At 55.6% G+C, this 334,396-nt stretch carries 290 protein-coding genes, 3 tRNA genes, 1 rRNA gene, 1 pseudogene and 1 riboswitch; of the genes and pseudogenes, 129 read left to right on the top strand and 166 right to left on the bottom strand.

All coding sequences use genetic code 11. The features are described 5' to 3' along the window. Nucleotides 1-195 precede the first annotated feature (195 nt). On the top strand, nt 196-873 hold the full coding sequence (locus PanJK_RS15570; protein WP_265300919.1) for a MarC family NAAT transporter: 678 nt from the start codon (nt 196-198) through the stop codon (nt 871-873). A 46-nt stretch (nt 874-919) separates the two neighbouring features. Here the strand turns inward: PanJK_RS15570 and PanJK_RS15565 are convergent, their stop codons facing one another. The 3 genes from PanJK_RS15565 to PanJK_RS15555 are packed head-to-tail and all read right to left on the bottom strand — an operon-like array spanning nt 920 to nt 4,713. Then, nucleotides 920-2,170 (bottom strand): c-type cytochrome, encoded by a 1,251-nt coding sequence (locus tag PanJK_RS15565; RefSeq protein ID WP_008104225.1) that lies wholly within the window; start codon nt 2,168-2,170, stop codon nt 920-922. Between the two features lie 4 nt (nt 2,171-2,174). Further along, nucleotides 2,175-3,944 (bottom strand): GMC family oxidoreductase, encoded by a 1,770-nt coding sequence (locus PanJK_RS15560; protein ID WP_008104227.1) that lies wholly within the window; start codon nt 3,942-3,944, stop codon nt 2,175-2,177. A 37-nt stretch (nt 3,945-3,981) separates the two neighbouring features. Further along, nucleotides 3,982-4,713, bottom strand: coding sequence for a gluconate 2-dehydrogenase subunit 3 family protein (locus PanJK_RS15555; protein ID WP_256698309.1), 732 nt, complete (start codon nt 4,711-4,713; stop codon nt 3,982-3,984). A gap of 532 nt (nt 4,714-5,245) precedes the next feature. Here PanJK_RS15555 and PanJK_RS15550 point away from each other — a divergent pair. The 3 genes from PanJK_RS15550 to PanJK_RS15540 all read left to right on the top strand — a co-directional run bounded on the left by PanJK_RS15550 (nt 5,246) and on the right by PanJK_RS15540 (nt 9,916). Beyond that, on the top strand, nt 5,246-6,814 hold the full coding sequence (locus tag PanJK_RS15550) for an ABC transporter substrate-binding protein (protein ID WP_265300913.1): 1,569 nt from the start codon (nt 5,246-5,248) through the stop codon (nt 6,812-6,814). Nucleotides 6,815-7,055: 241 nt separating this feature from the next. Further along, nucleotides 7,056-8,558, top strand: a complete 1,503-nt coding sequence (locus tag PanJK_RS15545; RefSeq protein WP_265300911.1) for a helicase HerA-like C-terminal domain-containing protein — start codon at nt 7,056-7,058, stop codon at nt 8,556-8,558. A gap of 80 nt (nt 8,559-8,638) precedes the next feature. Continuing rightward, on the top strand, nt 8,639-9,916 hold the full coding sequence (locus tag PanJK_RS15540) for a DUF445 domain-containing protein (RefSeq protein ID WP_265300909.1): 1,278 nt from the start codon (nt 8,639-8,641) through the stop codon (nt 9,914-9,916). 32 nt (nt 9,917-9,948) lie between these two features. On the opposite strand, the gene lptG is transcribed toward PanJK_RS15540, so the two are convergent. Together lptG and lptF are read right to left on the bottom strand one after the other, a co-directional pair. Beyond that, nucleotides 9,949-11,025 (bottom strand): LPS export ABC transporter permease LptG, encoded by a 1,077-nt coding sequence (gene lptG / locus PanJK_RS15535; RefSeq protein WP_008104239.1) that lies wholly within the window; start codon nt 11,023-11,025, stop codon nt 9,949-9,951. After that, on the bottom strand, nt 11,025-12,125 hold the full coding sequence (gene lptF, locus PanJK_RS15530) for an LPS export ABC transporter permease LptF (RefSeq protein WP_256698305.1): 1,101 nt from the start codon (nt 12,123-12,125) through the stop codon (nt 11,025-11,027). Before lptF ends, lptG begins: the two co-directional genes overlap by 1 nt. A gap of 269 nt (nt 12,126-12,394) precedes the next feature. On the opposite strand from lptF, the gene pepA reads away from it, so the two are divergent. From pepA to PanJK_RS15510, 4 genes are all read left to right on the top strand, one after another. Then, nucleotides 12,395-13,906 carry a leucyl aminopeptidase gene (gene pepA, locus PanJK_RS15525; RefSeq protein WP_256698304.1) on the top strand — a complete coding sequence of 504 codons (1,512 nt, stop codon included), beginning with the start codon at nt 12,395-12,397 and terminating at the stop codon, nt 13,904-13,906. Between the two features lie 172 nt (nt 13,907-14,078). Continuing rightward, on the top strand, nt 14,079-14,540 hold the full coding sequence (locus tag PanJK_RS15520) for a DNA polymerase III subunit chi (protein WP_265300906.1): 462 nt from the start codon (nt 14,079-14,081) through the stop codon (nt 14,538-14,540). Nucleotides 14,541-14,542: 2 nt separating this feature from the next. After that, nucleotides 14,543-17,398 (top strand): valine--tRNA ligase, encoded by a 2,856-nt coding sequence (locus PanJK_RS15515; RefSeq protein ID WP_265300903.1) that lies wholly within the window; start codon nt 14,543-14,545, stop codon nt 17,396-17,398. 66 nt (nt 17,399-17,464) lie between these two features. Continuing rightward, nucleotides 17,465-17,968: a GNAT family N-acetyltransferase gene (locus PanJK_RS15510; RefSeq protein ID WP_265300927.1), complete on the top strand. Its 504-nt coding sequence runs from the start codon at nt 17,465-17,467 to the stop codon at nt 17,966-17,968. A gap of 162 nt (nt 17,969-18,130) precedes the next feature. Here PanJK_RS15510 and miaE read toward each other — a convergent pair whose 3' ends face one another. Then, nucleotides 18,131-18,892, bottom strand: coding sequence for a tRNA isopentenyl-2-thiomethyl-A-37 hydroxylase MiaE (gene miaE, locus PanJK_RS15505; protein WP_256698303.1), 762 nt, complete (start codon nt 18,890-18,892; stop codon nt 18,131-18,133). A 59-nt stretch (nt 18,893-18,951) separates the two neighbouring features. Continuing rightward, nucleotides 18,952-19,374 (bottom strand): ribonuclease E inhibitor RraB, encoded by a 423-nt coding sequence (rraB, locus tag PanJK_RS15500; protein ID WP_008104254.1) that lies wholly within the window; start codon nt 19,372-19,374, stop codon nt 18,952-18,954. Between the two features lie 162 nt (nt 19,375-19,536). On the opposite strand from rraB, the gene argF reads away from it, so the two are divergent. The 4 genes from argF (at nt 19,537) to ridA (ending at nt 22,664) form a co-directional block, all read left to right on the top strand. Further along, nucleotides 19,537-20,544, top strand: coding sequence for an ornithine carbamoyltransferase (argF, locus tag PanJK_RS15495; RefSeq protein ID WP_265300899.1), 1,008 nt, complete (start codon nt 19,537-19,539; stop codon nt 20,542-20,544). A 243-nt stretch (nt 20,545-20,787) separates the two neighbouring features. Beyond that, on the top strand, nt 20,788-21,723 hold the full coding sequence (gene pyrB, locus PanJK_RS15490) for an aspartate carbamoyltransferase (RefSeq protein ID WP_265300897.1): 936 nt from the start codon (nt 20,788-20,790) through the stop codon (nt 21,721-21,723). 11 nt (nt 21,724-21,734) lie between these two features. Continuing rightward, nucleotides 21,735-22,199, top strand: a complete 465-nt coding sequence (pyrI, locus tag PanJK_RS15485; protein WP_007886734.1) for an aspartate carbamoyltransferase regulatory subunit — start codon at nt 21,735-21,737, stop codon at nt 22,197-22,199. A 78-nt stretch (nt 22,200-22,277) separates the two neighbouring features. After that, nucleotides 22,278-22,664 carry a 2-iminobutanoate/2-iminopropanoate deaminase gene (gene ridA / locus PanJK_RS15480; RefSeq protein ID WP_061718232.1) on the top strand — a complete coding sequence of 129 codons (387 nt, stop codon included), beginning with the start codon at nt 22,278-22,280 and terminating at the stop codon, nt 22,662-22,664. A 160-nt stretch (nt 22,665-22,824) separates the two neighbouring features. On the opposite strand, the gene PanJK_RS15475 is transcribed toward ridA, so the two are convergent. Continuing rightward, the gene (locus PanJK_RS15475; protein WP_265300893.1) at nt 22,825-25,209 is read right to left on the bottom strand and encodes a beta-N-acetylhexosaminidase; all 2,385 of its coding nucleotides are present in this window, start codon (nt 25,207-25,209) and stop codon (nt 22,825-22,827) included. Between the two features lie 268 nt (nt 25,210-25,477). On the opposite strand from PanJK_RS15475, the gene nrdD reads away from it, so the two are divergent. After that, nucleotides 25,478-27,616, top strand: coding sequence for an anaerobic ribonucleoside-triphosphate reductase (gene nrdD, locus PanJK_RS15470; protein ID WP_265300891.1), 2,139 nt, complete (start codon nt 25,478-25,480; stop codon nt 27,614-27,616). Then, nucleotides 27,613-28,179, top strand: coding sequence for an anaerobic ribonucleoside-triphosphate reductase-activating protein (gene nrdG, locus PanJK_RS15465; protein WP_256698299.1), 567 nt, complete (start codon nt 27,613-27,615; stop codon nt 28,177-28,179). Before nrdD ends, nrdG begins: the two co-directional genes overlap by 4 nt. Here nrdG and PanJK_RS15460 read toward each other — a convergent pair. Further along, a complete protein-coding gene (locus tag PanJK_RS15460; protein WP_256698298.1) occupies nt 28,072-29,106 on the bottom strand; it encodes a permease in 1,035 nt (344 codons plus the stop codon). The genes nrdG and PanJK_RS15460 overlap by 108 nt on opposite strands. A gap of 239 nt (nt 29,107-29,345) precedes the next feature. Here PanJK_RS15460 and PanJK_RS15455 point away from each other — a divergent pair, with 239 nt between their 5' ends. Further along, a complete protein-coding gene (locus PanJK_RS15455; RefSeq protein WP_256698297.1) occupies nt 29,346-29,864 on the top strand; it encodes a type 1 glutamine amidotransferase domain-containing protein in 519 nt (172 codons plus the stop codon). Nucleotides 29,865-29,900: 36 nt separating this feature from the next. Here PanJK_RS15455 and PanJK_RS15450 read toward each other — a convergent pair whose 3' ends face one another. Then, the gene (locus PanJK_RS15450; RefSeq protein WP_265300887.1) at nt 29,901-30,326 is read right to left on the bottom strand and encodes a YhbP family protein; all 426 of its coding nucleotides are present in this window, start codon (nt 30,324-30,326) and stop codon (nt 29,901-29,903) included. A gap of 80 nt (nt 30,327-30,406) precedes the next feature. Between PanJK_RS15450 and PanJK_RS15445 the strand changes: the two genes are divergently transcribed. Further along, nucleotides 30,407-30,694 (top strand): GIY-YIG nuclease family protein, encoded by a 288-nt coding sequence (locus tag PanJK_RS15445; protein WP_061718453.1) that lies wholly within the window; start codon nt 30,407-30,409, stop codon nt 30,692-30,694. Here the strand turns inward: PanJK_RS15445 and PanJK_RS15440 are convergent. Both PanJK_RS15440 and ubiT read right to left on the bottom strand, forming a co-directional pair. Next, entirely contained in the window at nt 30,678-31,184 is a 507-nt protein-coding gene (locus PanJK_RS15440) for a GNAT family N-acetyltransferase (RefSeq protein ID WP_061718238.1), read from the bottom strand. The two genes, PanJK_RS15445 and PanJK_RS15440, sit on opposite strands and share 17 nt — an antisense overlap. Continuing rightward, nucleotides 31,178-31,702 (bottom strand): ubiquinone anaerobic biosynthesis accessory factor UbiT, encoded by a 525-nt coding sequence (ubiT, locus tag PanJK_RS15435; RefSeq protein ID WP_036648365.1) that lies wholly within the window; start codon nt 31,700-31,702, stop codon nt 31,178-31,180. The genes PanJK_RS15440 and ubiT overlap by 7 nt, the downstream gene beginning before the upstream one ends. Nucleotides 31,703-31,905: 203 nt before the next feature. Here ubiT and ubiU point away from each other — a divergent pair, with 203 nt between their 5' ends. The 3 genes from ubiU to PanJK_RS15420 all read left to right on the top strand — a co-directional run bounded on the left by ubiU (nt 31,906) and on the right by PanJK_RS15420 (nt 34,923). Next, on the top strand, nt 31,906-32,901 hold the full coding sequence (gene ubiU / locus PanJK_RS15430; RefSeq protein WP_265300883.1) for a ubiquinone anaerobic biosynthesis protein UbiU: 996 nt from the start codon (nt 31,906-31,908) through the stop codon (nt 32,899-32,901). Between the two features lie 9 nt (nt 32,902-32,910). Continuing rightward, a complete protein-coding gene (locus PanJK_RS15425) occupies nt 32,911-33,795 on the top strand; it encodes a U32 family peptidase (protein WP_265300881.1) in 885 nt (294 codons plus the stop codon). 117 nt (nt 33,796-33,912) lie between these two features. Beyond that, entirely contained in the window at nt 33,913-34,923 is a 1,011-nt protein-coding gene (locus PanJK_RS15420; protein ID WP_265300879.1) for a luciferase-like monooxygenase, read from the top strand. Between the two features lie 3 nt (nt 34,924-34,926). Here PanJK_RS15420 and PanJK_RS15415 read toward each other — a convergent pair whose 3' ends face one another. Beyond that, nucleotides 34,927-35,844, bottom strand: coding sequence for an AraC family transcriptional regulator (locus tag PanJK_RS15415; protein ID WP_265300877.1), 918 nt, complete (start codon nt 35,842-35,844; stop codon nt 34,927-34,929). Nucleotides 35,845-36,027: 183 nt separating this feature from the next. On the opposite strand from PanJK_RS15415, the gene PanJK_RS15410 reads away from it, so the two are divergent. Continuing rightward, nucleotides 36,028-36,774 carry an SDR family NAD(P)-dependent oxidoreductase gene (locus PanJK_RS15410; protein ID WP_265300875.1) on the top strand — a complete coding sequence of 249 codons (747 nt, stop codon included), beginning with the start codon at nt 36,028-36,030 and terminating at the stop codon, nt 36,772-36,774. Between the two features lie 68 nt (nt 36,775-36,842). Here PanJK_RS15410 and PanJK_RS15405 read toward each other — a convergent pair whose 3' ends face one another. The 17 genes from PanJK_RS15405 to rlmE form a co-directional block, all read right to left on the bottom strand. Then, complete coding sequence (locus PanJK_RS15405) at nt 36,843-38,753, bottom strand: DEAD/DEAH family ATP-dependent RNA helicase (RefSeq protein ID WP_008104286.1); 1,911 nt, start codon at nt 38,751-38,753, stop codon at nt 36,843-36,845. 16 nt (nt 38,754-38,769) lie between these two features. After that, the gene (yrbN, locus tag PanJK_RS24005; RefSeq protein ID WP_098053093.1) at nt 38,770-38,826 is read right to left on the bottom strand and encodes a protein YrbN; all 57 of its coding nucleotides are present in this window, start codon (nt 38,824-38,826) and stop codon (nt 38,770-38,772) included. Between the two features lie 104 nt (nt 38,827-38,930). Beyond that, nucleotides 38,931-39,815 carry a lipoprotein NlpI gene (nlpI, locus tag PanJK_RS15400; RefSeq protein ID WP_008104288.1) on the bottom strand — a complete coding sequence of 295 codons (885 nt, stop codon included), beginning with the start codon at nt 39,813-39,815 and terminating at the stop codon, nt 38,931-38,933. Between the two features lie 129 nt (nt 39,816-39,944). Next, on the bottom strand, nt 39,945-42,083 hold the full coding sequence (gene pnp / locus PanJK_RS15395) for a polyribonucleotide nucleotidyltransferase (RefSeq protein ID WP_008104291.1): 2,139 nt from the start codon (nt 42,081-42,083) through the stop codon (nt 39,945-39,947). Between the two features lie 309 nt (nt 42,084-42,392). Next, nucleotides 42,393-42,662 carry a 30S ribosomal protein S15 gene (rpsO, locus tag PanJK_RS15390; protein WP_036620269.1) on the bottom strand — a complete coding sequence of 90 codons (270 nt, stop codon included), beginning with the start codon at nt 42,660-42,662 and terminating at the stop codon, nt 42,393-42,395. Between the two features lie 133 nt (nt 42,663-42,795). Continuing rightward, entirely contained in the window at nt 42,796-43,740 is a 945-nt protein-coding gene (gene truB / locus PanJK_RS15385; protein ID WP_265300869.1) for a tRNA pseudouridine(55) synthase TruB, read from the bottom strand. Continuing rightward, nucleotides 43,740-44,147 (bottom strand): 30S ribosome-binding factor RbfA, encoded by a 408-nt coding sequence (rbfA, locus tag PanJK_RS15380; RefSeq protein ID WP_007886693.1) that lies wholly within the window; start codon nt 44,145-44,147, stop codon nt 43,740-43,742. Before rbfA ends, truB begins: the two co-directional genes overlap by 1 nt. Before the next feature lie 66 nt (nt 44,148-44,213). Next, on the bottom strand, nt 44,214-46,904 hold the full coding sequence (gene infB, locus PanJK_RS15375) for a translation initiation factor IF-2 (protein ID WP_256698284.1): 2,691 nt from the start codon (nt 46,902-46,904) through the stop codon (nt 44,214-44,216). Nucleotides 46,905-46,921: 17 nt separating this feature from the next. Continuing rightward, on the bottom strand, nt 46,922-48,409 hold the full coding sequence (nusA, locus tag PanJK_RS15370; RefSeq protein WP_008104302.1) for a transcription termination factor NusA: 1,488 nt from the start codon (nt 48,407-48,409) through the stop codon (nt 46,922-46,924). Between the two features lie 24 nt (nt 48,410-48,433). Beyond that, nucleotides 48,434-48,886, bottom strand: coding sequence for a ribosome maturation factor RimP (gene rimP / locus PanJK_RS15365; RefSeq protein ID WP_036620302.1), 453 nt, complete (start codon nt 48,884-48,886; stop codon nt 48,434-48,436). Between the two features lie 212 nt (nt 48,887-49,098). Next, nucleotides 49,099-49,175: transfer RNA gene (locus PanJK_RS15360), tRNA-Met, on the bottom strand. Nucleotides 49,176-49,234: 59 nt separating this feature from the next. Continuing rightward, nucleotides 49,235-49,321: transfer RNA gene (locus PanJK_RS15355), tRNA-Leu, on the bottom strand. Nucleotides 49,322-49,370: 49 nt separating this feature from the next. Then, on the bottom strand, nt 49,371-49,706 hold the full coding sequence (gene secG, locus PanJK_RS15350) for a preprotein translocase subunit SecG (protein WP_007886689.1): 336 nt from the start codon (nt 49,704-49,706) through the stop codon (nt 49,371-49,373). A gap of 217 nt (nt 49,707-49,923) precedes the next feature. Further along, nucleotides 49,924-51,258, bottom strand: coding sequence for a phosphoglucosamine mutase (glmM, locus tag PanJK_RS15345; protein ID WP_008104307.1), 1,335 nt, complete (start codon nt 51,256-51,258; stop codon nt 49,924-49,926). A gap of 4 nt (nt 51,259-51,262) precedes the next feature. Next, the gene (gene folP, locus PanJK_RS15340; protein ID WP_265300863.1) at nt 51,263-52,096 is read right to left on the bottom strand and encodes a dihydropteroate synthase; all 834 of its coding nucleotides are present in this window, start codon (nt 52,094-52,096) and stop codon (nt 51,263-51,265) included. 129 nt (nt 52,097-52,225) lie between these two features. Next, nucleotides 52,226-54,133 carry an ATP-dependent zinc metalloprotease FtsH gene (gene ftsH / locus PanJK_RS15335; RefSeq protein ID WP_036620266.1) on the bottom strand — a complete coding sequence of 636 codons (1,908 nt, stop codon included), beginning with the start codon at nt 54,131-54,133 and terminating at the stop codon, nt 52,226-52,228. Nucleotides 54,134-54,308: 175 nt separating this feature from the next. Then, nucleotides 54,309-54,938: a 23S rRNA (uridine(2552)-2'-O)-methyltransferase RlmE gene (rlmE, locus tag PanJK_RS15330; RefSeq protein ID WP_007886684.1), complete on the bottom strand. Its 630-nt coding sequence runs from the start codon at nt 54,936-54,938 to the stop codon at nt 54,309-54,311. A 125-nt stretch (nt 54,939-55,063) separates the two neighbouring features. Here rlmE and yhbY point away from each other — a divergent pair, with 125 nt between their 5' ends. Then, nucleotides 55,064-55,357 (top strand): ribosome assembly RNA-binding protein YhbY, encoded by a 294-nt coding sequence (gene yhbY / locus PanJK_RS15325; protein ID WP_007886683.1) that lies wholly within the window; start codon nt 55,064-55,066, stop codon nt 55,355-55,357. Nucleotides 55,358-55,483: 126 nt separating this feature from the next. Here yhbY and greA read toward each other — a convergent pair whose 3' ends face one another. Continuing rightward, nucleotides 55,484-55,960, bottom strand: coding sequence for a transcription elongation factor GreA (gene greA / locus PanJK_RS15320; protein WP_265300858.1), 477 nt, complete (start codon nt 55,958-55,960; stop codon nt 55,484-55,486). Between the two features lie 246 nt (nt 55,961-56,206). On the opposite strand from greA, the gene dacB reads away from it, so the two are divergent. Genes dacB through pmrB form a run of 3 tightly spaced genes read left to right on the top strand, consistent with a single transcriptional unit; the run spans nt 56,207 to nt 59,360 of the window. After that, nucleotides 56,207-57,640 carry a serine-type D-Ala-D-Ala carboxypeptidase gene (gene dacB / locus PanJK_RS15315; protein WP_154154463.1) on the top strand — a complete coding sequence of 478 codons (1,434 nt, stop codon included), beginning with the start codon at nt 56,207-56,209 and terminating at the stop codon, nt 57,638-57,640. After that, complete coding sequence (gene pmrA, locus PanJK_RS15310) at nt 57,640-58,302, top strand: two-component system response regulator PmrA (protein WP_061718248.1); 663 nt, start codon at nt 57,640-57,642, stop codon at nt 58,300-58,302. The genes dacB and pmrA overlap by 1 nt, the downstream gene beginning before the upstream one ends. Continuing rightward, on the top strand, nt 58,299-59,360 hold the full coding sequence (gene pmrB / locus PanJK_RS15305) for a two-component system sensor histidine kinase PmrB (protein ID WP_265300854.1): 1,062 nt from the start codon (nt 58,299-58,301) through the stop codon (nt 59,358-59,360). Before pmrA ends, pmrB begins: the two co-directional genes overlap by 4 nt. Before the next feature lie 6 nt (nt 59,361-59,366). On the opposite strand, the gene PanJK_RS15300 is transcribed toward pmrB, so the two are convergent. Further along, on the bottom strand, nt 59,367-61,637 hold the full coding sequence (locus tag PanJK_RS15300) for a TonB-dependent siderophore receptor (protein WP_265300852.1): 2,271 nt from the start codon (nt 61,635-61,637) through the stop codon (nt 59,367-59,369). 259 nt (nt 61,638-61,896) lie between these two features. Here PanJK_RS15300 and fes point away from each other — a divergent pair, with 259 nt between their 5' ends. Together fes and PanJK_RS15290 are read left to right on the top strand one after the other, a co-directional pair. After that, nucleotides 61,897-63,126: an enterochelin esterase gene (gene fes, locus PanJK_RS15295; RefSeq protein WP_265300850.1), complete on the top strand. Its 1,230-nt coding sequence runs from the start codon at nt 61,897-61,899 to the stop codon at nt 63,124-63,126. Continuing rightward, on the top strand, nt 63,111-67,019 hold the full coding sequence (locus tag PanJK_RS15290; RefSeq protein WP_265300848.1) for an enterobactin synthase subunit F: 3,909 nt from the start codon (nt 63,111-63,113) through the stop codon (nt 67,017-67,019). Before fes ends, PanJK_RS15290 begins: the two co-directional genes overlap by 16 nt. A gap of 144 nt (nt 67,020-67,163) precedes the next feature. Here the strand turns inward: PanJK_RS15290 and PanJK_RS15285 are convergent, their stop codons facing one another. Genes PanJK_RS15285 through fepD form a run of 3 tightly spaced genes read right to left on the bottom strand, consistent with a single transcriptional unit; the run spans nt 67,164 to nt 69,930 of the window. Then, on the bottom strand, nt 67,164-67,964 hold the full coding sequence (locus PanJK_RS15285; protein WP_265300846.1) for an ATP-binding cassette domain-containing protein: 801 nt from the start codon (nt 67,962-67,964) through the stop codon (nt 67,164-67,166). Next, entirely contained in the window at nt 67,961-68,944 is a 984-nt protein-coding gene (gene fepG / locus PanJK_RS15280; RefSeq protein ID WP_265300844.1) for an iron-enterobactin ABC transporter permease, read from the bottom strand. The genes PanJK_RS15285 and fepG overlap by 4 nt, the downstream gene beginning before the upstream one ends. Next, entirely contained in the window at nt 68,941-69,930 is a 990-nt protein-coding gene (gene fepD / locus PanJK_RS15275) for a Fe(3+)-siderophore ABC transporter permease (RefSeq protein WP_265300842.1), read from the bottom strand. The genes fepG and fepD overlap by 4 nt, the downstream gene beginning before the upstream one ends. A gap of 141 nt (nt 69,931-70,071) precedes the next feature. Between fepD and entS the strand changes: the two genes are divergently transcribed. Next, a complete protein-coding gene (gene entS / locus PanJK_RS15270) occupies nt 70,072-71,322 on the top strand; it encodes an enterobactin transporter EntS (protein ID WP_265300840.1) in 1,251 nt (416 codons plus the stop codon). Here entS and fepB read toward each other — a convergent pair. Continuing rightward, entirely contained in the window at nt 71,317-72,282 is a 966-nt protein-coding gene (gene fepB / locus PanJK_RS15265) for a Fe2+-enterobactin ABC transporter substrate-binding protein (protein WP_265300837.1), read from the bottom strand. The two genes, entS and fepB, sit on opposite strands and share 6 nt — an antisense overlap. A gap of 176 nt (nt 72,283-72,458) precedes the next feature. Between fepB and PanJK_RS15260 the strand changes: the two genes are divergently transcribed. The 5 genes from PanJK_RS15260 to PanJK_RS15240 are packed head-to-tail and all read left to right on the top strand — an operon-like array spanning nt 72,459 to nt 77,315. Then, the gene (locus tag PanJK_RS15260; protein WP_265300835.1) at nt 72,459-73,640 is read left to right on the top strand and encodes an isochorismate synthase; all 1,182 of its coding nucleotides are present in this window, start codon (nt 72,459-72,461) and stop codon (nt 73,638-73,640) included. A gap of 10 nt (nt 73,641-73,650) precedes the next feature. Then, complete coding sequence (locus PanJK_RS15255; RefSeq protein ID WP_256698269.1) at nt 73,651-75,267, top strand: (2,3-dihydroxybenzoyl)adenylate synthase; 1,617 nt, start codon at nt 73,651-73,653, stop codon at nt 75,265-75,267. 18 nt (nt 75,268-75,285) lie between these two features. After that, nucleotides 75,286-76,140: an isochorismatase family protein gene (locus PanJK_RS15250; RefSeq protein WP_265300834.1), complete on the top strand. Its 855-nt coding sequence runs from the start codon at nt 75,286-75,288 to the stop codon at nt 76,138-76,140. Further along, the gene (dhbA, locus tag PanJK_RS15245) at nt 76,137-76,895 is read left to right on the top strand and encodes a 2,3-dihydro-2,3-dihydroxybenzoate dehydrogenase (RefSeq protein ID WP_265300833.1); all 759 of its coding nucleotides are present in this window, start codon (nt 76,137-76,139) and stop codon (nt 76,893-76,895) included. Before PanJK_RS15250 ends, dhbA begins: the two co-directional genes overlap by 4 nt. A 3-nt stretch (nt 76,896-76,898) precedes the next feature. After that, complete coding sequence (locus PanJK_RS15240; protein ID WP_265300832.1) at nt 76,899-77,315, top strand: hotdog fold thioesterase; 417 nt, start codon at nt 76,899-76,901, stop codon at nt 77,313-77,315. Nucleotides 77,316-77,355: 40 nt separating this feature from the next. Here the strand turns inward: PanJK_RS15240 and cgtA are convergent, their stop codons facing one another. The 3 genes from cgtA to rplU all read right to left on the bottom strand — a co-directional run bounded on the left by cgtA (nt 77,356) and on the right by rplU (nt 79,365). After that, nucleotides 77,356-78,531 (bottom strand): Obg family GTPase CgtA, encoded by a 1,176-nt coding sequence (gene cgtA, locus PanJK_RS15235; RefSeq protein WP_008104343.1) that lies wholly within the window; start codon nt 78,529-78,531, stop codon nt 77,356-77,358. Nucleotides 78,532-78,780: 249 nt separating this feature from the next. Further along, nucleotides 78,781-79,038: a 50S ribosomal protein L27 gene (gene rpmA, locus PanJK_RS15230; RefSeq protein WP_007886647.1), complete on the bottom strand. Its 258-nt coding sequence runs from the start codon at nt 79,036-79,038 to the stop codon at nt 78,781-78,783. Between the two features lie 15 nt (nt 79,039-79,053). Further along, on the bottom strand, nt 79,054-79,365 hold the full coding sequence (rplU, locus tag PanJK_RS15225; protein ID WP_007886644.1) for a 50S ribosomal protein L21: 312 nt from the start codon (nt 79,363-79,365) through the stop codon (nt 79,054-79,056). Nucleotides 79,366-79,618: 253 nt separating this feature from the next. Between rplU and ispB the strand changes: the two genes are divergently transcribed. Next, nucleotides 79,619-80,590 (top strand): octaprenyl diphosphate synthase, encoded by a 972-nt coding sequence (gene ispB / locus PanJK_RS15220; protein ID WP_008104346.1) that lies wholly within the window; start codon nt 79,619-79,621, stop codon nt 80,588-80,590. A gap of 233 nt (nt 80,591-80,823) precedes the next feature. After that, nucleotides 80,824-81,105, top strand: coding sequence for a helix-turn-helix domain-containing protein (locus PanJK_RS15215; protein ID WP_008104347.1), 282 nt, complete (start codon nt 80,824-80,826; stop codon nt 81,103-81,105). 68 nt (nt 81,106-81,173) lie between these two features. Here the strand turns inward: PanJK_RS15215 and murA are convergent, their stop codons facing one another. The 7 genes from murA to mlaF form a co-directional block, all read right to left on the bottom strand. Continuing rightward, nucleotides 81,174-82,433: a UDP-N-acetylglucosamine 1-carboxyvinyltransferase gene (gene murA, locus PanJK_RS15210; RefSeq protein WP_008104349.1), complete on the bottom strand. Its 1,260-nt coding sequence runs from the start codon at nt 82,431-82,433 to the stop codon at nt 81,174-81,176. Nucleotides 82,434-82,479: 46 nt separating this feature from the next. Beyond that, nucleotides 82,480-82,737 (bottom strand): BolA family iron metabolism protein IbaG, encoded by a 258-nt coding sequence (ibaG, locus tag PanJK_RS15205; RefSeq protein WP_265300831.1) that lies wholly within the window; start codon nt 82,735-82,737, stop codon nt 82,480-82,482. A 114-nt stretch (nt 82,738-82,851) separates the two neighbouring features. Beyond that, the gene (gene mlaB, locus PanJK_RS15200; RefSeq protein ID WP_265300830.1) at nt 82,852-83,157 is read right to left on the bottom strand and encodes a lipid asymmetry maintenance protein MlaB; all 306 of its coding nucleotides are present in this window, start codon (nt 83,155-83,157) and stop codon (nt 82,852-82,854) included. Beyond that, nucleotides 83,157-83,792 (bottom strand): phospholipid-binding protein MlaC, encoded by a 636-nt coding sequence (mlaC, locus tag PanJK_RS15195; RefSeq protein ID WP_256698472.1) that lies wholly within the window; start codon nt 83,790-83,792, stop codon nt 83,157-83,159. The genes mlaB and mlaC overlap by 1 nt, the downstream gene beginning before the upstream one ends. An 18-nt stretch (nt 83,793-83,810) precedes the next feature. Continuing rightward, nucleotides 83,811-84,347 carry an outer membrane lipid asymmetry maintenance protein MlaD gene (gene mlaD, locus PanJK_RS15190; RefSeq protein WP_256698261.1) on the bottom strand — a complete coding sequence of 179 codons (537 nt, stop codon included), beginning with the start codon at nt 84,345-84,347 and terminating at the stop codon, nt 83,811-83,813. 4 nt (nt 84,348-84,351) lie between these two features. Continuing rightward, complete coding sequence (gene mlaE / locus PanJK_RS15185) at nt 84,352-85,134, bottom strand: lipid asymmetry maintenance ABC transporter permease subunit MlaE (protein WP_007886633.1); 783 nt, start codon at nt 85,132-85,134, stop codon at nt 84,352-84,354. A gap of 4 nt (nt 85,135-85,138) precedes the next feature. Then, entirely contained in the window at nt 85,139-85,954 is an 816-nt protein-coding gene (gene mlaF / locus PanJK_RS15180; protein WP_008104360.1) for a phospholipid ABC transporter ATP-binding protein MlaF, read from the bottom strand. Between the two features lie 227 nt (nt 85,955-86,181). Here mlaF and PanJK_RS15175 point away from each other — a divergent pair, with 227 nt between their 5' ends. The 11 genes from PanJK_RS15175 (at nt 86,182) to npr (ending at nt 94,183) form a co-directional block, all read left to right on the top strand. Then, nucleotides 86,182-87,165 carry a calcium/sodium antiporter gene (locus PanJK_RS15175; protein ID WP_008104362.1) on the top strand — a complete coding sequence of 328 codons (984 nt, stop codon included), beginning with the start codon at nt 86,182-86,184 and terminating at the stop codon, nt 87,163-87,165. A 13-nt stretch (nt 87,166-87,178) separates the two neighbouring features. Further along, nucleotides 87,179-88,159, top strand: coding sequence for an arabinose-5-phosphate isomerase KdsD (gene kdsD, locus PanJK_RS15170; RefSeq protein WP_101762279.1), 981 nt, complete (start codon nt 87,179-87,181; stop codon nt 88,157-88,159). Between the two features lie 13 nt (nt 88,160-88,172). Then, nucleotides 88,173-88,739, top strand: coding sequence for a 3-deoxy-manno-octulosonate-8-phosphatase KdsC (kdsC, locus tag PanJK_RS15165; protein ID WP_265300829.1), 567 nt, complete (start codon nt 88,173-88,175; stop codon nt 88,737-88,739). After that, nucleotides 88,736-89,308, top strand: a complete 573-nt coding sequence (gene lptC, locus PanJK_RS15160; protein ID WP_265300828.1) for an LPS export ABC transporter periplasmic protein LptC — start codon at nt 88,736-88,738, stop codon at nt 89,306-89,308. The genes kdsC and lptC overlap by 4 nt, the downstream gene beginning before the upstream one ends. Next, complete coding sequence (gene lptA / locus PanJK_RS15155) at nt 89,283-89,837, top strand: lipopolysaccharide ABC transporter substrate-binding protein LptA (protein WP_256698258.1); 555 nt, start codon at nt 89,283-89,285, stop codon at nt 89,835-89,837. The genes lptC and lptA overlap by 26 nt, the downstream gene beginning before the upstream one ends. A 5-nt stretch (nt 89,838-89,842) precedes the next feature. Next, complete coding sequence (gene lptB / locus PanJK_RS15150) at nt 89,843-90,568, top strand: LPS export ABC transporter ATP-binding protein (protein WP_008104371.1); 726 nt, start codon at nt 89,843-89,845, stop codon at nt 90,566-90,568. Nucleotides 90,569-90,616: 48 nt separating this feature from the next. Continuing rightward, the gene (gene rpoN, locus PanJK_RS15145) at nt 90,617-92,056 is read left to right on the top strand and encodes an RNA polymerase factor sigma-54 (RefSeq protein WP_265300827.1); all 1,440 of its coding nucleotides are present in this window, start codon (nt 90,617-90,619) and stop codon (nt 92,054-92,056) included. Nucleotides 92,057-92,077: 21 nt separating this feature from the next. Next, nucleotides 92,078-92,365 (top strand): ribosome hibernation promoting factor, encoded by a 288-nt coding sequence (gene hpf, locus PanJK_RS15140; protein WP_008104375.1) that lies wholly within the window; start codon nt 92,078-92,080, stop codon nt 92,363-92,365. A 159-nt stretch (nt 92,366-92,524) separates the two neighbouring features. Beyond that, a complete protein-coding gene (gene ptsN / locus PanJK_RS15135; RefSeq protein WP_175501705.1) occupies nt 92,525-93,007 on the top strand; it encodes a PTS IIA-like nitrogen regulatory protein PtsN in 483 nt (160 codons plus the stop codon). Between the two features lie 52 nt (nt 93,008-93,059). Further along, nucleotides 93,060-93,914 carry an RNase adapter RapZ gene (gene rapZ, locus PanJK_RS15130; protein ID WP_008104378.1) on the top strand — a complete coding sequence of 285 codons (855 nt, stop codon included), beginning with the start codon at nt 93,060-93,062 and terminating at the stop codon, nt 93,912-93,914. Beyond that, the gene (npr, locus tag PanJK_RS15125) at nt 93,911-94,183 is read left to right on the top strand and encodes a PTS phosphocarrier protein NPr (RefSeq protein ID WP_008104379.1); all 273 of its coding nucleotides are present in this window, start codon (nt 93,911-93,913) and stop codon (nt 94,181-94,183) included. Before rapZ ends, npr begins: the two co-directional genes overlap by 4 nt. Before the next feature lie 5 nt (nt 94,184-94,188). On the opposite strand, the gene mtgA is transcribed toward npr, so the two are convergent. Together mtgA and arcB are read right to left on the bottom strand one after the other, a co-directional pair. After that, nucleotides 94,189-94,911, bottom strand: a complete 723-nt coding sequence (gene mtgA / locus PanJK_RS15120) for a monofunctional biosynthetic peptidoglycan transglycosylase (protein ID WP_256698254.1) — start codon at nt 94,909-94,911, stop codon at nt 94,189-94,191. 876 nt (nt 94,912-95,787) lie between these two features. Continuing rightward, nucleotides 95,788-98,142 (bottom strand): aerobic respiration two-component sensor histidine kinase ArcB, encoded by a 2,355-nt coding sequence (gene arcB, locus PanJK_RS15115; protein WP_265300826.1) that lies wholly within the window; start codon nt 98,140-98,142, stop codon nt 95,788-95,790. 902 nt (nt 98,143-99,044) lie between these two features. Between arcB and PanJK_RS15110 the strand changes: the two genes are divergently transcribed. Then, entirely contained in the window at nt 99,045-104,576 is a 5,532-nt protein-coding gene (locus PanJK_RS15110; RefSeq protein WP_256698251.1) for a glutamate synthase-related protein, read from the top strand. Between the two features lie 69 nt (nt 104,577-104,645). After that, nucleotides 104,646-106,400, top strand: coding sequence for a sulfite reductase subunit alpha (locus tag PanJK_RS15105; protein ID WP_265300825.1), 1,755 nt, complete (start codon nt 104,646-104,648; stop codon nt 106,398-106,400). Between the two features lie 52 nt (nt 106,401-106,452). On the opposite strand, the gene sspB is transcribed toward PanJK_RS15105, so the two are convergent. The 5 genes from sspB to zapE form a co-directional block, all read right to left on the bottom strand. Next, complete coding sequence (gene sspB / locus PanJK_RS15100; protein WP_256698250.1) at nt 106,453-106,941, bottom strand: ClpXP protease specificity-enhancing factor; 489 nt, start codon at nt 106,939-106,941, stop codon at nt 106,453-106,455. A gap of 3 nt (nt 106,942-106,944) precedes the next feature. Continuing rightward, nucleotides 106,945-107,586 carry a stringent starvation protein SspA gene (gene sspA / locus PanJK_RS15095; RefSeq protein WP_008104394.1) on the bottom strand — a complete coding sequence of 214 codons (642 nt, stop codon included), beginning with the start codon at nt 107,584-107,586 and terminating at the stop codon, nt 106,945-106,947. Nucleotides 107,587-107,915: 329 nt separating this feature from the next. Continuing rightward, nucleotides 107,916-108,308 (bottom strand): 30S ribosomal protein S9, encoded by a 393-nt coding sequence (gene rpsI, locus PanJK_RS15090; RefSeq protein ID WP_007886600.1) that lies wholly within the window; start codon nt 108,306-108,308, stop codon nt 107,916-107,918. Nucleotides 108,309-108,323: 15 nt separating this feature from the next. Then, nucleotides 108,324-108,752 carry a 50S ribosomal protein L13 gene (gene rplM / locus PanJK_RS15085; protein WP_007886599.1) on the bottom strand — a complete coding sequence of 143 codons (429 nt, stop codon included), beginning with the start codon at nt 108,750-108,752 and terminating at the stop codon, nt 108,324-108,326. Nucleotides 108,753-108,990: 238 nt separating this feature from the next. Next, nucleotides 108,991-110,118: a cell division protein ZapE gene (gene zapE / locus PanJK_RS15080; RefSeq protein WP_265300821.1), complete on the bottom strand. Its 1,128-nt coding sequence runs from the start codon at nt 110,116-110,118 to the stop codon at nt 108,991-108,993. A gap of 190 nt (nt 110,119-110,308) precedes the next feature. Here zapE and zapG point away from each other — a divergent pair, with 190 nt between their 5' ends. From zapG to degS, 3 genes are all read left to right on the top strand, one after another. Then, nucleotides 110,309-110,713 carry a Z-ring associated protein ZapG gene (zapG, locus tag PanJK_RS15075; RefSeq protein ID WP_064737767.1) on the top strand — a complete coding sequence of 135 codons (405 nt, stop codon included), beginning with the start codon at nt 110,309-110,311 and terminating at the stop codon, nt 110,711-110,713. 104 nt (nt 110,714-110,817) lie between these two features. Next, on the top strand, nt 110,818-112,188 hold the full coding sequence (degQ, locus tag PanJK_RS15070; RefSeq protein ID WP_256698248.1) for a serine endoprotease DegQ: 1,371 nt from the start codon (nt 110,818-110,820) through the stop codon (nt 112,186-112,188). 86 nt (nt 112,189-112,274) lie between these two features. Continuing rightward, complete coding sequence (gene degS, locus PanJK_RS15065) at nt 112,275-113,354, top strand: outer membrane-stress sensor serine endopeptidase DegS (RefSeq protein WP_265300818.1); 1,080 nt, start codon at nt 112,275-112,277, stop codon at nt 113,352-113,354. Nucleotides 113,355-113,377: 23 nt separating this feature from the next. On the opposite strand, the gene epmA is transcribed toward degS, so the two are convergent. Then, nucleotides 113,378-114,355 (bottom strand): elongation factor P--(R)-beta-lysine ligase, encoded by a 978-nt coding sequence (gene epmA, locus PanJK_RS15060; RefSeq protein WP_256698245.1) that lies wholly within the window; start codon nt 114,353-114,355, stop codon nt 113,378-113,380. 135 nt (nt 114,356-114,490) lie between these two features. On the opposite strand from epmA, the gene PanJK_RS15055 reads away from it, so the two are divergent. Then, nucleotides 114,491-115,015, top strand: a complete 525-nt coding sequence (locus PanJK_RS15055; RefSeq protein WP_265300816.1) for a lipocalin family protein — start codon at nt 114,491-114,493, stop codon at nt 115,013-115,015. 39 nt (nt 115,016-115,054) lie between these two features. On the opposite strand, the gene PanJK_RS15050 is transcribed toward PanJK_RS15055, so the two are convergent. Together PanJK_RS15050 and efp are read right to left on the bottom strand one after the other, a co-directional pair. Next, on the bottom strand, nt 115,055-115,189 hold the full coding sequence (locus tag PanJK_RS15050; RefSeq protein WP_008104408.1) for an entericidin A/B family lipoprotein: 135 nt from the start codon (nt 115,187-115,189) through the stop codon (nt 115,055-115,057). A gap of 145 nt (nt 115,190-115,334) precedes the next feature. Then, a complete protein-coding gene (efp, locus tag PanJK_RS15045) occupies nt 115,335-115,901 on the bottom strand; it encodes an elongation factor P (RefSeq protein WP_034826669.1) in 567 nt (188 codons plus the stop codon). Between the two features lie 42 nt (nt 115,902-115,943). Between efp and epmB the strand changes: the two genes are divergently transcribed. Then, nucleotides 115,944-116,972 (top strand): EF-P beta-lysylation protein EpmB, encoded by a 1,029-nt coding sequence (epmB, locus tag PanJK_RS15040; protein WP_256698243.1) that lies wholly within the window; start codon nt 115,944-115,946, stop codon nt 116,970-116,972. A gap of 37 nt (nt 116,973-117,009) precedes the next feature. Here epmB and PanJK_RS15035 read toward each other — a convergent pair whose 3' ends face one another. From PanJK_RS15035 to PanJK_RS15020, 4 genes are all read right to left on the bottom strand, one after another. Next, nucleotides 117,010-117,357 (bottom strand): DUF4156 domain-containing protein, encoded by a 348-nt coding sequence (locus PanJK_RS15035; protein WP_061718298.1) that lies wholly within the window; start codon nt 117,355-117,357, stop codon nt 117,010-117,012. A 197-nt stretch (nt 117,358-117,554) separates the two neighbouring features. Further along, nucleotides 117,555-119,207: a chaperonin GroEL gene (groL, locus tag PanJK_RS15030; RefSeq protein ID WP_265300807.1), complete on the bottom strand. Its 1,653-nt coding sequence runs from the start codon at nt 119,205-119,207 to the stop codon at nt 117,555-117,557. A gap of 46 nt (nt 119,208-119,253) precedes the next feature. Next, nucleotides 119,254-119,547 (bottom strand): co-chaperone GroES, encoded by a 294-nt coding sequence (locus PanJK_RS15025; protein ID WP_008104420.1) that lies wholly within the window; start codon nt 119,545-119,547, stop codon nt 119,254-119,256. A 192-nt stretch (nt 119,548-119,739) separates the two neighbouring features. Further along, on the bottom strand, nt 119,740-120,192 hold the full coding sequence (locus PanJK_RS15020) for an FxsA family protein (RefSeq protein ID WP_265300804.1): 453 nt from the start codon (nt 120,190-120,192) through the stop codon (nt 119,740-119,742). 375 nt (nt 120,193-120,567) lie between these two features. On the opposite strand from PanJK_RS15020, the gene aspA reads away from it, so the two are divergent. From aspA to PanJK_RS14990, 6 genes are all read left to right on the top strand, one after another. Continuing rightward, nucleotides 120,568-122,004, top strand: a complete 1,437-nt coding sequence (aspA, locus tag PanJK_RS15015) for an aspartate ammonia-lyase (protein ID WP_008104424.1) — start codon at nt 120,568-120,570, stop codon at nt 122,002-122,004. Nucleotides 122,005-122,121: 117 nt separating this feature from the next. Continuing rightward, nucleotides 122,122-123,423, top strand: a complete 1,302-nt coding sequence (locus PanJK_RS15010) for an anaerobic C4-dicarboxylate transporter (protein ID WP_256698239.1) — start codon at nt 122,122-122,124, stop codon at nt 123,421-123,423. A gap of 83 nt (nt 123,424-123,506) precedes the next feature. Further along, nucleotides 123,507-125,207 (top strand): protein-disulfide reductase DsbD, encoded by a 1,701-nt coding sequence (locus tag PanJK_RS15005; RefSeq protein WP_265300800.1) that lies wholly within the window; start codon nt 123,507-123,509, stop codon nt 125,205-125,207. Nucleotides 125,208-125,273: 66 nt separating this feature from the next. Then, nucleotides 125,274-125,852: a division control transcriptional repressor DicD gene (gene dicD, locus PanJK_RS15000; RefSeq protein WP_008104431.1), complete on the top strand. Its 579-nt coding sequence runs from the start codon at nt 125,274-125,276 to the stop codon at nt 125,850-125,852. Nucleotides 125,853-125,960: 108 nt separating this feature from the next. Then, nucleotides 125,961-126,036, top strand: a tRNA-Phe gene (locus PanJK_RS14995). 441 nt (nt 126,037-126,477) lie between these two features. Then, nucleotides 126,478-127,173 (top strand): RraA family protein, encoded by a 696-nt coding sequence (locus PanJK_RS14990; protein WP_256698235.1) that lies wholly within the window; start codon nt 126,478-126,480, stop codon nt 127,171-127,173. Nucleotides 127,174-127,230: 57 nt separating this feature from the next. On the opposite strand, the gene PanJK_RS14985 is transcribed toward PanJK_RS14990, so the two are convergent. Next, nucleotides 127,231-128,151 carry a DMT family transporter gene (locus tag PanJK_RS14985; protein WP_256698233.1) on the bottom strand — a complete coding sequence of 307 codons (921 nt, stop codon included), beginning with the start codon at nt 128,149-128,151 and terminating at the stop codon, nt 127,231-127,233. Nucleotides 128,152-128,421: 270 nt separating this feature from the next. On the opposite strand from PanJK_RS14985, the gene PanJK_RS14980 reads away from it, so the two are divergent. Genes PanJK_RS14980 through PanJK_RS14965 form a run of 4 tightly spaced genes read left to right on the top strand, consistent with a single transcriptional unit; the run spans nt 128,422 to nt 131,747 of the window. Further along, nucleotides 128,422-129,261 carry a transporter substrate-binding domain-containing protein gene (locus PanJK_RS14980; protein ID WP_265300792.1) on the top strand — a complete coding sequence of 280 codons (840 nt, stop codon included), beginning with the start codon at nt 128,422-128,424 and terminating at the stop codon, nt 129,259-129,261. A gap of 2 nt (nt 129,262-129,263) precedes the next feature. After that, nucleotides 129,264-129,974: a 5-oxoprolinase subunit PxpB gene (gene pxpB, locus PanJK_RS14975; RefSeq protein WP_256698231.1), complete on the top strand. Its 711-nt coding sequence runs from the start codon at nt 129,264-129,266 to the stop codon at nt 129,972-129,974. Next, the gene (locus PanJK_RS14970; protein ID WP_265300789.1) at nt 129,971-130,957 is read left to right on the top strand and encodes a biotin-dependent carboxyltransferase family protein; all 987 of its coding nucleotides are present in this window, start codon (nt 129,971-129,973) and stop codon (nt 130,955-130,957) included. Before pxpB ends, PanJK_RS14970 begins: the two co-directional genes overlap by 4 nt. Nucleotides 130,958-130,976: 19 nt before the next feature. Next, nucleotides 130,977-131,747, top strand: a complete 771-nt coding sequence (locus tag PanJK_RS14965; protein WP_265300786.1) for a 5-oxoprolinase subunit PxpA — start codon at nt 130,977-130,979, stop codon at nt 131,745-131,747. Between the two features lie 38 nt (nt 131,748-131,785). On the opposite strand, the gene PanJK_RS14960 is transcribed toward PanJK_RS14965, so the two are convergent. Beyond that, on the bottom strand, nt 131,786-132,988 hold the full coding sequence (locus tag PanJK_RS14960) for a pyridoxal phosphate-dependent aminotransferase (RefSeq protein WP_265300784.1): 1,203 nt from the start codon (nt 132,986-132,988) through the stop codon (nt 131,786-131,788). Between the two features lie 486 nt (nt 132,989-133,474). Here PanJK_RS14960 and nac point away from each other — a divergent pair, with 486 nt between their 5' ends. The 6 genes from nac (at nt 133,475) to PanJK_RS14930 (ending at nt 138,015) form a co-directional block, all read left to right on the top strand. Then, nucleotides 133,475-134,398, top strand: a complete 924-nt coding sequence (gene nac / locus PanJK_RS14955) for a nitrogen assimilation transcriptional regulator NAC (protein WP_049851333.1) — start codon at nt 133,475-133,477, stop codon at nt 134,396-134,398. 109 nt (nt 134,399-134,507) lie between these two features. After that, on the top strand, nt 134,508-134,924 hold the full coding sequence (locus PanJK_RS14950) for a biotin/lipoyl-containing protein (RefSeq protein WP_256698226.1): 417 nt from the start codon (nt 134,508-134,510) through the stop codon (nt 134,922-134,924). 112 nt (nt 134,925-135,036) lie between these two features. Further along, nucleotides 135,037-135,789: an SDR family oxidoreductase gene (locus PanJK_RS14945; RefSeq protein ID WP_008106954.1), complete on the top strand. Its 753-nt coding sequence runs from the start codon at nt 135,037-135,039 to the stop codon at nt 135,787-135,789. 22 nt (nt 135,790-135,811) lie between these two features. Continuing rightward, nucleotides 135,812-136,507, top strand: a complete 696-nt coding sequence (locus tag PanJK_RS14940; RefSeq protein WP_154154570.1) for an amino acid ABC transporter permease — start codon at nt 135,812-135,814, stop codon at nt 136,505-136,507. A 5-nt stretch (nt 136,508-136,512) separates the two neighbouring features. Next, entirely contained in the window at nt 136,513-137,268 is a 756-nt protein-coding gene (locus tag PanJK_RS14935) for an amino acid ABC transporter permease (RefSeq protein WP_154193197.1), read from the top strand. 9 nt (nt 137,269-137,277) lie between these two features. Then, a complete protein-coding gene (locus PanJK_RS14930) occupies nt 137,278-138,015 on the top strand; it encodes an amino acid ABC transporter ATP-binding protein (protein ID WP_008106948.1) in 738 nt (245 codons plus the stop codon). Nucleotides 138,016-138,062: 47 nt separating this feature from the next. Here the strand turns inward: PanJK_RS14930 and PanJK_RS14925 are convergent, their stop codons facing one another. The 3 genes from PanJK_RS14925 to PanJK_RS14915 all read right to left on the bottom strand — a co-directional run bounded on the left by PanJK_RS14925 (nt 138,063) and on the right by PanJK_RS14915 (nt 141,342). After that, the gene (locus PanJK_RS14925) at nt 138,063-139,232 is read right to left on the bottom strand and encodes a Gfo/Idh/MocA family protein (protein ID WP_265300776.1); all 1,170 of its coding nucleotides are present in this window, start codon (nt 139,230-139,232) and stop codon (nt 138,063-138,065) included. Between the two features lie 10 nt (nt 139,233-139,242). Beyond that, complete coding sequence (locus PanJK_RS14920; RefSeq protein ID WP_265300774.1) at nt 139,243-140,166, bottom strand: sugar phosphate isomerase/epimerase; 924 nt, start codon at nt 140,164-140,166, stop codon at nt 139,243-139,245. A gap of 147 nt (nt 140,167-140,313) precedes the next feature. After that, nucleotides 140,314-141,342 carry a LacI family DNA-binding transcriptional regulator gene (locus tag PanJK_RS14915; protein ID WP_265300772.1) on the bottom strand — a complete coding sequence of 343 codons (1,029 nt, stop codon included), beginning with the start codon at nt 141,340-141,342 and terminating at the stop codon, nt 140,314-140,316. A 318-nt stretch (nt 141,343-141,660) separates the two neighbouring features. On the opposite strand from PanJK_RS14915, the gene PanJK_RS14910 reads away from it, so the two are divergent. The 4 genes from PanJK_RS14910 (at nt 141,661) to PanJK_RS14895 (ending at nt 144,958) form a co-directional block, all read left to right on the top strand. Further along, nucleotides 141,661-142,542 carry a sugar phosphate isomerase/epimerase family protein gene (locus PanJK_RS14910; RefSeq protein ID WP_256698220.1) on the top strand — a complete coding sequence of 294 codons (882 nt, stop codon included), beginning with the start codon at nt 141,661-141,663 and terminating at the stop codon, nt 142,540-142,542. 123 nt (nt 142,543-142,665) lie between these two features. Continuing rightward, nucleotides 142,666-143,685 carry a LacI family DNA-binding transcriptional regulator gene (locus PanJK_RS14905; RefSeq protein ID WP_008106937.1) on the top strand — a complete coding sequence of 340 codons (1,020 nt, stop codon included), beginning with the start codon at nt 142,666-142,668 and terminating at the stop codon, nt 143,683-143,685. Between the two features lie 101 nt (nt 143,686-143,786). Next, the gene (gene yghU / locus PanJK_RS14900; protein ID WP_256698219.1) at nt 143,787-144,668 is read left to right on the top strand and encodes a glutathione-dependent disulfide-bond oxidoreductase; all 882 of its coding nucleotides are present in this window, start codon (nt 143,787-143,789) and stop codon (nt 144,666-144,668) included. Continuing rightward, nucleotides 144,668-144,958, top strand: a complete 291-nt coding sequence (locus PanJK_RS14895; protein WP_265300767.1) for a DUF1330 domain-containing protein — start codon at nt 144,668-144,670, stop codon at nt 144,956-144,958. Before yghU ends, PanJK_RS14895 begins: the two co-directional genes overlap by 1 nt. 45 nt (nt 144,959-145,003) lie before the next feature. Here PanJK_RS14895 and PanJK_RS14890 read toward each other — a convergent pair whose 3' ends face one another. After that, the gene (locus PanJK_RS14890) at nt 145,004-146,455 is read right to left on the bottom strand and encodes a methyl-accepting chemotaxis protein (RefSeq protein ID WP_265300765.1); all 1,452 of its coding nucleotides are present in this window, start codon (nt 146,453-146,455) and stop codon (nt 145,004-145,006) included. Nucleotides 146,456-146,686: 231 nt separating this feature from the next. On the opposite strand from PanJK_RS14890, the gene PanJK_RS14885 reads away from it, so the two are divergent. Then, a complete protein-coding gene (locus PanJK_RS14885) occupies nt 146,687-147,616 on the top strand; it encodes a glycosyltransferase family 2 protein (RefSeq protein WP_265300763.1) in 930 nt (309 codons plus the stop codon). A 44-nt stretch (nt 147,617-147,660) separates the two neighbouring features. On the opposite strand, the gene PanJK_RS14880 is transcribed toward PanJK_RS14885, so the two are convergent. The 5 genes from PanJK_RS14880 to PanJK_RS14860 all read right to left on the bottom strand — a co-directional run bounded on the left by PanJK_RS14880 (nt 147,661) and on the right by PanJK_RS14860 (nt 152,873). After that, complete coding sequence (locus PanJK_RS14880) at nt 147,661-148,908, bottom strand: O-antigen ligase family protein (protein ID WP_265300761.1); 1,248 nt, start codon at nt 148,906-148,908, stop codon at nt 147,661-147,663. Then, the gene (locus PanJK_RS14875) at nt 148,909-149,877 is read right to left on the bottom strand and encodes a glycosyltransferase family 8 protein (RefSeq protein WP_265300759.1); all 969 of its coding nucleotides are present in this window, start codon (nt 149,875-149,877) and stop codon (nt 148,909-148,911) included. Between the two features lie 197 nt (nt 149,878-150,074). Then, nucleotides 150,075-150,989 (bottom strand): substrate-binding domain-containing protein, encoded by a 915-nt coding sequence (locus PanJK_RS14870; protein WP_265300757.1) that lies wholly within the window; start codon nt 150,987-150,989, stop codon nt 150,075-150,077. A gap of 85 nt (nt 150,990-151,074) precedes the next feature. After that, nucleotides 151,075-151,854 (bottom strand): TIM barrel protein, encoded by a 780-nt coding sequence (locus PanJK_RS14865; protein WP_256698209.1) that lies wholly within the window; start codon nt 151,852-151,854, stop codon nt 151,075-151,077. Continuing rightward, entirely contained in the window at nt 151,854-152,873 is a 1,020-nt protein-coding gene (locus tag PanJK_RS14860) for a Gfo/Idh/MocA family oxidoreductase (RefSeq protein WP_265300755.1), read from the bottom strand. The genes PanJK_RS14865 and PanJK_RS14860 overlap by 1 nt, the downstream gene beginning before the upstream one ends. 197 nt (nt 152,874-153,070) lie before the next feature. On the opposite strand from PanJK_RS14860, the gene PanJK_RS14855 reads away from it, so the two are divergent. After that, complete coding sequence (locus tag PanJK_RS14855; RefSeq protein WP_256698207.1) at nt 153,071-155,026, top strand: sigma-54-dependent Fis family transcriptional regulator; 1,956 nt, start codon at nt 153,071-153,073, stop codon at nt 155,024-155,026. A gap of 110 nt (nt 155,027-155,136) precedes the next feature. Here the strand turns inward: PanJK_RS14855 and PanJK_RS14850 are convergent, their stop codons facing one another. The 4 genes from PanJK_RS14850 to PanJK_RS14835 form a co-directional block, all read right to left on the bottom strand. Continuing rightward, nucleotides 155,137-155,820, bottom strand: coding sequence for an SDR family NAD(P)-dependent oxidoreductase (locus PanJK_RS14850; protein ID WP_256698205.1), 684 nt, complete (start codon nt 155,818-155,820; stop codon nt 155,137-155,139). Beyond that, nucleotides 155,817-157,004, bottom strand: coding sequence for a sialidase family protein (locus tag PanJK_RS14845; protein ID WP_265300751.1), 1,188 nt, complete (start codon nt 157,002-157,004; stop codon nt 155,817-155,819). Before PanJK_RS14845 ends, PanJK_RS14850 begins: the two co-directional genes overlap by 4 nt. A gap of 1 nt (nt 157,005) precedes the next feature. After that, a complete protein-coding gene (locus PanJK_RS14840) occupies nt 157,006-158,427 on the bottom strand; it encodes a sodium:solute symporter family protein (protein ID WP_154154614.1) in 1,422 nt (473 codons plus the stop codon). 254 nt (nt 158,428-158,681) lie between these two features. Then, a complete protein-coding gene (locus tag PanJK_RS14835) occupies nt 158,682-159,587 on the bottom strand; it encodes a LysR family transcriptional regulator (RefSeq protein ID WP_179452016.1) in 906 nt (301 codons plus the stop codon). Between the two features lie 85 nt (nt 159,588-159,672). On the opposite strand from PanJK_RS14835, the gene PanJK_RS14830 reads away from it, so the two are divergent. Further along, the gene (locus PanJK_RS14830; protein WP_256698203.1) at nt 159,673-160,743 is read left to right on the top strand and encodes a tartrate dehydrogenase; all 1,071 of its coding nucleotides are present in this window, start codon (nt 159,673-159,675) and stop codon (nt 160,741-160,743) included. Nucleotides 160,744-160,769: 26 nt separating this feature from the next. Here the strand turns inward: PanJK_RS14830 and PanJK_RS14825 are convergent, their stop codons facing one another. The 4 genes from PanJK_RS14825 to PanJK_RS14810 all read right to left on the bottom strand — a co-directional run bounded on the left by PanJK_RS14825 (nt 160,770) and on the right by PanJK_RS14810 (nt 165,267). Next, on the bottom strand, nt 160,770-162,098 hold the full coding sequence (locus PanJK_RS14825; RefSeq protein WP_256698202.1) for a glycoside hydrolase family 28 protein: 1,329 nt from the start codon (nt 162,096-162,098) through the stop codon (nt 160,770-160,772). Nucleotides 162,099-162,177: 79 nt separating this feature from the next. Further along, nucleotides 162,178-162,993: a carbohydrate ABC transporter permease gene (locus PanJK_RS14820; protein ID WP_256698201.1), complete on the bottom strand. Its 816-nt coding sequence runs from the start codon at nt 162,991-162,993 to the stop codon at nt 162,178-162,180. Next, nucleotides 162,993-163,865, bottom strand: a complete 873-nt coding sequence (locus PanJK_RS14815) for a carbohydrate ABC transporter permease (RefSeq protein ID WP_061718332.1) — start codon at nt 163,863-163,865, stop codon at nt 162,993-162,995. Before PanJK_RS14815 ends, PanJK_RS14820 begins: the two co-directional genes overlap by 1 nt. A 58-nt stretch (nt 163,866-163,923) precedes the next feature. Next, a complete protein-coding gene (locus PanJK_RS14810; RefSeq protein WP_008105576.1) occupies nt 163,924-165,267 on the bottom strand; it encodes an ABC transporter substrate-binding protein in 1,344 nt (447 codons plus the stop codon). A 527-nt stretch (nt 165,268-165,794) separates the two neighbouring features. On the opposite strand from PanJK_RS14810, the gene PanJK_RS14805 reads away from it, so the two are divergent. Together PanJK_RS14805 and PanJK_RS14800 are read left to right on the top strand one after the other, a co-directional pair. Next, on the top strand, nt 165,795-166,394 hold the full coding sequence (locus PanJK_RS14805) for a GNAT family N-acetyltransferase (RefSeq protein ID WP_061723467.1): 600 nt from the start codon (nt 165,795-165,797) through the stop codon (nt 166,392-166,394). A 13-nt stretch (nt 166,395-166,407) separates the two neighbouring features. Beyond that, a complete protein-coding gene (locus PanJK_RS14800) occupies nt 166,408-167,499 on the top strand; it encodes an ABC transporter ATP-binding protein (RefSeq protein WP_265300743.1) in 1,092 nt (363 codons plus the stop codon). 64 nt (nt 167,500-167,563) lie between these two features. On the opposite strand, the gene PanJK_RS14795 is transcribed toward PanJK_RS14800, so the two are convergent. Beyond that, nucleotides 167,564-168,685: an ROK family transcriptional regulator gene (locus tag PanJK_RS14795; RefSeq protein WP_256698198.1), complete on the bottom strand. Its 1,122-nt coding sequence runs from the start codon at nt 168,683-168,685 to the stop codon at nt 167,564-167,566. An 18-nt stretch (nt 168,686-168,703) separates the two neighbouring features. Then, a complete protein-coding gene (locus PanJK_RS14790; RefSeq protein ID WP_265300741.1) occupies nt 168,704-169,582 on the bottom strand; it encodes a BadF/BadG/BcrA/BcrD ATPase family protein in 879 nt (292 codons plus the stop codon). A gap of 267 nt (nt 169,583-169,849) precedes the next feature. Here PanJK_RS14790 and PanJK_RS14785 point away from each other — a divergent pair, with 267 nt between their 5' ends. Beyond that, complete coding sequence (locus tag PanJK_RS14785; protein ID WP_265300739.1) at nt 169,850-171,010, top strand: Gfo/Idh/MocA family protein; 1,161 nt, start codon at nt 169,850-169,852, stop codon at nt 171,008-171,010. Between the two features lie 116 nt (nt 171,011-171,126). Here PanJK_RS14785 and PanJK_RS14780 read toward each other — a convergent pair whose 3' ends face one another. Further along, the gene (locus tag PanJK_RS14780; protein WP_265300737.1) at nt 171,127-172,365 is read right to left on the bottom strand and encodes an MFS transporter; all 1,239 of its coding nucleotides are present in this window, start codon (nt 172,363-172,365) and stop codon (nt 171,127-171,129) included. Nucleotides 172,366-172,774: 409 nt separating this feature from the next. Between PanJK_RS14780 and PanJK_RS14775 the strand changes: the two genes are divergently transcribed. Continuing rightward, nucleotides 172,775-173,374 carry a hypothetical protein gene (locus PanJK_RS14775; RefSeq protein ID WP_265300735.1) on the top strand — a complete coding sequence of 200 codons (600 nt, stop codon included), beginning with the start codon at nt 172,775-172,777 and terminating at the stop codon, nt 173,372-173,374. A gap of 284 nt (nt 173,375-173,658) precedes the next feature. Continuing rightward, nucleotides 173,659-176,049 (top strand): glucose/quinate/shikimate family membrane-bound PQQ-dependent dehydrogenase, encoded by a 2,391-nt coding sequence (locus tag PanJK_RS14770; protein ID WP_256698192.1) that lies wholly within the window; start codon nt 173,659-173,661, stop codon nt 176,047-176,049. Nucleotides 176,050-176,190: 141 nt separating this feature from the next. On the opposite strand, the gene PanJK_RS14765 is transcribed toward PanJK_RS14770, so the two are convergent. The 3 genes from PanJK_RS14765 to PanJK_RS14755 all read right to left on the bottom strand — a co-directional run bounded on the left by PanJK_RS14765 (nt 176,191) and on the right by PanJK_RS14755 (nt 178,847). Further along, nucleotides 176,191-177,402 carry an MFS transporter gene (locus tag PanJK_RS14765; protein ID WP_265300733.1) on the bottom strand — a complete coding sequence of 404 codons (1,212 nt, stop codon included), beginning with the start codon at nt 177,400-177,402 and terminating at the stop codon, nt 176,191-176,193. A 112-nt stretch (nt 177,403-177,514) separates the two neighbouring features. Then, nucleotides 177,515-178,405: a LysR family transcriptional regulator gene (locus PanJK_RS14760; protein WP_265300731.1), complete on the bottom strand. Its 891-nt coding sequence runs from the start codon at nt 178,403-178,405 to the stop codon at nt 177,515-177,517. Between the two features lie 76 nt (nt 178,406-178,481). After that, nucleotides 178,482-178,847, bottom strand: coding sequence for a helix-turn-helix domain-containing protein (locus PanJK_RS14755; protein ID WP_008105596.1), 366 nt, complete (start codon nt 178,845-178,847; stop codon nt 178,482-178,484). A 165-nt stretch (nt 178,848-179,012) separates the two neighbouring features. Between PanJK_RS14755 and PanJK_RS14750 the strand changes: the two genes are divergently transcribed. The 3 genes from PanJK_RS14750 (at nt 179,013) to PanJK_RS14740 (ending at nt 182,229) form a co-directional block, all read left to right on the top strand. Continuing rightward, entirely contained in the window at nt 179,013-179,672 is a 660-nt protein-coding gene (locus tag PanJK_RS14750; RefSeq protein ID WP_008105599.1) for a response regulator transcription factor, read from the top strand. Further along, the gene (locus PanJK_RS14745) at nt 179,669-181,027 is read left to right on the top strand and encodes a sensor histidine kinase (protein WP_265300728.1); all 1,359 of its coding nucleotides are present in this window, start codon (nt 179,669-179,671) and stop codon (nt 181,025-181,027) included. Before PanJK_RS14750 ends, PanJK_RS14745 begins: the two co-directional genes overlap by 4 nt. A 335-nt stretch (nt 181,028-181,362) precedes the next feature. Next, complete coding sequence (locus PanJK_RS14740; protein WP_008105602.1) at nt 181,363-182,229, top strand: nucleoside-specific channel-forming protein Tsx; 867 nt, start codon at nt 181,363-181,365, stop codon at nt 182,227-182,229. Nucleotides 182,230-182,352: 123 nt separating this feature from the next. Here the strand turns inward: PanJK_RS14740 and yjdN are convergent, their stop codons facing one another. Together yjdN and PanJK_RS14730 are read right to left on the bottom strand one after the other, a co-directional pair. Then, nucleotides 182,353-182,784, bottom strand: a complete 432-nt coding sequence (yjdN, locus tag PanJK_RS14735; RefSeq protein ID WP_265300725.1) for a VOC family metalloprotein YjdN — start codon at nt 182,782-182,784, stop codon at nt 182,353-182,355. 78 nt (nt 182,785-182,862) lie between these two features. Next, on the bottom strand, nt 182,863-183,765 hold the full coding sequence (locus PanJK_RS14730; RefSeq protein WP_256698471.1) for a LysR family transcriptional regulator: 903 nt from the start codon (nt 183,763-183,765) through the stop codon (nt 182,863-182,865). A gap of 113 nt (nt 183,766-183,878) precedes the next feature. On the opposite strand from PanJK_RS14730, the gene PanJK_RS14725 reads away from it, so the two are divergent. The 4 genes from PanJK_RS14725 to PanJK_RS14710 all read left to right on the top strand — a co-directional run bounded on the left by PanJK_RS14725 (nt 183,879) and on the right by PanJK_RS14710 (nt 189,983). Continuing rightward, nucleotides 183,879-185,192, top strand: a complete 1,314-nt coding sequence (locus PanJK_RS14725; protein ID WP_265300721.1) for an amidohydrolase — start codon at nt 183,879-183,881, stop codon at nt 185,190-185,192. Next, a complete protein-coding gene (locus tag PanJK_RS14720) occupies nt 185,189-186,634 on the top strand; it encodes a M20 family metallopeptidase (protein ID WP_265300719.1) in 1,446 nt (481 codons plus the stop codon). The genes PanJK_RS14725 and PanJK_RS14720 overlap by 4 nt, the downstream gene beginning before the upstream one ends. Before the next feature lie 210 nt (nt 186,635-186,844). Beyond that, nucleotides 186,845-188,365: a p-aminobenzoyl-glutamate transporter gene (gene abgT / locus PanJK_RS14715; RefSeq protein WP_265300717.1), complete on the top strand. Its 1,521-nt coding sequence runs from the start codon at nt 186,845-186,847 to the stop codon at nt 188,363-188,365. A 190-nt stretch (nt 188,366-188,555) separates the two neighbouring features. Then, complete coding sequence (locus PanJK_RS14710; RefSeq protein WP_265300715.1) at nt 188,556-189,983, top strand: MFS transporter; 1,428 nt, start codon at nt 188,556-188,558, stop codon at nt 189,981-189,983. 50 nt (nt 189,984-190,033) lie between these two features. On the opposite strand, the gene PanJK_RS14705 is transcribed toward PanJK_RS14710, so the two are convergent. From PanJK_RS14705 to PanJK_RS14690, 4 genes are all read right to left on the bottom strand, one after another. Then, nucleotides 190,034-192,889, bottom strand: coding sequence for an Ig-like domain-containing protein (locus PanJK_RS14705; protein ID WP_265300713.1), 2,856 nt, complete (start codon nt 192,887-192,889; stop codon nt 190,034-190,036). Nucleotides 192,890-193,218: 329 nt separating this feature from the next. Beyond that, the gene (locus tag PanJK_RS14700; protein WP_265300711.1) at nt 193,219-194,538 is read right to left on the bottom strand and encodes a c-type cytochrome; all 1,320 of its coding nucleotides are present in this window, start codon (nt 194,536-194,538) and stop codon (nt 193,219-193,221) included. Nucleotides 194,539-194,549: 11 nt separating this feature from the next. Beyond that, on the bottom strand, nt 194,550-196,334 hold the full coding sequence (locus tag PanJK_RS14695; RefSeq protein WP_256698180.1) for a GMC family oxidoreductase: 1,785 nt from the start codon (nt 196,332-196,334) through the stop codon (nt 194,550-194,552). 2 nt (nt 196,335-196,336) lie between these two features. Continuing rightward, a complete protein-coding gene (locus PanJK_RS14690; RefSeq protein ID WP_101762365.1) occupies nt 196,337-197,071 on the bottom strand; it encodes a gluconate 2-dehydrogenase subunit 3 family protein in 735 nt (244 codons plus the stop codon). A 297-nt stretch (nt 197,072-197,368) separates the two neighbouring features. On the opposite strand from PanJK_RS14690, the gene sbmA reads away from it, so the two are divergent. Then, entirely contained in the window at nt 197,369-198,604 is a 1,236-nt protein-coding gene (sbmA, locus tag PanJK_RS14685) for a peptide antibiotic transporter SbmA (RefSeq protein WP_008105623.1), read from the top strand. A gap of 124 nt (nt 198,605-198,728) precedes the next feature. Here sbmA and PanJK_RS14680 read toward each other — a convergent pair whose 3' ends face one another. The 4 genes from PanJK_RS14680 to PanJK_RS14665 form a co-directional block, all read right to left on the bottom strand. Then, a complete protein-coding gene (locus tag PanJK_RS14680; RefSeq protein ID WP_265300705.1) occupies nt 198,729-200,369 on the bottom strand; it encodes a dihydroxyacetone kinase subunit DhaK in 1,641 nt (546 codons plus the stop codon). A 122-nt stretch (nt 200,370-200,491) separates the two neighbouring features. After that, nucleotides 200,492-201,544 (bottom strand): YncE family protein, encoded by a 1,053-nt coding sequence (locus PanJK_RS14675; protein ID WP_265300703.1) that lies wholly within the window; start codon nt 201,542-201,544, stop codon nt 200,492-200,494. Between the two features lie 215 nt (nt 201,545-201,759). Further along, nucleotides 201,760-201,969 (bottom strand): DUF1471 domain-containing protein, encoded by a 210-nt coding sequence (locus tag PanJK_RS14670; protein ID WP_008105630.1) that lies wholly within the window; start codon nt 201,967-201,969, stop codon nt 201,760-201,762. Nucleotides 201,970-202,263: 294 nt separating this feature from the next. Then, nucleotides 202,264-203,451 carry an MFS transporter gene (locus PanJK_RS14665; protein WP_265300700.1) on the bottom strand — a complete coding sequence of 396 codons (1,188 nt, stop codon included), beginning with the start codon at nt 203,449-203,451 and terminating at the stop codon, nt 202,264-202,266. 104 nt (nt 203,452-203,555) lie between these two features. On the opposite strand from PanJK_RS14665, the gene PanJK_RS14660 reads away from it, so the two are divergent. Then, a complete protein-coding gene (locus PanJK_RS14660; RefSeq protein ID WP_008105638.1) occupies nt 203,556-204,506 on the top strand; it encodes an AraC family transcriptional regulator in 951 nt (316 codons plus the stop codon). Here PanJK_RS14660 and PanJK_RS14655 read toward each other — a convergent pair. The 5 genes from PanJK_RS14655 to gltP form a co-directional block, all read right to left on the bottom strand. After that, complete coding sequence (locus tag PanJK_RS14655) at nt 204,503-206,047, bottom strand: PAS domain-containing methyl-accepting chemotaxis protein (protein WP_265300697.1); 1,545 nt, start codon at nt 206,045-206,047, stop codon at nt 204,503-204,505. The genes PanJK_RS14660 and PanJK_RS14655 overlap by 4 nt on opposite strands. Nucleotides 206,048-206,281: 234 nt before the next feature. Beyond that, nucleotides 206,282-212,350, bottom strand: coding sequence for an autotransporter outer membrane beta-barrel domain-containing protein (locus PanJK_RS14650; RefSeq protein WP_265300695.1), 6,069 nt, complete (start codon nt 212,348-212,350; stop codon nt 206,282-206,284). A 490-nt stretch (nt 212,351-212,840) separates the two neighbouring features. Continuing rightward, nucleotides 212,841-214,271 carry a PTS N-acetylmuramic acid transporter subunit IIBC gene (gene murP / locus PanJK_RS14645; RefSeq protein WP_265300921.1) on the bottom strand — a complete coding sequence of 477 codons (1,431 nt, stop codon included), beginning with the start codon at nt 214,269-214,271 and terminating at the stop codon, nt 212,841-212,843. Next, nucleotides 214,271-215,182 (bottom strand): N-acetylmuramic acid 6-phosphate etherase, encoded by a 912-nt coding sequence (gene murQ / locus PanJK_RS14640; RefSeq protein WP_265300693.1) that lies wholly within the window; start codon nt 215,180-215,182, stop codon nt 214,271-214,273. The genes murP and murQ overlap by 1 nt, the downstream gene beginning before the upstream one ends. 171 nt (nt 215,183-215,353) lie before the next feature. After that, a complete protein-coding gene (gltP, locus tag PanJK_RS14635; protein WP_007888562.1) occupies nt 215,354-216,655 on the bottom strand; it encodes a glutamate/aspartate:proton symporter GltP in 1,302 nt (433 codons plus the stop codon). A gap of 581 nt (nt 216,656-217,236) precedes the next feature. Here gltP and acs point away from each other — a divergent pair. The 3 genes from acs (at nt 217,237) to actP (ending at nt 221,341) form a co-directional block, all read left to right on the top strand. Next, nucleotides 217,237-219,192: an acetate--CoA ligase gene (gene acs / locus PanJK_RS14630; protein WP_265300689.1), complete on the top strand. Its 1,956-nt coding sequence runs from the start codon at nt 217,237-217,239 to the stop codon at nt 219,190-219,192. 173 nt (nt 219,193-219,365) lie between these two features. Beyond that, nucleotides 219,366-219,692 carry a DUF485 domain-containing protein gene (locus PanJK_RS14625; RefSeq protein WP_256698171.1) on the top strand — a complete coding sequence of 109 codons (327 nt, stop codon included), beginning with the start codon at nt 219,366-219,368 and terminating at the stop codon, nt 219,690-219,692. Next, nucleotides 219,689-221,341 (top strand): cation/acetate symporter ActP, encoded by a 1,653-nt coding sequence (gene actP / locus PanJK_RS14620; RefSeq protein WP_265300686.1) that lies wholly within the window; start codon nt 219,689-219,691, stop codon nt 221,339-221,341. The genes PanJK_RS14625 and actP overlap by 4 nt, the downstream gene beginning before the upstream one ends. 167 nt (nt 221,342-221,508) lie before the next feature. On the opposite strand, the gene PanJK_RS14615 is transcribed toward actP, so the two are convergent. The 4 genes from PanJK_RS14615 to PanJK_RS14600 all read right to left on the bottom strand — a co-directional run bounded on the left by PanJK_RS14615 (nt 221,509) and on the right by PanJK_RS14600 (nt 223,932). Continuing rightward, nucleotides 221,509-222,054, bottom strand: a complete 546-nt coding sequence (locus PanJK_RS14615; RefSeq protein WP_008109987.1) for a YfaZ family outer membrane protein — start codon at nt 222,052-222,054, stop codon at nt 221,509-221,511. A gap of 139 nt (nt 222,055-222,193) precedes the next feature. Then, complete coding sequence (locus PanJK_RS14610) at nt 222,194-222,736, bottom strand: YfaZ family protein (RefSeq protein ID WP_265300683.1); 543 nt, start codon at nt 222,734-222,736, stop codon at nt 222,194-222,196. 85 nt (nt 222,737-222,821) lie between these two features. Continuing rightward, on the bottom strand, nt 222,822-223,517 hold the full coding sequence (locus tag PanJK_RS14605) for an LrgB family protein (RefSeq protein ID WP_256698168.1): 696 nt from the start codon (nt 223,515-223,517) through the stop codon (nt 222,822-222,824). Beyond that, complete coding sequence (locus PanJK_RS14600) at nt 223,510-223,932, bottom strand: CidA/LrgA family protein (protein ID WP_256698167.1); 423 nt, start codon at nt 223,930-223,932, stop codon at nt 223,510-223,512. Before PanJK_RS14600 ends, PanJK_RS14605 begins: the two co-directional genes overlap by 8 nt. A 104-nt stretch (nt 223,933-224,036) precedes the next feature. Between PanJK_RS14600 and PanJK_RS14595 the strand changes: the two genes are divergently transcribed. Then, entirely contained in the window at nt 224,037-224,939 is a 903-nt protein-coding gene (locus PanJK_RS14595; protein ID WP_265300680.1) for a LysR family transcriptional regulator, read from the top strand. Between the two features lie 65 nt (nt 224,940-225,004). Here the strand turns inward: PanJK_RS14595 and PanJK_RS14590 are convergent, their stop codons facing one another. The 4 genes from PanJK_RS14590 to soxR form a co-directional block, all read right to left on the bottom strand. Next, on the bottom strand, nt 225,005-226,654 hold the full coding sequence (locus tag PanJK_RS14590) for a Na+/H+ antiporter (protein WP_256698164.1): 1,650 nt from the start codon (nt 226,652-226,654) through the stop codon (nt 225,005-225,007). 139 nt (nt 226,655-226,793) lie between these two features. Next, nucleotides 226,794-228,143 (bottom strand): NCS2 family permease, encoded by a 1,350-nt coding sequence (locus tag PanJK_RS14585; RefSeq protein WP_265300677.1) that lies wholly within the window; start codon nt 228,141-228,143, stop codon nt 226,794-226,796. A gap of 258 nt (nt 228,144-228,401) precedes the next feature. Then, nucleotides 228,402-229,067, bottom strand: coding sequence for a glutathione S-transferase family protein (locus PanJK_RS14580; RefSeq protein WP_265300675.1), 666 nt, complete (start codon nt 229,065-229,067; stop codon nt 228,402-228,404). A 43-nt stretch (nt 229,068-229,110) separates the two neighbouring features. Further along, a complete protein-coding gene (gene soxR, locus PanJK_RS14575; RefSeq protein WP_008109977.1) occupies nt 229,111-229,587 on the bottom strand; it encodes a redox-sensitive transcriptional activator SoxR in 477 nt (158 codons plus the stop codon). Between the two features lie 98 nt (nt 229,588-229,685). On the opposite strand from soxR, the gene soxS reads away from it, so the two are divergent. Beyond that, the gene (gene soxS, locus PanJK_RS14570; protein ID WP_036649992.1) at nt 229,686-230,117 is read left to right on the top strand and encodes a superoxide response transcriptional regulator SoxS; all 432 of its coding nucleotides are present in this window, start codon (nt 229,686-229,688) and stop codon (nt 230,115-230,117) included. Between the two features lie 254 nt (nt 230,118-230,371). Next, nucleotides 230,372-230,653, top strand: coding sequence for a YjcB family protein (locus PanJK_RS14565; protein ID WP_008109973.1), 282 nt, complete (start codon nt 230,372-230,374; stop codon nt 230,651-230,653). Nucleotides 230,654-230,709: 56 nt separating this feature from the next. Here PanJK_RS14565 and PanJK_RS14560 read toward each other — a convergent pair whose 3' ends face one another. Both PanJK_RS14560 and PanJK_RS14555 read right to left on the bottom strand, forming a co-directional pair. Further along, on the bottom strand, nt 230,710-231,660 hold the full coding sequence (locus tag PanJK_RS14560; RefSeq protein ID WP_008109972.1) for an ATP-grasp fold amidoligase family protein: 951 nt from the start codon (nt 231,658-231,660) through the stop codon (nt 230,710-230,712). An 8-nt stretch (nt 231,661-231,668) separates the two neighbouring features. Next, nucleotides 231,669-232,925: a polysaccharide biosynthesis C-terminal domain-containing protein gene (locus PanJK_RS14555; protein ID WP_008109971.1), complete on the bottom strand. Its 1,257-nt coding sequence runs from the start codon at nt 232,923-232,925 to the stop codon at nt 231,669-231,671. Nucleotides 232,926-233,451: 526 nt separating this feature from the next. On the opposite strand from PanJK_RS14555, the gene PanJK_RS14550 reads away from it, so the two are divergent. Then, nucleotides 233,452-233,847, top strand: coding sequence for an IS3 family transposase (locus PanJK_RS14550; protein ID WP_008109970.1), 396 nt, complete (start codon nt 233,452-233,454; stop codon nt 233,845-233,847). 931 nt (nt 233,848-234,778) lie between these two features. On the opposite strand, the gene PanJK_RS14545 is transcribed toward PanJK_RS14550, so the two are convergent. Next, the gene (locus PanJK_RS14545) at nt 234,779-235,732 is read right to left on the bottom strand and encodes a DMT family transporter (RefSeq protein ID WP_265300669.1); all 954 of its coding nucleotides are present in this window, start codon (nt 235,730-235,732) and stop codon (nt 234,779-234,781) included. Between the two features lie 72 nt (nt 235,733-235,804). Further along, nucleotides 235,805-236,635, bottom strand: a complete 831-nt coding sequence (locus PanJK_RS14540; RefSeq protein WP_256698160.1) for an AraC family transcriptional regulator — start codon at nt 236,633-236,635, stop codon at nt 235,805-235,807. A 123-nt stretch (nt 236,636-236,758) separates the two neighbouring features. Between PanJK_RS14540 and PanJK_RS14535 the strand changes: the two genes are divergently transcribed. The 3 genes from PanJK_RS14535 (at nt 236,759) to PanJK_RS14525 (ending at nt 238,260) form a co-directional block, all read left to right on the top strand. After that, nucleotides 236,759-237,286: an isochorismatase family protein gene (locus PanJK_RS14535; protein ID WP_265300666.1), complete on the top strand. Its 528-nt coding sequence runs from the start codon at nt 236,759-236,761 to the stop codon at nt 237,284-237,286. A gap of 72 nt (nt 237,287-237,358) precedes the next feature. Then, the gene (locus PanJK_RS14530; RefSeq protein ID WP_101763056.1) at nt 237,359-237,802 is read left to right on the top strand and encodes an antitoxin Xre-like helix-turn-helix domain-containing protein; all 444 of its coding nucleotides are present in this window, start codon (nt 237,359-237,361) and stop codon (nt 237,800-237,802) included. Continuing rightward, nucleotides 237,799-238,260, top strand: coding sequence for an RES family NAD+ phosphorylase (locus PanJK_RS14525; protein ID WP_256698156.1), 462 nt, complete (start codon nt 237,799-237,801; stop codon nt 238,258-238,260). Before PanJK_RS14530 ends, PanJK_RS14525 begins: the two co-directional genes overlap by 4 nt. 71 nt (nt 238,261-238,331) lie before the next feature. Here PanJK_RS14525 and ssb1 read toward each other — a convergent pair whose 3' ends face one another. Continuing rightward, a complete protein-coding gene (gene ssb1 / locus PanJK_RS14520) occupies nt 238,332-238,886 on the bottom strand; it encodes a single-stranded DNA-binding protein SSB1 (RefSeq protein WP_008109965.1) in 555 nt (184 codons plus the stop codon). A 222-nt stretch (nt 238,887-239,108) separates the two neighbouring features. On the opposite strand from ssb1, the gene uvrA reads away from it, so the two are divergent. Together uvrA and PanJK_RS14510 are read left to right on the top strand one after the other, a co-directional pair. Further along, a complete protein-coding gene (uvrA, locus tag PanJK_RS14515) occupies nt 239,109-241,937 on the top strand; it encodes an excinuclease ABC subunit UvrA (protein ID WP_265300662.1) in 2,829 nt (942 codons plus the stop codon). 211 nt (nt 241,938-242,148) lie between these two features. Next, entirely contained in the window at nt 242,149-243,213 is a 1,065-nt protein-coding gene (locus PanJK_RS14510) for an NAD(P)-dependent alcohol dehydrogenase (RefSeq protein ID WP_265300660.1), read from the top strand. A 6-nt stretch (nt 243,214-243,219) separates the two neighbouring features. Here PanJK_RS14510 and PanJK_RS14505 read toward each other — a convergent pair whose 3' ends face one another. The 6 genes from PanJK_RS14505 to dnaB all read right to left on the bottom strand — a co-directional run bounded on the left by PanJK_RS14505 (nt 243,220) and on the right by dnaB (nt 248,289). Beyond that, nucleotides 243,220-243,570 carry an MmcQ/YjbR family DNA-binding protein gene (locus PanJK_RS14505; protein ID WP_265300658.1) on the bottom strand — a complete coding sequence of 117 codons (351 nt, stop codon included), beginning with the start codon at nt 243,568-243,570 and terminating at the stop codon, nt 243,220-243,222. Nucleotides 243,571-243,573: 3 nt separating this feature from the next. Beyond that, entirely contained in the window at nt 243,574-243,990 is a 417-nt protein-coding gene (locus PanJK_RS14500; protein ID WP_061718371.1) for a secondary thiamine-phosphate synthase enzyme YjbQ, read from the bottom strand. A gap of 187 nt (nt 243,991-244,177) precedes the next feature. Further along, nucleotides 244,178-245,371, bottom strand: a complete 1,194-nt coding sequence (locus tag PanJK_RS14495) for an amino acid aminotransferase (RefSeq protein ID WP_256698154.1) — start codon at nt 245,369-245,371, stop codon at nt 244,178-244,180. Between the two features lie 48 nt (nt 245,372-245,419). Further along, nucleotides 245,420-246,034 carry a YitT family protein gene (locus PanJK_RS14490; protein WP_008109953.1) on the bottom strand — a complete coding sequence of 205 codons (615 nt, stop codon included), beginning with the start codon at nt 246,032-246,034 and terminating at the stop codon, nt 245,420-245,422. Between the two features lie 228 nt (nt 246,035-246,262). Next, nucleotides 246,263-246,754 carry an Lrp/AsnC family transcriptional regulator gene (locus PanJK_RS14485; protein ID WP_097095220.1) on the bottom strand — a complete coding sequence of 164 codons (492 nt, stop codon included), beginning with the start codon at nt 246,752-246,754 and terminating at the stop codon, nt 246,263-246,265. Nucleotides 246,755-246,882: 128 nt separating this feature from the next. After that, entirely contained in the window at nt 246,883-248,289 is a 1,407-nt protein-coding gene (dnaB, locus tag PanJK_RS14480; RefSeq protein WP_176970070.1) for a replicative DNA helicase, read from the bottom strand. Between the two features lie 73 nt (nt 248,290-248,362). Between dnaB and PanJK_RS14475 the strand changes: the two genes are divergently transcribed. Next, entirely contained in the window at nt 248,363-249,346 is a 984-nt protein-coding gene (locus PanJK_RS14475) for a quinone oxidoreductase (RefSeq protein WP_265300649.1), read from the top strand. Between the two features lie 194 nt (nt 249,347-249,540). Here the strand turns inward: PanJK_RS14475 and pspG are convergent, their stop codons facing one another. From pspG to traF, 3 genes are all read right to left on the bottom strand, one after another. Then, nucleotides 249,541-249,807 carry an envelope stress response protein PspG gene (gene pspG, locus PanJK_RS14470; protein WP_008109948.1) on the bottom strand — a complete coding sequence of 89 codons (267 nt, stop codon included), beginning with the start codon at nt 249,805-249,807 and terminating at the stop codon, nt 249,541-249,543. A gap of 223 nt (nt 249,808-250,030) precedes the next feature. After that, complete coding sequence (gene dusA / locus PanJK_RS14465; protein ID WP_008109947.1) at nt 250,031-251,029, bottom strand: tRNA dihydrouridine(20/20a) synthase DusA; 999 nt, start codon at nt 251,027-251,029, stop codon at nt 250,031-250,033. A 97-nt stretch (nt 251,030-251,126) separates the two neighbouring features. Then, nucleotides 251,127-252,377, bottom strand: a complete 1,251-nt coding sequence (gene traF / locus PanJK_RS14460; protein WP_265300646.1) for a conjugal transfer protein TraF — start codon at nt 252,375-252,377, stop codon at nt 251,127-251,129. Nucleotides 252,378-252,828: 451 nt separating this feature from the next. Here traF and zur point away from each other — a divergent pair, with 451 nt between their 5' ends. Further along, on the top strand, nt 252,829-253,347 hold the full coding sequence (gene zur, locus PanJK_RS14455) for a zinc uptake transcriptional repressor Zur (protein WP_265300643.1): 519 nt from the start codon (nt 252,829-252,831) through the stop codon (nt 253,345-253,347). A 74-nt stretch (nt 253,348-253,421) separates the two neighbouring features. Here the strand turns inward: zur and PanJK_RS14450 are convergent, their stop codons facing one another. The 4 genes from PanJK_RS14450 to PanJK_RS14435 form a co-directional block, all read right to left on the bottom strand. After that, nucleotides 253,422-253,634, bottom strand: a complete 213-nt coding sequence (locus PanJK_RS14450; RefSeq protein ID WP_008109944.1) for a CsbD family protein — start codon at nt 253,632-253,634, stop codon at nt 253,422-253,424. Between the two features lie 164 nt (nt 253,635-253,798). Further along, nucleotides 253,799-255,121, bottom strand: coding sequence for an MATE family efflux transporter DinF (gene dinF / locus PanJK_RS14445; RefSeq protein ID WP_265300640.1), 1,323 nt, complete (start codon nt 255,119-255,121; stop codon nt 253,799-253,801). A 136-nt stretch (nt 255,122-255,257) separates the two neighbouring features. Next, nucleotides 255,258-255,872, bottom strand: a complete 615-nt coding sequence (gene lexA / locus PanJK_RS14440) for a transcriptional repressor LexA (protein ID WP_256698146.1) — start codon at nt 255,870-255,872, stop codon at nt 255,258-255,260. 105 nt (nt 255,873-255,977) lie between these two features. Continuing rightward, a complete protein-coding gene (locus tag PanJK_RS14435; protein ID WP_154182481.1) occupies nt 255,978-256,346 on the bottom strand; it encodes a diacylglycerol kinase in 369 nt (122 codons plus the stop codon). 127 nt (nt 256,347-256,473) lie between these two features. On the opposite strand from PanJK_RS14435, the gene plsB reads away from it, so the two are divergent. Then, nucleotides 256,474-258,897 (top strand): glycerol-3-phosphate 1-O-acyltransferase PlsB, encoded by a 2,424-nt coding sequence (gene plsB, locus PanJK_RS14430; RefSeq protein WP_256698469.1) that lies wholly within the window; start codon nt 256,474-256,476, stop codon nt 258,895-258,897. A gap of 469 nt (nt 258,898-259,366) precedes the next feature. Here the strand turns inward: plsB and ubiA are convergent, their stop codons facing one another. The 4 genes from ubiA to PanJK_RS14410 all read right to left on the bottom strand — a co-directional run bounded on the left by ubiA (nt 259,367) and on the right by PanJK_RS14410 (nt 262,046). Beyond that, nucleotides 259,367-260,251, bottom strand: a complete 885-nt coding sequence (gene ubiA, locus PanJK_RS14425; RefSeq protein WP_008109936.1) for a 4-hydroxybenzoate octaprenyltransferase — start codon at nt 260,249-260,251, stop codon at nt 259,367-259,369. Between the two features lie 6 nt (nt 260,252-260,257). Further along, entirely contained in the window at nt 260,258-260,776 is a 519-nt protein-coding gene (gene ubiC / locus PanJK_RS14420) for a chorismate lyase (protein ID WP_256698144.1), read from the bottom strand. Between the two features lie 92 nt (nt 260,777-260,868). Next, nucleotides 260,869-261,279 (bottom strand): phosphate-starvation-inducible protein PsiE, encoded by a 411-nt coding sequence (gene psiE / locus PanJK_RS14415; protein WP_008109934.1) that lies wholly within the window; start codon nt 261,277-261,279, stop codon nt 260,869-260,871. Between the two features lie 68 nt (nt 261,280-261,347). Next, entirely contained in the window at nt 261,348-262,046 is a 699-nt protein-coding gene (locus tag PanJK_RS14410; RefSeq protein ID WP_265300633.1) for a UTRA domain-containing protein, read from the bottom strand. A gap of 224 nt (nt 262,047-262,270) precedes the next feature. On the opposite strand from PanJK_RS14410, the gene PanJK_RS14405 reads away from it, so the two are divergent. The 8 genes from PanJK_RS14405 to PanJK_RS14370 all read left to right on the top strand — a co-directional run bounded on the left by PanJK_RS14405 (nt 262,271) and on the right by PanJK_RS14370 (nt 271,342). Further along, the gene (locus tag PanJK_RS14405) at nt 262,271-263,332 is read left to right on the top strand and encodes an ABC transporter substrate-binding protein (protein WP_265300631.1); all 1,062 of its coding nucleotides are present in this window, start codon (nt 262,271-262,273) and stop codon (nt 263,330-263,332) included. 10 nt (nt 263,333-263,342) lie between these two features. After that, nucleotides 263,343-264,152 carry an alkaline phosphatase family protein gene (locus PanJK_RS14400; protein ID WP_192412697.1) on the top strand — a complete coding sequence of 270 codons (810 nt, stop codon included), beginning with the start codon at nt 263,343-263,345 and terminating at the stop codon, nt 264,150-264,152. Further along, nucleotides 264,152-264,997, top strand: a complete 846-nt coding sequence (locus tag PanJK_RS14395) for an ABC transporter permease (RefSeq protein WP_008109927.1) — start codon at nt 264,152-264,154, stop codon at nt 264,995-264,997. The genes PanJK_RS14400 and PanJK_RS14395 overlap by 1 nt, the downstream gene beginning before the upstream one ends. A gap of 10 nt (nt 264,998-265,007) precedes the next feature. Then, a complete protein-coding gene (locus tag PanJK_RS14390) occupies nt 265,008-265,793 on the top strand; it encodes an ABC transporter permease (RefSeq protein ID WP_101763078.1) in 786 nt (261 codons plus the stop codon). A gap of 2 nt (nt 265,794-265,795) precedes the next feature. Continuing rightward, the gene (locus PanJK_RS14385) at nt 265,796-266,788 is read left to right on the top strand and encodes an ABC transporter ATP-binding protein (RefSeq protein ID WP_256698142.1); all 993 of its coding nucleotides are present in this window, start codon (nt 265,796-265,798) and stop codon (nt 266,786-266,788) included. Between the two features lie 108 nt (nt 266,789-266,896). Further along, nucleotides 266,897-268,522, top strand: coding sequence for a Na/Pi cotransporter family protein (locus tag PanJK_RS14380; protein WP_008109921.1), 1,626 nt, complete (start codon nt 266,897-266,899; stop codon nt 268,520-268,522). A gap of 187 nt (nt 268,523-268,709) precedes the next feature. Next, complete coding sequence (locus PanJK_RS14375) at nt 268,710-270,239, top strand: esterase/lipase family protein (RefSeq protein ID WP_265300623.1); 1,530 nt, start codon at nt 268,710-268,712, stop codon at nt 270,237-270,239. After that, a complete protein-coding gene (locus tag PanJK_RS14370; RefSeq protein WP_256698140.1) occupies nt 270,236-271,342 on the top strand; it encodes a T6SS immunity protein Tli4 family protein in 1,107 nt (368 codons plus the stop codon). Before PanJK_RS14375 ends, PanJK_RS14370 begins: the two co-directional genes overlap by 4 nt. 106 nt (nt 271,343-271,448) lie before the next feature. Here the strand turns inward: PanJK_RS14370 and gntU are convergent, their stop codons facing one another. The 3 genes from gntU to gntR form a co-directional block, all read right to left on the bottom strand. Beyond that, complete coding sequence (gene gntU / locus PanJK_RS14365) at nt 271,449-272,789, bottom strand: gluconate transporter (RefSeq protein ID WP_256698138.1); 1,341 nt, start codon at nt 272,787-272,789, stop codon at nt 271,449-271,451. 2 nt (nt 272,790-272,791) lie between these two features. Continuing rightward, nucleotides 272,792-273,328 carry a gluconokinase gene (gene gntK, locus PanJK_RS14360; protein ID WP_008109916.1) on the bottom strand — a complete coding sequence of 179 codons (537 nt, stop codon included), beginning with the start codon at nt 273,326-273,328 and terminating at the stop codon, nt 272,792-272,794. 142 nt (nt 273,329-273,470) lie between these two features. Next, the gene (gene gntR, locus PanJK_RS14355; RefSeq protein WP_154194851.1) at nt 273,471-274,466 is read right to left on the bottom strand and encodes a gluconate operon transcriptional repressor GntR; all 996 of its coding nucleotides are present in this window, start codon (nt 274,464-274,466) and stop codon (nt 273,471-273,473) included. A 175-nt stretch (nt 274,467-274,641) separates the two neighbouring features. Here gntR and PanJK_RS14350 point away from each other — a divergent pair, with 175 nt between their 5' ends. After that, the gene (locus PanJK_RS14350; protein WP_265300619.1) at nt 274,642-276,213 is read left to right on the top strand and encodes an AbgT family transporter; all 1,572 of its coding nucleotides are present in this window, start codon (nt 274,642-274,644) and stop codon (nt 276,211-276,213) included. A 227-nt stretch (nt 276,214-276,440) separates the two neighbouring features. Next, a complete protein-coding gene (locus tag PanJK_RS14345; RefSeq protein ID WP_265300617.1) occupies nt 276,441-276,935 on the top strand; it encodes a GNAT family N-acetyltransferase in 495 nt (164 codons plus the stop codon). Nucleotides 276,936-277,018: 83 nt separating this feature from the next. Here the strand turns inward: PanJK_RS14345 and ggt are convergent, their stop codons facing one another. Beyond that, the gene (gene ggt, locus PanJK_RS14340; RefSeq protein ID WP_061718397.1) at nt 277,019-278,770 is read right to left on the bottom strand and encodes a gamma-glutamyltransferase; all 1,752 of its coding nucleotides are present in this window, start codon (nt 278,768-278,770) and stop codon (nt 277,019-277,021) included. A gap of 328 nt (nt 278,771-279,098) precedes the next feature. Between ggt and PanJK_RS14335 the strand changes: the two genes are divergently transcribed. Further along, entirely contained in the window at nt 279,099-279,377 is a 279-nt protein-coding gene (locus PanJK_RS14335) for a DUF2756 domain-containing protein (protein ID WP_265300615.1), read from the top strand. Here the strand turns inward: PanJK_RS14335 and ugpQ are convergent. The 10 genes from ugpQ to PanJK_RS14285 form a co-directional block, all read right to left on the bottom strand. Continuing rightward, nucleotides 279,374-280,117, bottom strand: a complete 744-nt coding sequence (gene ugpQ / locus PanJK_RS14330; protein ID WP_265300614.1) for a glycerophosphodiester phosphodiesterase — start codon at nt 280,115-280,117, stop codon at nt 279,374-279,376. The genes PanJK_RS14335 and ugpQ overlap by 4 nt on opposite strands. Beyond that, nucleotides 280,114-281,187, bottom strand: coding sequence for a sn-glycerol-3-phosphate import ATP-binding protein UgpC (locus PanJK_RS14325; protein WP_008109908.1), 1,074 nt, complete (start codon nt 281,185-281,187; stop codon nt 280,114-280,116). Before PanJK_RS14325 ends, ugpQ begins: the two co-directional genes overlap by 4 nt. Beyond that, nucleotides 281,188-282,033, bottom strand: coding sequence for a sn-glycerol-3-phosphate ABC transporter permease UgpE (gene ugpE, locus PanJK_RS14320; RefSeq protein ID WP_008109907.1), 846 nt, complete (start codon nt 282,031-282,033; stop codon nt 281,188-281,190). It abuts the gene before it with no gap. Continuing rightward, on the bottom strand, nt 282,030-282,917 hold the full coding sequence (gene ugpA, locus PanJK_RS14315) for a sn-glycerol-3-phosphate ABC transporter permease UgpA (RefSeq protein ID WP_265300611.1): 888 nt from the start codon (nt 282,915-282,917) through the stop codon (nt 282,030-282,032). The genes ugpE and ugpA overlap by 4 nt, the downstream gene beginning before the upstream one ends. 63 nt (nt 282,918-282,980) lie before the next feature. Further along, nucleotides 282,981-284,297: a sn-glycerol-3-phosphate ABC transporter substrate-binding protein UgpB gene (ugpB, locus tag PanJK_RS14310; protein ID WP_256698130.1), complete on the bottom strand. Its 1,317-nt coding sequence runs from the start codon at nt 284,295-284,297 to the stop codon at nt 282,981-282,983. 304 nt (nt 284,298-284,601) lie between these two features. Further along, nucleotides 284,602-285,315, bottom strand: coding sequence for a high-affinity branched-chain amino acid ABC transporter ATP-binding protein LivF (gene livF, locus PanJK_RS14305; RefSeq protein ID WP_256698129.1), 714 nt, complete (start codon nt 285,313-285,315; stop codon nt 284,602-284,604). A 1-nt stretch (nt 285,316) separates the two neighbouring features. Continuing rightward, nucleotides 285,317-286,084, bottom strand: coding sequence for a high-affinity branched-chain amino acid ABC transporter ATP-binding protein LivG (gene livG / locus PanJK_RS14300; RefSeq protein WP_008109900.1), 768 nt, complete (start codon nt 286,082-286,084; stop codon nt 285,317-285,319). Beyond that, the gene (locus tag PanJK_RS14295; protein WP_008109899.1) at nt 286,081-287,352 is read right to left on the bottom strand and encodes a high-affinity branched-chain amino acid ABC transporter permease LivM; all 1,272 of its coding nucleotides are present in this window, start codon (nt 287,350-287,352) and stop codon (nt 286,081-286,083) included. Before PanJK_RS14295 ends, livG begins: the two co-directional genes overlap by 4 nt. Further along, the gene (livH, locus tag PanJK_RS14290; RefSeq protein WP_008109897.1) at nt 287,349-288,275 is read right to left on the bottom strand and encodes a high-affinity branched-chain amino acid ABC transporter permease LivH; all 927 of its coding nucleotides are present in this window, start codon (nt 288,273-288,275) and stop codon (nt 287,349-287,351) included. The genes PanJK_RS14295 and livH overlap by 4 nt, the downstream gene beginning before the upstream one ends. A 66-nt stretch (nt 288,276-288,341) precedes the next feature. Continuing rightward, nucleotides 288,342-289,469, bottom strand: coding sequence for a branched-chain amino acid ABC transporter substrate-binding protein (locus PanJK_RS14285; protein ID WP_008109896.1), 1,128 nt, complete (start codon nt 289,467-289,469; stop codon nt 288,342-288,344). A 402-nt stretch (nt 289,470-289,871) separates the two neighbouring features. On the opposite strand from PanJK_RS14285, the gene panM reads away from it, so the two are divergent. Then, nucleotides 289,872-290,258, top strand: coding sequence for an aspartate 1-decarboxylase autocleavage activator PanM (gene panM / locus PanJK_RS14280; protein ID WP_256698128.1), 387 nt, complete (start codon nt 289,872-289,874; stop codon nt 290,256-290,258). A gap of 149 nt (nt 290,259-290,407) precedes the next feature. On the opposite strand, the gene rpoH is transcribed toward panM, so the two are convergent. From rpoH to ftsY, 4 genes are all read right to left on the bottom strand, one after another. Next, nucleotides 290,408-291,265, bottom strand: coding sequence for an RNA polymerase sigma factor RpoH (gene rpoH / locus PanJK_RS14275; RefSeq protein WP_008109892.1), 858 nt, complete (start codon nt 291,263-291,265; stop codon nt 290,408-290,410). Between the two features lie 239 nt (nt 291,266-291,504). Next, entirely contained in the window at nt 291,505-292,488 is a 984-nt protein-coding gene (ftsX, locus tag PanJK_RS14270) for a permease-like cell division protein FtsX (protein ID WP_008109891.1), read from the bottom strand. Beyond that, nucleotides 292,478-293,146 carry a cell division ATP-binding protein FtsE gene (gene ftsE, locus PanJK_RS14265; protein WP_008109888.1) on the bottom strand — a complete coding sequence of 223 codons (669 nt, stop codon included), beginning with the start codon at nt 293,144-293,146 and terminating at the stop codon, nt 292,478-292,480. The genes ftsX and ftsE overlap by 11 nt, the downstream gene beginning before the upstream one ends. Nucleotides 293,147-293,151: 5 nt before the next feature. Beyond that, nucleotides 293,152-294,597 carry a signal recognition particle-docking protein FtsY gene (gene ftsY / locus PanJK_RS14260; protein WP_256698127.1) on the bottom strand — a complete coding sequence of 482 codons (1,446 nt, stop codon included), beginning with the start codon at nt 294,595-294,597 and terminating at the stop codon, nt 293,152-293,154. 232 nt (nt 294,598-294,829) lie between these two features. Here ftsY and rsmD point away from each other — a divergent pair, with 232 nt between their 5' ends. Next, a complete protein-coding gene (rsmD, locus tag PanJK_RS14255) occupies nt 294,830-295,426 on the top strand; it encodes a 16S rRNA (guanine(966)-N(2))-methyltransferase (protein WP_256698126.1) in 597 nt (198 codons plus the stop codon). Continuing rightward, complete coding sequence (locus PanJK_RS14250; protein WP_265300602.1) at nt 295,416-295,685, top strand: DUF1145 family protein; 270 nt, start codon at nt 295,416-295,418, stop codon at nt 295,683-295,685. Before rsmD ends, PanJK_RS14250 begins: the two co-directional genes overlap by 11 nt. A 69-nt stretch (nt 295,686-295,754) precedes the next feature. On the opposite strand, the gene PanJK_RS14245 is transcribed toward PanJK_RS14250, so the two are convergent. Further along, the gene (locus PanJK_RS14245) at nt 295,755-296,111 is read right to left on the bottom strand and encodes a DUF2500 domain-containing protein (RefSeq protein ID WP_265300600.1); all 357 of its coding nucleotides are present in this window, start codon (nt 296,109-296,111) and stop codon (nt 295,755-295,757) included. 164 nt (nt 296,112-296,275) lie between these two features. Here PanJK_RS14245 and PanJK_RS14240 point away from each other — a divergent pair, with 164 nt between their 5' ends. Together PanJK_RS14240 and PanJK_RS14235 are read left to right on the top strand one after the other, a co-directional pair. Continuing rightward, complete coding sequence (locus tag PanJK_RS14240) at nt 296,276-296,905, top strand: lysoplasmalogenase (protein ID WP_256698123.1); 630 nt, start codon at nt 296,276-296,278, stop codon at nt 296,903-296,905. Between the two features lie 92 nt (nt 296,906-296,997). After that, nucleotides 296,998-299,274: a zinc/cadmium/mercury/lead-transporting ATPase gene (locus PanJK_RS14235; protein WP_265300597.1), complete on the top strand. Its 2,277-nt coding sequence runs from the start codon at nt 296,998-297,000 to the stop codon at nt 299,272-299,274. On the opposite strand, the gene tusA is transcribed toward PanJK_RS14235, so the two are convergent. Continuing rightward, nucleotides 299,271-299,516: a sulfurtransferase TusA gene (gene tusA, locus PanJK_RS14230; protein WP_265300594.1), complete on the bottom strand. Its 246-nt coding sequence runs from the start codon at nt 299,514-299,516 to the stop codon at nt 299,271-299,273. The two genes, PanJK_RS14235 and tusA, sit on opposite strands and share 4 nt — an antisense overlap. A gap of 193 nt (nt 299,517-299,709) precedes the next feature. Between tusA and PanJK_RS14225 the strand changes: the two genes are divergently transcribed. Next, nucleotides 299,710-300,375 carry a 7-cyano-7-deazaguanine/7-aminomethyl-7-deazaguanine transporter gene (locus tag PanJK_RS14225; RefSeq protein WP_256698121.1) on the top strand — a complete coding sequence of 222 codons (666 nt, stop codon included), beginning with the start codon at nt 299,710-299,712 and terminating at the stop codon, nt 300,373-300,375. A 239-nt stretch (nt 300,376-300,614) separates the two neighbouring features. Next, complete coding sequence (locus tag PanJK_RS14220; RefSeq protein WP_256698120.1) at nt 300,615-301,172, top strand: DcrB family lipoprotein; 558 nt, start codon at nt 300,615-300,617, stop codon at nt 301,170-301,172. Nucleotides 301,173-301,269: 97 nt separating this feature from the next. On the opposite strand, the gene glgP is transcribed toward PanJK_RS14220, so the two are convergent. The 6 genes from glgP to asd form a co-directional block, all read right to left on the bottom strand. After that, a complete protein-coding gene (glgP, locus tag PanJK_RS14215) occupies nt 301,270-303,717 on the bottom strand; it encodes a glycogen phosphorylase (RefSeq protein WP_265300592.1) in 2,448 nt (815 codons plus the stop codon). Between the two features lie 21 nt (nt 303,718-303,738). After that, on the bottom strand, nt 303,739-305,172 hold the full coding sequence (glgA, locus tag PanJK_RS14210) for a glycogen synthase GlgA (protein ID WP_256698118.1): 1,434 nt from the start codon (nt 305,170-305,172) through the stop codon (nt 303,739-303,741). A 63-nt stretch (nt 305,173-305,235) separates the two neighbouring features. Continuing rightward, complete coding sequence (gene glgC, locus PanJK_RS14205; RefSeq protein WP_256698117.1) at nt 305,236-306,528, bottom strand: glucose-1-phosphate adenylyltransferase; 1,293 nt, start codon at nt 306,526-306,528, stop codon at nt 305,236-305,238. A 10-nt stretch (nt 306,529-306,538) separates the two neighbouring features. After that, a complete protein-coding gene (gene glgX / locus PanJK_RS14200; RefSeq protein ID WP_265300589.1) occupies nt 306,539-308,518 on the bottom strand; it encodes a glycogen debranching protein GlgX in 1,980 nt (659 codons plus the stop codon). Beyond that, nucleotides 308,518-310,704 (bottom strand): 1,4-alpha-glucan branching enzyme, encoded by a 2,187-nt coding sequence (gene glgB / locus PanJK_RS14195; protein WP_256698115.1) that lies wholly within the window; start codon nt 310,702-310,704, stop codon nt 308,518-308,520. The genes glgX and glgB overlap by 1 nt, the downstream gene beginning before the upstream one ends. A gap of 357 nt (nt 310,705-311,061) precedes the next feature. After that, on the bottom strand, nt 311,062-312,171 hold the full coding sequence (asd, locus tag PanJK_RS14190) for an aspartate-semialdehyde dehydrogenase (protein WP_008109860.1): 1,110 nt from the start codon (nt 312,169-312,171) through the stop codon (nt 311,062-311,064). Between the two features lie 196 nt (nt 312,172-312,367). Between asd and PanJK_RS14185 the strand changes: the two genes are divergently transcribed. Next, nucleotides 312,368-312,961, top strand: a complete 594-nt coding sequence (locus PanJK_RS14185) for a YhgN family NAAT transporter (protein ID WP_008109858.1) — start codon at nt 312,368-312,370, stop codon at nt 312,959-312,961. Nucleotides 312,962-313,024: 63 nt separating this feature from the next. Here the strand turns inward: PanJK_RS14185 and panS are convergent, their stop codons facing one another. From panS to PanJK_RS14165, 4 genes and pseudogenes are all read right to left on the bottom strand, one after another. Then, nucleotides 313,025-313,948, bottom strand: coding sequence for a ketopantoate/pantoate/pantothenate transporter PanS (gene panS, locus PanJK_RS14180; RefSeq protein ID WP_008109856.1), 924 nt, complete (start codon nt 313,946-313,948; stop codon nt 313,025-313,027). A gap of 305 nt (nt 313,949-314,253) precedes the next feature. Next, nucleotides 314,254-314,406 (bottom strand): annotated as a pseudogene (locus PanJK_RS24000) (aquaporin); the annotation flags it as partial. Nucleotides 314,407-314,709: 303 nt separating this feature from the next. Then, complete coding sequence (gene lysC, locus PanJK_RS14170) at nt 314,710-316,065, bottom strand: lysine-sensitive aspartokinase 3 (protein ID WP_176973482.1); 1,356 nt, start codon at nt 316,063-316,065, stop codon at nt 314,710-314,712. Between the two features lie 112 nt (nt 316,066-316,177). Beyond that, nucleotides 316,178-316,372, bottom strand: a riboswitch (Lysine riboswitch). A gap of 149 nt (nt 316,373-316,521) precedes the next feature. Next, nucleotides 316,522-316,656, bottom strand: coding sequence for a hypothetical protein (locus PanJK_RS14165; RefSeq protein ID WP_265300584.1), 135 nt, complete (start codon nt 316,654-316,656; stop codon nt 316,522-316,524). Between the two features lie 89 nt (nt 316,657-316,745). Between PanJK_RS14165 and pgi the strand changes: the two genes are divergently transcribed. The 5 genes from pgi (at nt 316,746) to PanJK_RS14140 (ending at nt 322,709) form a co-directional block, all read left to right on the top strand. Next, on the top strand, nt 316,746-318,392 hold the full coding sequence (pgi, locus tag PanJK_RS14160; RefSeq protein ID WP_008109851.1) for a glucose-6-phosphate isomerase: 1,647 nt from the start codon (nt 316,746-316,748) through the stop codon (nt 318,390-318,392). Nucleotides 318,393-318,915: 523 nt separating this feature from the next. Further along, a complete protein-coding gene (yjbE, locus tag PanJK_RS14155; RefSeq protein ID WP_008109848.1) occupies nt 318,916-319,164 on the top strand; it encodes an exopolysaccharide production protein YjbE in 249 nt (82 codons plus the stop codon). 73 nt (nt 319,165-319,237) lie between these two features. Beyond that, nucleotides 319,238-319,885: a YjbF family lipoprotein gene (locus PanJK_RS14150; protein WP_265300578.1), complete on the top strand. Its 648-nt coding sequence runs from the start codon at nt 319,238-319,240 to the stop codon at nt 319,883-319,885. After that, nucleotides 319,882-320,619 (top strand): capsule biosynthesis GfcC family protein, encoded by a 738-nt coding sequence (locus PanJK_RS14145; protein WP_265300576.1) that lies wholly within the window; start codon nt 319,882-319,884, stop codon nt 320,617-320,619. Before PanJK_RS14150 ends, PanJK_RS14145 begins: the two co-directional genes overlap by 4 nt. Then, nucleotides 320,619-322,709 (top strand): YjbH domain-containing protein, encoded by a 2,091-nt coding sequence (locus PanJK_RS14140; protein WP_154194817.1) that lies wholly within the window; start codon nt 320,619-320,621, stop codon nt 322,707-322,709. The genes PanJK_RS14145 and PanJK_RS14140 overlap by 1 nt, the downstream gene beginning before the upstream one ends. A 696-nt stretch (nt 322,710-323,405) precedes the next feature. Here the strand turns inward: PanJK_RS14140 and metH are convergent. Then, nucleotides 323,406-327,089, bottom strand: a complete 3,684-nt coding sequence (metH, locus tag PanJK_RS14135) for a methionine synthase (RefSeq protein WP_265300570.1) — start codon at nt 327,087-327,089, stop codon at nt 323,406-323,408. Nucleotides 327,090-327,286: 197 nt separating this feature from the next. On the opposite strand from metH, the gene iclR reads away from it, so the two are divergent. Then, nucleotides 327,287-328,120, top strand: a complete 834-nt coding sequence (gene iclR, locus PanJK_RS14130; protein WP_256698106.1) for a glyoxylate bypass operon transcriptional repressor IclR — start codon at nt 327,287-327,289, stop codon at nt 328,118-328,120. Here the strand turns inward: iclR and aceK are convergent. The 5 genes from aceK to rrf all read right to left on the bottom strand — a co-directional run bounded on the left by aceK (nt 328,117) and on the right by rrf (nt 334,394). Beyond that, nucleotides 328,117-329,850, bottom strand: a complete 1,734-nt coding sequence (aceK, locus tag PanJK_RS14125; RefSeq protein WP_265300565.1) for a bifunctional isocitrate dehydrogenase kinase/phosphatase — start codon at nt 329,848-329,850, stop codon at nt 328,117-328,119. The two genes, iclR and aceK, sit on opposite strands and share 4 nt — an antisense overlap. 51 nt (nt 329,851-329,901) lie before the next feature. Next, entirely contained in the window at nt 329,902-331,203 is a 1,302-nt protein-coding gene (gene aceA / locus PanJK_RS14120; protein ID WP_265300563.1) for an isocitrate lyase, read from the bottom strand. 16 nt (nt 331,204-331,219) lie between these two features. Next, nucleotides 331,220-332,818, bottom strand: a complete 1,599-nt coding sequence (gene aceB / locus PanJK_RS14115; RefSeq protein WP_265300561.1) for a malate synthase A — start codon at nt 332,816-332,818, stop codon at nt 331,220-331,222. 265 nt (nt 332,819-333,083) lie between these two features. Next, complete coding sequence (metA, locus tag PanJK_RS14110; protein ID WP_101763126.1) at nt 333,084-334,013, bottom strand: homoserine O-acetyltransferase MetA; 930 nt, start codon at nt 334,011-334,013, stop codon at nt 333,084-333,086. A 265-nt stretch (nt 334,014-334,278) separates the two neighbouring features. Beyond that, nucleotides 334,279-334,394: ribosomal RNA gene (gene rrf, locus PanJK_RS14105) — 5S ribosomal RNA — on the bottom strand. Between the last annotated feature and the right edge of the window lie 2 nt (nt 334,395-334,396).

Here is a 334,396-nt window from a genome sequence, read left to right as displayed (position 1 = left end):
AGCCTGACTGAGTAACATAAAAAAATCCGTAATCCCTGTGAGATTACGGATTTTTGCAGAACTGGAGGATCGTTCAACCGATCATTTCGGGCTTAACTGATCGGCATTACGCCATAAATGGCGCCCCTACGTTTGGGGGTTGCCGTTTTTTGTAGGGTCGCCATTTATGGCGACCAGGAATTCTGAGGACATTTCATGCTGGAGTTGTTTAAAGCCATCGGGCTGGGTTTGGTGGTGATTTTGCCGCTCGCCAATCCGCTGACCACCGTGGCGCTGTTTCTCGGCCTGGCCGGAGAGATGAATTTCCAGGAGCGTAATCGCCAGGCGATGCAGGCCTCGATCTACGTGTTCCTGATTATGATGGTGGCGTGGTACGCCGGCAGCGCAGTGCTGCACACCTTTGGTATCTCAATTCCCGGCCTGCGCATGGCGGGCGGGCTGATTGTGGCGTTTATCGGTTTTCGCATGCTGTTTCCGGCCAAACCGGTGGGGCATTCGGTCGAAGCCGAGCATAAGCAGGATGAGCTGGACGCGACCGATAGCAATCGCGAAAGCGTCAACATCGCGTTTGTGCCGCTGGCGATGCCGAGCACCGCGGGTCCTGGCACCATTGCGATGATCATCAGTTCCGCGTCGACGGTCAAATCGGGCGTGGATTTCCCGGCGTGGGTGGTTGCCGTTGCGCCGGTGCTGATATTTCTGACCGTGTCGGTGATTCTGTGGATTTCACTGCGTTGTTCGGGTGCCATCATGAAGCTGGTTGGTAAAGGTGGGATCGAAGCGATTTCACGTTTGATGGGCTTTTTGCTGGTGTGTATGGGCGTGCAGTTCGTGATTAACGGCGTGTTAGAAGTGATTCATAATTATCATTGATATTAAGACCTTAAAAAAGGTCGCCATGAATGGCGACCTTACGGTTTTATTTCAATGTTTTACGTACTTCTGCTACCTGATCTTTCGTCACCGCTGGCGCATTGTTGCTCCAGCCCTGACGAATGAAGGTCGCCAGTTTGGCCACTTGATCATCATCCAGACGCTTAGCAAAACCTGGCATCGCCAGCGTTGATGGCGCCTTCTCAGTCGATGGCTGCTGCGCACCGGCCAGAATGGTGTGGATCAAACCGCTTGGATCCTTGGCATTGACGATCGTCGCCTGATCCAGCTCCGGGAAGATCCCCGGCGCGCCTTTACCAGTGACAAAGTGGCAAGCGCCGCAGTTGTCGATATACAGACGCTCACCTTCCGACAAGCCTTTCGCGGCAGTCAGTTTCGCTTCCGTCGCCTGCTGTTTCTTCACGTCGTATGCCTGCAACGCCGGGTTGCCGCCAATGAACTTCAGATAGGAGGCAATCGCTTTCAGGTCAGCATCGGTCATGTGCGAGCTCGAATGCTCAATTACCGACTTCATCTCTCCGCCCACCGCTGCTTTGTCGTTACGACCGGTTTGCAGATAATCAACGATCTCCTGCTCGCTCCAGCGCGGCAAACCACGCAGTGACGGCACATCCCAGTTATTCAGGCTGCCACCAGCAAGGAACTGATCGTCGCCGCTATCCAGCGCTTTCTCGTTCATACCGAGGCCGCGTGGCGTATGGCAGCTGCCGCAGTGACCGAGGCTTTCCACGATGTACGCACCGCGATTAACCTCTTCTGACGCGCCACCAATCGGCTGGAATGGCTTGTCAGAGGTGAACGCCCAGTTCCAGAAGCGCATGCCCCAACGCTGGCTGAACGGGAAGCTGAGATCGGTTTCCGGCGGCTGCTCGCTGCTCGGCTTCACGCCTTTCATGAAGTAGACGTAGAGCGCGTGCATATCGGCATCGGAGATTTTGGCGTAATCCGGATACGGCATCGCCGGATAGAGGCGCGACCCGTTCGGCAACACGCCTTTGCGCACCGCGTCCGAGAACTGCTGCTCGCTGTAGTTGCCAATGCCGTGCTCTTTGTCCGGCGTGATGTTGGTGGAGTAAATGGTGCCGAGATTCGACTCAATCGCCAAACCACCGGCGTAATCCCCTTTACCAGAAACGGTATGGCACGCCATACAGTCACCGAGACGCGACAGGTATTCACCCTGCTTGATCAATTGAGCTTCATCTTCCGCGTGTGCCTGCACTGCAAAGCTGCCCAGCAGCACGGCGTTGGCGATTAACAATGATTTTAATTTCATGCGCTTATGCCTGTACCAGTGGACCGGGATTTTTCAGATAATGTTCTTTGATCGCTTGTGCCGCCATCAAGGTGATCGCGCCGATGGTATCGGTCGGGTTCGCCTGGAAGTTTTGCGGGAAGGCGTTGCCGCCCGGCACAAACACGTTATGAACATCCCAGCTCTGCAGGTACTTGTTCAATGCAGAGGTTTTCGGGTTATCGCCCATCACCGCGCCGCCCACGTTGTGGGTCGAAACGTATTTGGTGAGGTCAAAATCCGCGCCCATCGGCAGGAAGCTCATGCTCATGCTGTCTGGGTTCAGCTCTTTAGCGATGTTGCCGACGATGCCTTTCAGATGCTGTTGCAGCTTCAGTTCGTTCTCTTTCCAGTTGAACGTCATACGCAGCAACGGCTGACCGCGATGGTCGGTGTAGTTTGGATCCAGATCCAGATAGATATCACGGTACGACTGGCACGTGGTGGTGATGCTGATCTTCATGGAATGGTTGTACCACTCCTCCAGACCTTCCTTGTAACCCATGCCCCAGCTCGGTGTGCCTTTCGGCAACGCAGCGGCCATTGGCGTACCGGTGGCCTGTGAACTGTGGATCTTGGCGCCGCCCAGGAAGCCGAGGCCCGGACCGTCGAAGTTGCCTGGCGAGATGTCGTTGAACATCTGGCCGGTGGCGCCGGCGGTGGCGTAAGAGTTGAAGTTTTTGTCTTTGAAGAACAGGGTTGCGCCGCCGTTCGACAGGAACGCGTAGTTACGCCCTACCACACCTTCTTCGGTGATTGGGTTATAAGGCTTGCCGATACCGGAAAGCAGCATCAGGCGCACATTGTAGAGCTGGAAGCTGGAGAGCACCACGATCTTCGCTGGCTGGAACACTTCGTTGCCGTCCACATCGTAGTAAATCACGCCCTTGGCGGTTTTCTGGTCGTCGTGCAGCACCACTTTCACCACTTCGGCGTGCACTTCGTAAGAGAAGTTTGGCATGCGCTTCAGCGCATCCATCACCGCAGTTTGGGGTGAGGCTTTTGAGTAATTTAGGCACGGATATTTGGAGCAGTAGCCGCAGTAGTTGCACGGCGCGATCTGGTTGCCATACGGGTTTTTCCACGCGCGCGATACGCAGGCAGAAGGGTTAGGGAACGGATGATAGCCGAGTTTGGTGGCCGCCTCTTTGAACATCACGTTGTTCAGCGTGTCTTCCAGCGCAGGCAGCGGATAAGGTTCAGAGCGTGGGCCTTCAAACGGATCGCCGCCCGGCAGAATCTGGCCGCGCAGGTTGCCGGTATTACCCGATTGACCGCAGATCAGCTCAAACTTGTAGTAATACGGCTCGATCTCTTCCCAGGTGAACGGGAAGTCCATCACGCGCATATCTTCCTGCAGGATGCCTGGCTTGTAGGCCTCATCGACGTAGGTTTTCAGCTTGATATCGGTTGGGGTAGGACGAATCAGTACCGCCGTCCAGTGCATACCCGCGCCGCCGACGCCGGTACCCGGCGCAAACGCGCCCCATTTACGGGTGGGCAACGCCGTCTGGCTGCTGTTGTAACGCACGGTGACTGCCACTTCTTTCGGCGTGGCGAACACTTTGTTACGCACGTTGTAGGCGTATTCATCAGCCGGTTTCGGGTAAGCGAAATCCGGGTAATCACGCTCGCCGCCGCGCTCTAATGCGCGTACTTCGAGTCCCGCCATCGCCAGTTCGATACTCATCAACGAGCCGGCCCAACCGAGGCCGCAAACGACGACGTCGACTTCTTTCTTTGTAATCTGTGCCATGTTAATCCTGTCTCACATACCAAAAACGGGGGTGTGCTTACGCGCTTTCACCCAAGAGGCTGACCGGTCCCAGCGGGTACGGCACGTTGTGCTGCTTCACCCATTCGGTAAAGCTGGCGCGTGCGCCCGGGAAGCCGATGGCAATCCAGGCTTTCATGCCTTTGTTGCCGCCGTACATCGGGTCAGCGAGGTAGCCGTGTTTGGTATCTGAGAGCAGCTGGCTGAAGAACTGCGAGGCTTTCAGGTTCTCTTCGCCCAGCGCGGCGAAGTCGATACCGTCGTTTTTGTTCACTTTGGTGAGGACCGCATCTTTCTCTTCCAGTGACAGCGCATGGAACGGTTTCTGGAAGTTGCTTTGCGTCCATTGATTCACCAGCTTGATACCGGTTTGGTACATCTGCTGTGGCGTGAACGGGATTTGATAACCCATGGTGGCAGGCGCATGCACGTTGAAAGGACCTTGCATGTAGATCTCTGCCCCAAACTCCGGGCTGTGCAACTGCTGATCGATAAAGATCGGCACGTTGGTTTCCAGTGCACCTGGCGCTTTACCTTTGCCGCCGGCGGGAATCAGACGATCGGCTGCGGCCAGAATAAATTGCCACTCATCGGCACTGAAAAAGATCGGTTTATAGTCGGCGAGCTCAGGTGCTGCCATTTCCGCAGCTTGCGCCGCAGTCAATCCCTTAAATACCAGGTCACTTAATGGCAAAGCCAGAAGCGACCCAAGTAAAAACTTACGTCTGGTGGTCGGTTTATTTAGAAGCATGGCGCGACGACTCTCACTTGCTAAGAAAGATAATTATTTTTGTTAATGGCTTTATAAATCGGTAAATAACCTGGCAATCTTAGGGATATAGGTATTTCTGAATGTAAAAATTCAATAAAGGATGTGTTTTGATGAAATTCAATCATCATGTTGAATTTAGGTTAAGGCTTGGTAAAAGGCTTTCGAGGGGAAAAATACGGTTTTAACCGTACATTTGATGGGATATTGGCACTAATCAGTGGGCATTTGACCAGGTATTATCGCGCGAAGAAATAATCGCACAAATGAATCAATGAAAAAAAATCATACTTCCATACCAGAGAATTATTCTCATTTATAACATCCTATTTACTTTATTGACCAGCAGATGAACGATCTATTTCGCGAAAATGACAAGTCGCGCACAAAACAAACGCAATAATACCTCAAGGTAATCAATTGTTATTTTCCGGCACAGCTCAGAACAAACCGGCATTTTGCCAACGCGACGGCAGAGATAGAGTGAATTTATCTATCACTCAGGACAATAATAATGCGCTCACTGATTTTACTCGTCGCTTTATGGGGCAGCAGCTTTGCACTGCACGCCGCCACACCGAAAGATACCCTTGTCGTCGCCGTCCCGCTCGACGGCATTATTAGCTTCGACCCCGCTGAAAGCTTCGAAACCGTCAGTAACAGCGTGCAGCACAACATCTACCAAACGTTAGTGGAGGCGGATCGTAATGATCCACAGAAACTGGCTCCGCTGCTGGCCACCCACTGGCAACAAGGCAGCACGCCGCACAGCTTAGTGTTCAACATCCAACCCGACGCACACTTCTCCAGCGGCAATCCGGTGACGGCGCAGGATGTGATCTTCTCACTGACGCGCGCGGTACAGCTCAACAAAGCGCCCTCTTTCATTCTCGCCGAATTTGGCTGGACCAATGAAAACATCGCCAGCCAGTTTAAAGTGCTGAATGACCATCAGCTGGAGATTCATTGGCCAGCGCAGATTGGTCAGAACCTGGCGCTGCGCCTGCTGACCGCGCCGGTGGCCTCGGTGGTGGATAGCAAAACCGTGCAGCAACACGTCGCTAATAACGATCTCGGCAACGGCTGGCTGCACACCAACTCCGCCGGCAGCGGCGCATTTATCCTTCAGCAATATGTGCCGCAGCAGGCGCTGGTGCTGAGCGCCAACCAACAAGCTAATCCGCAGCCGAAGCTGAAACGCATTCTGCTTAAAGGCGTGGCGGATGCCGGTGCGCGTCGTCTGCTGATTCAGCAAGGCGATGTCGATGTGGCGTATCAGCTTGGCCCGGATCAGATTGATGCGCTGAAGAGCGACAAGAACCTGCGCATTGAAGCCTTCCCATCGAGCCTGGTTTACTACCTCAGTTTCAATACCCAAGACAAAGCGCAACCGGCATTAGGCAATCCGGCGCTGTGGCAAGCCGCGCGCTGGCTGGTGGATTACCATTCCATCTCGAAGGATTTGCTGAAAGGTCAGTACCGCATTCATCAGAGCTTCCTGCCTCAGGGCTTTGACGGCGCGCTGGACGATCAGCCGTTCCACTACGATGTGGCGAAAGCCAAAGCGATTTTAGCCAAAGGCGGCATCAAGCCAGGGACGAAGTTTGCGCTGACGGTGATCAATCAGCCGCCCTACATTGACGTGGCGCAGGCGCTGCAGGCCAGCTTCGCCAAAGCCGATGTGCAGATTGAGTTGCAGCCGGTGGCGGAATCCGAGCTGTGGAGCAAAATGCGCGGTCGCGATTTCCAGTCGATCTTCATCTATTGGGGCGCGGACTATGTCGATCCGAACACCAACGCCAGCGCCTTTGCGTATAACGTGCCGGGCGGTTCCAAAACCCTGGCGTGGCGCGTCGGCTGGGATATTCCGGATCTGAGCGCGAAAACCCGCGCTGCCGCCGGTGAAAGCGATGCCGCTAAGCGCCGCGCGCTCTATACCGAGTTGCAGAAAACCGTGCAACAGAACTCACCGTTCGTAGTGACGCTGCAGGGCGCACAGCAGGTGGCGGTGCGGAATAACGTGAATCATGTGCAGCAAGGGATTGGCGTGAGTTTGCTGTTTTTTGATTCGGTGCAGAAGTAGTTTAGAGCGTGCTCGCATTCCCCCTCCTCGGTCCTCCCCCATGAATGGGGGAGGAAGATGCTGCCACATGTCAGTACTGAAGCTGCATGTGGCAGCGTCTCCTTCCCCCACTCGTGGGGGAAGGCCGGGATGGGGGACAGCAGGCACATAATTACGCCTTTTTTGGCACAATCCTCCTCTCTCCTCTCACGCCGCTTGCTATCCTTTCAGGCATAACCTATTGCCTGAGAGCGAAAAAATCATGACCACTCCGTTACTGATTGCCCAAACGCCTGACGTTCAACTGCATCTTCTCTCCAACATGGCCAACCGCCACGGTTTGATCACCGGCGCCACCGGTACCGGCAAAACCGTCACGCTGCAAAAGCTGGCGGAATCCTTCTCCGATATCGGTGTGCCGGTGTTTATGGCCGATGTGAAAGGCGATCTCACCGGCATTTCCGCTGCGGGTGAAGGTGCGGAGAAGCTGCTGGCGCGTCTGGCGAAGATTGGCGTTACCGACTGGCAGGCGCAGAAAAATCCGGTGATGGTGTGGGATATTTTTGGTCAGCAAGGCCATCCAGTGCGCGCCACGGTATCCGATCTCGGCCCGCTGCTGCTGGCGCGTCTGCTCAACCTCAACGAGGTGCAATCGGGCGTACTGCAAATCATCTTCCGTATCGCCGACGATCAGGGCTTGTTGCTGCTGGATTTCAAAGATCTGCGCGCCATGACGCAGTACATCGGCGACAACGCCAAGGCCTTCCAGACGCAATATGGCAACATCAACAGCGCGTCCGTTGGGGCGATTCAGCGCGGATTGCTGGCGCTGGAGCAGCAAGGTGCCGAGCACTTCTTTGGCGAGCCGATGCTGGATATCCGCGACTGGATGCGCTGCGACAACAACGGCAAAGGCTTTATCAACATCCTCTCAGCGGAAAAGCTCTATCAAATGCCGAAACTCTACGCCACCAGCCTGCTGTGGCTGCTGGCCGAGCTGTATGAGCACTTGCCCGAAGCCGGCGATCTCGATAAGCCGAAAATGGTGTTCTTCTTCGACGAAGCGCATCTGCTGTTTACCGATGCGCCGCCGGTGCTGCTGGAGAAAGTGGAACAGGTGATTCGCCTGATCCGCTCGAAAGGCGTTGGCGTCTATTTCGTTACGCAGAATCCCGCCGATATTCCCGACAACGTGCTGGGCCAGCTCGGCAACCGCGTGCAGCACGCTCTGCGCGCCTTTACGCCGAAAGATCAGAAAGCGGTAAAAAGCGCCGCTGAAACCATGCGCGCCAATCCGGCGTTTGATACCGTCGAGGCGATTCAGGCGCTCGGCACTGGCGAAGCACTGATCTCCTTCCTCGATGAAAAAGGCAGTCCATCGATGGTGCAGCGGGCGATGGTGATTGCGCCCGGCTCGCGCATGGGGCCGGTAAGCCAGGATGAACGTAACGGCCTGATTAACAACTCGCCGCTGTATGGTAAATACGACACGGAAGTGGATCGTGAATCGGCATTCGAAATGCTGCAAAAAGGCGTGCAGGCCACCACGCAGCAAGCCAATGCACCGGAAGCCAAAGGCAACAATGTTGCCGTCGATGATGGCATTCTCGGCGGCCTAAAGGAGATCTTGTTCGGCAGCACCGGCCCGCGCGGCGGCAAGCGTGACGGCGTGGTGCAGAGCGTGGCAAAAAGTGCCGCGCGCCAGGTCACCAATCAGATCATTCGTGGTGTACTTGGCAGCCTTCTTGGCGGACGTCGTCGCTAATACCCGTCATACTTCAAGCCGCAGGTGCGTTGGCTGCATGTCTTCCTGCAACTCGAATTATTTAGGGTATTTAAGGAGCTATGGATAAATTTCAACAACTCAAGCGCAGCAAACGTCTGGCGCTGTCGCTGCTGCTGATAGCGGCAGCGACTTTTGTGGTAACGCTGTTTTTGCCCCCCAACTTTTGGGTACTCGGGCTGAAGGCGATTGCCGAAGCGGCGATGGTCGGTGCATTAGCCGACTGGTTCGCGGTGGTGGCGCTGTTCCGCCGCGTGCCGGTGCCCTTTATCTCGCGTCATACGGCGATTATTCCGCGCAATAAAGATCGCATTGGCGAGAATCTGGGTCGCTTCGTGCAGGAGAAATTCCTTGATACCGATTCGCTGCTGGCGCTGATTCGCCGCCACGATCCCTCGCAGATGCTGGCGCAGTGGCTGAACACGCCGGGCAACGCCGATCGCATTGGCCGCCATCTGTTGCAGGTGATGCGCGGTTTTCTCGATCTCACCGATGATCAACGCATTCAGCGTTTTCTGCGCCGTGCAGTGCATCGCGCACTGGATAAGGTTGATCTCACCCAATCCAGCGCGCTGCTGCTGGATAGCCTGACGAAAAATAATCGCCATCAGGAGCTGCTGGATGCGGCGGTACAACAGCTGCTGCGCCTACTGCACAAGCCTGGTACGCGCGAGTTTATCGCCGCTCAGATTGTGCGCTGGCTGAAGCGCGAGCATCCGATCAAAGCCAAAATGCTGCCGACCGAATGGCTGGGCGAGCACAGCGCCGATTTGGTGGCGAATGCGGTGGATTCGATACTCGATCAGGTGGCGCTCGACCAGGGACATGAGTTACGTCTCGGCTTTGACCGCGCGGTGCAGCGCTTGATTGAACGGCTGAAAAGCGATCCTGAGATGGCGGAACGCGCCGAAACCATCAAGAGCTGGCTGAAGGAAGATGAGTCGTTCAATCGCTATATTGGCGAGCTGTGGCAGGATTTACGTGGCTGGCTGAAAGACGATCTGAACAGCGAGGATTCGCGGGTGCAGGAGCGCGTCCGGCTGGCGGCACTGTGGCTGGGCGAAACCCTTGCGGCCGATGAAGCGCTGCGCGCTTCTATGAATCAGCATCTCGAAGACGCTGCACGTAGCGTGGCGCCGGAGTTTGCTGCCTTCCTGACGCGCCATATTAGCGATACGGTGAAAAGCTGGGATGCGCGCGATATGTCGCAGCAAATTGAGCTGAATATTGGCCGCGACCTGCAGTTTATCCGCATTAACGGCACGCTGGTTGGCGGGACAATTGGGCTGATTTTGTATTTGTTGTCGCAGGTGCCGGGGTGGGTTGAGCGTATTCAGTAAAAAGGTCGCCATAAATGGCGACCCTACAAGGCTTATCGGCGTTTCATCAGCAGGAACAAGCTGATGGCGAAGAACGCGCCGCTTGGCAAAATCGCACCCAGAATCGGCGGCAAACCGTAGACCAGACTCAGCGGACCAAAGATCTGGTCCAGCACGTAGAACAGGAAGCCAAAACTGATCCCCGTCACCACGCGCACGCCCATTGATACGCTACGCAGCGGACCAAAGATAAACGACAGCGCCATCAACATCATCACCGCCACTGACAGCGGCTGGAAGATTTTGCTCCACATATTCAGCTGGTAGCGCCCTGAAACCTGGCCGCTCTGCTTGAGATATTTACTGTAGTTATACAGGCCGGTGATCGACAGCGCGTCCGGATCCAGCGCCACCACGCCGAGCTTATCGGGCGTCAGGTTGGTTTTCCATTCGCCGCTCAGCGTTTGCGAGCCGGTAATCTGTTTCGCGTCTTGCAGATCCGATTCATCGACCTGCGACAGCGCCCACAGCTTTTTATCCGCATTCCAGGTGGCACTCGCCGCATAGCGAACACTCAGTAATCGACGCTGATCGCTGAACTTGTAGATGCTGACGCCATCAATTTCGTTATCACCTTTGATACGCTCGATGTAAATGAAATCGTTGCCGTCCTTCGCCCACAGGCCGTTTTGCGTCGAGACCAGCGAGCCGCCGTACAGCTGCTGCGCACGGTAGTTACGCGCCATCTGTTCGCCCTGCGGCGCAACGAATTCGCCCACCGCCATGGTTAACAGCACCAGCGGAATCGCCGTTTTCATCACCGCCAGCGCCACCTGCATGCGGGTAAAGCCCGATGCCTGCATCACCACCAGTTCGCTACGCTGCGCCAGCGTGCCCAAACCGAGCAATGCGCCCAGCAGCGCCGCCATCGGGAAGAATATTTCAATATCCTTCGGTACGCTGAGCAGCGTGTAGTAACCGGCGTCCAGCGCGGTATAGGCGCCCTGCCCGGTTTTACGCAGCTGATCGACGAACTTGATAATGCCCGACAGCGACACCAGCATGAACAGCGTCAGCATGATGGTGTTGAAGATGGTTTTGCCGATATAGCGGTCAAGAACCTTAAACATCAGACCGATCCTCCACGGCTAAAGCGCGCACGGATGCGACGCATCGGCACGGTATCCCACAGGTTCAGCAGCACCGCCAGCGCCAGATAGGAGAAGTTCACCACCCACATCCAGATGGCCGGATCGAAGCGGCCTTTCGCGGCGTTGGAGCGCAGAGAACTCTGCAGCAAGAAGAAGATCAGGTACAGCAGCATGGCCGGCAGCATCGACAGCACACGGCCCTGACGCGGGTTAACCACACTGAGCGGCACCACCATCAGCGCCATAATCAGCACCGCGAACACCAGCGTTAAGCGCCAATGTAACTCCGCCTGGAACTGCGGGGTTTTGGTCTGGAACAGCGTGCTGATATCCGCCTGATCGGCATCGTTCGGATCGAGCGTGGCCTCTTTGTAGCCTATAACCGCCTGATAGTTGACGAAGTCGGTAATGCGGAAGTCACGCAGCAAGGCGGTGCCTTCAAAACGCGTGCCTTTGTCCAGCGTTACCACTTGCGAGCCATCTCTTTTCTGCTCCATGTGGCCGCTATCAGCCAGCACCACCGATGGACGTGCATTGCCTTTCGGACGCAACTGCGCCAGGAATACGTTACCGAAATGGTTGCCCTTCACATTTTCAACAAACAGCACCGCATTGCCGTCGCTGGAGGTCTGGAACTGTCCAGCCGCCAGCGCCGCCGCGCCTGGGTTGGCTTTGGCGTTTTGCGTCACTTCCTGCTGATAACGTGAGGACCATGGCCCTAACCAAATGACGTTGACCGCCGCCACAATTGATGTGAACAGCATCAGGATCATCGCGGCTTTGATCAGCACACTTTTCCCCAAGCCGCAGGCATGCATCACCGTGATTTCACTTTCGGTGTACAGCCGCCCAAGGGTCATTAAAATCGCCAGAAACAGGCTTAGGGGCAGGATAAGTTGTGCCATTTCAGGCACGCCAAGTCCTAACAATGTCAGAACTAAGTTTGTTGGAATTTCGCCATCCACCGCAGCTCCCAAAATCCGCACTAACTTCTGGCAAAAGAAGATAAGTAGCAGGATGAAGAGGATAGCCAGCTGGCTTTTGAGCGTTTCCCGAACCAGATATCTAATGATGATCACGCTTAGTACGCCTGTGATAACTTGTCTTTTTGCAGGAAAATCGCTAGTTTCAACGCTTATCAGCCATTTTTCTTCATCAATGGCCGTCATCGTAGCTAAAATAGTATGACGAACGCGTTAGCGTGGTGAAAAAACAACATACTTGTCACCACCACTCATTATGACTACCGGCGTTGAATTGTCATGGCGTCGTAACGAATTAATGAGTTACGAGCGCGCTACATTCTAACGACAGCTTAGGCCGTTGTCTTTAAGATTCAGGAGAGTGCATGGAGTTCAGTGTAAAAAGCGGTAGCCCGGAAAAACAGCGTAGCGCCTGCATTGTTGTTGGCGTTTTCGAACCGCGCCGTTTGTCACCCATTGCTGAGCAGCTGGATAAAATCAGCGATGGCTACATCAGCGCCCTGCTGCGCCGCGGTGAACTGGAAGGAAAAGTGGGCCAAACGCTGCTGCTGCACCATGTGCCAAATATCCTCTCCGAACGCATCCTGCTGATCGGCTGCGGTAAAGAGCGCGAGCTGGATGAGCGCCAGTACAAGCAGGTGATTCAAAAGACAATCAATACCTTGAATGATACCGGCTCGATGGAAGCCGTGTGCTTCCTGACTGAACTGCACGTGAAAGGCCGCAATACCTACTGGAAAGTGCGTCAGGCGGTCGAAACCTCGAAAGAAGCGCTCTATAACTTTGATCAGCTGAAAAGCAACAAAGTCGAGCCGCGCCGTCCGCTGCGTAAGCTGGTGTTCAACGTGCCGACCCGCCGTGAACTCACCAGCGGTGAACGTGCTATTCAACACGGTTTAGCTGTGGCTGCCGGTGTGAAAGCCGCAAAAGACCTCAGCAATATGCCGCCAAATATTTGTAACGCCGCGTATCTGGCGTCGCAGGCACGTCAGCTGGCGGATGCGTACAGCAAAAATGTAACAACCCGCGTCATCGGCGAACAGCAGATGAAAGAGTTGGGGATGAACGCCTATCTGGCGGTCGGTGCCGGTTCCCACAATGAATCGCTAATGTCGGTGATTGAGTACAAAGGCAACAACGATCCGGAAGCACGTCCAATTGTGCTGGTCGGCAAAGGGTTAACCTTCGATTCCGGCGGTATCTCGATCAAACCCGCCGACGCGATGGATGAGATGAAGTACGACATGTGCGGCGCGGCGTCGGTGTACGGCGTAATGCGCATGGTGGCAGAACTGAATCTGCCGCTGAACGTGGTGGGCGTGCTGGTGGGCTGTGAAAACATGCCAGATGGCAAATCAATGCGTCCGGGTGACGTGTTAACCACTATGTCAGGCCAAACCGTTGAAGTGCTAAATACCGATGCCGAAGGCCGTCTGGTGCTGTGCGATGCGCTGACCTACGTTGAACGCTTCGAGCCAGAAGTGGTGATTGACGTCGCCACGCTGACCGGCGCCTGCGTGATTGCGCTGGGTCATCATGTCAGCGGTTTGATGTCGAACCACAATCCGCTGGCGCATGAGCTGATCAGCGCATCTGAGCAGTCTGGCGACCGCGCCTGGCGTCTGCCGATGGCGGATGAGTATCAGGAGCAGCTAGAATCCAATTTTGCGGATATGGCGAACATTGGCGGCCGTCCTGGCGGTGCGATTACGGCGGCCTGCTTCCTCGCGCGCTTTGCACGTAAGTTTAACTGGGCGCACCTGGATATCGCCGGTACCGCATGGCGTTCCGGTAAAGCCAAAGGCGCAACCGGTCGTCCAGTACCGCTGCTGTCGCAGTTCCTGCTGAATCGCGCAGGGTTGAACGGCGACGATTGATTTGGTGATGGCTGTCCCCCATCCCGGCCTTCCCCCACAAGTGGGGGAAGGAGACGCTGCTACATGCGAATTCACAACTAACATAGGGCAGCATCTTCCTCCCCCACTTGTGGGGGAGGACCGAGGTGGGGGACAGCAAGCACCCAGCCCCCCTTCTCATCCAAAGGATCCCATGAAAAACGCCACTTTCTATGTGATGGAGTCTGAGAGCGCCAGCGACGGCTTAACCGCCATCGAGGCTCTAGTTTGCTCTCTTGCCGAAACACGCTGGCGTGACGGCAAACGCATCCTGATTGCCTGCGAAAACGAAGAACAAGCCAATCGGCTGGATGAAGCGCTCTGGCTGCTCCCGGCCAACGCCTTTGTGCCGCACAACCTGGCCGGTGAAGGCCCGCGCTACGGCGCACCGGTTGAGCTGGCCTGGCCGCAGCGTCGCGGCAGTTCACCGCGCGATCTGCTGATCAGCCTTCTGCCACAGTTCGCAGATTTTGCTACTGGTTTCCATGAAGTGATAGACTTCGTTCCTTATGAAGAATCCCTAAAACAACTGGCGCGCGATCGCTATAAAGCCTATCGCAGCGTTGGTTTCCAATTGAATACGGCGACGCCACCCTCGCCGCAAACGACAGTGTAGAAATGGAAAAGACATATAACCCGCAAGATATCGAGCAGCCGCTCTACGAGCACTGGGAACAGCAGGGCTACTTTAAACCGAATGGCGATACCAGCCAGGAAAGCTTTTGCATCATGATCCCGCCGCCGAACGTCACCGGCAGCTTGCATATGGGTCACGCTTTCCAGCAGACCATCATGGATACCATGATTCGCTACCAGCGCATGCAGGGTAAAAATACCTTGTGGCAGGCCGGTACCGATCACGCCGGTATCGCCACGCAGATGGTGGTTGAACGCAAAATCGCCGCTGAAGAGGGCAAAACGCGCCAGGATTACGGCCGCGATGCGTTCATCGACAAAATCTGGCAATGGAAAGCGGAATCTGGCGGCACCATTACGCGCCAGATGCGTCGTCTCGGCAACTCGGTTGACTGGGAGCGCGAGCGCTTCACCATGGACGAAGGTCTGTCCAACGCAGTGCGCGAAGTGTTTGTCCGCCTGTACAAAGAGAACCTGATTTACCGTGGCAAGCGCCTGGTGAACTGGGATCCAAAACTGCGTACCGCCATCTCCGATTTGGAAGTGGAAAACCGCGAGAGCAAAGGCTCGATGTGGCACATCCGCTATCCGCTGGCTGACGGCGTGAAAACCGCAGAAGGCAAAGATTATCTGGTGGTGGCGACCACGCGTCCGGAAACCCTGCTGGGCGATACTGGCGTGGCAGTTAACCCGGAAGATCCGCGCTATAAAGATCTGATCGGCAAAGAGCTGATCCTGCCGCTGGTGAACCGTCGCATTCCGATCGTTGGCGATGAACACGCTGACATGGAAAAAGGCACCGGCTGCGTGAAGATCACCCCAGCGCATGACTTCAACGACTACGAAGTGGGTCGTCGTCATAAGCTGCCGATGATCAACATTCTGACCTTTGATGGCGATATCCGCGAGCGCGCGGAAGTGTTCGACACCAATGGCGGAGTCAGCGACGAGTGCGCCGACGACATCCCGGCACAGTTCCAGAAGATGGAGCGTTTCGCCGCGCGTAAAGCGATTGTGGCTGCCGTTGATGAGATCGGCCTGCTGGAAGAGATCAAACCGCATGACCTTACCGTGCCTTACGGCGATCGCGGCGGCGTGGTGATCGAGCCAATGCTGACCGACCAATGGTATGTGCGCACCGCACCGCTGGCGAAAGTTGCAGTTGAAGCGGTAGAAAACGGCGACATCCAGTTTGTGCCGAAGCAGTACGAAAACATGTACTTCTCATGGATGCGCGACATTCAGGATTGGTGTATTTCACGCCAGCTGTGGTGGGGACATCGCATCCCAGCATGGTACGACAACGACGGCAACGTCTACGTTGGCCGCACCGAAGACGAAGTGCGTCAGGAAAACAATCTGGCCGCCGACGTGGCGCTGCGCCAGGACGACGACGTGCTGGACACCTGGTTCTCGTCCGGTCTGTGGACCTTCTCGACGCTGGGCTGGCCAGAGAACACCGAAGCGCTGCGTACCTTCCATCCAACCAGCGTGTTGGTGAGCGGCTTCGACATCATCTTCTTCTGGATTGCGCGCATGATCATGCTGACCATGCACTTCATTAAAGATGAAAACGGCAAGCCACAAGTGCCGTTCAAAACCGTCTACATGACCGGTTTGATCCGTGATGAAGAAGGCCAGAAGATGTCCAAGTCGAAAGGCAACGTCATCGATCCGCTGGATATGATTGACGGCATTTCGCTGGAAGATCTGTTGGAGAAACGTACCGGCAACATGATGCAGCCGCAGCTGGCTGAGAAGATCCGCAAACGTACCGAGAAGCAATTCCCGGACGGCATCGTGCCTTCAGGTACCGATGCGCTGCGCTTTACCCTCGCCGCGCTGGCGTCTACCGGTCGTGATATCAACTGGGATATGAAGCGCCTCGAAGGTTACCGCAACTTCTGTAACAAGCTGTGGAACGCCAGCCGCTTCGTGCTGATGAATACCGAAGAGCAGGATTGCGGCCAAAACGGCGGCGAAATGAAGCTGTCGCTGGCGGATCGCTGGATCCTGAGCGAATTCAACCGCAGCGTGAAAGCTTATTGCGAAGCGCTGGATAGCTATCGCTTTGATATCGCGGCCAACATTCTGTACGACTTCACCTGGAACCAGTTCTGTGACTGGTATCTGGAGCTGACCAAGCCGGTGATGACCAGCGGTAGCGAAGCGGAACTGCGCGGTACGCGTAATACGCTGGTCACCGTGCTGGAAGCGCTGCTGCGTCTGGCGCATCCAATCATTCCTTACATCACCGAAACCATCTGGCAGCGTGTGAAAGGCCTGAAAAACATCGACCACGATACCATCATGCTGCAGCCGTTCCCGCAGTATGAAGCGGCGAAAGAGGATGCCGAGGCGCAGGCCGATATCGAGTGGATGAAGCAGGCGATCGTTGCGGTGCGTAATATCCGTGCTGAGATGAACATTGCACCAAGCAAGCCGCTCGACGTGCTGCTGCGTGACTGCTCTGCCGCCGCTCAGCGTCGCGTAGAAGAGAACCGCACCTTCCTGTCGCGTCTGGCGCGTCTGGAAAGCCTGACCATTCTGCCTGCGGGCGAGAAAGGCCCGGTTTCGGTCACCAAGATTGTTGAAGGCGCTGAGTTGCTAATCCCGATGGCGGATCTGGTCAACAAAGAAGCCGAGCTGGAGCGTCTGGCGAAAGAGCTGGTGAAACTTGATGTCGAAATCGAGAAAATCCAGACCAAGCTGGCGAACGAAGGCTTCGTGTCACGTGCGCCGGAAGCGGTTGTCGCGAAAGAGCGCGAGCGCGTGGCTGAGCTTGAGCAATCAAAAGCAAAACTGTTTGAACAGCAGGGCGTGATTGCGGCATTGTAAGCGCTTCAGTCCAACTGCTTAATCGAAGCCGGGCACTGCCCGGTTTTTTTATACCGGAAGATAATGATGACCACCGACGCCTCCATCAATTTAAAGGTGCGCCCCATTACCGCTGCCGATAACGCGCTGATCGCACAGGTGATCCGTGATGTGTCAGCTGAATTTGGCCTGACGGCGGACAAAGGCTACACCGTGTCCGATCCCCATCTCGATCGCCTGTTCGAACTCTACAGCGAAGCCAACAGCGCCTACTGGATTGTGGAACATGATGGTGTGGTGGTGGGCGGCGGCGGCGTTGCTCCGCTGGCCTGCAGCGCGCCGGATATTTGCGAGCTGCAGAAGATGTATTTCCTGCCGCAGGTGCGCGGCTTAGGGTTGGCGCGCGATTTGGCGCTGCGCGCCATGGAATTTGCCCGTCAGCAGGGTTTTCAGCGCTGCTATCTGGAAACCACCGGCAGTTTGACGCGTGCGATTAAGTTGTATGAGTCATTGGGGTTTGAGCTGATTGATAGCGCGATGGGTTGTACCGGGCATGTGGATTGTGAAGTGCGGATGCTGAAGGTGTTGTGATTTGATTGCTGGCTGTGATGTGCTCGCTGCCCCCCATCCCGGCCTTCCCCCGCAAGCGGGGGAAGGAGATGCTGCCACATGCAGCTTCATCACTGGCATGTGGCAGCATCTTCCTCCCCCATTTATGGGGGAGGACCGAGGAGGGGGACAGCGCGCACAAACCTAAACCGCCGGCACCCCACTATGAAAGCGTAACTCGCCATCCGGCTCACTGATTAAGCGCGCTTCTGTTTCACCAAAAACCTGCACCCGCGGCGCAATGTCCTTCGGCGAAATCTGCTGCGCCAGCTTCAGGTAATCCTGATAGTGACGCGCTTCTGAGCGCAGCAGCGAAATATAGAACTTCTCCAGTTGCTCATCCAGATACGGCGCCAGGCTGGCGAAACGCTCGCAGGAACGTGCTTCGATGTACGCCCCGCAAATCAGCTTATCCACCAGCGCTTCCGGCTCGTAAGTGCGAATTTCGCGAATCAACCCTTTGGCATAGCGGCTGGCGGTGATTTTGCGATACGGCAAACCGCGCGACTGCATGATTTCCCACACCTGATAGAAGTGATGCAGCTCCTCTTTCACCAGCAGCACCATCATCTCCACCAGATCGTCGGCCCACGGCAGTTCGTTGCGCACGATAATACTTTTGGTCAGATTCTTGTGGGCATTGATGAAGTTACCGTCCTGCTCGTCGCGGTAGATAAAATCTTCATACGGCTTGAGCCACGCCAGAATGGCATCACCACTCGGCTTATCCGCCACGTATTTACGGATGATAAACACCGCCGTTTGCGCGGCCTTTAATTCACAAACCATGTGATCGGTGAGCAACAACGTCAGATTTTCCGGCTTGCGCGCTTCATCAATCCACGCTTGTGGCGTGCGGCAATGCAGGAATTGATAGATCGGTTCTAATAGCGGAGCGTAATTCATGGGCAGTCTTTTGTGTTACGGGGAAACGTTTCAGGGCGGCGAGCGCCGCCCATTAATGCTTAGTGACGCACACCGTTGTCTTCTTCGTCGTCGATGAACTCGCCATCGTCGTCTTCATCTTCGGCATCAGGATCTTCAAAGTAGGTGCCCCAACCGTCGTAATCGACGTTGTAGCTGCCTGCCAGATTAACCAGTTGCTCAACCTGCGCATCAATCAACTCAGGCTTCAACGCGCCTTCGCTCAGGATATCCACACACATCACGGTGGTACCGTCTTCCAGCTCCAGCTCTTCTGGCTCGCTCACTTCGTAGCCCAGTTTGAAGGCATCAACCGCGACCTTCTCCAGCGAGTCGAAGTTGTTGCAGGAGAGATGATGCTCAATAGTGTAAAGCGCATCTGGATCGCTGCCGTCTTCCAGCAGCTCTTCAATGATCAGTCGCGTCTCTTCGCGCTGTTCTTCCAGCAATGCTTCATATGCCATGGGTGTGTCCTCAAATATTCGGCTGAATACCATTATTTTCCCACACTGCCTCGCGCGCCACTACACAAAACAACAAGTTTCTTAACGCTGGGGTTGAAAATGCATATTCATACGGTTAGATTGAATTTTAATTCATTTTAATGTGGGCACCCGGAGCGCTGTATGAGTCAGCTACATCAAAGACATTTCCTGAGATTGCTGGATTTCACCCCAGCCGAAATCGATTCTCTGCTGAGCCTGGCAGGTGAATTAAAACACGCAAAGAAAAATGCCAGCGAAACGCAATACCTGAAAGGCAAAAACATCGCGCTCATCTTCGAAAAAGACTCGACTCGTACCCGATGCTCTTTCGAAGTTGCCGCTTATGATCAGGGCGCTAACGTTACCTATCTCGGTCCAAGCGGCAGCCAAATCGGCCATAAAGAGTCGATGAAGGACACCGCGCGCGTGTTGGGACGCATGTATGACGGTATTCAATATCGCGGCTACGGCCAGGAACTGGTGGAAACCTTAGCGGAATTCGCTGGCGTGCCGGTGTGGAACGGCCTGACGACTGAATTCCATCCCACGCAGCTGCTGGCCGATCTGCTGACAATGCAGGAACATCTGCCAGGCAAATCGCTGAATGCAATGACGCTGGTTTACGTCGGCGATGCGCGCAACAACATGGGCAACAGCATGCTGGAAGCCGCTGCGCTGGTCGGCCTGGATCTGCGTTTGGTGGCACCAAAAGGCTGCTGGCCAGAAGCGGAACTGGTGGATCAATGCCGCGTGGTCGCGCAGCAAACCGGTGGCAAAATCACCCTGACCGAAGAGATCGCCGAAGGCGTGCAAGGTGCCGACTTCATTTACACGGATGTGTGGGTGTCGATGGGCGAAGCCAAATCGGTGTGGGAAGATCGCATCGCCCTGCTGCGTCCTTATCAGGTGAACAGCGCGATGCTGGCACTGACCGGCAACCCGCAGGTGAAGTTCCTGCACTGCTTGCCGGCCTTCCATGACGACAAAACCACGCTGGGCCGGCAAATGGCCGAGCAGTACGGTTTGCAGGATGGCATGGAAGTGAGTAATGAGGTGTTTGAATCGGCGCACAGCATCGTGTTCGATCAGGCTGAAAACCGCATGCACACCATTAAAGCGGTGATGGTGGCGACACTCGGCAAGCTATGATTGGTCGCGCCGCAAACGTTTACCTCGCGCGCGATATTTGCTTGATGCAAATCAGTGAATGCGTATAATGCGGCCCAATTTGCCGGAGGAAACATGCAACAGCGCAGCGCAAAATTTGACGCTCAACGACGCCTGACAGCGGGCGGCGCATCTGTTTCTTTCCGTCATCAATCGATCGTAAAAAAAGCCCCTTAAGCAGGGGCTTTTTTTTGTCCGCAATCCGGCAGCGCAGAGGAGAACGCTATGGCCAACCCGCTATATCGCAAGCACATTATTTCCATCAACGATCTCAACCGCGACGAGCTGGAGCTGGTGCTGCACACCGCCGCCCAGTTGAAAGCCAATCCCCAGCCGGAGTTGCTGAAACACAACGTGATCGCCAGCTGCTTCTTTGAGGCTTCAACGCGCACGCGCTTGTCGTTTGAAACCGCGATGCATCGTCTCGGCGCATCGGTGGTGGGCTTCGCCGATGGCAGCAATACCTCGCTCGGCAAGAAAGGCGAAACCCTCGCCGATACCATTTCGGTGATTGGTACTTACGTCGATGCCATCGTGATGCGTCATCCGCAGGAAGGCGCGGCGCGTCTGGCGACGGAATTCTCCGGCGGCATTCCGATTCTCAACGCCGGTGACGGTGCCAACCAGCATCCGACGCAAACGCTGCTCGATCTCTTCACCATCCGCGAAACGCAAAATCGCCTCGATAACCTGAATGTGGCGATGGTCGGCGATCTGAAATATGGCCGCACCGTGCATTCACTGACGCAGGCGCTGGCGAAGTTTGATGGCAACCGCTTCTTCTTTATCGCGCCGGATGCGCTGGCGATGCCGTCGTATATCACCGATATGCTGGATGAGCAGAACATTGCCTGGTCGCGCCACGACACCATCGAAGAAGTGATGCCCGAACTCGACATTCTGTATATGACGCGCGTACAGAAAGAGCGCCTTGATCCGTCGGAATACGCCAACGTCAAAGCACAGTTCATCCTGCGCGCCGCCGATTTAGCCGGTGCGCGCGACAACATGAAAGTGCTGCATCCACTACCGCGTATCGACGAGATCACCACCGACGTGGATAACACGCCGCACGCCTGGTATTTCCAGCAGGCTGGAAATGGCATCTTCGCTCGCCAGGCACTGCTGGCGCTGGTACTGAATCGCGAACTGGCACTGTAAGGAGCAAAGCGATGACACACGATAATAAATTGCAGGTTGAAGCCATCAAACGCGGCACGGTGATTGACCATATCCCGGCGCAGGTCGGCTTTAAGTTACTGTCGCTGTTTCGTTTGACCGAAACCGATCAGCGCATCACCATCGGCCTCAACTTGCCGTCGGGCGAGATGGGCCGCAAAGATCTGATCAAAATCGAAAACACTTTTCTGACCGACGATCAGATCAATCAGCTGGCGGTGTATGCGCCGCTCGCGACTGTGAACCGCATTGACGAATACGAAGTGGTCGCGAAGATCGCCCCCACCTTGCCAGATCGTATTGACCGCGTGCTGACCTGTCCGAACAGCAACTGCATCAGCCGCAACGAGCCGGTGTTCACCAGCTTTGCGGTGAAAAAGCGCGAAGATGATGTTCATCTGAAATGCAAATATTGCGAGAAAGAGTTCGCGCGCCACGTGGTGCTCGGTCACTGGTAATCGCCTGCGTCGTCCCTATAATGGGACGATTCATTTCGCGGCGGACATCGGTCGGCCGCGCACTTTCAAGGAGAAACAATGTCTCGCGAAATCAGTACTTCAAACGCACCCGCAGCGATTGGCCCTTACGTGCAGGGCGTGGATCTCGGCAGTATGATCATCACGTCAGGCCAGATCCCGGTTGATCCCGCCACTGGCGCCGTTGCCGACGATGTTTCTGCGCAGGCACGTCAGTCACTGGAAAATGTGAAGGCGATTGTCGAAGCCGCAGGCCTGAAAGTGGGCGATATCGTGAAAACTACCGTGTTTGTGAAGGATCTGAATGACTTCGCCACGGTGAACGCAACTTACGAAGCGTTCTTCACCGAGCATAACGCCAGCTTCCCTGCGCGTTCTTGCGTGGAAGTGGCGCGTCTGCCGAAAGATGTGAAGATTGAGATCGAGGCGATTGCGGTTCGTCGTTGATTTGGTTGGTTGGTTGGTGCTGGCTGTCCCCCTCCTCGGTCCTCCCCCATTAATGGGGGAGGAAGATGCTGCAAAATGTCAGTGTTGAAGCTGCATGTGGCAGCATCTCCCTCCCCCGCAAGCGGGGGAAGGCGGGGATGGGGGACAGCCAGCACAATACCTATTTAAACGATCGCAACAACTTCTCCAGCGGTCGCACCAGCGCCAGCACCGTTTCATCTTGCACCTGCGCTGCCGCATCCAATTGCGTATGCATCTGCGCCACTTCGCCTGCGCCATACGCCTGATTACGCTCCAGCGCGTTGACCAAATCCAGCCCCATCCGACTCAGTTCCGCCACTTGCTGCACCTGCTGCTGTAGCGGCTTGAGCTGATAGCTACCCAGAATCAGTGGCATCACCGCATCGCTGTTGTTCTGCCAGCGCTGCAGTTGCTGACGAATAGCATGCGCCGCCGCATGATCGGCGCGATTGGCGATCACGCGATCAACCTGCTTATCCAGCAAACGCACCGCGTTGCTCTCGGCAGGTAGCACATCCGCCAAACGATTGAGCGGTTCAAAATAGTCGTAATGCCCTGCCTGGAATTTCAGATGCTGGCGCGTGTAGTACTGCGCCGGTTCCAGCACTTCGGCCAATATGCGCAGCGGCGTGATGTCGCTGCTGTTCGCCAGTCGCATCATCTGCACTTCAGCCTGCTGATGCTGCTGCAGACCGACAGAAATGGTGCCCCAGCGATCCACCGCGCTCAGGCGTTGATACATGTTATCGCTGTCGGTGACATCCTTCGCCGACCATAACCGCTCAGCCACCACAAAGGCGCGCGGCCACAGGCGTGTATCAATCACCCGGCTATTTACGTTCTCCGCCCACAGCGCCGCTTCACCGCCAATCAGGTTGTTTTGCAGCTGTTGCGGCGTCGGCAGCGATGGCGCAATACCAGCTGGCACTTGTGCCAGTTTGCTGCCTTCCGTGGGATAACGCACGTTGCCCACCAGCATATAACCGGTCAGCTTGTCTTGCGTCAGCGTCACCATCGGCTGGAACGGCCCCATCCACGTATCGACGCTGAAGGTCAGCTGCGTTGGCGACAGCCAGCGGATATCGCTGACCATGCGACGTGCTTTGCCGCTGAAATCGATAAAGCCGCGCCAGCCGTTTTTCCCTTCAACCAGCGTAAAGCTGCCTTTCAGCGCGCTGCCTTTCAGACGCGGCATGGTGAATTGCCAGCTCTGCGTCTGCTCACCGGCTTGCACCTGATCCGCACCGTTAAGCCCTTGCGGCCAGGGTTCATTGCGATAGTGATAGGCGGCGGTTTGCGGCTGATCGAGATAGAAACCGGTGGAGAGAATGCCACGGAAGTCGTTTTTCGCCACGGTACCCAACGCATCCTGTCCTTGCCACGATTGAATCAGAATGCTTTTTGGCAGATCAGGATGGTAAACCTCATCCCAACCGATCATGCGGCGCTGATGCGCTTCGAGGATTTTCTCAACGCGCTGGTTAAACCAGGCTTGCAGCGCATGCGAATCTTTCAGGCCGTGGTCGCGCATAAATTGCTGAATACGCGTGGAATCATTCCACTGAGTTGGATCGACCTCATCGCCGCCGATGTGAATGTAGGGATCGGGGAAGATCGCCGTGACTTCGCCCATTAAGGTGTCGATAAAGCGGAACACCGCGTCGTTGCTGGGATCGAGCAGCGGCTTAAATACACCCCAGCCGCGCTCCATCTGATACGGGCCCGGCGCGCTCATTAATTCCGGCATCGCCACCGCGATCGCCGAGGCATGGCCTGGCAGATCGATTTCCGGTACCACGCGCACGCCGCGCTGCGTGGCATAGCGCACCACATCGCGCATCTGCTGCTGCGTGTAGTACAGACCGTCGCTGGCTTTCTCTTGCAGCTGCGGATAGTGGCTGGAGGCAAAACGCCAACCTTGATCGTCAGTTAAGTGCCAGTGAAACACGTTCATGCGCGCGGCCGCGATGCCGTCGATTTGCCGCTTCACGGTTTCAATCGGCAGGAAATGGCGCGCCGAATCAATCAGCACACCGCGCCACGGAAAGCGCGGTTTATCGTCAATGGTGACGTAGGGAATTTCGGTGCCTTTTTCCGTGTTTTCAATCAGCTGTAGCACGGTTTCCATGCCGCGCATCGCACCAAAGCGCGTGTTGGCTTTCAGTAATACGCCGTCGCTGTTAACCAGCAGATGATAACTTTCGTCGCTGTCCGGCTGCGGGATCGGATCAACCGCCTGCGCGATTTGCACCTGAATGCTGGGATGATCGCTGGATGCGCTAGCTGGCAGCAGCGGCCAGCCGGTTTGCCGCGCAATGCGTGCACGCCAGCGCGATTCAGCACCTTCCAGATGATCGCCCGAGATATGCAAGGTGAGCTGCGGCGTTAACGCATACGCCCCGCCGCCGCTTGGTTGCACCACGCTTTGTGGCCACGGCATCAGCGGTAAATCCCCGGCGGGCGCGGCGAAGGTGGAAAAAGTCATGGATAAACAACAGGCAAGCAAGGTTCTCTGCAATAGCATCTGGGCATCCTTGTAAATGAAACAGCGGACCAAAATGGGCAAAAGGCCCATTAAACCTGTTTCGCTTTGCAAAGCAAGTGGCCGTAAACTGAAATCAAGGCAGGTTAAAACTTTTGTAGTTTAGCCAGATTAACCATTGCGCGGCTTTCAATCTTGGTTGTGGCTTCCTTGCTGTAGGTCAAACCGCCTGCGATTAATTTGCGCGTAAACACCATATATAGCGATTACACTCCTTAAAATTATCTACATATAGTTTCATGGAGAAGAAATGGCGACGGTGGTGATTAAGCGTGACGGCTGCAGAGTGCCGTTTGATGCGCAGCGGATCGAGGCAGCAGTAAGCGCGGCTGCGCGTGCGGCACAAATCGATGATACGGCATGGTGCGCGCAAGTGGCGGCGCAGGTTAGCCAGCAGCTGGCTGAACAGGCCGAAGTGGATATTCGTGATATTCAGTGCGCGGTGGAAGAGACGCTGATGAGCGGACGCTGGCCGCAGCTGGCACGCGCCTATATCGAATATCGCCATGACCGCGATTTAGCACGCGAGCAACGCGGTAAACTGCATCACGCCATTCGCGGTTTAGTGGAGCAAACCAACGCGGCGCTGCTCAATGAAAACGCCAATAAAGACAGCAAAGTGATCCCAACCCAACGTGACCTGCTGGCCGGCATCGTCGCCAAACATTACGCTCAGCAGCAACTGTTGCCACGCGATGTGGTGCTGGCGCATGAGCGCGGCGACATCCACTATCACGATCTCGACTATTCCCCGTTCTTCCCGATGTTTAACTGCATGCTGATCGATCTACACGGCATGCTGACCAACGGTTTCAAGATGGGCAATGCCGAGATTGAGCCGCCCAAATCGATCGCCACCGCTACAGCGGTCACCGCGCAGATCATCGCGCAGGTCGCCAGCCACATTTATGGCGGCACCACCATCAACCGCATTGATGAAGTGCTGGCACCGTTCGTCACGCTCAGCCTGGAGAAACACCGCGCGGTGGCGCAACAGTGGCAAATTCCCGATGCCGAAGCCTATGCGCGCGTGCGCACCGAGAAAGAGTGCTACGACGCGTTTCAGTCGCTGGAGTATGAAGTGAACACGCTGCACACCGCCAATGGCCAGACGCCGTTTGTCACCTTTGGCTTTGGCCTCGGCACCGACTGGGCGGCGCGCCTGATCCAGCAATCCATTCTGCGTAACCGCATTGCCGGACTGGGTAAAAATCATAAAACGGCGGTGTTCCCGAAACTGGTGTTTGCTATCCGTGAAGGCGTGAATCGTCGGCCTGGAGAAATTAACTACGATATCAAACAGCTGGCGCTAGAGTGTGCCAGCAAGCGCATGTATCCGGATATCCTCAACTACGAAAAAGTGGTGGAAGTGACCGGTTCGTTTAAAACGCCGATGGGCTGCCGCAGTTTCCTTGGCGTCTACGAGGAGAACGGCGAGCAGATTCACGAAGGCCGCAACAACATTGGCGTCATCAGCCTCAATCTGCCGCGTATCGCGCTGCAAGCCAAAGGCGACGAAGCGCAGTTCTGGCGCTTGCTGGATGAACGTCTGGCGCTGGCGAAACGCGCCTTAATGACGCGTATCGCCCGGCTGGAAAAAACCAAAGCGCGCGTGGCGCCGATTCTGTATATGGAAGGTGCCTGCGGCGTGCGCTTGAAGGCTGATGACGAAGTGGGCGCCATTTTCCGCAACGGGCGCGCCTCGATTTCCCTTGGCTACATCGGCCTGCATGAGACGCTGAATGCGCTGAGCGGCAACGAAGTGCATCCATACGACGCCGAATACCTGCGGGCAAAAGGCATGGCGATTGTCACCCATCTGCGTAACGCGGTGGATGCCTGGAAAGAGGAAACCGGCTACGGCTTCAGCTTGTACAGCACGCCGAGCGAGAATCTGTGCGACCGTTTCTGTCGCCTCGATGCCGCCGAATTTGGCGTGGTGGCGGGCGTGACCGATAAAGGGTATTACACCAACAGCTTCCATCTCGACGTTGAGAAGAAGGTCAATCCCTACGACAAGATCGACTTTGAAGCGCCCTATCCCGCCATCGCTAACGGCGGATTCATCTGTTACGGCGAATACCCCAACATCCAGCACAACCTCAAAGCGCTCGAAGACGTCTGGGATTACAGCTATCACCGCGTGCCCTATTACGGCACCAACACGCCGATTGATGAGTGCTACGAATGCGGCTTTAGCGGCGAGTTCAGTTGCACCAGCAAAGGGTTCACCTGCCCATGCTGCGGTAATCACGATCCAGCGCGCGTGTCGGTGACGCGCCGCGTGTGCGGCTATCTCGGCAGCCCGGATGCGCGTCCGTTTAACGCCGGTAAACAGCAAGAAGTGCAGCGGCGCGTTAAACATCTGGAGACAGGAAAGCTGGGATGATGCGCATCCACGGCTATTATCCGGTTGATATCGTTAACGGGCCCGGCACGCGCTGCACACTGTTTGTCGCGGGCTGCGAACATCAGTGTCGCGGCTGCTATAACCAAAGCACGTGGCGCCTGGATTCCGGCGTACCTTTTACGCTGGAGATGGAAGAGCAGCTGATCGCCGATCTTAACGATCGGCGCATTCCGCGTCAGGGCTTGTCGCTGAGCGGCGGCGATCCGCTGCATCCGCATAACGTGCCGCATGTGCGTCGCCTGGTGAAACGCGTGCGACGTGAATGTCCGGATAAGGATATCTGGCTGTGGACCGGCTACGAAATGGCGGAACTCAGTGCGGCGCAGCGCGAAGTGGTGGATGAAATTGATGTGCTGATTGACGGGCGTTTTATCGAAGCGGAAAAAGATGCGCGGCTGCTGTGGCGCGGCAGCCGCAATCAGAAGATTTGGTGGCTACGCCAGCCACAAGGCGAGCACGCCGAGCAGCATGCCGCTGCCTGCCACGCCGATCAGCGCGATCCACAGCGCCCGTGCGGGAAAGGCGCGATGCAACATCAATAACGACGGCACACTCACGGCGGGCAGCGTGACTAACAACGCCAGCGCGGGTGCAACGCCCATGCCCGCCAGCATCATGGTCTGCACAATCGGGATTTCCGCCGCGGTGGGAATCACAAACAGGCAGCCAGCAATCGCCATCAACATCACCCAAAACAGCGTGTTGCCCACCGCGCCATCCGCGTGCGGGAACAGCCAAACGCGGGCGGCACCGAGCAACAATACCGCGATGATATACAACGGAATGGTGTTGCAGAACAGCCGCCACATTACCCACAGCCAGCGCGTCAGAAACGGTTGCTCATCGCGTGCCGGGATAATGGGCGCGGCAACGGTCTGATCCGGCACACTACGCTGCACCAGCCACGCGATGCCCAATACCATCATTAAACCCGCCACCAGCCGAATCGCCGCAAAATTCCAGCTGAGCACAAAACCCATAAAAATCAGCGTGGCAGGATTGAGCAGCGGATTCGCCAGCCAAAACGCCATTGCCGCGCCGCTGGAAACCTGCGACTGACGCAAGCCAGCGGTCACCGGCGCGGCACAGCAGCTGCACATCATGCCTGGCAAACCTAATCCAGTGCCCATTAGCGTCGAGCCAAAGCGCGAGCTGCCCATCAGACGCAGCAGCCAGGCGCGTGGAATCAGCACCTGCACCAGCGATCCGAGGATCACGCCGAGCACCGCCGCTTTCCACACGGCGAGGAAATAGACCATGGCGTAATCGAGCGCTGCGCGCCACGGTGAGTCCGCCGCATTGGCCAAAATTGATTTACCTATTGAGTGCGTTTCGGCGGCAGTAAAGGCTTTGCCGTAATAAGGCTGCCATTTGACATACCACAGACCGATTACCACCACGGCGAGGAACAGCAGCGGTTTCCACCAGGCGAAGCGTGTCGCTGGGAAGTGAGAAGAGAGTTGGGTCATCACAAAATTCCGTATTCAACTGAATAACGATGCCGCGTTGAGATACGCGGCGGATAGGCCTTAGTGTTATTCAGGTCATTTCATTCCGCCATGTGGAAATCGCCTAAACTTGATCCGGGACGGAAATTTACCTCCCGTGAGAATTGCCGACTGGCTTGCGTTTTGCGACATGGCTACCAGGCTTGTTGGGTTAGAAGTGCAACGAACATAAGGTTCGTGATCAACAAGGAGGAAAAAAGATGAGCAAGAAAATAGCGGTACTGATTACCGATGAATTTGAAGACTCAGAGTTTACCTCACCGGCGGAGGCTTACACTCAGGCAGGCCACGAAGTGGTTACCATCGAGTTTAAGGCCGGAAACATCGTCAAAGGTAAACAGGGTAAAGCTGAAGTCAACATCGACAAGTCTATTGATGATGTGAATGCAGCCGAGTTCGATGCGCTGCTGCTGCCCGGCGGACACTCTCCCGATGCTCTGCGCGGTGACGATCGCTTCATCAACTTCACTAAAGAGTTTGTCGCCAGCGGCAAGCCGGTGTTTGCCATTTGCCACGGCCCACAGTTGCTGATCAGCGCGAATGGCGTGCGCGACCGCAAAATGACCAGCGTAAAAGCCATCGCTATCGATCTGCGTAATGCGGGTGCGGATTTTTACGATAAAGAAGTGGTGGTTGATGACAAGTTAGTCACCAGCCGCACGCCTGAAGACCTGCCCGCGTTTAATCGCGAATCGCTGCGGATTTTGAACGCGGCCTGATCTTTTCCCGCATTGAGGTCGCCATAAATGGCGACCCTACGGCCGGCTCCAGACAATCTTCTTGCCAAAGCCCAGCGCATTGTCGGTCATCTTCACTTCGTCGAGCACGATTTCCCACAGCGGCGCAGTGACTTTCTTCGCCACCGGAAAACGCTTCTGATAGGCGTGACGCGCCAGCGTTTCCCGCTCTCCATTTAACAGCTGGATTACGCCGCGATACTGCACGCCTTTGATCAACAACACGCTTTTCGGCTGGCCATTTACCGTGCCCGCCACGTGAGGATTTGCCTGGATTAATGCGCCATGGCGCGTATCCGGCTCGGTCATCAGCCAGAACGCCATGTTTGCGGCATCAAACACATAGAAGCAGTTGGCGCACCACAGATCGTCGCCGTGGCTGGCAGATAACGACAGCACATGCTGTTTTTTTAAATAACGAATCAGATGAGCATGGTCGGACAAAATCGGACTCCGTGCGGCGAATAGCGATGCGGCCTGAAGCGCGCTACACTGCCTGCCAGCTAATTTTCGAGATGAGTATGATGGAACAAGGCTGGCAGCTCTATCTGCTACAAACCGCCGCAGGCATGCTGTATACCGGCATCACCACCGATGTTAATCGTCGCCTGCAACAGCATCAGCTAGGACGCGGCGCGCGTTCGCTGCGTGGCAAAGGCCCCTTAACGCTGGTGTTTCATTGCGATGCCGGCGATCGCGCTGCCGCGTCACGCCTTGAGTATCAGGTGAAGCAGCTTAGCCGCGCGCAAAAGCTGCTGCTGGTTGCGCAGCAGCCGCCCTGCTTAGTAGCCTGGTTTAGTCGAAACGATTAAACGGTTCGGCGAATTCGATCAGCCCTTCTGCACCGACGAACGCATCGTCTGCCAGTTTGTACACCTGAAAGGCCGCTTCGCTGCCTAACCAACGACAGTGCAAACCATGACGTGCCGCCGGTTCAAAGCCGAGTGGATTGTAGAACTCAGGATCGCCCAACACCACCACGGCGCTGTAGCTGAACTCATTAAGTGAATCCAATCCTTCATACACCAGCTGTTTAGCAAGGCCCTGTTTGCGCACCGATTCATCCACGGCGAGCGGCGCCAACGCTACCCAGTTGCGGTCTTCTCCTTGCAGGGTCACCGGACTGAAAGCGGCATAACCCAGCACCTGACCTTCATCATCCGTGGCAACGACACCAAGAGTCAGCAAGCCATCTTCGCGCAGTTGCTGTATCAGTTCCGCTTCGGCAGCGGTAGCAAAACTGCGCTTTAACAGGCTATCGATGCCTGCTGCATCAACGCCAATTTCAGTACGAATCAACATGAGATCCCCGCGCGCGCCTCAGCGGCCTTCGCGTCCTGTTTCATTCCTGCCTCAATAAAAGCAGCGAGCTGCTGCAATCCCGTGCGTAATGGCGTGGGCATGGCATCCAGTTCAATGGCATCCATTAGGTTTTTCACCTCAAGTCCCAGCTCCGTGTCACCTTCAATCACCAAACGGCGTTGAAAGAACAACATATCGGGATCCGCTTTGCGTGCTGCCACCAGCAACAGATCGTTGGCTTCACCACGAAACCAGACATCAGCCTCGGTGTCGCGCGAAACGGTCAGGCGCCCTGCTTGCAGGGTGGTGATCCAGCGCAGATTCACATCGGCAACCTCGATCCCCAGATAACGCCCTTCCAGAAAGTCTAACTCACCTTCGGACAAAGCATGACGAAATTGCCAGTTTAGGAGTTGTTGCAGAATAGCTTTTTTTAGCGGGAAAGGGGTAATGGAAACGGGTAAAGCAAGGAATTCTGGGCCTTTTTCCACAATCAGACCGCGTAAGCGCGCAAACATTATCGATATTCCCTTCAGAAAATTTCATCTATTTTGCCACATCTGACCGACGTCGCCTCCACTGAGATCAAGGAAATCGCCACCTGTCTGGACGAAAAAGCTCCACTCCCGATCATCAATGCCGCTTTCACTGCCTTAAATCAACATTGCTGTCCGGTCAGTTATTTACACTCTTCGGCTTCAGAATCCGGGGAGGAAAATCTATGGAACTGCTGTGTCCGGCGGGGAATTTGCCTGCGCTGAAATCGGCGGTGGAGCATGGTGCTGACGCGGTGTATGTCGGCCTGAAAGACGATACCAATGCCCGCCACTTTGCTGGCCTCAATTTTACCGATAAAAAACTGGCTGAAGCCGCGCGCTATCTGCATCAGCATCGCCGCAAACTGCATGTGGCCATCAACACCTTCGCCCATCCTGATGGGATGAATCGCTGGCAAAGCGCGATTGATGTTGCCGCGCAGAACGGCGCGGATGCGCTGATTCTGGCGGATATTGCCACGCTGGAGTACGCGGCAAAACGCTATCCGCAGGTTGAGCGTCATCTTTCGGTACAAGCCTCCGCCACCAATCTGCAGGCCATTCATTTTTATCATCGTCACTTTCAACTTAGCCGCGTTGTGCTGCCGCGCGTGCTATCGATGCATCAGGTCAAACAGCTGGCGCGTGAGACGCCGGTGCCGCTGGAAGTGTTCGCCTTCGGTAGCCTGTGCATTATGGCCGAAGGCCGCTGCTATCTCTCATCCTGGCTGACCGGCGAGTCGCCTAACAGCGCAGGTGCCTGCTCGCCAGCGAAATTTGTCCGCTGGCAACAGACGCTAAAGGGCATGGAATCACGCCTGAATGAAGTGCTGATTGACCGCTACGCGCCCGACGAGAGTGCGGGCTATCCCACATTGTGCAAGGGCCGTTATGAAGTGGATAACCAGCTCTATCACGTGCTGGAAGAACCCACCAGCCTGAACACCTTGTCGCTGCTGCCAGAACTGCTGCGCGCCAACATTGCCTCGGTGAAAATTGAAGGGCGTCAGCGCAGCCCGGCGTATGTGGCGCAGGTGGCGAAAGTATGGCGTCAGGCCATCGATCGCTGCATGGCATCGCCGGAACAGTATGTCGTGCAGGACCCCTGGATGCAGGCGCTGGGCGAGTTATCAGAAGGCAGCCAAACCACGCTCGGTGCTTATCACCGCGACTGGCAATAAGGAGATCCCATGAAATACGCCATCGGGCCGGTGCTGTGGTACTGGCCAACAGCAACGCTGGAAACCTTTTATCAACGCGCCGCCGAGAGCAGTGCCGAAATCATCTATCTCGGCGAAGCGGTGTGCAGCAAGAGACGCGCGACGTCATTTAATCAATGGATGGACATCGCGCGCATGCTGGCGCTGCAAGGTAAGCAAGTGGTGCTGAGTACGCTGGCACTGCTGCAGTCACCCTCGGAAGTGAAGGAGCTGCGACGCTATGTCGAGAACGGTGAGTTCCTGCTGGAAGCCAATGACATCGGCACCGTGAACATGGCAGCAGAGCGCAAATTGCCGTTTGTCGCCGGACCAACCCTCAACGTGTATAACGCGCAAACGCTGCAACTGTTGCTGCAAGAAGGCATGACGCGCTGGTGCATTCCGGTGGAGATGTCCCGCGACTGGCTGATTAAGCTGCTGCAGCAGTGCGATGAGGCGGGTGTGCGCCAGCAATTTGAGGTGGAAGTGCTTGGTTATGGCCATCTGCCGCTGGCGTTGTCAGCGCGCTGCTTTACCGCACGCGCCGAGAATCGTGGCAAAGATGATTGCCAAACCTGCTGCATCAATTATCCCACTGGCCGCCGCGTGCTTTCACAGGAAGGCCAGCAGGTGTTTGTCCTCAACGGTATTCAGACCATGAGCGGCTATTGCTACAACCTCGGCAATGATTTGAGCGGCATGCATAACTGGATCGACATTGTGCGTCTGTCGCCACAGGGCGAAAGCACGCTCGCCGAAGTGGATCGCTTCCGCGCCAACGAAGCCGGTCAGGCCCCGCTGATGATGGCGCGCGGCAGCGACTGCAACGGATATTGGCGTCGCCTGGCCGGGATGGCGCTTGAAGGCGAGCGGTAAAGGCACATTCCGGCTATATTCCTGCGGTTATTAGCAGTTTTAATATGGGTAACGATGAGTAATACTCACAAGCGCAGGTCCGACTAAACACCTGCGCCATCCCTATTTGGAGTGCCCATGTCTGAGAAAAAAACTGTTCGCCTGTCCGTGTTGGATCTGGCGCCTATTCCACAAGGTTCCGCTGCACGCGATGCGTTCCATAATTCGCTGGCGCTGGCCCGTCAATCTGAAGCGCTGGGTTTCCACCGCTACTGGCTGGCTGAACACCATAATATGACGGGGATTGCCAGCGCCGCGACCGCAGTACTGATCGGCTATTTAGCCGCCAATACCGAAACGCTGCGCCTCGGCTCAGGCGGTATCATGCTGCCCAACCATGCGCCGCTGGTGATCGCCGAACAGTTTGGTACCCTCGAATCACTCTATCCTGGCCGTATCGATTTGGGACTGGGCCGCGCGCCCGGTTCGGACCAACGCACCATGCTGGCGTTGCGCCGTCATCTTTCCAGCGCCCAGGCAGATAGCTTCCCGGAAGATGTTTCTGAACTGATTCGCTGGTTTGACGCCGAAGAGGGTGAACATCCGCCAGTTCAACCGGTACCGGGTTTAGGATTGAAAATTCCGGTGTGGCTGCTCGGTTCCAGTTTGTATAGCGCGCAATTGGCCGCTCAGCTTGGTTTGCCGTTTGCGTTTGCCTCGCATTTCGCGCCCGATCTGCTGTTCCAGGCGCTGCATATTTATCGTGAGAAATTTAAACCTTCGGCGCGTCTGGCGAAGCCGTATGCGATGGTGTGCGTCAACGTGGTGGCGGCCGACAGCGAGCGTGATGCGCGCTTCCTGTTCACCTCGATGCAGCAGCAGTTTATTAATCTGCGTCGCGGCAAACCGGGTCCGCTGCCCGCGCCGGTGGAGAACATGGATAATCTGTGGTCACCGTCCGAGCAATATGGCGTGCAGCAGGCGCTGAGCATGTCGATTGTCGGCGATAGCGATAAAGTGCGCAGCGGCCTCGCCGCGTTGATGCGTGAAACCCAGGCGGATGAAATTATGGTTAACGGCCAGATTTACGATTCGCAGGCGCGTCTGCGCTCCTTCGCGCTGGCAATGGAAGCGGCACGCACGCTGTAAACCTCATTGCGGTGGGTTCACCCACTCTGCACCCACCGCAATGGTTCGCGCGTCACGCGCCGGTGACTGGCCGTGAAAGCGGCTGTATTCGCGACTAAACTGCGAAGCACTTTGATAACCCACCCGATAACCCGCCGTTCCAGCATCCAGCTTCTCAATCAACATCAAACGCCGCGCTTCGTTGAGCCGCAGCTGCTTTTGATACTGCATCGGCGTCATCGCCGTTACCGCTTTAAAGTGATGATGCAGCGACGAAATACTCATTCCCACGCTGCTCGCCAGATGATCCATTTTCAATGGATGGTGAAAGTTTTCCCGTAGCCAGCGTGCGGCACGCGCCACTTTGTTGCCTGGCCGCTCCGTCAACGCCATGTTGAGAATGCGCGGTCCTTCTGGCCCGGTCAGCAGACGATAGAAAATCTCCTGCTCAATTAACGGTGCCAGCGCGGCAATGTCCTGCGGATGATCCAGCAACGCCACCAAACGCATCACTGCATCCACCAACGGCGGCGCAACTTTATGCACGGCGATACCGCGCTCGCTAACCGCCGTGCTGCCGAGATGATGGTGTGGAAAGTGTTCCAGATAACGCATCAGACGCGTTTCGTTGATGGTGATGCCCACGCCGAGATTCGGCTTCTCTGGCGTCGCCATGACCACGCAGGATTGCACCGGCATATCGAGCGTCACCAGCAGTAAATCGCCCGGCCCGTAATGCATCACTTCATCGCCCATGCGCAGCGCTTTTTGCCCCTGCGCGATCAGGGCAAAACTGGCCCAGGTCGCCACATGCGCCAAACTAGTGGGCTGAGAGCTGCGGCCGAAAGAGAGAAAATCGATTGGGCAATAGTGACGACCATCCTGCGGCGCGTGGCGGGCAATGATTGCCACCAACTGCTGCCATTGTTCCTGATGAATCATGCGTTCTGCGCTCCGCGATAAGAAATCACTGAGTTGATATTCTCGCTTGTCGCTGGCGTTGCGCCTAGTCCTTGAGCAGCAGATTTGCAGGATCGTGCAAGAAGCTTGCAGGATTGCGCTACCGCCCGATTGTATGGACAGCGCATGCTTTATCTTCCCCGAAATCTCAGGTGGAGAGACACGATGAAAACACTTGAAGGCAAAATTGCGCTGGTGACGGGCGCTTCGAAAGGCATTGGTGCCGCTATCGCCATGACTTTCGCGGCGGCCGGTGCTCGGGTGGTGGTGAATTATCTTCAGGACGAAGTGGGTGCGGCGGATGTGGTGACCGACATCCAGGCGCTGGGTAGCGACGCCATTGCCGTCCAGGCTGATATCTCACGCGAGGCCGATGTGCAGCGCCTGTTCGCTAGCAGCATTGAGCAGTTTGGCGTACCCGATATTGTAGTGAATAACGCCGGCATTTTTCACCACGGTGACTTTGCCGACCTTAGCATCAGCGAAATGCAGCAGCAGCTGAATGTGAATCTGCTGGGCACCTTGCTGGTGTGTCAGCAGGCGGCAAAACATTTCCCCGCACGCGGCGGTTCCATCATCAATCTAAGCGCCTTAAATAGCCAACGCAGCACGCCCGGTTCGGTGCTGTGGGCGGCAACTAAAGGCGCGATCGATACCTTAACGCAAGGCCTCGCACGCGAGCTTGGGCCACGCAATATTCGCGTCAATGCGTTAGCACCCGGCATTATTTTGACCGAAGGTTTGCTGGCGGCGAAGAAGATGCATCCGGAGTTGAAAGCACAGCTGATTGCCGCTACCCCACTTGGACGCTTTGGCTTGCCGGAAGATGTGGCGCAAGTCGCGCTGTTTCTGGCATCGGAAGAGGCGGCATATGTTAGTGGTGAACGCGTGCTGATTGCCGGCGGCGTGTAAACTTTACTTTCCACAGGCATAAAAAAAGGGACGCATCAGCGTCCCTTTTTACTTTCAGCGTTTAACGCTTATGCGTCACGACGACGTGGTGCAGCTGCGCCTTCTGGACGTGGGCCACGGCCACCTTCACGGCTGAAGCGTCCGCCTTCGCGGCCACCTTCACGACGCTCGGAGAAGCGACGTGGAGCGCCTTCGCCACGTGGAGCACCCTCACCGCGCGGTGCGCCATTGCCACGACGTTCGCCGCCAGCAGATGGACGACGTTCGCTACGCTCGTGCACCGGTGCATCACCCATCAGCTGCATATTCATCGGCTTGTTCAGAATACGCGTACGCGTGAAGTGCTGCAGTACTTCGCCCGGCATGCCTTTCGGCAGCTCGATAGTTGAGTGAGTGCCGAACAGCTTGATGTTACCGATGTAACGGCTGCTGATGTCGCCTTCGTTAGCGATCGCGCCCACGATGTGACGAACTTCAACACCATCATCGCGGCCTACTTCGATGCGGTACAGCTGCATTTCGCCAACGTCACGACGTTCACGACGTGGACGATCGCCATCGCGGCTGTCACGGCTTTCGCGTGGACCACGAGAATCACGTGAATCGCGACGCTCACCACGGTCAGGACGATCGCTGAACTCACGACGCGCTGGACGCGGTGCTTCTGGTGGCAGAATCAGTGGACGTTCGCCCTGAGCCATTTTCAGCAGTGCTGCGGCCAGCGTTTCGATATCCAGATCTTCGCCCGGCTGCATTTTGCTCAGCAGTGCGCGGTACTGGTCCAGATCGCTGCTTTCCAGCTGCTGCTGTACTTTAGCCGCGAACTTAGCCAGACGACGCTCACCCAGCAGTTCTGCGTTTGGCAGTTCAACTTCTGGAATGGTCAGCTTCATGGTGCGTTCGATGTTGCGCAGCAGACGACGCTCGCGGTTCTCAACGAACAGCAGCGCACGACCTGCACGACCTGCACGGCCAGTACGACCGATACGGTGAACGTAAGACTCTGCATCCATTGGGATATCAAAGTTTACGACCAGGCTGATACGCTCAACGTCCAGACCACGTGCGGCAACGTCGGTCGCGATCAGGATGTCGAGACGACCATCTTTCAAACGCTCCAGCGTCTGCTCACGCAGTGCCTGGTTCATGTCACCGTTCAGTGCTGCGCTGTTGTAACCGCTGCGCTCCAGCGCTTCGGCCACTTCCAGCGTGGCATTTTTGGTACGCACGAAGATGATGGCTGCATCGAAATCTTCTGCTTCCAGGAAACGAACCAGCGCGTCAGTTTTACGGCCGTAAGCGGTCCAGTAAGACTGAGAAATGTCTGGGCGCGTAGTCAGGCTTGACTGAATGCGCACTTCCTGTGGATCTTTCATGAAGCGCTTAGTAATACGACGAATCGCTTCTGGCATGGTGGCTGAGAACAGCGCGGTCTGATGACCGTCTGGAATCTGCGCCATGATGGTTTCAACGTCTTCGATGAAGCCCATACGCAGCATTTCATCAGCTTCGTCCAGCACCAGACCGCGCAGGTTAGACAGATCTAACGTGCCGCGCTTCAGGTGATCCAGCAGACGACCAGGCGTACCCACAACAACTTGTGGTCCCTGACGCAGTGCGCGCAGCTGTACGTCATAACGTTGGCCACCGTACAGGGCTACAACGTTAATGCCACGCATGTGTTTAGAGAATTCTGTGACGGCTTCAGCAACCTGTACCGCCAATTCGCGGGTCGGTGCCAGCACCAAAATTTGCGGTGCTTTAACAGTAGGATCAATGTTGTTTAGCAGCGGCAGTGAGAAAGCCGCGGTTTTACCACTACCGGTCTGCGCCATACCCAACACGTCACGGCCAGCCAGCAGGTGAGGAATACACTCAGCCTGGATTGGAGAAGGCTTTACGTAGCCCATACCGTTCAGTGATTCGAGAATGTCGGCGTTCAGGCCAAGGTCAGCAAAAGTGGTTTGAATATCAGTCATGTAGTACACGTGCCTCTTAGATTGCGGCGGCCAGTCTACATAACTCGTCGTGAAAACTTTCAGTCATTTTCATCAAAAAGTGTGAACCGGCTCAAATTAGAAGTTTTGACGAACAGAAAAGCCCTCATCTCTGAAGATGATGACTTTACAGGAATTCAGGCAATAAAAGTTCGTCAGCTATTGCTGGTCAGATTCTGATAAATCGTCTTGTGTCTGGCCGAGTTGCGCCAGTTCCAACAATGCGTATCGGTGCTCAACAAAGTTATTTACGTTGTTGGCCACCGCCAGTTTGAACAACGCTTTCGCGTCGTCCTTCTCCCCCAGACTTAGGTAGTACTTACCTAAATAGAAGTTGGTTTCACTGAGATGTTCAGCGAGCGAGGTGTTATCCGTTGCGTCCGCCTTGAGACGTTCCATCAGCGTTTTTTCACTGATGTCGCCAAGGTAGAACTCGACAATATTCCATCCCCATTGATCGCGAACCGCTTTGTCATGACGCTGTCTCAGCGTAACTTTTGCCTTGTCGGCATCCATATCGCTTTCAACGAGATAGAGCCAAAGGCTGCGGAATGGATCGTTAGGATCGTCTTGATAAAACGCCAGCAGATCATCTTGCGCTAACTTGTATCGACCGCCGTAATAGAGGGCGATACCACGGTTTAAATGCGCATAGTTGTAAGTTGGATCAAGCTCAAGTACAGAATCAAACGCTTCATAGGCAGCATCAAAATTGCCTGCCTGCGTTAAGTATATACCGAGATAATTAAATACCTCAGGCATATCTGGTCTTATAGACAGCGCTTGCGAAAAATCGTTCCGCGCTAGTGCCCTCAGACCCAAACTATCATACAACACTCCGCGCTCATATAATAGCTGTGCGCGTTCATCATCGGTCAGGGCACGACTGGCAAGAATTTGTTCCATGCGCGCCAGGATCACCTCTTGCTGCAGTGTGGGCTGCAAAGGTACTGCCAGAACTTCGTTCTTACGCCAATTGGAGTTGCTGCATCCTGCCAGCGTGATAGCTGTCGCAACAAAACACCAGCGCAAAAAAGGCTTCATTTCCCACTCCCGAATACAAACATTGGGACAACCATCCTGTCATCCTCCTGCTGTGCACAAGGATTCCCGCCCTCGCGATGATCTAAACACCTCTCCCCGCAAAGCAGGGAGAGGTAAATCGGTAAACGCTTACTCGGCGTCAGATGCATCAGATGCAGCGGTAGCAACTTCTTCCGCTGGTTTCTGCTCTGTCGCTTCTTTGATGCTCAGGCGTACACGGCCCTGACGGTCCACTTCCATGACTTTCACTGGAACTTCCTGGCCCATCTGCAGATAGTCGGTTACTTTCTCTACGCGCTTATCGGCGATCTGAGAGATGTGAACCAAACCTTCTTTACCGCCGCCGATTGCCACGAAGGCACCGAAATCAACGATACGTGTCACTTTACCTGAGTAAATGCGGCCAACTTCGATCTCAGCAGTAATCTCTTCGATACGACGAATGGCTTCTTTGGCTTTCAGGCTATCAGTTGCAGCGATCTTCACGGTGCCGTCATCTTCGATTTCGATGGTGGTGCCGGTTTCTTCGGTCAGCGCACGGATAACCGAGCCGCCTTTACCGATGACATCTTTGATCTTGTCTGAACTGATTTTGATGGTGTAAATGCGCGGCGCGAATTCAGAGATTTCCTGACGCGGCGTGCTGATTGCCTGTTCCATCACGCTCAGGATGTGCAGACGCGCACCTTTAGCTTGGTTCAGAGCAACCTGCATGATTTCGCGGGTGATGCCTTCGATTTTGATATCCATCTGCAGCGCAGTAATACCATCGCGGCTACCTGCTACTTTGAAGTCCATGTCGCCGAGGTGATCTTCGTCACCCAGGATGTCAGACAGAACCACAAAGTTATCGGCTTCTTTCACCAGACCCATCGCAATACCGGCTACGGCTGCTTTGATCGGTACGCCTGCGTCCATCAGTGCCAGAGAAGCACCGCACACGGAAGCCATCGAAGAAGAACCGTTAGATTCGGTGATTTCTGAAACCACACGCACGGTGTATGGGAAGTCAGCTTGCTTAGGCATGACTGCCAGCACGCCACGCTTTGCCAGACGACCATGACCAATCTCACGACGCTTCGGTGAGCCAACCATACCGGTTTCGCCCACGCAGTATGGAGGGAAGTTGTAGTGGAACAGGAAGCTATCAGTACGCTCGCCCATCAACTCATCCAGATTCTGCGCATCACGTGCGGTACCCAGCGTTGCGGTAACCAGCGCCTGCGTTTCACCACGGGTAAACAGTGAAGAACCGTGCGTGCGTGGCAGTACGCCAGTGCGCACGTCCAGACCACGAATCATGTCTTTCTCACGGCCATCAATACGCGGTTCGCCACGGATGATGCGGCTACGAACAACGCTCTTCTCGAGATCGTGTACGATGTCAGCGATATCGCCAGCATCCAGCGTTTCATCTTCAGCCTGCAGTGCCGCGATGGTCGCGTCTTTCACTGCGCCAACCTGAGTGTAACGCTCTTGCTTATCAGTGATGCGATAGGCATCGCTGATGCCCGCTTCTGCCAGTGCAGTAACGCGTGCGATCAGTGCATCGTTCGTTGGCAGTGGCTGCCAATCCCAACGTGGTTTACCGGCTTCGGCAACCAGCGCATTGATGTTTTCAATAACGATTTGCTGCTGGTCGTGACCATATACCACAGCGCCCAGCATCTGCTCTTCAGTCAGGATGTCAGCTTCTGATTCCACCATCAGCACCGCGTTCTGGGTACCTGCAACAACCAGGTTCAGACGTGATTCGTTGATTTCATCAGCAGTTGGGTTCAGTACGTACTGGTCATTGATATAACCGACGCGCGCTGCGCCGATTGGACCATTGAACGGCAGGCCAGACAGAGCCAATGCAGCAGATGCACCGATCATCGCAACGATGTCTGGGTTAACCTGCGGGTTAACAGAAACCACGGTCGCAATAACCTGAACTTCGTTAATGAAGCCTTCCGGGAACAGCGGACGAACTGGACGGTCAATCAGGCGTGAGATCAGGGTTTCGCCTTCGCTTGGACGGCCTTCACGACGGAAGAAGCTACCCGGGATACGACCAGCAGCGTAAGTACGCTCCTGATAGTTAACCGTCAGCGGGAAGAAATCCTGACCTGGTTTCGTTTTTTTCTGGCCAACAACGGTAACGAATACAGCAGTGTCATCCATGCTCACCATTACTGCAGCGGTAGCCTGGCGCGCCATCATGCCGGTTTCCAGCGTGACGGTATGCTGACCATATTGGAATTTGCGTACGATCGGGTTCAGCAAAATTTAAGTCCTTAAATTCAGGGGCGCAGCCCATTCTGGCGCGCCGGGGATTACCGATCTTCAGTTGCATCCTCGCGACTAATGACAACCTTAACCGCCCATGCGGTAAAGCCTCTCATTAGCCGCGCGAACCTCTGCAAGCAAAGATCACTCTCTGCAACAATACATGAGTTTGGTCCGGATTGCTGCGGATTGCTCGAAAAAAGGGGCCATAAAGGCCCCCTTTTCGCGAAACTCGCACAAATCTGATCGTCAGATGCGTTTTTTTGCATAGTGCATGCGCTACACCCTTGATCAGATTCTTCAGACTTAGCGACGCAGACCCAGGCTTTCGATCAGACCGGTGTAGCGAGCAACGTCTTTACGCTTCAGGTAGTCCAGCAGCTTACGACGCTGAGATACCATGCGCAGCAGACCGCGACGGCTGTGGTGATCTTTCTTGTGCTCAGAGAAGTGACCCTGCAGGTGGTTAATCTGAGCAGTCAGCAGAGCAACCTGAACTTCAGTTGAACCGCTGTCGTTGGTACCACGACCGTATTTAGCAACGATCTCTGCTTTAGCTTCTACGCTTAGAGACATAATAAACTCCAGTAAATAATGAATGTATGGGTGCCGATCTCTAATTCAGCAGCCCGCTTTTAAAGCCGCGCCATTCTACTCTTCGCCTGATAGCAACGCAAATGCGCCGTTAGGTCAAATGCGAGAGGATTGATTACGCAGGAAATTCTACCACCAGACGACGCGGCGCCACGCGCCCATCCTCGGCAATTTCGGCCATACCAATGAATTTGTGCTCATCACCTTCAGTCACGCGCACCAATCCTTGTTCCGGCGCATCCGCCACCTGAACCGGCATACCCTGTTTGAAATACGCCGCCACCGCGGGCAGCAAATTCACAATCGGGAACTCTTCTGCCGGGCTGTCCATCGGCAGCAATAGCGCATCAAGCGCGCTGTAATCTGGCGTTTCCGCCATGTTGACGGTAGCCGCCACGTCCTGCAGCTGCTCGAGCGTCACCATTCTTTCGATCGGATAACGCGCCACTTGCAGACGACGCAGCATGATAACGTGCGCACCGCAGCCAAGCCGCTCACCGAGATCATCGATGATAGTGCGGATGTAAGTGCCTTTAGAGACGTGAATCTCCAACTCCAGCTCATCCCCTTCCCAGCGAATAAACTGCAGCTCAAACACTTTGATCGGGCGCGCTTCACGCGGCACGGTAATGCCTTCACGAGCGTACTCGTACAGTTTGCGTCCCTGATACTTCAGCGCGGAGAACATGGTCGGCACCTGCATGGTGTCGCCACGAAAATAGTCCAGCGCCGCATCCAGTGCTGCCTGATCAAAAGTAACCGCACGGGTTTCAACAATATTGCCGTCGGCATCAGACGTATCGGTGCGTTCACCCAGGCGAGCAATGACGCGATAGCGCTTGTCAGAATCGAGCAAATACTGCGAAAACTTGGTGGCTTCGCCGAGGCAAACCGGCAGCATGCCGGTCGCCAGCGGATCGAGGGCGCCGGTGTGGCCCGCTTTGTTCGCATTGAACAGACGTTTTACTTTCTGCAGCACATCATTGGAAGATGCGCCTTGATGCTTATCCAACAGAAACACACCGTGGACGTCGCGACCGCGACGACGAGGACGACTCATTAGTCCTCCTTGTCATCTTCCGCCGGGCTATCGCCACGGCGCTCAACATCGCTCTTAATGACGTTGCTGACCAGGTTCGACATGCGCATACCTTCGATCAGCGAGTTGTCGTAGAAGAAGGTCAGCTCCGGCACGATACGCAAGCGCATCGCTTTGCCTACCAGCGTACGGATATAGCCAGAAGCTTCTTTCAGCGCCTTCAGGCCGTTTTGTACCGCTTCTTCATCTTTGTCATTCAAAAAGGTCACAAACACCTTGGCATAGGCGAGATCGCGCGACACTTCGACGCCCGACACTGTCACCATCATACCGAGACGTGGATCTTTAATTTCGCGCTGCAGGATGATTGCAATTTCTTTCTGCAACTCCTGAGAAACGCGCTGTGGGCGGCCAAATTCTTTTGCCATTATTTCTTTCTCCCAAATAATTCGGGAGGCCAGAGGCCTCCCAAATTGCAACACATCAAATGATGATCAATCGATGGTGCGTTTAATTTCAATCACTTCGAACACTTCGATCATATCGCCAACGCGAACGTCGTTGTAGTTCTTCACGCCGATACCACATTCCATGCCGTTACGAACTTCGTTAACGTCATCTTTGAAGCGGCGCAGAGATTCCAGCTCGCCTTCATAGATAACCACGTTGTCACGCAATACGCGGATTGGGTTGTGACGTTTGATGTTACCTTCGGTGACCATACAGCCCGCGATGGCACCAAACTTCGGTGATTTGAACACGTCACGTACCGCAGCCAGACCGATAATCTGCTGTTTGAACTCTGGAGCCAGCATACCGCTCATCGCTGCTTTCACTTCGTCGATCAGATTATAGATGACGGAGTAGTAACGCAGGTCAACGTTTTCAGCGTCAATTACGCGGCGAGCAGATGCATCAGCACGCACGTTGAAGCCGAGGATGATAGCGTTGGATGCTGCAGCCAGCGTTGCGTCGGTTTCGGTGATACCACCTACGCCTGAACCGATGATGCGCACTTTCACTTCGTCGGTAGAGAGTTTCAGCAGCGAATCAGAGATGGCTTCGACAGAACCCTGTACGTCAGATTTCAGTACGATGTTCAGCTCAGACACTTCGCCTTCAGTCATGTTGGCGAACATGTTCTCCAACTTAGACTTCTGCTGACGCGCCAGCTTAACTTCACGGAATTTGCCCTGACGATACAGTGCAACTTCACGCGCTTTCTTTTCATCACGTACGACAGTCGCTTCATCACCTGCGGCCGGCACACCGGACAGACCCAGGATTTCCACCGGAATGGATGGACCCGCTTCCAGCACTTCACGACCCAGTTCGTCACGCATCGCACGTACACGACCGTATTCGAAGCCGCACAGCACGATATCGCCTTTGTTCAGCGTACCTTCACGTACCAGCACGGTAGCAACCGGACCACGACCTTTGTCGAGGAACGATTCAATTACCACGCCGCTCGCCATACCTTCACGGATAGCTGAGAGTTCCAGTACTTCTGCTTGCAGCAGAATCGCATTCAACAGGTCGTCAATACCGGTACCGGCTTTAGCAGAGACGTTAACGAACATGTTCTCACCGCCCCACTCTTCCGGAAGAATGCCGTATTGGGTCAGTTCGTTCTTAACGCGGTCTGGATCAGCATCTGGCTTATCGATTTTGTTGACCGCAACAACCACTGGCACACCGGCTGCTTTCGCATGCTGGATAGCTTCAACGGTCTGAGGCATCACGCCATCGTCTGCAGCCACAACCAGGATAACGATATCCGTGGCCTGTGCACCACGAGCACGCATTGCGGTAAACGCGGCGTGTCCCGGGGTATCGAGGAAGGTGATCATACCGTTGTCAGTTTCAACGTGGTAAGCACCGATATGCTGGGTAATACCGCCCGCTTCGCCTGATGCCACTTTCGTTGAACGAATGTAGTCAAGCAGAGAGGTTTTACCGTGGTCAACGTGACCCATGATGGTAACGACCGGAGCACGAGACTCTTGCGCAGCATCGGTATCACGATCGTCCATTACCGCTTCTTCCAGCTCATTCTCGCGGCGCAGGATCACTTTGTGACCCATCTCTTCCGCGACCATCTGAGCGGTTTCTTGATCGATAACCTGGTTGATGGTCGCCATGGCGCCCATCTTCATCATCGCTTTAACGACCAGAGAACCTTTAATCGCCATTTTGTTGGCCAGTTCAGCAACGGTGATGGTTTCACCGATGACAACATCGCGGTTAACAGCCTGAGCTGGCTTGTTGAAGCCCTGCTGCAGGGTGCTTGGCTTACGATGTTTGCCACCTTTGCCGCCACGAACCTGCGCACGCGCTTCTTCGCGATCGGTTTTGGCTTCAGAATGCTTGTTGCCTTTCTTCACCGGGCGAGCAGCTTTGGTAGTGCGAGCACGTGCACGGCCAGCTTCTACCTGGCGATCGTTCTCGTCTTCTGCCTGACGGGCGTGAGTTGAGGTAGTGACGTGATAGTCGCCTTTATCCTCTTCTTCAGGTTTGGCCCATTCAGCGGCTTTTTCTTCAGCCAGGCGGCGGGCTTCTTCAGCCACGCGGCGCGCATCTTCTTCCAGCTTACGGCGTGCTTCTTCTTCTGCTTTACGTTTCAGTTCGGCAGCTTCTGCTTCACGACGGGCTTTATCAGACTGCGCAGCCTTGGCTACTACGTCGGTAGGTTGATTAGTCAATTTCTCTTTTTCCGCTGCTTCACGTTTGGCCTTGTCAGCGGCTTCGCGCTTGGCTTTATCTTCGGCTTCACGTTGCGCTTTCTGTTCAGCTTCGCGACGGGCTTGTTCTTCCGCCTCGCGACGCGCCTGCTCTTCCGCTTCACGCTGCGCCTCGGCTTCCGCTTCTGCCTGAGCTTGCTCAGACTCTGCATCGCCTTTCACGTATGTGCGCTTTTTGCGGACTTCAATTTGTACCGACTTACTTTTACCCCCGGTGACGGGAATATTCAAGGTGCTGCGCGTCTTGCGCTGCAAAGTCAGCTTGCTTGAACCGGTCTGACCGTGCTCACGATTTAGGTGAGACAGTAAGGTTTCTTTCTCTTGCTGGGACACCGCATCGTTCTCAGACTTACGGATCCCTGCATCAGCAAATTGCTGTACCAGGCGATCGACCGGGGTCTGAATTTCGGCGGCCAGCGATTTTACGGTTACATCTGTCATGCTGTTCCTTCCTGTTATTACGCGTCATCGCCGAACCAGCAGATATTACGTGCAGCCATAATCAGCGCACCGGCTTTCTCGTCATCCAGCCCTTCAATATCTGTCAGATCGTCAACACCTTGCTCAGCGAGATCTTCCAGCGTGCAAACGCCTTTCGCCGCCAGGCGATACGCCAGCGCACGATCCAAGCCCTCAAGATTCAGAAGATCCTCAGCGGGCTCCTGATTACCAAGGCTCTCTTCTTTCGCTAATGCCAGGGTAGTTAACGCATTTTTTGCTCGTTCACGCAGGGCTTCAATGGTCTCTTCATCGAGGCCGTCGATTTCCAGCAGCTCGTTGATTGGCACATAAGCCAATTCTTCCAGCGAAGAGAAGCCCTCTTCCACCAGAATGGTGGCGAACTCTTCGTCGATGTCGAGATGTTTGGTGAACATATCGATCGCTGCATGGGCTTCAGCTTGGTGCTTGGCCTGCAGATCATCGACGGTCATCACGTTCAGTTCCCAACCGCTCAGTTGGGAAGCCAGACGCACGTTTTGGCCATTACGGCCGATCGCCTGAGCCAGATTGCCGGCTTCAACAGCGATATCCATGGTGTGATTGTCTTCATCCACCACAATTGACGCCACATCGGCTGGCGCCATGGCGTTGATAACGAACTGCGCCGGGTTGTCGTCCCACAGCACAATGTCGATACGCTCGCCACCCAGCTCGCTCGAAACCGCCTGGACACGCGCACCGCGCATACCGACGCAAGCGCCCACTGGATCAATACGTTTATCGTTGGTTTTCACCGCGATTTTGGCGCGTGAACCCGGATCGCGCGCTGCCGCTTTGATCTCGATAACTTCTTCGCCAATTTCTGGCACCTCAATGCGGAACAATTCGATCAGCATCTCTGGCTTCGAGCGGGTGACAAACAGCTGCGCGCCACGCGCTTCAGGGCGAACGGCGTACAGCACACCGCGGATACGGTCACCTGGACGGAAGTTTTCACGCGGCAGCATGTCTTCACGCACAATCACGGCTTCGGCATTGCTGCCGAGGTCCAGTGAAATGTTGTCACGGTTCACTTTCTTCACCACGCCGGTGATGATTTCGCCTTCGTGTTGACGGAACTGATCAACCACCATCGCGCGCTCAGCTTCACGTACTTTTTGTACGATAACCTGCTTAGCAGTTTGGGTGGTGATACGGTCGAAGGTGACAGATTCAATCTGATCTTCGACAAATTCGCCCAGATTGAACGCTTCGTCTTCATAACGAGCTGCATCCAGCGTGATCTCGCGAGTCGGCTGCGTGACTTCTTCCACAATCTGCCAGCGACGGAAGGTGTCGAAATCGCCGCTGCGGCGATCGATGCTGACACGCACTTCGATCTCTTGCTCATACTTCTTTTTGGTCGCAGTCGCCAAAGCGCTCTCCAGCGCTTCGAAGATTTTCTCACGCGGCAGGGCTTTTTCGTTAGAAACGGCTTCTACTACAGCTAAGATCTCTTTGTTCATCCTGGTTAGCCTCAATCCGGACTTTTAAAAGTGGGGGACCAGGTTCGCTTTCTGAATGTTGCTCAGCGCGAACACTTCATCGTTACCCTCAACGGTCACCGTGATCATCTCGCCTTCAACAGACTTAATGATACCCTGCCATTTACGGCGGTTTTGTACGGCCATGCGTAGTACCAGGCTCACCTCGTCACCGGCAAAACGTGCATAGTGTTCAGCAGTGAAAAGAGGACGTTCGAGACCCGGCGAGGAAACTTCAAGGTTGTAAGCCACGGTAATTGGATCTTCCACATCCATTACTGCGCTAACCTGGTGGCTAACATCGGCGCAATCATCAACATTGATACCCTCTTCACTATCAATATAGATGCGCAGGGTTGATGTGCGACCACGAATAAACTCAATACCGACTAATTCGTAGCCAAGCGCTTCTACTGGAGCAGAGATCAACTCTGTCAATTTTTGCTCTAATGTGGACAAGCCCACCCCCAAGACATAAAAAAAGGGCCTATAGCCCAGTGTTTCGATTTCCTGATAACAAAAAACCCCGAATATTCGGGGCTTTTTGTGACTGGACCCTGTACGCCGCATAGCGGCTTCGGAGCACAATCCAAAAGAATTTTTTTCAAAAATCACTGAGATTGCGTCCGTCGATGCATACAGTATATTTGAAAAAGAACTCTAAGGGAAAGTGGTTGCGGGGGCCGGATTTGAACCGACGACCTTCGGGTTATGAGCCCGACGAGCTACCAGGCTGCTCCACCCCGCGTCCGAAAACGTGGCGAATAATACGCCGACCTTGCAAAAAATGCAAGTTAAACTGAGATTTGGTACCGAGGACGGGACTTGAACCCGTAAGCCCTTTCGAGCACTACCACCTCAAGGTAGCGTGTCTACCAATTTCACCACCTCGGTACATCACTAGACTGCGACGTTGTTTTATCGCACTACAGCGTTGACGATCTTACTGCGGGATATCATTGCCCGGCGTTGCCGGTTTAGCTGGCTGAGTCTGCTGTTCAGACTGCGCCGGCGCAGTGAGGTTATCCCACTCGCTACCTTTGGCTGTTTTATTACTGTTCAGGTTACCCAGAACCAAGCTGATGATGAAGAACAGCGTAGCCAGTACTGCGGTCATGCGAGTCATAAAGTTGCCAGACCCATTTGAACCGAACAGCGTACCAGAAGCGCCCGCACCGAATGAGGCTCCCATATCAGCGCCTTTGCCTTGCTGCAGCATGATCAAACCGACGAGGCCAATCGCTACAATAAGGAAAACAACTAACAGAGCTTCGTACATAATCAACCTGTTTCCTTGCGCGTTATCTGCACAGTTAAAGCTTCAACCAATATCGATGGGGAGTCTCGTCATCACCCATCAGAAGCGGGTGTGAATACTAACCAAAGGCACATACCTCTGCAAGTGCAATTTTCACCATCGCTTTCGATTGCGGAAAAAAGCACCATCCCGGTGATTTTGCAGGCGGAAAGTACAAAACCTCTCCGCCTGAAACAACTTAAACCGCTTTTACTGCATCCGCGATTTTGTGCGCCAGCGCGCTGACCTGCGCCTCATCTTCGCCTTCTACCATCACACGAATCAGTGGCTCTGTGCCGGATTTGCGCAGCAGCACACGACCGCGCCCCGCCAGCGTTTTTTCTGCTTCTGCGGTCACCGCTTTCACGCTCTCGCTTTCCAACGGATCGTGCTCGCCAGCGAAACGCACATTGACCAAAATCTGCGGCAGCATTTTCATGCCGCTGCACAGATCGTGAAGCGTCATATGGTTGCGCACGATTGCAGTGAGCACTTGCAAACTTGCCACAATGCCGTCGCCGGTGGTGGTTTTATCCAGCAGAATGACGTGACCGGAGTTTTCCGCGCCTAAACGCCAGCCCTTCTCCTGCATTTTTTCCAGCACATAGCGGTCGCCCACTTTCGCACGAGTAAATGGAATGCCCAGCTGTTTCAGCGCCAGCTCCAGACCCATGTTACTCATCAGCGTGCCGACCACGCCGCCGCGCAGTTGGCCCTGACGCAGCCCTTCGCGTGCAATGATGTAGAGAATCTGATCGCCATCGACTTTATGACCTAAATGGTCAACCATCATGATGCGGTCGCCATCGCCGTCGTAAGCCAGTCCGAGATCGGCCTTCTCTTCCAACACGCGATGCTGCAGCAGACGCAGATCGGTCGCACCGCAATCTTTGTTAATGTTCATGCCATCCGGCTGCACGCCGATAGCAATCACAGTCGCACCCAGCTCACGCAGCACATTCGGCGCAATGTGGTAAGTCGCACCGTTAGCGCAATCGACCACAATCTTCAGCCCATTCAGGCTCAGCTCGCTGGGAAAAGTCCCTTTGCAGAATTCGATGTAACGACCTGCGGCATCGACAATGCGACTGGCGCGGCCCAGTTCAGCTGACTCCACACAGGTGATCGGCTTTTCCATCTCCAGCTCAATGGCTTCTTCGACTTCATCCGGCAGCTTGGTGCCTTCAGCAGAGAAGAATTTGATGCCATTGTCGTCGAAGGGATTATGCGAAGCCGAAATCACGATGCCGGCTTCAGCGCGAAAAGTGCGTGTCAGATAAGCAATAGCAGGCGTCGGCATCGGGCCGGTGAAGGCCGCCGACAATCCCGCCGCCGCTAGCCCCGCTTCCAATGCCGATTCCAGCATATAGCCTGAAATTCGCGTATCTTTACCAATCAATACTTTGCGTGAACCCTGACGCGCCAGCACCTTACCGGCCGCCCAACCCAACTTGAGAACAAAATCAGGGGTAATCGGTGCTTCACCGACTTTGCCGCGAATACCATCTGTACCGAAATATTTACGATTACTCATGCCTTTATCCTTTTGCTCTCCGTGTCGCTTCGACGACGCGCATCGCTTCGACAGTCTCTTTCACATCATGCACGCGAATAATTTGTGCCCCTTGCATGGCGGCAATCACCGCACAGCTGAGGCTTCCAGTCAGGCGCTGCGCCGGACCGACATTTAGCAACTGACCAACCATCGACTTCCGTGACATCCCAACCAGCAGCGGTAAGCCGTAATGGTGGAAATGGCTCAGATTGGCCAGCAGTTCATAGTTGTGGCTAAGATTCTTACCGAAACCGAAGCCAGGATCGAGCAGCAGATTATCTTTTTTGATACCGGCTGCTTCACATCGCGCAATCTGCGCAGCGAAGTAAGCATCCACTTCGCTCACGATGTGGTTGTATTCCGGTGCTTGCTGCATAGTGCGCGGTTCACCTTGCATGTGCATCAAGCACACCGGCAAACCGGTTTCTGCTGCTGCCGCCAGCGCGCCCGGTTCGGACAGTGAGCGAATGTCATTGATCATGTGAGCACCCACTCGCGCCGCTTCACGGATCACTTCTGGTTTGGAAGTATCGACGGAAATCCACACCTCAAAACGCTGTGCTATCGCTTCCACCACCGGAATGACGCGTGCCAGCTCTTCCTCCACACTGACTTCATCAGCGCCCGGACGCGTTGATTCACCGCCCACATCAATGATGGTGGCACCGGCATTCACCATTTCATTGGAGTGCGTCAGCGCATCGACCAGCGTGTTGTGGCTTCCACCATCAGAGAAAGAGTCCGGCGTGACATTCAAAATACCCATCACATGGGGAAAAGAGAGATCGAGATGGGAATCACGGGCGAACAACTTCATGGCGAGAATCTCCTTGAGGAATCACTGAATCGCAGAATGTAAAAAACCCCGGACTTGCCGGGGTTTGCATTGTAACAAGTATTGCGGCTGCAAATCTGGCGGTGAGCAACGCATCCCGCCAGAACGCTATCACATGATCTTGTCTGAACCCGGAGTTTTCGGGTCATCAACAGGACGTGGAGCCTGCGTTGAGTCGCCGTTACCCACAGCAACTTTCGCCTCTTCCCAGCCTGCTGGTGGACGCACTTCGCGGCGTGCCATCAGATCGCTGATTTGCGGAGCATCGATGGTCTCATACTTCATCAGCGCGTCTTTCATCGCGTGAAGGATGTCCATGTTTTCATTCAGAATACGGCGTGCACGCTGATAGTTCGTATCGATAAGATGTTTAACTTCCTGATCGATAATGCGCGCCGTTTCATCTGACATGTGTTTTGCTTTTGCCACTGAACGACCGAGGAACACTTCACCCTCTTCTTCAGCGTAAAGCAATGGACCCAGCTTCTCAGAGAAGCCCCACTGCGTAACCATGTTGCGTGCTACGCTAGTTGCCATTTTGATGTCAGATGAAGCACCGGTAGAAACATAGTCCGGACCATAAATGATCTCTTCCGCCAGACGTCCACCATAAGCCACTGAAATACGGCTTTCCAGCTTCTGACGGTTGGCGCTGATCTCATCGCCTACTGGCAAGAAGAACGCCACACCCAGAGCACGACCACGCGGGATGATGGTGACCTTGTGCACCGGATCGTAACCCGGAACCAGCGTACCGACGATCGCGTGGCCCGCTTCGTGATAGGCCGTCGATTCTTTCTGCTCTTCGGTCATCACCATGGAGCGACGTTCTGCACCCATCATGATTTTGTCTTTGGCTTTTTCAAACTCAACCATTGAAACCACACGCTTGTTGCCGCGAGCAGCAAACAGCGCAGCTTCGTTAACCAGGTTAGCCAAATCCGCACCGGAGAAGCCAGGCGTACCACGTGCGATAACTGAAGGATCCATGTCGGTGGCCAGCGGCACACGACGCATATGGACTTTCAGAATCTGCTCACGACCACGCACATCTGGCAGACCGACAACAACCTGACGGTCAAAGCGACCTGGACGCAGCAGCGCTGGGTCAAGTACGTCAGGACGGTTAGTTGCCGCGATTACGATGATGCCTTCATTACCTTCAAAGCCATCCATCTCAACCAGCATCTGGTTCAGCGTTTGTTCACGTTCATCGTGACCACCGCCTAAACCGGCGCCACGCTGACGGCCAACTGCATCGATTTCATCGATAAAGATGATGCATGGCGCAGCTTTCTTGGCTTGTTCGAACATGTCACGCACACGAGATGCACCAACGCCGACAAACATTTCAACGAAGTCAGAACCGGAAATAGTAAAGAAAGGCACTTTCGCTTCGCCAGCAATCGCTTTCGCCAGCAGCGTTTTACCGGTACCCGGAGGGCCGACCATCAGGACGCCTTTCGGGATTTTACCGCCCAGTTTCTGGAAACGGCTCGGCTCACGCAGATACTCAACCAGCTCACCCACTTCTTCTTTGGCCTCATCACAACCGGCCACGTCAGCAAAAGTGGTTTTGATCTGATCTTCGGTCAGCATGCGGGCTTTGCTCTTGCCGAAGGACATCGCGCCCTTGCCGCCGCCGCCCTGCATCTGCCGCATAAAGAAGATCCACACGCCAATCAGCAGCAGCATTGGGAACCATGAGATGAAGATGGAAGCCAGCAGGCTTGGTTCTTCAGGCGGTTCGCCAACTACTTTGACGTTTTTGGTCAACAGGTTATCGAGTAACTTAGGATCGTTGACGGGGATATAGGTGGTGTATTTATTGCTGTCTTTTTTGACAACGTTAATCTCACGCCCGTTAATTCGTGCCTCGCGGACCTGATCTTGGTTCACTTCCGATAGGAAAGTTGAATAATCAACCCTACGGCCATTCGACTCGCTGGGCCCAAAGCTCTGGAATACAGACATCAGCACGACCGCGATGACTAACCAGAGAATCAGGTTTTTCGCCATGTCACTCAAGGGATTAACCTCATATTACAACGATGTTAACAGACAGCGTAGGGTACTATAGATCCTTCATACCTGGAATCGCAGTGCGGATGATTTTGCTTGTTTACCCTGAAACTCAGAATTACACATCAGAGTAAACGCATTGGTCGTCTTGCTTTGATTCCGGCAATTCGGGCTAAAGTTTGCGCCCCGTCGCCACAATGTACACTTCGCGCGAACGTAATCGCGAAGCGTCCGGCTTACGAATTTTCACTTTCGTAAACAGGGAGCGAATTTCCCGCAGGTATTCATCGAAGCCATCTCCCTGAAACACTTTCACGACAAAACTGCCGCCTGGGGCCAGGATATCCCGACACATTTCCAGCGCCAATTCTACCAAATACATCGAACGTGGAATATCAACCGCAGGTGTACCGCTCATGTTGGGTGCCATATCAGACATCACCACCTGCACCTTTTGGTCGCCTACGCGCTCGAGTAAGGCGTTAAGTACCGCCTCATCTCGAAAATCGCCCTGCAAAAAATCAACGCCGACAATCGGATCCATTGGTAACAGATCGCAGGCGATGATACGACCACTTGATCCGATAAGCTGAACCACATATTGCGACCAACCGCCGGGTGCCGCACCGAGATCAACAACTGTCATCCCGGGTTTGAAAATCTTGTCACCCTGCTGAATTTCTTCAAGTTTAAACCAGGCACGCGAACGTAACCCTTTTTTCTGTGCCTGCAGCACATATTTATCGCTAAAGTGTTCCTGTAGCCAGCGACTGGAACTGGCCGAACGCTTTTTACCCGTCATAATTTTTCCAATTAAATCGTCATCGTAGCGATAAATCAGCACGCAATGGTCGCGTTGATTTGGCGATATACCCGAGATGGCGGTAGAATGAACCGTTTTCAATCCCTGAGTAAGCAAAAAATACGATGAATCTGAGTACCAAACAAAAACAGCACCTGAAAGGCCTTGCCCATCCGCTTAAGCCGGTTGTCATGCTGGGCGGTAATGGCCTGACCGAAGGCGTGCTCGCCGAAATCGAACTGGCGCTCGAGCATCACGAATTGATCAAGGTAAAAATTGCCTCGGAAGATCGTGAAACTAAGCAGCTGATCGTGGACGCTATCGTGCGTGAGACTAAAGCAGGCAACGTACAGGTAATCGGCAACACGCTGGTGCTGTATCGCCCTGCCAAAGAGCGTAAAATTACTCTTCCGCGTTAATCATGCCTTTAAAGGCGGCGACGGGCAAAGAAAGTGCCACGCTCCTGCATGTGATAAAAGGCCGCAATGCGGCCTTTTTCCTTTCTTTACAAAATGCAGCGACATATTGCAAAGCGTAGCAATATCTTAAAGGTATTCCACCTTCAGGACTTCATATTCCACATCCCCGCCCGGGGTTTTCACAATCGCGACATCGTCTGCTGATTTTCCAACCAATCCACGCGCCATCGGCGAATTCACTGAAATCAGGTTCAGTTTGAAGTCAGCTTCATCGTCACCCACGATGCGATAGGTGAACTCTTCATCCGTATCCACATTGAGGATGGTCACGGTAGCGCCAAAAATCACGCGACCGGTTTTTGGCATTGCAGTTACATCAATGACTTGCGCATTGGAAAGCTTGGCTTCGATCTCCTGAATACGACCCTCGCAGAAACCCTGTTCTTCGCGAGCCGCATGATATTCGGCATTCTCTTTCAAATCGCCGTGCTCACGGGCTGTGGCGATGGAGGCGATAATGCGCGGACGCTTCACGGATTTCAGTTCGTTCAGCTCTTCGCGTAGCTTCTCAGCGCCTTTCAACGTCATCGGAATCTGATTCATTTTGGCTCCTCGTCATCTATCCTGGTTAACGGCGTCATCCTGACCGGTGACAGCAGAAAACAGCTTCTGCGGCGCGTTACCTCTTTTCACAAGCAAAAGAAGCCTGACCGGGAAAGCTTTCCGGGTCAGGATCGGTTTTGCATTTTGATACGTATTTTACCCTAGAGTTCCCTGTGGGTCATCGTTTACTTTGCACCGTCCGGGGACGTAGTATTGACGCCCTCACCCGTCAGTTACCGCGAGATTATGCGATTTTCACGACTTGTTACCGGATTAACCTGTGCGTTTATGCTGCAGGCACAAGCAGCCCCCGTTGATGAATACATGCAGTATTTGCCAGACGGCGCAAACCTGGCGCTGATGGTACAAAAAGTGGGCGCATCCACCCCGATAATCGATTATCACGGCAAACAGATGGCGTTACCGGCCAGCACCATGAAAGTGGTGACAGCGCTGGCGGCTTTGTTAGAACTCGGGCCCGATTTCCGTTTCCAGACCACCATGGAGACCAAAGGTGCGGTTAACGATGGCACCTTGAATGGCGATTTGGTGGCGCGTTTTGGCGGCGATCCCACGCTGGGTCGCCAGGATCTGCGCAACATGGTTGCCGCGCTGAAAAAGCAGGGCATCACCCATATCAAGGGCAACCTGGTGATCGACACCTCGGTGTTTGCCAGCCACGATATGGCGCCAGGCTGGCCGTGGAACGATCTGACGCAGTGCTTCAGTGCGCCGCCGGGCGCAGCAATCGTCGATAAAAACTGTTTCTCGGTTTCGCTGTATAGCGCCAACACGCCGGGCGAAAACGCCTTTGTGCGTATCGCTTCCTATTATCCGGCGCACATGTTTAGTCAGGTGCGCACCATTGGCCGCAACAGCGGTGACGGACAATATTGCGAGCTGGATGTGGTGCCAGGCGAGCTCAATCGCTACACCTTAACCGGCTGCATGCGCCAACGTTCAGAGCCGCTGCCGCTGGCCTTTGCCGTGCAGGACGGGGCTGCGTGGGCCGGTGAGATTCTTAAAGCCGAGCTGCGCGCCGCCGATATTGATTACAGTGGTCATCTGGTTCGCCAGGCACAAGTGACATCGCCGGGCACCGTGTTGGCTTCGACGCAATCTGCACCGCTGCACACGCTGCTGCACACCATGCTGAAGAAGTCAGACAACATGATCGCCGATACCGTGTTCCGCACCATCGGCCATCACTACTTCAACGTGCCAGGCACCTTCCGCGCGGGTTCGGATGCGGTACGTCGCATTCTGCGCGAAAAAGCCGGTGTCGATCTCGGTAACAGCATTCAGGTTGATGGTTCCGGGCTGTCGCGCCATGACCTGATCGCGCCAGATACCATGATGCAAGTGCTGCAATACATTGCGAAAAATGATTCGACGCTGAATTACATTTCGATGCTGCCGCTGGCCGGTTACGACGGCACGCTGCAATATCGCGGCGGTCTGCACGAAGCAGGACTGGATGGCAAAGTATCGGCGAAAACCGGTTCGCTGCAGGGCGTCTATAATCTGGCAGGATTCATCACCACCTCCAGCGGCGCGCGCGTCGCCTTTGTCCAGTTCCTGTCCGGCTATGCTGTGCCGCCGGAAGATCAGAAAACGCGCCGCATCCCGCTGGTACGTTTTGAGAGCCGCCTCTATACGGATATCAACAAGAACAACTGATGAAACTGCTAATTGTTGAAGATGATGCACTATTGCAATCGGGCCTCGCGCAGGCACTAACCTCGCAGGGCTACGCCATCGACTGCGCGAGCACGGCTGCAGAGAGCAATGCGCTGCTGCGTAGCGGGCAATATAGCCTGATTGTGCTCGATCTCGGCTTGCCGGATCGCGATGGTGCTTCACTGCTGCGTCAGTGGCGACGCGACGGCATTGCGGTGCCGGTATTGATCCTTACAGCGCGCGATGCGCTGGAGGATCGCGTTGATGGTCTGGATGCCGGCGCTGATGATTATCTGGTGAAGCCGTTTGCGCTGGTTGAGTTACAGGCACGCGTGCGAGCGCTGATTCGCCGTTATCAGGGCCACAGCGATAACCTGCTGCAACAGGGCGATTTGACGCTCAATCTCAGTTCACAGCAGGTTTTGCTAGAAGCGATTCCGCTGGAGATCACGCCAAAAGAGTTCGCGTTGCTCACCCGCTTACTGATGCGCGTGGGGCAAAATGTGCATCGCGAAACGCTCCAGCAGGATCTCTACAGCTGGAATGACGATCCCGGCTCCAACACCCTCGAAGTTCACATCCACAATTTACGTCGCAAGCTCGGGAAAGATCGCATCAAAACCGTGCGCGGCGTCGGTTACCGTCTGGAAATCCGCGAATGAACAGCATGCGTCAGCGATTACTGATCATGCTGGCGCTGATTCTCCTCACCTGTCAGGTGATGAGCGCCATCTGGCTGTGGCATGAAAGCCGCGAGCAGATCAGTTTTTTGGTCAACGAAACGCTCTCGGCGCAGGCGCGTAACGATCGCGTGGAAAACGAGATCCGTGAGGCGATTGCCTCGTTGCTGCTGCCTTCATTAGTGATGGTCGCCCTCACCTTGCTGCTGTCATTTTGGGCGATTAACTGGATTATTCGTCCGCTGAAATCGCTGCAGGACAGCCTGGCGCATCGTTCAGCGGATAATCTGACGCCGTTACCGATCTACTCCGAAATGGATGAGATCGTGGCGGTAACCACCTCGATCAACCAACTGTTTTCACGCCTCGATCACACCTTGCAGCAGGAACGCCTGTTCACCGCCGACGCCGCGCACGAGTTGCGTACGCCGCTGGCCGGGTTGCGCCTGCACCTCGAGCTGCTCCACCAGCAGAACGTGCCGCAGAGCGAGATGCTCATTGAACGCATCGATCAGCTGATGCACACCGTGGAACAGCTTTTAATGTTATCGCGCGCCGGACAAGCGCTGGCGGGCGGTCACTATCAGCAGTTGCAGTGGCAACAAGACATCATGCAGCCGCTGAAGCCAGAAATGGCCGAGTTGTACCAACAGCGTCAGCAAATCCTGCACTGGCCGCAGAATAACGATGTGCCGCAGCAAGGCGAAGCGGTGCTGCTGCGACTGATGCTGCGCAATCTGCTGGAAAACGCCTCGCGTTACAGCCCGGAAGGCAGCGAAGTCGCGGTGAAGATGCAGCAGGATCAGCAGCAGGTGATTATCGAAGTGTGGGATCAAGGTCCGGGCATTGACGCCGCCGCGGCGGAAGAGCTCACGCAGGCGTTTCGTCGTCGCGATCAGCGTTATGGCGGCAGCGGTTTGGGTTTGAATATCGTGCTGCGCATCGTGCAGATGCATCGCGGCAGACTGGAATTGGTCAATCGTGAAGATCGCAGCGGGCTGATTGCCCGCTGCTATTTACCGCATCAACTAATTGGCTAAACGCCGTTAGAAGTGGGTATTCAGGCTCATAAAGTAAGTACGACCGGATTCGTTGTAGGTATTGGCGCCGGCACCATACAGATAAGAGTTGGTGTTGGCGTTACCGGTGGTTTGCGCATTACCTTCGCGATAGTGGCGTTTATCGAACAGGTTATCGATTCCCACCGTGACGCTGGCGTACTTGTTGATATCGTAGGTACCGCTCATGCCGATAATTGAGTAAGGACTCACTTTATCCGTTGCGCTGCCGGTAGAAAGATTCCCTTTATAATCATAATTCTTCGGCGTCTGCGTGCCGTACCAGGTCAGCGTGGTTTGCAGTGAAAGATCCTGCGTCGCCTGCCAGCTCAGCGTCGAGTTCAGCGTGTACTCCGGAATCACCGATAAACGATCGCCGGTCTCTTTGTTCTTACTCTGCAGCATATAAGTGAAGTTGTTGTTCCACGTCACGCTGTCGGAGAACGGCACGTTGACGGTACCTTCCAGCCCTTCCACCACCGCTTTCGGTACGTTTTCCCACTTATAAATATCGGTGGTGCCATTGGACGCTTTGCTGACTGGCGAGTAACCGGCTTCGATCTTGTTACGATAATCGTTGCGGAACCAGGTCAAACCGGCCTGATAACCTTCGTGTTTCCACTCCAGACCAATCTCTTTGTTGATGCTGTTTTCTGCTTTCAGGTCGCTGTTACCTTGCAGGTAACAAGCGCCGGTGCTGGCCGCACAACCCTGGCCATTGCTGTACAACAAGTAGTTTGGATTGGTTTGATACAGGCTCGGCGCTTTGTAAGCGCGTCCAATCCCCATCTTCAGCGTGAAGTCATCGCCCAAACCTTGCGACAGGTTGAGCGACGGGCTCCAGTTATTGCCAACAATCGAGTGGTGATCGAAACGCAGGCTTGGCGTCAGCATGGTGCTGTCGGTCAGCTCCATGTTGTCTTCCGCAAACAGCGAGAAAATCTCTGCCTGGGAATACGGGCTGCGGCCGGTGTTATCGATGCCCGGCACCGAACCGTAGTTCGCCGCCTGCGTGTTGGAAGAACCGTCTTTCATGCGCTGCTGGTTCCATTCGGTACCCAGCGTCGCGGTTTGGTTAAACAGCAGTTCAAACGGAATGCTGACTTCGCTATGCAGCAGCACATCATCCAGTTGGATGGTGTTGAAATCACTGTTGGAGAAGATGCCTTCGGTGCCGCCCGCCAAACCTTCGTTAATGCGCGAGTTGCGGGTTTTCTCGTAGCGCGCGTAGGTGTTGGTGCTGACGCCGTTATCCCATGCGCCGGTCCATTTCAATGAAATGTTCTGGCGATACAGGCGGTTAGTTTCGTCACCGTACAGGCTTTTCACCAGCGCGCTGGTGTTGGTGTTCTGCGTGTCACCCGCATACAGATTGCCCTGACGGCTGAAACCGCCCTGCAGCTCCAGCGTCTGCATCGGCGCAAACGCCCAGCTCAGCAAGGCATTGATATCTTTATTAACCGAGCCTTCACGACCCGCCGGATAGCTGCCCGCATAGGTGCCGGTGCGCGCCGCCGCATGACCTTCGTTGATGTCATAGGCATCGGCCTGGGTTTTGGCTAAACCGCCGTACAAACGGAAGTTGAAATCATCGCCCAGCGGCCCTTCGAGAGTGAAGTTGGTGCGCTTGGTCGCGCCTTCCGCTTTATGTTCCGGCACGTTGAAATAGGTGTTCCAGGAACCGTGCCACTGCTGATCGGTCTGTTTCTTAGTGATGATATTCACCACGCCGCCCGCTGCACCGTTGCCGTAACGCACCGCTGCCGGTCCGCGAATCACGTCGATGTGATCGATCATCTCCGGCGGCACCCAGTTGGTATCGCCACGCGTATCACGTTCACCACGCCAGCCAAGGCGCACCGAATTGCGGCTGGTGATCGGCATGCCATCCACCATGATCAGGGTGTTTTCCGGGCCCATGCCACGAATATCGATCTGGCGATTGTTACCGCGCTGGCCGCTGGTGGAGTTGCCGGTCAGGTTAACGCCAGGCATGGTACGGATAATTTCAGATACATCGCGTGCTGGCGGATGCTTTTTGATTTCGTCGGCGGTAATGGTTGAGACGCCCGGCGCTTGCAGGTTCTGCTGCTGCGCGGTGACCATCAAGGTGCCGCCGTCCATTGATGGTGCGTCAGTGGTGCTGGCTGAGGTTTTGCTGGAAGAAGTCTCTGCTGCCCAGGCGCTGCTGGAGAGCAGTGAGGCGCTGAGCCCCAGTTCAATCAGAATGGCTAATGATAAGCGTGAGTAATTTTTCATTTTATACGTTCCTGGATGGCCAGCGAAAAGCCGTTGGATGCTTAACTGGCGAGCCGGTGAGAAGATCCCTGTCCATATCGCGCCCAGTTCCAGACCCTTCAAACCATCCGTAGCGCAACCTTACCGAACGGTAAGCATCAGGCGGAACAGGCGTGCTCATTTTTGAGCGCAGTCACCCTATTGCAAATGCAAATTATTATCAATAGTATTATTCATCAAGCTTATGTAAATCTCCGCGTAAACACCGACTGGCAGCCCTATGACCTGGCGAAATGATGTAACCGGCAGTGAAGCCTGGTGGCAGGCGCAACAATCCCAAGGCATTCCCCGCATTGAGTTAGCAGACGATGGCCAATGTCAGGTCACCTTCTTCTGGCGTGACCCGCAAGGCGATGAAACGCAATCGTCGACCCAGCGCGTGTGGATCAACATTACCGGCGTGACCGATCACCACCAGCGCCGCCCGCCGCAGTCGTTAATGCGCGTGGCGGGCACCAATGTTTGGTATTGGCAGACTTCGTTGCCCGCCAACTGGCGCGGCAGTTACTGTTTGATGCCCGATGATCAGGCCACCGACTTCACCGGCGTTGCCGAGATGTCCACACTGCGCAACTGGTGGCGCGACAAATTCCCGACGGCGCAGGCCGATCCGTTGAATCGCTTACGTGGCTGGTCCGGTGGTCGCGGCATGGGCGTATCGCCGCTGCATCTGCCGCAAGCACCCAATCAACAGCTGTGGCAAGCGGTGGATCACGGCACAGCGCCAGCCATTGAACTGCAACAACAGCAATGGGATAGCGCGCTCTTGGGCAACAGCCGCAAGGTGTGGATTCACACCACCGGCGAGGCCAACCCCGCGCAGCGTCCGCTGGCCATCTTACTCGACGGGCAATTCTGGGCGCACAGCATGCCAATTGCCTGGCCGCTGCAGCAGCTTACCGATGCCGGTTCTTTGCCGCCGGCGGTATATCTGTTTATCGACATCATCGACAGCGAACACCGCAGCCGCGAGCTGCCGTGCAACGCGCAGTTTTGGCAAGCCATTCAGCAAGAACTGTTACCGCAAATCGCACAATCAACGCCCTATCGCCAGCAGGCGGACAGCACCATCGTCGCCGGACAAAGCTTTGGTGGCCTGGCGTCGGTGTTTGCCGCGCTGCACTGGCCGGAAACTTTCGGCAACGCGCTCAGCTTGTCCGGATCCTTCTGGTGGCCGGAACGCGGCAATCCACACGGCTGGCTGCTGCAGGCGCTGGATAGCGGTCTCGCGCCGCGCCAACCGCTGCGTTTTTGGCTCGAAGCGGGCAAACGCGAAGGCTTGATTCTGCAAGCTAATCAACAACTCCAACAGCAGCTTAGCGCTGCCGGCTATCAGGTAAATTACCAGCCGGTGGAAGGCGGCCATGACGCGCTCTGTTGGCGCGGCGGCCTGCTGAATGGCTTGCAAGCGCTGTGGAGTAAACCGGAGCATCCATGTCCGAATCTCTGATGAATACGCAAACCGACCAAAAAACCTTGCCGTTAGTCGCGGCACAGCCTGGCATCTGGATTGCCGATCAGCTGTCACCGCACCACAACGCTTACGCGGTGGCGCACTTTGTCGAACTGCGCGGTGAGATTGATAGCGCCTTGTTGGCCCAGTCGATCGTCGCGGGTATGCAGGAAGCCGACACGCTGAACATGGCATTTGGTGAGGTGGAAGGCGAAGCGTTGCAGTGGCCGCAGCCACACGCCTTTAGCCTGCCGCAGATTGTCGATTTGCGTGCTGAGGCCGATGCGCCCGCCACAGCGCGTGCGCTGATGCGTGACGACATGAATGGCGATCTGCGCGTATTAAGCGGCGCAAAACTGTGGCATCACCGCCTGTTCCGTCTCGACGATCAGCATTGGTTCTGGTATCAGCGCTATCACCATTTGGTGGTGGATGGCTTCAGCTTTACCGCGCTGACGCGCCGCATCGCCAACCTTTATACCGCAGCCGTTCAGCAGCAAGCCGCTGAACCGACGCCGTTTATTCCGTTTAGCGAAGTAGTGGAAGAGTATCAGCGCTATCGCGAATCCTCCTCTTTTACGCGTGACAGCCAGTTCTGGCGCGAAAAAGGCGCGGCGCTGCCTTCACCGGCTTCGCTCTCGCCGCTGCCGCTCGCCGGACAACACGCAAGCACCGATCTGCTGCGCCACAGCGTTACGCTGGATCGCAGCACCTTCCAGACGCTGGTGCAGCAGCATCCGCACGCCAGCGCCGCCGATCTCGCCTTTGCGCTGGTGGCGCTGTGGCTGGCGCGTCTTAGCGGGCAAAACGACTTTGCCGCCGGTTTTATTTTTATGCGCCGTATCGGCTCGGCCGCCTTGTGCGCCACCGGTCCGGTGATCAACGTATTGCCGATGGCGGTACATTACGATCCAACGCAGCCACTCAGCGCGCTCGCCGCCCAGCTAGCGGGTGAAGTGAAAAAGATGCGTCGTCATCAGCGCTATGACGCTGAGCAGGTGCAGCGCGATCTCGGTCGGCTCGGCGATGGCGATCCGCTTTACGGTCCGGTGATCAATCTGAAGATGTTTGATTACCAACTCGATTTCGCTGGCGTGGAAGGCATCACGCATCAACTGGCGTCCGGGCCGGTGCGCGATCTGGAGATTGCCATCTATATCAGCGAGCACGGTGAGCTGACGCTGGAGCTATTGGCGAATGCCGAACGCTACAGCGAACCCACTTTACAGCGTCACGCCAGCCGCTTTGCTCTGCTGCTCAATCAGCTGGCGCAACAGCCGCAGCGGCCGTGCGGCGAACTCGATCTGCTCACCGCCGAAGAGCATGCGCAGATTGCCGCGATCAACCAAACCGCCTATCCGCTGCCGGCAGAAACGCTGGCGTCACTGTTAGCGCAACAGGCGGCGCGTACGCCCGATGCACCGGCGCTGGCCGATGCGCAACATCAGCTTAGCTATCGCGAAATGCAGCAGCAGGTGTTTGCGCTGGCCGCCGATCTCAGCGCCGCCGGCGTGCAGCGTGGCGATATTGTCGCCGTGGCGCTGCCGCGTTCGGTGCAACTCTCGCTGGCGCTGCAGGCGATTGTTTCGCTTGGGGCCGCCTATTTGCCGCTCGATACCGGATACCCGGATGACCGTTTGCAGCTGATGCTGGAAGACGCCGCGCCGAAAACGCTGATCACCTGCGCGGCGCTCAGCGCGCGCTTCAGCGCCATCGCATCGGTCAATCAGCTGCATTTTGATGTGCTGTATAACAACCCGCATGCGCCGCAGCCGGCCAGCGCACCGACGCCGCAGGATGGCGCCTACATCATTTACACTTCAGGTTCGACCGGTCGCCCTAAAGGCGTGCTGGTGGGACATGAAGCCATCGTCAATCGCCTGTTGTGGATGCAGGATCGCTATCCGCTGCAAGCCGATGATGTGGTGCTGCAGAAAACCCCGAGCAGCTTCGACGTCTCAGTGTGGGAATTCTTCTGGCCGCTGCTGGTCGGTGCGCAGTTGGTGATGGCACCGCCAGAAGCCCATCGCGATCCGGAAGCGCTGCAGCAGCTGTTTGCCCGTTACAAAGTTACCACCACGCATTTCGTCCCCTCAATGCTGGCGGCCTTTGTCGCGGCGCTGGATGATCAACCGGCGATTGCCTGCTGCGCCAGTCTGCGCAACGTGTTCTGCAGCGGTGAAGCGCTGCCGACGGATTTATCACGCGAATGGGAAAAACTGACGCGCGTGCCGCTGCACAATCTGTATGGCCCAACCGAAGCGGCGGTGGATGTCAGCTGGTATCCGGCGTTTGGTGATACCCTGGCCGCCGTCGAAGGCGCCAGCGTGCCGATTGGATTCCCGGTGTGGAATACCGGCCTGCGCATCCTCGATGCCCGCATGCAGCCGGTGCCGCCGGGCGTGGCGGGCGATCTTTATCTGACCGGCGTGCAACTGGCGCATGGCTATCTTGGCCGTCCCGATCTCACCGCCAGCCGCTTTATCGCCGATCCTTTCATGCCTGGCGAGCGCATGTATCTCACCGGCGACGTGGCGCGCTGGCTGGATAACGGCGCGGTGGAATATCTCGGCCGCAGCGACGATCAGCTGAAGATTCGCGGTCAGCGCATCGAACTGAATGAAATCGATCATGTGCTCAGCGCGCAGCCCGGCATTGAACAGGCGGTCACGCACGCGGTGGTACTCGGCGGTTCGGCGGCGCAAGGTGATGCGCGTCAGCTGGTCGCTTACGTGATTGCAGAGCAGCCGGTTGATAGCGACGCGCTGCGTCAGGCGCTGGCGCAACGCCTGCCTGCGCATATGATGCCGGTGGCGATTGTGCAGCTCGATGCCTTCCCGCTCAGCAACAACGGCAAACTGGATCGCAAAGCGCTGCCGTTGCCGCAATCCGCTGGCGTCAGCGCAGGTCGCGCCCCGCACGCCGGGCTGGAAACCACCTTAGCCAATGCTTTCTGTCAGTTGCTGGCACGCGAGCAAATCAGCGCGCAGGATGACTTTTTCGCCCTCGGCGGCCATTCGCTGCTGGCGATGCGCTTAGCGGCGCAGCTGCGCCGTGAACTGCAACAGCCGGTTTCGGTGGGGCAAATCATGGTGGCCTCGACGGTGGAGAAACTGGCAACGCTGCTCAGTGATACGCAATCACACCAGCAAGCCGGTTTCGAAGCGGTGCTGCCGCTGCGTCAGAGCAACGGACCGACGCTGTTCTGCTTCCATCCGGCGTCGGGTTTTGCCTGGCAGTTCAGCATCCTGCAACGTTATCTCGAAAAGCGTTGGTCGCTGGTCGGCATTCAGTCGCCGGATATCAACAGTCCGCTGAACCAAAGTGCGCAGCTGGATGAGGTGTGCGACGCCCATCTGCAAACCCTGCGCGAGCTGCAGCCGCACGGACCTTACTATTTCCTCGGCTATTCGCTGGGCGGAACCCTGGCGCAAGGCATCGCCGCACGGCTGGAAGCGGCAGGTGAAGAAGTGGCGTTCCTTGGCCTGCTGGATACCTGGCCGCCAGAAACGCAAAACTGGGATGAGAAACGCGGCGAGAACGTGCTGGATCCGGCGGTACTTGAAGAGGTCAATCGCGAGCGCGAGCAGTTTATCGCCGCGCAGCGCCATCAGGCCGGTGAAGAGATGCGTGCAATGTTCGATACCATCGAAGCCAACTACGCCAGTTCGGTGCGCCTGCTGGCAACGGCACGCAGCGCGCGTTTCAACGGGCGCGCCACGCTGTTCCTCGCCGAACAGACGCAGCAGCCAGGACAAGATGCGCGCCGCGCCTGGGCGCCGTATGTCGGTGAACTGGAAGTGTGGCCGATGGATTGCGCCCACGTGGAGATCATTTCACCGCAGATGTTTGAGCAGATTGGGCCGTTGTTGCAGCGGTTGTTGCAATAGCGCTCTTTCCCTCACCCTAGCCCTCTCCCGCAAGCGGGAGAGGGAACTAATCTGCTCCTTCTCCCGCTTGCGGGAGAGGGAACTAATCTGCTCCTTCTCCCGCTTGCGGGAGAAGGTTGGGATGAGGGCCAGCGCGCACTGTCTTTAACTACTCCCGCGCCCCAGCGGCACAATCATCGGCGTATGCGCCACCGGGTCTTCCACAATCACGCAGCGCAAGCCATACACCTGCTCGATCAACGCGGGCGTCACGATCTCCGACGGCTTCCCTTCGGCAACGATCTTGCCGTAACGCATCGCTATCAAATGCGTGGCATAGCGGCAGGCATGATTAAGATCGTGCAGCACCACCACCAGCGTACGACCATGCTGTTGATTAAGATCCTGCATCAATTCCAGCAGCTCAATTTGATGGGTGATATCCAGCCAGGTCGTCGGTTCATCCAGCAGCAGCAGCGGCGTTTCCTGCGCCAAAACCATGGCAATCCACACGCGCTGGCGCTGACCGCCCGATAACGTATCCACCGACTGCTGCGCCAAATCAGCCACGCCGGTGGCGCGCATCGCGTTCTGCACCGCTGCTTCATCTTCCGCACGCCAGCGCCCAAACAGCGCCTGATGCGGATAGCGTCCGCGCGCCACCAGCTCGGTGACGCTAATGCCCGCCGGCGCGTTGGAACTTTGCGGCAGCAGGCCCAGACGCCGCGCCACCTCTTTGGTGGGATAGCTGGCAATGGCCGCGCCATCCAGCAACACCTCACCTTGCAGCGGTGTATGCAGACGACTCAGCGTACGCAGCAGCGTCGATTTGCCGCAGGCGTTGGGGCCGATAATCACCGTCAGCTCACCTTGCGGAATCGCCACCGACAGATTCTCTGCCACCACCTTTTTGTCGTAGCCCAGCGTCAGGTCATCGCCGCGCAGACGTGAAGGGATCTCGGTCATTGGCGTCGCGCCTCCCGCACCAGTAAAGCAATCAGATAAAGTCCACCGAGAATGACGGTAATCACGCCAACCGGTAATTGATAAGGCAGGAACAGATGCTGGGCGGCGAAGTCTGCGGCTATCAGCAGCAGCGCGCCGCACAGTGCCGCCAGCGGCAACGCACCTTTGACACCGCCGCCGAGACGACGGGCAATCTGCGGCGCCAGTAGCGCGACAAACGAAATCGGCCCGACCAGCGCGGTAGACGCCGCCGTGAGCACCACGCCAATCAGCATCAGCCACAGGCGGCTGCGCTCCACCGGCACGCCGAGCGCGCAGGCGGTATCATCGCCCATCTCCAGCAAACGCATCCGCCGCGCCAGCAGCGCCATCAGCAGTAACGCCAGCAGCAGCACCGCAATCACCGGCGGCGTTTTCGCCCAGGTAATGCCGTTAAGCGATCCGGCGCTCCACAAGCCCGCACTCAACGCCGACTCCAGCGAGGCGCTGATAATCAGCCATGAATTCAACGCCATCAGCAGCGCTCGCACGCTGATGCCGACGATAATCAGGCGGAAGGTTTCCACGCCGTTGCGCCAGGCAAACAGATAGACCAGCGCCGCCGTGGCAATGCCGCCAATTAACGCTGCGCCGGTCATCGCCGTGACGCTTTGATTGAACAGTACCAGCGCCACCAGCACGCCGCTGTATGCGCCGGTGTTGAAACCGAGAATGTCCGGGCTGCCGAGCGGATTACGCAGCAGCGACTGGAAAATTGCGCCGCTGATGCCTAACGCGGCACCAATCAACAGCGCCATCAGCACGCGCGGCAAACGCCACTCCAGCACGATCAGTTTGACGTTACTGGCGCCCTGCCCAAGCAGAATTTGTCCGATCTGTTCACCGCTGATCTGCAATGCGCCGCGCGTCATCGCCAGATAAGCCAGCAGAGCGCAGGCGCACAGCAGCCAAAGCGTATGAAGCCAGAGACGACGCGTCATAGTGCACCCCGGCCCAATTTACGGCGCACCAGCACAATCAGCATCGGCGCACCGAGCATCGCCGTAACGATGGAAACCCGCAGCTCGCCCGCCACCAGCAGGCGGCCAAGGATATCGGCGGCAAGCAGCAGAATCGGCGTGATCAGCGCGGTAGCGGGCAGCATCCAGCGGTGATCGTTGCCCACCAGCCAGCGAGCAAAGTGCGGTGTCATCAAACCAACAAACGCAATTGGGCCTACCGCCGCCGTGGCTGCGCCGCACAGCAGCGCAATCGCCAGCAGGCCAAGCAGTTGGGTGCGCGCCACCCGCGTACCGAGCGCGGTCGCCATGTCGCCGCCCATACTCAAACTGTTCAGCGCCTGCGACAGCGCAATGGCCACCACGCTGCCGATCAGCACCGCCGGGAACAGCGTGCGTAGCGTGGAGAAGTTGCGAATATCCAGCGAGCCGCTGTGCCAGAAGCGCAGATGATCGTAGATGTCAGGATTAAGCAGCGACAGGCCAGAAGTTAATCCATCCAGCACCGCGCCCAGCGCCACGCCCGCCAGCGTCAGACGCACCGGATTGACGCGCCCGCCGCCAATCGCGCCGGTCATCGCCACCAGCACTGAAGCCAGCAGCGCGCCGCCAAAGGCGAAGCCGAGCCAATCCACCGGCGAGTCCGCACCGAACAGCGCAATGCCAATCACCACCGCGAAACCGGCTCCGGCGTTAACGCCAAGGATGCCGGGATCGGCCAGCGGATTGCGCGTCAGGCTCTGCATTAACGCACCGGCGAGACCCAGCGCCACGCCCGCCAGCAAACCGGTCAGCGTACGCGGCAGGCGCGCGTCACGCACAATGACGCACTCCGCGCTGTTACAGGAGGTGGTAAGCGAATGATAAACATCGGGAAGCGGTATCGATTTTGCCCCCAGCATTAAGCTGAGCGCGATGAGGAGCAAGAGCAGAATCCCTGAGCCTGCTAATGCACGAATCTGGCGCATAGCGTTCTAAACCTTCACTGTTCAACGTCGTCGCATGCGCGATGTAACTTGATAATGGTTATCGTTATTACTCGCGTTTAGCTATGTTACCATGACTCGCCTCGCGGACGATGAGGAAAATTGGTGCAATAAGGCGAACACATGAACAAATCTTCCCACTTTATCGATCTCTCGCTGCTGAAAACCCATCCGGCTTTTCGCGCGGTGTTTATCGCGCGTTTTATCTCGATTGTCGCACTCGGCATGCTCGCCGTGGCGGTGCCGGTGCAGATTCAGCACATGACAAATTCACCGCTGCTGGTGGGATTGGCGGTGACGCTGGCCGCTGCGGGCATGTTTATCGGCCTGCTCACCGGCGGCGTATTGGCGGATCGCCATGAACGCAAAAAGCTGATTCTGTTTGCCCGATCCACCTGCGGCTTAGGTTTTATCGCGCTGGCCACCAACGCCGCGCTGCCAGAACCCTCTTTGATCGCGGTTTATCTGCTCGGTTTCTGGGATGGCTTTTTCGGCGCGATTGGCGTGACCGCGCTGCTGGCGGCGACGCCCGCGCTGGTCGGCAGGGAAAACATTATGCAGGCGGGCGCCATCACCATGTTGACGGTGCGCTTCGGCTCGATTTTATCGCCAGCGATTGCCGGTCTGGTGATTGCGCATGGCGGCATAACCTGGAACTACGCCCTCGCCGCCTTCGGCACTTTGCTTACCGTGTTAACGCTGCTGAAGTTGCCGACCTTGCCGCCTCCGCCGCAACCGCGTGAACATCCGCTGAAATCCCTCGCCGCTGGCGTGCAGTTTCTTTTCGCCAGCCCGATTGTCGGCATGGTGGCGCTGATTGGCGCATTAGTGACGCTGGCCAGCGCGGTGCGCGTGCTCTATCCATCCCTCGCGCCGCATTGGTCAGTAAGCGCGGACCAGCTTGGCCTGATGTACGCTGCCGTGCCGCTTGGTGCGGCTATCGGCGCATTCACCAGCGGTAGACTGAAACACGCCGCGCGTCCCGGACAGCTGGTGCTCGGCAGCGCGATTGCGGCGTTTATCGCGCTGGGTTTGTTTAGCCTGATGCCGAATCTGCCGCTGGCATTAGCCTGTTTAGTCGCCTTCGGCTACTTCAGCGCCATCAACAGTCTGGTGCAGTACGCGATGATTCAGGCATTAACGCCGGATCATCTGTTAGGCCGTATCAACGGCTTGTGGACCGCGCAGAACGTGACCGGCGATGCGATTGGTGCGGCGGTGATTGGCGCAATGGGTTCATGGCTGCTGCCACCGCAGGCCGCCGCCGTGTTTGGCTTTGCGGCGGCGCTACTGGGCATAGCGATGTGGTTGGTGATGGGCCGTTTACGTCGTTACCACCCGCCAGCACCGGAGCTGGCGGAACAGGCATCATGATTTAACGAACAGCTTTTCCAGACGCGCCAGCAGATTACTGGCGCTGTAGTAATCGAGACGGAACGAATCGACGCCCAGCTCGTACACCTGTTTGTTCTGCACGGCAGCGTTTTGCGCGAGGAATGGATTGCTCAGCACCGATTGCGTGGTTTTATCGTCAGCGGCAAACAGCAGGAAGGTTTTACCGTTCAAGCCGCTGGCAACGCTTTCGCCCGACAGCTGAATGATATCTTTGCGCTGCCCCATGCTGTGTCCCTGCTCAACCGTCGCCGGTGGCGTTGCCAGGGTGAAGCCAAGTTGTTCCAGCAGCTTGCCCTGCGCCGAGGCTGCGGTCCACAGATTGACCGCGCGTCCGCCGCCGTTCCACACCATGGCGGAAACCGGTTGCGGTGGCAGCGTGATGGCTTTTTTCAGTGCCGCTTCGCGATCGTCGAAAGCTTTAATGCGCTGCGCCGCCTGCGCTTCGTGACCTGAAGCCTGGCCTAACAGCGTCACAACATCCTGCCAGCTTTTGTCGTCGTAATTGACCACCAGCGTCGGTGCAATAGCCGAGAACTGTTCGGCGAGTTTAATGGCAGAATCGTTGCCGGTAGCGCTGACGATGATCAGATCCGGCGCTTGCGCAGCAACCGCTTCGGCATTAGGTTCACCGATGTACAGACGTTGCAGATGCTGCTTTTTGGCAACATCGCTCCACTGACGGAAGAAACCCTGATCGTCGGCAAGACGACTGTTTGGTGCGGTTGCGCCGGACGCGATGACCGGTGCATCAATGGCCAGCAGCGAGCCGGTCAGCGTGACGCTGGTCGAGACAATGCGCTGCGGCGCGTGGTTGAGGGTGATCGATCCGTTGGCACCCTGCACGGTGCGCGGCCAACCTTGTTCAGCGTTGGCGATGCTGGTGAAAATCTGGAAAACACATATAAGGGCTGCAATGCCCCAAAAACCGCATTTATTCATAAGTTTTGGTCCATTTTTTAGCATATTGCCCTGCTTAGCGTCAGCGCCTGATTACGTTTAAACGCAGCTGAAATCCCGCGAATGGATTGACACCTTTGCCCAATCGACGTAGGTTACAGGCCCATAATAAAAATGATAATCATTCTTAATAATCTTATCATTTATAGGTGAAAATTATGGTGGAATCTTCCACGTTTGAAAATGCCTGGCTGAAGGATTATTCCGCGCTAAGCCGTGGTTTCCTCTTTACCTCGCCGTGGCGTAGTTTGGCAACGCAAGGATGCTATACCACCATTACCGCGCCGGTAGCAGATGCCGCGTCGCTGGACGGTGATTTCCAACAACAGCTGCGTCAGCATTTTGCGGCGGCAAAAAAACAGGGCATCGACAATCCGATTCTGGTCGGCGCGATCCCGTTTGACGTCAGCCAGCCGGCTGCGCTGTTTATTCCTGAAACCTATCAGACGTTTAACCGCGCCGACCTGCAAAACGCGCTGCCGCAAAACGTCAGCGATCTGCCGCAGGTGCGTCGCCGCGCAGCGATACCGGACCACGACGTATTTACTACCATGGTGGCCGATGCGGTGGCGGCCACGCAGCGCGGCGATCTGGATAAAGTGGTGCTGTCGCGGTTGATGGATATCGTCACCGAACAGCCGGTTGATACCGCCGCACTGATGCAGCGCGTGATTGCGCAGAACCCCAACAGCTACCATTTCCATCTGCCGCTGCCGCAAGGCGGTGCGCTGATTGGCGCCAGTCCGGAGCTGATGCTGCGCAAACAGGGGCGCGATTTTAGCTCTTGTCCGCTGGCGGGCTCGGCGCGGCGTAATCATGAGGATGCTCAACAGGATCGTGCTGCGGGCGATACGCTGATGGACTCCGGCAAAGATCGTCATGAACACAAACTGGTGACCGATGCGATGCGCGACACCCTGCAGCCGCGCAGCCGTTTGCTGTCGGTGCCAACCATTCCATCGCTGATCACCACCGCCACGCTGTGGCATCTCGCCACGCAAATCGACGGTGAAGTGCAGGATGAGCGCGAAAATGCGCTGTCGCTGGCTTGCCTGTTGCATCCCACGCCAGCGTTGAGCGGCTTCCCACATCAGCGCGCGCAGCAGCTGATTCAGCAGCTGGAACCTTTTGATCGCCAGCTGTTTGGCGGCATCGTCGGCTGGTGCGATAGCCAAGGCAATGGCGAATGGGTGGTCACCATCCGCTGCGGCACCGTGCAGGGTACGCGCGTGCGCCTGTTTGCTGGCGCGGGCATTGTCGCCGACTCCCAACCCGAATCAGAGTGGCGTGAAACCGGCGTGAAGCTAGACACCATGTTGCGCGCCTTTGGACTGCAATAAAGGAAAGAGCATGAGCATTCCCTATACTCGCTGGCCGGACGATCTGGCTGCGCGCTACCGTGAAAAAGGTTACTGGCTGGATGTGCCGATGACCGACATTCTGGTGCGTCATCAGCACAATGATGCCATCGCGGTGATTGATGGCGATCGTCAGATCAGCTATCGCGAAATGGATGTGCTGAGCAGCAATCTGGCCGCCGCGCTGCAGCGTCGTGGCCTCCAAAACGGCGATACGGCGCTGGTGCAGCTTGGCAACGTGGCTGATTTTTATGTCACGGTATTTGCGCTGTTTAAGCTCGGCGTGGCGTCGGTATTTGCGCTGTTCAGCCATCAGCGTACCGAGCTGAGCGCCTATGCGGCGCAGATCGAACCTAAGCTGCTGATTGCCGATCGCACTCACGCGCTGTTTGCTGACGATAGCTTTATCAGCACGCTATGCGATGCGCAGCCTTCTCTGCAGCAGGTGATTCTGCGCAATGACAACCAGCCGGAAAACACGCTGGAATCCTTGATGGCGGAAGCTGCGGGAGATTTCGTCGCCACGCCAACCGCCGCCGATGAAGTGGCATTTTTCCAGCTCTCTGGCGGCAGTACCGGCACGCCGAAGCTGATTCCGCGCACCCACAACGACTATTACTACAGCATTCGCGCCAGTGATGAGATCTGTCAGGTGACCGCCGATACGCGCTATCTCATCGCCCTGCCCGCACCGCATAACTTCGCGATGAGCTCACCGGGCTCGCTCGGCGTATTTTATGCCGGTGGTCAGGTAATTCTGGCCGCCGATCCCAGCGCCACGCTCTGCTTCCCGCTGATCGAGAAGCATCAGGTCACCGATACCGGTTTGGTGCCGCCGGCGGTGAGCTTGTGGTTACAGGCGATTCAGGAATGGGGCAGCAATACACAGCTGGCCTCGCTGCAGCGTATTCAGGTGGGCGGTGCCAAACTGGGCGAAACCCTGGCGGCACGTATTCAGCGTGAAATTGGCTGTCAGCTGCAGCAGGTGTTCGGCATGGCTGAAGGTCTGGTGAACTACACCCGCTTTGGCGACGATGAGAACATCATTCTCACCACGCAAGGCCGCCCGATCTCTGAAGATGATGAAGTGTGGGTCGCCGATGAACATGGCAACGCGTTGCCAACCGGCACCATCGGCCGCCTGATGACGCGCGGCCCTTACACCTTCCGAGGCTACTACAAGAGCCCGGAACATAACGCCGCCAGCTTCGACGCCAACGGGTATTACTGTTCGGGCGATCTGATTGAGATCGACGCTCAGGGCTACATCACCGTGCAAGGGCGCGAAAAGGATCAGATCAATCGCGGTGGCGAGAAGATCGCCGCAGAAGAGATCGAAAACCTGCTGCAGCGCCATCCGGATGTGATCCACGCCGCGCTGGTGTCAATGAACGACGAACTGATGGGTGAAAAGAGCTGCGCCTTTATTGTCGCCAGCCAACCGATTAAAGCAGTGGCGCTGCGTCGTCACCTGCGCGAACTGGGCGTGGCCGAGTTCAAATTACCTGACCGTATTACCTGCGTAGATGCCCTGCCGCTGACGCCTGTTGGCAAGGTGGATAAAAAACGTTTACGCCAACAGCTTGCCGATCAACAAGCGCAAGCCTGACCTGTTCCGGAGATTGTAATGGCTATTCCAAAACTGAACGCTTACGCGCTGCCTGCAGCGACTGAACTGCCAACCAATAAAGTGAAGTGGGCGGTGGAACCTCAGCGCGCCGCGCTGCTGATTCATGATATGCAGGCTTATTTCCTCAATTTCTGGGGCGAAAACAGCCCGCTGGTTAATCAGGTGGTGGAAAACATCGCTCGCCTGCGTGCTTACTGCAAAGCGCAGGGCATTCCGGTGTTCTACACCGCCCAGCCGAACGAGCAGAGCGATGCCGATCGCGCGTTGCTTAATGACATGTGGGGACCGGGCCTGAACAAACATCCCGATCAACAGAAGATCGTTGATGCGCTGGCACCGGATCAGGACGACCAGGTTCTGACCAAATGGCGTTACAGCGCCTTCGTAAGATCACCGCTGGAATCGATCCTTCAGGAGATGGGCCGCGATCAGCTGATCATCACCGGCGTGTACGCACATATCGGCTGCCTGACCACCGCGACTGACGCCTTTATGCGTAACATCCAGCCGTTTATGGTGGCGGATGCGCTGGCTGACTTCACGCGTGAAGAGCACATGATGGCGCTGACTTACACTGCGGGTCGCAGCGGTAAAGTGGTGATGACCGCCGATCTGATGCCGCTGCCGTTGAGCAAAGACGATCTGCGTGCGCTGATTCTGCCGCTGCTGGAAGATGACGATGTGCCGGAAGATGACGAGAACCTAATCGATTACGGTCTGGATTCGGTACGCGTGATGGCGCTGGCGGCGCGCTGGCGTCAGGTGCACAGCGATATCGACTTCGTCAGTCTGGCAAAAAATCCGACCATCGATGGCTGGTGGGCGCTGTTATCAAGGGTGCCGACTAAATGAGTGCGACGTTCGACTTTAGCGGAAAGATTGTCTGGGTGACCGGCGCGGGCAAAGGGATTGGTTATCACACCGCGCTAAGCTTCCATCAGGCAGGTGCGCAGGTTATCGGCTTCGATCTGCGTTTCGATCAAGCCGACTATCCGTTCAACACGCAGGTATTGGATGTAGCGAACGCCGCCGAGGTGAAAGCGGTTTGTCAGCGTTTGCTGGCGGACCAGCCACGTCTGGATGTGCTGGTGAACGGTGCCGGCATCCTGCGTATTGGCAGCACCGATGAACTGGCGTTTGAAGATTGGCAAGCGTGTCTGGCGGTGAATGCCGGCGGCGCGTTCAACATGTTCCAGCAAACCTTGCCGGTGTTTCGCCAGCAGCGTGCGGGCGCGATTGTCACCATCGCGTCCAATGCGGCACATGCGCCACGTCTTGGGATGTCCGCTTATGGCGCGTCCAAGGCCGCACTGCGCAGCTTGTGTCTGACCGTGGGTTTGGAAATGGCGCCGTTCGGCGTACGCTGCAATATCGTCTCGCCAGGTTCCACCGATACCGATATGCAACGCAGCCTGTGGCATACGCCAGAAGCCGAGCAGGAGATGATTAATGGTTTCCCGGATCAGTACAAGCTGGGGATCCCGCTGCGTAAGATCGCTCAACCGCAGGAGATCGTTGCTAACGTGATGTTCCTCGCCTCGGATCTTGCCAGCCACGTGGTACTGCAGGATATTGTGGTCGACGGTGGCGCAACGCTGGGATCCTAAGTGATGGCAATCTGGAAACGATCGGTCGATGTTGAAACGCTGAATAAGATGGGTGAGAACTCGCTGGTGGCACACCTTGGAATTGTGTTTACCACCATCGGTGAAGATTACCTCGAAGCCACCATGCCGGTGGATGCCCGCACGCAGCAGCCGTTTGGCCTGCTGCACGGCGGTGCTTCGGTGGTGCTGGCGGAGTCGTTGGGATCGATCGCCGGGTATCTCAGCATCGAAGACGGCAAAAGCGTGGTGGGCATTGAGGTGAGCGCCAGCCACCATCGCGCGGTGAGCAGCGGTGAAGTGTACGGCATTTGCCGCCCGCTACACCTTGGTGCGCGTAATCAAAGCTGGCAGATTGAGATTCGTAACGTCCGCGATCAGCTGTGCTGCACCTCAAGATTGACGGTGGCGGTGCTGGGTTAAGAGATAAAAAAAGCGGCCTTCTGGCCGCTTTTTTGTGCGATTAACGCTGGTAAATGATTTCGACGCCTTCGTCGTCTTCTTCGTCCCAGTCGTCATCCCAATCGTCGTCTTCTTCCACTTCCTGCGCCGTTTCCATGGCTTCACGGTGATAATCATCCCACATGAAGGCCACTTTCTCTGGCTCTTTAGCTTCTTCTTCAGCTTCTTTTGGATTTTCGATGATAAAGCTCATCACATCCCAGCAAAGATCTTTCACGCCATCATGGCTAGCCGCAGAGATTAGGTAATATTTTTCTTCCCAGCCTAATGCTTCCACTACCGCTTTGGCACGGCTTTCCGCTTCTTCGCGGCTCAGCAGGTCACATTTGTTGAACACTAACCAACGCGGCTTCTGGAACAGTTTATCGCTGTACTTCTCCAACTCGCCGAGAATGATGCGGGCATTTTCTACCGGATCAGATTCATCGATAGGGGCAAGATCGATCAGGTGCAGCAGCACGCGGCAGCGCTCAAGGTGCTTCAGGAAGCGAATACCCAAACCTGCGCCATCCGCTGCGCCTTCAATCAGGCCAGGAATATCAGCGACAACAAAACTCTTTTCGTTGTCCATACGCACGACGCCAAGGCTTGGCACCAGCGTAGTAAACGGATAATCCGCAACTTTTGGTTTCGCCGCGGATACCGAGCGAATAAAGGTCGATTTACCGGCATTCGGCAGACCCAGCATACCAACGTCAGCCAGCAGCATCAGTTCCAGTTGTAGGTCACGCTTCTCGCCCGGTGTTCCCATGGTTTTTTGACGCGGGGAACGGTTAACCGAGGATTTAAAGCGCGTGTTGCCCAGGCCATGCCAGCCGCCTTTCGCCACCATCAGCTTCTGCTCATGACGCGTCATGTCGCCCAGCGTTTCGCCTGTACCTTGGTCAATGACACGGGTACCGACCGGCACTTTAACGATGATGTCTTTACCACGTTTACCGGTGCAATCACGGCTTTGGCCATTCTGGCCACGTTCGGCACGGAAAGACTTTTCAAAGCGATAATCGATCAGGGTGTTGAGGTTTTCATCCGCCAACAAATATACGTCGCCGCCGTCGCCGCCGTCGCCGCCATCCGGGCCGCCTCTTGGAATATATTTTTCACGGCGGAAGCTTACGCAACCGTTGCCGCCATCACCCGCGACCGCAAGGATCGTCGCTTCATCTACAAACTTCATTTTATTTCTCCGTCACGCTGTCGTTCACGGCAGCTTGCAGGCCGCAAACGGGTCCGCCAGGGTCTTCTGCGCTGACCGACGGCGGATAATACAAGACTGGCAAAGCCAGGAGTACATAAATTGTACAACAACTGTGCTAAAGCGTAACTGTTATCCAGCAAGCTCAGTAGCAGAATGTAAAAAGCCCCGCAAAGCTGCGGGGCCTTTCATTCGTGTATTCAGACGGTAGACGTCTGCAGCACGACAACCTTACTCAGCAACGATGCTGATATATTTACGGTTGTTCGGGCCTTTAATCTCGAATTTTACTTTGCCGTCTGCGGTGGCAAACAGGGTGTGGTCACGACCACAACCTACGTTGCTACCTGCGTGGAATTTGGTGCCACGCTGACGAACGATGATGCTACCTGCCAGAACAGATTCGCCACCGAAACGTTTTACACCCAGACGTTTTGCGTTGGAGTCGCGACCGTTACGGGTCGAGCCACCAGCCTTCTTATGTGCCATTTGTCAGATCTCCTCTTACGCGCCGATCACAGTGATTTTCACATCTGTGAACCACTGACGGTGACCAGCTTGCTTACGGTAGTGTTTACGACGACGAAACTTAACGATTTTAATTTTCTCGCCACGACCGTGAGCCACAACTTCTGCCTTGATCACACCGCCTGAAACCAGTGGCGCGCCGATTTTCACGTCTTCGCCATTTGCGATCATCAGAACCTGGTCAAACTCAATGGTTTCACCGGTTGCGATGTCCAGCTTTTCCAGGCGAACGGTCTGACCTTCGCTTACTCGGTGTTGTTTACCACCACTTTGGAAAACCGCGTACATATAAAACTCCGCTTCTGCGCGTGCCTTTCTTGTTCATCAGGCGGCGCGATAAATATTCACAATAGGGCGCGAATTCTACGCAATACTCCAGCAGAAGACAAGAGCACTTTGCACACTCTTGCAGAAAAAAAGCGCAAGGCGAATGCAAACGTTTCGCAACCCGATTTTTCAAGTACAATCAGTAACAGATTACCTGAACTCACGCTGTTTAAAGCGCTTACCATGCAAAAAACGAGTAAAGCTGAAAAGACGAATGAACTTAGAACAGATTAATGAATTAACCGCGCAGGACATGGCGGCCGTCAACCAGACCATCCTCGAGCAGCTGAATTCAGAAGTCTCACTGATTAACCAGTTGGGCTATTACATTATCAGCGGCGGGGGCAAACGCATCCGTCCGATGATCGCTGTGCTGTCGGCACGCGCGCTGAATTATCAGGGATCGTTGCACATCACCAATGCGGCGCTGATCGAATTTATCCATACGGCGACGCTGCTGCACGATGATGTGGTGGATGAATCCGATATGCGCCGTGGCAAAGCCACCGCGAACGCCGCGTTTGGTAATGCGGCTAGCGTGCTGGTGGGCGATTTTATCTATACGCGCTCATTCCAGATGATGACCAGCATGGGATCCTTAAAGATCCTGGCGCTGATGTCGGAAGCGGTCAACGTGATCGCTGAAGGGGAAGTGCTGCAGTTAATGAACTGCAACGATCCCGACATCACTGAAGAGAGCTACATGCGGGTGATCTACAGCAAAACCGCCCGCCTGTTCGAAGCAGCTTCGCAAGCATCGGCGATTTTAGCTGATGCGTCGCCAGCGCAGGAAAAAGCACTGCAGGATTATGGTCGCTATCTTGGTACCGCTTTCCAGTTAATTGATGATTTGCTGGATTACAGCGCGGATGGCGAAACACTGGGTAAAAATACCGGTGACGACCTGAGCGAAGGCAAACCGACGCTGCCGCTGCTGCACGCGATGCACAATGGAACGCCTGAGCAAGCGCAGATGATCCGCAAAGCGATTGAAGAAGGCAACGGTCGTCATCTGCTGGAACCGGTGCTGGCAGCGATGCAACAAACTGGCTCGCTGGAGTGGACGCGTAAACGTGCTGAAGAAGAGGCGGATAAAGCTATCTCAGCACTGCAAGTATTACCTGAAAGCCCGTGGCGCAGCGCACTTGAAGCGCTGGCGCACATGTCCGTACAACGCGACTTCTGATTTTAACGGGGCCTGAATTGGTCCCGTTTCCTTTCTCACTCTTCTCCCCTTTACTTACATCGCTTGCATCACTTTTGCGAAAAGCGACGCAGTTTCGTGCGCCGTTCAAACATTTACTGGAAATTAACTGGAAACATTTGCTATAAAAATGCGGGTTTTTTCCAGATATCTCTGCGACGGGAAAGCTTTTTCAGCGGAGATGAAGTAATAACACGGACACGGAGAAGAAAGTTATGTACCCAAGGAAAGTGGATTGGCACCCGGCAGATATCATTGCTGCATTACGTAAGAAAGGCACATCACTGGCAGCGCTGTCACGGGAATCAGGGCTTAGCTCGTCAACTTTGGCCAATGCGCTGTCGCGCCCCTGGCCCAAAGGCGAATGGCTAATTGCCAATGCGATTAAGGTGCATCCGGCAGAGATCTGGCCGAGCCGATATTATGATCCTTTTACCGGTCTGCTGAAGGATCGCAAAAAGCGCATACGATCGCCCAAAGATCGTAAAAAGATCTGACCATACTGCAGATGAAAAAAAACCAGCCGCGTTACCGTGACTGGTTTTTTAATGCGCAAAGGTAAAAATTATTCGCCGCTTACGCGCTCGATATTTGCACCCATCGCTTTCAACTTGTCTTCGATGTGCTCATAGCCACGGTCGATGTGATAGATACGATCAACTAGCGTGGTGCCTTCTGCAATACAACCCGCCAGCACCAGGCTCGCTGATGCACGCAGATCGGTGGCCATCACCTGCGCACCCGACAAGGTTTCAACGCCATGACAAATCGCGGTGTTGCTTTCGATTTCCGCATGCGCGCCCATACGAATCAGTTCAGGGATATGCATGAAGCGGTTTTCGAAGATGGTTTCGGTAATCACACCGGTTCCTTCTGCCACCAGGTTGAGCAGCGTGAACTGCGCCTGCATGTCAGTTGGGAAGCCTGGATGCGGCGCCGTACGGATATTCACCGCTTTTGGGCGCTTGCCGTGCATATCCAGGCTGATCCAATCTTCGCCCACTTCGATCTCTGCACCCGCCTCACGCAGTTTAGACAACACCGCATCCAGCGTATCTGGCTTAGTGTTGTGGCAAACAACTTTGCCACGTGAAATCGCTGCAGCGACCAGGAAAGTACCGGTTTCGATACGATCTGGCAGAACGCGATATACGCCGCCGCCCAGACGCTCAACACCTTCGATGGTGATTTTATCTGTGCCCGCACCCGTGATTTTCGCGCCCAGCGTGTTGAGGAAGTTTGCCGTATCGACAATCTCCGGCTCACGCGCGGCATTCTCAATAATGGTGATGCCGGTAGCCAGCGTCGCCGCGCTCATGATGGTGACGGTAGCGCCAACAGACACTTTATCCATCACGATGTGCGCGCCTTTCAGGCGGCCATTCACCGAAGCTTTAACGTAGCCTTCTTCCAGCTTAATTTCCGCACCCAGCTGTTCCAGACCAGTAATGTGCAGATCAACCGGACGCGCACCGATGGCGCAACCGCCCGGCAGTGAAACCTGGCCCTGACCAAAACGCGCCACCAGCGGACCCAGCGCCCAGATCGAAGCACGCATGGTTTTCACTAAATCGTATGGCGCACTGAAAACATTAACTTCGCGAGCATCAACGTGGACCGAACCATTGCGCTCAACGCGCGCACCCAGCAGATTCAGCAGCTTCATGGTGGTATCGATATCACGCAGCTTCGGTACGTTCTGAATCTCTACCGGCTCTTCAGCCAGCAGCGCAGCAAACAGAATCGGCAACGCAGCATTCTTCGCCCCGGAAATGGTCACTTCACCACTTAAACGAGTGGGGCCTTGCACACGAAATTTGTCCATTAACACGGCTCTCAATTATCTATCAATAAAACAACCGGTGAGGCACTCAGAAACCGTTGAGTTTACGGTCGCGCGCCCACTCGGCTGGGGTATAAGTTTTGATGGAAACCGCATGAATACGATTATCCGCAATATATTCCATCAGCGGCGCGTACACAGCCTGCTGCTTCTTCACGCGGCTCAGTTCGGCGAACATTTCGCCCACTGCGATGACCTGAAAATGGCTGCCATCGTTGCTAAGTACGTGTACTTCTTCTAATGCCAGCGCCTGCATCAGCACGGCCTGAACTTCACTATTTTCCATCGCTCGTTACTTCACTTAATAATAATAAGGCTGCCATCTTAGAGGAAAGCGCCTGACTCTTAAATACGCAAAAGCCCCTGAAAAAATCAGGGGCTTAGCATCGACATCCGCAGATCAGGCGATTTTTTCCGCAGAAACAATAATCTGCTGCAGGTTATACAGCGTGATCAGTGACTGAAGTTTATCGGAGATGCCAGAGAAAAGTGGCGCGCTGCCATGGGCTCGCGCGATTTCACGCAGATGCACCAACAGCGCTAAACCCGCAGAATCCACCCTTTCCAGCCCGGCAACGTCGATGGTGGTGATATCCGCCACCGCAGTGTCACGTTCCTGCCACAAGGTCAGCAAAGTATCACGATCTAATTTGCCGCTTAAAGCCAGCGTGCTGGCAGTACGCTGCCAGCGTAACGGTTCACTCATTATTGCTTTTTATCCAGGGTGATCGGCTGTGCTGCATAGACTTTCAGCTGAGCCGTCAAGCCATCAATGCCTTTGGTGCGCAACAGATCGCCCCACTCATTCTGTTTCGTGGTGATCATGCTGATGCCTTCGGCCACCATGTCATACGCCTGCCAGTTGCCGGTCTGGCTGTTCTTGCGCCACTGGAAATCGAGGCGCACCGGCGGACGACCATTCGGATCGATAATGGTGACGCGAATCGCTACGATATTGGCATCGCCAATCGGCTGTTCCGGCTGGATTTGGTAAGTTTGACCGTTATACAGCGCCAGCGCCTGGCCGTACGCCTGCGCCAGATAATCACCGAACGCGGCAAAATAGGCATCGCGTTGCGCCGGTGTCGCATCGCGATAATAGCGACCAAGAACTAACGCACCGGCATATTTTACCTGTACATAAGGCATCAGTTCCTGACGCACCACTTCGCGCAGATAGTTCGGATCCTGCTTAATCTTCGGCTGTTCGTTTTTCAGACGGGTGAAGGTCTTTTCCGCCGCTTCGTTCATCAGCTTGTAAGGATTAGTTTGATCCGCTGCGGCGTTGGCTGCCAGCGGTGCGATTGCCAACACGGCAATCATCAGTAAGCGTCTAAACATCATGTTTTACCTCGTTGGTTATTCCGTTGTTGCAGGTGCTGCTGGTGCGCTCTCCGCACCCTGGGATTTGTCGTTGGGTTTGTTATCGCCGCTCTTATAGAGGAATTGACCGATGAGGTCTTCCAGCACCAGTGCCGATTTGGTGTCACGCAGCGTGCCGCCATCTTTCAGCATCGAGGAGCCAAGTTCAGGATCGTCAAAACCTAAATTCAACGCCAGGAACTGCTCACCCAGCAGACCTTGGGTGCGGATGGCTAATGAGCTGGTGTCTGGAATCTTATTGGCGAATTTATCGCTGATATCCATGGTCACACGCGGAGAAAGGGTTTTCTCATCAAGCGCGATATCTGATACACGGCCAATTAACACGCCGCCAATTTTTACCGGAGAACTGACTTTGAGTCCGCCAATATTATCGAAGGTGGCATACATCTTCCACGTCGGTTCGGTGCCGATTGTTTTAAGATCGGCGACGCGAAGAGCGAGGAATAACAGCGCCAGCAGCGCAGCCAGCATGAAGACGCCAACCCAGATTTCGTTTTTCTTGCTTTGCATTGCATCAATTCCCAAACATCAGTGCTGTCAGCACAAAATCCAAACCGAGTACCGCCAGTGAAGCATGCACCACGGTACGCGTCGTCGCCCGACTGATCCCTTCCGAGGTCGGGATGGCATCATAGCCATTAAAGAGCGCAATCCAGGTTACCGTAACGGCAAAGACCGCGCTTTTGATCATGCAGTTAACGACATCAGTGCGGAAATCCACCGCGTTCTGCATCGCCGACCAGAAGAAACCCGGATCGATCCCTTTCCAGCTCACCCCCACCAGCGCGCCACCGGCAATACCGACGGCGGTAAAGATCAGCGCCAGTAGCGGCATGCTGATAAAGCCGGCCCAGAAGCGCGGTGATACCACGCGACGTAACGGATCGACGGCCATCATCTCCATGCTCGAGAGCTGTTCAGTGGCTTTCATCAGCCCGATTTCTGCGGTTAACGCTGAACCTGCCCGGCCGGCAAACAGCAATGCCGTCACTACCGGACCGAGTTCACGCAGCAGCGAGAGCGCCACCAGCATGCCAAGGCTGGTTTCAGCATTGTAGGTGGTCAGCACCAGATAGCCTTGCAGACCCAGCACCATGCCAATAAACAGGCCGGACACCACAATGATCAGCAACGATAATACGCCCACGCTGTAGAGCTGTTTTACCAGCAGCGGCGCATGGCGACGAAACGCCGGCTTACCCACCAGCGCATGAAAGAGCATGAGGCCTGCGCGGCCAAAAGCGGCACAGGTATTAATTCCCTGACGTCCAAATGACGCTAGCGCCTGTAACAACATCAGTTTACGTTCTCCCTGAGCGGGTCAAGTCGCTGAGATAATCGCCAGCGGCAAAGCGAAACGGCACCGGACCATCCGCATGACCCTCGATAAACTGGCGCACACGCGGATCGGGATTTTCCCGCAGTTCCGGCGCGCTGCCCTGAGCAATAATTTTTTGTCCGGCAACAATATAGGCATGATCGGCAATGCTCAATACCTCAGGCACATCGTGTGAAACCACAATGCAGGTCAGGCCCAAAGCATGATTAAGTTCGTCAATTAATTTCACCAGCACGCCCATGGTGATAGGATCCTGGCCGACAAAAGGCTCATCGAACATGATCAGTTCCGGTTCCAGCGCGATAGCACGCGCCAGCGCCGCACGGCGCGCCATACCGCCGGAGAGTTCGGCAGGCATCAGTTTCGCAGCACCACGCAAACCCACCGCTTCCAGCTTCATCAATACGGTGCTGTGCAACAGTTCTGGCGGCAACTGCGTATGTTCACGTAATGGCCAGGCAACGTTTTCATACACGTTGAGATCGGTAAACAGCGCGCCTGACTGAAACAGCATGCTCATTTTTTTACGCGCTTCGTACAATTTCGTGCGGGAAAGCGTCGGGATATTCTGATCGCGGAACCAAATCTCGCCTTTGTCGGGCTGTAATTGCCCGCCAATCAGACGTAAAAGCGTGGTTTTACCAATTCCGGACGGCCCCATAATCGCGGTGACTTTGCCGGCGGGTACCGTTAACGAGATATCGTCAAAGATTGTACGATCTCCGCGCGTGAAACTGACGCCACGAACCTCAACCAGATTCGTTTGCTGCTGGATCATCTTTACCTCTTTATGCGGATCGGGCGCTATCAAAACGGTGGATGGTAGCCTGGTCGCCTCGAATGCACGATAGTTTTACAGAAACTTACCCACTTAGTGTGGCGAAAACGGCCTTAAAATTTACTTTTGCCTCTCAGACAGTCAAAATCAGCGCCTGTTAGTGTGTGCAGAATGTTTTTACCTGTCGGACAAGGTTCGCCGACACCTCCATCCATCAAGGATTTTTAATGTTCGTAGCCTCTGCCTTGCTGTTTATCGGATTGATTTTACTGGTTTACGGCGCCGACCGTCTGGTATTTAGCGCCGCGATCCTCTGTCGATCCTTTGGCATCCCACCACTGATCATAGGCATGACGGTGGTGAGCATTGGCACATCATTGCCGGAATTAATTGTCTCATTTTCGGCCGCGCAGCATGGACAAATGGATTTAGCGGTCGGCACCGCGCTGGGCTCGAACATCACCAACATTCTCTTGATTCTGGGTGGCGCAGCGTTGCTCCACCCATTGACAGTACACTCCAATCTGATTCGGCGCGAACTGCCATTAATGCTGCTAGTCTCACTGCTCAGCGGCATCATGCTGTTTGATAATCATCTGAGCCGTCTTGATGGCGTTGCGCTGCTACTGATCGCGCTGGGTTATCTGCTGGTAGTGATCCGCATTGCTCGCCGCGCTGAACGTGACAATAACGACACGCTCACCCGTGAACAGCTGGCCGAACTGCCGCGCGACGAAGCTGGCAACACCGTGGCCTTTCTGTGGCTGGCAGTCGCGCTAATTATTCTGCCGATGTCAACGCGGATGGTGATCGACAACGCCACCGTCTTTGCCGACTACTTCGGTGTGAGCGAACTGGTGATGGGCCTGACGCTGATTGCCGTCGGCACCAGCTTACCCGAACTGGCTACCGTTGTGGCCGGCGCGCTGAAAGGTGAGGACGATATCGCTATCGGTAACCTGATCGGCGCCAACATTTTCAATCTGGCGATTGTGCTCGGCCTACCAGCGCTGATTCATCCCGGCAGCGTTGATGCGCATGCCTTCGCACGTGATTACTGGGTGATGCTGGCAGTGAGCGTGCTGTTCGCCCTGCTCTGCCTGCTGCGCAAACGCCGTATTGGCCGTATCGCAGGCACACTATTATTAGGTGGTTTTATCGCGTGGGTGCTGTGGCTGTGGCTCAGCCCCATGCTTATCACAAGCTATTAAGGACGGACTGACCATGTCACATCAGCAACCGGATTTCGATTTTCAGCAAGCAGGTAAAGCGGTGCTGCGCATCGAACGCGAAGGGCTGGAGCAGCTTGATCAATATATCAATGATGATTTCGATCGCGCTTGCGCAATGATCTTTGCCTGCCGAGGCAAAGTGGTGGTGATGGGCATGGGAAAATCCGGACATATCGGTAAAAAGATGGCCGCGACTTTTGCCAGCACCGGTACGCCCTCTTTCTTTGTGCATCCCGGTGAAGCCAGCCACGGCGATCTCGGCATGGTCAGCACCAATGACGTGGTGATCGCGATTTCCAATAGCGGTGAATCCGGCGAAATCCTGGCGTTGGTGCCGGTGTTAAAGCGCCAGAAGGTGCAGCTGATCTGTATTACCGGGCGTCCGGACAGCGCGATGGGCCGCGCCGCGGATGTGCATCTGTGCGTGAAAGTGCCGCAGGAAGCCTGTCCGCTCGGCCTGGCGCCGACCACCAGCACCACCGCGACCTTAGTCATGGGTGATGCGCTGGCCGTGGCGTTGCTGGAAGCGCGCGGATTTACCCAGGAAGATTTTGCGCTGTCGCATCCCGGCGGTGCGCTGGGCCGCAAACTGCTGCTGCACGTCAGCGATATCATGCACAGCGGCGATGAAATCCCGCACGTCAGCCGTGATGCGTCGATGCGTGATGCGCTGCTGGAAATTACCCGCAAGAATCTTGGTTTAACGGTGATTGTCGATGACCTGATGAAAATCGAAGGCATCTTCACCGATGGTGACTTGCGCCGCGTGTTCGATATGGGCATCGATTTCCAGAAAGCCACCATTCAGGAAGTGATGACCAGCGGCGGTATTCGCGTGCGCCCGAATATGCTCGCGGTCGATGCCCTTAATCTGATGCAAAACAAAAACATCACCGCCCTGCTGGTGGCCGATGACGATCGCCTGCTCGGTGTGGTACATATGCATGACATGCTGCGCGCTGGCGTAGTCTGAACAGGAAGAAACAATGAGTGCTGAAACAGCAATGGTCGAGACGTGCTACGGTCCGGTGAGCGCGGAAGTCATGGCGCGTGCTGCGAAGATTCGCCTGCTGATTTGTGACGTTGATGGCGTGATGTCGGATGGCGTGATTTACATGGGTAACAGCGGTGAAGAGTTGAAAGCTTTTAACGTGCGCGATGGTTATGGCGTGCGTTGCCTGCTGACCTCCGGCGTCGAAGTGGCTATTATTACCGGCCGCAAAGCAAAACTGCTGGAAGATCGCTGTAAGACGCTCGGCATTACGCATCTTTACCAGGGACAATCGGATAAGCTTTTGGCCTGGCGGGAACTCCTGGATAAACTGTCATTGACCGCCGAGCAGGTCGCCTACATTGGCGATGACCTGATCGACTGGCCGGTGATGGCGCAGGTGGGTTTGAGCGTGGCCGTTGCCGACGCCCACCCGATTTTACTGCCGCGCGCGCATTATGTGACCCGCATTGCCGGTGGCCGCGGCGCGGTACGTGAGTTGTGCGATCTGATCTTGATGGCGCAGAACCAATTTGAGGATGCCAAAGGGCAATCAATATGAGTAAGAGCAGGCGTTGGATGACGCTGATCCTGGCCTTGATCGCCTTAGTGCTGATCGGCTGGAATCTCACCAACCAGGATGACGACAGAACGCCGATGGCGACCAACGATCAAGCGCCAACCTACACCAGCGAGAAATCGAACACGGTGGTGTATAACCCAACAGGCGCGCTGGGCTATAAGCTGGTCTCCGATAAAGTCACCTACTTTGCTGCCGATGAGATAAGTTGGTTCGATAATCCGGTGATGACCACCTATGACGTAAACAAAGTCGCGACATGGTCGGTGCGCGCCGATAAGGCAAAGCTGACTAAAGATCGTATGCTTTATCTTTATGGCAACGTTGTCGTCAATACCTTGACCCAGGATTCACAGCTTGAGCGCATCCTTACCGATAACGCTCAGGTTAATTTGGTCACCCAGGATGTGACATCTGACGATCAAGTCACCCTTTTTGGCCGCAGTTTTAATTCCACTGGCATGAAAATGCGCGGCAATTTACGGACGAAACACGCAGAGCTGCTTGAAAAGGTCAAAACTTCCTATGAAATTCAAAATGAACAAAAATAGCCTTAAGTTATTGCTGGTGGGTACGCTGCTGGCAACGAGCCTGCCTGCGCTGGCATTAACTGGCGACTCAGACAAGCCGGTGAATATTGACTCCGTCAACCAGGCGCTGGACCTGCAGGGCAACGTCGCGACCTTTACCGGCAACGTGATTGTGACCCAGGGTTCCATCAAGATTACCGCCGATAAAGTGGTCGTCACCCGTCCGGGCGGCGATAGCAAGAAAACCATCGTTGATGCTTACGGCACGCCAGCGACCTTCTATCAAATGCAGGATAACGGCAAGCCGGTGCAAGGCCACGCCAGTAAACTGCATTATGAACTGGCGAACGATTTTGTTGAGCTGACCGGTAATGCCTTCATTCAGCAGCAGGACAGCAACATCAAAGGCGACCGCATCACTTACCTGGTGAAAGAGCAGAAGATGCAGGCGTTCAGCCAGGGTGACAGCAAGCGCGTGACCACCGTTCTGGTTCCGTCGCAGCTGCAGGACAAAAACGGTTCGTCCGCGAGCCCTAAAAAGAGTAACTGATTGCTATGGCAACACTAATCGCTGAGAACCTGGCGAAAGCCTACAAAGGCCGCCGCGTGGTGGAAGATGTTAGCCTGCAGGTAAAATCCGGCGAGATTGTCGGCCTGCTGGGCCCAAACGGTGCCGGTAAAACCACCACTTTTTACATGGTGGTCGGAATTGTGCCACGCGATGCGGGCCGCATTGTGATTGATGATGAAGACATCAGCATCCTGCCGCTGCATGCGCGTGCCCGTCGCGGTATCGGCTATCTGCCGCAGGAAGCCTCGATCTTCCGCCGCCTGAGCGTGTACGACAACCTGATGGCGGTGCTGCAGATCCGTGATGATCTGACAGAAGAGCAGCGTCAGGATCGTGCCAACGAGCTAATGGAAGAGTTCCATATCGGCCATCTGCGCGACAGCATGGGCCAGGCGCTGTCGGGTGGTGAACGCCGTCGTGTGGAAATTGCCCGCGCGCTGGCGGCTAATCCGAAATTCATCCTGCTGGATGAGCCTTTTGCCGGTGTTGACCCGATTTCGGTTATCGACATCAAAAAAATCATCGAGCATCTGCGTGACAGCGGCCTTGGCGTGCTGATTACCGACCACAACGTGCGTGAAACCCTCGCGGTGTGTGAACGCGCGTATATCGTTAGCCAGGGTCATTTAATTGCCCATGGCACGCCTGATGAAATTCTTGTAGATGAGCAGGTTAAGCGTGTTTATTTGGGCGAAGAGTTCAGACTCTGATAAGGTGTCGTAACACCCTACGTTTGCTTAGGAAATTCTAACCGAATTATGAAGCAAGGTTTGCAACTCAGGCTCAGCCAACAGCTGGCGATGACTCCACAGTTGCAGCAAGCCATTCGCTTGCTGCAACTCTCTACGCTTGAACTCCAGCAAGAACTCCAACTGGCGCTGGAAAGCAATCCGCTGCTTGAACAAACCGATCTGCACGAAGAAATCGACGCGCGAGAATTTCAGGAACAAGAGAGTGATTCATTAGACACACGTGAAGCACTTGAACAGAAAGACATGCCTGAAGATCTCCCGCTCGACGCTACCTGGGACGAAATCTACACGGCGGGCACGCCGTCAGGCACCGGCACCGATTACCAGGATGACGAACTGCCAATCTATCAGGGCGAAACCACGCAATCGCTGCAGGATTATCTGATGTGGCAAGTTGAGTTAACGCCGTTCACTGATACCGATCGCGCCATCGCCACATCCATTGTTGATGCCATTGACGACACCGGCTATCTCACCGTCAACTTACAAGATATTTATGACAGTATTGGCGATGAAGAGCTGACGCTGGAAGAAGTTGAAGCCGTGCTCAAGCGCGTGCAGCGTTTCGATCCGGTCGGCGTCGGTGCGCGTGATTTGCGTGATTGCCTGTTAGTCCAGCTGTCGCAATATGATGCCGCCACGCCCATGGTGGCGGAAGCGCGCCTGATTGTGAGCGAACATCTTGATCTGCTGGCCAACCATGATTTCCGCAGCCTGATGCGCGTAACCCGTCTGAAGGAAGAGGTGCTGAAGGAGGCGATGTTGCTGATTCAGTCACTGGATCCGCGCCCTGGCCAGTCAATCAATACCAGCGAACCGGAATATGTCATTCCCGATGTGCTGGTGCGTAAAATCAGCAAGCGCTGGACAGTTGAACTCAATTCCGACAGCATGCCGCGCCTGAAAATCAATCAGCAGTATGCTGCGATGGGCGGAGCTGGCCGTAATGAAAGCGATAATCAGTATATTCGTAGCAACTTACAGGAAGCCAAGTGGCTGATTAAGAGCCTGGAGAGCCGTAACGACACGCTGCTGAAAGTGACACGCTGTATCGTTGAACAGCAGCAGGCATTTTTTGAGCAGGGTGAGGAGTACATGCGTCCGATGGTGCTGGCGGATATCGCTCAGGCTGTTGATATGCACGAATCCACTATTTCCCGCGTGACCACGCAAAAGTATTTACACAGCCCGCGTGGCATCTTTGAACTGAAGTATTTTTTCTCCAGTCACGTCAACACCGAGGGCGGCGGCGAAGCCTCGTCTACGGCGATTCGTGCATTAGTGAAAAAATTGATCTCGGCGGAAAACCCCGCAAAACCCTTGAGCGACAGCAAACTGACCTCCATGTTATCCGAACAGGGCATCATGGTAGCGCGACGTACGGTTGCTAAATATCGCGAGTCTTTATCTATACCGCCATCAAACCAGCGTAAACAGCTGGTTTGACCGAACGAAGAAGGAAGACCTATGCAGCTAAACCTTACCGGACTTAATGTTGAGATTACCGAACCTCTGCGTGAATTTGTAAATACCAAATTTGCCAAACTGGAACACTATTTTGATCGTATCAATCAGGTTTATATTGTTCTGAAGGTTGAGAAGGTGACGCAGATTGCGGATGCAACACTGCACGTCAACGGCGGGGAGCTGCACGCCACATCGGAAGCGGAAGACATGTACGCGGCCATCGACGGGTTAATCGACAAGCTTTCCCGTCAGCTGACCAAACACAAAGACAAACTGAAAAAACACTAACCTTCACGCTTGCAGAGTGCTGACTGATTCGGCACTTAGAGCTTAATGGGGCGGATATTACCGCCCCGTTTTGTCATCTGCGCAAGCGCCAGCGGGCGAACGGCAATGAAATCAATCGCCTGAACCTCGCGGCTATGTGAACTCGCAAGTGAAACGATGATGAACAACGATCTAACACTGGAATTGAGCTCGGTCCTTTCACTGGACTGTACCCGTAGCGGCGTACACTGCCAGAGTAAAAAACGCGCGCTGGAAATTATCAGCGAGCTGGCAGCGAAGCAGCTCAATCTGCCGCACCAGACGCTTTTCGAAGCCATCCTGACCCGCGAACGTATGGGCAGTACCGGTATTGGCAACGGCATTGCCATTCCACATGGCAAGCTGGAGGAGGACACATTACGCGCTGTCGGCGTGTTTATCAGCCTCGATCAGCCTATCGCTTTTGATGCGGTAGACAATCAGCCGGTTGACCTGCTGTTTGCCCTGCTGGTACCTGCAGACCAGTGTAAAACCCACTTGCACACGCTTTCGCTGGTTGCCAAACGTCTGGCGGATAAAACCGTCTGTCGTCGTTTGCGTGCGGCACAGAGCGACGAAGAGCTCTACGCCATTATCACAGAAGCTCAGGAAGCACACTCTTAAGCGAGAAACACTTTTACCGGCCTGTTCGCCGGTTTAAAACGGGAGAAATGTGATGGTGCTGATGATCGTTAGCGGTCGGTCAGGCTCAGGAAAATCAGTCGCGCTGCGTGCCCTTGAAGATATGGGCTTTTACTGTGTCGACAACTTGCCGGTGGTTTTGCTGCCGGAGCTGGCGAATACCTTAACCGAACGCAATATCTCTGCGGCGGTCAGCATTGACGTGCGCAACATGCCGGAATCACCGGAAGTCTTTGAAGCCGCGCTCAACAATCTGCCTGATACCTTCTCGCCGCAACTGCTGTTTCTCGATACCGATCGCAACACGCTGATTCGCCGCTACAGCGATACGCGTCGTCTGCATCCGCTCTCCAGCAAAAATCTGTCGCTGGAGAGTGCTATCGATGAAGAGAATGATCTGCTGGAGCCGCTGCGCTCACGCGCCGATCTGATTATCGATACCTCCGAGATGTCGGTTCATGAATTAGCGGAGATGCTGCGCACGCGCCTGCTGGGCAAGCGCGAGCGTGAACTCACCATGGTGTTTGAGTCATTCGGCTTCAAACACGGCATTCCAATCGACGCCGATTATGTCTTCGATGTGCGCTTCCTGCCGAACCCGCATTGGGATCCCAAACTGCGTCCGATGACCGGCCTGGATCGTCCGGTTGCCGCCTTCCTCGATCGCCACACCGAAGTACATAACTTTATCTATCAAACGCGCAGCTACCTGGAACTGTGGCTGCCGATGCTGGAAACCAACAACCGCAGCTATCTCACCGTCGCCATCGGCTGTACTGGCGGGAAGCACCGCTCAGTGTATATCGCTGAACAATTGGCGGATTATTTCCGTTCACGCGGTAAAAACGTGCAGTCTCGTCATCGCACTCTGGAAAAACGTAAATCATGACCGTGAAGCAAACCGTTGAAATACGTAACAAGCTGGGCATGCACGCGCGCCCGGCAATGAAGCTGTTCGAGCTGGTGCAGAGTTTTGATGCTGAAGTGTTGCTGCGTAACGAATCGGGCACCGAAGCCGAAGCCAGCAGCGTGATTGCGCTGCTGATGCTCGACTCAGCGAAAGGCGGCCATATTGAGATTGAAGCCAGCGGCCCGCAGGAAGAGCAGGCGCTGGCAGCGGTTATAGAACTGTTTGAAGCGGGCTTTGACGAAGATTAAACCTATCAATGCAGCTTGTATCGGTTGAGGAAACCTTCGCCGCCCAACTGGCGCATCTGCCGCATAATCCACTGCTGGCGCTGCCGCGTGTAGCCTGAAGGCGCATCAGCGCGGAAACGGATCGGATTGGGCAGAACCGCTGCCAGTAATGCCGCTTCAGACATCGTCAGACGGCTGGCGGGTTTGTGGAAATAGCGCTGTGAAGCCTCTTCCACGCCAAACACGCCGTCGCCAAATTCTGCGATATTGAGATAAACCGTCAGGATACGCCGCTTAGTCCATACGGTTTCGATTCCCACCGTTAATCCTGCTTCCAGCCCTTTACGCAACCAGCTGCGACCATCCCACAGCAACAGGTTTTTCGCCGTCTGCTGCGAAAGGGTTGAAGCGCCGCGCATGCGCTCATTGCCATCGTTATCCAGCACTGACTGGATAGCATCAACATCAAAGCCCCAATGCTCAGGGAACTTTTGATCTTCAGAGGCGATAACCGCTAATGCCATCCATGGCGAGATCTCGTCCATGCCGACCCAATCCGAGTGCGCCACATAATCAAAACGCCCGGTAAACCAGGCGCCGATTTGCCGTTCCACCATCACCGCCGAGAACGGTACCGGTAAAAATGCAAACAGCAAAATACCCGCTAACCAGATGCCAAGCCAGGCCAGCAGCACTTTAGCAATCAGCACTTTAATACGTTTTCCCAGTGTCCCTTTACTCTTGCTCATGCAATTTTCTCTTACCAGTTCCCTGTATTAATCAATCACCCAAGTCACAATAGCGAATACCAACGATTAACCACTAAATTTTACCCTCAGACAGGTAAAGACGTCTGGAAAATTGTTGCCATTGTAATCAGTGTTCCTCTATTAGAGCCAATCACATCAAGCACTTCCGCCAAAAAGGAATCGGTTCCATAACGATATATAGATCAAATGCTGCATGCTTGAACACTTAACTGAATGTGATATCGCTCACGCAAATGCTTTCATGATACTTAACTATCAATTTTACTGTTGTTCGAACATGTTCATTGATAACAGAGACCATTCTGAAAAATGCCACCAAATCTGTACGATCCCGCGTACATTCGACCTCACGGATGGTAAAGCGATTTACCGCACGTTTGGTTTACATTATTCAATAAGCTATAAACTGGAACTTTCCGTTTAAGGTTTCCAAAACGTTTTGGATAAGCCGTCGAAAAATCTGTTTTTATCTATAAACATCAGAGTGTTAATCTCACTTAACCTCAATTTTTTGTCAGAATCAGATTTTCCATGCTTCCACCCGGATTTTCCTGTGGCTCACTGAAGCAAAACCAGGCTAAAAGCAGAACATTTGGTCAAAAAAGGTGCAATATGGCAAAGAAATTAATTCCTTGCTTGACTGTGTCAGCAAATTAATGTTTTCTGTATTTAATCGCTGCTCAACATCACACAATTTAATGAATCTTGTCGCAAGCATTGGCGAATTTGTTAAGGTGATTTTGAAGCGTTAACCAATACCGAACTGTTGCTTTCTTATTCGATTTCTAATAATAGCAACAGTACCCATTTCCCTGGTGTTGGCGCAGTATTCGCGCACCCCAGTTTCGACTGGGGTCATTTTTTTCTAACGTCCTGTAATTTTTCCCGCTCAGCGACCCATTCGCGTAAAACGTTCACGTCTTTGAGCCATTCCTGTTTTAATTCGTCGACCCACTCTTGCACATTGTCCCACCACGCTGGCAATTCTGGCGACTGAATCTGTTTCGCTAGCTGCTGCAAATGCAGTAAGCCAACCGAACCTGCTGCACCTTTGATCTTGTGCCCTTCTTCAGCTATGCCTTTTTGATCGCGTGCCATCATGTTGGAATCCAGCACGTCGAGATAACCCGGCATCATCTGCTCAAACATAGTGAGGCTTTGGGTAATCAATCCTGGGCCAACCAGCTCAATGTATTGCTCCAGCATCGTCACATCTAACAGCGTACGCGACTGTGCGTCTGATGAATCGACGGCAATCTCTTCCTGTTCCGGCTGATAATCCCAGAACTTCTTGATCACCGCCGTCAGCGCTGGCACGGCAAGCGGTTTGCTCAACACATCATCCATGCCGGCATCGAGATACTCTTTTTTGTCTTTCAGGACGTTGGCGGTCAATGCCACCAGCGGCGGCAGCGCCACATCTGCATAACGCTGATGGATGGCACGCGACACGTCGAGGCCGGTCATATCCGGTAGCTGAATATCGAGCAGCACCAGATCGAACTCCTGCGGATCAAACATCGCCAGCGCATCCGTTCCGGTCATCGCGACGTCGACGCTGCAGCCCAGCTTCTCCAGCACCGAACGCGCTACAATGACGTTGAGCTCGATATCTTCCACCAACAACACGTGCAGCGCCGGCAATGGCATGCTGTCATCCAGATTGTCGTCTTCCACTTCCTCAGCGACGCGTGGCGCGTTGATCTCGACGGTAAAGCAGGAACCCTGCCCCGCGACGCTACTGACGCTGATATCGCCGCCCATCGCCTGTGCCAGACGACGCGAGACCGCCAAACCGATGCCGGTGCCCGTCGCCGGTTTGCCACCGTGCTGATCTTTCACCTGGTAATACATCGCGAAGATCTTGTCCTGCTCTTCCTGCGGAATGCCCATACCGGAATCCTGCACTTCAAAGTGCAGCGTTTCATCCTGACGATAGGCGACGCGCACCACAATCTCGCCCTGCTGGGTAAATTTCACGGCGTTGCCAATCAGGTTCCACAGAATCTGACGCAAGCGCGTACCATCCGCCGAGATTTTATGCGGCAGCGGCAGCTCTGGCGCCATGACAAACTTCAGCCCTTTTGGCTGCGCCAGCAGACCGGAGAGGTTTTCCAGATCGGCGAGAAAGCCGGTGAAATCCAGCGGCTGATTATCCAGCTGCACTTTGCGGCGCTCGATTTTGTCCACTTCGATCACATCATTGAAGATGTTGCCCAGCGTGATGGCTGAAACGTGAATGGTTTTGAGGTACTTGAGTTGCTCCTGATTGAGGTCGGTATCCAGCAGGATGCGACTCAGCCCAACGATGCCATTCAGCGGCGTACGCAGCTCGTGGCTGATAGTTGAAATAAAGGTGGTCTTCTCACGGCTGGCGTTCTCCAGCGCGTCCTGATAGCGCTTACGCTCGGTAATATCGCGGCCAAAGCCCATCAGGCCACTGCGTTTACCCACGCGATCGTAATAGGGCACTTTGCGGATTTCGAAACAGGCTTTGCGCCCATCGGGATATTGCAGCCACTGTTCGTACGTCAGCGATACATTGTGGCGGAACACCTTCTCATCGGTTTCCAGCACTTTAGTAGCGGCTTCGTCATCGTAGATATCGCGCGGAGTCAGGCCAATCAGCTGCTTTTCGCTCATGCCGGTTAGCAGTTCCATGGCGCGGTTACAGCCGGAGAACTGCTTATCAATGTTGCGGTAGAACACCAAATCCGGTGATGCATCCAGGAAAGAGCGCAGGAAGGAGGATTGCTGTTCCAGCTCGATTTGCGCCTGCTCGCGTCGTGCCATCTCTTCGCGCAGCTTATCCATCACCTGCTCACGCGCCTGCTCAGCTTTAATACGATCGTTAATTTCCTGATTAAGCTGGGTGATGGTCTCCTTCATCTGCTGATTAAGCTCAAGATCGCGCGTACGCATCTCTTCCAGCTTATCCACCAGTTTTGACAGGCGTTGGCGCGACTCTTCCAGCTGATCGACCACCACCGAGAGGAAATAGACTGCCCAGGGCGTAATCAACAGACCGAAGAAGATGGAGCGGACAACGTCGATGCTTTCCACATGTCCGCGCAACACCATGGTGACGGCCATCTGCACCACCATCGCCAGTACGACCAGCGCCGAGGCTAACAGCAGCGAAAAGCGTACCAGGCCGAGTTTGACCATCAAATCAACGTAGTACTGCGCTAAAAGACGAATCTGTTTCATTACGAGCTCCCTGAACGAAATCTGGCTCATGATAGCGTAATTATCGCTGCGCTGCCCCGCTTCACCCGCCCATATCGCGCGGGTTATGCCCTGTAATGGTGCATCGTAGCGCGATTTCGCCGACGTTCCCTTCTATATGCGCAAAGCGCTTGACTAATTCTGCCAACTGAATAATCTGGAGGGCCGCGCTTTTGCGGGCCTTATCTCAACATCCTGTGCTAATCAGCACCCTGGCAGCCATTTGCCCTGATGGTTGCACCTCTTTATTGCATACCCATTCAACTTAAGTGATTTATTAAGCACGCCGCGCGTGATTAATTTTACTAATGGCAGCCCCATTTTGATTCAAATATGACGCCATAAGAAAAACAGATACATGCTGTGTATCAACTGCCCCCAACAGAATTAAATGCTGTTGTAACCCTTCCTGCCAGCATTGTTTGGATATTAGAGGGCTGGGTTACAGTGAGACGGCTCACACTTCCTGAGGGAATGCGTAGCGGGAGATTGACATAAATTTACGCAATAAAACCTTAATAATCATTTAATTAAGCGATAAGAAAGCGGATTACCCGCAACAAAGCTGGCTATTTGACCTGAGTTCGCTTTCCCGATAAGTTGGAATTCCACTGGAAGCTTTCCTGGTGGGCCTGTGTCTCGGCATATCTATGCAGCAAGAAGCCTCCCTCTGGATGCAAGCTATCTCCCGAAAGAGACCGGAATAAAAAGAGCAGCTCATTAAGGACGTGACAACAGTGTCTTAAGAGCCCTTGCTCGGTGCTGCGACGCCCGCTCTTTACTGAGCGGCACAAGAATTGATACCGCCGCGCTGACTTAAATTGTCACGCTGCGGTACGCGAAATAATGCAGGTAATGTCAAAAGAAGTTTAAGGAGACTCTCAATGTCCACGCAAAAACCGAATCCCTATGGTTTGTATGACCCATCAGCCGGAAGTGACAGCTGTGGTGTAGGTTTCATTACCCGTAAGGACGGCGAGCAGACGCATGAGATTCTGCGCATGGCCCATAGCGCGCTATGCACAGTCCCGCACCGTGGCGGCATGTCTGCCGAAGGCGTCGGCGATGGCGCGGGTGTGAACGTCGATCTCTCCCTGAACTTCTTCCGCAAGGTTACCGGTCTGGCGCTGGAAGCTGGCCGTTTTGGCGTGGGTAACTTCTTCGTGCCAAAAGACGCAGAGCTGCGTGCTAACGCTGAGCGTCTGGTCGAAGAAACGCTGGCGGCGCATAACTTCCCGATCTTAGTGAAACGCGATATGCCGCTCGACGGCAGCGTGACGCGCCCGGCCGCCCTGCAATTCCAGCTGCCGATTGTGCAGTGGATTTTTGCCGCGCCGCAGGAAGTGACTGAACAACTCGAATTCGAGCGCCAAATTTATCGCGCGCTGCTGGATATCGAAGCACGCGCCTTTACCGAAAGCGAATTCGGCGGCCTCTATCCGCTGTCGCTCTCTTCGCGCACGCAGGTATTTAAAGCACGCCTGAACTCCAACGAAGTGATCCCGTACTTCAAAGATTTGACCGATGAGGACCATCAGGTCCGCGGGCTGTTCTTCCATACCCGTTTCTCGACTAACACCGATCCGCACACCACCATGGCGCAGCCGTTCCGCTTAATGGCGCACAACGGCGAGCTGAATACCGACCGTAAAAACCGCATCGCTGAAGCGGCACTGATGCTGGCGCGCGGTAAAAAAATTGTGCGTCCAAAAGGTCAGTCAGACAGCTCACGTCTCGACCAAAGCATACACAGCCGTTTGATGGAAGATAATCTCGACCTGATTAACGCCGTGGTGTCGATGATGCCGCCGGCGTGGGAGAACGATACGTCACTCTCAAACGAAGTGCGCGCCATGCTCGAGTACTTCTCTTTATATGAAGAGAAGAACGATGGTCCAGCTGCGCTGATCTTCGGTAACGGTGAAGTGATCGGTGCGCGTCTTGACCGCCTCGGTCTGCGTCCGCTGCGTTCCGTTGAAACTGCGGAATACATCGGTGCGATGTCTGAAGCGGGCCAGATCGCCTTCCCACCGGAAAGCGTCCTGCGTCGTGGCCGCATCGAAGCGGGCGGCATGCTCTATTACGATCACAAAGAGAAACGCTCTTACACCACGGTTGAAGCGCTGGAGAAACTGGCGGCCGAAAAAGATTACCTGTCGCTGCTGAGCAAAGCGCGTATCGATCTCGCCGACCTGCCGGAAATTCAGGCGGAGCAACTCGGCTCGCCGCTGCGTTATCGTGGAGACCTCAAAACCTATCAACGTTTTGTCGCCTACTACTACAACCAGGAAAGCTTCAAATTCATGATGGACCCGATGCTGCAAACCGGCGCTGAGAAGATCTCAGCAATGGGTTACGGCAACGCCATCAATGGCCTGTCCGATCACGAAGGCGGCATGGCGCACTACTTCTCACAGCGATTTGCACAAGTCACCAACCCGCCGCTCGATTCGATTCGTGAAGCGGACGGCATGACGCTGCGCGTTGCTCTGGGTGCGAAACCGCATCTCGGCCGCAGCAAAGGTCAGCAAATTATTGTTCCGACGCCAATTCTTACGCACCTCGACATGCTGCGCCTGCGCGAGCAAACCGTCGCACCTTATGCGCGCTTCGAGATGCTGTACGAGCCGGTGGTCGGCAAAGATATCGTCAGCCGTGCGGCCAACGCCAACGCGCTGGAAAAAGCCATTGATGACTTAGCCCAGCAGGTGGTGGATTTCGCACGCCAGCAAGGCGGCATCGCGGTGATCACCGATCGTCATATCTCCTCAACGCACGCAGCGATTCCGATGCTGCTGATGGTGTCGGCGATCAACCAGCGCTTAGTGCAGGAAGGTCTGCGTCTGGATGTTTCGCTGGTGGTCGAAAGTGGTCAAAGCATCTCTTCACACCACATCGCGGCGACGCTGGGCTTCGGTGCTTCTGCCGTTTACCCACTCGGCGTGCAGATGCGTGCGGAAGAGAAATTCGGTGAAGGCGAAGAAGGCAACAAAGCCTTTAAACGCTATGCCAAAGCAGCCGAAAAAGCGCTGATGAAAACCATGGGTAAAGTCGGCCTGTGTACCGTTGAGAGCTACAGCTGCGGCGAATTCTTTGAGCCGAATTTCCTGAATACCGACGATCCGGTATTGAAAAAATATTTCCCGAATATCAAAACCCCGGTCGGCGGCGCGGGCTTCCCGGCAATCGCTCAAATGGCAGTTGACTGGCATCAGAGCGCGTTGAAAATTCAGGGCGAAGCGGAAGTGCCGTTGCTCGGCCTGTTCAAAGAGCGTGCTGAAGGCGCGGGACACTCGTACGGTACCATCGCGGTACGTACCTTTATCGATATGACGGAACAGCCGATTCGCTTTGCTAACAAAGAGCGCGAAGAGGACAACTTTATTCGTTTGATGACGCTGGCCAAACTGGATAACGCGTTCAACATCAAAGCAGAAGCCTTTAAAGACAGCAGCTTTGAGCGCATCCCGAATGATGTGATCGACACCTTTGCCATCACGCCCGATTACCGTCAGTTCTCCGGCCTGATGCATGCCGAGCGTAAACGTCGTCCAGCGGCGCTGCGCGACATCCTTGCGCTGCCGTGCGATTTGACCCACGTTGATAGCGAAGCCGAATTCGGCCGCAAACTGGGCCGCTACTCGCTGGTGAACAACGGCTTCGCTACACGTGGCCTGAAGTGTGAAGCGGTGAACGGCAGCCTGAATCAATTTGAGCTGCGTCTGATCGATGCGATTGCGGGCTTGAAACCAGAGAACGAGCGCCTGGAAGCGCTGGCGCGTGCGCTGAAAACCCGTTTTACCGACGATATCGAAAGCAGCAGCGTGGCGGATGGCGTACTGCACATCACCGCTTACGGCAAAGCCGCTGATTATCTGTCGCTGATCTTCACCGCGCTGCCATCGCTGCCGCTGGAAGAGATTCAACCGGCACATGAAATCACCCGCACCTTTGCTTCCGGTGCGATGAGCCACGGTGCGCTGGTTGCGCCTGCGCACGAAGCTGTCGCGCACGGTACCAACATGGTTGGCGGCATGAGTAACTGCGGTGAAGGTGGCGAGCACTATTCACGTCACGGCACCATCCGTGCGTCACGTATCAAGCAGTTGGCATCCGGTCGTTTCGGCGTGTGGGCGGCTTATCTGGCTGACCCGATGCTCGAAGAGCTGGAGATCAAAATCGGTCAGGGCGCGAAGCCTGGTGAAGGCGGTCAGTTGCCGGCACCGAAAGTGACCGTTGAAATTGCCGCAGCGCGTGGCGGTACGCCGGGTGTTGAGCTGGTTTCACCGCCACCGCACCACGATACGTACTCCATCGAGGATTTGGCACAGCTGATCCACGACTGTAAAGCCGCGCGCGTACGCGTCATCGTCAAACTGGTTTCATCTGAAGGTATCGGCACCATCGCCGTCGGCGTAGCGAAAGCTGGCGCGGATGTGATTAACGTCGCGGGTAACACCGGCGGCACCGGCGCAGCTTCCGTTACCAGCCTGAAATATACCGGCCGCGTCGCGGAAATCGGTATCGCCGAAGTGCATCAGGCGCTGTGTGCTAACGGCCTGCGCGACAAAGTGCAGCTGCGCTGCTCCGGCGCGCAGCAGACCGGCAGCGATGTGATCAAATCTGCCCTGCTCGGTGGCGACAGCTTCGAGTTCGGCACCACCGCGCTGATGATGTTGAAATGCGTGATGGCGAAAAACTGTAACGTCAAATGCCCGGCCGGTTTAACCACCAACGCCGAAGCCTTTGATGGTGATCCGCGTCAGCTGGCGCAGTACTTCATCAACGTGGCGCAGGAAGTGCGTGAGTTCCTCGCCCGCCTTGGTCTGCGTTCCCTGCGTGAAGCGCGTGGCCGTTCGGATCTGCTGCACTTGATGGATCACCCGCTGGAAGTCGGCAAACTGGATCTGCGCGCGATGTTGACCGTGGTGCCAGAGCAGAAAATTGCTAAGCCAGTGTATCTGGAAAAAGACTTTGAACTGGATGATGGCTGGGTAAACGAGCTGAAAACGCAGCTGGTTGGCGCGGCAAGCCGTGAAATCGCGCTGGGCGCGGGCATCACCCTGAACAACCGTAACAAGAGCGTGGGCGGTCAGTTGGCGATCGATATCGAGCGCATGCTGAACCATGAGTTACCTAAAGATCAACTGGCAGCTCTGCCAGCGGTAATGAAAGACGATCGCGGTCGTCACTATCTGGCGCCGCGTAGCGTGCAGATTAATACCAGCGGTTCTGCCGGCCAGTCGTTCGGCGCGTTCTGCAACGACGGCATGCAAATGAAGCATTACGGCACCTGTAACGACGGCGTTGGCAAAGGCCAGTGCGGCGGCGAACTGGTGGTGATGTCACCAGGCGGCGGCGCACAGGACAGCGATGGCAACGTATTGATCGGTAACTTCGCGCTGTTTGGCGCGACCGGTGGTCGTCTGTTCGTTCAGGGCCAGGCGGGTGACCGCTTCGCCGTGCGTAACTCCGGCGCTACAGCGGTAGTTGAAGGCGTTGGTGATTTCTGCTGCGAATACATGACTAACGGCGCCATCCTCAACCTTGGCACCTTCGGTAAAGGCTTCGGCAACGGCATGAGCGGCGGTTTCGCTTACCAGTATGATCCGTATGGATCGCTGGCTGCACACGCGGCAGGTGATTCGGTGCTGTTTGGCTCCATCGCCGATGAAGATGAAATGGCGCAGGTGCACAAACAAGCGGTGCTAACCATGCTGAACTGGCATCTGGAAGCGACCCAATCGCCACGCGCGGCCTGGCTGCTGGATAACTGGGAAACCGAGTGCCATCACTTTGTGTATGTGATGCCGCGTTCGCTGCTGCTGTATCAGGATGGCACCGAGATCCTGAAAGCCAAATCACGCAAAGACTTGCTCGAAGAGCTGTCAACGTCGCTGGCTGCGCATCAGGTGACGAAATTCAAATCGGCCTGGCGTGACGGTAAAACCATTGCCAATGGCGCGGTTCCGGCTTACGGCGCGACCGATACGCTGGAGATGTTTGTTCTGCTGAACAACTACACCGTTCTCAGCCTCGCGCAGCAGCTGGCGCTGGGCAAACTGCCGAAAGGCACGGCGGTGGAAGATCCGGCGGTGGAAAAAGCGGTACGCAATCTGCTGATGACCGAAGATTTCACCTTGATAAGCCGTCTGCAACGTCATGCACGCTCGGCGATTGAGAGCTACAGCGATGACGAACTGGCAAGCCTGATCGCCGCTAAACGTATGGCAGATTACAAAGCAGCATTAACGCAGCGCAACATTCGCTCCATGGACAGCCTGGCGACATACGGCTGGATCATTTATCAGGATGCCTGCAACCGTGAAGTACTGGGCCATCTGCCTGATTTTGAAGAGCTGTTTGCGCGTGCGGCATTGCCAGAAATCGCAGCTGCAGTCGGAAAACTTTCCTGATTACAGTGCTACTGAACATGTGTAATTTAGTTTTTATATTTTGATTGAACAGGATTGAGTGCCTTACCGATGAAAATTCCTTACATTCCTGAAGATGCACCGTTTAACGGTGAGCAGAAATACTGGCTGGCGGGCTTCCTCGCCGGTCTCCATTCGCGCCTGCTGGTATTAGAAGACAAGCAGAGCGCACCGGCGGCGGGTGCCAGCACCAATACGCAGCTGCATATCCTGTTCGGTTCACAGACCGGTAACGCTGAAGCGCTGTCGCAAACGGCCGCTAAAGCCGCACGCGCCAAAGGTTTGGTGCCAGTGGTGCAGGCGCTGGGCGAAGTGGATCTGGATGTGTTCGCCACCATGCGTCACGTGCTGATTGTCACCTCGACTTACGGCGAAGGCGAAATGCCGGATAACGCTCAGCTGTTCTGGAACGCAATTTCAGCCAGCACCGCGCCGCGTCTGGAGCAGATGCACTTTGCGGTATTGGCAATTGGCGATACCGGCTACGACGGTTTCTGCCAGGCAGGTAAATTCATCGATATGCGTCTGGAGCAGCTCGGTGCCAAACGCGTCGCCGATCGTATCGACTGCGATATCGACTTCGAAGAGCCATCCAGCGAATGGATTGGCACGGCAATGCCGCAATTCGCCGCCAGTGCGGGCAGCAGCGGTAATGCATTAGAAAGCGCGCCAGAAGCACCTGTCATTCCGGGCAGCAATAAGCAAAATCCTTATGCGGCCGCATTGGCGACCAATAAGCGCCTGTCGGCTGAAGAGTCAGCGAAAGATATTCGTCACTTTGAGTTTGATCTCACCGACAGCGGTCTGAAATATGAAGCGGGCGATGCGCTGGGTGTAATCCCGGTGAATGACGCGTCGCTGGTTTCACTGCTGCTGACTCAGCTGAAAGCCGATTACGAAACGCCGGTACCTGGCTTTGACCGCAACCTTGGCGATCTGCTGACTTATCAGTTCGAAATTTCCGAGCCGTCACGCAAACTGATTGAATGGGTTGGCCAGAACACTACTAACCAGGAACTGCGTCACGTGTTGCAACACGACGACAAAGATACCCTTGCCGTTTGGCTGTGGGGCAAAGATACGCTGGATCTGCTGCAGCTTGAGCTGACGCGCAGCCTGTCGGTGCCGGAATTCGTTGCCATGCTGCGTCCGTTGCAGCATCGCGCCTACTCCATCTCGTCGAGCTCAAAAGCCCATCCAAATCAGGTGCATCTGACCATCGCTTCCGTGCGCTATCACAGCGGCGGCCGCGAGCGCAAAGGCGTGTGTTCAACCTATCTGGCTGAACGTGTACGTCGCGGCGAAAAGCCGGCGATCTTTATCTCGCCCAACAAAGCGTTCCGCGTGCCGTCAAACGGCAATGCGCCGCTGATCATGGTTGGACCAGGCACCGGTATCGCCCCATTCCGCGCTTTTCTGCAGGAACGTCAGGCAACTGGCGCAGAAGGTAAAAACTGGCTGTTCTTCGGTGACCAACATCAGGCACATGATTACATCTACGAAGAAGAGCTGCAGGCATGGCAGGAGAAAGGTCTGCTGACTAATCTGGATCTGGCCTTCTCGCGCGATCAGGAAGAGAAGATCTACGTGCAAAATCGCATGCTGGAGAAAGGCGCTGAGCTGTACGCCTGGCTGCAGGATGGCGCGTACTTCTACGTGTGTGGCGATGCATCACGCATGGCAAAAGACGTTGATGCCGCGCTGTATGAAGTGGTTCGTCAGTTCGGTGGCTTGTCCAGCGAGCGTGCGGCGGCTTACGTTGATCAGCTGAAGAAAGATAAACGCTACCTGCGCGACGTCTACTAAGACGCGCAGGCATAAAAAAACGGGCCAATCGGCCCGTTTTTTATTGCACGTTTTACTTCACCACACGCAGTGAAGGTCGTCCGCCACGCGGCGGCGGCTCATCATCTGGCGAGTGATCGTCGTCAGTCGCATCATCCGGACGATCGCCATCAATCACAGACATCATCGTCTCTTCCTGACCGCTACCATCCTGCTCGTCCGTCGCCACCTCATAAGCCGGTTCCGGCTCGAACATGGTGCCAGCGCCGTTTTCACGGGCATAAATCGCCAAAACCGCAGCCATTGGCACAGAAACCTGACGTGGTACGCCACCGAAACGTGCGTTGAAACGCACTTCATCATTGGCGAGGTCAAGATTGCCTACCGCACGCGGCGCGATGTTCAGAACGATCTGTCCATCACGCGCATATTCCAGCGGCACCTGCACACCAGGCAGATTGATGTCGACCACCAGATGCGGCGTCAACTGATTATCCAGTAACCAGTCGTAGAACGCCCGCAACAAGTAAGGACGACGCGCCGTTAGTTGCGACATTTCCATACATTAGCCCCGAGCTTGCAGGCGCATTTCACGTTCTGCTTCCGTCAGTGACGCAAGGAAAGAGTCACGTTCAAACACGCGCGTCATATAGCCTTTCAGCTCTTTTGAACCCGCGCCAGAAAGATCAACACCCATCTGCGGCAGACGCCACAGCAGTGGCGCCAGATAGCAATCCACCAGGCTGAACTCTTCGCTCATGAAGAACGGTGTGCGTGCGAACAGTGGCGCAATCGCCAGCAGCTCTTCACGCAGCTGCTTGCGCGCTGCGTCGGCTTCTGCACCGTTGGCGGTTTCGATGGTGCGCATCAGGCTGTACCAATCCTGCTCAATGCGGTGCATCATCAGACGGCTTTCACCGCGCGCGACCGGATAAACCGGCATCAGCGGTGGATGCGGGAAACGCTCATCGAGGTATTCCATGATGATGCGTGATTCATACAGCGTCAGTTCACGGTCGACCAGCGTAGGTACGGTGCGATACGGGTTGAGGTCAATCAGATCCTGCGGCAGGTTATCCGTTTCAACCTGCTCGATCTCCACGCTGACGCCCTTCTCAGCCAGTACGATACGTACTTGATGGCTGAAAATGTCAGTCGGACCAGAAAACAGCGTCATTACCGAACGTTTGTTGGCAGCGACAGCCATGAAAACCTCCAAGTTTGTTCACAAAAAGATACTGCGAATAGCCAACCACGCGGCGACTCACCGGCTCATCAGATTCGCCTACCGTCAGCGTTAGTCGCATCGACCGGCCTTCCCGACAGGAACGACAAGCACAACGCTGCGTCTCGCAGGCGCAAAGTGACAGTGAGTTTACCAGATTTTAAGCAGCTTGTGGGGCGGGCGTGATGATTTGCGGGCAAAATGCGGGTAGAGCTCGCGTTTTTTGTGGGAAAAAATCATAAATGCAGATAATAAAAAACCCGCCGAAGCGGGTTTTTTGAGCCAACTGCCGCTGCCGAAGCAGCAAACAATTAACGCTTGGAGAACTGCGGACGACGACGTGCTTTACGCAGGCCGACTTTCTTACGTTCAACTTCACGCGCATCACGGGTAACGAAGCCCGCTTTACGCAGTTCAGAACGCAGAGACTCGTCGTACTCCATCAGAGCGCGTGTGATACCGTGACGGATCGCACCAGCCTGACCAGAAATACCACCACCTTTAACAGTGATGTACAGGTCAAATTTACCAACCATATCAACCAGCTCCAGCGGCTGACGCACGACCATGCGTGCAGTCTCGCGACCGAAGTATTGCTCCAAAGAGCGCTGGTTAATTACGATGTTACCGCTACCCGGCTTGATGAAGACGCGAGCGGCAGAGCTTTTGCGGCGACCAGTGCCGTAGTTTTGAGTTTCAGCCATTGCCTATAATCCCGATTAAATGTCAAGAACTTGCGGTTGCTGCGCCGCGTGGTTGTGCTCGTTGCCTGCGTAAACTTTCAGTTTACGGTACATAGCACGACCCAGTGGGCCTTTCGGCAGCATGCCTTTAACCGCGATTTCAATCACACGCTCAGGACGGCGCTCGATCATCTCTGCAAAGGTCGCTTGCTTGATACCACCGATGTGGCCAGTGTGGTGATAGTAAATCTTGTCAGTACGCTTGTTGCCGGTTACAGCAACTTTTTCTGCGTTCAGAACGATGATGTAATCACCGGTATCAACGTGCGGAGTGTATTCCGCTTTGTGCTTACCACGCAGACGGCGCGCCAGTTCAGTCGCCAGGCGACCCAAGGTTTTGCCCGTTGCGTCAACAACATACCAGTCACGCTGTACGGTTTCTGGTTTAGCTGTAAAAGTTTTCATTGAAAAGCTTACCCAAATAAAAAGTTACACGTTGGTGAAATCCCAAACGCTAAGTAAACGATTGAGGCTCACACGACCATTTTGCCCAGCAAGCCACCCCTTCAAGTGAGTTACCGGATCACATCGAGTTCTTGGGAAAGAAAACCGATGCTGTAACGTGGGGTCGCAAGATTATAGAGAAGTCGAACTCAAAGATCGAACCTTTTTGCATCTAAAACCTACGATTTATGCCACGTCATCAGGGCAGATGCGGCAGACGCAAATACTCTTCGCTCTGCATCTCCTGCAAACGCGACAAGCAGCGCTGATACTCAAACTTCAAGCGTGTGCCCTGATAAATTTCAAACAGTGATGTTTCCGCCGCGACCACCAGTTTCACATGGCGTTCGTAGAACTCATCGATCAGCGCCAGGAAGCGGCGCGCCTGATCTTCGGTCTTATAAATCATCACCGGCACATCATACAGCAAGACGCTGTGAAAACGGCGCGAGAGCTCAATATAGTCATGCTGACTGCGCCCTTCGCCGCACAGCGTCAGGAAATTGATCGCCAGCACGCCTTCATGCACACCGAGCGTCGGCATCTGGCGGTGGTTAATCTCCAGCACCGGCGCGTCTTCACGCACTTTGCCTGACAACGCACGGAACATGCGCTCCATTTCGCTGTGCGTGGCATCGTTGAGCGGGAAGTTCCATAAATGCGCCGAGGTTAAGGTGCGCAAGCGGTAATCGATACCGGCGTCCACGTTCATCACGTCACAATGACGCTTAATTTGTTCGATGGCTGGCAGGAAACGTGGGCGTTGCAGGCCATTGCGATAGAGTTCATCCGGCGGAATATTCGAGGTTGCCACCAGTGAAATGCCACGCGCAAATAGCGCTTCCATTAGCGTGCCCAGCAGCATGGCGTCGGTGATATCCGAGACAAAAAACTCATCAAAACAGAGAATATCGGTTTCCGCTTTAAAGCGATCGGCGACAATCAGCAACGGATCGCTGTGGCCTTGCAGCTGCGTCAGTTCCTGATGGACGCGCAGCATAAAGCGGTGGAAATGCAGACGCAGCTTACGATCACCAGGAATTGACTGAAAAAACAGATCCATTACCCAGGTTTTACCGCGTCCTACACCGCCCCACATATAGAGGCCGCGCACGGGCGCTTCATGGGTGTTTTTTTCTTTATTAATCATCTTAGACAAGCGGCCAAACAGACCTTTGGCAGCCGGTTCAACCTGTTGCTGGCGGGCAATCAATCCTTGCTGGATATTATCTAAGCGGGTAATCGCTTCTCGTTGTACGTCATCCGGGCGGAATTCGCCCTGCGACAGCGCCTGCTCGTAGCGTGCAAGCGGAGATGAGGTTTGCATGGTTCTCTCAGAATCCCTGAAAAAGTCCGATTCACGGGTCGGTTGACGAAAATTAGGCCGCTCTACACTAAGCGATGCAGCCCGATAGTTCCACTTCCAATAGATTATTGGGTATAGTGGCTGCTATTGAAGTTGATGTTGCAACAGAAGCAATGCCCTACGAAACAACGGAAATTACACGGGAGTCATTATGACCTGGGAATACGGGCTGATTGGTTTAGTGATTGGCATTATTGTCGGCGCAGTCGTCATGCGTTTTGGCAACAAGAAGCTGCGCGAGCAGCGTAGCATGCAGTATGAACTGGAAAAATCGAAGGCTGAGCTGGCGGATTACCGCGAAGAGCTCACCAACCACTTCGCCCGCAGCGCCGAGCTGCTGGACAACATGGCACATGATTATCGCCAGCTGTATCAGCACATGGCGAAAGGATCTAACGACCTGCTGCCAAACCTGCCGGGCGAAAAAAATCCGTTTGCCTACCAGCTGACGGAAGCCGAAGCGGATAACGATCAGGCGCCTGTACAGATGCCGCGTGATTACTCTGAAGGCGCATCCGGCCTGTTACGTGGCAGTGACCGCGCACCGCGTAATTAATCCTTTTGGGGCACAGCTTGGCTGTGCCCTTTTTGTTTTCGAACACAAACCACAAACTACTGTCACACTTCTTTTATCCCTTTCGCAGCGAGAGCGTTGTAGCAATGAAAAAACAAGCACGTCTGTTAAGCGCATTAGCCTTGGGTATCGGGATGAGTTTGGCTGCGGCACCGAGTGCGCTGGCGACTCTTCCCGCCCAGATTCAGGGACAAGCATTGCCAAGCCTGGCACCGATGCTGGAAAAAGTTCTGCCCGCAGTAGTGAGCGTGCGTGTTGAAGGTACCGACAGCGGCCAGCAGGCGCAGGAGATTCCTGAACCGCTGAAGCGCTTTTTTGGTCAGGCTCCGGGCCAATCTCAGCCTCAACCCTTTGAAGGTCTGGGCTCCGGCGTGATCATCGATGCCGCTAAAGGCTACATCCTTACTAACAATCATGTGGTCAGCAACGCCGACAAAATCAGCGTGCAGCTGGGTGACGGCAACGAATATGACGCTAAGTTAATCGGTCACGATGAACAAACCGACATCGCCTTGATTCAGGTTGAAGGCGCGAAAAATCTCACGCAGATAAAAATCGCCGATTCCGATTCGTTAAAAGTGGGTGATTTTGCCGTGGCCATCGGAAATCCATTTGGTCTGGGTCAAACGGCCACATCAGGCATCATCTCTGCGCTGGGCCGAAGCGGCCTGAATCTGGAAGGTCTGGAGAACTTTATTCAGACCGATGCCGCGATTAACCGCGGTAACTCCGGCGGTGCGCTGGTGAACCTGAATGGCGAGTTGATTGGTATCAACACCGCGATTCTGGCGTCAAGCGGCGGCAACATCGGCATCGGCTTCGCCATACCGGCCAACATGGCGATGAACCTGGCGCAGCAGCTGATTCAGTTCGGCGAAGTGAAGCGCGGTCAGCTCGGCATTAAAGGCACGGAAATGACCGCCGATATCGCCAAAGCGTTCAATGTGGATGCGCAGCGCGGTGCCTTTGTTTCTGAAGTGCTGCCGAAGTCAGCCGCCGAGAAAGCGGGCATTAAAGCCGGCGATATTATTACCTCCATCAATGATAAGCCGATCACCAGCTTTGCTGAGCTGCGTGTGAAAGTCGGCACCACGCCGCCGGGCCAGGACGTGAAAATTGGCCTGCTGCGTGAAGGCAAATTGGTCAATGTCACCGTCACGCTGGAACAGAGCGCGCAAACCACCGCCAGCGCGCAGTTGATGTCCCCGGCCCTGCAAGGCGCAACGCTGAGCGATGGCGCGACCAAAACCGGTGACAAAGGCGTGAAAGTCGATGCCATCGAAAAAGGCACGCCAGCGGAGCAAGTGGGTTTGCAGAAAGACGATGTGATCATCGGCGTGAACCGCAATCGCGTCGCTTCTATTGCTGAAATGCGCAAAGTGCTGGAAGGCAAACCGCCGGTGCTGGCACTGAACGTGGTGCGCGGCGAAGAGAGTATTTACCTGCTTCTGCGATAATCCTCGCATCAGGCGGACAAGCAGGTGTTTGTCCGCCTTTCTCATGCTATTCTGCCCTGCGATCTCACCTGGCTTGAAATAACACCATGTTTCTTAAACTTTTGCGTTCTGTGGTGATGGGCCTGATCGTGGCTGGCTTACTGCTTGTCGCGATCCCTGCGTTACGTATGGGCAGCAACATCACCTTTGAACATGACAACAGCGACGATGAAGTACCCGTTAGTTTTAATCAGGGTGTGCGACGCGCCGTGCCCGCAGTCGTCAACGTCTATAACCGCAGCGCCCACGGCAACAATAATCGCGGCATCACCACGCTCGGCTCCGGCGTGATCATGAACGGCAAAGGCTACATCCTCACGAATAAACATGTGATTAATAACGCCGATCAAATCATCGTCGCGCTGCAGGATGGACGCTTCTTCGAAGCCAACTTAGTGGGTTCCGATGCCATGACCGATTTAGCGGTGTTGAAAATCAGCGCCTCCAACTTGCCGGTTATCCCCATCAACGCCAAACGCATCGCGCACATCGGCGATGTGGTGATGGCGATCGGTAACCCGTACAACCTCGGTCAAACCGTGACGCAAGGCATTATCAGCGCCACCGGACGCGTGGGCTTAAGCTCATCCGGACGACAAAATTTCCTGCAGACCGATGCCTCGATCAATCAGGGCAACTCGGGCGGCGCATTGATTAACTCGCTGGGCGAACTGATGGGCATTAATACCCTGACGTTTGATAAAAGCAGCGATGGCGAAACCCCGGAAGGGATTGGCTTCGCCATTCCCACCGCGCTGGCGAGCAAAATCATGGATAAGCTGATTCGTGATGGTCGGGTGATTCGCGGCTATATCGGCATTAGGGGGCGCGAACTGCCGCCGCTACATGGCCAGGGCAATAATCTCGATCGCGTTCAGGGCATTATCGTTAACGACGTCACGCCGGGCGGGCCTGCCGATAGCGCTGGCATTCAAGCCAATGACGTGCTGCTTGAAGTGAATGGAAAACCTGCGCTCTCGGCGCAGGAAACCATGGATCAGGTGGCAGAAATTCGTCCGGGCTCGGTGATTGACGTGCAGATTTTGCGTAATGAAAAGAAAATGACCTTGCCGGTGACGATTCAGGAATTCCCTGAAGTCACCGCGCCCGCCACCACCACGCCATAAGGGCGCTTGCGCGCCCTGATAATTTAGCTGCGATCAACCGGGAAGGCGATCACTTCGCTCAGCGAGCTGGCCTTCAGTGCCAGCATGATTAAACGATCCACGCCCAACGCCACGCCTGAGCAAGCAGGCATTCCGTGTGCCAGCGCATCCAGCAGATTGGTATCAATAGGATGTTGCGGCAGGCCACGCGCAGCACGACGACGATTGTCCTGTTCAAAGCGCTGACGCTGCTCACGGCTATCGGTTAACTCACGGAAACCGTTCGCCAGCTCAATCCCTTTGTAATAGACCTCGAAACGCTCGGCGACACGGTGATCTTCGGTACTGATCTCCGCCAGCGCGGCCTGTGTTGCCGGGAAGTGGTAGACGAAGCACGGCTTATCATTACCAATCTTCGGTTCAACGCCCAGCATAAACAGCAGTTGCAGCAGCGTATCGCGGTCTTCTTCACGATTTGCCAGCTCGCCCTCGCCCAGCTTCTCCGCCACTTCGCGCAGCTGTGCTTTATCGGCCGACAGCGGATCCACTTCCAGATGGCGGATAAACGCCTGCTGATACGACAGCGATTCCGCGCTATCGCACTCCAGCACCTGCTGCATCAAATCGTCCACTTCGTTCATCAGACGGTACATGTCATAGTGCGGACGATACCACTCCAGCATGGTGAACTCGGGATTGTGGTGACGACCCGCTTCCTCATTGCGGAAGCTGCGACCCATCTGGTAGATCGGGCCACTGCCGGCCGCCAGCAGGCGCTTCATGTGATATTCCGGACTGGTCATCAGCCACAGATCGCGCCCTTCGGCAGCGCCGGGCCCAACAAAACGCGTCTGGAACGGCACCAGATGGATGTCAGTAATGGTCGCCTGGCTCATCGCCGGGGTATCGACCTCCAGCACGCCGCGATCGGCAAAGAAACGACGTATTTCCGCCATAATAGCGGCGCGTTTCAACAAATTGGCAATGGATGCGCTCGGCTGCCAGCTTGCCGTTTCGCTCATGTTGATGACTCCTCATACAGATAAGGGGTGGAAGTCTACCCGCATTGCCGATAGCAAACAACGACAGCGGGCGCAGGCAGCAATTTGGTATCGGGCAGCTATACTTAACCTATTAAATCGTAAAGGAATCCCACAATGTCCCCATGGAAAACCCTGCTCGCCAGCCTGAGCGCCTTTCTCTCCGTTGCCTGTACGACCACGCCGCCCAAAGGCGTCACGGTGGTAGAAGGTTTCGACAGTCAGCGCTATCTCGGCCAGTGGTATGAAATCGCCCGCCTCGATCACCGCTTTGAGCGCGGATTACAACAGGTTACCGCTAATTATAGTCCGCGCGAGGACGGCGGCTTGAAGGTGATCAACCGTGGCTACAATCCGCAGAAACAGCGCTGGCAGGAGAGCGTGGGCAAAGCCTACTTCACCGGCGATAAACAGCGCGCCTCGCTGAAAGTGTCGTTCTTTGGCCCGTTTTATGGCGGTTACAACGTGATTGCGCTGGATCCTGACTATCGCTATGCGCTGATATGCGGGCCGAATCGTAGCTACTTGTGGATTCTGTCGCGTACGCCGCAGCTGGATGAGAGTGTAAAACAGCGTTTGGTTGAACAGGCCAGACGTGCCGGATTCCCGGTTGAAGAATTGATTTGGGTAGAGCAGAAATAATGAGAACCGGTGCGAAAGTCGCTTTCACACCGGAATAGCTTACTGTGCGCTGCGCTGAATCGCTTTCCCGCCCGCCTGAACGTCTTCGCCAACACCACGGGTGGTATTACAGGCGGTCAGAACGGATGAGAGCACCAGCACGGAAAAAATCGCGACAATACTTTTCTTTAACATAGCCATATCCTTTTTGGTTGCAGTAAAAGTACAGCTCTTAAAGCATAGTCTTGATCTGTAAAACTGCGGATTGGGCGGGTGAAAAAAGAGAAGAGAAATACACAGAGAGAAAAAAGGCGCATCAATGATGCGCCTGATTTGACGATTATTTTACGCGAGAAACGTATTCGCCAGAGCGGGTATCCACTTTTACCACTTCGCCAATCTGTACGAACAGTGGCACTTTGATGACCGCGCCAGTCGACAGCGTAGCGGGCTTGCCGCCGGTACCTGCGGTATCACCCTTCAGGCCTGGATCGGTTTCGATGACTTCAGCTTCGATGAAGTTCGGTGGCTGAACAGCGATCGCTTTATCGTTCCACAGGGTAACGATACAATCTGCATTGTCCTGCAGCCACTTGGTCACGTCATCCAGCACTTTAGATTCGATCTGATACTGCTCGAAAGATTCCGGATGCATGAAGTAGTAGAAGTCGCCGTCGTTGTAAGAGTATTGCAGCGTCATATCACGAACGTCTGCGCCTTCGGCAGAGTCAGTAGATTTGAAGGTCTTCTCAACGCGAGAACCGGTCAGCAGACGACGCATTTTTACGCGCGCAAATGCCTGGCCTTTACCCGGCTTAACGAACTCACTGGCTTCGATGGCATATGGCTCGCCTTCGAACATGATTTTAAGACCGGGACGGAAATCGTTGCTAAGATAAGTCGCCATAAAGGCCCTCTGTAAATATTGAACTGGTAAATAGCCAAAAAAATGGCACACATTGTAACCCTAAATCCCCCCGTCAGAGAAGATTGGTTGCAGCAACTAGCTGATGTTGTCACCGAACCTGCTGAATTACTGCAACTTTTATCTCTTGATCAGCATGCTGATCTGGCTGCAGGCGCTGATGCACGCAAGCTTTTCGCCCTGCGCGTACCGCGCGCCTTCATCGCACGCATGAAAAAAGGCGATGCGACGGACCCGCTACTGCTGCAAGTGCTCACCAGCCGTCAGGAATTTATTGATGCGCCAGGTTATAGCACCGATCCGCTGGATGAACAAAGCAGCGTGGTGCCGGGTTTACTGCATAAGTATAGAAACCGTGCGCTGCTGCTGGTAAAAGGCGGCTGTGCGGTCAACTGCCGCTACTGTTTCCGCCGTCATTTCCCCTACCAGGATAACCAAGGCAACAAGCGCAACTGGCAGGCGGCGATTGATTACATTGCCACGCATCCGGAACTGGATGAGATCATCTTCTCCGGCGGCGATCCGCTGATGGCGAAAGATCATGAGCTGGCATGGCTGGTGGACGCGCTGGAAAAAATCCCGCACCTCAAACGCCTGCGCATTCACACCCGCTTGCCGGTGGTAATCCCGGCGCGAATCACTGAAGGCTTGTGTCAGATTTTGGCCGACACGCGTCTGCAGGTGTTGATGGTGAGCCACATCAACCACGCGCAGGAAATTGATGACGAGCTGCGTTTCGGCATGCAGATGCTGAAGCGTGCGGGTGTTACGCTGCTTAATCAGAGCGTGTTGCTGCGTGATGTGAATGATGATGCGCAGACGCTGGCGGATCTCAGCAATGCGCTGTTTGATGCCGGCATTCTGCCCTACTACCTGCATGTGCTGGATAAGGTGCAAGGCGCGGCGCACTTCTTTGTTTCCGATGAAGAAGCACGCATGATAGTGCGCCAGCTGCTGGCGATGGTGTCCGGTTATATGGTGCCAAAACTGGCGCGCGAGATTGGCGGCGAGCCCAGCAAGACGCCGCTGGATTTACAGCTGCGTCAGGAATAAAAAAAGCCGCATTAGCGGCTTTTTTTACGATTGCAACTTACGGGCACTTATACACCTGTCCGGTCATTTTGCTGTCGAGCGGCGCGAAAGCGGACAGCAGATTCTGCGTCGGGCTGGTGGCGCCATAAATCACGTTACCGCCCATTTCTGCCGCGCGGTTGCGCAGGTCGTTCGCTGCGCCACGCAGTGAACTGCCTTCACCGCCTGAACCGCTCAGCCAGTTGCTCTGGGAGCCGGTGAGCGTTCCCAGCAGCTGACATTGACTTGCGGGTTGTTGGTCGGTGAAGGTCACGCGTTCGCCGCCAGCACTCAGTTGATTGGAGCTGCTACAGCCCGCCAGCAGTAAAGTTCCGACTGCCAGACCGAGCAAGAGGTTAATCCGCATTGTAATCCCCATTTATTATCATCAGTGTCGGGCGGCAGCGTAGCAGAAAAGCGCACTTTTTTTCTGAACATTCATTGCCCTAAACCCGTAAAGCCGAAGTATTGCGCCCTTACTTATACCTTGTTCCCCAGCAAAAGAAAAACCCCCGACCGTTTCCGATCGGGGGTTTTCCAGATGACTTAAGCAGTCAGGGGCAATTACATCATGCCGCCCATTCCGCCCATGCCACCCATACCGCCAGCGCCACCTAAATCAGGTGCATCGTTTTTAGGCAGATCGGTCACCATCGCTTCGGTGGTGATCATCAGGCCCGCAACAGATGAAGCGTACTGCAGCGCAGAACGGGTCACTTTGGTTGGGTCCAGAATACCGAAGTCGATCATGTTGCCGTACTCTTCGGTCTGCGCGTTGTAACCGTAGTTACCGTCGCCCGCTTTCACGTTGTTAGCAACAACTGAAGGCTCTTCGCCGGCGTTAGACACGATCTGACGCAGTGGTGCTTCCATTGCGCGCAGCGCAACTTTGATACCCACGTTCTGATCTTCGTTATCGCCTTTCAGGCCAGATGCGGCGATTTTCGCTGCAACGCGAACCAGCGCCACACCACCACCAGCAACTACGCCTTCTTCTACTGCAGCACGGGTCGCGTGCAGAGCATCTTCAACGCGTGCTTTCTTCTCTTTCATTTCAACTTCAGTTGCTGCGCCCACTTTCAGAACGGCAACGCCGCCTGCCAGTTTCGCTACGCGCTCCTGCAGTTTCTCTTTGTCGTAATCAGAGGTCGCTTCTTCGATCTGCTGACGAATCTGCGTTACGCGGCCAGAGATAGCGCCTTGATCGCCCACGCCATCGATGATGGTGGTGGTGTCTTTGTTGATCACAACGCGTTTTGCCTGACCCAGATCTTCCAGGGTAGCTTTCTCCAGCTCCATACCGATCTCTTCAGAGATCACGGTACCGCGGGTCAGGATAGCGATATCCTGCAGCATGGCTTTACGACGGTCGCCGAAGCCAGGTGCTTTAACCGCAGCCACTTTCACGATGCCGCGCATGGTGTTCACCACCAGCGTTGCCAGTGCTTCACCTTCCACGTCTTCTGCAATGATCAGCAGTGGCTTACCGGCTTTCGCAACGGCTTCCAGCACGGGCAGCATTTCGCGGATGTTGGAGATTTTCTTGTCAGCCAGCAGGATGAACGGGGTTTCCAGCTCAACTGCGCCTGTTTCTGGCTTGTTGATGAAGTAAGGAGACAGGTAGCCGCGATCAAACTGCATACCTTCAACCACGTCCAGCTCGTCTTGCAGGCCGGTGCCTTCTTCAACGGTGATAACGCCTTCTTTGCCCACTTTGTCCATCGCGTCAGCGATCAGAGTACCCACGGTTTCGTCGGAGTTAGCAGAGATGGTACCAACCTGTGCGATAGCGCGTGAATCCTGGCAAGGTACAGACAGGGTTTTCAGTTCTTCAACGGCAGCGATAACGGCTTTATCGATACCGCGCTTCAGATCCATCGGGTTCATGCCCGCAGCCACTGCTTTCAGGCCTTCGGTGATGATTGCCTGAGCCAGAACGGTTGCGGTGGTGGTGCCGTCGCCTGCTGCGTCGTTCGCTTTAGAGGCCACTTCTTTCACCATCTGTGCGCCCATGTTTTCGAACTTGTCTTCCAGCTCGATTTCACGCGCAACAGAAACACCATCTTTAGTGATGGTCGGTGCACCAAAAGATTTATCCAGAACCACGTTACGGCCTTTCGGGCCCAGGGTAACTTTTACTGCATCTGCCAGTACGTTTACGCCACGCAGCATTTTTACGCGTGCGTCATTACCGAATTTTACGTCTTTAGCTGCCATTTCAAATATCCCTTAAATTCGTTTCGTTCAGTGAATTACGCGTAAATTACGCTTCAACTACTGCAAGGATGTCGCTTTCGGAGATGATCAGAACTTCTTCGTTGTCGATTTTCTCGGTTTTAGCACCGTAGCCTTCGCTGAAAATCACCAGATCACCCACTTTTACGTCCAGTGGCTTAACTTCACCGTTTTCCAGGATGCGGCCTTTGCCAACAGCCAGGACTTCACCGCGGGTAGATTTACCGGCAGCTGAACCGGTCAGCACGATGCCGCCCGCTGATTTAGCTTCGACTTCTTTACGCTTGACGATAACGCGATCGTGCAATGGACGAATTTTCATTTGATAGCTCTCCTTTAGAAAGTCCAATCATTCATTTTTGGGGTTGAGCCGGACAGCAGGGCTTCCAGCCTCGTGCTGGAAGAGATAGGGGCAATAAGTGGGGATTCAAGGGCAAAAAATATAAATATTTTCGTTTTTGCAACAGATGGCGAAAAATGCAGCAAAAAGGCGGCTTGCGCCGCCTTGATGAGTTTATTGGTCTTTATCGCGACCAATTCGGTCCTGATCTTTTCGCTCGTATTCACCGTCCACGGTGAAACCGGCATCCGGACCAGCGCCCGGTCCGCGCCACATGCGCAGATGCGGCATCAACTTCAGGGTCAGATGTTTTTGCACCGGCGGCAACAGCAGCAGTAAACCAAGGAAGTCGGTGAAGAAACCCGGCAACAGCAGCAGGAAGCCGGAGATAATCAGCGAAACGCTTTTGGTCATCTCCGCCGCCGGGCTTCCGTTACGCGCCAGCTTCTCCTGCATCAGCCGGAAGTTCTTCATGCCCTGATTTTTCACCAGCGACACACCAATACACGAGGTGAAGATCACCAGCAGCATGGTGAGCAGCACGCCCAGCGCATGTGCGACCTGAATGAAGATTGAGATCTCAATCCAGGCCAAAACAAAAAAAATCACTAACGGTAACCAGCGCACCGAATTCTCCTGTGAGTTGGAGCTGCCCCGCAAATTGCCAGGCAGCAGAAAGGGAGGGTCTGTAGGACCGTATTGATAGAGATGGGCATTTGCACCGGCATTTTCAACCGATCCTGCCATTTTTTTCCCACTGACTTAAAATTGCGAAGTACATCACATATCGTTATTACCGCTGGGCCTGCAAAAGCCCGTAAAGTGATCTGTGCACAAACAATTCTGTAACATCAGAATATGATCGTGCCCGTCAGCGCGAAGATGGATAATATGTCGGCGCTGACATTCCACGACAATATAATCGCTTCACCTGCACGTTAATTGCCGCCCGTCCATCCGGACGCCCGGCAGTAACCAGGCAGCAATAATAAGAAGGTAATCATGGCGAACAACATTCGTATCGAAGAAGACCTGTTAGGCATGCGCGAAGTTCCGGCAGACGCTTACTACGGTGTTCATACTCTGCGTGCGATTGAAAACTTCTATATTAGTAACAGTAAAATCAGCGACATACCGGAGTTTGTCCGCGGTATGGTGATGGTGAAGAAAGCAGCCGCGCTCGCCAACAAAGAGTTGCAGACCATTCCCCGCAATATCGCCAACACCATTATTCAGGCCTGTGATGAAGTGCTGAATAACGGTAAATGCATGGATCAGTTCCCGGTTGACGTCTATCAGGGCGGCGCGGGCACCTCGGTCAACATGAACACCAATGAAGTGCTGGCCAACATCGGTCTGGAGCTGATGGGCCATCAGAAAGGTGAATATCAGTACCTCAATCCCAACGATCACGTGAACAAGTGTCAGTCCACCAACGACGCTTATCCAACCGGTTTCCGTATCGCGGTATACGCTTCGATCCTGAAACTGCTCGACGGTATCAATCAGCTGAGCGAAGGCTTCCAGCGTAAAGCGGTTGAGTTCGAAAACATCCTGAAAATGGGTCGTACCCAGCTGCAGGATGCGGTGCCAATGACGCTTGGCCAGGAGTTCCACGCGTTTAACGTGCTGCTGAATGAAGAGACCCGCAGCATTCTGCGCACCGCCGAACTGCTGCTGGAAGTGAACCTTGGCGCGACCGCCATCGGTACCCGTCTCAACACGCCAGATGGCTACCAGCAGCTGGCGGTACAGCGTCTGGCGGAAGTGAGTAATCTGCCGGTGGTGCCTGCAGAAGATTTGATTGAAGCCACTTCCGACTGCGGCGCATACGTGATGGTGCACTCAGCGCTGAAACGTCTGGCGGTGAAACTGTCGAAAATCTGTAACGACCTGCGCCTGCTCTCTTCCGGTCCGCGCGCCGGCCTGAATGAGATCAACCTGCCAGAACTGCAGGCCGGTTCATCAATCATGCCCGCCAAAGTGAATCCGGTGGTGCCAGAAGTGGTGAATCAGGTGTGCTTCAAAGTGATCGGCAACGACATCACCGTCACCATGGCGTCTGAAGCCGGTCAGCTGCAGCTCAACGTAATGGAGCCGGTGATTGGCCAGGCGCTGTTCGAATCGATCAGCATCCTGACGAACGCCTGCTTCAACCTGCTGGAAAAATGCGTCAACGGCATCACCGCCAACAAAGCGGTGTGTGAAGCTTACGTGTTCAACTCGATTGGTATCGTCACTTATCTCAACCCGTACATCGGCCATCACAACGGCGATATCGTCGGTAAGATTTGTGCCGAAACTGGCAAGAGCGTACGTGAAGTGGTGCTGGAGCGCGGCCTGCTGACGGAAACCGAACTGGACGATATTTTCTCCATTCAGAACCTGATGCATCCGGTATATAAAGCCAAACGTTACACCGACGAAAACGAACAGTAATCCGTTCCGGATCAAGTTGCCAAAAGCACGCCCGTATACAATGCGGCGTGCTTTTTTCATTTTGGCGGCTACAACTTTAAGAGTCGGGATTTCTCTGCGGCTCAGGGAGTGGAACGAATGGTAGTAGTGGAGTTGGTTATTGTCCTGCTGGCGATCTGGCTCGGTGCGCGTCTTGGCGGCATCGGCATCGGTTTCGCGGGCGGTTTAGGTGTGCTGGCGTTGACGCTGATTTGCGGCTTAAAACCTGGCGCGATCCCCTTCGATGTGATCGAAATTATCATGGCGGTGATTGCCGCGATTGCCGCGATGCAGATCGCTGGCGGTCTCGACTATCTGGTGGGATTGGCCGAGCGTCTGCTGCGCCGTCATCCACGCTATGTCACCTTCCTTGCGCCGCTGGTCACCTACATCATGACGCTGCTGGCCGGTACCGGTCACACCGCGTTCTCCACCTTGCCGGTGATTGCTGAAGTGGCGAAAGAGCAAGGCGTACGCCCTTCACGTCCGCTGTCGATTGCGGTCGTCGCCTCGCAGATTGCCATCACCGCGTCGCCGCTTTCTGCGGCAGTGGTGTTTTTCGCCTCCATTCTTGAACCGCGTGGCGTAAGTTATCTGGCGCTGTTAGGCGTCGCGATTCCCTCTACCATGGCAGCAATCTTCTGCGCCGCTATCATCACCAGTTTCCTCGGCAAAGAACTCAAGGATGATGAGGTTTACCAGGCGCGTTTAGCAAAAGGAGAAGTGAAACTGCGCGGTGAGCAGGTTTATGACATCAAACCAGGCGCGAAGCGTGCTGTCTTCCTCTTCCTGATCGGCATCGCCGCCGTGGTGCTCTACGCCACCGCGATTAGCGACAGCGTTGGCCTGATCACCAATCCGGTGCTGCCGCGCAACGAAGCTATCGTGGTGTTTATGCTGACCGTTGCCACGCTAATTTGCCTGACCTGCAAAATCGATACCGGTGAAATCCTTAGCGCCAGCACCTTTAAATCAGGCATGAGCGCCTGTATCTGCGTGATGGGCGTTGCGTGGCTGGGCGATACCTTCGTTAAAGCACACCTCAACGACATTCAGGCGTTAGCCGGTGACATGCTGCAAGGTTATCCGTGGATGCTGGCGCTGGTGCTGTTCTTCGCCGCCACGCTGCTCTATTCGCAGGCCGCCACCACCAAAGCGTTAATGCCTGCCGCGTTGATGCTGGGCGTCTCGCCGCTGGCCGCCGTCGCCTCCTTTGCGGCGGTTTCCGCGCTGTTCGTGCTGCCGACCTATCCTACGCTGTTGGCCGCCGTCGAAATGGATGACACCGGATCAACCCGTATCGGTAAGTTTGTGTTTAACCACTCCTTTATTATTCCCGGCGTGTTGGCGATTGCCTTCTCGGTGGCGTTTGGCTTCCTGTTTGGCAGCCTGATTTTGTAGCGCCGTTACATCCTGAAAACCTCGTGGCGAAGCGGTCATGCTATTATCGCGGCCTATTCGCCACCGGAGCTCATTTATTCGCTATGGCTGCACGACTCTTTCGCCTTGCCGGCTTTTGCCTGGCGCTGGTTTTCTGCCTTTCGGCACAAGCCTCACTCTTCTCCCCGAACAACAACAGCCGTTTTGTGCCGGTTGATCAGGCTTTTGGCTTCGATTTCTCGCAGCAGGGCAATCAGTTGACGCTCAGCTGGAAAGTGAAGGATGGCTACTATCTCTATCGCCAGCAAATCCACGTTACGCCGCAAAAAGCGCAGATTACCCCGTTGACGCTACCGCCTGGCCAGCCGCACGAAGATGAGTTCTATGGCAAAAGTGAAATCTACCCGCAGGATCTGCAACTGCCGATCACGCTGCGTCAGGCCGATGCTGGCGCGAGCATTACCGTCACCTATCAAGGCTGCGCCGCCGCCGGTTTCTGCTATCCGCCTGAAACCCGCGCCGTACCGCTGAGCGCGGTTGCCGCCAATCAGGATGCGCCCGCAGTCAGCGCGCAGCCCGCTAGAAACAGCACGCCGCTGCCGTTTTCACCGCTGTGGGCGCTGCTGATTGGTATTGGCGTCGCTTTCACGCCGTGCGTATTGCCGATGTATCCGCTGATCTCCAGCATCATTTTAGGTGGCCCGCGCCGCTATTCGATGGGACGATTGTTCGCGCTGGCGATGGTCTATGTGCAAGGCATGGCGCTAACCTACACCGTGCTCGGCATGGTGGTCGCCGCGGCGGGATTACGCTTCCAGGCGGCGCTGCAGCATCCTTATGTTTTAATGGGCTTGTCGGCGCTGTTTATCGTGCTGGCGCTGTCGATGTTTGGCCTGTTCTCGCTGCAATTGCCTGCCAGCCTGCAAACGCGCCTCACGCTGTGGAGCAATCGCCAGCAAGGTGGATCGCTGCCCGGCGTATTTATGATGGGCGCATTGGCCGGATTAATCTGCTCGCCCTGCACCACCGCACCACTCAGCGCCATTCTGCTGTATATCGCGCAGAGCGGTAATCTGTGGGCCGGCGCCGGCACGCTGTGGCTGTATGCCTTCGGCATGGGCCTGCCGCTGATTGCCGTGACCCTGTTTGGCAACAAACTGCTGCCAAAAAGCGGACCGTGGATGCAAACCGTCAAAGAAGGTTTTGGCTTTGTGATTCTGGCGCTGCCGGTATTCCTGCTGGAACGCGTGATTGGCGATCTGTGGGGTATTCGTTTGTGGAGCCTGCTCGGCGTGGCGTTTTTTGCCTGGGCATTCAGCCTTAGCCTGCGCGCCAGCGGTAAATGGCGTGTGCTGCAAATCATCATGCTCGCCGCCGCGCTGGTGAGTGCTCGCCCGTTACAGGATTGGGCGTTTGGCAGCAGCAACAGCGCGCAAGCCGTGGCGCATCTGCCGTTCCAAACCATCACCAGCAGCGAGCAGCTCGGTAGCGCGCTGCAGCAGGCGCAAGGCCGCATCACCATGGTCGATCTGTACGCCGATTGGTGTGTAGCCTGCAAAGAGTTCGAGAAATACACCTTCAGCGATGAAGGTGTGCGTAACGCATTAAGTCAGGTGCAATTGCTGCAAGCCAATGTCACCGCCAATAACGCGCAGGACAACGCGCTTTTACAGCATCTGCAGGTTTTAGGTTTGCCGACCATTCTGTTCTTCGATGCGCATGGCAAAGAGATCCCTGATTCGCGAGTCACCGGCTTCCTCAACGCCGCCGATTTTCGCGCACATTTGCAGAATGTGTCACGTTAAACGACACTGTCAGCAGAACACTGCCCGCGCGTCCGCGAGCGGGCCCGCATTCCAGAGGAGAGTCACTTGCAACGTGAACAAATACTCGAGCATGCGTTGAATGTGCTCGAACAGAGCGGTCTGGCCGCCACCACTTCCCTGAGCCAACTGGCTGGCGAAACCGGTCTTGAAGCCGAACAGCTGACGCGTTTCTGGCCCGATCGTGATGCCTTGCTGTACGACGCACTGCGCTATCACGGCCAGCAGATTGACAGCTGGCGTCGCCAGGTGCAGCTCAATGAACATCTCAGCGCGGAACAAAAGCTGTTAGCCCGCTACGAAGTGCTGAGTGAACACGTCAGCAAAGGCCGCTTTCCCGGCTGCCTGTTTATCGCCGCCTGCAGTTTCTATCCGCAACCCGATCAGCCGGTGCATCAGTTAGCAGAACAGCAAAAGCGCAGTTCCTGGCAATTCACCCATGAAATTCTGGTCGATTTAGCGCTGGATAATCCCACCATGGTGGCCGATCAGATGGAGCTGATTCTGGAAGGTTGCCTGAGCAAACTGCTGGTGAAACGTAACGTACAGGATGTGGCGACGGCGCGCCGCCTGGCGGAAGATGTACTCGGCATCGCGCTGTGCCGCAAAAATGGTGCGCTGGCGTAGCCTTTTTATCCATCTTGTCTGAAAAGCAAGCAATCAATCACGATTGCAGCGCTTTTTTGACGAAAGCCGTTGACGACGATAAGCCATTAGGGTTTAATGCGCCCCGTTGCCCGGATAGCTCAGTCGGTAGAGCAGGGGATTGAAAATCCCCGTGTCCGTGGTTCGATTCCGCGTCCGGGCACCAACATTCTGAAAACCCAGCTTATGGCTGGGTTTTTGCTTTTCTGCGTTTGCTAATCTCAACCACTGCCTCCTTTCCTTCCCTACACGTTGATTATTCAGCATTGATCGATACCAATTTATTTATCCCTAGCTAATACTTTTAATCTATTCCCCCATAATAAAATCCAATAAAATTAATTATCAGTGAGTTAAATCTATTTTACATATTAATTCGTGATCCTGTCTCGGTTAGCCGTAACATCCCATACGCAACACCTGCGCAATCGCGTAAGCTTAATCTCATCCCAGTAATAACCTGCTGATTCAGCTTGTTAGCCTAACGCCCTAATCATTGAAGTAATGACTGTTCAAAACGAAAAATAAAATCACTTACTTTCATATTTAATTATTTATTCAGAAACACGATTCGATTAATTAAATTACCCCCTACAGGAAAATAACCATGAGCGCAGGAAACCGAATCTATTTACGCCGTCCCGCCGATGCCGAACCGCTGCTGGAAGCCTTTCGCCGTTTACCGGCGGCGGTGGTAGCGGATTGCATGAGCCGCTTGCCCGCTTTGTCGGCAGAGATCAGCCTGAAAACCGCGCCGCGCCAACCGATCATGTGTGGCCTGGCAGTGACAGTTAAAGCGCGTTCCGGCGACAATCTGATGCTGCATAAAGCGCTGGATATGGCAGGTCGAAACGATGTGATTATTCTGTCGAACGAAGGCGATCGCAGCCAGTCGCTGATGGGTGAAGTGATGGCGACCTATGCCAGACAGCGTGGTATGGAAGGCATTGTGCTGGACGGACCGGTCCGCGACATCGAAGGGCTGTCACGCATGGACTTCCCCATCTACGCCGCCGGTCACACGCCGGGTGGCCCGTTCAAAGACGGTCCCGGCGAGATCAACGTGCCGATTGCCTGCGGCAAAATTCACGTTTCGCCGGGTGATATCGTGCTGGGTGATGCGGATGGTGTGATTGTGATTCCACGTCAGGATGCCGCGCGCATTCTCGAAGCGGCGCAGGCGTATCTCATTGTTGATGAACACAACTTCGAACTGGCGAAAACCGGCGCGCTGGAACGCGGCTGGCTGGATGAGACGCTGCGCACCAAGCAGGTTGAAATCATTGATGATGTGTTCCGCTAATCTTTCGCCGTCGTAAGGTGCGCATTCATGCGCACCAGGTCGCCATAAATGACGCCCCTACGGCGTGCTACTCACCATCGCCAACTTACGCTGCCGATTTTCACGCCACACCGCAAATATCCCGGCCAGCGCCACAATCGATGCGCCCAGCAAGGTGGTGCTGCCCGGCAGGCTGTTCAGGAACAGATAGCCAATCAGCATCGACCACACCAGCGTGGTGTAATCGAACGGTGCCAGCAGTGAGGCATCGGCGTAACGCAGGCTAAGCGTCACCAGAATCTGTGCCAGACCGCCAAACAGGCCGCAGCCCACCAGCAACAACAGCTGTAACGCGCTCGGTTTGCTCCAGCCAAACAGCGCCGTCGCCAGGCCAATAAGGGTCGTCATTACAGAGAAATAGAACACAATCGCGCCCGGCTTTTCGATGCCGTTGAGGAAGCGAATTTGTACGTTAGAGGTCGCGGAACACAGCGCCGCAATCAGCGCAAATGCCACGCCAAGGCTCGCCGTCGCGTTGCTGGCACCCTGAGAAAACAGCGCGCCGCTGGCGCTCAGGCTGGAAGAGAGCATGATCAGAATGCCGGATAATCCCACCACCACCGCGATCCAGCGCGAAACCCGCACCCGCTCTTTCAACAGCATTGCCGCCAGAATCACGGTAAACAACGGCGCGGCATAGCTTAACGCGGTCGCATCAGCGAGTGAGATATACACCAGCGCCAGATAGTTAAAATACATGCCGCCGGTACCGGAGAAGCCACGAATGAAGTGACCAAACAGGTTACGCGTCTTGAGATTTTCCAGCACGTTGCCCTGCATTTTCAGCCAAATCAGCAGCGGAAACAGCGCGATAAAACTGCGGAAAAATATCACTTCGCCAGTGGGAATGGCGCCGTTCAATCCCTTCACACACGCCAGCATCAAGGTGGCGCACAGCGCGGCCACTATCTTCAATAACACGCCTAATCGGGCATTCATGCTTTTTCACTTCTCTCTACCACATGCAATCGGCGGGACTGCCGAGAGGATATGCGACCAGCCTGGCGAGAAAAGTGTGCGCTGGATAACACTTTTTTGCTCTGCCCGAATAGAAAGAACTTATGCGCCGCTAAGCCATATTTTTTTGCTATTGCACGACAGGGTTTCCCTCTTTTTCGTCTGAAAACAAAGCCGATATAGTCCAGAAAAGCGAGAAATCAGGCGCTCCGTCCCGGTGACGCCGTGGTATTCATCATTGAGGAAGTTCACATGACCATGAAAAGACGTACCACCATCGGGCTGGCAATGCTGCCGCTGCTGGCTATTTCGGCTGCTCATGCAGACATGATGGCGAACATCAAATCCAGCGGCGAGCTGAAGTGTGCGGTCTATTCGGACGTGCCGCCCTTCTCTTCCCCGGATCCGAAAACGCGTCAGCTGGCGGGCATGGATATCGATCTGTGCAACGCGCTGGCGAAGCAGATGAACGTCAAACTGACACTGGTGCCCACCTCGGTGGAAGCGCGTATTGCGGTGATTGCCACTGGCCGCGCCGACGTGCTGATCGCTAACCTTGCCTATACCAAAACCCGCGGCAACCAGATTCAGTTCAGCGATCCCTATTACGTCGCCAAAGAGATGCTGCTGGTGAAAGCACCGTTGGCCGATAAGCCGCTGAGCTATTTCCAGGGCAAACGCATCAGCGCTACCAAAGGCACCACCTCTGAACAGTCGATCCACATTAAAGGCGGCAAAGCGGTGACCTTCCAGGATTCAGCCTCCGCGTTCCTTGCGCTGGAGCAGAACAAATCGGTCGGCTTCGTCACCAACACCATGACCGGCATCAAAACCATTTCGCAGGCGAAAAAGGACGGCATCAATCTGGCGATGATCAAAGAGCCGATGGCGCTGGAGCCGATTGGTGTTGGCATGAAGCGTGATGAACCGGCACTGCTGGCCAGCGTCAACAGCAGCCTGAAGGCGATGGACGATGACGGCACCATCGACAAAATCTGGGATACATGGATTGGGGCCAACACCGAATACAAAATGGTGCGCGAAGAGCGCGTACAGCCGCTCTCCAGTCTGAAATTTGAACCGCTGGAATAACCATGCCCGTGAAGTCGCACTCTGCACTCCCGCCCGCCAGCGCCCCCGCGCTGGCTTGCTCCTCTGATATTAAGCTCTCCACCATCGGCGCACGCGCGTGGTTGGTGGAAGCGCCGGGCGGTTTCGATCTCCCGGCGCAGCGCCGCATCTGGTCGCTGGCGCGCCTGCTGCATGCCGACGAAGCCATTGAAGCGCTGATCCCCGGCGTCACCAATCTGCTGGTGCTTTTCCGCCATATCCCAGCCGATGAAAACGCCGTGCGCATGCAGCTGCATGCTGCCTGGGATCAGGCGCAGGCGATCAGTCCGCAGGGCAAACTGATTGAAATCCCGGTGCATTACGGCGGTGAACACGCCACCGATCTCGAGGCGGTCTGTCGCCATACCGGCTTAAGCCCGCGCGACGTGGTGCGCCTGCATCATCAAAGTGAATACACCGTATTTGCGCTGGGCAGCGCGCCAGGCTTCGGTTATCTGCATGGGTTGGATCCGCTACTCGCAACGCCGCGCAAGAAAGTGCCGTCACTCAGCATGCTGAAAGGCACCGTCACTATCGGCGGCGCGCAGGCGGGCGTCTCGGCGCTGACCGGCCCGAACGGCTGGAACGCGATTGGTTTTGCCGAGCTGGCGGTATTTGATCCGCTGGCCGCATCGCCCGCGCTGATGGCACCGGGCGATCGCATCCGTTTTCTGCCGCAGAGGATAGAGCTGTGATTGAGATCGAACAGAGCGGTGCGCTGAACACGGTGCAGGACTTAGGTCGCTTCAATTATCGCCACATGGGGGTGTCGGTGAGCGGCGCAATGGATCCGCTGGCGCTGCGTGCCGGTAATCTCCTGCTCGGCAACGACGAAAATGCAGCGGCGATTGAAGTGCAGCTGTTTCCGTTTCGCCTGCGTTTTTTGCAAAACAGCAGCATCGCGGTGACCGGTGCCGATTGCCGCGCCACGCTGGATGGCACGCCGCTGCCGCCGTGGTGGGGCTGCAGCGTGCGGGCCGGGCAAGTGCTGGAACTGCGTTATCCACGCAGCGGCGCGCGTGGCTATGTGTGCATTGCGGGCGGCATCGATGTGCCGCTGGTGCTCGGCTCGCGCAGTACCGCGCTGCGCGGCGGCTTCGGCGGCGTTGAAGGACGTCCGCTACAGCGTGGCGATCGGCTGGCGCTCGGCGACAGTTGCAGCCCGGCACTTCCCCACAGCGGCATCGGCATCGAACCGCCAGACAGCGCATTACACGCCTGTTTTCCCCGCAACAGCGCCGGAGACATTCAGCTGCGTGCCATTCCCTCCGGCGAATACCCGCTGTTTGCCGCCGATGCCGCGCGTTTCTGGCAGCAGTCGTGGCAGGTATCGAATCAAAGCAATCGTACCGGCTATCGGCTTTCAGGCGATCCGATCTTCCCGTCAGAGACCGTTGAGATGCGATCGTACGGGCTAATCCCCGGCATTGTGCAGGTGCCGCCGGGCGGCGAACCGATCATCCAGCTGAGCGATGCCAACACCGCTGGCGGCTATCCGAAGATCGCGGGCGTGATCGAACAGGATCTGTGGCGGCTTGGGCAAGTGCTGCCGGGCCAGTCGATCCAGCTGATCCAATGCGATGTGCGTGAAGCGATCGCCATCGAACAGGAAGTCACGCGTTGGCTGAGCCGCCTGCGCCTTAGCTGCCAGCCACTGCGTAAAGCGCTTACCGTTTAATCCGCACAAGGAACCAGACATGAAGATAGATGTGAATTCCGATATGGGTGAAGGCTTTGGCGTTTACCAGCTGTGTGATGACGCCGCGCTGATGAAAGTGGTGTCATCGGCTAATATCGCCTGCGGTTTCCACGCCGGCGATCCAACGATCATGAGCAACATGGTGCGGCTGGCGAAGGCACATGGCGTGGGGATTGGTGCGCATCCTGGCTTGCCGGATCGTCAGGGTTTTGGCCGCCGCGAACTGCCGTTTAGCGCCGAAGAGATTTGCCAACAGGTGGCCTATCAGCTCGGTGCACTCACGGCGATTGCCCGCGCGGAAGGCACCCACGTTTGCCACTTCAGTTTCCATGCCGCGATGGGCAACATCGTCAACCGCGATGCCGCGCTGGCGCAACAGGTGATGGAATTGGTGGCGCGCATCAATAGCGATCTGATCATCTTCGCCCAGCCCGATACCATCATCGAAGCCGCCGCGCAGGCCGCTGGCCTGAAGACGCTGACGCTGTTTCTGGCGGATCGTGCCTATGACGCACAAGGCCGTTTAGTGCCGCGCGGCATTGCCGGTGCGGTGATCAAAGAGGAAGCCGCGTTGCGCGCCCGCGTGCGCCAGTTTTTGCAGCACGGCACGGTAACGACGATTGAAGGTGAAGAGATTGCGGTGCGTGCGCGCTCGATTCTGGTTCACAGCGACACGCCAGGTTCGCTGGCGCTCGCCACCATTGTGCGCAGCGAAATCGAAGCCTGCGGCCATCAGGTCGCCCCGGCCGCAGAGGTTATCGCGCAATAATAAGTTTTGTAGGGTCGCCATTTACGGCGACCGGGACATCAAACACATCCACCACAAAACGCCGCAATGCGATCGCATCCCGTCTCTAACCGCTCCATGCTCGTGGCATACGACAAGCGGATAAACGGGCTCATGCCGTACGCTGCGCCCTGCACTGTCACCACGTGCTGCTCCTCAATCAGCGCCAGCACAAAATCGGCATCATTAGTAATCAACCGGCCACCGGCGCTGGTTTTGCCAATGTAGCCCGCGATATTCACAAACAGATAAAACGCGCCCTGCGGTTTATGGCAGCGCAGGCCGTCAATCGACGTCAAGCGCTCCAGCACGTAATCGCGGCGCTGACGATAGATGTGCGCGCGCTCCTGCAACAGATCCTGCGGGCCTTCCAGCACCGCCACCGCCGCGGCCTGGGTTAAGGTGCAAACGCCGCCGCTGTTCTGCGTATTCACGTTGCTCATTGCTTTGATCAACGGTGCCGGGCCGCCGCAGAAGCCCAAACGCCAGCCGGTCATCGACCAGGCTTTCGATACGCCGTTCACCGTTAGCACACGGTCATACAAACGCGGCTCAACCTGCGCCAGCGTGTAGAAGCGCACATCGTCATAAATCAGGTGTTCGTAGATATCGTCGGTCATGATCCACACCTGCGGATGGCGCAACAGCACCTCGCCCAGCGCGTGCAGCTCCGCTTTGCTCGCCACCGAACCGGTGGGATTACTCGGATAGTTGAGCAGCAACCATTTGGTTTTGTCGGTGATGGCAGCGTCTAAATCGGCAGGCAGCGGCTTGAAGCCGTTCTCCTGCGCACACGGCAGCGCCACCGGAATACCACCAGCGAATTTGACGATATCGGCATAGCTGATCCACGACGGCGTCGGGATCACCACTTCGTCGCCCGGATTAATGGTCGCGAGGATCGCATTAAAGATGATCTGCTTAGCGCCGCCGGCGGTGAGGATCTGGCTGACGTCGTAATCGAGCTGGTTATCGCGTTTGAACTTCAGCTGGATCGCCTTGCGCAGCGCTGGCGTGCCGTCGGTAGGCGGATAGCGCGTATCTCCGGCGCGCGCGGCGGCGTAAGCGGCTTCAATCGCGTGAGGTGGCGTGGGGAAATCGGGTTCGCCGGTGGAAAGTGCTACCACATCAATACCCTGCGCCGCGAGATCGCGGGCCTTTTGGGTCATAGCAACAGAGGCAGAAACGGTGACATTCTTTAATCGATTGGCTATCTCGGGCATGGGTTTATCCTGGCTCAGTGTCAGCATGAACGGCTTGCAGCAAGCTGCAAACACGACGTGTACCAGAGGATAGGTTTTTGCCCGAAGCGGCAGTTAATAGTGCTTTGTTGTGGTGATATAACACAAAGCGATGACTGAACCGACCGCACACTTTCGCCATAAAGGTGGCGAGCCTGATGTGGAAATGCGCGGCAGGTCACGCGCCAGCGCCTGACGCAATGTTAATAGAGTGTTACTTTGAGTGCCGGTTAACAGCGCGCGACGCCCGTTTACTCACTCCCATCATCGCCAAATCTAATGAGTGAATCGCACCATACCAGTGCAAAGGTCGCTGTTTTACCCTCGCCGTCACGGCAACTGTCCAACTCAGCATCGGCCTTAGGAGGCACTGTGGCTCTACCCTCCTGTCTGAGTTCATTCGCGAAAGCTTATTTTGGCATCAACTTTGCTTGATATCCGCTATGCGTTCTGTTGGAGGAAGCGTTCATGAATCTTCGTCGCCTGAAGTACTTTGTTAAAATTGTTGATGTAGGCAGCCTGACCCAGGCCGCCGATATTTTGCATATTGCCCAGCCCGCGCTGAGCCAGCAGCTGGCTACGCTGGAAGGGGAAGTGAATCAGCAACTGCTCATTCGTACCAAGCGCGGCGTGACGCCGACCGAAGCCGGTAAAACGCTCTACTCCCACGCGCAGGCGATTTTGCGCCAGTGCGAACAGGCACAAAGTGCCATTGAGCTGGTTGGCGCGTCGCTGAGCGGCAGCGTCTCAGTGGGCTTAGCGCCGGGCACCGCCGCACAAAACCTCGCGTTGCCGCTGATGATGGAAGTGCAGCAGCAGCATCCCGGCATCGTGCTCTACTTCAATGAAAACTTCGGCACCACGCTGAGCGAGCTGATTATGAATGGCCGCATGGATATGGCGGTAATTTACGATCACCGCACCATTCACGGCCTGCGCTTTATGCCGCTGATGAAAGAGGATCTCTACTTCGTCTGCCCGTTCAGCCTCGCGCAACCGGTGAAAGAGATCCCGCTGGCGCAGGTGGCGCAATACGATCTGTTCCTGCCGCGCGTTTACAACATCATGCGCAAAGTGCTCGACGATGCCTTCGTACACAACAATCTGCAGTACCGCGTGAAATGTGAGATCGAGTCACAAACCACGCTGAATGCCGCGCTCAGCGCCGGGCTCGGCACCACCATCATGCCGGAATCCGCCGCGCGCGCGATGCTGAAAAGCGGCGATGCGTGGATGGCGAAGATCGTCGATCCGGATGTGCAGGTGTCGCTGTCGTTCTGCATGTCGGATCACCTGCCGCTGTCACAGCCGGCCGAAGCGGTGAAATCGATCCTGCTGTCGCTGATGTCGCGCCGCAACGTTGAGAATCATCCACTGACCTTAGTGGGATAAGTCCCGCTTATTGCCGCAAAGCGAAACCCTCTTACTGCCCGTATTGCGAACGCGCTAGATTACGATTTTGCCCGCTCAGGCGGGCGTGTTTCGCTTTGACGGGAATTCCATGGATAAAACCGCAATACCGCTGCCGACGCTGCGCGCGCTGGCACGCAAGATGCAATCCTCCGGGCTGAACAGTCTGGCGCTCGATGGCAAGCACTGGTCGGTGCGGTTGACCTTCGCCGCCACGCCAGCCACGCCCGCGCCTGCCACGGTTCCCGCCGCTGAAATCCCCTCCATCACACAACGCATTGGCGCACCGATGCCCGGCACGCTGCTGCGCCGCCATCCGCATAGCCAGCAGGATTTTGTCGCGCCCGGCCAGCAGATCACGGCCGGTGAAGTGGTGGCGCTGGTGCAGGTTGGCCCGCTGTATGTGCCGGTGATCAGCCCGGATGGCGGCACGGTGCAGTCGTTCGCGGCAGAGCATTTGTCTGCGGTGGAGTATGACGAGGACGTGTTGACGTTTCGGTCGCCATAAATGGCGGGCGAACGGGGTTATAAGGGGCGCTTATTGCCTCAAAATTTTTATGTCTTATGCCCTTGCGGCATAACTGCATACAGTCAAAAGACGCCATAACGAGGAGAGGCAGATGCCATTTTCAGATTACAAAACCGCGCTGGTAACCGGCGCATCCGCGGGAATGGGCGAAGCGATCGTTGAACGCTTGTGCAAAGAGGGCATCACCGTGCACGCGGTGGCGCGCCGTAAAGAGCAGCTGGCGGCGCTGGCCGATCGTACCGGCTGTATTCCGCATGCGGTGGATGTCAGCGACGTCAACGCGCTGACCGCGCTGTGCAAAGATCTCGAAATCGACATTCTGGTCAACAACGCAGGCCTGTCGCATCCGGGATCGATCCTTGATGCCGACGAGAACGTGATTGAAACCCAGGTCGACGTCAATCTGCGCGCGGTGCTGCATCTATGCCGCTTGCTGGTGCCGGGCATGGTGAAACGCGATCGCGGCCACGTCTTCAACATCACCTCGATTGCTGCCATCTACAACTTCAACGGCAACTCGGTGTATCACGCCACCAAAGCCGGTGTGCATGCCCTTTCGCGCCAGCTGCGCGTCGATTGCTACGGCGCACGCGTGCGCATCACCGAAATCTGTCCGGGCCGCGTCGCCACCGATATCTTCGGCAACGTGTCGGGCGATCACGAAGAGGCGCGCCGCCGCTTCATTGATGGCTTTGAACTGCCGCAGGCCAAAGATATCGCCGACTGCGTCGCCTTCGCGCTCGCGGCACCGCTGGCGGTGAATATTGGCAACATCGAAATCACCCCAACGCTGCAGGTGCCGGGTGGTCTTTCCACTATGCGACCGGGCGACCACAGCGCGTAATTTGCGACCATGAGGTAACAGAATGGCTCTCGATTTCAGCAGTGTGATAACCGGCCAGTACGGCCAGATGATCGTTGACGGAACGGTGATCACCCTTGAACTGGCGTTGGGTGCCTGGCTGCTGGCAATGGTGCTGGCGCTGCTTTTGGTGGTGATCCGCCTGACTGAAAACCGCATCGCGGTCGGGCTGGTCAAAGCCTATGTCTCTTATCACCGCAATGTGCCGACGCTGATCCAGTTGATGATGTGGTACTTCGCCATTCCCACGCTGCTGCCAGAGGCGCTGCAGATGTGGATCAACAACTACAACGCCGAGTTCCTGTTCTCCCTCACCGCGCTGGGTCTGTGTCAGGCGGCGTACTTCTCCGAAGATATCCGCAGCGGCCTGCGCGCCATTCCCGACGGCCAGAACGAAGCCGCGCGCGCACTCGGCATGAGCTACGTGCGCGCCATGCGCGGCGTGATTCTGCCACAGGGCATTCGCAACGCGCTGCCCGCGATGATCAATCACACGGTGCTGCTGTTTAAAAACACCAGCCTGGCGATGGTGATTGGCGTGGCGGATCTGACCTATGTGACGCGTGATATTGAGAACCAAACGTTCCGTACCTTCGAATCCTACATCGTGGCGACCGTGGGCTATCTGTTCTTCTCCCTGCTGCTGATGGGCCTTGGCGCACTGCTGGCCCGCCGCTTCCAGCGCGTCTATGCGAGGTAATGGCGATGTTTGAGATTTTCACCATTTTGCATGACAACGGCATGCTGCTGTTGATGGGCCAATACCCGAACGGTCCGATTGGCGGTGTGCTCTGTACGCTGCTGATCTCGGTGCTGGCGGTGCTGCTGGCGTTTCCGATTGGTGTGCTGCTGGGCCTGGCGCGTCTGTCGCCGTGGCGCTGGCTGAGCTGGCCCGCCACCGGCTGGGTTTACCTGCTGCGCGGCATCCCGCTGATGATGGTGGTGTTCTGGACCTACTTCTGCGTGCCGCTGCTGATTGGCCACAACATCAGCGGTTTCGCCACCATGCTGTGTACGCTGGTGATCTATGAGAGTGCCTATATCGCCGAGATTGTGCGCGGTGGCATTCAGGCGCTGCCGCACGGCCAATACGAAGCCTCACGCGCGCTGGGCATGAGCCACCTGAAAACCCTGCGTCTGGTGATTCTGCCGCAGGCGCTGTTTAACACCTTGCCGAGCCTGGTTAGCCAACTGGTGTCAATCATCAAAGACAGTACGCTCGGCTACGTGATTAACGTGCCGGAACTGACCTTTGCCGCCAATCAGGTGAGCAATCAGCTGCTGACCAAACCGTTCCAGGTGTTCGCCATTGTGGCGCTGAGTTACTACATCATCTGCTTCAGCCTCACCTGGCTGGCCAATAAACTCGAAGCGCACATTGCGCAGAAACGTCGTCAACCGCCGCAGCCAACGCCCAGCGTGGCGCCCGCGGTGATGCTGACTAAAACCTCTTCGCAATAAGGAAACAGCATGGGACCGATGATCATGTTTAATCAGGTCAACAAATGGTACGGCGCGTATCAGGCGCTGACCAACCTGAGCGCCGAGATTAATCCCGGCGAAGTGGTGGTGGTGTGCGGCCCGTCCGGCTCGGGAAAATCGACGCTGATCCGCACCGTTAACCGACTGGAGCCGATCGATGACGGTCAGATCGTGTTTGATGGCACCGATATTCACGGCAGCAGCACGCGCCTCAATCAACTGCGCACGCGCATCGGCTTTGTGTTTCAGAGCTTTAACCTGTTCCCGCATGTGTCGGTGGCCGAGAACATCATGATGTCACCGATGAAAGTGCTGGGCGTGAAGCGCAGCGAGGCGCGTCGTCAGGCCGGTGAATTGCTGGAGCGGGTCGGCTTAGCGCATAAAGCCGATGCCTATCCGGCGCAGCTGTCTGGCGGCCAGCAGCAGCGCGTGGCGATTGCCCGTGCGCTGGCGATGAAGCCGCCGGTGATGCTGTTCGATGAACCGACTTCGGCGCTCGATCCAGAGATGGTCGGCGAAGTGTTGTCGGTGATGCGCGGTCTGGCGCAGGAAGGAATGACCATGATGTGCGTCACCCACGAGATGAACTTTGCCCGTGAAGTGGCGGATACCATCTGGTTTATGGATCAGGGACAGATTCTGGAAAAATCACAGCCGGAACAGTTCTTCACCCAACCGCAGCACCCGCGCGCACAGCGCTTCCTCAGCGATTTGCGTTCACACTGAATTTCAGGTCGCCATAAATGGCGACCTTGCCAACTACCGCACCTATCTTAACAATCCACCCACACCGCTCCCGCATCGGCAGATTTCACGCACTGCTCCACCCAACGCACGCCCATCAAACCGGCATGTGCGCCTGGATACCAAAAGTCCTTAAGGAACGCCTGATCGCCACGATCGGTAGCATCCATTGCCAGCGCAAAACGGCGATAAAGATTGGACCAGGCTTCAAACAATCCTTCCGGATGCCCGCCGCCAATACGGTCGTCCGCCAGCGCGCTCTGATGCAGATAACCCATGCCGCGCTCAAGAATCTGCACCGGCTCGCCCTGCACTTCATAACGCAGCTGATTCGGCTGTTCGTCCCACCACTCCAGGCTGGCTTTTTCGCCGATCACCCGCACTTTCTGGCCGTGCATCGAACCGCAGTTCACCGCCGATGCCCACATGGTGCCGACCGCGCCGTTGTCGTACTCCATCATCACGAAGGCGTTATCCTCCAGCGGCGCGCGGGTTTTGACAAAGCTCTGGCGACTGCACAGCAGGCGTTTCACCTGCAGATGCGGCACCATGGTTTCAGCGATAAACAGCGGATGCGTCGCCAAATCGCCCAGCACATAGCTCGGCCCGACGAAGCGCGGATCGACGCGCCACTTGGTGCTTTCGTTTTGCAATTCAACCGCCTGGTTATGGAAACCGTGCGCAAACTGCATGTTGATGATGCGGATTTCGCCTAGCAAACCTTCCGCAATCATCTCGCGCGCCTGATGAATCAGCTGATGGCCGGCATAACCGTAGGTCACGCCGATGATTTTCTTCTTCTCAGCGCACAGCTGTTCCAGCTCATCGGCTTCAGCGGCGGTGAAACACAGTGGCTTTTCGCACACCACATGCAAACCCGCATTGAGCGCGGCGCGGCAGATGGTGAAGTGCGTGTTGTTAGGCGTGGCGATCGACACCGCTTCAATGCCGTCCGGACGCGCCGCTTCTGCCGCAAACATCGTTTCGTAATCCGCATAGCAGCGTTCGGCGTCAATCCCCAGCGAGGTGCCAAAGGCGCGGCCACGCTCGGCGTTGATATCGAACGCGCCCGCCAGCAGCGTAAAGTTGTTGTCACGTGTGGCCGCCGAACGGTGAATATACCCAATCTGGCTGGTGCCGCCGCCGCCAACCATGCCCCAGCGCAGGGAGCGATCCAGAGCTTTAATGCCGTTAATCATGCTGTTCTCCTCAGAATCCGACCGATTGCAAATAGTGCAGGCTGGCGGTGACGTCACGCAGGCTGGTGTCGGCATCGCGCGGGTCGCGCTCCTGCTCGACGGTGATCCAGCCCTGATAATTGCGCTCTGCCAGGAAGGCGCGCACCGCCGGATAATCAATTGCCCCTTTGCCAATCGGGCACATCACGCCTTCTGCACAGGCAGCGAAGAAATCGACGCCGCGTGCAATCACGTCGCGCCATACCCCATCGTTAACGTCTTTGAAGTGCAGATAATCAATGCGATCCCAGTAGCGGCTGAGGTAAGGAATCGGATCCATGCCGGAGTAGTACAAGTGTCCAGTGTCGAGGCACAAACCGGCAACCTCGTGCGGGATGTCTTCCACCAGCTGTTGCAGCTCGTCGGCGAACTCAATACAGCCACCGGCATGCGGATGGATCACCGCGCGCACGCCGTATTCGTTCCAGGCAATCTGGCTCAGCATGGTGATGTGCTGCATCATGCGCTGCCATTCCTCATCTGACAGGCGCGGCGCCTTGTCGGATTGACCGGCGTATTTGGCGCGTTCTGGATTACCGAAATCGATAATTACCAAATAAGGCGCGGGTTTGTTGTCCGCATGGGTTTTAGCGGCGGTTGGCACCAAAGACAAGTTGCGACAGATGTTGTGCGTCAGCTCAACCATCGCCGGGAAATTGGCTTCGCTCACCAAATCATCAAAAATGGTGCCCGCCACCAGCGACAGGTCGTGCGCTTCCAGCTGCTGACGCAGTTCGGCAGGTTCAACCGGCAGATAGGTCCACGGGCCCAGCTCAATGCTTTTATAACCGGCCTGCGACGCTTCACTCAGAACTTTCTGCCACGGCGGCAGGAAAGGATTTTTCGGGTCATCAACGCCCCAGCTACAGGGCGCGTTAGCAATATGAATAGTCATGATCGTTCCTTGCGGTAGTGGATAGCGCAAGTATCAAATAAATATTTCATCACCAACAACCATGAAACATTCATTTTTTGATAGCGATCATAGTATTTCGCATCATTAAAATGATAGAAAAATTATCAAAACCAGCAATGACGCGCTTTACAGGTTTTCACGCGTGACGATATCGAACGGCAGGATGATCTGGGTGAAATGGTCGCCCGGTTCGGCATGATGCTGCTGCACCATCTGCGCCAGACGCATGGCCATTTCGTCGATGCGGTTGCGGATCATCACCGTGATGGTGCCATCAATCAGCGCCAGCTCGCCCTCTTTCACCGGACCATGACAAATCAACGCCACCTTGCGCTGCGGCTGCTGGCGCAAGGCGTGAATCACGCCCTCAATGCCGCCGCACGGCGCGAAGATCAGCGCCAAATCGGCATGTTCTTCCAGTAACTGACGCGTGGAACGGTAACCGCCATCAATCGATTCATTGGTCTTCAGCGGCTCCAGCACGCGCCGCGCGCTGTCCTGTTCGCGCAGATAGGAGCGGAAACTGATCTCATTACTCTCCTGACAGATAAAGCGATGGTCGCCCACCAGCACGCCGACCGAGCCCGGCTGATGCAGCAGATGGGTGGCAATCCACGCGGCAGTGCGCCCGGCTTTCTGGTTATCCAGGCCGACATAACCGGCGTGGCCGCACGGTGAAAAGTTGGAAAACAGCGCATAAACCCGCACACCCTGACGCGATATGTTTTCTATCGCATGGCGAATCAGCGGGTGATCCAGCGCGACAAGGCCAATGGCATCCACCTGCTCAGCCAGCGCATACAGCGAGGCCACCACCGCTTCCACATCATCGATGTCGTGCCAGGTAAACAGCGGTTCGCTGCCTGCCGGATGAAACGGCTGCGTATGCTGGCGCAGCGCATCGGTGAGGGAATGATAGAACGAGTAGGATTTTGACAGCAGGATAAAGCCCATGCGCAGCATGACGCTGGAGATAGGCGCGGTGTTGTTCAGCAGCGGCACATTGCCGATGCGATAACCGAGGCGATTGGCCGCTTCCAGCACCTTCTGCTCCGTCGCCGCGCGCACCGGCGCACGACGGTTTAATACGCGATCAACGGTTGCCACGCCAACACCGGCAGCGGCGGCAATCGCGGTCATGGTGATTTTACTCATGTGCTAATTCCAGATTAAAATGATAATAAATTATCAAAAATAATGCCTTAACCCGCTAAAAATCACCAATCCTCAAACGCAGAAATCATCATTAAACGGCATCGAGTGATAGAGAATCTCTCAGTATTTTGATCGCCCTCGCAAAAACGGAATAACCCATTTCATTTTCATACCATTCAGAATAAATGTTTGATATTTATTGGCGCATTAAAGGCGGTTTAGGCTGATGGTTTTGCATCAGAAAAAGTGATGAAGCGTGGAAAAAGATCCGTATGGTCATCATCAAAGTCCACACCGCTTAACGCTCAGGAGAAAACAATGAAAATCGCTTTTGATGTGGATGTAATCAGGGATCTTGGCATTACGCGCATGGTGCATCAGGTGGCGGAATGGGGCTACAAGTACATCGAGCAGTCGCCGCACCCGCAGATCAATCCGTTCTATAAACATCCGAAAGCCAGCCGTGAAATCATGCGCGAATACAAAAATGCGCTGAATGCCACCGGGCTGGAAATCTCCTCGTTCATTACCGTTTATCGCTGGTCTGGCCCGGATGAACTGCGTCGTCAGGCGGCGGTGAAGAATTGGAAACGCATGATCGAGATCGCCGTCGAAATGGGCGTGCAGGTGATCAACACCGAGCTGTCGGGCAATCCCAACGAGCCGGAAATTTGTGAAGAGATGTTCTATCGCTCGATGGAAGAGCTGCTGCCGATCATCGAACGTGAAGGTATCCGCGTCGAGATACAGGCGCACCCGTGGGATTTCTGCGAGCAGAACAACGAAACCGCAGACATTGTGAAGTCGTTCCGCAGCGAAAACGTCAAGTACATCTACAGCGCACCGCACACCTTCTACTACGACAAAGGCGTGGGCGATGTGAAGAACATGCTGCATTACGCCGGTGACGATCTGTCGCATATGCTGATCGCCGATACCATGAACCATACCAAACACTGCCGCTATATCGTTAACCCGCCTGGCGTGGATGCGACTATCCACCAGCATGTGGCGGTCGGTGAAGGCGAAGTGAATTTCGATGCGCTGTTTGAAGCGCTGCGCGAGATGAATTTCGCCAACCGTACCTTTAAGGTCGGCGGCGAGTCGATTATCTCGGCGGCGCTGTTTGGCTATCCGGAAAAGATGAAGTATCAGGCGGTGGAAACCCGTGAGCTGATTGAGCGTGAGCTGTTGGGTTAGTTAAGTGAGCGCTGATGCCCTCACCCTAGCCCTCTCCCACAGGGAGAGGGAACTAAATAGTCCCTTCTCCCGCTGGCGGGAGAAGGTTAGGATGAGGGCCCGCTCTGATGGAATGCACGCAACATGAAAGCAGTGACGCTGGCCGAGCTGGCAAAACAACTGGGCGTGGGTGTCGCCACGGTTGACCGGGTACTCAACGATCGCGGCGGCGTATCGCCCGCCATGAGCAAAAAAATCCTGCAGGCAGCGCGTGACGCCGGTTTGAAACGCATTCTGCCCGAGGAGCATCGCCATCCGTGGCAGATCGAAGTGCTGCTCAGCGGTAACGCCTCCTTCTTCTTCCAGCAATTAGCGCAAGACTTTGCCAAACTCGCCGACGAACTCGGTTATCGCCGTCTGCGTCTGCATCGCACGCTGATTCCGGAAAACGCGCCGGAAAAACTTGCCGCACACATTACCGCCAGCAGTAAAAAGATGGACGCGCTGATCGTCTTCGCCCATGAAAACCCGCTGATCTACGATGCGCTCGCCGCCTGTAAAGCGCGTGGCGTGCCGGTAATCACCCTGGTCGCCGATCTGCCCGATGCCGCGCGGCTGTGTCACGTCGGCATCGATCAATACAAAGCCGGACGCACCGCCGGTTTGATGCTCGGCAGCATGCTGTCGCAGCCGGGTGAAGTGGTGTTGATGAGCGGACGCGCCGATTACGCCGCGCATCGCCTGCGCATTGAGGGGTTTCAGGCGGTGCTGGCCGAACGCTTTCCGCAGCTGCGCCTGCGCGAGATTCTTGCCGGTCAGGATGAACGCGAACGCATCAGCCGTCTGCTAGAAAAAACGCTGGCTGCCTCGCCGCCGATTGTCGGGTTGTATAACACCGGCATTGGCAATACACAGGTGCACGAAGCGCTGGCGCGGCATCGTCTCGACGGCAAAGTGCTGTACGTCACGCACGAGTTGTACAGCACCACACGCAGGCTATTGCAGGATCGGGTGCTGACCTTAACCCTCGATCAAAACACCCTGCGCCATGCCCAGCTCGCGTTAACGCTGATGCTGCGGCATCTGGAAGAGGGCGAGATTCCCGATACTTATCAGCCCGGTAAAGTGGACTTTATGCTGTTTACGCAAGAGAACTTTACATAATCGGACTTTGCGTCGCACCGCCAGCGCGGTTAAATCGCCTGTATCACGCGCTGCTACACTCAGTAGCAGCAAAAATACAAACACAACAAGGCGAAACCACTATGTCGGAACATCAGTATCAGCCCGCGAAAGTCTGGACCTGGGACCCGGAAGCCAAAGGTAACGGCGCGAAAACCAACCGTCCAACCGCCGGGCCGACGCACGAGAAAGCCCTGCCGGTCGGCAAACATCCGCTGCAGCTTTACTCGCTCGGCACGCCAAACGGCCAGAAAATTACCATCCTGCTGGAAGAGTTGCTGGCGGTCGGTGCCAAAGACGCCGAATACGATGCCTGGCTGATCCGTATTGGCGATGGCGATCAGTTCTCCAGCGGATTTGTCGATGTCAACCCGAACTCGAAAATCCCGGCGCTGAGCGACCATTCCGTCACGCCACCACAGCGCGTGTTCGAATCCGGCAACATCCTGCTCTATCTGGCCGAGAAGTTCGGTCACTTCCTGCCAACCTCGCTGGCGGGCCGCACCGAAACCCTGAACTGGCTGTTCTGGCTGCAAGGCTCTGCACCGTACCTCGGCGGCGGCTTTGGTCACTTCTATCACTACGCGCCAGAAAAAATCGAATACGCCATCAACCGCTTCACGCTGGAAGCCAAACGCCAGCTGGACGTGCTGGATCGCCAGCTGGCCGACCATCGCTTCCTCGCCGGTGATGAATACACCATCGCCGACATCGCCACCTGGCCGTGGTACGGCAATCTGGTGCTGAACAACCAATATGGCGGCAGCGAATTCCTTGATGCGCAGTCGTACAAAAATGTGGTGCGCTGGGCGAAAGAGATTGCTGAGCGTCCGGCGGTGATTCGTGGTCGTAAAGTGAATCGCGCCTTTGGTGCCGAGCCGCAGGATCAGCTGCTGGAGCGCCATGATGCCGCCGATTTCGATAACAACACTGAAGACAAACGTCAGGCGCGAGGAGAGAAGTAATGGCTGCATATGTGGTGTTTATTAAGGACGAAACCTTAGACAAAGACGAGCTGGCAACCTACGCAGAGAAAGCTGGCCAGGCGCGCGGCGATCACCCGATCACCCCGCTGGCGTTTTATGGCCAGCTGGAAACGCTGGAAGGTCCGGAAGCGGAAGGCGTGGTGGTGCTGGAGTTTCCGGATGCTGAAGCGGCGAAAGGCTGGTATTTCAGCCCGGCGTATCAGGAAGCCAAAGCGCATCGCCTGAAAGGCGCGAAGTACCGCGTGCTGCTGGTGAATGGCGTCGCGTAATTGACGTAAGGTCGCCATTCATGGCGACCTTATCAAACCCCGCACTTACCCCAACCTAAACAACGAAATCGCCTGCTTCAACGCATTAGCCTGCTGCTGCTGTTGCTGCGCCACCTGCAGCGTTTCCGCCACGTGCTGCACGTTATGATGCACGCTGTGATCGATGCTATTGATGCTCTGCTGAATCTGCTCAATGCTCAAATTCTGCTGCTCACTCATCTCCGACAGTTCCGTCACCAGCTGCGATAACCCACTAATACTGCGATGAATCTCGCGCATGGTTTGTGCCGCATGCTCCACCTGCACGGTGCCGTGCTCGGTGCTGGTGGAACTGGCATCCATCAGCTGACGGATTTCGCGCGCCGCACTTTCGCTGCGCATCGCCAGGTTACGCACTTCGCTGGCGACCACGGCGAAACCGCGGCCCTGATGACCGGCGCGCGCCGCTTCCACTGAGGCATTCAGCGAGAGAATATTGGTCTGAAACGCAATGCCGTCGATCAGCTCCAGAATGATCTTCACCCTTCTCGACTCTTCGCTGATTTTTTCCATCGAGCGAATCGCCGACTGAATATTCTCTTCACCACGCGTCGCCACCGCACGGGTTTCACTCGCCAGCGCGCGTGCGCTCTGCGCTTTGTCGCGGGTTAAGCTAGCGGCGATGCTGATTTCCGTCATGGCGCTGGCTGCCACTTCCAGCGCCTGCGCCTGCTCATCGGTACGCGTCGAAAGCGCGGCGTTGCGTTCAAGAATGCTGTCGGACTCCGCCAGCAACTGGTCTACGCCGTCGCTGACCTGATGCAAGGTGCCGTGCATGGTGCCGAGCGTAGTGCTGAAGGTGCGCGCGAATGGCGTTTCACTCTGCTGGGTATCGGCACTCAGCGTGAGATAACCGGCTTGCTGATTGATGTGTGCCGCCAGTTGCGCCACTTCGCTGGCGGAGCGCGCATCGGCTACCATCTGGCGCGCAATCACCAGCAGCATCGCCGTTTGCACCACCACAAACAGCGCGTGGAACAACACCATGTCCCAGCCCGGATGATGGAACACCACCACGCCGAACAGATCATTTTCCTGCAGATAATTGAACAACACATGGTGCGTGGCGGCCGCCGTAGCGCCCATCAATAAGGGGCGCACATCACGCCATGCCAGCAGCGCCGACATCAGCACAAACACCGAGAAGTGATACTCGGTTTCGCCGCCGCCAACCTGAATCAGCAAACCGGCCCAGCCGATTAACAGCGCGGATAACACCAGCCGTGACGTGAGCGTACCGCGCAGTGCGGTGCCGAAAAACGTCGCCAGCAGCGCCAGCACTAAGCCGGCAATCAGCGCCACCAGCACGCTGTCATTGAGCCAGCCAACGCCAAGTGCAATCGGCAACAGCGCCCAACTGAGGATCACCGCCAGGCTATCCGCGCGCTGGGCGATACGTTTGAGCGAAACCATCTCCACCGGCGAAGCCGCCGGGCCTGACAAGGGCGTTGCGATCATGACATTTTTCCACACCAGAAGTTGATCGCAGAGCCCCAAAATCGTGGGGCAAAGCGCACGGACTCAGTGGTGAAAAATATCGGCGAAGCGGTGAGAAAGTTTAGTTGCGCTAATAAATGAGGTGTGGAGTTGTGAGGATGATCACCAAAGCCGTGCAACACAATTTCATTCCCTTCAGCACAGAAAACGATAGACTTGTTCGCCACACAAGCTGCTAACCGATAGAGGCTAATGATGGATTCACCCTGCACGCTCAGCGTCCTGGTCACGGCTCATAATTGCGAAAAGTATATTGCCGAGACATTAAACAGCCTTAAAAATGCCTGCACGGGCATTGAGGATGCGGTTGAGATTGTTTTGGTGAATGACGCATCCACAGATAACACCAGTGAGTTGCTGCACACTTTTGCCGCCTCATTCAGCCAGGTGAAAATCTTCGACGTGATGTTCCGTAACATCGGCAAGGTAAGAAATTTTGGCGTCAGCAAATGCAGTGGCGACTACGTTACGATGCTGGATGGTGACGATCAGCTTCTTCAGAACTCTTTTGCTGACATCGTGCCTTTTTTGCAGGCGCAAAAACCGGATATTCTGCTGGCACCGCTGAATGAAGTTTATGAAAGTAAACCGCAGCCGCTAAAGTGGAACGGTTTGCAGGTTACTGCCTTATCGCAGCATCAGGTGATTGAAAAATTCCTTATCCACCGCGATATTCAGGCGCATTTTATCGGCCAGTTTATTAAACGATCGCTATTTACCGATAATCACTTTCCCGATTTCACCTGCTACGAGGATGCGTATTTATTCCCTTCTATCCTGAAAGCCAGTGAAAAGATCTCTTTAGCAAAATATGGGCCTTATCTTTATTTTAAACGGGGTCAAAGCCTCTCCAGCGCGCTGGATGCCAATAAAATATCGATGCTGATCAAAGCCACGCAACAGATGGATAATGTGCTCGGTGAAAAATACCGCAACCTGCTCGCTTGCCATTGGATCAATCTGGCTCATAAATTTTATCCGCTGATTATTGATGAACATGAGAAAGGTGTGGTGAAGCAGGCGATAGAAAACGTGCCTTTCGCTTCATTTATGATGGACAGTAAAGTCAGATTTAGCCTGAAGAAAAAGTTTCTGAAGTTGAAGTTGCGGGGAATGGCTTGAGGCGTTGATGAAAGCGGTCGCCATAAATGGCGACCCTACCAAGTCTATTTATGGGTTATGAATTTATGCTGCATCAGCGCATAACTCATAATAATCGATGCCATCAGAATAAACACCGAACTGCTTTGTATCCATACGGTATCGGTCAAACCGAATATAAAAATGGAAACAGGAAGCAGCGCGACATCCAATGCCCGACGACGCATTGCCGCCACAATTAAACCCACATAAAAAAGAATCAGGGTGACAGCACCCGCGATACCTTGCAGCGAAAGCGTTTCTAAAAAATCATCGTGCAAGTGATACATCACATTTTTATAAGCCTCAGGATTAGCGCGTTCATAGGTTTTAATATAAACGCGCGCTTTATCCGTTCTGTCATCCGGACTTTGCCCCAGCAGCGACCAGGAAACGCTGTGATAGCCACTTTTCCAGATCGAGAAGCGCGCACCAATTGAGGTATCATTATTTTTCTGATAGCTGTCTATTTCGTTCTGGATGTTGTCCAACCGATGCATAATGGAGCTGGGCATCAAGAACAGCCCCCCCGCAATGCAAAGAACTAAAATCACCAGCGAATATTTTCCTGCCCAGCGATGAACCAGATAAAAACAGAGCAAGTATAAAACGGGCAGCACCAACACCGCCGCACGTGACTCAGTGAGGAACATCAGCAGCATATTCACCACAAAGATAGCGGTGAACAGCAGAATTTGATTAAGGCGGCGAACTATCACCTTATTGACAATAAACAGTGCCGTTAAAGCCAGTGCAGTGATCAGGTATGAAACGGTCCCTGCTGAATCTGTAAGTAATTTTATTCGTCGCTGCGTATGAACATGCTCGTAAAAGCCAGCGCCAAGTGTCAGCAGCAGCCCAAAAATTAGCAGGCACACGCTAATGCGCATGACTTTGGCTGACAAACAATGACGCCATGCGATGAAAAAATAGCTTACAACAGCGGAGATAATGAAAAGTTTACCGCCCTGAAAATAGTTATCCACCACATCGCTAAAATAAGCATCGGCATAAATGCACGACCAAATCATCCTGACCAAGCCCAGGAGTAAAATGGGAATGGCGACGATTAGAGCACTCTTATCCAGCACGAATTTTCTTTTTATTCCCTGAGCAAGCAGAAAAAACAGCGTTAAATAACCGACCAGATAGAAGGTTTTCTTAGGGTATGCCGGGATAACTAACGAGGTCGCAAACGCCATAGTCAACAACAGAAAGCAAAGCTGATAAACGTTGTTTTCGGTTAGTAGCGGCTTTAAACGTAAAGTCTGCACTCAAAAATACCTCATTTTAAAATACTTAATGCGCCAATAGAGTGCCGATATCAGTTGATGATTGCGGAACAAATATTTATACATCCTCTTCGCTTGCTGCGCGTTTTGAGGTGTTTCGAAAGGAACGTCGGCTAACGGTGAAGTCTGATAAAGATCGCGATAGTAATGGCCAACGTGCTGTTGATTCCACTGTTGCCAGGGTTTATCAGCACCGGCGTAATGCAATAAGCAGGTATTATGCGGCACATCCTGCGTATAACCGTTATCATCGTGTGAGAGCATGTTAATGGTATTAAAGCGAGCTTCCGTAAATATCACACGATCTTCAAGCAGCGTATTTAACGCATCCTGATCAAGATACTGGAACTGCTTTCCCTTTTCGCTAATCAAATTAAACGCGCGTTCACTCACCTGCTCTCGGTTCCACTTTTGAACATCAATCAGCATCATGCCAGCATTAAAGTAGCGTTTTCCACGCAGGCCAACATTTTCAGCCAACTGCGCTTGCAGTGCTGCAATCTCACCTACAACCAGGGCAATTACCTCGGATGGCATAGCAATTTGCCATAATTCGTCGAGAGAATTCAGACAAACCATATCCGCATCGAGATAAAGCAATTTAGCGGCATGCGGCAAGATAAGCGGAGCGAGAAAACGATAATAGGTCGCGCGAGTGAATAACTCTGTGGTAGGGAACGCGCTAAACAAACCATCCTGAATATGATGCAGCGTTAATCCATGTGGCGATCCAGCGAATATTTTTTCCAGACGCACAGTGTCAACTGCAGATATTTCCGAAGAGATAAGATGAAAGTGATAACGAACATCATTGGCATGCTTGATTATCGACATGATGGTAATCAGCGAGTGGCCAATGAATTTACCATCAACACCAAAAAAAATATGCCGGTCGCTGTGCGCGGGAAAAAGGTGCTGAGAATTTATGGTGTTGAGAATCTCTTTATCCATCCTGCACTTCTCTCCGGTCGAACGCATGCGTTCTGTTAATGCATCATGCCTGAGCAATCATTAACCAGAGACAATTCTGGTTGCAGCCGGAGTTTATCAGTCAGAGTTAGGCAAATAAAGCGAAGTGGAGGAGGAATAAATCGGGTTTCCAACGTAAAACTCTCCTGCGAGCAGGAGAGTTTTGGTAAATAAAAATGTTATTTCGCCGCGAACTGCGCATAGTTCTCAGGCGTAATGGTTTGATACGGAATCCAGTTAAACGCCTGCACTTTCTGCTTCTCCAGCAGCGCTTTAGTCACTTGCACCGCACCGGTCGCCTGCCCTTTTGCATCCTGGAAAATGGTCAGCGTCATTTTACCGTTCTTCACGAACTGCTGACCATCTGGCGTGCCGTCGATACCGGCGACCAAAATCTTCTCATTCTTCGCCTGACTGAGCGCCATGATGGCACCAATCGCCATCTCATCATTATTCGCCGCGATAGCGTCAATCGGTCGCTGGTTCAGCAGCCAGCTCGACACCACATCCACCGCTTCGTTGCGCTGCCATTTGGCGCTCTGCTTCTCAATCACCTTCATATCTTTATATTTGGCGATCACCGCTTCCACCGCGCGGGTGCGTTCGCGCGCTTCTTCGTTCGACAGCGCCCCCATCAGAATCGCCACATTGCCTTTGTAGTTCATCTTCTTCGCCAGCGCTTCCATCTGCATTTCGCCGCCCAACGCCGAGTCAGAACCGACATACGCCATGTCGGTGGGCAGCTTCACTTCCGGTTTACGGTTGACGAAGATCAGCGGAATGCCGGCGTTTTTCGCTGCGGTAATCATCGGCAATACGCCTTGCGTATCGACCGGATTGAGGATGATGGCATCGACGCCCTGATTAACAAAATCATCCACCTGTTGCACCTGCAGCGCCACATCGCCTTTGGCATCGACAAACTGGCTGTTGAGCTGATTGGCTTTCAGTTCCTCCTGCATCTGGGTGCGCAGAATCGAAACGAAGTTGAGATCGAAGTTCGCCAGCGCGACGCCGACGGTGAAGGTTTTAGCGCTCGCGCTCAGGCTGAGCAGCAATGCGCAGAGGCACAGCATCACATTTCTGATGTTCATAGGTTAGTCCTGTAGGGTTGAGATATTATTATTTATTTCATCGAGTTAACGCCGGGCAACAGGCAAATACCCGGCGGTGGAACCGTTAAAGCGTGAAGTGATCGCGGAATTGCTGCAGCGCGGCACCACTTTCGCCGCTGGCCCAGCCTTCCAGCGCCACGGTGCCCTGATAACCGACATCGTGCAGCGCGCGGGCGATCGCGCGATAGTTAATTTCACCGGTCCCCGGCTGCTGACGCCCCGGCACATCCGCCACCTGAACCTCCCCAATCGCCGAACCACAGCGGCGAATCAATTCGATCAAATTGCCTTCGCCGATCTGCGCGTGATACAGGTCGAGGTTCATCTTGAGCGCTGGACTGTTTACCGCTTCCACCAGCGCCAGCGTGTCGGCGGCCAGCGCGAACGGCGTGCCGGGATGATCAACCGGCAAGTTAAGGTTCTCCAGCGTGAAAACGCGTCCGGCGCGCTCGCCCAGCTGCGCCACTTTGCGCAGCGTATCGGCCGCTTTCAGCCACATCGCGCCGGTCACCACTTCCACCGGTTTGACCGGCAACCCTTTGTCATCCAGCCCGGTGCCGTGCAGGTTTAACGCCGGACAGTTAAGCCGCTCGGCCACCGCCAGCGACGCTTCGGCACTTTGCAGCAGCTGCTGGATCTCGTTATCGTCGGTCAGGTTGCCGCTGAGGTAGCCGGTCATTGAGGTGAAACGCGCGCCGGTTGCTGCCAGCGCATCGATATCTTTGTCGGCCCAGCCCCAGATTTCGACGCCAAAGCCCAGTTCATGAATGCGTTTCACGCGCTCGACAAAAGGCAGATCGAGAAACACCATTTCGGCACAAACCGATAGCTGATAACCGGCCATTAGCGACCTCCCAGTTTGATCGGCTGCTGCTGCTGCACCGAGTCGATACAGGCCAGCGCGATCTCCAGCGCGTTTCGCGCATCTTCACCGGTAGCACGCGGGGTTTCGCCACGGCGAATGCAGCGGGCAAATTCCGCCATCTCCGTCACATAGGCTTCGCGCAGCAGGTCTGAATCCATGCGTGAGGTTTCAATCGCGATGCCATCCTGGTGATAGCGCACGCAGTTGTTAACGTTGATGTGGCCCGCCTGCAACATGCCTTTGCTGCCGAACACTTCACCGCGCACGTCGTAGCCGTATACCGCCTGGAAGTTGGCTTCAGCGGTGGCAATCGCGCCGTTATCAAAGCGAATAGTGACCACCGAGGTATCGAGCAAGCCTTTGTCTTTGAAATCCGGGCGCACCAGCGCATCGGCCAGCGCATAGACTTCCACCGGCTTCGCGCCGGGATTGAAGTGCAGCAGCGTGTCAAAATCGTGGATCAGCGTTTCGAGGAAGATCGTCCACTGCGGGATGCGCGAAGGATCGTGCAGGCCGGGATCGCGCGTCAGCGATCGGCTCAGCTGCGTGGTGCCATTCTCACCCGCTTTCACCGCGGCGATCGCTGCAGCAAAGCCGGAATCAAAGCGGCGGTTAAAACCGACCTGCAATACTACGCCAGCCGCTTTCGCGGCAGCAATCGCGCGATCCGCCTCATCCAGCGTCACCGCCATCGGCTTTTCGCAGAACACATGCTTGCCGGCATTCGCGGCTGCGATCACCCATTCGGCGTGCGTACGCGCCGGCGCGGCAATCGCCACCGCTTCAATGTCGGTATCCTGCAGCAGCGCATGCAGATCGCTATAGGCTTGGGCGACGCCCAGCTTGTTGGTCAGCGCGTCGGCGGCGCCCGGTTGCGGATCGGCCACCGCCGCCAGGATCGCTCCCGGCACGCGCCAGGCCAGGTTTTCCGCGTGGAAACTGCCCATGCGTCCGGCGCCAATCAGGCCGACGCGTACTGGCTTAAGATGAAATGTCATGACCTATTCCTTTTTGTTTTGGATGTACTCATTCGAGCGCAGGGATGTGCAATCTGTAGTGCAAAGGCGATGCCAACTGCAATCCGCCGCTTTATGTGAGGCATAACACAGATATAGCTCACAATCTGGCAACAAAATTTACATGTCAACTTCACATGTCAATAAAATGGACATTCCATCTTCATCAGGAGTGTCACATGCGTGCCAGTGAGCGTTTGCCGTTTAAAGATGAAAGCGATCCGATCTTCAGCTTGCCGGACAGCGCGGAGGTGGGTGAATGGGATACGTTGTTGTGGCAGGGCTGGCACAGCTTCGAACGCGGTGAACAGCCCGGCTGGATGCGGCACAGCATTTTGCAGTCGTGGCAGCGATCGCAGCAGCGCGCGATCGATCCCGCCACCTTTGCCTATGTCTCGCCGCCCGCGACGGAACTGGCGGCGATCCTTGAGCACAACGCCGAGTTGATCCTCGCAGCGCGCAGCATCATGGAAAACCTGCTAGCGTATAACCCGGATGGCCACATCAACCTGACCGATGCGCAAGGTGTGACGCTGCATTTCTGCGGCGCGGATCTAACGCCGGTCGGCAGCATCCTGCGCGAAGAGGTACTCGGCACCAACTGCACCGCACGCTGCCTGATTGAGCAGCGGCTGGTGTATGTGCTGAGCGGCGAAAACTGGAAGCTCGATCTGCGCAAACGCCATCGCCAGTGCGCCGCCGCGCCGGTGCGCGATGCCACCGGCCAGCTGCTTGGCGTACTCACGCTGACCGCCACGCCCGACAACTTCAATGCGCACACGCTCGGCACGGTGCAGGCGGCAGCGGAAGCGGTCGGTCAGCAATTGATGCTACGCCGCTTGCTGGCCGAGCAGCAGTCGATCCTCGAAACCCTCAATGAGGGCGTGATCGTCTGCGATCGCCACGGCCGCATCAAAACGCTGAATCGCTATGCCCGCCAGATCTTCAGCGGCATCGATCCCCACGCTGGGCCGATCGATGTGCTGCTGCAACCGCAAGGCGGATCGCTGCTCACCATGCCGTTCTGCAATGATCGTGAGCTGCAATTTATGCCGGATGGCGTCCATCCCCTTTCCTGCCTGATTTCGCTGATGCCCGCGCCCGACGGCGGCCGCGTGCTGTCGCTGCGCGAGAACCAGCGTATCCGCGCCATTACGCGCCGCGTGATGGGCGTGGGCGCCAGCTACACCTTTGAGATGATTCGCGGGCACGCGCCGCGCGTGCTGCAAGCGATTCAGAAAGCGCGCGCCAGCAGTCGCTCCGACAGCACCGTGTTATTAACCGGCGAAAGCGGCACCGGTAAAGAGCTGTTCGCGCAGGCGATTCACAACGCCAGCCCACGCCAGCAGGAAGCGTTTATCGCGCTCAACTGCGGCGCGCTGCCGCGTGATTTGGTGCAGAGCGAACTGTTTGGTTATGTCGACGGCGCGTTTACCGGATCGCGGCGCGGCGGCTCGGCGGGCAAGTTTGAGCTGGCGGATGGCGGCACCTTGTTCCTCGATGAGATCGGCGAAATGCCGCTCGAGGCGCAAACCAGCCTGCTGCGCGTGCTGCAGGAAGGCGAAGTGGTGAGAATCGGCGCGGCGCATCCCATCAAGGTTAACGTGCGTATCATCGCCGCCACCCACTGCAATCTGCTCGACGCGGTAGAGAAAGGCGCGTTCCGCCGCGATCTCTACTATCGCCTGAATGTGATTTCGCTGGAGATCCCGCCACTGCGCGAGCGTCAGGAGGATATTCCCGGTTTGGTGAATACCTTTATTCAGGCGCTCTGCACCCGGCTGAAGCGCATTGCGCCGCAACTCTCCGCCGAGGCGATGAGCTGTTTACAGGCGTGGCACTGGCCCGGCAACGTGCGCGAGCTGGAGAATCTGGTCGAGCGCATGGTGAATCTGTGTGAAGGGCTGGAGATTGATCGCCACGATCTGCCGGAAGAGATGGTGCTGCGTAACGCGCCTGTCGCCAGCGAATTGAGCTCGCTACAGGAGAATGAGCGCCAGCATGTGATGCAGGTGGTGCGCGAGCAGAAAGGCAATCTGCGCCAGTCCGCGCAGCTGCTAGGGATTTCACGCACCGCGCTGTATAACAAGCTGAATCAGTGGCAGGTGGATGTGGCGGGATTGCGGCGCGGGTAAGTGCGGCTTGTTGCCCTCACCCCAGCCCTCTCCCACAGGGAGAGGGAGCTAGTCGGTGCATTATTCAATTCCCTCTCCCTTTGGGAGAGGGTTAGGGTGAGGGGAAAAAACTACAACGACGCCCCACCACAAATCACCAACTCCTGCCCGGTAATCGCATCGGCGGCCGGCGACAGCACAAATCCCGCCAGCGCCGCCACTTCCTCTGGCTTGATATAGCGCCCCATCGGCGGCAACTTTGGCGGTGAACTGGTGCGGCCAGGCTGCTGCAGCATGGGCGTCTCCGTCGCGCCCGGCGCAATCACATTTACCGTAATGCCTTTGGGTGCCAGTTCCGCCGCCCAGCTGCGCGCCATGCCCACCATGGCCGCTTTGGTGCTCACGTACTGGCTGCGATTCGCCGCGCCACGTGACGTGCGGCTGCCAATCAGCAAGATACGATCGCCCTGCGCCATCTGTGGCAGCAAAGCATTCGCCATGATCTGTGCCACCTGCACGTGCAAGTACCACAAACGCGCGCTCTGCTCCTCATCCAGCTCACCAAGCGGCGCAGCCGCCATCATGCCCGCAGCGTGCACCAGCGCATCCACCTTCGGCAGCGCCAGTAGCGCCTGCTTCAGCAGATTGGCATCCAGCAAATCCACGCTAACCGAGGTGAACGCCGAATGATCTTTCTGCACCGGCGTGCGGCTAAAACCGGTCACCTGCCAACCTTGCTGCAACAGATGGTCAGCGATCGCCGCGCCAATGCCAGAGCTGACGCCCGTCACCAGCGCGTGTCGCGGCCTGCTCATCCTTTCACCCAGAGTTCATCGACGCGCACGTATTTAATCGCCTGACGAAAATAGGTGTAAGCCACATGCAGCGCACCATCGTCACTCTGTTTAATGCTCGGATAGGAGAACTCGCGGTTAAGCTTTTGCTGCGAATTATTGGTCATGCAGTAGCCGTCGCCCTCGTCGAGATTACGTTGCCACGGCCAGCTGTTGCCGCCATCGGCGGAAATCGCCAGCGTCATTGGCGCGCGCGGTGCGCCCCAAAAAGCGGTGCGTCCGCTGTGCACCACCGGCTCGGCCGCCACCGCCACATCGCCGTCATCCTCTTCATCTTCGATTTCGTCATACAGCGATAAGCGGCGCTCGCTGGCATCTTTGGCGCTCATGGCGTTAAACACCAGCGCCAGATGGCCGTTGTGCAGCGTCGTGACCTGAATCGACGAGTTGTTGTTTGGCAGTTCAGTCGCCAGCGGTGCACTCCAGCTTTCGCCACCGTCGGTTGAACGGCTTTGATAGATGAAATCGGCCCAGCGGCTGCGATACAGCGCCAGTAAGCTGCCATCCTGCAGCAGCGTGATGTTCATATGCACGCAGCCCAGGCTGTCCGGCACCGCCACATCGCGCCAGCTTTGGCCTTTATCGCTGGAAATTTTCACCGCGCTGATATCATCGTTACCCACCCATTTCACGCCGGGCTGCGTGCGGCAGTAAAACACCGGCAGCAGCCAGTTACCGTTTGGCAGCACCACAATCGGCTGGCGAATAAAGGTGCCGGGCTGATCGAGCAAAGTGTCGATAGCGCCCCAGCTGCGGCCGAAATCACGTGACTGGCGATAGCGCACAATCGCGGTGTCCTGATTGCCGGACTTCTGCGCCGTCCACAGCAGCCAAAGCACCTGGTCGGGATCGAGGAACAGCACCGGATTCTGCTCGGATCGCGTGGGGTCGTCAGACAGCTTTTGCGCCTCGCTCCACTGCGTGCAGCCGTTTTCCAGCCGCGAGCACCACACAGAAATATCGGCGATCCCCTCCTGCGTGCCACCAAACCATACGCACAGCAGGTCGCCATTGGGCAGCGGCAGCAGATTCGCCGCGTGGTTCTGCGGGCAGACCGAAGGCAGCATCGCCGTGAGCTGTTGCGCATCCTGTGCGTGCGGAGAGAGGTTACCGCTGCGTTCAACGGTAAGGGTTACATCACTCATTTCAGGCTCCACTGTTTTGCATTGAAGATTTCGGGGCTTTTTTTTCATCGGTTTGGCTTGACGGGATCAGGCGGTCAATCACCATGATCACCGCAGGCGTGACCAGCGCCACATACATGTTGTTGATACCAAAAGGATCGCCGAGCAGATACCACACCGAGGTCATGACGCAGGCACCAATCAGGCCGGCATTAGCGCCGCGCGTGCTTTTAAAGAACGGCAGATAGAAGGCGATGATTGCCACCACTGAAATCGACAGACGAATGGCGCGGGTGAAGAATGAGAGCTTCAACACTTCCGGTACGAACAACACGAAAATCAGCGGCAGGAAACCGATCAGCAGCGACAGCCAGCGCGTCATGCGGAACTCGCGCTCCGGCGTCGGATTGCGATAGGGCACGTAGAAATCTTTCACCACCAGCGAGGCGATCGCCAGCGCTACGGTGCTGACGCTGACAAAGATTGACGCCACTAATGAGGTGGTGACAATTCCCGCCAGCCACGGGCTCATGTCCTGCAGGAACACCGGCAAAGCATAGAGACTTTTGATATCGGGATGCAGATATTTCGCCGCCACGCCAATCAGCGCGATGGCAATGGCAATCGGCATGCAGAAGAAGAACGCCACCCAGGTTGCACGTTTGGCGGACTCGGCACTTTTGGTCGAGGCAATCGCCTGAATCACAAACTGGGTACAGAAGATCGAGCCGATGGTACCAATCATCCAGGCGAAGATGGTGCTGCCACCAACGTTGCCATCCCACGTCCAGTAGAAATGCGGCATCTCTTTGATCATCGGGCTAACGCCGCCGGTCATGTGCAGCGCCACGCCGAGAATGATCAGAATCCCGATATATTTCAGTCCGCTGTGCAGCAGCGTGACCCAGGCGATGCCTTTCATGCCGCCGAACATAAAGTAGAACGTACTGACGATCGCGGTGATCACTGCCGCCGTGGTGAGATCGAGGTTGAGCACCGTGGAGATCGCCGCCGCACCGCTCACGTAGTTACCGACGTTAACCAGCAGCAGTGCATAGATCATGATCAGCGAGATAATGTTTTTGGTGGAGTTGCCATAACGTTCAGCGATCGCCGCAGAGATGGTTATTTTGCCAGTGTTGTAGATGCGTTTGACCAGCAGAAAGCCAAACAGCGGGAATCCAATGGCGGCACCAATCACCGACCATGACGCGGCAAAGCCATCCTCGAAGGCCGCCTGAGCCGTACCGATGGTGGATTTTGCGCCGATGTATTCCGACATCAGCATCACGCCCACCACAAAAGCCGGCATCACATTGGAGCCGGCCATAAAGTCACCGCTGTTTTTACTGCGCAGGCGCCAGGTGAGCCAGGTGGTGAACAGGATGTACGCAATGACAATCCCGACGATAATCACCATCCCTTCTGTAGAGAATTGTTTCATTTCAGCCTCATCGATAACGTAGGGTCGTGGAACGCGCTGGGCTTCACGCGTTCCGTTGATGAGGTGGCCAATGTTGTTATTAACGCGTGTCTCTGCACTTCGCCACCCCACTTACGCTTATGATTCATTTCGCTCAAACAAGAATGAATTTACGCATAATAGGGGCAATTTATAAGGTAAACCGGGCTGGATTTGTTTGAAGTTGCTCACAAATCATCAATGATGATTATAAATAATCAAAATAGACTGAGTAATTACAGCTCCGTTTGCAGAAAATCAACAAACGCGCTGATGCGCACCGGCAGCTGACGCTGCGGCTGCCAGACGGCAAAAATGTCGCCATCAGCGGCGCTCCACTCTGGCAGCACATGCAGCAGTTCACCGCGTTTGATGCTGTGCTGCGCATCCCACCACGAACGCAGCAGAATGCCATGCCCATCTAGCGCCATCTGCATCGCCACTTCGCCATCGTTGGTGATTAAGCTGCCGCGCACCTTTTGCGTCAGCTGCTGTGTGCCATCGCCCAGGCGCCACAGCGCGAAATCACTGTCGAACTGGCGCAATAAAATGCAGTTGTGCTGCGCCAGCGCGGCGATGCTTGCTGGCATGCCGTGGCGCGCGGCGTACGCAGGTGAGCAGCACAGCACGCGCGGATTGGTGCGCAGCTTACGCGCAATCAGTCGCGCATCGGGCGGCTCACCGACGCGGATGTCGATGTCCACGCGCGCATCGAGAAAATTGAGCGGCTGGCTGCTGAGCTGCAAACTCATGGCTAATTCGGGATGCAGCGCGGCAAAGCGCGACACACAAGGGGCGACGTGACGCCGTCCAAAGCCGAAAGAGGCGTTGATGTTGAGCGAGCCACGCAGCACCGAGGTTTGGCTGCTCACCGATTCTTCCAGCTCCGCCAGCTGATCCAGTAGCGGACGCGCGCCCTCCAGATAGCGTTTGCCCTCCGCCGTCAGCTCCAGCCGCCGCGTGGTGCGCTTGAGCAGCTGCACGCCTAAGCGCTGCTCCAGCTGGCTCAGGCGCTTGCTCACTGCCGGAAGCGATAAGCCAAGTTCACGTGCGGCGGCGGTTAAGCTGTCCAGCGCCGCCACGCGCACGAAGAACGCCAGATCATCGGTTGAAGTGCGCGATTCTCTACTTTTATTCAACATTGGCTTATCGCTCAGGCTAATTATTTCCCACAGATGCATGGTTATACTGCGTACAGAACATCAACAGCAACCTGCGAGAAACCCTATGAGCGGCAAAAACTATAAAATCGCCGTCATCCCTGGCGATGGCATTGGCAAAGAAGTGATGCCTGAAGGCATCCGCGTGATGGATGCAGCGGCAAAGAAATTTGATATTGCGCTGGAGTGGCAATGGTTTGATTTCGCCAGCGCCGAATATTGGCAGCAGCACGGCAAAATGCTGCCCGATGACTGGTTCGCCACGCTCAGCCAGTTCGATGCCATCTACTTTGGCGCGGTGGGCTGGCCAGATGTGGTGCCGGATCACGTGTCGCTGTGGGGCTCGCTGCTGCAGTTCCGTCGCGAGTTTGATCAGTACGTCAATCTGCGCCCGGTGCGCCTGATGCCGGGCGTTAAAGCGCCGCTGGCCAATCGTCAGCCCGGCGATATCGATTTCTACGTGGTGCGTGAAAATACCGAGGGCGAATATTCGTCAGTGGGCGGCACCATGTTCCCCGGCACCGATCGCGAAGTGGTGATTCAGGAAACGGTAATGACGCGGGTTGGCGTCGATCGCATCCTGAAATTTGCCTACGATCTGGCGCAGAAGCGCCCGAAAAAACACCTCACGTCCGCGACTAAATCCAACGGCATCGCCATTACCATGCCGTATTGGGACAGCCGTGTGGAAGCGATGGCACCGAGCTATCCTGATGTGAAAGTCGATAAATATCATATCGATATTCTCACCGCTAACTTTGTGCTGCATCCGGATTGGTTCGACGTGGTGGTCGCCAGCAACCTGTTTGGCGACATCCTGTCGGATCTCGGCCCAGCGTGTACCGGCACCATCGGCATCGCGCCTTCAGCCAACATCAACCCGGAAGGCAAATTCCCTAGCCTGTTTGAGCCGGTGCATGGATCGGCGCCCGATATCGCCGGTAAAGGCGTTGCTAATCCGATTGGCCAGATTTGGTGTGGCGCAATGATGCTGGAGCATCTCGGTTACGCGGAAGCGGGCGCGGCGGTGTTAGATGCCATCGAACGCACGCTGGCAGCGGGCAACAGCCTGACGCGCGACCTCGGCGGCAGCGCATCAACCGAGGAGCTGGGCGCGGCTATCGCGCAGGCGCTGTAACATCCAGGTGCGCATCAATGCGCACCCTACAAAATCTGCACCGTTTCCGCATGCCAACCGTGCGGCAACGGTTGCGGGCGCGCAATTACCACGTTATGCAACTGCAGGTTCTCCACACCGCGCGCAAACACGCCCGGCAAGCCATCCGGATAGGCGGCAACGCCGTACGCTAAACCCGATGCGCTATCCAGTTTGTACGCATTATCGAGGCCCATGCCGGTTGGCGATTCGGGATTACACGGCGGGCGCACATCGTAATGCCCTTGATCCGCGCCTGCCGCCACCACTTGCCGCAGCTGCACATTCGCCAGCATCACATCACGAATCTGTCCCGGTTGTTCCGCATGCAGGTTAATTGCCCCTTCCATCACACCGCTGACGTTGCTGAATTGCAGCTGCTCAATGCTGCCCGGCGCGATCGCCGGATCGCGCGCGCGTACTGAAACAAACAGCGCATCGGCTTTACCCCAATGGCACGGCGGCGCATGGCGGCAGGCCAGCGTGATATTGCTGAACAGTAAACGGCGGAACTGGCCGCCATCGCGCGATAGCAAGCCAATTGCGCGATTGGAATCAAAGATGGTACAGCCGGAGACGGTGACATCTTCCACGTCGTCGAAGGTTTCGGTACCGATTTTGAACGCGCAGCTGTAAGAACGCAGCAGGCAGTTGCTGATCATGATTTGTCGCGCGGCTCGGCGCAGATGCGCGGGTTTTTGAGTGGCTTTGATGCAGATGGCGTCATCGGCCGCGCTCAGGTAGCTGTTACTGACAAACACCGCTTCACAGCTGTCGATATCCAGCGCATCGGTGTTCGGCATGCTCATGCTGTTATCGATGGTGAGGTGATCGACGTGCACATGACGGCAACTCACCAGATGTACCGTCCACATCGGTGCCTGAATGATGGTGAAATCTTCCAGCGTTACCTGCTCGCAATCCTCAAACACCACGATGCGCGGGCGCTGCGGACGCGGCAGGCGATATCCCTGATCGTCCTTTTCTGCGGCAAACCAGGCATCGCCGTTACCGTCGATCACGCCTTTACCACTGATGCGGATATTGCGCTGTCCGACGGCGTAGATCAGCACATGCTGCGACAGTTCAGCCTGGCTCTGCGCCAACTGCTGCTGATAATCCTCGACGCGGGAACTGGCGAGCAACGTGGCGCCCGCTTCGAGATGCAGATTGATGTTGGAACCCAGCGTTAAGGTGCCGAGATGATAGCGACCGGGCGGCACCGACAACGTGCCGCCGCCGCGCGATGCCAGATGATTAAGCGCGCGCTGGAAGCAGTAAGTATCCAGCGTCTCGCCATCGGCGATGGGATAGAAATCAGCCAGTGAAACGTGCATGCGGTTCTCCTGAATAGCGGCGATGCGCTATTGCAGCACGCGCCGCATGACCAAAACCTTTTGCTGGTGGACAACGTGTTTATTTCACCGCGCCTTCGGTGACGCCGCTGATAAATTTGCGCTGGAACACCAGGAACACCGCCACCAGCGGCAGAATGACAATCATCGCGCCCGCCATCAGCACCGGAATATCGATGGTATTTTTGTTCTGGAAAAACATCATGCCGATCGGCAAGGTGCGCAGCTCGTCTTTATTCACCAGAATCAACGGAATAAGGAACTCGTTCCACGTCCAGATAAACAGCAGCAGCGCCAGCGTGGACAGCGTCGGCCAGATTGCTGGCACCAGCAAACCCCAGAGAATTTTACGGCGCGAAGCGCCATCCATCACCGCCGCTTCCACCAGCTCGCGCGGCACCTGCTGCAACGCGGTGGCGATCATCAGCGTGGTGAACGGCAGCGATAGGGCAATTTGCGGCAGAATCAGCGCCAGATAGGTATTGGTGAGGCCCATCCAGCGCAACTCGTGATAGAGGGGAATAATAAAGGCTTCACTCGGCAGCACCATGCCAAGGCCCAGCAGCGCGGCAACCACCGTTTTGCCGGGGATCTTCAGCCAGGCAAAACCGAATCCCGCCAGAATGCCAAGCAGGATGCTGCAGATCACCACCGGAATCACCACCAGCACCGAGTTCATGAAGTAGACGTTGAAATGTCCCTGCTGCCACGCGGTGACGTAGTTTTTAAAATTCAGCGACGAGGGCAAGGTGAATACGCCCTGAAACAGCTCCATCTGCGTTTTGAACGAGGTCATCAGCGCCATTAAAAACGGCAGAATGGTCATCAGCGCGACAATCCAGATCAGCGCGCGTGAGACAGTTGGCGTGCCGCGCATCAGTGACGCTCCCGTAAACAAAGATGAATTAAGCCGTTGATCATTAACACAATCAGCATACTGAACACCGCCACGGCGGAGGCATAGCCGAAGTAATGCAGATCAAAGCCCTGCTTATACATAAAGATGTTGGTCACCATAGTGGACGTGCCCGGTCCGCCTTGTGTCATCACGTAGACCAGATCGAAAGCTTTGAGGCTGGCGATCACCGTCAGCAATAGCGCGATACGCAGTTCGGGACGCAGCGACGGCAGCGTGATGCGCATAAATTTCTGGCGGCGTGATGAGCCATCGAGATCGGCCGCTTCCAGCAGCGAGGGATCCATGCGCTGCAAGCCGGCCATAAACAGCACCAGGCAGAAACCGAAGAAGTACCAGGTGGCAACAAAGCCCACGGCGGGCAGCGCCCAGGTAAAATCGCCCAGCCACGACTTTGCCAGCTGCGGCAAACCGACGGCACGCAAGAACTGATCGATCGGACCAAACGCCGGGTTATACAGCCAGCGCCACACCACACCGAGCACCGCCATCGGCATGATGTACGGCAGGAAGAAGAGAATACGCAGCACGCTGCGCTCTTTGTTATTGCGCGTCTCATACAGGAAGCTGCACAACAGCAGCCCAACGCCAATCGGAAACAGCGTGTAGAACAGCATCAGCAAGGCGTTATTGCCAAGCGCCACCCAGAACACCGGATCCTGGAACATGCGCAAATAGTTGCCCATGCCGATGAAAATCGGCCACGAAGTGCCGTCCCATTCGGTAAAGCTGATCCCTAACGAGGCCAGCAGCGGCAGCAGCAGAAACACCGCATACACCAGCACCGCGGGCAGAAGATAGAGCGCATTGCGCCAGGCAGATTTATTCAGCATAACCGTACTCGCTTGCGGGCCTGTTGCGGCCCGGCCACTTACGCCGGGCCGTACGTCATCAGTGCTTGAGGGTTTTCAGGTAACGTTGATAGTTGTTATCGAAGTTGATCACCATCTGATCGGCGGTTTGACGTCCCGCCAACAGCAGCTGCACATTCTGATTCAGTTCAGCGTTCATGGTTGGCGTAGCCCAGTCGAGATAATGGCCGAGACCATCGTTGTCATTCAGCGTTACCCACACCTGATAGGCTTCCGCCAGCAGCGGGTTATCCGCCGGAATCTGCGCATTTTTGCTGGTGCCGGCCGGCAGGAAGCCCACTTTCAACCAGCGGTTCGCCATCTCATCCGAGACGATGTAATCGATGAATTTCGCCGCGGCGTCCTGCTGCGCTTTGTCTTTGGCGGTGCTGGTGATCGAGAACGCCAGATCGGTGCCGCCCACCATCAGCGGATGCTGTACGCCCTCGCCCGCTGGCATCGCGGCGAAGTGCAGATCTTTGTTGTCTTTAAATTGGCCGAGATACCAGGTTCCACTGACCAGGAACGCTGCCTGACCATTCTGGAACAGGGTCGCGGCATCATCGTGACCAATGCCCTGGAAGCCGGGGAACAGATAGCCTTTGTCGTTCCAGCCTTTCATCAGGTTGGCGGCTTTCACCAGCTTGTCGTCTTTAAAGGTGCCGCCCACGTCGTAAATCAGATCGTCGAGTTTTTTCCGGTCGCTACTCTCAATCTGCGCTTCCCACAAGGTGCTGAGCAGCTGCTGGCCCATGTTGCCGTCGAGTAAGCCCAGCATCATCGGCGGCGTGCCGGCGGCTTTGAGTTTCTCCATCGCCTGCTCAAGTTCCGGCAAGGTTTTAGGCACCGCGACACCGGCTTTATCCAGCAGCGCTTTGTTGTAATACAACCCCACCATCTCGCCGAGGCTTGCCACGCCGTAGAGTTTGCCGCTGCCGAAATCTTGTTTATCAGACCAGCGGTTACGCTTCAGGATCGAATCCGGGAAACGCGTGGTCCAGCCGTAGGTTTTGGCGTAATCATCCAGCGGCCACAGCAGCTTGTCTTTCACCAGCGAGCCCATATCGCCGCCGCCCTGATTCACCTGCGCAATCTGCGGGCCGTCACCAGCAGTCAACGCCAGCTTGAGCGGAATACGCGTGTCTTCAAACGAGTGCACCGAACGCTGAATCACAATGCCCGGATTCTTTTGCTGGAACGCTTTTACCGCTTCATCCACCGCTTCGGTTTGCTGCGGATAGTTGTAAATGTCCCACTCATTCAGGGTGACGGCCTGCGCGGCTGCCATGGTCGCACCGAGCAAAATCCCGGCGGAGACCAGACGCGACACGGTGCGCAGTGAGCTTTGCAAACGGGAAGGACGATTGGTTGAATCACACATCATGCTCGGTTTCTCCAACAGATGACTGGCATCCCTTCATCTCGACACCTGCGATTCCCGGCAGGTTGATTCAGCAGCGACAACGTACATAATTCATACTTACTTTATGCACAAAAGAAAGTCAAACATCGCCACTGCGGAATTTTTGCTCTGTGATACAGTGCAAAGAGTAAGAAGAAAAGCCACTGGAACAGCAGAGCATGCTGCGATTCCGCGCGCAAACCAGACGGCACTGAGGATTAAAGCCTGAGCATCAGTATAAATCACTCAGGCAAGTGAATCGCTTTAACTTACTGATAGAGCATATGAAAATCCTATCGTTATTATCATTACGCTGCGAGAGCCAAAGGCAATGTGTTGTCATCTGGCGCGTAAACCGGCGTGGCGTGTGAGTTTGTCAGGCGCGCCGTCATGCATTGTGGTTATAGTTCGCATCAGCTTTGTGCGCCAGCGCAATTATTACACCTTGAAAACTAAGTCGGCTTTCTTTACCGTAAAATCTGTTCATCTCCTGACCAAGAGGCTCCACCATGACGGCTGAAGGTGTTATTCGTCGCGCCAGCGAGGCTGATTTCCCCGCCTTGTCGCGCATCTGCTTAGAGACCGCCAATGCCGGGACCGATGCCAGTGCGCTCTACTCCGATCCCGCACTGCCCGGCCTGCGCTTTGTCATTCCCTACGCGCGCTTTGCGCCCGAATTTGCTTATGTGCTGGAACAGCATGGCGAGGTGGTGGGTTACGCGGTCGCCGCGCCCGATACGCGCGCCTTCGAAGCAAAGCTGAATAGCGATTGGTGGCCACAGCTGCAACAGCAGTATCGCGATTACGCGCCGCAGGCGGCGCTCGACAGCAAAGTGCTGGAAGCGATTCATCAGCCCGATGCGGCAGCGGATCAGCTGGTGACACAGTGGCCTGCGCATCTGCACATCAATCTGTTACCCGCCGCGCAGCAAGGCGGTTGGGGCCGCAAGCTGATTGAACAGCTGCTGCACGATCTGCGTGCCGCAGGCGTGCCGGGCGTTTATCTCGGCGTCAGCCTGCAGAACGAGCAGGTGTGCGGCTTCTATCAGCGCCTCGGCTTCACGCCGATTATGCGCAGCAACGCCATTTATATGGGCCAACTTCTCTGATTCGAGGCACCGCATGACCAGCCTGCATCTGCAAAACGTTAAGAAGTCCTACGAGAATGTGAACGTGATTCACGGCATCGATCTCACCATTAACAGCGGCGAATTCGTGGTGTTTGTCGGCCCTTCCGGCTGCGGGAAATCCACGCTGCTGCGCATGATTGCCGGGCTGGAGGAGATCACCGACGGTAAGTTCCTGATTGAAGGTGCCGACATGACCGATCAGCACGCCACCGAGCGCGGCATCGCCATGGTGTTTCAGTCCTATGCGCTCTACCCGAACATGACGGTGCGCGGCAATCTGGCCTATCCGCTGGAGGTGATGAAGCGCCCGAAAGCGGAAATTGAACAGGCGATACAAAAGACGGCGGCACGTCTGCATCTCACTGAATTCCTTGACCGTTTACCGCGTGCATTGTCCGGCGGGCAGCGGCAGCGCGTGGCAATTGGCCGCGCGATTATCCGCCATCCGCGTATATTCCTGTTTGATGAGCCGCTGTCGAACCTCGATGCTGAGCTGCGTTTGCAGATGCGCATTGAGATTGCTCGCCTGCATGCCTCGCTGGGCAACACCATGATCTACGTGACGCACGATCAGCTGGAAGCGATGACGCTGGCGGATCGCATTGTGGTGCTGCGTCAGGGCCGTATTGAGCAGGTTGGCGCACCGATGGCGCTGTATCGCGATCCCGATAATCTGTTTGTCGCCGGATTTATTGGCTCGCCGAAGATGAATTTCCTCAGTGCCGAAGTGGCGGCGATCGCGCCGGGTGCGGTGCGGCTACGTGTGCCCGCGCTGGGCATCAATCAGCTTACGCTGCCGATCGCCGCACCGTGCCGCGAAGGGCAGAAAATCACGCTGGGCATGCGCCCGGAGCATTTCCAGCCGGTGAGCAGCAACGATGATGCCGCGAGTTTCAGCGGCGAATTGTCGTTTAGCGAGATGCTGGGACACACCAATTATCTCTATCTCGATATCGGCGAAGAGAAGCTGCTGGTGATTGAGGAGCGTAACGTGGCGGAACACGCGATTGGCGAGAGGATGAGTTACCAGCTGCGCGCCGAGCATTGTTTGTTGTTTGATGAGCAGGGTTTGCGGTTACGTTAAGGGGTGCGGTGCGTTCATGGTGGCGGTCGCCATAAATGGCGACCGTCTCAACGCGCGCACAAAATCACGACGCGATATCCTCATCGGCCTGCGCGGCCAACAAATCCAGCAACTTATTCACTGCAAACCCAGCAGCGCCCTGCGCCCACATGCGGTTGGATTCGGTGAGGAATTGCAGCGGCGTCATGTGCGGCGTCAGCTTCAAACGGTAAGTCTGGAAACTCTGCGTAATGTGATCAAGCAAAATGCGCGAGGCCATTTGCGGCTCCATCGCCAGATACACCACGTCCGGATCGTAAGCCACCGACAGATTCGCCAGCGACATCCCTAAATGCTGCCCGGCCTCGGCCAGCGCACTCAGCACCTCTGGCGTTGGACGCACATCGAGATCGCGCAGCGTGTGCGGCGCCTCGTCTTTGGTGGTGGCCGCCACGCGCTGCAGAATCGCCTGCGACGATGCCACATCCTCCAGCAAACGCTCAGAGCCGTCGCCCAGCAGCGAAACGCCAATCTCACCCGCTTTGCCGTGACGACCGCGATAGAGCTGGCGATCGAGCAGAATCCCCGCACCGATGCCTTTGCCAAAAGTTGCAATCACCGCCGACTGCGCGTGGCCGAGCTGACCAAACACCAGCGCCGCCATCGCCAGCGCGTTAGCGTCATTTTCAATAAATACCGGCAGCGAGAAGCGCTCTTCCAGCAGCCGGGCAATCGGCACGTTATCCCAGCCCAACGCGCGTGACAGCACGCAAACGCCGTTGCTGGCATCAACCAAACCCGACAGCGCCAGACCAATCGCCCCAACCTTTTTGCCTTCAACGCCGCGCAAAAACTTCGCCAGCGCATCGCCGAGTTGCTTAGGCGTCATCGCGCCGGAAGGAATCTGCTGCTCGCCGATGATGTTGCCGCTGAGATCGGTCAATACCATCAGATTGCGTTCGGCGTTGAGCTGAATCCCCACCACGCTGGCGTGATCCGGATTCAGGCCAAGCAGCGTTTTGGGTCGCCCCATCGAGACGCGACGCAGCCCCAACTCCTGCACGATGCCGCCGGTCAGCAGACGATTGGTGGCTTGCGATACCGTCGACATGCTCAGGCCGCTACGCACTTTGAGATCGGATTGACTAATAGGCGCATTTTCGACAATCAGCCGCAGAATGCGCGCGGTTACGTTGGGAGCGCTCATGAGCCTCTTTATCTGAAGTTAAGCGGGAAGTGTCAGGCTGAACTGCGTGGCGAGGCGAATCGCACCGCTCAGCGCATCGCCCTGCGGCGGCACCAGCAGCGCAGCGATATCCGCCGGCAGCCACGCCTGAATGGGCTCGGCTAATCCGCCCATCAAGGCCAGCTTGCCGTGGCTGCGCGCCAGCAGCGGCTGTACCATCTGCACGATATCCGCGGCGGATTGCTGCACCAGCGCTGTGCCGTGCACATCGCCCTGCTGCGCGGCAGCGAACACCTCTGGCACCACGCGGCCCCAATCGGCAGGCGTCGCCTGTTTCGACCAGATCAGCAGCTGTTCCGGGCTGTTTTGATAGCTTGCCATGATGCGTTGCGTTAACGCCGAGCCGGGCACAATCTCTTCGTGCGCCAGCAGCGCCAGCCGCAGCGCGCTTTGGCCGAGAATCGCACCCGAACCGGCATCCGACAAGGCAAAACCCCAGCCGCCGAGCAGCGTGAAGTGCGCACCATCCCAGGCCGCGCCCTGGCTGCCGGTGCCAATAATAAACACCGCGCCCGGCGCACCGGCGTGCGCACCGGCACAGGCGATTTCGACATCGGTAAATAGATAGCGCGCCTGACAGCGTGGCTGCCAGCTGGCGAGACGGGTTTGTACCGAGGCGACGTTCGCGCCCGCCAGCCCGGCGACGATCACCGTGCGGTCGCGCGCTTCAGCGGGTAAATTCGCCTGCGCAAACAGATCGTCGATCACCTGCTCGATGGCCACTATAGCGGCATCAAACTGCGACCAGACGTTAGCAGGACCGCCTTTGGCTTCCGCCAGCAGCCGTCCGGCGCTGTCGGTCAGGCGTCCGCGACAATGCGTACCACCGCCATCAATACCCAGCATTAGTGATTGCACGCGCTTCCTCCTGCCAGCCCGAAACGGTATGACGCTTATAGATGTGCGAAAGATAGGGGAAAAAAACTTAAATCGCAATAACAAATAAATAGGCAATCCGTATAGTTAATTAAAATAGATATAAATCATACAAATAACAATTTTTCACCAATTGAGATCCGCCACACGGATTGACATTAGTTTTTCTGTCGTAATAAGTTAGCGGTCAGATTATCAGCAGCCTGACAGGTCGGGCGGCTTACAGGCAACGGGCTTCAGGGGTACAACATGAAAGTGGGCATTATTGGTCTGGGCTTTCGTCTTTCCCATGTGGTGAAAGAGTTCAACAAAGCCGACACAGCGTTTTCCGTGGTGGGTTATGTCGATCCGGCTCCGGCAGGATTACCGAATCTGCACAGCTTTGGCATTGATGCGGGCACCGCGTTTGACAGCGTGGATGCGCTGCTGCAACACGGCGGCTTTGATCTGCTGCTGGTCGGTTCGCCGAACTTTATGCACCTTGAACATATTCGTCAGGGCTTGGCGGCGGGCTACACGGTATTCACCGAGAAGCCGGTGGTGATCAACGAAGAGCAGACCATGGCGATGGCACAGCTGGTGCAGCAATATGGTCACGAGCGCATTCTGGTCGGCCTGGTGCTGCGCTACTCGCCGCTCTATCGCGACCTGCTCACCGCGCGCGATGAAAATCGCCTCGGCGAAATTACCTCAATTGAAGCCACCGAACACATCAAGCCCTACCACGGTGCGTTCTTCCAGCGCGACTGGCGTCGTCTTGAGAAGTACGCTGGTCCGTACATTCTGGAAAAATGCTGCCACGATATCGATCTCTATCAGGGTTTGGTCGGCGAGCGTCCGGTACGCGTTGCCAGCTTCGGCGGACGCAAAAACTTCACGCCGCAGCATGCGCCTAAAGGTGCGGTAACGCCGCAGTCTGAGGTGTATCACGTTAAGCCGAGCGGCTGGTCGAGCACCGATGCGGTGTTTGACGGCGATGCCGATATCGTCGATTACCAAACCGCGCTGATTGAGTATGCCGGTGGCGCCACCCTCGCCTTCCACGCCAACCTTAACGTGCCGGATGAGTTCCGCCGCTTCTGCGTGATGGGCACCGATGGCATGGCCGAAGGTGACTTTGTGCGTAACTACTTCCGCGTGCACAACGCCCGCACCGGCGAGCGCGAAGTGGATACCGAGTATGACGGCAACGCTTATGACGGCCATTACGGCGCCGATGCGCTGATGGCAGAAGAGATTGTGAAACACATTACGCAAGGAACGCCGCTGAAGGTTTCCGTGGTGGATGCGCTGGAAGCGGGACTTACCGCGATCAAAATCGATGAAGCGCGAAAATCGAAAACCGTGGTGGATATGACCGAGAGCTGGAAAACCTTTGACGCCAGCCTGGGGAAAGCAATCAACGTGTGATGTTGGGGGATCGTGCGGGTTGTGAAACGGTGCGCATAAATGCGCACCTTACGCCGTAGGGTCGCCATTCATGGCGACCGTCAAAATGGACGAACGAAGTCATGACGGCCAATCCATCAAACCACGGTTTCGTTTTCCAGCTTCTGCCGCTTACGCAGATGCGGGAAAATCGTCATCCACACCCCCACGACGATCAGCGTGCCGATGCCGCCAATTGCCGCTGCGGGCACTGCGCCCATCCACGCCGCCAGCAAACCTGACTCAAACTCGCCGAGCTGATTCGAGGTATTAATGAAGATGGCGTTGACCGCATTGACGCGGCCGCGCATGTCATCCGGCGTATCCAACTGCACCAGCGCGCCGCGAATCACCATGCTGACCATATCGAAGCCGCCCAGCGCCGCCAGCGCGATCACCGAAAGCCAAAGCTGGGTGGAGAGCGCGAACACCAACGTCGCCACGCCAAAACCCGCCACCGAACCGAACATGATCATGCCGACGTTCTTTTCCAGCTTATGACGACTCAGCCACACGCCAACCAGCAGCGCGCCGACCGATGGCGCGCCGCGCAGGATGCCCAATCCCCACGGCCCGGTATGCAGAATATCCTGCGCGAAGATCGGTAGCAGCGCAGTCGCGCCGCCCAACAGCACCGCGAACAGGTCGAGTGAAATCACACCGAGCACATCTTTGCGATCGCGAATAAAGCGCACGCCGGCAAACAGGTTTGGCAGATTCATCGGCAAGCGCGCCTGTGGCGGCCGCTCATAGCGCAGTCGGCTCACCAGCACGATGGAGAACAGATAGAACAGCGCCGAGACGCCATACACCACTTCCGGCCCCGCAACATAAAGGAAGCCGCCAAGCGTTGGGCCGATAATCACCGCCGCCTGTCCGCCCACCGAACTGGCGGCCATGGCGCGTGCCAGAATCGGCGGCGGCACCAGCGCGGGCAGCATCGAGGTAATCGCTGGCCACTCAAGCGCCTTGGCGACGGAGATCAGGAACACCAATCCCCAAATCTCAATCTTGCCTGCCCAGTTCATCAGCGTGAGCGCAACCAGCCCCAGCAGCGCCAGCCACTCAATGCATTGCCCGAGCAACACGATGCGGCGACGGTCGTGCTGATCCGCCAGATGTCCGGCGGGCAGCGCCAGCAGCACGGAAGGTAGAAATTGCATCAGACCGATCATGCCGAGCGCCATCGCGCTGTGGGTCAGCGCGTAGATTTGCCAGCTGACCGCGACCGAGAACATTTGAAAACCAAACGATGAACAGGTGCGCGCCAGCCAAAAGGCGACAAACGACCTGTGCCGCAGCAATGAATCCTCTGCTGCGGATACTGGAGAACCCATAGTTTTATCCCATCCTAAATCATTACATCGGTTAGCGTCGTTGCACCAACCTGGTGAAAAGCCACATCATGGCTTCCGCTTTATTTTTTCAGGCCACAGAGTGCGGCATCTTGTTGAGCCAGGCAATGGCTAGCCGTGCTGTTTAAAAACAGAAGCTTATCCGAAATTAAGCTAAGCATAGCGCTCTTAATATTAGCGGGCTGATGGTTGTAGTTTGATAATATCAACACACATAAGATGATGGCGAATTATCGCTACCGCTTCACTTAATATCTCTCTATCAGAGAAAATTAAAAAAGATCAACTTTATTCAGCAAAGGGTTTATATTGTCGGGGTTAAGATTTCACCAGTCGCCCGTTCTTATAATAATTAAGACGTTGCATCCAATTAATTTATTCACAGAGATAAATGGAAAACAGATCTTATAATCCTTATGTTACTGAGCGCATTCGCCGTTTCGACGGTGCGCTAGCTGGCGTGTGTTATTCAGCACCTTTTATGCATTGCGAACATGAAAGCACGACAACACTTAATGGAGGCAACATAATTTCGCTGCATAACCAGTTGCCGGATGCACCCGAATTAATAATCATCCCGTTGACGGGAAATAACCTTGTGCGCTTTTTACAGGCGCCGGATAATTATTCCTGCCTGCAGAATGAGAATGTACAACTGGCGATCAATTATGCCGACTTAGTTCAGCAAGATAGTGCATTACGCCAGGCCGCAGAGCGTTTCTCATTTTGGCTATATGATTTGGCACCACCCGGCACTTGCTGGAAGAATATATCCACCTTTCCTTTTCGCGGTATTGTGCTGACCGATGAGTTTTTTAACGATAATTACCTCAAGTTCAGCTTTCCTTTTCTGCTGGAGTCCTGTCGCGAAAGAGAAGCGGAGGTAATATTACGTACCCAGCAGTTAACGCTGCCTGCTGAACATTATGCGCAACTTAATTTGAGCGGCTGGCAAGAGCAACGTACAAGCAGCATACTGCTCGAAGGGTAAACGTTTACACAAAGTGTTGCTCTTAGGTGTTATGGCCCGATCTAACCGGACATAACACCGTTATTCCCCCATAAAATGTCGCACTACTTCCTCTCCACGCGTGCAAAGCACTAAAAATATCAAACCCTTTAACGTTTTTAAGATAAAATTTAACGCAAAGGGAACATCTCGCCGCATGGAAAGCGTCGTTCGAACCGTTTCGTTATTTCGTACTCTATGTCGGGAAGCAGCCCAACGCGTTGTTTCCTTTTTAGTTTTTAATGGCAAAGAAAGAGGTCAATATTATGGGGAAAGCTTCCTCATCTTTTGGCGTAATCCGTTTTCTCACAGTGCTTTTTGCACTGCTGACGGGCGCGTTTATGCTGGTTGGTGGCGTTTGGTTAGCCGCCATTGGTGGTTCCTGGTACTACGTTATTGGCGGTGTGGTCATGTTGATCACCGCTATTCTGCTGTGGCGCCGTAGCGGCTCAGCATTACTGCTGTACGCATTGCTGCTGTTGGCAACGCTGGTGTGGGGCGTGTGGGAAGTCGGTTTCGACTTCTGGGCGCTGGCACCGCGTACCGATGTGTTGGTGATCTTCGGCATCTGGCTGATTCTGCCGTTTGTGTATCGCGGTCTGAATAATGCCGGCAAAGGCGCTCTGGCGCTGTTGTCAGTGGCGCTGCTTGCCAGCGTGCTGGTGCTGGCGTGGGCAGTGTTCCACGATCCACAAGAGCTGAACGGTGAAATTCCAGCGGCAGCCTCTAATGCTCCGCAGGCGCAGCCGTTGAGCAACATCAATGATGCTGACTGGCCTGCCTATGCACGTGACCAGCAAGGCACCCGTTTCTCGCCGCTGAAGCAGATCAACACCGGTAACGTTAAAGAGCTGCAGGTTGCCTGGCAGTTCCAGACCGGCGATTTGAAGACGCCAAACGATCCGGGCGAAATCACCGATGAAGTCACGCCAATCAAAATCCGCGACACCCTGTATCTGTGCTCACCGCATCAGATTCTGTTTGCGCTGGATGCTAAAACCGGTAAGCAGAAGTGGAAATTTGATCCGGGCCTGAAGCCGAATCCAACCTTCCAGCACGTGACCTGCCGTGGCGTTTCTTATCACGAAGTCCCTGCTGCAGCTGATGCGGCCAATACCCAACCTGCGCTGTGCTCACGCCGTATTTACCTGCCGGTAAATGATGGCCGCATGTTCGCGCTGGATGCGGAAACCGGTGAACGTTGTGCTGCCTTTGGCAACAACGGTGAACTGGATCTGCAGCACAAGCAGCCAGTATTGACCCCAGGTCAGTACGAGCCAACCTCACCGCCGGTCATCACCGACACTACCATCGTGGTAGCGGGCGCGGTCACCGATAACTACTCAACCCGTGAGCCGTCTGGCGCCATCCGTGGCTTCGACGTCAACACCGGCAAACTGTTGTGGGTGTTCGATCCGGGCGCGAAAGATCCGAACGCGATTCCACAGGATGAACACACCTTCACCATGAATTCACCGAACTCATGGGCTCCGGCGGTGTACGATCCGAAGCTGGATATCGTTTACCTGCCAATGGGTGTGTCAACGCCGGATATCTGGGGTGGCAACCGCACCGCAGAGCAGGAGCGTTATGCGAGCAGCGTACTGGCACTGAACGCCACCACCGGCAAGCTGGTGTGGTCGTATCAGACCGTGCATCACGATCTGTGGGATATGGACCTGCCGTCGCAGCCGACGCTGGCCGATATCACCACCAAAGATGGCAAAACCGTTCCGGTGATTTATGCACCGGCGAAAACCGGTAACATCTTTGTACTGGATCGTCGCACCGGCGAGCCGGTTGTCCCTGCGCCGGAAACCCCGGTTCCACAGGGCGCCGCCAAAGGTGACCACGTTTCACCAACTCAGCCGTACTCCGAACTGACCTTCCGTCCGAAACAGAATCTGACGGACAAGGACATGTGGGGCGCGACGATGTACGACCAGCTGGTGTGCCGCGTGATCTTCAAGCGTCTGCGCTATGAAGGTCCGTTCACCCCGCCGTCTGAGCAAGGTACGCTGGTCTTCCCAGGCAACCTCGGCATGTTCGAATGGGGCGGTATCGCGGTGGATCCACATCGTCAGATTGCGATTGCTAACCCAATGGCGCTGCCGTTTGTTTCCAAGCTGGTTCCGCGCGGTCCGGGCAACCCGATCGAGCCACCGGCTGACGACAAAGGCGGTTCAGGTACTGAAACCGGCATCCAGCCACAGTACGGCGTACCGTACGGCGTGGAGCTGAATCCGTTCCTGTCACCGTTTGGTCTGCCATGTAAACAACCGGCCTGGGGCTATGTCTCAGCGGTTGATCTGAAGACTAACGAAACCGTGTGGAAAAAACGCATTGGTACGGTTCGCGATAGCGCGCCAGTTCCATTGCCGTTCAAAATGGGGATGCCAATGCTGGGCGGCCCAATCACCACCGCGGGTAACGTGTTCTTCATTGGTGCTACTGCAGATAACTATCTGCGTGCGTTCGACACCAATACCGGTGAAATGCTGTGGCAGGCACGTCTGCCAGCAGGCGGCCAGGCAACGCCGATGACCTATGAAGTGGATGGTAAGCAGTATGTTGTTATCGCCGCAGGTGGTCACGGTTCGTTTGGTACCAAGCTGGGCGATTATGTGATTGCTTATGCACTGCCAGATGCGAAGTAAGTTTTCGCGTTGAAGTAACAAAGCGGGCTTAGGCCCGCTTTTTCGTAGGGTCGCCATTTATGGCGACCATCATGATGGGCGCACAGCACGGCAAGTTTGTGCGGTTTTTGCAAAGGTCGCCATGAATGGCGACCCTACGAGTTAGCGGTTACGCAGCACGCGGGCGTTTAACAGCGCGCACAGCGCCATAATCACGCAGGTCGCCAGAAACACTGGACGCATACCAAACGCGCCGCCGATAAAACCGCCGAACAGCGGACCTGAAACCTGGCCGACATACTGCGCCGAAGTGGAATAACCCAGCATCTTACCCACCTGCGACTGCGGCACGCTGTGACGAATCAGCGCCGTGACGCACGGCATCAATCCACCCAGCGCCACGCCCATCAGAAAACGCAGCACCACCAATTGCCACGCTTCGCTGATAAACGCCTGCGGGATCAGCAGCAGCGCGCAGGCTATCAATCCATAAACCAGCACGCGACCATGCCCAACGCGATCGGCCAGCCGTCCCAGACGTGGCGCGGAGATAATGCTGCCGAGCGCGGCGGCGGCCATCACTAAACCAGCGGTGACGGTGATGGCGTGATCGCCGCTGACAAACTGGCCGATATAGAGCGTGATGATCGGCTCAATCGACATATTGGCGAAAATCAGCAGCATGCCCGACAGCCACATCAGGCGCACCACCGGCAGATTCGGCGGTGCCTCATCGGCTGCACTGCTTTGCACGGTTTTCTTGCCGGAGGAGCGCGGCACCTCTTTCAGCAGAAAAGTAGTTGCGAGAAAGGCAAGGAAAATCACCGCGCCGGTCAGCCAAAAGGTGTGACGAATACCAATCAGCGGCGGCAACACGCCGCCCAGCAGCGGCCCCACCACGTTGCCCGCCATGATGCCGGACGACAGCACGCCGAGCGCCCAGCCGGTTTGCTCTTTCGGCGTTTGCGCCGCCACCAGAATGGTCGATCCCGAGGCGTAACCGCCGAGCAAACCCGCCAGCAAACGCAGCGCCACCAGTTGCCACGGCGCGGTGGCCATGCCAATCAGCGACATCGCAATTGCCATGCCGAGGCTGGCGCGAATCAACATCAGTTTGCGGCCATAGCGATCGGCCAGTTTGCCCCACAGCGGCGCGGTCAGGGCGGCGCTGAGGAAGGTGGCGCCGTAGGCTGCACCCGACCAGCGCGCAATCGCCGCCGGTTCCTGCACGCCGAGTTGCTGCACGTAGAGCGGCAGAAACGGCAACAGTAGTGTCATCGCCACGATGGTGCTGAACGAACCCAGCACGCAGACACATAAATTTCGCTTCCAGTGTTGCTGTTCGGGCGCTAACGCGAGTGGAGGTTGCTGCATGGTGATATCCCTGTTTTTTGCTTTTTTAGCAGGCTAACAGCGAGCAATCAGAGAAAACAGGGTTGTTATGATAATTGCCAGGCGGCGTAGCATTGTTGCCAGATAACAACAATTACGCCATGCCGAGCGCCTTGATTAAGGCATCGCACAGCAATGTCACCGGCGAAGAGGGTTGCGGCTGCTCTTTCAGCAACAGATAGCTGTGCAGGCGATCCATTTGCCACTCCGGCAGCACCTGCTGAATTTCGCCGCGCGTCAAAGCATCTTGCGTCATATAAGCAGGCAGATAAGCGATGCCGGTCCCCGCCAGCGCCGCATTGAGCAGCGCCATGCTGTTGTTAGCGCGGAAACGGCTATGTACATCCAACGCCAGCCGCTGTTTATCACGGCGAAATGGCAGCGCGGCGGTGTGCGCCGGACCGTGAAACAGCAGTAAGTCGTGGCGCGTCAGGCGGTCGGGATGATCGATGTCCGCATGCGCCGCCAGATAATCCGGCGTAGCGTACAAGCCCCAATCAATGCTGGCGAGTTCACGATAGTTGGTCGCGTCGGGCGCGCGTGCACGGATGACAATCGCCACGTCGGCGCTGGGTTGCGGGTCATCGCTAGTGGTGAGTTCGAGATCAACGTTGATGTGAATATGGCGGCGGATAAAGTCATTCAGCGTGGGCACCACGCATTGGCAGCCGTAGGTGACCGGCGCCTGCAAGCGCACGTTGCCTGCGGGCAGTTGATGCACCTGCTGCACAAAGGCGTCGGCGCGATGCATCTCTTCCAGCATGCGCACGCAGAACGGATAGTAAGCCTGGCCGAGCTCCGTCAGCACCACTTTGCGCGTGGTGCGCTGCAGCAGTTTGATGCCGAGCCGCACTTCCAGTCGCGCCACTTCGCGGCTGACGTGGGATTTGGAAACGCCTAAGGTGCGTGCGGCTTCGCTAAAGCTTTGCCGTTCCACTACGCGTGCAAACAGCATCATGGCGGAGAGATTGTCGCTGTTGTCCATGTTCTCTGGCAGTTAAGAGAGTGAGAACAGCAGCTTATAACAAATTCCCCGATCCTGGTCGCCATAAATGGCGACCCTACGCGACGGCTAATGGGAACAATAAACGATCCGGCTCGACGCGACGCTGGCGACGCAGCTGGCCTGGCGTAACCATGAAGTAGTTTTTGAAGGTGCGAGTATAAGCCTGCTGCGTATCGAAGCCGTAACTCATCGCCACCTGCAAAATCGCCTCATCGCTGTTAATCAGCGTCAATGCCGATTCGGTTAAGCGGCGCTGGCGAATGTATTCGGCCAGCGAAAAACCGGTGTGCTGACGGAACAGACGTTGCAGATGCCAGCGGGAGTATCCCGAGCGGCGTGCTACTTCATCCAGATGAAGATCGTGCCCTAAGTTATTCTCTATCCAGTCCAGCAAACTACGGATAAATTCGCGCTGATTCATGGGATTCTCCTGCGTTGGCAATGTGTCCAGTGCCGCCACAATAGCGCGTTAAATTTATCCCTTAATTAGCAGAAAATTAGCGCAGAATTAGCAAGCGGGAAAACGGGTATAATTCTGGCCTAATTATCTGTCGCTACACTGCGTTCAGTTAAGTTGGAGGGCATCATGCGTGTGCTGCTGGTAGAAGATGACGAAATGATTGGCGCGAATCTGCAGCAAGCGCTGGAAGCGGCAGGTTGGTCAGTGGATTGGGTACGCGACGGCGTCTATGCCAGCAATGCCTGGGCCGAAGGCGGCTATACCTGCGTGTTGCTGGATCTTGGCTTGCCGCGTGAAGATGGCTTGCAGGTGCTGCGACGAGCGCGCACGCGCGGCGACATGACGCCGGTGCTGGTGCTCACCGCCCGCGATACCGTGCAGCAGCGCATTCAGGGATTGGACAGCGGCGCGGATGACTATTTGCTGAAACCCTTTGATCTGCAAGAGGTGCTGGCACGTATGCGCGCCATTACCCGCCGTCGCCACGGTGCGGCAGATTCTCTGCTCGGCAGCGGCGACGTGCAGATCGACATCATGACGCGCGAAGTGTTGTATAAAGGCCAGCGCGAACAGCTCACCGCACGTGAATATGCCCTGCTCTACGCCTTGCTGGAGCGGCCCGGCGCCATCCTTTCACGCGAACAGTTAGAAAACCGCATTTACGGCTGGGGCGAAGAGGTCAGCAGCAACGCGGTGGATGTACTAATTCACGGTATGCGCCGCAAACTGGATAACGAAGTGATCCGCAACGTACGCGGACTTGGCTGGCGGGTACCGGCAATATGAAACCTTTCACCTTTATGCGCTCGCTGCGTAACAAACTGCTCGCCACGCTGGTGATTCTGCATCTGGCGATGATCGGCGGCGTCACCTGGTATTTCTATCACTGCTACGGCGACATGATGGGTACCATGAAGGACGATCAACTCGCCAAGATCGCTGATGCCTGGGCCAGCAGCCAACGCATGCCGGCGCTGATGCCGATGGTGATGCATGAAGAGAAACTCAAAAGCACCTATATCGTTCAGCTGTGGGACGAAAGCAACCATCTGCGCGCCAGCTCGTGGCCGGGCCTGCATGCGCCATTGCAGCTGAAAAAAGGCTGGACCGATTTGAAAGTCGGGGATTGTGGCGACGACTGCGAATGGCGTGTTTACACGCGGCCCGGCGAGCTGGGCAGTGAAATCGGCAATATTCAGGTGCTGCATAATATTGGCTACATGAAAAGTATCATGGTCAAGCGAGCGCTCTCCGCCATCATTCCGTTGGTGCTGATGATGCCGCTCTCACTGATCGTGATATGGCTGGTGGTGCGGGCGATAACGCGTGATTTACGCGTGGCGTCGCGCCATATCGCAGCCCAGGAAACGCTGCATCCGCATAGCGTTTCACCTGATGGTTTACCGGACGAAGTGCTGCCGCTGGTGGCAGCTTACAACGCCTTGCTGGATAGACTGCGCGCGGCCTGGTCATCGCAGCGTCAGTTCCTCGAAGATGCGGCGCATGAGCTGCGCACGCCGGTCACCGCCGTGACCTTGCAGCTGGAGAATCTGCGGCAACATATTCAACCCGGAGAAGCCCGCCGCCAGTTCGATCAGCTGGAAGCGGGCGTAACGCGCACGCGCCATCTGGTGACGCAGCTGCTGAATATCTCGCGTCAGGAAGATCAATCGGTGGTCGCCACGGTGGAAAGCATCGAGCTGGACGACCTGCTGAAAGAGAGCATTGAGCAGTTGATGGTGGTGGCAGATAAGCGCGGCATTGATATCGGCTTTAACGGCACCACCCATTATCGCCTGCACGCCAGCCGCTCCGATCTGCGAAGCCTGTTTGATAACCTGATCGGCAATGCGATGCTGCACACGCCGGAAGGCAGCCTGGTCGATGTGCTGCTGCATCGCGTCGGTAATCACACCGTGGTGGATATTGTCGATAACGGGCCCGGCATGGCGGAATCCTTTATCGAACGCGCCTTTGACCGCTTCACCCGTTCGCCGGACGTGCAGGCGCAAGGCAGCGGACTGGGCTTATCGATTGTGCGCAGCGTTGCGCAAAAGCATCAGATGCAAGTTGCGCTGTCGAACCGCCACGATCAACAGGGCCAGATTGCTGGCCTGCAGGTGCGCGTTACCCTCCCATAACCCCGTAGGGTCGCCATTCATGGCGACCTTGCAATGTATCGCACCATTCTCTCAACCCCTTTTTCCCGACGAACGCGACACGTAAACGGTTGCGGGGTTCCGTTCGCCTCACGGTCTTTATGTGATAACGATCACATTTCCAGTGAATCAAACTGCAACACTTTTTGACAAACGTGACCAAAATCTATTTTCTATGCCTCTGTTACAGGCACATTACGCAAGCTTGAAAATCTGGCGACACAGACCGGATACGACAACTCACTGCCCATCCCCTGGGATCAATTTCACCCGATCGCGGCGACGGCCCGGCGATCAAAAGCATGTGGTTAACAATAATGAAATATAAAGCGTTGATAGCAGGGGCCTTATTGGCCAGCAGCTGGACTGGTGCGGCACAAGCGGCAGACAGCGATCCGCAGTACGTTTCTGACTGGTGGCATCAGAGCGTGAACGTGGTGGGCAGCTACCACACCCGTTTTGGACCCCAGTTCAACAACGACGTGTACCTGGAATACGAAGCCTTTGCCAAAAAGGATTGGTTCGATTTCTATGGCTACCTCGATCTGACCAACTTCTTCGGCGTGGGCAACAGCAACGCCAACGGCGTGTTCGACCATGGTTCGCCGATGTTCATGGAAATTGAGCCACGTTTCTCCATCGATAAGCTGACAGGCACCGACCTCTCTTTTGGTCCGTTTAAAGAGTGGTACTTCGCCAACAACTACATCTATGACATGGGTCGCAACAGCGATAGCCGTCAGAACACCTGGTACATGGGTCTCGGCACTGACATTGATACGCACAGCGATATCGGCCTGTCGCTGAACGTTTACGCGAAATACCAGTGGGAAAACTACGGTGCGGCGAACGAGAACAGCTGGGATGGTTATCGCTTCAAGGTGAAATACTTTGTGCCGATTACCGACCTATGGGGCGGCAAGCTGAGCTACATCGGCTTCACCAACTTCGACTGGGGTTCCGATCTGCGTGATAAGTCCGATCGTTCACGCACCAGCAACTCGATTGCATCGAGCCACATTCTGTCGCTGAACTACGATCACTGGCATGTTTCAACCGTGGCGCGTTATTTCCACAACGGCGGCCAGTGGGCTGATGGCCAGGAGGTGAACTTCGGTAACGGTCCGTTTGAAGTGAAATCGACTGGCTGGGGTTACTATTTGGTGGTGGGTTACAACTTCTAAGTTGTTGGTTTCCCTCACCCTAACCCTCTCCCACAAGTGGGAGAGGGAACAGATCGTGCCCCTACCTACTCTCTCTCCCGCTTGCGGGAGAGGGCTGGGTGAGGGCTAGCGCGCACCCTATACTCAAATCTGCGGCTTATACGCATTCACCATCCACGGTACGCCGAACTTATCGGTCAACATGCCAAAGCCATTGGCCCAGAACGTCGGTGCCCAGCTTTTCGTCACTTCACCGCCCGCTGACAACGCCTCAAACCAACGCTTGCCTTGCGCCTCATCCGGCGTGGATAAACTCACGGCAAAACCGCCATACGCCGCCTGCGGTGCGCCATCGCTCATCATCAATTCGCCCTGACCGATGCGCAGGTGGGCATGCATAATCTGCTCCGGCGAAAAGCTCACGCCCGAGATACAACCTTCGTCCTCCACCGGCGTGTCATCCGGCATATCGCCATAAGTCATCTTGAACAGCAGCTCGCCGTCGGTGGCGTCGAGGTAGAAGGCAATCGCCTCTTCGCAGCGACCGCTGTAAAACACATACGGGGTAACTTGCATGGTCTGTACTCCATAAAGGGAACGTCCCCTGCAAGTGTAGTGCGCATTATTTATACCGTTGCGAGCCAGGCCGCACTCTTACCTTTGCTGACAGTAGCGCCGAAACAGCTGCGCCATGTAGGCGCTCATCGGTGTCAGCGCGGTGTCTTTGCGCTGGATAAGGTAGAAAGTGGCTTTCGGTAAGGGTTCGTCGAGTTCGAGGGAGATCAGCTGGCCGCCGTGCGTCGGGTCTTCAATCACATCGCGCGAAATAATGCTGACGAAATCGCTCTGCGCCACCAGGCTGGTGCAGGCCATAAAGGTCTCGCAGGTGACGACGATTTTCGGTGCCATGCCGCGCTCGCCAAACAGATCGTGCAGCAGCCGATAATAGCTGCCCTGCGGCGTCGGCATGGTCCAGTCGCAGTGTTGCAGCTCGGCCAGCGTGCGCGCGTGCGCCATCGGATGCCCTTTGCGCATCACCACCTGATAATCACGCTCCATCAGCCGTTCAAACACCAATTCCTGATCGAGATGATTTTTATCATAGGTATTGATGGTGAAATCCAGTTCGCCCTGGCGCAGTTCATGCACCATCGAAACCAGCTGACCTTCAACAATTCGCACCTTAACCAGCGGATACTCGCGATGAAACTGATTGATCACCTGCGGCATAACGGTGCGCGCAATGCTGCCGCCCACGCCGATGTTGACGCGCCCGCCAGCCAATCCCAGCCGCTGCTGAATATCTTCCTGCGCCACCCGCAACTCTTCCAGTATCAGGCTGGCATGCTTAAAAAAGTTATCACCGATATCGGTCAGCGTAACGCCCTGCTGTCGCCGCTCGAACAGCCGCGCGCCCAGCGCCAGCTCCAGTTCCTGAATCGCTTTAGTCAGCGCAGGCTGTGAAAGCCCGGACAAGCGGCTGGCGGCGCGAATGCTGCCCTGACGCGCCACGTCAACAAACGCACGCAGCTGATGAAGTTTGAGGTTCGCAGACATAGTTTGATGATAACCGTTGTTTATCAGTAACAAGATATTCGCATCTTATGCGCGGCAAAACCAATGTGTAGATTCGGATGAATGCATAAAAAACCAACACTAAGGACATGCCGATGAAAACCCTTTCTGACCTCGTCAACGCTCGCATCCCGCAGATGCAGGCCTGGCGACGCGATCTGCACCACTTTGCCGAATCGGGCTGGCTGGAGTTCCGCACCGCCACGCTGGTGGCTGAAGAGCTGCATCGTCTTGGTTATCAACTCAAGCTGGGCCGCGAGGTGATCGATGCCGACTCGCGCATGGGATTGCCCTCTGCTGAGGTGCTGGTGCAGCAGGAAGCGCGCGCGCTGGAGCAAGGCGCGCTGCCGCAGTGGATTAAGCACTTCTCCGGCGGATTTTGTGGCGTGGTCGCCACGCTGGAAACCGGTCGTCCTGGCCCGGTAATGGGTTTCCGCGTGGATATGGATGCGCTCGATCAGAACGAAAGCCGCGCCGCCGATCATCTGCCAACGCGCGAAGGCTTTGCCTCCTGCAATCCCGGCATGATGCACGCCTGCGGCCACGACGGCCACACCACCATCGGCCTGGCGCTGGCGGGCGTGTTGATGGAGATGAAAGCGCAGCTGAGCGGCACCATCAAACTCATTTTCCAGCCAGCCGAAGAAGGCGTGCGCGGGGCGAAAGCGATGGTCGCGGCCGGTGTGGTGGATGATGTCGATCTGTTCACCGCCATCCATCTTGGTACTGGCGTGCCCGCCGGCGAAATCGTCTGTGGCAGCGACAGCTTCCTCGCCACCACCAAACTCGACGTCAATTTCACCGGCGTCGGCGCGCACGCCGGTGGCAAACCGGAAGAGGGTCGCAACGCCCTGCTGGCCGCGGCGCAGGCTACGCTGGCGCTGCACAATCTGCCGCAGCACAGCGGCGGCGTGGCGCGCGTTAACGTCGGCGTATTGCAAGCCGGAACCGGACGCAACGTGGTGCCCGACTGCGCGCTGATGAAGGTGGAAACGCGCGGCGTCAGCAATCAGGTTAACGACGATATCTATCAGCAGGCGCTGCGTGTGATTACCGGTGCGGCGGCGATGTACGGCGTGGAGTATGACGTCAAGCTGATGGGCGGCGCACGCAGCTGTACACCGAGCCCGGCGTGGGTGGAATTCATCCACCAGCAGGCCGAGGCGCTGGGCATTTTCAACTCGGTGATCGATACCAAACAGCAGGCGGCGGGCTCGGAAGATGCCACCTACATGCTGGAGCGCGTGCAGCAGCGCGGCGGCCAATCCTCCTACGTGATTTTCGGTTGCGATCTGGCGGCAGGCCATCACAACGCGAAGTTCGATTTCGACGAAGCGATCATGGCGACCGCCGTACAGACGCTGGCGACGCTGGCCCTCAATCAAGCGCAGTTTGGAGGCCAGCGATGAGCCACAGCGAATTTATCGATCACTACATCAACCAAAACCAGCCGCGTTTTACCGCCCTCAGCGATGCCATCTGGGACGTACCGGAAACCCGCTTTGAAGAGACAAAGTCTTCCGCGCTGCTGGCCGATGCGCTGGAGCAGGAAGGTTTTCGCGTTGAGCGCGGCGTCGGCAACATCGACACCGCGTTTATCGCCAGCATTGGCAGCGGCAAACCGGTGATCGCCATTCTCGGCGAGTTCGATGCGCTGGCGGGTTTGAGTCAGCAATCAGGTTGCGCCATGCCGCAGCCGCTGGTGGAAAACGGCAACGGCCACGGCTGCGGCCACAATCTGCTCGGCACCGCCGGTTTGGCTGCGGCCTTCGCCATCAAAGCCTGGTGGGCCGAGCACAGCCAGCGCGGCACGCTGCGCTTTTACGGCTGTCCGGGTGAAGAAGGCGGCTCCGGCAAAACCTTTATGGTGCGCGAAGGCTTATTCGACGATGTTGATGCGGCCGTGACCTGGCATCCCGAAGGTTTCAGCGGCATGTTCAACCTCAGCACGCTGGCCAATATTCAGGCCGCCTTCCGCTTCAAAGGCGTGGCGGCGCACGCGGCCAACTCGCCGCATTTAGGACGCAGCGCGCTGGATGCGGTGACGCTGATGAACACCGGCGCCAACTTCCTGCGCGAGCACATCGTGCAGGAAGCGCGCCTGCACTACGCAGTGACCAATGCCGGCGGCGTCTCCCCCAATGTGGTGCAAGCCGACGCCGAAGTGCTGTATCTGATTCGCGCGCCGCAGCTCGATCAGGCGCAGGATATCTATCAGCGCGTCATCAACATCGCCAAAGGCGCGGCCCTGATGACAGACACGCAGATGACGGTGCGCTTTGATAAAGCCTGCTCCAATTACGTGCCGAATCGCGCGTTGGAAAGCGTGATGGAGCGCTATTTGCATCAGTTTGGTTTGCCTGATTACAGTGAAGCGGAACAGGCGTTTGCCGCCGAGATGCGATCCACGCTAAGCAAAGACGATCTGCGCAACGCGCGTCTCAATGCAGCGCGCACCGGCGGTGAAGCGGGCGTTGCCTGGAGTGAAGCGCTCGGCGACAAGATTTTGATGGATGAAGTGGCGCCTTATGCGGTGACGCGCGAGATCCTATACGGTTCAACCGACGTCGGCGATGTGAGTTGGGTGACGCCCACCGCGCAGTGTTTTGCGCCCTGCTTCGCCTTCGGCACGCCGCTGCACACCTGGCAGCTGGTGGCGCAAGGCCGCACGTCCATTGCGCACAAGGGCATGTGTCTGGCCGCCAAAGTGATGGCCGCCACCGCGCTGACCTTGTTGCAGGATGACGAGGCGCTGGCGCGCTGCCGCTATGAGTTCCAGCGCGTGCGCCGCGAGCAGCCTTACGTCTGCCCGATTCCAGCGGATGTCACACCGTCGAAATTAACGTCCTAAGATTTACCCCTCGCGTTTATAAACGCGGACTAAAAAAAATATAAAAACTACAGCCCAAAATAATTCGAGCTGCAGGAAGGCGGCAAGTGCGGGCATCCCCAGGAGCTTACTCAAGTAAGTGACTGGGTTGCTCGCACGCAGCCAACGCACCTGCAGCTCGAAGTATGAAGGGCTTGCAAACACAATAAGACGACTGACGAGGAATGATCTATGGAAGCCACCACGGAGAACCGCAGCCCCGGAAAGCTGTTTAGCTGGATTGAACGCGTCGGCAACAAAGTGCCGAATCCATTCTTACTGTTCGTCTATTTGATCGTGGTGCTGATGGTGGCCACCGCCATACTCAGCAGCCTCGACGTGGCGGTGAAAAATCCGGCCAACGGCGAACTGGTGCGGGTAAACAACCTGCTAAGCGTCGCCGGGATTCAGTGGATCCTGCCCAACATCATTAAAAACTTCAGCGGCTTTACGCCGTTGGGATCGATTCTGGCGCTGGTGATTGGTGCGGGCCTGGCGGAAAAAGTCGGCCTGCTGCAATCACTGATGGTAAAAATGGCGTCGCGTGTGAGTCGTCGCTACGCCAGCTACATGGTGCTGTTTATCGCCTTCTTCAGCCACATTTCGTCCGATGCCGCGCTGGTGGTGATGCCGCCGCTCGGCGCGCTGATCTTCCTCGCGGTGGGACGTCATCCGGTGGCGGGATTGATGGCGGCGATTGCCGGCGTAGCGTCCGGTTTTACCGCCAACCTGCTGATTGTCACCACCGATGTACTGCTGTCCGGCATCAGTAGCGAAGCCGCCAAAGCGGTGAGCGATACCGTCCACGTTAGCGTGATCGACAACTGGTACTTTATGGCCAGCTCGGTGATTGTGCTGACCATCGCCGGTGCGCTGCTGACCGACAAATTTGTCGAGCCGCGCCTGCCCGCGTGGAACGGCGGCAACAACGATCGCCTGCCGCCGCTCACTGCGCTGGAGAATCGCGGCCTGAAAGCTGCCGGTATCGCCGCGCTGGTGTTTATCGCGCTGATGGCGCTGCTGGTGGTGCCGGAACACGCGCCGCTGCGCAATCCGAAAACCGGCGGTATCATTCCGTCGCCGTTTATTCAGGGCATTGTGCCGATCATCATCCTGTTCTTCTTTGTGGTAGCGATTGCCTATGGCGCGGTGACAAAGCAGATTCGCCACGCGGATGATATCCCGCAGCTGCTGGTGGATCCGATGAAGAGCATGGCGGGCTTTATTGTGATGGTGTTTCCGCTGTCGCAGTTTGTTGCCTTCTTCAACTGGAGCAACATGGGCAAGTTCATGGCTATCGGCCTGACAGATGTGCTGGAAAGCGCGGGCATTAGCGGTGCACCGGCGTTTATGGGCTTGATGTTCCTCTCGGCGTTCCTGTGCATGTTTATCGCCAGCGGCTCAGCCATCTGGTCGATTCTGGCACCGGTATTTGTGCCGATGTTTATGCTGCTGGGCTTCCATCCGGCGTTTGCGCAGATGATTTTCCGCATCGCCGATTCTGCGGTGTTGCCGCTGGCACCGATGTCGCCGTTCCTGCCGCTGTTCCTCGGCTTTCTGCAGCGCTATCAAAAAGATGCACAGCTGGGCACCTATTATGTGCTGATCTTCCCCTATCCGCTGGTGTTCTTCACCACCTGGATTGTGCTGCTGCTGGCGTGGTATGCGCTCGGTTTACCGATCGGTCCGGGCGTCTATCCGAGCCTGCACTAAGCCTGCGCCACGGATGGCGACTCCTTTTCTGTGAACTGCAACGTATGTTGCCAAAATGTCACCGTCCCGCCTCTCGGCAACGCTCAGCGAATTTATTATCCTGCTATTCCTTCGCTTGCTAACGGTTAATTATTTTTAAAACCCATCTCAGCCGTCAGCGGGTTCTGCAAACACCGAGGTTTACACAACAATGACAACAATCACGTCGACAGGGATGGCGAACGACCACATCAGTGCGGATCGCCGCACCTTAGCCGGGCGCATTGATGCGCTGCCCTCTTCTGCCGGTCTGTGGCGCTTTATCACGCTACTGGCGCTGGGCGGCTTCTTTGAGCTCTACGATCTGTTTGAAACCGGCTACATCAGCTCCGGCCTGGTGGCGGCGGGCGTGTTTCATACCGGTTCTGCCGGCGTGTTCGGCGTCGCCGATCAGGCGGCATTTGCCTCCGCGACTTTCCTTGGCCTGTTTGTCGGCGCGAGTTTGCTTGCGCCCTACGCCGACCGTTTTGGCCGCCGCCTGACCTTTATGTGCGCGCTGGCGTGGTACGGCGCGTTTTCGCTGCTGATGGCGTTCCAGCAAAGCGCGGAGATGATCATCCTGTTCCGCTTCCTCGTGGGCGTTGGCCTTGGCGTTGAGCTGGTGACCATCGATACCTATCTTTCCGAATGGGTACCGGCGCATCTGCGCAGCCGCGCGTTCGCCTTCTCCTTCTTTATCCAGTTCCTGTCGGTACCGGCGGTGGCGCTGATGTCGTGGTGGCTGGTGCCGCAAACCATTCTTAGCCTTGAAGGCTGGCGCTGGGTGGTGATTGCCGGTGCGGTCTGCTCGCTGGTGATCTGGCTGATTCGTAAAAACCTGCCGGAATCCGCGCGCTGGCTGGCACAACAAGGACGGCATCAGGAAGCGCATCAGGTTTTGAGCGCAATGGAAAAGCGCTGTGGTATTTCTTCTCCCCTTCCCCCACTGGTGGGGGAAGGCCGGGATGGGGGACAGTTCGCACCTGAGCAACCTAAGCAAGGGCGTTTCAGCGAGATTTGGGCACCAGCCTATCGCAAGCGCACGCTGATGCTGGTGGTGATGAACTTCTTTCAGGCGATTGGCTTTTTTGGCTTCGGCAACTGGCTGCCCGCGCTGCTGTCGGGCAAAGGCGCGACCGTCACACATAGCCTGCTGTATGCGTTTTTCATTACGCTGGCCTACCCGCTCGGCTCGCTGATTTGCAGTCGCTACGCCGACAAGCTCGAGAACAAATGGCAGATCGTGTTTTCATCGCTGATGACGGTGGTGTTCGGCACGCTGTTTGCGTTTATGACCAATCCGGTGCTGATGATCATCTGCGGCTTCCTGATCACCTACAGCAACGCATGGCTGACCTTTAGCTATCACGCTTATCAAACCGAGATTTTCCCGACGCACATTCGCGCCCGCGCGGTGGGTTTCTGCTACTCGTTTAGCCGCCTGTCGACGGTGTTCAGCAGTATTTTGATTGGCATTATTTTGCAGTATGCCGGCAGCCAGGGCGTGATCGCCTTTATCGTGCTGAGTATGTTGATGGTGATGCTGTCGGTAGGAATTTACGGGCCGAAAACCCGTGGGATGGATTTGGAGAATATTTGAAGAGTATTAAAGAAAATGGCGGCCAACTTGGCCGCCATGATGAGAAGTGGTTAAATCAGATCGATTTTCACGCCCTGTTGTACCAGCAATTCCACATCCAAACCGTCGTGGCTGTATACCTGATATTTCAAACCAGCCACTGACACCTTACCCTTTTGGCGATGCCAATCACCTTCATCAATGCCATTGCCTAATAAGTCATCTAGCTTAATGACATCATTTTTGTTTCCTTTCACCACCAATTGCGTTTTTCCATCCTGAATAAAGAGATCTTTGCTACCCGCACTGAGGATGTCACTGACATTAATGTTGAGCGTATTCCCAGAGCTGATTTTGACCATATTCACTACCGATTTTTGGTTGCTGGCTGCGATTAAGTCAGCTAAGTAATCGGATGAAATTTCATTCATTTTGGATGCAAAGCTATCGGGTTTAGCGTCAAAGGTGAACATAGCCGCGTTAGGATCACGTACCGTGCTACCGGATACCTGGAAATCGTGCGTGCCGTAGGAGGTGAGCTGCGGTGTAGTAAATGTCCATTCGCCATTGGCGTTAGCTTTGGTACTGCCACTGACCCACCATTTGCCGTTGTCATGTCTGGCATGAATGTAGACGGTGCTATTAGCCGATGTATAGCCTTTCAGGGTTGGCGTCAGATCATCAGTACGGCCACCATTAACAATATTGCCCTGGAGCAGACCATTGTTGTCATGGGCAGTAACAATGACCGGGACAATCCTGCTGTCAGGCGCTGCATACAGCGAGAGAAAGGCGGAGCTTGGATCACGTACCGCACTGCCGGATACCTGGAATGTGTAGGTGCCGTAGGTAGTCAACTGCGGCATATCATATGCCCACTCTCCTTTAGCGTTGGCGTTCGTGCTGCCACTTATCCACCAATTGCCGTTTTCATGCTTAGTATGAACGTACACAATCGCGCCCGCAGAGGCATGCCCTTTCAGGGTTGGCGTCAGGTCGTCGGTTCGGCCACCATTCTGGATGGTGCCCTGAAGCTTACCATTGTTGTCATATGCGGTATCAATGACCGGCGCAATCTGCGCGTCTGGACCCGCATACAGCGTGAAAGTCGACGCTTTTGGATCGCGTACCGTGCTGCCGGATGCCTGGAAATCGTAGTTGCTGTGGTAAGGCAACTGCGGCATATCATATGACCATTCACCTTTGGCATCCGCTTTCGTACTGCCGCTTACCCACCATGCGCCGCTTTCATACTTCACATGAATGTAGACAATCGCGCCCGCAGAGGCATGCCCTTTCAGGGTTGGCGTCAGGTCGTCGGTTCGGCCACCATTCTGGATAGTGCCCTGTTTCAGCCCGTTGTTGTCGATGAGGTAATCAATGACCGGCGCAATCTGCGCGTCTGGACCCGCATACAGCGTGAAAGTCGACGCTTTTGGATCGCGTACCGTGCTGCCGGATGCCTGGAAATCGTAGTTGCTGTGGTAAGGCAACTGCGGCATATCATATGACCATTCACCTTTGGCATCCGCTTTCGTACTGCCGCTTACCCACCATGCGCCGCTTTCATACTTCACATGAATGTAGACAATCGCGCCCGCAGAGGCATGCCCTTTCAGGGTTGGCGTCAGGTCGTCGGTTCGGCCACCATTCTGGATGGTGCCCTGTTTCAGACCATTGTTGTCGTAGGCAGATTCAATGACGGGTTGCACATATGTATTGATCTGGAGAGAGAATTCGCCACTCTTACCGTTATAACTTGTTGAGTTGGATGCCTGAAAATCATAGACGCCATTGCCGTTAGTCAGTTTGGCTACTTCAATATTCCAGAATCCGTTTGCATCGGCTACGGCACTGCCTTTGAGGGACCAACTGCCATTCTGATGACGCGCATGAAGGTAGACAATACTGTGAGCTTCAGCACTGCCACTAAAGGCTGGGGTTAAATCATCGGTATCAGCACCAGAAGCGAGTTTACCCTGTGCATCACCAAAATTATCCCATGCATACTCAATCTTCACCGTAGTGGGGGCAACTGCAATCACGTCAAACGCTGCGGTTGGCTGGCTTAATTCACCTCGACTATTCTGCGAACGCAGAGTAATGCTGTTTTTGCCATAGTGCAGTACATCTGAGCTTGCTTCCCAAGCCCACTTTCCATTCTCAACCGGAGCAATACCAACGCGTTTTCCTTTGACATAAATATGAACGGATTCGGCGCCAACTGGCGCATTACCTCGCAATGATGGACGAAGATCATCCGTGCTCTCACCATGTTTGATGACACCGGTTTCCAGGCCGTAATTGTCATACACCTCCAGCAATTGAGGTTTATTGATGGTGGGTACATTTACAAACAGCGTGAAGACATCAGAATCTTCACTGACCTGGCCAAAACGATCGGTAGCGGTGACGTAGATGCGTTGTTCGCCATCACGCAATTTAGGTTCCATTGTCCACTGGCCATTTTTCGCCGCCTGTACACTACCCAACAAGAAGCCATTGCTGTACACACGAACAATACTGTCTGGCTCGGCATAGCCAGAAATCGTCGGTTTACGGTCATCAGTAAATCCCTTGTCTCCTACGGGCCCCTTAACGCTCCCAACATCATCCATAATGCGCGTAATACCCGGCTTATCCGGTGCGCTAAGATCGACATTAATGCGTGTCTGATAAACATCGCCATAGTTCCCGGCGAGATCAACATAGCGAATGGAAAGATTATGGCCGCCTTCAGCTAATTGCAGTGGCAACTGAAATTCCCAATCGCCATTCGCGTCTATTTTTGAAGTGAATTTTTTCCCATTAATAACGAGCTCGACGATGCCATCCTTAGCATCGGGAGCATTAGATTTCCAGTATTGATAGGGCGTATTAACCCAGTTTTCAAAACCAGGCAACATAGGATCATAGGCAGTTGACATAAAAATTCCTTTTAATTAAAGCGTTGAAAATATGAAAAACAGCAATAGCAAAAGGATTTTTAAATAATTAACATTCGGTATTAAAACAGAAAGGTCTTGAAAGCAATAAAAAACCCCAACAAAAATTATACACAAGACAAGTCTTTCGACAATTAAGCGATAATTTTTATTCAGTTACCAATGAGAAATTAAATAATATTTAGAAATGTGTTTTGCGGGAGGTTAAACAATACAGAATTTAAAAATGACCATGAAATAGGATTATTCATTAATGAAATGATGAGTACTAAAAAATAGTAGAAAGGAGGCCACACTGGCCTCCTGTCATTTTACTGCCCTTCCAACACCTTAATATCTGCATTACCCTGCTTCGGCTGCACGGTTTCGTCTTTACGCAGTTCGGCCACATCTTTCGCCGACACGCTCGACTTCACGCCATTGCCCCAGCTGCCACGGATAAAGTTCACCACATCCGCCACCTGCTGATCGTTCAGGCGCCAGCCGAACGCCGGCATGGTGATCGCCGTGGGTGCGCCTTTTACGCCTGGCAAGGTGCCGCCAACCAATACGATATGAATCAGCGAGGTCGGGTCATCCGCCATCACCACCGGATTGCCGCGCAGCGCGGGGTAGAAGCGCTGATAGCCGCTGCCGTCGGTTTTGTGGCACGCCGCGCAGCTATCGACATAAGTCGATGCGCCAGGCTGGCTGTCGTCACCTTTCCACAACGCCTGAGACACCGCATCATCCTGCTTAAACACCGCCTGATTTGGATCTTTCGCGCCGAGGGATTTCAGATACTTAGCAATCGCGCTGATATCGTCATCGCTCAGATACTGCAGGCTGTGCTGCACCACATCGGTCATGCCACCAAACACCGCGGTGTGATCGTTGCGGCCAAAGCGCAGGAACTGCTTGAGATCGTCTTCGCTCCAGCGGCCTAAACCATCGCGGTTGTCGCCACGCAGGTTACTGGCGGTCCAGCCATCAATCGGCGCGCTGCTGCCAGCGAGATAGTTGTTACCTTCGCCGTTGTTGAGCGCTTTTTCCTGCATGGTGATGCTACGCGGCGTATGGCAAGCACCACAGTGGCCGAGACCTTCCACCAGATAGCGACCGCGTGCCAACTGGGGATCTTCCTGTGCCGCCGGCTGGAACGCTTTCACGTCCGGCGCAAAGATGCCGCGCCAGATGGCTAATGGCCAACGCATCGACAGCGGCCACGGAATGTCGCTCTCTTTGTTCGCCTGCGCCACCGGCTGCACGCCGTGCATGAAGTAGGCGTAGAGCGCCTTCATGTCGTCATCGCTGACCACCGCGTAAGACGGATACGGCATCGCCGGATAGAGCGTGTCGCCGTTTTTCGCTACGCCGTGACGCACCGCTTTCTGGAAGTCGTCATAGCTGTAATCGCCAATCCCGTTGGCTTTGTCCGGCGTGATGTTGGTGGAGTAGATGGTGCCGATCGGCGTCGCCATCGGCAGTCCACCGGCAAAGGGTTTACCGCCTTCGGTGCTGTGACAGGCCACGCAGTCGCCCGCGCGCGCCAGATACTCACCGCGCTTCACCAGCGCGTCCGAACCTGCTTCGTCCGCCACTGCGGCGAACGTCATCGTGCCCAGAAACAGGGCTAAAATGCTTTTGATCATCGCCGTGTTCCTTATGCCTGTACCAGCGGGCCGGGGTTTTTCAGATACTGTTCACGAATCGCTTTGGCAGACCAATAGGTCAACGCGGCGACCATGCCCGTTGGGTTGTAGCCGAGTCCCTGCGGGAACGCCGAAGCGCCTGGCACAAACACGTTCGACACATCCCAGCTCTGCAGATAACGGTTCACCGCGCTGGTTTTCGGATCTTCACCCATGATCGCGCCGCCGCTCATGTGCGTGGTTTGATAGACGGTGGTATCGAAGTGCGAGCCCGGTCCTTTCGCGCCGCCGATGATCATTTTCGGGTTCATCGCTTCGGTGATTTTGCGCATTTTGCCGATCATGAACTGCGCCATCTTGATGTCGTTATCCTGCCAGTCAAAGGTCATACGCAGCAGCGGCTGGCCGTAGGCATCTTTGTAGTTAGGATCGAGATCGAGATAGTTGGCGCGATAAGACTGGTGCGCGCCGTGCGCATCCATCGAGATGTGATGGTTGTAGGTATCCGCGACCGCCGATTTCCACTGGCTGCCCCAGTTTGGCGTGCCCTTCGGCGTCGGCAAACCAGAGATCGGCTTGGTACCGGCCTGATTGACCCAGAATGGCGAACCGCCAACAAAGCCGTGCGGGCCGTGATCGAAGTTATCGGCGTTGAAATCATCCACCGCCACACCTGCGCCACCGGCACCGATAAACGGGTTGGTGGTGGTGTTTTTGTCGAACAGCGCTTTCAGCGTCGAAATGTTCTGATAGGCGAAGTTACGACCGACCACACCTTCGTTGGAAATCGGGTTATACGGCTTGCCGATGCCGGAAAGCAGCATCAGATGCACGTTGTGGAACTGGAATGCCGACAGGATTACCAGATCCGCAGGCTGCACCACTTCGCGGCCCTGGCCATCGAGATAGGTCACGCCGGTGGCGCGTTTTTTATCGTCGGTGAGATTAACGCGCAGCACGTAGGCGTTGTTGCGCAGCTCGAACTTCGGTTCCTGGCGCAGCGCGGGCAGGATGTTGACGTTCGGCGAAGCTTTGGAATACATATAGCAGGCGTAACCGCTGCAGAAACCGCAGAAGTTGCACGGGCCCATCTGTGCGCCGTAAGTGTTGGTGTACGGGCCTGAGGTGTTGGCCGACGGCATATCATAAGGGTGATAACCCACTGATTCCGCCGCTTGCGCGAACAGTTGTGCCGAGTAGGTGCGCTTCTGCGCCGGCAGCGGGAAATCGCTGGAACGATCGGGCGCGTACGGGTTACCACCCTTCTCTTTGCCCAGCAGCTTGCCTTTAATTGACCAGGCGCTGCCCGAGGTGCCGAACACTTTCTCGGCCTGATCGAAGAAGGGTTCCAGCTCGTCATAATTGACGCCGAAATCCTGAATCGTCATGCCTTCCGGAATGAAATTTTTACCGTAACGCTGCTCGTAATGGCTACGCAGGTTCAGCTCAACCGGGTCAACGCGGAAATGCACGCCTGACCAGTGCAGACCGGCGCCGCCGGTGCCGGTGCCAGGCAGGAACGCCGCCAGCTGGCGATAAGGTACGGCGGTTTGCGAGGCATCATGACGGATGGTGACGGTGCTTTTCGACAGATCCTGGAACAGCTTTTTGCGGATGTTATAGGTCAGTTCGTCAATTGACTGCGGATAAGATCCATCCGGATAGGTATCGCGATGCGGACCGCGCTCCAGCGCCACCACATTCAGGCCCGCTTCGGTCAGCTCTTTCGCCATGATGGCACCCGCCCAGCCGAAACCGACGACGACCGCATCCACTTTTTTCAATTCATTTGCCACGCTTACGTCCTCTCCCCGCGAATATCCACTGACGGGAACGGATAACGTTCACCGCGTTCCACCCAATCCATAAAGTCAGCGCGCGCGCCGGGGAAGCCAATCAGCTTCCAGCCCACCATGCCCTGGTTGCCGCCGTGGATCGGATCGCTGAAATAACCCTCGCGGGTGTTTTGCAGCAGGAAGGAGAAGAAGGTTTTCGCTGGCAGCTGCGGGAATTCGGCCGTGCCGCTTTCAAACGCGGTCAGCAGCGCATCTTGCTGCTCGCCCGTCAGCTCAGCAAACACTTTGCCATGCTGCTTTTTGCTCCAGCCATCGGCATCGGCGAGGCCGAGACGGTAGATCTGCTGCGGTACCAGCGGCAGCTGATAACCCAACTCTTTCGGCAGATCGGGATTGAACGGGCCTTGCATGTACCAGTTGTTACCGGTGGCATACGGCGTGTTCATTTGACGATCGATAAACTCCGGCACGCCAGCTTCAAGTGCGCCAGGACCGCGTTCATCGTTGGGAATCAGGCGCGCCACGGCCGCGGTGATAAAGGCAAACTCTTCGGCGGTGAACCAGGTGGGCTGGTAGCTACGCGCCTGTTGTGGTGATGCGTTTTGTTCTGCTGCCCCAGCGGCCATCGGTGCCACCAGTGCGCCCATCGCTGTACTGCCCACCGCCATTGCCGGCGCCAGGGTGATGGTTCTCAGCAGAAAATCCCTGCGAGTGTGACCATTTTTTTGTTCTGACATGACATTGCCTCAGTACCACATATAATGCGGCATGAAAGTTAAGTAGTTGCGTTGTATTGTTTTTTTAATTGATAGCTTAAGGGATACAGCAGCACTGTTACCGGTAACAGTGCAAATATTGTAACACCATTGCTGTGGATAATTTAGTTCTTAGAAACAAATTCGCACTAATTACTTAACAATTGCCGCTGTCGCTTTACATCGCAGCGGCGAAGCTGTCATCGTCAGATACAACCGACAACAGACAGATAGAGGTCTGAAGCGGTATAAAAGAGTACACACAACAGCGGAGTGCCTATGTTTAAGTCCTTTTTTCCGCGGCCAACGCTGTTTTTCAGCTCAGCTGCGATTTGGAGTTTAGTAGCAATTTTTGCCTGGTTCGGCTTTTTCAGTGATTTCCCGGCGCGCTGGCCTGCGCTCCAGGCGGCGATGCACGAACCTTTGCCAACCAATGCCAGCCGTTTTATTCATATCAGCCAACTGTGGTTTTACGCCTATTACTGGATTGTTGCCGGCATCTTCGCGCTCACCTGGCGTGTGATTGATAACCATCCGTGGCAGCGCTGGTCGGTTTGGGGATCGATTCTGATCATCTTTGTCACCTGGTTTGGGGTGCAGGTCGGCGTGGGCGTCAACGCCTGGTATGGCCCGTTCTACGACATGATTCAGCAGGCACTGACCAAAGCCGGTTCCGTCGCCATCCACCAGTTCTATGTGCAAGTGCTGGCGTTTCTCGGTATCGCGCTGATCGCGGTGGTGATTGGCGTGATGAACTCGTTCTTCGTCAGCCATTGGGTGTTCCGCTGGCGTACTGCGATGAACAATTACTACATGCACAACTGGCAGCGTCTGCGTCTGGTTGAGGGTGCGGCACAGCGTGTGCAGGAAGACACCATGCGCTTCGCGGGTACGTTGCAGGATTGGGGCATCAACTTTATTCAGGCGATTATGACGCTGGTGGCGTTTCTGCCGGTGCTGGTCACGCTGTCGCACCATGTGAAAGAGGTGCCGATTCTCGGCAGCATTCCGTATGCATTGGTGATTGCCGCGCTGCTGTGGTCGCTGTTTGGTACCGCGCTGCTGGCGTTGGTGGGGATTAAACTGCCGGGGCTGGAGTTCCGTAATCAGCGGGTGGAAGCGGCCTATCGTAAAGAGCTGGTGTACGGCGAAGACGATCCCGAACGCGCTTCACCGCCGACGGTGCATGAGCTGTTTAGCCGCGTGCGTCAGAACTATTTCCGCCTCTATTTCCACTATTTGTACTTCAACATCACGCGCATTATGTATCTGCAGGTGGATAACGTGTTCGGGCTGTTTGTGCTGTTCCCGTCGATTGTGGCGGGCACCATTACGCTCGGCCTGTTGAACCAGATTACCAACGTGTTTGATCAGGTGCGTTCGTCGTTCCAGTATTTGATCACCTCGTGGTCAACGTTGATTACGTTGATGTCGATCTACAAACGTCTGCGCAGTTTCGAGCAGATTTTGCAGGATATTCCGCACGAAGAGATGATGCGCGAAGCGGCGGAGTAAGGTGCGGTCTGATGCCCTCACCCCGGCCCTCTCCCACGGGGAGAGGGAGACGCTGCCATAGGCTCGATCGGTTCCCTCTCCCGCTTGCGGGAGAGGGTTAGGGTGAGGGCCAGGCGCCCCCTGTTTAACCCGCCAATACCGCAAACACCTGCTCAATCGCATACGCGCCCGGATCTTTCACCCCATCCAGACTCTGCTGATTCAGATACGCGGAACGCCCCGCTTTGGCGCTCTGCATCTGCGCGGTGGCGTCAGCGCCTTTCTGCGCCGCTTGTGCCGCTGCTGCCAGCGACTCGCCTGCCACTAACGCTTCCAGCGCCGGTTGCAGCGCATCCACTAAAGTGCGATGACCTGGCTGCGCGCCGCCGTAATGCTTCATGCGTTCCAGCCCGTGCATCAGCGCCTGCGGCAGCGCGCTGCCCTCTTCCAGCTGCTGACCGGCGCTGGTGAACAGAATCGACATCAATACGCCGCTCGATCCGCCCATCACCGTGGCCAGCTGCTCGCCAATCAGCGCCAGCAAGGTTGGCAGCTCATCCAGCGGCAGCTGTTTTTCCTGCAAACCGCGCTGAATTTTCTTCGCTCCGGCGGCAAAAGTTGAACCGGTATCGCCATCGCCCACTTTGGCATCCAGCGCATTCAGCTCGCTTTCCAGATCGATCAGCGTCTGCGTGACGCTTGCGACAATCTTCGCCACCTCAGCATTCTCAGAGGCATCAAAATCCAGCACGCTGCCGATCTTCTCGGCACGTTGCAGGCTGATCGGCGCAAAGTCATACACCGGCACCCAACCCAGCACCTGAACCGGCGCGTTCAACGCTTCCAGGAACGGCTCTTCCAGCGCCAGCAGCGTCAGTGAGAAACCCTTCATATCCAGCGCACTCACCAGCGTTGCCGGACCCAGCAAATGCGTGATGCGCGCCGCCAGCGGCGATTGCAACACTTCACGCGTCAGCAGCGCCAGCTCCAGCTGCGAGAAGCCGCCGAGATTGTTGATCAGCAGCAGCGCCTGCTTGCCGTCCGGCAGCGCCTGCGCCAGTTTATCGGTCATGATGCTGGTGATGTTGCGGCTGTCTTGCGTATCCAACGTGATGACGCCCGGCTCGCCGTGAATGCCCATGCCGAGCTCGCTGTGACCAGGCTCGACGCGTTCATCACGTTTTTCGCCCGGCACATGGCAAGTGGCAAAAGCCAAACCGATGGACGATGTGGCATCAATCGCCCGCTGCGCCAGCGCTTTCACCTCATCCAGCGATTGTCCCTGCTCCGCCGCAAAGCCCGCGATTTTGTGCACCAGCACGGTACCGGCGATGCCGCGCGGCTGCGGGTTTTCTGGCAGCGCGATATCATCCTGCACCATCACCAGCTCAACCTTGTAGCCGAGGTTTTTGGCTTTCTCCGCCGCCAGACCAAAGTTGAGGCGATCGCCGGTATAGTTCTTCACAATCAGCAGGCAACCGGCATCGCCGGTGACGTTAACGATGGCGTTCAGCACCGCATCGACACTCGGCGACGCAAAGATATCGCCGCACACCGCCGCCGTCAGCATGCCTTTGCCGACAAACCCGGCATGCGCCGGTTCATGTCCGGAGCCGCCGCCGGAGATCAGCGCCACTTTGCTTTTATCCCAGTCCGAGCGCACCACCACGCGAATCTCATCACCGAGATCGAGGCGACTGAGGTTATGCCACGGCGTACTCAGCAAAACCCCTTCGATGGCTTCGTTAACCAGATCGTTTTTCTCATGCATAAAAAACTGGCTCATTGCATCCTCTCCATTGGTGTTGTTGCTCTACAAGGTAGCGTATGTGTGGCGATAAAAACGGCGCAGAGGGCAGAAATGCAAAAGGCGGCATAAGCCGCCTCTCAGTTTCAGAAAACTACCGATCAGAGTTCGATGCGTAAAACGCTATCGGGATTTTTTGGCGGCTCTTTGCGTGAACCCGGCTGCTTGATGCTGACAAACAGGGTTTTACCATCGGCGGAAACCGCCAGGCTGTTTGGCAGGCCCGGCGCTTTCACCGTGCGTTTCACTTTGTAGTTGCTGGCATCGATGATGCTGATTTCGCGCGCTTTGCGGTGCGTAACGTACAGCTCATCACGATCGGCATTGAACAGCACCGCCAGCGATTCCGGCACATCGATCTTGTGGATCACCTGCTGCGTACGGGTATCCAGCACCAGCACCTGCGACTGTTTTGAGTCGCTGAGGAAGGCGCGATGGCCTTGAGTATCCAGCGAGATATTCAGGAAAAAGTGATCTTTATCGCCATCGATTTTCTGGCGCTTTTCAATCGCATTCAGGCGCGTGTTAATGGTCACCAGTTCGCCGTCGGAGTTGGTGACATACAGTTTTTGCGCCGCTGAATCGATGGCCAAACCGGTGCCCATTTTGCCGGTGTTCGGCACGGTGCTGATCAGTTTCAGGGTTTTGCCATCCACCACCCACACCACGCTCTGCTCACCGAGGCCGGTGATGTAAACGCGATCGGTTGCTGGATCGACGGCCAGCTGACGCGGCTGCAGCGGACGCACGGTTTCGCTGCGCTGACGGCCATCCAGCACCAGCGTGTTGATCACTTTGCCGCTGGTGGCATCCACTGCGGTCAGTGAACCGTCACGCGTGTTACCGAAGTACAGGGTGTTGGTTTTCTGGTTAATCGCCGCGCCAAAGGTCGGCAGATCGGTATTGATGGTTTGCTTCACCGCCAGATCTTGCGGATCGAGACGATAAACGGTGCCGCCTTTTTTGTCGGTTGTGCTCTGCGCGGTGGCGAGGAACAGCGCGTTATCGCTGTTGCTGAATGCCAGTTCGTAAGCGCCTTTTGAGATCACCTGATTCAGCGGCTGAGATTCTGCCGCCATCACCGCAGAGGTCAAGAACAGCGCCGTTGCCAGCAGCAGTGGACGCAGCGCCCACGATTTTTTATTCGCCTTCATAACTTCTCCATAGCAAAAACACCGCCTGATGGCAGTGAAGTGAAAGCTCGACATTACAACCAATATTTAAAAAGACAGCCCGAGGCGAGCCGACGAAGGGTGCTACTTTTTGAGAATAGTAATCATTTCGAAGGGAAAGTGACAGGATTTTATCAGGTTACCAACGCCGCCAGGGCGCCCGAAGGCACCCTGTCAGCACAGAACGTTAACGCAACTTATTTGGTCAGTTCGGCAGTCATGTGCACGCCGTTGTTGAAATTGGCTTCGGTCACTTTATAGGAAGCACCAGCTTCGTGCGCCTGAGCAGCGATTTGCGCTTCTGCACCATCCAGCGTTGAAGCGGTTGCAGTGATGCTTTGCGCAAAGCTAGCGAATGGCAGAACGGTCAGAGCGATAACAGCAGCAAAAGTTTTGATAGATTTCATGGTCAATTCCTTAATGTACGTTTGATTGAGTAAGGCGTCATCGCCTTGTTGAGAGATATAATAGGCGCAGAATTGATCAGTAAAAAGCGGAGAGATTTGCCGTTGTTGTTCGAATATTTTGAACGTAAAAAGCACGTTTGGGTTAACCTTTGTGCAAAGGGTTAAAAATCTGACATTTAATTAAAAGGCAGGATTTATGGCTGTGATAGGTAAGGTTTCGTAGGGTCGCCATTTATGGCGACCTTTGATTCATGCGGTTGATAGCAAGGTCGCCATAAATGGCGACCCTACGGGTTAACCGTGGTGGCGGACGCGGGTGAAGATGGTGATGGCGGCTAATAGCATCAGCACGCCGCTGGCGAGGAACACGCCGCCTGCGCCTTGCAGATCAAACATCCAGCCACCGGCGGCGGCACCGGCGGTGATTGCCAGCTGGATGGTAGCGACCAGCAAACCGCCGCCCGATTCGGCATCGTCCGGCACCGCGCGGGAAATCCACGTTGACCAGCCGGTTGGCATCGAACCAAACGCCAGTCCCCACAGCGCCACGCCCGCCGCGACCAGCCATGACACCTCGCCGAAGCTCACCAGCAGCAGCGCGGTCACGCTCATCACCAACGCCATCGCGGTTAACGTCAGCGATACGCTGCGCGTCACCAGATAACCGGCCAGCGAAGTACCGAAGAAGTTCGCCACGCCAAACGCCAGTAGCACCAGCGACAGCTGATTGACGTTGAGCTGCGCGCTGCCTTCGAGGAACGGACGCAGGTAAGTAAAGAAGGCGAAGTGGCCGGTGAACATCATGATCACCGCCAGCATGCCCCAGCGCATCACGCTTTTACGCAGCAGATCCAACACGCCACCGCTGCGCGCTTTATTAATCGGCGGCATCGCGGGCAAGGTGAAGAACTGCCACAGCAGCGCCAGCACGCCCAGCGCGGCGGTCAGCATAAAGATGTTACGCCAGCCAATAATGCCGCCCAGATAGCTGCCGAGCGGCGCAGCAATAATGGTCGCCAGCGAAATACCGCTGAACACGATGGACAGCGCGCGCGGCACCTGATCACTCGGCACCAGACGCATGGTAATGGCCGTGGAGAGCGTCCAGAAGCCGCCAATCGCCACGCCCAGCAGCACGCGGGCCAGCAGAATCATCGGCAGATTCTCAGCAAAGGCCACCAGCAGTGCGGAGGCAATCAGCAGCAGCGTAAAGGCCAGCATCACCACACGACGGTCAAGCTGACGCGTCACGTTGCCGATCACCAGACTGGTGAGTAGCGCCACCAGCGCCGTCACGGTAACGGTTTGTCCCGCCTGCCCTTCGCTGATGTGCAGCGTGTCAGCAATCGGCGTCAGTAAACTGACCGGCAGAAATTCTGCTGTAATCAGGCCGAACACGCCAAAGGCCATGGCAAACACGGCGCCCCACGCCGGTTTATCCACTTCTAATGGTGTTTCGGTAACGTCAGTATTCAGGCTCATCTGTGATCCCCATCACAAAATATTTAGCGTTAAGCATAGTGACGGATCACCAGACGATCTATGATGCAGAAACTTTGTTTTTTGATTATTCGTCTGAGATTACCATGAGCCGCTATGAAGACCTGACCAGTGAATTGCTGATGGGCATGCGCCTGTACGGCGTCAAATACCAGCGAATCGCGCTGCATGCGCCCTTTGGCCTGCAATATGAGGACGCGCCAGGCAAGGCGCAGCTGCACTTTGTTGGGCGCGGATCGTTACTGATCCGCTCGGCATCGGGCGTGATCTATCCGCTGCAGGCGGGCGATGCGTTGCTGATCCCGCACGGCAAACCACATGCGTTGATTTCCAGCGAAGAGGCAATCTGTGAACCCATTTCGACTTTTAACAGTCGCCCAATTTGCGACAGCGTCTGTGCCATCGGCGACGGCGTAGACGTCTGCCCGGATGACAGCGATGTGATTCTGTTCAGCGCCTGCATGGCGTTTGAGCTTGGCGGCATGCAGCCGCTGGTCCATACCATGCCGGATGTGATGCTGGTGAGTACGCTGCTGGCGCAGTACCCGGAAATCCAGCCGATTCTCGATGCGATGGAGCGCGAAACGCGGCAGCGCAAAGCCGGATTCGCCGGGATTCTGTCGCGGTTGGCAGATGTAGTGGCGGCGCAGATTGTGCGCGGCTGGGTGGAGAACGGCTGTGGCAAAGGCAGCGGATTGGTGCAGGCGCTGCGCGATCCGCGTCTCAGCCTGGCGATGGCGGCGATGCATCGTGAACCTGGTGAAAACTGGACGGTGGAACGGCTGGCGCGGGAATCCGGCAGCTCGCGTTCGGTGTTTGCTGCTCGTTTTCAGAGCGCAACCGGCATGACGCCGCTGCGCTATCTCACTGAGCTGCGTATGCGATTGGCGGTGGAACGTATCGTGCATGAAGGCGAAGCGGTGGAAAGCGTCGCCTTCCACCTCGGTTACGGTTCGCTGGCGGCGTTTAGCCGCGCATTCAAACGCATTGTCGGTACGCCGCCCGGTGCACTGCGCGCCGAACGGGAAATGCGTTAACGAAACACGCTGATCGCTTCCACCAGACGATTGGCCTGGTGCTTCATGCGTCCGGACGCTTCAGCGCCTTCTGCCACGCGTGCAGCGTTTTGATGGGTGATATCGTCGAGATCTTCCACCGCGGTGCTGACCTGCGTTAGCGCAATGGCCTGCTCGGCGGTCGCGCCGCTGATCTGCGCGATCAACGCGGTGACATTCTGCACCTGATCAACGATTTCCTGCATGGTGTGCCCGGCCGCATCGGCGTGATCGCTACCCGACTGCACGCGGCTGGCGCTGGTTTCCACCAGATTTTTAATTTCGCTGGCGGCTTTGGCGCTGCGCTGCGCGAGGCTGCGCACTTCACCGGCCACCACCGCGAATCCTTTTCCCTGCTCGCCGGCGCGCGCCGCTTCCACTGCCGCATTCAGCGCCAGAATATTGGTCTGGAAGGCGATGCCGTCAATCACGCTGGTGATATTGGCGATACGTTTCGAGCTGTCGGCGATCTCCGCCATCATCCCGACCATCTCCTGCATCACCTTGCCACCTTTAATCGCCGCATGACTGGTATTTTCCGATAAGCCATTCACCTCTTTGGCGGTATCGGTGTTGCTCTTCACCGTGGCGGTCATTTCGTTCATGGTGGCAGCGGTTTGCTGCACGTTAGCGGCAGCTTGTTCAGTGCGGCGGCTGAGTTCGTCATTGCTGCGCGCGATGGCATCGCTGGCACTGAGCACGTTAATTGCCTGACCGCTAACATCATCCACCAGCCAGCGGAACATCAGGCCGAGCTGGCCGATGGCGCGCAGCGTGACGCCAATCTCATCGACGCGATCGATCTGTTCCACTTTATGGCTGGCGCCGGTCGCCACGCTTAATGCCTGACGGCACATGCGTTCCATTGGACGTGAAATTTGCTGCTCCAGCCACAGGCTCGCCAGCAGCAACAGGCCCGCCATGCCGCCAGCAAAGCAGCCTATCGCCAGCGGTGTCACATCAAGCAGCCAAACACCCAGCACGGAAAGCGGCAGTAGCGTGAATAAAGTGGAGCGAATGCGCCAGCGCAGCGGCAGGGTTTTCAGGATCGAGCCAAGGGCACGCCAGCCGGTGCCAACGATCAATCCTTTATGGAAACGACGTCCTTTGGCGCGCCCTTCGCGGAAGTCGCGGTACAGCGTTTCGGTGTGACGCACCTCTTCCGCTGACGGCTTGGTGCGCACCGACATAAAGCCCTGCACTTTGCCCTCGCGCACCACCGGAATGGCGTTAGCGCGCACCCAATAGTGATCGCCATTCTTACGCCGATTCTTAACCAGCGCCGTCCACGGCTCGCCCTGCTTGAGCGTCGCCCACATATCAGCAAAGGCTTCCGGTGGCATATCCGGATGGCGCACCATGTTATGCGGCTGGCCATTTACCTCTTCCGGGCTGAAGCCGCTGACGTCAATAAAGGCGTCGTTAGCGTAGGTGATATAGCTGTTGAGATCGGTGGTCGACATCAAAGTGGCGTCATCCTCAAACGCGAATTCGCGCTGAGTGACGGGCTGGTTATTACGCATGTGTGTGTCCTTGCAAAACGCAGGCGAAAAGAAAAATCGATTATGCTTTTTTACCTTTTCGGCAGCGCACGGCTTGAGCTTTAGCGCCAGTTTCACATTCAAAGCAATAAAAAAGCCGCTTTGCAGCGGCTTTCACACTTTGGTTACTGATGTCATCTATTAACCTGGTTTTACAGTAAACCAAATCAATCTTTTAATTTAAAACGCACCTGCAGCGCAAAGGGCGCAGGGAAATCAGAATTGCCAGCGAACCCCCACGTTATACCGCCACCCTTTAGCACCGTTGCCCGCAATCTCTTTGCGATAATCCGCCTCGGCGTACAGCGATACATCCTTCTGCAAGGTGGCAGTGCCGCCGGCACCCACTTCCCACATCTGACCAAATTTTCCGCTGCTGAAGGTGGCGCCAAACGCCGGATTATCCACCGAAGACACCGACGTATCCGCCGCTCCGCCCCAACCTTTGTAGTAGTTAGCGCGCAGATAAGGGGTGTATTGGCGATTGCTGTCGTCGGTCCACGTGCGATCGAGGCGCGCGCCCAAACGACCAATGGTTTGGTTGTAATCGCCGTAACGTACCTTGTTGCCGTCTTTATCGGTGAAGTCGTCCATATCCAGCTTCATGTACATCAGCTGCGCCTGCGGCTCCAGCTTATAGCCATCGCCCAACTCGAACGGATAGCCGCTCTCCAGCGATGCCGTCCAGCCGTTGCCTTTCAACTTCGCCACCTCTTGCGTGCGCGCAATGTCGGTTTCGCCGCGATGCCAGTCAAACGACAACACGCCATCCAGATAGAAACCGCTTTGACGCTGCCAGGTGCCGTAAAACGCCAGGCTATCGCTGTCGAACGTGGTGCTGCTGTAACCGTCAGCCGCGTGTGGACGAATGCGTGTATTACCGCGCGTATAGGCCAAACCGCCGCGCAAGCTGTCTTGCTCGCCGTCGAGGCGCAACAGATTGCCGCCCACCTGTACCGCGCTGTAATCAAGATCAAAGTCATAACCAAAGTCGCGGAAACTCTTATCGCTCTTGTACTTCAGGTTCGAGCCGATGTAGCGCAGGAACATCTCGCCGCCGTTGCCCTGCGGACGCGTCTGCTCGTGGCGCAGTTCGCCGAGGCGTTTATGCAAATCGTCGATAATCGCCGAGGTGTAATAGGCTAAACCGACCGGCGCTGAGACATAAGATGGCACCTGCGGCACCACCGCTGGGCGCGAATCGTAGCTTTGCGGCGTACCAAAGGCATCAGTGATGAAGGTCGGCTGGCAGCTGTTGCTATCTTCACACACGTAGTAGTTCGCCAGACGGTAATCCCAATAGTTATTGCCGCTGCCGCTGGCTAAGCGTTGATTGGGATCGCTACTGCCCGGTGCGAAGGTGTAGAGGCGATATTGCCACGGCCCGGCGCCTAGATAGCCATCTTTCAGCGCGAAGCTGTTAGCACTGCCATTACCGCCGACCTGTGCCAGCGAGATCCCTTCGTTGCCCTCCACGCCACCATTTTGATTGAGATCGGTCAGTGCGCCGGTGCTGGCATCGGCAAGCTCCACATTCACCAGCGTGGTACCGCTGGCATTGCCGGTGACATTGAGATGGTCGGTGAACTGGTTGCTCAGCGCACCGCCCTCATTCAGATTGGTGACCAGATTGAGCTGGCCGCCGCTTGATGCCAGTGAGCCCGCAATATCCAGCGTGTTGCCCGGCGAACCCGCGCCGTTGGTGAGATACAGCGTACCGGCGTTGTTCACCACCAGCGAATCCGCCGTTCCACCCGACAGCGTTGGATGCACGTTATCGCCGGCAAACAGCGTAGAGTCAGCATCCACGTTGATAGTGCTGTGCGCCAGTTGCAGGTTATCGGTCAAAGTCCATTGGGTGTTGGCGAAGTTGATGGTGCTCCAGCCGCTGCCGAGGTTGACCCCTTTGCTGAGATCGTCGGCGCTGAAGCTACCGCCGCGTGAATCGATCTGGTTGAAGGTTAAGGTGTTACCGGTGCCGGTGCCGCTGGTGAGATGGTAGGTGGTGCCGAGATCGACATTGCTCACTTCAGCGGTGTTGTTGTTGTCATTGCCCATGGTCAGGCTGCCGTTGAGCGTACCGCCCGTCCAGCGGAACCGATCCGATCCGCCGCCTGGGTTGATATCGCCCTGCACTGCGCCTTCCGTCAGCAGGATTTCGTCATCGGCGTTGCTGCCCGCCACCGCCACGGTTTGTGGATTGGCGGTGATGATGCTGCCGAGGTTTTCGAAGATGGTTTTACCACCACGCAGATCCACCACCGGCGCCGTCAGGCTGTTGGAGGTGAAGTTGCCGGTATTGACGATGGTGCCTGCGGTGCTTGAGACCAGCGCCGATCCACCCGCCGCATTATCAATATTCACATTAGCGGCGGTGATGACATTGCCCGTGGTGTTGGCGCGAATACCGGTGCCGCCCGCGCCGGTAACATTGAACTGATAGCCCGAACCCAGCGTAAGATCGCCGCCGGTGGTCGAGCCATCGGCGTTGGCGATGTTCAAACCGGTACCGCTGCCGTTCACGTTGGTGGTCACGGTTGAAGCCGGATCGAACGGTACGGCGGTGCGAATCCCGTTGCCGTCGCCGACATTAATGGTGAGATTGCGCAGGCCGACGTTGCTCAGTTCGGCGCGGTTTTCGATGCCGTTGCCGCTGCCCAGCACGTTAACCGTGGCATCGCTGGCGCTGAGTGCGGTCGCGCCGCTATCCAGCAAGATGCCGTGCGCGTTGCCGCGCGTGGTGATCACCGTGTCGCTACCGGTTAAAGCCAGCTGCGCGCCATCGCTGATGCGCACGCCCGCCGTACCGTTATCGACATTAATGGTGCCGCCTTTCGCCAGCGTGCTGCCGCTGCCGGAGACATCCAGCCCGGTGCCGTTGGCCACGTTGACCACGCCGTTGTTGGTCAGCGTACTGCCAGCGCGCGAACGGATACCGATGTTGTTGCTGCCGGTGAGATTCACATTGCCGTTGTTGACCAACTCTGCGCCGTTGATGACGTCAAAGCCAATCGCACCATTGCCCGCGCCGCTGACGTTGCCGTTGCTGGTGACGCGGGTAGCCGCTGACGTGCCATCCAGCGCGTTACTCAGATCGGTACGCAGATTATTCACCAGCACGCCGACCGCGTTGCTGCCGCTGAGATTAATGCTGCTGCCGCTGTCCAGCGTGGCGCTCGCGACGCCTTCTGCGCGGATTGCCGTGCTACCCTGGCCGCTGGCGGTGAAGTTGGCGTTGCGGCTATTCAGGCTGCTGCCGCTGCCAGAGATGATCGCGCCGGTGCTGTTACTGGCGCTGGAGGTAAGGGTTGTTGGAGAGGCGAAACTTAGCGCTGCGCCGTCATCAATGCGATAACCGGTTGAGCCGCTGGTGTTAACGTCCAAGGCGTTGGTGGCGGAGCTGATGCGCGATCCGCTGCCCGCCGCGTGATAGGCGATCTGGTCGCTGTTGTTGAATACCGGCGCTGAACCAGCAGCGATATTCACCAGCGCGCCGTTGAGCGCTTCCGCCCCGATTGCGCCGGTGCCGTTCAAATTCAACGTCCCACCATTCAGGTTCGCTACCGCACGATTGCCGCTGGCGCTAACGCCGCGACTGCGGTTGGTGGTGCTGCCGCCGTTAACGTTGATGGTGCCGGTATTATTGGCGGTGGTGGCAAAGGTACTGCTGCCACTGTTCACTGCGATGCCGGTGCCGCCATCGTTGATATTGATGTTGCCGCTGTTGGTGCCGGTTGCACCGCTTTCGACGCGGATGCCGGTTGAATTGGCGCCGGTGAAAGTGATATCGCCAGTGTTGGTCAGCTGCGCGCGATTACGCGCCACATAGCCGGTCAATCCACTCTGCGCAGCATTTAAAGACGCCGCAGAGTTCAGGCTGGTGCTGGTCACCGGCGAGCCGCTGTTTCTGCCGAAGATATCGTGTTTTTGTCCGTCAACGATCGCGCCAATCGCGTTGCTGCCGGTGAGGTTCATGGTGGTTGCCGCGTTAATCACGCCATTTGCGCCCCCTTCCACCGTGATGCCATTGGCGCCGCTGCCGCTGACGTTGATCACCGCCGCACCACTGTTGACATCGGTGCCCGCGCCGCTGCCGAGCACCGCTGTTGAACCTGCTCCGGAAGCGGTGAGCGACAAGGCGTTGCCGTTAAAGTCTGCGCCCTGCTCAACGCGGAACAGCGTGGAGTTCTGCGTGGTGACATCAAACGGATTATTGCCCAGCACGTTGATCAGCGCATTGGGGCCGTAGGCGAAGAAGGCAATCTGGTTGGTGCCATTGGAGAAAGTCGGTACGGCAGTCGGATCCACCGTAACAGTGGAATTACCGCGCGCATGCACGCCAATCGCGCCATTGCCGCTGAGGTTAATCGGGCCATCGACGGTGGCTTGCGCCGTGCCCGTTCCTTGCCCTTCCACCCACACGCCGTAGTTGCGCGTGCCGCTGGCCGGATCGGCACCGCCCGCCACGTTAATGGTGCCGGTTGAGGTGGCACTCGCGGTGTTGCCATTGGTGGCCAGCACTTTCAGGCCGGTGCCGTTCACGCCATTCAGATTGATGGTGCCGGCGTTATTGATGTTGCCCGCACTGTTGGTCACCAGCATGCCGACGTTTTCGCGCGGTATGGTGGCAGCCGCGCCGTTCACATTGATGGTGCCGTTATTAATCATGGTGGCGTTATTAGCACCTGTCGCCGACATCCCCGCTGCGTTTTGCGTTTTCGTCCCGATGGTAATGCTGCCCTCGTTGACCGCGTTGCCGTTGGCGACCAAGGCGATACCGCTGGTGAGCCCGCTTTGGTTCATCGCGGTATCCGCCGTCGCCTCACCCAGGCTGTTTTGCGGGCCGCGACCAATATAGATATTGCCGCTGGCGTTATTGGTAAAGCTTGAAGTGGCATCGGTCAGCAATACGCCGGATGCGGTGCCGCGCGCACTGGAACCGTTAACGCCGACGTTGATATTGCCGCTGTTATTGGCGCTGGAAGACACACCCAGATTGATGCCCGCCACGCCATACTGCGAATTGCTGCCGGTGGTGGCGAAATTGAGGATGCCGTTGTTGTTGAAGGTACTGCCAGTTTGCACGGCTACGCCGTTGGCACCGTAGCCGGTCGAACCAATGCCGGTGCCATCCTGACGATTGAGGAATCCGCCGTTAATCACACCATTGTTAATCCCGCTGCTGTTGTCGGTCAGCACCAGCGCCGTGCCGTTATTGGTGATGCTGCCTCGGCTCGCCAGCTTGCCATCAATCACCGCCTGCGCACCGTTCGAAGCTTTAATCGCTCCGCCGGTTGCGCCCACCACTTCCAGCGTTTTACCCGCCGCCAGATTCACTTTCGCCCCCGCGCCATTGGCATTAATCACAATGCGATTTTGTATCGGTTGCGTGACTTCATCGGGCGGTGTGGCACTGACGTTGTAAACAATGTTGGCATTGGTGAAGGTGACGGCTTTGTTGAATTCGGTGAGATAGCGCGTTTTATCGAGGTTGCCTGACTGAAGTTGGCTGATCAGCCAGTTATTGTAGCTTTGCAGTTGGCTGGCGTTAGTGACGCTAAAACTGGTGCTGTTGCCATCCAGCGTCTGCACGCTGAAGGCACCGTTATAGGTGGCGAGATTTTGCACCTGATAGCTGCTGGTGGCCGAGCCTGCGCCGTCTGGCGTAGCGGTTGAGCCGAAGAAGCTAATGCGGTTGTTGCTGTTCCAGTTTACCGTGCCGGTGCCGCTCACATCAAAAAGCGCTGTCTGCTTGGCTGCCATGGTCCAGCTGTTGGTGCTGGCGCTGCTGAGCGCATTGGCCTGGCCGATATTCACGTCCAGCGTGCCACCTGTCACATCGGCAATACGCGCGTCGATATATTGGCCATTATTGACGTTTTGCACATCCGGCACGCTGGTGGCGCTGGTGACGGGCGCTAATGCGACAAGACTCGCAGAGTTGTAAACCTGGAACGTGCTGTTGGTGCCGGTGGCTGCATCGGGCGTGGTGATGGCAAAGTTTTGCGGGCCGGGATCAAGGCGATCCTGATTGAGATACTGCGATCCCGAGGTGATTGCTACTTGTCCGAGCGTGGTGGTGACTGCGCCATCTGTTCCTGCCGTGAACGCCTGATTCCCGGTAAGGGTTTCATTGCCGCTGCTGACGGTAATTTTACCTATTTGGTTGTCATTATTTTGTGGTGTGTAAGTCCCTAATGTAACAGCCTGACTTTGCATGGCTGGATAAACCAGCAATTGCGCCGCCAACATTCCTAATGCGATAGGATTTAATGTAAACCTCATACTTCCTCCAATGGGCGTGCAGCGTCCGCGCTGTTATTGCAACAGCGTTAAATTCATCGCGAGGGGATAAAGCGGCAGGTGAATACCAATCCCGTGTAGCAATCTAATTTGAGAACAACTGTGTGAAGAAATACGGTGCAGCGAAAAAAGGGATGGAATTATTGTTATAGATTAATTGGCTTAAGGTATAGACATTTTTGCTTGCCGATGCAAAAAGCAATTTCGGGCAACTAATTGTGAAATCGGACAAATGGTTGCGATGTGCATTAAATATTTAAAAATAAATAATACCAATATAAATTTAAGTTCTGGTTATCTATCTCCTTAATAAATCCTTTATTTTTTACTGACACTTAACTTACAGATGGCACTTAATGGATTAATGGGGCAGTGCCAGGGTGAGCGAGACGAGAGAATCTTAAAGCGTGATCGAAATCACGTTTATACCAGGTCGCCATGAATGGCGACCTGGTCGATATCCGCATTTTACTTAACTCAAATCCACATCGCGGGTGCCGCCCCACCAGGTAAAGGCAAACCCGCCAATCCACGCCACAATCAGACCGGCGAGATACACCGCCATTCCGGCAAAAATGCCCTGCGATGACGTCATTAGTGGCAGCGTGACTAAACCGGAAGGGCCAAACACGGTGTTCATGCCCACCGGTAATCCCAGCCACGCCACCAGCCCGATAAAGAAGCCGCCCAGCGCGCCGCCAAAACAAGCGGTAATAAACGGCTTCAGGCGCGGCAGCGTCACACCATAAATCAGCGGTTCACCGACACCAAGCAGCCCCGGCACAATCGCACCTTTGATCTGTTTACGCAGCAGCGAGTGTTTGTCCGCTTTGCACCACAACGCCAGCGAGGCGCCCACCTGCCCCGCGCCAGCCATCGCCAGAATGGGAAAAAGCGAGTTAAAGCCCTGGGTTTCCATCAGCGCGAAATAGACTGGAATAAAGCCCTGATGAATGCCAAACATCACCGCGATCAAAAACAGTCCGGCCAAAATAGCGCAACCAAATGGATTGTTATTGAGATGAATAAACAACCATGACATGCCTTTAAACAGTTCACCGCCGATCGGCATAATCACCAGGAATGTCACCGCGCCGGTAATTAATAACGTCAGCAACGACGTCAGGATCATATCGAGATTATCGGGAATGATTTTTCGCAGCTGTTTCTCAATCCAGGCACCAAATATCGCCGCCAGCAGCACGCCTATAATATTGCCGCGTGGATCGATTACCATACCGAAGAAATCCTGCATCCCGCTGTAATAGCCAACTTTGGCGTCAGGCATATAACCGAGCACAAACAGCGAGGCGATAATGGCGCCGTTGACGCCGGTCCCACCAAAGGCTTTCTGCGCGTTGTAGCCGATCAAAATACTCAGGAAGGTAAACAGCCCTTTGCCGAACACCTTCATGTACGCCACGGTATCCAGCAGCCAGCGTGCATGATCGCCCGGCTGATTGAGGTGAAAGATCTGCTCGATCAGCGTGGCAAAACCCAGCAGTAAACCGGCACCGATAAAACCGGGGATCAGCGGCGTAAAAATGGTGGCAAAGCAGGAGAGAAAACGGTGCAGCGCGCTGGTCTGTTTTGCCTTCATCTGCTGCTTTTGCGCGCTGGCGATGGCGTGCAGATCGTCTGGTGCTTGTTGATTGAGCAGCGCCTGCATCTTCTCCGCTGCGGTTTGCGCTTTGCCGGGACCGAGCACAATCTGCAACTGCGCATCGCTGTCGATCACGCCCAGCACGCCCGGCAGCGTTTTGAGTGTGATGCTGTCCACTCGCGTGGCATCGTTAAGCGTCAGACGCAGACGCGTCATGCAGTTGCCGCACTGCTGCACGTTGCTGGCGCCGCCCACCGCCTGCAGAATGTCGCGCACCAGACCTTCAGTAATGGCCGCCATCATTGCGCTCCTGCGTCACGTAACGCGTTGCGAATAAAGCCCTGATTCTGACTTAACAGCGATTTCGCTTCAGCGGCCGTTAATCCCGCCAGCACCATGACAATCGCGGTTTTACAGTGTCCCTGACACGCCGCCAGCGCCTGCTGCGCGGTGGCATCGTCACAGTCGGTGGCTTGTTTGACGATGTTCACCTGGCGCTGCACCAGCTTCTGATTAGTGGCTTCGACATCAACCATCAAATTGCCGTACACCTTGCCACTGCGAATCATCGCGCCGGTGGTGAGCATATTGAGCACCAGCTTCTGCGCCGTTCCGGCCTTCATGCGCGATGAACCGGTAACCACTTCCGGGCCCACCACCGGCGTTAGCGCCACATCCGCGGCCTGCGACATCGGGCTGTTGGGATTGCAGGTTAACGCCGCAGTAAATGCGCCCTGCTGACGCGCATACGCCAGCGCGCCCAGCACATACGGCGTGCGGCCACTGGCGGCAATGCCGACCAGCACATCATTAGCATTGAACTGGATATCCCGCAGATCCTGCGCGCCCTGCTCAACATTGTCTTCGGCGTTTTCTACCGCCTGCAGAATCGCGGTGTGGCCGCCGGCAATCAGCCCGACCACCTGGCTGCGCGGCGTGCCAAAGGTCGGCGGACATTCGCTGGCATCCAGAATCCCCAGACGACCCGACGTGCCCGCGCCGCAATAGATCAGGCGACCGCCTTTGCTGAAGGCTTGGGTAATGCCATCCACCACCTGCGCAATCTGCGGCACGATGGCTTCTACCGCCAGCGCCACTTTTTTGTCTTCATCATTAATCACCCGCAGCATGGCTTCGGTGGACAGCTCATCAATGTTCTGACTGGCGGGATTACGACCTTCGGTGATCATCTGGCTGAGATCGATCTGCATGCGACACTCCTGTGAGAGAATAATTTATTCGTAAAACTATATATCACACAGAATTGTTAATTCCTCTGCTGCGCGTGATTTTTTTGCTTTTGCCACAGCAGGCATAAAAAAACCCGCCGAAGCGGGTTTCAGTGCGTAGCGGTCGCTATTAATCGCGACCCTACGACGTTATTAACTGGCGCTTTGCGTGCGCAGCTGCTGCTCATAGGCGGCGGCCTGTTTGGTGTCGAACTGGTCTTCCCAGCGCGCAATCACCAGCACCGCCAGCGCGTTACCGATCACGTTCAGCGCGGTGCGCGCCATGTCCATGATGCGATCCACACCGGCGATAAACGCCAGACCTTCCAGTGGAATGCCCACGCTGCCCAGCGTTGCCAGCAGCACCACGAAGGAGACGCCCGGTACGCCAGCGATACCTTTCGAGGTCACCATCAGCGTCAGTACCAGAATAATCTCGTCGGTCAGCGACAGGTCGATGCCATACAGCTGGGCAATAAAGATCGCCGCGATGCTCTGGTACAGGGTTGAACCGTCGAGATTGAACGAGTAACCGGTTGGCACTACGAAGCTGGTGATGGCTTTCGGCGCACCGTAGGCTTCCATCTTCTGCATGATGCGCGGCAGCACGGTTTCTGAGCTGGAGGTGGAATAGGCAAGAATCAGCTCGTCTTTCAGAATGCGCATCAGCGTAGTAATGCGTAACTTACAGAAGCGCGCCACCGTGCCGAGCACCACGAAAGCAAAGAACAGAATCGCTACGTACACCAGCAGCACCAGCTTGGCGAGCGGATAGAGCGAAGCAAAACCGAAGTTCGCAATGGTGACCGCAATCAGTGCAAACACGCCGACTGGCGCGTAACGCATGATCATGTGCGTCACTTTAAACATGGTTTCGGAAATCGAACGGAATACCGTGACCAGCGGATCGCGATGTTCCGATGGCAACGCCGACAAGCCCATCCCAAACAGCACCGAGAAGAAGATAATCGGCAGCATGTCGCCCTTCACCAGCGAGGCGAAGATGTTCTGCGGGATCAGCGACAGAATGGTGGTGACCAGACCGTGCGGTGCGCCCTGAACGGCTTCGGTTGTGGCTTCGTATTTAGAGATGTCCACCGTTGCCAGCGTTGACATATCAATGCCGCTGCCGGGTTGGAATACGTTGGCCAGCGTGATGCCGACCACAATGGCAAGGGTGGTGATCACTTCAAAATAGATAATGGTTTTGACACCAATACGTCCGAGCTTTTTCGCATCACCCACGCCAGCAATGCCGACAATCAGTGAGGAGATAACAATCGGTACCACAATCATCTTGATCAGATGAATAAAGATGTCACCCGCTGGCGTCAGAATGTTAGTGATTAACCATTCACGATCGTCGGGCTGATTATGCAGCACGGTTCCCACAATCACGCCCAAAATCAGCGCGACGAGGATTTGCCATGCAAGGGTGAACTTAAAACCTTTCATAACGCGTTATTTCCTCAGTTAAAAACCCCTTTGCTCTGCTGCGAAGGTGCAGGAGAAATGTCACACAGGGAAGTGAGCAAAAGCCCGATAAAATAGAGGGTTATTTATGACTACGTCGGTTACAGCTGTGCAGGCATTTTGCGCCTGCGGAGTGATGCAGTCTGAGTTGATACCTGCTGAACAGGGCCGAGATAAGTACCATTTTCACTACGGTAAATGCAACCCCCGGCGTGATAGCGCAAATCTTATTCAGGTTAGTAGCATAAAATGCTGACAAAGGTTAACAGCTATAACTCGCTGTTATGAAAAGTGTTAATTCGATAATTTTCAGCATAGCTATGCAATATTGCGCAAAAAGCGGCCCGGCGCGTTTGCTGATTATTTGCACAGAAGAACCAGAAATCTCTTAGGCTTAAAGCAGAAAATCGGACTGATGGCGCGGCGTTTTGACTCTGCGTTCGTGAGGCATTTGGCGGTGATAACAGGTCGTGATCCAGACTACAAAACAGAAACAAAGCCCTGTTGCGGTCTTCAATTAACCATTGATTGACATATGATTAACATCTTCAAGGAGGTCAGCCATGAGCCAAATACACAAGCATCCCGTACCCGCTGCCATTGCAGCGAATGCTCTCATTAATGCCGATCAGTATGCGGCGCTGTATCAACAATCGGTTGACGATCCCGACACCTTTTGGGGTGAGCAAGGCAAAATCCTCGACTGGATTAAGCCTTACAGCAAAGTGAAAAATACCTCCTTTGCCCCCGGCAATATTTCCATTCGCTGGTATGAAGATGGCGAGCTAAACCTCGCCGCTAACTGCCTTGATCGCCATTTGGCCACGCGTGGCGACCATCCTGCCATCATCTGGGAAGGCGACGACGCCAGCGAAAGCAAAACCATTAGTTTCCGCGAACTGCATGCGGACGTCTGCCGCTTTGCCAATGTGCTCGGCAGCCTGGGAGTGAAGAAAGGCGACGTGGTCGCGATCTATATGCCGATGGTGCCCGAAGCGGCCGTGGCGATGCTGGCCTGTGCGCGCATTGGCGCGGTGCACTCGGTGATCTTCGGTGGCTTCTCACCGGAAGCGGTTGCTGGACGCGTGGTCGATTCCAACGCCAAACTGATCATCACCGCCGATGAAGGCGTGCGTGCTGGTCGCAGCATTCCGCTGAAGAAAAACGTCGATGATGCTCTGAACAATCCCAACGTCACCACGGTGAAAAATGTGGTGGTGTTTAAGCGCACCGGTAAAGACACCGGCTGGCGCGAAGGCCGCGATCTGTGGTGGCACGATCTGATGGCGAAGGCCAGCGATCAGCACCAGCCGGTTGCTGTTGATGCCGAACATCCGCTGTTTATCCTTTATACCTCCGGCTCCACCGGCAAGCCGAAAGGCGTGCTGCACACCACCGGCGGTTATCTGGTGTATGCCGCCAGCACCTTTAAGTACGTGTTTGATTATCATCCGGATGATGTTTACTGGTGTACCGCCGACGTCGGGTGGATCACCGGTCACAGCTATCTGATATACGGTCCGCTGGCGTGCGGCGCAACCACGCTGATGTTTGAAGGCGTGCCGAACTGGCCGAAGCCGAGCCGCATGGCGGAAGTGGTGGATAAACATAAGGTGACGCTGCTGTATACCGCGCCAACCGCGATTCGCGCGCTGATGGCCGAAGGTGATAAAGCGATTGAAGGTACCGATCGCAGCAGCCTGCGCATCATGGGTTCGGTGGGTGAACCGATCAACCCGGAAGCCTGGGAGTGGTATTACAAGAAGATTGGCGACAGCCGTTGCCCAATCGTCGATACCTGGTGGCAAACCGAAACCGGCGGCTTCATGATCACGCCATTGCCGGGTGCGACCGAACTGAAAGCCGGTTCCGCCACCAAACCATTCTTCGGCGTGCAGCCTGCGCTGGTGGATAACGAAGGCAATCCGCTCGAGGGCGCGACCGAAGGCAACCTGGTGATCGTCGATTCCTGGCCAGGCCAGGCGCGTACGCTGTATGGCGATCACGATCGTTTCGAGCAAACCTACTTCTCCACCTTCAAAAATCGCTACTTCAGCGGTGACGGCGCGCGCCGTGATGAAGAGGGTTATTACTGGATCACCGGTCGCGTCGATGACGTGCTGAACGTTTCCGGTCACCGTCTTGGCACCGCCGAAATTGAGTCGGCGCTGGTGTCGCATCCGAAGATTGCCGAAGCGGCGGTGGTGGGCATTCCGCACAGCATCAAAGGCCAGGCGATCTACGCGTATATCACGCTCAACCACGGTGAAGAGCCGTCGCCAGAGCTGTATACCGAAGTGCGTAACTGGGTGCGTAAAGAGATTGGCCCGATTGCCACGCCGGATGTGCTGCACTGGACCGACTCGCTGCCAAAAACCCGCTCCGGCAAGATTATGCGTCGCATTCTGCGCAAAATCGCTGCCGGCGATACCAGCAATCTCGGCGATACCTCTACGCTGGCCGATCCGGGCGTGGTAGAGAAATTGCTGGAGGAGAAACAGTCCATCTCAATGCCGTAAGCGGCATTGACCCGACGGAGAGTGTCAGCCTGTCCCCGGCAGGCTCCTCTCCGTCACCTTTACCTTACGCCGTATGCTTTTCACCATCGCACAACCTATATAACTAGAATATTCAGATGGTTAAATCACTTTATTGTGAGATTGCTGTCTGCCTTGCCTCTGGAGAAAATGTGATGAACGAAACCCCTGAACAGGAAGCAGTCTGGCAACAAGTCGAGAATAATCCGCGCTTTCATGAGCTGGTGCACAAGCGCCAGGCGTTTGCGCTGCTGCTCAGCGTGATCATGCTGGTGCTCTACATCGGCTTTATTCTGTTGATCGCCTTCGCACCCGGCTGGCTCGGTACGCCGCTGCACGCCGGCACTAACGTCACGCGCGGTATTCCGATTGGTGTCGGTTTAATCGTGATGTCATTCGTGCTGACCGGCGTCTACGTGTGGCGCGCCAACGGCGAGTTTGATCGTCTGACCAAACAGATCCTGAGCGAGGTGAAATCATGAAGCGCCTGCTTTCAATATTTCTCGCGGTAGTGCCCGCCAGCGTGTTTGCCGCCGATGCCATTACCGGCGCGGTGCAACGGCAAGCCACCAACTATGAAGCCATTATCATGTTCGTGGTGTTTGTCGCGGCAACACTCGGCATCACGTATTGGGCTTCCAAACGTACCCGCTCACGCAGCGATTATTACACCGCAGGCGGCAATATCACCGGATTCCAGAATGGCCTCGCCATCGCCGGTGACTTTATGTCCGCCGCCTCCTTCCTCGGTATTTCTGCTCTGGTTTACACCTCGGGTTACGACGGGCTGATCTACTCGCTCGGCTTCCTCGTCGGCTGGCCGATGATCCTGTTTTTGATTGCCGAACGGCTGCGTAATCTCGGGCGCTATACCTTCGCCGATGTGGCCTCTTATCGCCTCGCGCAGAAACCGATCCGTACGCTGTCGGCTTGCGGCTCGCTGGTGGTGGTGGCGCTCTATCTGATTGCGCAGATGGTGGGTGCCGGTAAGCTGATCCAGCTGCTGTTTGGCCTCGACTACCATATCGCGGTGGTGATGGTCGGCATTTTGATGGTGCTGTACGTGCTGTTCGGCGGCATGCTGGCGACCACCTGGGTGCAGATCATCAAAGCGGTGCTGCTGCTGTTTGGTGCCAGCTTTATGGCGATTATGGTGATGAAAGCTGTTGGCTTTAGTTTCAATACGCTGTTCACCGAAGCGATGGCGGTGCACCCGAAAGGCGCGGCGATTATGCAGCCTGGCGGGCTGGTGAAAGATCCGATCTCGGCGCTCTCATTAGGTCTTGGTTTGATGTTCGGTACCGCCGGTTTGCCGCATATTCTGATGCGCTTCTTCACCGTGGCTGATGCGCGTGAAGCGCGTAAAAGCGTGTTCTGGGCCACCGGCTTTATGGGCTACTTCTACTTCCTGACCTTTATTATCGGCTTCGGCGCGATTTTGCTGGTGGGAGCGAATCCCGCCTTCAAAGACGCCAGCGGCGCATTGCTCGGCGGCACCAATATGGCGGCGGTGCATCTGGCGAATGCGGTCGGCGGCAGCCTGTTCCTCGGCTTTATCTCGGCGGTGGCCTTCGCCACCATTCTGGCGGTGGTGGCCGGTTTAACACTGGCGGGCGCGTCGGCGGTTTCACACGATCTTTATGCCAGCGTGATCCGCGAAGGTAAGGCGACGGAACGCGATGAACTGCGCATCTCGAAGATCACCGTGCTGGTGTTGGGCGTGGTGGCGATTGCGCTGGGGATTCTGTTTGAGAAACAGAACATTGCTTTCATGGTCGGCCTGGCGTTCTCGATTGCTGCCAGCTGTAACTTCCCGATCATTTTGCTGTCGATGTACTGGTCGAAACTGACCACGCGCGGCGCGATGGTGGGCGGTTGGCTGGGACTGATTACTGCGGTGCTGCTGATGATCCTTGGCCCGACGATTTGGGTGCAGGTGTTGGGGCATGAGAAGCCGATTTATCCGTATGAGTATCCGGCGCTGTTCTCAATGCTGGCGGCGTTCATCGGCATCTGGCTGTTCTCGATTACCGACCATTCAGCACGCGGGGCGCAGGAACGTGCTCGCTTCCGTGGGCAGTTTATTCGCTCGCAGACGGGGATTGGGATTTCCCAGGGTAAATCGCATTAAGTCCGTGCTGGCTTCCCCTCACCCTCTCCCATAAATGGGAGAGGGAACCGATCGGCGCGTTTTTCTCCTTCTCCCGCTTGCGGGAGAAGGCCGGGATGAGGGACAGACCGCACCCAAACAAAAATGGCGACCCATTGGGCCGCCATTTTTCATTTTAATTCAGATGATTAGAAACGCAGTGACGCGCCGACGTACGGGCCATCGACCAGTACGTTATCTTTGCGGCTGCCTTTATTGTTGAGCTCAATGTACTGATAACCCACACGCAGGTTCAGTAGAGAGATCGGCGTGAAGCTCAGGCCGCCCGACGCTTCCTGGTAGCTATCAAGACGATCGGAGAAGGCTTCTGGCGCATAGTAATATTCGCCGTACAGACCCCACATGCTGTTGAAGCTGTATTGTGCTGCGCCACCGACTGCCACGGTGAAGCCATCACGACCATCTTCCGGATGGGTGAACAGCGCTTTCGCAGTAGGTGCAATGCGGAAATCGCCCACGTCGATGTTATAGCCGAGGCCCGCGCCGTAGGTGCTGCCATCGTGATCGCTGCGCAGCCAGTTGCCTTTCAGGAACAGGCCAGGTGAAGTGGTGCCGAGGCCAAGGTTCAGGTTGGTGCTATGCTCACCCACGTCAACACTGCCCTCAATTGCCTGCGCGCCGCTGCTCAGCAGTGCCAGACCCAAAACGCTTCCAGTAACAAGTTGCTTTAACATGTGATTCCACTCCATGAAGGACAATTAATTCGGCGGCAAGGGTACCAGCCTGGCGACGAGAGACAACATTATTTGGAAAGCTTTACGTAAAAATGGATTACAGCGGGGGGAAGATGGCCCCGAGGGGCCATTTGTAAGACTAGAAACGCCAGGCTGCGCCAAGAAAAAGACCATCAACCGAACGATGAGTAGTATTACTGCTCAAGCCACTGCCCAAGTAGCGGTAACCGGAACTTAGCGTTAACCAGTGGGCTGGTTGGTAGTAAATTCCCGCCTCAAACTGATGCAGGTGCTCCAGGTTATAATTGCCGACATTTGGCGACATGCTGAAATCGAGGTAGAGCCAGGTATGATTAGCTTGCGGCAGCGGAGCCATCGCACGGATACCTGCATTTGCCCCGAAGCTGGAGGATTTATCATGGTTCAACTCAGCCCAGAACACGCCTACGCGAGGAATGATTCGCAGTGCGCCCATAGCGACACCATATCCCAGATTCGCGTCAACTAATTCTGACTGATGTTTTGCATTCACATACTCAATCCCATATTGCAGGCCTGGCGCGGTTTTTTGGCTATTGATTGCGGCAGCAAAGAAATCACTACCACCCTTTACGCCGATTTCCTGAGCGATTACCCCAGCGGAGGCCAACAGCAGCCCCATTGCAAAATACTGACTTTTCATTTTTTCGCTTCCTTATCGTTTAAGCGGGCAAACAATAAGCAAAGCGATGTGGTTGCAATATGAGCAATGACTCAAAACAAAGGCATTATGACACCCATAATAAATGGTTCAGCAGCGGCGCCAGAATCACCGTCACGACGCCAGACAGCATCATCACCAGGCTGGACACCACGCCTTCCTGCTGGCCGAGTTGGTAAGCGCGCGCGGTACCTGCGCCATGTGATGCGGCGCCAAATCCCGCGCCTTTGGCGACGCCTTGTTTGATAGCGATACGCAGAAAAAGTACATCACCCACCGCCATGCCAAACACGCCGGTGATCACCACAAACAGCGCCACCAGATCCGGCTGGCCGCCAATCGGCTGCGCGGCTGCCAGCGCAAACGGCGTGGTGATCGAGCGTACCGCCAGGCTGCGCTGGATGGTTTCCGGCAGCGTCAGCAAGCGCGCCAGCCACACCGAGCTGCATACCGCCACCAGCGTGGCCGTCAGCACGCCTACGCTGAGCGACAGCCAGTGGCGCTTGATGATGTCGAGGTTCTCATACACCGGCACGGCAAACGCCAGCGTGGCCGGACCGAGCAACCAAATCAGCCAGTGACTTTCGGCGATGTAATTTTTCCAGCTGACATGAGTGAGCAGCAGCAGCGCCACCAGCACCAGCGGCGTCAACACCAGCGGCATCAATAGCAGCGTGCGCCAGCGCCGATAGATAATCTTGTTGAGGTAATAGACCAGCAGCGTGAACGTCAGACACAGCAGGCTAATCAACAGATCATTCATGATGCACCTGCTTACGCGCGGCGCGCGCCAGTTCGAAGCGGTATAAACGATCGACCACCAGTGAAGTGGAAGCCAGCACCAGCAAGGTACTGACGCCAATCACCACGCAGATGCGCCAGCCTTCGCTGCGCAGCAAATCGCTGTAGTTCACCACCGCCACCACTGCCGGAATAAAGAACAGCAGCATTTCCGCCAGCAGCCAGTTAGCACCGGCTTTCACCCAGCGCAGCGGCACGATGCGCGTCATGATTAACACCAGCAGCAGCACCATGCCAACCACATTGGCCGGCAGCGGCAGATGCAGCCAGCTCACCAGCCTGTCGCTAAAAATAAACAACCCGACATACAGCACCAGCTGCAGCGGAACAAACGTACGTTGCAGGAGATCCGTTCTGCGCGGACTTAATGCCATCATTGTCTTGTACCCTGAGGAAGAATTGAGGTGTCCAGTATAAATCCGCCGCAAACTGTGAAAGAAATGAATTAAAATCATTCAAACTATGCCAAAAAGGAATGTTTATGGACGTGCGCGCCCTGCGCTACTTCACTGAAGTGGTGCGTCAGCAAAGCTTCACCCGCGCCGCTGAGAAGCTGTTCGTGACGCAGCCGACCATTAGTAAAATGCTGCGCCAGCTGGAAGAGGAGCTCGGCTGCACCTTGCTGCTGCGTGAAGGTCGCAAACTGCATCTTACTGATAGCGGCCAGGCGGTTTACCAGCGCGGATTGGTGATTCTGCAGGAATTCCACCAGCTCGAAGCGCAGTTGGGCGACATTAACCAGTTGAAAACCGGCGAGCTGCGGCTGGGTATTCCGCCGATGGTCGGCATGCAGATGGCCGGATCGATCTCCGCCTTTCGCCGCCGTTATCCGGGCGTACAGCTGAAAATATCCGAGTTCGGTGGATTGACGGCGCAGCAAGCGGTACTGAGTGGCGCGCTGGATATCGCCCTCACCGCGCTGCCGATTGAGCCAGAACTGCCGCTCAATACGCTGGAGCTGATGCACCATCCGCTGTGCGTGCTGCTGCCGCGCAGTGAACAATGGCGCGATCACCACACAGTCGGTTTGGCGGAGTTAGCCGAACATCCGCTGCTGATCCTCAATGAAGAGTTCGCGCTGAATCGCCAGATCCGCAAAGCGTTTCAACGCCAGAACCTGACGCCGACGATTGCGTTGCGTAGCGCGCAGTGGGATTTTCTCGCCGCGATGGTGCAGGCGGGCATGGGATTGGCGATTCTGCCGGAGCCCATTTGTCAGCGGTTGGATAAACAATCGCTGCTGTGGCTGCCGCTGGAATCGGAGTTGCAGTGGAGTTTAGGGTTGATTTGGCGCGAAGGCAGTTATCTGTCGCGCAGCGCCGAGGCGTGGATTGAGTGTTGCCGTGAACATTGGCCGGATAGTGCGCCGCGGCTGTCGGTGTGAAAACGGCCGCAGCGCATTAATGTCGATAGGTCGCCATGAATGGCGACCCTACGTTTGGCTTGCTGCTATTCCTCTTTCTCTATCAGCAGCGCTTCCAGCAGATCGAGATCGTGCAGCAGTTTCTGCATCGTCTCGTTGGAGATCTCCTGCGTAGCGCGCAGATGATAAACCTCGGCACGCTCGGCACGCAGCGCATTGAGGCGGAAACGACGTTCGAGGTTTTCGGCAAATTGCGCCTGTTCGATATCGTTTTTGCCCTCCGCGCGGCGACGCAGATTACCAATCACGCGCAAACTAACCTCTTTCAGCAGTTCCGGATCGATGTTCTCTTCGGTGTCGGTTTCGAGACGCTGCTCCATTTTATGCAGGCTCTCAATCGCCACGCCCGCCATCGCAGCACGCGCAAACTGAATCTCACGACGATGGCCGACCTTGTCGATGCTCTCAACGTCACGCAGCAGAATCGGCAAGATCACCACACCCACCAGCAGTGACACCAGGATTACCCCGGTGGCGATGAACACCAATTCATAGCGCGCCGGGAACGGATCGCCGTTGCTGAGGAACAGCGGAATCGACAGCACACCGGCCAGCGTGATGGCGCCGCGTACCCCGGCAAAAGAGGCAATCAGCAGTTCACGCAGCGAGTAGTTGGTAAACTCCAGCGGCTTCTTTTTCAGCAGACGCATACTGGTGCGCTTCATGATCCACAACCAACCGAAACGCACTACCATCAGCGCGGCGTAGACCAACAGAACGTCGGTAAACAGCATCCACAGTTCGACGTTGGGATCGGCTTGCGCCTGCGCAATCGAGGTGGAAAGGATGTCGGGCAGCTGCAGGCCGAGCATCAGGAACACCATGCCGTTGAACACGAACTCCAGCATCTGCCACACGCTGTTCGCACGCAGACGCATCGCCAGCGGTGCCTGGCGGATAATGCCGGAACGCGTGATGGTCATACCGGCGGCGACGGCGGCGAGGATGCCCGACACGCCAAGGTGTTCCGCAATCAGGTATGAGGCGAACGGTAACAGCAGCAGCAGCACGGTTTGGGTTGCCGGGTCATCACCGCTCCAGCGGCTTAGCAGACGCAGTGAGCGGCCATACAGCCAGCATATCGCCACACCGGCAACCAAACCGCCGACCGCCACTTTGAGAAACTCGACGCTGGCGCCGCCCCACGTAAACACCATGGTGCCCATCGCCACCGCGACGGCAAACTTCAGCGATACCAGACCCGATGCGTCGTTCATCAGGGCTTCGCCCTGCACAATCGACATGATTTTTTTCGGGATGCGCCCTTCACCGACAATGCCGGACAGCGCCACGGCATCGGTTGGCGACAGCACCGCCGCCAGCGCAAAGGCGGGAATCAGCGGAATGCCTGGCACCAGCCAGTAAATCAGGTAGCCAATCCCGACCACGGTGATCAGCACCAGAACCAGCGCCAGCCCCATGATTTCTCGACCGTGATGCAGGAACTCGTTAATCGGCGTTTTCCAGCCATCTGCGAACAGCAGCGGTGGAATGAACAGCACGAGGAACAGTTCCGGATCAAAATCGACATGCAGGCCGAAGACGGGAAACGCGAGCAGTGCACCGGCGGCAATTTGTACCAGCGGCAGGGGAATTTGAAACGGCAGAATACGTGCCGCCACGCTGGAGAGTGAAACCACCAGCGTCATGATGAGAATAGTAAAGAAGATTTCCATGCTTTCCTTAGGCGAATCAATTTCATTAAAGCGATGTTGTTGCGTGGGAAAGTGTAAAACAAAACGCCGCACAGCGGGGCAACCCGATGTGCGGCGTGGCGCAGAAAGCGAATAATCCTGGAATTATTCAACTTTGAGGTCAGATGGCCCAGCCACCGGCATAGAACGCCACCAGCGCAACAGCAATCACCACTGTACCAACGTTCAGCTTGCGCCACTCGCCGGCAAACAGGCGGCCAATCACCAGTGAAGCGAAGCCGAGCATGATGCCGGTGACAATGTTGCAGGTCAGCACGATGAACACTGCGGTCAGCAGGCCGGACATCGCATCAACGAAATCGTTGAAGTCGATTTTTGCCACGTTGCTCAGCATCAGCAGGCCAACGTACATCAATGCTGGAGCCGTCGCGTAAGCGGGAACCAGGTAGGCTAGCGGTGACATAAATAGGATTACCAGGAACAGTAAACCCACTACAATCGCCGTCAGACCGGTTTTACCGCCCGCCGCCGTGCCCGCCGCCGATTCGATGTAGACCGCAGCCGGTGAAGCGCCAACCAAACCAGCGAACAGGCTGCTGACGGAATCGGTGGTCAGCGCACGACCGCCGTTGATGATCTGCCCCTCTTTATCCAGCAGATTTGCCTGGCCTGCTACCGCGCGAATGGTGCCGGTGGCATCAAAGACTGCGGTCATCACCAGCGCCAGCACGCTTGGCAGCACCACAGGTTGCAGCGCGCCCATGATATCAAGGCTAAACATCGCCGATTGCCCGTTGGCATCCTTCAGGCTCGGCATGGCGAACAGGCCTTGGTAGGTCACTGCTGGATCGAAAATCAGGCCAAGAATCGAGATGGCGATGATGGTCAGCAGAATACCGCCTGGCACGCGGCGTTTTTCCAGACCGAAAATAGCCGCCAGGCCAACCAGCGACATGATCACCGGGAACGACGCGAACTGACCCAGCGCCACCGGCAAACCCGCAGCCGGGTTTTTCACCACCAAACCAATGCCGTCAGCGGCGATCAGCAGCAGGAACAAGCCGATACCGACACCGGTTCCGTGCGCCACGCCCATCGGCAAATTACGCAGAATCCACGCACGGATACCAGTGACCGAAATCAGCGTGAACAGTAAGCCCATCAGGAACACTGCGCCAAGCGCCACCGGCACACTGATGTGCTGGCCAAGCACCAGGCTGAAGGCGGTGAAGGCTGTCAGCGAGATGGCGCAACCAATCGCCATTGGCAGGTTGGCCCACAAGCCCATGATAATCGAACCAAAGCTAGCGACTAAGCAGGTGGCAACGAACACCGCCGTTGGCGAGAAGCCCGCTTTGCCCAGCATGCCGGGCACCACGATGACGGAATACACCATCGCCAGAAACGTTGTCAGACCCGCCAAGACTTCCTGACGCACGCTGCTGCCGCGTGCAGAGATATTGAACCAGGCGTCCAGTTTTCCACTGGCCGGGCGCGATTCGCCAGACATAATTCTTCCTCAATATTTTTGTGATGTGAGTCGCCGCGCGGCGCACGTTTGCTGTTCCCTGATGGCGGATTTTCATGACGAAAATCCAGGCAAACGTTTACGTCGCCGCGTATTCCAGGCCGTAAAAGGGGACGCGGAAAAAAGGCAAACGATTATCTGGCGTTTGCCATGGGGTTTTCAACTCCTAATCGCGGGCATGACAGGATAAATCCAGGCTTTCGCCCCGTAGGGTCGCCATTCATGGCGACCTGGCTGAACTTAGCGGCTCAACTCAATCTCACCACCCTGCTGGATTGCACGTTGCCAGGCAGCGCGCTGCTGCATGGTTTCCAGCCAGCGGGCGGTGGCGGGCATATCGTGCAGTGAACCACGCAACTGCAGCGCCAGCAGCGGAAAGCTCATCTGCACATCGGCGATACTAAAACGTGAACCGGCAAAAAATGGATGCTGCGTAAGATGCTCTTCAATCACGCTGCCGTGCAAAGCCAGCTGCTTATTCAGCCAGGCTTTCTGAATCCCTTTGCTCAGCGCGATACCCGCCGGACGCAGCAGCCACGGGACCGGCTTTTTGCCAAACTGCGCAAACACCAGCTTCATTACCAGCAGCGGCATCAGCGATCCTTCCGCGTAATGCAGCCAGTAACGCGCCTGAATCTGTTCATCTTCATGGCTCAGCGCCAGCTGATGCTCGCTGTCGTATTTGAGTTGGAGGTATTCGAGAATCGCGCCCGACTCGGCAATCACGCGATTGCCGTCGGTAATCACCGGTGATTTACCCAGCGGATGCACTTTCTTTAACGAATCGGGTGCCAGCAGAGTGTTTTCACGCTGATAGCGTTTGATTTGGTAAGGCACCGCGAGCTCTTCCAGTAGCCATAACACGCGATGCGAGCGGGAGTTTTCCAGATGGTGAACGGTGATCATACGGTTTCCTTGCCGGTAAAAGTGTTCCGCCAAGTATAGTCGATCAGCGTTTTTGCTCGTCTTGTTCCGGATCGAGTAGCACCGCACCCGAACCTTGCTCGCCCAGGCGGTCACCCGGATTGCGTAGCGGGCAATCGCGCATCGATAAACAGCCGCAGCCAATGCAGCCATCCAGATCGTTACGCAGGCGCGTCAGGGTTTCGATGCGTTTATCCAGCTCCTCGCGCCAGTGTTGCGTCAACGCGTCCCACTCCTGCGTCGACATGCGCTTATTGGCCGGCACATGTGTCAGGCTGTCGCTCACCGTCGCCAGCGGAATGCCGATGCGTTGCGCAATTTTGATTATGGCCACGCGACGCAGCACGTCACGGCTGTAGCGACGTTGATTGCCGCCGTTGCGCGAGCTGAAAATCAATCCTTTGGTCTCATAGAAGTGCAGCGCCGACACCGCCACACCGCTGCGCTTCGCCACTTCACCCGGCGTTAAAACCGGCTTCGGGTAATTGCGTTCTTTTTTCATTTAGGGCCTTTACCTCAAGTTAACTTGAGGAATTATACTCGCACCCCAGCAAAACTTCGAATTTCTCACCAGGCAAACAACATCAGAAGGATGAGGCTATGATGCAACAGGAAATCATTCATTCGCTGTCCAACTGGATCGATCAGAATCTGGATAAAGCGCTGTCTATTGATGAAGTCGCGGCAAAATCAGGTTACTCAAAATGGCACCTGCAGCGTATGTTCCGTGCCGTCACGAAACAAACGCTGGGTGGCTATATTCGCGAACGTCGTCTGACGCTGGCCGCTGAAGCGCTGCGCCAAACTCAGCGTCCGGTGTTCGATATCGCGATGCAATACGGTTATGACTCGCAGCAGACTTTCTCGCGCGTGTTCCGCCGTCAGTTCTCACAAACGCCTACCGCTTATCGTCACACCATGCGTCGCCAGGCGATGATTCAGCGTCCACGCTTGCTCAGTTTTGACTGTGCAGACAACAACATGACCAGTTTTGCCCAGCGTACAACCGGCGAGTGCTGCCCGGTTAGCTAACCTTTACTGCGCGCCCCTTGCGGGCGCACCTCGCTTTTCCTGCCTGCTTCAGCCTCCAGTTCGATAAAAATCTTTCTACCATACCAGGTATAAATTTTGTTCAAAATTTAAAATCGAGTGATATAATGTGAGCCAAGTCACACTTTCCTGTATTCAGTAAGACGGCCTGAAGGACTTCCCTGACCTTCCTTCTTCGCCGCCAGTGATGTCGATTGAATGTCGGGGATATCACTGATTCTAAGAGGTTTTTGCAGATGGCCACCTTAACCACCAGTTTAATTGTTATGCGCTGGGAACTCCTGAGTGCGGTAATGATGTTCTTCGCCAGCACCATGAAAATTCGACTGCGTCAGAACAGTCATCACGTGATGGCGCTGCTGTGCGGTGGTATTGGCGTGGGCATGTCTTGCTGGTTTGTCACCGGCCTGCTCGGTATCACGCTGAGCATGGAGAATCTGCATAACTTCATGGAAATCTCCAAAAACGCCTTTATTGAAGTGATGAGCCAGACGCCAACCGATTGGCCAATGCCTTAATCGCCGCCAATAAAAAACCCCGCCGAAGCGGGGTTTTTTATTTTGCTGTGTGATACTTAAATTTTCTTCAATACGGCAGGAATGGTTACTTCCGTCACCGTGATGCCCGGTATCTTCGTACCGCGACGATCCTGAATCCACATATCACCCATCATCTGATTGAGCCCGCGATCCAGACCGGTCACCAAACCCGCGCCTGGCGTAAAGGTCAACTCGCCGAAGTAGATCTGTTCTTTATCGATGTACCAATCCACGCGCACATAATCGAAATCACTCGCCAGCTTTTTACTCAACGCCAACGCGTGCTGCAACGAGGCCATTTGCGGCGTCACGTCCAGACCGGTATCACGAATTTTATGATACGCCTCGTTGAGGTTGTTGACGTAAAAGTTCATCGACAACAGCGGATTGCAGCGGTTGTAGATTACCTGCAACACATACTCAAAGCTGCCGTCGCGCTTGTTGAACATGTGGAACTTGTAGTCAATCGGCGCCGATTTACCATCGCCAATGTACTGCTCCACCAGAATGCGCGGCTTGATGTAGCGATAGTGAATCTCGCGCGCTTCGTTGGCGAAATCGGTCTTCAGCCAGCGATGGCAGTCGCTAATAATCTGCTGCTTCTTCAGGGCATCCGGCTCTTCCAGCAAAATCTCCACCATGTTAGAGGCGTGATTCGGCTTGATAACGGTATTTTTCCAGCTCGGCAGCGTGTGCAAAGAGCTGGGATCGCTGGTCTCGTACACCAGCGGGATCAGGTATTCGCTGCCCACTTTCTCGGCGATATATTCGCGCACCGAATATTTGTCCGACAGACGACCATACATCTGATAATCGCCATGGATGAATTTGCGGTACAGCACCTTCTCGTTAAACACTTTCGGCTCACGCAAATTGGGCAGTTTGCGGAACTTATGAAAATAGTAGATACGATCCTGGTATGCCCAGGGCATCTTCTTGATGAAGTACTGCACGCTTCTTCTGAGTTCATCTTTCAACTTGAGCATATCTGACCTCATTTGTAGGTTTTGTAGTTGAGTGAGGAAACCTGGATTTTTTGGATGACGCCGTTTTTGAAGAAGTAATTCATTACGGTAAGAGACAGCAATTCTGAGATGAAAACGCTCCATGCGGCACCCATGATGCCGTAGCCCTGGATCAGCCACCACGACAGCGGCAAGCTGATCACCATCAGGCAAACAATTTTCTTCAACAGATAATTAAACCCGCCTTCTTTGACCATGTAGCGATACGCTACGGTCCCCATCGCCGAAAAGCAGGTCGCTAACGACAACAACGTAATGAGACTTCCTGACTGTGTGTACTCGTGACCATATAAAGCGATGATGATTTTTTCGCCGTACATTGCGATCACCGCTAACAACAACAATGAAACACCCATGACATAACCATTAAGCCGTGCTGTCAGCTTGATGGCGGCTTCTCCACGCTCGCGGAAGATTTCCGAAAAGCAGGAAGTGATGATGGCGACCGGGATAAAAATCCAGGAGGCCGAAATGGTATTGGCGGCGGCAAACAGCCCGAGATCGCGCGCCGAGGCGATGCCCGCCAGGAACATCTGTGCCGCTTTCACCTGCACCGAGATAAAGATGCTGGAGATGGCCAGCGGTAATCCGGCGTACAGCAAATAGCGCAGATAGGTGTTGCGCTTATCCTGCGGCGGCGCCACGTCCTGATTTTCGCGGTAAAAGTTAAAACGCTTAATCACATACGGCACCAGCGTGACGGCGACAATCGATACTGTCAGCCACAGCGGATTGAGGTGCAGCCAGGCAATGGCAAAACTTAAGCTGAAGCCCAGCAGCAAACCGACAGAGTTGGCGATGGTGTTCAGTCGCGACGCTAAGCGCGCATTGTTGTAGACACTGAAGGTGTCCTGCGTCACGAAAACCGAAGAGATAAACGAGGCCAGTGCAAAGGCGAGGAAGTTTTCCTGCATGTTGTACCAGACCCAAATCAAGACGGGCAGCGATGTGAGCAACAGCAAAACCATGCGCATGTTGCGCGCTACGGTCATCAGGCGCAGCCCTTTCGGCGCACTCTTACTGATACGTTTAAACAGAATGGTTTCCGTACCGAAAATCGCCACGGTCTGCACCATGGAAAACAGCGAGGTCGAAAACGCCATTTGGCCAAAGATGGTTGGACCAAAGGATTTTGCCACGTAGGAGGTCACAAATATGACGCCGAACACGGAGACGATCTTTTCAGACATCATCCAGGCGGCATTAGACATTACGCTCAATTTCATTGACTGATCCTTAGTATTACGAACTACAACAACTTTCGGTACAACGTCCTTGAAATGAATTAACAAGCGCTCAGTGGGCCTGACTTAATTTATTAACTTCAAACCAAACTGGTCCGAAAAATGAGACTCGCGTCAGCAATTAGGAATTATATTCAGGAAAATTCCGATTATATCCGGTGCGAAACTCGGTGGATGTAAACGATTTCAGCTTAAATTCTAAGCAAAGGTTTACTGGCACACCCTGACATTTCTGCAAGTGGTTTATGCCGATTTTCCAATGAATGTAGTATTTTTCTGCATTTGGGATGGAGAGAATTTATATCAAAAACCTAAAGCCAGGAAGGCGTTCAATGCCATTCGGAATAAAATAAGATTTATCCCATGATGATATTTCTTCTAAATATCTTAATTTAACCCTCGCAATTCAAATCGCGCACTTTAATACTGAATTAATAGTGTTTTTGCAGTGCCAGATATTAATACAGTAATTCTCATCCACTAATTGATAAGAAAGGTAATAGCATTTATGAGAAAGTCACGATATAGCGAAGAGCAAATCACAAATGCCATTAAAGCTTCTGAAACGGGAGTGAAAGTCAGGGAGATTTGTGAGGAGCTTGGCATTTCCGAGGCCACTTTCTATAGCTGGAAGAAGAAGTTTTCTGGGCTCTCTTCCGAGGAAGGTCGCAAAATCAAGGAGTTGGAAGATCAGCTTCTTAACCTCACGCGTGAACTGCAATCTCTGAGTTCCGATAAAGAGATGCTGCAAAGCGTATTGAAAAACTTCTTTACCACGAATGAAAAGCGTCAGGCGGTTAACTTTCTGCAAACGACATTCGACATAGGTACCCGTCGTAGCTGTCGTTTACTGGATATTAGCCGTAGCGTTTATCATTATCCTGCAGGAACAGATAATCGCTAACACCATTAAGGCCGATGTTATTTGACTTAATGCTGAGATTTGTTCTTACCAGAAGATATGAAGATCATTTAATACGGCGTTCACAACATAACAATTCGCTCCAATTTTTCCTGATGAATACCATCGCGGAATTGCTTCCTTTTTTGCGGTAAAATAGATTCACATCAGCAAAAGTCTCTCTATTCAAGCCATTCAAACGAAGTCCAATCTCATTTCGGTGAGATTGGCGCTTCAATTATTACTTTACCAACATTAATCATCAGCCCTGAATGCAGACAATTCTGTTAAGCATTAATGAACAACGGTGTGTAACCGTTCACACATAACCTCTGTTATTAACTGGACCTACTCCTGAATTCATTCATCATTCGGTTGACGCGCGTAGACCAGCATTCCTTATCAAGCCGCCAGGAATAACCCTGATAAGAAAGGTTATCGAGCCTAAACAATAACAGCCAAAAAGTGGGGGATAAGTTAAATTACTGCACCCTATTCATCGTTACGCTTAATGGTTTTTTGCCAAAGATTAATGGAATCTTTCTTAACATCGCCCTATTCCCTTAAGCAAAAAGTGGCTTTCGAGTGCCAATCTTCAGTGCCAAACGGCAATAAACGGTAGGTTAGATGCATGTTTTTCCGCCTTAACGCGCCGGTTTTTTCCACTTTAGGGCCCGCTATAGCCAGGAAGAACGAAGATTAATGAAGGTTTAGTGCGCCTTCATACGGCCAAACACTGTCGCGCGGGACGCAGCGACATGTCTGTTTATGACAAATCAGGGCTGAAAAAGCGGCTGAAATAAGCCGAAAAGTTATATCGACGGCCTGGTCAGCGTCAGAAAGCGGGATTAGAGGTGTGAAAGAGGTTGGTCAAATTCTTAAAATACAGCGGAGTACGCTGCCGAAATGTTTTTCAGCAGCGCTCATTGATGACTTATACCGCTGTAATATGCGGCTGAGGTTTAATGCGCATTGCGTAGATTACGCCAACAATCAAACAGCCAATGCCGACCGCAGTTAACAGCGGCGGCCAGCTTTGTCGCCACAGGAATGTCCACAGCAATCCGGCTAAGGTTTCGAACACAATCAGCGGCCCCATGATCACCGTTGGTACGCGTTGGCTGGCAGCATTCCAGCAAAGTGTGCCCAGCCATGAGCAGATCAGCCCGATACCTAACATTAATAATAGAAAGCGTTGCGGCTGCGGCCCGAAGGGCAGCGCAAACGCAGGTTGTTGCCAGTGGAGCTGTACGCAGACCAATAGATAGAACACCAACGCCTGCGGCAGCGTCACCAAACCTTGTGCCGTCGCCCAGCTGGATGGCTTATGCTGAGGGTGCGCGCGCAACCATAAACCATTACGCAGCGGATACCATGTCCAGCATGCCACCGCCAGAACCGCTAACCCTAAACCGGTGAGATAGCGCGACCAATCAAAATCGGGACCTTGCGTCTGAAGTTCGGCGGCATTCACGCAAGCCAAGCCTGCGGCAATAATCAGCAAAGCTGGCGTCAGTTTGCGCCACGGCAAACGCCCTTCAAGATGGCCATAACAGAGATTGGCCGTCACGGTAATCACCACCGGCAAGGTGCCGATAATCATGGTCGAAATGGGTGCGCCGGTGCGCTGAATCGCGCTGGCGAGAAACGCGTAATAAAGCAAATTGCCAATCAGCGACAGCTTCAGTGCTTCAATCCAATCTTTGCGCGCCAACTGACGCAAACGACGGCGATCCAGCCAGGCCAGCGGCAATACAACCAATCCAAAGGCAACGTAGCGACCGGCGGATTGTAAGGGGCCCGGATAATCCGGTATCAGCAGCGGACCCACAAAGATCAATCCCCACATCAATCCCGCTGCCAGCGCAAACAGTATTCCAGCAAACATAAACTCTTCCTTTATAGGCATTCCGCTGCAGTGTGACGCAGGCGGAGGCGAAAGGCTTGTAGCAGATTGCGGTTAGCGTGAAGGGAACACTTGTTTTTGATAGCGGCCCGGCGTGATGCCGTAGCGATGCGCGAAAGCGCGGGTGAGATGTGCCTGATCGGTAAGTCCGACCGATGCCGCGACGGTTGCCGCACTGTCGCCGCGCGCCAGCTGCTGCTTCGCGGCGAACAGACGAAAAGCCATCAGCATTTGATGCGGCGTAACGTGGAAGTGCTGTTTGAAACTGCGCAGGAAATGCCACGGCGACAGGGATGCCAGCGCAGCGAGTTCTTCAAGCCGTACCGGTTCGGCGAGGTTTTCACGCAAATAGTCTCTTACCGCATCAAAGCGATGTGCACCTTCGGCAGGTCGTTGCTGTCCCTGACGCGCCAGCGGACGCATTAACTCCAGCAGTTCAAGCAAATTGCTTTCGCGCTCCAGTGTGGTTTCCGCCTGCCACATCTGCGCCAGCAGTTGCGAAAACGGCTGCGCCAGTCGCGCATCGGTGCGCAGCGCATCGGTGAACCACCAATCACGGTCGCCGGTCAGACGATCCATCTCACGCGGATCGATATAGATCATGCGATAGCGCCAGCCTTCGTCGCAGGCAGATTCACCGGTGTGCAGTTCATCGGGATTCATCATCACTAACGAATGCTGTGGCGCGGTGTAATTGGCGCCGCGATAGCGAAAACGCTGGGCGCCGGACTCAATCGTACCGATGCCAAAGGCTTCATGGGTATGCGGTTCAAAAGCGTAGCGGGAGATGTGCGCCTGATACAGCTCGATGCCCGGCAGCTCAGCGAAATGCTGAAACTGCGCACGATCTTGCTCACAAGGAAAGATTTCAGGAACCACCTTCACAACACACCTCCGGAATAAAAGCGCTTATAAGCATGCGCGGCAGTGGCGAGAAATGCAAAGGTGAATTGCTTTACCTCTACGCGTCGGCAATCCACACTGAGGCTTCAAACTTAGGAGAGTGAAATGGCGAATCGAGTCGTAGTTGTGGTGGATATGCAAAATGGCGTGCTGGCAACGCCGCGTTTTGATCGCGCCGGACGCTGTGAGCGAATCAATCAGTTAACCGCTGCGGCCGATCAGGTGATCTTCATCCAGCACGTTGGGCCAGGTTTAGAAGTTGATTCAGTTGGTTGGGCGATTGTGCCCGAGCTGCAGCAGCAAGCCAACGCCATCTTCATTAATAAGACCGCTTGCGATAGCTTCTGGCAAACCGATCTCGCCGCTCAACTCGACCAACTCGACATTAAAAGCTTCGTCATTTGCGGCTGCGCGACCGATTACTGTGTCGATACCACCATCAAAGTCGGCGCCAGCCTCGGCTATCACATCACCGTCGCCGCCGATGCGCATACCACCGCCGACCGCACGTATGTTTCCGCGCAGCAGCAGATCAATCAGCACAACGAAGTGTGGGCCGATTTGATTATGCCGGACAATCCGGTGCGGGTGCGTGAGACGGAAGCGTTATTGCGGGAATGGCGACCGCATTAAAGGTTCTGCTATTGAAAACTTCTGACAAGTGTCAATAATAGAGTATGACATTTGTCAGACTTGGAGAATCTTATGAGAGCCTACATTCCTGATGGCAAATCACATGACAATGCACTTTGGCGCTTTGCTGGCTTACCCCCACGCGGATTGGAGCTAACTCGCATGCTTGAGGCGGGCTTGCCGGTCGCGGTGATTGATGACATTCGTCATTGGTCGGCAATGAGTAGAGCCGAAATTATGAAGGTCACTGGCATCAATGAGCGAAATATTGCCCGCCGTAAAAGCGCAGGTAAAAGCTTGTCACCCGATGAGAGCGAACGCATAGCCCGCTTCGTCCGAGTGATGGATGCAGCCGTTCAATTGTTTGGTGGTAATAAAGAAGATGCTACGCAATGGTTAAGCCGGCCGGTCAAAGGATTAGGCAACATTGCACCTATTACCTTGCTAGCCACTGAAAGCGGCGCACTGGATGTGCTCGATTTGATTGGCCGTTTGGAGCATGGTGTCTTCTCGTGATTTTCTATCGGCTAACCAAAACGCTATACGCTTCTGAAGCCTGGACCGGCAACGGTGCGAAACAGTATGGTGGCCGCTGGAATCACAAAGGCCACCCAACCATTTATGTCGCGACCTCGGTTTCACTTGCCGCGCTTGAAGTGCTGGTGCACGTTTCGAACGAGTCGATTTTGGATGAGTACACTTTATTCAGCATCGAGATTCCTGACGATGAAGTCTCCTACATTTCAGAAGACTTTTTGCCTGCTGACTGGCGCCAGGATCCGGCTCCAGTTTCAACTATGGATTTGGGCACAGGTTGGCTGCAATCGAGAGAAGGTGCAGCACTGATCATTCCTTCAAGCATTATTCCGATGGAAAATAATGCGATATTGAACCCGGAGCATCCAGTATTTGAGAGTTATCTGTCGAGCGTAAATAAGTTACCGTTTGCATTCGATAAACGATTGATAAAATAAAAAACATCCTCTTTTGAATAACAAAAAGCCCCGCATTACGGGGCTCTTAACAAATACTACGTAATGTATTTTTAGAACGGAATATCGTCGTCAAAATCCATTGGCGGTTCGTTGTTGGCTGGTGCGCTCTGCTGCTGTGGACGCTGTTGTGCACCGCCGCTGAACTGGTTGCCACCGCCCTGCGGCTGCTGTTGTGGCTGCTGTGGCTGGCCCCAACCGTTGTTATTGCCGCCGCCCTGGCCGCCCGAAGGTGCGCCACCTGCGTTCGCGCCCTGCTGACGTCCGCCCAGCATCTGCATGGTGCCGCCAACGTTAACTACCACTTCAGTGGTGTATTTTTCCTGGCCGGCCTGATCGGTCCATTTGCGGGTGCGCAGCTGACCTTCGATGTAAACCTGAGAACCTTTACGCAGGTATTCGCCAGCCACTTCTGCCAGCTTGCCGAACAGCACAACGCGGTGCCATTCAGTGATCTCTTTGTTTTCACCGGTTGTCTTATCGCGCCAGCTTTCTGACGTGGCCAGCGTAATGTTGGCTACCGCGCCACCATTTGGCATGTAGCGCACTTCCGGATCCTGACCCAGATTCCCGACTAGAATCACTTTGTTTACGCCACGACTGGCCATGTTGCTGTCTCCCGATGAGTTGATGCTAAAAGTCTAAGCGAAAAATTGTATCACGTCACATTGGCGTGTGCCCACTTTAGAGCGGGATTCCAAAATTTATCGGCGGACAGAATAGCAAAAACACTGGATATTTATTCAGTTTATTTTTTGTGCCATAATGGACCGTTTCTGCTGGTCGTGCTGGCAAGGCATGGCGAGTGTTGTTCAATCCGGGAAAGGTGAATGGATAAGATCGAAGTCCGCGGTGCTCGCACCCATAATTTGAAGAACATCAACCTGATCATCCCTCGCGATAAGCTCATTGTGGTCACCGGTCTGTCAGGTTCCGGTAAGTCTTCGCTGGCGTTTGATACGCTGTATGCCGAAGGCCAGCGTCGCTATGTTGAGTCGCTTTCGGCCTATGCGCGCCAGTTTCTTTCATTAATGGAGAAACCGGACGTTGACCATATTGAAGGTCTTTCGCCCGCCATCTCCATTGAGCAGAAATCGACTTCGCATAACCCGCGTTCCACCGTCGGCACCATTACTGAAATTCATGACTATCTGCGCCTGCTGTTTGCACGCGTGGGTGAGCCGCGCTGTCCGGACCACGACGTTCCACTGGCGGCGCAAACCGTGAGCCAGATGGTCGATCAGGTGCTGTCGCAGGAAGAAGGCCGTCGTCTTATGCTGCTGGCGCCAGTGGTGAAAGATCGCAAAGGCGAACACACCAAAACGCTGGAAAACCTCGCCGCGCAAGGCTACATCCGTGCGCGTATTGATGGCGAAGTGTGCGATCTGTCGGATCCGCCGAAGCTGGAGTTGCAGAAGAAACACACCATTGAAGTGGTGATTGACCGCTTCCGCGTGCGCGACGATCTGGCAACGCGTCTGGCCGAATCCTTCGAGACCACGCTGGAACTGAGCGGTGGTACGGCGATCGTCGCCGATATGGATGATACCAGCGCCGAAGAGATGCTGTTCTCGGCCAACTTTGCCTGCCCGATTTGTGGCTACAGCATGCGTGAACTCGAACCGCGCCTGTTCTCGTTCAACAATCCGGCCGGTGCCTGCCCGACCTGTGATGGCCTGGGCGTGCAGCAATATTTCGATCCCGATCGTGTGGTGCAAAATCCCGAGCTGTCGCTGGCGGGCGGCGCCATTCGCGGCTGGGATCGCCGTAACTTCTACTACTTCCAGATGCTGCGCTCGCTGGCTGAGCATCTGCAATTCGATGTCGAAGCCCCGTTCAACAGCCTGAGCGACAACGCGCGCCATGTGATTCTGTACGGTTCCGGCAAAGAGAATATCGAATTCAAATACATCAACGATCGCGGTGACACCTCGGTGCGCCGCCATCCGTTTGAAGGCGTGCTGCACAACATGGAGCGCCGTTATAAAGAGACGGAATCCAACGCGGTACGCGAAGAGCTGGCGAAATTTATCAGCAACCGCGCCTGCGCCAGCTGCGAAGGCACGCGCCTGCGTCGTGAAGCACGCCATGTTTTTGTCGAAGACACCAACCTGCCAACCATCTCAGAAATGAGCATCGGTCATGCGATGGATTTCTTCGCCAACATGAAGCTGAGCGGCCAGCGTGCGCAGATCGCGGAAAAAATCCTTAAGGAGATTGGCGATCGCCTGAGCTTCCTGGTGAACGTCGGCCTGAATTACCTGTCGATGTCACGCTCGGCGGAAACGCTGTCCGGCGGTGAAGCGCAGCGTATTCGTCTGGCCAGCCAAATTGGTGCCGGTTTGGTCGGCGTGATGTACGTGCTGGATGAACCGTCTATCGGCTTGCATCAGCGTGACAACGAGCGCCTGCTCGGTACGCTGATTCACCTGCGCGATCTCGGTAATACCGTGATTGTGGTGGAGCACGATGAGGATGCGATTCGTGCCGCTGACCACGTGATCGATATCGGTCCGGGCGCCGGCGTGCACGGTGGTCAGGTGGTTGCGGAAGGCGATGTGCACGCGATCATGGCGAATGAAAATTCCCTGACCGGCCAGTTCCTCAGCGGCAAACGTGAGATTGCCATCCCTAAACAGCGCGTCAAAGGCGATCCCGCTAAAGTGCTGAAACTCACCGGTGCGCGCGGTAACAACCTCAAAGATGTCACGCTGACGATTCCGGTCGGCTTGTTTACCTGCATCACTGGCGTGTCCGGCTCCGGTAAATCAACGCTGATCAACGATACGCTGTTCCCGATTGCGCAGCGCCAGCTCAATGGCGCTACCACCATCGAAGCCGCGCCGTATCGTGAGATCGCGGGTCTCGAGCATTTCGATAAAGTGATCGATATCGATCAGAGCCCAATTGGCCGTACGCCACGATCGAATCCCGCGACCTATACCGGCATTTTCACGCCGGTACGTGAGCTGTTCGCCGGGGTACCGGAAGCGCGCTCACGCGGCTACAATCCGGGCCGCTTCAGCTTCAACGTGCGCGGCGGACGCTGCGAAGCTTGTCAGGGCGATGGCGTGATCAAGGTAGAGATGCACTTTCTGCCGGACATCTACGTGCCGTGCGACCAGTGCAAAGGCAAACGCTATAACCGCGAAACGCTGGAGATCAAATACAAAGGCAAGAGCATCCACGAAGTACTGGATATGACCATCGAAGAAGCGCGCGAGTTCTTTGATGCGGTGCCGGCGCTGGCGCGTAAGCTGCAAACGCTGATCGATGTTGGCCTGTCGTACATCCGCCTCGGCCAGTCGGCGACCACGCTCTCGGGCGGTGAAGCGCAGCGCGTTAAGCTGGCGCGAGAGCTGTCCAAACGCGGCACCGGCCAGACGCTCTATATCCTTGATGAGCCGACCACCGGCCTGCACTTTGCGGATATTCAGCAACTGCTGGAAGTGCTGCATCAGCTGCGCGATCAGGGCAACACCATCGTGGTGATTGAGCACAACCTCGACGTGGTTAAAACCGCGGACTGGATTGTCGATCTCGGCCCAGAAGGTGGTAGCGGCGGCGGTGAAATCCTGGTGTCCGGCACGCCAGAAACGGTGGCGGAGTGTGAAAAATCACACACGGCGCGTTTCCTTAAGCCAATGTTGAAGAAGTAATTTTCTCCCAGGCCCGCCATTGCGGGCCTGATTTTTATCTGTCGAATTCCACAACGAAATGCAGGAACAGGCAAGAATCAGACAACTTCAGGCATATACGCATTCCATCCTGCTGACTATCCTTACAGCGTTCCTTTTGGCGTGACTCACGCGCCTTTTATCCCTGACGGGATCCCGCATAAAAATCACGACACATCCTACTGGAGACACCATGAATATTACGCATGCCTATGCCGCACAGGACGCGAAAGCAAAACTCGCTCCGTTCGACTTTAAGCCACGCGAACTGCGCGCTCATGATGTGCAGATTGAAGTGTTGTACTGCGGCGTCTGCCACTCTGACCTGCATACCGCGCGCAACGAATGGCGCAACACCATTTTCCCTGTGGTGCCGGGCCATGAAATCGTGGGTCGCGTCACTGCCGTTGGCGCGCACACTCACAATTACAAAGTGGGTGATTTGGTCGGCGTGGGTTGTATGGTTGATTCCTGCCGCAGCTGTCCAAGCTGTCAGGAAGGGCTGGAGCAGTATTGCGAAAATGGCTTCGTTGGCACTTATAACGGTGAAGACCGTGAAACCAAAGCCATCACCTACGGCGGTTACTCCACCAGCATGGTGGTAGATGAAAGCTTCGTGCTGCGCGTACCCGAAAATCTCGATCTGGCAGGCGTTGCGCCGCTGCTGTGTGCCGGTATCACTACCTACTCGCCGCTGCGTCACTGGAATGTCGGTCCGGGTAAAAAAGTCGGTATTGTCGGTTTGGGCGGCCTCGGTCACATGGGCGTGAAACTGGCTCATGCGATGGGCGCACATGTGGTGCTGTTCACCACGTCACCGTCAAAAATTGAAGATGGTAAACGCCTGGGCGCGGATGAAGTGGTGATCTCGAAAGATGCCGATCAAATGGCCGCGCACACCAACAGCTTTGACTTCATCCTGAATACCGTGGCGGCGCAGCACGATCTCAACCCGTTCATCGTCCTGCTGAAGCGTGATGGCAACATGACGCTGGTCGGCGCGCCGGAGCACGATCACCCGGCACCGCAGGTCTTCAACCTGATCTTCAAACGTCGCAGCATCGCCGGTTCACTGATTGGCGGCATCGCGGAAACCCAGGAGATGCTGGATTTCTGCGGCGAGCACGGTATCACTTCAGATATCGAACTGATCGCGATGAATCAAATCAACGAAGCCTACGAACGTATGCTGAAAAGCGACGTGAAATACCGCTTCGTGATTGATATCAATACCCTGCGCGAAGAATCTGCGGCTTAATTCGCCTCAGTGTTCATCATGGTTGACGCCCGCTTCACGCGTGGCGTCAGCCTGTTGCCAGGAAGCATCCACCAGATAGTAAATCTGCGAATCCTTCAGCGAACCATCCAGCCACAACGTGCTCCAGTGCGACTTGTTTAAGTGCTCGCTGGGAAACACATCGTTATGCTCCTCACGTAATAATTCCGCCAGCGCAGGTGTCGCCTTCAGCGACAAAGCCGGACGCCCTTTGACCTCATAAAGCATGGCAAACAGCACGCCTTCACTTTTAATCTGCGTCGCCTGCCAGCACTCTTTAAAGCTTTGCTCCGCGCCCGGCTTGCTCATGCAGTACGTCAGTAAATCCGATGTGTTCATGTTTTATTCCCCTTGTAAGGTCGCCACGATACGCCGCGCACCGCCCTGCACCCGATGTTCACCCAACCAGATTCCCTGCCATGTGCCTAACATCAGGCGACCACGGTTGACCGGAATCAGGAGCGAAACGCCGAGTAGCGACGATTTGATGTGTGCGGGCATGTCGTCGGCCCCTTCGTAGTCGTGCTGATAAGGCGCACTTTCCGGAACATGGCGTAAAAAATGCTGCTCCATATCGCTGCGCACCGTGGGATCGCAATTCTCATTCAGCGTTAACGACGCCGATGTGTGTTGCAGCAGGAGATGCAATTGGCCGACGCGCACATCGGATAAGCCGTGAAGCTGGCCGACAATCTCGTCGGTAATCAGATGAAAGCCGCGCGCTTTGGCGCCAAGCGTAAGCGTTTGTTGATGCCACATGCCAGAATCCTAAAAGTAATCACACCGTTTAAGTGTGCAGCATGTCGGCGAAAGGTAAACCCTGAAGAGAGGAAAAAGCGGCAGAGCGTGAACTCTGCCGCCTGAAGGTTAGTCGCTCAGCTTAGCGGCCATGGTTTTGATACTGGATGATGTCAGCGTGGTGGCTCTGTGTTGACTGGGTGTTGACTCACATTACCGCAGCAAATGCCTCAGCAACCTGGTTGACGTTACGGCTGTTCAGGCCGGCAACGCACATACGGCCGCTGGCAATCAGGTAGACGCCGAACTCATCACGCAGGCGATCAACCTGCTGCGCGCTCAGGCCGGTGTAGCTGAACATACCGCGCTGCTTCAGCAGGTAATCGAAGTTTTGACCTGGCAGCTTGGTGCTCAACACATTCACCAGCGCCTGGCGCATTTCGATAATGCGCAGACGCATCGCTTCCACTTCTGCCAGCCAGTTATTCAGCAGCGCTTCGTCGTTCAGCACGCATGAAACCACCTGCGCACCAAAGTTTGGCGGGCTGGAGTAGTTGCGACGTACGGTCGCTTTCAGCTGGCCCAACACACGAGCGGATTCTTCCGCGCTGTCGCAGACAATGGACAAGCCGCCAACGCGCTCGCCGTACAGCGAGAAGATCTTGGAGAACGAGTTGCTCACCAGCGCTGGCAAGCCGGCAGCCGCAATGGCGCGAATGGCATAAGCATCCGCTTCCATGCCCGCACCAAAGCCCTGATAAGCGATATCGAGGAACGGAATCAGCTCCTGCGCTTTCAGCACGTCGGTGGTTTCATCCCACTGCGCATTAGTCAGATCGGCGCCGGTTGGGTTATGGCAGCACGGATGCAGCAGCACGATGGATTGTTTCGGCAAGGTTTTCAGTTTGGCGATGAACGCATCAAACTTCACGCCGTTGGTTTCTGCGTCGTACCACGGATAAGTCTCTACTTCGAAGCCCGCACCGTTAAAGATCGCGATATGGTTTTCCCACGTTGGATCGCTCACCCACACGTTTGACGCTGGGAAGTAACGCTTAAGGAAATCAGCACCGACTTTCAGCGCACCTGAGCCACCTAAGGTCTGGATGGAGGCAATACGGCCCGCGTGCAGCATCGGATGTTCTTTACCGAACAGCAGCGGTGCAATGGCGTTGCGGTAAGCGTTCAGACCTTCCATCGGCAGATACAGCGATGCCTGATGCGGCTGCGCCTGCAGGCGCTCTTCTGCTGCGGCAACTGCCTGCAGCTGAGGAATGATGCCCGCTTCGTTGTAATAGAGACCGATGCTCAGGTTTACTTTGTTATCGCGCGGATCTTGTTTGAAGGTTTCCATCAACGACAGAATCGGATCGCCGGCATAGGCATCAACGTTTTGAAACACGGTGCAGATCTCCATGATTGGTCAGAAATAAGAGGTAAAGATGCGTCATCAAACCATGTAACGGCCGGGACGATGATTCATTGCGATGATGAGATTGAGGATCACCGCGCCCGCGATGGAAGCAAACAGCATCGGTAACGACACCACAAACAGTGACGCTAATACCACGCAGGTATCAACCGCCATTTGCAGTTTTCCGGCACGCAGACCGATGCGGTCCTGCAGCCAGAGCGCCAAAATATTGATGCCACCGAGGCTGGCTTTATGACGGAACAACACTATAAACCCAATGCCCATCACCACGTTACCGAACAGTGTCGCATAAAACGGATTTAGCGCAGAAAAATGCACAAACAGCGGATGCAAATGGGTAAACAGCGACACCAGGCCAACCGCGCAGAAGGTTTTCAGGGTAAATTCCCAGCCCATGCGTCGCACGGCCAGCCAGTAAAATGGCAGGTTGATCAGGAAGAAGGCGCTACCAAAAGAGAGCGGCGACAAATAGCTGATTAAGAAGGCAATACCCGCCGAACTGCCGGTCAGTGCGCCAGCCTGTTTCAGCATGATGACGCCGAAAGAGACCATCAGCGTGCCGAGGACGATCGCCAGCGCATCTTCAATCAGCGAATGGGGAACTTTGGTGGGTTGAACAACGTTATCCATGGGTTAATCTCATTGCAAATGATGCGGTTCAAATGCAAAAAACGCACCACATCGGCGACGTATGCGCGCCGCCGATGGGTGCCAGCGATTATCCAATTGATAACTAAGGCGCTTTATTGCAGGTTTTTGTGCATCAATTGAGACTCAAACCATCAACCCATGCACAAGTCTGTTTTCTGGTGCGCGTTTTTTGCATTATTAAGGCAATAATTGCACCAGATTAGCACATTACGCACTTTTTTGGCGCGTTTTGTGCTGCGGGATTATCATCAAACCGTTCTCTTTTAAACGGCTCAATACCACGGACGTTTTCACGTGCGCCACGCTTTGATGACCAGCCACTAACTGGCTGATTAGTGCGCTCAATGACGCCAGATCGGCCACCGCTACTTTCAGCAGATAGTCGGCATCGCCAGTGGTTTTAAAGGCATCGACGATGGCGGCTTCTTCTTCCACCATGCGATGGAAACTCTCTTCATAATCCGGTGTATGGTTTTTCAATCGCACTTCAATCAATCCCACCATGCCAAGGCCCACCGCGTCGGGCGAGAGCCGCGCGTGATAGCCGAGAATGAGATTGGCCTGCTCAAGATTGATGCGGCGGCGTGAACATTGCGATGCCGAAAGTCCGACTAAATCACTGAGTTCCTGGTTGGTGAGGCGTCCGTTAGATTGTAATAATGTCAATATCTTAAGGTCGTGATCGTCTACCTGAGTCATTCTGTTTCCACAGCGTAATAAGGGGCGCTTTGCTACAGATAACCTGATTGAAGCCGGGGTTGTCCAACACTATTTTCTGATGACGTGAAATGCATGCACAAAACGTGCATGCATCCGGGTTGAAAGGGTTATTCGTCGTCGTATTGCGGGCCAGCGTAGTTATCAAAGCGCGACCATTGGCCATTAAAGGTCAAACGCACCGTACCGATCGGGCCGTTACGCTGCTTACCGAGGATGATCTCGGCGATGCCTTTAAGATCGCTGTTTTCGTGATACACCTCGTCACGGTAGATGAACATGATCAAGTCGGCATCCTGCTCGATCGAGCCTGATTCACGCAGATCCGAGTTCACTGGACGCTTATCCGCGCGTTGTTCCAGTGAGCGGTTCAGCTGCGACAGCGCCACCACCGGCACATTCAGCTCTTTCGCCAGCGCTTTGAGCGAGCGCGAGATTTCAGCGATCTCCAGCGTACGGTTATCCGACAGTGCAGGCACGCGCATCAGCTGCAGGTAGTCGATCATGATCAGGCTCAACCCGCCGTTTTCGCGGAAAATACGGCGCGCGCGTGAGCGCACTTCGGTTGGCGTCAGGCCAGAAGAGTCATCGATAAACATGTTCTTCTTCTCGAGCAAAATCCCCATGGTGGCGGAAATACGCGCCCAATCTTCATCTTCCAGCTGACCGGTACGAATACGCGTCTGATCCACACGCGACAGTGATGCCAGCATACGCATCATCAGCTGTTCGCTGGGCATCTCCAGACTGAAAATCAGCACCGGCTTGTCCTGCAACATCGCGGCGTTTTCGCACAAATTCATGGCGAAGGTGGTTTTACCCATCGAAGGACGCGCCGCCACGATAATCAGATCCGAGCCCTGCAAACCGGCGGTTTTTTTGTTCAAATCCTGATAGCCGGTATCGACGCCGGTGACGCCATCGTGCGGCGTTGAGACCAACGACTCAATACGCGAAACCGTGGCTTCGAGGATCTGCTCGATGTTCTGCGGGCCCTGATCTTTATTGGCGCGCTGTTCAGCAATTTTGAAAACGTTGGATTCAGCGAAGTCGAGCAGATCTTCACTGCTGCGTCCTTGCGGATCGTAACCGGCATCGGCGATTTGGTTCGCCACCGAGATCATCTCACGCACCACCGCACGTTCACGCACGATATCCGCATAAGCACCGATGTTCGCCGCACTTGGCGTATTTTTTGCCAGCTCGGCCAGATAGGCGAAACCGCCGGCCATTTCTAACTCGCCCAGCGTTTCCAGCGATTCAGAGAGTGTAATCAAGTCGATCGGCTGGCCCGCTTCCAGCAAACGCTGCATTTCCGTGAAAATCATGCGGTGCGAGCGGTTGAAAAAATCACTGGCGACAACACGCTCCGAAACGTTGTCCCAGCGCTGGTTATCCAGCATCAACCCACCGAGCACCGATTGCTCCGCTTCTATGGAATGCGGCGGCATTTTCACGCCTTCCAGCTGCCGATCGCGGGGTTCGTTCGATTTGTTGGTGGGTTTATTTCCTGCCATAGTGAATGCATTACCGATCGTGAAAGGGACGCGCAAGTATAACGTCCCAGGATGAACAATCACAGGAGTCAGAATGGCAAAGCGTATTCAGTTCAACCAACACGGCGGCCCAGATGTGCTGCAATGGGTCGATTTCGAACTGGCCGATCCCGCCGAGCACGAAGTGCAGGTGGAAAACAAGGCGATTGGCATTAACTACATTGATACCTATGTGCGCAGCGGCTTGTATCCGCAAAGCAGCTTCCCTTCCGGCTTGGGCACCGAAGCAGCCGGTGTGGTGAAGCGTGTCGGATCGGCGGTGACGCGTTTTAAAGCGGGCGATCGCGTGGTCTATTGCCAGGCCGCGCTCGGTGCGTATAGCGAAGTGCACAATGTGGCGGAAGATCGCCTGGTGATCTTGCCGGACAGCATCTCATTTGAGCAAGGCGCGGCTTCTTTCCTTAAAGGGTTAACCGTGCAGTATCTGCTGCGCCAAACCTATAAAGTGAAAGCCGATGAAATCTTCCTGTTCCATGCCGCAGCCGGTGGCGTGGGTTTGATCGCCTGCCAATGGGCCAAAGCGCTCGGCGCACATCTGATTGGCACGGTAGGTTCCGCAGAGAAAGCAAAGATTGCCAAAGATGCCGGTGCCTGGGCGACAATTAACTATCGCGAAGAGGATATCGCGAAGCGCGTCAGCGAATTGACCAACGGCGAGAAAGTGGCCGTAGTGTATGACTCGGTGGGGAAAGATACCTGGGAACCTTCGCTGGATAGCCTGCGTCGCCACGGATTAATGGTCAGCTTTGGTAATGCATCGGGTCCGGTAACCGGCGTGGATCTTGGCATTCTCAATAAGAAAGGCTCACTGTTCGTTACCCGCCCTTCGCTGTTCGGCTACATCACCAATCGTGAAGAACTGGATGCCGCCAGCAATGAATTGTTCTCATTGATCGCCAGCCGGGCAATTCAGCTTAACGTGCCAGAGCAGCAGAAATTTGCCTTGCGTGACGCAGTGCGCGCGCATCAGGTGCTAGAGAGTCGCGCGACTCAGGGTTCCAGCCTGCTGATTCCCTGATCGCTAAATGCAAATGGGGCTTCCCGTAGGAAGCCCCTTTTTCTTTCTTTTTTATAGTTCGCGCTGGTGTAGGGACAGCGGCGATGAATTCGTTTTAAACAACGCCAATCATCCTGACAGAAAACATAAGTAAAAAATATGTTTAAATGCGGAATTATGCTAAGCAATTTCCGAGTCTGTGATCGTCACCGCAATTAGCGCCAATCCCTTCTATCTAAGTCGCTGATTTTTCTTTTCAGCCTGCGCAATTTAGCCTCACCTGAAGGCGTGGTAAATGCGCGATAAAGCCATACAACAGCCACTGCCAGCACCAACCATGGCAACACTTTGATAACAATTGCCAGCAATCCGCCAAAGAACATCAAAGCGGTCGCCACCACCAATGCCGCGATGACGCCCAGCAGCGAAACGCCGGTGAACAGCAGCATCAGAAAAAAGCCGATAACAAATAGAATTTCCACGAAGGCTCTCCTGTGTAAATAACATCAGGAACATTACAATATGCGTGCCAACTTATAATAATAGCTAACTACTTGAATTTTAAGAAAGATTGATGAGTAAAATCTTGAAAGAGTGATGAAAAAAACTAATTTGTGGCGCAGAAAAAACCATCCTATTGGCTTTCAGGTGCGCATGAATGCACACCCTATAAAAGCCGGAACGCTCCGGCTTGCCTGACGATGATTACATCACTTCCTGCGGGATCTTATCCGCTACCAGCGCTAACGCCGCTTCCAGCACACGCACATCGGCACCGGGTTTGTGGGCGTTTTCACTTAAATAGCGACGCCACTGGCGCGCACCGGGAATGCCCTGGAACAGGCCAAGCATATGACGTGTAACATGGCCGAGATACATGCCCTTGGATAATTCAGCTTCAATGTACGGATACATTGAGCGCACCACCGCCACCGGATCGACGCGCGGCGTATCGCGGCCAAACAGTTCGCGATCAACCTGCGCCAGAATACCCGGATTCTGATAGGCTTCGCGCCCCATCATCACGCCATCCATATGCTGCAGATGCAGCTTAGCTTCTTCCAGGGTTTTGATGCCGCCATTAATCGCCATGGTCAGCGCCGGGAAGTCGCGCTTCAATTGGTAAACGCGAGGATAATCGAGCGGCGGAATCTCGCGATTCTCTTTCGGGCTTAAACCGGAAAGCCAGGCTTTACGCGCGTGGATAATAAAAGTATCGCAGCCGCCCTGTTGCGCCACGGTGCCAATAAAATCACACAGGAATTCGTAGCTGTCCTGCTCATCAATCCCGATACGGGTTTTGACCGTCACCGGAATGCTCACCACATCGCGCATCGCTTTAATGCAGTCGGCAACCAGCGCCGCATCGCCCATCAGGCAGGCTCCAAAACGACCATTCTGTACGCGATCGGACGGACAACCCACGTTGAGGTTGATCTCATCGTAGCCACGCTCTTCTGCCAGCTTAGCGCACTGCGCCAGTGCGGCGGGATCGCTGCCCCCCAACTGCAGCGCCAGCGGATGCTCTTCCTCGCTGTAGGCCAGATAGTCGCCTTTACCGTGAATGATCGCGCCGGTCGTCACCATTTCGGTGTACAGCAGCGTGTCGCCGCTCAGCTGACGGTGGAAATAACGACAGTGGCGATCGGTCCAGTCGAGCATGGGGGCGATGGAAAAACGTTGCGAGGAGAAAGTATCGGTCATGAAACGCAGTGAATCCGCAGTAAGTTAAGTGATGAGAAACTGCGCAATCATACCACAGCAAAACGGGCGGCACAGCCGCCCGTTATCAGACAGGGAATTAGAAGTTAAATCCGAGCTGCAGCATCGCACCCACGGTGTTGTCTTTACCCACAGAACCGGCCAGATCGAGATGAACGGTATTGTTGAACGGTGACACACCTAAACCGGCGGTGAACACGTCAGTATCGTTCGACTTCAGATCGGCACGATAACCGGCACGCAGCGCCAGCCAATCCAGCACACGATACTCCGCACCTACGCCAGCATATTGGCTGCTGTCTTCCGATTTAAAGCGTTTAGTTTCAGTCAGATCAACATCACTGGCCAACGTGAACGGCCCGCTATTCCAGGAAAGCCCGGTCGTAACCAGTGGACGAATTTGGTAAGTATCGCGGTAGCCGTTCACCTCTTTGGTGTCGATATCGCGCGAGATCAGGTTTTGCCCAGTCACACCGAAGGTCCAGTTCTCACCGAAATCCGTTGCAACGCCAGCATCCACGTTGAAACCGGTATCGCTGCTGCGATAGCGACTGCTGTTAATGTCGCTCTTGTCGTAGTTGTAGATACTCGCGGTGTAGTTATACAGCCAGGTTTTCTGTAGCTTTGGCGTCACGCCGACAGAAACTGGATGGCCAGCAATCGAGAACTCATGCGCAACTGACACACCATAATCGGTGATCAAAGCCGCCAGCCCATTGGCGCTGGAGCGCAAGTTATTTTCATCACCCGGAACAGGAATTCTTGACCCATCGGCAACAGCGCGCAGGTAGGCAATATCGCTATCCGCTACGTTGGCGCGCACATGCGCCGTGCCGTACGCCTTAGTGATAAAGGCAAAAGGTAAGGTTTCATTTGGAACGGTGACGGCCAGGGCTACGCCCGCCGTTGCGTTGGCTTTATTGCCGCGCAGATCGCTGAGCTGATTAGCCATATCGCCTGCTGCGGCCTTCAACTGCGGGTAACCATTGAGGTAATCGGCAAAGGTCAGGTTATCGATTACGTCCTGATAACGATCAACGGTATCAGTGATGTCATCGACACGGTCGATCAATTTGTCTTTATCAGTAACCTGTGCACCAGCTGAAGGAAAAATGATGCTGACGCTATCTTCAGGTTGCGCTTTGGTCATCAATGCTGGGTTAGCCAGCACTGCGGAACTCCAGGTGGAAGAGGCTACGCCGGTACCGCCCATCGCATCGTTACGCGCGTCATACCATGTACCTGCTGCCAGAGCTGAGGAAGAAAGAAATACTGCATTCAAACCAACAAGATAAGCTACTTTTTTGTGCCTGAATAATGTCTTCGCCATGAGCCTGCCATCACCTTTGAAATGTCGCTGAATCACTCACCGACTGAAAGTTTAGTTAGCCGCCATTCTGAACCCTGGCTAACGCTTCATTGCTGTGAATTAAAAGGAAATAGCACTGCTATTCGCAGAATTGGATGCGTAAGCACCATTCTGCTGTGTTTATATGCGGAAAAATTAACAATGAATAAATTGATACCAGAAATTACTTAAGACCTTTTGAACCTTATACGCTAACCCGGTGAGTTGCAAAGCAAAATCCTTGTAGCCGTTGCGCTGTCTGGCTGGACGCATTTTTCAGACATAATGGTTGCAACAATGTTGTTGGGTAAACAGGAAGGATAATCGATTGATTGGTGGGAATTTTCTGCAGGAATTTAAGGAAAATAAGCAATCACAGCAGCGTAAAAATTTGTGTGATAAAATAACATCACCTGCAACCCGGAGAATGCTTATGTCAAACCTCACGCCAGAACAACTTCTTACCCAGGCTGAATCACTTTGCCTTGATCGCGGCGTGCGCCTCACCACTCAGCGCGCCGAAGTGCTGCGCTTGATGGCAGAGCAGAATGGTTCGATAAGCGCTTACGATTTGCTGGATCAGCTGCGTGTCAGTGAACCGCAAGCTAAACCGCCCACCATTTATCGCGCGCTGGATTTCCTGCTGGAACAGGGATTTATTCATCGCGTTGAGTCGAATAACAGCTATGTGGTTTGTCATCATTTTGATGAGCCGGCACATACTTCAGTGATGTTGGTGTGTGACGGTTGCGCGGCAGTGACTGAAAAACATGCTCATGGTGTGGAAAAGACCATTGCTGCGTTAGCGGATCAGGCGGGATTTTCTTTGCGTCATACCGTGATTGAGGCACATGGCCTGTGTGAGAGCTGCGCAGAAGTGGCGGCTTGCACGCATCATGAAAGCTGCGAGCATGATCATCAGGTTGAGGGAAAAAAACGGGTAAGAAAATAGAGAGGCACGTCCTTGTGCCGGGCCAATCACTACGCTAAATGATTGGCGGGTAGGAGCATCTTCCTCAGGGGCAATTACCAGCGGTAATCTTTATTGGTGCTTTCCCAGTCCTTAACTTCTTGTTCGGCCTGGTCTTTTGCATAACCGTAGCGTTCCTGGATTTTACCGACCAGCTGATCGCGTTTACCTTCGATCACCGTCATATCGTCATCGGTAAGCTTGCCCCACTTTTCTTTAAACTTACCTTTAAACTGCTTCCAGTTTCCACTCGCTTCGTCTTTGTTCATAATAATCCTCCACTACATCCTGAGTGAGATAGATATATTGCCTGCTTAGCTGGCAATATACCCAGACAACGCGCTACTCATGTGCGCCGTATAAGGTAATTGTAGTAGCCGCTTCGCAGTTTGCAGAGAAATACAGATTAATCTGTAGCTTACGCTTCGCTTATTCAGGCGTTGAACCAGCTATTGCGCAGCCAGTGACCGCGCCAAATCAGCCACAGCGTCAGTCCGCGTAACGCCAGGAACACCGTCACTGCCAGCCATAAACCGTGATTACCGAGCCATGGCAATGTGAGCAGCGCTAGACCGTAGCCGATTGCCGCTATCACCATGCTGTTGCGCATCTCACGACCGCGCGTCGCGCCGATAAACATGCCATCCAGCAAATAACACCAGACGCCAATCAGCGGCAGAATCACTTGCCAAATCAGATAGCGATCGGCCATCTCGCGTAGCGCTTCCAGTGACGTCAGCATCGCCACAATCTGCGGACCGGTGAACGCATAAATCAGCGCAAAGATTGCTGCAACGAAGCAAGCCTGACGACAAGCCGCATGCCAAATTAGCAACAGCCGACTGCGATCTTTGGCCCCAACCGCTTCACCCGAACAGGCTTCAACCGCATAGGCAAAACCATCCAGCGCGTATGCGGTAAAAGTGAGAAACATCAACAGCACCGCATTGACCGCCACCACATCCGGGCCAATCCGCGCGCCAAGGATGGTGAGTGACGCGAAGCAAATTTGCAGCATCAAAGAACGCAGCATGATGTCGCGATTGAGGCGGAATAGCCGCGCCGCATCGCCACGCCAACTGCTTTTAAGCAGAGTAAAATGGATACCGCGCATGTTCAGCACGCGCGCAACCATCCACAAACCCACGCCCAGCGTGACATATTCTGCCAGCGCGGTGGCCGCCGCCGCGCCAGCCACACCCCAATGCAGTTTGAGTACGAACAGCAGATCAAGCAGGATATTCACCAGATTGCCGATGATCAGCAGCACCATCGGTGCGCGCGCATACTGCACGCCTAGCAGCCAGCCAAGAATCACCAAATTGGCTAAGGTTGCGGGCGCACTCAGCCAGCGAATCTCAATAAATATTTGCGCCTGCTGCTGCACTTCCGGGCTGCCGCCCATCAAGGCTGCCGCCAGGCTGCTTACCGGCGTTCGCAGCACCATAAACAGCACGCCAAAAACCAGGGCAATCAGCAGCGGTTGCGTTAAGGCGCGCGCCAGCGCGGTTTTGTCATTGGCGCCAAATGCCTGAGCGGTCAATCCGGTGGTGCTCATGCGCAGGAATAGCAGAAGCATAAAGATGAAGCTGGTCGCTGTTGTGCCCACGGCGACGCCACCGAGGTAAATCGGGCTATCGAGATGACCAATAACGGCGGTATCCACCACGCCCAGTAACGGGACGGTGATATTTGACAGGATCATCGGCAGCGCTAGCCGCCAGAGTGTTTTATCTGAAGAGGAAAACAGCTGCATCAGCCCATTCCGTTGTGTGCGGTAATCAGCGTAATGGCGCCAGCGTGAGCCGCAGAAAGAGTCACAGAGAAGTAAAACAGCAGACTGCGGTCAGCGCAAATTCGCACCGCCGCAGTTGGGGAGGATCAGAAACTGATCAGAGCCACTCGCCGTTGCGTACAATCCCGACAGCTAAACCTTCAATGGTTAGCGACTGCTCACGGGTATCAACGACAATCGGCTGGAAATCGGTGTTTTCCGGCAGCAGATGGACAATCGCGCCCTGCTTTTTCCAGCGTTTCACGGTGACTTCATCATCAATGCGCGCCACGACAACCTGGCCGTTACGCACTTCCTGCGTTTTATGCACGGCTAACAGATCGCCATCCATAATGCCGATATCTTTCATCGACATGCCGCTCACGCGCAGCAGGAAATCGGCACTCGGTTTGAACAGATTCGCATCCACCTGATAGTGGGCTTCAATATGTTCCTGCGCCAGCAAGGGTTCACCGGCAGCGACGCGACCAATCAGCGGCAACCCTTCGCTTGGTTCTTCTTCCATTAGTAAACGAATCCCGCGCGATGCGCCGGAAACAATTTCAATTACGCCTTTACGCGCCAGCGCTTTCAGATGCTCTTCAGCAGCATTGGGCGAGCGAAAACCCAGTTGCGCAGCAATTTCCGCACGCGTTGGCGGCATGCCCGTCTGGTTAATATGGTCGCGAATCAGGTCATAGACCTGTTGCTGCCGTGCAGTTAACGCTTTCATCCCGCCCCCTGGTTGTTTATACAGTCGCTGTGAGTATATACAGGTATTCGCGAAATGAAAACCGTAACAGAGGGAAAAATCAGCGGTTTGATGAATCTGGAATCCCTATCTCAAATGCGTCCAGAGCAGCGCGATCCAGACGAACAGAGCCAGTAAGATAGTCAGCAATACGGCGGCCGATCCCATATCTTTGGCGCGGCCCGCGAGCGGATGTTGTTCCTGCCCGATGCGGTCGACCACCGCCTCGATAGCGCTATTAAGGATCTCAACGATGATAACCAGCACCACCGAGCCAATCATCAAGATGCGGGAGAGGGTATCTACATCCAGCCAGCACGCCACGAGAATGGCCACCAGCGCGGCAACGGCTTCCTGCCGAAATGCAGCTTCATGCTGCCATGCGGCACGCAGGCCCTGCCAGGAATAACCGGCTGCTTTCACTATTCTTACTAAACCGGTGACGTTATTTGCCATGTCTATGGAACCCTTGAACTATTTTGACGTCAATGTGTGGGCAGTTTGAGGCGGCAGAGCCACAGACCTTCGCTGCGCTTTCTGGTATGCTTGCCGCGCTTTGCTAACAAGAGGCTTAAAGTTGTCTATGTCAGGTTGGCGTAAACTCTATTACAAATTATTGAATTTACCACTCTCTATTTTGGTAAAAAGTAAGGTCATTCCGACCGATCCCGTTTCTGAACACGGGATCGATCCTACACGTCCGGTGATGTATGTTTTGCCTTATGATTCAAAGGCTGACCTGCTCACGCTGCGTGCTCAATGCCTGAAACATGATCTACCCGATCCGCTGGCTCCGCTGGAGATCGATGGCACCCTGCTGCCGCGCCACGTGTTTATTCACGATGGCCCACGCGTGATTCCCTATTTCGTGGCGAATCCCGAGTCGGTAAAGTTGTTCCACGATTATCTGGATTTGCATCGCAGCAACCCGCAACTCGACGTGCAAATGCTGCCGGTCGCGGTGATGTTTGGTCGCGCGCCGGGACGTGAAACATCCGGTGAATCCACGCCGCATCTGCGCGTGCTGAATGGCGTGCAGAAGTTTTTCGCCATTTTGTGGCATGGCCGCGACAGCTTTGTCCGCTTCTCGCAAACCGTTTCGCTACGCCAGATGGCGACCGAACACGGTACTGATAAGTCGATTGCACAGAAGCTGGCTCGCGTAGCGCGCATTCACTTTGCTCGCCAACGTCTGGCAGCGGTCGGCCCGCGTCTGCCTGCACGTCAGGATCTCTTCAACAAGCTTTTACAGTCCAAAGCGATTGAAAAAGCGGTAGAAGATGAAGCACGCAGCAAAAAGATTTCGCATGAGAAAGCCCAGCAGAACGCCATCGAAATGATGGAAGAAGTGGCGGCGAACTTCTCTTACGAAGCGATTAAGGTCACTGACCGCGTGATGGGCTGGCTGTGGAGCCGCCTGTATCAGGGCATCAACGTACATGGCGGTGAGCGCGTGCGTCAGCTGGCGCAGGATGGTCATGAGATTGTCTATGTGCCCTGCCACCGCAGCCACATGGATTATCTGCTGCTCTCCTACGTGCTTTATCATCAAGGCCTGGTGCCGCCGCACATTGCTGCGGGGATCAACCTGAACTTCTGGCCAGCCGGCCCGATTTTCCGTCGCCTGGGCGCGTTCTTTATTCGTCGTACCTTTAAGGGCAACAAACTCTATTCCACCGTGTTCCGTGAATATCTCGGCGAGCTGTTTAGCCGTGGTTACTCCGTTGAATATTTTGTGGAAGGCGGACGTTCGCGTACCGGCCGTTTGCTGGATCCGAAAACCGGCACCCTGTCGATGACGCTGCAGGCGATGCTGCGCGGCGGCAGTCGTCCTATCACCTTCGTGCCGATCTACATCGGTTACGAGCACGTGATGGAAGTGGGCACGTATGCCAAAGAGTTGCGTGGCGCAGCTAAAGAGAAAGAGAGCTTCCTGCAGATGGTGCGCGGCTTGCGTAAGCTGCGCAATCTGGGTCAGGGCTACGTTAACTTCGGCGAACCACTGCCGTTGATGAACTACCTGAACAAAAACGTGCCGGAATGGCGTGATGCGATTGACCCTATTGAACCACAACGTCCCGCCTGGATGACGCCTGCTGTGAATGACATTGCGGCGAAGCTGATGGTGCGCATTAACGAAGCCGGTGCGGCCAACGCCATGAACCTGTGCGTGACTGCGCTGCTGGCGTCACGTCAGCGTTCACTGACACGCGAACAGCTGATTGAGCAGTTAGAGTGCTACACCCAACTGCTGCGCAACGTGCCGTATTCGCCAGAAGCCACGGTGCCCGATATGAGCGCCGAAGCGCTGCTTGACCACGCGATGGGCATGAACAAGTTCGAGACCGAGCAAGACAGCATTGGCGACATTATCATTCTGCCGCGCGAGCAGGCAGTGCTGATGACCTACTATCGCAACAACATCCATCACATGCTGGTGATGCCGTCGCTGATTGCCGCCATCGTGCAGCAACATCGTGAAATCAGCGAAGCAGAGCTGCTGCGTCAGGTGAGCCTGGTATATCCGATGCTAAAGAGCGAGTTGTTCTTACGCTGGGACAAGGCGGAGTTGCCTGCACTACTTAACGCACTCTGTGCAGAGATGGCGCGCCAGGGCCTGATCACCTTGCAGGATGGTCAACTAAGAATGACGCCGGCACGTCACCGTTCGCTGCAACTGCTGGCGGCGGGTATTCGTGAGACGCTTCAGCGCTTCGCGATTACCTTCGCTATCCTCAGCGCGAAACCGGCCATCAACCGTGGCACGCTGGAGAAAGAGAGCCGCACCCTGGCTCAACGCCTTTCTGTATTGCACGGTATCAACGCACCCGAGTTCTTTGATAAAGCGGTATTCACTGCATTGGTACTTACGCTGCGTGATGAAGGTTATATCAGTGACAAAGGCGATGCCGATGCGGAACGCAGCCATATGATGTGGCAGATGCTGGCGGAGCTGGTCACCAGCGATGTCCGTCTGACGATTGAGAGCGCGGTCACCCACGATTAGTAGGCGACATGAAAACACAAAGGCGCACTTCGGTGCGCCCTGCTAAGTCCTCGCTATTCTCCCACGATCCCTCCTGCCTGATGACTCATCTCGGTCGCCATGAATGGCGACCCTACGAGACTTGTAGCGATGGCGAGTCAAAATTATGCCTTGATGGTGCAGCGCGGGTGTTGAGGCGACATCCCAACTCGCTGAACGAGTGAGGGATTCCAGGGCGAGCCGCATGGATGCGGCGAGAGGTGGCGCTGAGCAGGAGCGAATCGCCACCGGTCCGTCAGGAATCGTGAACGAGTGAAGGCACCGCGCAGCGGCGAGCTGGGCTGGCGCAAGGCCCGGGAGTGCAGAGGGCGCGGCCAGGCGCTCTCTGCTCGGTCGCCGCACGAAGGTGCTGCAACTGCCTCAGCGCAAAGCGAACGAAAGTCGCTCTGCGCTTAACTGAACAATATTACGCTTCAGTGCGCCTTTTTGTTTATAACAAATCCGCGAACGGCACGGTGCTGAGCAGAATGCCGAGAAACAGCACCATGCCCACATAGTTGTTATTCAGGAACGCCTGGAAGCAGGGATCACGCTCGCGCTGGGCAATCAGCTTCTGTTGATGCACAAACAAGCCAGCTGCCAGTAACAGTGACCAGTAAAACGCGCCATTCAGATTGAGCATCATGCCCACCAATGCCATTAGGCCAAGCGTAGCCAGCTGCAATAAACCGATAATCAGTTTGTCATAACGACCAAACAGAATCGCCGTCGACTTCACACCAATCTTCAAATCGTCATCACGATCGACCATTGCGTACTGCGTGTCATAGGCCACCGTCCAGCAGATATTCGCCAAGAAAACCAGCCAGCAGACCAAAGGTAAGGACTCACTAACTGCCGCCCAACCCATGGGAATCGCCCAGCCAAATGCCGCGCCGAGCACCACCTGCGGCAGATGCGTATAGCGCTTCATAAACGGATAAACCCACGCCAGCGCCAGGCCGCCAAATGACAGCAAAATGGTCATGGTGTTCATGGTCAGCACCAGCATAAACGCCAGCAAGCCGAGACCGGCGAAAAGCAGTTTAGCCTCTTTCTCAGATACCGCGCCGCTGGCCAGCGGACGTGACGCCGTGCGCTTTACGTGACCATCGATTTTGCGGTCAGCGTAGTCATTGATGACGCAGCCTGCAGCACGCATCACGATCACGCCGAGCACAAACACTAACAGCACCGGCAGCGGTGGAATCGCCATGCCGGAGAGCCACAATGCCCACAGGGTTGGCCATAGCAGTAGCACGGTGCCGATGGGTTTATCAATACGCATCAGGCGGCAGTAAGCCTGCCATTTGGTCATGGGTAAGGTGTTTTGCACAGTGGTTTATCCTTGATCCAGCGCGCGATAGAGCGGCGACGCCGGTAAAAACAGTTCAGTTAACAGTAGCGGTTTGCCCGACAAGCGCAGGCGAGAACGGCGTCCCCATAACTCGCCAACCTGACCGGGATCGATAAAATCGCGGCTCAGGGTAGATGATGAGAACAGATAGCGACCGAGCGGACGCGTACCGAGCTGTTGCAGCATCTGCTCCGGGCCGTTCAGCGTGCTTTCTGGCACCACCGTGCGGCCAATCAGCCAGGGTACGCCATCACCGCACAGCACAATTTCGCGCAGCCAGAAACGCGGATCGGCGGGCAGAAATTCCGCCTCATCCGTTATCTCATCGGCGCCTATAAACGCTTCACGGATCACTTCTACGGTCACTTGCTGACAATGCTGCTCGAAGCGACGCGTCATGGAATCTTCTTCCATTAACCAGTCAAGTAACGGGGCAGAAAGCTGCGGGGAAGAGGCTGGCAGCCAGTGCAGTGCGCGTAACTGGCGCAGCGCGTCATGCGACATCAGGACATCTCCGGAAAAAAAGTTGCCCTAGTTTAACGCAGAGGAGAATGCGTGGCACTGCTGGTTGTGCCACGCGCTAAAAACAGGGTTTATTACTCGCGCTTCAGGCGGTTACTGTTGGCCAGCCACAGCGTCACCACCAGAATCAAAATCGCCGCTGAATAGTAGAGCGTATCAAACGGATTTTTATGGTCGACGATGATCAGGCGAATGATCGCCGTGATGCCGATATAGATGAAGTAGCGCAGCGGGAAGTGATAGCCCGACTGAAAGTACTTCACAATCAAGGCGATAAATTCGAAGTAGAGGAAGTAGATAACGATGCCTTCAATCAGCAGATAGGAAGAGGTCTGCTCGCCAGTGCTAAACAGCACATTGGCCAGATGAATGGTTTCTTTACCGAGAAACACCACCAGAATAATGGCCAGGATGATCAGTCCAATGTTCAGCACCCACTGCAATGCTAAGGAAATGTACTGCCCAACCCCTGTTTTTATTGTCATTTTTGCGCCTCACGCTCTCAATTACTCACTGGCGCTATCATGCTGTAGTGTGATCAAAATCACAATATTTATACTTCGACATCCACGCACAGCGCGTCGTAGCGCCAGAACTCGCAGTCGCAATCAATCACGCGCTTGAGCTGATCGCGGTTAATGCGGGTGATTAACAATCCGGGCGTGCCGCTCGCCACATTGAGCGCGGGCGCGGCGCGCACCGGCAGCGGTCCTGGCAACATGGTAAAACGCGCACCGCCGTAGCGAATGCCATAGCGCTGGTCATAGAGATCGGTCAGCGAGCGCGTCAGGTCTTCATCCAGCAATCCCGGAAAAAAGGCGGGATTGAGGTAATGCTCGACATACAACACGGCGCGACCATCAATACGACGCAGGCGGCGAATGCGGTAAACCTTATCGCCTTCCAGCAGTTGCAGATGGCGCGCGATCGCCAATTGTGCTGGTACTTCCCGCGCCTCCAGCACTTCGGTGCTGGCAATGCGGCCTTGCTCGGCGGCCATGGCATGAAAATGGCTGTGATGTGACGGGTTATAGACCAGCCGCGGCGGAGCGAGAAACCAGCCGCGACGCAATTCCCGATAGATAATGCCCTGCGCTTCCAGTAACCCCAGCGCCTCACGCAGCGTGATGCGCGTGGTGGAATAGTGTTCGCTCAAGCTGCGTTCGGCAGGCAAACGACCGCTGGCAAATTCACCGTTTTCAATGCGTTCCCGCAGCCCTGCCGCAATCACATCTGCCGTTTTCGACAACATTTTTCAGCCTCATTTTGGGGCAAATCTGCACTATGACAGTTCGATGACTACAATGTGACAGAGTACAACCCACGCTTTAGCGCGCTGTAACCGCATGTGGATCGTCGCGCCACACCCCATTTCACCACCATGGTCATAAAACCTTCATCTACTCGGGCTACATTGGCTCGGTTCTTGCTGGACTAGACCAAGAAGTCCCACAACATATACCGGGAGCAATCGAGATGAAAGCGTTTATCGCCTCTGTAGTAGCCAGTGCCGTACTGCTTGCGCTGCCTGCCGCGCAAGCCGCAGATAATGACCTCGCCGCGTTAGAAAAAGCCGCGCGCGCCGAAGGCCAGGTTAACAGCGTCGGCATGCCCGATAGCTGGGCCAACTGGAAAGATACCTGGAGTGACCTCAACAGCAAATATGGTCTGAAGCACAGCGACACCGACATGTCCTCTGCGCAGGAACTGGCAAAATTTGATGCAGAGAAAGAGAACGCCAGCGCCGATATCGGTGATGTGGGCGCGGCTTTCGGTCCGATTGCCGTGGCGAAAGGCGTGGCGCAACCCTATAAACCAACGCATTGGGACCAAATCCCGAGCTGGGCAAAAGATCAGGATGGCAACTGGATGCTGGCCTATACCGGCACCATCGCGTTCCTAGTGGATAAGCAGCAGGTGAAAGATGTGCCGCACAGCTGGGCCGATCTGAAGAAAGGTAAGTATGTGGTCACTATCGGTGACGTCGGCACTGCGGCTCAGGCGGCCAACGGCGTGTTAGCGGCAAGCTACGCGTTGGGCGGTGACGAGAAGAATGTGAAACCGGCGTTGAGCTTCTTCGGCGAACTGGCGAAAGAAGGCCGCCTTGGCGTGACCGATCCGGTGATTGCCAACATCGAGAAAGGCGAAATTCAGGTAGCCGTGGTGTGGGACTTTAACGGCCTGAACTACCGCGATCAGATCGATAAAAACCGCTACGAAGTGGTGATTCCATCCGATGGTTCCGTGACGTCTGGCTACACCACCATTATCAACAAATACGCCAAACATCCGAACGCCGCCAAGCTGGCGCGTGAATACATTCTGTCTGATGAAGGTCAGATCAACCTGGCGAAAGGTTATGCGCGTCCGATCCGTGCCGAACACCTGAAACTGCCAGCCGACGTGCAGGCCAAGCTGCTGCCGCAGTCTGAGTATAAAAATGCTCGTCCAATCAAAGACCAGGCCGCATGGGATAAAACCTCGAAAATGCTGCCGCGTCTGTGGCAAGAGAACGTCATCATCAATATGAAGCAGTAAGGAGCGAGGGATGAAAACGATCCTGGTGGTGTTGGATGGGCTGAGTAATCAGGTGGCGCAACACGCAATGGGCTATCTGTTTGCCGAATGCGCGCAGGGCAACGGCCAATATTACACGCTGACCTGCGAACTGCCTTCGCTGTCGCGCCCGCTGTACGAATGCATTCTCACCGGCATTCCACCGGTGCGCAGCGGCATTATTCATAACGGCGTCAGCCGCTTAAGTAATCAGCGCAGCATCTTCCATTACGCGCGTGCCGCCGGTCTCACCACTGCAGCGGCCGCCTACCACTGGGTGAGTGAGCTCTACAATCAATCCCCGTTCAACGCGGCGCGCGACCGCCACACGGTCGCGCCCGATCTGCCGATTCAGTATGGGCATTTTTACTGGGACGACGGTTATCCGGATTCCCACCTGTTTGAAGACGCAGAAAGCCTGCGTTTGCGGCACGATCCCGACTTCCTGCTGATCCACCCGATGAACATTGACGATGCCGGACACAAGCACAGCCTGTCATCGCCGCAGTATCGCAACCGCGCGCGCATGGCCGATGGTTATCTGTCGCAGTGGATGCCGGACTGGCTGGCGGCTGGCTATCAGGTGATTGTCACCGCCGATCACGGCATGAACGATGACCGCTCGCACGGCGGCATTTTGCCGGAAGAGACCCAGGTGCCGCTGTTCGTGTTTGGTAAAGGTTTCTCGCTGCAGCCGGATCTCCAGCCGCAGCAGACCGAACTGTGCGGCATCGTGTGCACCTTGCTCGGCGTCGAACATGACAAACCGCTATGTCGCGCGTTACTGGCGGAGCCGCAGTAATGAAAGGCAAAACGCTCGCCGCGCTATTGCTGCTGCCGTTTGCGCTGTTCTGGGTGGCATTCCAGCTCGCGCCGCTGCTGTGGATTGCCATCAACAGCTTCTGGAGCGACATCAATGAGCGTTGGGGCTTCGACAACTACAGCGACATCCTCACCTCGCCGTTCTATTTACAGGCGTTTCGCCTGTCGCTCGACATTTCAATCTGGTCGAGCATTTATGGCCTGCTGATCTCGCTGGTTGCCGGATATTCGCTGCATCGCCTTGGCAGCGGCCGTTTTCAGCGCTTTTTGATGTCATTTACCAACATGACCAGCAACTTCGCCGGCGTGCCGCTGGCGTTTGCCTTTGTGATTCTGCTCGGTCTGAACGGTTGTCTGACGCTGCTGCTACGCCATTACGGCGTGTTGGAAGGCTTCAAGCTGTTCTCGCGTGACGGCATGGTGCTGGTTTACACCTGGTTCCAAATCCCGCTCGGCATTTTGCTGCTCTATCCGGCGTTTGATGGCTTGCGACAGGATTGGCAAGAGTCCGCCGCGCTGCTGGGTGCAGGCCGCTGGCGCTATTGGTGGCACATCGGTTTGCCGATTCTGTTCCCGGCGCTGCTCGGTACTTTTGTGATTTTGCTGGCGAACGCGCTCGGCGCTTACGCCACCATTTACGCGCTCACTACCGGCAACTTTAACGTGGTGCCGGTACGCATTGCCGCGCTGGTCTCTGGCGACATCTCGCTTGATCCCAACACCGGCGGCGCGCTGGCGATGTTGCTGGTGCTGATTATGGCGCTGATTACCGTGGTGCAGCAGTATCTGGTGCGCCGCAGCTATCTCAACGCCAAACCTTCCTGAGGAGCTACACGTGTCGCGCGCGGAAAAATTTTATCATCGCCTGATTGTCTGGCTGCTGCTGGCCATTTTAGCCGCGCCGCTGCTGGCTACTTTACTGTACGGCATTTCCACCAGCTGGAGCGACACCATCCTGCCGCAGGGCTTTACGCTGAAGTGGCTTAGCGCGCTGTGGAGCGATGCGCGTTTCCTGACCGCGCTCGGTCATTCGCTGCTGGTTTGCTGCGGTGCGCTGTTGTTCTCGCTGGTGCTGGTGCTGCCTGCCATGTTTGTGATCGCTTACTATTATCCGAAGCTGGATGCGGTGATGAACGTGCTGATCCTGATGCCATTCGCCGTGCCGCCGGTGGTTTCGTCGGTCGGTCTGCTGCAGCTCTATTCGTCGTCGCCGCTGATGCTCACCGGCACGCCGTGGATTTTGATCGGCTGCTACTTCACCATCGCCTTGCCGTTTATCTATCGCGCCATCTCCAACAATATGCAGGCTATCAATTTGAAAGAGCTGATTGATGCCGCCCAGCTGCTCGGTGCCAGCACCTGGCAAGCGGCGCTGTTTGTGGTGCTGCCGAACCTGCGTAAAGGCGTGTTTATCGCGGTGCTGCTCTCCTTCTCCTTCCTGATTGGCGAGTTTGTTTTCGCCAATATGCTGGTCGGCACCCGCTATGAAACCTTGCAGGTGTATCTGTTTAACATGCGCAACGGCAGCGGCCACTTCACCAGCGCGCTGGTGATCTCCTATTTTGCCGTCGTCCTGCTGGTCACCTGGCTGGCGAATGCCCTCAATCCTGAACGAGGCTGACCATGAGTTATTTGAGCGTCACCCAGCTGAATAAAAGCTACGGCCCAACCGCCATTTTTGAAAACATCGATTTCAGCGCCGAAGAAGGCGAATTTGTCACGCTGCTCGGCCCCAGCGGCTGCGGAAAATCCACGCTGCTGCGCTGCATCGCCGGATTGACCGACGTCGATAGCGGCAAAGTATTGCTGCAAGGTCAGGATATCGTGCCGCTGCCGCCGCAGAAGCGCACCATCGGCATGGTGTTCCAGAGCTACGCGCTGTTCCCGAACATGACGGTTGAGAAGAATGTGGCGTTTGGCCTGAAGATGCAGAAACTGGCGAGCGGCGAGATTCAAAAGCGCGTGATGGAGGTGCTGGCGCTGGTGGAACTCACCGAGTTCGCGCGGCGTTATCCGCATCAGCTCTCTGGCGGACAGTGTCAGCGCGTGGCGCTGGCGCGTTCGCTGGTGACGCGTCCACGCTTGCTGCTGCTGGATGAGCCGCTGTCGGCGCTGGATGCGCGCATTCGTCGCCATCTGCGCGAGCAAATCCGCCATATTCAGCGCGAGCTGAAGCTCACCACCTTGTTCGTTACCCACGATCAGGAAGAGGCGCTGACCATGTCCGATCGCATCGTGTTGATGAACCGGGGCAAGATCGTGCAGAACGGCAACGCCGAAATGCTCTATACCCAACCGGCCGATGTGTTTGCCGCCGGTTTTATTGGCAACTACAACCTGCTGAGCGCCGAGCAGGCAACGCAGCTGACCGGACAGGCTTTCAGCGGCCAGGTCGCGATTCGCCCTGAGTCAATCCAACTGTGCGCGCCGCAGGCTGGCATTCCCGCCACCATCCTCAGCCATAGCTTGCTCGGCAACGTGATTCGCTATCGGGTGCGCGCGCAAAATGTAGAGCTCTCAGTTGATGTGCTCAATCGCAGCGTGGCAGATTTGCATCCCGCTGGCATGCAGATTGGGCTACAGTTAGAGATGTCGACGTTGCGCCAGGTTGCTTAATTTAAACGAAAAAAGGCGACACAACGCGGCGAAGGTTTTACCGGTTGTGCTCACCGTCAGGCTGGCAATCGGTGTGATTTGAGCCTGACGGATGAGGAGCCTCTATACGTGTTAACTCTGCTTAATCTACTCTCCGCCGTTGCGCTGCTGGTGTGGGGCACACACATTGTGCGAACCGGCATCATGCGCGTTTACGGTGCCGATCTGCGTCGCGTACTCAGCCGCAGCGTCGAAAAAAAACCGATGGCGTTTCTTGCCGGCATCGGCGTGACAGCGCTGGTACAAAGCAGTAACGCCACCACGCTGTTGGTTACCTCCTTTGTTGCGCAGAATCTGGTGAGCCTGACGCCCGCGCTGGTAGTGGTATTGGGCGCGGATGTCGGGACCGCGATCATGGCGCGTATCCTGACCTTCGATCTGTCGTGGCTGTCGCCGCTGTTTATCTTCTTTGGCGTGGTGTTCTTCCTCAGCCGTAAGCAAACGCGCGTTGGGCAGCTGGGCCGCGCCAGTATTGGGCTCGGACTGATTCTGCTGGCGCTGCAGCTGATTGTGGCGGCCGCCAAACCCATCACTCAGGCGGCGGGCGTTCAGGTGCTGTTCTCAACGCTGACCGGCGACGTGATGCTCGATGCGCTGATTGGCGCGGTGTTCGCCATCATCAGTTACTCCAGCCTTGCGGCGGTACTGATTACCGCCACGCTGACCGCCACCGGCGTGATCTCCTTCAAAGTGGCACTCTGTCTGGTGATTGGTGCCAACCTCGGCAGCGGCTTGCTGGCGATGATCAACGCCAGCGGCTCCAACGCGGCGGGCAAACGCGTCGCGCTCGGTAGCCTGCTGTTTAAGCTGATTGGCAGCATCGCCATTTTGCCGTTCGTCAATGTGGTAGCCGACGTGCTGGATAAAATGCCGGTCAACGATGAAGAGCTGGTCATCTTCTTCCACGTCTTCTACAACCTGATCCGCTGCTTGGTCATGGTGCCGTTTGCCGATCCGATGGCGCGCCTGTGCCGCCGTATGATCGCCGATGATCCTGAAAACGAAACGCATCTGAAACCCAAACACCTCGACAGCAGCGCACTCGATACACCCGCATTAGCGCTGGCTAATGCCTCACGCGAAACACTGCGCATCGGCGATGTGGTCGAGCAGATGATTGAGTCATTCAATAAAGTGGTGCACGGCGACCTGCGCGAAGAGCGCGCGGTGCGGCGGCTGGATGATGATGTTGATGTGCTCTACACCGCCATCAAACTCTATCTGGCGCGTATGCCGAAAGAAGACTTGCCGGAGGATGATTCGCGCCGCTGGGCGGAGATCATTGAGATGGCGCTCAACCTGGAGCAGGCGGGCGACATTATCGAACGCATGTGCGCCGACGTAGCGGATAAGTCACTGACCGCGCGCCGCGCCTTCTCTGCCGAAGGGCTGGAGGAGCTGCAAACCTTGCAGGAACAGGTGCTGTATAACCTGCGTCTGAGTTTGTCGGTGTTTTTGTCGCACGATGTCACCAGCGCCAAACGCCTGCGCCGCTCCAAGCATCGCTTCCGCATCCTGATTCGCCGTTTCTCACACGCGCATGTCGAGCGTTTGCATCTGCAGAATGTACAAAGCATCGAAACCAGCTCGCTACATCTGGGCTTGCTGGGCGATATGAAGCGTTTGAATTCGCTGTTCTGCGCCGTGGCGTACACGGTTTTAGATCAGCCAGATGATGAGCGGGAAGAGGATTAAACTCCTGAAATGAATGAATCTTTAGAAGGACTTACCGTTCATAAACCAGACTGGACATTTAGGTTAAAACTTTGTGTTCACTTGATTTGAAATAACCTACTAACACAATGGTTATTTGGGTTAAGTCCTGTTCGGAGTATTATGAGGCTTCTGCCGTTTTCAACGGAGATATCAGGAGCCTCAGTGCATGGATGACAACAAAAACCAATCTTGGCATCGCCCCATTTGGGATGACAACGGTCAATTTTACTACGAGTTAATTTCTCAACCGAAAGAAAATAATCACCTGGCGATATGCCTCGTGCCGCCCGAAAAAGTGATCCCGGTAATATTTATTCCGGGTGTAATGGGATCAAACCTAAAAAACCAACAGAGCGAAGTCTGGCAGTTTAGTGCCTCGTCGCTTAAAAAATGGACGCTAGCCAGCCCGGATAAAAGGAAATTTTTGCTCGATCCGAAGACCACGACAGTTGACGACAGAGGGGCCATTTTTAACGATAGCGTTGACGGAAAAAAATTCCCCTCACGGCGGGATCGCGGATGGGGAAGCGCGTTTTACAAGAGCTACGGGGAGGCGCTCGACCGGCTGCAATACCTGCTCAACGACGACGAAATCCTGATGGATAATTACTTCAGGGAGGCGCAGCTGCAGACGGCACGACAGCGTTTTACCGGCGTCAGAATCGGTGACGAACCGGCAGAACAGGTGCTGACAGAAGTAGAAACGGCCCACAGTCACCGATTTTTATACCCACTGCACTTTTTTGGTTACAACTGGCTACAGTCCAATGCGGACTCAGCGATGCTGCTGGGCGCGTATATCAGCAAAGTGCTGGGTGATTATCACGGCCGTCTCGCGGTGAACAAAGTCATTCTGATCACCCACTCGATGGGCGGGCTGGTTGCCCGGCACTACTCAGAAAACATGAATGGACAGGAAAATATTCTGGGGATGGTGCACGGCGTGATGCCGGACCTCGGCTCGCCAGCGGCGTACCGTCGCATGAAAACCGGTGAGCGCGGCGTGACCGGGATGATTATCGGCGACAGCGCAGAAAAGCTGATGCCGGTGCTGGCACAGTCCTCCGGACCGCTACAACTTCTACCGGGCAGTGCTTATGGTCCGGGCTGGCTGAAAATAGAGGGGAACGGCCCCCGCCAGTCCCTGCCGGTGGATGACCCGTATGAGGAAATTTACCTGAATAAAACCGCCTGGTGGCGGCTGTGTGAGCAGGATTTATTGTTGGGGAATACTAACAGTGAATGGGAGGCTTTTGTTTATCGGATCAAGAAGCCAGTGAAAGAGTTTATTGAAAAATTGGATGGCAAATATCACCCGCAGACCTGGCTGTTTTACGGCGCGAGTGCGGACAATAAGTCTGACGCGTTTCTGACATGGAAAGAGAAGATCCCTCTGCGCGTTAAAGAAGCGCAGAGAGTCTGGAAGGATGCCGGAAAGCATCTTGAGCTGTCCCCGTTAAGAACCCATGAGCTGATTTCCGCCGGGACACCCGGCGACGGCACAGTGCCTGTCTCGGCGATCCGTACCTCATCCCCTCGTATTCATGGGGTGCTGGCGACTAATGTTGATCATGAAGGTGCTTATGCGGTTGCCCCCGTGGATCGCTCCCGTTCGGTTTACAGCGACCTGTCAGACGCCCTGGTGTTCACGGTCCGCTCGGTGGTGAAAATCGTGCAGCAGGTACCGGCCCCATGAAAAAATTCCCGCTTGAGCTGCTTATCCCGCTGGCTTTAGTGTTGCTGGCGACAGGATTCTATATTTACAACTATGTGACGTTTGTGCATACGCCACCGGCGTTAACGGACAAGGAAAAACGTATGGTCGATACTCTGTTTACCACCACGAAAGCCCAGTGTATGGGGCGCTACGTGTTTGAGGTTCCTGCCTCTTTTGAAAATACCCTGATGGACCGTGCCCAGATTAATGAGGTCAGCATTAGCAGCAAGCGGCTCTACCGGCCGGCGTTTGAGCAGCGTATACGGCTGAGGGAGCAGGAGCTGGAAAAAAGTCATACAGTTGATGCTATGGATCAGCCTTTTCTCAAGCAGGTGTATCGGGTCAGTGAAAATGCGGTGATATTTGACCGTAATAGAAACGGAAGTGAGGGCGGATATGGTCGCACTCTGGAGGGGCACCTGTATGTTGGCGGGGTAGCGTTTATGCTCACCCAGGATATTATCGATTTATCTGATCCTAAATATCAAAAAGATAAGGAGGATTTCATCAATGCCGGCGTAAGAATAAGTTCTCTTAACACCAAGCCTCAGAAGCTGGCGGAGTTACAGGACTTAATGTCCCGTCTGAGCGGGCGAAAAGACAATGAAATTCCGACGCAGCCAGGAACCTGTATTTCAGAAGGATTTATTCGCGACGGGAGCGGGACGCCGAAGGAAGATATTACCTTTGTCTATCCGCATAATTCGGTCTTTTCTTTTGTTGTCTGGAGTAATAACGCATTAAAAGAAAGTTCCACCATGATGGAGCGAAGCGGTGAAATTCAGTCTTATCTGAATCAAGTTAATGCCCGAACGCTGCGTAAGGGTAAAACGCAGATAGCCGGTTTCGATGCCAGCGAATGGCTGGCCACTGCTCCATCAGAACAATCACCCGATATCGCGTCAGCACAGTTATTGTTTACCGCTATAGCTAATGAGAAAACGGCGGACTTCAGGCATCCCAATCTTGATCTGACATTGAGTAATCATGCACTTTCTCCACCGACTTATAGTGATTCTGAACTTTTGGAAATATGGGATCGTATCATCCGTTCCTTTCGCATCAGGAATAATGCGTTCTAAGGAAAACATTCTGGCAACCAGATGATGAGCGGGAAGAGGATTAACAAGGTCAGAATCGCGCCGCTACAAATCGCGTAGCGGCGCAATGTATTGCGCTGGTTTTACATCACGACAGCAAACTAAACGCAATCATGCCAACAATCGCGCCGGTGGTGCCCAGAATGGTTTCCATCAGCGTCCATGTCTTCAGTGTTTCGGCTTCGGTGGCGCCGGTAAAGCGGCCAAACAGCCAGAAACCGGCATCATTCACGTGACTGATAATGATCGAGCCGCCGCCGATACAGATCGACAGCGCAGCCAGCTGCGCGCCGCTGTAGTGCAGCGGTTCAATCACCGGCATCACTAAACCAACGGTAGTTAAACAGGCCACGGTGGCCGAACCCTGAATCACGCGAATTGCGCCAGAAAGGATGAAGCACGCCAGCGCAATCGGCATGCCCGCGCCGGTCAACGCATGTCCCAGCACCGGGCCAACGCCCGAATCCACCAGCACCTGCTTAAACACGCCGCCCGCACCAATCACCAGCAGAATAATGCCCGCCGGTTGCAGCGCGCTGCCGCACACCTGCATCACCTTCTCTTTATCCATGCCCTGACGATAAGCCAGGCCATAAATCGCCACCAGACAGGCCAGCAAAATCGCGGTGAACGGATGGCCGATAAACTCCAGCCACTCATACAGATGGGAACCCGGCGTAGTGAAGCGTGCGCCGATGGTTTTCAGGCCCACCAGCAGCAGCGGGAACAGAATCAGCGCCAGACTAAAGCCAAACGACGGCAGTTTGCCCTCTTCCACTTCCGGCTGATGATCTTCCGGCGGTGCGCTAAAGCTGACGTGCTGCGCAATAAAGCTGCCAAACAGCGGACCGGCAATCAGCATGCCCGGAATCGCGGCGCACAGGCCCAGCAGAATCATCCAGCCAAAATCAGCGTGCATCTGCGCGGCCAGCAGCATCGGCGCGGGACCCGGCAGCAGAAACGCGGCGGACGCCGCAACACCGGCAAACAGCGGGATCACCAGCTTAACCAAATTACCTTGGGTACGACGCGCTACGGCGAACGCAATGCTGATCAGCAACACTACCGCCACTTCAAAGAACAGCGGCAATGCACAGATCAATCCGGCGACGCCCATCGCATAGTGTGCGCGGCTTTCCCCAAAGGTTTTCAACATGCGAATGGCGATCTGATCGACGGCGCCGGTTTCATGCAGGATCTTGCCGAACATCGCGCCCAACGCCACCACAATGGCGAGAAAGCCGAGCGTTCCGCCCATGCCTTTTTCCATGGTTTCAGCGATTTTATCGAGCGGCATGCCGGAGAACAGACCGGCACCAATGGAGACTAACATCAGGGCAACAAAGGCGTGCATACGCGCTTTCATCACCAAAAACAGCAGCAGCAGGACAGAGCCTGCTGCGGTTAACACTAGCGTTGCGGTACTCATGACTAACCCTTGTTGATTGCACCCTCAATGGTCGCAACCGTGGCCGCAACTACCTCATCCAGTGAATGATTGATATCAACCACCAGTACATCGGGCTCATCCGCGCCGGGTTCCTGCAGCGTGGCGAACTGCGTCACCAGCATCTGCGGTTTGAAGAAGTGACCTTTACGCGCTTTCAGGCGGGATTCAATGGTTTCGAAATCGCCCTGCAGATAGATAAATTTCAGGTTCTCGTTGCCCTGACGCAGGATATCGCGATAGGACTTTTTCAGCGCCGAACAGACGATGATGGAGATCTCCTGCGTGCGCTGCATGGCAAATGCCGCATCATTCAGCGCCTGCAGCCACGGCTGGCGATCTGTGTCATCCAGCGGATGACCATCGGCCATTTTCATGATGTTGCTGCGCGGATGGAGGAAATCCCCATCGAGGAACGCGGTGTTTAACTGGTGAGAGACCTGATTGGCGACGGCAGATTTTCCGCTGCCGGAAACGCCCATCAGGATAAAGACGTGGTGCGATGGAGATGGCGTAGTCATTGTTTTGCGCTCCGGCAGTGAATTCTGCCCAATGTTACCGATAACAAATCGAGTTGCCATTGTCAGAGCCCACTGAAAGGCTGGCAACCCTTCTCAGGCGGAAAAGCACGAAAGTGTGAACTGACTCAAAAAATCGCCAAAATCAGATGCTGTCACCTTCGGAGATTTCAAAGCCAACATCCAGCGGTTGCGTCATCGTGCGATCGCCACCAATCCGCGCCAGCAGCATCGCTGCCGATTCGCGTCCCATACGCTCGCGCGGCGTTAACACCGTGGCGAGGCGCGGATTCACCACTTGCGTGATGTCGTGGCCATGAAAACCAGCAATCGCCATCTGCTCTGGCACGCGCAATCCCTGACGCTGACACTCAAACATCGCGCCCACCGCCAGGTCATCGTTGGTACAAAACAGGCTGTCGGTTTCGGGATAACGCTTTTGCGCTTCACACAGCAGTTGCGCGCCGGCGCTGAACGAAGAGGCATCCTCCATCATCACGCTGTGTGGCGTGAGCCCCGCTTCGCGCATCGCTTTTTCGTAGCCCTGCTGCTTCTGCAAGGTACGTTCATCAAGGCGCGCGCCGAGATAGACGGTGTGGCGATGGCCTTTTTTCAGAATAGCATGCGTCATCTGCCGCGCGGCTTCGACGTTATCGAAGCCCACCGCCATATCGAGGCACGGCGTTACCGAATCCATCATCTCAATCACTGGAATGCCCGCCACTTCCAGCATGCGCAGCGTGCCTGGCGTATGGGTACGCTCGGTGAGGATTACGCCATCAATGTTCCAGCCGAGCAGCGAGCGCAGCTGTAGCTCCTCTTTCTGCGCGTTATAGCCAAAGTGCGCCACCAGCGTTTGATAACCCGCTTCGTCGGTCACAGCTTCGATCCCGCGCAAGACGTCGGCGAAAACCTGGTTAGTCAGCGAAGGCAGCAGCACGCCGATGGCGCGGCTGGTGGCGTTGGAGAGCATGTCGGGTGCGCGATTGGGGATGTAACCGAGCTCATCCAGCGCCACGGCAATCTTATCGCGCAGCGCTACCGAGACCTGATCTGGGTTGCGCAGGTAGCGGCTGACGGTCATTTTTGTGATGCCGACGCGATCGGCAACGTCCTGTAATACCGGTCTTTTCTTCTTCATCTTATGCGCCTGAGATCAGAGATAAACCGAGTTTATCATTTTTTTGTCAGGTGCAGGTTTTGCGGGCCCCCTCCTCAGGCAGAACTAACGAGAATGGTCTTGTAGCCAATCAGAGAAGGAACAAAGAGCATCGGCAGTCCTGCACAGTAGACTAAATGACGAAAAAAGGACCATTATGACGGACCATTCCTCTACACCAGCCAAACGCCCAATTGAGCGTTTTCTCAATACCGTTGAGTGGCTAGGAAACTTATTACCGCATCCGATTACGCTCTTTGCATTGTTTGCATTGTTCATCATCGTCGCCTCCGCGATTGCCGCCGCCTTCGGCGTCAGCGTGATCGATCCGCGCCCGGTAGGTGCGGCGGGCCGCGCACCAGATGGTGTGATTCACGTGGTTAGCCTGATGAGTGCCGAAGGCTTGCAGCGCATCGTCAGTCATCTGGTCACCAACTTCACCGGCTTTGCGCCGCTCGGCACCGTGCTGGTTGCGCTACTCGGCGTGGGGATTGCCGAGCATTCAGGGCTGCTCTCAGCGGCGATGCGTGCGCTGGTGTTCAACGCACCGAAAAAGCTCATCACCTTCACCATCGTGTTCGCAGGTATCGTATCCAATACCGCTTCCGAACTGGGTTATGTGGTGCTGATTCCGTTGGCGGCGATGATTTTCCACTCGCTGGGCCGTCACCCATTAGCGGGCCTGGCGGCGGCGTTTGCCGGTGTTTCCGGCGGCTACAGCGCCAACTTGCTGCTCGGCACCATTGATCCGCTGCTCTCTGGCATCACCCAAAGCGCCGCACAGATTATCGATCCTGACTACCATGTTGGCCCGGAAGTGAACTGGTACTTCATGTTTGTCAGTACCTTCGTGATCTCCATTCTTGGCACCTGGATTACCAACAGCATCGTCGAACCTAAGCTTGGCAAATATCACGACGGCGAAGGCGAGGCGGTGCGTGGCGATATGGGCGCGCTATCGGCAGAAGAACGTCGCGCGCTGAAAGGCGCAGGCTGGGCGATTCTCGGTGTTACGCTGCTGCTGATTCTGACCGTAATTCCAGGCTATGGGGTGTTGCTCAACCCGAAAACCGGCACGCTGGCGGGCTCGCCGTTCCTGAAAGGCATTGTGGTGTTTATCTTTGTTTTCTTCGCCATCCCCGGCATGGTTTATGGCCGCATGATTGGCAATATGCGCAACGATCGCGACGTGATCAACGCCATGTCTGCCAGCATGAGCAGCATGGGCATGTATATCGTACTGGTGTTCTTTGCCGCGCAGTTCGTGGCGTTCTTTAACTGGAGCAACTTCGGCACCGTGGTGGCGGTGAAAGGCGCCAATTTGCTGGCATCACTGGATATGGGCGCGCCGCTGCTGTTTGTCTGTTTCATCATGATCTGCGGCTTTATCAACCTAATGATTGGCTCCGCCTCGGCGCAATGGGCGGTGACCGCACCGATTTTCGTACCGATGCTGATGCTGGTCGGCTTTGCGCCGGAAGTGACTCAGGCGGCTTATCGCATTGGTGATTCGGTGACCAACGTAATTACGCCAATGATGAGTTACTTCGGCCTGATTATGGCGGTGGCGGCACGTTATCGTCGCGATATGGGCATCGGTACGCTGGTGGCAATGATGTTGCCGTATTCGGTGGTGTTTATGATTGGCTGGACGCTGCTGTTTGTTCTGTGGGTGTTTGTCTTCAACCTGCCGGTCGGGCCCGGTGCAGCAACCTGGTACACCCTGTAAAAGGCAAAAAAAAGCCAGCACCCGAGCTGGCTAAATAATACCTGGAAGCAATGTGAGCAATGTCGTGCTTACCCGGTTGTCAGGAGACGTTTCCGAGCTCGCATGACAATAATAATCATTATCATTCGCGTCTGTAAAGTATTTTTGCGGATTATTTTGCGTTGACGAACGATGTGAATTCCTTGATGTTAAAGGGGATTTATTCCATTTTGCACAAGGAGCGCTCTATGAGTCAGATCGTCATTCGTCACGCCATTCCCGAAGATGCCGCCGCTTTAACGCGCATGTACAGCCAGCCTGAACCGCAGGCCAGCACGCTGCATCTGCCGTTTCAATCGCCAGCGCTGTGGCAGGAACGCCTCAGCAATCCGCGGCCGGGTGTGCAGATGCTAGTGGCGTGTATTGACAATCAGATTGCCGGGCAACTCACCCTTGAAGTGCTGTCAGTGGCGCGCCGTCGCCATGCGGCGACGTTTGGCATGGGCGTCGATTCTGCCTTTCATCGGCGCGGCGTCGGTAAAGCGCTGATGTCAGCGATGATCGATTTGTGCGACAACTGGCTGCAGGTGACGCGCATTGAGCTGACGGTGTTCGCCGATAATCATAAAGCGCTTGGCTTGTATCAGCAGTTTGGCTTTGAGATTGAAGGCACCGCGCGTCGACACGCAATGCGCGACGGCGAAATGGTGGATACGCATTACATGGCGCGCTTGAAAGGTTGATGTGAATGCACAGCTGCCTTGTAGGGTGCGCATTAATGCGCACCTGGAAACCAGGTCGCCGTGAATGGCGACCCTACAAGTGATTAATAACCTGCGCTCAAATCATCCACCGAGCGCGGATCCGATGCGCCATAGCGCGTGCCATCCGGCCCAATCATAATGCTTTGCGTACTGCCCATCGCCGGCATCACTTTCACATGCTGGCCTTTGGCTTCCAGCAGGCGCAGCGTATCCGGGCTGAAACCTTTCTCCACGCGCAGCTGATCCGGCAACCATTGATGATGGAAGCGCGGTGCGTTGGTCGCTTCCGCTACGTTCATACCAAAATCGATGCTGTTCACCACCATTTGTAGCACGGTGGTGATAATGCGGCTGCCGCCTGGGCTGCCGGTCACCAGCCAGGTTTTACCGTCTTTAGCCACGATGGTGGGCGACATCGATGACAGCGGGCGTTTGGCCGGTTGCACCGCATTCGCCTCACCGCCCACTAAGCCGTAGACATTGGGCGTGCCCGGTTTGGCCGAGAAATCATCCATTTCATTGTTCATCAAAATGCCGCTTTGCCCGGCGACAATGCCGCTACCGAAATAGGTATTCAGCGTGTAGGTCACTGCCACCGCGTTGCCATCTTTATCCACCACCGAGAAGTGCGTGGTTTGATTGCTTTCATACGGCGCCAGTTTGCCCGGTTTGATCTCGCTGGATGGACGCGCTTTATTGACGTCAATCTGCTGCGCCAGGGTTTTGGCGTAGGCTTTGCTGGTCAGCGCCTGCTGCGGCACTTTGACGAAGTCAGGATCGCCAAGATATTCCGAGCGGTCGGCATAAGCGTACTTTTCCGCTTCCGCCATCACCTGCATGGCATCGGCGCTGCCAAAGCCAAACTTCGCGAGGTCGAAGTTTTCCAGGATATTTAGGATCTGCACGATGTGAATCCCGCCGGACGATGGCGGCGGCATGGAGAACACTTCGTAGCCGCGATAGGTGCCGCTCACCGGTTTGCGTTCTACCGCGCGATAAGCCGCCAGATCTGGCTTGCCGATCAGGCCGCCGTGCTGTGCCATTTCACCGGCAATTTCATCAGCGATTTTGCCTTTATAGAACGCATCCGGACCTTGCTGGGCAATCAGCTGCAGGCTGTGTGCGAGGTTTTTCTGCACCAGACGTTCGCCCTTTTGGTACGGCTTACCGTCGGCTTTGTAGAAAATCGCACGGCTGTTGTCGTGATTGATCAGCGTCTCTTTGCCGTAGGTGGCGAGATCGTCGGCCAGCGCATCGTTCACCACGATGCCATCGCGCGCCAGTTTAATGGCGGGCGCCAGTAATTTGCTCAGCGGCAAGGTACCGTACTTCTGTGCCGCCAGCGCAAAACCGGCAACGGTGCCCGGCGTGCCTGAGGCTAAGTGAGAAGTGAGTGACAACTTACTATCAGCGTTGCCCTGCTTGTCGAGGAACATATCGCGTGATGCGCGCGCCGGTGCCATTTCGCGGAAGTCGATAGCGGTGGTACGTCCGGATGCGGTACGCAGCAGCATAAAGCCCCCGCCGCCGAGGTTACCGGCCTGCGGATGCGTCACCGCCAGCGCGAAACCCACCGCAACGGCCGCATCCACTGCGTTACCGCCCTGCTTAAGAATATCGACGCCAACTTCTGTCGCCATCGCGTCCACCGATGCCACCATGCCATGTTTGGCTTTTACCGGGTGAAAGGTATCGCTATCAACGCCATACGAAACCGGCGGCGCGTTGGCGGGCGCAGCTTGTGCGCCCTGCACCACGGTAAAACTCATCAATAATGCCCAGCCGAACTGCCGCACGTTGCCCTGTATCCTCATCTGCCACCATCCTTTTAAAGTTATTTATACCCTTCATACTTCAAGGTGCAGATGCGTTGGCTGCTCTCGTTCACCCGAATCACTTACTTATGTAAGCTCATCGGGACTCTCTCGTTTGCCGCCTTCCTGCGCCTTGAATTATTTTGGGTATCCATTTGTTATTTATTGATGCAAGTGTTTGCAAACACGGTAAAAAGCGTAGCAGTAAGCTAAATTCGGCGCACTCCTGGATCATAGGTTTGTGATATCGCATAAACTTATGGCTGCAGCGCGTGTTGCCGCATTGGCAGCATCAGCACACAGCAGGCTGCATGAATGGAGGAAGACCATGAACAAATGGCTAATTGTGATCGCAGCATTGCTGCCGTTAAGCAGCATGGCAAATACGTTGAACAGCACCAACGACCCGAACAAACCCGGCTATAACCCGAGCCAGCAGCGGATGCAGTCGCAGATGCAGAGTCAGCAGCAACAGCAGAAGCTCAAGTTGCAGCAGAGTCAGCAGCAGCAAAGTCAGGATGTACAGCGCAAGGTGCAGGAACAGCGGAATAGCGCCCAGCAGCGCGTGATTCAGTCGCAGCCGGGCCAGAATCAACAGCAGAACTAACGGAAGTCGGGCCCGATAATATCGATGCGATCGGTGCAGATGGCATCGACGCCCCAGCCTAACAGCTCGCGCGCCCGCGCGGGCTGATTCACGGTATACACCAGAATATGCAGACCGGCCGCTTTTAGCTGCGCGGTGCGTTCGGCGTCGAGTAATTTGTGGTTCAGGTGGATCGACACGCAATCCAGACGCGAAGTCAGCGCCTGCCAATCGTCGTGCCATTCATCCAGCAGCAAACCACGCGGCAGTTCAGGTGCCGCTTCCATTGCCGCCTCCAGCGCAGCGTAAGAGAACGAAGAGAGCAGCGGCGCGGTTTGTCCTTGCCACAGTTCGCGTGCGGCCAGCGCCACATTGCGTCCGGTTTCCACATCCTGCCCAGTGGTGGGTTTGATCTCGATATTCGCCATCATCTGATGCTGGCGGCAACGCTCGGCCACTTCGCTCAGCAGCGCCAGCGGTTCGCCTTCATACTCGCGGCTAAACCAGCCGCCGGCATCCAGCTGTGACAGCTTATGCCACGACAGCGCGCCCGCCACGCCCCAACCGTTGCTGGTGCGATCCAGCGTGTCGTCGTGCAGCAGGAAAATCTGCTTATCTTCCGACAGCTTGGCATCAAACTCAATCATGGTGTGACCGTGCTGCGCACCGACATCAATCGCCGCGAGGGTATTTTCCGGGGCCAGTTTGCCGCCGCCGCGATGCGCGACAATGTGCGGATAAGGCCAGTTGTGTTGACTCATTCCAGACGCTTTCCATAGGTTGAATCGAAGAAGTGTAACGCATCTGACGGCAGATGCAGCCACAAGGTGCTGCCCGCCTGCGGGCGCTCGCTGTGCGGCAAACGTACCACCATGCGTGCATTACCGATGCGGCCGTGCGCCAGATTATCCGCGCCCAGCATCTCCAGCGTCTCCACCACCAGCGGAATACCGCCCGCGTCGCGGCTGCTAAGCTTGATGTGCTCGGGACGAATGCCGAGCGTCAGCGGGCGATTGGCCCATTTGGCTTTGCTTTCACCCAGCAGCAAGCTGTTGAGCGCATCCAGCGTGAAACGCGTGCCGTCGCTGCTGATTTGTCCCGGCAGCAAATTCATGGCGGGCGCGCCGATAAACGAGGCCACGAATTGGCTGGCCGGACGCTCATACACTTCCACCGGCGTGCCCACCTGCTCCACCACGCCTTTGTTCATGACCATTACGCGTTGCGCCAGCGTCATCGCTTCCACCTGATCGTGCGTCACGTAGATGCTGGTGGTTTTCAGGCGACGATGCAGCTGTTGCAGCTCAAGGCGCATCTGCACGCGCAGTCGCGCATCCAGATTCGACAGCGGCTCATCAAACAGGAAGACCGCCGGTTCACGCACGATAGCGCGCCCCATCGCCACGCGCTGACGCTGTCCGCCCGACAGCTCGCGTGGACGGCGATGCAGCAGATGATCCAGCTCGAGGCTGCGTGCCGCTTCCATTACGCGTTGATCGATCTGCACTTTGCCCATGCCGCGAATTTTCAGGCCATACGCCATGTTTTCGCCCACCGTCATATGCGGATAGAGCGCGTAGTTCTGGAACACCATGGCGATGCCGCGATCTTTCGGTTCCATGTTGGTGACGCGTTTGTCGTCGATATAGATATCGCCCGACGAAACGCGCTCAAGGCCCGCCACCATGCGCAGCAGCGTCGATTTACCGCAGCCGGAAGGGCCGACCATCACCATAAATTCGCCATCGTTAATGGTGATATTCAGTGGCTGAATGATCTGATTTTTGCCGTCATACGATTTGGTCACGGTCTGAAGGGTTACGCCTGCCATTTATTTATCACTCTCTACCAGGCCACGCACAAACGCACGTTGCATCACGAGTACCACCACCACCGGTGGAATCAGGGTTAATAACATTGCCGCCATCACTTCATTCCACTGCGTCGGCCCGCCGCTACTGTTTATCATGCTTTTCACTCCGGCAACGGCGGTGCTGAGGCTGGCATCGTTGATGATCAGCAGCGGCCATAGATACTGGTTCCAGCCGTAGATGAAGGTGATCACGAAGAGCGCGGCGAGATTGGTTTTGGACAGCGGTAACACGATGTCCCAGAAGAAACGCATTGGGCTGGCACCGTCGATACGTGCCGCTTCAATCAGCTCGTCCGGCAGCGACATAAAGAACTGACGGAACAGGAAAGTGGCGGTAGCCGACGCCATCAGCGGCAGCGTTAAGCCGCTGTAGCTGTCGAGCATATTCAGCGTCGAGATCACTTCCACCGTCGGGAAAATACGCACTTCCACCGGCAGCATTAAGGTGATGAAAATCAGCCAGAAAAACAGCGAGCGCAGTGGGAAGCGGAACCACACCAGCGCGAAGGCGGAGAGCATCGAGACGCTGATTTTACCGATGGTGATGCCGAGCGCCATCAGCAGGCTGTTGAGCATCATCATGCCAAACGCCGGACCGCTGCCATTCACGCCGTGCGTCCAGATACGCGAGATGTTCTCCCACAAATGCGTGCCCGGCAGCAGCGTCATCGGCACCTGATACACCGCCTCGTTATCCAGCGTCGCCGCGACAAAAGCGATGTAGAGCGGGAACAGAATGGTCAGCACGCCCAACACCAGCAAGGTATGGCTGAAGATGTCCAGCCCGCGTCGATTCTCAATCATTGGTATTGCACCTTACGCTCGACAAAGCGGAATTGCAGGATAGTCAGGCCAATCACCAGCAGCATCAGCACCACCGATTGCGCGGCGGAGGAAGAGAGATCCAGCCCGGTGAAGCCTTCGCGATAGATTTTGTAGATCAGCGTGGTGGTGGCCTGCACCGGCCCGCCGCCGGTGGCGGCATCGATCACCGGAAAGGTATCGAAGAAGGCGTACACCAGATTGACCACCAGCAGGAAAAAGCTCACCGGCGTGATCAGCGGCAGGGACAAATTGAAGAAGCGACGCACCGGACCGGCGCCATCGATCGCCGCCGCTTCCACCAGCGATTTGGGAATCGACTGCAGCGCGGCGAAGAAAAACAGGAAGTTGTAGCTCATTTGCTGCCAGATCGACGCCAATACAATCAGGAACATCGCCTGACCGCTGTTTTGCGCGTAGTTCCAGTTGTAGCCCATTTGGTTCAGCAGATGGCTAAACAAACCGAGGCCCGGATTAAACAGGAACATCCACAACACCGCCGCCACCACTGGCGCGACCGCGTACGGCAGCAGCAGCAAGGTTTGGTAGAGCTTGCGCAGGCGAATTACGTAATCGACCAGCGCCGCCAGCAGCAGGGAGAAGGTCATGCCGCAAATCGTCACCAGCGCACTGAACTCAATGGTGGTCCAGAAGGAGGCCAGATAGTATTCGTCGCTGAACAGGCGCTTGAAGTTCGCCAGCCCAACGAAGGTGCTGGAGATGCCAAAAGGATCAATGCTTTGCAGTGAATACCACAAGGCTTCACCGGCTGGCCACAGGAAGAAGATGGCCGTTATCACCAGTTGCGGCAACAGCAGCAAATAGGGCAGAAAACGGGAGCAAAATACCGGGCGCGATGAGGACATAGCAGGCTCAATCAAAGAAGAAAATCGGGGCGAACGCCAGGCATCCGCCCCGAGATAACGGTGTTACTTCACTTGCTGCTCAAAACGGCGCAGCAGTTCGTTACCGCGTTTCACAGCGTTATCCAGCGCAGCTTGCGGCGCCTGTTTGCCTGTCCACACGCCTTCCAGCTCTTCGTCCACGATGGTACGAATCTGCGGCATGTTGCCCAGACGCATGCCTTTGGTGAACGGCAGCGGATCTTTGTTCAGCATCTGACGCGTGGCGATGTCCGCGCCTGGATTCTTGTCATAGAAGCCCTGTTGCTTAGTCAGCTCGTACGCGGCGGTGGTGATCGGCAGATAACCGGTTTTCTGGTGCCATTCGGCAGCGATTTCTGGCTGGGCGAGGAACTTCATGAATTCCGCCGCGCCTTTGTAGGTGTTGGCATCTTTGCCTTTCATCACCCACAGGCTCGCGCCGCCAATGATGGCGTTCTGCGGTGCGTTCGGTACGGTTTCATCGTACGGCATCATGCCCACGCCGAAGTTGAATTTGGCGTAGTGTTTGATGTCGGCCAGCGAACCGGAAGACGCGGTGGTGATGCCGCAATCGCCGTTATAGAACTTGGCGGTGGATTCATCTTTGCGACCGAAGTAGGTGAAATCACCCTTCTTGTTCATCGCTTCCAGCATTTCGATGTGGCGCACCTGCACCGGCTTGTTGAACTCCAGTACCGCATCGGTGCCGTCAAAGCCGTTGTTTTTGGTGGCGACCGGCAGCGCATGCCAGGCGCTGAAGTTTTCAATCTGAATCCAGCCCTGCCAGCCGCTGGCGTAACCACAGGTCAGGCCTGCTTTACGCAGCGCTTCTGCGTCTTTCGCCAGCTCCTGCCAGGTTTTTGGTGGCTGATCCGGGTTCAAACCGGCTTTCTTGAACGCGTCTTTGTTGTAGTACAGCACCGGCGTGGAACTGTTGAACGGCTGAGAGATCAGCTGGCCTTTGCTGTCGCTGTAGTAACCGGCAACGGCTGGCACGAACTGCTTCGGATCCATCTGCACGCCAGCGTCTTTAAACACCTGGTTGACCGGGACGATAGCTTTGGACGCCATCATGGTCGCCGTACCGACTTCATACACCTGCAGCAGCGCAGGCGCTTTACCGGCGCGCACCGCCGCGATACCCGCCGCTAAGCTCTGCTCGTAGTTGCCTTTGTAAGTCGGAACGATTTTGTAATCGGGATGAGCCTGGTTAAAACGTTGTGCCAGAGAATCAACTTCTTTGCCTAACTCGCCTTCCATTGAGTGCCAGAAAGGGATCTCAGTTGCAGCCAGCGCATTACCGCTGAGCGCCAGACCGAGTACGACACTCATCAGGCGGGGACGAAGCGTAAAAGCGGACATAAGGTTTTTCCTGTGCTGTTAAGTACGCGCGAATGCGCGCATTTTTTAGTTCGCGACGTAACATGACACGGGGAAATGACGGATTAATAACAGGTTTATGACGGCGGTGTGACAGATGGGTTGGGAGTGCTGGCTGGTACGTGCTGGCTGTTCTTTCGTACGTGCAGGCTGTCCCCCTCCTCGGTCCTCCCCCATTAATGGGGGAGGAAGATGCTGCCACATGTCAGTGTTGAAGCTGCATGTGGCAGCGTCTCCTTCCCCCGCTTGCGGGGGAAGGCCGGGATGGGGGACAGCGAGCACTAACTTACGCGCCTAAATAAGCACTCCGCACCGCTTCGTTGGACAGCAACGCTTCGCCGCTATCCTCCAGCACTACATGACCGTTTTCGAGCACATAACCCCGATCCGCCAGCTTCAGCGCCTGGTTGGCGTTCTGCTCGACGAGGAAGATGGTCATGCCCTCTTTACGCAACTGCTCAATGGTATCGAAGATCTGCTGGATGATAATCGGCGCCAAACCCAGCGACGGCTCATCCAGCAGCAGCAAGCGCGGCTGGCTCATCAACGCGCGACCAATCGCCAGCATCTGCTGCTCACCGCCGGACATGGTCCCCGCGCGCTGCGCTTTACGTTCTGCAAGGCGAGAGAACAGCTGATAAACGCGGTCGATACGCTCCAGATACTGCTGACGCGTGGCGAAGAAGCCGCCCATCGCCAGATTCTCTTCCACCGTCATGCGCGAAAACACGCGACGACCTTCCGGCACGATCGCAATCGCTTCACGCATGATTTTCGCGGTTTGCCAGTCGGTGATCTCTTTACCATCAAAGGTGATAGTGCCGCTGGTGGCGCGCGGTTCGCCGCACAAAGTGCCGAGCAGCGTGGTTTTACCCGCGCCGTTGGCACCGATCAGCGTGACGATCTCACCCTGATTGATGTGCAGATTAATGTTGTGCAGCGCCTGAATCGGACCGTAATGGGCGCTGACACTCTGCAAAGTTAAAATCGGGTTTGCCATGTTACGCCTCACCTAAATAAGCACGGATCACATCCGGATTGTTACGCACCTGTTCCGGCGTGCCGTTAGCCAGCGGCGTTCCCTGGTTCACCACGTAAATGCGGTCAGAAATGCCCATCACCAGCTTCATATCGTGTTCAATCAGCAGCACGGAAACCTTGTGCTCACCGCGCAGTTCGGCGATCAGCTCATCGAGCTCGTGCGTTTCACGCGGGTTAAGACCGGCCGCCGGTTCATCCAGCATCAGGATTTCCGGGCGCGTCACCATGCAGCGCGCAATCTCCAGACGACGCTGCTGACCATAAGCAAGGTTACCCGCCTGCCGGTTCGCCAAATCCAGCAGACCGATGCGGTCCAGCCAGGTGGCTGCGCGATCCAGTGCTTCGCTCTCACCGCGACGGAAAGCCGGGGTTTTGAACAGCCCAGAGAACACGCCGCTTTTCAGGTGCTGATGTTGTGCCACCAGCAGGTTTTCAATCACCGTCATTTCACGGAACAGACGTACGTGCTGGAAAGTCCGCACGATGCCCATGCGCGCGATTTTCTGCCCTGGCAAACCTTGCAGCTGCTGATCGCGCAGTTTGATGGTGCCGCCGGTCGGTTTGTAAAAACCGGTCAGGCAGTTGAACACCGTAGTTTTACCGGCACCGTTCGGGCCGATCAGTGAAACAATTTCCTGTGGATGCAGCTCAAGCGCCACATTGTTGACGGCTAACAGGCCGCCGAAGCGCATCATCAGGCCTTCAACGGCTAATAAAGGCTGACTCATGCCTGCTCTCCTTGTTTACTGCTTTTCAACTTCAGATGCGGACGCTTCATCGGCAGCAGACCTTGTGGGCGCCAGATCATCATCAGCACCATCAAACCGCCGAGCACCAGCATGCTGTATTCGTTCAAATCACGCATCAGCTCGCGCGATACCACCAACAGAATCGCCGCAAGGATCACCGCCAGCTGCGAGCCCATGCCGCCCAACACCACAATCGCCAGCACAAAGGCCGACTCGACGAAAGTGAAGGATTCCGGGCTGACGAAGCCCTGACGCGCCGCAAACAGCGTGCCTGCAAAACCGGCGAACACCGCGCTGATGGTAAATGCCGTCAGCTTGATGCGCGTCGGGCTCAGGCCGAGCGAACGGCAGGCGATCTCATCTTCGCGCAGCGCTTCCCATGCACGGCCCAACGGCATACGCAGCAAGCGGTTGATAACAAACAGCGTCAGCACCACCAGCAGCAGCGCCACCAGATAAAGGAAAATCACGCGGTCGCTGGGATCGTATTTCAGGCCAAAGAAGTCATGGAAAGTGCTCCAGCCGCCTTCGCTGACGCGGCGGCCAAACTCCAGACCAAACAGGCTTGGCTTGGGAATCTGCGCAATGCCGTTCGGACCGCCGGTGATCGCGGTGTTGTTCAGCAGCAGAATACGCACGATTTCACCGAAACCGAGCGTGACGATCGCCAGATAGTCACCGCGCAGGCGCAGCACCGGGAAGCCGAGCATCAGGCCAAACGCACCGGCGACTAAACCGGCCAGCGGCAGGCTTTCCCAGAAACCAAAGCCGTAATAGTGATTCAGCAAGGCGAAGGTGTACGCGCCGATGGCATAGAAACCGCCGTAGCCCAGCACCAGCAGACCAGATAAACCCACCACCACGTTCAGCCCAAGACCGAGCATCACATATATCAATGTCAGCGTGGCGATATCCACGCTGCCACGCGAGACCAGAAACGGCCAAATGACCGCGGCGGCAATCACCAGCGCCATCAACAGCTTCTGTTTTGGCGTCGATCCATCAAAGCCCGGCAGGACAAAACCTTTGCCGCTGCGCTTGAATTTACCCTGCACCAGCGGACGCAGCAGCTGGAAGACAAATACCACCGCACAACCAATGAAAATCCAGTTCCAGCGCACCGCGCCCGCGTTGGCGACCACCAGTTTGGTGCCGTCCAGATCGAGGCGCACGCCCATAAAGAAGGTGGCGAGAATCAGCAACATCACCGTGGAGATCACGGCGTTGACCAAACCGAGGCGTTTCATACTTTCTCCACCTCCGGACGGCCAAGAATCCCGGTTGGCATCACCAGCAGCACCACGATCAGCAGCGCGAAGGAGACCACATCTTTATATTCGGTCGAGAGATACGCTGAGGTCAGCGCTTCCGCAATACCCAGCACCAGGCCGCCAATCATCGCGCCAGGAATACTGCCGATGCCGCCCAATACTGCGGCAGTGAAGGCTTTCATCCCGGCCATAAAGCCGATGAACGGGTTAATCGAGCCGTAGAATTGACCGAGCAATACGCCCGCCACCGCCGCCATCGCCGCACCAATGATAAAGGTGAGAGAGATAACGCGGTCGGTATTGATGCCCAGCAGGCTGGCCATTTTCAGGTCTTCTGCGCAGGCGCGGCAGGCGCGGCCCATGCGCGAATAACGGATAAACAGCGTCAGCGCCAGCATCGACAGGAAGGTCACCACCCAAATCACCAGTTGCATGGTGGAGAGCGTGGCAGCAAAGCCGTTGCTCTCGCCCAGCGTCCACTGGCCGGTGATCAGGCTTGGCAGCGCGAGATCGCGCGAGCCTTGCGTCAGGCTGACGTAGTTCTGCAGGAAGATCGACATACCGATCGCGGAGATCAGCGCGATCAGGCGTTTGGACGATCGCACCGGCTTGTACGCCACGCGTTCGATGCTCCAGCCATAGGCGCTGGAGATGATCACCGCCATCACGAAACCGGCGGCGATCATCAGCCACGAGGTGTCGATGCCCATCATCATCAGGGCGGCAATCACGATAAAGGAGACATAGCTACCGATCATGTACACCTCGCCGTGGGCGAAGTTGATCATGCCGATAATGCCGTAAACCATGGTGTAACCGATGGCGATCAGCGCGTAGGTGCTCCCGAGGGTAACCCCGTTGAACATCTGCTGAATGAAATAGAGAAACTGCTCGGACATAGTGAGGACCTGCTCTGGAGCTAAATAATTCCCCCTCCCGCGCGCGGGAGAGGGAATTTGGGGGGATTACTTAACTGCGGTAGAAGAGCCGTCTTTGTGCCATTTGAAGACACCAAATTCGAAGCCCTTCAGATCGCCTTTCTCATCCCAGTTCAGGTTGCCCATCACGGTTGGAACGGCAGCACCTGCTTTCAGGTTCTTAGCAATCGCATCGGGCTCATCGCTCTTGCTGCGCTCGATACCGGCAACCAGCGACTGAATCGCCGCGTAGGTGGTCCAGACGAACGGACCGGTAGGATCTTTGCGGTTCGACGCGGTGTTGGCTTTAATCGCATCAACAATCGCTTTGTTCTCTGGCAGCTGGTCGTAGCGCTTCGGCAGCGTTACGAACAGGCCTTCAGACGCATCACCGGCGATGTTAGACAGAGAAGCGTTGCCCACGCCTTCCGGGCCCATGAAGCCGGCATTCAGGCCTGCGGATTTTGCCTGACGCAGAATCTGGCCCAGCTCCGGGTAGTAACCGCCGTAGTAAACGAAATCGACGTTCTCTTTCTTCAGGCGCGCAATCAGCGTGGAGAAGTCTTTATCACCGGCGGTGATACCTTCAAACAGCACCACGTTGCCGCCTTTGGCTTTCAGGGTTTTCTGCACGGATTCCGCCAGACCCTGACCATATTGCTGCTTGTCATGCACCACGGCGATGCGTTTTGGTTTGATGTGGTCGAGGATGTAGGTCGCCGCCGTTGGGCCCTGATCGGAATCCAGACCGGTAGTACGCAGCACGTCAGCATAGCCACGCGCAGTCAGTTCTGGCGCGGTCGCGGCTGGGGTGATCATCAGCACGCCTTCGTCGTTATAGATGTCTGAAGCAGGCTGAGTAGAGGAGGAGCACAGGTGGCCGATAACGTATTTAATGCCGTCGTTAACCACTTTGTTGGCAACCGCAACCGCTTGTTTCGGGTCACAGGCATCGTCATATTCCACGCCAACCAGTTTGTCACCGTTAACGCCGCCTTTGGCATTGATGTCCTTAATCGCTTGCGCGGCACCGGTAAACTGCATGTCACCGTACTGCGCGACCGGACCGGTTGATGCGCCGACGATGGCAATTTTAATGTCTTTTGCCAGCGCCGCATGGCTCATCGCCAGGGCAACGCAGCCCGCCAGTAATGCGCGTCCTTTACTCATTTTCATGCGAACTTCCCCATCTGTTGTGTCGTGTTTGTTGTGATTGTTTATTTTCTGCCAGTCAAAGAGGAAAACTCATTTTGCAATAATGGGTTAGCACGCTTTTCTGGCATTTATAGGTAATAAGGCTTTATTTTTCAGGTTATTAAACAGGAACTTTCTTCTGTAAATCAACTGACATATTCAGAATTGGCTGAGTGGATCAGCAGAATCGTCTGGTTGTTATGGCCGATTTTTCAGCAGGATACCAGCGCGTTATGCTGGCTTTTTTGGCTAACATTGATGGCTTACTCCACAATCATGGCAAACTGGCTGGCATTTGACCTATTTTCATCAGAAAAAAGTGACAGCGCTCTGACTGTCTAAATTCGCTACACTATCGCCTTTGCACTAGTACAGGTATTAGGTATGAAGCTGACAATCCAGCGCTTAGCATCGTTAACCGCTCAGGATCGTATCGATTTAGCTAAAGTCTGGCCGGAAATCGATATTGTGCAACTGGAAGCGCAACTCAGCGACACGCAGCGTCTGTATGCGGCGCGTTTTAATGACAGATTGCTGGCGGCGCTGCAGCTGACCCTCAGCGGCACGCAGGGGAAAATCACTCATTTCAACGTGCGTGAAGTCACGCGTCGACGCGGTGTGGGACAATACTTGCTGGAAGAGACGATGGCGCAGAACAGCGCGTTAGCCGATTGGTGGATTGCCGATGACGGCGATGCCGATCAGGGCGTGCGTGCGGCGTTTATGCAGGCTTGTGGTTTTCGTGCGCAGGCTGAGGGTTGGGTGCGCTGAAAGGATTTCGTGCGGTTGGTGAAACGGTGCGCATAAATGCGCACCCTACAAAACCCGCGCCGTTCGTAGGGTCGCCATTCATGGCGACCGATTCGCGCGCAATAAAAAGGGCGACTTAAAAGTCGCCCCATTTTTCCACCCGATCGTTATCAGGCTTCAATCGCCACTCGCAGTTTCTTCATGGCGTTCTTTTCCAACTGACGCACGCGCTCTGCAGAGACGCCGTATTTATCGGCCAGCTCCTGCAGCGTGGTTTTGTTGTCATCGTCCAGCCAACGGGCGCGGATAATATCCTGACTACGCTCGTCGAGGCTCAGCATCGCATCGCTCAGCTTATCAGCCGCATGTGCATCCCAGTTGTCCTCTTCGATGCCATCGGCAAAGTCAGAGGTTTTATCCTGCAGATACAGCACGGGCGCCATTGATTTGCCTTCGCCCGCTTCGTCATCAGACGACATGTCGAAAGTCATATCCTGCGCGGCCATGCGCGATTCCATTTCCAGCACGTCTTTGCTGCTCACGCCCAGCTCGCGTGCGACCATTTCCACTTCGTCCTGGTTGAACCAACCGAGACGCTGTTTGCTTTTACGCAGGTTAAAGAACAGCTTACGCTGAGCTTTGGTGGTCGCGACTTTCACAATACGCCAGTTACGCAGCACGTATTCGTGAATCTCTGCTTTAATCCAGTGCACGGCAAATGACACCAGACGCACGCCGACTTCAGGGTTGAAGCGACGCACCGCCTTCATCAGGCCGATGTTACCTTCCTGAATCAGGTCTGCCTGCGGCAAGCCGTAACCGGAGTAGTTACGAGCAATATGAACAACAAAGCGCAGGTGAGACAGGATCAGCGTCTTAGCTGCATCCAGATCGCCCTGGTAATGCAGCCGCTCAGCCAATGCTTTTTCCTCTTCTGCCGTCAGCACCGGCCAGTTGTTGGCAGCCCGGACGTAAGATTCCAGGTTACCCAGAGGAGCAATCGCTAAAGTTTGCATTTCTTTGGTCATTCAAACCCTCACAAATTCAATGGACTTGCCGCACGGTATTTTGCGCAGACGCTACATTATGTCAACGTCACGAGAAAACCAGAAGCAATCTGTGCTACTTGGACGACAAAGTTATCCACAAGTTCAATTATAGCAGTGAATATTTTACACACAGATGACGGCGGGGAAAATAGGAGGATTCCTCTGCTCCCAGGTCGTCGGCAGCAGAGGAAGAGTATATCAAAAAACGTTGCTTTTGGTTACTGCGGCGTAAAACGGCGTAAATGTTGTACCGTTGCTAGCCAGGCAGCAATCCAGCCGATGATGGCGGCGATCAACAATAACAGCAGCCCTTCATCCCAGGAAAAACCTTCCAGCACAAAGGTGGTACCGAATACTGTTGCCACTTGCGCCACCACCGATTGCAGGCGCAACACCAGCACTTCGGAGAGCAGCAGCGAGAGAACCGCGCCACCAAATCCTAACAGCGCACCGCCGTACAGGAAGGGACGCAGGATAAAGCCGTCGGTGGCACCAATCAACTTCTGCACGTTAATGGTATCGCGCCGCGCAAAGATGCTGAGCCGCACGCTGTTGCCGATCACCAGGAACACCGCGACCACCATCAGCAGGCCAATCATTGAGGCAATCTGCCCCACCAGCCCGGTTAAGGCCGCTAAACGCGCGAACCAGCTGTCATCCATGCGCACTTCATCAACGCCCTGCACTTTCGCGACGCGATCGCGCAGATTCGCCATGGTGTCCGAATTCTGGAAATTGAGTTTCGGCGTGATGATGGCCACCGCCGGCAGCGGATTCTGCTCCAGCATGTCCATCGAACCACCAAAACCAGACCAGTTACGGAACTCATTCAGTGCTTCTTCGCGAGTCAGGTAATTGACGTTATCCACGCCGTCGAGCTGCTTGAGCTGTGCAGTAACGTTCTCCGCCGCAGTGTCATCCAACGCTTTATCCAGATACACCGTTAACTGTGGCGCGGGATACCACTGCGTCGCCGCCTGGCTGACGTTCTTCCACACCATGTAGCACACGCTTGGCAGCGTCAGGGAAATGGCAATCACCATCACCGTCAGCAGCGTTGCCAGCGGCTGACGCCACATATCCGACAGCGTGCCGCGCAGCGCATAGCGCCACTGCTCCTGCCAGCCGCCTTTCAGCGCCTTGCTTTTAGAGGGCTGCTTCGCTTTCGGCGCAGGTGCGCGCTTGTTGCGTTTATTGACCATCGTGGCCTCCGTGCAGACGTCCCTGATTGAGCGTCATCACGCGATAATTCCGGCGTGCAATCAGCCCGACATCGTGCGTTGCCATTAATACCGTGACGCCAACGCGGTTGAACTCTTCAAACAGGCGCAGGATGTCTTCCGACAGCGCGTTGTCGAGGTTACCGGTAGGTTCATCCGCCAGCAGCACCGCAGGCTTGTTCACCACCGCGCGGGCAATGCCGACACGCTGTTGTTCACCGCCAGAGAGCTGAATCGGATAGCTTTTCGCTTTGTCGAGCAGGCCGACTTTATCCAGCGCGGCCGACACGCGCCGACGAATATCTTCGCCGCTGGCACCGGAAATAATCAGCGGGATCGCCACGTTGTCGTAGACCGAACGATCCATCAACAAATGGTGATCCTGGAAAATCATGCCGATCTGACGTCGCAGGAAAGGCACTTCGCTGTGACGCAGACGCGAAATATCGTGGCCGCTAAACCAGATCTGCCCGGCGCTCGGGCGCTCAATGCCACAAATCAGCTTCAGTAAGGTACTTTTCCCCGCACCGGAATGGCCGGTCAGGAACGCCATTTCGCCGGGACGCAGATGGAAATCCACTCCCTGCAGCGCCTGACGTCCTCCCAGGTAAGCTTTACTGACCTCTTCAAAGCGAATCATCCCAATCATTCCTCTCGGGCAAACAGTGCCTCAATAAAGTCTGCGGCCTTAAACGGCCGTAAATCCTCGATGCCTTCCCCAACACCGATATAACGAATCGGAATGCCGAACTGATCGGCAACCGAGAAGATCACGCCGCCTTTGGCGGTGCCATCCAGTTTCGTCAGGGTGATGCCGGTCAGGCCCACCGCTTCATGGAACAGTTTGGCCTGGCTGATGGCGTTTTGCCCGGTGCTGGCGTCGAGCGTCAGCATCACTTCATGCGGCGCATCTTCATCCAGCTTCTTCATCACGCGGGTAATTTTCTTCAGCTCTTCCATCAGGTGCGATTTGTTCTGCAGGCGACCGGCGGTATCGGCGATCAGCACATCCACATTGCGCGACTTGGCGGCCTGGATGGCGTCAAAAATCACTGAGGCAGAATCGGCGCCGGTATGCTGCGCCACCACAGGAATGTTGTTGCGCTGGCCCCAAACCTGCAGCTGCTCAACGGCCGCGGCACGGAAGGTATCACCCGCGGCCAGCATTACCGATTTGCCCTGCGCCTGATACTGACGCGCCAGCTTACCGATGGTGGTGGTTTTACCCACGCCGTTGACGCCCACCATCAGGATGACGAAGGGCGTTTTGCCACCCACTTCCAGCGGCTGATCCACTTTTTCCAAAATACCGGACATTTCAGCTTTCAGCAGGCCATACAGCGCTTCCGCATCGCGCAGCTGCTTGCGGTTGGCCTGTTGTGTCAGATTGGTGATGATGCGGCGCGTGGTTTCAACGCCAACGTCGGCAATCAGCAGCTGCTCTTCCAGCTCTTCAAACAGATCATCATCGATTTTCTTACCACGGAACAGGCTGATAAAGCCCGAACCGAGGTTTTCACGGGTTTTGACCAGGCTGCGTTTCAGACGGGCGAAAAAGCCCTCTTTGGTAGGACGTTCCTGCTCCTGCGCAATTATCGGCGCAGCGGCCAGCGGCAGATCGCTCACGGTATCCTGCGTAGCTTCGGCTAGCTCGGCATCTTCCGCATAGGTTTCCGCTAACGCCAGCGCTTCCAGTTCTTCATCGGTTAAAGGCGCTTCTTCATCCCGTTCTGGCTCATCAAGCGCCAGCTCTTCCCGCTGCGGCTCTTCTTCGATTGGTGCCACATCCGGCTGCGTTATCTCTTCCGGCAGCACGTCTTCAACGATGGCGGTAACCGGTTCAGGTTCCTGCGGCTCGATAACCGGCGCTTCAATCAGTTCCGCTTCAACCTGCTGCTGTTCCGCCACCTGTTCGGTGACGGCGACGGTTTCGACAGCCTGCGCTTCGGCACGATCGAGCGCACTCTCTTCAACGGCAGGCTCAGCGACCACCTCGGTGGTTTGCTGCTGCTCTTCAGCAGGTTGTTGCGTCTCTTCTTCTTTGCCAAAGCCTAACCAGGAAAAAAAGCCGCGTTTTTTCTCTTTTGCCATTGTGTGACCCTACTCCTCGATGGCTTATTCCCGGTAGCACGCTTGTTCCCAGGGGATAAAATATTCAATTTTAAGCGGGTGAGCGGCGTAAAAATCAGGTAATTACGCGCACTATACCAACTCAGTAGTCTAACACTTTCCAGCCAGCGCACCACAGCACCCTTTTTTAACGTTTCTTCTGCCCGCTACGCCCGTTAAACTACGCAACAAATTATGACGAGTTGTGAGCAAAATGAGTAAAGCCCCCCGTAGCAGCAGCGCTGGCCAGATCCGCATCATTGGCGGTCAGTGGCGCGGCCGTAAATTACCGGTACCAGATAGCGCAGGTTTGCGCCCCACCACCGATCGCGTACGTGAAACCCTGTTCAATTGGCTGGCACCGGATATTCAGGAAGCGCGCTGCCTCGATTGTTTCGCCGGCAGCGGCGCGTTAGGGCTGGAAGCGCTGTCTCGTTATGCGGCTTCAGCCACGCTGTTGGAGCTGGAGCGTGCTGTGGCGCAACAACTGTCACAGAACCTGCAAACGCTGCGCGCCTCGCAGGCCAAGGTGGTGCAAACCAATACGCTGCAGTGGCTGAGCCAGCCGGGCGAGCCGTTTGATGTGGTGTTTGTCGATCCGCCGTTCCGTAAAGGGTTGTTACAGGAAACGTTGACGCTGCTGGAGAAAAATGGCTGGTTAGCGGCTGAAGCGCTGATTTATGTCGAGAGCGAAGTGGAAAACGGCACGCCCGTAGCACCCGCGAATTGGGATTTGTATCGCGAAAAGATTGCCGGTCAGGTGGCTTATCGCCTTTATCAACGTCAACAGGAGACGCACGATGTGGCTTAATGTGGGACGTTTGCTGATGATTTGCGTCTGGGCCTTTTTACTGCTCAATCTGGTGCACCCTTTCCCGACGCCGCTGCGCTATTTCGTGCACGTGGCGCTGTTCTTTATGGTGATTATGCACGGCCTGCAACTGGTGTTGCTGCGCGCGACCCAGTCGAAAGACGCCCCGAAACTGAGCGGCGTAACCCAGGCGAAGATCTTCTTCTTTGGCGTGTTTGAACTGTTGGCGTGGCAGAAAAAGCATTATCCGAAGATATAGTTTCGTGCGGTTTGTGGCCAGGTCGCCATGATTGTGCGGCTTATAGCGAGGTCGCCATGAATGGCGACCCTACGGGACCGGGGTAAAACTTACGAAACGCGTGCCCTTCATCTTCAACTCGCCCTTCGCGCCCTTATCGATCTGGTGATATTCGTTCGCGTTCACCGTCACTTTAATATCGCTGGCACCGTTCAGCGGATGGAACCGGGCTTCATACTTCATCTCTTCCGCCACAATCTCTTCACGCTGACGTGAACGGCGATTGGGTGACGGAAATTCGCGTTTAGTTTTCACTTCCACGCTCAGCGAGCGCACCGGCGAAGCATCGTTCACCGCCGTTTCGCGGCGCTGTTTAATAAACTGACGGGTCGCCAAAACGGCAATAATCGCCAGTACGATGAAAAAGATTAGCGGTGGTTTGCTCATGATTTATCTCGTGCTTTGCGTTAATTCGGAACGGGTAAAGACGACAAAGCATACAACCAGAGTCGGCTGATTGTCACATTCGGCGGCGGTAACTTACACTGAGAAGGTGATTTTGGGAAAATTCATCAAACTGGCGGACATTTCGTCCAGAAAAGGGAGAAAAAATGCTTTGGTCTTTCCTTGCCGTACTTTTTTCCGGCTGGCTCTACGTCGATGCTTCATACCGCGGTCCGCAATGGCAACGCTGGCTATTTAAACCTGTCACCTTGCTGTTGCTCGTTGCCTGGGCGTGGCAAGCTCCAACCTTCAACACCACCGATTATTTGATTCTGGCCGGTCTGGTCGCCACGCTGGTGGGTGACGCGTTAATGCTGTTGCCGCGTCAGCAGATGCTCTATGCGCTGGGCGCGTTCTTCCTGTCGCATCTGCTGTACACCATCAGTTTTGCTGCGCACATGACCATGAGTTTCTTCTGGCCGATTCCTCTCACCTTCCTGATTATTGGTGTGATTGTTATCGGGATTCTGTGGACCAAGCTGGAAGATCTGCGCTGGCCGATCTGCACCTTGATCGGCATGACGCTGGTGATGAACTGGATGGCGGCGGAGAACTACTTCTTCCGTCCAACTGACTTCAGCTTCTCGCTGCTGGTGGGTGCCGCGTTGCTGCTGTTAGCCAATATAGTCTGGTTTATCTCGCATTATCGCCGCCGTTTCAGCGCCGATAGCGCCATCGTCGCCGCCTGCTACTTTGCCGGTCACTTCATGATTGTGCGTTCACTGTGGCTCTACTGAAGATAACCTCACCTTCCGCTTGACTCTGGAGTCCACTCCAGAGTGTAGCATTAGGGCGCGGGCATCAGCCCGCCCCTGATTCCGGAGGTTATATGCATCAACATGCTCACCCTTGCCGCTGTGGCAAATCTCACCGTCAGCCGCAGCCGCTGTGCTCAATTCGCAGCATAAAACCCGTAACAATGAAAATCTCCGCGGCGCAGCCCGTTACACCAGACAGCGATTGCGGCTGCTGTGACAGCGACAGCGGATCGCCCGGCGGCGAAAGCGACGCCGAAAGCGACAGGCCCGCGCTCACCTCACATCAATTCCGCTGGCAGATTGCTGGCATGGATTGCCCCAGCTGCGCGCGTAAAATTGAAACCGCCGTGCAACGCGTGCCGCAGGTACAACAAGCCCGCGTGATTTTTGCCAGTGAAAAACTGGTGGTTGATGCCGACCACGATATCCGCGCCACCATCGAACAGGTGGTGAAAAATGCTGGCTTCACGCTGAGCGCCAGCGATTCCCCATCGCCTCCTCAACCCGAAAGCCGCTGGCAGGAAAATGCCGGTTTGCTGCTGCTTGGCGGACTAATGCTCGCCAGCTGGCTGCTGAGCCAGTTTTCGCCGCTTTGGGGCGATCGCCTGTTTATTGCCACCACCTTGGTTGGTTTAGCGCCGATTGCCCGCAGTGCCTGGAAACTGCTGCGCAGCGGTTCGCCGTTCAGCATTGAGATGCTGATGACCATCGCCGCCGCTGGCGCACTGGTGATTGGCGCGCATGCCGAAGCCGCGATGGTGTTGCTGCTGTTTCAACTGGGTGAACGCCTGGAAGCTTACGCCGCCGCACGTGCACGCCGTGGTGTCACCGCGCTGATGGCGCTGCGCCCGGATACCGCCACGCGCATCAACGACACGCAGCGGGAAAACGTCCGCTTAGAGGTATTACAACCCGGCGATGTGATTGAAGTGGCGGCTGGCGGACGTTTACCGGCCGATGGCGAACTGTTGCTCGCCAGCGCCAGCTTTGATGAAAGCGCGCTGACCGGCGAATCGCTGCCGGTAGCGCGTGAGCCAGGCGAACAGATCATGGCCGGCGCCACCAGCCTTGATCGTCTGGTGACGTTGAAAGTCATTTCCCAGCCGGGCCAAAGTGCCATTGACCGCATTCTGCAACTGATTGAGGAAGCCGAAATCCATCGTGCGCCGGTTGAGCGTTTTATCGATCGCTTCAGCCGCATTTATACGCCCGCCATTATGCTGCTGGCGCTGCTGGTGATGGTGCTGCCGCCGCTGCTGGGCTTTGGCGAATGGTTGCCGTGGATTTATAAAGGGTTGACGCTGCTGCTGATTGGTTGCCCGTGTGCGCTGGTGATCTCGACGCCTGCCGCCATCACCTCGGGCCTGGCCGCTGCCGCGCGTCAGGGCGCGCTGATCAAAGGCGGCGCGGCGCTGGAGCGTCTCAGTCGCGTGAGTATGATGGCGTTCGATAAAACCGGCACGCTGACCGCCGGTAAACCGCAGATCAGCCACATCCAGCCTTTTGGCGCGATGGCGGAAGACAATCTCCTAAGTATCGCCGCCGCCGTTGAACAAGGTTCCACCCATCCGCTGGCGCGGGCGATTGTCAGCGAAGCCGAGCGTCGCGCGCTCACCATTCCGCAAGCGGCACAGCAGCAAACCCTGGCCGGCAGCGGCATTCGTGCCGCGATCGCTGGCGTAACCTATCAACTGCTCACGCCGCGCGAAGTCAGCCATCTCGACGACGCACAGCAACAGCAGATTGCTGAATTGGAAGCGCAGGGCCAAACCGTGGTGCTGCTGTTGCAGGAGCAGCAGGTGCTGGGCGCGTTAGCGTTGCAGGACCAGTTGCGCAGCGAAGCGATCCGCGCGCTGGCTGAGTTGCAGAAGCTTGGCGTGAATAGCGTGATGCTCACCGGCGACAATCCACGCGCGGCCGCCGCCATTGCGGCTGAACTCAACATCGATTATCGCGCGGGTTTGCTGCCCGCTGATAAAGTTGAGGCGGTGAGGACGTTAGGCGCGCAGCAGGCATTGGCGATGGTCGGCGATGGCATTAACGATGCGCCCGCCATGAAAGCCGCCACCATTGGCATTGCGATGGGCAGCGGCACCGATGTGGCGCTGGAAGCCGCGGATGTGGCATTAACGCAAAACCAGCTGGCGATTCTGCCACGCACCCTTGTGCTGGCACGGCGCACGCGCGCCATCATTCGTCAAAACGTGGCGCTGGCGTTGGGATTGAAGGCGATTTTTCTGGTCACCACGCTGCTCGGCTTCACCGGTTTGTGGCTGGCGGTCTTAGCGGATTCCGGTGCCACCGCACTGGTGACAGCCAACGCGCTGCGCTTGCTGCGTCAGCGTTAGGCGCCTTTTTTAATCAGAAACTGGTACGGCAGGCTTTCGGTCTGCTGTGCCAGCAACTCATGCTCCATAAAGCGGCAGAAACCAGGAATATCGCGCGTAGTAGCGGGATCGTCAGCAATGATCAGCAAGGTTTCACCGGCCTGCATGCTGCGCACGGTTTTACGCACCATCATTACCGGCTCCGGGCAGCGCAGGCCAAGGGCATCAAGGTGATGGTCTGGCGCAGAAAAGGGATCGCTCATGATTCTCTGTCAGTTGTTAGTGATGGGCGCTCATTCTAGCGCGCGAATGAGCCAACGCAAGGCGATAACGATTGCGTTAAAATTAACCATTGCATAAATTGCGCAACGCGTTAAGATGCCGCCGATTTTTTATTTACCATCGTGCCAACGCACGAACCTGGGTTCCCTCACCCCATCACTAAAAAGGCTTACAATGATCAACTTTTCTGCACGTCAGCGCATGCATGCGCTGTTTTGGCTATCGCTTTTCCATCTGCTGGTGATCACCTCCAGTAACTATTTGGTACAGCTGCCGGTTTCCATCTTCGGCTTCCACACCACATGGGGCGCGTTTAGCTTTCCGTTTATTTTCCTCGCTACCGATCTCACCGTGCGTATCTTTGGCGCGCCGCTGGCTCGTCGCATTATTCTGGCGGTGATGATGCCCGCGCTGGTGATCTCCTACATCGTTTCCTGCGTGTTTTATCAGGGCGAATGGCAAGGTTGGGCATCACTGGAAGAGGTAAATCTGTTTGTTGCGCGTATCGCCTGCGCCAGCTTTATGGCTTATGCGCTGGGACAGATTCTCGACGTCCACGTTTTTAACCGTTTGCGCCGTTTATCGCAGTGGTGGATTGCCCCAGCGGCAGCGATGTTCCTCGGTAATATCAGCGATACGCTGGCCTTCTTTTTCATCGCCTTCTACAAGAGTCCAGACCCGTTTATGGCGGCGCACTGGGTCGAAATTGCACTGGTGGATTACAGCTTCAAGGTGCTGATCTGCATGATCTTCTTCCTCCCAGCTTACGGCGTACTGCTGAATGCCATGCTGAAGCGCTTAGCCGAACGTTCCGCGCAGCAGCAGATCAATTTCGGCTAATTGCACATAGACGAAACGCTACCGCACGCTAAGATTTCCTGACATACCGGCGGTTGCTTTTAACCGCCGATTCCGTTTTTATAGCCGTCATACTTCAAACGGCAGATGCGTTGGTTGCACGCGTTCACCCAATCACTTACTCATGTAAGCTCATGGGTTCACGCGCTTACCGCCTTTCTGCCGCTTGAATTATTTAGGCTATAAACCTAAACGACTGGAATCATGTAAAAGGGAAAAGAATGCGTAACGTAGTGAAATATGTGGGTATTGGCCTGTTGGTTATCGGCCTGGCGGCATGTGACCAGAAGAAAGATGATGCGGCAGCGAACAGCAACGGTGCGAGCGCCAGCCAGTCGGCCCAGACGGTTAACCTGATGGACGGCAAACTGAGCTTCTCACTGCCTGCGGGCATGTCTGACAAGAGCGGCAAGCTCGGCTCTGAATCCACCAACATGCACGTCTATGCCGACGAAACCGGTCAGCGCGCGATTATCGTGATTGCGGGCGATCCCACCAACGAAGCGCTTGATGCGCTGGCACAGCGTCTGGAACAGCAGCAGCGCGGTCGCGATCCACAGTTGCAGGTGGTGTCTAACAAAGCGGTAACGCTGAAAGACCAGCCGGCACAACAGCTGGATACGGTGATTTCTGCCAACAATCAGACCTCATGGTCTTCGGTGATTCTGGCAAAAGTGGACGGAAAACTGCTGACGCTGCAGATTACCTTGCCAGCTGATAACCAACAGCAGGCGCAAAGCGATGCAGATAACATCGTCAAAAGCATCACATTGAAATAAGCTTTGGAACGGTCGCCATGAATGGCGACCCTACAAATGGCTCAATGCGGTTTTCGTAGGGTCGCCATTCATGGCGACCTGGTTTGCAACCCTCGCCTTACAATCTCACTGGCGAAATGTGCCAGATCTCATCCGCATACTCCTGAATGGTGCGGTCCGACGAGAAATAACCCATATTGGCGATATTCAGCGCTGCGCTGCGCTGCCACTTGTCCGGCTGACGATAAAGCTTGTCCACCTTGTCCTGCGTATCCACATAGCTACGGTAATCCGCCAGCAGCTGATAGTGATCGCCGAAGTTCACCAGTGCATCAAACAGATTACGGTAACGACCTGGCTCCTGCGGGCTGAACACGCCGCTGGCGATTTGCGTCAGCGCTTGATGCAGCTCGGGATCGTCCTCGTAATACTTACGAGGGTTGTAGCCGTCGGTGCGCAGCTTCTCGACCTGCGGCGTGGTGTTGCCGAAGATAAAGATATTCTCCTTGCCGACATGCTCCAGCATCTCAACGTTTGCGCCATCCAGTGTGCCGATGGTTAACGCGCCGTTCAGCGCAAACTTCATGTTACTGGTGCCTGAGGCTTCAGTTCCCGCCGTTGAAATCTGCTCGGAGAGATCCGCCGCCGGAATAATGATCTGCGCCAGGCTCACGCCATAGTTTGGAATGAACACCACCTTCAGCTTGTTCTTCACCTGCGGATCGTTGTTGATCACATTGGCGACATCGTTGATCAGGTGAATGATGTGCTTCGCCACGTAATAGGCCGATGCCGCTTTGCCGGCGAAGATGTTGACGCGCGGCACCCATTCGGCGTTGGGATCGGCCTTGATGCGGTTGTAGCGCGTAATCACGTGCAGCACGTTCAGCAGCTGACGTTTGTACTCGTGGATGCGCTTAATCTGCACATCGAACAGCGCATGGGGATCAAGCACGATATCCATGTTCTTCGCCACCCAATCCGCCAGGCGTTTCTTGTTGGCGAACTTGGCGTCGGCGATCTGTTCGATAAAGGCCGGATAATCGACCTGCGTGGTCAGTTCATTGAGCTGGCCGAGATCGGTACGCCAGTTGCGGCCAATCGCCTCATCCAGCACGTCGGAGAGCGCCGGATTGGCCAGCGCCAGCCAGCGACGTGGCGTCACGCCGTTGGTTTTATTGCAGAAACGGCCAGGGAACAGACGCGCGAAGTCAGCGAACAGCGATTGCACCATCAAGTTGGAGTGCAGCTCCGATACACCGTTAACCTTGTGGCTCACCACCACCGCCAGCCATGCCATACGAATGCGGCGGCCATCGTTTTCGTCGATGATCGAGATGCGCGCTAACAGCTCCCAATCATCCGGATAGTATTCCTGGATGGTTTTCAGGAAGTAGTCGTTGATTTCAAAGATGATGCTGAGATGACGCGGCAGGATCTTGCCGATCATATCCACCGGCCAGGTTTCCAGCGCTTCGGTCATCAGCGTGTGGTTGGTGTAGGAGAACACCTGACAGGTCACTTCAAAGGCATCGTCCCAGCTGAATTTCTGCTCGTCGATCAGTATTCGCATCAGTTCCGGGATCGCCAACACCGGATGCGTATCATTCAGGTGGATGGCGATTTTGTCCGGCAGATTGTCCCATGTTTCATGCATCTGCCAGTGACGATTGAGAATATCCTGCACCGTCGAGGAGACGAGGAAATACTCCTGACGCAGACGCAGTTCGCGGCCTGAATAGGTGGAGTCATCGGGATAGAGCACGCGTGACACGTTTTCCGAGTGGTTTTTATCTTCTACCGCAGCGAAGTAATCGCCCTGATTGAACTTACCGAGGTTGATTTCGTTACTGGCCTGCGCCCCCCACAGACGCAGCGTGTTGGTGGCATCGGTATCAAAACCGGGAATGATTTGATCGTAGGCCATCGCCACAATCTCCTCGGTTTCCACCCAGCGCACTCGCGCGCCTTCGTGTTGCAGACGGCCACCGAAGCGCACTTTGTAGCGCGTGTTAAAGCGCTGAAACTCCCACGGATTGCCGTACTCCAGCCAGTAATCCGGCGATTCGCGCTGCTGCCCGTCAACGATATTCTGCTTAAACATGCCGTAATCGTAACGGATGCCGTAACCGCGCCCCGGTAAACCGAGCGTGGCGAGCGAATCGAGGAAACAGGCCGCTAAACGACCCAAACCGCCGTTGCCGAGGCCGGGATCGTTCTCCTCTTCCATCAGCTCGCTGAGATCGAGGCCCATCTCCTCCAGCGCCTGATTGAGATCCTCATAAATGCCCATCGCCAGCAACGCATTGCCGAGCGTGCGCCCCATCAGGAACTCCATCGACAGATAATAAACCTGTCGCACATCCTGCGAGAGCTGCGCGCGGCTGGAGCGCAACCAGCGTTCCACCATGCGATCACGCACCGCCAGCAGCGCGGCGTTAAGCCACTCATGCTTATTCGCAATCGATGGATCTTTACCAATAGTAAACATCAGCTTATAGGCAATTGAGTGCTTCAGTGCATCAACCGTCAGCGTGGGTGAGGCATAGGTGAAAGGTGCATTCATATCAAGTATCCCAATCTCTCATTACAGCAAACGTTGATAAAGATCGCGGTAGGCTTGTGCTGCCACCTGCCAACTAAAATCCATCCCCATCGCCTGCCGCTGAACGTAGCGCCAGAGTGCAGGACGAGACCACAGAACAAATGCGCGCCGAATCGCCCGCAGCAGCGACCAGGCATTACTGTCTTCAAAGGTGAAACCGCTGGCAACACCATCCGCCAGGTTCTCAAGCGAGCTGTCTTGCACCGTATCCGCCAGTCCACCGGTGCGACGCACCAGCGGCAGCGTGCCATATTTCAAACCGTACAGCTGGGTTAAGCCGCACGGCTCAAAACGGCTCGGCACCATAATCACATCCGCGCCGCCGACAATGCGGTGCGAGAAGGCTTCGTGATAGCCAATCTGCACGCCAACGCGGCCCGGATGTTCGGCCGCCGCCGCCAGGAAACCTTGCTGCAGCTCGGCATCACCCTGACCGAGCAGCACCAGCTGTCCGCCCTGCGCTAGCAAACCCGGCAGCGCTTCCAGCACCAGATCCAGCCCTTTCTGTTTGGTCAGACGGCTGATAACGCAGAACACCGGCGCCTTATCATCCACCTTCAGGCCCATGGCAATTTGCAGCTGGCGCTTGTTTTCCGCTTTGCTCTCCAGCGTTTCGCTGTCGTAGCGCGCGGTGAGCAGCAGATCGTGCGCCGGGTCCCAAATGCCCGGATCGACGCCGTTCAAAATCCCGCTCAGTCGTCCTTCACGCAGTCGCTGCTCGAGTAGCGCTTCCATGCCGTAACCAAATTCCGGTCGGGTGATCTCCAGCGCGTAAGTCGGGCTGACCGCCGTTATATGATCGGCATAAAACAGGCCCGCCTTGAGGTAAGAAATTTGCCCGAAGAACTCCAGTCCATGCATGTCAAAGAAGGCGCGCGGGATCTGGATCTCATCCAGATGACGCGCAGAAAACAGCCCTTGATACGCCAGATTATGCACGGTGAACACCGTTTTTGCCGGACGACCGCGCGCGGCGATATAGGCGCAGGTTAAGCCTGCATGCCAGTCATGCGCGTGCACGATATCCGGCTGCCAATCCGTATCTAACCCGCTGGCAATCTCGGCGCCCATCCAGCCCAGCAGCGCAAAACGCAGATAGTTATCCACGTAAGCAAACTGCGAGGTATCGTGATACGGGCTGCCGGGACGTTCATACAATCCCGGCGCATCGATTAAATAAATACCAACGCCGTTAAATTGTCCAAAAAGTAAGCGTACCGGTCCGGCGAAAGTTTGCAACTCCGCCAGGACCTCAGTATCAGGAATTCCTTTACGCAGATCCGGATAGGCGGGAATCAACACCCGCGCATCCGTACCATCGGCTATTTGCGCCTGTGGTAATGCACCGACGACATCAGCCAGTCCGCCGGTTTTCAACAGCGGGAAAAGCTCTGAACAGACATGTAAAACCTGCATCCTGAACCCCTATTGTTATCGCACACGTTCCACGCGGCAATTTTCTCTATAATCTTTCGTCACTTACTGACCGCCTCCGGCCAATTTGGCCAGCATGGCGCGCGTCACCAGTACGATGCCCTCTTCAGAACGGTAAAAACGACGGCTGTCTTCGTCGGGGTTTTCGCCAATGACCATGCCTTCTGGTAGCTCGCAGGCGCGATCGATCACGCAGCGACGCAGACGACACGATCGGCCAACCACCACATCAGGCAGCAGCACTGCGGAATCAATGTTGCAAAACGAGTTGATGCGAATGCGCGGGAACAGCACCGAATTCACCACCACCGAACCGGAGATGATGCAGCCGCCCGACACCAGCGAATTCATTGTCATGCCGTGGCTGCCGGATCGATCCTGAACAAATTTCGCCGGCGGCAGCGGCTCCATGTGGGTACGAATCGGCCAGCTGTGGTCGTACATATCCAGCTCGGGCGTAACCGACGCCAAATCGAGATTGGCGCGCCAGTAAGCTTCCAGCGTCCCGACGTCGCGCCAGTACGGCTCGGCGTTTTCATCCACCTGCACGCAGGAGAGCGTGAAGGAGTGCGCATACGCTTCGCCGCTGGCGACGATTTTCGGCAGCAGATCTTTGCCGAAATCGTGGCTGGAATCGGCCACTTGCAGGTCCTCTTCCAGCAGTTGATACAGGTAATCGGCGTTGAACACGTAAATGCCCATGCTGGCCAGCGCGCGGCTGTCATCACCCGGCATTGACGGCGGCTTCGGCGGTTTTTCAACAAAATCGACCACGTTGTTTTCGGCATCCACCGCCATCACCCCAAACGCCGTGGCTTCGGCCAACGGCACCGGTAAGCAGGCGATGGTGCATTTCGCGCCGCGATCGACATGGTCGAGCAACATGCGCGAGTAATCCATTTTGTAGATGTGATCCCCGGCGAGTATCACGATGTACTGCGCGTTGTAGCGGCGAATAATGTCGAGGTTCTGCGTCACCGCATCGGCCGTGCCGCGATACCAGTGTTCGGTAGCGGCACGCTGCTGTGCCGGCAACAGATCGACAAACTCGTTCATCTCTTCGTTGAACAGCGACCAGCCGCGCTGGATGTGCTGCACCAGCGTATGTGACTGATATTGGGTGATCACGCCGATGCGCCGAATGCCCGAGTTGATGCAGTTGGACAGCGCAAAGTCGATGATGCGGAACTTGCCACCGAAGTGCACGGCAGGTTTGGCGCGTTTCGCGGTGAGATCTTTCAGGCGCGTACCGCGCCCGCCAGCAAGGATCAGGGCAACCGTTTGTGTAGGGAGCTGGCGCGCCAGCATCAGATGATCTGTTCTATCTAATTTCACCATGTCTGACTCCTTATGATTGCTTTAGGAACACACACACACCGTGTGCGGGACCGTGCCAGACAGTTGTCAGGATGGGGTTATCTTCCCCGGCGAAAGGAGGAATGGCACGCCACTCTCCGTCTGGTAAGGCGATATCACTCACCGATTCCGTGGCATTTATTGTTATTAACCAGCGGCCGGAGAGCAGGATCTGCATTCTGTGCGTCCCCTGTTCCCACTGCTCGGCTTCCAGTGGTGTGCCGCTGGCATTGCACCACTGCACGCTGCCATCGCCCTCCTGCCACCAGCGATCCTGCGTCAACGCGGGAATGCGCTGACGCAGGCGGATTAACGCAGCAGTGAAGTCGACCAGGCCAAAATCATCCTGTTGCCAGTTCAACCAGGTCAGCGGATTGTCCTGGCAATAGGCGTTGTTGTTACCGTGCTGGCTATGACCGCGTTCGTCACCCGCCAGCAGCATCGGCGTGCCCTGCGCCAGCAGCAGCGTGGTCAGCAAGCCATGCACGCTACGCCGCCGCCGTTCGACAATATCGAAATTAACCTGCAGCCCCTCTTTGCCGTGGTTATGGCTGAAGTTACTGCTGCTGCCGTCGCGATTGTCTTCGCCGTTGGCCTGATTGTGTTTGTTGTTGAAGCTCACCACATCACGCAGCGTGAAACCGTCGTGAGCGGTAATCAGATTGATGCTGGCGTGCGGCAGACGCGCCTCACGCTGGAAAACGTCGCTGGATGCGGCAAAACGGCGGGCGAAATCGCCATTATTCAGTTGACCCTGCAGCCAGTAACGGCGTGCCGCATCGCGAAAATGGTCGTTCCACTCGGCGAAGTCCGGCGGAAAGTTGCCGACCTGATAACCGCCGGGACCGATGTCCCATGGCTCGGCAATCAGCTTCACCTTAGAGAGCAACGGACAGGCTTTGATGGCGGCAAACAGCGGCGCATCCTGATGAAATTCCGGCGTGCGCCCCAACACGCTGGCGAGGTCAAAGCGGAAACCATCAACATGGCAAACGCGCACCCAGTAGCGCAGTGCTTCCAGCGCCCACGCCATCACCTGCGGATGGCTGAGGTTCAGCGTGTTGCCGCAGCCGGTCCAGTTTTGGTATTCGCCGTTGCCATCCAGCCAGTAATAGCTGGCGTTATCCACGCCGCGCAGCGAAATCGTTGGCCCGATCTCTTCCAGCTCGGCGGTGTGGTTGAACACCACATCGAGAATCACTTCGATGCCCGCCGCGTGCAGCGCTTTGACCGCCTGCTGAAACTCCTGCAACGGCGTTAAACCGTTTTCGCCCGAGGCGTAACGCGCATCCACCGCCCACAAGGCAAACGGGTTATAACCCCAGTAATTACTCAACCCTAAGCGGCGCAGGCGCGGCTCGCTGGTGAATTGAGCAATCGGCAACAGCTCAAGCGCGGTGATGCCGAGATGGCGCAGGTACTTCACCATAGCAGGATGACCCAGCGCCGCATAAGTGCCGCGCAGCCTTTCCGGAATTTCCGGATGCTGCTGCGTTAAGCCGCGCACATGCGCTTCGTAGATCACCGTGTTGCCCCACGGCGTGCACGGCGCGCAATCGCCTTCCCAGTCAAAATCTTCGGCAATCACCAGCGATTTCGGCGCGATGGCAGCGTTGTCGGCACCATCCGGTTCACGTTCACCGCCGTTGAAACGCGCGTCGTCCACCACTTCATCCGTTACTGCTTTGGCACAGGGATCGACCAAAAGCTTGGCGGGATTAAAGCGATGTCCCTGCTGCGGTGCCCACGGACCGTGTACGCGATAGCCATAGCGCTGGCCGGGCTTCAGCGCGGGGAAATAGCCGTGCCAGATATCACCGCTGTGCGCGGGCAGCGCGTAACGGCGCTCAGCACCGTGCGCGTCGAACAGGCAGAGTTCAACGCGTTCAGCATGCTGGGAGAACAGCGTGAAATTAACGCCATGCCCATCATAGTGCGCACCTAAGGGTTCCGGCTGCCCCTGCTCCAGCATCAGTCGCTCTCCCGCACCAGCCAAAGCGTTGCCAACGGCGGTAAGGTCAAACTCAGCGACTGCGGCCGACCGTGGCTTTCAATCTCATCGGTGTGCACCACACCATGATTGCGCGTGTCGCTGCCGTGATAATCGTGCTGGTCGGTATTCATGATCTCGCGCCAGCCGCCACGCTGATTGACGCCAAAGCGATAGTGCGGACGCGCTACCGGCGTAAAGTTGCTGACCACGATGATCTCATTGCCCTCGCGATCGCGGCGCACAAACACGAACACCGAATTCTCATGGTCATCGACCACCAGCCACTCAAAACCTTGCCCATCAAAATCGAGCTGATGCAGCGGCGCGAAATGGCGATAAGTGTGGTTGAGATCGCGTACCAGACGATGCACGCCGTTGTGCCAGTTATCCTCGCCTTCCAGCAGATGCCAGTCGAGGCTCGTGTCGTGGTTCCACTCGCGTCCCTGAGCAAATTCATTGCCCATAAATTGCAGCTTCTTGCCGGGGAAGCCCCACATCCAGCCGTAATAGGCGCGCAGGTTGGCGAACTTCTGCCAGGCATCGCCGGGCATGCGATCGAGGATCGAACGTTTGCCGTGCACCACTTCGTCGTGCGACAGCGGCAGCACAAAGTTTTCGGTGTAGTTGTAGAGCATGCCGAAGGTCATCAGCTGATGATGGTAGCGACGATGTACCGGATCGAGTTTCATGTAATCCAGCGTGTCGTGCATCCAGCCCAGATTCCATTTAAACCAGAAGCCGAGGCCGCCATCTTCCGAAGGACGCGTAACGCCAGGATAATCGGTGGACTCTTCGGCTACCGTGACGCTGCCGGGCGCAGCGCGGCCCAGAATGCGGTTGGTATGACGCAGGAACGAAATCGCTTCGAGGTTTTCGCGCCCACCAAAGTGGTTTGGCACCCATTCGCCTTCGGCGCGGCTGTAATCGCGGTAGATCATTGACGCCACCGCATCGACGCGCAGCCCATCAATGCCAAAGCGCTCCATCCAGTACAAGGCGTTGCCGGAGAGATAATTGCTGACTTCACGGCGACCAAAATTGTAGATCAGCGTATTCCAGTCCTGATGAAAACCTTCGCGCGGATCGCTGTGTTCGTAGAGTTCGGTGCCATCGAACTTCGCCAGGCCGAAATCATCACTTGGGAAGTGGCCGGGCACCCAATCGAGCAGCACATTAATGCCGGCATCATGCGCGGCGGCAATGAAATGGCGGAACTCATCGCGCGTGCCAAAACGGCGCGTCGGCGCATACATGCCGAGCGGCTGATAGCCCCAGCTGCCGTCAAACGGATGTTCGTTAATCGGCATCAGTTCGATATGGGTGAATCCCATCTCTTTGACGTAAGGGATGAGCTGCTCCGCCAGCTCTTTGTAGCTGAGCCAGAAATTGTTGTCGGTGTGACGTCGCCATGAACCGAGATGCACTTCATAAATCGAAATCGGCTGGTCAAATCCATTGGCGGCTTTGCGCCGTGGCTGCATCTCGGTTTTCGGCGGCAGCCCGCAGATCATCGAGGCGGTTTGTGGACGCATTTGCGCTTCAAAGGCGAAGGGATCGGCTTTGATGCGCATCTGGCCGGAATTATCGACGATTTCAAACTTATACAGCTGGCCGTTCACCGCGCCCGGTATGAACAGTTCCCAAACGCCGAGTTCACGGCGAAAACGCATCGGATGGCGTCGGCCATCCCAGAAGTTGAACTCGCCCACCACCGATACGCGACGCGCGTTAGGTGCCCAAACGGCGAAGCGCGTGCCGTGTACGCCGTCAATGGTGGTACCGTGCGCGCCGAGGGTTTCGTAAGGACGTAGATGCGTGCCTTCACCCAATAACCAGGCATCCATCTCCTCCAGCAGCGGGCCGAAGCGATAGGCATCATCAATCAGGTTTTGCTGGCCGTGCCAGTTCACCGCCAGCTGATAGCCAAACCGGTTTTTTCGGCGCGGAATCACGCCACAGAAGAAACCGCGTGAGTCGAGGCAGGTAAGCTGGGCGCATTTGCGTCCAGTATTGGTTTCAATCACCCAAACATCGGAGGCATCGGGCAGCAGCGCACGCACTTCAAGGCCCTGGGCAGTTTGGTGCATTCCCAGTAGTGAAAAGGGATCGGCATAATTCCCGGCAAAAAGGGCATTGATCGCCTGGCGATCGGGAAGCTCTGACATGACTTTCTTCCTATGATTTTGCGCAGGCGACCCGAGTCGGCAGGATTATCGCCTCGGGTGCGCTGCTTTTCATTGAGCCATAGGTACACCGCGAGGACACAACCGTCCGTGGGAAAGATCTTCACCGTGTACAACAACCATTCAGTTCGAAAAAACAAAAACAGTTAACAACCGGCACATCTCTGTTAAATCATAGCTTGGGGACAGCAGAAACCAGGGAGGATCGTGAAAAATACTTATCGGGTAAGCAAAAAGGGGAAGCGGATCACTTGTCAGGCACAATTTGCATGACTTTTTGCAGCTTGGATTACTAAAAAAAGGCCGGGAAACCCCGGCCTGTCTGGTTTGCCGCTGCGCTTAGTCGATCAGCAGACGCAGCATACGACGCAGCGGTTCAGCCGCGCCCCACAGTAACTGATCGCCTACGGTGAAGGCGGAAAGGTATTCCGGTCCCATATTCAGTTTGCGCAGGCGACCCACTGGCGTGGTCAAGGTACCGGTGACGGCGGCGGGTGTCAGTTCGCGCATGGTGATTTCGCGATCGTTTGGCACCACTTTCACCCACTCGTTATGTGAAGCCAGCAGCTGTTCGATTTCGCTCAGCGGCAGGTCTTTTTTCAGCTTCAGAGTGAATGCCTGGCTGTGGCAGCGCAGCGCGCCAACGCGTACGCACAGGCCATCAACCGGAATCACATTGCTGGTGCGCAGAATTTTGTTGGTTTCCGCCTGGCCTTTCCACTCTTCGCGGCTTTGGCCGTTATCCAGCTGCTTGTCGATCCACGGAATCAGGCTGCCTGCCAGCGGTACGCCGAAGTTGTCGGTTGGCAAGGTGCCAGAGCGAGTGAAATCGGTCACGCTGCGTTCGATATCCAGAATCGCCGACGCCGGATCCTGCAGGGATTTCGCCACGTGATCGTGCAGCATGCCCATCTGCGTCAGCAGTTCACGCATATGACGCGCGCCGCCGCCCGATGCCGCCTGATACGTAGCAACCGACGCCCACTCAACCAGATCGTTCGCAAACAGACCGCCCAGTGACATCAGCATCAGGCTGACGGTGCAGTTACCGCCAACAAAGGTTTTGATGCCGTTGTCGAGGCCCTGACGAATCACATTATGGTTAACCGGATCGAGAATGATGATGGCGTCATCTTTCATGCGCAGCGTGGAAGCCGCATCAATCCAGTAACCCTGCCAGCCGCTTTCGCGCAGCTTCGGATAGACTTCACTGGTGTAATCGCCGCCCTGGCAGGTGATAATAATATCCAGCGCCTTCAGCGCCTCGATATCAAAAGCATCCTGCAGCGCACCGGTCGACTTACCGCCGAATGTTGGTGCCGCCTGACCAAGCTGTGACGTGGAGAAGAAGACCGGATTGATGACATCAAAATCGCGTTCTTCGCTCATGCGTGACATCAGCACTGAGCCGACCATGCCACGCCAACCAATAAAACCTACATTCTTCATTTTCTGTCCGTCTCGGGTGCTCTCGAAAGAGGCCGTGTGGTGCAAGGAAAAGACTGGCCGAATAATCGTGCCAGTCTGCGTAATAATCAGGTTTACCTATGACCGTCAACTCTACAAAATGCAGCACTTCTGGCAAGTGAATTAATTCGATTGCGTTAACTTTTTCAGCAGTACAACTAATAATGGCTAACCCAACATGACTGAAATGATATCCGCGACCATATTGCTGTTGTTGATTATGGACCCGCTGGGCAACCTGCCGATTTTCATGTCGGTACTGAAGCATCTGGAACCCAAACGCCGCCGCGTGGTGCTGATGCGCGAAATGCTGATCGCGCTGATTCTGATGCTGCTGTTTTTATTCGCCGGTGAACGCATTCTGGCGTTTCTTAATCTGCGCACCGAAACCGTGTCGATCTCTGGCGGCATCATTCTGTTCCTGATCGCCATTCGCATGATATTCCCTTCCGAGGAGAGCAGCTCCAGCGGCTTACCGGCCGGTGAAGAGCCGTTCCTCGTGCCGCTGGCGATCCCGCTGGTGGCCGGTCCGTCGCTGCTGGCGACGCTGATGCTGTTGTCGCATCAATATCCTAATCAAATGACGCATCTGGTCGGTGCACTGCTGATCGCGTGGGGCGTGACGGTGGTGATTTTGCTGATGTCAGGGCTGTTTTTACGCCTGCTGGGCGACAAAGGCGTTAACGCGCTGGAGCGCCTGATGGGATTGATTTTGATTATGCTGGCGACGCAGATGTTTCTGGATGGGATTCGCACCTATCTGAAGTTGTAACAGCAGAGAGGTGCGTTTTGTAGGGTCGCCATTCATGGCGACCGCTGTTTATTTGAACCGCAATTACTTCTGCTTCTTATCGATCGGTTTACCCGACCAGTAACCGGCCAGCAGCGAACCTGACAGGTTGTGCCACACCGAGAACAGCGCGCCCGGCAGTGCAGCCAACGGCGAGAAGTAAAGTTTGCCCAGCGTCGCCGCCAAACCTGAGTTCTGCATGCCGACTTCCAGCGCCAGCGTGCGGCAGGTCGATTCATCGAAGCCAAACAGCTTGCCACCCCAATAACCGCCCAGCAGACCAATCGCGTTGTGCAGGATCACCGCCACAATCACCATCAAGCCGACGGAACCGATAAAGCCCTGGCTGCCTGCCACCACCGCACTGATGATCAGCAGAATACACACCATTGAAAACGCCGGCAGATACGGCTCAACGCGGCGCACCACGCTGTTCATGGAGTGATGGATAATCAGGCCGAGGCTAATCGGAATCACCACGATTTTCACGATGCTGAGCAGCATGCCCACCACATCCACCTGAATGTGCGTATCAACGTAGAAGCGAGTCAGCAACGGCGTGGCGAAAACCCCCACCAGCGCCGACACGGATGAGATGGTCACCGACAGCGCCACATCGCCCTTCGCCAGATAAATCATCACGTTAGAAGCGGTACCGCTGGCCACGCTGCCGACCAGAATCATCCCTGCTGCCAGATCAGGTGGCATCTGGAATAGCTTTGCCAGGCCCCACGCGGCCAGCGGCATCACCAGATAATGCAGGAAAGTACCGGCGATCACCGGCGCCGGACGCACCAGCACGCGTTTGAAATCATCGATATTTAGCGTCACGCCCATGCCGAACATGATCAGCATCAGCAGGTAAGTCACCCACGGCCCAATGCCGAGAAAGGTGGTGGGAGAATAATAAGCAGCGACCGAGAGCAGCACGGCCCAGAGCGGGAACAGGCGGGTAAGTTTGCCGAGCATAACCAGACTTCCTTAGGAATTTTTTTATATTGCCACAGATGAAATGTCGCGCAGGGAACGACCACAGCGACGGACGCGGGATCATAACATTTCATTATCTTGACGTAAGGCGGGAAGTCGCTTGCGGGGGAAAATGCGGATCGGCTGCTGCCGATCCGCAGAAATACGGCGAAGTTACTCTGCTTTTTCCAGTACAAAGCGGTAGATCGCACCACCAATCGCGGCACCGATAATCGGTAACAACCAGAACATCCACAGCAGTTTCAACGCCTAACCCCCTGGAAGATCGCCACAGCGGTGCTGCGCGCCGGGTTAAAATGGCCGCCTGAAATATGGCCGACGGCAAATGCCATCACCAACACCGTCAAACCAAATGCCAGCGCGACACCGGCAAAACCAATAGCTAATTCTGGAAAAGCCGCAGCCAAAACCGCACTACCACAACCGCCTAAAACCAGTACAAAGGTGCCGAGTTTTCAGCCACTGATCTTTTCAAATCTATCCATCAAAATAATTTAATGTTTTCGCGGCGGCGATTATCGTTTTCGGCGATTAAAGCGCAACCGCCGAATGTAAGATTAGTGTGATTTTTAGGCAATACCAACGAAAAAAAGACGGTTCTCGCGAGCTATAATGGGGATCATCAGAAATGTCGGGATCGAAAGAGCGGCTGCCGCTGGGCTTAAAATATTATTTAACAAATTTAATCAATAAAAAAGCCGGACAATGTCCGGCTTAATTCATTCTGCTAAAAATTTGCCTTAAGAACCAAAAAGATTCTTATGCAGCGCGCGTACCACTTCTTCCGCATCTGGGGTTGGAACCAGGAAGCAAAGGTTATAACTGCTGGCACCGTAGCAAATCATGCGCAGGTTAAACGGCTCTAGTGCGCCGAATACTTCTTTACCCACGCCGCAGGCTTTTGACAGGTTGTTGCCGATGATCGCCACCAGCGCCAGGTTCTCTTCCACTTCCACACGGCACAGTGAAGAGAGTTCGGTCAACAGCGCCTGGGTCAGCAAGCTGTCGCCGGTGGTGGTTGAACCGGTGCTGTCCAGCGTCAGCGCCACGCTCACTTCGGAGGTGGTCACCAGATCGACAGAGATACTGTGGCGCGCCAGGATGTTAAACACCTCGGCAAGGAAGCCATGTGCATGCAGCATGTTCAGGCTGTGCAGCGTTACCAACGTCTGCTTGCGACGCAGCGCCAGCGCACGGAACAGCGGTGGATTTTTGGTTTCGTTGCAGACGCGCGTACCGCCTGCGGCCGGATCTTTGCTCGAACCGACAAATACCGGGATATCGCTGCGTACGGCGGGCAGCAACGTTGCTGGATGCAGCACTTTGGCACCAAAGATCGCCATTTCCGCTGCTTCTTCGAAGGTAATTTCTTCGATGCGTTTAGCGGTGGACACCACGCGTGGATCGGTGGTGTAGATACCGGCCACATCAGTCCAGATATCAATACGTGCGGCCTGCAGCGCTTCGCCCAGCAGCGCAGCGGTATAATCGCTGCCGCCACGACCGAGCGTGGTAGTGCGGCCTTTGATTTCACTACCGATAAAGCCCTGCGTTACCACTAGCGCTTCCGCAATGCGCGGCTGCAGTTGTGTTGCGGCCAGCTCTTTCAGCGTCGCCACTTCCGGTTCTGCGCGACCAAAACGATCGCTGGTGCGCATCACTTTACGCACGTCAAACCATTCACTGTTGACCTGACGCTCACGCAGAATCTCCACGAACAGCAGCGTCGACATCAACTCACCGTGGCTCACCAGCTCATCGGTCAGCGCATGTGAGGTCGCCAGCGAAGTGGCTTCAGACAGCATGGTGATGTTTTCCAGCATGCGATCAATCTCATCGCGGATCACATCCGGCGATTGCAGACGATCGATGATGGCGTATTGAATGCGGCGGATTTCATCCAGCAGGTAAGCGCGCTGCGCTTGTTCCTGACCTTCAGCAAGGGCAACCAGCAGATTGGTGACGCCAGCGGAGGCTGAGAGCACCACTAAACGCGTATTGGCATCCGACAGCACAACATCTGCACTGCGGTTCATAGCATCAAAATCGGCAACGCTGGTGCCGCCAAATTTAGCCACGATAAGAGTTTGGGACATATTACGAACCCCGTGTCAGGTTATCTTTCTTCCGTTTTGGGGCGGAAGACATAGTAGCAGCCTAGGCACAAGAGAAGAGCAGAATTGGGCAGACAAGATCAGTAGTAGACAAGTCACCAAAAGCGCTTCACCTTGCGAACCGTCCGACTGTGGACGATTCTGGTGACAACCCAGAGGATTCAGCCCCTGCAGCCGACAGTGCAACACCCCGCGTGTTGCCCCACCTCGGCGTCACACCCCCTGATGTGTTCTCTGCGGATACGGATCCTCAAACACACTGCCTGGGCGACGCGCCTCTTCTGGCTTACACCCGGAGGTGTAAGTAGCGCGCATAAATTACTGATTATTTTCCCCCCTGTCCATCCCTGCACTTTGAGGATTTCTCACTTTTACACTTCGGTAAACGCATCGTTGAACAAACGTGCCCGTCAACCGCGGCCTAAAGTAGTGTCCGAATCAGACAAAAGCGGCTTTTTTCTGATACGGCACAGGGAATTCTCCTGGCGCAGCACCGACAATCGCTGCCGGATTTACCTGAAACAGTGCGGCCACGGTCACAAATTTTTTCCCTTCATTGGTAACTGTGGTCATACTCTTCCCCGTGCAAGAGTGTTATGGATGCCGGGCCAGCAGGATGCCCCGGATGGAATGACGGTTCTTATTTCAACTAGAGTGTTGCCATGAAAAATATCAATCCGACACAAACCGCTGCCTGGAAAGCGCTGCAGCAGCATTTTGAACAGATGAAATCGGTGCAAATCGCCGACCTGTTTGCGCAAGATGCCGATCGTTTTGCGAAATTCTCTGCCACTTTCGATGACCAGATGCTGGTGGATTTCTCAAAAAACCGCATCACCGAGGAAACCCTCGAAAAATTACAGGCGCTGGCTAAAGAGACCGATCTGGCAGGCGCCATCAAATCGATGTTCTCTGGCGAGAAGATCAACCGCACCGAAGAGCGCGCAGTACTGCACGTTGCGCTGCGTAACCGCAGCAACACGCCAATTGTGGTGGACGGCAAAGATGTGATGCCGGAAGTCAACGCGGTGCTGGCGAAGATGAAAGGCTTCTCCGAGCGCATCATCAGCGGTGACTGGAAAGGTTATACCGGTAAAGCCATCACCGACGTGGTGAACATCGGTATCGGCGGTTCAGACCTCGGCCCATTCATGGTGACCGAAGCGCTGCGTCCGTACAAAAACCACCTCAACATGCACTTTGTTTCTAACGTCGATGGCACGCACATCGCCGAAACGCTGAAAGATCTCAGCCCGGAAACCACGCTGTTCCTGGTGGCATCAAAAACCTTCACCACCCAAGAGACCATGACCAACGCCCACAGCGCGCGTGACTGGTTCCTGAAAACCGCCGGCGATCAGCAGCACGTGGCGAAGCACTTCGCTGCGCTGTCGACCAACGGTAAAGCGGTAGGTGAATTCGGTATCGATACCGACAACATGTTCGAGTTCTGGGATTGGGTTGGCGGCCGCTATTCACTGTGGTCAGCTATCGGTTTGTCGATCATTCTCTCCATCGGCTTTGAGAACTTCGAGCAGCTGCTGAGCGGCGCACACGCGATGGATAAGCACTTCGCTAATACGCCTGCCGAGCAGAACCTGCCGGTGTTACTGGCGCTGATCGGTATCTGGTACAACAACTTCTTTGGTGCCGAAACCGAAGCGATTCTGCCGTACGACCAGTACATGCATCGCTTTGCTGCTTACTTCCAGCAAGGCAACATGGAATCCAACGGTAAATACGTTGACCGTGAAGGCAATCCAGTGGATTACCAGACTGGCCCAATCATCTGGGGCGAGCCAGGCACCAACGGCCAGCACGCGTTCTACCAGTTGATTCATCAGGGCACCAAACTGATTCCATGCGACTTCATCGCACCGGCGCTGAGCCACAACGTGCTGACCGATCACCATCCGAAGCTGCTGTCGAACTTCTTCGCGCAGACCGAAGCGCTGGCGTTTGGTAAGTCACGCGACGTGGTAGAGAAAGAGTTTACCGATGCCGGTAAATCTGCCGAATCTGTCGCGCACATCGTGCCGTTCAAGGTGTTTGAGGGTAACCGTCCAACCAACTCCATCCTGCTGCGTGAAATCACCCCATTCAGCCTCGGTTCACTAATTGCGCTGTATGAGCACAAGATCTTCACGCAGGGCGCGATTCTCAACATCTTCACCTTTGACCAATGGGGCGTTGAGTTGGGTAAACAGCTGGCAAACCGTATTCTGCCAGAGCTGGAAAATGACGCTGAAATTAGCAGCCACGATAGCTCCACCAATGGCTTAATTAATCGCTATAAATCCTGGCGTTAATTTCCCGGCTAATTTGCAGAAGGCGGCGTAATTGCCGCCTTTTTTTATGTCAACCAGGCCGCCTCACTCGCAATATTGTTTTTACTGCATTAAATAGGGTTAGAAAATTCTTAAAATGGCGTAAGGAAATTCGTAATTCACTTCAATCTACTGCAGATCACTCCGCTTTAAAATGGACCTAATTTAACCCAACCTATAATTTATCCATCTGATAGATATATGATTTTTATTTAAGCCTGCTGAGCAAATTCCGATTATTCCCATTCCGTACCAATATTTAGTGCAAAAGTGAAAAATTCTGCCGGGAAATCACCAGGTATGCAGTTGTTCTACTAGTCCAAAAAAAGGCATTTAAAAAAAGCAGCTAACGCCAATTCGCCTTATTTATCACCAGAAACATCCCTGGTTTCTGCCCTCTTTTACTCATGCTGAACTCTGGTAATTTGTTGCCCTATACTGAACGCGCCCGAAATCTGGGTAAATCCTACATTCATTGATTCATATAAATGCAGGAAACGTTGTCATGAAAAAACTGATGGTTGCCGGTGCAGCCTTACTTTACGTTGCCGTTTCTTCCGCTGCGATTGCCGCGCCGGAAGAAGCTGGTGCTGCAGCAGGCGCACAGGCGGGAGCAATCTCAACTGGCGCGTCAACCGCTGTGGGTATCGGCGCGCTCGGTGCGTTAGTGGGTCTCGGCATTGCTGCTTCTGGCGGCGGTGACGGTGCAAATACCGGTACAACAACAACCACCACAACGAGCACCACTCGTTGATGTAACACCTTTAAGCATAACCACACACCCGTGTGGTTATTTTTTGCTTGGCTTATTTAGACAGGGATACACAGTGCGCCGACTCTCTTTGCTACTTCTTTGCCTGTTGTTGCAGGCCTGCACACAAACGCAAAAAGGCCTCGAACAAACCGTGATGCTGGCCGTGAACGGCCCGGATGATGTCACGGTCAGCGACGAACAGGTTGCTAACCTGCCCTACGCCAGCCTCTATGCCCGCATCAATCAAGGTCCGCGCATTTTCGTGGTGCTCGGTTACAACGAAAACGGCCAACAGAAGTGGATCACCCAGGATAAAGCGATGCTGGTGATGCAGCATGGCCGCCTGATCAAAACCCTGGGTTTACCGAGCAATCTCACTGACGTCAGTAACCTGGCGCAGGATCCGCTCGCCGATGCGCTGCATCTGCAAAACGGTACCAGCTGGACGCGCGTGGTGCAGTGGCGCGAGCAAGACAAAGTGCGTGCCGCCACCGCCGTCTCACGTTTCGATCGCGGTGACGATACGGTGCTGGATATCGCCGGTGAACGCGTGCCATGCCGCGTCTGGCATGAAACCGTGCGCATGGAAAGCCTGGGCGCGGAGTGGCAGAACACCTTCTGGATCGATAACCGCGATGGCACGGTGCTGCAGGCCAACCAGATGCTGGCCGCCGATGCCTTCCCAGTTGAAACCACTATTCTGAAGCCGGCGAAATCATGAAAAAAATAACTCCAATGCTGGCAGCGTTAACGCTGCTCACGGCTGGCCACGCACTGGCGGCGGCGCAAGTCACCGTGCACGATTTACAGGGAAAAAACACTCTGCAAATCAACGATGCGCAGAATCTCAGTCAGTTACTCACCCATCCTGAACTGCGCAGTTGGTGGCCAGGCACGGTGATTGCCGAGCGCGGCGCAACTTCCCTAGCACAGCAACAGCAGGAACAGCTGCTGGCCGATCTGCGCACATGGCAAGCCGACAGCGGCGAGTCTCTGGCCGCAACTATCGGCTCGGTTATCCACCAGCTTGGCGCGATGCAGGTAACGGGCCGCCAGTTCACCTCGCTCGATCCCGACGCCGTGCGCCTGCGTCCACAGGATAACCGCACGCTGCAAGGCAGCTATGATCTCTACGCGCTGGCGCCGCCGACGCAGGTGTTGGTACTGGGGGCGTTGAGCAATCCGGGTAAAGAGAGCTGGCAGCCGGGCCGTGAAGTGCGTGATTACCTCGACGGCCACGATCGCCTTTCCGGCGCGGAACGTAGCTATGCCACGGTGATTGCACCGTCCGGCAGCACTCAGCAAGTGCCGGTCGCGTACTGGAATCATCGCCATATCGAAGTGGAACCCGGCAGCATCATCTGGCTCGGTTTCACCTCATGGAGCTTGCCATGGGGCCAAAGCGATTTAAATGCGCGCATGCTTTCCGTTCTGACTCACCGGATACCAGACTGATGAAAAAACAATTACTTCTCAGCCTGTTGGCTGCTTCTGTTTCCGCCGCTTGCCAGGTGCATGCGGAAACCTGGCCTGAACCGGTCGGTCCTTCGCAATCAGATTTTGGTGGCGTCGGCCTGATGCAGACGCCGACCGCGCGGATGGCGAAAGAGGGCGAATTTAGCGTCAACTTCCGCGATAACGATCAATATCGCTACTATTCCGCCTCACTGCAGCTGTTCCCGTGGCTGGAAACCACCGTGCGTTATACCGATGTGCGTACCCGCCGTTACAGCGCGGTGGAAGGCTTTAGCGGCAACCAAAGCTATAAAGATAAAGCCTTCGATGTGAAGCTACGTTTATGGCAGGAGAGCTATTGGTTGCCGGAAGTGGCGGTTGGCTCGCGCGACTTAGGCGGCACCGGCTTGTTCGACAGCGAATATTTGGTGGCCAGCAAAGCGTGGGGGCCATTCGATTTCAGTCTCGGTATTGGCTGGGGTTATCTCGGCAACAGCGGCACCCTTAAAAATCCATTTTGCTCCTACAGCGACAGCTATTGCAGCCGCAGTGGCGGCGGCGAAACCGGCACCATCAACGGTTCACAGATGTTCCACGGCCCGGCAGCGCTGTTTGGCGGCGTGGAATACCAAACGCCGTGGCAGCCGTTGCGCCTCAAGCTGGAGTACGAAGGTAACGATTATCAGGATGATTTCGCCGGTCGCCTGGAGCAACGTAGCAAGGTTAACGTCGGTGCGATTTATCGCATCACCGACTGGGCGGACATCAACGCCAGCTACGAGCGCGGCAACACCTTTATGTTCGGCTTTACTCTGCGCACCAACTTCAACGATCTGCATCAGTCGCACATTGATAGCCAGAAGCCAGCCTACAACCCGCAGCCGCAGGGCGACCTGTTGCAGCCAACGGTGGTGGCGAACCAGCTGACCGATCTGAAGTACAACGCGGGACTGAACGGCCCACATATTCAGACCAAAGGCAGCACGCTGTATGTCTCAGGCGAGCAGACCAAATATCGCGACACGCGCGAAGGTGTCGATCGCGCTAATCGCATCATCATGAACAATCTGCCGGCTGGCATCGATACCATCGACGTCACCGAGTCGCGCTTTAATATGCCGCAGGTCAGCACGCGCACCAACGTTGCCAGCCTGCACAACGAGCTGACGGGTTATCCGCTGGGCCATGAACAGCCGCTGCAGCAGACGCGTGAAGATCCGGTGGATCCCGGCACCACCGAGCAAGGTTTCTTTATCCGCAAAGATCGTCTGAACTACAGCCTGTCGCCAGTGCTCAATCAGTCGGTTGGTGGACCAGAAAGCTTCTACATGTATCAGGTTGGCGTGATGGCCAATGCCGATTACTGGCTTACCGATCACCTGTTGGTCGGCGGCAGCCTATTTGGCAACATCGCCAATAACTACGACAAATTCAACTACAACGGCGCTCCGGCGGATTCCACACTGCCGCGCGTGCGCACGCACATTCGTGATTACGTTGAGAACAACGTTTACGTTAACGACCTGCAAGCCAACTATATGCATGCGCTGGGCAACGGTTTCTACGGCCAGGTTTACGGCGGTTATCTGGAAACCATGTATGGCGGCGTTGGCGGCGAAGTGCTGTATCGTCCGATTGATAGCAACTGGGCATTCGGTGTTGATGCCAACTACGTGAAGCAGCGTGATTGGGACAACATGATGCAGTTCACCGATTACAAAGCGCCAACCGGAAATCTGACGGCGTATTGGCGCCCATGGTTTATGCAGGATGTGTTGGTGAAGGCCAGCGTCGGGCAGTATCTGGCGAAGGATAAAGGCGTGACGCTGGATGTGTCGAAGCGCTTTGACAGCGGCGTGATGGTTGGTTTCTATGCCACTAAAACTAACGTCTCTGCCGAACAGTATGGCGAAGGTACCTTCACCAAAGGCTTCTACATTTCGGTGCCAATGGACCTGTTTACCGTGACACCAACGCGTGGCCGTGCACAGGTGAACTGGGTGCCGTTGACGCGTGATGGCGGTCAGATGTTGGGCCGTAAATATCAGCTGTATGATCTGACGTCAGATCGGGATGCGCGGTTTAATTAATTGATTTATATACATTAATCGTAGGGTCGCCATTTATGGCGACCTTTTTAATTTGTGCGTGCATGTAAGAAGGTCGCCATGAATGGCGTCATGCTTGTCAGTTAAAAAAAGCATTTTGCTTTAAGTAGTTAGCGGGCGCTGACACATCTGCTGCGTCACGGGCCGTCCTCGCGCCGCTAGCGCGGTGCCTTCGGCTTCCACGTTGTGCCAACGGACCGTTCGGGGATCGGCCGTCCTGGCCGGCCCCGAACTGCCTCACGCATCCATGCGTGAGGCTCCTGGCCCAACGTAAAAGCCTCAGCGCTGCGGATAGCCCTTTTGCCGCAGCAGACGCGCCAGCGCCTGTGGTAAATGTGCCCCTTTCAACAATTCGCACTGAAGTTTAAGCAGGCCGGGGCCGCTTTTGGGCAGGCAATCCGCAGCGCTGAACGAAGCAAGGAAGCCAGGAGAGCCCGCAGGACGCGGGCGAAAGGCGGAGCCGGGACAGGACGTCCCGTCTCGGCCGGTCCGTCAGGCAGACGAGCGAAGTGAAGGTACCGCGCTAGCGGCGCGAGGACCGCCGGACCAAAAGTGACCCCGGCCTGCGCACTCGCCGCTGGCTTAACTGATAAGCATTAAGCCATTTATGGCGACATTTTTAATTTGTGCATACATATAGAAGGTCGCCATTCATGAATGGCGACCCTACGAGATGCGTTAATCCGCGTCGTAACCCAGGTTCGGCGCCAGCCAGCGCTCGACGTCACTCACGCTCATGCCTTTACGCGCTGCGTAATCTTCTACCTGATCGCGCTGAATCTGCGCCACGGCGAAGTATTTGCTGTCGGGATGGCTGAAGTACCAGCCGGAAACCGCCGCGCCTGGCCACATGGCGAAAGACTCGGTGAGCTTCATGCCGGTGTGTTTTTCCACCTCCAGTAACTGCCAGATCGGTGCTTTCTCAGTGTGTTCCGGACAAGCCGGATAACCCGGCGCGGGTCGAATGCCCTGATAATTCTCGCGAATCAGCTCTTCGTTGCTGAGATTTTCATGGGCGGCAAAGCCCCAAATCACCTTACGCACGCGCTCGTGCAGGTACTCGGCAAAGGCTTCGGCCAGACGGTCCGATACTGCTTTCACCATGATTTTGTTGTAATCATCGTGCTGCTTGTCGTACGCCTCGGCCAGCGCATCTTCCTCAATCCCGGCGGTAACCGCAAACGCACCGAGATAATCGGCTTTGCCGCTGGATTTCGGTGCCACGAAGTCGGCTAAACAGTAGTTGGCGAAGTCGGTTTTTTCGGTCTGCTGACGCAAGTGATGGCTCACGCACAGCACCTGATTGCGGTTCTCATTGCTGTAGATTTCAATGTCATCGCCGACACGGTTAGCTGGGAAAATCCCCACCACGCCGCGTGGATTGAGCGTGCCAGTCTCACTCAGCATATCGAGCATGGCGTTGGCGTCGGCAAACAGGCGTTTGGCCTCTTCGCCCACCACTTCATCTTCCAGAATGCGCGGATACTTGCCGGCCAATGACCAGGTCATAAAGAACGGCGTCCAGTCGATGTAATTACGCAGCGTTTCAATGCTGGCTTCGACCGGGCTCACGCCGAGACGATGCGCCACTGGCGGCGTATAGCTTTCCCAGTCGATGGCGTAATCATTATCGCGCGCGGTTTGCAGGCTTACCGGCGGGGTCCGCGGCTTTTTACGCCCATGCTGAATGCGCACCGTGTCGTACTCTTTACGCGTGCGCGCCACGAAATCCTCTTTCAGCGTCTCAGAGAGCAGCGATGACACCACGCCAACGGTGCGCGAGGCGTTCTGCACGTAGACGGTTGGACCGCTGTAGTTCTGTTCGATCTTCACGGCGGTATGCGCTTTCGAAGTGGTCGCGCCGCCAATCAGCAGCGGGATGGTGAATCCCTGACGCTCCATCTCTTTCGCTACGTTGACCATTTCATCCAGCGACGGCGTGATCAGGCCGGAAAGCCCGATGATATCGGCGTTCTCGGCGATCGCGGTTTTAAGGATTTTGTCGCTCGGCACCATGACGCCGAGATCGATAATTTCGTAGTTGTTACATTGCAGCACCACACCGACGATGTTTTTGCCGATGTCATGCACGTCGCCTTTTACCGTCGCCAGCACGATCTTGCCGTTGCTGCGTCCGGCTTCTTTACTCGCCTCGATATAGGGTTCGAGATACGCCACCGCTTGCTTCATTACGCGCGCCGATTTCACTACCTGCGGCAGGAACATTTTGCCCTCGCCGAACAGATCGCCGACCACGTTCATGCCGGACATCAGCGGCCCTTCGATTACCTGAATCGGACGTTCATAGCCCTGACGCGCCTCTTCAGTATCCAGCTCAATGAATTCGGTGATGCCTTTAACCAGCGAATATTCCAGACGCTTAACCACGTCCCAGCTGCGCCATTCGGCTTGCTGTTTCTCCTGCTCGCCATCGCTTTTGCTGCCGCGATACTTCTCCGCCAGCTCCAACAAGCGCTCGGTGCCGTCGTCACGGCGGTTCAGCACCACGTCTTCCACCGCGTCGCGCAACTCGGCAGGCAGATCGTCATAAATCGCCAGCTGACCGGCGTTGACGATGCCCATGTCCATGCCGTTGCGAATGGCGTAATAGAGGAACACCGCGTGAATGGCTTCGCGCACCGGTTCGTTACCACGGAACGAGAACGACACGTTGGAGACGCCGCCGGAGATCATCGCGTGCGGCAGTTCGCGCTTGATGTCTTCACAAGCGCCGATGAAATCCATCGCGTAGTTATTGTGTTCTTCAATGCCGGTCGCCACGGCAAAAATATTCGGATCGAAAATGATGTCTTCAGGCGGGAAACCGACCTCTTCGGTCAGGATCTTGTAGGCGCGACGACAGATCTCGATTTTGCGTGCACGCGTATCCGCCTGGCCCACTTCATCAAACGCCATTACCACCATCGCTGCGCCATAACGACGCACTTTACGCGCGTGCTCGATGAAGGGTTCAACGCCCTCTTTCATCGAGATGGAGTTGACGATGCCTTTGCCCTGAATGCACTGCAGGCCTTTCTCGATCACTTCCCATTTCGAGGAGTCGATCATGATCGGCACGCGTGCGATATCGGGTTCGCCCGCGATCAGATTGAGGAAGCGCACCATCGCCGCTTCGGCATCCAGCATGCCTTCATCCATGTTGATATCGATGATTTGCGCGCCGCTCTCCACCTGCTGGCGCGCCACATCCAGCGCTTCGTTGTATTTCTCTTCTTTAATCAGGCGCTTGAACTTGGCTGAGCCGGTTACGTTGGTACGTTCACCGACGTTGACGAACAGCGAATCAGCCTGAATATTCAGCGGTTCAAGCCCGGCTAAGCGGCAGGCAACCGGAATCTTTGGCAACTGGCGCGGCGCAACGCCGTCTACCGCTGCCGCCATCGCCGCGATGTGTTCTGGCGTGGTGCCGCAGCAGCCGCCGATAATATTGAGGAAACCGGCGCGCGCCCATTCGCCAATTTGCTCGGCCATAATCGCCGCATCGAGATCGTATTCACCAAAGGCGTTGGGCAAGCCGGCGTTCGGGTGCGCGGTGACGTAGCCTTCAGCAATACGCGACAGCTCCGCCACATACTGGCGCAGTTCATCCGGGCCCAGCGCACAGTTGAGGCCGAACGACAGCGGTTCGGCGTGACGCAGCGAGTTATAGAAGCCTTCAGTGGTTTGGCCGGAAAGCGTACGACCGGACGCATCGGTGATGGTGCCGGAGATCATCAGCGGCAGCTTGACGCCCATCGCTTCCATCTCGGCCTGAACTGCGTAGATCGCCGCTTTGGCGTTCAGGGTATCGAACACCGTTTCGATCATGATGAGGTCGGAACCACCAGCAATCAGCGCATGCGTGGATTCACGGTAAGCTTCCACCAGCTGATTGAAGGTTACGTTTCGATAAGCGGGATCGTTGACGTCCGGCGAGATCGAACAGGTACGGTTGGTGGGGCCCAATACGCCCGCCACGTAGCGCGGACGATGCGGCGTTTTCGCCGTCCACTCATCGGCGCTGGCGCGCGCCAGCTTGGCGGCTTCGAAGTTGATCTCCGCCGACAGCGCTTCCATCGCATAATCGGCCATCGCAATGGTGGTGGCGTTGAAGGTGTTGGTTTCCAGAATATCCGCGCCGGCGGCGAGGTAGGCATCGTGGATTTCGCGGATGACGTCCGGTTTGGTCAGCACCAATAGATCGTTGTTGCCCTTCAAATCAGATGGCCAGTCGGCAAAGCGGCTGCCACGGAAATCCTGCTCACTCAGTTTATAACTCTGGATCATGGTGCCCATGCCACCATCCAGAATCATAATGCGTTGTGCCAGCTGCTGCTGCAGCATTTCTGTTTTGTTGCTCACTCTCGCCCCGTCCACGTCATTGCGTTGGCTAATATGCCAGCCAGACATACTGGCACAACTTGCAGGTGATCAAAAGTCAGCTCAGATGAGACATTTTCAGCTATCAGGCATTACAGGTCTGACCAGAAAGTCAGCGTTTGCATTAATGCAGTTAAAAACGAAAATGGTTTCCAGCATTGATGCGAATTGGAGACGTTATGGCAACCCCCGTGCCCGCGAAACGCGGCAAGAAACCCCGTGCTACAACGACACCCACCAGCGCGCCTGTCGGCGGGCAAGTACAATCTCTGACGCGCGGCCTGCGCCTGCTGGAGCTGATTGCCGAATCCCACGGCAGCGTGGCGCTGACCGAACTGGCGCAACAGGCCGGTTTACCCAACTCCACCACTCATCGCCTGCTCTCCACCATGCAGCAGCAAGGTTTTGTGCATCAGGTGGGCGATTTAGGTTTGTGGACTATTGGTTCGCACGCCTTTGTGGTGGGCAGCAGCTTCCTGCAGAGCCGTAATCTGCTGGCAATTGTGCATCCGCTGCTGCGCAAGCTGATGGAAGATGCCGGCGAGACGGTGAATCTGGCGGTGCTGGATCTCAGTGATTATCAGGCGGTGATTATCGATCAGGTGCAGTGTACGCAACTGATGCGCATGTCCGCGCCGATTGGTGGCAAGCTACCGATGCATGCGTCCGGCGCGGGTAAAGCGTTTCTGGCGCATCTCAGCGATGAGCAAGTTACCGCGCTGCTGCATCAAAAAGGATTGCATCACTACACGCCGAAAACGCTGATGTCGCCGCACAGCCTGAAGGAGAATCTGGCGCTGATTCGTAAGATGGGCTTTTCGCACGATGATGAAGAGCACGCGCTGGGTCTGCGCTGCGTTGCGGCACCGATTTATGACGAACATGGCGAACCCTTCGCCGCCATCTCAATCTCCGGCCCGATTGCGCGCATGACTGACGACCGCATCACCGAGCTCGGTGCGCTGGTGATCCGCGCCGCCAAACAGGTGACCCAAACCTACTCTGGCCGCTAAGCGGCCACCGAAGCATAGCGCGCGCTGAAACGCTGGCTGGCGCGCCACGCAATCACCTCTTCAATATGCCCTTCGCGGATGCGCGTTTGCAGCGCGCGCCACCAGTTGGGATCAAACAGCTGCGGATGCAGCGCCTGCAGCAGTTTGCCGGTCGACGGTTCGCTGCACAGCGCATAGCGGAAAGTTTCCGGGAACACATCATCCGGCCCGACGCTGTACCACGGCTCAGCCTGCAGCTCATCTTCCTCATAACGCGCCTGTGGTACATCGCGGAACACCAGCTCGGTCATCGGGCGGATTTCGTCGTAATCGTAAAACACCACGCGGCCGTGACGCGTCATGCCAAAGTTTTTGTACAGCATGTCGCCGGGGAAAATGTTCGCCGCCGCCAGCTGACGAATCGCATCACCGTATTCGCCAATCGCGTGCTGGCGCTGTTCCGGCGAAGCCTGGGCCAGCCACAGATTGAGCGGCTCCATGCGACGTTCCAGCCACAAATGGCGGATGATCACCAGGTCATCGCGCAGCTCGATTTTTTCCGGGATATCGCGCTCAAACTCCGCCATCAGTTCAGCCGGAATACGCGCGCGCGGTAACGCAAAGTGTTCAAACTCCTGGGTATCCGCCATGCGACCGACGCGATCGTGCTCCTTAACCATGCGATAGCAGTCGCGCACCTGCGCATCGGTGACCTCTTTTTGCGGGGCGAAGCGGTCTTTGATCACCTTAAATACCCGATCAAAACCCGGCAGCGTGAACACCATCATCACCATGCCGCGAATGCCGGGCGCGACGGTAAAATCTTCCTGACTTTGCGCCAGATAGTGCAGATATTCACGATAACACTCGGTTTTGCCGTGCTTCTGGCAACCAATCGCCATGTAGCGTTCAGCCACGGTTTTGCCCGACAGAATCGGTTGCAGCCACGCCACCAGCGCGGCGGGCACCGGCGCGTAGACCATAAAATAGGCGCGGGCGAAGCCAAACACGATGCTGGCATCATCGCTATCGGTGAGACAGGTGTCGATCCACAATCGTCCTGCATCATCGCGCTGAATCGGCAGCAAACAGGGCACCATGCCATCGCTCAGCTGCAGGCGCGCCACGATCCATGCGGTTTTGTTGCGGTAAAACAGCTCGCTGGCGACATCCAGCGTTGCCGTCGCCAGTTGCGCGGCACCAAACTGCTCGTGCAGATGGCGCACAATCCAGCCGATATCGCGCGTTTGATCCTGCCACGTTAAGCGCAGCGGAATGTCATTCAGCACCTGACGCAATGTTTCCTGCCAATTGTGTTGCGGGCGATAAAGACGTGACAACGGACGCTGGGCAACCGGCGCAGGCGCATACGGCTGTGACGGCAAGATAAACAGGCTTTCGGGCGACAGATGACTGTGGCCCTGCAGCCGACAATAGACCGAGTTGAAGAAGCTTTCGGCGATTTCATGGCGCGGATAGCCGGGCAGCAAGGTTTCATAATGGCTTTTCACCCGCAGCCAGAACGCGTCGTCCCAATCCGACGTGTCATTGAGAATGCGCAGCTGGTTGGTGACGAGGCCAACGTGGTGATCGTAGAGGTGGATACGCGCTTTCATGGCCTGCTGCACCGCGTGCCAGTCAGCCTGCTCGAAGCGCTGTTGCGCGCCGGCGGTGATATCCAGAAAGCGGCCATACTGCGCGTCAAAACCTTGCAGGATGGTGTGGGCGATCAGCGATTCTCTCGGTGTCATCGGCAACGCTCCGGGGAAATGGTCGCCATGAATGGCGACCCTACGACGGCTTTAGAATTGCGCGGCTTCGGTGGAACCGGTCAACGCGGTCACTGAGGATTGTCCGCCCTGAATGACATTGGTGACGCGATCAAAATAGCCGGTGCCGACTTCCTGCTGATGCGACGAGAAGGTGTAGCCCTTATCGCGCGCCGCAAACTCTGGCTGCTGCACTTTTTCCACATAATGACGCATGCCTTCGCCCTGCGCATAGGCGTGCGCCAGATCGAACATGTTGAACCACATGCTGTGAATTCCGGCCAGCGTAATGAACTGGAAGCGATAGCCCATTTCGCTCAGCGCCTGCTGGAAACGCGCGATGGTGCGATCGTCGAGGTTCTTCTTCCAGTTGAACGAGGGCGAACAGTTGTAGGCCAGCAGTTTGCCGGGATGCTGTGCGTGGATCGCGTCGGCAAAGCGCTGCGCCATCTCCAGATCTGGCGTCGAGGTTTCGCACCACAGCACGTCGGCATAAGGCGCATATGCCAGCCCGCGGCTGATCGCCTGTTCAATCCCGGCATGGGTGCGGAAGAAGCCTTCTAAGGTGCGCTCGCCGGTGATAAACGCCGCATCGCGCGGGTCGCAGTCTGAGGTGATCAGATCGGCGGCATCCGCATCGGTGCGCGCTAGCAATACTGTCGGGACGTTCATTACGTCTGCGGCCAGACGCGCCGCCACCAGTTTCTGAATTGCTTCCTGCGTCGGGACTAATACCTTGCCACCCATGTGGCCGCACTTCTTCACCGCCGCCAGTTGGTCTTCAAAATGCACCGCGCCGGCACCGGCCTGAATCATCGATTTCATCAGCTCGAACGCATTGAGCACGCCGCCAAAGCCCGCTTCCGCATCGGCGACAATCGGCAGGAAGTAATCAATAAAATCATTATCTTCTGGCGATACACCGCTGGCCCACTGAATTTGATCGGCTCGCTGGAAGCTCTGATTAATCCGCTCCACCACATTTGGCACCGAATTCACCGGATACAGCGATTGGTCGGGATACATCTGCCCGGCCAGGTTAGCATCTGCCGCCACCTGCCAGCCGGAGAGGTAAATCGCCTCTATGCCGGCTTTCGCCTGCTGCACCGCTTGTCCGCCGGTCAACGCGCCGAGGCTGTTGATGTAGCCTTTGCTCGATTCACCATTCAGCAGCGACCAGAGTTTGGTGGCACCGCGCTCCGCCAGCGTACAGGCGGGATTGACCGAGCCGCGCAGATTGACCACATCCTCCGCACTGTACGGACGCGTGATTCCCTGCCAGCGCGCATCATTCCAGCTCGATTCCAGTTGTTTGATCTGTTGCGTACGATTCATCGTCATATCTCCAGGTTCAAGGCAGCAGGCGGTAGCCCGGCAGAGTGAGGAAGGAAACCAGTTCGTCATCGGTGGTGATTTGCGCCATCAGCGCGGCGGCATCGTCGAAGCGTCCATTCTGGAAACGCTCTGCGCCAACGGTTTGCTGCAAGGCAGCCAGCTCTTCCGCCAGTAGCCGTTCAAACAGCGCCACCGTCACCGGTTGGCCATCGCTGAGAATTTGTTTGTGATGAATCCATTGCCAGATGGAGGTACGAGCGATTTCAGCGGTGGCGGCATCTTCCATCAATCCGTCAATCGGTACGCAGCCGTTGCCGCTGATCCAGGCTTCCAGATATTGCAGCGCCACGCGGATGTTGGCGCGCATGCCCGCTTCGGTACGCTTACCGCGACACGGCGCCAGCAGACGCTCGGCGGTGATTGGTGCATCCTGCTCACGTGTGATGTGCAGTTGATTAGGTTGATCGCCCAATCGGCGGTCAAACTCCTCCATCGCGATATCTGCCAGGCCGGGATGCGCCACCCAGGTTCCGTCGTGACCGTTGCCCGCTTCGCGCGCTTTATCTTCCTGCACCTTCTGCGTCACCCATAAATTGCGCTCCGCGTCTTTGCTCGGAATCAGCGCCGACATACCGCCCATTGCCAGCGCACCACGGCGATGACAGGTTCTGATCAGCAGGCGTGAATAAGCATCAAGGAATGGCTGATCCATGCTGATTTGCTGGCGATCCGGCAGGATACGATCGGGATGCTGGCCCAGCGTTTTGATGTAGCTGAAGATGTAATCCCAACGGCCACAGTTCAAGCCCACCACGTGATCGCGCAGTTCCCACAGGATCTCATCCATCTGGAATACCGCCGGCAGCGTTTCGATCAATACCGTGGCTTTGATGGTGCCGCGCGGCAGATCGAAGCGATCTTCACTGAAGCGGAAGATCTCACGCCACCACGCCACTTCAGCGGCATGCTCGGTTTTCGGCAGATAGAACCATGGCGCGTGGCCCTTCTCCAGCAGCGCTTCAACGTTGTGGAAAAAGTAGAGCGCAAAGTCGAACAATCCGCCGGGAATGGCCCGATCGCGCCACTCCACATGCTTTTCATTCAGATGCAGACCCCGTACCCGACACATCAGCAGCGCCGGATTGGCACGCAGCTGGTAGATCTTGCCGGTTTCACTGGTGAAGCTCAGCGTGCCATTGACCGCATCGCGCAAGGTTAATTGTCCATCAACCAGCTTCTGCCAGGTTGGCGCCAATGAATCTTCAAAATCGGCCATGAAGACGTTGACGTTCGCATTGAGTGCGTTGATCACCATTTTGCGATCCGGCGGCCCGGTGATCTCCACGCGGCGATCTTGTAACAGTTGCGGAATAGGACGAACCTGCCACGCATTTTCACGAATGGAAGTGGTTTCCGAATCAAATCCCGGTAACTCACCTTGATCGTAACGCTTCTGGCGTTGCTGGCGTGCCTTCAGCAGGCGTTCGCGCTCTGGTGCGAAACGCACTACTAATGCGTGTACAAAGTCGATCGCTTCTGGGGTAAGCAGCTGCTTTTCCGCGTGGGTAAAGGGCTGGCTGAAGGTTAGCGTATTGCTGATAACCGAGTCTGTCATGCGGGCTGCCTCCTGGGTTGATCCATCGTTTAACGATCGGATCCGGATGTAGGGTGTTTTATAACCTGCAAGATCAGAGCATAATGATTTTTATTTTATTTTCAAAAACTATTTCCATTTTTATATTTATAGTGATTTATCAGATTGATATTTATGTAATTTAATTTCTCGAATTAAAGGCAACTACTTCCACCCCTGAACAGAAGGCAAAAAAAAGCCGCGATAGCTTTCGGCTAGCGCGGCAGGATCAAATCAGATGTTGGAGTTATTCGAGCGTTGGGTTCATTCGACGCAGATCGAACGGCGTGATCTGATAAACGTAGTAGTTCAGCCAGTTGGAAAACAGCAGATTGCCGTGGCTACGCCAGGTGGCGCGCGGCGGCAATTCTGGATTGTCGTGTGGGAAATAGTTGAACGGCACGTCCGGCTGTAGGCCCGCATCGTAATCGCGATGATATTCACCTGAAAGCGTCAAAGCGTCGTACTCAGGGTGGCCGGTGACAAACGCCAGGCGCTTATCTTTGCTTGCCATTAGATACGCGCCGGTTGATTCCGATTCGGCAAACAACTCGAGATCGGTGTAATCGCGGATCAGCTGGCTTGGGAAATCGGCATAGCGTGAATGCGGGGCCAGGAAGTTGTCATCAAAGCCACGCGTCAGTAAAGCATGTGGATGCAGGATTTGGTGCTCATAAACACCGGACAATTTGTTCTGCCGCGTCTGCTTAGGAATGCCATACAGAATGTTGAGTGCCGCCTGAACCGCCCAACAGACAAAGAGCGTGGAGGTGACGTGCTCATTCGCCCAGTGCAGCACGCGCTGGATCTGTGGCCAATACGCGACATCATTGAAATCGACCAATCCCAGCGGCGCGCCGGTCACAATCAGTCCATCGAAATTATCGTTTTGGATGTCTTCAAAGTTGCAGTAGAAGTTGTTCAGATGCTCTGTCGGCGTATTGCGCGACTCGCGGCTATCAATGCGCAGCAGCTGCACATCAATCTGCAACGGTGAGTTTGAGAGCAGGCGCAGGAACTGGTTTTCTGTCTCAATCTTCTTTGGCATCAGGTTAAGAATCAGCACTTTTAGCGGACGGATCTCCTGAACACTGGCGCGCGACGACGTCATGACAAAGACATTTTCATCACGCAAAAAATTCACTGCCGGTAATTCGTCGGGAATCCTGATTGGCATAACCTGCTCACCTCTTACTGATAACCGTATAAACGTTTAGACATCCAGATGCCCGACATTAGCGTGTTATGTCGAGAATGTCGAGTCTTCATGCGGTTTATGAAAATGTTTCAGCTTTAGGTGGATTTGGGAAAGTCGTTAGGGAGATGAGTATGTCATGTGGCGAATTTTAGCTTCAGGATGGTACTAAATCTGAAGTGTTTTTCTAAATTTCAGACGTAAAAAAGCCCCGAACTTTCGTTCGGGGCTTCTTCACTTAATTGATGCCTGGCAGTTCCCTACTCTCGCATGGGGAGACCCCACACTACCATCGGCGCTACGGCGTTTCACTTCTGAGTTCGGCATGGGGTCAGGTGGGACCACCGCGCTAAAGCCGCCAGGCA

Source organism: Pantoea sp. JK (genome assembly GCF_026130245.1).
In the GTDB taxonomy this organism is placed as follows: domain Bacteria; phylum Pseudomonadota; class Gammaproteobacteria; order Enterobacterales; family Enterobacteriaceae; genus Pantoea; species Pantoea trifolii.
The sequence above is the reverse complement of the archived record's forward strand: the minus strand, read 5'-3'. Positions and strand labels throughout refer to the sequence as shown.

Bases quoted from the DNA above. Each gene is read 5' to 3' on its own strand.
- PanJK_RS15570 (WP_265300919.1), top strand. From the start codon at position 196: ATGCTGGAGTTGTTTAAAGCCATCGGGCTGGGTTTGGTGGTGATTTTG.
- PanJK_RS15565 (WP_008104225.1), bottom strand. From the start codon at position 2,170: ATGAAATTAAAATCATTGTTAATCGCCAACGCCGTGCTGCTGGGCAGC.
- PanJK_RS15560 (WP_008104227.1), bottom strand. From the start codon at position 3,944: ATGGCACAGATTACAAAGAAAGAAGTCGACGTCGTCGTTTGCGGCCTC.
- PanJK_RS15555 (WP_256698309.1), bottom strand. From the start codon at position 4,713: ATGCTTCTAAATAAACCGACCACCAGACGTAAGTTTTTACTTGGGTCG.
- PanJK_RS15550 (WP_265300913.1), top strand. From the start codon at position 5,246: ATGCGCTCACTGATTTTACTCGTCGCTTTATGGGGCAGCAGCTTTGCA.
- PanJK_RS15545 (WP_265300911.1), top strand. From the start codon at position 7,056: ATGACCACTCCGTTACTGATTGCCCAAACGCCTGACGTTCAACTGCAT.
- PanJK_RS15540 (WP_265300909.1), top strand. From the start codon at position 8,639: ATGGATAAATTTCAACAACTCAAGCGCAGCAAACGTCTGGCGCTGTCG.
- lptG (WP_008104239.1), bottom strand. From the start codon at position 11,025: ATGTTTAAGGTTCTTGACCGCTATATCGGCAAAACCATCTTCAACACC.
- pepA (WP_256698304.1), top strand. From the start codon at position 12,395: ATGGAGTTCAGTGTAAAAAGCGGTAGCCCGGAAAAACAGCGTAGCGCC.
- PanJK_RS15520 (WP_265300906.1), top strand. From the start codon at position 14,079: ATGAAAAACGCCACTTTCTATGTGATGGAGTCTGAGAGCGCCAGCGAC.
- PanJK_RS15515 (WP_265300903.1), top strand. From the start codon at position 14,543: ATGGAAAAGACATATAACCCGCAAGATATCGAGCAGCCGCTCTACGAG.
- PanJK_RS15510 (WP_265300927.1), top strand. From the start codon at position 17,465: ATGACCACCGACGCCTCCATCAATTTAAAGGTGCGCCCCATTACCGCT.
- miaE (WP_256698303.1), bottom strand. From the start codon at position 18,892: ATGAATTACGCTCCGCTATTAGAACCGATCTATCAATTCCTGCATTGC.
- rraB (WP_008104254.1), bottom strand. From the start codon at position 19,374: ATGGCATATGAAGCATTGCTGGAAGAACAGCGCGAAGAGACGCGACTG.
- argF (WP_265300899.1), top strand. From the start codon at position 19,537: ATGAGTCAGCTACATCAAAGACATTTCCTGAGATTGCTGGATTTCACC.
- pyrB (WP_265300897.1), top strand. From the start codon at position 20,788: ATGGCCAACCCGCTATATCGCAAGCACATTATTTCCATCAACGATCTC.
- pyrI (WP_007886734.1), top strand. From the start codon at position 21,735: ATGACACACGATAATAAATTGCAGGTTGAAGCCATCAAACGCGGCACG.
- ridA (WP_061718232.1), top strand. From the start codon at position 22,278: ATGTCTCGCGAAATCAGTACTTCAAACGCACCCGCAGCGATTGGCCCT.
- PanJK_RS15475 (WP_265300893.1), bottom strand. From the start codon at position 25,209: ATGCTATTGCAGAGAACCTTGCTTGCCTGTTGTTTATCCATGACTTTT.
- nrdD (WP_265300891.1), top strand. From the start codon at position 25,478: ATGGCGACGGTGGTGATTAAGCGTGACGGCTGCAGAGTGCCGTTTGAT.
- nrdG (WP_256698299.1), top strand. From the start codon at position 27,613: ATGATGCGCATCCACGGCTATTATCCGGTTGATATCGTTAACGGGCCC.
- PanJK_RS15460 (WP_256698298.1), bottom strand. From the start codon at position 29,106: ATGACCCAACTCTCTTCTCACTTCCCAGCGACACGCTTCGCCTGGTGG.
- PanJK_RS15455 (WP_256698297.1), top strand. From the start codon at position 29,346: ATGAGCAAGAAAATAGCGGTACTGATTACCGATGAATTTGAAGACTCA.
- PanJK_RS15445 (WP_061718453.1), top strand. From the start codon at position 30,407: ATGGAACAAGGCTGGCAGCTCTATCTGCTACAAACCGCCGCAGGCATG.
- PanJK_RS15440 (WP_061718238.1), bottom strand. From the start codon at position 31,184: ATGTTGATTCGTACTGAAATTGGCGTTGATGCAGCAGGCATCGATAGC.
- ubiT (WP_036648365.1), bottom strand. From the start codon at position 31,702: ATGTTTGCGCGCTTACGCGGTCTGATTGTGGAAAAAGGCCCAGAATTC.
- ubiU (WP_265300883.1), top strand. From the start codon at position 31,906: ATGGAACTGCTGTGTCCGGCGGGGAATTTGCCTGCGCTGAAATCGGCG.
- PanJK_RS15425 (WP_265300881.1), top strand. From the start codon at position 32,911: ATGAAATACGCCATCGGGCCGGTGCTGTGGTACTGGCCAACAGCAACG.
- PanJK_RS15420 (WP_265300879.1), top strand. From the start codon at position 33,913: ATGTCTGAGAAAAAAACTGTTCGCCTGTCCGTGTTGGATCTGGCGCCT.
- PanJK_RS15415 (WP_265300877.1), bottom strand. From the start codon at position 35,844: ATGATTCATCAGGAACAATGGCAGCAGTTGGTGGCAATCATTGCCCGC.
- PanJK_RS15410 (WP_265300875.1), top strand. From the start codon at position 36,028: ATGAAAACACTTGAAGGCAAAATTGCGCTGGTGACGGGCGCTTCGAAA.
- PanJK_RS15405 (WP_008104286.1), bottom strand. From the start codon at position 38,753: ATGACTGATATTCAAACCACTTTTGCTGACCTTGGCCTGAACGCCGAC.
- nlpI (WP_008104288.1), bottom strand. From the start codon at position 39,815: ATGAAGCCTTTTTTGCGCTGGTGTTTTGTTGCGACAGCTATCACGCTG.
- rpsO (WP_036620269.1), bottom strand. From the start codon at position 42,662: ATGTCTCTAAGCGTAGAAGCTAAAGCAGAGATCGTTGCTAAATACGGT.
- truB (WP_265300869.1), bottom strand. From the start codon at position 43,740: ATGAGTCGTCCTCGTCGTCGCGGTCGCGACGTCCACGGTGTGTTTCTG.
- rbfA (WP_007886693.1), bottom strand. From the start codon at position 44,147: ATGGCAAAAGAATTTGGCCGCCCACAGCGCGTTTCTCAGGAGTTGCAG.
- infB (WP_256698284.1), bottom strand. From the start codon at position 46,904: ATGACAGATGTAACCGTAAAATCGCTGGCCGCCGAAATTCAGACCCCG.
- nusA (WP_008104302.1), bottom strand. From the start codon at position 48,409: ATGAACAAAGAGATCTTAGCTGTAGTAGAAGCCGTTTCTAACGAAAAA.
- secG (WP_007886689.1), bottom strand. From the start codon at position 49,706: ATGTACGAAGCTCTGTTAGTTGTTTTCCTTATTGTAGCGATTGGCCTC.
- glmM (WP_008104307.1), bottom strand. From the start codon at position 51,258: ATGAGTAATCGTAAATATTTCGGTACAGATGGTATTCGCGGCAAAGTC.
- folP (WP_265300863.1), bottom strand. From the start codon at position 52,096: ATGAAGTTGTTCGCCCGTGATTCCCATCTCGATCTCTCTTTTCCCCAT.
- ftsH (WP_036620266.1), bottom strand. From the start codon at position 54,133: ATGGCGAAAAACCTGATTCTCTGGTTAGTCATCGCGGTCGTGCTGATG.
- rlmE (WP_007886684.1), bottom strand. From the start codon at position 54,938: ATGACGGGTAAAAAGCGTTCGGCCAGTTCCAGTCGCTGGCTACAGGAA.
- yhbY (WP_007886683.1), top strand. From the start codon at position 55,064: ATGAATCTGAGTACCAAACAAAAACAGCACCTGAAAGGCCTTGCCCAT.
- greA (WP_265300858.1), bottom strand. From the start codon at position 55,960: ATGAATCAGATTCCGATGACGTTGAAAGGCGCTGAGAAGCTACGCGAA.
- dacB (WP_154154463.1), top strand. From the start codon at position 56,207: ATGCGATTTTCACGACTTGTTACCGGATTAACCTGTGCGTTTATGCTG.
- pmrA (WP_061718248.1), top strand. From the start codon at position 57,640: ATGAAACTGCTAATTGTTGAAGATGATGCACTATTGCAATCGGGCCTC.
- pmrB (WP_265300854.1), top strand. From the start codon at position 58,299: ATGAACAGCATGCGTCAGCGATTACTGATCATGCTGGCGCTGATTCTC.
- PanJK_RS15300 (WP_265300852.1), bottom strand. From the start codon at position 61,637: ATGAAAAATTACTCACGCTTATCATTAGCCATTCTGATTGAACTGGGG.
- fes (WP_265300850.1), top strand. From the start codon at position 61,897: ATGACCTGGCGAAATGATGTAACCGGCAGTGAAGCCTGGTGGCAGGCG.
- PanJK_RS15290 (WP_265300848.1), top strand. From the start codon at position 63,111: ATGTCCGAATCTCTGATGAATACGCAAACCGACCAAAAAACCTTGCCG.
- PanJK_RS15285 (WP_265300846.1), bottom strand. From the start codon at position 67,964: ATGACCGAGATCCCTTCACGTCTGCGCGGCGATGACCTGACGCTGGGC.
- fepG (WP_265300844.1), bottom strand. From the start codon at position 68,944: ATGACGCGTCGTCTCTGGCTTCATACGCTTTGGCTGCTGTGCGCCTGC.
- fepD (WP_265300842.1), bottom strand. From the start codon at position 69,930: ATGCGCCAGATTCGTGCATTAGCAGGCTCAGGGATTCTGCTCTTGCTC.
- entS (WP_265300840.1), top strand. From the start codon at position 70,072: ATGAACAAATCTTCCCACTTTATCGATCTCTCGCTGCTGAAAACCCAT.
- fepB (WP_265300837.1), bottom strand. From the start codon at position 72,282: ATGAATAAATGCGGTTTTTGGGGCATTGCAGCCCTTATATGTGTTTTC.
- PanJK_RS15260 (WP_265300835.1), top strand. From the start codon at position 72,459: ATGGTGGAATCTTCCACGTTTGAAAATGCCTGGCTGAAGGATTATTCC.
- PanJK_RS15255 (WP_256698269.1), top strand. From the start codon at position 73,651: ATGAGCATTCCCTATACTCGCTGGCCGGACGATCTGGCTGCGCGCTAC.
- PanJK_RS15250 (WP_265300834.1), top strand. From the start codon at position 75,286: ATGGCTATTCCAAAACTGAACGCTTACGCGCTGCCTGCAGCGACTGAA.
- dhbA (WP_265300833.1), top strand. From the start codon at position 76,137: ATGAGTGCGACGTTCGACTTTAGCGGAAAGATTGTCTGGGTGACCGGC.
- PanJK_RS15240 (WP_265300832.1), top strand. From the start codon at position 76,899: ATGGCAATCTGGAAACGATCGGTCGATGTTGAAACGCTGAATAAGATG.
- cgtA (WP_008104343.1), bottom strand. From the start codon at position 78,531: ATGAAGTTTGTAGATGAAGCGACGATCCTTGCGGTCGCGGGTGATGGC.
- rpmA (WP_007886647.1), bottom strand. From the start codon at position 79,038: ATGGCACATAAGAAGGCTGGTGGCTCGACCCGTAACGGTCGCGACTCC.
- rplU (WP_007886644.1), bottom strand. From the start codon at position 79,365: ATGTACGCGGTTTTCCAAAGTGGTGGTAAACAACACCGAGTAAGCGAA.
- ispB (WP_008104346.1), top strand. From the start codon at position 79,619: ATGAACTTAGAACAGATTAATGAATTAACCGCGCAGGACATGGCGGCC.
- PanJK_RS15215 (WP_008104347.1), top strand. From the start codon at position 80,824: ATGTACCCAAGGAAAGTGGATTGGCACCCGGCAGATATCATTGCTGCA.
- murA (WP_008104349.1), bottom strand. From the start codon at position 82,433: ATGGACAAATTTCGTGTGCAAGGCCCCACTCGTTTAAGTGGTGAAGTG.
- ibaG (WP_265300831.1), bottom strand. From the start codon at position 82,737: ATGGAAAATAGTGAAGTTCAGGCCGTGCTGATGCAGGCGCTGGCATTA.
- mlaB (WP_265300830.1), bottom strand. From the start codon at position 83,157: ATGAGTGAACCGTTACGCTGGCAGCGTACTGCCAGCACGCTGGCTTTA.
- mlaC (WP_256698472.1), bottom strand. From the start codon at position 83,792: ATGTTTAGACGCTTACTGATGATTGCCGTGTTGGCAATCGCACCGCTG.
- mlaD (WP_256698261.1), bottom strand. From the start codon at position 84,347: ATGCAAAGCAAGAAAAACGAAATCTGGGTTGGCGTCTTCATGCTGGCT.
- mlaE (WP_007886633.1), bottom strand. From the start codon at position 85,134: ATGTTGTTACAGGCGCTAGCGTCATTTGGACGTCAGGGAATTAATACC.
- mlaF (WP_008104360.1), bottom strand. From the start codon at position 85,954: ATGATCCAGCAGCAAACGAATCTGGTTGAGGTTCGTGGCGTCAGTTTC.
- PanJK_RS15175 (WP_008104362.1), top strand. From the start codon at position 86,182: ATGTTCGTAGCCTCTGCCTTGCTGTTTATCGGATTGATTTTACTGGTT.
- kdsD (WP_101762279.1), top strand. From the start codon at position 87,179: ATGTCACATCAGCAACCGGATTTCGATTTTCAGCAAGCAGGTAAAGCG.
- kdsC (WP_265300829.1), top strand. From the start codon at position 88,173: ATGAGTGCTGAAACAGCAATGGTCGAGACGTGCTACGGTCCGGTGAGC.
- lptC (WP_265300828.1), top strand. From the start codon at position 88,736: ATGAGTAAGAGCAGGCGTTGGATGACGCTGATCCTGGCCTTGATCGCC.
- lptA (WP_256698258.1), top strand. From the start codon at position 89,283: ATGAAATTCAAAATGAACAAAAATAGCCTTAAGTTATTGCTGGTGGGT.
- lptB (WP_008104371.1), top strand. From the start codon at position 89,843: ATGGCAACACTAATCGCTGAGAACCTGGCGAAAGCCTACAAAGGCCGC.
- rpoN (WP_265300827.1), top strand. From the start codon at position 90,617: ATGAAGCAAGGTTTGCAACTCAGGCTCAGCCAACAGCTGGCGATGACT.
- hpf (WP_008104375.1), top strand. From the start codon at position 92,078: ATGCAGCTAAACCTTACCGGACTTAATGTTGAGATTACCGAACCTCTG.
- ptsN (WP_175501705.1), top strand. From the start codon at position 92,525: ATGAACAACGATCTAACACTGGAATTGAGCTCGGTCCTTTCACTGGAC.
- rapZ (WP_008104378.1), top strand. From the start codon at position 93,060: ATGGTGCTGATGATCGTTAGCGGTCGGTCAGGCTCAGGAAAATCAGTC.
- npr (WP_008104379.1), top strand. From the start codon at position 93,911: ATGACCGTGAAGCAAACCGTTGAAATACGTAACAAGCTGGGCATGCAC.
- mtgA (WP_256698254.1), bottom strand. From the start codon at position 94,911: ATGAGCAAGAGTAAAGGGACACTGGGAAAACGTATTAAAGTGCTGATT.
- arcB (WP_265300826.1), bottom strand. From the start codon at position 98,142: ATGAAACAGATTCGTCTTTTAGCGCAGTACTACGTTGATTTGATGGTC.
- PanJK_RS15110 (WP_256698251.1), top strand. From the start codon at position 99,045: ATGTCCACGCAAAAACCGAATCCCTATGGTTTGTATGACCCATCAGCC.
- PanJK_RS15105 (WP_265300825.1), top strand. From the start codon at position 104,646: ATGAAAATTCCTTACATTCCTGAAGATGCACCGTTTAACGGTGAGCAG.
- sspB (WP_256698250.1), bottom strand. From the start codon at position 106,941: ATGGAAATGTCGCAACTAACGGCGCGTCGTCCTTACTTGTTGCGGGCG.
- sspA (WP_008104394.1), bottom strand. From the start codon at position 107,586: ATGGCTGTCGCTGCCAACAAACGTTCGGTAATGACGCTGTTTTCTGGT.
- rpsI (WP_007886600.1), bottom strand. From the start codon at position 108,308: ATGGCTGAAACTCAAAACTACGGCACTGGTCGCCGCAAAAGCTCTGCC.
- rplM (WP_007886599.1), bottom strand. From the start codon at position 108,752: ATGAAAACTTTTACAGCTAAACCAGAAACCGTACAGCGTGACTGGTAT.
- zapE (WP_265300821.1), bottom strand. From the start codon at position 110,118: ATGCAAACCTCATCTCCGCTTGCACGCTACGAGCAGGCGCTGTCGCAG.
- zapG (WP_064737767.1), top strand. From the start codon at position 110,309: ATGACCTGGGAATACGGGCTGATTGGTTTAGTGATTGGCATTATTGTC.
- degQ (WP_256698248.1), top strand. From the start codon at position 110,818: ATGAAAAAACAAGCACGTCTGTTAAGCGCATTAGCCTTGGGTATCGGG.
- degS (WP_265300818.1), top strand. From the start codon at position 112,275: ATGTTTCTTAAACTTTTGCGTTCTGTGGTGATGGGCCTGATCGTGGCT.
- epmA (WP_256698245.1), bottom strand. From the start codon at position 114,355: ATGAGCGAAACGGCAAGCTGGCAGCCGAGCGCATCCATTGCCAATTTG.
- PanJK_RS15055 (WP_265300816.1), top strand. From the start codon at position 114,491: ATGTCCCCATGGAAAACCCTGCTCGCCAGCCTGAGCGCCTTTCTCTCC.
- PanJK_RS15050 (WP_008104408.1), bottom strand. From the start codon at position 115,189: ATGTTAAAGAAAAGTATTGTCGCGATTTTTTCCGTGCTGGTGCTCTCA.
- efp (WP_034826669.1), bottom strand. From the start codon at position 115,901: ATGGCGACTTATCTTAGCAACGATTTCCGTCCCGGTCTTAAAATCATG.
- epmB (WP_256698243.1), top strand. From the start codon at position 115,944: ATGGCACACATTGTAACCCTAAATCCCCCCGTCAGAGAAGATTGGTTG.
- PanJK_RS15035 (WP_061718298.1), bottom strand. From the start codon at position 117,357: ATGCGGATTAACCTCTTGCTCGGTCTGGCAGTCGGAACTTTACTGCTG.
- groL (WP_265300807.1), bottom strand. From the start codon at position 119,207: ATGGCAGCTAAAGACGTAAAATTCGGTAATGACGCACGCGTAAAAATG.
- PanJK_RS15025 (WP_008104420.1), bottom strand. From the start codon at position 119,547: ATGAAAATTCGTCCATTGCACGATCGCGTTATCGTCAAGCGTAAAGAA.
- aspA (WP_008104424.1), top strand. From the start codon at position 120,568: ATGGCGAACAACATTCGTATCGAAGAAGACCTGTTAGGCATGCGCGAA.
- PanJK_RS15010 (WP_256698239.1), top strand. From the start codon at position 122,122: ATGGTAGTAGTGGAGTTGGTTATTGTCCTGCTGGCGATCTGGCTCGGT.
- PanJK_RS15005 (WP_265300800.1), top strand. From the start codon at position 123,507: ATGGCTGCACGACTCTTTCGCCTTGCCGGCTTTTGCCTGGCGCTGGTT.
- PanJK_RS14990 (WP_256698235.1), top strand. From the start codon at position 126,478: ATGAGCGCAGGAAACCGAATCTATTTACGCCGTCCCGCCGATGCCGAA.
- PanJK_RS14985 (WP_256698233.1), bottom strand. From the start codon at position 128,151: ATGAATGCCCGATTAGGCGTGTTATTGAAGATAGTGGCCGCGCTGTGC.
- PanJK_RS14980 (WP_265300792.1), top strand. From the start codon at position 128,422: ATGACCATGAAAAGACGTACCACCATCGGGCTGGCAATGCTGCCGCTG.
- pxpB (WP_256698231.1), top strand. From the start codon at position 129,264: ATGCCCGTGAAGTCGCACTCTGCACTCCCGCCCGCCAGCGCCCCCGCG.
- PanJK_RS14965 (WP_265300786.1), top strand. From the start codon at position 130,977: ATGAAGATAGATGTGAATTCCGATATGGGTGAAGGCTTTGGCGTTTAC.
- PanJK_RS14960 (WP_265300784.1), bottom strand. From the start codon at position 132,988: ATGCCCGAGATAGCCAATCGATTAAAGAATGTCACCGTTTCTGCCTCT.
- nac (WP_049851333.1), top strand. From the start codon at position 133,475: ATGAATCTTCGTCGCCTGAAGTACTTTGTTAAAATTGTTGATGTAGGC.
- PanJK_RS14950 (WP_256698226.1), top strand. From the start codon at position 134,508: ATGGATAAAACCGCAATACCGCTGCCGACGCTGCGCGCGCTGGCACGC.
- PanJK_RS14945 (WP_008106954.1), top strand. From the start codon at position 135,037: ATGCCATTTTCAGATTACAAAACCGCGCTGGTAACCGGCGCATCCGCG.
- PanJK_RS14940 (WP_154154570.1), top strand. From the start codon at position 135,812: ATGGCTCTCGATTTCAGCAGTGTGATAACCGGCCAGTACGGCCAGATG.
- PanJK_RS14935 (WP_154193197.1), top strand. From the start codon at position 136,513: ATGTTTGAGATTTTCACCATTTTGCATGACAACGGCATGCTGCTGTTG.
- PanJK_RS14930 (WP_008106948.1), top strand. From the start codon at position 137,278: ATGGGACCGATGATCATGTTTAATCAGGTCAACAAATGGTACGGCGCG.
- PanJK_RS14925 (WP_265300776.1), bottom strand. From the start codon at position 139,232: ATGATTAACGGCATTAAAGCTCTGGATCGCTCCCTGCGCTGGGGCATG.
- PanJK_RS14920 (WP_265300774.1), bottom strand. From the start codon at position 140,166: ATGACTATTCATATTGCTAACGCGCCCTGTAGCTGGGGCGTTGATGAC.
- PanJK_RS14915 (WP_265300772.1), bottom strand. From the start codon at position 141,342: ATGAGTAAAATCACCATGACCGCGATTGCCGCCGCTGCCGGTGTTGGC.
- PanJK_RS14910 (WP_256698220.1), top strand. From the start codon at position 141,661: ATGAAAATCGCTTTTGATGTGGATGTAATCAGGGATCTTGGCATTACG.
- PanJK_RS14905 (WP_008106937.1), top strand. From the start codon at position 142,666: ATGAAAGCAGTGACGCTGGCCGAGCTGGCAAAACAACTGGGCGTGGGT.
- yghU (WP_256698219.1), top strand. From the start codon at position 143,787: ATGTCGGAACATCAGTATCAGCCCGCGAAAGTCTGGACCTGGGACCCG.
- PanJK_RS14895 (WP_265300767.1), top strand. From the start codon at position 144,668: ATGGCTGCATATGTGGTGTTTATTAAGGACGAAACCTTAGACAAAGAC.
- PanJK_RS14890 (WP_265300765.1), bottom strand. From the start codon at position 146,455: ATGATCGCAACGCCCTTGTCAGGCCCGGCGGCTTCGCCGGTGGAGATG.
- PanJK_RS14885 (WP_265300763.1), top strand. From the start codon at position 146,687: ATGATGGATTCACCCTGCACGCTCAGCGTCCTGGTCACGGCTCATAAT.
- PanJK_RS14875 (WP_265300759.1), bottom strand. From the start codon at position 149,877: ATGGATAAAGAGATTCTCAACACCATAAATTCTCAGCACCTTTTTCCC.
- PanJK_RS14870 (WP_265300757.1), bottom strand. From the start codon at position 150,989: ATGAACATCAGAAATGTGATGCTGTGCCTCTGCGCATTGCTGCTCAGC.
- PanJK_RS14865 (WP_256698209.1), bottom strand. From the start codon at position 151,854: ATGGCCGGTTATCAGCTATCGGTTTGTGCCGAAATGGTGTTTCTCGAT.
- PanJK_RS14860 (WP_265300755.1), bottom strand. From the start codon at position 152,873: ATGACATTTCATCTTAAGCCAGTACGCGTCGGCCTGATTGGCGCCGGA.
- PanJK_RS14855 (WP_256698207.1), top strand. From the start codon at position 153,071: ATGCGTGCCAGTGAGCGTTTGCCGTTTAAAGATGAAAGCGATCCGATC.
- PanJK_RS14850 (WP_256698205.1), bottom strand. From the start codon at position 155,820: ATGAGCAGGCCGCGACACGCGCTGGTGACGGGCGTCAGCTCTGGCATT.
- PanJK_RS14845 (WP_265300751.1), bottom strand. From the start codon at position 157,004: ATGAGTGATGTAACCCTTACCGTTGAACGCAGCGGTAACCTCTCTCCG.
- PanJK_RS14840 (WP_154154614.1), bottom strand. From the start codon at position 158,427: ATGAAACAATTCTCTACAGAAGGGATGGTGATTATCGTCGGGATTGTC.
- PanJK_RS14835 (WP_179452016.1), bottom strand. From the start codon at position 159,587: ATGTTGAATAAAAGTAGAGAATCGCGCACTTCAACCGATGATCTGGCG.
- PanJK_RS14830 (WP_256698203.1), top strand. From the start codon at position 159,673: ATGAGCGGCAAAAACTATAAAATCGCCGTCATCCCTGGCGATGGCATT.
- PanJK_RS14825 (WP_256698202.1), bottom strand. From the start codon at position 162,098: ATGCACGTTTCACTGGCTGATTTCTATCCCATCGCCGATGGCGAGACG.
- PanJK_RS14820 (WP_256698201.1), bottom strand. From the start codon at position 162,993: ATGCGCGGCACGCCAACTGTCTCACGCGCGCTGATCTGGATTGTCGCG.
- PanJK_RS14815 (WP_061718332.1), bottom strand. From the start codon at position 163,865: ATGCTGAATAAATCTGCCTGGCGCAATGCGCTCTATCTTCTGCCCGCG.
- PanJK_RS14810 (WP_008105576.1), bottom strand. From the start codon at position 165,267: ATGATGTGTGATTCAACCAATCGTCCTTCCCGTTTGCAAAGCTCACTG.
- PanJK_RS14805 (WP_061723467.1), top strand. From the start codon at position 165,795: ATGACGGCTGAAGGTGTTATTCGTCGCGCCAGCGAGGCTGATTTCCCC.
- PanJK_RS14800 (WP_265300743.1), top strand. From the start codon at position 166,408: ATGACCAGCCTGCATCTGCAAAACGTTAAGAAGTCCTACGAGAATGTG.
- PanJK_RS14795 (WP_256698198.1), bottom strand. From the start codon at position 168,685: ATGAGCGCTCCCAACGTAACCGCGCGCATTCTGCGGCTGATTGTCGAA.
- PanJK_RS14785 (WP_265300739.1), top strand. From the start codon at position 169,850: ATGAAAGTGGGCATTATTGGTCTGGGCTTTCGTCTTTCCCATGTGGTG.
- PanJK_RS14780 (WP_265300737.1), bottom strand. From the start codon at position 172,365: ATGGGTTCTCCAGTATCCGCAGCAGAGGATTCATTGCTGCGGCACAGG.
- PanJK_RS14775 (WP_265300735.1), top strand. From the start codon at position 172,775: ATGGAAAACAGATCTTATAATCCTTATGTTACTGAGCGCATTCGCCGT.
- PanJK_RS14770 (WP_256698192.1), top strand. From the start codon at position 173,659: ATGGGGAAAGCTTCCTCATCTTTTGGCGTAATCCGTTTTCTCACAGTG.
- PanJK_RS14765 (WP_265300733.1), bottom strand. From the start codon at position 177,402: ATGCAGCAACCTCCACTCGCGTTAGCGCCCGAACAGCAACACTGGAAG.
- PanJK_RS14760 (WP_265300731.1), bottom strand. From the start codon at position 178,405: ATGGACAACAGCGACAATCTCTCCGCCATGATGCTGTTTGCACGCGTA.
- PanJK_RS14755 (WP_008105596.1), bottom strand. From the start codon at position 178,847: ATGAATCAGCGCGAATTTATCCGTAGTTTGCTGGACTGGATAGAGAAT.
- PanJK_RS14750 (WP_008105599.1), top strand. From the start codon at position 179,013: ATGCGTGTGCTGCTGGTAGAAGATGACGAAATGATTGGCGCGAATCTG.
- PanJK_RS14745 (WP_265300728.1), top strand. From the start codon at position 179,669: ATGAAACCTTTCACCTTTATGCGCTCGCTGCGTAACAAACTGCTCGCC.
- PanJK_RS14740 (WP_008105602.1), top strand. From the start codon at position 181,363: ATGAAATATAAAGCGTTGATAGCAGGGGCCTTATTGGCCAGCAGCTGG.
- yjdN (WP_265300725.1), bottom strand. From the start codon at position 182,784: ATGCAAGTTACCCCGTATGTGTTTTACAGCGGTCGCTGCGAAGAGGCG.
- PanJK_RS14730 (WP_256698471.1), bottom strand. From the start codon at position 183,765: ATGTCTGCGAACCTCAAACTTCATCAGCTGCGTGCGTTTGTTGACGTG.
- PanJK_RS14725 (WP_265300721.1), top strand. From the start codon at position 183,879: ATGAAAACCCTTTCTGACCTCGTCAACGCTCGCATCCCGCAGATGCAG.
- PanJK_RS14720 (WP_265300719.1), top strand. From the start codon at position 185,189: ATGAGCCACAGCGAATTTATCGATCACTACATCAACCAAAACCAGCCG.
- abgT (WP_265300717.1), top strand. From the start codon at position 186,845: ATGGAAGCCACCACGGAGAACCGCAGCCCCGGAAAGCTGTTTAGCTGG.
- PanJK_RS14710 (WP_265300715.1), top strand. From the start codon at position 188,556: ATGACAACAATCACGTCGACAGGGATGGCGAACGACCACATCAGTGCG.
- PanJK_RS14705 (WP_265300713.1), bottom strand. From the start codon at position 192,889: ATGTCAACTGCCTATGATCCTATGTTGCCTGGTTTTGAAAACTGGGTT.
- PanJK_RS14700 (WP_265300711.1), bottom strand. From the start codon at position 194,538: ATGATCAAAAGCATTTTAGCCCTGTTTCTGGGCACGATGACGTTCGCC.
- PanJK_RS14690 (WP_101762365.1), bottom strand. From the start codon at position 197,071: ATGTCAGAACAAAAAAATGGTCACACTCGCAGGGATTTTCTGCTGAGA.
- sbmA (WP_008105623.1), top strand. From the start codon at position 197,369: ATGTTTAAGTCCTTTTTTCCGCGGCCAACGCTGTTTTTCAGCTCAGCT.
- PanJK_RS14680 (WP_265300705.1), bottom strand. From the start codon at position 200,369: ATGAGCCAGTTTTTTATGCATGAGAAAAACGATCTGGTTAACGAAGCC.
- PanJK_RS14675 (WP_265300703.1), bottom strand. From the start codon at position 201,544: ATGAAGGCGAATAAAAAATCGTGGGCGCTGCGTCCACTGCTGCTGGCA.
- PanJK_RS14670 (WP_008105630.1), bottom strand. From the start codon at position 201,969: ATGAAATCTATCAAAACTTTTGCTGCTGTTATCGCTCTGACCGTTCTG.
- PanJK_RS14665 (WP_265300700.1), bottom strand. From the start codon at position 203,451: ATGAGCCTGAATACTGACGTTACCGAAACACCATTAGAAGTGGATAAA.
- PanJK_RS14660 (WP_008105638.1), top strand. From the start codon at position 203,556: ATGAGCCGCTATGAAGACCTGACCAGTGAATTGCTGATGGGCATGCGC.
- PanJK_RS14655 (WP_265300697.1), bottom strand. From the start codon at position 206,047: ATGCGTAATAACCAGCCCGTCACTCAGCGCGAATTCGCGTTTGAGGAT.
- PanJK_RS14650 (WP_265300695.1), bottom strand. From the start codon at position 212,350: ATGAGGTTTACATTAAATCCTATCGCATTAGGAATGTTGGCGGCGCAA.
- murP (WP_265300921.1), bottom strand. From the start codon at position 214,271: ATGGCGGCCATTACTGAAGGTCTGGTGCGCGACATTCTGCAGGCGGTG.
- murQ (WP_265300693.1), bottom strand. From the start codon at position 215,182: ATGCAGATCGATCTCAGCCAGATGATCACCGAAGGTCGTAATCCCGCC.
- gltP (WP_007888562.1), bottom strand. From the start codon at position 216,655: ATGAAAGGTTTTAAGTTCACCCTTGCATGGCAAATCCTCGTCGCGCTG.
- acs (WP_265300689.1), top strand. From the start codon at position 217,237: ATGAGCCAAATACACAAGCATCCCGTACCCGCTGCCATTGCAGCGAAT.
- PanJK_RS14625 (WP_256698171.1), top strand. From the start codon at position 219,366: ATGAACGAAACCCCTGAACAGGAAGCAGTCTGGCAACAAGTCGAGAAT.
- actP (WP_265300686.1), top strand. From the start codon at position 219,689: ATGAAGCGCCTGCTTTCAATATTTCTCGCGGTAGTGCCCGCCAGCGTG.
- PanJK_RS14615 (WP_008109987.1), bottom strand. From the start codon at position 222,054: ATGTTAAAGCAACTTGTTACTGGAAGCGTTTTGGGTCTGGCACTGCTG.
- PanJK_RS14610 (WP_265300683.1), bottom strand. From the start codon at position 222,736: ATGAAAAGTCAGTATTTTGCAATGGGGCTGCTGTTGGCCTCCGCTGGG.
- PanJK_RS14605 (WP_256698168.1), bottom strand. From the start codon at position 223,517: ATGAATGATCTGTTGATTAGCCTGCTGTGTCTGACGTTCACGCTGCTG.
- PanJK_RS14600 (WP_256698167.1), bottom strand. From the start codon at position 223,932: ATGATGGCATTAAGTCCGCGCAGAACGGATCTCCTGCAACGTACGTTT.
- PanJK_RS14595 (WP_265300680.1), top strand. From the start codon at position 224,037: ATGGACGTGCGCGCCCTGCGCTACTTCACTGAAGTGGTGCGTCAGCAA.
- PanJK_RS14590 (WP_256698164.1), bottom strand. From the start codon at position 226,654: ATGGAAATCTTCTTTACTATTCTCATCATGACGCTGGTGGTTTCACTC.
- PanJK_RS14585 (WP_265300677.1), bottom strand. From the start codon at position 228,143: ATGTCTGGCGAATCGCGCCCGGCCAGTGGAAAACTGGACGCCTGGTTC.
- PanJK_RS14580 (WP_265300675.1), bottom strand. From the start codon at position 229,067: ATGATCACCGTTCACCATCTGGAAAACTCCCGCTCGCATCGCGTGTTA.
- soxR (WP_008109977.1), bottom strand. From the start codon at position 229,587: ATGAAAAAAGAACGCAATTACCCGAAGCCGGTTTTAACGCCGGGTGAA.
- soxS (WP_036649992.1), top strand. From the start codon at position 229,686: ATGATGCAACAGGAAATCATTCATTCGCTGTCCAACTGGATCGATCAG.
- PanJK_RS14565 (WP_008109973.1), top strand. From the start codon at position 230,372: ATGGCCACCTTAACCACCAGTTTAATTGTTATGCGCTGGGAACTCCTG.
- PanJK_RS14560 (WP_008109972.1), bottom strand. From the start codon at position 231,660: ATGCTCAAGTTGAAAGATGAACTCAGAAGAAGCGTGCAGTACTTCATC.
- PanJK_RS14555 (WP_008109971.1), bottom strand. From the start codon at position 232,925: ATGAAATTGAGCGTAATGTCTAATGCCGCCTGGATGATGTCTGAAAAG.
- PanJK_RS14550 (WP_008109970.1), top strand. From the start codon at position 233,452: ATGAGAAAGTCACGATATAGCGAAGAGCAAATCACAAATGCCATTAAA.
- PanJK_RS14545 (WP_265300669.1), bottom strand. From the start codon at position 235,732: ATGTTTGCTGGAATACTGTTTGCGCTGGCAGCGGGATTGATGTGGGGA.
- PanJK_RS14535 (WP_265300666.1), top strand. From the start codon at position 236,759: ATGGCGAATCGAGTCGTAGTTGTGGTGGATATGCAAAATGGCGTGCTG.
- PanJK_RS14530 (WP_101763056.1), top strand. From the start codon at position 237,359: ATGAGAGCCTACATTCCTGATGGCAAATCACATGACAATGCACTTTGG.
- ssb1 (WP_008109965.1), bottom strand. From the start codon at position 238,886: ATGGCCAGTCGTGGCGTAAACAAAGTGATTCTAGTCGGGAATCTGGGT.
- uvrA (WP_265300662.1), top strand. From the start codon at position 239,109: ATGGATAAGATCGAAGTCCGCGGTGCTCGCACCCATAATTTGAAGAAC.
- PanJK_RS14510 (WP_265300660.1), top strand. From the start codon at position 242,149: ATGAATATTACGCATGCCTATGCCGCACAGGACGCGAAAGCAAAACTC.
- PanJK_RS14505 (WP_265300658.1), bottom strand. From the start codon at position 243,570: ATGAACACATCGGATTTACTGACGTACTGCATGAGCAAGCCGGGCGCG.
- PanJK_RS14500 (WP_061718371.1), bottom strand. From the start codon at position 243,990: ATGTGGCATCAACAAACGCTTACGCTTGGCGCCAAAGCGCGCGGCTTT.
- PanJK_RS14490 (WP_008109953.1), bottom strand. From the start codon at position 246,034: ATGGATAACGTTGTTCAACCCACCAAAGTTCCCCATTCGCTGATTGAA.
- PanJK_RS14485 (WP_097095220.1), bottom strand. From the start codon at position 246,754: ATGACTCAGGTAGACGATCACGACCTTAAGATATTGACATTATTACAA.
- dnaB (WP_176970070.1), bottom strand. From the start codon at position 248,289: ATGGCAGGAAATAAACCCACCAACAAATCGAACGAACCCCGCGATCGG.
- PanJK_RS14475 (WP_265300649.1), top strand. From the start codon at position 248,363: ATGGCAAAGCGTATTCAGTTCAACCAACACGGCGGCCCAGATGTGCTG.
- dusA (WP_008109947.1), bottom strand. From the start codon at position 251,029: ATGACCGATACTTTCTCCTCGCAACGTTTTTCCATCGCCCCCATGCTC.
- traF (WP_265300646.1), bottom strand. From the start codon at position 252,377: ATGGCGAAGACATTATTCAGGCACAAAAAAGTAGCTTATCTTGTTGGT.
- zur (WP_265300643.1), top strand. From the start codon at position 252,829: ATGTCAAACCTCACGCCAGAACAACTTCTTACCCAGGCTGAATCACTT.
- PanJK_RS14450 (WP_008109944.1), bottom strand. From the start codon at position 253,634: ATGAACAAAGACGAAGCGAGTGGAAACTGGAAGCAGTTTAAAGGTAAG.
- dinF (WP_265300640.1), bottom strand. From the start codon at position 255,121: ATGCAGCTGTTTTCCTCTTCAGATAAAACACTCTGGCGGCTAGCGCTG.
- lexA (WP_256698146.1), bottom strand. From the start codon at position 255,872: ATGAAAGCGTTAACTGCACGGCAGCAACAGGTCTATGACCTGATTCGC.
- PanJK_RS14435 (WP_154182481.1), bottom strand. From the start codon at position 256,346: ATGGCAAATAACGTCACCGGTTTAGTAAGAATAGTGAAAGCAGCCGGT.
- plsB (WP_256698469.1), top strand. From the start codon at position 256,474: ATGTCAGGTTGGCGTAAACTCTATTACAAATTATTGAATTTACCACTC.
- ubiC (WP_256698144.1), bottom strand. From the start codon at position 260,776: ATGTCGCATGACGCGCTGCGCCAGTTACGCGCACTGCACTGGCTGCCA.
- psiE (WP_008109934.1), bottom strand. From the start codon at position 261,279: ATGACAATAAAAACAGGGGTTGGGCAGTACATTTCCTTAGCATTGCAG.
- PanJK_RS14410 (WP_265300633.1), bottom strand. From the start codon at position 262,046: ATGTTGTCGAAAACGGCAGATGTGATTGCGGCAGGGCTGCGGGAACGC.
- PanJK_RS14405 (WP_265300631.1), top strand. From the start codon at position 262,271: ATGAAAGCGTTTATCGCCTCTGTAGTAGCCAGTGCCGTACTGCTTGCG.
- PanJK_RS14400 (WP_192412697.1), top strand. From the start codon at position 263,343: ATGAAAACGATCCTGGTGGTGTTGGATGGGCTGAGTAATCAGGTGGCG.
- PanJK_RS14395 (WP_008109927.1), top strand. From the start codon at position 264,152: ATGAAAGGCAAAACGCTCGCCGCGCTATTGCTGCTGCCGTTTGCGCTG.
- PanJK_RS14385 (WP_256698142.1), top strand. From the start codon at position 265,796: ATGAGTTATTTGAGCGTCACCCAGCTGAATAAAAGCTACGGCCCAACC.
- PanJK_RS14375 (WP_265300623.1), top strand. From the start codon at position 268,710: ATGGATGACAACAAAAACCAATCTTGGCATCGCCCCATTTGGGATGAC.
- PanJK_RS14370 (WP_256698140.1), top strand. From the start codon at position 270,236: ATGAAAAAATTCCCGCTTGAGCTGCTTATCCCGCTGGCTTTAGTGTTG.
- gntU (WP_256698138.1), bottom strand. From the start codon at position 272,789: ATGAGTACCGCAACGCTAGTGTTAACCGCAGCAGGCTCTGTCCTGCTG.
- gntK (WP_008109916.1), bottom strand. From the start codon at position 273,328: ATGACTACGCCATCTCCATCGCACCACGTCTTTATCCTGATGGGCGTT.
- gntR (WP_154194851.1), bottom strand. From the start codon at position 274,466: ATGAAGAAGAAAAGACCGGTATTACAGGACGTTGCCGATCGCGTCGGC.
- PanJK_RS14350 (WP_265300619.1), top strand. From the start codon at position 274,642: ATGACGGACCATTCCTCTACACCAGCCAAACGCCCAATTGAGCGTTTT.
- PanJK_RS14345 (WP_265300617.1), top strand. From the start codon at position 276,441: ATGAGTCAGATCGTCATTCGTCACGCCATTCCCGAAGATGCCGCCGCT.
- ggt (WP_061718397.1), bottom strand. From the start codon at position 278,770: ATGAGGATACAGGGCAACGTGCGGCAGTTCGGCTGGGCATTATTGATG.
- PanJK_RS14335 (WP_265300615.1), top strand. From the start codon at position 279,099: ATGAACAAATGGCTAATTGTGATCGCAGCATTGCTGCCGTTAAGCAGC.
- ugpQ (WP_265300614.1), bottom strand. From the start codon at position 280,117: ATGAGTCAACACAACTGGCCTTATCCGCACATTGTCGCGCATCGCGGC.
- PanJK_RS14325 (WP_008109908.1), bottom strand. From the start codon at position 281,187: ATGGCAGGCGTAACCCTTCAGACCGTGACCAAATCGTATGACGGCAAA.
- ugpE (WP_008109907.1), bottom strand. From the start codon at position 282,033: ATGATTGAGAATCGACGCGGGCTGGACATCTTCAGCCATACCTTGCTG.
- ugpA (WP_265300611.1), bottom strand. From the start codon at position 282,917: ATGTCCTCATCGCGCCCGGTATTTTGCTCCCGTTTTCTGCCCTATTTG.
- ugpB (WP_256698130.1), bottom strand. From the start codon at position 284,297: ATGTCCGCTTTTACGCTTCGTCCCCGCCTGATGAGTGTCGTACTCGGT.
- livF (WP_256698129.1), bottom strand. From the start codon at position 285,315: ATGGCAAACCCGATTTTAACTTTGCAGAGTGTCAGCGCCCATTACGGT.
- livG (WP_008109900.1), bottom strand. From the start codon at position 286,084: ATGAGTCAGCCTTTATTAGCCGTTGAAGGCCTGATGATGCGCTTCGGC.
- PanJK_RS14295 (WP_008109899.1), bottom strand. From the start codon at position 287,352: ATGAAACGCCTCGGTTTGGTCAACGCCGTGATCTCCACGGTGATGTTG.
- livH (WP_008109897.1), bottom strand. From the start codon at position 288,275: ATGTCCGAGCAGTTTCTCTATTTCATTCAGCAGATGTTCAACGGGGTT.
- PanJK_RS14285 (WP_008109896.1), bottom strand. From the start codon at position 289,469: ATGAAAATGAGTAAAGGACGCGCATTACTGGCGGGCTGCGTTGCCCTG.
- panM (WP_256698128.1), top strand. From the start codon at position 289,872: ATGAAGCTGACAATCCAGCGCTTAGCATCGTTAACCGCTCAGGATCGT.
- rpoH (WP_008109892.1), bottom strand. From the start codon at position 291,265: ATGACCAAAGAAATGCAAACTTTAGCGATTGCTCCTCTGGGTAACCTG.
- ftsX (WP_008109891.1), bottom strand. From the start codon at position 292,488: ATGGTCAATAAACGCAACAAGCGCGCACCTGCGCCGAAAGCGAAGCAG.
- ftsE (WP_008109888.1), bottom strand. From the start codon at position 293,146: ATGATTCGCTTTGAAGAGGTCAGTAAAGCTTACCTGGGAGGACGTCAG.
- ftsY (WP_256698127.1), bottom strand. From the start codon at position 294,597: ATGGCAAAAGAGAAAAAACGCGGCTTTTTTTCCTGGTTAGGCTTTGGC.
- rsmD (WP_256698126.1), top strand. From the start codon at position 294,830: ATGAGTAAAGCCCCCCGTAGCAGCAGCGCTGGCCAGATCCGCATCATT.
- PanJK_RS14250 (WP_265300602.1), top strand. From the start codon at position 295,416: ATGTGGCTTAATGTGGGACGTTTGCTGATGATTTGCGTCTGGGCCTTT.
- PanJK_RS14245 (WP_265300600.1), bottom strand. From the start codon at position 296,111: ATGAGCAAACCACCGCTAATCTTTTTCATCGTACTGGCGATTATTGCC.
- PanJK_RS14240 (WP_256698123.1), top strand. From the start codon at position 296,276: ATGCTTTGGTCTTTCCTTGCCGTACTTTTTTCCGGCTGGCTCTACGTC.
- PanJK_RS14235 (WP_265300597.1), top strand. From the start codon at position 296,998: ATGCATCAACATGCTCACCCTTGCCGCTGTGGCAAATCTCACCGTCAG.
- tusA (WP_265300594.1), bottom strand. From the start codon at position 299,516: ATGAGCGATCCCTTTTCTGCGCCAGACCATCACCTTGATGCCCTTGGC.
- PanJK_RS14225 (WP_256698121.1), top strand. From the start codon at position 299,710: ATGATCAACTTTTCTGCACGTCAGCGCATGCATGCGCTGTTTTGGCTA.
- PanJK_RS14220 (WP_256698120.1), top strand. From the start codon at position 300,615: ATGCGTAACGTAGTGAAATATGTGGGTATTGGCCTGTTGGTTATCGGC.
- glgP (WP_265300592.1), bottom strand. From the start codon at position 303,717: ATGAATGCACCTTTCACCTATGCCTCACCCACGCTGACGGTTGATGCA.
- glgA (WP_256698118.1), bottom strand. From the start codon at position 305,172: ATGCAGGTTTTACATGTCTGTTCAGAGCTTTTCCCGCTGTTGAAAACC.
- glgC (WP_256698117.1), bottom strand. From the start codon at position 306,528: ATGGTGAAATTAGATAGAACAGATCATCTGATGCTGGCGCGCCAGCTC.
- glgX (WP_265300589.1), bottom strand. From the start codon at position 308,518: ATGCTGGAGCAGGGGCAGCCGGAACCCTTAGGTGCGCACTATGATGGG.
- glgB (WP_256698115.1), bottom strand. From the start codon at position 310,704: ATGTCAGAGCTTCCCGATCGCCAGGCGATCAATGCCCTTTTTGCCGGG.
- asd (WP_008109860.1), bottom strand. From the start codon at position 312,171: ATGAAGAATGTAGGTTTTATTGGTTGGCGTGGCATGGTCGGCTCAGTG.
- PanJK_RS14185 (WP_008109858.1), top strand. From the start codon at position 312,368: ATGACTGAAATGATATCCGCGACCATATTGCTGTTGTTGATTATGGAC.
- panS (WP_008109856.1), bottom strand. From the start codon at position 313,948: ATGCTCGGCAAACTTACCCGCCTGTTCCCGCTCTGGGCCGTGCTGCTC.
- lysC (WP_176973482.1), bottom strand. From the start codon at position 316,065: ATGTCCCAAACTCTTATCGTGGCTAAATTTGGCGGCACCAGCGTTGCC.
- PanJK_RS14165 (WP_265300584.1), bottom strand. From the start codon at position 316,656: ATGACCACAGTTACCAATGAAGGGAAAAAATTTGTGACCGTGGCCGCA.
- pgi (WP_008109851.1), top strand. From the start codon at position 316,746: ATGAAAAATATCAATCCGACACAAACCGCTGCCTGGAAAGCGCTGCAG.
- yjbE (WP_008109848.1), top strand. From the start codon at position 318,916: ATGAAAAAACTGATGGTTGCCGGTGCAGCCTTACTTTACGTTGCCGTT.
- PanJK_RS14145 (WP_265300576.1), top strand. From the start codon at position 319,882: ATGAAAAAAATAACTCCAATGCTGGCAGCGTTAACGCTGCTCACGGCT.
- PanJK_RS14140 (WP_154194817.1), top strand. From the start codon at position 320,619: ATGAAAAAACAATTACTTCTCAGCCTGTTGGCTGCTTCTGTTTCCGCC.
- iclR (WP_256698106.1), top strand. From the start codon at position 327,287: ATGGCAACCCCCGTGCCCGCGAAACGCGGCAAGAAACCCCGTGCTACA.
- aceK (WP_265300565.1), bottom strand. From the start codon at position 329,850: ATGACACCGAGAGAATCGCTGATCGCCCACACCATCCTGCAAGGTTTT.
- aceA (WP_265300563.1), bottom strand. From the start codon at position 331,203: ATGAATCGTACGCAACAGATCAAACAACTGGAATCGAGCTGGAATGAT.
- aceB (WP_265300561.1), bottom strand. From the start codon at position 332,818: ATGACAGACTCGGTTATCAGCAATACGCTAACCTTCAGCCAGCCCTTT.
- metA (WP_101763126.1), bottom strand. From the start codon at position 334,013: ATGCCAATCAGGATTCCCGACGAATTACCGGCAGTGAATTTTTTGCGT.